Source organism: Streptomyces sp. NBC_00258 (assembly GCF_036182465.1).
Lineage (GTDB): Bacteria > Actinomycetota > Actinomycetes > Streptomycetales > Streptomycetaceae > Streptomyces.
Genome location: NZ_CP108081.1, coordinates 2,866,939 through 3,328,311, shown reverse-complemented (window position 1 = coordinate 3,328,311; position 461,373 = coordinate 2,866,939). Strand labels below are relative to the sequence as shown.

The following is a 461,373-nucleotide window of genomic DNA, read 5'->3' as shown; positions in this document are numbered from 1 at the left end:
GCGGGGTTGCCGGTGTTCAGGCGCAGCACGCTGTGGCCTGCCTTCTCCAGCGCGTCGGCGTGCTCGATCACCGGGCCCCGGATCTCGTAGCAGACCTCGCTGAGCTTGTTCGACTGCCGGAACTCCATGCGCGCTCGCCCCTCCGGTTTCGTGTGTTGCTTGGTTTTACCAAGTTCGAGCTTGGAAAGTCCAACAAGTTGTCTAGACTGCGTCGCATGTCACCTCGCCGAAGCTACGACCAGTACTGTTCCGCTGCCCGGGCCCTCGATGCCCTCGGTGACCGCTGGACGCTCCTGATCGTCCGCGAGCTGCTGGCCGGTCCGCGCCGCTACACCGACCTGCACGCGGATCTGCCCGGCGTGAGCACGGACGTCCTCGCCTCCCGGCTCAAGGACATGGAGCGGGACGGCCTGGCGACCCGGCGACGGCTGCCCCCGCCGGGAGCGGCGAACGTGTACGAACTCACCGGCCGTGGGCGCGAGTTGCTGCCCCTCCTCCAGGCGCTCGGCGAGTGGGGCGCACCCCTGCTGGCGGAACGGCGCCCCACCGACGCGGTACGCGCCCACTGGTTCGCGCTGCCACTGCTGCGCTCCCTGGAGGGACTCGGCGACGGCGTCGTCCAAGTCCGGCTGGACGAAGGGGAGTTCTACGTACGACTCGGCGCACAGGACGGCCCGGTCTACGGGGAGGGCCCGGCCCCCGAGGAACCCGACGCCGGCCTCTCCCTCGACGCCGAGGCATGCACGGCACTCGCGAGAGGCGACCTGGTCCTCCTCGACGCGGTACGGGACGGCCGCATCACGGTGACGGGCGAAAGTCCTCTGGCCAAGGCGCTCCGGGAGGCCTGACCTCGTACCAGGAACACCAAAGGGCCCGCCGTGCCATGGAGTTGGCACGACGGGCCTGTCTTGCGAAGCGCTCACGCGGGATCGGTCAGAGCCCGCTGAACTCCAGCGCCCCATAAGGGGCGCGGGGAACTGCGCGACCGGCCGCAGCCGACCCGCAGACACAGAACGGCCACCCGGCGCAGCGGTCAGGCACTCGGCGGAACCCGTGAAGGCCGGCCCACTCCCCGGGTCAGCGAATACCCACCAACCCCCGCGAGCGCGGCCAGCACGCCCCCCACCGCGGTCCACACCCAACGGTCGGACCACCAGCCGGAGGCCCAGCCGTCATCGGGCTCGATGCTGGACAGCACGGCGACCGAGGTCCCGGAGTCCTCGTCGCTGTCGCTGCCCGCCGCCACGGCGACCCCGGGTACGAGCGGCTCGGCCAGCGAGCCGTCCACCGCGGCGGCCCCGCCGACGTCCTTCGAGTCGACCTGGACCTCGGCGCTCACCGGCAGCCCGAGGTCGGCCGTCTTGAGGCCGACGGTGGTCAGCCGGACGTAGTACGTGCCCGGCAGCGGATCGTCGGCCCACGGCTCGGACCAGGCACGCACCGTACGCAGGGTGCAGGACAGCTCCACTGAGGCCGCGTCCTGGGCGGCCGTCCGCGTCTGCGCCCCGTACTGGCACGCCTGGCGGCGCCGCAGACCGTCGTACACGTCGACCTGCCAGGTCGCTGAGGCGTGCGCGTCGGGCAGTTTCACCGTCGCCTTCACGGTGGGCCGCTGCCCGGCATCGGCGGGGAACGACCAGTACAGGTAGTCGCCCATGGACGCGCTCGCCGTGGCCCGCTGCCCCTGGTCGACCTCGGTCGCCGTACGGAACGACGTACCGGCCGACGTGGGCGCGGCGTCGTCGTCCGACGGGCCGACGGAGGGCGAGGAGTCGGCGGCCGCGGGGGACGCGACGGCCCCCAGCACCAGCAGACCCGCCCCCACCGCACGGACGGCACGGCCTGCCCGACCGGCACTCGACACACGAGCGCTCGGCACGCGGGGGTTCAACACACGAGAAGTACGCATCAGTTGGTCCTCCAGACCGCGACCCGCCAACGCGAAACCCAGCCCCACAGCACACCCGCGAGGAAGCCGGTGAGCACCAGGGCGCCGAGCAGCCACCAGCCGCGACCGAGGCCGAAGGAGGCCACGTCGCTCGACGTGTCGGGACCGTCGACGACGTCGACGGTCAGTTCGAGCGGCAGTCCGGGCGTGGTCTTGACGCCGGAAGCCGCCGAGAAGGAGTTGGCGACCTCCAGACACACGGCCTCGGCCGCGGGCTTGTCGTCGGAATCGTCGTCCTCGCTCTCCGCCTTGGGATAGCGCAGACCGGCGGACATGACGTCGGTCCGGCCGGAGCCGGTCGACTCGCCGCGCACGATCTCGCGGCCGCTCACGGTCACCGCCCGCAGCGACACCCCGTAGTCCGGGTCGACCTGACGGTCGGCCGCCACGCTCACCGACGCGCGCAGTTCGAAGCCCGCAGGGACGTCCACGCGGTACCAGCGGTGCTGCCCGAACTCCTCGCGGTCGGTGTAGAGCCCGGACTCGAGCGTGCGCGCCTGTGCACATGCGTCGGCGCCGTTCACGGCGACCGGCGTGACCACCGGGTCGGCGGCCCGGTCCACCAACTGGTTGACCTTGTCGGTGAGTTCGTCGGTGTGCTCGATCGAGGTGTACGTTCCGCCGGTCGCCTCCGCGATACAGCTCAGCTGCTGCCGCAGTTTGGTGTTCGGCACCAGGCCGAGCGTGTCGATGGTGAGCCCGATCCCCTTGGCGGCGATCTCCCGGGCCACCTCGCACGGGTCCAGCGGGGCGCAGGTGTCCTCGCCGTCGCTGATGAGGACGATACGGCGGGATCCCTCGCCGCCCTCCAGGTCGTCGGCCGCCTTGAGCAGCGCCGGGCCGATCGGGGTCCAGCCGGTGGGCGCGAGGGTCGCGACGGCGGTCTTCGCCTCCGTGCGGTCCAAGGGCCCGACGGGGTAGAGCTGTTCGGTGTCCTTGCAGCCCGTCTTGCGGTCGTCGCCCGGGTAGTTGGCGCCGAGTGTCCGTATACCGAGCTGGACCTCCTCGGGGGTCGCGTCGAGGACCTCGTTGAAGGCCTGCTTCGCCGCGGCCATCCGCGTCTGTCCGTCGATGTCCCGCGCGCGCATGGAACCGCTGACGTCGAGGACGAGGTCGACCTTGGGCGCTGCGTCACCCGTGGGTTCGCCGGCGACGGCTCCGGCCGGGAGGGCGATCCCGGCCGTCAGGGCGGCGAGCAGGGCGCAGGCGCCCGCCGCCAGCCGTTGTCTTGTGATCATCGCCGGATCCTATTGATCAATGGCGTCACGCTTCAAAACGAGGGGGTGGCCGACGGTCGAACGAAGTGGCCTTCGGACGTTCGGACTTCAGGACGAGCCGGTGTCCCGCGGGCCCGTGCCCGACTCGGCGAGCGGATTCGGCAGCCGCGCCCAGATGTCCCCCGGCCGCTCGGGCGACAGCCGCATCGTCGTCAACGCCTTGGCCGGCAGCGGCTCTTCGAGCAGAGCCGCGAGATCCGGGGTGCGCGGCAGATCCCGTACGGCTGTGGACAGCGCCCCTCCCAGCGCGGTCGCCGAACCCGCCGTCGCCGCCAGCGCGCCCGCGACGAGCGAGCCGAAGAGCTTGCTGCGCAGGACGGACTCGTCGTCCGTGACGATACGGCCCGTCAGGTCCGGGGCCGGAATCCCGTGGCGGGCCAGCCGTGCCGGGCTGATCCGGATGTCGGCCAGATCGCGGTAGACGAGCCGCAGCGGGGCGCCCGCGGGCGAGAGCACCACCAGCAGGTTCTGGCCGTGCGCCTCCAGGGCCACGCCCAGGTCGAGCAGGCGCAGCCCGACGGTGAGCGCGAGCCGGCTGAACTCGGCCAGCCAGGCCGGGGACTGCGGCAGCACGGTCGAGGCGAGAGCGGCGACCGGGACGACCCGCTCGCCCGCCCCCGCGTACACGTCCGGCGACTCGCGCAACACCGCTGCCAGATCAGGGGTGTTGGCCGTGACCGCGCCGAGGGTCCGGGTGATGTGCAGCATCCCGTCCAGGCGCCCGGCCATCGCCTCCATGAACGCCGAGACGGCCGCGGCCGACTCGATCGAGTACACCGAGATGTCCCGCACCGACGAGGTCAGCCGGGCACTGAGCGCGGTCTTGACGTGCGGTCCGTCCGGAAGGGCCAGCGTCCGCAGGGACATCAGGGGATGCGCGGTCACGCTCTCCCCGGCGACACCTTCCCCGACCGCCCTCTCGTCCTTCAGCACATGCCGCGCCTGCCACGGGTGTACGGGGATCAGCACGCGCCCCGCCTCCCGGAACGGCCACTCGCCGCCCATCAGGCACGCGTCCTGCGGCACGGCCACCAGCCCCAGCTCGACGTCCGCCCGGTGCTCCGGCGCGTACGCCAGCTGCTCGGCCACCGAGAAGCCCGGCCGCGAACGGCAGTTGGGATGGAACGGATGCCCGTCCACGACCCGCTGCTCCCACCCCCAGGACGTGAAAGGGGAGCTCATCGCGGGCTGGTTGGCGCGGGAGAGCGCCAACGAGGCGACACTGTGGCCGAGTTCGACGGCGAAGGCGTGACCGTGCGGCAGCCCGAGTGCCGTCATGAGTCCGGCCGGGTGGCTGTACGCCGTCCCGTCCAGCTCGACCTCCCTGACGGTGGCGGCCGTCGCGTACGCGTCCGGGGCCGGGCCGTACAGACGACGCCCGTCGGCCAGCCGGAGCACCAGCCCGTCGCGCCCCGCCGCCTCCCGGCGCACGACCCAGGGCAGTGGTTCATGGACGAGCCCGCGCCACAGCCGGGTCAGGACGGCCGCGCGGGCACCGGGGAGTTCGACCGTGTACGGGGACAGCAGGGCGGGGCGTACGGTGCGCAGCTCGGCGGCGAGAACGGCCTCGGTCTCGGCCGGGGTGCGGGGAGGGTGCACAGAGGGCTCCTAGGGTGTGGGGACGGCGTCGCGGCCGGGTACAACGCCGGACATACTGAGCGCCAGGGCACCGTACGCAACGAACGGATCGCGTGGACCTCATGCACCCCATGCCACCCATGCACCCCGGGGACGGCATCGGCGAAGCAGCCGATGCGTACGCGGCGGCACCGCTGCTCAATTGTCTGCTGCGGGAGCTCGGCGACCCCGCACCGGGATCCGGGGAGCCCGGCGACCGGCGCGTGTACCGGCTGCCGGCCGGGGGACGGCTCCTGCGGGTGCGCGACGGACGCCGCCCCGCCGAGCCGGAGGTGTACGCCGCCGGTGCCTGGCAGCGCCTCAGCCACGCGGAACTGGTCAAACTCACCGCCGAGGTCCTCCGCGGCCACACCGGCCTGTCCAACCCCGAACTGCCCATCGAGATGATCGACAGCCGGGACGCGGTGGCGGCGATCCTGACCGCCAGGGAGGGGATGCCCCCGCCCGGCGGCCTGTACCGGCGTTCCGAACAGTCCCTGATCACCGGACATCCCTACCATCCCGCCCCCAAGGCCCGCGGCGGCGGCCCGGTCACCGGCTGGATTCCGTACGCTCCCGAGGCGTACACCAGCTTCCCGCTGGTGCTCCTGGGGCTGAGGGAGGACGTGTGCGTGGAGGACGGCGACACGGGCGTGCTCGACGGGCTGGGCGAGGCGCCGCCCGGCTATCGCCTGCTGCCCGCCCACCCCTGGCAGCTCGACCTCGTCGGCGCCCGCCCGGAGATCCGCGAGGCATTCGCGGACGGCCGCCTCGTACGGCTGGGGACATCCTCGTGGACGGTCTGGCCCACCGCGGCCATCCGCACGCTGTACGTCCCCGGCACCGACCTCTTCCTGAAGTTCAGCCTCGACGTCCGCATCACCAACGACATCCGCCGCCTCTGGCGTCACGACCTCCTCCGGCTGCGCCGCACGGACGCGGCGGTGACCTCGGCCTTCGCGGCCGTGGGCACCCCCGCGGCCTGGCTGAGCGACCGCGGCTACCGCACCGCGGACTTCGCCTTCGAGGAGCTCGCCGTCCTCGTACGCGACGGGCTGCGCACGCATGTGACCCCGGGCGCGACCCCGGTCCTGGCCGCCGCGCTGACGGAGGCCTTCGAGGGCAACCCCCTCGAAGGCCTCGCCGCCCCGGTCGCCTGGTGGACGGCGTATCTGCGCCAAGTCGTCCCGCCCGCCCTGGAGTTGTTCGCCCGGCACGGGGTCGTACTCGAAGCGCATCTGCAGAACACGGTGGTCGCCGTGGACGCCGACGGGACGCCGGTGCAGGCCCTGTTCCGTGACGCGGAAGGCGTGAAACTGCTGCCCGAGGTGACGCGCGCGGCCGGGTGGGAGCGGCTGGTGTACTGCCTCGTCGTCAACAACCTGCTGGAGATCGCGGAGGCGCTGGGGGAGCGGTACCCGGGCATGGAGCTCTGGGGCGCCGTGCGACGAGAGCTGACGCGGTACGGCGATGAGCTGCCCGAAGCGGCCGAACTGCTCCGGGCCCCGACCCTCCCCGGCAAGACCAATCTGCTGCTGCGCTGGACCGGCGCGGACGGCGCCGACGCACGCTATCTGCCCGTCCCGAACCCCTTGCGCACGCCGGACGCGGCGGGCAGCGGGCAATAGACACCGGTCGGCCGTCCTGTCGACCGGATCACAGTGGCCGGTGCTGTGCGGCGCGTCCGCCACAACCGAGTCAGTCCTTGCGGCCTTCCGCCTTGAGGTGCGTGGCGAAGAAGCCGTCGATGCGCCGCCAGGCGTCGACCGCGGACTCCGGGTGCGGTCTGATTCCGACGACACGCATCAGCGGACGCAGTGCGCGTGGCCCCACCTCGGCGTCGTTGAGGAACGAATGCCCGGCCTCCGGGTAATCCTTGACGTCGTGGACGACGCCGAGCCGGTCGAGGGACGCCTCCAGCCTGCGGGCCGCGCCCGGCAGCGTACGGTCGCGGGCCCCGTAACTCGCGACGACGGGGCAGGAACCGCCGAGGGCCCCGTCGAGCTCCTTCGGCAGGCGGCCGTAGTTGACGGAGGCGGCGTCGAACTCGCCGTCGTGCACGGCGAGGAGGGCGAAGGAACCGCCCATGCAGAAGCCGATGATGCCGATCCGCCCGGTGCAGTCGGGATCCTGGGCGAGGCGGGCGCGGGCCGCCGCGATGTCGCGGAAGGCACGGCCGTGTCCGGACAGGGCCGCCCGGAAGGTCGGCACCAGGCAGCGGACGGCCCCTCCGTCGCTGAACAGGTCCGGCATGACGACGAGGTACCCGGCTCTCGCGAGGCGTTCCGCCTGACGGTGCATCACATCATTGACGCCCAGCGCCTCATGGACCACGACGACACCGGGCCAGGGGCCCGCCCCCACGGGCCGGGTGAGATGGCCGGTGAGCCGACGGGAGCCACCGCGGGCGACGCCGAGCTCGGTGAGGTCGACGGCGGTGGTGGTCGTGTCGGGCATGCTGTCCTCCGGGGGAGAGGCGAGGGCGGGACGGCCGAGGTGAAGGCTAGGGCGCGATGAAGGGCTGCACGCGCTTGCGGTAGTCCTTCGGCCGCACTTCGTTGTAGTGCTTGTCCTTGTCCTCGCCCTCAGAGGTGAACATGTACATCGGGCACTCGTCGGACTTGGCCTCACCCGTGTGCTTGAACAACTCCTCGCCCGTGCGCGCCTCGACGACCTTCAGACGGTACGAGGTGTTGTACGTACTGACGGTGAACGGTTTGCCGTCGTCGCTCTCCATGTCGCACTTCTTGCCGGTCGGGCTCGCCTTGGTGCGCTGGACGCAGACGACCAGCTCGGCGTCGGCCGGCTTGTCCGAGTAGCCGAGGATCCAGCCCTTGGGGAAGTCGCCGGCGGGCGGCTCGAACTGCGACCAGGTGTCACCGGGGTTGTTCATGAGCATCGCCGGGTGCACGGTCTTCTTCGTACGGTCGTAGGCGGGCATCCCCGAGTAGCCGAGCCCGTCCGTGCACACCCGCTCCAGGTCCAGCGAGGTCGCCGGTACCTCCGGGGCGTCCGCCGCCGAACTCGTCGACGACGAACCGCCGTTGTCGCCTCCCGTGCTTCCGCCCGTGCCTCCGGTGAGCGACGAGCACCCGCACAGGGCCAGGCTCAGAAGCCCGGCGGTGATCCATGCGCGGGCACGCGGCATTGACGGCATTGACGGTGTTGAAGACATGTGGCGACCCCCATCGATGAAAGAACAGCAGGCAGGGCATGTCCCCCGGGCCATGCCCTGTCCCCCCTGCCCTGCTGGAAGAGAGCCTGCCGCCCGCCGGCAGCCGCGGACATCGGGGAAGTGCCCCCATGTAGTTGTGCGGTTCCTGTGACTCGTGGGTACTACGCTGTGCGGATTCGAAGGAGCTTTCGACGGGTGCCGGGGGGCATCCCGGAAGAGGGCGCAGGGGGGCCTGAGTGTCGTCGTTGTCGTCATCGGTACTGGTCGGCAGAGAACCGGAGCGGGATCTTCTGACCGAGGCCGTCCGATCGGCGGGCGAGGGGCGGGGCTCCTCGGTGTTCGTGCTCGGCGAGCCGGGCATCGGCAAGTCACGCCTCGTCGAGGAGGCCGCGGAGGCCGCCGTACGCACCGGTTTTCGGGTGCTGCGAGGGCGGGCCGCGTCCGCCGGGCGCGCGGTGCCGCTGCGCCCGCTGGCGGAAGCCGTGTTCTCCGGACTGCGCGGCGAAGGGGCGCCCGCCGACGGGGACCTGGGCCCGTACGAGCCGCTGCTGTCGCGACTGTGCGGGCTGGCGCCGCAGGACGGTGCGCCCCTGGTGGGCTACGCCGAGGCGGTGCTGCGGCTCCTGGGGACCCTCGGACACACCGGTGGCTGTCTCCTGGTGCTGGAGGACCTGCACGACGCGGACGCCGACACGCTCACGATCGTCGACTACCTCACGGACAACCTTCCCGGCCGGCGGGCCGTCCTGCTGGCCACCCTGCGCGGTGGGCCCGGACCGGCCCTCGACCTCGCCGAGGCCGCCGCGTCCCGCCGTACGGCCCGCACCCTGCGCCTCGCCCGCCTCGGCCCCGCCCACACCGCGGAGCTGGCCGCCCGCTGTCTGGGTCACGACGACGCGGGCAACGTACCGGCAGCGGTACTGGACCGTCTGCACGCCGTCTCCGAAGGTGTCCCCTTCGTCGTGGAGGAACTGCTGTCCGCCATGGTCGCCGGCGGCAACCTCGTTCAGCGGCAGGGCGACGGCTGGACGGTGACCGGCTCGCTGAACGCCGACGTGCCCGCGTCGGTCGCCGCCGCCGTCCTCCAGCGCGTGGACCATCTGGAACCGCCCGGTGTCGCGCTCCTGGAAGCGGCGGCCGTCCTGGGCAGGCGCTTCCCGGTGGACATCGCCGCCGGTGTCGCCGGGCTCGACAGGCCGACGGCACTCCGTCAGCTGCGGCATGCGGCTCGCGCCCATCTGGTCACCGACGGTGCCACGGCGGAGGAGCCCGGCTGGCACACGTTCCGCCACGCCCTGACCGCCGACGCCATCACCCACCGGCTGCTGCCCGTGGAGCGGGCGGCGCTCTGTCTCGCCGCGGCCGACGCGATCGAGTCCGCCGACGCCACAGGGCCGGATCCGTGGGACGCGGGCCGCCCCGCCCGGCGGGCCGGGGAGCCGCACGACCTGATCGGCAGTGACTCGGGTGACGACCTGTACCGCCTGGCCGCGGAACTGTGCGTCGCCGGCGGGCAGCGGGCGCGGGCGGCCGTGCTGCTCACCCGGGCCGGCCGGCAGGCGGTCCTGCGGGGCGCTCTGCTGACCGCGGTGGAACTCCTCGACCGGGGCCTGGAGTTGACCTCCGGCGCCGCGGACGCCCCGCCCGAGGCGGTGGCCGGGCTGCTGGAGGAGTTACTGGGGACACTCGTCCTCACGGGCGACGTCCGGCGCGTGCCTGAACTCGGCGACAGGTTGGACGGTGTCCTGACCGCGTGGGGCGCGCCGCCCGCCCGCCGCGCCGCGGGTTTCCTGGCCCGGGCCAGAGCCGCCGCCACCGCGCAGCAGTGGGAGGAGGGCCTGACCGCCGTGCGGCGGGCACGGGAGCTGCTCGGAGCCGAGCCCGACCCCGCGTCCCGCGCCGCCCTGGACGCGGTCGCCGCGCACCTGGTGCTCAACTCGCAGCGCCCGGACCGGCTGGAGAGCGCCAGGGCCCTGGCCGAAGGGGCCGTGGCGACCGCCGAGGCGGTCGGACTGCCGGAGGTGAGCTGCAAGGCGCTGAACATGCTCGGATACTGCCTGCGGCCTCACGATCTGGCCGAGGCGGAGAAGGTGTTCGAACGCCTGGTGGCCACGGCCGAGACCCGTGCGCTGCCGGTCTGGCGGATACGCGGCCTGCTGGAACTCGGCGTGCTGGACCGGATCCGGACCACCGGAACCGATCGGCTGCTGGCCGCACGGAAGGCGGCCGAGGAGACCGGTGCGGTGCTCATGACGGCCTGGGCCGACATGCACCTGACGCAGGCCCATGTGCTGCGCGACGAGCACGACAGCGCCCTGGAGTCCGCCCGGCGGCTCCGGACGACGGCCGACAGGCTGCGGTTGCGCGAGGTGCAGCTGATCGGTGTCGGAATGGACGCCATCATCGCCGCCTCACGTGGGGACCGGCAGAAACTCCAGGCCGCGCTGCACGTCATGGAGAGCGCACTGGCCGGGCGGAGCGCCGGAGCGCTCTGGGGCTACGCCGACACCTCCGTGTGGGGCTGGGCCCAGGGCATCTGCTCCCTGCTGCGGGAGGAACCCGACCGCGCGATGGCCGAGTTCACCGAGGCGGACCGGGTCATGCGGGCACTGCCCAGCACTCGCGGGGTCGCCGGTTTCCTGGGCCCCTACCTGCTCCTGCGGACCGTACGGGGCGCGGCCGGCTGGGCGGAGCTGGACGGGGCCGTCGCGGACCGGCTCACCCAGGTCCACTGGGACCGGCCCTTCGCGGGGTGGTCCCGGGCCGTGCTGCTGGGCCGCGAGGGCCGGGCCGCCGAGGCCGCCAAGGCGGCCGAGGAAGCACTGGCCGGGACCGACACCATCCCCCTGGCCCGCCACCTTTGTCTGCGCCTGGGGGCTTCCGCGGCGCTCGCCGACGGCTGGGGACGCCCTGTCGAGTGGCTGCGCGCCGCCGAGCAGTTCTTCCACGACCGGGGCACGACACGGGTGTCGGCCGCCTGCCGCGCCATGCTGCGGGAAGCGGGCTCTCCCGTGGCCCGCCGCCGTGAGGGCCACGACACGATTCCACAGGAGCTGCGGCGGGCGGGGGTGACCGCGCGGGAGTACGAGGTGCTGCGCCTGCTCGGCCGGGGGCTCGGCAACCAGGAGATCGCCGAGCAGCTCTTCCTCTCGCCGCGCACCGTCGAGAAGCACCTCGCGAGTCTCCGGAACCGTACCGATCAGAACGGCCGGGCCGCCCTGATCACCCTGGCACGCCGGTACGCGGACGGGCAGTGACTCCGACCGTTTCGGCCGGCGGTCGGCACCGCGGCCGCGGAGCGGCTCCGGAGCACCTGGCGCGAGTGGTGGAACCGGTGCTCGCGGCAGGCGCTCCGGAGTTACGAGGCGGCAGCGACTACGGATTCGGCGACCGTGGAATCAGCACTGCGGAATCAGCGGTGCGGGTGGTCAGGCCTCGCAGGCGCTCTTCGTGTCGCTCGTGTCCGCGGTGCAGGTGTCGGTGTTGGCGCCCCCGTTGAGGGAGTCGTTGCCGAACACGCCGTCGACACCGTCGAGGGTATCGTTGCCGGCTCCGCCGCTGTGGGTGTCGTTGCCGGCGCCGCCGACCAGGGTGTCGTTGCCCGTGCCGCCCACCAGGAGGTCGTTGCCCCCGAAGCCGGACAGGATGTCGCCCGCCGTGCCCCCGGTGAGCGTGTCGCCGAACTGGCTGCCGTAGACGATCTCGACGTCGGTGAGAACGTTGTCACCCTCCCCGCCGATGCCGTCGTCGGCGGCGTTGTCGATGTCCACGACCACGCCCGAGCCGCTCTCCAGGTAGCTGACGACGTCGTTGGTGCCGCCCCCGCCGCTGATCCGGTCGGCACCGGTGCCGCCGATGAGGAGGTCGAAGGTGGCGCTGCCGTTCAGGGTGTCGTTGCCCGTGCCGCCATTGAGGCTGTTGCTGCCGGGGCTGGGGCCGCCGTTGATGACATCGTTGCCCGACTCGCCCTTCAGCTCACTGCGGACGTTGGCGGTCTTGGTGATGGTGTCGTTGCCGTCCCCGGCGTTGACCACGACCGTGTCGGAGCTGACGGTCACCGGGCAGGCCACCGTGCCGTTGGTCAGGAGGGTGCAGTTGAGACCGGCGGTCAGGGTGTCGGAGGTGTCCCGGATGATGATGAAGTTCCCGGACAGACTGACCGTGATGTTGTTCGCGCGGCCCTGCGCCGCGTTCACGACGATGTTGGTCCCGCTCTTGAACACACCGGTGGCCGCGCTCGCGGGCCCGCCGGTCAAGGTCACCGCGGAACCGGCCATCGCCGCGACCACCAAGACCCGGAGTAACGCTTTTCTCCCCATGGAATCCCTCTCGGTTGTGTGAATCGACCTGCTCACAGTGCCCGCGGGACCCGGGAGGCACATGGGGGAACGCCCCCCACTTACTGGCCCTCGATTAATATGCTCACTTCATGACGGGCGGTTTCCGCTGTTTGACACCTCCAAGGTCGTCCATGGATTGCAAGGTCAATGAAGCAGGTGGCCCGAGAAAATGCTGAGGAAAGTTAGCGCGACCCGCTACGTCGAACCCCTCCGGGCGGGCGGTTCCGTGCCCGGAGTCGTCGAGGCCGACGACCTGGGGACGTACGTCGTGAAGTTCACGGGCTCGGCGCAGGGGCGCAAGGCGCTGGTCGCCGAGGTGATCGTCGGGGAACTGGCGCGCGCCCTCGGGCTGCGGTTCCCCGAGCTGGTGCTGGTGCACTTCGACCCCGCGGTCGGCGCGCACGAGCCCCACCAGGAGGTCCAGGACCTGCTCCGGGCCAGCGCGGGCCTGAATCTCGGCATGGACTACCTGTCCGGCGCCAAGGACTTCACTCCGGAGGTCGCGAAGACGTTCCCCGTCGACCCGCTGGAGGCGGGCAGGATCATCTGGCTGGACGCCCTCACGGTCAACGTGGACCGTACGACGCACAGTTCGAACCTGATGATCTGGCCCACGCTCGGTGTCGCGCCCCCGCGGCTGTGGCTGATCGACCACGGCGCTGCCCTGGTCTTCCACCACCGCTGGGACGCCTCCGAGCCGGACAAGGCGTACGACTTCCGGCGCCACGCGCTCGGCGGCCACACCCCCGACACACGCGCGGCGGACGCCGAGCTCGCGCCCAAGGTGACGGAGGAACTGCTGCGCGCGATCACGGCGGAGGTGCCCGACGCCTGGCTCGCTGACGAGCCCGGTTTCGCGACGCCGGACGAGGCCCGTGAGGCGTACGTCGGGTACCTGCTCGCCCGTGCCAGGGCCTCCGCGTCCTGGCTCCCCACGGACTTCCCCACCCGGGAACAGCTCGCCGCCGAGGACGCGGACCGCGCGGCGAAGACCCGGCGGGGCCGGCCGAACTGGCTCAAGCAGGTCCCCGACCTGCACGGCAAGCCGCCGGCGGAACAGGATTGGTCGGTGCACCTCGGATGACGGCCGAGAATGCTCGGGTGACCACTGAGAACACGCATGAGACCACGCACCGCGTTCAGATCGAGTACTGCACCCAGTGCCGCTGGCTGCCCCGCGCCGCCTGGCTCGCCCAGGAACTCCTCACCACCTTCGAGCAGGAGCTGACGGAGCTCGCGCTCAAGCCGGGCACCGGCGGCGTCTTCGTCGTACGGGTCGACGACGAGGTGATCTGGGACCGCCGCGAGCAGGGCTTCCCCGAGCCGACGGCCGTCAAGCGCCTCGTACGCGACCGAGTGGCCCCGGAAAAATCCCTGGGCCACTCGGAGAAGTGAGGCGTCTGCCGCCGGGTTTGCTCAGCCGGCCAGCTGCTCGTAGGCCGGCAGGGTCAGGAAGTCCGCGTAGTCCTCGTCGAGGGCGACCGTGAGCAGCAGGTCGTGGGCCTGCTGCCAGCGGCCGGCCGCGAAGGCCTCCTCGCCGATCTCGGCGCGGATGTCGGCCAGTTCCCGGTCCGCGATCTCGCGGGCCAGCTCGGGCGTGGCCTTCACGGTGTTCCCGTCGTGCTCGAACTCGACGCCCGCGTTGATCCACTGCCAGATCTGCGAACGGGAGATCTCGGCCGTGGCCGCGTCCTCCATCAGGTTGAAGATCGCGACCGCGCCGAGACCACGCAGCCAGGCCTCGATGTAACGGATGCCGACCTGGACGGCGTTGACGAGTCCGTCGTAGGTGGGCCTGGCGTCGAGGGAGTCGACGGCGATGAGGTCGGCCGCCTTCACATCGACGTCCTCGCGCAGCCGGTCCTTCTGGTTCGGCCTGTCGCCGAGCACGGCGTCGAAGGACGCCATCGCGATCGGCACGAGGTCCGGGTGGGCCACCCACGATCCGTCGAAGCCGTCGCCCGCCTCACGGTCCTTGTCGGCCTTGACCTTCTCGAAGGCGACCTTGTTGACCTCTTCGTCGCGCCGCGAGGGGATGAACGCCGCCATGCCGCCGATCGCGTGCGCGCCGCGCTTGTGGCAGGTGCGGACGAGGAGTTCGGTGTACGCGCGCATGAACGGGGCCGTCATCGTCACCGCGTTGCGGTCAGGCAGGACGAACCTCTGCCCGCCGTCACGGAAGTTCTTGACGATGGAGAAGAGGTAGTCCCAGCGGCCCGCGTTCAACCCCGAAGCGTGGTCGCGGAGTTCGTAGAGGATCTCCTCCATCTCGTACGCGGCCGTGATCGTCTCGATCAGGACGGTCGCGCGGACGGTGCCCTGCGGGATACCGACGTAGTCCTGCGCGAAGACGAACACCTCGTTCCAGAGGCGGGCCTCCAGGTGCGACTCCGTCTTCGGGAGGTAGAAGTACGGGCCCTTGCCGAGGTCGAGGAGGCGCTGGGCGTTGTGGAAGAAGTACAGGCCGAAGTCGACGAGCGCGCCCGGGACCGGGGTGCCCTCGGCGTCGACGAGGTGACGCTCGTTCAGATGCCAGCCGCGTGGGCGCATGACGACGGTCGCCAGCTCCGCGGGGGCCTTCAGGGCGTACGACTTGCCGGTGCGCTCGTCGGTGAAGTCGATGCTGCGGGTGTACGCGGCGGCCATGTTCACCTGGCCGGTGACCACGTTCTCCCAGGTGGGCGCGGAGGCGTCCTCGAAGTCCGCGAGCCACACCTTCGCACCCGAGTTGAGGGCGTTGATGGTCATCTTGCGGTCGGTGGGGCCGGTGATCTCGACGCGGCGGTCGTTCAGGGCCTCCGGCGACGGGGCCACCTTCCAGGAGTCGTCCGCGCGGATCGCGGCGGTCTCCGGGAGGAAGTCGAGGGTGGAGGTGCGGGCGATCTCGGCGCGGCGCTCGGCGCGGCGGGCGAGGAGCTCGTCACGCCGGGGCGTGAACCGCCGGTGCAGCTCGGCCACGAAGGCGAGGGCCGCGTCGGTGAGGACCTCTTCCTGCCGGGGCAGGGGCTCGGCGTCGACGATGGCCAGCGGGGACGGCGCTGGTGCGGACATGAACTGTCACTTCCTTCAGCGAGCTGACGTGAGTACGCCGCGGCACCGGGTGCCAGCGGAACCTGAAGCGACCGACGGGACCGGGAGGACAGTCGGACGCTTCTGAACAGTGGATAGTAGTTTCCTCATGGTGGAAGTTCAATGATTTGTTGACGTCGAGATTCTCCGCTTCGAGGGAATGTGGCGCTCGGTGCCACCCCGTTCACTCAAGGTGGACCAGGTCGCTCTCCGTGTCGATGTCGTAGGGCCGGGCCACGTCCCCGCATTCGACGAGCACGATCTCGTCCTCGTGTGCCTTGAGATAGGCGCGCGCCCCGCGGTCCCCGGTCGCGGTCACGGCGATCCCCGCCCAGTGACGGGCGCCGAACAGCACCGGATGCCCTCTCTCCCCGTCGTACGAGGCCGCCGCGAGCGTTTCGTCCGACGTGTACGCGGCGTGTACGCGGGCCACGGCTTCCGGTCCGATCCCCGGCTGGTCCACCAGTGACACCAGGACGGCCCGGACGTCCGTACCGGCCAGCGAGTCCAGGCCGGCCCGCAGTGAGGAGCCCATGCCCTGCGCCCATTCGGGGTTGTCCACGAGCACGCAGCCGGGCAGCACGGCCCGCTCGCGCACGGCATCCGCACCGGCGCCGAGCACCACATGGATCCGGGTGCAGCCGCCCGCCCGCAGTGTTCCGACCGCGTGTTCGACGAGAGGGTGTCCCCGGTGGGTCAGCAGCGCCTTGGGGCGTCCGCCGAGGCGGCGCCCCCCGCCGGCGGCCAGCAGCAGCCCGGCGACCTGCTCGTTGTTCTCCGTCATCCCCCCTGCATACCCGACCGGGGGCGGACGTGCCCCGGAACCCCTGCGGGCCTCGCGGTGTCCGGGGACTGAATTTCGGTCCTCGTGGTGGCGCCCACCGCATCGGGTGGCGTTTACTGTCCCGCGTCCCTGGGCGCCCGACCAGCGCCACGGGACGGATTTGGGCGGCGGCGCGGAGCAGGCACCACGTATCGCGCACTAAGACGTGCGAGGGGGAGAGCTGTGTTGCGGAGCTTGGGACAGAGGCCAGTGACCGGCAGCGACGAGGATCCGAGAGTGGCGGAGTTGCGGACCGCGGTGTCCAGGCTGCGCCGCGAACTCGCCGCGCATCCGGCCGAGTTCCCGGACCGGGGCATAGCGGAGGACGAGCTCGCGGCCCTTGCCGCGATGGCCGTCACCGGGATGCCGGAAGTGCCGCGCCTGCGCCGCTCACTGCTCCTGATCGCCGGTTCCATCGGCTCGGTCAGCGCACTGTCCGCCGGGCTCGCGGGCGTACGCAGCGCGGTGGAACTCTTCGGAGAGCCGCCCCGGCGCTGACTTCGTTCAGGTGGTCGATCCCGAACTGGCCAGGGCCTCCGACAGCTCCACCGCCACCTGCTGGAGCACGGGCACGATCCGGTCCGTCGCCGTCTCCGTGACACGGCCGGCCGGACCGGAGATCGAAATCGCCGCTGCGGTGGGGGAGTTGGGCACGGAGACGGCGAGGCAGCGGACCCCGATCTCCTGCTCGTTGTCGTCCACCGCGTACCCGGCGCTCCGTACCTCTTCGAGCGCGCTGAGGAACTCGTCCGGGGTCGTGATCGTCTTCTCCGTCGCCGCGGGCATGCCCGTACGGGACAGGAGGGCGCGCACCTCGTCGGCCGGGACGTGTGCGAGCAGGGCCTTGCCGACGCCCGTGGAGTGCGGCAGTACCCGGCGGCCCACCTCGGTGAACATCCGCATCGAGTGCTTGGACGGCACCTGCGCCACGTACACGATCTCGTCGCCGTCGAGCAGTGCCATGTTCGCCGTCTCGCCGGTCTCCTCGACCAGGCGCGCCAGGTAGGGGCGGGCCCAGGTGCCGAGCAGCCGGGACGCGGACTCGCCGAGCCGGATCAGACGCGGGCCGAGCGCATAGCGCCGGTTGGCCTGCTGGCGTACATATCCGCAGGCCACGAGCGTGCGCATGAGACGGTGGATGGTGGGCAGCGGCAGCCCGCTGCTCGCGGACAACTCGCTCAGCCCGACCTCACCGCCCGCGTCCGCCATCCTCTCCAGCAGATCGAAGGCGCGCTCAAGAGACTGGACGCCACCGGAGGCGGCGGCTGGCTTGGCGTCGGTGGTGCTGGCGCTGGACGTCGGCACGGGCGCGGTCCTTTCAGGCGGGCAGGGAGGCAGCCTACCCGGCAGTTGGTTGACTGCACGGCTCGGTGTGGTTACGTTCTGCGTGGTGGAAGTGTAATTCCGCTTTGTGGAAACGTCCAGGGAATTCACCTGAGGCGGTCAGGGGAGAAGTCGACTCTTGACGGCATGAAGCGGGGAGTGAAGACTCCTTCAACAGAACGTTGAATTCCGTTACGTGGAAGTAAACGGCGGAAGGCAGCGGGCGGCACAGAGACATGTGCCGCGTGGAGAGACGTGCGGCATGGAGAGGGGTCCGGGTGTCCGACGACGGATGGGGCGAATTGGTCCTGCGCTCGACGCGCGTGATCACCCCCGAAGGGACGCGCGCCGCCTCGGTCGCCGTCTCCGGGGGGAAGATCACGGCCGTGCTCGCGCACGACGCCGAGGTGCCGGCCGGGGCACGGCTGGAGGACTTCGGCGACGACGTCCTGCTGCCCGGCCTCGTCGACACCCACGTGCACGTCAACGACCCGGGCCGCACGGAGTGGGAGGGCTTCTGGACCGCCACACGCGCCGCGGCGGCCGGCGGCATCACGACCCTGGTCGACATGCCCCTCAACTCCCTGCCGCCGACCACGACGGTCGACCACCTTCGCATCAAGAAGGACGTCGCCCGTTCCAAGGCGCACATCGACGTCGGTTTCTGGGGCGGCGCCCTGCCCGGCAACGTCAAGGACCTGCGGCCGCTGCACGACACGGGCGTCTTCGGCTTCAAGGCGTTCCTGTCGCCCTCCGGGGTCGACGAGTTCCCCGAGCTGGACCAGGAGCAACTCGCCCTGTCCCTCGCGGAGATCGCCGGATTCGACGGTCTGCTGATCGTGCACGCCGAGGACCCGCACCACCTCGCGGCGGCCCCGCAGAAGAGCGGCCAGAGGTACGCCGACTTCCTTGCCTCGCGACCGCGCGACGCCGAGGACACCGCCATCGCGAACCTCATCGGCCAGGCCAAGCGCCTCAACGCGCGCGTCCACGTGCTGCACCTGTCGTCCAGCGACGCGCTGCCGCTGATCGCCGCCGCCAAGGCCGAGGGCGTACGCGTCACGGTCGAGACCTGCCCCCACTATCTGACCCTGACGGCCGAGGAAGTCCCGGACGGAGCAAGCGAGTTCAAGTGCTGCCCGCCGATCCGTGAGGCCGCCAACCAGGACCTGCTGTGGCAGGCGCTGGCCGACGGCACGATCGACTGCGTGGTCACCGACCACTCCCCGTCGACGGCCGACCTGAAGACCGACGACTTCGCGACCGCGTGGGGCGGCATCTCCGGCCTCCAGCTCAGCCTGTCCGCCGTCTGGACCGCGGCCCGGGCGCGCGGGTACGGCCTGGAGGACGTGGTCCGCTGGATGTCCTCGCGCACGGCCGGGCTGGTCGGCCTCGACGACCGCAAGGGCGCCATCGCGGTCGGCCTCGACGCCGACTTCGCGGTCCTCGCACCCGACGAGACCTTCACCGTCGACCCCGCCGCGCTCCAGCACCGCAACCGGGTCACCGCGTACGCGGGCCGAACTCTGCACGGCGTCGTCAGGTCCACGTGGCTGCGCGGCGAACGCATCGTGACGGACGGGCAGTTCGCTGATCCGAGGGGGCAACTCCTGTCCAGGCGCCCGTAGTTGGCCCCGCAAGAGACAGAGCCCGCAAAAGTACAGAGACCACAAAAGACAGAGCACGCTGAAAACAGAGCCCACTGAAAGAGGAAGAAGAGCCGGTACCCGTACCAGCGATTCGCGCACGACCCCGCACCCGCAGCGGCCGACTCCCGAAAGGCAGACCTGATCACTGTGACGGCGCAGCACCAATCCCCCCTGGCCCGTTTCACCGGCGACGCGAACCCCTACGGAGGCGGCGACCCGTACGCGGACCACCGCAGCGCCGACTTCCCCTTCACCCAGTACGCCAACCTCGCCGACCGGCAGCTCGGCGCCGGGGTCATCGCCGCCAACGACGAGTTCTTCGCCCAGCGCGAGAACCTGCTCCTGCCCGAGCGGGCCGAGTTCGACCCCGAGCACTTCGGGCACAAGGGCAAGATCATGGACGGCTGGGAGACCCGGCGCCGGCGTGGTGCCTCCGCCGAGCACCCGTGGCCCACGGCAGACGACCACGACTGGGCGCTCGTACGCCTCGGCGCGCCCGGTGTCGTACGGGGCATCGTCATCGACACCGCCCACTTCCGCGGCAACTACCCGCAGGCGGTGTCCGTCGAGGGTGCCTCGGTCCCCGGTTCCCCGTCCCCCGAGGAACTCCTCGCGGACGACGTGAAGTGGACGACGCTCGTCCCGCGCACGGCGGTCGGCGGTCACGCGGCCAACGGCTTCGCCGTCGACGTGGAGCAGCGCATCACCCACCTCCGCGTCAACCAGCACCCGGACGGTGGCATCGCGCGCCTTCGGGTGTACGGCGAGGTCGTCCCCGACCCGCGGTGGCTCTCGGTCCTCGGCACCTTCGACGTCGTCGCCCTGGAGAACGGCGGGCAGGTCGAGGACGCGTCCAACCTCTTCTACTCACCCGCCACCAACACCATCCAGCCGGGGCGTTCCCGCAAGATGGACGACGGCTGGGAGACGCGGCGGCGGCGGGATCAGGGGCACGACTGGATTCGCTACCAGCTCGTCGCGCGGTCCGAGATCCGTGCGGTCGAGATCGACACGGCGTATCTGAAGGGCAACTCGGCCGGGTGGGCGTCGGTTTCGGTGCGGGACGGTGTGGACGGGGAGTGGGCCGAGGTTCTGCCCCGCACCCGCCTGCAGCCCGACACGAACCACCGGTTCGTCCTCGCCGGCCCGGCCGTCGGCACGCATGCGCGCGTCGACATCTTCCCTGACGGGGGCATCTCGCGGCTGCGGCTGTTCGGTTCCCTGACGGAGGACGGCGCGACGCGGTTGGCTGCGCGGCATCAGGAACTCGGGGGCTGAGGCGGGGAGTTCCTCGTCCTCAAACGCCGGACGGGCTACTGGCTAGCCTCTCCGGCGTTTGAGGAGCGGGGGTTCGGGGGCCGGCCCCCGAGTAGTGACGGGAATGGGTAGGGGCGGCGGGGGCGAAAAACTCGGCCCCGCCGGAGTCAGGCGGCGTGACCTCCGTCGACAGAGAACTCCGCCCCGGTGACGTACCCCGCCTCCACCCCCGCCAGATACGCCACCGCGGAGGCAACTTCCTCGACCGTCCCGAACCGCCCCACCGCGGTCATCGCGGCCTGCCCACCCGCATACGGCCCATCAGCCGGATTCATATCCGTATCGATCGGCCCGGGATGAACGATGTTCGCCGTGATCCCCCGCTCACCCAACTCCCTGGCCAACGCCTTGGTCAGCCCGACGAGGGCGGACTTCCCGGTCGCGTACAACGTGCCGCCGGGCCCAGGCACACGCTGAGTCATACACGTACCGATGGTGATGATCCGCCCGCCACGCTCCATGCGCGCGGCCGCCGCCTGGGACGCGAGGAAGACACCGCGCACGTTCACGGCGAGGACCCGGTCGACGTCCGCGAGGGAGAAGCTGTCCAGGGGGCCGAGAAGCCCGACGGCCGCGTTGTTCACGAGGACGTCGAGACGCCCGAGCCCTTCCGCCGCGCGCTCCACGGCCCCGCCGGCCTCCTCCGCGTCGGCGGAGTCCGCGCGGAGAGCGAGCGCCCGCCGCCCCAGCGCCCGGATCCGGTCCACGACGTCGCACGCGGCCTCCTTGTCGCGTACGTAGGTCAGGGCGACATCCGCGCCCTCCCGAGCGAGCCGCACGGCGGTCGCGGCACCGATACCGCGACTGCCGCCGGTCACGAGGGCCACTGTTCCGTTCATGGTTGCTTGTGAGGTCATGGGTCCATCCCAGCGGCCGGGCAGGCGGAGTGCTGGCGGCGAACGGACACCGAGGTCACCCGAGCCGGGACAGGACGTACGAGGGGCGGATCCGGACGTACGCGAGACGGACCGGGACGTACTAGGGGCGGATCCAGAGGCGCGCGGGACGGACCGAGAGGCGCGCGGCGCGGATCCGTCGGCGGGCGGCCGATGAGTTGCGGGTGCTCAGAGGGTCTGAGCTGATGACAGGACACCCGCTTCGGAAGAAGGCACGTCATGGGCAAGCTCACTCTCACCTCTTTCGTCACCCTCGACGGCGTCCATCAGGCTCCGGGCGGCCGTGACGAGGACCGCCGCGACGGCTTCGAGCACGGCGGCTGGAGTTTCCCGTACGACGACGAGGACTTCGGGCAGTTCATCACCGAGGTGTTCGGCCGCGCGGGCGCCTTCCTGCTCGGCCGCCACACGTACGAGATCTTCGCCGGGTTCTGGCCGAAGGTGACCGACCCGGCCGACCCGGTCGCGGGGAAGCTCAACTCCCTGCCGAAGTACGTCGCCTCGTCGAGCATCACGCAGCCCGAATGGGCCGGCACGACGGTGATCAGCGGCGATCTCGCCGAGGAGGTCACCGCGGTCAAGGAGAGGACCGACGGGGAACTCCAGGTTCACGGCAGCGCCGCCCTCGCCCAGTCCCTCCTCGCGCTCGACCTCGTCGACACGATGCACCTGCTGTCCTTCCCGGTCGTACTCGGCACGGGCCGCCGTCTCTTCGCCGAGGGCGCCGTGCCGACCGCGTTCCGGCACAGGGGCGCGCGGCTCACGAGCAAGGGCGTCGCCATCCACACGTACGACCTGGCAGGACGCCCGGAGTACGGCACGTACGAACTGCCGGAGGGGGCCGCGTAGAGGCCGGGGCGCTCCCGTGCGGGGGTCTCGTGGCGCACGTTAACTCCCGGAAAACTCATCCGACTTGCGGGACGAAATCACTGTCCTTGACATTGACATGCCATGGTCTACGCGCGTCATGCTAGAGGGCATGAGATTCCCCCCACGAATCACTCGCATCGGCGCTCTGGTCGCCCTCACGTCCGCCCTGCTCATCGGCGGCGCCGCCACGGTTCCCGCGAACGCGGCGGTGACCGCCGTCGGCAGCATCTGCTACGGCTCACTGCCGTCGCAGGCGCACGACACGCTCGACCTCATCGAGCAGGGCGGTCCCTACCCCTACTCCCAGGACGGCAGCGTCTTCCAGAACAGGGAAGGCATCCTGCCCTCGCAGAGCACCGGCTACTACCACGAGTACACGGTGATCACGCCCGGTTCGTCCACGCGCGGTGCGCGTCGCATCGTCACCGGCGAGGAGAACCAGGAGGACTACTACACCTCCGACCACTACGCCTCGTTCAAGCTGGTCAACTACAGCTGCTGACCGGCACGGGCCGTTCGCCGGAAGCCCGGTCCCTGCTCGTCAGGGCTTCCGGCTCTCCGCGGCCGCGAACAGCGCGAACGCCAGCACGAGCAGGGCGACGCTCCCGTAGATCTCGCGGCCGTCGAGGAAGTCGAGCCGTTGTACGAGGCCCCAGCCGCGCAGCCGGCCGGTGAACTCGTAGACCAGGCCCGCCACGCCCTGAACGAGGGCGATCACACCGAGAAACTCCAGCACCTGCTTCATACAAGGATCCTCGCCCCGCGGACCCCCCACTCTCATCGGCCGCGGGGCGAGGTATGCCCGACGGAAGTCCCGGACCGGTCCGGTGAGGCCGCGCCCAAAGTCTGACGTGCCGCGACTTTGGTCGTTGATCAGGCGCCGGGGGCGGTGCGAGCGGACGGAGGTGCGTAGTTTTGTCGATTGTGAGTGACACCGGGCATCTGCCGAAACCGCCGCCTCTCCCCGGACGCCGGTGGTTTCTGCCGTCGGCCATCACCGCGGAGCTCGACCCGGACAGCGTCGGCCGGACGGGACGCCCTAAGCGCACCGCGCGTGACTGGATCGTCGACTTCACCTGCTTCCTGGTGGCCGTCGCCGTCGGCCTTCTCGGAGCGGACGCGCTGCCCAAGGAGCCGAACACGCCGTACCCGCTCGAGGTCGTCGACCAGTGGCTCGGGGCTCTCGCCTGCGCGGCCGTCTGGCTCCGGCGACGCTGGCCGCTCGGCCTCGCCGTGGCGATGGTCCCGGTCTCCTTCCTCTCGAACACCGCGGGCGGCGCGGGCGTGGTGGCCCTGTTCACGCTCGCGGTGCACCGGCCCTTCAAGTACGTCGCCTGGACGAGCGGCGTCTCCCTGGCCGCGACGCCTCTCTTCTACTGGCTGCGGCCCGATTCAGACCTGCCCTATGTCTTGTCCCTCGCCTTCGCCGGGCTCCTGACCGGCGCCCTGGTCGGCTGGGGGATGTTCGTACGGTCCAAGCGTCAGCTCATGCTGAGTCTGCGGGACCGGGCGCGCCGGGCCGAGACCGAGTCGGCGCTGCGGGCCGAGCAGGCCCAGCGGCTGGCCCGGGAGGCGATCGCGCGCGAGATGCACGACGTCCTGGCCCATCGGCTGACCCTGCTCAGCGTGCACGCCGGGGCGCTGGAGTTCCGCCCGGACGCGCCCCAGGCCGAGGTGGCGCGAGCCGCCGGGGTCATCCGGGAGAGCGCGCACGAGGCCCTGCAGGATCTGCGGGAGATCATCGGTGTACTGCGGGCCTCCGGCGACGGCCCGGAGGAGTCCGGGAGGCCGCAGCCGACGCTCGGGGCACTGGAAGGGCTCGTCTCCGAGAGCCGTGAGGCCGGGATGAAGGTCACGCTGGACAACCGCGTCACGGACGCCGGCACGGTCCCCGCGTCCGTCGGCCGCACCGCCTACCGCATCGCGCAGGAGGGCCTGACCAACGCCCGTAAGCATGCCCCGGGCTCGGAGGTCACGGTCACGGTGGCCGGAGTGCCGGGCGACGGGCTCACCATCTCCGTGCGCAACCCGCCGCCGCCCGGCGACGTGCCCCATGTCCCCGGTTCCGGGCAGGGGCTCATCGGCCTCACCGAACGGACCACGCTCGCGGGCGGGCACTTCGAGCACGGGCCCGGGGAGGACGGCGGCTTCCAGGTGAGCGCGTGGCTGCCCTGGGGCTGAGCACACCCTCGGTCCGCGCCGGAGCGTGAGCCGGGCGCGCTGCTATGACGACCGAGTGAGGGGGCACTTCCGCGAATGAGCTGGGGAAAAGCAGAAGGTTGGACGGAGAAGGGTCATTACGGTGAGCCCATGACTCCGATCCGTCTGCTCCTCGTCGACGACGACCCACTGGTCAGGGCCGGCCTCTCCTTCATGATGGGCGGCGCCGACGACCTCGAGATCGTGGGGGAGGCCGCCGACGGCAGCGAGGTCGAGGCGCTGGTCGACCGCACGCGCCCGGACGTCGTCCTCATGGACATCCGTATGCCCACGGTGGACGGACTGGCGGCCACCGAACGGCTCAGGAGTCGCAAGGACGCCCCGCAGGTCATCGTCCTGACCACCTTTCACGCCGACGACCAGGTGCTGCGGGCGCTGCGCGCGGGCGCGGGCGGCTTCGTCCTCAAGGACACCCCGCCCGCGGAGATCCTCGACGCGGTACGCCGGGTCGCGGCCGGCGATCCCGTGCTCTCGCCCACCGTGACGCGGCAGTTGATGGCCCACGCCGCGGGCACCTCGGCCGACACCCGGCGCACGAGCGCCCGTACGCGCGTCGCCACGCTCAACGACCGTGAGCGTGAGGTGGCCGTCGCCGTGGGCCAGGGCCGTTCGAACGCCGAGATCGCGACCGGACTGTTCATGAGCGTCGCCACCGTCAAGACGCACGTCTCCCGCATCCTCGCCAAGCTCGACCTCAACAACCGTGTGCAGATCGCCCTGTTGACGTACGACGCCGGACTCCTGGAGGAGGACGGGCACTAGCCGCCGGCCGTGGGCGTTGGAGTGAACGGAGGGGGAAGCGCATGGTGGACGTGATCGATCTGGGGAAGTACGGGCCGTCTTTCACCGAGGACCCGCATCCGGTGTACGCGGAACTGCGCGCGCTCGGCCCGGTCCACCGGGTGCGGCTGCCGGCACCCGACGCGCACCACGAGACCTGGCTGATCGTCGGGTACGAGGAGGCGCGGGCCGCGCTCGCCGACCCCCGCCTCGCCAAGGACGGCCAGAAGATCGGCGTGACGTTCCTCGACGAGCAGCTGATCGGAAAGTACCTGCTGGTCGCCGACCCGCCGCAGCACACACGGCTGCGGTCCCTCATCGCCCGTGAGTTCACCGGGCGCCGGGTGGAGAAGCTCAGGCCGCGCGTCCAGGAGATCACGGACACCCTGCTCGACGAGATGCTGCCGCGTGGCCGCGCCGACTTCGTGGAGTCCTTCGCCTACCCGCTGCCCCTCACCGTCATCTGCGAACTGCTCGGGGTGCCGGAGATCGACCGGGCGGCGTTCCGCGCGCTCTCGACGGAGGCCGTCGCGCCGACCAGCGGGGAGAGCGAGTACGAGGCGTTCGTCCAGCTCGCCGCGTATCTCAACGACCTGATCGAGTACAAGCAGAGATCCGGGCCCGCCGACGACCTGCTCAGCAGCCTCATCCGGACGACCGCCGAGGACGGCGACCGGCTCTCGCCGCAGGAACTGCGCGGCATGGCGTTCGTACTGCTCATCGCCGGTCACGAGACGACGGTCAACCTCCTCGCCGGGGGCGTCCACGCGCTGCTCACCCATCCCGGCCAACTCGCAGCGCTGCGGGCCGACATGACGTTGCTCGACGGTGCCGTGGAGGAGATGCTGCGCTACGAGGGGCCGGTGGAGAACGCGACGTTCCGGTACGCGGCGGAGCCTCTGGAGATCGCCGGTACGGCCGTCGGGGCGGGGGAGGCGGTGATGGTCGGCCTCACCGCGGCCGATCGCGACGGGGTCCGTTATCCGGCCCCCGACCGCTTCGACATCCGGCGCGACGCCCGTGGGCATGTCGCCTTCGGCCACGGCATCCACTACTGCCTGGGCGCCCCACTGGCCCGCCTGGAAGCCCGGGTGGCGCTCCGCACCCTCCTCGACCGCTGCCCCGACCTGGCCCTCGACGGGCCGGCCGGCGGCTGGCTGCCGGGGATGCTGATGCGGGGGGTACGAAGCCTGCCGCTCCGCTGGGGATGATTCTCGCCCCCGCCGCCCCTACCCATTCCCGTCACTTCCTCAGGGGCTCCGCCCCCGAACCCCCGGTGCGCAGTTCCCCGCGCCCCTGGGTATCTCAGCCTCTCCGGCGTTTGAGGAGCGGGGGTTCGGGGGCCGGCCCCCGAGTAGTGACGGGAATGGGTAGGGGCGGCGGGGGCGAGAACCCCTCAGTCCCGCGCCCCCGCGATCTCCCCAAGGCGTACCGTCCGGCGCTCGCGCCGAGACAACTCGCACGCCTCGGCGATCCGCAGCGCCTGCAACGCCTCACGCCCGTCACACGGATTGGCCCGCTCCCCGCGCACGACCTCGACGAACGCATGCAGCTCCGCCTCGTACGCGGGCCCGAACCGCTCAAGGAACCCGGTCCACGGCTTCGTCGCGGCAGGCGGCCCGGCCGGTTCCGTGGAGGCGATCGGCGTACGGTCGTCGAGCCCGACCCCGATCTGGTCCAGCTCACCGGCCAGCTCCATGCGGACGTCGTATCCGGCGCCGTTCAGCCGGGTCGCCGTCGCCGAGGCGAGCGTGCCGTCGTCCAGCGTGAGGACGGCCGCGGCCGTGTCGATGTCGCCCGCGTCGCGGAACATCGAGGGCCCGGCGTCCGAGCCCATCGCACACACCTCGGTGACCTCGCGGCCCGTCACCCACCGCAGCATGTCGAAGTCGTGCACCAGCGTGTCCCGGTACAGCCCGCCGGACAGCGGCAGGTAGGCGACCGGCGGCGGCGACTGGTCGGACGTCATGGCACGCACGGTGTGCAGCCGCCCGAGCGAGCCGGAGCGCACCGCCTCCCGCGCGGCCGTGTACCCGGAGTCGAAACGCCGCTGGAACCCCATCTGCAGGATCGTTCCGGCAGTCTCGACCTCCGTGATGGCCGTTAACGTGTCCCGCAGGTCGAGGGCGATGGGCTTCTCGCAGAACACCGGAAGCCCGGCCCGTGCTGCCCGACCGATCAGTTCGCCGTGGGCCGAGGTCGCGGCCGTGATGACCACGGCGTCCACGCCCCAGGTGAAGATCTCGTCCACGCCGGGCGCCGCCGTGGCGCCCAAGCGGTCCGCGAGCCGACGGGCGCGTGCGGTGTCCGCGTCCGTGACGATGAGAGAGCCGCCGACCTCGCGGTGCCGGCTGAGGGCGGTCGCGTGGAATGTACCAATTCGACCCGTCCCGATGAGTCCGATGCGCATGGGACCAAACTGAGGGCGGACCCTACACCCTGTCAACGCTTTGTCCGGACAATCGAACCTCACAACTTCCCGTCATCATCCCCCGGAGCTACGCTCGGCCCCGTGCCCAAACCAGACGTGGACCCGACCGTGCCGCTCCAGCTCAGCGTCGACCGGAACAGCCCGGTGCCGCTGTACTTCCAGCTCGCCCAGCAGCTCGAAGCCGCGATCGAGCACGGCGCCCTGACCCCGGGCAGCCTGCTGGGCAACGAGATCGAGCTCGCCGGACGCCTCGGCCTGTCCCGGCCCACGGTCCGCCAGGCCATCCAGTCACTGGTGGACAAGGGCCTCCTCGTACGCCGTCGAGGCGTCGGCACCCAGGTCGTACACAGCCAGGTCAAGCGACCGCTGGAACTGAGCAGCCTCTACGACGACCTGGAGGCGGCCGGTCAGCGCCCGGCCACCCGTGTCCTCGTCAACACCGTCGTCCCGGCTTCGGCCGAGGTCGCCGCCGCCCTCTCGGTTGCCGAGGACAGCGACGTGCACAGGGTGGAGCGGCTGCGCCTGGCCCACGGCGAGCCGATGGCGTACCTCTGCAACTTCATGCCGCCCGGTCTCCTCGACCTGGACAGCTCGCAGCTGGAGGCCACCGGTCTGTACCGGCTGATGCGCGCCGCGGGCATCACTTTGCACAGCGCCCGTCAGTCCGTCGGCGCCCGCGCCGCCACGGCTGTGGAGGCCGAGCGTCTCGGCGAGCCCGAGGGGGCCCCGCTGCTCACGATGCAGCGCACCACCTTCGACGACACGGGCCGAGCCGTCGAGTTCGGCACCCACACGTACCGCGCCTCGCGCTACTCCTTCGAGTTCCAGCTGCTCGTACGCCCCTGACCTCGTACGACTCGGCGGGCGCCGCGGCCTCGCCCGGGTCGCAGGGATGTGCTCGCGCGGTACCCGCCGTCCGAATGGGTGATCGCCGTGTCCGATACTTGGTACCTCCATGTATCGGCAGCAAGAAGGGCACGGCCTCGTGGCACGGTTTCGGACCTGGGTGAGCATCGCGGTGGCAGGGGCGCTCGGCGCGTCCCTGGCCGGGTGCAGCAGTACCGGCGGCAAACGCGCCGAGGACGCCCGCAAGGCGGCGTCCGCCCAGGGCAGGGCCGCGGTGGACACGCCTCGCTGGACTTTCGCGATGATCACCCACTCGGGTGACGGCGACACGTTCTGGGACATCGTCCAGAACGGTGCCGAGCAGGCAGCGGTCAAGGACAACATCAAGTTCCTGTACTCGCACGACGACGAGGCCCAGCAGCAGGCGCAGCTCGTGGACGCAGCCGTGGACAAGGGCGTCGACGGCGTCATCGTCACGCTCGCCAAGCCCGACGCCATGAAGGGCGCCCTCGCGCGCGCCGCGAAGGCCGGCATACCCGTGATCACCGTGAACTCCGGCTCCGCGGCGTCCAAGGCGTTTGGCGCGCTCACCCACATCGGTCAGGACGAGACGATCGCCGGCGAGGCCGTCGGTGAGGAGCTGAACCGCCGTGGCCGGAAGAAGACCCTCTGCGTACTCCACGAACAGGGCAACGTCGGCCACGAGCAGCGCTGCGCGGGTGTCGGGAAGACCTTCGACGGCACCGTGCGCAACCTGTACGTCGAGGGCACCGACATGTCCGCCGTACAGGCCTCCATAGGCGCCAAGCTCCAGGCCGACCGGTCCGTGGACGCGGTCGTCACCCTCGGCGCCCCCTATGCCGACACCGCCGTGAAGGCCCGGCAGGACGCGGGCAGCGAGGCCGAGATCGACACCTTCGACCTCAACGCCAAGGTGGCGGCCTCGCTCAAGGACAACACCCTCGGCTTCGCCGTCGATCAGCAGCCGTACCTCCAGGGCTACGAGGCCGTGGACCTGCTCTGGCTGCACAAGTACAACGCCGACACCCTCGGCGGCGGCAGGCCGGTCCTCACCGGACCGCAGATCATCACCAGAGACCAGGCCGGCGCACTTGAGCAGTACGCGGAGCGGGGGACCCGATGACGGCGACGGCCCTCACGGTGGACGAACGGCTTCTGCGGACCTCGCCGCTGCGCAGGCTGCTCGGCCGCCCCGAACTCGGCTCGGTGGTCGGTGCGCTCGCCGTCTTCCTGTTCTTCGCGCTGGTCGCCGACAGCTTCGTAGGGGCGGCCGGGCTGAGCACCGTCCTGTACGCGGCCTCCACGATCGGCATCATGGCGGTGCCCGTGGCGCTGCTGATGATCGGCGGCGAGTTCGACCTGTCCGCGGGCGTGATGGTGACGTCGTCCGCGCTGATCTCCTCGATGTTCAGCTACCGGATGACCGCGAACGTCTGGGTCGGCGTCGGCGTCTCGCTCCTGGTCACCCTCGCGGTCGGCTTCTTCAACGGCTTCATGCTGACCCGCACCGGGCTGCCCAGTTTCATCATCACGCTCGGCACCTTCCTGATGCTGACCGGGATGAACCTCGGCTTCACCAAGCTCATCAGCGGCACGGTCTCCACGAAGACGATCGCCGACATGGAGGGCTTCGCGTCCGCCAGGGCCGTCTTCGCCTCGGTCCTCACGGTCGGCGGCGTCGACTTCAAGATCACCATCCTGTGGTGGCTCGCCCTGGTGGCCCTCGCCTCCTGGATCCTGCTGCGCACCCGCGTCGGCAACTGGATCTTCGCCGTCGGTGGCGGAAAAGACGCGGCCCGCGCGGTCGGCGTCCCGGTCGACAGGACCAGAATCGGCCTCTACACGGGGGTCTCCCTCGCCGCCTGGATCGCCGGACAGCACCTGCTCTTCTCCTTCGACGTCGTCCAGTCCGGAGAGGGCGTCGGCAAGGAGCTGACGTACATCATCGCGGCCGTCATCGGCGGCTGTCTGATCACCGGCGGCCACGGCTCCGCCATCGGCTCGGCGGTCGGCGCGCTGATCTTCGGCATGACCGACAAGGGCATCGTGTTCGCGGAGTGGAACCCCGACTGGTTCAAGTTCTTCCTCGGAGCGATGCTGCTCCTCGCGACCCTGCTGAACGCCTGGGTCCGCAAGCGTGCGGAGGCCACCAAATGACGCGGACGACCGGGACGACGGCGGCCGGCGGGACGACGACGGCCACCGGGGCGACCCGGGCCGCCGGGGCGACGCGCACCATCGCGCGTACGGCCCTCGTCGAGCTCGACGACGTCAGTAAGTACTACGGCAACGTCCGCGCACTGGAGGGTGTCTCACTGGAGGTCCACGCGGGGGAGATCACCTGTGTCCTCGGTGACAACGGCGCCGGCAAGTCGACCCTGATCAAGATCATCGCGGGGCTGCACCAGCACGACGCCGGCACCTTCCGCATCGAGGGCGAGGACGCCCGCCCGGCGTCCCCGCGCGAGGCCCTCGACCGCGGGATCGCCACGGTCTACCAGGACCTCGCCGTGGTGCCCCTGATGCCGGTCTGGCGCAACTTCTTCCTCGGCTCCGAGCCGCGGAAGGGCAGGGGCCCCTTCAAGCGTCTGGACGTCGACCTCATGCGCAGGACGACCCACGCGGAACTCCTGCGCATGGGCATCGACCTGCGCGACGTCGACCAGCCCATCGGCACCCTCTCGGGCGGCGAGCGCCAGTGCGTGGCCATCGCCCGCGCCGTCCACTTCGGCGCCAAGGTCCTCGTCCTCGACGAGCCCACCGCCGCCCTCGGTGTGAAGCAGTCCGGCATGGTCCTCAAATATGTGGCCGCCGCACGCGACGCGGGCCTGGGCGTTGTCCTGATCACCCACAACCCCCATCACGCCTACCTGGTGGGCAACCGTTTCGTCCTCCTCAAGCGCGGCACGATGACCGGCAGCCACACACGCGACGAGATCACCCTGGACGAACTGACCCGCCAGATGGCGGGCGGCAGCGAGCTGGACGACCTGCGCCACGAGCTGGAGAACCCCGCACACTAGGGCTCCCCCTTCAGGGGCGCGGGGAACTGCGCGACCAGCCACGACGAACGCGCGGCTCACGGACGACCGTGGCTTCCCGGGGGCGGCCCCAGGCGCCGCGAGGGACGCCGCCGTGCGGCCAAACCCCCACGTGCGGCAGAATCGGCGCGATGAGCACCTACCGCGACCTCGCACTCCCCAGGGCGCTCGGCTCCGCCAGAGCCGCGGGCGCCCCCATCGGCTCGCGCCGGGCCACCGTCCTGCGCACCGTGGGAACACGCGAGCGCCGTTCACACCTGACGGCGCCGCGCGTCCCCACCGTCGGCATCGACATCGGCGGTACGAAGGTGATGGCGGGAGTCGTCGACGCGGACGGCAACATCCTGGAGAAGGTCCGCACCGAGACCCCCGACAAGTCCAAGAGCCCCAGGGTCGTCGAGGACACCATCGTCGAGCTGGTCCTGGACCTCTCCGACCGGCACGACGTGCACGCGGTCGGCATCGGCGCGGCCGGCTGGGTCGACGCGGACCGCAACCGGGTCCTGTTCGCGCCCCACCTGTCGTGGCGCAACGAGCCCCTGCGGGACCGCATCTCGGGCCGTCTCGCCGTGCCCGTCCTGGTGGACAACGACGCCAACACCGCCGCCTGGGCCGAGTGGCGCTTCGGCGCCGGCCGCGGCGAGGACCACCTCGTCATGATCACGCTGGGCACCGGAATCGGCGGCGCGATCCTGGAGGACGGCCAGGTCAAGCGCGGCAAGTTCGGCGTCGCCGGCGAGTTCGGCCATATGCAGGTCGTGCCCGGCGGCCACCGCTGCCCCTGCGGCAACCGCGGCTGCTGGGAGCAGTACAGCTCCGGCAACGCGCTGGTCCGCGAGGCCCGCGAACTCGCCGCCGCCGACTCCCCGGTGGCGTACGGGATCATCGAGCACGTCAAGGGCGACATCTCCGAGATCACCGGCCCGATGATCACCGAGCTGGCCCGCGAGGGCGACGCCATGTGCATCGAGCTCCTCCAGGACATCGGCCAGTGGCTCGGCGTCGGCATCGCGAACCTCGCGGCCGCCCTCGACCCCTCGTGCTTCGTCATCGGCGGCGGCGTCAGCGCGGCCGACGACCTGCTGATCGGCCCGGCCCGCGACGCCTTCCGCAGGCACCTGACCGGCCGCGGCTACCGCCCCGAGGCCCGGATCGCACGCGCCCAGCTCGGCCCCGAGGCCGGCATGGTCGGCGCCGCGGACCTCGCCCGGCTCGTCGCGCGCCGCTTCCGGCGCGCCAACCGGCGCCGCGTGGAGCGCTACGAGCGGTACGAGCGCTACGCCGAGTCGCGCCGCTCCGCACAGGACTCACTGTGACGGCCTCGCTGCCGCGCCAGGCCTCGCCCCCGGACGAGCCACCGCGGCCGGCCGAGGACCGCGGCCACATGATCCGCCGCCGCGCCCTGACACTGCTGATCATCGTGCTGCTCATCGGTGTCCCGGCCGGCTACCTGGTGATCTCCGCCAACCAGAGCCGCGACAGCGGCAAGGACAAGGAGGAGAAGTACTCGGCGACCGGCCTCACCCCGGGCTGGCCCTCACGCGTCCAGCGCCGCCTCTACCGGATCCCCATCCCGGGGGCCTCGGCCGAGGTCGCGTACTACGAGACGAACAACTGGAAGACCAGCCGTCTCTACGTCCAGTTCCTCACCAGCGACGAGGGCCTGGACAAGTTCCTCAAGACGATCGGCACCAGCCGTGCCGCCCTGAAGAAGCACGACATCGCCATCGGCGCCCGCGACCGGCGGGTCGTCGGCTGGGAGTTCACCGGCCCCGGCCCCTGGTCGGGTCTCACCCACGCGCACAAGAACCCGACGCCCACCCAGGACATCGTCGTGGACTGGGCGAAGCCCGGCCACCCCATGGTCTACGTGGTCTCCAGAACGACACCCTGACCCTCCCCGTTCCGCCGCCGAGCCGCACTGTCAGACCCGGCCCGTAGAGTCGAAGACGAGTGATCCGACCAGGGCGGGCCGGACCGGGGCGAGGGAGGTGGCCGGGAGCATGAGCGTGGCGGAGACGCGTGCCGCTGTCGGCACCGAGCCCGGGGTGTCCGTGCGGCTGGCCGCCGTCTTCCTGCCCGCCGCCCTGCCACGCGACGGCCGGATCGCCTTCTGGGACCCGGAGGGGGACGCACCGCTCCCGGGCCCCGATACGGAACTCACGGTCGTACGGAGGCACGGCTCGGGCGTACGACGGGCATCGGTGCCCGCGCTGACGTTGCCGGTCGTCGAAGCGCTGCCGTTGCTCGTACGGGCTCGGCGGGACCCCGCAGCGCATCCTGCCACGGCCTGCTGGGGCGCCGCCGCGCTGCACGCCCTGCGCCTCGTCGCGCGCGGCCGACTGCTGCCCGGCCTCACGCCCGACGGATTCGACGCTTGGCGGGCCGGCCCTCTTGACCCGGACGACATCGCCCACCTGAGGGCGGTGGCAGCGTCCCTTCCGTACGAGGGACACGCCGTACCCCTGCCGGGCCGGGGCCCGCTCCAGCTGCCCGACCGGGAAGCGCTGATGCGCGCCTTCGTGGACGCGGTCGCCGACGCACTGCCCCGCACCGCGGCCGCACCGTACGCCACCGGGAAACCCTTCGCGGCCGCCGGGCCCCAGCGGCTGCGGGGCGCCCAGGACTGGGCGGCGGAGGTCGCCGCGGGCATGGACGCGGGGGTGCGGATCTCGCTGCGCCTGGACCTGTCCGCGTACGAGCTCTTCGACGACAGCGAGGGCGCGCGGCGCGCGGGCGCGGCCGTCGTCCAGGTGCACAGCCTCGCCGACCCCACCCTCGTGGTCGACGCCGCGGCCCTGTGGGCGGGCGCCGCCGACACGGCGTTCGGACCGCGTGCCCGTGTCGACGCCGCTCTGGCCGTGCGCCGCGCGGCCCGCGTCTGGCCGCCTCTCGACCGGCTGTCCGCACGGGACGTGCCGGACGTGCTCGCGCTGTCCGAGGACGAGTTGTCCGACCTGCTCGGCGTCGCCGCGACCCGCCTCGGCGCGGCCGGGGTCGCCGTGCACTGGCCCCGCGACCTCGCCCAGGACCTGAGCGCGGCGGCGGTCGTCCGTTCCGCGCCAGGCTCGGCCACGGACGGCACGGGCTTCTTCGAGAGCGAGGAACTGCTCCAGTTCCGCTGGCAGTTGGCGCTCGGCGGCGACCCCCTTTCCGAGGCCGAGATGGACGCGCTCGCCGAGGCACACCGTCCTGTCGTGCGGCTGCGGGACCAGTGGGTACTCGTCGACCCGGCCCTCGTCCGCAAGGCGCGCAAGCGCGAACTGGGTCTGCTCGACCCGGTCGACGCCCTCTCCGTGGCCCTCACCGGCAGCGCGGAGGTCGACGGCGAGACGGTCGAGGCGGTGCCGGTCGGCGCGCTGGCCGCACTGCGCGACCGGCTGACGGCCGGACTGCGGCCCGCCGAACCGCCGCCCGCCCTGAAGGCCACCCTCCGGGACTACCAACTCCGCGGACTGGCCTGGCTCGACCTCATGACCTCGCTCGGCCTCGGCGGCTGCCTCGCCGACGACATGGGGCTCGGCAAGACCGTCACCCTCATCGCGCTGCACCTGAAGCGGGCGCGCACCGAGCCGACCCTCGTGATCTGCCCCGCCTCGCTGCTCGGCAACTGGCAGCGGGAGATCGAGCGGTTCGCCCCGGGCGTGCCCGTGCGCCGTTACCACGGACCGGGCCGCTCCCTGGAGGACATGGACAGCGGATTCGTCCTCACCACCTACGGGACGATGCGGTCGACGGCACCGCAGCTCTCCCGCCAGAAGTGGGGCATGGTCGTCGCGGACGAGGCCCAGCACGTCAAGAACCCGTACTCGGCGACGGCCAAGGCCCTGCGGACGATCGGCGCACCGGCCAGGGTCGCCCTGAGCGGCACCCCCGTGGAGAACAACCTCTCCGAACTGTGGGCACTGCTCGACTGGACGACTCCGGGACTGCTCGGTCCGCTGAAGTCCTTCCGCGCCCGGCACGCGCGCGCGGTGGAGAACGGCGAGGACGAGGAAGCCGTGACCCGCCTAGCACGGCTGATCAGGCCCTTCCTCCTCCGCCGCAAGAAGTCCGACCCCGGCATCGTCCCCGAGCTCCCTCCCAAGACGGAGACGGACCACCCCGTCCCCCTCACCCGCGAACAGGCCTCCTTGTACGAGGCCGTGGTCCGCGAGTCGATGCTGGCGATCGAGACCACCGACGGCATCGCCCGGCGCGGTCTGGTCCTCAAGCTCCTCACCGCGCTCAAGCAGATCTGCGACCACCCCGGGCTGTACCTGAAGGAGGACACCGGCGGGCACCCCGGCGGCGGAGGAGGGGCCGCCCGTCAGGCCGCCCGATCCGGCAAACTCGCCCTCCTGGACGAGCTGTTGGACACGCTGCTCGCCGAGGACGGCTCGGCGCTCGTCTTCACGCAGTACGTGGGGATGGCCAAGCTGATCACCCACCATCTCGCGGCGCGCGCGGTCCCCGTCGAACTCCTTCACGGTGGTACGCCGGTGGCGGAGCGCGAGCACATGGTCGACCGTTTCCAGAGCGGGGCGACGCCGGTCCTCGTCCTCTCCCTCAGGGCGGCCGGCACGGGCCTCAACCTCACGCGCGCGGGCCATGTCGTCCACTTCGACCGCTGGTGGAACCCGGCCGTGGAGGAGCAGGCCACCGACCGCGCCTACCGCATCGGCCAGACCCAGCCCGTCCAGGTCCACAGGCTCATCACCGAGGGCACCGTCGAGGACCGTATCGCCGAGATGCTCGCCTCCAAGCGAGCACTGGCCGACGCGATCCTCGGCTCCGGCGAGGCATCCCTGACGGAACTGACCGACCGTGAGCTGTCCGACCTGGTCTCGCTGAGGAGGTCGACGTGATGTCTTCGACGGATCAGCCGGACCAGTGGGGTCAGCCGGATCAGTGGGAACAGCAGGATCAGGCGGAACAGGGGGACTCGCCGGGCACCGAGGCGTCTTCGGCCGGTGAGGCGCCCTCGGCCGGTGAGGCGCTCCCGGTCGGGGAGTCCCGGCCCGCCGACGCCGCTCGGCAGGCGCTGCGGGCGGCGCGGCGGGGGGAGCTCGGCGGGCCGGCCGTCGGAGTGGGGGAGGGGCACCCCACCAAGGCGGACGTGCGCCCGGCGGAGCCCAGAAGGGCAGGGGAAGCCGCCGAGAGGACCGCGCCGGCAGGGCCCCGGCCCGGTGACAAGGCACGCGAGGCACTGCGGCGTGCGGCCGGTCGCACGGGTGGCGGTACTGCCCCGCGTGCGGAGGAGGCGCCGGGGGCGCAGGGCAGGCAGGATGCGCCAGGCGTGCGGGGGGAGCCAGGTGTGCAGGGGACGCCAGGCGCGCAGATGACGCCAGGTGTGCGGGGGGAGCCGGACACTCGGTGGCCCTCGAATGTGCAAGGGGTGCCTGACGCGCAAGGGACGACTGACGTGCATGGGGTACCGGACGCCGGTGGCGGCGAGGTGTCCGAGCCGGACGTCGAGTCGTCGTCGCCCGAGCGATCCGACGCAGCTTCCGGAACCCCACGCCCCGGTGACGTGGCCCGCGAGGCGTTGCGTGCCGCGCGGATCCGGGCGGAGCAGGAGCGAACTGCCGCCCGGGACAAGGGAGTCGAGGGCCGGAGGCGGCGGGGCGGTGCCGAGTCCAGTACCTCCACGCCCCGCCCGACCGCGGCGAACCGACGCGCGGCGGCCCAGGTCCGGGAGCTGGCCGACCGGTTGGGCGACGCCTTCGACCTGACGGCCCGGCTGGAAAGGGAGTCCGAAGACGGACCGGCGCGACCCGACAGCGCGCCGGGCACCACACCTCCGGCGGCGGTTCGCGCCCCCGGAGACTGGCCCGAAGGCTGGCCCGCCGGTCGGCCGACCCCAGCCGCCACAGGGCCCACGGACACGGACACCGCCGTGGCGCCCGACAGCGCCCAGGCCTCCGTCGACGACCAGCCGCCGTCCACCGAGCCGGAGTCGGAGCCGGGGCATGGGCTTGGGCGTGGGCCCAAGCGTGAGCCCGCCTCCACGCCAATGCCCACGCCCGCGCCTTCCTCCGACGCCGCCGCAGCGCCCCGCGATGGTTCGATCGCCGACACCGTGCGGACCGCCATGGCCAGGGCAGCCCGTGGCTCTCACGCCGATCCCGACTCCAGCACCACCCCCGAACGCCACCCAGGCGCCGCCCCCACCTCTGCCCCCGACTCCGATGCGACCCCCGCCGGCCCCGCCGCCCTCCACTCCACTCCCGCCACTCTCGAACAGCCCCGTCTCGCGGTGCCCGCGCGCTCCATGGCCGCCCCGGGTCGTGACGGCGAACTGCGGCGGACCTTCCCCGCGCTGCCCGCACGGCCGCAGGGTGCGGACGGATTCGCCGAGACGTGGTGGGGCAACGCGTGGGTGGCCGCGTTGGAGGAGGTGGCGTTGGACGCGGCACGGCTCGGGAGGGGGAAGGCGTACGCGCGGGCGGGGCACGTGGATGCCATCACCGTCACGCCCGGGCTCGTACTCGCCTACGTGCACGGCAGCCGACCGCGGCCGTACCGCGTGCAGATCCGGATGCGTACGCTCTCGGACGAAGACTGGGAGCGGTTCCTCGACGCCGCGGCCGAACGGCCCGGGCACATCGCGGCGTTGCTCGACAAGGACCTGCCCCAGTCACTCGCCGACAGCGGAGTGGGCCTGCTCCCCGGCCCCGGCGACCTCGTACCGCAGTGCAGTTGCCCCGACTCCGGCCACCCCTGCAAACACGCGGCCGCGCTCTGCTACCAGACGGCACGGCTGCTGGACGAGGACCCCTTCGTCCTCCTCCTGTCGCGCGGCCGGGGCGAACGCGAGCTGCTGGACGCGCTGTCCCGCCGCAGCGCCACCCTGGCTGCACGCTCGGCCCGCGCCGAGCGGGAACCGGCACTTCCCGGCGTACGAGCCACTGACGCCCTCGCGGCCCGCACACTGCCGCCGCTCCCGGCCCCGCTGCCGCCGCCCGCGCACCCCGAGCAGCCCCCGGTCTACCCGGCGTCGCCGGGCGGGCCGGACCCGTTCGCACTGGACCAGCTGGCCACCGACGCGGCGGCCCGCGCGCACGCGTTGCTCACGACGGGCCGTGACCCCGTGGCGGAGCTGACCCTCTGGCAGGACGCCGTCCGCCTCGCGGCCACCCGCCCCGGCTCCGGCCTCACCGCCACGACCCGCGCCCTGTACGCGTCCCTGGCCACCGCCGCCGGCCGCACCCCGGCGGAGCTGGCACGGGCGGTCGCCGCCTGGCGGCAGGGCGGACTGGAAGGGCTCGCCGTCCTCGAAGAACCCTGGGACCCGCCGGCGGGCCGCTTCGACCGGGCCCGCCCGCTCCTCCTGGCCGCCGACTTCCCGGCCTTCCGCCCCTGGCACAACCACCTCACCCACCCCCGCGGCCACATACAGCTCCGGCTGGGCCACGACGGCCTCTGGTACGCCTACGAGTCGGAGCCGGGCCACGACGACTGGTGGCCCAGGGGCACCCCCGACCTGGACCCGGTCGGTGCCCTCACGGGCCTGGGCTCCCCGACCGATCTGTGAGCGCGCCCCGTTCGTCAGCCGCCAACTTTTTTTCCGAGGCACCGGAGGGCGGTAACGCTCCGCTGACCTGCCCTCCGGCCCGCCGTGCGACATGTGGCGGCAAGGTGCAGGCCGCGTGGACAAATCGGGCTCGTTTCCGTGACCACAGGTGCGGAAGTTAGCGTGGAGCGGTGAGTGAGATGAAGTCCCCAGCCCTCCAGTACCGCTTCGACGGCCCGGAAGACGCCCCCGTGCTCATCCTCGGTCCCTCGCTCGGTACGACCTGGCACATGTGGGACCGGCAGGTCCCGGAGCTGGCCAAGCAATGGCGGGTCTTCCGCTTCGACCTGCCGGGCCACGGCGGCGCGCCCGCCTACCCGGCCGGTTCCGTCACCGAGCTCGCCGAGCGGCTGCTCGCCACGCTCGACGGGCTCGGCGTCCAGCGGTTCGGGTACGCGGGCTGCGCGCTCGGCGGTGCCGTCGGAGCCGAGCTCGCGCTGCGCCACCCGGAGCGCCTCGCCTCGCTCACGCTGATCGCGGCCTCGCCACGCTTCGGCACGGCCGACGAATTCCGGCAGCGCGGCGTGATCGTACGGACGAACGGCCTGGACCCGATCGCGCGGACGTCCCCGGAGCGCTGGTTCACCCAGGGCTTCGCCGCTGCGCAGCCCGCGATCACCGAGTGGGCCGTGCAGATGGTGCGCACCACGGACCCGGGCTGCTACATCGCCGCGTGCGAGGCGCTCGCCTCGTTCGACATCCATGCCGAGCTGGGCCGTATCGGGGTGCCGACGCTCGTCCTGGTCGGCTCCGACGACCAGGTCACCGGCCCCGCCGAGGCTCGCACCCTGGTCGCCGGCATACCGGACGCCCGCCTCGCCGTCGTACCCGGCGCCTCGCACCTGGTCCCCGTGGAACAGCCCGCCGCGGTCACGGACCTTCTCGTACGGCACTTCTCCACGGCCTGGCAGCAGCCCGCCTACGACTCGTCCACCGGGCAGATGGCGGTCGTGGTGCCGCAGGCGAGCCCGGTCGTGGCCGCGCCGCAGCAGATGTCGCCCGTCGCCGAGATCGCCCCCGCCGCGCAGCCCGAGGCGGTCCTGGGCAGACCCGACCCGTACGACGCGGGCATCAAGGTCCGCCGGGAGGTCCTCGGGGACGCGCACGTGGACCGCGCGATGGCCCAGGCGGACGAGTTCTCCGGGGACTTCCAGGAGTTCATCACCCGCTACGCCTGGGGCGAGATCTGGGACCGGCCCGGCCTCGACCGGCGCTCGCGCAGCTGCGTCACGCTCACCGCCCTGGTAGCGGGCGGCCACCTCGACGAACTCGCCTTCCACACCCGGGCCGCCCTCCGCAACGGCCTCACCCCGGTCGAGATCAAGGAGGTGCTCCTCCAGGCGGCCGTCTACTGCGGCGTACCGGCCGCCAACAGCGCCTTCAAGGTGGCCCAGCAGGTCATCCGCGAGGAGACCACTCCGCAGGAGTGAGTACGAGGCGCGAGCCCCGGAAAAGCCGGCGCCAGGAGCGGAGCGCCGGGATGAGAAGCAGGTGTGAGAATCCGGGAGCACGCCCCCTGAAGTGAGTCCGCGCCCCCGCCCGGAGGCAGGATGGGAACCATGAAGCTCACCAAGAAGTCGCACGCCTGCGTCCGCCTGGAGAAGGACGGCCGCACGCTCGTCATCGATCCCGGCGTCTTCAGCGAGGAGGACGCCGCGGTCGGCGTGGACGCGATCCTCGTCACGCACGAGCACCCCGACCACTTCAGCGAGGGGCACCTGCGCGCCGGTCTGGAGGCCAACCCGGGCGCGGAGATCTGGACCCTGAAGTCCGTCGCCGACCAGCTCTCGGCCGCGTTCCCGGGCCGGGTGCACACCGTCGGCCACGGCGACACGTTCACCGCCGCGGGCTTCGACGTGCGGGTGCACGGCGAACTGCACGCCGTGATCCACCCGGACATCCCGCGCATCACGAACGTCGGCTACCTCGTCGACGGCGGCCGCGTCTTCCACCCAGGCGACGCCCTCACCGTCCCCGACCACCCGGTCGAGACGCTGATGCTCCCGGTCATGGCCCCCTGGAACAAGATCTCCGAGGTCATCGACTACGTTCGCGAGGTCAAGCCGCAGCGCGCGTACGACATCCACGACGCCCTGCTCACCGACCTCGCGCTGCCCATCTACGGCCGCCAGATCGGCGCCCTGGGCGGCTCCGAGCACCTGCGGCTGGCCCCGGGGGAGACCGCCGAACTCTGAGTGTCAGAGGCGCCCGGTAGGTTGTGTGGCATGCGTATCGCCACCTGGAACGTGAACTCGATCACCGCCCGTCTCCCGAGGCTCCTGGCCTGGCTGGAGAGCAGCGGCACGGACGTGCTGTGCCTCCAGGAGGCCAAGGTCGCCGCCGAGAAGTTCCCGGTCACCGAGCTGCGCGAGCTGGGCTACGAGGCGGCGGTCCACGCGACCGGCCGGTGGAACGGCGTGGCGGTGATCTCCCGCGTAGGCCTCGAAGACGTCGTCAAGGGCCTGCCCGGCGACCCCGGATACGACGGCGCCGAGGAGCCCCGAGCGGTCTCCGCGACCTGCGGCCCGGTCCGTGTCTGGTCGGTCTACGTGCCGAACGGCCGCGAGGTGGACCACGCGCACTACGCGTACAAGCTCCAGTGGTTCGAGGCCCTGAAGGCCGCGGTCGCGGGCGACGCGGCCGGCAGCCGCCCGTTCGCGGTGCTGGGCGACTACAACGTGGCACCGACGGACGACGACGTCTACGACGTGGCCGCCTTCGAGGGCCTCACCCACGTCACCCCGGCCGAGCGCGCCGCCCTCGCCTCCCTGCGCGAGGCCGGCCTCGCGGACGTGGTCCCGCGCCCCCTCAAGTACGACCACCCGTACACGTACTGGGACTACCGCCAGCTCGCCTTCCCCAAGAACCGCGGCATGCGCATCGACCTCGTCTACGGCAACGAGCCGTTCGCCAAGGCCGTGACCGACTCCTACGTGGACCGAGAGGAACGCAAGGGCAAGGGCGCCTCGGACCACGCCCCGGTGGTCGTCGACCTGGACGTGTAGCCCCTTCAGGGGCGCGGGGAACGGCGCGATCAGCCACAGCAGGCCCGCACCCGAGGTACGCCTCATCAGGAGGAGCCCGCGCCTACAACAACCTGAGGTCCACCGACTCGGCCAGCGCAGCGAGCCCCGCTTCCCCCGGATGCAGGTGATCCCCGCTGTCATAGGCGGGGAGCAGCCGCGCCGGACGCTCCGGGTCCCGCAACACCACATCGAAGTCGAGCACCCCGTCGAAACCGGACCCGGACCCGGCCCTGTCCCGGATCCACTGGTTCACGGCTACGCGCTCGGCGTCCACTACGGCCGTACACCGAGCCTCCCCCTCGCACGGCGCGATCGTCGCCACGAGCACCCTCAGCCCCCGCGCACGGGCCCGTTCGGCGATCTCCACCAGCCCGGCCACGACCTGCTCCGCACTCGCTCCCCAGCGGACGTCGTTGACCCCCTGGAAGACGACGACGGTACGCGCCGACGTCTGGGCGAGGACGTCCCGGTCCAGGCGGTGCAGCGCGCTCACACCACCCGTGTCCGTGGAGACACCGTCGCCGGTGTAGCGGTCGCTCACCACACGGTTCGCCGAGATCCCATGGTTGAGGACCCCATAGCGCGGGACCACACTCTGCTTCAGCAGGCGCCCGGCGAGCACATCGGGCCAGCGCCGGTTCGCGTCCCGCGTGGACTTCTCGCCGTCCGTGATCGAGTCGCCGAGCAGCACGACGGAACCGGGCCCGCCGCCCACGTCGACACCGGTCAGCAGCGGCCAGGTGGTGATCGTCGAGGTGTACGCGTCCGGGCCCCCGTCCCCGGCATGGTCACCCGGTGTGCTGACGTACGACGTCTGGACGGCCAGGCTGTGCACGGGTGCCGCCGTCACCGTCCCGGGCAGATGGAAGCTCACGAGCAGATTGGCGTCCGCGGGCACGTCGAAGGCCAGCGGATCGCTGAACGCCTGTGCTCCCGCCGGGATCTCGGTGCCCGACGCACCCCGGAACGACAGCGGCACGGGCGCGCTCCGCGGACTCGCGCCGGACGCCTGCACCGCCACCGTCGCGCTGCCGATCCGTACGGGCGCGTCCGCGAAGGTGTTGTCGAGCCGGATCCGTACCCGCGGCCCGCCCGCCGAGGTGTGCACCACGAGCCGCAGAGTCCGGTCCGTCCACGGCCCGACCGCCGTGTAGCCGGAGGCAGACGCGCCCCAACTCCCGGTCCAGCCACGGGAGTCGGCGCGCACCGAGAGTGCGAACACATGGAGGTCGGTGTTGCGCGGCAGTTCCACCGAGGCCACCTCGCGCCCTCGGACGAGCGGCACGGTCACGACGTACAGCCGTGCCTTCTCGGCGAGTTGGCCGCCGGGCGTGTTGATGTGCGGCAGCGCCACGGCCTTGGTGGCGAGCGGGCCGCCGCGCCAGTCGGACGCGGTCAGCCGGTACGAGGAGCGCGAGCCGTTCGTGTACCGCACGACCCCAGTGCCGCTCTCCTCGCCGACACCCGTGCCCGCCACCAGGAAGGCGAGCGCGTCACCGCGGCCGCCGACCCGTACGGACTGGCCGTCGGCGCGTACGTTGTCGGGCTCGCCCGCGGCCCCGCGGGGCCAGGCCAGCCGGGCGCCCTGGACCGTCAGCGAGCGCCCGGGCGTCCAGCCCGCGGCGGTCAGGTCCTGCGCCGAAAGAGAGCCGCCCGAGCCGTCGAAGTCCGCCTCCCCGGGCCGCGCGTCGTCGCTGACGGCGGTGTTGTCGAAGAGCCGCTCCAGCGGCAACGGCCGCTCCTTGGCGGGCGCCGAGGGCAATGAGCGCTCCTCCGACACCGCGGGCGACTCGGCCGTGGCGGTCGTCGCGGGAACCGTCACCACCGCCGAGACCAGAGCGAGAACGACGGCCGTACCCCAGACACGTCGGCGCACACCGACTCCTCCCACTGACGACTCACGGACCAACGGCTGACGAACCGCTCGGGCACGGTTCACGGACGAGGTGACAGGTGCACCGTGAAGTTAAGGAGGCGGCAGGGACTCGTCAATGATCCGGGCGCGAACTCGGCGCGAACTCCCTGGGAACAGGTGTTCCGCGTGCCCTGTGGTGCGCCGGGCGACAGAGATGACAGGCTGGGTGTATGAACATCCCTTTCCTGGGCAACTGGCGCAAGAAGCGGGGCCCTGCCGGAGGAGTCGCGGTCTTCTCCGACAGTGAGAGCGACCGCGAGGGGGTGGCCGAACTGCTCTCCGAGTGCGAACTGCTGCGCTCGCAGGCACATCAGGCTGGGGTCGAACTCGACGACTCCGCGGCCTCGTTGGAGGCGCTGGACCAGTTGGTGCCGCGCTGGCGCGACGACGAGGAGAGCCTGCCCTGGCTGGGCAACGACGCCGGCCTCTATCTCGGCACGGTCATCGTGCGCACGGTCCCCGGCGCCGTCTGGGAGATCTGGCCGGGCGGCCAGCCGGTCGTACGACTGGCCTCCGGCCGTGAGTTCGACGTGGTCGCCGTCGGCCACGAGTGGGCGGCCAGCGGCGCCCCCGAACTCTCGCAGCTGTACGCCGAGGTCGCGGAAGCGTAGGGTTCAGGCCCGAGCTGCCGCCTTAAATACGGCTAATGCCCGAAAAGTGCGTGTCGGGTATTAACTCCACTCTTGTGTGGATAGCTTGCGGGAATCGCGACACAGCTGAGAGTGGGTAGGGCTGAGGATGGCCGTCGATCCGTTGATCGAGCTGCGTGACGTCAACAAGTACTTCGGGGAGCTGCATGTCCTCCAGGACATCAACCTCACCGTCGGCAAGGGGGAGGTGGTCGTGGTCATCGGCCCTTCGGGGTCGGGGAAGTCGACTCTGTGCAGGGCCATCAACAGGCTGGAGACGATCCGTTCCGGGGAGATCAAGCTCGACGGGAAGCTGCTGCCCGAAGAGGGCAAGGACCTGGCCATGCTCCGCGCCGAGGTCGGGATGGTCTTCCAGGCGTTCAACCTCTTCGCGCACAAGACGGTCCTGCAGAACGTCTCGCTCGGTCAGATCAAGGTACGTGGCCGCAAGAAGGCCGAGGCCGACAAGCGCTCGCTCGAACTCCTCGACCGCGTGGGCCTCGTCTCGCAGGCTCCGAAGTACCCGGCCCAGCTCTCCGGCGGCCAGCAGCAGCGCGTGGCCATCGCCCGCGCACTCGCCATGGATCCCAAGGCGCTCCTCTTCGACGAGCCGACCTCGGCACTCGACCCGGAGATGATCAACGAGGTCCTGGAGGTCATGCAGCAGCTCGCGAGCGAGGGCATGACCATGGTGGTCGTCACCCACGAGATGGGCTTCGCCCGCTCGGCCGCGAACCGCGTCGTCTTCATGTCCGACGGCCGCATCGTCGAGGACCGCACCCCCGAGGAGTTCTTCACCAACCCGCGCAGCGACCGCGCCAAGGACTTCCTCTCAAAGATCCTCAAGCACTGAGCGCGGGAGCGAGATCATGATCACACTCCCGCAGTCACTCTCGTTCACGTCCCAACTCCACGCCCACGGAACGGAGTTGACTCCGGTGACCGGATCCGATGCGGAGTCGCTCCGGGCCGACGGGCCGACCGCGCCGAACCTCGACTACGATATGCCGTTCACTGCCGTGGTGATGGGGACAGAGGCCGTGGACACCACCCCGGCCGAACCAGGGACGCTGCTGCCGGGCACGCGGTAGCGAGGGGCAATGGCCCGCCCGGCAGCAGCCGGAGATCACTGCTCGCGCAGCGGTACCGACACGTACGACTGGTCGGCCGCGGGCGAGGAGAAGGTCAGCTGCGCGCCGGTCGGGTTGTGCTCGATGTAGAGCGGGTCGACCGTGTCGACCACCAGGGCGAGCCGATGCCCTGCCGGAACGTCGTAGGCCGTGGAGAACAACTCCAGGTCGACGCCGAACGGCTTGCCGGGCGTCTGCCCGTGGAAGGTGTACGGCGCGTTGCTGACCAGCTTGCCGAGGCCGAGCGGGCCCACGTCGTAGAGGTACGCGACGAGGGTGCCGCTCTCCTTGGTACTCGTGAGGGTTGTGTGCAATTTCGTTGTCCCGCGCACCCGTTGGGCGCTCGCGTACTTCTCCGACTGCCAGACCGCGGCGTACCGGCGCGGCAGCAGCGGCATCGACGCCACCGGCGGCAGCTGGGCGAGCTGGTCCAGGATGCTGGAGAGGAAGATGATCCCGCCGTCCGCACCCGAGTTGACGTTCGCGCGGATCGTGGTGGAGCCCGCGAGGGCGATCTTCTTGCGCGTCGCACCGACCGACTTCCAGTCCGGGTAGCCCTCGTAGCCGCCCGTGGAACGGGACTTGAGCTGAACCGGCTGCTCACGGTCGATGCCGTTGTCGACGCCCTTGAGGTAGTGGTCGAACCAGCGGCTCGTGTCCGTCCACACGTCGTTCGGGAGCCCGAACAGGCCGGTCGCCTCGGCGGTGGCGTGGTCCCCGGGCCGGTACTCCAGCCTCTTCGGGCCGGTCAACTGCTCGTAGAAGTCGGCGTATTGGTTGGGCGGGAAGATCGTGTCGCCCCAGCCGTTGGCGAGCAGGATCGCCGCGCCGTTCTTGTTGAGCTGGTCGACGTAGGTCGAGGGGGAACGTTTCTTCCCCCAGGCGACGAGCTCCGGCTCCTTGTCGAGGTTGGAGGCGAAGAAGTCCTTGAAGATCTGCTGGAGTTCGGCGCTGGGGCGGCCGGTGATCTGTCCCGCCCCGTTGAGCAGGGCGGCGGCCTGGGAGTGCTGGGTGCGGCCCGAGTAGATCGAGTCGATGAGGTCGGCCCAGCCGCTGAGTGACGCGACGGCTTTGACGCGCTTGTCGTGCGCGGCGGCGAGCAGGCTGATGCCTGCCCCGTACGAGACTCCCGCCATGCCGATGTGCCGTGCGTCGGACGGGGTGTTCGCGAGGGCCCAGTCGATGACCTTGGAGGCGTCGGCTATGTCGGGTGGACCTGCTACTTCTATCTCTCCGCCCGACTGCCAGAAGCCGCGGACGTTGTAACTGACCACGACATAGCCGGAGTCGGCGAGTTTCTGGGCCTGGGCGAGATACTCGACCTGGGGCAGGCCCCAGCTCGTGGGCAGCACGATGAGCGGGTAGGCGCGGGCGGCGTCGGCGTTCGCGGGCATGACGACGTTGGCCTTGAGGACGGTGCCGCCGTCCCCGGTGATGTCGACGAACCGGACGGGGGCGGGCGCCGCCTGGGCGGCGGGGGCGAGCCCGAGGGCCGTGCCGGCGATCAGGGTCGCCGAGACGGCACCTACGGCGGTGGTACGCAGGGCCTTGCGCGGGTGCCCACCCGTCACCCGCCGCCGCCCTATTCGAAGGTGCTCCGCGCCCCTTGGATTCATAGGTCACTCCTCACACGTGTAAGTGCCAAAGTGACCCGACGGTAACCTCGCCGCCTTACCGTAGGTAACCCGTCGGTAAGTTACGCACGAGTAACGATTGTTGAAATGTGTTGGAACCTAGGAGGCGCGGTGGCTGCTCCGTGCTGGAACCGCAGGCAGTGGAGTCTGTGAGGCGCGAGTGACGTCCGCGACGAGCTCGACGACATCCGGCCCGTACGCCTGGGAGTTGACGACCTTCAGGAGGATCACGAAGGAGTTGTTCCCGTGCTTGCGGGCCAGCCGTTCGTGGTTGCGGGCGACATAACGGGTGGCGGCCTGGTTGGTGATCGCGCGCTGGCCGCAGAAGAGGAACACGGGCCGTGCCGTGTTGCCCGCCGTGAGCCGGGCGAGGATCACGTACTCGCCCTTGCCGGGCTCCAGCCGGTAGCGCTCGCTGCCGATCTGGAACGCGCCGCGGTCCGGGCCCGGTTCGGGGTCGACGTTGACGCGGATGCCCGGCAGCAGCGAGTGCAGATGCGCGGCCATGCGGCGGTTCGACGACGGCCCTCCCACGCAGAACTCCGTGCGCTCCCCGAAGCCCTGCTGCGCCGCGTCGTGCGCGATGACCTGGGCGTGGGCGCCGCAGTCCTTGATCAGGGCGGAGAGTTCGAGCAGCGCGAAGACGTCATGGCGCATCACCGAGAGTTCCGCGCCGCCGGCCTCGCGGTTGACCACCAGGAGCGACTCGGAGTTGTCGGGCAGGCCGAAGAAGGCCTGCTTGCGGCGCAGCTTGCGCTTCCACAGATACGTACGGGCGAGCCAGCCGAGCGCGGCGCTGAGGCCGGCCGCGACCACGCCGAGGACGATGTTGCGCACGTCGTCATTCATGGGCGCGCATGCTAGCGGGCACCTGCACCGGTGTTCGAGAGGGACCTGACGCGGCCATGCCGGGGCGGTTACGCTGCGCAGACGGTCGTTGACTGGAGGTACGGATGGGGCGCTCGGTCGCGCGGGGTCTGGCTGTGGTGGCGGTTTCGGCCGCGGTGATGTCGGTGGGGGCGGCACCGCCCTCTTCAGGGTCCTCCGGGGGCGGCCCGGGCCCGGCGGAGAAGGTGCCGGTCGCCGTCGGGTACGGCGGGGCCGTCGCGAGCGTGGACGCGGACGCCTCGGCCGCCGGGATCGAGATCCTCCGCAAGGGCGGCAACGCAGTGGACGCGGCCGTCGCCACGGCTGCCGCGCTCGGCGTCACCGAGCCGTACTCGTCGGGCATCGGCGGGGGTGGCTATTTCGTCTACTACGACGCCAAGTCCCGTACGGTGCGGACGATCGACGGCCGTGAGACGGCGCCCCTGACGGCCGACTCGGGGCTCTTCCTGGAGAACGGCCAGCCGATCCCGTTCGCCGACGCCGTGACCAGCGGTCTGGGCGTGGGCACGCCCGGGACTCCCGCCACCTGGCAGAAGGCGCTGGACAGCTGGGGCAGCAAGGGGCTCGGATCGCTGCTGAAGCCCGCGGAGCGGCTCGCGCGCGACGGGTTCACCGTCGACACCACGTTCCGCTCGCAGACCGAGTCCAACGAGGCGCGGTTCAGGAACTTCCCCGACACGGCCGAGCTGTTCCTGCCGGGCGGTTCGCTGCCGGTGGTCGGCTCGACGTTCAAGAACCCCGATCTGGCCCGTACGTACGAGGAGTTGGGCCGCAAGGGCGTGGGCGCGCTCTATCGCGGCACACTGGCCAAGGACATCGTCGACACGGTGAACAAGCCGCCGGTGGACCCTGGTTCGGGATACAACGCGCGGCCCGGTGACCTGTCCCTGAAGGACCTGGCGAAGTACGAGGCGAAGCGGCAGGCGCCAACGAAGACCTCGTACCGCGGACTGAACGTCTACTCGATCGCGCCCTCGTCCTCCGGCGGCACCACAGTCGGTGAAGCCCTCAACATCCTTGAGAAAACCGACCTTTCGAAGGCCGCGGACGTCCAGTACCTGCACCGCTTCATCGAGGCGAGCCGGATCGCCTTCGCGGACCGGGGACGCTGGGTGGGCGACCCCGCCTTCGAGGACGTACCGACGAAGGAACTCCTCTCGCAGAAGTACGCCGACTCGCGCGAGTGCCTCATCAAGGACGACGCGGTGCTGACGAGCCCGCTGGCGCCCGGCGATCCGCGCGACCCCGCCGCGTGCTCGGCCGGCGGCACGGCCGCGCCGACGACGTACGAGGGTGAGAACACGACCCATCTGACGGCGGCCGACAAGTGGGGCAACGTCGTCGCGTACACCCTCACCATCGAGCAGACCGGCGGCAGCGGGATCACCGTCCCCGACCGCGGCTTCATCCTCAACAACGAGCTGACGGACTTCTCCTTCGCGCCGGCGAGCCCGGCCGTGCACGACCCGAACCTGCCGGGTCCCGGCAAGCGCCCGCGCTCGTCGATCTCGCCGACGATCGTCCTCGACGCTCACTCCAAGCCGGTGGTGGCGCTGGGCTCGCCGGGCGGCGCGACCATCGTCACGACGGTCCTGCAGACCCTGACCGGGTTCGTCGACCGGGGCCTCCCGCTCGTCGACGCGATCGCCGCCCCGCGCGCCAGCCAGCGCAACCAGACGACCACCGAACTCGAACCGGGCCTGTGGAACAGCCCGTTGAGGGCCCAGCTGGAGTCCCTGGGCCACGGCTTCCGCCAGAATCCGGAGATCGGCGCGGCGACGGGAGTCCAACGCCTTCCGAACGGCAAGTGGCTGGCGGCGGCCGAGACCGTACGCCGGGGCGGCGGCTCGGCGATGGTGGTGCGGCCGGCGTCGTAGGCCGCGGGCCGTCGGATAGAGGGGGCGGCGCGAGGCCGGCGGGCGGTCAGCGGGCCGTCAGGATGCGCGGTCCCGCGTCCGTGATGGCCACGGTGTGCTCCGCGTGGGCCGCTCGGGTGCCGTCGTTCGTGCGGAGGGTCCAGCCGTCGGCGGCGGCGTGGTACCCGTCGGTGCCGCCGGCGATGAGCATCGGCTCGATCGCGAGGGCCATGCCGTGCCGGAGGGGCAGGCCGCGGCCGGGCCGCCCCTCGTTCGGGACGGGTGGGTCCTCGTGCATGCGGCGGCCGATTCCGTGGCCGCCGAAGCCGTCCGGAATGCCGTACCCCGCCGATCGGCACACCGTGCCGATCGCGTGCGCGATGTCGCCGATGCGGTTGCCGACGACGGCCGCCTCGATGCCCGCCGCGAGGGCCCGCTCGGCGGTCTCGACGAGGCGCAGGTCGGCGGGGCGCGGAGTGCCGACCACGAAGCTGATCGCCGAGTCGCCCACCCAGCCGCCGAGTTCGGCGCCGAAGTCGATCGAGACGAGGTCGCCGTCGCGCAGCCGGTAGCCGGTCGGGATGCCGTGCACGATCGCGTCGTTCACGGAGGCGCAGATCACGGCCGGGAAGGGCACGGGGGCGAAGGAGGGCCGGTAGCCGAGGAAGGGGGAGCCCGCGCCCGCGTCCCGCAGGACCTGGTGCGCGACCTCGTCCAGCTCCAGGAGCGAGACGCCCACGCCGGCGGCCTCCCGCACCGCCGTGAGGGCCCGGGCCACGACCTGGCCCGCTTCGTACATCGCGTCGACAGACGTGTCCGTCTTCAGTTCCACCATGCCAATTACTATACCGGTCGAGGCCTGTGCGGTGACCTCCGCCCGCCTATTCAAATAACGGTCGCCGGTACTAGGGTGGGCCTATGGTGCGAACCCCGCTGACCCCCGAAGAGCACGAACGCGGCGAGCGGCTCGGCAAGCTGCTGCGTGAGGCCCGCGGCGGCCGCAGCATGGTGGAGATCGCCGCGAGCGCGGGCATCTCCGCCGAGACCCTCCGCAAGATCGAGACCGGCCGTGCGCCGACCCCTGCCTTCTTCACGGTGGCGGCGCTGGCGCGGGTGCTGGGCCTCTCGATGGACGAGATCGCGGGCAGTTGTGCGCTCGCCCCGGCCTGACACTCAGGTGACACCCCGTCATGTCCGGGGCTCCCTCACGTCACGTTCCGGGTCGGTAACCGCACTCTGCGTCCGGGTCGAAAACTCGTTGTAGCCATTCCGTAACACGAGCGGTGTTTTCTATCGAACCGGAGTACTCCAGTCTGGCATGGGGTGAAGGTAATGGCGGTGGAACAACTCCCGGGCCAGGTGCGGGAGTTCGCGCAATATCTCAATGGCCTGCTGTCCCGGCTCGACCAGGGCGGCGGCTGGTGCGGCGTGTTCTGGCAGCGTGACCCCGAGGGGATGCGGGCCTGTCTGGACGGCACGGAGGTGCCGCCCTGGGACGTCGTGCAGGCGCTCCTCCAGGACGTCGCCGCGGAGTACGGCGACCGGGCCGCCGCCCAGGAGTCCGACCGGGCGCGGGCACTGCACGGCGCCTCGCTCGCCGCGTACGACGCACGGCCGGGCGGCCGCGACGCCCTCGGTGACCGCCTGGACGTCATGCTCCGCGAACAGCGCTACGCCGCCGAACGGCTCTCGGAACTGGGCCGCTCGCTCCGTACGGCCACCGGCGGGGAAGAGGCCGAGTCCTACCGCATCGACCTGGCCTGGGCCCGCGACGACCACGACCGCGCGACGGCCCGCTGCGCCGAACTCCGCTCCCGTATGGACGAGTTGGACCGACGTGCGGTGGGCGGCCGGGCCCAGGGAGCACTGACCATCCCGCCCGGCGAAGTCGGCACCGATGTCTTCTGGGACGAGGAGCCCCGGGCCGGCCGGAGCGGCGCCGAGACCGGCGGGCCGTCCACGGGACGCGGGGGCCCGCAGCGCCCCGCGCCGGACGAGGACGACTGGCCGGACCTCTGGCGCGACGCGTCCGCGGACCGGGCCGCAGGACAGGCAGCCAGGCAGGCGGCCGAACAGAGCGCCTGGCAGGCCGCGGCACCCGCTCCCGAGGCCGCCCCGCGTCCCACGGCCGCCCAGGAGGACGAGACTGCGGCCCCCGAGCCTCCCGAACCTTCCAAGGCCCGTGCCCCCAAACAGCGCTCGAAGCGCCGTGCGCGCGGCAGCGCCAGGTTCGCCGGGATGATGGAGGAGGACGCCGCCGCGGCCGCCGTACCGGCCATGCCCGTGCCGCCCACCGCGGAGCGCACACTGCGCGGGGCCCGCTTCGCCGGAGCCGCCGAGGAGCCCGCCCGGCCGAAGCAGCGGCGTGAGCCCCTGGACGACGAGGCGCGCCGGACCACCGTCCAGACCGTCGAGCGGCTCGTCCGGCTGCGGCGCGAGGGCCACAGCGGCGAGGCGCACGCCCTGCTCGTCGAGGCCGCGTACTGGCCCGCCGCCCGTTTCCCGCTCCTCGCCGCCGAACTCCACCGCGCGGGCCTGGACGCCGACTGGGCGACCCTCCTCTGGGAGGCCGCCTCCCTGCCCGCCGACCGCCTGGTCGCCGCCGCCGACGCCCTCGTGGTGGCGGGACGCACTGCGGACGGCGACCAGATGCTCCGCCAGGGCGTCGTACGCCCCGCCCCGGAAATAGGCGAGGCCGTACTGGCCCTAGTCGGGGAGGACCGCCACCGCGAGGTCCGGTCCCTCCTCGACGCGTACGTCCGCATCCGCACCCCCGAAGAGGCCGCCCGCAGCGTCGAGACCGACCCGCCCCGCCTCATGCCCCTCCTCCTCGAAGCGGCCCGCCACGTCTCACAACAACGCCACTGGGACCTGATCCACGCCCTGAGGGTGGCGGGCTACACGGCGTGAGCCGACCTGGACCGGGGAAGGTTTCACGTCGCGAGGCTCCGGCCCACCTAGTCAGGGGCGCGGGGAACTGCGCGACCAGCCCACGACGACCCGCACCCGCCGACACACCGGATCCCACCACCTCGCGTAGGCGCCCCGCCAAACCGCCGGAGGCCAACCGCTAACCCACAGGGGTAGGAAACAAGATCGACTCAGCCGGTTAACGACGATGGTCTTGCCCAGCGCAGCGCCTCCGCTTACTTTCGGGGCTCTACGCCCATCATCTACGGGCGTAGAAGCTCTCTGACGTCCCGTCGAAGGAGCAGCTCATGGCCAACGTCGTACGCGCCGCTCTGGTCCAGGCCACCTGGACCGGCGACACCGCATCCATGGTCGCCAAGCACGAGGAGCACGCCCGCGAGGCGGCCCGTCAGGGTGCGAAGATCATCGGATTCCAGGAAGTCTTCAACGCCCCCTACTTCTGCCAGGTCCAGGAGCCGGAGCACTACCGCTGGGCGGAACCGGTACCGGACGGCCCCACCGTCACCCGTATGCGGGAACTCGCCCGCGAGACCGGCATGGTCATTGTGGTCCCGGTCTTCGAGGTCGAACAGTCCGGCTTCTACTACAACACCGCGGCGGTGATCGACGCCGACGGCACGTACCTCGGGAAGTACCGCAAGCACCACATCCCCCAGGTCAAGGGCTTCTGGGAGAAGTACTACTTCAAACCGGGCAACCTCGGCTGGCCGGTCTTCGACACCGCGGTCGGCAAGGTCGGCGTCTACATCTGCTACGACCGGCACTTCCCGGAGGGCTGGCGTCAGCTCGGCCTGCACGGCGCGCAGCTCGTCTACAACCCGTCGGCGACCTCCCGCGGTCTCTCCTCCCACCTCTGGCAGCTGGAGCAGCCCGCCGCGGCCGTCGCGAACGAGTACTACATCGCCGCGATCAACCGTGTCGGCGAGGAGGAGTACGGGGACAACGACTTCTACGGGACGTCGTACTTCGTCGACCCGCGCGGCCAGTTCGTCGGCGAGACCGCGAGCGACAAGAACGAGGAACTCGTCGTCCGGGACCTCGACTTCGACCTGATCGAGGAGGTCCGCCAGCAGTGGGCCTTCTACCGGGACCGCCGCCCCGACGCGTACGAAGGGCTGGTGCAGCCGTGACGACAGACGACTCCGTGGGCTCGGCCAAGCACCTGTACCAGCGCCACCAGGCCGTCCTCCCCGACTGGCTCGCCGTCTACTACGCCGACCCGATCGAGCTCACCCACGGCGAGGGCCGTCACGTCTGGGACGCCGAGGGCAACAAGTACCTCGACTTCTTCGGCGGCATCCTCACCACGATGACCGCGCACGCCCTGCCCGAGGTGACGAAGGCCGTCAGCGAGCAGGCCGGCCGGATCATCCACTCCTCCACGCTGTACCTCAACCGGCCGATGGTCGACCTGGCCGAGCGCATCGCCAAGCTGTCCGGCATCCCGGACGCGCGCGTGTTCTTCACGACCTCGGGCACGGAGGCCAACGACACCGCCCTGCTGCTGGCCACCGCGTACCGCCGCAGCAACCAGATCCTGGCGATGCGCAACAGCTACCACGGCCGCTCGTTCACCTCGGTCGGCATCACCGGCAACAAGGGCTGGTCGCCGACCAGCCTCTCGCCCCTCCAGACGCTGTACGTGCACGGAGGCGTCCGCACCCGCGGCCCGTACGCCGATCTCGACGACGCCGGCTTCATCGCGGCCTGCGTCGCCGACCTGGAGGACCTGCTCGGCCACGTCCGCCCGCCCGCGGCCCTGATCGCCGAGCCCATCCAGGGAGTCGGCGGCTTCACCGCACCGCCGGACGGCCTGTACGCGGCGTTCCGCGAGGTCCTCCAGGAGCGTGGCGTCCTCTGGATCGCCGACGAGGTGCAGAACGGCTGGGGCAGGACCGGCGACAACTTCTGGGGCTGGCAGGCGCACGGCCAGAACGGTCCGCCCGACATGCTGACCTTCGCCAAGGGCATCGGCAACGGCATGTCGATCGGCGGTGTCGTCGCCCGCGCCGAGGTCATGAACTGCCTGGACTCCAACTCCATCTCGACGTTCGGCGGCACCCAGATCACCATGGCCGCGGGCCTCGCCAACCTCACGTACCTCCTGGAGCACGATCTCCAGGGCAACGCCCGCCGCGTCGGCGGCCTGCTCATCGAGCGGCTGCGGGCCATCGCGGCGCAACTGCCGGGCGTACGCGAGGTCCGGGGCCGGGGTCTCATGATCGGCGTCGAGCTGGTGAAGCCCGGCACCGACCAGGCCGACCCGGACGCGGCCGCCGCCGTGCTCGAAGCGGCCCGCGAGGGCGGCCTGCTGATCGGCAAGGGCGGTGGCCACAACACCAGCGTCCTGCGCATCGCCCCACCGCTGTCGCTCACCGTCGCGGAGGCCGAGGAGGGTGCCGCGATCCTGGAACGCGCTCTGCGGAGCACTCAGTTCTGAGGGGCGCTCGGTTCCCAGGAGCAGCCGGTTCTGCAGAGGCGTCGGCTCCGAAGAGCGTTCAGCAACGCAAGATTGAAGGTTGGCCGCATGACCACCGCCTTGGAACCCGCCCTGTCGGTCCGGCAGGTCCTCGCCCTGGAGCGGGTGCTCGCCGGGGAACCCGAGGTGGTGGCCGGCGCGAGCCAGCTCGACCGGCCCGTGCGCTGGGTGCACGTCGCCGAGGCCGCCGACGTCGGCGTGATGCTCAGCGGCGGCGAGATGGTCCTCACCACCGGGGTGCTGCTCGCGGGCGACCCGGAGGCCCAGGCCGAGTACATCCGCTCACTGCACCGCGCGGAGGCCTCGGCCGTCGTCCTCGGACTCGGCCGGGCCTTCCCGACCCCGCCAGAGGTGATGCGCCGGGCGGCCGAGCGGTGCGGGCTGCCCATGGTGGTCCTGCACCGCCCGTTCCCCTTCGCGGAGTTGACCGAAGAGGTCCAGTCCCGGCTCGTACGGCGGAAGTTCGCGGCCGTCAGCCTGTCGGAGTCCGTCCGGACGGCGCTGACCGGGCTCATCACGGCGGGCGCCCCGCTGCAGCGGATGCTCGACGAGATCGCCTCGCACAGCGCGTGCCCCGTCGTCGTCACCAACCTCGCCCACCGCGTCCTCGCCACGGCGGGGGAGCGGTCCGCGGTCGACGACGTGCTGCGCGACTGGGAGCGCATCGCGCGGCAGGCCGGCGGGAGCGAGGGCGACGGCTGGGTCCGTGCCGAGCTGGGCGGACGCGGTGAGCGCTGGGGCCGCATCGTGCTGTGCGGCTACCGCGGCGATGCCGCAACCGGACGGCTGCTCGCCGACCGCGGGGCCGAGGCACTGGTCCTGCACCGCATGCTCGGCGGCACCGTGCACTCCTGGGAGGAGCAGTCCGCCGAGAGCCTGCTCACCGACCTCGTCTCCGGAGTCGTACCGGCCCGCCAACTGCTGCCCCGGGCCCGGGCGGCCGGACTGCCGGTCAACCGCCGGACGTTCGTGCCCCTGGTCGTACGGGACACGGAGGCGGCCCAACTCGACCGCGTACTGCGTCTGTTGGGGCTCCCCGGACTCGTCGCCGAACTGGCCGACGGGGTCGTCGCCGTACTGCTGAGCCTGGCCAGGGACCAGGACGCCGAAGCCCTCGCCGCCCACTTCGCCACCCGGCTGCGTACGGAATCCGGTGGCGGCTCGGCGGACGGCGGCAAGGCGGTCGTCGTCGCGGCGGCGGACGCGCGGACCGGGTGGGACGACGTGCCCGCCGGACTGCGCGAGGCCCGGCACGTGGCCGACGCCGTCGCCGAGAGCCCAGCCGGACTCGACCTGCCGGTCGTGGTGCGGCTGCGGGACGTACATCTGCGCGGGCTGGTCCGGCTGCTGCGGGACGACCCGCACGTCCAGTCGTTCGCCGAGCGGGAGCTGGACGGGCTGCTGTGCGGGGCGGACGCGGAGTCGGAGCTGCTTCCGGTGCTGCGGACGTATCTCGCCACCGGCCGCAACAAGTCGCGTACCGCGCAGCTCCACCACGTCTCGCGGCCCGCGCTGTACCGGCGGCTGGAGGCGATAGAGGCGCGGCTGCGGGTCGATCTCGACGACTTCGAGCAGGCGGCCTCCGTGCACATCGCCCTCCTCGCGCACGACGCGCAACAAGGCTGAGACCCCCGACGCGCAACAGCTCCGAAACACAGAAAGACCTGGGAAAACGGTGGTGAAACATGGGCCTTCGCAAGGGTGACACCGTGGAACGCCACACGCCCTCAGACGTGACACGCTGCAACTCAAACGCGCCCGCAGGTCTTCCTAAGCTCGCCGCACACCGAGCGACCGGAGGTCCCGATGAGCAGAGTGATCCGCGCCGCCGTCTTCCAGACCGCATGGACGGGCGACAAGGAATCGATGATCCAGGTCCACGAGCAGGCGGCCCGCGACGCGGCCGCACAGGGTGCTCAGGTCCTGTGCTTCCAGGAGCTGTTCTACGGGCCCTATTTCTGCCAGGTCCAGGACAAGGCGTTCTACGAGTACGCCGAACAGATCCCCGAGGGCCCGATCGTCCAGCGCTTCCAGGCACTCGCCAGGGAACTGGGCATCGTCCTCGTGCTGCCGATGTACGAGGAGGAGCAGCCCGGCGTCCTCTACAACACCGCGGCGGTGATCGACGCCGACGGCTCGTACCTCGGCAAGTACCGCAAGCACCACATCCCGCAGGTCGAGGGCTTCTGGGAGAAGTTCTACTTCCGTCCCGGCAACGCGGGTTGGCCGATCTTCGACACGGCGGTCGGCAAGATCGGCGTCTACATCTGCTACGACCGGCACTTCCCGGAGGGCTGGCGTGCGCTGGGTCTCGCCGGGGCCGAGATCGTCTTCAACCCGTCCGCCACCTCGCGCGGACTGTCCGCCTACCTCTGGCAGTTGGAGCAGCCGGCCGCGGCCGTCGCCAACGAGTACTTCGTGGGCGCCATCAACCGCGTGGGCGTGGAGGAGCTGGGCTCCAACGACTTCTACGGCACCTCGTACTTCGTGGACCCGGAGGCCCAGTTCGTCGGGGAGGTGGCGAGCGACAAGGAGACCGAACTCGTCGTCCGCGACCTGGACATGGCCAAGCTCCGCGAGGTACGCGACCGCTGGCAGTTCTACCGCGACCGCCGCCCGGAGGCGTACGAGCCCCTGACGTCTCCCTGACCGGCTCCCCGGCGGGGGTTCTGACCGGGGCCTTGGCCGAGGCTCCGTCGGGGACATCGGCGGCCCGCGCCTCGCGCCCCGGTCTTTCAGGGGCGCGGGGAACAGCGCGACCAGCCACGACGCACCCACACGTACCCAACGACCGCATTCCACCGGGGTGCCCACGACAGGAGAGGAAAACATGAGCAGCCGTACAGTCATCCGCGGTGGCCTAGTGATCACCGCGTCGGACGAACTCCACGCGGACGTCCTCGTAGAGGACGGCCGCATCGCCGCCCTCGCCGCGAGCGGCACCCCCGCCGCCGAGGCCTGGACCGCCGAGCGGACCATCGACGCCACCGGGAAGTACGTGATCCCGGGCGGCGTCGACGCCCACACCCACATGGAGCTGCCGTTCGGCGGCACCTTCGCCTCCGACTCCTTCGAGACCGGCACCAGGGCCGCCGCCTGGGGCGGCACGACCACGATCGTCGACTTCGCGGTGCAGAGCGTCGGACACTCGCTGCGCGAGGGCCTCGACGCGTGGAACGCCAAGGCCGACGGCAAGTGCGCCATCGACTACGCCTTCCACATGATCGTCTCCGACGTGAACCAGGACACGCTCAAGGAGATGGACCTGCTGGTCGAGGAGGGTGTCACCTCCTTCAAGCAGTTCATGGCCTACCCCGGCGTCTTCTACAGCGACGACGGCCAGATCCTGCGCGCCATGCAGCGCTCCGCCGAGAACGGCGGCCTGATCATGATGCACGCCGAGAACGGCATCGCGATCGACGTGCTGGTGGAGCAGGCGCTGGCCAGGGGCGAGACCGACCCGCGCTACCACGGCGAGGTCCGCAAGGCCCTCCTCGAAGCCGAGGCCACCCACCGCGCCATCAAGCTCGCCCAGGTGGCCGGGGCCCCGCTGTACGTCGTGCACGTCTCGGCGCAGCAGGCGGTCGCCGAGCTGGCACAGGCGCGCGACGAGGGGCTGAACGTCTTCGGCGAGACCTGCCCGCAGTACCTGTTCCTGTCGACCGACAACCTCGCGGAGCCCGACTTCGAGGGCGCCAAGTACGTGTGCTCGACGCCGCTGCGGCCCAAGGAGCACCAGGCCGCCCTGTGGCGGGGCCTGCGGACCAACGACCTCCAGGTCGTCTCCACCGACCACTGCCCCTTCTGCTTCGTCGGCCAGAAGGAACTGGGACGCGGCGACTTCTCGAAGATCCCCAACGGTCTGCCGGGTGTCGAGAACCGCATGGACCTGCTCCACCAGGCCGTCGTCGACGGACACATCACGCGCCGCCGCTGGATCGAGATCGCGTGCGCCACCCCGGCCCGGATGTTCGGCCTGTACCCGAAGAAGGGCACGATCGCGCCGGGCGCCGACGCGGACGTCGTCATCTACGACCCGCACGCCGAGCAGGTGATGTCCGCCGAGACGCACCACATGAACGTCGACTACTCGGCGTACGAGGGCAGGCGCACCACCGGCCGCGTCGAGACGGTCCTCTCGCGGGGCGAACTCGTCATCAACGAGCGGGAGTTCACCGGGCGCGCCGGGCACGGCGTCTACACCCCCCGCTCCACCTGTCAGTACCTGAACTAGGAGTGGCGCACATGGACTTCGGACTCGTCCTGCAGACCGACCCACCTGCCTCCCGCGTCATCAGCCTGATGAAGAGGGCCGAGCGCAACGGCTTCACGTACGGCTGGACCTTCGACTCCGCCGTGCTCTGGCAGGAGCCGTTCGTGATCTACAGCCAGATCCTCTCCAACACCACGAAGCTGAAGGTCGGCCCGATGGTGACGAACCCGGGCACCCGCACCTGGGAGGTCACCGCCTCGACCTTCGCCACGCTCAACGACATGTTCGGCAACCGCACGGTCTGCGGTATCGGGCGCGGCGACTCGGCGATGCGCGTGGCCGGCCGCAAGCCCAACACGCTCGCCCGGATCAGTGAGGCCATGAAGGTCATCCGGGCGCTGGGACGCGGCGACGAGGCGGACCTCGGCGGCACGGTGATCAAGTTCCCGTGGATCAAGCCCGGCGCCGAACTCCCGGTCTGGATGGCCGCGTACGGGCCCAAGGCGCTGAAGATGACCGGTGAGGAGGCCGACGGCTTCATCCTCCAGCTCGCCGACCTCTACCTGACCGAGTACATGGTCAAGGCCGTGAAGACCGCGGCCGCCGAAGCCGGGCGCGACCCCGACGACGTCAAGATCTGTGTGGCCGCGCCCGCTTATGTCACCGAGGACGACTCGCCCGAGGCACTCGCCCACGCGCGTGAGCAGTGCCGCTGGTTCGGCGGGATGGTCGGCAACCACGTCGCCGACCTCGTCTCCAAGTACGGAGAGCACTCCGCCGCCGTACCCGACGAACTCACCGACTACATCAAGTCCCGTGAGGGCTACGACTACTCGCACCACGGACGCAGCGGCAACCCCGACACCCAGTTCGTGCCCGACGAGATCGTCGACCGGTTCTGTCTGATCGGCCCGGCCGAGAAGCACATCGAGAAGCTGAACGCGCTGCGCGAGGTGGGCGTCGACCAGTTCGCCCTGTACGACATGCATGACGCTCAAGAGGCGGTCATCGAGGCGTATGGATCAACGGTCATTCCCGCCGTCAACGGTTGAGGGCCGGCCGCGGTCGTTGACGACCCGTCCCAGTGGTTGATGGTCGACCCATCCATCAACCATTGACGGCCTCCGCTCCACCCTGCTCCATCCACTCAAGTCGTCCCCTTCCCACCTCCCCGGGAAGGGGACCGCACCACCGCACACCGCACCACCACCCCCACGACGCCACCCGCACGGCCTTTCCCGTCCCGCCTCATTGATTGGCCTGCCCATGACCGAAACCGTCCCCACGGGGCCGCCGATATCCCAGTCCGCCGACGCCGACGGCCGGATCGAACTCAGCCCCGGGGCCTTCCCCGACGACAGTCCCTTCGCCAACGAGGACCTGCGTCCCGTCCCGGTCTCCGAGCGCAAGTGGACGACGTACAACTTCGCGGCGCTGTGGATATCCATGGCCCACTGCATCCCCAGCTGGACCCTGGCCTCAGGCCTGGTCGCCCTCGGCATGGACTGGAAGCAGGCCGTCTTCACCATCGCCCTGGCCAACATCATCGTGCTGCTGCCGATGCTGGCCACCGGTCACGCGGGACCGAAGTACGGCATCCCGTTCCCCGTGCTCGCCCGCGCCTCGTTCGGGCTTCGCGGTGCCAACATCCCGGCGCTGATCCGGGCCGCCGTGGCCTGCGGCTGGTTCGGCATCCAGACCTGGATCGGCGGCAGCGGCATCTTCGCCCTGGGTTCCAAGCTCACCGGCGGTGAGTGGGAGAACGCGGGGAAGATCGCGGGCAACCCATGGCCGCTGTGGCTCTGCTTCATCCTGTTCTGGGCCCTGCAGATCGCGATCATCTACCGTGGCATGGACTTCCTGCGGCACTTCGAGAACTGGGCCGCGCCCGTCGTGATCGTCGGCGCGTTCGCGCTGCTCATCTGGATCGCGGTCAAGGCCGACGGCTTCGGCGCACTGCTCGACCAGCCCTCGAAGCTCGGCTGGGGCCCGGACTTCTGGCCGGTCTTCTTCCCGTCCCTGATGGGCATGATCGGCTTCTGGGCGACCCTGTCCCTCAACATCCCCGACTTCACGCGCTTCGGCGCCAGCCAGAAGGCGCAGACCTGGGGGCAGTCCCTCGGTCTGCCCACGACGATGACGCTCTTCGCGATCCTCGCCGTGCTGGTCACCTCCGGCTCCGAGGCCGTCTACGGCGAGGCGATCTGGGACCCGGTGGCCCTCGCGGCCAAGACCGACAACGCCTTCGGTCTGCTCTTCGCGCTCTTCATCGTGCTGATCGCCACGATCTCCGTGAACATCGCGGCGAACGTGGTCTCCCCGGCCTACGACCTGTCCAACCTGGCCCCGAAGTTCATCAACTTCCGTACGGGCGCACTGATCACGGGTGTCATCGGCATCCTGATCTTCCCGTGGAAGCTGATCTCCACGCCCGAGTTCTACATCTTCACCTGGCTCGGTGTGGTCGGCGGTCTGCTCGGTACGGTCGCGGGCATCCTGATCGCCGACTACTGGATCATCCGCCGTACGGTCCTGCATCTCGCCGACCTCTACACGCCCGGCGGGCGCTACTGGTACACGAACGGCTGGAACTGGCGGGCGGTGCTGGCCTTCGTGGTCGGCGGTGTCCTGGCGGTCGGCGGCTCGTACTCGAACCTCGACGCCAAGGGCGAGAAGCTCGGCCCGTTCCCGACGGACGGACTCATCCCGTTCCTCAAGCCGCTCGCGGACTACGGATGGGCGATCGGCCTCGCCTCGTCGCTCGTCCTGTACGTCGCGCTGATGGCGCCGTTCGCACGGGCGGAGCGGGCAGAGCGAGAGGGGCGCGCGGCGAAGGCCGACCAGGTCGTCTGACGACGGCGGGCCGCGTTGGGAGCCTCTCTTACTGAGCGGCCTCCAGCGCGGCCATCGCCTCCTTGGCGGCCTTGATGGCGCCCTTGTTGATCTCGTCCGTACTCGGAGCCTTCTTCGACTCGAAGTCACTGCCGTTGTACGTGATGACCAGCAGGGCGTTGGACGCCTGGACGAACACCTGGCCCTCGCGCGTCTGCTGCTTGTCCTCGGTGGTGAGGTTCACCACCGAGTAGGCCGCGTCCCCGAGACCGGGAACGACCCCTCCGCCGCTCTTCTCCGTCGTGCGCTGCTTGTAGGCGGCCTGAGCGGTCTGGTCCGATTTCTTGATTTCGTACGAAATGTCGAGCCAGCGGTAGTCGAAGCCCTTGAGCGCGTTCCACGAACAGGTGCGGCGCAGCGACTCGTCGGTCGAGGGGATCTCCTTGCCGGCCGTCTTGGCGTCCGGCACCAGCGAGGTCACCGTCTTCTTCGACACGCCCGTACAGGGCGCGGGCGAGGTTCGGTACGTGCGGGTCGCCGCCGAGGTCGACGGCGCTGACGGCGACGCGCCGCCGTCGGGGGCCGCCTTCTTCTCCGCGGCCGGGGTCGCGGCGAACGGCCCGGACGACAACGACCAGCCCGCCAGGGCGAGCACGACAACCGGCAGCAGACGCGCGGTCAGAGCGAGAGGAAGAGAACGCACGGCGCACATTTCGTGGGGGACGGTGCGGAGAGTCCGCACAGCGGACGGGACGCCAGTGTCACATGCCTGCCTGTGGTGCGGTAGTACAAACTCGCTCCGTGCCCGTGTGGTGACAGGGGCTCACCCTTGACGGTCCATGACCTCGTGCGAAATCGGGGCACCGAGGGGCATTGCCCGCTCGATGCGGTCCACGGCGGCGAACGCGCCGTACGCGACGAGCCGGACCAGACAGCGGTCCGTGTACGGCGGCTGCTTCCACGCCGCCACATCCTCGTCGGTGATCCGGTACGGAGCCAGCGCGGCCAGTATCGCCAGCCGTGCCCCGGGCCTGTTCCTCCGGTCCGGCAGGGCGTCCCACACCAACGGCTGATGCGTGCCGTCCCACGCCGCGACGACGCTTCGTACGAGGTCCCGGTCGGCCTCGGTCAGCAGGCCGCCACCCTCCGTGGCGGCCGTCCGCAGTGCCGCGTAGGCCGGGGCGACCGTCGTGCCGGCCGCCCAGGAGGGGCCGGGGCCCGGGTCGCCGTCGAGGAGGGCGAGGCTCGTGCCCGGGGTGAGACGCCGGCGCAGGGTCTTCGCCAGGGAACGGCCGGCGAGGCTGCGGACCGGCCTGAACCGCTGGGTGTTGCCCGGCAGCAGGTTCTCCGTCAGCAGGGCAGAGACGATCCGGTTGATGAAGTGGAAGGACAGTGCGGTCCCCACGTACGCGGCGGTGTGCCGGGCGAAGAAGGGCAGCGGGGTGAGATCCGGGTGGCCCGGGACACGGGTCGCCTCGCCCCAGGCGACCATGCGCGCCTGCACCTCCTTGTCCGGGGTCCCGCCGCGGGCCAGCCGCTCCGCGAGGGCGTGGTTGCCGGTGGCGTGCAGCAGGACGGTGTGCGCGTCCACGCAGAACGGACACCTGTTGGCGCGGGACACCCCGAGCGCGGCCAGCTCCTTGCCGGTGCGGCTGCCGTCGCCCGCGAGCAGTGACTCACGCATCAGGGCCCAGGTGGCGGCGAGGAGTTCGGGCGCGGAGGACAGGACGACGAACGTGACGGCACCGTCGATGCCGAAGTCCTCGGAGAGCTGCCGGTAGACCTCTGCGGTCCGGCCGGTGGCGGACCTGGGCGGCGGAGGCTGGGTGTAGCGAAAAGGCGTGGTCACGAAGGGGTAGCTGAAGGGTGTGGTCATGCCGAGAACCCTCGCTCCCGAGGGGGCCTTCGGGCGTCGTACGGCCGAAGGCAGTTGGCGGTGCTCCGACGCGACCGCGCCGCGCACCGGACTACTGCACCGGGAGTAGTCGCGGGGCCGTCCACAGGGCTGACGCCCCTGTCGGTACGGCGGTCTACGGTACGGACATGGACGCGGACCAGGTCACCCTCAAGTGGCTCGCCGACGTGGCGCTCGCCCTCGTGATCGGCGCGATCGTCGTGTCCGTGGCGGCCTTCGACAAGGACACCGCGCCGGTCGACTACGCGCTGATCGTGACCGGTTCGCTCGCGCTGGCCGCATACCGCAGGGCGCCTCGTGCGGTGCTCGCCGTCACCACGGTCGCGCTGGCCGGCTATGTGCTGCACACAGAGCCCGGGCTGGTGGCCGCCCTCCCGGTGATGGCCGCGGTCCACACGGCGGCACAGGCGGGGCACCGGGGCGCGGCCGCGGCCGCGGGCGGGGTGTTCCTCGGGGCGTGGCTCGCGACGGGAGTCACCTCCCAGGACACCGTCGAGCAGACCGCGCTGCTCGCGGGCTGGTTCCTGTGCGCCGTCGTGACCGGTCTCGCGGGCCGCAACTGGCAGGCGTATCTGCGCCAGACCGAACAGCGCGCCCTGGAGGCCGAGCGCACCCGCGAGGAGGCGGCTCTGCGCCGCGCGGGCGAGGAACGCCTGCGCATAGCCCGCGAGTTGCACGACTCCCTCACGCACAGCATCTCGATCGTCAAGCTTCAGGCGGGAGTCGCCGTCCACCTCGCGCGCAAGCGCGGGGAGGAGATACCCCCAGCGCTGCTCGCCATCCAGGAGGCGAGCGGTGAGGCCATGCGCGAACTGCGCGCCACCCTTGAGGTGCTGCGTACCGACGAGCCGACCGGCACCCCGGCCCTCCTTGTGGAGCGCGCCCGGGCCGCGGGCCTCGCCGTCGACCTGACCGTGACCGGAAACGAGCGCCCGCTGACGGCGACCGTGGACCGCGCCGCGTACCGCATCGTCCAGGAGGCCCTGACGAACGCCGCCCGGCACGCCGGGCCCGCCAAGGTGGCCGTCCAACTGGAGTACGAAGAGCGCGAGTTGACGATACGCGTCGAGGACGACGGCACTGCCGAACCGTCCCGGCCGTGCGCCGAGGGCATCGGGCTCACCGGTATGCGTGAACGCGTCACGGCCCTCGGCGGCACCCTGCACGCCGCCCCGCGCGCGGAGGGCGGCTTCTCGGTACGGGCCAAAGTGCCGCTGGACCTGCCGTGAGCGGCCTGATCAGGGTCGCGCTGGTCGACGACCAGGCCCTGATGCGCGCCGGGTTCCGGGCCCTCCTGGACGCCGAGGAGGGAATCGAGGTGGTCGGCGAGGCCGCCGACGGGGAACAGGGCCTGGCGCTGGTGCGCGAGCATGTCCCGGACATCGCTCTCGTCGACGTCCAGATGCCGGTGATGACGGGCATCGAGGCGACCCGCCGCATCGCCGCCGACCCGGATCTGTCCGGCGTACGCGTGGTGATGCTGACCAACTACGGCCTGGACGAGTACGTCTTCGAGGCGCTGCGGGCCGGTGCCAGCGGGTTCCTGCTCAAGGACACCGAGCCCGCCGACCTGCTCCAGGCCATCGAGGTCGTCGCGCGTGGCGAGGCCCTGCTGTCGCCGTCCGTCACCCGCACGCTGATCGGCGAGTTCGTGGCCCGGCCCCCGGACCGGGCCAGCGCCCCCGGACTGGAGTGCCTCACCCGCCGCGAACGCGAGGTCACCGCGCTCGCCGCCCGCGGCCTCACCAACGAGGAGATCGCCGCCCACATGGTCATCAGCCCCTTCACGGTCAAGACCCATGTCAGCCGCGCGATGACCAAGCTCGCCGCGCGGGACCGTGCCCAACTGGTCGTGTTCGCCTACGAGTCGGGGCTGGTCGCGGCGCGCGGGACGGTGGAGTGACGGGCACGGGGAGCGTCACGGGGAGCGTAATGGGGCACCGGGGAGCGGAGTGACGGCTTCCGTCGGAGTTCGTGTGATGATCGGCGCGTGATCGCGATACGCCCGAGATCGGTCCACAGCGCTGCCCTCGCCTGTCTGCTGGTGCTGGGGGTGAGCGGCTGCGGTCTCTCCGCCGAACTGGACCGTGAGAGCAACCCCGCACGCAAGCCCACCCCGACGCCGACACTGACCGTGGAGGTGCCGACCCGGGCGGCGAATCCCTCCCCGTCCGGGATCCCCACGCACTCCCCGTCCGTACCCGTCCAGCAGGGGCAGGGCTGTCCGCCGTCCGGCCTGCGCTTCCAGGCCGACGAGGGTGACGCGGCCATGGGGCTGCGCGCCATGGGCCTCGACGTCATCAACTGCGGTGACCGCCCGTACGAGTTGAACGGCTACCCGGCCGTCACCGTCCTCGACGCCTCGGGCGACCCGTTCCCGGGGGTACGGACCGTCGAGGGCACGGACAAGGTGTCCATGGCACCGGAGGACCCCGGACCCCGAGCGCTGACCCTCGCCCCCGGTGAGAGCGCACACGCGGCCCTGTACTGGCGGATGCACAACCAGGACGGCGTGTACCTCCGCGTGGCCCCGGCGAAGGGCGACGACACCGTGACCGTACGTCCTCCGTATCCGCTCGACATCGGCCCCGAGAACATCCTGGGGACGACGGCCTGGCAGCCCTCCGAGTAGCCCTCTGAGCAGCCCTCGGAGTTGAGGGGCGCGGAGGGCTGCGTACGATCGCCGGACGCCTGCCGGACGCCCGTCCACAGTCCGGATGCCCGCGCCGCAGTGAGGAGTTCTCCCGTGTTCACGACCCGACCCACCCTCCAGGGCACCTTCGGGATGGTGTCCTCCACGCACTGGCTCGCCTCGCAGTCGGCGATGGCCGTGCTGGAGGACGGCGGCAACGCGTACGACGCTGCCGTCGCCGCCGGATTCGTGCTGCACGTCGTCGAGCCGCACCTCAACGGACCCGCCGGCGAGGTGCCGATCATCCTCGCCCCGGCGGGCGGGGAGGTACGGGTGTTGTGCGGGCAGGGCGTCGCACCGGCCGGGGCCACGATCGCCCACTACAGGGGACTGGGTTTGGATCTCGTACCCGGTACCGGCCCCCTCGCGGCCGCGGTTCCCGGGGCCTTCGACGCGTGGATGCTGCTGCTGCGCGACCACGGCACGAAGTCCCTGGCGGACGTCCTGAAGTACGCCATCGGGTACGCGGAGGACGGGCACGCGCCCGTGGAGCGCGTCGGCGAGACCGTCGAGACGGTACGGGAGCTCTTCGAGACGGAGTGGACGTCGTCGGCCGACGTGTACCTCCCGGACGGGCGGCCCCCGCGGCCGGGCGAGCTGTTCCACAACCCCGCGCTGGCCGCGACCTGGAAGCGGCTGGTCGCTGAGGCCGCGGAGGAGGCGGGCGCCCGCAGAGAGGTCGAGGCCGGTCGGGAGCCCGGAGCTCGTCAGGCGCCCGGGGCGCGGGACGGCGGCGACCGGATCGCCGAGATCGAGGCGGCGCGGCGGATCTGGCGCGAGGGCTTCATCGCCGAGGCACTGGTACGGCAGGCGGCCCGGCCCACGATGGACACCAGCGGTGAACGGCACTCCGGCACGCTGACGGCGGCCGACCTGGCCGGCTGGTCCGCGTCGTACGAGGCTCCGGCCACGTACGACTGGCGGGGCTGGACCCTGTGCAAGGCCGGTCCCTGGAGCCAGGGCCCGGTGCTCCTCCAGCAGCTGGCCCTGCTGCCGCCGGAGCTGCCGCGGTACGGCTCCGCCGAGTACGTGCACCTGCTGATCGAGGGCTGCAAGCTCGCGATGGCGGACCGGGAGGCGTGGTACGGGGACGCGGGCGAGGTTCCGCTGGAGGAACTGCTGTCGGAGGAGTACAACGCCGGACGGCGGACGCTGGTCGGGAAGCAGGCCTCCTACGAGCTGCGACCGGGCAGCCCCGGCGGACGGACCCCACGGCTCAGCGGGCACGCGCGCGTGGTGGCCGCGGGGGAGGACGGGTTCGACGCGCTCGGGGTGCCGGGGGCGGGGGAGCCGACGGTGGCGAGGGCTGGGGATGCGGCGGGCGTGGCCACAGGTGCGGGCCGGGCGGGTGCGGGCCTGGGAGAGCCGACCGTTGCCAAGCGGCCGACCTCGCCCGTGCCCGGGGAGCCCGACGTCTCCGCGGACGGGGCGACCCGGGGCGACACCTGCCACCTCGACATCGTCGACCGCTGGGGCAACCTGGTCGCGGCCACGCCCAGCGGCGGCTGGCTTCAGTCCAACCCGGTCGTGCCCGAGCTGGGCTTCCCGCTCGGCACCCGGCTCCAGATGGCGTGGCTGGACGAAGGGCTGCCCAACTCCCTCACGCCGGGCCGCCGTCCCCGTACGACGCTCACGCCCTCGCTCGCGCTGCGGGACGGGGTGCCGGTCATGGCCTTCGGCACGCCGGGCGGCGACCAGCAGGACCAGTGGCAGCTGCACTTCTTCCTGGCCGTCGCCCTGCGCGCGGAGGTACGCGGCGGCCTGGACCTCCAGGGCGCCATCGACGCCCCGAACTGGCACAACGACAGCTTCCCCGGTTCCTTCTACCCGCGCGGTATGCGCCCCGGCAGTGTCACCGTCGAGTCCCGCACCGACCCGGAGGTGGTGGAGGAGCTGCGCCGCCGCGGCCACGACGTCCAGGTCGGCGACGCCTGGTCCGAGGGCCGGCTGTGCGCGGTGGCGCGGGACCCGCGGACCGGAGTGCTGTCGGCGGCGGCGAACCCGCGGGGGATGCAGGGGTACGCGGTCGGACGCTGACGCGATGGCGATGGCGATGGCGATGGCGGGTGCGGGTGCGGGTGCGGGCGGGCTCGGAGCGGCTGCGTGGCCCGTCCGGACCGGCTGCCGGGGTGGTCCGGACCGGCCATGCGGCCCGTCCGGCGCGACTCATGTGGCGCTGATCTCGTAACACCCGTTATTCATGGTGATTCCACCCGGGATACACCGGGCGGGTGGGGATTGTCAGTGGCGCGTGCTCTCATGGAGGCATGATCCAGGACATCGAAACCATCGACGAGTTTCTCGCGCACCGCACCGCCGACGTAGAAGAGGCCGTCCGCACGGCGGCCGCCATGGAGATCATGCCGCGCTTCCGGCAGCTCGCCGCGCACGAGATAGACGAGAAGACCGGCCCCCACGACCTGGTCACGGACGCCGACCGCAAGGCCGAGGAATATCTCACCGAGGCGCTGGTCAAGCTGCTGCCCGGCTCGGTCGTCGTGGGCGAGGAGGCGGTCCACGCCAACCCCGCGACGTACGAGGCGATCAAGGGCGAGGCGCCGGTCTGGATCGTCGACCCGGTGGACGGCACCCGGCAGTTCGTCCACGGCGACCCGGGCTTCTGCACCCTGGTCGCGCTCGCCCACCGCGGAGTCCTGCTGGCGTCCTGGACGTACGCACCGGCCCGCGACCAACTCGCCGTCGCCGTCCGGGGCAAGGGCGCCCTCCTCGACGGCGAGCCCCTCCGCGCCGGCTCGCCCGCCCCCGGCCGTGACCTCGAAGTGGCCACGTCCCACCCGGACTACACGACGGACGACCAGAAGCGCGCGCTCCTCGGCCTCTGGACGGAAGGCGTCGGCCCGCGCGCGTGCGGCTCGGCCGGGCTTGAGTACCTCGCCGTCGCCCGGGGCGAGTTGGACGCCACGGCGTTCTCCTGGGAGGCCGCGTGGGATCACGCGGCGGGCATCCTGCTCGTCGAGGAGGCGGGCGGCGCGCACCTGACACTCTCGGGGGAGCCCTTCCGCACAACCGGCGGCAACACGCTCCCGTTCACCGCGGCACGGGACGCGGACACGGCCCGCCGGGTCCTCGGACTGCTGTCGGGCGGGGCCTGACCCGTGACGGGCCGGGACTGAGGTGGGGCTCAGGCGGGCCAGGACTGGGGCGGGGCGGGGCTGAGGCGGGGCTGTCTGAGGTCCGGCATATCCTGATCCCCAGTGGCCGTCGGCTGACAAAGGAGTCCGAGGTGCCGTCGATGCTCGATGCCGTCGTGGTGGGTGCGGGGCCGAACGGACTGACGGCTGCCGTGGAGCTGGCCCGGCGCGGCTATTCCGTGGCCGTCTTCGAAGCGCGCGACACGGTCGGGGGAGGCGCCCGCACCGAGGAGCTGACGCTGCCCGGCTTCCGGCACGACCCGTGCTCCGCCGCGCATCCCCTGGGCATCAACTCGCCCGCGTTCCGCGCGATGCCGCTGGCGAGGTACGGCCTGGAGTGGCTGCAGCCCGAACTGCCCATGGCGCACCCCTTCCCGGACGGCACGGCGGCCGTGCTGTCGCGTTCCGTGGCGGAGACGGCCGCCTCGTTCGGACCGCGTGACGCGGGCACGTACCGCAGACTCGTCGAGCCGTTCACCCACACCTGGGACACCCTGGCGCGGGACTTCATGTCCCTGCCGCTCACCGCGCTGCCGCGCGACCCGGTCACCCTCGCCCGGTTCGGCCTGGCCGGACTGCCGCCCTCGACATGGCTGACGCGACGATTCCGCGACGACCGGGCCAAGGCCCTGTTCGCCGGACTGGTCGCGCACGTCATGGCCCCGCTGGGCGGAATCGCCACCGGCGCCGTCGGCCTCGTCTTCGCGCTGGCCGCCCACGCCCGGGGCTGGCCCGTCGCCCGCGGCGGCTCCCAGTCGATCTCCGACGCGCTGACCGCGTACCTCAAGGACCTCGGCGGCGCCGTCCACACCGACTACGAGGTCAAGCGTCTCGACGACCTGCCGCCCGCGCGCGCGTACGTCTTCGACACCTCGCCCACCGCGCTGGCCCGCATCGCGGGCTTCGGGCGGTACTACGAGCGGTTCCGGTACGGGGCGGGCGTCTTCAAGGTCGACTACGCCCTCGACGGACCGGTGCCGTGGACCGCGAAGGAAGCCCGCGCCGCCGGCACGGTGCAGGTCGGCGCGAGCAGCAAGGAGATCGGCACCGCCCTGCGCGCCGCCTCCCGGGAGGGCCGTGCCCCGGACGCGCCGTTCCTGATCACCGTGCAGCCGAGCGTCGTCGACCCGTCCAGGGCGCCGGGCGGAAAGCATGTGTTCTGGGCGTACGGGCATGTGCCGAACGGCTGGACCGGGGACCTCACGGACGCGATCGAGCGCCAGCTGGAGCGGTTCGCGCCCGGTTTCCGGGACCGCGTCCTCGCCCGCGCCACGGCGGGCCCGCCCGAACTCGCCGCGCGCAACGCCAACTACGTGGGTGGCGACATCGCCTGCGGCGCGGCCTCCGGCCTCCAGCTGATGCTGCGCCCCAAGCTGTCCCTGTTCCCGTACAGCACCCCGCACCCGGCGGTGTTCATCTGCTCCTCGGCCACCCCGCCGGGCGCGGGCGTGCACGGTATGTCGGGGCACAACGCGGCCAAGGCCGTGTGGAGGAGACTGCGCCAGTCATGACCGCCATCGAGTTCGTCCAGGGCGACATCACCCGACAGAGCGTGGACGCGATCGTCAACGCGGCGAACTCCTCCCTGCTGGGCGGCGGAGGCGTGGATGGCGCCATCCACCGGCGCGGCGGCCCCGAGATCCTGGCCGAGTGCCGCAAGCTCCGCGCCGGCCACTACGGCAAGGGCCTGCGGACGGGGCAGGCCGTCGCCACCCCGGCGGGCAAGCTGGACGCGCGCTGGGTGATCCACACGGTCGGTCCCGTCTTCAGCCGGAGCGAGGACCGCTCGGAGCTGCTGGCCTCCTGCTACCGGGAGTCGCTGCGGGTCGCCGACGAACTGGGCGCGCGGACCGTCGCGTTCCCGGCCGTCTCCGCCGGTATCTACGGATGGCCGATGGACGATGCCGCCCGCATCGCGGTCGGGACGGTGCGGGACACCGGGACGGCGGTCACCGAGGTCAGGTTCGTCCTCTTCGACGAGCGGGCGTACGAGGCGTTCGCCGCGCAGGCCCTCTGAGACCCGGCCCGACCGGACCGTCCGAGGGCCACCCGAGGACCGGACCGTCCGAGGGCCGTCGTCGGGAGCCTCGCCCGTCGGCCCGCGGGGAAAACATGCCCCGTCAGCCCTCAGGATCACACAAAGTCCGACAGGATCATTGCTCCGATTGTGTTCGGGTCCTAGGGTTTTCTGTGGCTCAGTAGGTGTCTTTGTCCTCAGCGGTCGCATTCTGTCCTGACATCAACTTCCGTCTGTCAGCCGCTTCGACCAGCTCGACAGAGCTGACGCTCCCTCAGTTCGCGCACCCCACTGTCGCACCGAGGAAGGCCACAGTCATGCCGCACCCGCACCCGCACCCGCACGCGCAGATGCCTCCCGTCAGCCGCCGTCGACTTCTTGAGGGAGGGGCCGCCGTCCTCGGTGTGCTCGCCCTGCCCGCGTCGGCCGCCCCGACGCACGCGGCCGAAAGGCCCGGGGCCGCGAACGGCACACCGGAGTGGAACGGCGCCATCGACGTCTTCCGGGTGGGGACCGAGCCGCCCCACACCACGCTCACCCCGTACGCGGACGTCGGACAGGCGCTGGCCGGCGACCGCACGCGCTCGCCGTACCGGATGAGTCTCGACGGGAAGTGGAAGTTCGCCTACGCCGACCGCCCCGACGACCGGGACACCGACTTCCACCGCACGGACGTCGACGACAGCTCCTGGGACACCATCCCGGTCCCCTCCGCCTGGCAGGTGCACGGCTACGACTTCCCGATCTACATCAACATCACGTATCCCTACTGGGGTCCGAACGGCCTGGGCGAGGAGCCGCAGCCGCCGGCCGCGCCGACCCGGTACAACCCCGTGGGCCAGTACCGGCGCACCTTCACCGTCCCCGAGGACTGGGCGGGGCGGCGGACGTTCCTGCACTTCGAGGGTGTGAAATCCGCCCACTACGTGTGGATCAACGGCGAGTTGGTGGGCTACAGCGAGGACTCCTACGTCCCCGCCGAGTACGACATCACCCCGCACCTCAAGCCCGGCACCAACCAGATCGCGGTGGAGGTGTACCGCTACTCCGACGGCGACTGGCTGGAGGACCAGGACATGATCCGGCTGAGCGGTATCTTCCGCTCGGTCCACCTGTACTCCACCCCGGCCGTGCACCTGCGCGACTTCAAGCTGGACACCCCGCTGAGCGACGACTACAAGGCCGCCGAACTGTCCGTCACCGCGAGCGTGCGCGCCTACGGAGACGGCAAGAACAAGAGCGCGGACAAGAGCACGGACAAGGGCAAGGACGAGGGCAACGGCAAGGGCAACGGCAAGGGCAACGGCAGCGGGCGGTACTCCGTCGAGACGCAGCTCTACGACGCGCGCGGGCACGCCGTCTGGCCGCGCCCGCTGCAGCAGGCCGTGGACCTCGGCTCCGCCCCGGCCGGTGAGGACGTGACCGTACAGGCCGCCAGAGCCGTGCCCGCGCCGAAGCTTTGGTCGGCCGAGGACCCGTACCTCTACACGGCCGTACTGCGGCTGCGCGACCCGGCGGGCAAGGTCGTCGAGACGCTCTCGCACCGGGTCGGCCTGCGCGAGTTCGCGCTCAAGGGCGGGCTGATGCGCATCAACGGCAGACCCGTCTCCTTCCGGGGCACCAACCGGCACGAGATGCACCCCGACCGCGGCACCGCGCTCACCAGGGCGGACCTGGTCAAGGACATGGAGATCGTCAAGCGGCTGAACATCAACACGGTCCGCACCTCGCACTACCCCAACAACACGCTCTGGTACGAACTCGCCGACGAGTACGGCCTGTACCTCGTGGACGAGACCAACCTCGAGACCCACGGCATCCGCGACGAGTACCCGGGCAACCACGCCGACTGGAGCAGGGCCTGCGTGGCCCGCGCCCAGAACATGGTCCACCGCGACAAGAACCACGCCTCCGTCGTCATCTGGTCGCTCGGCAACGAGGCCGGTGGCGGCAGCACGTTCGTCGCCATGCACGACTGGATCCGCTCCTACGATCCCACCCGTGTCATCCAGTACGAGGGCGACGACCGCCCGGGGATCAGCGACATCCGCTCGGAGATGTACGACAGCCCCGCGCGCGTCGAGCAGCGGGCGAAGGACACCGCCGACACCCGCCCGTACGTCATGATCGAGTACTCCCACTCGATGGGGAACTCGACCGGAAACTTCCAGAAGTACTGGGACCTCATCCGCCGCCACGAAGTCCTCCAGGGCGGCTGGATCTGGGACTTCGTCGACCAGTCACTGACCTGGCCGACCCCGAGGCGCGTGCTGTTCACCGAGACCGGGCCCGGCAGGGTGCGCGGCGAGATCCAGGCGGGCAGCGCGACCTTCGACCGCGGGAAGGGCCTGTCCGGCAGTACGGTCTTCGCCCGTGACACCGGCCTCGACATCACCGGCTCGCTGACGCTGGAGGCCTGGGTCACGCCGTCCGTGACCGGCTACCACCAGCCGCTCATCGCCAAGGGCGACACCCAGTACGCCCTCAAGCAGTCGGACAGGACCCTGGAGTTCTTCATCCACGGCGGCGGCCAGTGGATCACCGCGAGCTGGGCGCTGCCGGACGACTGGACCGGAAAGGAGCACCACGTCGCGGGCGTCTTCGACGCGGAGGCGGGCACCCTGACCCTCTACGTCGACGGCGCGGCGAAGGCCACCAGGACCACCACCCGGCGGCCCGCCAACAACACCGCGCCGCTGTCGCTCGCCACCGATGTCGACAACCCGACCCGGGAGTTCAGCGGCACGATCCGGCGGGCACGCGTGTACGCCCGTGCCCTCTCCGCGGCCGAACTCGCGTCGGACGGACGCGGACCCGGCGACGACGGGGTGCGGTTCTGGTTCGACGCGGCCACCGTCAGGGTCACCGAGAAGCGCCCGAAGGAGCGCACGTTCTTCGCCTACGGCGGCGACTGGGGGGATCACCCCAACGACGGGGCCTTCGTCGCGGACGGCATCGTCACCGCCGACCGCGGACACACGGGGAAGGCCGCGGAGGTCAAGCAGGTCTACCAGGCGATCAACGCCGCACCGGCGTCCGGCAAATCCCTCGCCGCCGGAACCGCCGGAGCCGCGGTCACCCTCACCAACGAGTACCTGTTCACCAACCTCCGTGAGTTCGACGGGAGTTGGACCCTCGTCGCCGACGGCGAGGTCGTACGGCGCGGGAAACTGAGCCGCGCCCAGCTGGACGTTCCGCCGCTCAGCAGCAAGGACGTCACCGTGCACTTCAGGCTTCCGGCAGACCCGGCGCCCGGCGCGGAGTACTTCCTGCACCTGTCCTTCACCACCAAGGAACGCACGAAGTGGGCGAAGGCCGGCTTCGAGGTGGCCAAGAAGCAACTCCCGGTCGACGCCGACAGCCCGGAGGTGCGGCCGGTTCCACTGGAGCGCGTGCCCGCCCTGCGCCACCAGGACGGCGAACGGTCCATCACGGTGAAGGGCAAGGCCTTCTCCGTCACCGTCGACAAGCGCACGGGCGTCATCACGTCGTACGAGGCCCGGGGCACCCGGCTGATCACCTCCGGGCCCGTGCCGAACTTCTGGCGGGCACCGATCGACAACGACAGGGGCAACGGCCAGCACGTACGCAACCAGACCTGGCGCGACGCGGGGACCCTGCGCAAGGTGACGGACGTCAGCGTGCGCGCCCTGCGCGACCGGGCCGTCGAGATCAAGGTCGCGGGGACTCTGCCCACGACCACCGAATCGACGTACACCACCACGTACACGGTCTTCGGCAACGGCGAGATCAAGGTCGACAACACCCTGCACCCGGGTGCGGCGAACCTGCCCTACATCCCGGAGGTCGGCACCCTGCTGTTCCTGCCGGGGCGGCTGGAGCGCCTGCACTACTACGGCCGCGGCCCCGAGGAGAACCACTGGGACCGCAACACCGGCACCGACGTGGGCCTGTACTCCGGGACGGTGTCCGGGCAGTGGACGCCCTACATCCGCCCGCAGGAGAACGGCAACAAGACCGACGTCCGCTGGGCCGCCCTGACCGACCGCGGCGGCGCCGGGCTGCTCGTCTCCGGTGAACCGCTCCTTGAGGTCAACGCCTCGCACTTCACCCCGGAGGACCTGTCGGTCGGGACGCGCCACGACTACCAGCTGACCCCGCGGGACGAGGTCGTACTCCGCCTGAACCACCGGCAGATGGGAGTGGGCGGCGACAACAGCTGGGGCGCGCACACGCACGACGAGTACAAGCTCTTCGCCGACCGGGACTACTCCTACACCTACCGGCTGCGTCCGCTGACCGACGTAGACGCGGCGATGGCGGCGTCACGACGGCCCACGGCGGGGGAGTTCTCCGGGTAGCGCGCCGCCAAGTCCTCCGGGTGGTACGGCAGGGAGTTCTCCGGGGACGGCGACACGCCCACCGTCCGGTCTCCGATTCTTTCGATCTTGTGTTCGGCGGGACGTAGGCTCGCCTCAGCAGGGAGAGAACGGCTCGGGGACCGTACGGGGTGGGGCATGGTGCACGACGACGAACTGATCCGGCCGCTGCCGGAGTTGCTGAAGCGGCATGCCGGGAGGGCGGGCGACCAGGTCGCCTTCTCGGACTCCGCGCGTGGCGTGACGTACGGGGAACTGGAGCGACGCACAGGGAAGTTGGCCGGTCACCTGGCGGGGGCGGGGCTCCGTCGGGGCGACCGGGTCGCGGTCCTGCTGGGCAACTGCGTGGAGCTGGTGGAGAGTTGCCTCGCCGTCACACGGGCGAGCGGGGTCGGTGTCCTGCTGAACCCCCGCTCTTCCGACGCGGAACTCGCGCACCTGCTGGGGGACAGCGGCGCCTCGGCGATCGTCACGGACCGGGCGCACCTCGACCAGTTGGCTCGGCTGGGCGACGAGTTGAGCGGTCTGCGCGTGCTGATCACCGGGCCGGGGCCGGTCCCCGCGGACGCCCCCGGCGGGACCGTGCTCTTCGATACGGCGATTACGGACGAGGGCGCCGGACCGGCACGCGACGATCTCGGACTCGACGAGCCGGCGTGGCTGCTCTACACCTCCGGAACCACCCACCGGCCCAAGGGAGTTGTGTCCACGCAGCGCACCGCGCTCTGGTCGGCGCACGCCTGCTACGCGCCGATCTTCGGGCTCTCGTCCGGGGACCGGCTGCTGTGGCCGCTCCCGCTGTTCCACAGCTTCGGCCACTCGCTCGCCGTGCTGGGCGTCGTGGCCACCGGTGCGAGCGCGCACATGACCGGGGAACTCCTGCCGCCCGGTGGGCTGTTGCGCGTACTCGACGAGGCGCGTGAGCAGCCGCAGGGACCGTTCACGCTGATGGCCGGTGTCCCCGCGACCTACCACCGGCTGGTGTCGGCGGCCGGGGCGACCGCCATGCCCTCGCGCACGGGGCTGCGGCACTGCGTCGTCGCGGGCGCGCCGAGTCCGCCGTCACTCGCCAGAGCCGTCGAGGAGGTGCTCGGAGCACGCCTGCTGGACGCGTACGGCAGCACCGAGACCTGCGGGATGATCGCCCTGAACCGGCCGGACGGGCCCAGGGTCGACGGCTCGTGCGGGCCTCCGGCGCCCGGAATGGACGTACGGCTCGTCGACCCCCGCTCCGGGCACGACGTCGCGGACGGCGACGAGGGCGAGGTGTGGGTGCGCGGACCCGGGCTCATGACCGGCTACCACAACCAGCCCGAGGCGACAGCGGCCGCGCTCAAGGACGGCTGGTACCGCACAGGGGACCTGGCCCGCCGGGTCGAGCACGGCCATCTCGCCCTCACCGGCCGGGTCAGCGAACTGATCATCACCGGCGGCGAGAACATCCACCCCACCGAGATCGAACAGGCCCTGCTCAGCTGTCCCGGAGTGGCCGACGCCGTCGTCGTGGGAGCCCCGCACGACGTCCTCGGCGAGGTGCCTGTGGCCTTCGTCGTGCCCGGTCCCGGGGGGCTCGACCCGCAGCGCGTGCTGAGGACGTGCCGCACCCTGCTGTCCGACCACAAGGTGCCCGTGGAGATCCACGAGATCGCCGCCGTGCCGCGTACGGCGTCCGGCAAGATCGCCCGCCGCGCGGTTGTACCGGGCCTGGCGCGGCCCGTGCTCGACCTCCGTTTCCAGCCCGAAACGCCCGGAGCACCCGCGGCACCCACAGCCGAAGTTCCTGAAAAGTCCGGCATGTTGAGCGCCTCGGCGCTGCGTGAGCGGCTGGCACCCCTCGCCCCGGAGGAACGTGAGCGCGTGCTGCGCGAGACCGTGCTCTCCGTGACGGCGGAGGTCCGCGGCGAGCAGCCGTACGAACGGCGGGACGCGGAGCGCCCCTTCATCGAACTCGGGCTCACCTCCCTGGGCGCGGTCACGTTGATCGAGCGGCTGGGCGCGGCGACCGGGCTGCGGCTGCCGGCCACGCTCGTCTACGACCACCCGACACCCGCCGACGTGGCGCGCCATCTGCGGACAGCCCTCTTCACCCCGGGGACAGCCGGTTCCGAAAGCGCCGCGGCCGACCCGGGTGAGGACGACGACCCGGTCGTCATCGTCGCCATGGGCTGCCGCTACCCCGGTGACGTCCAGTCGCCGGAGGACCTGTGGCGACTGGTCTCCGAAGGCAGGGACGCCGTCTCGGACTTCCCGTCCGACCGCGGTTGGGACCTGGCCGCCCTGTACGACCCCGATCCGGACCGCCTCGGGACGTCGTACGCGCGCAGCGGCGGATTCCTGCACCGGGCAGCCGAGTTCGACGCGGGCCTGTTCGGGATCTCGCCGCGCGAGGCGCTGGCCATGGACCCGCAGCAGCGGCTGCTCCTCGAGACCTCGTGGGAGGTGTGGGAGCGCGCCGGGATCGACCCGGCGTCCCTGCGCGACAGCGACACGGGCGTGTTCGTCGGCGTGATGTACGCCGACTACGCCGACCGTTTCGGCACCGAGCCGCACGAGTTGGAGGCGCACCTGGGCCTGGGCTCGGCCGGCAGCGTCGCCTCGGGGCGGATCGCCTACACGTACGGGCTGCGCGGCCCGGCGATCACCCTCGACACCGCGTGTTCGGCCTCCTTGGTGTCCCTGCACTGGGCGGCGCGTGCGCTGCGCTCCGGCGAGTGCTCGATGGCCCTGGCGGGCGGTGTCACGGTGATGGCGACACCGAGGTCGTTCACCATGTTCAGCAGGCAGCGCGGACTGTCGCCCGACGGCCGCTGCAAGTCTTTCTCCTCGTCGGCGGACGGCACCGGCTGGGGCGAGGGCGTCGGACTCGTCCTGCTTGAGCGGCTCTCCGACGCGCGGCGCAACGGACATCCGGTGCTGGCCGTGCTGCGAGGTTCCGCCGTCAACTCCGACGGGGCCTCCAACGGGCTCACCGCACCGAACGGCCAGGCTCAGCGGCAGCTCATCGCCCGCGCACTCGCCGACGCCGGGCTCCGCGGGGGCGACGTCGACGTGGTGGAGGGGCACGGCACCGGCACGAAGCTCGGTGATCCGATCGAGGCGGGCGCGCTGCTGGCCACGTACGGACAGGAACGCGCCCCGGAGCAGCCGCCGCTCTGGCTGGGCTCGGTCAAGTCCAACCTCGGGCACACCCAGGCCGCCGCCGGGGTCGCCGGAGTCATCAAGATGGTGCAGGCCATGCGGCACGCGGAGCTGCCCGCGACGCTGCACGCCGAGTCGCCGTCCCCGCACGTCGACTGGTCGTCGGGCCGGGTGGAACTGCTGACCGCGGCCCGGCCCTGGCCGTCGTCGTCCGACCGGCCGCGCCGGGCGGGTGTGTCGGCGTTCGGAATCGGCGGGACCAACGCGCACGTGATCCTGGAAGAGGCACCGGTGAGCCGGGAAGGGTCGCTCGCACCGGTCACGGGCCGACGGCAGCCCGCACGAACGGCCGAGCATGCTGAAACGGCCGACATGGCGGACACGGCTGACGCGACTCCACCGCCCCGGCCGTCCCGGCTGCCCTGGCTGCTCTCCGGGGCCGACGAACCCGCACTGCGCGGCCAAGCGCGGCGGCTGGCCGCCGAGTTGGCCGCCAGGCCCGCCGCGCTCACACCCGCCGACTCGGCCGACATCGCTCTCTCGCTCGCGGTGTCGAGGTCGGCGCTGACGCATCGCGCCGCCATCGCCCCGGGAGAGGGGGAGTTGGCGGGGCTCCGCGCCCTCGCGGAGGGCGAGCGCACCCCCGGAACCGTTCAGGGCGTCGCCGACCCCGGCATCCGCACGGCGTTCCTGTTCACCGGGCAGGGTGCCCAACGCGTCGGCATGGGACGGGAGTTGACCGAGTCCCTCCCCGCGTTCGCGACCGCCTTCGACGAGGTGTGCAAGGCACTCGACGAACGGCTCGAACGCCCGCTGCGCACGGTGGTGTTCGCGGAGGACGGTTCACCGGACGCCTCGCTGCTCGACCGTACGGACTTCACTCAGGCCGCTCTGTTCGCCTTCGAGGTGGCGCTGTTCCGGCTGCTCGAATCCTGGGGCGTACGGCCCGACTTCCTTGTCGGACACTCGGTCGGGGAACTGGCCGCGGCGCATGTCGCCGGGGTGCTGGACCTGCCCGACGCCGCCGCTCTCGTCGCGGCCCGCGGCCGCCTGATGCAGGCGCTGCCGGAGGGCGGGGCGATGGTCGCGCTGTACGCGGCCGAGGACGAGGTCGTCCCCGTACTGACCGACCTCGGTCTCACGGACCGGGTCGCGATCGCCTCCGTGAACGGGCCGCGCTCCGTGGTGATCTCCGGAGCGCGCGACGCCGTGCTGGCCGTCGCGGACACGTTCGCGGAACGTGGGCAAAGGACCGTACGGCTGCGGGTGAGCCACGCCTTCCACTCGCCGCTGGTCGAGCCGATGCTCGACGAATTCCGGCGCGTGGCCGAGGAGTTGACGTACCGGCAGCCGCGGATCCCGGTGGTGTCCACGGTGTCGGGGCGCCCGGCCGACGCCGGGGCCGGAGAGCTCTGCTCGGCGGAGTACTGGGTACGTCATGCCCGTCTGCCGGTGCGGTTCGCGGACGCCGTGCGGTGGCTCGGCGAGAACGAGGACGTCGGGGCCTTCCTGGAGGTCGGTCCCGGCCCCGTGCTCACCGCGGCGGCCGAGGAGGTGTTGTCCCGTCCGGGTGTCGGCGGCGGCCGTGCTGAATTCGCCGCCGGTGTCGGGCAGTTGTCGGGTGAGTCCGGCTTGCGGGAACCCGAGTCGCTGTTGTCGGCCGTGGCCCGGCTGCATGTGCGGGGTGCGGGGGTCGACTGGGCCGCGGTGTTCGCCGGTTCGGGGGCGCGGCGCGTCGAGCTGCCTACGTACGACTTCCAGCGCCAGCGGTACTGGCTGGACGCTCCCCGTGCGGGTGCGGGCGTTGGGGCCCGGGCCGACACGTACGGGCATCCGCTGCTCGGCCCGGCGTTCACGGTGCCGGACACGGACCGGACGGTGCTGTCCGGGCGGCTCTCGACGGCCGCGCAGCCCTGGCTCGGTGACCACGTGGTCGCGGGGAGGGTGCTCGTCCCTGCCACGGCCTTCGTGGAGATGGCCGTCCGCGCCGGTGACGAGGTCGGCTGCGCCCGCCTGGACGAGCTCGTGGTCGTGGCGCCGCTGGTGCTGTCCGGCGGTGCGGGGGTGCAGGTCCAGGTGGTGGTCGGGCCGGGGGACGACTCCGGGCGGCGTTCCGTCGACGTCTACTCGCGGCCCGACGAACCGGATGAGCTGGGTGGGCCGGACGGGGCGGGTGAGCCGGCGGAGAGCTGGACCCGGCATGTCACCGGAGCTCTGAGCGGGGTGCCTTCGGCGGCGACGGACCCGTCCGAGAGCGACTTGAAGGTGTGGCCTCCTGAAGGCGCCGTAGAGGTACAACTCGCCGACGCGTACGAGACGTTGGCGGACGGAGATCTCGGCTACGGGCCCGCGTTCCAGGGCGTCCGTGCGGTGTGGCGGCGGGGAGCGGAGCTCTTCGCGGAGGTCAGGCTCCCCGAGGAACAGGCCCCGGACGCCGCGCGCTTCGGCATGCATCCGGCTCTGCTTGACGCGGCGGTGCACAGCATGCTGCTCGCCGGGCCCGGCTCGGAGGCTGAGTTCGGCTCCCTCCCCGAACCCGGTTCCGGGTCCGTGCGGCTGCCGTTCGCGTGGAGCGGTGTGCAGTTGTACGCCGATGGGGCGTCCGAGGTGCGGGTGCGGCTGACACCGACGGGGCCGGGGGCGGTCACGGTGACGCTCGCCGACACGGCGGGGCGGCCGGTGGCCGGGATCGAGTCACTGGTCACGCGCGAACTGCCCGGCGGCCAACTGGACACCGCCGACGAGGTGGTGCGGCGGGCGTTGCTGCGCCCCGACTGGACGCCGGTCACCCCGGAGGTCGCCCCACCCGCCGACTCGGGCGGCGGGGCCTGGACGCTGCTGGGCCCGGACGAGCTGGACCTCGGGGCGTACCTTCCGGCGGTGGGGAATGCGTACCTTCCGTCGGCAGGGAGCGCGCATCTTCCGCCGGTGGGAAATCACTCCGTGCCCGATGTCGTGGTTCTCACGGCCGTCACCCCCGCCGCGACCCCCGATCCCGTCTCCGCGACGCACCAACTGACCGGCAGGGTCCTGGAAGCGCTGCGGACCTGGCAGGCCAATCCGCGGGCAGCGGGTTCACGGCTGCTCGTCGTGACCCGGGACGCCACCGCACCGGTCCCGGACCTGGCCGGAGCCGCCGTATGGGGCCTCGTGCGCACAGCCCAGTCGGAGATGCCGGGCCGTGTCGTGCTGGTCGACGTGGACGGACGGCCGGAGTCCTTGCGGATGCTGTCCGCGGCAGTGGTCACGGGTGAACCCCAACTGTCCATCCGATCAGGGCGGTTGACGGCGCCGCGGCTTGTCGCGGCCTCTGCCTCCGGTCCGCCCGGGACCGGAGGCCTCGGTCCGGACGGAACCGTGCTGATCACCGGCGGCACGGGAGCGCTGGGCGCGGAACTGGCCCGGCATCTGGTCACCGCGCACGGTGTACGGCATCTGCTGCTCACCGGGCGACGCGGTCCGCAGGCACCGGGCGCGGCCGAACTGCGTACGGAATTGGAGGAGTTGGGCGCCGAGGTGCGCGTGGTCGCGTGCGACGCGGCCGACCGTTCCGCCCTGGCCGAGGTGATCGGGCTCTGCGAGCCTCCGTTGAGTGCCGTGGTCCACGCGGCGGGGGTGCTCGACGACGGCGTACTGGACTCGCTCACGCCGGAGCGGATGGCGGCGGTGCTACGGCCCAAGGTGGACGCGGCCTGGCACCTTCATGAGCTGACCCGTGAGCTGGACCTGTCGGCGTTCGTGCTGTTCTCCTCGGTGTCGGGGCTGCTGGGCCGGCCCGGCCAGGGCAACTACGCGGCGGCGAACTCCTTCCTGGACGCCCTCGCCCACCACCGCGTCTCGCTGGGGCTGCCCGCCGTCTCCCTCGCGTGGGGGCTGTGGGGGCACGACGGCGGCATGGCGGCCGGACTTCGCGAGGCGACGGCCCGTGAACTGGTCCGGGCGCTCTCTCCGGAGCAGGGCATGGCGCTGTTCGACGCGGCGCTTCGCACCGACGAGCCCGTGCTGGCGCCCGTCCTGCTCGACCGGGCCGCTCTCCGGTCCGCGGACGGGCTCGTACCACCGCTGTTGCGGGGGCTGGTACGCACGGGACGACCGGCGGCCACCCCGGCCCCCGGCGCCGGGGCGCAGGTCGCGGCGGAGCAGGGAGCGTGGCGCGAGCGGTTGGCGGGCTTGCCCGACGGAGAGCGGGAGGGCGCGCTCGCGGAGCAGGTGCGCGATGCGGTCGCCGTGGTTCTCGGATACCCCGACGGCGACGCGCTGCCGGCCGGCAAGCCCCTCGCCGACCTCGGCTTCGACTCCCTGATGGCGGTTCAGCTCCGCAACGCGCTGAGCACAGCCACGGGCCTCTGGCTGCCCGCCACGGTGGTGTTCGACCACCCCACGGCGGACGCGCTCGCCCGGCATATGCTCGGCTTGATCAGCGGCGAAATGCCCGAAGCGCAGGCGCAGGTGCAGGCGCAGGCACAAACGCCGACGCCGACGCAGATGCAGGGACAGGAGTCGTATCCGGAGCTCGGGCAGAGGCCGTGGCCGGATCAGAGCCCGGATCACGGGGTGGATCGCGGGCCGGATCCGAAGATCCAGCCCGTCCCCGTCCCCGCGCCCGCGTCCGCCCCCGCCCGCACCGAACCCGTGACCCGGCCGTCCCAGACCCTCGCCGCCCTCTACCGCACGCTCTGCGCGAAGGGCGAGGTGACCGCGGGCATGCACATGCTGGTCACGGCGTCCCGCGCACTGCCGACGTTCGGCGCGGACGAGAGCCGGGCGCACGCCCTGACACCCCTCCTCCGGGCCGAGGGTCCCGCCCGTCCCGTGCTCGTCTTCCTCGCCGGGCACCATCCGCCCTTCGCCGTACCGGGAGGGGAGTTCGCCGGCTTCCACCGCTGCTTCGACGGCGAACGGGACGTACTGGAACTCCCGCACCCGGGACTCGGCGCGGGCGCCGCCGTGCCCGCCGACCGGGAGGCGCTGGCGCGGACCCACGCCGAGACGGTGCTGCGGCACGTCGGCGACCGGCCCTTCGTGCTCGTCGGCGCTTCCACGGGCGGTGCCGGCGCCCACGCCGTGACCCGGCAGCTCGAAGGGCTCGGAACGCCTCCGGCGGGCCAGATCCTGCTCGACACGTACCTGATCGACGAAGACAACAGCCGCAAGGACTGGCTGCTCGCCCTGCCCGCCGCCGTCGCCCCCCGCCTGTACGAGGACACCGGCGTCGCCGCCATGGGGGCGTACACGCGGATCTTCATGGACTGGGACCCGGAACCGGTCGCGACGCCGACCCTGCTGGTACGGGCCACGCGTCCCACGCCGGAGATGGCGGCGGGACCGGACGCGGACCGCTGGCGGACCTCGTGGCCGCTGCCGCACGAGCACGTGGACGTCCCGGGCGACCATCTGACGCTCCTCCGGGAAGACGCCCGTACGACGGCGTCCGCGGTCCGCACCTGGATCGGCACCCTCGACGGAGCGGAGGGAGGCATCCTCGGGTAGCGGGGGAGGCGTCCTCGGCCGGCGGAGGCAGGCGCCTCAGGTAGATGTCGGATTCTCGCCAGCCAGTGCCGTGACCATGGCCGATGCTGGGAGGTATGCAGAACGGGATGCACACCGACACGGAGCGCTGCGTACGCGCCGTCCAGTCGAAGGACGCTCGCTTCGACGGGTGGTTCTTCACCGCGGTGCTGACCACGCGGATCTACTGCCGACCGAGTTGCCCCGTCGTGCCGCCGAAGCCGGAGAACATGACGTTCTACCCGAGCGCCGCCGCCTGCCAGCAGGCCGGGTTCCGGGCCTGCAAGCGGTGCCGCCCCGACACCAGCCCCGGCTCGCCCGAATGGAACCAGCGCGCCGACCTCGTGGCCCGTGCGATGCGGCTGATCGGCGACGGGATCGTGGACCGCGAGGGCGTGCCGGGCCTGGCGACCAGGCTCGGCTACAGCACCCGGCAGATCGAACGGCAGCTCCTCGCCGAACTGGGCGCCGGACCGCTCGCCCTCGCCCGCGCCCAGCGCGCCCAGACGGCGCGGCTGCTCATCGAGACGACCCCGCTCCCGATGGCCGACATCGCCTTCGCGGCGGGCTTCTCCTCCATCCGCACCTTCAACGACACGGTCCGCGAGGTATTCGCCCTCTCACCGAGCGAACTGCGCACCAGGGTCCCGAAGAACCGGGCGAGCCACGCCAACTCGTCCGGCACGCCAGGGGTGTTGAGCCTCCGCCTGCCCTTCCGGTCCCCGCTCAAGCCCGACAACCTCTTCGGCCACCTCGCCGCCACCGCCGTACCCGGCGTGGAGGAGTGGCGCGACGGCGCGTACCGGCGCACCCTGCGCCTGCCCTACGGCCACGGCGTCGTCGCGCTCACCCCGACGGCCGACCACATCGGCTGCCGGCTCACCCTCAGCGACATGCGCGACCTGACCGTCGCCATCAGCCGCTGCCGCCGCATGCTCGACCTGGACGCCGATCCGGTCGCGGTCGACGACCAACTGCGTACGGACCCGCTGCTGGCCCCGCTCGTCGACAAGGCGCCGGGCCGCCGGGTGCCGCGTACGGTCGACGAGGCCGAGTTCGCCGTACGCGCGGTGCTGGGCCAGCAGGTCTCCACGGCCGCGGCCCGTACGCACGCGGCCCGCCTGGTCGCGGCGCACGGCGACGCGGTCGACGACCCCGAAGGCGGGCTCACGCACCTCTTCCCGTCCGCCGAGTCACTGGCCGCACTCGACCCCGAAGCCCTCGCCATGCCGGCCACCCGCCGGGCCACCCTCACCACGCTCGTCCACCAACTGGCCGCCGGAACCCTCCACTTGGGCGTGGAGAGCGACTGGGCCGAGAGCAGGGCCCGGCTGCTCGCGCTGCCCGGTTTCGGGCCGTGGACCGTCGAGGTCATCGCCATGCGTGCCCTCGGCGACCCCGACGCCTTCCTGCCCACGGACCTCGGAGTCCGGCGCGCCGCCCAGGAGCTGGGCCTGCCGTCCACCCCCGCCGCGCTCACGGCACGCGCCGCGGACTGGCGGCCCTGGCGCGCGTACGCCGTCCAGTACCTGTGGGCGACCGACAGCCACCCGATCAACTTCCTTCCCGCATGATTCCGGCCCGAGGACCTTCAGTGAAACAGCACACCGTGATCGACAGCCCCTACGGCCCGCTCACCCTCGTCGCCACCGACGGCGTCCTGTCCGGCCTCTACATGACCGACCAGCGCCACCGCCCGCCCGAGGAGACCTTCGGCGACCCGGACGACACACCCTTCACCGAGGTGGTCGACGAACTACGGGCCTATTTCGCGGGCGAGTTGAAGGAGTTCACCGTCGAACTCCACCTGGACGGCACCCCGTTCCAGCGCTCCGTCTGGGAACAGCTCCAGAAGATCCCGTACGGCGAGACCCGTTCGTACGGCGAACTCGCCGATGCCCTCGGCAACCCGAACGCATCCCGCGCGGTCGGCCTCGCCAACGGCAAGAACCCCCTGGGGATCATCGTGCCCTGCCACCGGGTCGTCGGCGCCAACGGCAGCCTGACCGGCTACGGCGGCGGTCTGGAACGCAAGCGGCAACTGCTGGACTTCGAACGGGGAGAGGCAGACACCGCACTGTTCTGAATCGGGCGCCCGGCTGCCGCCCTGCGGCCGGGGTCGCCTACCCTGGTCCACTGTCTCGAAGAACCGGCACACCTTCGAGGTGTCTCGCCGAGCGCAAATTTGACCATAAGGGTGATATGGCGGCAAGTGACCTGCAGGTCTGGACCGGAATCGTTGGAACGTTCGCCACCGTCGGCGTGAGTGTTCTCGGAGTGCTGAACTTCCAACGGAAACAGGACAGGTCCGCAGCGGTCGGGTCGGCGTTCAGGGAAATCGTGGAGTCACTGGCGTCGGACAACAAAACGCAGCAGATGGCCGCGGCGATTCTGATGCGCCGGTTTTTCGACGGCAACTCGGAGCAGGGCGCCGGTCGTACGCCCTACGCCAGTGAGGCGGTGGCCGTAATTGCCGGGCTTCTCCGGGAAGCCGAAACAGATCAGATCCAGAAGGTCCTCGCCGATGGACTGAGATTCGCGCCGTCACTCTCCCGGGCCGACCTGCAGGGGTGCAACCTGGCGCGCGCCTTCCTCGGATACAGGGAGGGCGACAAGAAGGTTGTCGATCTCACGCACGCCGATCTCTTCGAAGCCGACCTCACCGGTGCCTCTTTGAGGGGAGTCAACGCGTCCGGGGCGGTCTTCTACCGCGCGACTCTCGTGAACGCCGTCCTGGCGAACGGCGTCCTGACCGGCGCCGATTTTCGAGAGGCCCAGCTGGCGGGTGCCACCTTCGACGGCGCGCGTCTCGCCGGCGCGCAGTTCCTGGGTGCTTCGGACGTTCCGGCCAATGTGTCGTGCTTATTGGACTCGAACGGAAAAGTAGTCAGCGAAGAGCCCGTATGAAGACGAGTGAAACCAGCGTGGCCCGCATCTTTCTCGGGGCGCCATCCATCCTCACCCCGGATCAGGAAACGAAGCTGGAAGAATGGGTGGCCTGGCTCGAGTGTCAGTCGTTCCAGGTCATCCGATTGGGGCGGGACAGCCATGGTGAAAATCCCTGGCACACGCTGACACAGTTGCTTTCACGTGTGGACGGCGTTGTCCTGCTCGGCTTCAGACAACTCGACGCACGAAACTCCGTCTGGAGGCCGGATACCAAGGAGGAGGCGCTCTCGTCCAGTTGGTGGACTTCTCCGTGGTTGCAGTTGGAAGCCGGAATGTCGGTGGCTCTCGCACTGCCGGTCATCGTCGCGGCGGAGGCCGATGTCAACGAGGGTGCTTTCAATCCGGAAGTCTGGAACGGCCAGGTCAAGGGAGTGGAACTGAGCACGCCCGGAACGGCGACCGACGAGTGGCTGGACGCCGTCCGGGAGCGTCACGATCGCCGGGCGGGAGTTTCCGGATGACTGCGCACGAGGTCGTCAGTCGCTGTCCGTTCCGAGTGCGCGCAACAGTGCGGGCAGCGCCGTGCCGATAGGTTCCCGGATCACCTCGTCGGCGCGATCGTCGTACGGGGTCGGCTCGGCGTTGACGATGACGAGCCGGGCGTCGTGGTCGGCGGCGATTCCGGCGAGGCCGGCTGCGGGCTGGACCTGGAGGCTGGTGCCGACGGCGATGAAGATCTGGCATGCCTTGGTGATGGCGACGGCCTCACCGAGGACGACGGGGTCGAGCCGCTCACCGAAGAACACCGTCGCCGACTTCAGGATCCCGCCGCACTCCAGACACGGCGGATCCTCCTCCCCGGCCTCGACCCGGGCGAGGGCGTCCTCCATCGGCCCGCGCGCATGACACTTCGTACACACGAAACTCCTTGCGCTGCCGTGCAGTTCGAGCACCTTGCGCGCGGGCATTCCGGCCAGCTGGTGCAGCCCGTCCACGTTCTGCGTGATCACCCTGACCGGCACCCCGGCCCGCTCCAGTTCGGCCACGGCCAGGTGCGCGGCGTTCGGCTCCGCCTGCAGTGTGCGGTTCTTCCGCCGCATCTGCCAGGACCGGCGCCGGATCTCCGGATCACCCATGTAGTACTCGTACGTCACGAGCTTCTGCGCCTCGGGATCCCGCTGCCACAGCCCGTTGGGACCGCGATAGTCAGGGATTCCGGAATCGGTGGAGACACCTGCGCCACTGAGCAGGGCGACGAGCGGCTTGTTCATGGGCCGAGGGTAGGTCGCGTGTGCATGCGGGGCGAGCGGATATCGGGCGCCTGCCCAGCACGCGTCGCGTCGGTCGATGGGTCACGCAGGCGGGGGAGGTGAGTATCCAATGACTCAGGCCACGGGACGCCCGTTCTCCAGTTCCACCGTCCCCGCGCCCGTCGCGAGCGCGTCCAGCGCGGCGAGCACCCGGCCGCCCAGGGAACCCGAGATGTACTCGGAGAGCTCCTCGCGGGCCACGAGGCGCCAGGACAGCAGCTCCTCCTCCTGGAGCCGGATCGCCTTGAACTGGTCCTCCGAGAGGACCCCTCCGTCGTACAGGTACGCCACGATCGGCGGCCGCGTGGTGGCGGGCACCCAGTCCACGGCGAGCAGCCGGCCCACCTCCAGGTCCAGGCCGATCTCCTCCAGCGTCTCCCGGCGGGCACCCTGCCGCGGGGTCTCGCCGTCGTCGGACTCGACGGTTCCGCCGGGCAGCGCCCAGCCCTCGCGGTAGTTGGGCTCGACGAGCAGCACACGGCCCTCGGCGTCACGGAAGAGCGCGGCCGCACCGACGAGGACCCGGGGGAGTCCCGCGATGTACGTGGCGTAGTCAGGAGTCGTCATTGGGGAAGCGTAACGAGACAGGACCGGCGCCCGGGCAAGATCACCCGGGAGTAATCCTTACGAGGTCACCGCCCCGGCGGGCAGTTCGGCGCTCACCGCCAACCGCACTGTCCGCTCCGCCAGTTCACTGATCCGTACCCCGTCGAAGCCGAAGACCGCGCTGTGCACGGTGTCCTCCAGGGGGACCGTCCACTGCGGGGGAATCGCGGCGGCTCCGCCCAGCACACCCGCGACGGAACCCGCGGTCGCGCCGTTCGAGTCGGTGTCCAGGCCACCGCGGACCGTGAGGGCGATGGAGCGGGTGAAGTCGCCCTCGCCGTACAGGAGTCCGGCCGTCAGGACGGCGGCGTTCGGGATCGTGTGGATCCACCCGAGGCCCGCCGTCTCCTCCGCAACCGTGTCGAGCGTGTCCTCCCAGCTCAGCCGGGTCTCGTGGAGCGTCATCACCCGGCGCACGGTACGCGCAAGGCGGCTGCTCGCCGGGATCACCGTGAGCGCGGTGTCCAGGGCGTCCCGTACGTCCGGCGCGGTGAACGCGGCGGCCACCAGCGCGGCCGCCCACATCGCCCCGTACACACCGTTCCCGGTATGGGACAGGACCGCGTCCCGGCGGGCCAGCGAGGCCGCGCGCCGGGGCAGGCCCGGACTGGTCCAGCCATGGACGTCGGCGCGGATGAGGGCACCGATCCACTCCTGGTACGGGTTGTCGTAGGTCGCCGTCAGCGGCGGCTTCAGCCCGTTCGCGAGATTCCGGTACGCCGCGCGCTCCGCCGTGAACGTCTGCAGATACGGCAGCCGCAGCAGCCACAGGTCACCCACCTGCTCCGTGCTGAAGCCGAAACCGTGCGTCTCCAGGAGGTGCAGACCGAGGATCGCGTAGTCCACGTCGTCGTCCCGGCAGCTGCCGTGGATCCGGCCGCGTACGCACCTGCGCCACTCCGGGCGCAGCACGAACTCGTCGCTCGGACCGGCCGGCTCCGGCAGGTAGTCCGTGAGCGGCAGGGCGTCGGCCTGCCGCAGATAGCGGTCGATGCGGTCCCGCGTCCAGTAGTCACCCCGCTCCACCGGCTTGCCGAGCATGTTGCCCGCGATCCGGCCGAGCCAGCCGCCGAGGACGCGGTCCGCGAGATCGTCAACGCCCACAGGGGTCATACACCCGGTGTACCGAATTCCCGCCGGTCCTGCCCGCTGTACGTAAATCAGGCACCGCACCACATGAGAGGCTCGTCGGGTTTTAGTCGTATTGCGGTCGGGGGCCCGGAATCGGGGCCCCGAGAACTGGGAGACCCATGAAGTCGATGAGCCGTACGACCGTCCTGGCGGCCGGTGCCGCCGCCGCGGTCGTCGCCGTCCTGTCCGTCACCGGCGCGGCGCCCGCGCAGGCGGCCCCCGCCGAGCCTCTGGTGAACACCGGGGACGTCGGTGTGCGGACCGGGGACGTCGATGCCCTGGAGGACGTGCTGGAGCACATCAGCGTGCCGTTCGGGGGCAGTGGGACGCTGACGCATCAGCTGTACGACTCCCGCGGCACCGACGCCGGCTGACCCGCGGCCGCTGTCCGGGACGTGAGAACCGCCCTGGGCAGCGGCCCCCTCCTCCGGTTAGGGTCGCAGCGGCGCGACTGCCTTGACGTGTGCAAGGCCCGAAGAGCAAGGGGAATGCAAGGTGGCGGACGCTGCAGTGAATCGGGGCCGGGGCCGGAACCAGCGGGTGCTCATCGCCGCGGACAAGTTCAAGGGCTCGCTCACGGCCGTGCAGGTGGCCGAGCGGGTGACGGCCGGACTGCGCAGGGTCGCGCCGCGGGTCGAGGTCGAGGCGCTGCCGGTCGCCGACGGCGGTGACGGCACGGTCGACGCGGCGGTCGCAGCCGGGTTCGAGCGGCGTGAGGTACGGGTCGCCGGGCCGCTCGGCGACGAGATCACCGCCGCGTTCGCGCTGCGCGACGACACCGCCGTCGTGGAGATGGCCGAGGCCAGTGGCCTCCAGCGGCTGCCCGCCGGGTCCTTCGCGCCGCTCACGTCGTCCACGTACGGGTCCGGGGAACTGCTCCGGGCCGCGCTGGACGCCGGGGCGCGGACGATCGTGTTCGGCGTCGGCGGCAGCGCCACCACGGACGGCGGGGCCGGGATGCTGGCCGCGCTCGGGGCGCGCTTCCTCGACGAGGACGGCGAGCCGGTGGCGCCCGGGGGCGGCTCCCTGGGACAGCTGGCCACAGCGGACCTGTCCGGTCTGGACCCCCGCCTCTCCTCCGTCGACGTCGTCCTCGCCAGTGACGTGGACAATCCGCTGACCGGGCCCAAGGGGGCGCCGGCGGTGTACGGGCCCCAGAAGGGGGCCTCGCCCGACGACGTGGCGGTGCTGGACGCGGGGCTCACGCACTTCGCCGCGGTGCTGGAGAAGACGATCGGGTCGAAGGCGGCGGAGTACGCCGTCGCGCCCGGGGCCGGGGCGGCGGGGGGTATCGGATACGGGGCTCTGGTGGGCCTCGGCGCGAGCTTCCGCCCGGGCATCGAGGTCATGCTCGACGTCCTCGGCTTCGCCCCCGCGCTCGAGCGGGCCACGCTGGTGATCACCGGTGAGGGTTCCCTCGACGAGCAGACCCTGCACGGCAAGGCTCCCGCCGGGGTCGCGGCCGCCGCCCGGGCCGCCGACAAGGAGGTCATCGCGGTCTGTGGCCGTCTCGCCCTCCCACCGGAGGCGCTCGGCCGGGCCGGCATCCGGCGTGCCTACCCCCTCACGGACATCGAGCCCGACGTCTCCCGCTGCATCGCCGAAGCGGGCCCGATCCTGGAAGACGTGGGCGAACGAATCGCCCAGGACTTCCTGATCTGAGGGTCCGACGGTGGCCGAGGCATTTTCTTCGCCCCCGCCGCCCCTTCCCGTCCCGTCCCTGGGGGCTGCCGCCCCCAGACCCCCGCTCATCGGCCTGAACGGCCTCGTCCTCAAACGCCGGACGGGCTGAAGATCAGCCCCTCCGGCGTTTGAGGAGCGGGGGTTCGGGGGCGGAGCCCCCGAGTAGTGACGGGAATGGGTAGGGGCGGCGGGGGCGAAAAACCCCTAGCTCAACCGATACGCATCCAACGCCAACGTCATCTCGATCAGATCCCGAGGCCGCGCCAACGACCGGGACGTGAGCTGTTCCAACCGTCGCAGGCGGTTGAAGACCGTGTTCCGGTGGCAGTACAGACGCCCGGCCGCCCGCCCCGCGGACCCCTCACACGTGAGCCACATATCCAGCGTCTCCAGCAACACCGCCCGATCCGCCGGTTCGAGTTCGAGCAGTGACCCGAACACGTCGGACACAAGCCGCCCCGCCAACTCGGGCTGGCTCACGACGAGCGCGGTGGGCATCCGCTGATCGAGCCGCACGACAGCCGTCGCATCGGGCGGGCACGTACGAAGGGCCAGCTCGGCCAGCCGCCGAGCCCGCCCCAGCTCGGCAAGCCCGGCGACGACGGGACTGATCCCGCCGGGACCGGAACAACGCCCGTCGAGCGCCCGCGCGACCCCGTCGAGCCCCTGCCCGTCCGCAAGAGCCACCACCCCCACCTCGCAGTCGGCCCGCATCCGCCAGATGAACCGGAACCCGTCCCCCTCCACGGGCCGCCGATACGACTCCCGCCGCTCGGACCGCAGCACGACCACGGCATACGGCCCCCGCTCGGGAAGATCGAGCCCGGCGGCGGCCCGAGCCGCGAGCCCGGGCGCCTCCTGCCCTTCGAGGAGCGCGTCGAGCAACGCCTGCAGCCGCTCGTCGGTACGCCGCCGAAGCTCCATCTCGGTCGCCCGGTACGCCTCGGTGGCCACGGCGGCCTGCGCGTCCACGGCGGACCACACCATGGTCGCCGAACGCATCAGCACCACGAGCCGCTCCGGCTCCTGCCCGACCGCCGCCCCCTCCATCAACGCGTCCCACACCAGATACCCCGCGGCGCGATACGCGTGCACGAGAAGTTCGAGCGGCAGCCCCTGCTGGGCCCGCCGCCGCCCCGCCTCCTCCGCGTACGCCAGGTCGCGGCGGGGCGAGTCCCGGGGCGCGGAGATCGTCTGGATCCCGATCCGCATCGCCTCCTCGGCCTCCCGCCACTGCTGGTCGTACGGCAGGAACTCCCCGTAGACGGAGGAGTGTTCGGCAAGCTGCCGCATGTGCTCGTCGACGAGCTCCGGCAGCCGTTCCAGCAGCGCTGAACAGGACTCGGTGAGCAGCTTCCAGTCATGACCGGTACGCCTTCTGCGGGCTCCCATGGCCGGAGGATGCCACTGGTGAGCCGCCCCGCACAGGCCCCTGACACGCGGTGTTGTGCTCGCGCACAACGCACGGCCGCGCCCGCTGGTCACCCGCAGCGATTCGCCCGTACCCCGTGGACGGACGCCCCCGCCGGTGCTGTGGTGAGCGCCACACGGGACGAGAGCAGGGGGGTTCGATGGGTGGTTCGGGTGGTCCGGGCGGTTCCGGTCTGGTCGTTCATGAGCTGTCGGTCGGATACGGGCCCGTACGCGCACTGCGCCAGGTGTCCCTGGAGGTGCCCGAGGGAGCCGTGGTGACCGTCCTCGGCGGCAACGGCGCGGGCAAGTCGACCCTGCTCCGGGCGGTCTGCCGGACGCTGTCCTTCCACGGCGGCGCGGTCACCGGCGGCACGGTGACTCTGAACGGCCGCCGTCTCGACGGGCTGCCGCCTGACCGCGTCGTCGCCGCCGGAGTGTCCCAAATACCGGAAGGGCGAAGGGTGTTCGCCCGGATGACCGTCGCCGACAACCTGCGGGCCGGGGCACTGGGCGCCACCGGCGGCCGGGCCGGCCGGGCCGCCGCCCTGCGCCGTGTCCACGAACTGTTCCCCGTCCTCGCCGACCGCGCCCAGCAGCGCGCCGGCCTGCTGTCGGGCGGAGAACAGCAGATGCTCGCCGTCGGCCGCGGCCTGATGGCCACCCCGCGCATCCTGCTCCTCGACGAGCCGTCCCTCGGACTCGCCCCGCTGATGGCCGAACGGATCGCCGACACCGTGCGGGAGATCAACGCCCAGGGCACCTCGATCCTGCTCGTCGAACAGAACGCCGCCCTCGCCCTGCGGCTCGCCTCCCGCGCGTACGTCCTCGAAGTCGGCGAAGTCACCCTGTCGGGGCCGGCGGACGAACTGGCCGCCTCCGACGAGGTGCGCCGCCGCTATCTGGGCGTCGTCGACGAGGACGCGGCTGCCGACGCGGAGCGGGCCCGCACCACGCACCCGGCACTGACCCGCTGGAAGGGGTGAACACCGACATGCCGAGCGACGTCATGCCCAGCGACGGCACACCGAGCGACGACGAGCCGGATCCCGCCCGGCCGGACAGCCGACAGGACCTGACAACCGGGTCGGACACCAACAGGTCGGGCCCGACCCGGTCGGGCCACACCCGACCGGACTCCCCACCGCCGGAGTCCACTTCGCCGTCCCCCGACGTCCCGCCGCTCCACGTAAGGGAGTTGACCGTCCGGTTCGCGGGCCTCACCGCCCTGGACGCCGTCGACTTCACCGTGCGCCCCGGCACCGTCCACGCCCTCATCGGCCCCAACGGCGCCGGAAAGTCCACCTGTTTCAACGTCCTGTCCGGGGTCTACCGCGCGACCGCGGGCAGCGTCCTCTTCGGCGAGCACGAACTGACCGGGATGCCTCCGCACCGCATCGCCGATCTGGGCGTCGCCCGCATCTTCCAGAACCTCGCGCTGCCCCCGCTCGCCACGGTCGAGGACAGCCTGCTCCTCGGACGGCACCGGCTCACCCGAACGGGCTTCCTGTCAGCGGGACTTCGCCTCCCCGCGGCGGCCCGCGAGGAGCGCCGGCACCGTGAACGCGTACGCGAGATCGCCGAGTTCGTCGGCATCTCGCCCTACCTCGGCCGCCCGGCGGGCTCCCTCCCGTACGGGCAGCAGAAGCTCGCCGAACTCGCCCGCGCCCTCTGCATGGAGCCGCGCCTGCTGCTCCTGGACGAGCCGGTCGCGGGCATGACCGCCGACGAACGCCGCCGAACCTCCGCCGTGATCGCGGGAGTTCGCGACAGCCTCGGCATCTCGATCGTCCTGGTGGAACACGACATGGGGGTGGTGATGCGGCTCGCGGACGCGGTGACCGTACTCGACTTCGGGCGCCTGATCGCGGACGGCGCCCCCGCCGACGTACAGAACGACCCGGCGGTCGTACGCGCCTACCTGGGGGAGCGCCGCTCCGACGAACCCGGCGGTGCGGACGGGCCCGAGAGGCCCGCGAAGCTCCGGGGAGAGGGGAGCGCCTCATGAGCACCTTCGCCGAACTCCTCCTCAACGGCGTGTCGATGGGATCGGTCTACGCCCTCATCGCCCTCGGCTTCGTGGTCATCTTCCGGGCCACCGAGGTCGTCAACTTCGCCCATGCGTCACTGCTGTTGGCGGGCGGGTACGTCACCGCGACCCTCCACGACGACATCGGCTTCTGGCCCGCGCTGCTGGTCGGGATCGCGGGGGCCGCGGTGGTCGGCGCGGCCGTGGAGTTCCTGGTGATGCGCCGCTACCGGGGGTCCGACCACAGCGTCCTCGCCATCGTCACGATCGGCGTGGACATCCTGCTCACCACCGAACTGACCCGCCGCATCGGCACGGACGTCCTGCCCCTCGGTGACCCCTGGGGCGACGCCGTGCTCACCCTCGGCCCCATCTCCCTGGCCCACACGCGCATCGCCGCCTTCGTGGCCGCGGCCCTGCTCATCACCGTGTTCCTGCTCGCGTTCCGCTACACCTCATGGGGCGTCGCGATGCGGGCCGCCGCCGAGAGCCCGGAGACGGCCGCGCTGATGGGCGTACGGCTCGGCAGGGTGTCGCTCGGGGCCTGGGCCGTGGCCGGCGGACTCGCGGCCGTGGCGGCACTGTTCCTGACCGTCTTCCCGACACCCGGCCTGGAGAGAGCCACCTCGCTCGCCGCCCTCAAGGCGTTCCCCGCCGCGATCCTCGGCGGCCTCGACTCCACGACGGGCGCCCTCGTCGGTGGTCTGCTCGTGGGCGTCACAGAGTCCCTGGCCACCGGCTACCAGAGCGAACTGACCTTCCTGGGCCGGGGGTTGGGCGACCTCGCCCCCTACCTCGTGATGACCGTGATCCTGCTCATCCGGCCCGCCGGACTGTTCGGCACGAAGGAGCTGGCCCGTGTCTGAGGTCCTCACGCGTGACGCGGCGGCCGACAAGCCACGGCCCGCCCGCCGCAGGCCTGCCCTCCCCACCCACGCGCGTCCGTACGTCTGGGCCGCCGGAGCCCTCCTCCTGCTCGCCCTGCCCTTCTACCTGGACCGGTTCTGGCTCCAGGCCGGGCTGTTCGCGATGGCCGCCGCGATCGGGGCGATCGGCATCAACCTCCTCACCGGCTCCACGGGCCAGCTCTCCATGGGGCACGCCTTCTTCCTCGCGGTCGGCGCGTACGGCTACTGCGTGTTCGCCGCCGACGGCGGCGACGGGCTGACCGGCCTCGGCCTGCCGACCTGGCTCGCCGCCGTCCTCGCCGTCCTCGTCGCGGGCCTGGCCGGCGGCCTCTTCAGCCCCATCGCGGGCCGGCTGCGCGGCGCCTACCTGGGCATCGCGACACTCGCGCTGATCTTCATCGGCCAGCACGTGCTGTTCAACGCCCGCGACCTCACCGGCGGCTTCAACGGCCGGGACGTACCGCCCCTCAGCCTCTTCGGACTCACCTTCGACGACCGTGAACTGGTCGTCGCCGCCGTGCCGTTCGGATCGGCGGAGAAGCTCTGGTACGCGGGACTCGTGCTTCTCCTCGGTTGCGCGCTCTTCGCCCGCGGGGTGCTGCGCGGCCGCCCCGGACGCGCCATGAACGCGATCCGCGACCATCGCATCGCGGCCGGCGTCATCGGCGTCCCGGTCGCCCGCTACCGGGCCGCCGTCTTCGTCCTGTCCTCGATGTACGCGGGCCTCGCGGGCGTCCTGCTCGCCCTGGTCTTCCAGCGGACGGTGCCGGACTACTTCGGCATCACGCTGTCGCTCGAATACCTCGCCATGATCGTCATCGGCGGGCTCGGTTCGGTCTCGGGGGCGGTGGTCGGGGCCGCGTTCGTGTCTCTGCTGCCGCAGCTGCTGACCCGCTACAGCGATGCGCTGCCCCTGGTCTCCGCCCCCGGTACGGGCGGGATCGCACCGGGCGAGGCATCCCGGTACCTCTACGGCGCCGCCGTCGTCGCGGTGGTGCTCTTCCTGCCCGGCGGCCTGGTCAGGGTGGCCGCCGGGCGTCGCGTCAGGACCGGTCCACGGTCCAATCCAGGGGAGGAACGATGAGGACGACATACGCGGCCCAGGTGACCGCAGGCGCGCTCGCCGCGCTGCTCGTGCTGGCCGGGTGCAGCTCCAAGGCCAAGGACACCGACAACAACGACAAGGGGACGGCCGCGGGCGAGGTGAAGACCGGCGACGGCATCTCCGGCAAGACCATCACGCTCGGCGTCCTCACCGACATGACCGGCGTGTACGCGACCCTCGGCAAGAGCGTCACCCAGGCCCAGCAGCTCTATGTGAAACAGCTCAACGCCGACGGCGGCGTCTGCGGCTACAAGGTCGCGCTCACCGTCCGCGACCACGGCTACGACCCGCAGAAGGCCGTCGCCGGGTACACCGAGCTGGAGCCGAAGGTGCTCGGCTTCACGCAGTTCATCGGTTCCCCGTTCGTCGCCGCGGTCAAGCAGCGCATCGACGGCCAGGACAAGGGGCTGGTCCTGCCGCAGGCCTGGTCGGCGACGCTGCTCGGGAGCCCGTACATCCGGGTCATCGGATCCACGTACGACATCGAGACGATCAACGCCGTCGACTTCCTGATGAAGGAGAAGGGCATCAAGAAGGGCGACAAGGTCGGGCACGTCTACTTCGAGGGCGACTACGGCGAGAGCGCGCTGGTCGGCTCGAAGCACATCGCGAAGGAGGCCGGCCTGACCGTCGTCGAGCAGAAGATCAAGCCGACCGACAACGACATGACCGCACAGGTCGCCGCCCTGAAGAAGGCCGGCGTCAAGGCGGTCGTGATCAGTGCGGGCCCGCGTCAGGCGGCCTCGCTGGTCGGTGTCGCCGCGGCCGGTGGCTTCGACGTCCCGATCATCGGCAACAACTCGGCCTTCGCCCCGCAGCTCCTGGCGACCCAGGCGGGCCCGGCCCTGATGAAGAACTACTACGTGGCCTCGCCCTCGCTCCCCATCGGCGCGGACACCCCGGAGGCCCAGAAGCTGGTGGCCGACTACAAGAAGGCGTACCCGAAGGACTCCCTCGACAACGGAGTCGTCGCCGGCTGGACCGCGGTCTACGCCTTCGGCGAGGCCCTCAAGAAGGCCTGCACATCCAAGGACCTGACCCGCGAGGGCGTCGACAAGGCCCTCCTCACGATCAACTCCCTCGACACCGGCTTCGGCATCCCCCAGGACTTCACCGACCCGAACGCCCCATCCTCCAGGCAGAGCGTCATCCTCCAGCCCGACAAGAGCGTCACGGGCGGCATGAAGGTGGTCAGGGACCCCGAGGCCTCGGACACAGCGACGGCATACACACCGGCCACCTGAGGCCCGGCTGTTTGGGGGCGCGGGGAACAGCGCAATCTCTTGTTTTTAGGGGCGCGGGGAACTGCGCGACAAGCCCCCACGCACCCGCACCCTAAACGCACCCGAAGTCACCCCACACGAAGGGCCCCGAACCAACAGGTTCGGGGCCCTTCGACGTCGTACAGAAACGACAACCGCTACGGCAGCTGCGCAGCCCGCGCCTCACGCCGGTTGTCCCTGAAGTTGTTCACCCTCCGAGCCGTGGCGAAGAGGGGCATCACCGCCCCGGTCACCAACTGCAACGCACACCCGGTCTGGAGCAGCAGCTGACCACCAGGCGCGTCGAACGCCCAGGCCGCCAGCAGTGCCATGCTCGTGACGATCCAGGCGAGCATTGCCACGGCCAGCCGCCCCCGCGGCTTCGGGTACTCGACCCGGCTCACCATCAGCCACGCGGTGCCGATGATCGCCATGAGCGTGGCGACGAACGGCAGCTCGAGCAGCACGATGGAGACGACGGTCAGCGCGCCGAACGGCGAGGGCATGCCCTGGAAGGTGCCGTCCTTGACCGTGACGCAGGAGAATCTGGCGAGCCGGAGCACGACCGCCAGCAGGACCACGATGGCCCCCACCGCCGCCACCCGCTGGTGCGCGTCGTCGGCGACCATGCCGTAGACCAGCACGAAGTACGCCGGCGCCAGACCGAAGCTGATCAGGTCGGAGAGGTTGTCCAGCTCCGCGCCCATGGGGGAGGAGCGCAGCTTGCGGGCGACCAGTCCGTCGAACAGGTCGAAGACCGCGGCGCACAGCATCAGGATCACGGCGGTCGCGGCACTGTGCCGCGCCATGCCCGTCTCCTGGCTGCCCGTGAGGTGTGGGATCAGGATGCCGGTGGTGGTGAAGTACACCGCCATGAAGCCGCACGTGGCGTTACCGAGGGTGAGCGTGTCCGCTATTGAGAGGCGGAGAGAGAGGGGCATCTCCTCCTCGTCGTCCAGCTCGTCGGCCTCCGGCACCCAGCCAGCCTGTGTCTCGGGATCAATCACGGTCAATGCGAGTCACCCCCGCCACGGTCTTCTGACCGACCTCCACGTCGACCTCCACGCCCTCGGGGAGGTAGATGTCGACGCGCGACCCGAAGCGGATCAGCCCGATCCGCTCGCCCTGCTCGACCTTCGTGCCCTGAGGGATGTACGGCACGATACGCCGCGCGACCGCACCGGCGATCTGGATCATCTCGATGTCACCGAGCTCGGTGTCGAAGTGCCAGACAACGCGCTCGTTGTTCTCGCTCTCCTTGTTGAACGCCGGAACGAAACCGCCGGGGATGTGCTCGACCGACGTCACCGTGCCGGAGAGAGGCGCGCGGTTGACGTGGACGTTCAGCGGGCTCATGAAGATCGCGACGCGAGTGCGACCGTCCTTCCACGGCATGATGCTCTGCACCACACCGTCGGCCGGGGAGATGACCCGGCCCGGGGCGATCTCGCGCTCGGGGTCGCGGAAGAACCACAGCATGCCCGCCGCCAGCGCGGTGACGGGTACTGCGACGGCCTTGGCGGCGCCGGACTTGCGCGCGCGTACCAGGCTGAGGGCTGCGGTGGCGACGGTCGGGAGGAGCCACGGCGATGCTCCGCGCGCAATACGTACGCCTGCCAGGCTGTCGCGTGGTGCAGAGGTTTGGCTGTGGGGCATGGATGACCTTCGTAGCGGATGATGCCGCGCTGTAACGGGGGACGGCGGCTTTCCCGGGATCGTACCGGTCGCGGGCCACAACTGGGCAAGCCAGGAAGCCGAGTCGGCGTCCGAAGAGTGCTGACGGGGTGTGATCTTGTTCTCGATGAAAACACCCCGAATCGGTATTTCTAGCCCTGGAACCGATACTCTTCGAGCAGCCTGCGTCCGATGATCATTTTCTGGATCTCGGCGGTACCTTCACCGATGAGCAGCATCGGGGCCTCACGGTAGAGGCGCTCGATCTCGTACTCCTTGGAGAAGCCGTAGCCGCCGTGGATCCGGAAGGCGTCTTCGACGACCTCTTTGCAGTACTCGGAGGCGAGGTACTTCGCCATCCCTGCTTCGAGGTCGTTTCGCTCCCCGGAGTCCTTTTTGCGTGCCGCATTCACCATCATCGCATGGGCGGCCTCGACCTTGGTAGCCATCTCGGCCAGCTTGAACTGGATCGCCTGGTGCTGGGCGATCGGTTTGCCGAAAGTGTGACGCTGCTGGGCATAGGAGACGCCCAGTTCGAACGCACGCTGAGCTACACCGCAACCACGCGCCGCCACGTTGACGCGGCCGACCTCGACGCCGTCCATCATTTGGTAAAACCCACGACCGGTGACCCCGCCGAGCACGCGATTGGCCGGAATGCGCAGGCCATCCATGATCAGCTCGGTGGTGTCGACACCCTTGTAGCCCATCTTGTCGATCTTCCCGGGGATGGTCAGGCCGGGGCGGACCTCACCGAAGCCGGGCTCCTTCTCCACCAGGAAGGTCGTCATCGACTTGTGGGCCGCGGTGCCCTCGGGGTGTCCTTCGTCACTCTTCACCAGAACGGCCACGAGCGTCGACGTTCCGCCGTTCGTCAGCCACATCTTCTGACCGTTGAGGACGTATTCGTCGCCGTCCTTGACCGCCTTCGACGTGATCGCCGAAACGTCCGAGCCAAGTGCCGGTTCCGACATGGAGAACGCGCCGCGCACCTCGCCCGCCGCCATCCGCGGAAGGAAGTACTCCCTCTGCTCCTGCGTGCCGTGCTGCTTGAGCATGTACGCCACGATGAAGTGGGTGTTGATGATGCCGGACACCGACATCCAGCCGCGCGCGATCTCCTCCACGCACAGCGCGTAGGTGAGGAGCGACTCGCCCAGACCCCCGTACTCCTCGGGGATCATGAGGCCGAAGAGGCCCAACTCCTTGAGCCCGTCGACGATCTGCTGCGGGTACTCGTCGCGGTGCTCCAGCTCGGTCGCGACCGGGATGATCTCCTTGTCCACGAAGTCCCGGACGGTGGACAGGATCTCCTGCTGGATATCGGTCAGACCGGCGGTCTGGGCGAGTCGCGCCATGGCTACTTCTCCTGCTCCTTGAGCTGGGGCCGGCCGGGCTGTTCGCCGCCGCGCTCCTTGATGTACGTCTCGGTGGGGACCATCACCTTGCGGCGGAACACACAGACCAGCGTGCCGTCCTGCTTGTAGCCCTTGGTCTCGACGTGGACGATCCCGCGGTCGTTCTTCGACCGGGAGGGCGTCTTGTCGAGAACCGTCGTCTCGCCGTAGATCGTGTCGCCGTGGAAGGTCGGCGCCACGTGCTTCAGCGACTCGACCTCCAGGTTCGCGATCGCCTTGCCCGACACGTCCGGCACGGACATGCCGAGCAGCAGCGAGTAGATGTAGTTCCCCACGACGACGTTCTTCCCGAAGTCCGTCGTGTTCTCCGCATAGTTGGCGTCCATGTGGAGGGGGTGGTGGTTCATCGTCAGGAGACAGAAGAGGTGGTCGTCGTACTCGGTGACCGTTTTTCCGGGCCAGTGCTTGTAGACCGCGCCGACCTCGAACTCCTCGTAGGTGCGTCCGAACTGCATGGTGCTCAGGCCTCCGGGGCTTCGAACTTGGACGTGCGCTGCATGCCGGCGGCCCGGCCCTTGCCGGAGATGACGAGGGCCATCTTGCGGCTGGCCTCGTCGATCATCTCGTCGCCGATCATCGCGGAGCCCTTCTTGCCGCCCGCCTCGGACGTGTAGTACTCGTACGCGTCCAGGATCAGCTCGGCGTGGTCGAAGTCCTCCTGCGAGGGCGAGAAGATCTCGTTGGACGCCTCGACCTGGCCCGGGTGCAGCACCCACTTGCCGTCGAAACCGAGGGCCGCGGCGCGCCGGGCGACCTCGCGGTAGCCGTCGACGTTGCGGATCTGCAGGTAGGGGCCGTCGATCGCCTGGAGGTTGTTGGCGCGGGCGGCCATCAGGATCTTCATCAGGATGTAGTGGTAGGCGTCCGCCGGGTAGCCGGGCGGCTGCTCGCCCACGACCAGCGACTTCATGTTGATCGACGCCATGAAGTCGGCCGGGCCGAAGATGATCGTCTCGACGCGCTGGGAGGCCGTCGCGATCTCGTTGACGTTGTTCAGGCCCTTGGCGTTCTCGATCTGCGCCTCGATGCCGATCTTGCCGACCTCGAAGCCCATCGTCTTCTCGATCTGCGTCAGGAGCAGGTCGAGCGCGACCACCTGCTGGGCGTCCTGGACCTTCGGGAGCATGATGCAGTCGAGGTTGGGGCCCGCGCCCTCGACGACCGTCACGACATCGCGGTACGTCCACTCGGTCGTCCAGTCGTTGACGCGCACGACCCGCGTCTTGCCCGTCCAGTCACCCTCGTTGAGGAACTTGACGATGGTGTGCCGCGCCTCGGGCTTGGCCAGCGGCGCGCACGCGTCCTCCAGGTCCAGGAAGACCTGGTCGGCCGGGAGGCCCTGCGCCTTCTCCAGGAAGCGGGGGTTGCTCCCGGGCACCGCGAGGCAGGAGCGACGCGGACGCAGACGGTTGACGGGGCTGGTCATGCGGGGACCTCCAGTGGGTCGAGCTTGTTCGCTTTCCGGATCTCGTCGACGATCCGGCCGATGATTCCGGTGATGTCGAAATCCTTCGGAGTGAAGACCGCGGCCACTCCCGCGGCCCGCAGGTCTTCGGCGTCGCCATTCGGGATGATGCCACCGGCGATCACCGGGATGTCTGTGGCACCGGCCACACGCAGCCGTTCCAGCACGTCAGGGACCAGTTGGGCGTGCGAGCCGGAGAGGATCGACAGGCCCACGGCGTGCACGTCCTCGGCGACGGCCGCGGTCACGATCTCCTCGGGCGTGAGCCGGATGCCCTGGTAGACCACCTCGAAGCCGGCGTCACGGGCCCGTACGGCGATCTGCTCGGCGCCGTTGGAGTGCCCGTCAAGGCCCGGCTTGCCCACCAGGAAGCGGAGCTTGCCGACGCCCATGTCCTTCGCGGTCTGCTCCACCTTGCGGCGGACCTCCGACATGGCCGAGCCCTCCTCGGCGGTCACCGCGACGGGCGCGGAGGAGACACCGGTGGGGGCGCGGAACTCGCCGAACACCTCGCGCAGGGCACCGGCCCACTCGCCGGTCGTGACTCCGGCACGGGCGCACTCCAGGGTGGCCTCCATGAGGTTGCCGGTGCCCTTCGCGGCCTCCTTCAGCCGTTCCAGCGCCTTGCAGGGGCGCGGGTGGTTGAAGGGGGGCTGGTAGCGGGTGTCGCGCCAGTCCTTGAGGGCGGCGGTCACGCCGGCCTCGACCGCCGGGTCGACCGTCATGATCGCGGCGTCCAGGTCGGCCGTGAGCGGGTTCGGCTCGGTCGACTCGAAGATGTTGACGCCGACGATCTTCTCGTCACCGGACTCGATACGGGCCCGGCGCTCGGCGTGCGAGGAGACGAGCTGCGACTTCAGATAGCCCGACTCGACGGCCGCCATCGCGCCGCCCATCTCCTGGATCCGGTCGATCTCGGCGAACGAGTCCTCGACCAGCTGGGCGACCTTGGCCTCGATGACGTGGGAGCCCTCGAAGATGTCCGCGTACTCCAGCAGGTCGCTCTCGTACGCGAGCACCTGCTGCATGCGCAGGGACCACTGCTGGTCCCAGGGCCTGGGCAGGCCCAACGCCTCGTTCCAGGCGGGGAGTTGGACGGCTCGCGCGCGTGCGTCCTTCGAGAGGGTCACCGCCAGCATCTCCAGCACGATCCGCTGGATGTTGTTCTCCGGCTGGGCCTCGGTCAGACCGAGCGAGTTGACCTGGACCCCGTACCGGAAGCGGCGGTGCTTGGGGTTCTCGATCCCGTACCGCTCGCGCGTGATCCTGTCCCAGATGCGGCCGAACGCCCGCATCTTGCACATCTCCTCGACGAAGCGGACGCCCGCGTTCACGAAGAAGGAGATGCGCGCGACCACGTCCCCCTTCTGCTCCTCCGCGATCTGCCCGGACGCGAACACCGCGTCCAGGACGGCGATCGCGGTGGACATCGCGTACGCGATCTCCTGGACCGGGGTGGCTCCCGCCTCCTGCAGGTGGTAGCTGCAGATGTTGATCGGGTTCCACTTGGGGATGTTGTTGACCGTGTAGCAGATCATGTCCGTCGTCAGACGGAGCGAGGGCACCGGCGGGAAGACGTGCGTCCCCCGCGACAGGTACTCCTTCACGATGTCGTTCTGGGTCGTCCCCTGGAGCTTGGTGATGTCGACGCCCTGCTCCTCGGCGACGACCTGGTAGAGCGCCAGCAGCCACATGGCGGTGGCGTTGATGGTCATCGAGGTGTTCATCTGGTCCAGGGGGATGTCCTGGAACAGCCGGCGCATGTCACCGAGGTGCGAGACGGGGACACCGACCCGGCCGACCTCGCCGCGGGCGAGGATGTGGTCGGGGTCGTACCCGGTCTGGGTCGGCAGGTCGAACGCGACCGACAGACCCGTCTGGCCCTTGGCGAGGTTGCGCCGGTACAGCTCGTTGGACGCCTCGGCCGTGGAGTGACCGGCGTAGGTGCGCATGAGCCACGGCCGGTCCCTCTCGTGCTTCGCCTGCGGCGTCTGGCGCTCAGTCATGGGTGGCCCTCAGATGTTCCGGAAGCGGTTGATGGCGTCGACGTGCTGGGCGCGCTTCTCCTCGTCGCGCACGCCGAGGCCCTCGGTGGGCGCCAGCGCCAGGACTCCGACCTTGCCCTGATGGAGGTTGCGGTGCACGTCGTACGCGGCCTGCCCGGTCTCCTCCAGCGAGTACACCCGGGAGAGCGTCGGGTGGATCTTGCCCTTCGCGATGAGCCGGTTGGCCTCCCAGGCCTCGCGGTAGTTGGCGAAGTGTGAGCCGATGATCCGCTTCAGGGACATCCACAGGTAGCGGTTGTCGTACTCGTGGTTGTAGCCCGAGGTCGAGGCGCAGGTGACGATCGTGCCGCCCTTGCGGGTGACGTAGACGGAGGCGCCGAAGGTCTCGCGGCCCGGGTGCTCGAAGACGATGTCGACGTCCTCGCCGCCGGTGAGCTCGCGGATGCGCTTGCCGAAGCGCTTCCACTCCTTCGGGTCCTGGTTGTGCTCGTCCTTCCAGAACCTGTAGTCCTCGGCGTTGCGGTCGATGATCGCCTCGGCGCCCATCGCGCGGCAGATGTCCGCCTTCTGCGGGCTGCTCACCACGCAGATGGGGTTGGCGCCGCCGGCGAGCGCGAACTGGGTGGCGTACGAGCCGAGTCCGCCGCTGGCGCCCCAGATGAGGACGTTGTCGCCCTGCTTCATGCCGGCGCCGTTGCGGGAGACCAGCTGCCGGTAGGCGGTGGAGTTCACAAGACCGGGGGCGGCGGCCTCCTCCCACGACAGGTGGTCGGGCTTGGGCATCAGCTGGTTGGACTTCACGAGTGCGATCTCTGCCAGGCCGCCGAAGTTCGTCTCGAAGCCCCAGATGCGCTGCTCGGGGTCGAGCATCGTGTCGTTGTGCCCGTCGCTGGACTCCAGCTCGACGGACAGGCAGTGCGCGACGACCTCGTCACCGGGCCGCCAGGCGTTCACGCCCGGCCCGGTGCGCAGCACGACGCCCGCCAGGTCCGAACCGATGATGTGGTACGGCAGGTCGTGGCGCTTGGTGAGGTCGCTGAGCTTGCCGTAGCGCTCCAGGAACCCGAAGGTCGCCATGGGCTCGAAGATCGAGGTCCACACGGAGTTGTAGTTGACCGAGGAGGCCATCACGGCCACCAGAGCCTCGCCGGGACCGAGTTCCGGCACCGGCACGTCGTCCAGGTGGATCGACTTGCGGGGGTCCTTGTCACGGGTGGCGAGACCGGTGAACATCTCCGTCTCGTCCTTGTGCACGGTGATCGCGCGGTACGACTCGGGGAGCGGCAGTGCGGCGAAGTCGGCGGACGTGGCCGTCCGCGACTGAATCGCGTCCAGGATTTCCTTCACGATGGTGCCTCCGGCGATGAGCGTCTGAGGGGAACGCTGAGGGTTACGTCGGGGTGGTTGCTGCTGGTGTGGGGCAGTGCCGTCGGTTCGGCGAGGGTGGTGCTCGGCAGCGCGTTGTGGCGCGGAAGGTTGCCTGTGACGCAGGCGTCCGGGCGCGCAGACCAATCGGTTTGCGGGGACAGCCGGCGTACGAAGGATCTCTGCACGCCGGCCGCCCGGACAACTTCAACGTATGGCACGCCGTGTCACGCCGCAAGGCACGGAGTGCCAGAAGTTGCGCTCAGGTGAAATCTTTACGTAACACTTGAGCGATGATCGATCAGGTTGGGCCTGGAAACGCCCGAATGTGGGCAAAAAGCTGCCGGACGCGCTCACATCGAGCTCGTCCGGCGATTGGCGAGGGCAGCGGCCGAGCCGCGGTTCCGCGGAGTGCTTCTACGAACGTTCCTTGAGCGCCTGCTCGATGGTCCGCATGACCTGGTCCAGCGGAGCGTCCACGCGGGCCACGGTCACCAGCACCTCGCCCTCCACGGACGCGCTGGAGGCGGGCGTCGAGAGCGGCGCGGTCTCCCGCCCCGCCCCGATCCCCGTACCGAAGGTCTTCCGGACGATCGCGAAGGCGTGGTCCAGCTGGCTCTCGACGTCTCCCTGGCCGCCCGCCCGCAGCCACCGCCGCAGGACGTGGTTGTGGGCCGTGACCACGGCGGACGCGGCGACCTCCGCGAGCAACGGGTCGTCGTTGGCGTCGTCGTCGTGGGCGTGCTCGTCGAAGTGGCCCAGCAGATAGCGGGTGAACAGCCGCTCGTACCGCGCCACGGACGCGATCTCCGCCTCCCGCAGGGTCGGTACCTCGCGGGTGAGCTTGTAGCGCGACACCGAGATCTCCGGCCTCGCCGCGTACATCTTCATGACTTCCTTGATGCCGCGGCACACCGTGTCGAGCGGATGCTCGTGCGCCGGCGCCGCGTTGAGCACCGCCTCGGCCCGGATCAACGTGTCATCGTGGTCCGGGAAGATCGCCTCTTCCTTGGAGCGGAAGTGCCGGAAGAAGGTGCGCCGGGCGACCCCGGCCGCGGCCGCGATCTCGTCGACGGTCGTCGCCTCGTACCCCTTCGTCGCGAACAGCTCCATCGCGGCGGCCGCCAGCTCTCGGCGCATCTTGAGCCGCTGCGCGGCCGCACGACTGCCCGCGGCACTCTCCGGAGCGTCGGACGTGGCTGGGGTACGGGAGGACTTGGCGGGCTGGGACATGCCCCGAACGTACTGCATGTACGCGGCGGAGCGCTCATGACCGGGTCTTTCCCCGACCGGGGCCGGGACGGTGACCGGGGCGGGGGCGGCTGCCGGATCGAGCAGCCCGCCCCAGTCCCGGTCCCGGTCCGCGGGACCGTCTCCGGGCCGGAGGCCGGCCCGGAGTTCGGGTGTCTCAGCGCCGTGCATATTCGCGGAAGCCGCGGCCCGTCTTGCGGCCCAGGCAGCCCGCGGCCACCAGGTGCTCCAGGAGGGGCGCGGGGGCGAGGCCCGGGTCACGGAACTCGCGGTGCAGGACCTTCTCGATGGCCAGCGAGACGTCCAGGCCGACCACGTCGAGGAGCTCGAAGGGGCCCATCGGGTAGCCGCCGCCGAGCTTCATCGCGGCGTCGATGTCGTCGAGCGTCGCGTAGTGCTCCTCGACCATCTTGATCGCGTTGTTCAGGTACGGGAACAGCAGCGCGTTCACGATGAAACCGGCCCGGTCGCCGCAGTCCACGGGGTGCTTGCGGACCTTCGCGCAGACCTCCCGGACCGTTGCGTGCACGTCGTCGGCCGTCAGGACCGTGCGCACGACCTCGACCAGCTTCATCGCCGGGGCCGGGTTGAAGAAGTGCATGCCGATCACGTCCTGCGGCCGCGAGGTGGCGCGGGCACAGGCCACGACGGGCAGCGACGAGGTCGTGGTGGCCAGGATCGCTCCCGGCTTGCAGACCTTGTCGAACACCGCGAACAGCTGCTGCTTGATCTCCAGGTCCTCGGCGACCGCCTCCAGCGCCAGATCGACGTCCGCGAAGGCGTCGTACGAGCCCGCCGGAGTGATCCGCCCCAGCGTCTCGGCGGCGGCCTCGGCCGTCATCCGGCCCTTGTCGACGGAGCGCGAGAGCGACTTGCCGATACGGGCCTTGGCGGCCTGCGCCTTCTCCTCGCTGCGCGCGGCCAGCACGACCTCGTACCCGGCCTTCGCGAAGACCTCCGCGATACCGGACGCCATGGTGCCGGAGCCCGCGACGCCGACCGAGCGCACGGTACGGCCGGGCACGAGCGAGTCGCCCTCCAGGGGAGTCAGCGCGTCCCGCACGACACTCGCGCTGCCCGGGGCGTCGTACGTGTAGAAGCCGCGCCCCGACTTGCGGCCGGTCAGGCCCGCCTCGCTGAGCTGCTTGAGGATGGGGGAGGGCGCGTGCAGCCGGTCGTGCGACTCGGCGTACATGGCCTCCAGGACCGTACGCGCGGTGTCGACGCCGATCAGGTCCAGCAGGGCGAGCGGGCCCATGGGCAGGCCGCAGCCCAGCTTCATCGCGGCGTCGATGTCCTCGCGGCTCGCGTACTTCGCCTCGTACATCGCGGCGGCCTGGTTGAGGTAGCCGAACAGCAGTCCGTCGGCCACGAAGCCGGGGCGGTCGCCGACCGCGACGGGCTCCTTGCCGAGTTCCAGGGCGAGGTCCGTGACGGCGGCGACGGCGGCCGGCGCGGTCAGCACGGACGAGACGACCTCGACCAGCTTCATCGCCGGAGCCGGGTTGAAGAAGTGCAGGCCCAGCACCCGCTCGGGGCGGGCCGAGTCGGCGGCCAGCCGTGTGACGGACAGGGCGTTGGTGCCGGTCGCCAGGATCGTCTCCGGGCGGACGATGCCGTCCAGCTCCCGGAAGATCTGGTGCTTGATGTCGTACGACTCCGGAGCCACCTCGATCACCAGGTCGGCGTCGGCCGCGGCCCGCAGGTCCGTGGACGTGACGAAGCGGGCGAGGGAGTCGTCGCGCTCCTGCTCGGTGAGGCGCCCGCGCTGCACGGCGTGGGCGGTCGAGGACTCCAGGGTGGCGGTGGCCTGAGCGGCGGCGGCCTCGCTGATGTCGATGCCCACGACCTCGCGGCCGGCCTTGGCCAGGATCTCGGCGATGCCGGTCCCCATCGTGCCGAGGCCGACGACGGCGACGGTCTTGAGCGGGGACGCGGAGAGCGACAGGGAAGGGTCGGACAGGGGAGTGGCCATCGCGGGACTCCAGGATGAGTGACGACTGAGGGACGCACCCGGATACGCCGACGGGCGCATACGGTGCGGAGGTTGCGGGTGATGCCGGGCTACTGATGCGCACATGCCCGGCGCCGTGAGTGGGTGCGAACGCAAGCCCACGAAAACGGTGAGGAAGACCCGACCGGCCCTGTCCCGGAGCCGTGTCGTACTGAGGTACATGAAGTACCGAACCGACCAGCACCCGCGGCGGCTGCGTCACCAGGCCACCACGAGCAAGTCAGCGAGTGGGTAACTCGCTCGATTGAGCTTAACTCGTGGGTAACGAGCGCGCCAGTCCCCGGTGAATGTGACGTATGTCGCCGATAGGCTTCGGCGATATGGACGAAGAGTTGCGATCGCTCACCCAGCGCTTACGGCACGAGGCGGGCGCGGCTGCGTCGTACTCGTACGAACGGCTGGCCTCGACCGACGACCTCGACGAACTGGCCGACGTGCTCATCGCGCCCGAACAGCGGCTCTGGGCGCGGGAGTTGGCCGCTTTCCGGCTCGGTCTCGCCGGGGACCGGCGAGCCTTCGAGGCACTCGTCCTGCTGCTCAACCACCGTGACCCGCAGCGCTGCGCGTCCGCCGCGCACGCCCTGGCCCGGCTCGGCGACCCGCGCACGGCCCGCGCGGCGGCCGCCCTGGCCACCAACGAACTGCGCGTCGCCTACGCGCTCCATCCCGTACGGCTCCTGGTCGAGTTGCGCGCCCCCGAGTCCGTACCCGCGTTGATCACGACCCTGGCCCGCAGGTTCCGCCCGCACGACCCGTACCGCCGTGTCGCCATCGCATGCGTGGACGGCCTCGGCGCCCTGGGCGACGAACGGGCCCGCCCCGTCCTGAACGAGGCCCTCGCCCATCCGCCGCTGGCCCAGGCGGCGGCCGGTGCGCTGAAGAGACTGCCGGCGCAGCGAGCGCCACGCGGATAGGCGCGGACCGGGCGGGATGGGCACGGGGAGCGCAAGGTCAGCAGCGTGCCGAGTCTGCTCGGTGAAGGCGGGGTCGCCGGGGGTTCGCCCGGCGGGAGACGGGCGACCGGCAGGCGGACGAACGTCGCGGGATCCGACCTGCCGTCATCTCCGCGCATCTGGCCCGGGTCCTGCTCCCCGACGGCCCCGGTCCGCGGGGCCGCACTTTTCGCACGATAGGCAGTGGGCAGGGGACCGGGCATCCCCCAGGCGGGGCGAACGGCCCCCTCAGATGGGCTGATTCACCGTTCTACCTCCGTGCTGCGGCGTCATGCGGTCGGGCGCGGCAGGATGCCCAGTCGTGTCGCCGTGACCACGGCCTCCAGCTGGCTGTGGGCGCCCAGCTTCACCAGGACGCTCTTCACATGCCCGCGCACCGTGTGCCGGCTGAGCACGAGCCGGTCCGCGATCACCTTGAGACCGTGCCCCTGGGCGAGCAGGGCCAGCACCTCGTGCTCCCGGCGGGTCAGCCCGCTCCGCTCCCACCGCTGCTCGGACAGCCGCGCCGCCAGTGTGGACTCCTCCACCAGGAGCTTGCCGTCGGCCGTGGTCCGGATCGCGGTGAGGATGTCCCCGAAGGCGCTGTGCTTGGCGAGGAAGGCCGAGGCGCCCGCCGTCACCGCCCGTGCCAGCTGGTCGGGGGTGGCGTCCGCGGTGAGGACGACCACCCGGGTCGAGGGATGAGCGGCCTTCAGCAGCCGGGTGCCCTCGATGCCGTCCCTGCCCGGCAGATGGATGTCCATGAGCACCACGGAGGGCGGCCGACGGGCCGCCTCCCGCAACGCCTCGTCGACCGTGCCCACCGCGTCACCGCAGTCCAGGTCGGGCTGCGCCGCGATGGCGATGGCCAGGGCGTCGGCCAGCGCGCGCTGGTCTTCGACCACGAGCACGCGGATCATCCCGGATCCTCCCCCTCCGGATGGCCGGCTCTCCCTGGCCGGTTGTGGCGATGCGCTTTCGAGCGTAGTGCCGTACGGCGTCGGCAGTACCCGGCCGTACTCGGAAATGTGTTCCCCGCGTCTGGCCCAACGGCGTTGTGGCAGTCCAGAGTTGAGGCGGAAGCGTGGTTCTCCGCCCCCGCCGCCCCTACCCGTTCCCGTCACTAATCGGGGGCCAGCCCCCGAACCCCCGCTCCTCAAACGCCGGAGAGGCTGGCCAGTAGCCCCTCCGGCGTTTGAGGACGAGGCCGTTCAGGCCGACAGGGGGTCTGGGGGCGGAGCCCCCGGGGACGGGACGGGTAGGGGCGGCGGGGGCGAAATCGATGACTGACGACGGGCCGCGGGATCTGTACGAGGCCATGATGCTGGCCGCGCCGGACGGCATCGTCGCGGTGGACGCCGACGGATGCGTACGGGCCTGCAACCCGGCCGCGGCCGCGCTGCTGGAGCGCCCCGCGGACGAACTGATCGGCTCCGTGTTCGGCTTCCCGCTGGTCCACGGGGAGGCCACCGAGGTCACGCTGGTCCTGCCGAACGGCCGCAGCAAGGTCGTCGAGATGAGGGTCACCCTCGCCCGCCTCGACGGTCGTCACCTGTACGTGGCCGCGCTGCGCGACGGAACCCGCCGACGGCAGGCGGACCATGTCTCCAGTCCGCCCTCGAACACCAGAGCGTGGTCGTCGCGGTGGCCGCGCACCAACTGCACAACCCGCTCGCCGCCCTGGGCGCCCTGGTGCACGTACTGAAGGAGCCGCCGCCCGGTCTGACGGACGAGGGACGGGCGGAACTGGTCGGGCGGATCGCCGAGCGCACGGCCCGTCTGCAGTCGCTCGTCCGCAAACTGCTCACCGCCGCCCGCATCGACGGGGCGTGGCAGCAGGGGGTGCCGGAAGCGGTGGCGGTGCTGGGTTTCCTCCTGGAACGGATCGCCGAGTCCGCGGCCCGCGGCCGGGACCTGCGACTGGCGGTCCCGGCACATCTGGTGGCCCGTGTCGACCGGGTCGGCTTCGCCGAGATCTTCACCAACTACCTGGAGAACGCCCTCGCCTACGGCCGGGAGCCCGTGGAGATCACGGCGCGCGCCACCGGCGGACGCATCGAACTGTCCGTCGTGGACCACGGTCCCGGTGTGCCCGAGTCCTTCGTCCCGCACCTCTTCGAGCGCTACCGCCGGGACCCTGCCACGGCGGCGGCCACCGAGGGCACCGGCCTGGGTCTGTGGATCGCCCGCAGCCTGGCCCGCGCGAACGGCGGCGACGCCTGGTACGAGCCCGGCCGGCCGAGTGGCGCCGTGTTCTGCGTGAGCCTCCCTCAGGAGCCGCCCAGCACACGGGCGTAGCGCAGCTCCGGCACCTCGACACCGTCCACCTCGAAGGGCTCCTCCACGCCGTCCGGTGCGAAGCCGGCCTTCTCGTAGAAGCGGCGCGCGCTCGCGTTCTCCTGGAGCACCCACAGCAGCATCCGGCCGTGCCCCGCTGCCGTGCAGCGGGCGGTGGACTCCCGCAGCAGGGCGCGGCCCACACCGCGCGCGAGCCGGTCGGGGTCCACGTAGATCGCGTACAACTCGGCGTCCGTGGTGCGGACTTCGCCTTCCCGGTACGGTCCGTGGCACGCCCAGCCGACGATGTCGCCGTCCCACTCCGCGACCAGGTTCACCACGCCCTCACGGGCCTGCTCGAAGCGGGCCCGCAGACGCCCGAGATCCTGCGCCGGGTCGAGCCCGTCGAGGTACGCCTGCGGCATCATCCCCTTGTACGCCGTCTGCCAGCCGCGCACGCGGATCTCGGCCACGCGGGGACAGTCGGCCAGAACCATCTCCCGGACGCGAAGGGTGGGCGAGGGGGAGCGGAGGCGTTCGTCCATGGCGGCACCCTAGGCGGCCGTGGCAGAGGGGTCCCGTGAATTACGGCGGGTCTGTGGATCGCCCGGGCGACACCCGCGGCTCACTCGGGCAGCAGCGCGAACGCCTCGATCTCCATCAGGAACTCCGGGCTCACCAGGGCGGCGACCTGCACGGCCGAGGCGGCGGGGAGGCGGTCGGGGGACATGTGCTCGTCCCGGGCCGCGCGGACGGCCGGCATGTACGCCATGTCCGTGACGAAGAAGGTCAGTTTGACCACCTCGTCGAAGGTGGCCCCGGCCGAGGCCAGACAGCGCCGCAGGTTCTCGAAGACCTGACGGGCCTGCGCCGCCGGGTCGCCCTCCCCGACGAGCTTGCCGTCCTCGTCGAGAGCGAGCTGGCCCGAGACCGCCACGAAGCGGCCCGTGCCCATGACGACGTGGGTGTACGCGGCGGCGGGGGCGACCCCGTCGGGGGCGGAGATGCGTGTCAGTTCGGCCATGGATCCATCGTGCACCACGGCACCGACAACGCCCCCGACGGGAAGCCGCCGCTCACCTGCCGGGGCTCAGCCCCGGAATCCGAGCAGCCCGTGCAGCGTCGCGCCGCGCGAGCCCGAGGCCTTCTTGCTCAGCGGTGACGGGTCGGGCAGCGGCTTGCACACCGCGTCGACCTCACCGCCACTGCGCGGCACCCTGCCGTCGGCCAGATACGTGGCCAGATGCTTGTCCAGGCAGGCGTTGCCGCTCAGCGTGATGCCGTGGTTGCCGCCGCCCTGCTCGACCACCAGGCTGGAGTCGCCCAGCAGACGATGGACCATGACACCGCCCTCGTACGGGGTGGCCGCGTCGTCCGTCGCCTGGAACAGCAGCACCGGCGGCACCGAGTCGTTGGAGACATCCACGGGCTCCAGGGAGTCCGTCGGCCAGAACGCGCACGGCGCGTTGTACCAGGCGTTGCTCCAGGTCATGAAGGGCGCCTTCTCGTACACCTCCCAGTTGTCCTCGCGCCACTGCTCCCAGTCGCGCGGCCAGGACGCGTCACGGCACTGCACCGAGGTGTAGATGCTGTAGCTGTTGTCGCCCGCGGCGTCGACGGCACCGAAGTTCTCGTACGCCTCGACCAGCGGGTCGTCGTTCTTGTCGTTCACGAAGGCCGCGAACGCCTCGGCGAGATACGGCCAGTAGCCGTTGTAGTAGCCGCCGGGGACGAACGTGTCCTCCAGTTCGGAGGCGCCCACCGTCTTGTCCGCGGGCTTCTTCGCCAGGGCCGCCCTCATCGCGTACCACTTGGTCTCGATCTTCTCCGGATCGGTGCCGAGTTTGTATTTCGCGTTGTTCTTGGCGACCCAGGCCATGAAGGCCCGGTGACGGTCGTTGAAGGCGTGGTCCTGCGCGAGGTTGTCCTCGTACCAGACACCGGTGGGGTCGACGATGGAGTCGAGCACCATGCGCCGTACGCGGCCCGGGTGGAGCTTCGCGTAGACGGCGCCCAGGTAGGTGCCGTACGAGTACCCGAAGTAGTTGATCTTCTTGGCGCCGAGGGCGTGCCGGATCGCGTCCATGTCCTGGACCGCGCTCACGGTGTCGAGGTACGGCAGCAGTTTGCCGTACTTCGCGCCGCACGCCTTCGCGAAGGCCTTGACCCGGTCGAGGTTGGCCTTCTCCAGGGCGGGGGTGCTCGGCAGCGAGTCGGGGCGTACGGGAGTGAAGTGCCCCGGCTTGCAGTTCGGGGCGGGCTTGCTGGCGCCGACGCCGCGCGGGTCGAAGCCGATGACGTCGTACTGCGAGGCCACCGCCTTCGGCAGCGTGGCCGCGACGAACCCGGCGAGCGTGAGACCGCTGCCGCCGGGGCCGCCCGGGTTCACCAGGAGCGGTCCCTGGGACTTCTTCGCGGTGTGCGGGACCCGTGACAGCGCGAGCGTGATGCGCTCGCCGTGCGGGTCCGTGTGGTCGAGCGGCACCTTCAGGGACGCGCACTGGAGCGTCGGATAGGAGGTGGTGCCGCACTTCTTCCAGGTGAGCTTCGCCGGGTCGGCGGAGAGCGTGGTGCGCGGTGCGGTCGCGGAGTCCGCGCTCGCGCCGGCCGGGATCGCGGTGATCATTCCGGCCACCACGGCAGCGGCACCGCACAGAGCAACTGCGCGTCGGTTCACGATGAATCGCCTCGCATGGATGTTCCGGGCAGGGATTCCGGCCTGATCCTCGGGCCGGGGGTCCGGGGGTTGACCCCCGGGCAGATGCAGCATCGGACCTCCCAGGAACGGAGGGTGTGGGCCGTGCACACCACGGCCTTCGCCGTATCGTCCCGGAGCGGGCGCCCGGAAGAACCGGTTCTGACCGGAGTTTGACCCGATCGGGCCGCGCGATGCGCCCGGATGCAGCTGAGAAGCGCTGGTCGGAGCGGGTGGCGGTGCCGGTCGGAAAAGGTGGTGCCGGTCAGAGAAGGGTGAGTTGGGTCGGCTCCGGGACGGCCGGTTCGGCGGGTGCCGGGATCCTGCGCGGCATCCCCGCGCGCGTGGGACCTATCCCGTACTCCTCGGCCAGTTCGTGGACCTGACGGGTGATCCGGCGCTGGTACCACTTCGGGGCGTAGGCGCCCTCCGCGTACAGCCGCTCGTAGCGGCGCACCAGATACGGGTGGTGGTGTGCCAGCCAGCTCATGAACCACTCGCGTGCCCCCGGCCGCAGATGCAGCACGAGCGGCGTGACCGAGGTGGCGCCGGATGCCGCGATCGCCCGTACCGTCGCGCGCAGCTGGGACGGATCGTCGCCCAGGAAGGGGATCACCGGGGCCATCAGAACGCCGCAGTCGATGCCGTGCTCGCTCAGCGTGCGGACGGCGTCGAGGCGGCGCTCGGGGGCGGGCGTACCCGGCTCGACCGTCCGCCACAGCTCGTGGTCGGTGAAGCCCACGGAGACGGAGATCCCGACCTCGGTCACCGCGGCCGCCTGCTTCAGGAGGTCGAGGTCACGCAGGATCAGCGTGCCCTTGGTGAGGATCGAGAAGGGGTTCGCGTGGTCGCGCAGGGCCGCGATGATGCCGGGCATCAGCTGGTAGCGGCCCTCGGCGCGCTGGTAGCAGTCCACGTTCGTGCCCATCGCTATGTGATCGCCGAGCCAGCGCCGCGAGCCGAGATGCCGCCGCAGCAGCTCGGGGGCGTTCACCTTCACCACGATCTGGCTGTCGAAGCCGAGGCCCGTGTCGAGGTCCAGATAGCTGTGGGTCTTGCGGGCGAAACAGTAGACACACGCGTGCGTGCACCCCCGATAGGGGTTGACCGTCCACTCGAAGGGCATGCGCGAGGCGCCCGGCACCCGGTTCACGATCGACTTGGCCCGGATCTCGTGGAACGTGATTCCACGGAACTCCGGGGTGTCGAACGTACGTGTGGTCACCGCGTCCGCGCCGAACAGCGCGGCGTCCTTCGGCAGGTTGCCGCCGGACTCCACTGTGAGGTTCTCCCAGCGCATGACGCCTCCTCGGTAGCACTGGACACAGAATAGAACACATGTTCCCTTGATCGTGCGAACTCACTTTCGACGGGCGTGGCGTCCGAGGCTCCGGGGCCTTGAGGGGACCCCGATTTGGGCGGCTCGACCGCCTGATGGTTGGCTGAGCGCTGACCCCCGAGATCCCGAGTGCTGGAGGAACGCAATGGCGCAGGTCGAGGCCACCACAGAGCGAGTCGTAGCGGCTCAGCCCGACGACGTGTTCGACGCGCTGGCCGACTACACCGGCACGCGTCCGAAGGTTCTGAGCGAGCACTTCAGCGAATACGAGGTGCGCGAGGGCGGAGACGGTGAGGGCAGCCTCGTCCACTGGAAGCTCCAGGCCACGAGCAAGCGCGTCCGCGACTGCCTGGTCGAGGTGAGCGAGCCCACCGACGGCGAGCTCGTCGAGAAGGACCGCAACTCCTCGATGGTGACCACCTGGAGGGTCACTCCGGCCGGCGAGGGCAAGTCCCGGGTCGTCGTGACCTCGGTGTGGAACGGCGCCGGCGGTATCGGCGGCTTCTTCGAGAAGACCTTCGCGCCCAAGGGTCTCGGGCGGATCTACGACGAGGTGCTGGCGAAGCTCGCCACCGAGGTGGAGAAGTAGCCCTCCTGGTTCGTCACGGTGGGCGCGTGGACGCGCTCGGCCGGGCGATTCTCACGCTCACCGTTTCGAGTGGTTTTCGGTATGGCTCCGTCGTACGCCGTAGGGCTCCCACCGGCGGTTACGCCCGCTGAGCTCCACTGACGGGCGACTCGTCGCGCTTGCTCCCAGTTGTCGCGTAATGCGAGAAATGGGCCGCGCAGGCGCGACGAGGGGAGCAGCACGTGGGCGGGACGACTCTGGCGACGAGCGAACGCGGCGTTTCGGCCACGGCCCCTGACACACCCCAAGGGCCGCCGGAACCACCGCAGTTCGAGGAGCTCAGCCCGGCCCGCGTGCGGATGGTGTTCTTCGCCCTGATGCTTGCGCTGCTGCTCGCCGCGCTGGAGCAGATGATCGTCGCCACCGCCCTCCCGAAGATCGTCGGGGAGCTGCACGGCCTGGACAAGATGTCCTGGGCCATCACCGCGTACCTGCTCACAGCCACCGTCGGGCTTCCCGTCTACGGCAAGTTCGGCGACCTCTACGGCCGCAAGGGCGTCTTCCAGTTCGCGATCGTCGTCTTCGTGATCGGCTCCGCGCTGGCCGGATGGTCGCGCACCATGGACCAGTTGATCGCCTTCCGCGCACTCCAGGGCGTCGGCGCCGGCGGACTCATGATCGGCGTGCAGGCGATCATCGCGGACATCGTGCCGCCCCGCGAACGCGGCCGCTTCATGGGCCTGATCGGCGCCGCCTTCGGCCTTGCGTCGGTCGCGGGACCGCTGCTCGGCGGCTACTTCACCGACCACCTCTCCTGGCGCTGGTGCTTCTACGTCAACGTGCCCTTCGGCCTGGTCACGCTCGCCGTCGTCGCCGTCGTGCTCAAACTGCCGAAGCCGACCGCACGGCCCCGCCTCGACGTGCTCGGCGCCCTGCTGCTGGCCGCCGCCTCCACCTGCCTGGTCCTGCTGACCAGTTGGGGCGGAACGGAGTACGCCTGGGACTCGCGCGTCATCCTCGGGCTCGGCGTCGGAGCCGTCGCCGCCACGGCCCTGTTCCTCGTCGCCGAGCACTTCGCGGCCGAACCCCTCATCCCCCTGCGGCTGTTCCGCGACGGCGTCTTCAACGTCACCGGCCTGGTGGGCGTGATCGTCGGGGTCGCCCTCTTCGGAGCGGCCAGCTATCTGCCCACGTACCTGCAGATGGTCGACGGCGCCACCGCCACCGAGTCCGGCCTGCTCATGCTCCCGATGATGGCCGGCATCGTCGGCGCCTCGGTCGTCTCGGGCCAACTCATCAGCCGCAGCGGCCACTACAAGATCTACCCGATCCTCGGCGGCGTCCTCTCCGTCCTCGGCATGTGGCTCCTGTCGCGGCTCGAAGTCGACACGCCCCGGCTGCACTACAGCATCTGGATGGCCGTACTCGGCGCTGGGATCGGGCTCGTCATGCCCGTACTGATCCTCGCCGTGCAGAACTCCGTGGACCCCCGCGACCTCGGCACCGCGACCAGCGCCAACAACTACTTCCGGCAGATCGGCGGCAGCGTCGGCGCCGCGATCTTCGGCACGCTCTTCGCCGACCGGCTCGCCGACTCCCTCGCCGAACGGCTGCCCGCCGGGGCCGGCCTGCCCGACCCCGAGTCCATCACCCCGCAGCTCGTCCACGCACTGCCCGCCGAGCTGCGCGACGGCTACATCGCGGCCTACGCCGACGCCATGCCGCGGATCTTCCTCTACCTCGTGCCGGTGCTCGTCCTGGGCCTGCTCGTCGCCTTCTTCCTCAAGGAGAAACCGCTGGTGTCCCACCACACCTCAGCCGCCCCCGAGACCACCGCGTCCTACAACTCCTCGGTCCCGCAGGCCCGTTCGCCGTACGCCGCCGGGGTGCCCGTCTGCGGCACCGTCCAGCATCCCGACGGCACCGTCGTGCCCCGCGCCGCGCTCACCCTCATCGACGTCGCGGGACAGCAGATCGGCCGGGGCGCGAGCGGGGACGACGGGCGGTACGCGCTGTCGACTCCCGGGGCGGGGTCGTACGTCCTCATCGCCGCGGCCGGCGGGCATCAGCCGCAGGCCGTCAGCGTCACCGTCGGGGAGCGGCCGGTCGAGCTGGACGTCGTCCTCGGCGGCGCCGGACGGCTGGCCGGGAGCGTGGTGACGGCGGACGGGACTCCCGTACGGGATGCGACCGTCACGCTCACCAACGTGCACGGTGAGGTGGTCGCCACGACTCGCAGTGGGCGCGAAGGGAGTTACGTCATCTCGGAGTTGGTGGCGGGGGAGTACACGTTGGCCGCGAGTGCGCCGGCCTTTCGGCCCGCTGCCCTGCCGGTGAGCGTGCAGGCCGCCCGGGAGACCCGACAGGATGTCGAGCTCGCGGGTGGGGCGGTGCTCCGGGGAACCGTGCGGGCCAGTGGAGGGCGGGCTGTCGAGGATGCGCGGGTGACGCTGCTCGACGCCGCGGGGAATGTGGTGGACACGTTGACCACCGGGGGTGACGGAACGTTCCGGTTCGTTGATCTTTCTTCGGGGGAGTACACGGTGATCGCCGCGGGGTACCCGCCGGTGGCTACTGTCTTGCAGGTGGCCGGGGGTGGGCGGACCGAGAGGGATCTGCAGTTGGGGCACGAGGATTGAGGGTTGTGCGTCGGCCGCGGGCCGGTGGGGGCTGGGCGCGCAGTTCCCCGCGCCCCTAAAAGAGCCCCTGACGGGGCTCGGTGTGCGCCGGAGTCAATTCGCTCAATGCCACACATGGCAACCGGGCGCGGACGTACCGTGGTTGTGCTGGTACAGATCTTGCGGACCGTGGGGAGAGAGGGCCTGGGCCATGGACCGTGGCACCGAGATGGGCACAGCTCACGGCCGTGCGGGCGGCAACGGGGTTGCGGCGGGCCGGATTCCGTTGGCCGTGGTGGTCGTCGACCGCGAAGGTCTGGTCTCGCACTGGAGCCGGGGCGCCCGGCGGCTGTTCGGCGCCGCCAAGGACGAGGCGGTCGGAAGGCCCGCCGTCGATCTGCTGCCCGTGTCCGGCGCCCTGCCCTATGACGACGAGGCCGCGCCCTACGGGGCGTACTCGGTGCACGACGGCCTCGGGCCCGACCTGGAGTCGTCCCTCGACGGACGGCTGTCCTATCCGGCGGCGGGGCGCGCGCGGTTGTCGTCGCCCGACAACGACCGGATCGACGTGCTGTGGTGGGCGTATCCGCTGGTGGGGCCGGGGCCCGAGCGGCTGCTGGTGCTCGCCGCCGACGCGGACGGGCTGCGCCACGAGGACACCGGCGCGGGCCTGGCCATGGAGCGCATCGCACCCGGGTTCGCGCTGCACACCGACTTCCCCGGCGCCGAGGAACTGGCCCGCAGGCTGCCCGAGATCCTCCCCAGCATGAGCGTAGGCGAGAGTGCCCGCATCGTCGCCCAGGTCCTCGAACTGGGTTATCCCGTCCTGGAGTTCAGCCAGAACGACCGGGTGCCCGTCACTCCCGACTGGGGCGTGCCCCGGCGTGCCGAGCGCAAGGCCCGCCAGGAGCGGGTGGCCGCTGCCGTCGCCGCCGGCGCACCCCTGCCGCAGGACGAACCCGACGAGGGCGAGGACCTCGAATACGCGGCCGTCCGCGAGCGCCTGGAATTCCTGAACGAGGTCAGCGGGCGGATCGGCACCTCGCTCGACCTGTCCCGCACCATCGTCGAGGTCAGCCGGGCCGTGGTCCCGCGCTTCACCGACGTGGCCGGCACCTATCTCCGCGAACAGGTCGTCGCAGGTGAGGGCTTCCCCGAGGGCGTGCCCGACACCACCACCATGTGGCACCGGGTCGCCCTGGAGCACACGGACGAGCCGGGCCGCTGGGACGACGTCGTGCCGGTCGGCGAGGCCATGCCGTTCCCGGCACACACCCCGTTCTTCCAGTGCATGACCACCGGCGACCCCGTTCTCGTGCCCCGCATCAGCGAGCAGATGGGGCACATGATCGCCGCGCAGTTCGAGAAGCGGGACATCAGGCCCCTCATCACGGGCCGCTCCATGCTGGTCGTGCCCCTCAAGGCCCGCAACGTCGTCCTCGGCTTCATGATCCTGCTGCGGCACCCCGAGCGCGTCGAGTTCAACGACATGGACCGCGTCACCGGCGCCGAACTCGCCGCCCGCGCCGGGCTCGTACTCGACAACGCCCGGATGTACACGTACCAGGAGAGCGTCGCCGAGACCCTCCAGGACAGCATGCTGCCGCACATCGCGCCGCGCATGGCGGGCTGCGACATCGCGACCCGCTATCTGCCGGGTACGTTGCTGGGGCGGGTCGGCGGCGACTGGTTCGACTCGGTCAAACTGCCCGGGTCGCGGACCGCACTCGTCGTCGGTGACGTCATGGGGCACGGTCTCAACTCGGCCGCGATGATGGGCCAGTTGCGCACCGCCGTACAGACCATGGCGGCCCTCGACCTGCCGCCCGTCCAACTCCTGCGCAACCTCGACGACTTGGCGCAGCGCCTCGGCGAGCACTACCTCGCGACCTGCCTGTACGCGGTGTACGACCCCATCAAGAGCGAGTTGCAGATAGCCAACGCGGGTCATATCCCACCGGTGCTGGTCCGCGCCGAGGACGGCCGCAGCGATCTGCTCGACCTGCCCACGGGTGCGCCCATCGGCGTCGGCGGGGTGCCCTTCGAGTCCGTACGGGTCCGGGTGGCGCCCGGCGACCGGCTCGTGATGTGCACCGACGGCCTGGTCGAGGTCCGCGGCGAGGACATCGGTGTCGGACTCGCCACGCTCTGCGAGTCCGCCGCGCATCCGGCCGCTTCCATGGACGACGCCTGCGACACCATCATCCGAGCCCTCAACACCCGCGGCGGCCGCAAGGACGACGTGGCGCTCCTGATGGCCCGGCTCAACGGCATCGAGCCCGAGGACGTCGCCCAGTGGCGGATCGGCCACGACCCGATGGAGGTCGGCAGGGCACGCGCCGTGGTCCGCGAACAGCTCCACGTGTGGGGGCTCAACTCCCTTGTCGATCCGACCGAGTTGATGGTCAGCGAGCTCGTCACCAACGCCGTACGGAACTCCCACAGCCGGCCCATCGAGCTGCGGCTCGTCCGGGGCGAGACGCTGCTGTGCGAGGTGGACGACGACGACCACACCCTGCCGACGCTCCTCAGCGCGCGCCCGCTCGACGAGTTCGGGCGCGGGATGCGTGTGGTCAGCACGCTGGCGCGGGAGTGGGGGACCAGCCGGACGAGTTCCGGCAAGACCGTGTGGTTCGAGTTGACCCTTCCCCGCCGCTAGCCCTGTCGGCGCCGCCTCTCGCCGTCGGTGCTTGGGGAGTGAGGGGCACGAGGGGCGCACATCGGCGTGCGGCTGTCGAATGAGCGGTGAAGGTGTGCGCCGCGTGCTTGTCGCTTCACTCCGGGCGCGATAAACCGGACTGCCCGTCACTTTTCGGCGGTCCACCGTTGCGTCCTGGGGAGCTGGCATGAGTGTGACGACTCGGTACAGAGAAGCCTGGGAGGGCTTCTGGCGTGAGGCTCCAGGTGAGCAAGGGGCCGTCTTCTGGGACGCCGAGCCCGCGGTCACCGTCGGAGTCCACCTGGGGCTGTTAGAACCGCACCTGGCGGCTCCCGGTCTGCCTCTCGTGGACCTCGGGTGCGGCAACGGGACCCAGACCCGGTTCCTCGCCGACCGCTACCCACGGGTCATCGGTGCCGACCTCTCGGCCGCCGCCCTCGATCACGCCCGGCTCGCGGACCCGGCGGGGCAGGCCTCCTACCGGCTGTTCGACGCGGCCGAGAAGGTCGAGGCGGAGACGCTGCACGCGGAGCTCGGCGACGCGAACGTGTACATGCGGGGTGTTCTGCATCAGTGCGAGCGGGACGATCGGCAGCCGCTGGTGGACGGGCTTGCCACGCTCGTGGGTGACCGGGGGCGTGCCTTTGTCGTCGAGCTTGCGGAGGCGGCGGGGGTGATCCTGCGAGGGCTTGCGCAGGGGGCCGACGGGCCGCCGGCCAAGCTGGCACCCGTCTTTCGGCATGGGATCGCGCCGGGGGAGGTGGCTGATGCCGCCGTGCCCGAGTATCTGCGGGCGGCTGGGCTTGCCGTTCTGGCGAGTGGGGAGTTGCCGCTTGTGACGACCGAGTTTCTGGCGGACGGTACGCGGATCGAGTTGCCGTCGAAGTGGGTTGTGGTGGGGCGCGGCTGACCGTCGGGGGTTGTGGGTCGGGTGCGGGTGCGTGGGGGCTGGTCGCGCAGTTCCCCGCGCCCCTGAAGGGGCGCTGGTGACCGGGTCGGATTGTCGCGACGCGCGCTGAACGCAAGCCCATGCACCCTTGGCCCGTCCAGAGGTATGTGACATAGTACTGGCGTGACCAAGTCGCTGACCTGCGATGTTGTGGTCGTCGGGGCCGGGATGGTCGGGGCGGCCAGTGCTTTGTACGCGGTTCGGGCGGGGCTGAGTGTCGTTCTGGTGGACCGGGGGCCGGTGGCCGGCGGTACGACCGGCGCGGGGGAGGGGAATCTGCTCGTCTCGGACAAGGAACCGGGGCCGGAGCTCGAACTCGCCCTGCTCTCCGGTCGGTTGTGGGCCGATCTTGCCGCCGAGACCGGAGTGGCCGGGGCCGTCGAGTACGAGGCCAAGGGCGGGGTCGTTGTGGCGTCCGCACCTGAGGGACTCGCGGCGCTTGAGCGGTTTGCCGTCGGGCAGCGCTCTGCCGGTGTCGAGGCCGTGTCCGTCGCCGCCGGTGAACTCCACGATCTGGAGCCCTGCTTGGCGAAGGGGCTCGCGGGCGGGGTCCTCTATCCGCAGGACGCCCAGGTGATGCCGACACTGGCCGCCGCCCATCTCGTACGGCTCGCCCGCGCGGCCGGCGCCTCGCTGCGGACCGGCTGGACGGTCACGGAGGTGCTGCGCACGGCGGCGGGGGCGGTGCGCGGAGTCCGTACCTCGCATGGTGACGTCCACGCGCCCGCTGTTGTCAACGCCGCCGGGACCTGGGGCGGGGAGCTGGCCGCGCTGGCCGGGGTGTCCCTGCCCGTGCTGCCCCGGCGCGGATTCGTCCTGGTCACCGAGCCGCTGCCCCGCCGGGTGCGGCACAAGGTGTACGCCGCCGACTACGTGGCCGACGTTGCCAGTGACTCGGCCGCACTGCAGACCTCCCCGGTGGTCGAGGGCACGGCTGCGGGACCGGTACTGATCGGGGCGAGCCGGGAACGGGTCGGCTTCGACCGCTCCTTCTCCCTGCCCGTCGCCCGGGCGCTCGCGGCGGGGGCGACCCGGCTGTTCCCCTTCCTGGCGGAGGTCAGGGCCATGCGCGCCTACCTCGGCTTCCGTCCGTACATGCCCGACCATCTGCCCGCGATCGGGCCGGACGCGCGCGTGCCCGGGCTCTTCCACGCCTGCGGGCACGAGGGCGCGGGCATCGGACTCGCCACCGGGACGGGCCACTTGATCGCGCAGGTGCTGGCGGAGAAGGCCCCCGATCTGGACCTCGCGTCGTTCCGCCCCGACCGCTTTCCGGATCCGGTGACCGAGGAGGCCCCATGACGCCCCGCACTCCGCTCGACCTGGTCGACGCCCGGCCCGGGCCCGCCTTCACCGTCACCTTCGACGGCCGGGAGATCGCCGTTCTACCCGGTCAGACGATCGCCGCCGCGCTCTGGTCGGCGGGCATCACGTCCTGGCGTACGACACGGGGGAGCGGCGAGCCGCGCGGTGTCTTCTGTGGCATCGGGGTGTGCTTCGACTGTCTGGTCAGCGTCAACGGCCGGGTGAACCAACGGGCCTGTCTGGTCCCGGCCGAGGCCGGGGACGTGATCCGCACACAGGAAGGGACCGGTCACCATGACTGAACGACGCCGCCTTGCGGTGATCGGCGCCGGCCCCGCCGGGCTCACGGCCGCCCTCGCCGCCGCCACGCGCGGTGTGCGGGTGACCCTGGTCGACTCCGCCCCGCAGGCAGGCGGGCAGTTCTACCGCCAGACCGCCCCGGGACTCGGGGCCCGCCGTCCGCAGGCCCTGCACCACCAGTGGCGTACTTGGGAACGGCTGCGTGACGGACTCGCGGCTCATGTCGCCGCAGGCCGTGTCACCCACTTGACGGATCATCATGTGTGGTTCGTGGAGCGGCAGTCCGGCACCGCCGGCGCCACCGCCACCGCCCATGACACCGTCCAAGGCTCCGGCTCCTTCGCCGTCCACGCTCTGCTCGGGCCCGGGCAGGAGGAGCCCGTCACCGTTCACGCGGACGCCGTGCTGATCGCCACCGGTGGGTACGAGAAGGTGCTCCCCTTTCCCGGCTGGACCCTCCCCGGAGTGGTCACCGCGGGTGGGGCGCAGGCCATGCTCAAGGGCGGGCTCGTGCTGCCGGGGCGTACCGCCGTGGTGGCCGGGACCGGACCGTTGCTGCTGCCCGTGGCCGTCGGGCTCGCCTCGGCCGGGGCGAGGGTCGCGGCCCTCGTCGAGTCCGCCGATCCCCGGAACTTCGCCCGGCAGGCCCGCGTGCTCGCAGCCCATCCCGCGAAACTCGCCGAAGGCGCCCGGTACGCGGCCGAGTTGGCACGTCACCGCGTCAGGACCCAGGTCCGCGGCACGGTCGTTGCCGCACACGGCACAGGCCGACTCGAAGCCATCACCGTCGCCGCCCTGGACGGTGACGGACGGGTCCGGCCGGGAACCGAGCGGCGCATCCCCTGCGACACCCTCGCCGTCGGCCACGGCATGCTCCCGCACACCGACCTCGCCGAAGCACTCGGCTGCCGTCTCGACGGGGTCGGCGTCGCCGTGGACGACGAACAGCGCACCGACGTGCCCGGCGTCTGGGCCGCCGGCGAGACCACGGGGATCGGCGGCGCGGTGCTCGCGTCGGCCGAGGGCAGGATCGCCGGACTGTCCATCGCGGCGCGACTCGACTCCCGTACAGCCGAGAGGAGTTCGTACGCATCCGCCGCCAAGGTGCGTGCCGGACTGCGGGAGTTCTTCGCCGCTGTCGACAAGGTCTGTGCCCCGCCTGCCCATTGGGCCGAGCAGGTCACCGACGAGACCGTCGTGTGCCGGTGCGAGGAGGTGCCCGCCTCCGCCGTCCGGGAGGCCGTCGACGAGCTCGGCGCCGGGGACGTACGCACCGTGAAACTGCTGACCCGGGCCGGGATGGGCTGGTGCCAGGGACGGATGTGCGGCCCTGCCGTCGCGGGGCTCGCGCGCTGCCCGGAGACACCCTCCCGACGGCCGTTCGCCCGGCCGGTGCCCCTCGGAGTGCTCGCGCGCGAGCCGGGCGAAGCCTCATGACCCGTCACCCTCTACCGAAACCGGATGGGACCCCTCATGACTGACAACGACCTCACCGGCGACCGCCCCTGGCGCGGCGTCCTCGTCGCCACCGCCCTCCCGCTGAACGACGACCTCTCCGTCAACCTCGACAAGTACGCGGAGCACTGCACGTGGCTCGTCGAGAACGGCTGCGACGGGGTCGTGCCGAACGGCTCGCTCGGCGAGTACCAGGTGCTCACCCCGGAGGAGCGGGCCAAGGTCGTCGAGACCGCGGTTGCCGCGATCGGCGGGCGGCGCGTGATGCCGGGCGTGGCCGCGTACGGGTCCGCCGAGTCCCGCCGCTGGGCCGAGCAGGCACGCGACGCGGGCTGCGCCTCCGTGATGCTGCTGCCCCCGAACGCCTACCGTGCCGACGAGCGCTCGGTCCTCGCCCACTACGCGGAGGTGGCCAAGGCGGGCGTGCCGATCGTCGCGTACAACAACCCCATCGACACCAAGGTCGACCTCGTGCCCGAGCTGCTCGCGAAGCTGCACGGCGAGGGGTACATCCACGGGGTCAAGGAGTTCTCCGGCGATGTTCGCCGTGCCTACAGCATCGCCGAACTCGCCCCGGAACTGGACCTGTTGATCGGCGCCGACGACGTGCTGCTGGAACTGGCGGTCGCGGGGGCCAAGGGCTGGGTGGCCGGCTACCCGAACGCGCTGCCCTCCGCCTCCGTCGCGCTGTACCGCGCCGCCGTCGCGGGAGACCTGGAGACCGCGGGCAAGCTCTACCGTCAGCTGCACCCCTTGCTGCGCTGGGACTCGAAGACCGAGTTCGTGCAGGCCATCAAGTTGTCGATGGACATCGTGGGGCGGCACGGCGGTCCGGTACGGGCGCCGCGTGTGCCGCTCCTTCCCGAGCAGGAGCGGGCTGTGCGCGAGGCCACCGAACGGGCCGTCGCCGCCGGGCTCGCCTGAGCCCGTCCCACCACACCGGCGATCGCGAACTCGCAGGAGACCTCACCTCAGGGAGCCCCATGCGCAGCAAACTCGTCCTGCACGCCGTCGACTCGCACACCGAGGGCATGCCGACCCGTGTGATCACCGGAGGCATCGGCACGGTCCCGGGCGCGACCATGAACGAGCGGCGGCTGTACTTCCGTGAAAACCGCGACGACGTCAAGCAGTTGCTGATGAACGAGCCGCGCGGTCACTCGGCGATGAGCGGTGCGATCCTGCAACCGCCGACCCGTCCCGACTGCGACTACGGCGTCATCTATATCGAGGTGTCGGGCTATCTCCCGATGTGCGGGCACGGGACCATCGGGGTGGCGACCGTCCTCGTGGAGACCGGCATGGTCGAGGTCGTCGAGCCGGTGACCACCATCCGCCTCGACACCCCGGCCGGGCTCGTCGTCGCCGAGGTGGCGGTGGAGGACGGCGCAGCCAAGGCGGTCACGCTCAACAACGTGCCGTCCTTCTCCGTCGCCCTGGACCGCAAGATCCGGCTTGCCGACGGGCGGACGGTGACCTACGACCTGGCGTACGGCGGCAACTTCTACGCGATCCTGCCGCTGGACCAGTTCGGGCTGCCCTTCGACCGGGCCCGCAAGGACGACATTCTCGCGGCCGGGCTCTCGCTGATGGACGCCATCGACGCCGAGGGCGAGCCGGTCCACCCAGAGGATCCGTCCATCCGAGGCTGTCACCATGTGCAGCTCACCGCCCCGGGCTCGACGGCCCGGCACTCGCGGCACGCGATGGCCATCCACCCCGGCTGGTTCGACCGCTCGCCCTGCGGTACGGGCACCTCCGCGCGCATGGCGCAGTTGCACGCGCGGGGCGAACTCCCCCTGAACACCGAGTTCGTGAACGAGTCCTTCATCGGCACCCACTTCACCGGCCGGCTCCTCGACACCACCGAGGTCGCCGGGATCCCGGCGGTCCTGCCAAGCTTCACCGGGCGTGCCTGGGTGACCGGCACCGCCCAGTATCTGCTCGACCCCAGCGACCCGTTCCCGGCGGGCTTCGTCCTCTGAAGGCCTCGGAACCGCACACAACCCCCGCCCGACCACACGTACCGCCCGCTTCACCTCACGCACCGCCCGCTCCAAGGAGACCCCCGGATGCCCGCCCAGCGCGCCAGCGCCCCCGCCCTGCCCTCGCTGGGCGGCAAGAAGCCCAGCTACCGCGAGCGTGTCGCGGACGCGCTGCGGGCCGCGCTCATCGCCGGGGAACTGCGTCCGGGCGAGGTCTACTCCGCACCGGCCCTCGCCGCCCGCTTCGGTGTCTCGGCCACACCTGTCCGCGAGGCCATGCTCGACCTCGCCAAGGAGGGCCTGGTCGACACCGTGCCGAACAAGGGGTTCCGCGTCACCGCAGTCTCCGAGAAGCAGCTCGACGAGTACACGCACATCCGCTCGCTCATCGAGATCCCCACGACCGTGTCGCTCGCAGCCACCGCCGATCCCGCCGCCCTGGAGGCACTGCGCCCGGCCGCCCAGGAGAGCGTCACCGCGGCCGCGACCGGTGACCTCATCGCACACGTCGAGGCGGACATGCGCTTCCACCTCGGCCTCCTCGCCCTCGCGGGCAACGAACACCTGGTCGAGGTGGTCCGCGGCCTCCGCAAGCGCTCACGCCTCTACGGCCTGCACGCGCTGGTGAAGGCGGGCCGCCTGGAGGCCTCCGCCGCGGAGCACCTGGACATCCTCGACGCGCTCATCGCCCGCGACGAGGAGGCGGTACGGGCCGTCATGACCCGTCACCTCGGACACGTACGGGGGTTGTGGGCGGCCGAGTGACCTCGGCGGCGACACGCTGCCGGGCAACCCGCCTCATCCGCACCTCCGTGCTCTCCTGAGTGCGCCCCGGCAGCCGCGAGAAGGACGCACGTTGAGCAAGCGCATCCGCAGGTCTCCGCTCCTCCGCCGATCCCTGGTCGCCGCCATCGCTGCCGCCGCCGTCGCCGCGCCGGCCGTCCACGCCCAGGGTGCCTCCGCCGCGGTCACCTCCGCCGAGACCGGGGCCGCCGCCGAGGCCCCCGGCCACGACCTGCTGAGCGAGAGGGGTGAACGGACCCAGCGTGCCCGGGCCCTGGCCGTCGCCAAGGTCGCCGCCGGACAGGCGACGCCCGAGACGCGCGGCTCCTCGCAGCGCATCGAGTACCGACAGGGCTCGTACGCGGAGACGGCCCGCACCACGGACCGGATCTTCGTGCTCCCGGTGGAGTTCAGCGACTACACGCACAACCGGATCCCCGAGCCCGACCGCGCCACCGACAACGCCACGGTGTGGACCCGGGACTACAGCCGGGCCTACTACCAGCGGCAGATCTTCGGCACGGCGGACGAGACCGCGGGCGACACCCTCAGGTCGTACTTCCGACGCCAGTCGAGCGGCGTCTACTCGATCACCGGCACCGTCCACGACTGGACCCGCGTCGACCGCCCCCTCGCGCACTACGGCACCGACGCCTGCCGGAAGAACGGCGTCGCCATCTCGACGTACTACTGCAACGAGCAGCTCGTCACCGACGGCCTCGACAAGTGGTACGAGGACCAGCGCGCGACGGGCCGGACCGCCGCCTCGTTGGCCAAATACCTTGCCACGTACGACACATGGGACCGCAACGACCACGACCGGGACGGGATCTTCAACGAACCCGACGGCTATCTCGACCGCGTGATGGTCACGTTCGCGGGGGAGTCGCAGGCCAACGGTGGCGGTGTCAACGGCACCGATGCCATCGGCTCCCACCGCGGCTCCGTCAGCTATCTCCAGGCGGGCGCGGGCAAGTTGGGCCCCGCCAACGGGAACCGGGACGGCGGCAGCCAGGTCGGCGACTCCGGAATCTGGGTCAACGACTACACGATGACCAACGAGAACAGGGGACTTGGCACGCTGGCCCACGAGTACGGCCACGACCTGGGTCTGCCCGATCTGTACGACACCTCCGGCGGTGAGAACTCGACCGGCTTCTGGTCGGTCATGTCACACGGCTCACTGCTCTCGGACGAGGCCGAACTGTCCGCCCATCCCGCCGACCTGGGCGCCTGGGCCAAGATGCGGCTCGGCTGGCTCGACCACGCGACGGCGAAGGCCGGCACCCCCTCGACCGTCGTCCTGAACCCGCTGTCGGTCGACTCCGCGACACAGGGCAAGGAAGCCCTCCTGGTGAAGCTCCCCGCCGACGCGGACGGCAACGCGCGCTACTACGTCGTCGAGAACCGGCAGTACGTCGGCGAGGACAGCTACCTCAAGTCCGGCCCGTTCCAGCTGGGTTGGCGCTCCACACTGCCCAAGCTCAAGGAACGGCTGCACTACGAGAGCGGCACGCTGATCTGGTTCTGGAACACCAAGTACCGGGACAACAGGACCAAGGCCAACGGCGGCCACGGCCAGATCCTGCCCGTCGACGCACACGCCCAGCCCGCCCTGGACACCACCGGGGCCGTCGTCCGGAGCCGCCTCCAGACGTACGACGCTCCCTTCGGCCGCCGGCCCACGGCCGCGCTCACCTTCCACCAGAACGGCGTGGAGACGACGATCCGGTCCCGGCCGGGCGTCCCGGTCCTCGCGGGACCCGACGGCACCACGATCACCGTGGACGAGGAGTACCCCGACGGCCGAGTGAAGGTTTCGGTCGGTTCGTCCGGCTGACCGCCCTCCCCTGTGGGGCTCCTCCCGACTGCGATACAACTGGAACATGGCAAAGATCCTCATCAGCGCCGACATGGAGGGCGCCACCGGGGTGACCTGGCCGGCCGACGTGCTGCCGGGCACACCGCAGTGGGAGCGGTGCCGGTCGATGTTCACCTCGGACGTGAACGCGGCCGTCCTCGGCTTCCTCGACGGCGGCGCCGACGAGGTCCTCATCAACGAGGCCCACTGGACCATGCGCAACCTGCTCCTGGAGCAGCTGGACGAACGGGCTCAGATGCTCACCGGGCGGCACAAGTCGCTGTCCATGGTGGAGGGCGTGCAGCACGGCGACGTCGACGGCATCGCGTTCGTCGGTTACCACGCCGGCGCGGGCATGGAGGGCGTCCTCGCCCACACCTACCTCGCCAACTCGATCACCGGCGTCTGGATCAACGACGTACGGGCCAGCGAGGGCCTGCTCAACGCGCATGTCGTCGCCGAGTACGGCGTCCCCGTCGTTCTCGTCACCGGCGACGACGTGGCCTGCGAGGACGCGCTCGGTTACGCCCCCGAGGCGCTGAAGGTCGCCGTCAAGGACCATGTCTCGCGCTACGCGGCCGTGTGCCGCACACCGGTGCGTACGGCGTCGGACATCCGCGCCGCCGCCAAGGAGGCCACGCGGCTCGCGGTGCGGCACGAGCCCGTGGACGGCGGCCCGTTCACCGTGGCCCTGGAGTTCGACGCCGAACACCTCGCGATGGCGGCCACCGTCGTCCCGGGCGTCGAGCGCACCGGGGAGCGGAAGGTCGCGTACACCAGCCCGACCATGTACGAGGGGATTCGTACCTTCAAGGCGGTCACCACGATCGTCTCGGCCGCCGTGGAGGAGACCTATGGCTGACAACAAGAGCGCGACCGACGAGCACACGGCCAGGGAGGGCTCGGTCGACGGGCAGGCCCTGGACGAGGTCGTCCGGTTCACCTCCGACCTCATCCGGATCGACACCACGAACCGCGGCGGCGGTGACTGCCAGGAGCGGCCGGCAGCCGAGTACGCGGCCGCGCTGCTCGCCGAGGCGGGTCTGGAGCCGACGCTCCTGGAGCGCACGAAGGGGCGTGCGAACGTCGTCGCGCGCCTGGAAGGCACCGACCCCTCCGCCGACGCGCTGCTCGTCCACGGTCACCTGGACGTCGTACCGGCGCAGGCGGAGGACTGGAGCGTGGATCCGTTCTCCGGGGAGATCCGCGACGGGGTCGTCTGGGGCCGGGGCGCGGTCGACATGAAGAACATGGACGCGATGATCCTCGCGGTCGTACGGCAGTGGGCCCGCGCGGGCGTGCGCCCCCGGCGTGACATCGTGATCGCCTTCACCGCGGACGAGGAGGCGAGCGCCGAGGACGGCTCGGGCTTCCTCGCCGACGAGCATCCGGGGCTCTTCGAGGGGTGCACCGAGGGCATCAGCGAGTCCGGTGCCTTCACCTTCCACGACGGCTCCGGCCGCGAGCTGTACCCCGTCGCGGCGGGCGAGCGCGGCACCGGCTGGCTGAAGCTCACCGCACGCGGCCGGGCCGGCCACGGCTCCAAGGTGAACCGGGAGAACTCGGTGACCCGGCTCGCCGCGGCGATCGCGCGGATCGGCGCCCACGAGTGGCCCGTACGGCTCACCCCGACGGTCCGCGCCGCGCTCACCGAGATGGCCGCGCTGTACGGCATCGAGCCCGACTTCAACGACGTCGACGCCCTGCTGCACAAGCTCGGTCCCGCGGCCTCGCTCGTCGAGTCCACCGTGCGCAACAGCGCCAACCCCACCATGCTGAACGCCGGTTACAAGGTCAACGTGATTCCCGGGGAGGCCGTCGCCCACGTGGACGGACGCTATCTGCCCGGCACCGAGGACGAGTTCCGCGCGACCCTTGACCGGCTCACCGGTCCGGACGTGGAGTGGGAGTTCCACCACCGCGAGGTGGCCCTGCAGGCGCCGGTGGACTCGACGACGTACGCCAACATGCGTGCCGCCGTCGAGGAGTTCGCGCCCGAGGGGCATGTCGTGCCGTACTGCATGTCGGGCGGTACGGACGCCAAGCAGTTCTCGCGCCTCGGCATCACCGGATACGGATTCGCGCCGCTGAAGCTCCCGCCGGGCTTCGACTACCAGGCCCTCTTCCACGGGGTCGACGAACGTGTGCCCGTCGAGGCGCTGCACTTCGGCGTCCGGGTACTCGACCGCTTTCTGCGCACGGCCTAGGGAAGAATGGGGGACATCGTGCAGACCCTGGCCTACGGTTCCTGGCCCTCGCCCATCGACGCGTCGCTCGCCGCCGCGCGCGACGGACACCCCGACTTCGTCGGCTTCGTCGGCGACGAGGTCTGGTGGACCGAGCCCCGGCCCACCGAGGGCGGCCGCCGTGCCCTGGTGCGCCGCCTCGCCGACGGCACCGAGGAGACCGTGCTGCCCGCTCCGTGGAACGTGCGCAGCCGCGTCATGGAGTACGGCGGACACCCCTGGGCCGGGGCGGTCGGCGAGGACGGCGCGCTGGTGGTCTTCGTCAACTTCGCCGACCAGCGGCTGTACGCGTACGAGCCCGCCCGCCCCGACAAGGAGCCACGCCCCCTGACACCCGTGTCGCCGGTGGGCGGCGGACTGCGGTGGGTGGACCCGCAGATGCATCTCGAACTCGGCGAGGTCTGGTGCGTGCTGGAGGAGTTCACCGGCGACGGGCCGACCGACGTGCGGCGGGTCGTCGCCGCGGTCCCGCTGGACGGTTCTGCCGCGCGGGACCAGGACGCGGTACGTGAACTCACCGACGGACAGCACCGGTTCGTCACCGGCCCGCGCATCTCGCCCGACGGGCTGCGCGCGGTCTGGCTGGGCTGGGACCACCCGCGGATGCCGTGGGACGGGACCGAACTGATGGTGGCCGACGTCGGCCCCGACGGCACGCTGCGGGCCCCTCGGAGGGCGGCCGGCGGCCCGGACGAGGCGATCGCCCAGGCCGACTGGTCCGCCGACGGCACCCTGCTGTACGCGAGCGACCGATCCGGCTGGTGGAACCTCTACCGCGACGGCGAGGCCGTCTGCACCCGCGAGGAGGAGTTCGCCGGGCCGCTGTGGACGGTCGGGCGGCGCTGGTTCGCGCCACTGGAGAGCGGACTCATCGCCGTCGTCCACGGCCGGGGCGCCACCGCGCTCGGCATCCTCGACCCGGAGACCGGCGAGGTCGTCGACGCGGCCGGACCCTGGACCGAGTACGCGGCCACACTCGCCGCCGACGGCAGCCGGGTCGCCGCCGTCGCGGCCAGCCCGCGCAGCGCCTACGAGGTCGTCGAACTGGACGCCCGCACCGGCCGGGCACGGGTCGTCGGTGCCCCGCACGACGACCCGGTGGACCCCGCCTACTACCCGGAACCGCAGATCCGTACGTTCAGCGGGCCCGCCGGGCGAGAGATCCACGCGCACATCTACCCGCCGCACCACCCCGGCCATGTCGCCCCCGGCGACGAACTCCCGCCGTACGTCGTCTGGGCGCACGGCGGCCCCACCGGTCGCGCCCCGCTCGTCCTCGACCTGCAGATCGCGTACTTCACCTCGCGCGGCATCGGGGTCGCCGAGGTCAACTACGGCGGATCCACCGGGTACGGCCGTGAGTACCGCAACCGGCTGCGCGAGCAGTGGGGTGTCGTGGACGTCGAGGACTGCGCGGCCGTCGCGCTCGCCCTCGCCGAGGAGGGCACCGCCGACCGCGACCGGCTCGCCGTCCGCGGTGGCAGCGCGGGCGGCTGGACCACGGCCGCGTCCCTGGTGAGCACTGATGTGTACGCCTGCGGGACCATCCTCTACCCCATCCTCGACCTGGCGGGCTGGGGCACGGGCGAGACCCACGACTTCGAGTCCCAGTACTTGGAGACCCTGGTCGGACCGCTCGCCGAGGTCCCCGGACGGTACGCCGAGCGCTCGCCCACCGAGCACGCCGACCGCGTCACCGTGCCCTTCCTGCTCCTCCAGGGTCTCGACGACGTCATCTGCCCGCCCGCGCAGTGCGAGCGTTTCCTGGCCAGGATGGAGGAGCGGGCCCGGCCGCTGCCGCACGCTTACATCGCCTTCGAGGGCGAGGGCCACGGCTTCCGGCGGGCCGACACGATGGTGCGGGCCCTTGAGTCCGAACTCTCTCTGTACGCCCAGGTGTTCGGCCTGAACCCGCCAGGCGTCCCCACGCTGGAGCTCGCCAAGTGATCGGACTCGTGCGACCCCGGCGGCTGGCTCCCGGAGCCCGTGTCGCCGTCGTCGCGCCGAGCGGTCCCGTGCCCGAGGAGCGGCTGCAGGCGGGCCTCGACATCCTGCGCGGCTGGGACCTGGACCCGGTCGTGGCGCCCCATGTCCTCGACCGGCACGGCACGTTCGACTATCTGGCGGGCACCGACGCCGACCGGGCCGCCGACCTCCAGTCCGCCTGGTGCGACCCGGCCGTGGACGCCGTGCTGTGCGCCCGCGGCGGCTACGGCGTGCAGCGCATGGCCGAACTGCTCGACTGGGACGCGCTGCGGGCCGCCGGCCCCAAGGTGTTCCTCGGCTTCAGCGACATCACGGCCCTGCACGAGGCCTTCGCGACGCGGCTGGGGCTCGTGACACTGCACGGGCCGATGGCCGCGGGCATCGACTTCGTCAAGAACGCCCGCGCCCAGGAGCATCTGCGGGCGACTCTCTTCGAACCGGAGTCAGTGCGGACTCTCATCTCGTCCGGACGGGCGCTGGTGCCGGGGCGGGCCAGGGGCGTCCTCCTCGGCGGCTGCCTCAGCCTGCTCGCCGCCGACCTCGGCACACCCCACGCCCGGCCCTCGGCACGCGGCGGCCTCCTCTGCCTGGAGGACGTGCACGAGGAGACCTACCGCCTGGACCGCTACCTCACCCAACTCCTGCGCGCCGGCTGGCTCGACGGCATCACCGGGGTCCTGCTCGGCTCCTGGGAGCGGTGCGACCCGTACGACCGGATCAGGGCCCTCGCCCTCGACCGGCTCGGCGGGCTCGGGGTGCCGATCGCCGAGGAGTTCGGCTTCGGGCACTGCGAGGGGGCGCTGACGGTCCCCTTCGGGGTGCCGGCGGAGCTGGACGCCGATGCGGGGACGCTGACACTGGACGTGCCCGCGCTGGCCTGACGCCGGTGACGGCCGCGAGGACCATGACGGCCGAGTCACCCCTGTGGCCCCGCGCCTCACCCGGAGGAACCTCTCACCGCGCGTGACCCCCGCCCCCGAGCCCATCCTGGTCGCATGAGCCCGAAGACCTCGGAGAGCAGCGGTGGCGGCAAGGCAGGCGGCGGGAATCTGATGACGCCCGGGCGGGTGTCCGTCATCGCGCTCGCCGTGCTCGCGCTGATCTTCATCTTCGAGAACACCCGCGCCACCAAGATCCGCCTGCTGATCCCCGAGGTCACCATGCCCCTGTGGATGGCACTCCTCGGCACGACGGTGATCGGCGCGCTGTGCGGGGCGTACTTCATGAAGCGCCGAAGCTGACCGGCCGCGTACCGTAACGGGATGCATGGCGTTACCGAATACCTCGCCGAAGGTTCCCGCGTGGGGATACGCCACTACACCCACGAGGACAGTGCCGAGTTCATCGCCCGGGCGCGCGAGAGCAAGGCGCTGCACCAGCCCTGGCTGTTCCCGCCGGCCAATGCCGCCGCCTACACCTCGTACGCGGGACGGCTGATCGAGGATCCGACCAAGGCCGGGTTCCTCGTCTGTGAGCGGGACGGCGGAGGGATCGCCGGGTTCATCAACATCAACAACATCGTGGAGGGCGCCTTCCAGTGCGGGGCGCTCGGCTACGGGGCCTTCGCGCACGCGGCCGGGCGCGGACTGATGGGGGAGGGACTCGACCTGGTGGTGCGGTACGCGTTCGGCGGGCTCGGACTGCACCGGCTGGAGATCAACGTCCAGCCGGACAACGCCGCGTCGATCGCCCTGGCCCGCCGCTGCGGCTTCCGTCTTGAGGGCTTCTCGCCGGATTTCCTCTTCATCGACGGGGCCTGGCGGGACCATGAACGCTGGGCCATCACCGCCGATATGATTCGAACATGAGTCCCATCCGGAACCTTGTCGTCCTGGACGCCCCGTCGAACCTGGGCCTTCGCCCACCGGCTCCGGGTACGGTCCCCGGCTGCTACAAGCTCGCCGGGGCCCTGCGCGAGCAGCGGATCGTGCAGCGGCTGCACGCCCTGGAGGGCGGTGTGGTCGTACCGCCGCGCTACGACCGGGGCGACTGGCAGGAGGGCGACGGTGTCTTCAACGCCGCCGCGATCGCCACCTACACGCGCACGCTCGCCGACCGCATCGAAGGGCACGTACGGGCCGGGGAACTGCCCGTCGTGCTCGGCGGCGACTGTTCCATCCAGCTCGGCGCCTCGCTCGCGCTGCGGCGGATCGGCCGGTACGGGCTCGTGGCGGTGGACGCCTCCCACGACTTCCGGCACCCGGGCAACTCCGAGAGGGTCGGCGCGGCGGGCGGCGAGGAGGTGGCCCTGGCGACCGGGCGAGGGCAGGACGACCTCACGGACCTGGAGGGGCTGAAGCCCTATCTGCGGGACGAGGACGTGCGGTTCTTCGGGATCCGGGACGAGTTCGAGGAGGACCGGGCCGAACTCGCCGCACTGAAGATCCCCACGGTGACCGTCGGCGACGTGCGCGAGTGGGGCGCCGACGCCCTGGCCCGGGCCACCGCCCAGGCCTTCGACGTGCCGGAGCTGGACGGCTTCTGGGTGCACCTCGACGCCGATGTGCTCGATCCGTCCGTGATGCCCGCCGTCGACAGCCCCGACCCCGGCGGACTCCTGCCCGACGAACTGACCGCGCTGCTGCGGCCGTTGGTGAACTCGCCGCACTGCGCCGGCTTCAACGTCACCATCTACGACCCCGACCTGGACCCGGACGGGACCGCCGGCGCCCTGCTCGCCGACATCGTCGTCGCGGCCTTTGCGCAATCCTGACCGGGAGTGCCCCTGGTCGGCTCGCCGTCCACGCTGTTCCATGGTCGACGTGACGACCATCCGACGTGACGTACTGACGCTGCCGGCCGCGGAGTTGGGCCCCAGCAACCCACTTCCTCCGTTGCGTCCGCTCGACGAGACGCACCACGTGGACGAGCGGGAACGCGAGGGCCTGCCACGCGACATGGCCCGCCAGATCGGCTACGAGCCGCTGCGCAGCCTCCTGCCCGAACGCGTCCGCGACGGGTACGGGAGAACGCGGGAACTCCGCGAGGTCGAGGCGCTCGTCATCGAGAACGACCGGCTGCGCGCGACCGTGCTGCCCGGCTACGGCGGCCGTGTCGTGTCCCTCTTCCACAAGCCGTCCGACCGTGAACTCCTCTACCGCAACCCGGTGTTGCAGCCCGCCGACTTCGCCCTCAACGGCGCCTGGTTCTCCGGCGGCATCGAATGGAACATCGGCGCCACCGGCCACTCGGCCCTCGCCTGCGCGCCCCTGCACGCGGCCCGCGTCACCGCGCCCGACGGCGGCGAGATGCTGCGCCTGTGGGAGTGGGAACGGCTGCGCGACCTGCCGTTCCAGGTCGACCTGTGGCTGCCGGAGGGCTCCGACTTCCTGTACGTCGGCGTACGCGTCCGCAATCCGCACGAGAAGGCCGCGCCGCTGTACTGGTGGTCCAACACCGCCGTCCCCGAGGAGCGCAGGGTGCTCGCGCCCGCCGAGGAGGCCTGGCACTTCGGGTACGAGCGCCGACTGCGCCGGGTGCCGGTTCCGGTGTGCGAGGGCGCCGACCGGACCTACCCGCTGCGAGGCGAGTACCCGGCCGACTACTTCTACGAGGTGCCCGACGGGCAGCGGCGCTGGATCGCCGCCCTGGACGAGACGGGACAGGGGCTCGTGCAGACGTCCACCGACGTGCTGCGCGGGCGCAAGCTCTTCGTGTGGGGATCCGGCACCGGAGGGAGGCGCTGGCAGGAGTGGCTCACCGAGCCCGGCACCGGCGGCTACTGCGAGATCCAGGCCGGGCTCGCCCGCACCCAGCTGGAACACCTCCGCCTCGACGCGGAGAGCGAGGTGGCATGGCTGGAGGCGTACGGACCGCTGACGGCCGACGCGGAGACCGTGCACGGCACCGACTGGGCCGCGGCACGCTCCGGAGTCGAGGAACGGCTCCAACAGGTCCTGCCACGTGGGGAGTTCGAGACGGCGTACGAGGACTGGCGGGCGTCGGCCGACACCGAACCCGGTGAGGTGCTGGCCGTCGGATCCGGCTGGGGCGCGCTCGAAGTCCTGCGCGGCGACCTCAAGTTGCCCGGCACGCCCTTCGAGGAGGACACGCTCGGGGACGCGCAGACGCCCTGGGCGGAGCTGCTCCGGTCCGGGGCCTTCCCGGAGCCGCGCCGGGTGGGACCGCCCGGGGAGACGCTCGTCGCCCGGCACTGGCGGGACATGCTGGAGACGGCACCCGCGAAGCCGCTCACCGAGTACCACCTGGGCGTGGCCCAGTGGCACGGGGGCGACCGGGCACAAGCCGTGCGCAGCTGGGAGCGGGCCCTGGAACTCGCCCCGTCCCTCTGGCCGTTGCTGCGCTGCCTCGCCGTCGCCGACCAGGACGCGGGCAACCGGGAACGGGCCGCCGACCGGTACGCGGAAGCCTTCGACGACCTGTGCCGGGAGCGGCGCGACGACGGGGAGGCCTGGACGGCCGCCACTGCCGCGCTCGGGCGGGAGGCGATCGCCGCGCTCCTCGCGGTGCGGCGGACGGCGGACGCGCGCTCCGTGTGGGAGCGGCTGCGCCCGGCGACCCGCGCACGCGGCCGGTTCCGGCTGATCGAGGCGGAGTTGCTGCTCGCCGAGGGCGACAAGCACGCGGCACGCGCCGTCTTCGACGCGGGCTTCGAGGTGGCCGACCTGCGTGAGGGCGCCGAGGCGATCGGCGTGGCGTGGTCGCGTCTCACCGACGAACCCCTGCCGGAGCGCTACGACTTCCGGATGCGGCCGCCCGGCACCGACGGCGCCGGGTGACCTACTCGGCCGCGCGACGGTCCGCGTACTCGTAGATGTAACCGTCCGGGTGCATCGCGATCAGGTTGCGGCCGCCCGGTGTCGCCACCGGGCCCGCCACGACATGGGCGCCCGAGTCGGTGAGCACCCGGTGGGCTTCGTCGACGTCCGTCACCGCGATGGTCGCAGAGACCTTGCGGAGCACCTCCAGCTCCGACTCCGGTCCGCTCATCAACAGGAAGCAGCCGACGGCGGCGACGGAGACCCCGCCGCGCTCGAAGCGGAGCGCCGGAGCGCCCGCCAGCTTCTCGTAGAAGGGGACCGAGGTCTCCAGGTCGTCGACGCAGATGCGCAGCGTGGCTCCCAGAATGTCCATGCGGACGAGCCTAGTTGGGGCCGGCCGGGAACGAGATCGTTTCGTACGGATCCCGGGACGCGGTCCGGGGCCCTGCCGGGCCGACGGAGCCGGAGGCGCCCGGCGTTACGGGCGAAGGGGCGCGGGTACCCGGCCGCCATGGACCGCATCGAACACATGGAACATCTGGACAAACACCTGGTCGACGAACTGGCGCAGGTGGCCCGCGACGCCATACGCGAGGAACTGCGGGAGCAGACCCGCAGGCAGCGCCGCACGGCCTCGCTGTACGCCGCGTCCGGCGCCGTCGCCCTGTACGCGGGCGCGGCCCTCGCGCTGACCGTCGGCCTCGTCCTCGCGCTCGGGCTGCCCGACTGGGTGGCCGCGCTGATCACCGCCGTCCTGCTCGGAGCCGCGGCCTACGCCCTGCGCAACGCGGCGAGGCCGACGAGCCCCCGGCCCGCGCCGACGCAGGCCGCCGAGGGACGGACCGCCGCGGAACAGACCGCCGAGGAGCAGAGTGCGAGGGCCGCAGGCAGCACGGCTCCCGGAACGCCGCCCGGCGGGCTCGCCGGGCCCTCCGCCCCGGCCGCCCCGCCTGCCCCGTCCGTTCCGCCCGCCGCTCCCGGCGGCGTGAGCGCGGCGCCCGGACCCTCCGGTGCGGGCACGCCCCCGATGCCGGGCGCGACGGATCCCGAGGAGCCGCGTCACCCGGCCCGGTGAAACCCGCGGAGGCGTACCGAACCGGTGCTCCTCCGTCGCGTGGGATGCGGTGACGGGCCGCGCCCCGGACAATCGGGGAGGAGACACCGTCCGCGGACCCGCACGGCCGGAACCGGGCCCGAACGGGTCCGGCCGGCTTTCCGGTGTGCCCGGCCCCCGGTGCGAACCGCGGCCGGGCGGGGACCTCGACGTTTGGGCGTCCCGGCCGGGGGGACGCGGAAGGCCCCGAAGGATGACTCCGCCGGAGGCGCCCCATGAGCCGACCTCGTGTCGTGATCGTCGGAGCAGGATTCGCCGGGTACCAGACGGCGCGCACCCTGGCCCGGCTGACCCGGAACAAGGCCGACATCGTCCTGCTGAACCCCACGGACTACTTTCTCTACCTTCCCCTGCTGCCCCAGGTCGCCGCCGGTGTCCTGGAGCCGCGCCGCGTCACCGTCTCGCTGACGGGCACCCTGCCGGGCGTACGCCTGGTGCTGGGCGAGGCCGACGACATCGACCTCGAAGCACGGACCGTGCACTACACCGACCCCGAGGGCGACGGCGGCACCCTGTCGTACGACCGGCTCGTACTGGCCGTCGGCAGTGTCAACAAACTGCTGCCCGTGCCCGGTGTCGCCGAGCACGCGCACGGCTTCCGGGGACTGCCCGAGGCGCTGTACCTGCGTGACCACGTGACCCGGCAGATCGAACTCGCGGCCGCGGCCGACGACTACAAGAACCGCTCGTCGCGCTGCACCTTCGTGGTCGTCGGCGCGGGATACACCGGCACCGAAGTCGCCGCGCAGGGGCAGCTGTTCACCGACCAGCTGGTGCGCAGGCAGCCGCTCAGGGAGGGGATGCGGCCGCGGTGGCTGCTGCTCGACGTCGCCCCGCGCGTGCTGCCCGAACTCGACGAACGGCTGTCGAGCACCGCCGACCGGGTGCTGCGCGAGCGCGGTGTCGACGTGCGCACCGGCACGTCCGTCGAGGAGGCCACGTCGACCGGAGTGCGGCTGAGCGACGGGGAGTTCGTCGACACCCGGACCCTTGTCTGGTGCGTGGGCGTGCGCCCCGATCCACTGGTGGCGGGCGTCGGGCGGCCGATGGAGCGCGGCCGGCTGCTCGTCGACCCGTACCTCCAAGTGCCGGGCCACCCCGAGGTGTTCGCCTGCGGCGACGCGGCCGCCGTGCCCGATCTGGAGAAGCCCGGGGAGTACACGGCGATGACCGCACAGCACGCCTGGCGGCACGGCAAGGTCGCGGGCCACAACGTCGCCGCCTCGCTCGGCGTCGGCACCCGGCGTGTCTACCGGCACCGCGACCTGGGCTTCGTCGTCGACCTCGGCGGGGTGAAGGCCGCCGCCAACCCGCTCGGCATCCCGCTGTCCGGGCCGCTCGCCGGAGTCGTCACCCGCGGCTACCACCTCGCCGCGATGCCCGGCAACCGCGTCCGGGTCGCCGCAGACTGGATCCTGGACGCCGTACTCCCGCGCCAGGGCGTCCAGTTGGGCCTGGTGCGTTCCTGGTCGGTGCCGCTGGAGTCCGCTTCACCGGAGCTGGCGCGGGTGGCGGGCGGCCCGGAGAAGCGGGCCGGTGCCACGGGCGGGGACGGGAGCCCCGTGGACACCGGGACTGCCGGCCCCGGTGGGTCCGGGCCGGCCCGGATGTCCAAGGCGGAGGCGTCCGCGGTGCGTGACCCGGGCAACCGCCCGGCTCCGGAACCCGACGCCCTCGCGGCCCGGGATCCCGACGCCCCCAGGGCTCCGGATCCCGGCCGTCCCGCGGGCCCGGACGGGATCCGCCCGGGCAGTGATTCCGTCCGCCCGGCAGGCGCGGCCCCCGACAGCCCGGCCTTTCGCGGCCCCGCCGAGCAGGCGGGCCCTCATCCCGACAAGCCCACCGCTCCCGGCCCCGTACGCCCTGTGGAAGGAGAGTCATGAACACCCGTCAACTCACCGAACTGGGGCAGCAGTTGCGCGTGGACAGTGTCCGCGCCGCCGCCGCGGCGGGATCCGGGCATCCCACCTCGTCGATGTCCGCCGCCGACCTGCTGGCGGTCCTGTTCGCCAACCATCTGCGGTACGACTTCGACCGCCCCGCCCACCCCGGCAACGACCGCTTCATCCTGTCCAAGGGACACGCCTCGCCACTGCTGTACGCCGCGTACAAGGCGGCCGGGGCGATCAACGACACCGAGCTGATGACGTTCCGCAAGCTCGGCAGCCGCCTCGAAGGGCATCCGACACCGCGCCGGCTGCCGTGGGTCGAGACGGCCACCGGATCGCTCGGGCAGGGCCTGCCCGTCGGTGTGGGCCTCGCGCTGTCCGGCAAGCGGCTCGACAGGGTCGGCTACCGGGTGTGGGTGCTGTGCGGCGACAGCGAGATGGCCGAGGGCTCCGTCTGGGAGGCGGCCGAGCACGCCGGACACGAGCACCTCGACAACCTCACCGCGATCGTGGACGTCAACCGGCTCGGCCAGCGCGGCCCCACCCGGCACGGCCACGACCTCGACGCGTACGCCCGCCGCTTCCGGGCCTTCGGCTGGCACACCGTCGAGGTCGACGGCCACGACGTGGACGCGATCGACCGCGCGTACGGCGAGGCGGTCTCCACCGTCGGACAGCCGACCGCGATCATCGCCCGCACCCTCAAGGGCAAGGGCGTCGCATCCGTCCAGGACCGCGAGGGCCTGCACGGCAAGCCGCTGCCCGACGCCGACGAGGCGATCGAGGAACTCGGCGGGGTGCGCGACCTCCGCGTCGAGGTCCGTCAGCCGCCCGCCGCCCGGATGCTCCACGCCGTCCGCGCCGGGCACCTGGAACTGCCGCGCTACGAGATGGGTGACGAGGTCGCCACCCGCAACGCCTACGGGCAGGCGCTCGCCGCGCTCGGCACCGCGCGCGGAGACGTCGTCGCCCTCGACGGCGAGGTGAGCGACTCGACACGCGCCGAGTTCTTCGCGAAGGAGCATCCCGACCGGTTCTTCGAGTGCTACATCGCCGAACAGCAGCTGGTCGCGGCCGCCGTGGGGCTCGCCGCGCGCGGCTGGGTGCCCTACGTGTCGACCTTCGCCGCCTTCCTCACGCGCGCCCACGACTTCGTCCGGATGGCGTCCGTCAGCGGGGCGGGCATCAACCTCGTCGGCTCCCACGCGGGTGTCGCCATCGGGCAGGACGGGCCCTCGCAGATGGGTCTTGAGGACCTGGCGATGTTCCGGGCGGTGCACGGCTCGACCGTGCTCTACCCGTGCGACGCCAACCAGACCGCCAAGCTCGTCGCCGAGATGGCGGGCTGCGAGGGCGTCCGCTATCTGCGGACCTCGCGCGGCGAGATGCCGGTCCTGTACGGCCCGAACGAGGAGTTCCCGGTCGGCGGCAGCAAGGTGCTGCGGGTCTCCCCGGAGGACAGGCTCACCGTCGTCGCCGCGGGAGCGACCGTGCACGAGGCACTGAAGGCCGCGGACGCGCTTGCCGCCGACGGCATCTCCGTGCAGGTCATCGACCTGTACTCGGTCAAGCCCGTCGACCGCCGAACCCTGCGCGAGGCCGCCGAGCACACCGGCTGCCTGCTGACCGTGGAGGACCACCACGAGGAGGGCGGCCTCGGCGACGCGGTCCTCGACGCCTTCCTCGACGGACGCCCCACGCCCCGGCTGGTCCGGCTCGCCGTGCGCACCATGCCCGGCTCGGCCACGCCCGAGGAACAACTGCACGCCGCCGGTATCGACGCCGAGTCGATCGCGGCCTCGGCGAAGCTGCTGGTGGAGAACGCGATCGTGCGATGACCCGTGCCGCCCGGTACGTACGGGACACGGACGTCGACGCCGACTTCCGGGAGGAGTGACCATGGCCGGCACACAGTCCGTACGGGCCGGCCGGCGGACCGTCGAGGTGCACCGGCCCGACAAGGTGCTGTTCCCCGGCGACGGCCCGGCGAAGGAGTACACGAAGGCCGACCTGGTCGCGTACTACCGGGAGGTCGCCCCGTACATGCTGCCGCACCTGCGGGGACGGCCACTGATGCTGGAGCGGTACCCGGACGGGCTCGGCGGCCCCCGGTTCATGCAGAAGAACGTCCAGGACCACGACCCGGACTGGATCAGGCGGGTCGAGGTGTCCAAGGAGGGCGGCACCGTCGTCCACCCCGTGTGCGACGACACCGCGACCCTCGTGTACCTCGCCGACCAGGCCTGTCTGACCCTGCACCGGTGGCTGTCGCGGGTCTCGCAGGACGGCCGGGTCGACCGTCCCGACCGGCTGGTCTTCGACCTCGACCCCTCCGGCGACGACTTCGAGCCGGTGCGCGAAGCCGCCCGGCTGGTCGGCGAGCTGCTCGACGAACTCCGGCTGCCGTCCGCCCTGATGACCACCGGCTCCCGGGGGCTGCACGTCGTCGTACCGCTCGACGGGCGGCACGACTTCGACGAAGTACGGGAGTTCGCCAAGGCAGTCGCCGACACCCTCACCGAGGCGCACCCCGAGCAGCTCACCACGGCCGCCCGCAAGAAGGACCGCGGCGACCGCCTCTACCTGGACATCCAGCGCAACGCCTACGCCCAGACCTCGGTCGCCCCCTTCACCGTCCGCGCCAAGCCCGGCGCCCCGGTCGCCACACCCCTCACCTGGGAGCAGCTCGACGACCCGGGACTCGGTCCCCGACGGTGGACCATCGCGGACGCCGTCGACCAGGCCCGCACCAATCCCTGGGCCGGGCTGCTCCGCAGAGGGCGCGCGCTCGGTCCCGCCCGGCGCCGGCTGAACGCGCTGCGCGGCTGAGGCACGTACCGGCCGGGGACGAACAACCGGCCGAGGAACGCACCGTTGGAGGTTTGGCCAACGTCCGCCGGGCCACTCGGAGTCCGAGGTGGCCATGTCGAACACATCCAACACATCAGGTTCACAGAGTTCATCGAACTCATCCAGAAGCAACTCATCCAAGAGCAAGCAGCAGGACGCGGCGGACGAGGACGTGCCGAGCCCCATGGAGGTGCTGCGCAACGCGCGCACCCAACTCGCGGAGCTGACCGGCATGGTGGCCGAGTCCGTGTCGTCCTTCGAACGCACAGAGGACGGCTGGACGTTGCAGATCGAGGTCCTGGAACTGGTCAGGGTCCCCGACACGATGAGCCTGCTCGCGAGCTACGAGGCGACCTGCGACCTCCAGGGCGAGCTCACCGGCTATCGGCGTGTCCGCCGTTACGAACGCGGGAGGGCCGACTCCAACAGGCCCGGCGGCCGGTAGGCCACGGCCCCTTCCCCGGCCCTTCGGGCGGGAGGGCCCGTGTCCGTTCCTTCGGGCCGGGAACCCGTCCCGCTTCGTTCACACACCCACAACAGACAAGGAGGCAAGGTCGGCATGACCGTTGTCCCGGCACAACAGAGTGGCGGCGGAGGCGGCACCAGCGGCCTCTACGACGTCCTGGAACTCGTCCTGGACCGAGGGATCGTCATCGACGCATTCATCCGGGTCTCCCTCGTCGGAATCGAGATCCTGAAGATCGACGTGCGCGTCGTCATCGCCAGCGTCGACACCTATCTGCGCTTCGCGGAGGCGTGCAACCGGCTCGACCTGGAGGCCGGCCCCAAGCGCAGCCCCGGACTCCCCGACCTGGTCGGCGAGATCACCGAGTCCGGCGCGCGAGGCAAGTCGAAGGGGGCGCTGTCCGGCGCCGCCGAGACCATCTCCGACGCGTTCAAGCAGTCCCGTGAGGAGAGCCAGGCCGAGTCCAGGCCGCGCGCCCGCAAGTCCACCGCGGCACGCCGGAAGGAGGAGCAGGAGTGAGTACGTACGTCTACGGAATCACGTCCGGCTCGCATCCCTCGCTCCCCGACGGCATGGAAGGCGTCGGCGAGCCGGCCCGGCAGGTGCGCATCATCAAGGAGGGCGACCTCGCCGCGGTCGTCAGCGACGCGCCCGAAGGGCTGCGGCCCAAGCGCAGGGACCTGCTCGCCCACCAGAACGTGCTGGCCGAGACCGGCGCGGCCGCCGCTGTGCTGCCCATGCGGTTCGGCAGCGTCTCACCGGACGACGCGGCCGTGGCCGGGGTGCTCGCCGAGCGCGCCGACCACTTCAAGGAGCGCCTGGAGGCGCTGGCGGGCAAGGTCGAGTACAACGTCAAGGCCACGCACGACGAAGAGGCCGTACTGCACCGGGTGATGTCCGAGAACCCGGAGGTCCGGTCGCTCACCGAGGCCAACCGTCAGGCGGGCGGCGGCAGTTACGACGACAAGCTGCGGCTCGGCGAGGTGGTGGTCGCCGCTGTGCAGCGCCGCGAGGTGGAGGACGCCGCCGAGCTTCAGCGCACCCTGGAACCGGTCGCCGCCGCAGTGAGCGTGGGACCGGAGTCCACCGGGTGGCTGGCCAACGTGTCGTTCCTCGTGGAGCGCGCGTCGGCCGAGGACTTCATCGCCGCGGTCGAAGAGGTCCGCAAGGGGCAACCGCATCTCGAAGTGCGGCTCCACGGGCCGCTGCCGCCCTACAGCTTCGTGGAACCCGGGCCGTCCGAGCCCGCCGAGACACACCACTGAGAGCCGAGACGGACGAGACGGACGAGACGGACGAGACGGACGAGACAGAGGAGTCGAGGACATGGGGCTGATCGGAGAGGTCCTGATGCTGCCGTTCGCCCCCGTGCGCGGCAGCCTCTGGGCCATGCAGCAGGTAGTGGCGGAGGCAGAGCGCCAGTACTACGACCCGGCGGCGGTCCGCGCCGAACTGGCTCGCCTCGAGCAGCGGCTCGAGGCGGGCGAGATCGACGACGCGGAGTTCGACCGCCTGGAGGACGAGCTTCTGGACAGGCTGGAGATCGCCATGACCAGGGGCACCGGAGCAGGCAACAACGGGACGACACCATGAATCGACTGGGACTGGGCCTCGCGGTAGGGGCCGGATACGTCCTCGGGCGTACCAAGAAGATGAAACTGGCGTTCGCCGTCGGCACGATGGTGGCCGGCAAACGGATGCACCTGAGCCCGCGGGCGCTCGCGGACCTGGTGTCCGGGCAGCTGCAGAACAACCCGCAGTTCAAGGAGATCGGGGACCAGCTGCGCGAGGACCTGCGAGGCGTGGGCAAGGCCGCCTCCGGAGCCCTCGTCGAGCGGCAGATCGAGGGCATCGCCGACCGGCTGCACGGACGGACCGCGCAGGTACGGGACCAGCTCTCGGGCGTGGTTCCGGATGTGCCCGGCGTCGGCGGCAAGTCCGGCGGCAAGTCCCGCGGCGACCGGGAGGACGAGCCCGAGGACGAGTACGAGGACTACGACGAGTACGACGACCGCGACCCGGACGCCTCGGACGACGACGTCGCGGAGCGGGAGTCCGCCGAGGACGCCGAGGACGAGGAACGGCCACGGCCACGGCCGCGCAAGCGGGCCCCGGCCAAGAAGGCCGCGAAGAAGGCCCCGGCGAAGAAGGCCGCCGAGAAGCGGAGCCCCCGCAAGGAGGCCCCGGCCAAGAAGACGGCGGCCAGGGCCGCGAAGAAGGCTCCCGCGAAGAAGACGGCCGCGGCGAAGACCGCCGGGCGCCGCGCCTCGCAGGGCCGGCTGTCGAGGGGAGGCGGCGACGATGACTGACACTCTCGGATCCGCGACCAAGCATGCGAAGGACAACCCGATCACCTCGGCCGCCCAGAGCGCGGCGGCCGACCGGCTCAAGGAAGAGGTCCAGGCGTATCTGGGCGCCCAGGCCCAGCGGCTGCTGGTCGGGGTCGGGCACAAGCTCGGCGAGACGACGGGCAAGCTCAACGACATCGCCGAGGGCAACAGCCCGGGCTTCGCCAAGCTGGCCCTCGACGGCGGCCGCAAGCTGGCCGACGGCAAGGGGCCGCTGAGGTCCGCCCTGGAACTCGGCGCGGGCCGGGCCAAGGACAGCGTCGTCGGCGCGTTCAAGAACATGACCGGCGGCAAGGGCAAGCGCAAGGGCGGCGCGGGCAAGAAGCCCACGGTCATCCTCGAGTACGTCGACGTCGGCGTGCCGCTGCGTACGGCCTACGACCAGTGGACCCAGTTCCAGGACTTCAGCACCTTCGCGAAGGGCGTCAAGAGCGCGAACCGCGGTGACGACACCACCTCGGACTGGCAGATGAAGATCTTCTGGTCCAACCGGAGCTGGAAGGCGAAGACCACCGACCAGGTGCCCGACGACCGCATCTCGTGGACGTCCGAGGGCGCCAAGGGCACCACGAAGGGTGTCGTCTCCTTCCACTCCCTCGCCGAGAACCTCACCCGGGTCCTGCTGATCGTCGAGTACTACCCCAAGGGCCTGTTCGAGAAGACCGGCAACATCTGGCGCGCCCAGGGCCGCAGGGTCCGTCTCGACCTCAAGAACTTCGCCCGCTTCATCACGCTCAAGGGCGAGGCGAGCGACAGCTGGCGCGGCGAGATCCGCGACGGCGAAGTGGTCGTCACCCACGAGGACGCGCTCGCGGAGGAAGAGGCCGAGGACACCGAGGCGTCCGAGGAACTCGACGACGGCGAGGAGACCGAAGCCGCCGACGATACCGAGGCGGCCGACGAAGTCCCCGAGGACGAGGAGATTCCCGAGGACGAGGAGGCCCCGGAGGGCGAGTACGAGGAGGAGGACGAGGAGGCGTACGACGACGAGAACGACGCGTACGCCGAGGACGAGGAAGTGCCCGAGGACGAGGCGGACGAAGAGGAAGCCGAGGCAGCCGAGCCCCGGAGCCGCCGATGACCACGGCCCAGCGGTTCCCCGACCCCTACGGCCAGCAGGGCAACAGCGCCAACCTCGCCGACATCCTCGAACGGGTACTCGACAAGGGCATCGTGATCGCGGGCGACATCCGCATCAACCTGCTCGACATCGAGCTGGTCACCATCAAACTGAGGCTCATCGTCGCGTCCGTCGACAAGGCGAAGGAGATGGGCATCGACTGGTGGGAGTCCGACCCGGAGCTGTCCTCGAACGCGCGCCGCAACGAACTCTCCCGGGAGAACGCCGAGCTGCGCGCGCACGTCGCCGAACTGGAACGCGGTCGTGAGGTCGCACCCGCGCGCGAGCGCGCACCCACTGAGGAGGAAGCCCAGGGATGAGTGGTCTGCGCTACGTATACGCCGTCTGCCGGCCCTTCGGCACACCGCTGTCGGCCCAGCTGACGGGCGTGGCGGGTGTTCCGCCCAAGCAGCTGACCCACCACGGCCTCGTCGCCGTGGTGGGTCATGTGCCGGAGGAGGACTTCGCCGAGGGGCCGTTGCGGGCCCATCTGGAGGACCTGGACTGGCTCGGCGCGACCGCGCGGGCCCACCAGAACGTGATCGACGCGCTCACCGTCGTCACCTCGCCGCTGCCGCTCCGGCTCGCCACCGTGTTCCGGGACGACAGCGGCGTCCGCACGATGATGGAACAGCGTGAGGAGATCTTCCTGCGGACCCTCGACCGGCTCGACGGGCGGGTCGAATGGGGAGTGAAGGTCTACGTGGAATCCCCGGAATCCTCCGAGAACACGGATTCCGCCGCGGGCATGCAATCCTCCGGAAATCCGGATGCCCGGCCGGCGCCTGCTCCCGCCAAACCCGTTTCGGGGCGCGACTATCTGCGGCAGCGGCGCGGCCAGCGCAGAGCGCACGAGGAGAAATGGGAACAGGCCGAGGAATTCTCGCGCCGACTGCACGAAACCCTTTCCGGGTACGCGGAGGACACCCGGATCCACGCGCCGCAGAACGCGGCGCTCTCCCGCGCGTCCGGCCGGAACGTGCTGAACGCCGCCTATCTGGTGCCGCGTTCGGAATCCGAGGCGTTCGTGGAACTGGTGGACCGTACGAAGGACGACTCTCCCGGCCTGAGGGTCGAACTCACCGGGCCCTGGGCGGCCTACTCGTTCAGCGGGGAGGACTCGTGACCGTCGTGGAACGCCGGGAGATCGCTCTCGTCGACCTGCTCGACCGGCTGCTGGCGGGCGGGGTCGTCATCACCGGCGACCTCACGCTGCGGATCGCGGACGTCGATCTCGTACGCATCGACCTGAACGCGCTCATCAGCTCGGTCAACGAACAGGTCCCCTCGCCCTGGAGGGAATTGGAGTGAGCGATATGCGTGACATCAGTGACGTGAGCGACATCAGTGACGTGGGTGACATGAGGGGCGACGGCGAAACGGCCGGGAAGGCCCGGCGGAACCGGCTGGATCTCGAACCGGACACCGTGGAGCAGGACCTGGTCAAACTGGTGCTGACCGTGGTCGAACTGCTGCGGCAGTTGATGGAGCGGCAGGCACTGCGCCGGTTCGACACAGGGGATCTCACGGAGGACCAGGAGGAGCGGATCGGTCTCACACTGATGCTCCTGGACGACCGCATGGCGGAACTGCGCGACCGCTACGGGCTGCGGCCCGAGGACCTGAATCTGGACCTCGGGCCGCTCGGACCGCTACTTCCCAGGGAGTAGAACCACCGGTGGATACGAAAATCCCGGTAGAACTACCAGCGATACCAGCGGCCCCTGGAACCGCTCGCGCTCGTGCCGCGCACCAGGAATCCCAGTAGCCACACCACGATAACTATCAGTGCGATCCACCAGAGGATTTTCACCGCGAAGCCGGCGCCGAAAAGGATGAGCGCCAGAAGCAGTACCAGCAGGATGGGAACCATAGTTTATTACCTCCTGCTGTCCGGGTTTCCCGGATCAAGGAAATCAGACCGGTTTCCGGCAGAGAATTTCCCCGTGCAGGACGGAGAACCAGGCGTCGTCCTGCCGGCCCCATTCCCGCCACGCCTCCGAGACCGCGTTCAGCTGCTCCGCCGTCGCGTGGCCGCCCTCCCTGGCGCGGTCCGCGTACGCGGAGGCGACCGTACGGTCCGCCCACAGGCCGCTCCACCAGGCGCGCTCCTCGGCGGTGGCGTAGCACCAGGTGCTCGACGAGCTGGTGACGTCGGTGAAGCCGGCCGTCAGTGCCCAGGACCTCAGGCGCCGCCCGGCGTCCGGCTCGCCGCCGTTCGCGCGGGCCACACGCCGGTAGAGGTCCAGCCAGTCGTCCATGCCCCGCGACAGGGGATACCAGGTCATCGCCGCGTAGTCCGAGTCCCGCACGGCCACGAAGCCGCCCGGTTTAGTGACCCGGTACATCTCGCGCAGCGCCTGCACCGGGTCGCCCACGTGCTGCAGCACCTGGTGTGCGTGGACGACGCAGAAGGTGTCGTCCGGATACTCCAGCGCATGGACGTCCGCGACCGCGAACTCCACGTTCCCCAGGCCGCGTTCGGCAGCCGTGGCCCGGGCCCGGTCCAGGATGCCCGGCGCGTGGTCGACGGCGGTGACGTGCCCGTCCGGGACCAGTTCGGCCAGGTCGGCGGTGATGGTCCCGGGCCCGCAGCCGATGTCCAGGATCCTCATGTGCGGCTTCAGCGAGGGGAGGAGGTAGGCCGCCGAGTTCACGGCCGTGCGCCAGGTGTGCGAGCGCAGCACGGACTCGTGGTGGCCGTGCGTGTAGACGGCGGTCTCCTTCGACATGGCGTCCCCATTCCCTCGTAACCCTCGTACCGGGCCTGCGGAGCTGCTCCGCGAGCGATGGGTGTCACCGTACGCCGCCATGTCGAATAATGAGACCCGCGTCTTGCGATGCGGACTTTCGGGTGGTCAGCGTCGCTGCTGGAGCGGCCGGTACACCGTCAGTGCCTCGGGCAGCTTCCGCAGCGTCACCTCGCCCTCCACGGTGGTGACTTCACCGTCGTAGGCCAGCAGGGTGCCGGGCTCGACGCCCTCCACGTGGAGCGCGCCGACACGGACCGCCGCGTGCGCGGGGGAGCGGGTGAGCGGCCCGGCGACGGCCGCGGCGAGGAGGCGTACGGCAGGGAAGCGGCCCCCGTGCACGACCCGGACGTCCAGGCGGCCGTCCGCGAGGTCGTAGCGACGGGCGGGCACCGGACCCATCCGGTGGTACGTGCCGTTCCCGGCGAACAGGAGCCACAACGGGTGCTCCTTGCCGCCGAGTTCGGCCTTGAGGGGGTGCCGGTCGGCGCGCAGTACGCGCAGGGTCGCGACCACTCCGGCCGGCCAGCCGCCGATCCGCTTCGACCAGCGGTCCCGCTCGCGCACCAGTTCCGGATAGACGCCGAGACTGCACGTGTTGAGGAAGTAGCCCTCCGTGCCGTCGGCGGAGAAGAGGCCCACGTCGACCCGTACGGCATCGCCTTCCTGCAGCGCCTGGCTCAGGTCGCGTACGTCCTCCACGCCCAGGTCCTGCGCGAAGTGGTTGAGCGTGCCGCCGGGCAGCACGGCGAGCGGGAGGCGGTGGCGCAGGGCCACCGTGGCGGCCGCGTTCACCGTGCCGTCGCCGCCGCAGACGCCGAGCACCTCGGCCCGGGCCGCGGCCTTCTCCAGCTCGGCCTGCAGATCGGCCGGTTCGCACTCCACGAGCTCGGCGCGCGGCAGGGCGTCGCCGAGGGCGCGGACGCGGTCCGAACTGCCCGCCGCCTTGTTGACCACCATGACGAGGCCCTCCCCGTCCGGCAGCGCCGGCGCGTCCGCGCGCGGACGGCCGGGAGGCGGCAGCTGGTCACGGGTCGGCACCAGACCGCGTACGGCGAAGGCGGCGCCCGCGCCGAACGCCGCCCCGACGAGCACATCGCTCGGGAAGTGCGCGCCCGTGTAGATACGGGAGAGGGCCACGGCGGCGGCCACCGGAGCCACCACCGCGCCCAGGGGACGGGACTCGAGCGCGACACCCGTCGCGAAGGCGGCAGCCGACGCCGAGTGCCCCGACGGGAACGAGGTGGTGATCGGCTGGCGCTTCAGCTGCCGGACCCTCGGTACCGCGTCCAGCAGGGGACGCGGGCGGCGCACCGAGCGCTTGCCGAGGGTGTTGATGGTGGCCGAGGCCAGGGCCAGCGAGGCGACACCGCGGACGGCCGCGCGGCGGGCCCGCGGCGAACGAGTCGCCGCGAGCGCCGCCGCCGTGCCGAACCACAGCAGGCCGTGGTTCGCACTGCGGCTCAGCTTCGGCAGCAGCGGGTCGGCGCCCGGCCAGTGCCGGGCCGCCACGGCCTCGAAGATACGGAAGTCGAGGGCCAGGAGCCGGTCGCGGAGGGCGTGGCCGGGGCCGGTGACGGTGAGGTCCAGGTCTGCGGTCATGCACCATCGTGTACCCCGACACGGCTCTGCCGCGCACGTCGGTTCGACGAGAACCGGTCATGCGACCTGTCTGTCCTGCGTCCACGGCTCAGGTCCGCCGGTCGGGTAACCCGTTTGCCGCGCGCCCCGCCCACCCCGGACAATGCCCAACCATGGGACATCTGGAAGCCGCGCACCTGGAGTACTACCTCCCCGACGGGAGGGCGCTGCTCGGCGATGTGTCCTTCCGGGTGGGCGAAGGGGCCGCGGTCGCGCTGGTCGGGCCCAACGGAGCCGGGAAGACGACACTGCTGCGGCTGATCTCCGGCGAGCTGAAGCCGCACGCCGGCACCGTCACCGTGAGCGGCGGACTCGGCGTGATGCGCCAGTTCGTGGGATCCGTACGGGACGAGTCGACCGTACGGGACCTGCTCGTGTCGGTCTCCCAGCCGCGGATCCGGGAGGCCGCCCAGGCCGTCGACCGCGCCGAGCACCTCATCATGACCGTCGACGACGAGGCCGCCCAGATGAGTTACGCGCAGGCGCTCTCCGACTGGGCGGAGGTCCAGGGGTACGAGGCCGAGACCCTCTGGGACATGTGCACCACCGCCGCGCTCGGCATTCCGTACGACAAGGCGCAGTTCCGCGAGGTGCGCACGCTCTCCGGCGGTGAGCAGAAGCGGCTCGTCCTGGAGGCCCTGCTGCGCGGCACCGACGAGGTTCTGCTGCTCGACGAGCCGGACAACTACCTCGACGTCCCCGGCAAGCGCTGGCTGGAGGAGCGGCTGAGGGAGACCCGCAAGACGGTCCTGTTCGTCTCCCACGACCGGGAGCTGCTCGCCCGCTCCGCCGAGAAGATCGTGAGCGTCGAGCCCGGGCCGGCCGGAGCCGACGCCTGGGTGCACGGCGGCGGCTTCGCCACCTACCACGAGGCACGCCGGGAGCGCTTCGCGCGCTTCGAGGAGCTGCGGCGGCGCTGGGACGAGAAGCACGCCCAGCTGAAGAAACTGGTGCTCAACCTGCGGCAGGCTGCCTCCATCAGCCATGAGCTGGCCTCCCGCTACCAGGCCGCGCAGACCAGGCTCCGCAAGTTCGAGGAGGCCGGGCCGCCGCCGGAGCCGCCGCGCGAGCAGGACATCACGATGCGCCTGCACGGCGGCCGCACCGGCATCCGGGCCGTGACCTGCAAGGAGCTCGAACTCACCGGGCTGATGAAACCCTTCGACCTGGAGGTCTTCTACGGCGAGCGGGTCGCCGTGCTCGGCTCGAACGGCTCCGGCAAGTCGCACTTCCTGCGGCTCCTCGCGGGCGGCGACGTCACGCACTCGGGGGAGTGGAAGCTCGGCGCGCGCGTCGTGCCCGGCCACTTCGCGCAGACCCACGCCCACCCCGAGCTGGAGGGGCGCACACTGCTCGACATCCTGTGGTCCGAGCACTCCCAGGACCGCGGTGCCGCCGCGTCCCGGCTGCGGCGCTACGAGCTGACCGCCCAGGCCGAGCAGCGGTTCGACCGGCTCTCCGGCGGGCAGCAGGCCCGCTTCCAGATCCTCCTCCTGGAGCTGGAGGGCTGCACGGCGCTGCTTCTGGACGAGCCCACGGACAACCTCGACCTGGAGTCGGCCGAGGCGCTTCAGGAGGGGCTGGAGGCGTTCCAGGGCACGGTTCTCGCGGTCACGCACGACCGCTGGTTCGCCCGTTCGTTCGATCGATATCTGGTGTTCGGCAGCGACGGCCGTGTGCGGGAGTCGACGGAGCCGGTGTGGGACGAGCGGCGGGTGGAGCGGGTTCGGTAGCTCTCCGCCGGGCTGGGCAGGTTGCGGTCGTTCTCGGGTGCGGGTCCGTCAGGGCTGAGCGCGCAGTTCCCCGCGCCCCCAAGGGGCGCGAGTGTGCCTCGGTGTTCGTAAGGTGGAGGGAGACACGACGATCGGGGTAGCGCCATGACCGGAGTCGACCCGGGCCTCCTGGACGATCAGCAGCTGATGAAGGAGCTGGAGACGATCCACCGGACCCGCCATGACACGTTGCTGCACGGCTCGAACGACGCGCTGCGCACGCACAACGTCCGGATGGCGGAACTGGAGGGCGAGTATCTGCGCAGGAACCCGCGCCGCCCGGTCGCCCTGGGCCGGACGCGGGCGGGGGCGCGGGAGAGGCATCCGGACACGAGCCTGTGAGCCCGCCCATGCCCTGCCGGGCGGGCGGTCGGCCCCGCTGTACGGGCCGCGGTCAGCGGCGCTTCAGGAACTCCGGCAGGAACGCCTCGGAGAAGGCCTTGAGGTCGTCCGGTTTGCGGCTGGTGACGAGCGTCGCGGGGCCGGCCTCGCAGACCACCACCTGTTCGTCGACCCAGGTGCCGCCCGCGTTGCGGATGTCCGTACGCAGGCTCGGCCACGAGGTGAGGGTGCGGCCGCGGACCACGTCGGCCTCGACGAGTGTCCACGGGGCATGACAGATCGCGGCCACCGGCCGGCCCTGCTCGAAGAAGTCCCGGACGAACGACACGGCCTGTTCGTCCATGCGCAGCGCGTCCGGACTGGCCACTCCGCCGGGTAGCACCAGACCGGCGAAGGAGTCCGCCGAGGCGTCGCCCACGACCTGCTGCACCGGGAACACGTCCGCCTTGTCGAGGTGGTTGAACGCCTGGATCCGCCCCGGCTCCGTCGACAGCAGCACAGGTTCGCCGCCAGCGTCGTGGACGGCGTGCCAGGGGTCGGTGAGTTCGATCTGCTCGACGCCCTCCGGCGCCATCAGAAACGCGATGCGCATGGGTCTTCCACGTCCTTTCCGGCCGCGCGGTCCGTCACGCGGTCCGAGCTCTCGTTCCGGGCCGCGCGGTCTGTTCGCGTCACGCCCGGGCCCCGCCCCCACGGCCGTCCGGGGCGGCGCGGCTGATCTCCGCGAGGGCCGACTCCGGGTTCTCCGACATCGCGAGGTCACCCAGGCTGACCATGCCGACCGCCCGGCCGTCCTCGACGACCGGGAGCCGGCGCACGGCGTGGTCGCGCATCAGCGCGACCGCCGCCGCCACCGCGTCGTCGGGGCCCACCACGACCGGATCGGGAGTGCACACCGACCGGGCGCTCACCGTCAGCGGGTCGGCACCGTTCGCGACCGCGCGCAGCGCGATGTCGCGGTCGGTCAGGACGCCGATGAGAGCGTGGTCGCCCGCCACCAGGACATCGCCGATGTCCTGGGCCCGCATCAGCTGAGCGGCTTCGACGAGCGAGGCGTCCGGGCGGACCGAGACGACGCCTGGCGTCATGACTTCCCTTACGAAAACAGCCATGGCTGTGGGCCTTTCCTGCGTTCCCCGACGAAGGGGTACGGCTACGTCGGCCTGATGTCGCCCGCAGTACCCCTGAGACGGCCGGTCATGCGTCCGGCGCGCGCTCTTCGGGAGCCTCGGCCCCGCTCTCCGCGGAGCGCACCACGGCCTCGGCCAGTTCCTGCGCGTTCGCATAGCGCGCGCCGCCCGGCAGCCGCTCCAGCGCTTCGACGAGCGCGTCCGGCGCGTACTGGGCCCGCAGGACGCCGCTCAGCTCACGGGGGCCCGCTGGGAACGACGTACGTCCCAGGTGGCGCGCCAGATCCAGGCGGACGGCGGCCACGGAGCCCTGGTCCGAGCCCGGCGTCACCGGGCCGCCGGCAATCGGCGGATCGTCGTCGGCGATCGGCTCCGGATCGTGCCACTCCTCCACGCGGGTCGGACGGCCGGACCTCAGCAGGCCCTGCAGTTCGTGCTTCATCTCCTCGTCCCGGTGGACGCTGAGGCGGTTGCTGCCTCGCTCCATGTGTCCCTCCAGATGTTCGGGGGTGGACCCTCGCGTACCCGTCCCCCGGACATCGACACGGAGGGTTTGCACCGGCGGTTTGCAGTGGCACGGGCAGCGGGACGCGCACCGGCGTGTGCGCAGGATGTTTGTCCGCCCGCGACCAGGAGACTCGGTCTCCATCCTCCAGTGTGATCCCTTTGGGGAAGGACAGGACCATGGCGGTACTCGCTGTGATCATTCCGGTCCTGATGCTCGGCGTCGTCCTGGCACTCGGCCGCTACGAGGAATGGCTGCTCCCGAACGAGGACTGGCTGCTCCCGGCGCAGCCCGCCCGACAGCCCGGCACGACCGACGGCGCCACGCTGAGCCACTGAGCCACTGAGCCGCGCAAGCCGTGTTTGCCCGGGAAGTCGAGGGGCAGGCGAAGACACAGTGCTTCGGACAGGAGGCACGTCCGTGGGAGCGGTGTATCCCTCACCACGGGTGTGCCCGTCCGGCTCGGGGTGCGCTCCCACGGTGACCGTCCACCCAAGGCACCCCCTCAAGGGAGTTGCACGCACCATGCGAACTCACGCGAGCGCCAAGCACCCCCACGACGACGCCCCGGACACCGCGGAGGACTTCCGCAGGCTCGCTTCGTTGCCCCCGGGACAGCTGCGCGACACTCTCCGAGAGCAGATCATCGAGGCCTGGCTGCCCATGGCGAACCGCCTGGCAGGCCGTTTCCGCAACCGCGGCGAGAACTACGACGACCTGCGGCAGGTCGCGGCCATGGGCCTCGTCAAGGCCGTCGACCGCTACGACCCCGAACTCGGCAACGCCTTCGAGAGCTATGCCGTACCGACCATCACGGGTGAGATCAAGCGTCACTTCCGTGACCACATGTGGACCCTGCACGTGCCTCGCCGGGTCCAGGACCTGCGCAACCGGGTCCGCTTCGCCCGCCAGGACCTCTCCCAGACGGTCCCGGGCCGACAGCCCACCGTCGCCGAGATCGCCGAGCACGCGCAGATGAGCGAAGAGGACGTACGCACGGGTCTGGAGGCCCTGGAGAGTTTCACGGCGCTCTCGCTCGACGCCGAACTCCCGGGTGGCGAGGACGGATACTCCCTGAGCGACGCGCTCGGCTCGGCCGATCCCGCGCTGGACGTCGTCATCGACCGTGAGGCGGTCAAGCCGCGGTTGGAGGCGTTGCCCGAGCGTGAACGGGCCATCCTGTACATGCGGTTCTTCGGGGACATGACGCAGAGCCGGATCGCCGAGCAGCTCGGGATCTCGCAGATGCACGTCTCCCGGCTGATCAGCCGGTGTTGCAGCAGGCTGCGGGAACAGGTTCTGCAAGACGTCGTGTGAGCCTCCGGCGGTCCGGCGGAGTACCGCGGGCTGTGGATGGCTGCGGGCCCGTTGTGGCTGCTCGCGCAGTTCCCCGTGCCCCTTCCAGGGGCGCCCAGGCGGGACCGGTCACCTTCGGTCCAAGTCGGCCATGGCCAGGGCTATGTGACGGGACATCATGTCCATTGCCTGGGCCTCTGCCATGGAGAAGGCGAGGCGGGGGCCGGTGCGGAAGAGGGTGAGGACGCCCTGGACCGCGCCGTCGAGGGTGAGGGGGACGCAGAGGAGGGACGTGACGTTCGCGCGGACCAGGACGGGGGCGTCGGAGGCGTCGCGGCCGAAGGCGTCCGGGTCCTCCGGGCGTACCTGGAGGGCCGTGGAACCACCGCGTGCCGCCTCCACGACGAGCGGGCAGGCGGCAGGGTCCTGCGCCTCCAGGTCCTCGGCTCCTACGTCCCGCTGGTCCGCCGGTCCGAGGACGGTCGTACGGCACAGCCGTGCGGCCCCCTCGTCGGCCACCACCCAGTCCGCGAACCGCCCGTGCAGCACCCGGGCCGCCCGCTCCAGCACGGCGGCCCGGGTTTTGGCGGGATCGCTCAGCAGTGCCGTGGTCATCGCGTCCAGCAGGTCCATCAGCGCGGCGTGCCTTGTCGTCTCGCCCAGGTCCGGGACGGGGCCCGACTCGCCCTCGGCCGACGGCGCCCGCGCCCCGGCGGACTGGAGCACCACGAGTACGGCGGCACGCGGCTCGCCACTCGGCCGCAGCGCGGTGAGCGTCGCGTGCACGGGAACGGCGGGGCGCTGCTGGAGATGGACCGTGAGACTGCGGTCGCCGTCACCGCGTGCCACCGCCGCGGTCTGCGAGCGGAACGCTGCCCGGTCCGCGTGCGCGAGGAAGCCGGAGAGCGGGCGGCCCGTCGCGTAACCCGCCCTGACACCGGTGAAGTTGGTGCCCGCGAAGTTCAGCCTGCGGACCACCGTCTCACGGTCGATCAGCGCGACGGGCAGCGGCAGCCGTTGGAAGATCCCTTTCAGGAGCTGCTGTTCCTGACGGTCGGCGGAGGGCGTGCTCGCCGTGCCGGTGGCCGTCAGCCGCTCGTACCACGGCCACAACTGGTCGGCCACGTGGTCGAGTTCGAAGATCGCCGTGTCCAGCACGGTGGGCAGGTCGTCATGGGGCACGGACCGTGCCGCCTTCAACTCCGCGACACGGCGCACGAAATCCGCAAGTTCCTCACCGAATTCCTCCGTCTGCGCCATGCCATGAACGTAACCCGTCACGAGCCCGCCCGGGGACGCCGGGGCGGAACGCCCCGATCTCGTTTTCTCCGCAGGTGAGCGGGAAGGCGGAGGGAACAGGAGGTGCGAAACATGCCGGATACGGAACATCTGGGTCCCCGCGGGACGGCATCCCCGGAATCTGCACTTCCGGGCCGTCGGCTGTCGGAACTCGCCGAACAGGCCGTCCGCTGCACCACCGACTGCTGCGGCGCGGGCACCACGGTCTCCGACGGTGGCACGGAGCGGCCGGCCGCGGTCACGCACCCGGACCTCGCCGCGCTCGTCGCGATGCAGCTCCGTACCGGGGAGGGGCCGATCCCCGCCGCACTGGAGCGCGGTGAGCCCGTCGAGTCGGGCGACCTGCTGCGCGAGGAGCGCTGGCCGCAGTACCGGGCCATGGCGCTCGACTCGGGTGTGCGCTCCAGCGTCACCATTCCCTTCCGCCGGGCGGGGCTGACGGTCACCCTCAGCCTCTACAGCTTCCGCGCCGGAGGCCTGGAGGACGCCCCGCACGGACCCGCCCGGGCCCTCGGCGACCTTGCCGCGACCAGTCTTGTCCGTGACCGCTCCTACCGCGCCGCGCTCACCGAACTCGACCAGCTCGGCACCGCGCTGCGCACCCGCCCCGTCGTCGACCAGGCATGCGGCATCGTCATGCATGTGCTGGCCTGCGACGCGGACGCGGCCTTCAAGGTCCTGCGCCGCATCTCGCAGGGGACCAACCGCAAACTGTCGGACGTCGCCGCGGCCCTCGTGGAGTCACGGGGCCGCGGCCTGGAACAGGAGCTGGTCTCCCTGTCGAACTGAATCGGTACGGAGTCCGTGCGGTGTCACCCGCTCGGGCGTCCGCGTGGCACGAATGGTGTCCGGCCGCGCGCGCCCCGGCGGCGGCCGGGCTCTGATGGGCTGCGGGGCATGTCGGTCGTGCCCCGCCTCCGCCGCCGTCCACGGGCGTGGGGGTCCCCAGCCACCGGCCGAAGGAGCCCGAGCCCATGCCCGTCCGCCGTACCGTCCGCGCCCTGTCCGCCACAGCCCTCACCGCCGTCGCCCTGGGCACCACCGTGGCGGCTGCCGCGAACCCGGGGGCGGAGGTCAGCCCTCGCACCGTGGTCCCGGGCGGCACGGTCACCGTCTCCGTGTCCTGCGAACCGACGGGCGGTCCCGCACCCGAGACCATCGACGCCACCTCGCAGGCCTTCGAGCACGGGACCGTCCAGCTGACCAGGACCGGAGGCGAGGAGGATGCCGCGGGCGGTCCTGCCTACAGCGGCACCGCCCGTATCGCGCCCGCCGCGAACTTCGAGGAGGGCGGGTCCGACGCGGTCGGCAAGGACGGTGCGGCCGGCAGTGACGACGCGGCCGGCAAGGACTCCGACTGGAGCGTCGACGGCACCTGCCCGGCGGCGCCCGGTGGCCAGGGAAAGCAGTGGAGCGCGTCCTTCACGGCGTCCCGCGACGGCTCCCGCGAGGGCTCGCACGACGACGGCACCCACGACGGCTCGCGCGACGACGGCACCCACGACGGCTCGCGCGACGACGGCACCCACGACGGCTCGCGCGACGACGGCACCCACGACGGCTCGCGCGACGACGGCTCCCACGACAGCTCCCGTGACGAAGGTTCCCGTGACGAAGGTTCCCGTGACGACGGAGCCGCGGTCCAGCGCGGGGTGCACGCGGGCGAGGGCGGCACCTTCACCGACTCCACCATCGCCCTGGTCACGGGCGGTGTCCTCATCGCGGGCGCGGCCGGGGCCGCCGTCCACAGACTGCGCCGCCGGGAGCCCTCCTCGAAAGGCTGAGTTGGCGACGCGATCCATGGGGTACGCAGAGCCTTGGGTACTCGAAGCACAGGGGCACGACAGGCACCGTGGGAACCACGACGGACCACGGACCGGCGTCCACGGATCCGCGATCCAAGGAGGTGCGGTCCACGGAACGACGGCCGGTCCACGGATCACTGCGCGGAGGCACGTATGCGGCGGACCGATCCGGAAGGCCACGGACCTGTCCGTTACGGCCCACCGCTCCCCGGCCAGGACCTGCCGGTGCCGCCCGGACTCGCCGCCGCCGCGACGGGCGCGCACACCGAACCGACCGGCGGGGGACCCGCGCTCCTGGACGCCGCCCTCGCCCACTGGGCCCGGCGCGGGCTGTCCGCCGACCGCGAGCGGACGGCCGCGGCGCCCGGCGCCCCCACACTGCTCCTCGCGCTGACCGCCGCGCTCGGCGGCGACGTTCTCGTGCCGCGCCCCTGCGCCGCCTGGTGGGCGCCGCAGGCACGCCTGTTGGGCAGATCCGTCTTCCACGTGGGGACACCCGCCGAGTGCGGCGGCGTCCCGGACCCGTACGCCCTCCTGGAGACCGTGCGCCGCGTGCGCGCCGAGGGCGGCGACCCGCGGCTGCTCGTCCTGTCCGTCGCCGACGACCCCACCGCCACCGTCGCACCGCCCGAAGTGGTCCACGAGGCCATCGAGGCGGCCGTGGGCGAGGGGTTGCACGTGGTCAGCGACGAGACCTGGCGCGACACCCTGCACGAACCCCACGACACGGTGTTCCTGAGCCCCGCCGAAATGCTGCCGGAGCACGTCACGGTCCTGACCGACCTCGCCGGCCCCTTCCTGCCGCCCGGCTGGCCGGCCGCGATCGCCCGCTTCCCCGCCAACGACACCGGCATCCGGCTGCGCGAACGCGTCCTCGACGTGCTGACCGCGCTCGACGCCCGGATCGCGTCCCCGGTCGCCTCGGCCGCCGCGTACGCGCTCGGCGAGCCCGACGACATCACGCACCGCCTCGCCGCGTCGGTACGCCTGCACGCGCGCGTGGCCACCGCCGCGCACCACACCCTCGTGGCCGCGGGCGCCCTCGCCCGGCCCCCGCGCGCGGGCCGCCACGTGTACGCGGACCTCGGCCCGCTGCGCTCCGCGCTCACCGCGCGCGGTGTCGGCGACGCCCAGGAACTGGAGGACTTCCTGACCGACCGCCTCGGCATGTCCGTGCCCGGAGGCCACCGCTTCGGCGACGACCTCGGCGCGCTGCGCGTACGCCTGGCCACCGGCCCGTTCCTCGGCACAACCCACGAGGAGCGAATGGCGTCTCTCACGTCACCGGAACCTCTGGAATTGCCGCATGTGGAACGCGCGTTGAGTCTGCTGGGCTCGGTACTCGCCGATCTCCGCGATGACGATGACGCTCGGCGACGGGAGTCCTCTCGATGACGCAGCAGTCCGAGTCGACCACGACCACCACGACCACGGACGCCGAAGATCCGGCGTCGGCCTCACCTCCGTCCTCATCCACGTTCGCATCCGCCGCCGGAACCCCGCTTGCCGGACCCCGGCCTCTCGCCGAACCCCGTCCGCTCGGCGAACGCCGCGTCTGGCCCCGCTCGTTCGCGGACCGGCTGACCGCCCCGCTGCCGGGCCTGAGCGGCTTCGCCAGGTTCGCCCGCGAGGGCGCGCTGCGGCCCGGTCCCGAGGGGCTCGCCGACATTCCCCGACTTCCGTACGAGCCGGGCCCGTTGCCCCGGGTGGACGCGCGCACCATCGCCGTCTCCTGGGCGGGGCACGCCAGTTGGGTGGTCCGGATCGGTGGGCTCACCGTGCTCACCGACCCGGTGTGGTCCCGCAAGATCCTCGGAACTCCCGCTCGGATCACGCCCGTCGGCGTGGCCTGGAGCGCACTGCCCCGCATCGACGCGGTCGTCATCAGCCACAACCACTACGACCACCTGGACGCGCCGACGCTGCGCCGACTCCCGCGCGACACACCGGTGTTCGTCCCGGCCGGGCTCGGCCGCTGGTTCCGGCGCCGCCGCTTCTCGCACGTCACCGAACTGGACTGGTGGGAGGCGGCCGAACTGCATCCGAGGGACGGCGCCGCAGGCGCCCCGGTCGAGGGTGGTGGCGGGCGACGGGCGGGAGTCCGGTTCGACTTCGTACCGGCCCACCACTGGTCCAAGCGCAGCCTCCACGACACCTGCCGCACCCTGTGGGGCGGCTGGGTCCTGACCGCGTCCGACGGCCGACGCGTGTACTTCGCGGGCGACACGGGATACGGCCACTGGTTCTCCCACATCGGCGCCCGCTACCCCGGTATCGACCTGGCGCTCCTCCCCATCGGCGCGTACGACCCCCGCTGGTGGCTCAGCGACGTCCACTGCGACCCCGAGGACGCGGTCCGCGCCACCCAGGACCTCGGCGCCCACCGCATGGCCCCCATGCACTGGGCCACCTTCGTCCTCTCGGCAGAACCGGTCCTGGAACCCCTGACCAGGGTGCGTACGGCATGGGAGAAGGCAGGCTTGGCAAGAGAAGACCTGTGGGATCTGCCGGTGGGCGCTTCAAGGGTGCTCGGCTGAAGCGCCTTCTGCGAGGGGTACGGGTTCTTCCAAGGGCGCGGGCAACTGCCCCTTCTAGGGGCGCGGGGAACTGCGCGACCAGCCACAGACGGCCCGCAGACATCAGACGGCAGAAGATCCCCGCACCGACCTACCCGCACCCACCTACCGCGGAGCGCTCCGCATACGTCGCCAAAGACCGGGCGCCACGCTGATCACCACGGTCAGGACAACCGCCGCCACCACACCCTCCCAGGGTTCCTTGAACAAGGAACCCCCGGCCACCCCGATGAGCTGATACGTCGCTGCCCAGGCCAGGCACGCCGGCACATCCCCCCGGGCGAACCGCCGCAACGGCCACTTGGCCATCAAGCACGCCAGCATCACCGGAATACGCCCCGCCGGCACCAGCCGCGACAACACCAGCACGGCCACGCCATGCTCCGCGAGCTTCTCCTGCGCCTGCGCCAGCCGGTCCTCCGGCGCACGGTCCCGGATCGCGGCCAGCCAACGCGACCCGTTCTTCGACTTCATGCCACGGCGCCCGAGCCAGTACAGCGCGACATCCCCGAGGAACGCCGCGAACGCCGCCACCACGAAGACCAGCACCATCGAGAACGGCGCGGTCTGGTGAAACGCCACCACCGCCGCCGAACTCACCAGAGCACCGGTCGGCACGACGGGCACCAGCGCCCCGATCAGCACCAGCAGGAACAGCGACGGATAACCGAGCGCCTGCTGGGTGGACTCGGTCGGCACGGTCGTGACCGCGGCGGCGAGCACATCCCTCACCGGGCTTCGCCCTCCCGCTCGTCGTCGCCCCGGCCGGCCGGCGCGTCCCTCGGGGATGACCGGTACCCCGCGACCCGGGGCCGCACACGCTGTCCGTGTTCCAGAAGGTGCACCGCCACCTCGGGCGCACGCTCGGCGGCCAGGCGCACGAACTCCTCGCCGGGCGCGTGGAATTCATGGGGGCGCACGGCATCCATCCCGATCGGCCAGTACGTGCCGTAGTGCACCGGCACCGCGCTCCCCGGCTGCAGACGCGCCAGTGCCTCGGCCGCCCGCCCGGCGTCGAGGTGTCCCTCGCCCAGATACGGCCCCCATCCGCCGACCGGCAGCAGCGCCACGTCGACCGGTCCGACCTCCTTGGCCATCGACTCGAAGAGGCCCGTGTCCCCGGCGAAGTACGTCCGTGCCTCGCCCTCGATCACATAGCCGAGGGCGGGCGCGCGGTGCGGCCCGACCGGCAGCCGCCGCCCGTCGTGCCGCGCGGGAACGGCCTGTACCACCAGGTCACCGACCCTCGTCCGGTCACCGCTCGCCATCTCGGTGACCTGCAGATGACCGAGCCTGCGCAGCCCGGGGACGGCACGTGGGGTGCCCTTCGGCACCAGCAGCCGGGTGCCCGGGGCGAGCCGCGCCAGCGACGGGACGTGCAGATGATCGGCGTGCAGATGGGACACCAGGGCCACGTCCGCAACCGCTGCCTCGGGCGGGGGCGGCGCGCCCCGGCGCCTGCGCAGATGCGCGAGCCGGCGCGCGAAGAGCGGGTCCGTGAGCACGCGCGCGCCCGAGTCCTCGACGGTGCAGGTGGCGTGACCCCACCAAGTGATCTCCACCGGCACTCCTTTGCCTCCTTCGCGCGACTCCCCCCGAGCGTACGGGCAGGAGTAGGGTCGGCGACGAAACCCGGAGGTGAGGGGGACGCCATGGGAGACACACGCCGTGCCTCCGGCATGCTTCGCGTGACGACGATCGCGAGTCTGACGCCGTTGGAGGAGCTGGAGGCGGACCCCTTCCTGGTGGACTCGCGCAGCCAGCACGCCATGTGCGCCCGCTGGGCCGCCGAGCGCGGCTATGTCGTCACCCGCGAACTGCTCGTACGAGGGCTGCGGCCCGACCACTGCGCGCTCTGGGAGGACGTCGAGGCGGGCCTCGTCGACCTGTTCGTGGCGCCCAGCCGCCGGGTCCTGGAGCGGGCGCTCGCCTCCGTCGACGAGTTCACCGCCGAGTGTGCCCGGCGCGGAGTACGGGTCGAGATGGTCGGCCACGCGGAACCCGCGTACGACGCCCAGATGAAGGCCCATGTCCACCGCCGGCTGTCGATGCCGACGGCGGGCTACGACGGCCGCTGACACCTCCTGCGGAGTCACACCCACTGTCACCGTGCGGTGGCCCGCGGTCACCCCGTGCGCGGATGGCGAGCAACCGCCGTGCCCTTGTGCGCCGCCGAAACGGCTTGCGTGCTTGTGACAGGGTTGGGGCAGGGCTGAGAGCGGGGTGGAGGTGGGCGTGGCGTGATCGGCGCGAGATGGCGGCGGCTGGTGAGCGCGCTCTGGCGGAGCGTTGCCGTGTGGGCCGTGTCCACGGTCACCATGCTGGCGCTGGCCGGGATTCTGCCGGACTTCAGAATCCAGTCCGCCGACGGGGACAGCGCGACGCAGATCGCCGTCACGGCCGCACTCGGCGCCGGGGCGTTCGGCGTGCTCTCCTCCGTCGTGTGGCCGCTCCTCGTCAGGGCCCTGCTCCTCGTCCCCGCCCTCGTCCTCGGCCTGCTCGTCTTCTTCCTCAACGGCTCGCTCCTGTGGCTGGCCCTGCGCATCATCCCGTCGGGAGAGAGCGAGGCCGCCCCGGAGACCGCCGTGGTGGTCGCCGCGGTGATGTCGGCCGTCGCCTCCGCCACCGGCGGTGCCCTCGCCGTCCGGGACGACGACGCGTACAGGCGCAGGCTCTACCGGCTCTCCGACCGACGACGGGCCGAGCTGGAGCCGGGCTCGGGCCCGTCCACCCCCGGCGTGGTCTTCCTCCAGCTCGACGGCGTCGGTCACGACGTACTCCTGGAGGCGGTCGGGCGCGGTCTGATGCCGACCGTCGCCGCCTTGCTCGGTGACGGCGAGGGGGCCCGCACCACCCACCGGCTCATCCCGTGGCGCACCGACTGGTCCAGCCAGACCGGCGCCAGCCAGCTGGGCATCCTGCACGGCTCCAACCACGACATCCCCGCCTTCCGCTGGTACGAGAAGGACACCGGGGAGGTCATGGTCTGCAACCGCCCCACCAGCGCCGCCGAACTCCAGCGCCGTGCCGTCGCACGGACCGGTGACGGCGGCCTGCTCACCATGGACGGCGCCAGCCGGGGCAACCTCTTCAGCGGCGGCGCCGACCAGCTCGCCCTGGTTCTCTCCGTGGCTGCCAGGCGGGGCCGGGAGAACCGCTCGCGGGCCGGCTACTTCGCGTACTTCTCCGACCCCGCCAACGCCGTCCGTACCGCGATGTCCTTCGTCGCCGAGGTCGGCCGTGAGATCGGCGAGTCCACCTGGGCCCGCCTCAAGAAGCGGCGCCCTCGGGTCGGCCGCGGCGGCCTCTATCCGTTCATCCGGGCCTTCGCGACCGTCATCGAGCGGGACGTGGTCGTCGCCGCGGTGATCGGGGACATGCTCGCCGGACGCTCCTCGGTCTACGCGGACCTGGTGGCGTACGACGAGGTGGCGCACCACTCGGGCCCGCGCAGCCGCGACACGGAGAAGGTCCTGGGCCGTCTGGACCGCTCACTGGCCCTGATCGCGCAGGTCGCCGAGCACGCCCCGCGCGCGTACCGCGTCGTCCTGCTCTCCGACCACGGCCAGAGCCCCGGCGAGACCTTCCGTACCCGCTACGGACTCGGCCTCGGCGAGCTGGTCCGGGCCGGCTGCGGGCTGCCCGTGCCCCGCAAGGCGCGCCGCACCCACAGCGGCGCCGAGGCCAGGGCCGCCGTTCGGGCCGCGCTGCGCAGGCCCGTCGAGAAGGGCCACGAGGAGTACCGCGCGTCCAGCCGCCACTCGGAGCCGCTCGTGCTGGCCTCCGGCAACCTCGGCCTCGTGTCCTTCCCGGACGTACCGCACCGGATGAGCCGTGAGGAGATCGACGCCCGCCACCCGGCCCTGCTGACCACGCTCGCCAACCACCCCGGCGTCGGCTTCGTCCTCGTGCGCAGCGAGAAGCACGGCGGCCTGGTGCTCGGCGCGAACGGCGCCGAGGTCCCCCTGGACGAACTGGACGAGAACCCGGGCCCGCTCGCCGACTTCGGTCCGGGCGCCGCCGACGCCGTACGCCGCACGCACGCGTTCCCGCACACCGCGGACATCATGGTCAACTCCTGGTACGACCCCCAGGAGGGCGAAGTCCTCGCGTTCGAGGAGCAGATCGGCTCGCACGGCGGCCTCGGCGGAGCACAGGGGCGGCCCTTCCTGATGTCGCCGCTCACGTTCTCCGCGCCCGTCGAGGACGGGGAGGAACTGGTCGGCGCCGAGCACGTGCACCAGGTGCTGCGGCGCTGGCTGCGCGAGTGCGACGGCCCGCAGGTGCCCGTCGAGACCGGCCCCGAGCGGCGGGTCGCGTAGGTCCTCGCGCCTCTCAAGGGCCCCAAAAATGGGCTGCGGCCCCGGGGAGGAGCCGCGCACACTGTTCGCATCGGACATCGCGCACCGGCGTGTCCCGCTCGAACACCCTCCAGGAGCCACTGCGTGCAGGCAGCCGTCACCGTCACTCCCGCCCGAATACCGGAACTGCTGCTCGGCCTCGCGACCGTGCGGCCGGTCTTCATCTGGGGCGCTCCCGGCATCGGAAAGTCCTCCCTGGTGAGGGAGTTCGCCGAATCACTGGGACTGGAGTGCGTGAGCCTGCTGGGTACGCAGCTGGCGCCGGAGGACCTGATCGGCGTACCGCAGATCCGCGACGGCCGCTCGGTCTTCTGCCCGCCCGAGGCGATCGCCCGGGACGAGCCGTACTGCCTGTTCCTCGACGAGCTCAACGCGGCGACGCCGGACGTGCAGAAGGCGTTCTACTCGCTGATCCTGGAGCGGCGCATCGGCAACTACGAGCTGCCGGCGGGCTCGATCGTGATCGGCGCGGGCAACCGCGCGACGGACAACGCGCTCGCGCGTCCGATCGCGTCCGCGCTGGTCAACCGGCTCGCGCATGTGCATCTTGAGGCGTCCCCGAAGGACTGGCTGGTGTGGGCAGGGGCGAACGGCATCCACCCGTGGGTGCTCGACCACCTCATCGACCGCCCCGACCACCTGTGGTCCAAGCCGCCGAAGACCGAGGAGCCCTTCTCGACGCCCCGCTCCTGGCACATGCTCTCCGACGCGCTGCACTCCTTCGGCCCGACGCTCGACGAGCCCACACTGAAGGTGATCGCGCACGGCACGCTGACGCCCGCGCACGCGGTCGCCTTCTGCGGCTACGTGAAGATCGTGCGCAGCCGGTTCGGCATCGAGGCCATCATGAAGGGCGAGGCCCGCTGGCCGAACCGCCTCGAGGACCGCGACCTGCTGTACTACCTCGCGGAGTCCTTCCGGGGCCGCCTCGTCAAGGAACTCCCCGCCAGCAAGGAGCACGCCTCGGCGAGCGGCCGTCAGACCGCCTACCGCGCGAAGTCCCTGCTCGTGCAGCTCGCCGAGATCTCCGTCGAGGTCGCCCAGAGCGTCATCGCCGCGGACGAGGACGGCAACCCCGTACTGCCCGCCTGGTTCCTGGTGGAGGCGGCCCGCGACATGCCCCGGCTGGTGGAGGCGCGACGGTGAGCGGGTCGCGCCTGACGGTGGGTGCTCCACGCGAGACGGGGCGCACGCCGCGCGAGACCGGGAGCGTCCCGCGCGAGAAGGCGGCCACCGGGCCCGGTGCGGCGACGGCAGCGCATCCGTCCGGCCCGGCGCGGCCCACGCCGCCCGACCGCATGCCGGGGTCCGGCCAGGGCGCCGGCCGAAAGGGGGCCGCGCGATGAGCCGTACGCGTAATCAGGAGCAGCCCCGGAAGAAGGATCTGGCCGCGGAGGCGTTCGCCGAGGGGATGCGGCTGGTGCGGGCCAACCGCGCGCTGGCCGCCATCGGGTTCAGCACCTGCCGCCAGGAGGACTGCGAGGAGGCGCCGGACGACGGACTCGTGCGCGTCGACTCCGACGGTGTGCTGCACGTCCACCCCAAGCGCCGGGCCGATCCCGTCGAGTGGGCCTGGGCGGTCGCGCACGGCGCCCTGCATCTCGGCTTCGGGCATGTCACGGCGGCGACCGGCATGCGTGCCCAGCCAGACCGGTTCGACGTCGCCGCCCGCTGTGTCGTCGTCAACCGCTTCCTGCTCGGCTTCCCGATCGGCCGGACCCCCGCGGACCTGCCGATGGCGTACCCCGACGGCGACGAGGAGCAGCTCGCCGCGCGCTGGCGCCGCGACGGCATTCCGCCCATGTACGAGCGCTGCGGCACGGCGGGCGCCGAGCCGGACCAGCTCCTGGTGCCTTGGGACAGCTGGCTCGGCGGCCGGCCGCCGGACTGGCAGCTCGCCTTCGCCCACGCGCTGACCCGCACGGTGGCCACCGCGATGGACATGGCGGGCGGCCGCCGCGACTCGATGCGCGGCGGTGTCACCCCGCTGCAGCCGTGGGAGCGGGCGCTGAGCTGGTTCGTCTCCTCCTATCCCCTCCTCGGCGGCATCGCGGCGGGCATCACGATCGTCGCGGACGCCGAACTCGCCCGCGCGCACGGCATCTCCGTGGCCGCGGTCGACGCGGGAGCGGCCGAGATCTACATCAACCCGCTGCTCCAACTCGACGACGAGGAATGGCGGTTCGTACTCGCCCACGAGATGCTGCACGCCGCGCTGCGCCACGGAGACCGCTGCGGCGGCCGCGACCCGTACCTCTTCAACGTCGCCTGCGACTACGTCATCAACGCCTGGCTGGTCGAGATGCAGGTCGGCACGATGCCCGAAGGGCTGCTGTACGACCAGGAGTTGAAGGACCTCTCCGCAGAGGAGGTCTACGACCGGCTCGCCACCGACCTGCGCCGCATGCGACGGCTCGCCACCCTGCGCGGCAAGGGCGTCGGTGACATCCTCGGCGGCCCGCTCGGCTCGCCGCGCGACTACGTGGACCTCGACGAGTTCTACCGCCGCGGTCTCGCAGGCGGCCTCGACCTGCACGAGCAGCAGAGCCGCGGGTTCCTGCCCGGCGGACTGGTGGAGGACATCCGCGCGCTCAGCCATCCGCCGCTGCCCTGGGATGCTCAACTCGCCCGCTGGTTCGACGAGTTCGTGCCCCGCCCCGAGCCGGTACGGACCTACGCGCGCCCAGCCCGCCGCCAGGCGGCCACCCCCGACATCCCACGCGCCGGGCGCTACTTCCCGCCCGAGGAGATCGCCCGCTGCACCTTCGGCGTCGTCCTGGACACCTCCGGCTCCATGGACCGCACCCTCCTCGGCAAGGCACTGGGCGCCATCGCCTCGTACGCCGAGGCCCGTGACGTACCGGCCGCCCGGGTCGTCTTCTGCGACGCGGCCCCGCACGACGCGGGCTTCCTCCCCGTCACGGAGATCGCGGGCCGGGTACGCGTCCACGGTCGCGGCGGCACCATCCTCCAGCCCGGCATCGACCTGCTGCACCGCGCCGAGGACTTCCCGCCGGGCGCCCCGATCCTGGTCATCACGGACGGCTGGTGCGACGTCCTGCGCGTCCGGCGCGAGCACGCCTATCTGATCCCGCAGGGTTCTTCCCTGCCGTTCACCGCACGTGGGCCCGTCTTTCGCGTGCGCTGAGCCCGAGTGTGATCGGATAGTGCTACGGACCCCAAAACCGGGACCTGATCGAAAGGGATTCATCGTGGCAACCACGCGCTCCGCACACACCGTCTGGGAAGGCAACCTGCTCGAGGGCAACGGAGTCGTCAGCTTCGACTCCTCCGGCGCCATCGCACAGCAGCCCGTGACTTGGGCGTCGCGCTCCCAGGACGCGAACGGCAAGACCAGCCCGGAAGAGCTGATCGCCGCCGCGCACTCCAGCTGCTTCTCCATGGCGTTCTCGCACGCCCTGGCCGGGGCCGGCACGCCGGCCACCAAGCTCACCACCTCCGCCGACGTCACCTTCCAGCCGGGCGAGGGCATCACGGGCATCCACCTCACGGTGGAGGGCACGGTGCCGGGCATCGAGGAGGACGCGTTCGTCGCGGCCGCCGAGGACGCCAAGAAGAACTGCCCGGTCAGCCAGGCACTGACCGGCACGACGATCACGCTCTCGGCGAAGCTCGCCTGACCGCTCGTACGTACGACGATGCCGCGCCCGCCACACGGGGCGCGGCATCGTCGTGTCCGGGCCGGCCGGTCCGGACGGAGTCGTCCGGGGCCGACTTGGGTACCCGCCCCATTGACAGGGAGGCACTCAAGTTTTGTGATGGTAGGCGTTAGGGCCCGGGCGGAAGGGGACGGACATGGCACGTGCGGTCGGGATCGATCTCGGTACCACCAACTCGGTGGTGGCCGTTCTGGAAGGGGGTGAGCCCACGGTCGTCGCCAACGCCGAGGGCGCGCGCACCACCCCCTCGGTGGTGGCCTTCGCCAAGAACAACGAGGTCCTGGTGGGTGAGGTCGCCAAACGGCAGGCCGTGACGAACGTCGAGCGCACCGCGCGCTCAGTCAAACGCCATATGGGCAACCCGAGTTGGCGGTTCCCCGACAGCGGCACGGTCGACGGCACCCGCTACCGCGCGCAGGAACTGTCCGCGCGCGTGCTCCAGAAGCTGAAGCGGGACGCCGAGGCGTATCTCGGCGAGGACGTCACCGACGCGGTGATCACCGTGCCCGCCTACTTCGACGACACCCAGCGCCAGGCCACCAAGGAGGCCGGTGAGATCGCGGGCCTCAAGGTCCTGCGGATCATCAACGAACCGACGGCCGCGGCCCTCGCGTACGGACTCGACCGCGGCGAGGAGCAGACCGTCCTCGTCTTCGACCTGGGCGGCGGCACCTTCGACGTCTCGCTCCTGGAGATCGGCGACGGCGTCATCGAGGTCAAGGCCACCAACGGCGACACCCAGCTGGGCGGCGACGACTGGGACCACCGGATCGTCGAGCACCTCGTCAAACGCTTCAAGGGTTCGTACGGCATCGACCTCGGCCAGGACAAGATGGCGCTCCAGCGGCTGCGCGAGGGTGCGGAGAAGGCCAAGATCGAGCTGTCCTCGTCCACCGAGACGACCATCAACCTGCCCTACATCACGGCCTCCGCCGAGGGCCCGCTGCACCTAGACGAGAAACTGACGCGCGCTCAGTTCCAGGAGCTCACCGCCGACTTGCTCGACCGCTGCAAGAACCCCTTCCACCAGGCGGTCAAGGACGCGGGCGTGAAACTCTCGGTGGTCGACCACGTCATCCTCGTCGGCGGCTCCACCCGGATGCCCGCGGTGACCGAGCTGGTGAAGGAACTCACCGGCAAGGACCCGCACAAGGGCGTCAACCCGGACGAGGTCGTTGCCCTCGGCGCGGCCCTCCAGGCGGGCGTCATCCGCGGCGACGTGAAGGACGTCCTGCTCCTCGACGTCACCCCGCTGTCCCTGGGCATCGAGACCAAGGGCGGCATCATGACGAAGCTCATCGAGCGCAACACGACCATTCCCACGAGGCGTTCGGAGATCTTCACCACCGCCACGGACAACCAGCCGTCCGTCGGCATCCAGGTCTTCCAGGGCGAGCGCGAAATCGCCGCCTACAACAAGAAGCTGGGGGTCTTCGACCTCACCGGCCTGCCGCCCTCGCCCCGCGGGGTCCCGCAGATCGAGGTCGCCTTCGACATCGACGCCAACGGCATCATGCACGTCTCCGCGAAGGACCTGGCCACCGGCCGCGAACAGAAGATGACCGTCACGGGCGGCTCGGCGCTCCCCAAGGACGACATCGACCGCATGATGCGCGAGGCCGAGCAGTACGCCGACGAGGACCGGGGGCGCCGCGAGGCCGCCGAGGCCCGCAACCAGGCCGAGCAACTCGTGTACCAGACCGAGAAGTTCATCCGCGAGAACGAAGAACGCGTCCCGGCCGACACGAAGACCGAGGTCGAGTCCGCGATCACCGAACTGAAGGACCTCCTGGAGCAACGGGACGCCACGGACACCAACACCCTGCGCACCGGCGTCGAGAAACTGGCCACCGTCAGCCAGAAGATGGGCCAGGCGATGTACGCCCAGGCCCAGCAGCCACCCCCACAGGACCAGCCGACCACCGAGCAGCCCCCACCGGGCGACGACGAGGGCGTGGTCGACGCGGAAATCGTCGACGACGAGAAGGACCCCACGGAGGGCAAGCCCGGCAACACCACAAAGGACAACCCGAGCTGATGGCGCCGCGCTCCTGAGGGCTGCCCTTCAGGGGCGCGGGGAACTGCGCAACCAGCCCACGACGGCCGTCACCCGACGAACAACAACGAGCCCCGCACCCTAGAAGTCGGCCCGCCGCGCCCGGATCAACTCCTCGGTCCGCCGCGCGGTGGCCGCCCCGGTCGTCATGTGGTCCAGCACCTCCAGATGCGCGGCCACCTCGTTGCGGGAGTCGAGGTACAGCGCCCCGGTCAGATACTCGGTGTAGACCATGTCAGGAAGCTCCGGCTCCGCGAAGCGGAACAGCACGAACGGCGCGTACGTCCCCGGATGCGGCCCGGACGCGAACTCGGCGATCTGCAGCGTGATGTGGTCGTTCTCGACGGCCTCCAGCAGACGGTCGAGCTGCTCGGCCATCACCTCGGAGCGGATACTGACCGGCCGCTGCAGGACCGTTTCCTCCATGATCACCCAGAGATGCGGCGGCCGCTCCCCGGTCAGCAGCTTCTGCCGGGCCATCCGCAGGGACACATGGCGCTCGATCTCCTCGGGCCCGGTCTGCCCGACGGTGCCCGCCTCCAGGACCGCACGCGCGTAGTCCTCGGTCTGCAGCAGCCCGGGCACGAAGTGCGGCTCGTACGACCGGATGATCGAGGCCGCGCCCTCCAGGCTCACATGCATGCTGAACCAGTCGGGCAGGACGTCGTGGAAGCGCTGCCACCAGCCTGGCTGGTTCGCCTCCTCGGTCAGCCGGACGAACGCCGCGATCTCGTCGTCGGGCACACCGTACGTCGACAGGAGCACCTGGACGTACGGAATCTTCAGCGCGACCTCGGCCATTTCCATCCGGCGGATGGTCGCGCCCGTGACCCGCAGGATCCGCGCGGCCTCGTCCCGTCTCAGACCGGACGCCTCGCGCAACTCCTGCAGCCGTCTACCCAGCACCACCTGCCCCACGGTCGGCGCAGGACGCCTTTCACTCACGCCACGCCTCCCCAAGCGCCGAGCATGGCGAGAAGTGTGCCATGTTCCGGCTCAACCATCACCTGATCCGGGGCGTTGTCATTACCTCAGCGGTAATCGACCGTCACCAGAGGCGCGCGCCATGGTGGGTGTACCGGTTTCCGGGCCGGCGCACTCCGGTCCGGAAACCGGGTCCCGCTGTTCCGCCACGACCTCGACGGAGGGTGATCCGCCATGTCCGCAACCCAGTTCGCCGCCCTGGCCCGCACCACCGAGCCACAGAGCATGCTGCGCCGCTTCCTGGCGCTCGACGCGGTGGTGACCGGCGTGAACGGCGTCGCCTACCTCGTCGCGTCCGGCCCGCTGGGGCGACTGCTCGACGTCGGCTCGGGGCTGTTGCTCGCACTCGGCGTGGTTCTCACGGTGTACGGGGCGGGTGTCGCGTGGCTGGCCTCGCGCCGGCCGTCGCCTGTCCTCCCGGTAAGGGCCGTGATCGAGATCAACCTCGCCTGGGCGGCGCTGAGTTTCGTCGCGCTCGCCGTGTGGCTGTCGCCGAGCACCGCGGGAGCGGTGTGGATTCCCCTGCAGGCACTGACCGTTGCGGGGTTCGCGCTGGCGCAGCACGTGGCGCTGCGGGCCGTGCAGGGGGTACGGGCGGAGGCCGCGAGCGTCTCTGAAGCTGACCGGTCCTCCTGACTGATCCTCAGGACATCAGCGACTGAAGGTACTTGACCGTCGCCGGGTCGGCCGGGAGCAGTGTCTCGATGGCCAGCTCGGCGACGGTCACGTCCATGGGTGTGTTGAACGTCGAGATGGACGAGATGAAGGACAGCACCCGCCCGTCGTGCTCGATCTGCATCGGCAGGGCGAAGTAGGGCACCGTCTCCCCGGCCCCCTCGCCACTCTCGGGAGAACCCTCCTCGGGAGAGCCCTCCGAGGCATACGGATACGCCGCCACCTCCTCGTACAGCGCGCGCAGCGGCTCGGAACGGCGCAGGGCGATGTCCCGCTCCATCTGGGCCAGCAGATGGCCGCGCCACTCCCGCAGATTTCGGATCCTCGGTGCCAGACCCTCCGGGTGCAGCGTCAGCCGCATCGCGTTCAGCGGAGGGGCGAGCAGGTGCTCGGGGACGGTGTCGAGCAGCATCGCGATGCCCCGGTTGGCGGCGACCACGTTGTACGTCGCGTCCACCACGAACGCCGGATAGGGCTCGTAGCCCTGGATCAGCCGCTCCACGCCCTCGCGCAGCGCGTCCAGCGCCGGATCGTCGAGCGGGGTCTCGGGGTAGCGGGGCGCGTAACCGGCCGCCAGCAGAAGGGCGTTGCGGTCCCGCACGGGTACGTCCAGGTGCTCGGCGAGCCGCAGCACCATCTCCTCGCTCGGCCGGGACCGGCCCGTCTCGACGAAGCTGATGTGCCGCGCCGACGACCCGGCCCGCAGGGCCAGCTCCAGCTGGCTGACCCGGCGCTGCTCCCGCCAGCCGCGCAGCAGCGGACCGACACCTTTGTCGCCGGCAGAAGCGGCAGAGGCGGTGGAGGACGCGCCGGAGGATGTGACAGCGGGGCCGGTGGTGGACGTGGCAGCGGACGGGGAGGCGGACGCGGCGGCGGTCATGCACCGACCGTAGTCGATCCGCGGACCGGGAGTCGATGAGCGGCCAAGCGGCCGAATGCCTACCCCGCCGATTGCCCCGGACCCGCCTGACCAGGGACGGGACGGCCGGACTGTGGCACGCTGAAGAGATCCGGACGTCACGGAAGGAGCGCGATCATGCCCCTTGAACCGCTGTCGCAGAAGGAGATCGAGGACCGCCTCGCGGAGCTGCCCGGCTGGTCCCTGGACGGAGACAGGATCGCCCGCTCCTATCAGCTCGGCTCGCACTTCGCGGCGGCCGCGCTGGTGGTGCACATCGCCCAGGTGCAGGACGAGCTGGACCACCACTCCGACCTCACGCTCGGTTACCACACGGTCTCCCTCACCGTGAACACGCACAGCGTGGGCGGAGCCGTCACCGAGCTGGACTTCGACCTGGCACGCAGGGTCGAGGAGCTCTCCGCCGGGCACGGCGCACATTGAGCCCACTGGTGTTCGACTACGACAAGGAAGCCGAGCGGTACGACGTGTCCCGCGGCGGCGAACCCCGTGCCGCCGCGGCCGCGAGCGCCGTACTCGGACTGATCCCCGAGGGCACGGGCAACCTCCTCGACATCGCCTGCGGCACCGGCATCGTGACGCGCAGACTCGCGGCGACCGGTCTCGACGTGGCGGGTGCCGACGCGGCGTACGGCATGCTGCGGCGGGCCGCCGAGCGCGTACCCGGCCGTGTGGTCCTCGCGGACACCCGTCAACTGCCCTTTCCCGACGCCTCGTTCGGTGCCGTCACGGCCGTCTGGCTGCTGCACCTGCTGGACGACGCGGAGCGTGTCGTCGCCGAGGCGGCCCGGGTGCTGCGGCCCGGCGGAGTCTTCGTCACGACCGTCGACAAGGCCGCCTCGCACGACGTCCGGAGCGACATCGACGCCGTGATGGCCCCGCGCCCGCGCCGTGCGGCCCGCGACCGCGACGACCTCGTGGCCTCCTTCGCCGACCGGCAGGCCCTGATCCCGGCGGGACGGGCGTGCTTCCGCGGCTACGGCCAGGGACGGGCGCCGGCACGGGCCGCCGCCGACGTACGGCGCGGCTGGTACACGCTGCTGCCCCCGGGCGCGCCCCTCACCGAGAAACTCGCGCTACGCCTGGAGCAGCTCCCTGACCAGCATGTCCCGCGCCCCGACCCGAAGTTCAAGCTGCGGTCGTTCCGGAAACCGGGGCCGGCCCCGAGCCCGCCCGGCCCCGGCGCGTGAACTCCATGACCCAGTTGGTGACCCACGATTTCTCGCCGTCGACGGAGAACGCCTGCTCCCAGCGGGCCGTGGTCGCCGAGATCCCCGACCACACGAACCGCACACGCACGTCCTTGCGGTCGTGCGTGTCGTCCCCGTAGAACTCGCCCCGCCCGTCCGTGAACTGGCCGATGACGGGCGGGAACAGCCGGTCGCTGCGACTGCTCGACCAGTTCAGCGACCACCGCCCGGTCTCCCGGTCGAGCAGCCGCAGGGTCAGCCCCTTCCACCCCTGGCCGGGTACGTCCATCTCGTCGATGTTGCCGGCCCCGTCGAACAGGCTCCAGCAACGGTTCGTGGCGGGGAACTCCTCCCAGTCGCTCCCGGCGTCCAGGAAGTCGGTGCGGCGGCGGTGGGCCACATCCCACTCGCCGACGAAGAAGTCGAAGTCGTGCGGCGTGCTCATGAACGGTCTCCAGTCGTGCCCTCGGGCAGGCGGTCGGCCATGTAGGCGTCGAGGTCGGGAACATCGGGCGCGAGCATGTGCCGCACCCAGGCGTCGCGTTCGTGCAGGATCGGCGGCAGCTCCCAGACGCAGCCGATCCACGGCAGGTCGGGGGCGATGAAGTGCGTCGGGTCGCGGTCCGGACAGCCGAGCACCGGCTGGCCCGCCGAGGCACCCTTGAAGTGCAGGACGTTGTCCCACACCCAGCTGTACGCGTTCAGGTAGGCGCCGTCGTCGGCGCCCCGGTGCAGCACGACGAACGTGGCCGGCGGTGTGCCGTCCGCTTCCGGCAGCAGCTTCGGCAGCATCGCGTACGCCGCCTCCTGGACGTCGGCCGCGATCCCCGCCGGGTCGGCGGTCACGTGGTAGCGCTTGATCCGCCGCCCCGCCACCTCGATGGGCGGCGGCACGGTCAGCAGTTTCTCCGCGAAGTTCTTGGAGGACTCGGAGGTCTTGGAGGTCATGGCAGGACGCTAAAGCCGCTTCACTGACACCTTCTGTCAGTGGAGCCTGACATTCTGGGAACGTGAAATCAGCCCGACTCGTCTCGATCCTCCTGCTCCTCCAGACCCGGGGCCGGATGACCGCCGCCGACCTCGCCGAGGAGCTGGAGGTCTCGGTGCGCACGGTCTACCGGGACGTCGAGGCACTGAGCGCCGCCGGCATCCCGCTGTACGGCGACGCCGGGCACGCGGGCGGCTACCGGCTCCTCGACGGCTATCGCACCCGCCTCACCGGCCTCACCGCGGGCGAGGCCGAAGCCCTGTTCCTCGCGGGCGCGCCCGGACCCGCCGCCGAACTCGGACTGGGCCCCGTCCTCGCCGCCGCCCAGCTCAAGGTGCGCGCCGCTCTCCCGCACGAGCTGCGCGAGCACGCGGACCGCATCAGCGGCCGCTTCCACCTCGACGCGCCCGGCTGGTACGCCGCCGCCGACAGCGGGGGAGCGCCGTACCTCCCCGCCGTCGCCGACGCGGTCTGGAACAGCCGCGTCCTGAACGTCCTGTACCGCCGCTGGCGCGAGCCCACCGACGTGGAGCGCCGCCTCGAACCGTACGGCCTCGTCCTCAAGGCAGGCCGCTGGTACGTCGTCGCGGGCCCCGGACCGCGGACGTTCCGCGTCGACCAGATCCTCGAACTGGCCGCGTCCGGCGAGGAGTTCACCCGCCCCGACGACTTCGACCTCGCCGCGTACTGGACGGCGTACCAGCGGGACTTCCACGACCGGCTCCACCGGGGCGAGGCGGTGGTCCGGCTCGCCCCGGGCGTCCGTCTCACCGGCCCGGCGGGCGACGCCGTCCGGGCCAACGGCCGTACGGAGGCGGACGGTTGGACTCTGGCCACCGTCCCCATCGAGTCGGTCGACCACGCACACGGAGAGTTCCTTCGTCTCGGCACGGACGTCGAGGTGCTGGAACCGGCCGAGTTGCGCGACCGCATCGCCGGCACGGTCGCCGCGCTGTCCCGCACCTACGACGTATCCCGCACGTGCGACACATAGAGAGCGCTTGCTGAATCGCGGCAACTCCCGTGCCTCCAGCGGCAACTGAGGTAGCAGAACCCGTCTGCCCCTCCCAGGGAGGTACGTCACCGTGCAGCACCCGCAACGCAGACGCAGCAGCAGGACCAGGCTCCTCCTCACCACCGTCGTCGCCGGCGCCCTCGCCGCCGCAGGTCTCACCTCGCTCACCGCGAGTCCGGCGCATGCCGCGACCGCGCGCCAGGTCGAGAAGCTGGACCGGGGTGTGGTCAGCGTCCACACCGACGCCGGCAACCTCGTCACCTGGCGCTGGCTCGGCACCGACCCGAACGACGTCGCGTTCAACGTCTACCGGGCGGGTACGAAGGTCAACCCGACCCCGGTCACCGGCTCGACGAACTACTTCCACGCGGGCGCGCCCTCCCAGGCCGACTACACGGTGCGCGCGGTCGTGGGCGGCGTGGAACAGGGCGACTCGGTGCACGCGATCCAGTTCCGTACCGGATACAAGGACGTGCCCATCACCCCGCCCGCCGGCGGCACCACCCCGGACGGCGTCGCGTACACCTACGAGGCCAACGACGCCTCGGTCGGCGATCTCGACGGCGACGGCGCGCTCGACTTCGTCCTGAAGTGGCAGCCGACGAACGCCAAGGACAACTCCCAGTCCGGCTACACCGGGAACACGGTCATCGACGGCGTCAAGCTCGACGGCACCCGGCTGTGGCGCATCGACCTGGGGCGCAACATCCGCTCGGGCGCGCATTACACACAGTTCCAGGTGTACGACTACGACGGCGACGGCAAGGCCGAGGTGGCCGCGAAGACCGCCGATGCCACGGTCGACGGAACGGGCGCGGTCATCGGCAGCTCCTCCGCCGACCACCGCAACTCCAGTGGGTACGTCCTCGCCGGTCCCGAGTACCTGACCATGTTCAACGGCCAGACGGGCAAGGCGATGCAGAGCGTCGACTACGTCCCGGCGCGGGGCACGGTCTCGTCGTGGGGCGACTCGTACGGCAACCGCGTGGACCGGTTCCTCGCCGGGACCGCGTACCTGGACGGCGCCCGGCCCTCGCTCATCATGGCCCGCGGCTACTACACGCGTTCGGTGATCGCGGCCTGGGACTGGCGCAACGGGGCGTTCACGCGGCGCTGGACCTTCGACACCAACTCCTCGACCAACACCGGCAAGGGCTTCGACGGCCAGGGCTCGCACAGTCTGTCCGTCGGGGACGTCGACAACGACGGCAAGGACGAGATCGTCTATGGGGCGATGGCTGTCGACGACAACGGCAACGGCCTGTGGACCACGAGGACCGGCCACGGCGACGCCCAGCACCTGGGCGACCTCGACCCGGGGACGTCAGGACTGGAGTACTTCAAGGTCTCCGAATCCACCTCCCAGCCCGCCGAGTTGTACATCAACCCCGCGAGCGGCGCGATCCGCTGGCAGCTCGCCGCCTGCTGCGACAACGGCCGGGGAGTGGCCGGCGACATCTACGCCGGCAACGACGGCGCCGAGATGTGGTCCGCCTCCGACACGAACATCCGTGACGAGTCCGGCGCCACCAAGGGCCGCGAACCGTCCTCCGTCAACTTCCTGTCCTGGTGGGACGGGGACACCACACGCGAACTCCTCGACGGCACCCGCGTCGACAAGTACGGCACATCAGGCGAGACCCGCCTGCTGACCGGCGCCTCGGTGCACTCCAACAACGGCACGAAGGCGACCCCGGCGCTGTCGGGCGACCTCTTCGGCGACTGGCGCGAGGAGGTCGTCTGGGCGACCGGCGACAACAGGGCCCTGCGTGTCTACTCCACCCCGAACGAGACGAACACCAGGATCACGACCCTCCTCCACGACACGATGTACCGCACTGGCATCGCCTGGCAGAACACCGCCTACAACCAGCCACCACACCCGAGCTTCTTCATCGGCAACGGCATGCCCACGGCCCCCAGGCCGACGGTCTACACGCCGTGACCTGCTGAAACGCGTTCCAGGATGAGATGAAGGGCGGCCGTCCGAGCTCGTGGGACGGCCGTCGAACTCGCGTACGGCCCGTCAGCCGACCTTCTTCCACGTCCTGCATCCCGTGGACTGGAATGCCCCGTCGCTGCTGGAGATGGTGATCGTGGTGGGGCCCTCGACGTTGCCGTTGGTGATGATGTCCTCGAAGTCGCCCGACGTGCCCTTCAGCCGCGCCCAGTAGCAGTTCGGGATCACCGAATCCTCGGCGCCCGCTGTCTTGTAGGTGCCTGCCTTGATGTCGTCTCCGACGACGAAGGTTCCGTCGCCGGGGATGGTGGCGACCTTCGGCTCGGGCTTCCTCGACGGTTTCGCCGTGACGGTCTCCGTTTCGGTGACCGTGACCTCCGGTGCCGGTTCGGCGTCGGCCTTCAGCTCGGCGGGGCCGGCGGTCACGGTGACGGTCGGCCGCGCGGCCGCCTCCTTGCCGGAGTCCTCCCCACCGGACGCTCCGATGCCGGCGCCGACGAGCAACAGGACGACTGCGGCGGGGATCGCGACGCGCTTGCGCGCCCAGCTCGGCCGGGGAGGCACGGGCGGCTGCTGGGGCGGGCCCCACTGCGGCTGCGGAGGCGTGGACGGCGGCGGTCCGAAAGACATGGGTCCCCCCGGGGTTGTGGAGGAATGACCGTAACGGGATAGGTGAAGAAAGTGTGAGAGATGTGCGTGAATGGTGACTTGGTTGTGATGTGAACAATCGACTCCGCAGTCGTCGAGCACACAAGGAGGGCGCGGGCCTTGTCGGGCCCGCGCCCTCCCGTTCGTCCGGCCCGGTTGTCAGGTCACCGTGCAGGACTGGTCGCCGAGCTTGAACGCCGTCGGTTTTCCGTTCGACCCCGACCAGCTCCCCGTGAATCCGAAGCCCACCGAGGAACCGGCTGCCACGTTCGCGTTCCAGCCCAGGTTCTTCATCGTGACCGCTGCTCCGGAGTGGGAGGGCTCGGTGTTCCAGGCCTGGGTGACGCTCTGGCCGTTGGGGAAGGACCAGCCGAGTGCCCAGCCGTTCCAGGAGCTTGAGCCGGTGTTGTCGAGTTGTACGTCTGCCTGGAAGCCGCCCGACCACTGATTCGTGATCTTGTAGGTCACCGCGCAGGCGCCGGTCGGTGTCGGGTCCGTGCCGCCGCCCCCGCCCCCGCCGTCCGAGTCCGACGAGTCGCCATAGACGACACCCCGGCCGTTCGTCGACACGTATACACGCCCGTAGACACGCGGATCACCGGTGATGGCCGCGCCGGTCCAACCCCACTGGTGTGCGTCGTCGTTGATGCGGGTCCAGGTCGTGCCCTTGTCCGTGGAGCGGAAGATGCCGCGTACGCCGCCGATCTTCGCGCTCGTGTAGAGCGTCTGGTAGGAGGCACCGGCCGCCGCCTTGCCGAAGCCGATCGTGTCGGCCTGCTCGACGCCCGACAGTTTGGTGAAGGTCGCGCCGCCGTCCGTGGAGTGCCACAGTCCGTACGCGCCGTCGCTCGCGCCGCCCGCCAGCCAGACGTCACCCTTCGTGCCGGGCAGCGCCTTGAACCGCACGCTGTCGCCGCTGGGCAGCCCGGTCGCGGACGAGGCCGTGAAGGACGCGCCGCCGTCCGAACTGACGTAGAACTTGCCGGACTTGAAGCCGTAGAAGGTCTTCGGGTCGACCCGGTCCGACTCGACGATCGCACCGGCCGGGATGCCGCTCGACGCCGACCACGAGGTGCCGAAGCCCGTCGCGTGGTGGACACCCGCGCCCTCCGGACTCCACAGGAAACGGCTGCCGTCGGACGCCGCCGCGACCGTGCCGCCGCCGCTCACACCCGAAGGGTCGGTACCCGCGAACCAGTTGGCGCCGTTGTCCGTGGAGAACGCCACGTGCGGACCCGAGTCGAGATTGCCGGCCCGCACCACCGTTCCCGGATTGGACTCCGCGAAGTCGAGGCTCGTCGTCGTGGTGAAGTTCGGCGAAGTGAACATCATCGAGGGGACCTTGGTCAGGTCCGTGTGCCGGAAGCCGCCGATGTCGCCCAGCGCGCTGAGCAGTTGGGCCCCGCCGGACGGGGGTGCGGCCAGGTCGTTCACGGCCGTCTCCTCCAGGCCCTGGACCATCGGCTTGATGGTGAACTGGCCGCCGCTGTCCCACTGACCCAGGTTCTCGGTCCCGTAGACCGTCGCGCCCGTCCCGTACATCATCCGGGCCGAGTTGAACGGGTCGATCTCCAACGCCTCGGTCATCCAGCCGAGTTTGGGAGCCTGCTCGGGCGGCGACGGATTGGCGCCCCAGCTCAGCCACGGCGAGGACGAGACGTCCATCGTGTAGCGGTTCGAGCGGTTGGGGTACGAGGTGTAGTCCCAGGCCTTCGTCCAGGTGCCGCCGCTGTCCGTGGAGCGGAAGATCTGTGTGTCGGGCCACCAGGAGCTGTACGCGGTCGCCATGACCGTGCCCGGTTTCTGCCGGTCGACGGTCAGCCCGCTGAAGCCGTAGTAGGTGTCGGCCTCCGCGACCGGGCTTATGTCCGTCCAGGTGCCGGTGGCCGTCGCGTACCGCCACAGCCGGCCCTTTCCGCCGTCGTACGGGCCGCCCTTGTCGCTGTAGGCCAGGTAGAGGTAGCCGTTCGCAGCGTCCAGCACCCCCTTGTGGGCCAGGTATCCCGTGGGCTGCCCGGCGAGACGAGACCAGGTCGCGCCCGCGTCGGTGGAGCGGTAGACGGCGTTGTCCTTGTCGGCGACACCGACGTAGATGGTCTGCGTGGCATTGGTGCCCGTGCCGGTCGACTCGTCGAAGGTCACCCAGGCGATGCCCTGGTTGTCGGAGGCGTACCCGCTCGTGTCGGTCGGATCCTGCACGTAGTTGCCGACGTTCGGGAAGTTCGTCACCTGCGACCAGGAGGCACCCGAGTCCGTGGACCGCCACAGCCCCTTGCCGCTCGGGGCGCCCAGATACAGCACGCTGTTCCTGTGGGGGTCGACAGCGAGCCGTTCGCCCATGCCGCGCCCGGGCATGTTGCCGCCCAGCTTGAACGGCAGATCGGCCTTCTGCCAGGTCGCGCCCCGGTCGGAGGACCTGAGCACGGCGCCGTTTCCGGGGTCCCAGCTGTTCGTGTACGTCCCGACGGCCGCGTACACCTTGCTCGGTGCCACCGAGTCGGAAGCCAGGCTCACGACGCCGGTGTGGCCCCAGCGGTCCCAGCCCACCGAGTCCAGCAGCGGGGTCCAGCTCTTCGACGACTCCTGCCAGCGGTAGGCGCCGCCGATGTCGGTCCGGGCGTACGCGAGGTTCTTCTCGGACCGGTTGAAGACGATGCCGGGGACGAACCCGCCGCCGTCGATGCGCGCGTTCTTCCACGTGTACGTGTCCGCGGCGATGGACGCCGAGGGCGCCTTCTCGACGGGCTGCGCGGCCAGCGCGGGCGGCGTACCCGCGAGCAGCCCGGCCGCCAGCCCGAGCACGGCGGTGAGGACGGGGGTTCTTCGCACGGTGACTCCTTGTGTGGGGGGACGAAGACGCGACAGGCGCGTGTGGACCGGACGGCCCCCCGTGGGGTGGGGGACCGTCCGGCCCGGCGCACGCGAAGCTCTGGGCGCCCCGCGCCCCTGAGGGGCGCGGGGAACTGCGCGACCAGCCACATCAGGCCCGCAGCCTTCGTACCGCCCAACCCGCGGAGCGCCACGCGGAGATCAACGGGGCTATTCGAGGAGCTCCGCGTACGAGCCCATGGCAAGGGCGATATCCGCCTGGGCCCAGAACCGGTGATACGTGAACGAGGGCGCGGCCCCGCCCGCCAGATACGCCTCGATCTTCGACCAGGCCGGATCGTCCTCGTAGAACGAGCGGATCGAGTCGAAGGTCGACGACGAGTTGATCGTGTCGCCGTTCGGCATCTTGCCGCTCCAGCCGCTCGGGACGTACACGCCGTCGTCGAAGCGGTTGTAGTCGGCGCGGGTCTCCGGGACAGCGATGCCCAGCGCGTCCTGGTTGTTCTCCCACATGCCGTCGAGCAGCGCCTTGGCCGTGGTTCCGGCCTGCGTGTCACCGGAGCGGTCGGCGTAGTACGTCAGGGTCTTGGCGTACGCGGCCGCCACGCCGACGTCGTCCGTGTAGTCGGCGACGGTGACGTGAAGTCCCGTATTGGCGCCGGGACTTGACGCGTTCCAGGTGTCGGGCTTGCCTGACCACCGGAGCGTGTTCGGGATGCGGAAGGATCCGTCCGGGTTGACCGTGGTGTTGGCCAGTGCCCAGTCGACCCACTTGTCGAGGACGACCTTGGCATCGGCGTCACCCGTCTGCTGGTAGTACTCGGCGACCCGCTCCATCGACCACGCCTGGAAGCCGAACCACTGGTTGGACGGCGGGTCGTGGTAGACGGGCTTCTCGTCGTAGAACATGCCGTAGAAGGTCGGCGTCCCGGAAGGCGGCGTCGCGTAACGCCCCTGCCAGCTGTTGGTCGCGCCGCCCGCGATGGCCCCCTCACTGGACTGCAGCCAGCGGTAGAACTCCAGCTGCCGGTCGAGGGACTTCGCCCAGTCCGCCTGCCCTGTCGCCGACTTGGGCTTCAGGTCGGGGTACGAGCTGAGCGCGTACGCGGCGAGCGGGTTCTGGTAGCCGCCGTGGGTGTGGCTGGAGCCGATGCGCCAGGCCCAGCCCGCCGCGGTGTCGGTGGCGCCGCCCCACGCGTAGTACCAGTTCAGCAGGTAGTGCGAGGCGTCCTTGCCGGTGCCGGCCGGGCAGGTCGACGGCCCCACGCAGTTGCCGATCTTCTTGAAGTACTTGTCGTACATGGAGTAGCGGAGATAGTCGCCCATCTTCGCGGCCTTGCCGACGGTCGCCGTGACGGCGGAGCCGTTGCCCTGCTGCTTGGCCCAGATGTCGGCCCAGTACGCGGCCTGCACGGCCCGTGCGTCGGCGTCGGGGGCGTTGGTGAACTTCCACTGCTTGGCGTACGAGGCGTCCTTGGTGAACAGGTCCAAGTACCCGTTCGTGCCGCCGTACTTGAAGGCGTCGCACGTCGGCTGCGGCACTGTCTCCCACACCGACTCCTGCGATCCGCGCTGGAAGGTGTTGATGTACGAGGGACCGGTGTCCGTCGGACCCGCCTCGCACTTGCCGGGCGAATTGCCGTACCCGTAGACGTTGTCGACGTCCTGCAGCCAGTGCATGCCGTAGATGTCGTCCGTGCCGTACGCGCTCTTCAGCTCGGCGGCGATCGGATCGGAGCCGACCGACACACCGCTGTCGAGCTGCGCCGGATACTCGTTCGGGGTGTCGTGCTCGGGCGCGTACGTCGCCGGCTTCGAGGCGTTGTAGAAGGAGTTCGTCGGCTGGTCGGCCTTCGTGGGGATCATGAACTTCTCCATGATCTCCCAGGCGCCGTTGAACCTGGACCAGTCGCCCGTCACCTTGCCGTACATGGCCTGGAGCCACAGCAGATAGCTGTACGCCTCCGACGTCGTCTCATGGCCGTGGTCGGGCGCCTCGACGATCAGCGTCTCCACCGAGTGGTACGGGATGCCCTCGGGGGAGAAGTAGCCGTTCGCCGGGTTGGTGATCTTCCCGTAGAGCTCCAGGAAGCGGGCGTCGTACTCCTTCGACGCGGCGAGCTGCGTGACGGTGACCGCGGCCTTCGCGTGCCCGGTGGCCGTCGACTCGAAGGTCGCCGAACCGGTGCCCGAGGCAGCGGCGGTGACCGTCACCTTCTGGGCGGTGTTCCAGTTCGACGGCGTGAAGGTGAGCGACGCCCCGCCGGTGACGGACAGGCCCGTGTTGCCACTCGCCCGAGCGGTCGCCACGGTCACGTTCGCCGACGGCTGGGTCGAGAGCTTCACGTCGTACGTGCCCGACTTGCCCTGCTGGACGCCGAGTTGGGTCGGCGAGACCACCACGGCGGGACCCGAGGCGACCGTGATGCCGACCGGTGTGGACTCCGCCGACGCGCCCAGGCTGTCGTACGCCTTCGCGAGCAGCGAATGACTGCCCACGGTCAAGCCAGAAGCCGAGAGCGTGTACGGCGAGCTGGTGTCGGTGCCCAGCAGCGTCGTGTCGTCGTAGAACTCGACCTTGCTGATCGTGGCGTTGTCCGCGGCCGCGGCGGTCGCGGCGAGCGGTACGGCATCGCCCTGGGAGTAGACGGCGCCCGCGGCGGGGCTGGTCAGCACGGTGATCGGCGGCTGGTGGGCGCCGGTGCAGGCCGTGCCGTTGATCGCGAAGGAGGTGGGCGCGGCGTTGGTGCCGCTGTACGTGAACTGGGCGCCGGTCGTCACCGCGGCACCCACCGCGATCGTCCCGTTCCAGGACGCGTTCCTCGCGGTGACCGTCTTACCGGCCTGCGACCACGTACCGTTCCAGCCGCTGCTGAGCTGCTGGTTGCCGGCGTAGTCGTACGTCAGGGCCCAGCCGCTGATCGCCTCCGTGCCGCGGTTGGTGAGGGTGAGCTCGGCGGTGAAGCCGGAGCCCCAGTCGTTCGTCTTGTAGTCGACGCTGCACTGGACGGCCGCCGCCTGAGCGGGGGTCACGCCGGTCGCCAGTGTGGTCAACGGAAGGGCGAGGGCCGCCACCACGGCGGTCCACATTCGCCGCGCGAGGCGGCGTCCGGGTCTGGGTGCCATGTTCTGGTTCCTCTCCATGCGGCTCGGAGATGGGGGGAGGGGCAACAAGCCTTGAACCAGTGGGAGCGCTCCCATAGTGGGGATGAGGGGCGAAGGGGTCAAGGTGCTTGAAGAGTCGAAATGATTCGATAGATCAAGAGTGCAACTCCTCTGTCCTTTGCCAACACTTGGCGCTACCTTCTTCGGCACCAGTGGGAGCGGTTCCATCAGTCGACACGTCCGTCACGACGCGTCAGAACTGCAAGGAGTCGCTCATGCGACACCCCCCGCGTTTACCTCTTTTATGCGCCGGCGCCGCGGATCTTTGTCATGAACACCGCGAGCGTGTCGGTCGCGTCACGGGTTCGGGAGTCGCGCCCGCCTGCCCGGTGGAGTGCTCCGAGCTCACCCTCATCCCCCATGGCGACGGCACTCCCATGCCGTCGTACGGCATCGGGCTGCGCGATCGTCCGCGCTCCCTCGACGGATAGGACACCCCGCACATGAGCCGTACCAGAACAGCAATCCTCGCGGCGTTGGCGCTGGTCGCCGGCACCGCGGGCGCCGCCGTCGCGGCGATACCCCCGGACGCCGGCGTGGCCGCCGTCCCCTGCACCGTCGACTACAAGGTGCAGAACCAGTGGGACTCCGGCTTCACCGCCGCGGTCACCGTCACCAACAACAGCGCGGCCAAGTCGAGTTGGGCCGTGAAGTGGTCGTACGCCGGCAACCAGAAGATCACCAGCGGCTGGAACGCGAAGCTCAGCCAGAGCGGCACCGCTGCCACCGCGGCCAACGAGAGCTACAACGGCACGCTGGGGACCGGGAGTTCGGTCAGCTTCGGCTTCAACGGCACCTACAGCGGCACCAACGCGCTGCCCACCACCTTCACCCTCGACGGCGTGACCTGCAACGTCGACGACGGTGGCAGCGGCCCCGGACCCACGGACCCGCCGCTCCCGGGCGCCAAGGTCGACAACCCGTACGCGGGCGCCAAGGTGTACGTGAACCCGGAGTGGAAGTCGAAGGCCACCGCGGAAACCGGGGGCAGCCGGATCGCCAACCAGCCGACGGGCGTGTGGCTCGACCGGACCGCCGCCATCAACGGCGTGAACGGCGGCATGGGCCTGCGCGCCCACCTGGACGCGGCGCTGGCGCAGAAGGGCTCCGACGAACTGGTCGTCCAGCTCGTCATCTACAACCTGCCCGGCCGTGACTGCGCGGCCCTCGCCTCCAACGGCGAGCTCGGTGCGACGGAGATCGACAAGTACAAGACCCAGTACATCGACCCGATCGCCGCGATCCTCGCCGACAGCAAGTACGCGGGGCTGCGGATCGTCACGACCGTCGAGATCGACTCGCTGCCGAACCTCGTCACGAACGTCTCACCCCGTGCCACCGCCACCGCGAACTGCGACACGATGAAGGCGAACGGCAACTACATCAAGGGCGTCGGCTACGCGCTGAACAAGCTCGGCGACGCGCCCAACGTCTACAACTACGTGGATGCCGGACACCACGGCTGGCTCGGCTGGGACGACAACTTCGCGCCCTCCGCCGCCCTGTTCAAGGAGGCCGCCACCGCCGAGGGCGCGACCATCGCCGATGTGCACGGTTTCATCGTCAACACCGCCAACTACAGCGCCCTCAAGGAGAACCACTTCACGGTCAACGACTCCGTGGGCGGTACCTCGGTCCGTACGTCGAAGTGGATCGACTGGAACCGGTACGTCGACGAGCAGTCCTACGCGCAGGCCATGCGCAACCAGCTGGTCTCGATCGGCTTCCCCTCCGGGCTCGGCATGCTGATCGACACCTCCCGCAACGGATGGGGCGGCACGGCCCGGCCCACCGGTCCCGGGGCGACGACCAACGTGGACACCTACATCGACGGAGGCCGCTTCGACCGGCGCCTCAACACCGGCAACTGGTGCAACCAGTCGGGCGCCGGCCTCGGCGAACGGCCGCAGGCGTCGCCGGCCGCCGGCATCGACGCGTACGTGTGGATGAAGCCGCCGGGTGAGTCGGACGGGTCGAGCACCGCCATCCCGAACGACGAGGGCAAGGGCTTCGACCGAATGTGCGACCCGACGTACACCGGCAACCCGCGGAACAACAACAACATGTCGGGCGCGCTGCCGAACGCGCCGCTGTCCGGGCACTGGTTCTCTGCGCAGTTCCAGGAGCTCATGAAGAACGCGTACCCGGCGTTGTGACCTTCCGCCGGCGCGGGGTCACCTGAGCTGATTGTTCGTCTGCGGGCCGAGTTCGGCTGGTCGCGCAGTTCCCCGCGCCCCTAAAAGATGCGCAGTTCCTCGCGCCCCTGGAGGATGCGCCGTTCCCCGCGCCCCTTTTGGGGCGTGGGGAACTCTTTGCTGTTTCGGCAATGCCAGTAGCTGTTTTGGGGAGGTGGTAGCACGCTGGCCGTATCCCGGACGAGAGGCTTGGAGCCATGGCACACGACCACGGACAGCACGACGAACACGGTCACACCCACACCCACATCGACTTCGCCGACATGCTTCCGATGCTGGAGCAGGAGGCCGAGCTGTTCACGCCGCTCTACGCGGAGGTGGCGGGCTGGCTGCGGGAGCGGCAGCCGGAGCCCGAGATGATCGTGGACGCGGGCAGCGGTCCGGGTGTCATCTCCTGTCTGCTCGCCGACACGTTTCCCAAGGCGCGGGTCGTCGCCGTGGACGGTGCCGGGCCCCTGCTGGAGGCGGCCCTCGCTCGTGCGGCCCGCCTCGGGATCGCCGACCGCTTCAGCACGCTGGAAGCCGAACTCGGCGACGGGCTGGGCGACTTGGAGTACCCGGCCGATCTTCTCTGGGCCAGCCGGTCCCTGCACCACGTCGGCGACCAGCGGGCCGCCCTCGCCGGATTCGCCGAGCGGCTCGCGCCCGGCGGGACCCTCGCCCTGCTGGAGGGCGGCCTGCCCTCGCGCTACCTTCCGCGCGACATCGGCATCGGCCGGCCCGGTCTGCAGCCCCGGATGGACGCGGTCGAGCAGGAGTGGTTCACGCGGATGCGGCGCGAGTTGCCGGACGCGGTCGAGGAGACCGAGGACTGGGCCGGTCTGCTGACGGCCGTCGGCCTGCGGCATACGGCGACCCGCACGTTCCTGCTCGATCTGCCCGCGCCTCTGTCGGAGGAGGGCCGCGCCTTCGTCGCCACCAGCCTCGTCCATCGCAGGACCGGGCTTGCGGAGGGCCTTGAGGCCGATGATCTCGCTGTGCTCGACCGGCTTCTGGACGCGGACGACAAGGAGAGCGTGTTCCAGCGGCCGGATGTGTTCGTGCTTGCCGCGATGACCGTGTATGTCGGGGTGAAGGCCTAGCACTTCGCGCGCACCTGCCTGGGTGTGTTGACATCGAGTGCTCTCCAAGTGATGGACTCCGGGCACTTCGTGACGGACACGACTTGGGGGAACGTATGACTGACTCACCAGTGGCGCTGATCACCGGCGGCGGCAGCGGCATCGGCGCGGCGGTGGCGCGGCAACTGCTCGACGCCGGGCACCGGGTGACGGTGACGGGGCGCGGGGAGGAACGGCTGCGCGGGTTCGCCGAACAACTCGGCAAGCCCGAGGGGCTGTTGACGATCAGGGGCGACGCGGCCGACTACGACCACGTCCGGGCGGCCGTCGAGGCGACGGTGAAGGAGTTCGGACGGCTCGACACCGTCGTCGCCAACGCCGGGTACGCCACGCACGACACCGTCGCCGAGGGCGATCCGGCCGGGTGGCGGGACATGGTGCTGACCAATGTGCTCGGCCCCGCGCTGCTCGTCCGGGCGTCGATCGAGCAGCTGAAGGAGACGCGGGGGCGGATCGTGCTCGTCGGCAGCGTCGCGGGCCACATCCACGGGCCCGGCAACATCTACGGGGCGACGAAGTGGGCCGTGACCGGGCTCGCCGAGAACACCCGGCGGCAGGTCACCGAGTACGGCGTGGGCGTGACCCTGATCTCGCCCGGCCGCGTGGAGACACCGTTCTGGGACAACTACGGCAGCCTGCCGCCCGGGCATCTGCTCACCTCGGACCAGCTCGCGGAGTCGGTCGTCTGGGCGATCCGGCAGCCGAGCGGGGTGGACGTGAACACCGTCGTCGTGCGGCCGATCGGCCAGCCGGTCTGAGCAGCCGCTCCGAGCCGGTCCCATCCGGTCCGAGGCGGGGGAGTTGAGAGGCCGGTCCGGCCGCGGCAGGATCCGCGGCCGGACCGGCCTCCGTCAGCTCACCGGTTCATCAGCTCACCGGTACGACGGTTCGTCGCTTCTCGGTTGTGCTCGTCTCAGTTGTCCTCGAGGAACTGCTCCGCCAGTGCCTCGCCGAGGGACGACGCCGCTTCCTGGTCCTCGATGGGGGAGACCCGGGAGTCGGTGAAGACGATGTACGTCACTCCCGAGGCCGCGCCGCCGGTCGCCGGGTCGGGATTGATGCCGAGAGCCCGCGCGGTGGCGTACGAGGCCTCGCCGATGATCTTCGTGGGGCCGGTGTCGCCGACGACCGCGTACTGGATCTCGTCGCCGTGGATCACCGCCGCCACGCTGCCGCCCCTGATGCCGGAGCTCGCGTAGTTCCAGATGCCGCTGGGGCCGGGCACCACGATGTACGGGAGGTCCTCGGAGTTCAGCGGTCTGCCGTCGGACTGGTGGAAGGCCGTCTGGTCCTGGAACCACGGATCGGTGCGCTTGTTGCACTCGGCGGTGACCTGGCCGTCGCAGTCGATGTCCATGTCGGCCTTCCAGAAGACCGCGCCGTTCATGCCGCAGACGGGGACGGTGGCGGGCGCCCCCACGTCGAGGCTGTACCTGCCGTTCGAGATCTGCGAGCAGGACGTCATCTCGGCGAGCAGGTCGGCGGCGGTGACCGTGCCCTCCCGAGCCTGTACGGGGGCGGCGCCTGCCGGGAGGGCCGCGGCGGCGAGCAGTGCGGTGCCTACGGCTGCGGCGGCGAGGGTCAGTGTTCGAGTGCGCACTGTGGGAGGACCCTTCTGGGCCTTGGGGACGTCACGCGGCGGGGCGACGTGCGTCCGACGTGTAGGGGGACATCGACGGGGACATATGTGTGTTCGCTGAACGGGTACTCGGGCGAGCCTGACCGATCCCCCTCCCATCGGCGAGGATGCCGCGCCTTGTCTCACCCGCCCGCCGCATCCACGACACCGTGTCGGCAGAGCCCCGCCCGCCCGCGGCCCGATGGCCGGGAGGCCGGGCTGCCAGGAGGCCCCGAACACATGACGAAGCCGCCGCCCGAGCTTGTCGGGCGACGGCGTCCGGTGCCGCGGGTCCTGCGACCGTACGGTCAGTCGTTGACGTTCGCCGGGTCCGAGCCGACGCGGCGGTCCTCGTTGAGCGCGCTGATCGCGGCGATGTCCTCGGTGTCGAGGGAGAAGTCGAAGACGTCGATGTTCTCCTTGATCCGGGACGGGGTCACGGACTTGGGGATCACCACGTTCCCGAGCTGGAGGTGCCAGCGCAGGACGATCTGGGCCGGCGTGCGGTTGTGCTTCTGGGCGATGGCCACGATCGCCGGGACCTCCAGCAGGCCCTTGCCCGAACCGAGCGGGGACCAGGCCTCCGTGGCGATGCCCTGCTCCGCGTGGTACTCGCGGGACGCGTGCTGCTGGAGGTGCGGGTGCAGCTCGATCTGGTTGACGGCCGGAATGACGGACGTCGCCTCGATCAGCTTCTCCAGGTGCTCCGGAAGGAAGTTGGAGACACCGATCGACTTGGCGCGGCCGTCCGCGTAGAGCTTCTCGAAGGCCTTGAACGTGTCGATGTACTTCCCCTTGGCCGGCATCGGCCAGTGGATGAGGTACAGGTCGACGTGGTCGAGGCCGAGCTTCTCCAGGGAGGCGTCGAAGGCGCGCAGCGTCGAGTCGTAACCCTGCTCGGCGTTCCAGAGCTTGGTGGTGACGAAGAGATCCTTGCGGGCGACGCCGGAGGCGGCGATGCCCCTGCCGGTGCCCTTTTCGTTGCCGTAGATCGCCGCGGTGTCGATGCTGCGGTACCCGGCCTCCAGCGCGGTGGCGACCGCCCGCTCCGCCTCGTCGTCCGGCACCTGCCAGACCCCGAAGCCCAGCTGGGGCATCTCGACGCCGTTGTTCAGGATGATCGGGGGGACCTTGCTCACGAGCTCTCGATCCTTCAGTCGTCGGGTGGTACTCCCATCGTCAACGATCACGGGCCGTCGTGCATTCCTGTCCCGTTTTTCGGTCCCGTGCCTGCGCCGAGCGAATCGGAGATTGGCCGGAAACCTACCCGGGTCCACAGGTCCGAACCATTGACCGCGTCCTGTCATTACGGGGACTCTTCTGCATGTTGGTGAACGGGGTGCACGTATGTGAACTCAGATACTCGACGACGAGAATGAGAGACCCATGACCCCCACACGAAGGAACCTGCTCGGCGCGGCACTGGGCGGCGTGGCCGCCGCGGCCGTCGGTCCACCCGCCCTCGCGGCCCCCGCCGCGTCCTGGCAGCTGAAGTGGTCCCCGTCGGCGCGCACCAACGGGCTCGGCGCCTTCGAGACCCTGGAGGACGACCGCGCGGACTCGCACCCCGCGGCCTCCCCGCACATCTACGCCACGGGCGACAACTGGCGGTTCAACATGCACACCGTCGACCGCGACACGTCGACGGACCGTCAGCGACACGAGGTCACCGGCCTGCGCAACGGCTCCGGCAGCAACTACCTCAAGTGGACCGAGGGCCAGACCTGGCGGGTGACGTACTCGATGTACATCCCCAGCTCCCTGAAGGCGACCACCACCTTCACCCACATCATGCAGATGAAGCAGCCCGGCACCGGCAGCTCGCCGATCGTCGTGCAGTCGCTCCGGCGGGTGGACGGGGTGCAGACCATCGAGCTGAAGCTGTTCGAGGAGGACATCCTCGTCGGCCGCACGAACCTCGAACCCCTGCACAACAAGTGGATCGACGTCGACTTCCAGATCAAGGTCGGCAACGGCTCGGCCGGTTCGGTCCGCTGGATCCTGAAGAACGGCTCGACGACGGTCGTCGACGCGTCGCGCACGGGCGTGGACACGTTTCTGGCCGACCGCGTACGCCCCAAGTGGGGCATCTACCGCTCCCTCGGCGACACCTCCGGCTCCCTCCAGGACTGCTATCTGCTGCTCTCGAACATGCGGGGTTACCAGCTGGTGTGAGCCGTTCCCGCGGGCCGCCGGCGTGATCTGCCGTCGGTGGCCCGCGTGGCCGTCAGCCCGCGGTCGTGCCCAGGTACGCGTCCCTCACCCGCCGGTCGGCGTGGACCTCGGCGGGGGTGCCCTCGGCGAGGACGCGGCCCAGGTCGAGTACGACGATCCGGGCGGACAGTTCCATGACGAAGGCGACGTTGTGCTCGACGAGGAGGACGGCGCAGCCCTCCTCCTCGGAGAGCCGTCGGATGACGGACGACAGGTGACGGCGTTCGTCGGCCGTCATCCCGGACGCGGGTTCGTCCAGCAGCAGCACCCTGGGCGGGTCCGCGACCGCTCGCGCCAGCTCGACCATGCGGGCCCGGCCGACCGGCAGGGCTCCGGCGTAGGTCTCACCGAGGTCGTCGAGTCCGCAGGTGCGCAGGACGGTGGCCGCCCGGGCGCGGCGGTCCCGCTCGTACGTACGCCGTGTCGGGGACGCCAGCAGATCGGCCGCGAGTCCGCCTCCGCCGCCGCGCCACTCCTGGGCCACCACCAGGTTGTCGGCCACGGTGAGCTGGCCGAACAGCTGCTGCCGCTGGAAGGTGCGGCGCATTCCGCGGCGGGCGCGCCATACGGGGGAGCGGCGGGTGATGTCCGTTCCGTCGAGGTGGACACGGCCCTCGTCGGGGCGCCGGATGCCGGAGAGCACGTCGAAGAGGGTCGTCTTTCCGGCACCGTTGGGGCCGATGAGGCCGCAGATCTCCCCGGGCCGGAGAGTGAGGCTCACGTCGTCGAGTGCCCGGATCCCGCCGAAGCGGACGCCGATGCGGGTGGCCCGGAGGGCGGGGGGTGCGGGGGACACGGGGGGTACGGAGAGCGCGGGGGTGCTGCTCATGGCCGGACGCCTCCCCGGGTCTGGGACGGGATGGTCGGATTAGTGGGGGACGTGGGGGCCGACCCGGGGCCGGGCTCGGCCTCGGGGGCGGGACTGGGTCCGGGGTCGCGACCGGTTTCGGCCTCGTCCTCGGTCTCGGAACCCGCGTCGGGGCCGGTTCCGGGACCCGTGTCCGCTTCGGGGGTGGCCGCCAGGCCCAGATACGCCTCCGTCAGACGGGCCGTCTCCACGGACGCCCGGGGACCGCACCACGTCACCCGCCCCTGCGCGAGGTACGCGACCGTGTCCGCGACACCCAGCGCCTCGGTCGCCTTCTCCTCGACCAGGAGCAACGCCGTTCCGGTGTCGCGGAGTTCGGTGAGGAGGCGGAACACCTCCTCGACGACGCGCGGGGCGAGGCCGAGTGACGGTTCGTCCGCGATCAGGACCTTCGGGGGGCGTTGGAGGAGCGGCGCGAGGGCGAGCATCTGCTGTTCGCCGCCGGAGAGGGAACCGGCGGGCACGCCACGTCGTCCGGCGAGGCCGGGGAACCGTTCGTACACGGCCTCGCGCTGGTCCTTCTCGCGCAGATACAGGGCGAGGTTCTCCTCGATGGTGAGCGCCGGGAAGATGCCCCGCCCCTCCGGTGCCAGGACCACCCCGGCGCGCGACCGGCGTACGGCTCCCTCACGGGTGGCGTCGCGACCGGCCACGTACACCTGGCCGCCGAGCGGACCGACCAGGCCCGCCGCGACACGGCACGTCGTCGATTTCCCGGCCCCGTTCGGGCCGAGGAGCGCGACGATCTCGCCCGGGCGTACGGCCAGGTCCACTCCGTGCAGGACGGGCGCGCCGTCGTATCCGGCACGGACGGCGCGGAGTTCGAGGGCGGGCGGTTCGGCGGGGGAGGAGGATGCCGTCGCCGGGGCACCGGTTTGGGCGACACCGACCGGACGCCCACTCGGCGCACCCGGCGTGTCGGCCGGACCGCCGCTCGCAGCCCGAGAGGCGCCGGACGTGTCGGCCGAACCCCGGCCCGGCGCCCGGGACGCGTCGGCAGGGCTCCCGCCCGGCGCCCCGGACACCTCGGCCCGGTTGCCGCTCCCCGTCTCGACCGGGCCGCCCGTCACGCCGGTCCCCACTTCGGGCTCGGCGCCCGTCACGCCACTCGTCGGCCGGGACTTCGCCCCGGCCACGGCCATCGCGCCCGCCTCTGACCCTGCCCCGGCCCCAGCCGGGCCCCCACGCGCCAACCGCCTCCGATGCACCCGCACCGACACCGCCGCGCAGTACCCGTCCGGGTCGTTCGCCAGCGCCAGCCCCGCCAGGCCGAAGAGGATCACGGGGAGGTGGACGGACTCGGTGACGTAGTCGGAGACGAGGTGCGGTACGAGGGCGTAGACGAGCCCGGCCACGACAGCGAACTGCGGGCGGCGCAGGCCCGCCGCGACCACCACCGCGAGCCAGATCAGTCCCGTCATGGCGGTGAAGTCGGTAGCGGTGACACGGGTGTTGTAGGACGCGTACATCACGCCGCCGAAGCCCGCGAGCCCGGCCGACAGGGTGAACAGCACCAGCTTGGTGCGGACGACCGACACCCCGGAAGCCATCGCCGCCGCCGGCGCCGAGCGCACCGCGAGCATGGCCCGCCCGGACGGCGAGCCGCGCAGTGCGCTGAGCGCGGCAACGGAGGCGGTGACCAGTACGAGCAGTGCGACACCGAACGCCCGGTCGTCGTTCAGATCCACCGGCCCGAACACCGGCCGAGGAATCGACCAACCCGTGTCACCGTTCCTCAACCAGCCGATCTGGAAAAGGACCTGGTCCGCCAGGAAGGCGAGCGCGAGGGTCGCGAGGGCGAGCGAACGGCCGCCGAGCCGCAGCGCCGGAAGCGCCACCAGGGCACCGAGTACGGCCGCCGCACACGTACCCACGGCGGCCGCGGCCACGAAAGGCCAGCCATGACTCATCAGCAGCCCCGCCACCAGCGCCGCCCCGGTCACGAAGGTCGCCTGAGCCAGCGACACCATCGCGCCGAGCCCCGTCACCACCGTGAAGGAGACGAACACCAGGGACAGGGCGAGCCCTTGGGCGAGGATGCCGCTCCAGAACGGGGTCGTCACCGTGTAGAAGGCCACGGCGAGCAGCACGGCGGCCGCCGCCCACGGTCCCCACCGCCGAAGCCGGGACCGGCCCGCCAGATAGTCGACCGGTGGCGCGTCCACGGCCGCCGTCCCCGCCGTACGGCTGCGCCTGGTCAGCAGGAGCAGGCCGGCGAAGAGGATCAGGAACGGTACGGCGGTGCGGAATCCGGTGATCCGCTCGGCGAAACCCGCGTACCCGGCGACCAGGTTCTGCAGCACGCCGAGCCCGAGCCCGCCCGCGAACGCCAACGGGATGGAGACGAAGCGGCCGAGTACCGCCGCGGTCGCCGAGACGAAGAGGAAGAGCGTGAAGTCGTGGGCCGACAGGCCGAGCAGAGGGGTGGCCAGGACGCCCGCCAGGCCCGCGAGTCCCGACGACAGCATCCATGCGATCGACGACAGCCGGTCCGCGCTCAGCCCGCGCAGCTCGACCAGCGAACGGTCGTCGACGGCCGCCCGGAGCTTCAGCCCCAGCGGGGTGTGCCGCATCAGGACCCAGAGTCCGACGGCCACCAGCGCCGTCGCCACCCAGGTGATCAACTGGTCCGAGTCGATCCCCACGCCGTCCGTCAGCTGCCAGGACTTGGCCGGACTCGGCCCGACACCGGGCAGCCCGAACTGGTTCTCGGCCGGTTTCACCGACGCGCCCGCGTCCTCCAGGAGCTCGACGATCCACAGCCCGAGCGCGGGCAGCGCCACCAACAGCCCGATGGTGGCGACGATCTGGGCCGTCTCACCGACCCGTGCCAGCTTGCGGAACATCAGCCGGTCGAGACCCCAGCCCAGCGCGGGCGCCGCCACACATACCAGGAGCACGGCCGTCGGCACGGCGGGCCAGCCGAAGCCCGAGTGCAGCTCGTAGAAGGCGAGCGCACACAGGTAGGCGGTCGCGCCGTGCGCGAAGTTGAAGAGGCCCGAGGCCGAGTAGGAGAGCACGAGACCGGTGGCGAGCAGCGCGTACAGCGCACCCGACACCAGTCCGCTCAGTACGAATCCGAGAAGGTCCGCCATGCCGAGTCCCCAAATCCCCAAATCCCCGAGTCGTCAAGTCACCTTCGGCCGCGCCTACTTGAAGGGGATCGGCGGATAGCACTCGAAGGGCGACGAGACGACGTACTTCCCGTCCTTGAGCTGGACGAGCGCCCCGCAGCCGAACGACTCCTTCTGCCCCTTGGGCTCCGCCCGGTCGCCGACCATCGTGCCGGTGTCCGCGAACCCGTCCGCCGCCTTCTGGAAGGACGCCACCGTCAGGTCCTTGCCGGCCTTCTCGGCGATGGCGAGGAAGAGATCGGCCGACATATAGCCGGTCATCATGTGCATGTTCAGGGGCACGGCCTTGCCGGCCGCCTTCGTGATGTCCTTCTTGAATTGCGTCATCGCCGCGCTGTCCTGCTCGAACGGCTGGAACGACAGCAGGACATGGACCCCGTCGAGCGCCTTCCTCGTCGCGCTCTTCGCGAGCAGCCCTGGGTCGTAGTCGGTCGGATCGGTGAGCACACCGGTGTACCCCGCGCGCTTGATCGCCGTGAACAGGCCGATGTTGTAGGGGGTCTGCATCACGGAGACGACCGCGTCCGGTGCCTTGCCGCCGTTGCTCCGGAGGATCTCCTTCGTGTACGCCGACCAGTCGTTCGGCACGGAGGTCGCGGGCACGGACGGCTTCGCGAAGGTCACCTTGAACCCGGCCGACGCGAAGCTCTGCTTGTACGTGCGGATGGCGAACGTCCCGGCGTCACTGTCGTTGGCGAGGATCGCCACGCTCTTGCCCGCCGAGCCGCCCAGCACCTTCTTGAGCCCCTCGGGCCAGGTCTGCGAGATGGTGCCGCCGGGCATCGGCACCATGCAGCCGCCGAAGCCGTAGATGTACGTCGGCCCGCAGAAGGACGGCAGTGTGCCCCAGCCGAAGGTGGGGACCTTCTGCTTCTGCAGGAAGTCCGCGCCGGAGAACGTCGTCGAACTCATCGGCGCGATCGCGAACACCTTGTCCTGCTGGACGAGTTTGCGTGCCGCCGTGAGGTTCTTGGCCGGATCCTGGCCGTCGTCCTCGGCGCCCAGGTAGTCGATCTTCCGCCCGTTCACACCGCCTTCGGCGTTGGCGCGGTCGAAGCGGGCCCTGGCCCCGAGGTCGGTGTCCTTCTTCGAGTACCCGCTGGCGGTGGTCATCGAGACGATGCCGCCCACCTTGACGGAGGTGTCGGAGACTCCGCGTACGGAGTTCTCGGCCTCCGAACTTCCTGTCGTGGACGCCGAGTTGCAGGCGCTCGCCAGCAGAAGAGCGGTTACGGCCGCAGTGGCGGCGATGGTTCGGATCGGTCGCGACACGGTCGGTCCCCCTCCGTCGGGTGACCGAAATGATCCGTGCGATCTGACGATGCGTCAATATCTGACGCATCGATATGTGATGAACCGTCAGGTCGGTTGGGTGTCGGCTACGGGTTCGTTGTGGCTGGTCGCGCAGTTCCCCGCACCCCTGACGGGGCGCCTACGCCCGATAGAGCGCCTCGACCTCCGCCCCGTACGCGTTCTCGATCGCCTTGCGCTTCAGCTTCAGGGAGGGTGTCAGCAACCCGTGTTCCTCGGTGAACTGGTGGGCCAGTATCCGGAACGTGCGGATCGACTCGGCCTGGGAGACGAGGGTGTTCGCGGCGACCACGGCGCGCCGCACCTCGGTCTCCAGATCGGGGTCCCGGACCAGCTCGGACGCAGTCAGCTGGGGCTTGTCCCGCATCTGCAGCCAGTGTTCGACGGCCTCCCCGTCGAGGGTGACGAGCGCAGCGATGTACGGCCGGTCGTTGCCGACGACGATGCACTGCGCGACCAGCGGATGGTCGCGCACCCGCTCCTCCAGGATCCCCGGCGAGACGCTCTTGCCGCCGGAGGTCACCAGGATCTCCTTCTTGCGCCCGGTGATGGTGAGGTAGCCGTCCTCGTCGAGCGCGCCCAGGTCACCGGTGGCGAGCCAGCCGTCGTGCAGGGTCGCGTCGGTGGCCTTCGGGTCGTTGAGATAGCTCTGGAAGACGTTGGAGCCGCTCAGCCAGATCTCGCCGTCGTCCGCGATGTGCACGGTCGTGCCCGGGATGGGCTGCCCCACGGTGCCGTACCGGGTGCGCTCGGGCGGGTTGGCGGTCGCGGCCGCCGTGGACTCGGTGAGCCCGTACCCCTCGTAGATCTGCACGCCGGCGCCCGCGAAGAACAGGCCGAGCCGCCGGTCCATCGCCGAGCCGCCGGACATCGCGTGCTTCACACGACCGCCCATCGCGGCACGGATCTTGGAGTAGACGAGCTTGTCGAACAGCTGGTGCTGCACCCGGAGTGCCGCCGAGGGCCCGGGGCCGATGCCCCACGCCTTCGCCTCCGCCGCGTCCGCGTAGCGCACGGCCACCTCGACGGCCTTCTCGAACGGGCCCGCCCTGCCCTCCCGCTCCGCCTTCCTGCGTGCCGCGTTGAAGACCTTCTCGAAGATGTACGGCACCGCGAGGAAGAACGTCGGCTGGAACGCGGCCAGATCGGGCAGTAGGGCCGCCGCGTTGAGCTGCGGCTGATGGCCGAACTTGACCCGTCCGCGGATCGCCGCGACCTGCACCATCCGCCCGAAGACGTGCGCGAGCGGCAGGAACAGCAGGGTGGCCGCCTGGTCGCCGCGCTTGGAGTGGAAGAGCGGCTCCCAGCGCTCGGTGACCGTGTCCGACTCGAACATGAAGTTCGCGTGGGAGAGGACGCAGCCCTTGGGGCGGCCGGTCGTTCCGGACGTGTAGATGATCGTCGCCGTCGACTCGGGCGTGACCGCCCGCCGATGCCGGTGCACCACCTCGTCGTCGATGTGGCCACCGGCCTCGTACAGCTCCTGCACCGCGCCCGCGTCCAGCTGCCACAGCTTGTGCAGCGTCGGGAGCCGGTCGATGACCGTGGCGATGGTCATCGCGTGGTCCTCGTGCTCCACCATCGCGGCCGACACCTGCGCGTCGTGCAGCATCCAGAAGACCTGCTCCGCCGACGAGGTGGGGTAGATGGGCACGACCTGCGCGCCGATCGACCACAGCGCGAAGTCGAAGAGGGTCCACTCGTAGCGGGTACGGGACATGATCGCGACCCGGTCGCCGAACCGGATGCCGTGCGCCAGCAAACCCTTGGCCAGCGCCAGGACCTCGTCCCGGAACTCGGCGGACGTCACGTCGCGCCACTGGCCCTCGTCGTCCTTGCGGCCGAGTGCGATGTAGAGCGGATCCTCCTGGGCATGTTCGAACACGGCATCGGCCAGGCCGCCCACCGGCGGTGCCGACGCCAGGGGAGGGTTGGTGAACTCGCGCAATCCCCGCTCCTTGTGGTGCTCCGCAGCGCCGTGAAAGCTACCCCACCATGCTCCTCGGCGGGAGGGGCGCCGAATCGGTGTGAGGGCGGGGGTGCGCACTGGTCAACCGTTGAAATACGGCCACAATGGTTCTGGCCGGGACAGAATCCTTACTCTTCCGTAAGTTTCGGACCCGTAATCTCCACGGAATCTGTACGACCCACTTACGCTGCGGCGCTCCCCTTCAGGGGTGCGGGGCCTGAACCCTCTCCTCCTGGATCGGGCTGTCGAGCGGCGAGGCCCGGTGCGGGCGAGGGGCGCGCACCAGTGCCAGGACCAGGGCACCCGCGAGCGTTCCCGTCACACCCGCCACCACAGCTGCCGTGTTGAGGCCCGAGGCGAAGGCCGCGTGGAGGGTGTGCGAGGAGAAAGTGCCTCGCAGGGCTTCCGCTCCGCCTCCCGCGAGGGTGTGTGCGGCCTCGTGCGGGAGGGTGTCCCGCATCCGGGACGTGACGACCGTGCCGAAGACGGCGACTCCGAGCGCGTACCCGAGCTGCCGGGAGGTGTTGACCGCGCCGCCCGCCATGCCCGCGCGTTCGGGCCGTACGGTGGCCAGCGCGGCGCCCGCGAGCGTCGGCGCCACCAGACCCGTACCGAGGCCCACCAGGACCAGACCCGGCACGAGGACCGTCCAGGTCGTGGCCGCGTCGAGCACGGCCTGGCAGAACATGCCGGCCCCGATGAGCAGCAGCCCGCCGCCGACGGTGATCCGCGCCGGGACGCCGTGCAGCAGCCGCCCGACGAGCACCGACGCCACGACCGAGGCCCCGGTCAGCGGCAGCAGCACGAGCCCGCCCCGCACCGGGCTCATCCCCTGCAGGGTCTGCAGCCAGATCGAGAGATACGGGATCACGCCGAACGCCGCCGCGTTGAAGGCCAGCGCCCCCAGCATCACGCCCACGAACGCAGGCCGGCGCAGCAGCGCGAGATCGAGCAGGGGATGGGCCGCCCGCCGCTCGACGAGGACGAAGCAGAGCAGCGAGAGCGCCGCGAGCCCGTACGACACGACGGTGGGCGTCGACGTCCAGCCGTCCGACCCGGCCCGCACCGTCGCGTACGTCGTCGCCCCCGCGAAGCACGCGAACGTCGCCGTACCCGCCCAGTCGACCCGCATCTCGTGCGGGCCGCGCGACTCGGGCACCACTCGCAGGGTCAGCCACACCGAGGCCACGCTCACCGGCAGGTTGACGAAGAAGATCCACCGCCAGCCGGGCCCCTCGGCGAGCAGCCCGCCGACCAGCGGCCCGACCGCGGCCGCGGAACCGCTCACCGCGCCCCACACACCGAGCGCGGCCGACCGCTGCCGTGCCTGGTACACCGAGCCCAGCAGCGGCAGCGTCGTCGCGAACATCGCGGCCGCGCCCACCCCCTGCACCCCGCGCGCCGCCACCAGCATCCCCGGCCCGGACGCGAGCCCGCACCACAGCGAGGCCGCCGCGAACAGCGCGACACCCACCACATGCACCCGGCGCCGGCCCAGCACGTCGGCCGCCGCACCCGCCGCGAGCAACAGTGCGGCGAGCGCGAGCGCGTACCCGTCGACGACCCACTGCAGATCGCTCAGCGAGGCGTCCAGTGCCCGCGCGATGTCGGGCAGCGCCACGATCACGATCGTCACGTCCAGCAGCAGCATGAACGTGCCCAGACAGACCGCCGTGAGCGGTCCCCATGTACGCATCCTCAACAACTCCTCGTCCCACGGCACGCCTCGTGCGTGCCTCTCCGTGCGTCCCTCGTACGATGAGATGCCGCCGGACGATCCAGGTGATCGGCGACGAAATGACGCCAGATACCGACATGGAAATGCGGTCAACCGATGGAATCCCCCACCTTCGACGCGCTCGACGTGGAGCTCCTCCACGCGCTTGAGATCGACGGACGAGCCCCCTTCAGCCGCATCGCCGCCGTCCTCGGCGTCTCGGACCAGACCGTGGCCCGCCGCTACCGCAGGCTGCTCTCCGAGGGCGGCCTGCGGGTCGTCGCCGTACGCAACAACAGGAAGCTCGGCAGGGAGGACTGGATTCTCCGGCTGCGCTGCGCGCCCGACGGTGCGGAGACCATCGCGAACGCCCTGGCGCGTCGGCCCGACACGGCCTGGATCGGCCTCACCTCGGGCGGTACGGAGGTCGTCTGCATGACCCGGCCCCGTACCGCGGGCGACCAGGACGACCTGCTGCTCGGCAAGCTTCCGCGGACACCGCACATCGTGGAGATCCGGGCCTTCCAGCTGCTGCACACGTTCTTCGGCGGCCCGGTGGGCTGGCTGGTCAAGCACGGGCCGCTCACCGGTGAGCAGGTCGCCGCGTTGCGCCCGGCGCCGGTTCCCGATGCCGGCCCCGCACGGATCACCGCCGAGGACGAGCCGCTGGTCGGCGCCCTCGAACGGGACGGCCGTGCCACCTACCCGGAGCTGCAGCGGGCCACCGGCCGGTCGGAGTCCGCCGTCAAGCGGCGACTCGGTCAACTGCTCGGCTCCGGTGCGCTGTTCGTCGACATCGAGTACGACACCGCCCTTGTCGGGTTCTCCGTCGGGGCCATCCTGTGGATCACGGCGGCGCCGGGGGCGATGGACACGGTGGGCAGTGCGTTGGCCGAGCACGAGGAGATCGCGCACGCGGCGGCGACTGCGGGGCCGTCCAATCTGGTCGCCACGGTTGTCGCGCGGGATACCGCCGCGCTCTATGCGTATGTGAGTGGGAAGCTCGGGCGGCTCGAAGGGGTGCAGCATGTGGAGACCTCGCCGTTTCTTCGGCGGGTCAAGCAGCTGACCTATCAGCAGAGGACGCGGTAGCGCTCCGCGGGGTGCGTTGTGATCTGCGGGTTCGTTGTGGCTTGTCGCGCAGTTCCCCGCGCCCCTGAGGGGGCGCTCCCCTCGGGCTCAGCGGGTTCGGTGAAGTCTGACTCCGCCTGCCAGGATCGACGACGCCAACGCGTCCGCCGCGCTCTTCGCAGCCGTGTGGCGTTTGGCGTGTACGAGGACGAAGTCGACCTCGCCCAGTTCGGGGAGGCCGGCGCGGTCGGGGACGCGGACGAGGCCCGGTGGGACGAGGCCCCGGGAGTGGGCCATGACGCCGAGGCCCGCTCGGGCGGCAGCGATGAGGCCGTTGAGGCTGCCGCTGGTGCAGGCGATGCGCCAGGCCCGGCCCTGCCGTTCCAGGGCCTCCAGGGCGAGGGCGCGGGTGATGCCCGGCGGCGGGTAGACGATCAGCGGGACCGGACGCTCGGGGTCCAGGCGGAGCCGCTCCGAGCCGATCCAGACCAGGCGGTCGTGCCAGACCAGTTCACCGCGCGGGTCCTCGGGGCGGCGCTTGGCCAGCACCAGGTCGAGCTTTCCGTCGGCCAGTTGCTCGTGCAGGGTGCCCGAGAGCTCGACCGTCAGCTCCAGGTCGACCTCCGGATGGTCGTGCCGGAAGCCCTCCAGGATCTCGGTGAGACGGGTGAGGACGAAGTCCTCCGAAGCGCCGAAACGCAGGCGGCCGCGCAGCCGCGTCCCCGTGAAGAACGCCGCCGCCTGCTCGTGCGCCTCCAGGATGCGGCGCGCGAAGCCGAGCATGGCCTCGCCGTCCTCCGTCAGTTCCACGGAGTGGGTGTCCCGCGAGAACAGCTGCCGTCCGGCCGTGTCCTCCAGGCGCCGCACATGCTGGCTGACGGTGGACTGGCGCAGCCCGAGCCGCCGGGCCGCCTGCGTGAAGCTCAGCGTCTGGGCCACCGCCAGGAACGTGCGCAGCTGTGAAGGGTCGTACACACCTCCAGGCTATCGCGATTCGTGATGACAGTCAGAGTGGTATGACGGATTCCCGATCAAGGGTCCGAGGAGGACGATGGAGAGGGGACGCCCCAGCACTGAACCGCCGTACTGCACCACCGCACTGAACCGACTGAGCAACGGAGCACCGTGAAACGCCTGAAGTGGCCGTCCTGGCTGCCGATCGACCCGTACATCCTGCTGCTGCTCGGGACGGTGGGGCTCGCCGCCCTTCTGCCCGCCCGGGGAACCGGAGCCGATGTCGCGTCCGGCGCCTCCACCGCGGCGATCGCCTTCCTCTTCTTCCTCTACGGGGCCCGCCTGTCCACCCGTGAGGCGATGGACGGAGTACGGCACTGGCGGCTCCACATCACGGTCCTGGCCTGCACGTTCGTACTGTTCCCGTTGCTCGGCCTGGCGGCCCGCGGTCTCGAACCGGTGCTCCTGAACCACTCGCTCTACACCGGTCTGCTCTTCCTCACCCTGGTCCCGTCCACGGTCCAGTCCTCGATCGCCTTCACCTCGATGGCGCGCGGAAACGTTCCGGCGGCGATCTGCGCGGGCTCCTTCTCCTCCCTCGTGGGCATCGTGCTCACCCCGCTGCTCGCGGCGGCCCTCCTCGGCGGCACCGGGGGCGGCTTCTCCGCCGACTCGCTGCTCAAGATCGTGCTCCAGCTGCTGGTGCCGTTCCTGGCCGGGCAGTTGCTGCGCCGCTGGATCGGCGGCTTCGTCGCGCGCCACAAGAAGGTCCTCGGATACGTCGACCGCGGCTCGATCCTGCTCGTCGTCTACACCGCGTTCAGCGAGGGCATGGTGCAGGGCATCTGGCACCAGGTCAGCCCGCTGCGCCTGGGCGGTCTGCTCGCGGTCGAGGCCGTGCTGCTCGCCGTGATGCTGGCGCTCACCTGGTACGGCTCGAAGGCGCTGGGCTTCAACCGCGAGGACCGCATCGCCATCCAGTTCGCCGGGTCGAAGAAGTCCCTCGCCTCCGGACTGCCCATGGCGAGCGTGCTGTTCGGCGCCCACGCCTCGCTGGCCGTCCTGCCGTTGATGCTCTTCCACCAGATGCAGCTCATGGTCTGCGCGGTCATCGCCAAACGCCGCTCCCGCGACCCCGAGGCGGAACGGCCCGTCACCCCGGCCCCAGCCGCAGAGTCACGAATCGCGGTCGGTACAGGGACACGTTCCGGCTGAGGTTCGCCTGCGCCGTGACACCGCCGTTCGCGTCCAGCCAGTTGACGTCGTAGCTGAGCACGAGCCTGCCCCGGCTCACCGTCGGATGGAGCTGCGGGTTGTACGCGGCCACGCCCGCCCCCTGCTCCGGCAGCGGCGGGCTGAAGCCCTTGCCGGGCCCGTGCCAGGGCCCGGTGGGGGAGCACGCCCAGTACGAGGTGATGGTCGTCAGTCCCTCGGCGCCCGCCGCCATCGTGAACAGCACATACGTGCCCCCCTCACGGGCGACCGTGAAGGCGCTGCCCACCCCCTTGCGCCCGCCGTCGCCCAGCACGGGCTTCATGAGCGAGGGGATGGTCCACCGCTCGCCGTCCCAGTACCGCCACGCGCCGGGATCCGCCAGCCGGCCCCGGGGCACACGCGCGACGTACGCCTTCGACGCCGGCTGGGCGGCCGCTCGCGCGTCGTCGCCGCCGAAGACGTACGTCCAGTCCCCGTCGTCGGTCAGCGCGGTCGTGCCGAACAGCACCCGCTTCGCCGGGTCCTCGACCCGCTGCTGGTCGAGAACGCGCACGATGCCTTCGAGCCGCAGATCCGGCAGCGAGAGCGTGGCCACCTCGGTGGCCGTCGGCACCCCGTAGATCCAGGGGTACGTGCCGGTCGTACGCGTCCACAGCACGACCCGTACGACCTGCTCGGACGAGCCGGGGGAGCGGGGCTCGACGCGGGCGGCCACCGGCCAGCGCCACTGGCCCGGGGCCGGGTCCGCGAACAGCGGCGCGGGCAGGGTCCGTTGGAGACGGCCGTCGTCCATGACCACGGCCGAGTTGCGCACCAGGGGCGCGGTCGTGTCCCGCCACGCGTAGGACTCGCCCGCCGGGTTCGGCGGGCGGTACACCTGGCCGAGATACGTGTCCGAGAACAGCCACAGCACCCGGCCGTCCGGCAGCCGCACGGAGTGCGTTCCGTCGCCGCCGGTCCAGTCGTCGGCCCGCGAGGCGTCGTCCCCGTACCGCGCGAACTCGCCCGTGAGGTCCCGGTCGGCGGCCCAGGACTCGACCGTACGGGCCCGGCAGGAGCCCTCCCGGCCGTCGTCCTCCGGGAGGGCGGTGAGCAGCACGGCGCCGAGGACCAGGGCCAGGAGCAGGCCGAGCCCGGTCCCCGTGCGCTGTCGTGCTCGTGAGTCGTCGGGCACGCCCGGGACGTTAGTGGCTGCCGCTCACCCGGTCCATGGGCAGCCACAGCACGGTGTCCCGGGTCACAGGCGCGCCGGTCGTGCGGACACCGGTCAACTCGGCGTCGCTCAGCGCCCGGTCGTAGACCCGGACGTCGTCGATCGCGCCCGTGAAGTGCGCCCGGCTGTCCAGTTTCTGCCCGATGTGCACACCGAACGGCGCGTTGCGGCTCACGGAACCCGGCACATCGGCCGTGCCGGCCGAGGTCCCGTCGACGAACAGCGTCAGCTGTCCTCCGCCGCGGCGCAGCGCCAGATGGTGCCACTCGCCGTCGTTGTACGCGCCGGTCGTGCGCACGGACGCGGACCGCGGGGCGTTCGCGCCGTCCCGTACGGTGATCAGCCCCTGGATACGGTCGCTCGCGGGTTCGCCGCGCAGCCACACCTGCGGCTGGGCACCGCCGACCCCGCCCATCCACAGCAGGGGCTGCTCACCGGTGGTGGCGCTGTAGCGGAACCAGAGCGACGCGGTGAAGTCCTTCGTCCCGAGCGGCAGTTCGTCGCGGAAGGGCAGGCGTACGGCGTCGTCGGTGCCGTCGAACTCGAGGGCGCCGCCGAACACGCCGTCCGTCTCCCCGGCCCCGCCGAGGACCGCCGCGCGGGGTGCGCGCGGGGCACGGTCGACGGTGGTCGGGTCCGGGCCGCGGCGGGGCTGCAGCCAGTCCTCGGTGAACCGCGCGAACCGGATCTCGTCGCGCGCGTCCACGGCGCCGCCCTCGTACAGCAGGCCCACCGCGCTGCCGCCGATGCCCGCCATGTCCGAGTAGCCAGACCAGTCCGTCGTGACCACCGTGCCGCGGTCCACGCTGTCCCAGGTGCGCCCGCCGTCGTAGGAGGAGCGGATCATCATCGTGCGGCGGCGGTCCGGGTCGCCGGGGCAGGCGAGCAGGATCCGGTTGCCCAACCGCAGCGTGGAGCCCTGCACCTGGGGCGTGTAGAGGTCGGGGAGCGCACGGAACGGCGAGGTGAAGCTGTTGCCGCCGTCGCGGCTGAACGCCTGGGTGCGGTGCCCGAGATCGGTGCCGTCCTGCTCGCGGCCGCTGACGAGGATCGTCCCGTCGGCGCCCTCGGTCATCGTCATCTCGGACGCCTTCTGCCGGAACGTGCCGTCCTCCGCGATCGGCCACGAGTCCGTCGCCCCGATCCTCCAGTGGTCGCCGCCGTCGTCGCTGACGATGAGCGCGGCGTGGTTCGCGGAGACTCGACTGCCGTTCCACGTCTCGGTGTTGACCCCGAAGACCAGCCGGCCCGCGTGCCTGCCCCGGGTCAGCTGGATGCCGTGGACGGGACCGGTCGCGTACCAGGAGTTCCAGTGGGCGGGCAGGATCTCGTCGCTGAGGTCGCGCGGCTCGGACCAGGTGAGGCCGTCGTCGTCGCTGTGCTGCATGTGCGGGGTGCGGTCGCACGGGACATCGCAGTTGCCGCCGCCCGGACGGCCCGTGTTGTACGTCTCGGCCAGCACCACGCGGCCGGTCTCGCGGTCCACGATCGGGGCGGGGTTGCCGTGCGTGTCGCCCGCGCCCTCGTTGACGACCTGGAGCGGGCCCCAGGTGCGGCCGCCGTCGGTGGAGCGCTTGACCACGATGTCTATGTCACCGGCGTCGCTGCAGTCGTTCACCCGGCCCTCGGCGAACGCGAGCAGTGTGCCCTTCGTGGTCTTCACGACTGCCGGGATGCGGTAGCAGGCGTAACCGGGATCCTGGGAGGCCTTGAAGAGCACCTGCTGCTCGAATCCGGTTGGCGCGGTGGCCGCGGCAGGCGCCGAGGACATGGAAGACGCGGTGGATCTGGCGGATTCGGCGGGCCCGTCGGCGGGTTGGGCGTGCGTGGTGCTCGGCAGCCCGAGCAGCGCGGACGCGGTGAGGACCGCTGTCAGGGTGGAGCCGAGGCGTGCGCGAGCAGTGGATCTGAGATGTGCGCGAAGACTTGACGGCATGGTGCGACCTGCCCTTCGTGCGTCTGGACATCTGGATACATCTGGACATCGAGATAGGTCTGGACATCTGGACATCCCACGTCCAACGTGCGCGCCACAGACGCTACTTGGGCTCTCAGGCACCCCACAAGAAGCGTGCACGGGTCGTGCCGGGGGAAGTTGGCGCACGGCGGACGAGGACTCGGTGCCGCTTGGCGGTGTGCGCCTCCCCTCGGCGGTCGGGCGGTTCGCGTTTCGGCGGTCGGGCGGGTTCCGCTCAGTGAACCTGGGAGCCCGCCCGGCGACTGTGGAACACCCGGTGCCGTGGGCGGGCGACGACGCGTGCCGGGCTAGGCGAGTTCCCTCCGTCGGAGCAGCGGCGGCGGCACCGGGAGGAGCCCCGCGGGTTCGGGGACGGGGGCGGCCCCGCCGCTTCTGCGGCAGACCAGCGCGTCCGGGTCGCCGGCGGGCGCCTGGAGGCTGTAGCCGTCCGGGCACGAGGGTCCGGGGTCGCCCTTCTCGCCCTTGGGACCGGGATCCCCCTTCGGTCCCTGATAGCCCGGCGAGCCGTCGGAACCGGGCGGCCCCGCAGCACCCCCCGCTCCGTCCGTGCCGTTCGCCCCGTTCAGGCCGTCGGCGCCAGGGGGACCCGGCTCACCGGGCTCTCCGGAGGGACCGGACGGGCCGGGGGAGCCCGGTGAGCCGGGCGGCCCGCTCTCGCCGCGCGCTCCGCGCTGACCGCCGGGACCGGGTGCCCCGCCCGCTCCGGTCGCGCCCCGGTCGCCCTTGGCGCCGGGCTCGCCGGGTGCGGCGGCCGGCACGCGCACCCGGTCGAGCAGGTCGTCGACGGCGTCGGACGGATCGGGTGCCGCCGGGGTGCCGCCGCCGGCCTCGACCTGGGCGCGCAGATCGCGTACGTCCTGCGCCAGCGTCGACACGGCCTCGCCGCGCCGGTCGGCCTCGGCGCGCAGCCCGTCGGCCCTGCGGTCACCGGAGTCGATCCGCGCCCACAGGATGACCGCGACACCGCAGAGCGCGATCAGCACGCAGACGAGGAAGATGCTGCGCCAGCGCAGGGCAAGCAGCCGCTGGAACCGGGTCACGGCGCTCCTCCCAGTCGGTGGATGTCGAGTCGCAGACGGGCGATCTCCGACTGGTCGGCGGTGTGCATCGTCGACAACTCGTCGATGCGCGTGTCGCGTTCGGCGATCTGGCGCTCAAGGCGGTCGCGCTCGGACTGGAGCTTCTCGGTCAGGCTGGAGTAGCCGTTCAGGGCGTTCTCGCCCCGCTTCCCCAAGTACGCCACGACGGCCGCGCCCAGCACGCCCGCGCAGGCAAGTAACGAGCCGAGCAGGGTGGTGCCGGCATCCAAGTAACTGCCTCCTACCTGGACGACGGGCCGTGCGTACGGGGCCCGTTCGAGGTCGTCCGGAGCAACGAGTCAAATGCCTCCGGGGTACGCGCCCGCTCCGCCGGTACCTCCGGACGGGTGCTGACGGAGCGTCATATCCGGCTGTACCACCGGTTCGCGATGAAGGGGTCCAACCCGAGCAGTTCACGGGCCTGTTGATCCGGATTTCCAGTACGGACGGCTGATGCGGGCTAACGTTCCGTCATGAACGCACCGGACATGGAACCCCGCCTGGCCCTCGACCCCGCACGAACCGCCCTCGTGCTCGTCGATCTGATGGACCGCATCGTCGGACTGCCCCTTGAGCCCCGCAAGGGGACCGAGGTCCTCACCGTCGCCGAGGAGTTGGCGGCCGTCTTCCGGCAGGTGGGCGCGCTCGTCGTACTCGTGCGCGTGGAGCGGCCCGGTGTCCACGAGCAGCCGCCCGGCAGCGGTCTGGTCGCGGGGCTCGCGGCGGACGGTGACATCGAGATCGTGAAGCGGACCATCGGCGGCTTCCAGGGCACGGGGCTGCACGAGCGGCTCCGTGAACACGGTGTCTCCACGCTGGTGTTCGGCGGAATCGCCACCAACCTCGGCGTCGAGTCCACCGCCCGCGCCGCCGGCGACCTCGGCTACGACCTCGTCTTCGTCGAGAACGCCATGGCCGCCCTCACCGGCCCCGAGCACGAGGCCTCGGTGAAGCTGGACTTCCCACGCCTGGGCACGGTCGTCACGGCCGAGGATGTGCGCTTCGCAAGGGGCTGACCGGCGAGCAGGCCAACTGAAGCAGGACAACCACAGGCTTCTGCGCCCCGGAGGCGAGCCGAGCGCCAAAAGAGGCGAGGCCCCTCCGGCGCAGGGGGCGCTCCCCGCCGGGTGGGGGCCCCGCCGCCGTGCAGCGGGGAGACCGGTCAGCCCTGGGAGGCCGCGGCCCGTAGGGCGATGCGGTGCTCGCCCGCGTACACGTTCATGGAGGTGCCCCGCAGGAAGCCGACCAGTGTCAGGTTCGACTCGGCGGCCAGGTCCACCGCGAGGGAGGACGGCGCCGAGACCGCCGCGAGGACCGGGATGCCCGCCATCACGGCCTTCTGGGCCAGCTCGAAGGACGCCCGGCCCGACACCAGCAGGACCGTGCGGGAGAGCGGCAGCGAGCCGTTCTGGAGGGCGCGGCCGACCAGCTTGTCGACCGCGTTGTGCCGGCCCACGTCCTCCCGGATGTCGACGAGTTCGCCGCCCTCCGTGAACAGCGCCGCCGCGTGCAGACCCCCGGTCCGGTCGAACACGCGCTGCGCCGCGCGCAGCCGGTCGGGGAGGCTCGCGAGCAGTTCGGGTTCGAGCCGCACCGGGGGAGCCGTGTCGCCCGCCGTGTCGTCGATCGACCAGCGGGCGGTCGTACGGACCGCGTCCAGGCTCGCCTTGCCGCACAGGCCGCAGGACGAGGTCGTGTACACGTTGCGTTCGAGGGTGATGTCGGGGATGACGACGCCGGGCGCGGTCCGCACGTCGACGATGTTGTACGTGTTCGAGCCGTCCACCGTCGCGCCCGCGCAGTAGACGATGTTCTGCAGTTCGTCGGCCCTGCCGAGGACCCCCTCGCTGACCAGGAAGCCCGCCGCGAGCGCGAAGTCGTCGCCCGGGGTGCGCATCGTGATCGCGAGGGGTTTGCCGTTGAGGCGGATCTCCAGTGGCTCCTCGGCGACGAGCGTGTCCGGGCGGGTGGAGACCGCCCCGTCCCGGATGCGGATCACCTTGCGTCGTTCCGTGACTCGTCCCATGTCCTGATCAGTCCCGGTTCTGTACGTGCTGGTAGCCGAAGCGGCCCTTGATGCAGAGGTTGCCGTGGGTCACCGGGTTGTCGTGCGGCGAGGTGACCTTCACGATCTCATTGTCCTGCACGTGCAGGGTGAGATTGCAGCCCACTCCGCAGTAGGCGCACACCGTGGTCGTCTCGGTCTGCGCCGGCTCGTCCCACGTACCCGCCGCCCGCATGTCGAACTCCGACTTGAACGACAGGGCGCCCGTCGGGCACACCTCGATGCAGTTGCCGCAGTACACGCACGCCGAGTCCGTGAGCGGAGCGTCGTGCTCGACGGCGATCCGGGCGTCGAAACCGCGCCCGACGACCGAGATCGCGAACGTGTTCTGCCACTGGTCGCCGCAGGCGTCCACGCACTTGTAGCAGAGGATGCACTTGTCGTAGTCGCGCACGTACAGGTCGTTGTCGACCTTGGGTTCCTCGTTGAGACGGGCCGCGTCCGGGCCGAACCGGTCGGGTTTCGCCTCGTACTCCTTGAGCCACCCGGCGACCTCCGGTGTGGTCGACAGGTCGACCGAGGACGCGAGGAGTTCGAGGACGATCTTGCGGCTGTGCCGGGCGCGTTCGCTGTCCGTCAGCACCTGCATGTCCGCCTCGGCCTTGCGGGAGCAGGCCGGGACGAGGGTGCGTGAGCCCTCGACCTCGACGACGCACACACGGCACGCGTTCTTGGGGGCCAGGGTGTCGCCCTGGCAGAGCGTCGGGACGTCCTTGCCCACCGACCGGCAGGCGTCGAGGATCGTCGACCCCTCCGGGGCGCGCACGGGCTCGCCGTCGATCGTGAACTCCAGCAGACGGCGGGGGATCCCCAGCGGTATCAAGGTCATTCGTACGCCCCCAGGCGGTCGATGGCGGATTCCACGGCGTTCCACGCGGTCTGCCCGAGACCGCAGATCGAGGCGTCCTTCATGGCACGGCCCACCTCGCGGAGCAGGGCGATGTCGGACGCCGCGTCCGCGCCCGTCCGGTCGACGATGCGGTGCAGCGCCTCCTCCTGTCGCACTGTCCCGACCCGGCACGGCACGCACTGCCCGCAGGACTCGTCGCGGAAGAACTCGGCGATCCGCAGCAGCAGACGCGGCAGCGGCACGGTGTCGTCGAAGGCCAGCACGACCCCGGAACCGAGCGTCGTGCCCGCCTCCCGTGTGCCCTCGAAGGTGAGCGGGATGTCCAGTTCGTCGGGCCGTACGAAACCGCCGGCCGCACCGCCGAGCAGCACCGCGCGCAAACGTTTACGTACGCCCGCGAGGTCCAGCAGCTCGCCGAGCGTCGCACCGAACGGCAGCTCGTAGATGCCCGGCCGGTCCACGCTGCCCGACACACAGAACAGCTTCGGTCCCGTGGACCTGCCGGTGCCGATCGCCGCGTAGGCCTGAGCCCCCATCGTGAGGATGGGCAGCACGTTGACCAGCGTCTCGACGTTGTTCTCGGCGGTGGGTTTGCCGAACAAACCCTTCTCCACGGGGAAGGGCGGTTTCGACCGCGGCTCCCCTCTGTACCCCTCTATGGAGTTGAAGAGGGCGGTCTCCTCGCCGCAGATGTAGGCGCCCGCGCCGCGCCGGATCTCGATGTCGAAGGCGTACCCCTGGCCGAGGACGTCGTCGCCGAGCAGTCCACGCGCGCGTGCCTGTCCGATGGCGTGCTCCATGCGTTCCAGGGCCCGCGGGTACTCGCCGCGCAGATACAGGTAGCCCTTGTGCGCGCCGACCGCGTAGCCCGCGATCGTCATCGACTCCACGAGGGAGTACGGGTCGCCCTCCATGACCACGCGGTCCTTGAAGGTGCCCGGCTCGGACTCGTCGGCGTTGCAGACGAGGTAGTGCGGACGGTCGGGCTGCGACGCCGTGGCCTGCCATTTGCGGCCGGTGGGGAAGGCGGCGCCGCCGCGCCCGACCAGGCCCGCGTCCGTGACCTCGCGGATGACCCCGGCGGGGCCGATCGCGAAGGCCTGCCGCAGGGCCGTGTAGCCGCCCTGTGCCCGGTAGTCGTCCAGTGAGGCCGGATCGACCACGCCGACACGGCTCAGCAGCATCAGGGACGGGTCGCCGGCCTGCGGGACCGCCAGGGCCGCCGGCGGCTCCTCGGGCGCCGAGTCGGGCGAGCTCGCCGCGAGCACGGCCCGCTCGACGGTCGCGGGCGCCGACACGGCCGTACGCACCGGATCCCCGGCCTTGATCGCCAGCGCGGCCGGAGCCCGCTCGCACAGGCCCAGGCAGGGGCTGCGCTCGACGCTCACACCGCTGCCGAGGCCGAGCCCGGCCTCGACACCCGCGCACAGCTCCGATGCCCCGGCCGCCGCGCACGCGAGGTCCGTGCACACGTGCAGGACCGTCGCGGGCCGCGGCTTCACCGAGAACATCGCGTAGAAGGTGGCGACCCCGTACGCCTCCGCAGGCGGCACGGTCAGCCGTCGGCAGAGGTAGTCGAGGGCGCCCTCGCTGATCCAGCCGATCCGGTCGTTGACGGCGTGCAGCCCCGGCAACAGCAGGTCACGGCGTTCCCGGGCCTCACGCCCGCCGCGTGCCCACCTCAGGTCGGCGTCGGAACGGTCGGCGCCCTCCCACGAGGACTCCGGAGGACCGAGCAGTGTGTCGATGGCCGCCCGTTCCTCGTCAGTCGGCTTGCTGTCACCGAAGCGCAGGTCCACTTACGTCACCTCACTTGAATCGCAACCGGCAGCTTTTCGATCCGGATCGCCGACGCCTTGAACTCCGCCGTCCCCGCGATCGGGCAGTTGGCCTCGATCGTCAGCTGGTTGGTGTCCACCTCGTCGGGAAAGTGCATGGTCATGAACGCGAGCCCGGGCCGCAGCGCGGTGTCGATCCACACCGGCGCGACCACCGCCCCGCGCCGCGAGGAGATCCGGACCTCCTCGCCGACCACCACGCCGTAGCGCTCCGCGTCCTCCGGGCACAGCTCGACGTACTCCCCGCGCCGCAGCGGCGAGGCGAAACCGCCGCTCTGCACCCCGGTGTTGTACGAGTCGAGCCGCCGCCCGGTGGTCAGACGGATCGGGTACTCCTCGTCCGTCAGGTCGACCGGCGGGTCGTGCTGGACCAGTCCGAAGGGCGCGAGCCGGCCGCGCTCACCCGGGTCGGACGCCCACAACCTGCCGTGCAGATAGGTCGGTTCGATCCGGTCCGTCTCCGGGCACGGCCACTGGATGCCCTGGTGCTCCTCCAGCCGCTCGTACGTCATCCCGAAGTGGTCGGGGGACACCGACCGCAGCTCGTTCCAGACGGCCTCGGAGTCCGTGTACTTCCACTCGTGGCCCATTCGGGAAGCGAGGTCGCAGAGGATGTCGATGTCCTCGCGGGCCTCACCGGGCGGGACCACCGCCCGGCGCACCCGCTGAACCCGCCGCTCGCTGTTGGTGGTCGTGCCCTCGGTCTCGGCCCAGCCGGCCGTCGCGGGCAGGACGACGTCCGCCAGCTCGGCCGTCTTCGTCAGGAAGATGTCCTGGACGACGAGGAAGTCGAGGGCACGCATACGCCGTACCGCCTGCTCGCTGTCGGCCTCCGACTGCGCCGGGTTCTCCCCGATGCAGTAGACGGCCTTGAGCGTGCCCTCCTCCATGGCCTCGAACATCTCCGTCAGGTTCATCCCGTAGTGGGGCTGGATGACGGTGTCCCAGGCGGACTCGAACTTGAGCCGGGTGTCCGGGTCGAGGATGTCCTGGAAGCCGGGCAGCCGGTTCGGGATGGCGCCCATGTCGCCGCCGCCCTGCACGTTGTTCTGACCGCGCAGGGGCTGCAGCCCCGAGCCGAACCGCCCCACGTGGCCCGTCAGGAGCGACAGGTTGATGAGCGCGCGGACGTTGTCCGTGCCGTTGTGGTGCTCCGTGATGCCGAGTGTCCAGCACAGCTGGGCGCGCTCGGCGCGGGCGTAGGCGTGCGCCAACTCCCTTATCGCGGCGGCCGGTACGCCCGTCACCTTCTCGGCGAGCGAGAGGGTCCAGGGCTCGACGAGCTGCCTGTACTCCTCGAAGCCGGTGGTCGCCCGCTCGATGAACGCGTCGTTGGCCAGCCCCGAGTGGATGATCTCGCGGCCGATCGCGTGAGCCATCGGGATGTCGGTTCCGACGTTCAGCCCGAGCCAGCCCTCCGCCCACTCGGCCGTGGAAGTGCGGCGCGGGTCGACCGCGTACATCCGGGCGCCGTTCCTGATCCCCTTCAGCACGTGATGGAAGAAGATCGGGTGCGCGAAACGGGCGTTGGAACCCCACATCACGATGAGGTCCGAGTGCTCGACCTCGGCGTACGAGGAGGTGCCGCCGCCCGAGCCGAAGGCGGCCGACAGGCCCGCCACGCTGGGCGCGTGGCAGGTCCGGTTGCAGGAGTCGACGTTGTTGGTGCCCATGACCACGCGGGCGAACTTCTGCGCCACGTAGTTCATCTCGTTGGTCGCGCGGGCACAGGAGAACATGCCGAACGCGTCACGTGCCGCGCCGAGGCCCCGGGCGGCGCGGTCCAGGGCCTCGTCCCAACTCGCCCTGCGGAAGGGCTCGTCACGGGAGTCACGGACCAGCGGGTACTCAAGTCGGGTGTATGTCTTGGGAGTTCGGTCGCGCTTCCTCATACGGCGTTCCTCAAAGTCCTCGTGAGAGTCCTCGTGAAGGTCCTCATGCGGCGGTCCTCAGTGCGAGGAGGTCCGAGATGGCGTGGACGGTGCGGAGCGTGGGCACCGGGACGTCGGTGATCTCCGCGAGTTCGACGACGGCGGCCAGCAGCACGTCGAGTTCGAGCGGTTTGCCGCGCTCCAGGTCCTGGAGCGTCGAGGTGCGGTGGTCGCCGACGCGCTCCGCGCCGGCCAGCCGCCGTTCGATGGAGACGCCCACCTCACAGCCCAGCGCCTCGGCGACCGCGAGCGTCTCGGTCATCATGATCTCGATGACCCGGCGCGTACCGCCGTGCAGGCACATCTGCCGCATGGTCGCGCGGGCCAGGGCGCTGATGGGGTTGAAGGAGATGTTGCCGAGCAGCTTGAGCCAGATGTCGTTGCGCAGATCAGGCTCGACGGGGCACTTGAGTCCGCCCGCGACCATGGCCTCGCTGAACGCCGCACAGCGCACCGAGACCGAGCGGTCGGGCTCCCCGATGGAGAACCGGGTGCCTTCCAGATGGCGGACGACTCCCGGTCCTTCCAGCTCGGTCGCCGCGTAGACGACGCAGCCGATGGCCCGTTCTGGCGCGATCACCGCACTGACCGCGCCGCCCGGGTCCACGCTCTCGACACGGTGGCCGTCGTGCGGGCCGCCGTGCCGGTGGAAGTACCACCAGGGGATGCCGTTCTGAGCGGCGATCACCGCTGTCGTGTCACTCAGGAGAGGCTCGATGAGCGGCCCGCACGCCGCGTACGAGTTGGCCTTCAGGCCCAGGAGGACGAAGTCGACCGGGCCGACCTCGGCCGGGTCGTCGGTGGCGTGCGTCCGAGCGGTGAAGTCGCCGCGCGGGCTGAGCACTCGCACTCCGTGCTGCCTCATGGCCGCAAGATGCGGTCCACGGGCGATGAGGTGCACATCGGCACCCGCGCGATGCAGCGCGGCACCGACGTAGGCGCCGATCGCACCGGCGCCGAGAACTGCCACTTTCACTTGGGGGCTCCGTTCGGTCGAGGGTACCGAGGAGACGCTGAACAGCGTTGAACCATGTCGACTGAATATTGTCTACAGTATGGGAGTTGGAGCAGCAAGGGTTCGCGCAGCACCTGCAACACGCTCGGGGACTCCGCCGGGTATCACCGAACACGGCTCCCGGGTTCGCTGAGCGTCGCGCCCCGAACACCCTTGGTGGAGCAGTCGAGTTCGGCCGGGTCCCGCTCCCGAATGCCGTTCGTCGGACCGAACCGACCGTTCGTCGCGTCCGGGATACCGTTCACCGCATATGGCATACGCGTTCGTGTGGCCGTCTTCCCAACCGGCCGACCGGTTCCTATCGTCCGGGATCATGAGTCCCCCTGTAGCCCCACCGGGCTGGAGCCGCTGGCTGGTCCCGCCCGCGGCCCTGTCGGTCCACCTCTCCATCGGACAGGCCTACGCCTGGTCCGTGTTCAAGCCGTCCCTGGAGTCCGCGCTCGACCTCAGCGGCACCCAGAGCGCCCTGCCCTTCCAGCTCGGCATCGTGATGCTCGGTCTGTCCGCCGCGTTCGGCGGCACGCTCGTCGAACGCAACGGGCCGCGCTGGGCGATGACGGTCGCCCTGATCTGCTTCTCGTCGGGCTTCCTGCTCTCCGCGCTCGGCGCCGCCACCGAGCAGTACTGGCTGATCGTCTTCGGCTACGGCTTCGTCGGCGGCATAGGCCTGGGCATCGGCTACATATCGCCCGTCTCCACGCTCATCAAGTGGTTCCCGGACCGGCCCGGCATGGCCACCGGCATCGCCATCATGGGCTTCGGCGGCGGCGCGCTCATCGCCTCGCCGTGGTCCGCGCAGATGCTGGAGTCCTTCGGCTCCGACAGCACCGGCATCGCACAGGCCTTCCTCGTGCACGGACTGACGTACGCCGCGTTCATGTCCCTCGGCGTGTTCCTGGTCCGCGTACCGCGCCCCACGAAGACCGCGGCCGACGGCGGTCCGGCGCCACTCGAAGGCGTACAGGTCTCCGCGAACAGCGCCATACGCACGCCGCAGTTCTGGTGCCTGTGGGTGGTGCTCTGTATGAACGTGACCGCGGGCATCGGCATCCTGGAGAAGGCCGCCCCGATGATCACGGACTTCTTCTCGGACACCTCCACACCCGTCTCGGTGTCGGCGGCGGCCGGATTCGTCGCGCTCCTGTCCGCGGCCAACATGGCGGGCCGCATCGGCTGGTCGTCGACGTCCGACCTGATCGGGCGCAAGAACATCTACCGCGTCTACCTGGGCGTGGGCGCGCTGATGTACGCCCTCATCGCCTGGGCCGGGGACTCCTCGAAGCCGCTGTTCATCTGCTGCGCCCTGGTGATCCTCTCCTTCTACGGAGGCGGCTTCGCGACCATCCCCGCCTACCTGAAGGATCTCTTCGGTACCTACCAGGTCGGCGCGATCCACGGACGGCTGCTCACCGCCTGGTCGACCGCCGGAGTCCTCGGACCGCTGATCGTCAACTGGATCGCGGACCGGCAGGAGGAGGCCGGCAAATCCGGAGCGTCCCTCTACGGAACGTCACTGATCATCATGATCGGGCTGCTGGTGGTCGGCTTCGTCGCCAACGAACTCGTCCGCCCGGTCAACGTCCGCCATCACATCCCCGCCCAGAGGGAGGCCTCCGATGTCACCGAGCGACAGCAGTCCGCCTGAGGGCGTCACGCCCGACCGCCGCCCGCTGATCGCCTTCGCCTGGCTCTGGGTGGGGGCGCCGTTGGCCTATGGTCTGTACGAGCTGGTGCAGAAGGCCACCCAATTGTTCACAGGGTAGGTGTTCGGGTGTCCGAGGGCCTGACAGAAGCCGACAAGGGTGGCACACCAATCCTGTGGCATTACGTGCCCTCGTACCCGTGAGTACCTGATCAGACTGGTGAGTCCCGTTACCCAGGCAACAAAGGGGACCGCCCATGAACGGCTCACGCATCGCCGCTGTCGGCCACTACCAGCCCGCCAGGATCCTCACCAACGAGGACCTGGCGGACCTGGTCGACACCAGCGACGAGTGGATCACGAGCCGGGTGGGCATCCGTACGCGGCACATCGCGGGACCCGACGAACCGGTCGACGAGCTGGCCGCGCACGCGGCGGCCAAGGCCCTGGCCGCCGCCGGCCTCGCCCCCGACGACATCGACTTCGTCCTGGTGGCCACCTCCACCGCCGTCGACAAGTCGCCGAACATGGCCGCCCGGGTCGCCGCCCGCCTCGGCGTCCCGTCGCCCGCCGCCATGGACGTCAACGTCGTCTGCGCGGGCTTCACGCACGCCCTGGCCACCGCCGACCACGCCGTACGCGCGGGTGCCGCGACCCGCGTGCTGGTCATCGGCGCCGACAAGATGTCCGACGTGGCCGACTGGACGGACCGTACGACCTGTGTGCTCGTCGGGGACGGGGCGGGGGCCGCGGTCGTCGAGGCCGCCGGGGCCGCCGAGGAGCCCGGCATCGGGCCCGTGCTGTGGGGCTCGGTGCCCGAGATGGGACACGCGGTACGCATCGAGGGCACCCCCTCGCGGTTCGCGCAGGAGGGCCAGAGCGTCTACCGCTGGGCGACCACCAAGCTCCCGTCCCTCGCGCGCGCGGCCTGCGAGCGCGCCGGCCTGACCCCCGAGGACCTCGCCGCGGTCGTGCTGCACCAGGCCAACCTGCGCATCATCGAGCCCCTCGCCGCGAAGATCGGCGCCGTGAACGCGGTCGTCGCGCGCGATGTCACCGAGTCGGGCAACACCTCCGCCGCCAGCATCCCGATCGCCCTGTCGAAGCTCGTCGAACGCGGCGAGATCTCCACCGGCGACCCGGTCCTGCTCTTCGGCTTCGGCGGCAACCTCTCCTACGCGGGACAGGTCATCCGCTGCCCGTGACGTGCACGTATTCCGGCGAGCGAGCCCCTCGAAAGGGGCGTGTGACGAGGCCAACTCCCCTCCGGCCTGGCCATTGTGCGCCGTAGACTGTAGACGAAAGACAATTGATACTGGCTTTGAGGCTGCCGTGCTGCCGGCGCGCACGCCGCCGCTGCCCAGGAGGGGGACCGCGATGTTGTCGACCGGACTGCCGCAGGGGTCGGTGCCCAAGCTCGAACGGCCGGGACCGCTCCGGGACCGTGTCTACGAAGCGCTGCTCGAACTGATCACGACGCGCGCCCTGCAGCCCGGCCAGCATCTCGTCGAGAGCGAGTTGGCGGGGCATCTCGGGGTCTCCCGGCAGCCCGTGCGCGAGGCGCTGCAGCGGCTGAACACCGAAGGATGGGTCGATCTGCGACCCGCCCAGGGCGCCTTCGTGCATGAGCCGACGGAAGCCGAGGCGGACCAACTCCTCACGGTCCGCACGCTGTTGGAGGCCGAGGCCGCCCGGCTCGCGGCGGCCAACACGGGCACGGCGGGCATCGCCGCACTTGAGGAGCTGTGCGCCCAGGGCGAGGAGGCGGTCGGCGCCGACGACGTGGACGGGGCGGTCGCGATGAACGCACGCTTCCACGCGAAGGTCATGGAGCTCGCGGGCAACACGGTCCTCGCCGAGCTGGCCGCCCAGGTCGACCGGCGGGTCCGCTGGTACTACACACCGGTCGCCAGGCAGCGCGGCCACCAGTCCTGGATCGAGCACCGCGACCTGATCGCCGCGATCGCGGCCCGCGACGAACAGCGCGCGACCGAGGTCATGCGCACCCACACGGAGCACACCCGCCGGACTTACCACGCCCGTCCTCGCGACTGAGTGCTTGCGCTCCGCCGGGTGCCGGGGGCGTCCGGGAGGTTCGGTGTCGTCCGAGGGTGTGTTGTGGCTGGGCGCGCAGTTCCCCGCGCCCCTTGCGGGGGCGCCGTCAGAACGCGTCCGTGTGTTCCGTCGCCCACTCCCTGAACGTGCGCGGCGGTCGCCCCGTGACCTCCTCGACCGTGGGCAGGACCTGGGACTCGTCCAGGATCCCGTCGGCGAAGAAGCGGAGGAACGCCTCGGCGTACGGAGCAGGGAAGGCGGCACCCAGTGCCTCGCGGGTCTCCTCGTCCGTGAGGCCGACGGTACGCAGCTCGCGGCCCAGCACCTCGCCGAGTACGGCGATCCGGTCGGCGGGCAGCAGTGACTGAGGGCCCGTCAGGGTGTAGACGTGGCCCGCGTGTTCGGGCGAGAGGAGAGCCCGAGCGGCGACCTGCGCTATGTCGTACGGATCGATGTCCGCCGTACGGACACCGGGGAACGGCACACGCACCTCGTCGCCCTTGCGTATCTGGTCCGCGAGCGACACCGCGTTCGACATGAAGCTCACGGGCCGCAGGAAGGTCCAGGCGAGCCCGGACTCGCGTACCCCGTTCTCCGCCGCCCGCAGATAGCGGGTGACCGCGTTGCCGTCGTCGACCGCCGCCGACTTGCCGGAGAGCATCACGACCCGCTCGACACCCGCCGCCCGCGCGTCGGCGAGGACGGCCCGCTGCCCCTCGTACCCGGGCATCAGGAACAGGGCCCGCACCCCGTCGAGCGCCTCCCGTACGGTCTCCGGGCGGTTCAGATCGCCGGCCACCCCCTCGGCGCCCCGGGGCAGTCCGGCCCCCTTGCCCGAACGGGTCATCGCACGCACCGGCTCACCCGCGGCGGCCACCGCGCGCACCACACCGGCGCCGACGTTCCCCGTGGCACCCGTCACCAGGATCATGAGTTCCCCCTGTCCCGCCCCGGGCCACGGCAGCCCGGAGCACAGGGTGCCCATCCTGCTGTGTTGTCCCGCGCGGGGCCACCGCTCCAACTCGCTTTGTCCTCTGAGTGGAAGAAGTCGTCGGTAAATCGTGCGCAACTTCTTCCCAGGTTCGGCAGCCACTGCTACGTTCCCCTCGAAAGCCAACGACGGCGGTGCCGATTAGGCGGGGAGGGGCTCGTGAGACGGATGACGGCGCGACCCGGAAACGCCCACCAGGCGCGGCTGCTCAGGCTGCTGCGTGACGAGGGCCCCAACTCACGGGCCCAGCTGGGCGATCAGGTGGACCTCTCACGGTCCAAACTGGCCGTCGAGGTCGAACGGCTGCTGGAAACGGGCCTCGTGGTGGCCGACGGACTCGCCGCCTCGCGCGGCGGCCGCCGCTCCCACAACATCCGGCTCGCTCCCGCACTGCGCTTCCTCGGCGTCGACATCGGCGCCACCTCGGTCGATGTGGCCGTCACCAACGCGGAGTTGGAGGTGCTGGGGCACATCAACCAGCCCATGGACGTGCGCGAGGGCCCGGTCGCGGTCTTCGAGCAAGTGCTCGCCATGGCTGCGAAGTTGAAGGCTTCGGGGCTCGCGGAGGGGTTCGACGGCGCCGGCATCGGCGTACCCGGCCCGGTCCGTTTCCCCGAGGGCGTCCCGGTCGCCCCGCCGATCATGCCGGGCTGGGACGGGTTCCCGGTCCGGGAGGCACTGAGTCAGGACCTCGGCTGCCCCGTCATGGTCGACAACGACGTGAACCTGATGGCGATGGGGGAGCAGCACGCGGGCGTGGCCCGTTCCGTGGGCGACTTCCTCTGCGTCAAGATCGGTACCGGTATCGGCTGCGGGATCGTCGTCGGCGGTGAGGTCTACCGCGGTACGACGGGCAGCGCGGGCGACATCGGCCATATCCAGGCCGTGCCGGACGGCCGCCCGTGCGCGTGTGGCAACCGGGGCTGCCTGGAGGCCCACTTCAGCGGCGCCGCGCTCGCCCGCGACGCCACGGAGGCCGCCCAGCAGGGGCTTTCCCAGGAACTGGCGGCACGACTGGAGGCGGCGGGCGCCCTGAGCGCCGTCGACGTCGCCGCCGCGGCCGCCGCGGGTGATGCCACCGCGCTCGATCTGATCCGCGAGGGCGGCAACCGCACCGGCCAGGTCATCGCCGGACTCGTCAGCTTCTTCAATCCGGGCCTGGTGGTGATCGGCGGCGGTGTGACCGGACTCGGCCACACCCTGCTCGCCGCGATCCGCACCCAGGTCTACCGTCAGTCGCTGCCCCTGGCGACCGGCAACCTCCCGATCGTACTGGGGGAGTTGGGCCCCACCGCCGGAGTCATCGGCGCGGCCCGGCTCATCAGCGATCACCTCTTCTCACCCGCGTAACGCCTGCTTCCAGAGCCGCAAGAGCGCAACCACGTCTTCACGAGCCGCAAGAGCGTCATCTCTCCACGAGCCGCAAGAGCAGCGCCTCTTCCCGAGGCGCTCCCGCACCACACCTCACGACACACGCTGCTTCGCCCTGCCTCATTCCGCCCTGCCCTGAGACCGGCCCGCACGCCGAGGGGAACCGTCATGGCTCCAGAACCACCCCTGCTCACCATGTCCGGCATCACCAAGTCGTTCCCCGGTGTCCGGGCCCTCGACGGCGTCGACCTCGACGTCCAGACCGGCGAAGTGCACTGCCTGCTCGGCCAGAACGGCGCGGGGAAGTCCACGCTCATCAAGGTCCTGGCAGGCGCCCACCAGCCGGACGACGGCGCGATCACCTGGCGCGGCGAAAAGGTCACCCTGCGCTCACCCATAGCCGCCATGCGCCTCGGCATCGCCACCATCTACCAGGAACTCGACCTGGTGGAACACCTGTCGGTGGCCGAGAACGTCTACCTCGGGCATGAACCGACGACAGCCGGCTTCGTCGTGCGCGGCAAGGACGCCAAGACATCAACTGGCGCTCTCCTCAAGCGACTTGGGCACTCGGAGATCGATCCCGCGCGGCTCGTCGGCGACTTGTCGGCCGCCCAGCAGCAGATCGTCTCCATGGCACGGGCGCTCTCCCACGACGTACGCCTCATCGTCATGGACGAACCGTCCGCGGCCCTGGACCCCGACGAGGTCGACAACCTCTTCCGCATCGTCGGCGACCTGACGGCCGAGGGCGTCGCAGTCGTCTACATCTCGCACCGGCTGGAGGAGATCCGCCGCATCGGCGACCGGGTCACGGTCCTCAAGGACGGCCGGGCGGTGGCGGGCGGACTCCCGGCGAAGTCGACGCCCACCCGCGAGGTCGTCGCGCTGATGACCGGGCGGAACGTCGAGTACGTCTTCCCGGAGCGGCCCACGCACCAGGCGCTGCCCGATCCGGTGCTGGAGGTCCAAGGCCTCGCACGGGACGGTGAGTTCGCCTCGCTCGACCTCACCCTGCGCCCCGGCGAGATCGTCGGCCTCGCGGGACTTGTCGGCTCCGGCCGCTCCGAGATCCTGGAGACCATCTACGGCGCCAGGAAGCCGAGCAGCGGTCAAGTCCTCGTGGACGGCAAGCGGTTGAAGCCCGGCAGTGTCCGCGCGGCCGTCCGCGCCGGACTCGGCCTCGCCCCCGAGGAGCGCAAGGCGCAGGCCCTGCTGATGCTGGAGTCCGTCACCCGGAACGTGTCGGTGTCCTCCATGTCCCGCTTCTCGTACGGGGGCTGGCTCGACCGGAGCGCCGAGCGGAACGCTGCGCAGAAGGCGACCCGCGAGCTGTCACTGCGCCCCGACAACCCGTCCGCACCCGTGCGCACCCTCTCCGGCGGCAACCAGCAGAAGGCGGTCCTGGCCCGCTGGCTGCTGCGCGGCTGCCGGGTGCTGCTGCTCGACGAACCGACCCGGGGCGTCGACGTCGGCGCCCGCGCCGAGCTGTACGCCGTCATCCGCCGCCTCGCCGACGAAGGCCTGGCCGTGCTCATGGTCTCCAGTGAAGTACCCGAGGTCCTCGGCCTCGCCGACCGCGTCCTGGTGCTCCGAGAAGGCCGGGTCGTGCACACGGCGCCGGCCCAGGAGCTCGACGAACACCGCGTACTCGACCTCGTCATGGAAGGAAGCCCGGCGTCATGACGCAGCCCGTGTCCCCGCCCCGGGACGAAATCCCGAAGCTGTCACCACAGGTGGAACCCAGTCCGTGGCGGGCGGTCGTGGCCCGTGCCGACGTCCGTACCCTCTCGTTGCTGGGTGTGCTCGCCGCCCTGATCCTCATCGGAGGCATCACCAAGCCCGACGAGTTCCTCGACACCCGCAACCTCCAACTCGTCCTCACCCAGGCCTCGGTGATCGGTGTCGTCACGGTCGGCATGACCTTCGTCATCATCTCCGGCGGCATCGACCTGTCCGTCGGCGCGATCGTCGCACTCGCCTCGGTGTGGGCGACGACCGTCGCCACCCAGGACTTCGGCTTCGTCGGCATCTTCTTCACGGCGGTGATCGTCGGCGTCGGCTGTGGCCTCGTCAACGGGGTGCTGATCGCGTACGGCACCATGGTGCCGTTCATCGCGACACTGGCCATGCTGGCCTCGGCCCGCGGTCTCGCCCTCCAGATAACCGACGGCAACACCCAGGTCGTCACCGTCGACGGCATCCTCGACCTCGGCGAGCGCGACTCCTACATCCTCGGCGTCCCGCCGCTCGTCATGGTGTTCGCGGTCGTGACGATCATCGGCTGGCTCGTACTCAACCGCACCACCTTCGGCCGGCGCACGGTCGCCGTCGGCGGCAACGCGGAGGCGGCCCGGCTCGCCGGCATCGACGTACGCCGCCAGCGCCTCTACCTCTACCTGCTGTCCGGACTGTGCTGCGGCATCGCGGCCTTCCTGCTGATCATCCTGTCCGGCTCGGGCCAGAACACCAACGGCAACCTCTACGAACTCGACGCCATCGCCGCCGCGATCATCGGCGGCACCCTGCTCACCGGGGGGCGCGGCACCATCGTCGGCTCGGTGCTCGGAGTCCTGATCTTCACCACGATCACCAACATTTTCGCCCTGAACAACCTGCAGAGCGACGTCCAGCAGATCGCCAAGGGCGCGATCATCGTCGCCGCCGTGCTCGTCCAGCGCCGTACCGCCAGCACGACCTGAGGAAAGGGTTCACCATGCCAGAGATCACGAGCCGCAGAGGACTGCTCTTCGGCACCGCCGCCGTCTCGGCCGGTGTCCTCCTCACCGGTTGCACCAGCAACGATTCCAAGGACGAGCCGGCCTCCAACGACCAGCCCGCCGCCGACGACAAGCCCGGCAAGCAGGTCACCATCGGCTTCGCCGGACCGCAGGCCGACCACGGCTGGCTCAACGCGATCAACGACAACGCCAAGAGCCGCGCCAAGAAGTACAAGGACGTGACGCTGGAGATCACGGAGGGCTCCAACGACACCGCCCAGCAGATCGGCCAGATCGAAACGCTGATCAACAAGAAGGTCGACGTCCTGGTGGTGCTGCCCGCCGACGGCAAGGCGCTCACCCAGGTCGGCCTGCAGGCGATGCGCGCGGGCATCCCCGTCGTCAACCTCGACCGGATCTTCAACTCCCCGCAGGCGTACCGCTGCTGGATAGGCGGCGACAACTACGGCATGGGCCTCAACGCCGGCCACTACATCGGCGAGCAGCTCAAGGACAAGAAGGGCGCCCGGGTCATCGAGCTCGCGGGCCTCGACAACCTGGAGCTGACGAAGCAGCGCACGCAGGGCTTCGACGCGGCCCTCAAGAACTACCCGAACATCAAGAAGGTCGCCCGCCAGGCCGCCGAGTTCACCGTCGAGTCGGGACAGGCCAAGATGTCCCAGCTGCTGCAGGCCCAGTCGAACTTCGACGCCCTGTGGAACCACGACGACGACCAGGGAGTCGGCGCCCTGCGCGCCATCGAGCAGGCCGGACGCGACGACTTCCTGATGGTCGGCGGGGCGGGCGCCCTGTCCGCCATGCAGGCCATCGAGTCGGACAACAGCGTCCTCAAGGCCACCGTCCTCTACCCGCCCACCATGGCCGCGTCCGCGATCGACCTCGCCCGAGCCCTCGGCCAGAGCAAGGGCATCGGCGGCCTCGCGGAGTTCGAGATCCCCTCGTCCCTGACGCTCTACTCGGCAGTCGTCGACAAGGAGAACGTCAAGACGTACCTGCCCACCGGCTTCAAGTAGGCCGTGCCCCCTTTGGGGCGCCCGTCAGGGGCGCGGGGAACTGCGCGACCAGCCAAAACGGACCCGCAGTCTCCAACCGTGCAGCAAGCGGAGCGCCCCCGCACGACAACCCCCCACCGCGCCACGACGAAGAGGAGGACCTCCGCATGGGAGAGCCGCAGCAGCCCGACGAGGCACAGGCCGGGGCAGCGGCCGGAAGGCCGCCCCTGGGCGTGGGCATGGTCGGATACGCGTTCATGGGCGCCGCCCACTCACAGGGCTGGCGCACCGTGGGCCGTGTCTTCGACCTGCCACGCCGACCGGTCCTCGCCGCCGTCTGCGGCCGTGACGCGGGAGCCGTACGAGCGGCGGCCGACCGGCTCGGCTGGGCGGCCGCCGAGACCGACTGGCGGGCGCTGATCTCCCGCGAGGACGTCGACGTGGTCGACATCTGCACCCCCGGCGACAGCCACGCCGAGATCGCCGTCGCCGCGCTCGCCGCCGGCAAGCACGTGCTGTGCGAGAAGCCCCTCGCCAATACGGTCGAGGAGGCCGAGGCGATGGCCGAGGCCGCCCAGGCCGCCGCCGAGCGCGGCCAGGTGGCGATGGTCGGCTTCAACTACCGCCGGGTGCCCGCCACTTCACTCGCCCGGCAGATGGTCGCCGAGGGGCGCCTCGGCACCCTGCGGCACGTCCGGGTGACATACCTTCAGGACTGGCTGGTGGACCGGGAGTTCCCGCTCACCTGGCGGCTGCGCAAGGAGACGGCGGGGTCCGGCGCGCTCGGCGACCTCGGCGCCCACATCGTCGACCTCGCCCAGTACCTGGCGGGCGAGCCGGTCGTGGGGGTGTCCGCGCTCACCGAGACCTTCGTACGGGAGCGGCCGCTGTTGTCCGGAGCCTCCAGCGGCCTCTCGGCGGCCGGGGGGAGCGAAGTCGGGGCCGTCACGGTCGACGACGCCGCCCTGTTCACCGGACGGTTCGCCTCGGGTGCCCTCGCGTCCTTCGAGGCCACCCGGTTCGCCACCGGCCGCAAGAACTCCCTGCGCATCGAACTCAACGGCGAGAAGGGATCGTTGGCCTTCGACCTGGAGCGCCTCAACGAACTCTCGTACCACGACGGCACGGAGCCCGGCACCCACGCCGGCTTCCGCCGCATCCTCGTCACCGAACCCGACCACCCCTATCTGGAGGCCTGGTGGCCGCCGGGCCACGGCCTCGGCTACGAGCACACCTTCGTCCACCAGGCCCGCGACCTGGTGCACGCGATCGCGGACGGCGCACAGCCGCTGCCCTCCTTCGCCGACGGACTGCAGGTGCAGCGCGTGCTGGCGGCGGTCGAGGAGAGCGCCGAGAAGAACTCCGTCTACACCCCCATCGCGAGCTGAGGAAGGCCAGTCCATGCCGCGCAACTTCACGCTGTTCACCGGCCAGTGGGCCGACCTGCCGCTCGAAGAGGTCTGCCGGCTCGCCCGCGACTTCGGCTACGAAGGACTCGAACTCGCCTGTTGGGGCGACCACTTCGAGGTCGACAAGGCCCTCGCGGACTCCACCTACCTCGACTCGCGCAGGGAACTGCTCGACAAGTACGGCCTCAAGTGCTGGGCCATCTCCAACCACCTGGTCGGCCAGGCCGTCTGCGACGCCATCATCGACGAACGCCACCAGGCGATCCTGCCGTCCCGTATCTGGGGCGACGGCGAGGCGGAGGGCGTACGGCAGCGGGCGGCGGCCGAGATCGCCGACACCGCACGGGCCGCGGCCGCATTCGGCGTCGACACCGTCATCGGCTTCACCGGCTCCGCGATCTGGCACCTGGTCGCGATGTTCCCGCCCGCCCCCGAGTCGATGATCGAGCGCGGCTACGAGGACTTCGCCATGCGCTGGAACCCCATCCTCGACGTCTTCGACACCGAGGGCGTGCGATTCGCGCACGAGGTCCACCCGAGCGAGATCGCGTACGACTACTGGACAACCCAGCGCGCACTGGAGGCCGTTGACCACCGGCCGGCCTTCGGGCTGAACTTCGACCCCTCGCACTTCGTCTGGCAGGACCTCGACCCGGTCGGTTTCCTGTGGGACTTCCGCGACCGGATCTACCACGTGGACTGCAAGGAGGCCCGCAAGCGCCTCGACGGCCGCAACGGACGGCTCGGCTCCCACCTGCCGTGGGGCGACCCGCGTCGCGGCTGGGACTTCGTCTCCGCGGGCCACGGCGACGTCCCCTGGGAGGACGTGTTCCGGATGCTGCGCTCCATCGACTACAAGGGCCCCATCTCGGTCGAGTGGGAGGACGCGGGCATGGACCGCCTCCAGGGCGCACCCGAGGCACTCACCCGGCTGAAGGCCTACGACTTCGAACCTCCGACGGCGTCCTTCGACGCGGCGTTCGGCGGCAACGACTAGCCACCCCCCTCACAGAGTTCGTTCCGGGGTGACGGCGCACCCCGGCGCATCGCACCCGCATGTACAACCAGCCCCACTCTGGAGGCACTCCGTGCACGGGAACGACCACATAAGCACCACCAGAACCGAGAGCCACAGACGACGCCCGAGACTGCGACTGCGCAAGGCGCTCGCCCTCTTCACCGGAGCGCTCCTCGCGGGTGCCTCGCTCACCCTGGCCACGCCTCCGGCGGGCGCCGCCGTCGCCGACCCGGCCGCCGCGCCGGCCGCGCCCGCGGCCGCCGAGGACTTCCAGCAGGTCACCCTCGCCAAGGGGGAGCCCGAGGTCGGCGAGCCCATGTCGCTGGCCGTCCTCCCGGACCGCTCGGTCCTGCACACCTCGCGCGACGGCGAACTGCGGATCACCGACAGCGCCGGAAACACCAAGCTGGCGGGCAAGCTCACCGTCTACTCGCACGACGAGGAAGGCCTGCAGGGCGTCGGCGTCGACCCCGGCTTTGCCGACAACCGCTTCATCTACCTCTACTACGCCCCGCCGCTCGACACCCCGGCGGGCGACGCCCCCGAGACGGGCACCGCGGCCGACTTCGCGCCCTTCGACGGCGTCAACCGGCTCTCCCGCTTCGTCCTGAACGCGGACGGCACCCTCGACAACGCCAGCGAGAAGAAGATCCTCGACGTCCCGGCGACCCGCGGCATCTGCTGCCACGTGGGCGGGGACATCGACTTCGACGCTGCCGGGAACCTCTACCTGTCGACCGGTGACGACTCCAACCCGTTCCAGTCGGACGGCTATTCGCCCATCGACGAGCGCGCCAACCGCAACCCCGTCTTCGACGCGCAGCGCACCTCCGGCAACACCAACGACCTGCGCGGCAAGATCCTGCGCATCAAGGTGAACGCCGACGGCTCGTACGCGGTCCCCGACGGCAACCTCTTCGCGCCCGGCACGGACAAGACGAAGCCCGAGATCTACGCGATGGGCTTCCGCAACCCGTTCCGCTTCAGCGTCGACAAGAAGACCGGCATCCTCTACGTCGGCGACTACGGCCCGGACGCCGGTGCCGCCGATCCCGCGCGCGGCCCGGCCGGCCAGGTCGAGTTCGCCCGCGTCACCGAGCCCGGCAACTTCGGCTGGCCCTACTGCACGGGCAACAACGACGCCTACGTGGACTACGACTTCGGCACGGGCGCGTCGGGGGCCTCCTTCGACTGCTCCGCACCCAAGAACACCTCGCCCAACAACACCGGTCTGACGGACCTGCCCCCGGCCCAGACCGCGTGGATCCCCTATGACGGCGGATCCGTACCCGAGTTCGGTACCGGCTCCGAGTCCCCGATGGGCGGCCCGGTCTACGACTACGACGCCTCACTCGACTCGCCCGTCAAGTTCCCCGAGGCGTACGACGGGGACTTCTTCGCCGGGGAGTTCGGCCGCCGCTGGATCAAGCGGATCGCGTCCGACGACAGCGGCACCGTGCAGTCCATCAACGACGTGCCGTGGACCGGCACCCAGGTGATGGACATGGCCTTCGGCCCGGACGGCGCGCTGTACGTCCTCGACTACGGCCTCGCGTGGTTCGGCGGTGACGAGAACTCGGCCCTGTACCGGATCGAGAACGCGACCGACGGCCACTCGCCCGTGGCACAGGCCGCGGCCGACCGCACCTCGGGACAGGCGAAGCTGAAGGTCAAGTTCTCCTCCGCCGGCACCACGGACGCCGACGGTGACGCCCTCACGTACAGCTGGGACTTCGGCGACGGCGGCAAGTCGACCTCGGCGAACCCGACGTACACGTACAAGAGGAACGGCACCTACACGGCGACGCTGACCGCGAAGGACGCCACGGGGCGGACCGGCAGCGCGAGCGTACGGATCGTCGTCGGCAACACCGCGCCGAAGGTGACCCTCCAACTCCCCGAGGACGGACAGCTGTTCAGCTTCGGTGACGCCGTGCCCTTCAAGGTCAAGGTGACCGACCCGGAGGACGGCAGGTCGATCGACTGCGCCAAGGTCAAGGTCAGCTTCGTCCTCGGTCACGACAGCCACGGCCACCCGCTGACCACCGCGAACGGCTGCTCCGGCACCATCCAGACCAGCGCCGACGGCGGCCACGACGAGGACGCGAACATCTTCGGTGTCTTCGACGCGGAGTACACCGACAACGGAGGCGGCGGCCAGGAGGCGCTCACCACGCACGACCAGAACGTCGTCCAGCCCAGGCACCGGCAGGCCGAGCACTACGGCAAGTCGGAGGGCGTCACGATCCAGACGAAGACCACCGCACACGGCGGACGGACCGTCGGTGACATCAACAACCGCGACTGGATCTCCTTCGAGCCGTACGTCCTGAGCAACGCCACGAAGATCACGGCGCGCATCGCCTCCGCCGGTACGGGCGGAAAGCTGGAGGTCCGCGCGGGTTCGCCCACCGGCCGCCTGCTCGGCACCGCGACCGTCCCGGTGACCGGCGGCTGGGAGAACTTCCAGGACGTCACCGCCAATCTGACGAAGGCACCGCGCGGCACCACCACGCTCTACCTCGTCTTCAAGGGGAGCGGTACCGGATCCCTGTACGACGTGGACGACTTCACCTTCACAACCCGCTGAGGGAGGTGCGCCATGCGAGCAACTGGCCGAACAGCGACCGCGGTTGTCGGCGCCGCCCTGCTCATCGGGTGTGTTTCGGGGCCGGCCGCCTCGAAGGGACCCTCCGACTCGTCGGGTCCGTCCGGGGCCGCCGCGTCGAAGAAGCCCTCGAAGGGTGAGCGTGTCCTGGTGTTCTCCAAGACCGCCGGGTTCCGGCACGACTCCATCCCCGAAGGCGTCGCCGCGGTGAAGAGCCTCGGCGCCGAGAACGGGTTCAGGGTGGACGCCACCGAGGATGCGGGAGCCTTCTCCTCGCGCAACCTCGCCCGGTACGACGCCGTGGTGTTCCTCTCCACGACAGGGGACGTCCTCAACGAGGCCCAACAGCGGGCCTTCGAGGGCTACATCAAGCGCGGCGGCGGTTACGTGGGCATCCACGCGGCCGCCGACACCGAGTACGACTGGGAGTTCTACGGCGGCCTCGCCGGCGCCTACTTCCAGTCGCACCCGGCGATCCAGCCCGCGCGGATCGAGGTCGAGGACCGGGGACACCCGGCCACCTCGCACCTCGGGGAGTCCTGGAACCGTACGGACGAGTGGTACAACTACCGCTCCAATCCCCGGGACCGGGCCCACATCCTGGCCTCGCTCGACGAGTCGTCGTACAGCGGCGGCACGATGAGCGGCGACCATCCGATCGCCTGGTGCCAGGAGTACCGGGGCGGCCGCGCCTTCTACACCGGCAGCGGTCACACCAAGGAGTCGTACGCCGATCCCGCCTTCCAGCAGCACCTGCTGGGCGGCATCCGGTGGGCCGTCGGCGCCGCGAAGTCCGACTGCCGCCCGGAGAAGGGGTATTCACCTCTCTTCGACGGGACCGCCGAGTCGCTGGCGGACTGGAAGCAGGCGGGGCCGGGCTCGTTCTCGCTCTCGGACGACGGCACACTCACGTCGTCCGGCGGCCTGGGCATGCTCTGGTACGCGGACCGCGGCCTCGGCTCGTACTCGCTGAAGCTCGACTGGAAGATGGCGAGTGCCTCCGGGGACGACAACTCCGGTGTGTTCGTGGGCTTCCCGGCCTCCGACGACCCCTGGTCGGCCGTCAACAACGGCTACGAGATCCAGATCGACGCGTCCGACGCCCCCGACCGCACCACCGGGGCCGTGTACAGCTTCCAGTCCGCCGACATCGGGAAGCGCGACCGTGCGCTGAACCCGCCGGGGGAGTGGAACACGTACGAGATCCGCGTGGAGGGCGAACGACTCCGCGTCTATCTCAACGGCGTGAAGATCAACGATTTCACCAACACCGATCCGGCGCGCAGCCTGCGTGACGGTCATGTCGGCATCCAGAACCACGGAGCCGAGGACCAGGTGTCCTTCCGGGACATCCGGATCAAGGAACTGCCGGCGCGAACCGGCGCGCAGGGCGATTGAGCGGCGGCGGGCGGGGGACGCCGGACCTCCGCCCGCCGTCTTGTCCCCTCTCCGGCAGCCGATCTTCCCGGCTGCCCGGTCCGGCTCGCGTTGCCGTCTTGCGAATGACCTCACGTACGACAAGGAGGCTGCCCATGTCCGCCGAATCCTCCGTCTCCCCGTCCCGGGTGGGAGTGTGGCTGATCGGAGCACGTGGCTCTGTCGCCACCACGGCCGTCACGGGCTGCGCCGCGGTGACCGCGGGGCTGCACCCACCGACAGGCATGGTCACCGAGACCCTCGCGTTCGCCGACTGCGGACTGCCACCGCTGTCGTCTCTCGTCTTCGGCGGTCACGACACAGTGGACTGCCCGCTGCCGAAGCGGGCGGAGGCGCTCGCCGCCGGGGGTGTGCTGCCGCCCGGTCTTCCGGCGGCCGTCACCGCCGAACTCACCGCCGCCGACCGGGAGATCAGGCTCGGCGGCCCGCTGTCCGGTGAGACGCGCGACGAGGACGAACTGGTCGAGGCCCTGGCCTCCGACATACGAGACTTCATGAGCCGATGCGGTCTGGACCGCACGGTCGTGGTCAACGTGGCGTCCACGGAACCCGTGCCCACCGGAACGGAACTCCCGGCCAGCTCCCTGTACGCCGCGGCCGCGCTGCGGGCGGGCTGCCCGTACGTCAACTTCACCCCGTCCATGGGCCTGCACCACCCCGCACTGGCGTCCGCGGCCGCGGCGTCCGGGCTGCCGTACGCGGGCCGTGACGGCAAGACCGGCCAGACCCTGCTGCGGTCGGTCCTCGGCCCGATGTTCGCGCAGCGCGCGCTGGCGGTCCGCGCCTGGTCCGGTACGAACCTGCTGGGCGGCGGTGACGGCGCGGCCCTCGCCGACCCGGGGGCCGCCGCCGCGAAGAACGCGGGCAAGGAACGCGTCCTGGCCGACACCCTCGGCGGGGTTCCCGAGGGCGAGACCCACATCGACGACGTACCGTCCCTCGGCGACTGGAAGACCGCCTGGGACCACATCGCCTTCGACGGCTTCCTCGGCACCCGGATGGTCCTCCAGACGACCTGGCAGGGCTGCGACTCCTCCCTCGCGGCCCCGCTGATCCTCGACCTGGCACGCCTGGTCGCCCGCGCCCACGAGGCAGGCCTGTCCGGCCCCCTCTCCGAACTCGGCTTCTACTTCAAGGACCCGGTGGGGGAGGGCCCCGCGGCCCTGGGCGAGCAGTACGCGGAACTGGTGGGGTTCGCGGAGCGGTTGCGGGGGGTTCGATGAGCGGGGGGCCGGCGTCGAAGAACGCGAACCCGGTGCCCCGGGACGCGGACCCGGCGGAACAACAGGCAAGCCCTGAGGCGCGAGGCGCGAGCCCGGTGCCGCAGGACGCCGCGAGGACGACATCACCACGGTCCGCGAGGCAGGGAGTGGACGTGCACGCCTGGGTGGAACTCCTGCGTCTCCCCGCCCTCTTCACGGTTCCCGGCGACGCGCTCGCCGGCGCCGCCGCGGCCGGGGCGCGCCCGAACCCCCGAACCCTGGCGGCCATCGCCTCCTCCCTCTGCCTGTACGAGGCCGGCATGGCCCTCAACGACTGGGCCGACCGCGCGGAGGACGCCGTGGACCGCCCGCACCGCCCCCTGCCCTCGGGCCGCATCAGGCCGGCCGCGGCCCTTGCGGCGGCCGGCGGCCTGACCGCGGCGGGCCTGGCCCTGGCCTCAACGGCGGGCCGCAGGCCCCTCGCGGTCGCGGGCGCGCTGGCGGCCACGGTCTGGTCGTACGACCTGGTCCTCAAGCGCACGCCCGCGGGCCCCGTGGCGATGGCCGCGGCCCGCGCCCTGGACCTCCTGCTCGGCGGGGTGGCCGCCAACGGCGACATGCGCAGGGCACTGCCCTCGGCGCTGGCACTGGGCACCCACACCCTGGCCGTCACCACGGTCTCCCGCCACGAGACCCAGGGCGGTTCACCGTGGGCCCCCTTGAGCGGACTGGTCACGACGACGGCACTGGCCTGGTCCGTCACCCGCGACGGCGCGGAACGGGGTCGGCAGCCCGGACAGGACAGGCACGCGGGAGGGGACCGGCAGCCAGGAGGGGACAGGAAGCCTGGACGGGACCGGCAACCGGGAGGGAACCGGCAGTCGGGACGCGCGGCGGCAGCCGCCACCAACCTCGTGTCCCTGCGCGGAGCACTCGCCGCCGTCTACGCGGCGACCGCCGCCCGGCCCCTCTTCCACGCCGCCCTGAACCCGTCCCCCCAGCTCACCCAGCGAGCCGTCGGCGGCGGCATCCGAGCCATGATCCCTCTGCAGGCCGCCCTCGCGGCCCGCTCCGGCGCTCCGGTCACCGCCCTGCTGACGGCGGCGCTCGCCCCAGCGGCCCGCCGGTTCGGCCGGAAGGTGAGCATGACATGAGCCTTCGGCCGAGCCCCCGCCCCACCGCGCACCCCCTCCGCTACTCCTACGGCACCAACGGCCTGACCGACCTCCGCCTGGACGACGCACTCTCCCTTCTCGCCGACCTCGGCTACGACGGCGTCGGCTTGACGCTCGACCACATGCACCTGGACCCGCTGGCCCCCGACCTCGCGGCCCGCACACACAAACTCGCCCGCAGACTGGACGAGCTCGGCCTGGGCGTCACCATCGAGACCGGCGCCCGCTACGTGCTCGACCCGAGGCGCAAGCACGGCCCGTCCCTCCTCGACCCGGACCCGGACCAACGCGCCCGCCGCGCCGACCTGCTCGTCAGAGCCGTCCAGATCGCCACCGACCTCGGCGCCCACGCGGTCCACTGCTTCAGCGGCATCCTCCCGAAGGACACGGCCACAGCCACGGTCGGAGAAGCGGACGCCGAAGCGGCTGCCGGCGAAGCGGCCGAGGACGCCGCCTGGAAGCGTCTCGCCGAAACCCTCGCCCCCGTCCTCGACGCCGCCACCGCCGCCGGAATCCCCCTCGCCGTCGAACCCGAACCGGGTCACCTCCTCGCCACCCTCGACGACTTCCACCGCCTGCGCACCGCTCTCGGCAGCCCCGACGCCCTCGGCCTCACCCTCGACATCGGCCACTGCCAGTGCCTCGAACCCCTCTCACCAGCCGACTGCGTACGCGCCGCCGCCCCCTGGCTGCGCCACGTCCAGATCGAGGACATGCGGCGCGGCGTCCACGAACACCTCCCCTTCGGCGACGGAGAGATCGACTTCCCTCCCGTACTCGACGCCCTCGCCGCCGTCGGCTACCAGGGCCTGGTCTCCGTCGAACTGCCCCGCCACTCCCACGCGGGCCCTCAACTCGCCCAGCAGTCCCTCCCGTTCCTCCACCACGCGGCCGCCGTCTCCACACCCCCGGACGCCGACCGGCCGCCGATCCCCGGCGAGGGCTCCACCGACTCCGACGGGAGAACCCCGTGAACCACCTCCACGACGCCCTCGGTACCCCGACGGACGTCGCCCCGCCGGCCCTCGCCGCCCTGCACACCCGCCTGAACGGCCGGCTCGACGGCGCCGCCCGCGCCTGGCTGGACCAGGCACTCGACGAGGCGGCCGCACACCCGGGCACCCACGGGCCCATCTCCGTCTGGGAGTTGCGGATCGCCGAGGCCGGCCGCCGCTGCGGCCCCGACCTGGCGGAGGCGGCCCGCGTCCTCCTCCTGCACGCGGCCCGGGCCGACGCCACCACCCTCGCCCGCGTCTACCGCCAGGGCACCGCCGACGAACGCCGCGCCGTCCTCCAGGCACTGCCCCACCTCGTGCCGGGCCCCGACGCCCTGCCGATCGTCGAGGACGCCCTGCGCACCAACGACACCCGGCTCGTGGCCGCCGCCGTCGGCCCGTACGCCGCCCTGCACCTGGACGCCCACAACTGGCGGCACGCCGTGCTCAAGTGCCTGTTCACCGGTGTCCCCGTCGAGGCGGTGGCCGACCTGCCCCGCCGCGCCCGCGCCGACGCGGAACTCGCCCGCATGCTCGCCGACTACGCCGACGAACGCACCGCCGCGGGCCGTCCCGTACCCCAGGACCTGCACCACGTCCTGGACCTGACCGAGCACCCGGCCACCCCGCCCGGCACCGACGCCCCCCACGGCAGCGACGGCAAGGAGTCCTGATGCGTATCTTCGACCCCCACATCCACATGACGTCACGCACCACCGACGACTACGAAGCCATGCACGCAGCCGGTGTCAGAGCCGTCGTCGAACCCGCCTTCTGGCTCGGCCAGCCCCGCACCTCGGCGGCCTCCTTCCTCGACTACTTCGACTCCCTCCTCGGCTGGGAACCCTTTCGCGCCGCGCAGTACGGCATCGCCCACCACTGCACCCTCGCCCTCAACCCCAAGGAGGCCAACGACCCCCGCTGCGTGCCCGTCCTCGACGAACTGCCCCGGTATCTCGTGAAGGACCACGTCGTGGCCGTCGGCGAGATCGGCTACGACTCGATGACCCCCGCCGAGGACACCGCCCTGGCCGCCCAGCTCCAGCTCGCCGCCACCTATGAGCTGCCCGCGCTCGTCCATACCCCGCACCGCGACAAGCTGGCCGGTCTGCGCCGCACCCTCGACGTGGTCCGGGAGTCCGCACTGCCCCCGGACCACGTCCTGATCGACCACCTCAACGAGACCACGGTCAAGGAGGCCAAGGACGGCGGCTGCTGGCTCGGCTTCTCCGTCTATCCGGACACCAAGATGGACGAGGAACGGATGGTCGCGGTCCTGCAGGAGTACGGACCGGAGAAGGTACTGGTCAACTCCGCCGCAGACTGGGGCAAGAGCGATCCGCTCAAGACCCGCAAGGTCGCGGACGCCCTGCTGAAGGCCGGCTTCACCGAGGACGACGTCGACCAGGTGCTGTGGCGCAACCCCGTCGCCTTCTACGGACTCAGCGGCCGCCTCGACCTGGACGTCGCCGGCACGGACGCCACCCACGAGGGCAACTCCATCCTCCGCGGCGTCCCGAAGACCCTCCCGGACACCGACCCGACGATGACGGAGGCGTGACCCATGCGCTTCCGTCACCCCGACGGCTCCACCGTCCACCTCGCCTACTGCACCAACGTCCACCCCGCCGAGACCCTCGACGGCGTCCTCGCCCAGCTCCGCGACCACTGCGAACCCGTACGCAAACGCCTCGGCCGCGACCGTCTCGGCATCGGCCTGTGGCTCGCCAAGGACGCCGCGCACGCCCTGGTCACCGACCCGTCCGCCCTGCGCGGGCTGCGCACCGAACTCGACCTCCGCGGTCTCGAAGTCGTCACCCTCAACGGCTTCCCGTACGAGGGGTTCGGCGCCGAGGAGGTCAAGTACCGCGTCTACAAGCCGGACTGGGCCGACCCCGAGCGGCTGGAACACACGACGGCTCTCGCTCGCGTCCTCGCCGGACTCCTCCCCGACGACGTCACCGAAGGCACCATCTCCACCCTGCCGCTCGCCTGGCGCACGGTGTACGACGACGGCCGCGCCGACCGGGCCCACGCCGCCCTTACCACCCTCGCCGAACGCCTCGACGCGCTGGAGGAGCTGACCGGTCGCTCCATCCGCATCGGCCTGGAGCCGGAGCCGGGCTGCACCGTCGAGACCACGGCCGACGCCATCGCCCCGCTCACCGCGATCGGCCACCCCCGCATCGGCGTCTGTGTCGACACCTGCCACCTCGCCACCTCCTTCGAAGATCCGCGCACCGCACTGGACGCCCTGGCCGCCGCCGGCGTCCCCGTCGTCAAGTCCCAGCTCTCAGCCGCCCTGCACGCCGAACACCCTCACCTCCCCGAAGTCCGCGAGGCCCTCGCCGCCTTCGACGAACCCCGCTTCCTGCACCAGACCCGCACCCTCACCGCCGCCGGACTCCGCGGAACCGACGACCTCGGCGAGGCCGTCAAGGAGGACGCCCTGCCCGACGCCTCCCCGTGGCGCGCCCACTTCCACGTCCCGCTGCACGCGGCCCCCGACGCGCCCCTCACCTCCACGCTGCCCGTACTCAAGGACACGCTGACCCGACTGGTCGGCGGCCCGCACCCGCTGACCAGCCACCTCGAGGTCGAGACCTACACCTGGCAGGCCCTTCCGCCCGAGCTGCGCCCACGTGCCCGCGCCCAGCTCGCCGACGGCATCGCCGCGGAACTCACCCTCGCCCGAGACCTGTTGACGGACCTCGGCCTGAAGGAACTCCCATGAGCACCCAAGAGACCCCGGCAGCGCCGGCCGGTACCGACGGCTCCACGAACCCCACCCCGCTCCTCGTCCTCGACGTCGTCGGCCTCACCCCCCGTCTCCTCGACCACATGCCCCACCTCAAGACCCTCGCCCAGGCCGGCTCGCAGGCCACCCTCGGCACGGTCCTGCCCGCCGTCACCTGCGCCGCCCAGTCGACGTTCCTCACCGGCACCCACCCGTCCGAGCACGGCATCGTCGGCAACGGCTGGTACTTCCGCGACCTGGGCGACGTACTGCTGTGGCGCCAGCACAACGGCCTGGTGTCCGGGGACAAACTGTGGGACGCCGCCCGGCGCGCGCACCCCGGCTACACGGTCGCCAACATCTGCTGGTGGTACGCCATGGGCGCCGACACCGACATCACCATCACCCCTCGTCCGATCTACTACGCCGACGGCCGCAAGGAACCCGACTGCTACACCCGGCCCCCGGCCCTGCACGACGAACTCACCGAGAAACTCGGCACGTTCCCGCTCTTCCACTTCTGGGGTCCCGGCGCCGACCTCGTATCCAGCCAGTGGATCATCGACGCCACCCGGCACATCATCCGCACCCGCCACCCGGACCTGACCCTCTGCTACCTCCCTCATCTCGACTACGACCTGCAGCGCTTCGGCCCCGACGACCCGCGCTCCCTGAAGGCGGCCGCCGACCTGGACGCGGCCATGGCCCCCCTCCTCGACGACGCCCGGGCGGAGGGCCGCACCGTCGTCGCCCTGTCCGAGTACGGCATCACCCGCGCGGACCGCCCCGTCGACATCAACCGCGCACTGCGCCGCGCCGGACTCCTCGAAGTGCACACGCAGGACGGCATGGAGTACCTCGACCCGATGGCCTCACGTGCCTTCGCCGTCGCCGACCACCAGATCGCCCATGTCTACGTACGCCGCCCCGAGGACATGGAGGCCACGAAAGCCGCGCTCGCCGATCTTCCCGGCATCGAGCAACTCCTCGACGACGAGGGAAAGAAGACCCACCACCTCGACCATCCGCGCTCCGGCGAACTCGTCGCCGTCGCGGAGCCGGACGCCTGGTTCACGTACTACTACTGGCTCGACGACGCCCGCGCGCCCGACTTCGCGCAGCTCGTCGAGATCCACCGCAAACCCGGCTACGACCCGGTCGAGCTCTTCATGGATCCGCTCGACCCGTACGTCAAGGTCAAGGCCGCGGGCGCGCTGGCCCGCAAGAAGCTCGGCATGCGCTACCGCATGGCGGTCGTGCCCCTCGATCCCTCACCTATTCGAGGCAGCCACGGCCGCCTCCCCCTGAGCGACGACGAAGGTCCGCTCATCATCTGCTCCACCCCCCGCGCTGTCGGCGACCGCGTCGCGGCCACCGATGTGAAATCCCTGTTGCTCGACCTGGCCGGCCTCGGGTGACAGCACCCGGGAGCGACCGGACGGGCGATCACGAAAAGTGAAACACACGGCACAGACAGTGTGTTCGGCCTGTGGACAACCGGCATACCGCACGGCACCCGTCACAGCCGGACACCTGACGAACATGGCTGGGCCCCTGCCGAACACGGTGGGCCCCTACCCGAAAGAGAGACACCGTGACCGCGTTCAACGACGAATCCGGATCCGGCGACGCCCTGCGTCGCGCGCTCGGCGTCAACCGCCGCCGCTTCCTCAGCACGTGCACCGCCGTCGGAGCCGGGGCGATAGCCGCCCCGGTGCTGGGCGCCTCACCAGCCCTGGCCCAGGACCGGGGCAGAGGCCATGACCACGACCACGGCCGAGGTCACGTCCTCGTTCCGCCGGGCAAGCGCGGCATCATCCTCTACACCGTCCGCGACGCCACGGCCCGCGACCCGCTCGCCTCGGACCTGCCCTCCGGCTTCCGCGAGGTGTTCAAGCAACTGGCCCGCCACGGATACCGCCAGGTGGAGTTCGCCGGCTACGGCCAGCACGCCAACGCGCCGGGCGGTGCCAACCTCGGTTCCGTGGCGGGCGCCAAGCTGCTGCGCTCCTGGCTCGACGACTACGGCCTGCGCGCCCAGGGCAACCACGGCTTCATACCGTCCTCCTGGCCGCTGACCAGCGCCGACGTGGACACCTTCAAGCTGAACCTGGAGATCGCCAACATCCTTGGCATGGACCACATGGGCACCGGCGGCGACCCCACCGGCAGCTCCTACCCGGCCGACTGGGACGTGGCGGCCGACAAGTGGAACGCGCTGGGCAGGATCGCCCGCCGCGAGGGCATCAAGCTGTACACGCACAACCACGACTCCGCCTACGGCTTCCTGCTCGACGGAGGCCCGCTGGACGCCCAGGGCCGCCCCACCCGCAGCTCCGGCATCCGCAAGCTGGAGTACTTCCTCAAGGCCACCGACCCGAAGCTGGTCTGGCTGGAGATGGACATCTTCTGGGCACACGTGGCCCAGTACAAGTTCCACACCTACACCGCCCACGACGGCTCCACCCGCAGGAAGGTCTTCGACCCGGCGGGGCTCGTCGCCCGCCACAACAAGCGCTACCCGCTGTTCCACGCCAAGGACGGTGTCGTGAGCACCACCAACGGCATGGGCTATGACATGGTCCCGTTCGGAACGGGCGTCATCGACTACACCACGTTCTTCTCGCGGGTCGGGGAGCGGAACTACCACAACCCGATGGTCGAGGACGACAACTCGCCCAGCGCCACCGACCCCGCACAGTCGCTGCGCGAGGCCAAGATCAGTTACGACAACCTCGCGGCCCTCCGGGCAAGGCGTCACTGACCACGGACCACGGCAGGCGGTCCTCCCCACGTGGTGCGGTGGGGAGGACCGCCTGCGTTTCCAAGCCTGGGAGCGGTTGTGGGGGTTCTAGTACGTCGGGGACGTGTGCGGCGGACACGACGCGGGACGGTTCCTCCGCGCCGCAGGGTTCATGAGGGGGCATCCCCTCACCGGCTCGACGCGTGTGCGTACCGGTTTCAGGCCGTCTCCTCACCGAGCGGTTGCGGATTCGGTTCGATGCGCTTGCCCTTGGGCCGCCCGGGCGGGTGCAGGAACAGAGCCATGCAGCCGGCGAACAGGGAGATCGAACCGGCCAGGATGAACGCGCCGGCGTAGTCCCAGTTCGCCACGACCACGGCGCCCATGCCGGAGCCGAGCAGGCCGGACACCAGCTTGGAGCTGTAGACGAGCCCGTAGTTCGACGCGTTGTTGTTCTCACCGAAGTAGTCGGCGGTCATGGCCGCGAACATCGGGAAGATCGCGCCGCCGCCGAATCCCGAGATGGACGAGAAGAGCAGGAACAGCGGCAGGTTTCCGATGTTGCCCGACCACAGGATTCCGTACTGGGAAAGACCGAGCACGATGCAGACGAAGATCAGACATTCCTTGCGGCCGTACCGGTCGGACAGCCAGCCGATGACGCCACGTCCGGTGCCGTTGACGATTGCCTTCATGGACATCGCGGTCGCCACGATCCCGCCCGCGAAGCCGACCTCCTTGCCGAACGGCACCTGGAAGGCGATACCGAAGATGTTCACGCCCGAGGTGCAGAGCAGACAGAACCACATGAGCCCGACCCGGCCCGTCTTCCAGGCCTCCATGGGGGTGTACTGCTTCACGGCGGGCGGGTTCTTCTCCATGGCGCGCCGTGCCCGAGGGTCGTCGGGCTTCTTGAGCGGGTCCACCTCCGCGGGCCACCAGTTCTTCGGCGGGTCCTGGAAGAAGTAGCCGGCCACGGCCACCACCGCGGCAAGGAAGACACCGACGGACACCAGGACCCACCTGAAGTTACTGGTGTCCATGAAGCCGGTGAAGATGAACACGAAGGGCACCGAGCCGTAGGCGAAACCGCCGTTGACGAAGCCGGTCTTGCCGCCCTTGCGCTCCGGATACCACTTGCCGACCATGTTCACGCAGGTCGCGTAGACCATGCCGGCGCCCATACCGCTGAACATGCCGAACCCGATGTACGCGACGATCACATGCGGTGCGAAGGCGAGTGAGACGTAGCCCAGCAGGGTGCCGACCGCGCCCAGCATCATCGCCCAGCGTGCGGGCAGTTTGCCGGACTCACGGAGCTTGCCCGCGGGGAAGGCCACCGCGGCCTGGAAGAACACCCACACGCCGAGCATCCAGAAGATGTGCCCGTCGGTCCAGTGGTGCGCGCTGTGCAGCGTGTCCTCGGCGGACGCGAAGGCGTACTCGGCCGAGCTGATTCCCATCATGCCGACCCACGGCAGGATGACCATCCACTTGCGTTTGCGGCCCATGATGTCGAGGTCGGACTCACCGACGCGGTAGACGCGTCCGTTCGCGTCGGCCACCTCTCGGTATGTCGCCGTCGTGGGCAGATCGGTGGTTGTCATTTTGCGAATGCACCCCTTGCGTCGAAAGATCTGGCCAGCGCCCCCTGTCCAATTCCTTTCGTGTGCGCACGGGTCCCGGGGCGGGCCGACGCGCACCGTCGGCCCGCCCCTTCACCGGGTCAAGTCATGAACTGCCCCCCAACAGCGCCCGCCGCGCACCGCGGCGTCACAGGAGCCCCGCCGCCCGCGCCCAGCGGTACTTCGCGCCGAGCACCGCCACCGGCTTCTCGGTCGTGTACGGGTATGCCACGACCCCGCGCTCGTAGAGGTACTGGCAGGCCTCCTCGACCTCGACGTCGCCCGCGAGCGACGCCACGACGGGCTTCTCGATCCCGCGCTCCTTGAACTCGGCCACCACGCGCGCGGTGAGCTCGGCGAAGACCATGGGAGGGGTCACGATGGTGTGCCAGTAGCCGAGGACGAGCGAGTGGATCCGCGGGTCCTCAAGACCCAGCCGGATCGTCGCCTCGTACGTCGACGGTGGCTCGCCGCCCGTGATGTCCACCGGGTTGCCGGCTGCGCCGAAGGGCGGGATGAACTCCCGGAAGGACGCGTCCAGGTCCGGCGGGATCTCCATCAGGGAGAGGCCGTTGTCGGTCACCGCGTCGGACAGCAGTACGCCACTGCCGCCGGCGCCGGTGATGATCACGATGTTGTCGCCCTGCGGAGTCGGCAGCACCGGCAACCCGCGCGCGTACTCCAGCATTTCGTTCAGACCGGGCGCCCTGATGACACCGGCCTGCTTCAGGATGTCCTCGTACACGGCGTCGTCGCCCGCGAGGGCGCCCGTGTGCGAGCCCGCGGCCTTGGCGCCTGCCGCCGTACGGCCCGCCTTCAGGACGACCACCGGCTTCCTGGGGACGGTCGCCCGCGCGGCCTCGACGAAGGCGCGTCCGTCCTTGAGGTCCTCCAAATGCATGGCGATGCACTTGGTGTTGGGGTCCTCGCCGAACCAGGTCAGCAGGTCGTCCTCGTCCAGGTCCGACTTGTTGCCGAGCCCCACGATCGCGGAAACACCCGTCTTCGTAGTGCGCGCGAAGCCCAGAATGGCCATCCCTATGCCACCGGACTGCGAGGTGAGCGCGACACCGCCCTTGACGTCGTACGGCGTGCAGAACGTGGCGCACAGGTCCTGCCACGTCGAGTAGTAGCCGTAGATGTTCGGCCCGAGCAGCCGGACGCCGTACCGCTCGCCGATCGCCACGATCTCGTCCTGCAGCTCGTGCTCACCGGTCTCCGCGAACCCGGAGGGGATCAGGACAGCGTTGGGGATCCCCTTGCGTCCCACCTCCTCCAGGGCCGAGGCCACGAACTTGGCGGGAATAGCGAAGACCGCCACATCCACCTCACCGGGAACGTCCGTGACACTCTTGTACGCCTTGCGGCCCAGAATGTCATCGGCCTTGGGGTTCACCGGGTGGATCTCCCCGGAGAAGCCGCCGTCGATGAGATTGCGCATGACCGAATTGCCGATCTTGCCCTGCTCGTTGGAGGCCCCGATGACGGCCACGGACGACGGCTGCATCAGCCGGCGCATCGAGATGAGGATCTCGTCGCGCGTGTACTTGCGGCGGGGCTTGGCCACTTCCTCGGCGAGGATGATCCGGATGTCCGCGGCCACCGCGCCCTCCGGGGTGGCGATCACCGGGTTCAGGTCCACCTCGGCGATCTCCGGGAAGTCCGCCACCAGTTCGGAGACCCGGCGGATCTGCTCGGCGATCGCCCACCGGTCCACCGCAGGAGCGCCCCGCACGCCACGCAGGATCTCCGCTGCCCGGATCGAGTCCAGCATCGACAACGCCTCGTCCGCGTCCACGGGCGCCAGCCGGAACGTGACGTCCTTGAGGACCTCGACGAGCACTCCGCCGAGCCCGAAGGCCACGACCTTCCCGAACGTCGGATCGGTCACCGCGCCGACGATGACCTCCTGCCCCTTGGGGAGCAGCTCCTGGACCTGTACGCCCTCGATACGGGCCTCGGCGTCGTACGCCCGGGCGTTCTCGATGATCTTGTGGAAGGCGGCGCGTACGTCCGCCGCCCCCTCCACCCCGACGATCACGCCGCCGGCGTCGGTCTTGTGGAGGATGTCCGGGGAGACGATCTTCATCACGACGGGTCCGCCGAAGCGCGCCGCATAGGACACCGCCTCGTCGACGTCGGTCGCCAGCTCCTCACCGGGGACGGCGATCGCGTACGCGTCGGCGATCACCTTGCCCTCGGGCGCGGTCAGCGCCGTCCGCCCCTCGGCCCGCACGGCTTCGAGGAGCGTACGCACCCTCAGCACCCGGTCTTCGGCCATCAATCAGATCACTCCGTTCGACTTGAGCAGGCGCAGCTCCTCGTCGCCGAGACCGAGCTCGCCGACGTACACCTCTTCGTTGTGCTCGCCGAGCAGCGGCGAACTGACCACGTCCACGGGGGAGTCGGAGAGCTTCAGCGGGCTGCCCACGGTCACGAAGTCGCCCCGCTCGGGGTGCGGCACCGTCACGACCATCTCGTTGGCGACCAGCGACTCGTCCTCGATGATCTCCTTGGTGGAGAGGATCGGTCCGCACGGGATGTTGTGGGCGTTGAGCTGCTCAAGGACCTGCCACTTGGGGAGCGTGGACGACCACTCCTCGATGAGCTGGAACATCTTGGTGAGCTGGGGGAGGCGCGCCTCCGGGGTCGCCCACTCGGGGGCGTCCGCGAGTTCGGGGCGCCCGATGAGCTCGGTGATGGGCTTCCAGCCGACGGGCTGCACGATGACGTACACGTAGTCGTTCGGGCCGCCCGGCGCGCACTTGACCGCCCAGCCGGGCTGGCCGCCGCCGGACGCGTTGCCGGACCTGGGAACCTCGTCGCCGAAGTCGTCGTTGGGATATTCAGCCAGCGGCCCGTGCCCGAGGCGCTGCTGGTCCCGCAGTTTCACCCGGCACAGATTCAGCACGGCGTGCTGCATCGCCACGTTCACGCGCTGCCCGCGCCCCGTGTTCTCCCGCTGGAACAGGGCGGCGAGGATCGCCGCCACGGCGTGGATGCCCGTGCCCGAGTCACCGATCTGGGCTCCCGTCGCCAGCGGCGGCCCGTCCTCGAAGCCGGTGGTCGACATCGACCCGCCCATGGCCTGAGCGACGACCTCGTACGCCTTGAAGTTGGTGTACGGGCCGTCCCCGAACCCCTTGATGGAGGCATAGACGATCCGCGGATTGATCTCCTGGATGCGGTCCCAGGTGAAGCCCATGCGGTCGACCGCGCCCGGTCCGAAGTTCTCGACCATGACGTCGGAGCGCCGGATCAGCTCGGTGAGGATCTCCTTGCCGCGCTCGGTCTTGGTGTTGAGGGTGATGCTCCGCTTGTTGCAGTTGAGCATCGTGAAGTAGAGGGAGTCGACGTCCGGGAGATCGCGCAGCTGCTTGCGCGTGATGTCACCGGTCGGCGCCTCCAGCTTGACCACGTCCGCGCCGAGCCAGGCGAGCAGCTGGGTGGCGGAAGGACCGGACTGGACGTGCGTCATGTCGAGGACGCGGATGCCTTCGAGGGCCTTGGCCGAGGTCGCCGGCGTCGCTGCCGTTGCTGACGCCGCAGTCGTTGCTGTCATCGGAGCCACCTCACTTGTACATCGTCTGGTTCATGGTTCCGGGGGCGTACGCGTCCGGGTCGACCCAGACGTTGATCAGTGACGGCTTGCCCGACTCGCGGGCGCGCTGGAGGGCCGGGGCGATGTCGGCGGGGTCGCGGACCTCTTCGCCGTAACCGCCCAGCATCTGGGCGAACTTGTCGTAGTGGACGTCGCCGAGGGTGTTGCCGACCCGCTCGCGCTCCAGGCCGTACTTGGCGGCCTGGCCGTAGCGGATCTGGTTCATGGAGGAGTTGTTGCCGACGATGCCGACGAACGGGAGGTTGTAGCGGACGAGGGTCTCGAAGTCCCAGCCGGTGAGGGAGAAGGCGCCGTCTCCGAAGAGGGCGACGACCTCCTTGTCGGGCCGTGCCTTCTTGGCGGCGAGCACGAAGGGGACGCCGACGCCGAGCGTGCCGAGCGGACCCGGGTCCATCCAGTGCCCGGGTGACTTGGGCTGCACGACCTGGCCGGAGAAGGTGACGATGTCGCCGCCGTCGCCGATGTAGATGGAGTCCTCGGTGAGGAAGTCGTTGATCTCGCTGACCAGCCGGTACGGGTGGATCGGCGAGGCGTCCGACTTCAGGTTCGGCAGCCGCTTCTCGATGGCGGTCTGCTCGGCGGCGCGCAGCTCGTCGAGCCACTCCTTGCGCTTCGACGCGCCCCCGTTGATGCGCCCGGAGGCCGCCTCGGTGACCGACTTCAGGACAAGACCCGCGTCACCGACGATCCCGAGGTCGATGTCCCGGTTCTTGCCGACGGTCCGGTAGTCGAGGTCGATCTGCACGACGGTCGCGTCCTGCGACAGCCGCTTCCCGTAGCCCATGCGGAAGTCGAAGGGTGTACCGACGATGACGATGACGTCGGCGTTGGAGAAGGCGTACCGGCGAGACAGCTGGAAGTGGTGCGGGTCCCCGGGCGGCAGCGTGCCGCGCCCGGCGCCGTTCATGTACGCGGGGATGTTGAGAGCGCGTACGAGCTCGATGGCGGACTCGGTGCCACGGGTCGTCCACACCTGGCTGCCCAGCAGGATCGCGGGCTTCTCGGCGTGCACGAGGAGGTCGGCGAGCTTCTCGATGGCCTCGGGGTCACCGGCCGAGCGGGTCGAGGCCCGGTAGTGGCCGGCGGCGGGGACCCGGGCCTTCTCGACCGGCACCTTGGCGTCGAGGACATCGCGCGGGATCTCCAGGAACGACGGGCCGGGCGCCCCGTGATAGCACTCGCGGAACGCCATCGACACCATGTCGGCGGCCCGCGCGGTGTCCGGCACGGTCGCCGCGAACTTGGTGATCGGCGTCATCATGTCGACGTGCGGCAGGTCCTGCAGGGACCCCATCTTGTGCTGGGTGTGGGCCCCCTGGCCGCCGATCAGCAGCATCGGGGACTCCGCGCGGAAGGCGTTGGCGACCCCCGTCACTGCGTCGGTCGTGCCGGGACCGGCGGTGACGACGGCGCAGCCGGGCTTGCCGGTGATGCGTGCGTAACCGTCGGCGGCGTGGGCGGCGACCTGTTCGTGGCGTACGTCGACGACCTCGATGCCTTCGTCGACGCAGCCGTCGTAGATGTCGATGATGTGGCCGCCGCAGAGCGTGTAGATGACCTCCACACCCTCCGCTTTGAGTGCCTTGGCGACCAGGTGCCCACCGGAGATGAGGTTCTGGCTGTTGTCGTCGGGCATGGCGAAGTCCTGTCCCTTCGTAGGGGATTGGGCGCGCGGAAGTGCAGCTCAGACGTGGTGCGCGCACTGCTCGTTGATGCCGTCGCGGTACATTGCATACAGTCGACGAATACTGTATGAAGCTTGTTATCCCGCATCCAGTGGGTGGTGTCCAGGGGGCGTGCGGCACTTTTAAGAGGGAGCCGAGATGGACCTGTTCGAGCACCAGGCAAGGGAACTCTTCGAGGAACACGGCATCTTGGTGCCGAGGGCGGAGGTCACGGACTCGCCCAAGGAGGCACGCGAGATCGCCCGCAGGCTCGGCGGCCGCGTCGTCGTCAAGGCACAGGTGAAGACCGGCGGACGCGGCAAGGCGGGTGGCGTGAAACTCGCCGCGGACCCCGCCGCCACCGAACTGACGGCACGCCAGATCCTCGGTATGGACATCAAGGGCCACACCGTAGGCAAGGTGATGCTGGCCCAACCGGTCGACATCGAGAACGAGTTCTACGTCAGCTACGTACTCGACCGAGCCGCCGGCCGATTCCTCGCCATCGCCTCGGCCGAGGGCGGCATGGACATCGAGGAGGTCGCAGCCACCCGGCCGGACGCCGTGGCGCGCGTCCACATCGACCCCGCGGAAGGCGTCACCTCGGCGAAGGCGGCCGAGATCGCGGATGCCGCCGGCCTGCCCCCGCAGACCGTCGACGTCCTGGTCAGGCTCTGGGACGTACTGATCCGCGAGGACGCCGTACTCGTCGAGGTGAACCCCCTCGTCCGTACCGCCCAGGGGCAGATCCTCGCCCTCGACGGCAAGGTCACCCTCGACGACAACGCCCGCTTCCGGCAGGCACGTTGGGGCGGCGGCCTGGAGTCCGCGCACGACGACCCGCTGGAGGCGGCGGCCGCCGCCAAGAACCTCAACTACGTGAAGCTGGACGGCGAGGTCGGCATCATCGGCAACGGCGCGGGCCTCGTCATGTCGACCCTCGACGTGGTCGCCGGCTGCGGCGCGCGTCCCGCCAACTTCCTCGACATCGGCGGCGGAGCCTCCGCCCAGATCATGGCCGACGGCCTCTCCGTCATCCTCTCCGACCCGGCGGTGAAGTCCGTCTTCGTCAACGTCTTCGGCGGCATCACCGCCTGCGACGCGGTCGCCGACGGCATCGTGCAGGCCCTGGAATCCGTCCACCTGACCAAGCCGCTGGTCGTCCGCCTCGACGGCAACAACGCCGTACGCGGCCGCGCGATCCTCGACGACCGCGCGCACCCCCTGGTCCAGCAGGCCACCACCATGGACGGCGCCGCGCGCCGCGCCGCCCAACTCGCCAACGCCAGCTGAAGGAGCGGGACATGGCCATCTATCTCACCAAGGAGAGCAAGGTCCTCGTCCAGGGCATGACCGGCGGCGAGGGCATGAAGCACACCCGGCGCATGCTCGCGGCCGGCACCGACGTCGTCGGCGGCGTCAACCCCCGCAAGGCCGGGCAGAGCGTCGACTTCGACGACCGCGCCGTGCCCGTCTTCGGCTCCGTGCGCGAAGGCATCGAAGCCACCGGAGCCGACGTCAGCGTCGTCTTCGTCCCGCCCGCCTTCTCCAAGGCGGCAGTTGTCGAGGCCGCAGACGCCGGCATCGAACTCGCCGTCGTCATCACCGAGGGCATCCCGGTCCACGACTCGGTCGCATTCACCGCGTACGCGAGGTCGAAGGGCACACGGATCATCGGCCCCAACTGCCCCGGGCTGATCACCCCCGGCCAGTCCAACGCGGGCATCATCCCGGCGGACATCACCAAGTCTGGCCGCATCGGCCTCGTCTCCAAGTCGGGCACGCTCACCTACCAACTCATGTACGAACTCCGCGACATCGGCTTCTCGACCTGTGTCGGCATCGGCGGCGACCCCGTCGTCGGCACCACCCACATCGACTGCCTGGCCGCCTTCCAGGAGGACCCCGACACCGAACTGATCGTCCTCATCGGGGAGATCGGCGGCGACGCCGAGGAACGCGCGGCCGCGTACGTCCGCGACCACGTCACCAAACCGGTCATCGGCTACATCGCCGGATTCACCGCACCCGAGGGCAAGACGATGGGCCACGCGGGCGCGATCGTCTCCGGCTCGTCCGGCACGGCCCAGGCGAAGAAGGAGGCCCTGGAAGCGGCCGGCGTACGGGTGGGCGACACCCCGACCGAGACGGCCCGGCTGGTCCTCGCCGCACTGGACGAGTCCGGATGAAGGAGCGTGGTGTCACTCATAGTTGACATAACGTTACTTTCCGAGGTCGCCATGCCTCGCCGGCGTCCCTCGTACGACGTCCCCGTACGCGAGTGCGCCAAGCACTCCAAGTGCGCCCAGTACTCCCGTACGGGAGACGAGCCATGCACTACCGAGCCATGAACTACCGCCCCCGATCGTGCACCGAGAGCGGAGCAACCGAATGGCACCCACCCTCACCCTCAAGTCCCACACCTCCTGGACCGACGCCTGGCAACGCTGCCTCGCCGTGGCGCCGGAAGCCTTCAGGGACGACCGTGTCCTGAACCTCTGGGGCGCCGCCTGGCAGGCGGACGGCAGGGCACTGCCCGCCACCAGCCCCGTGGACGGCAGTCCCATCGCAGGGCCGCCGCGCCTGGACGGCCCGACGGCCCACCAGGCCGTACGCGCCTCGCTCGACCACCACCGCGCCTGGCGGCACGTGCCCCTGGACGAACGCCGGGCCCGCGTCGCGGCCACGCTCGACGCGCTCACCGAACACCGCGAGCTGCTCGCCCTCCTCCTCGTCTGGGAGATCGGCAAGCCCTGGCGGCTCGCGCAGGCCGACGTCGACCGGGCCATCGACGGCGTGCGCTGGTACGTCGACGGAATCGAGCCCATGGTCGAGGGCCGGACCCCGCTCGACGGGCCCGTGTCCAACATCGCGAGCTGGAACTACCCGATGAGCGTGCTCGTTCACGCAATGCTGATACAGGCATTGGCAGGGAACGCGGTCATCGCCAAGACCCCGACCGACGGCGGCGTCGCGTGTCTCACCCTGGCCTGCGCTCTCGCCGCACGCGAGGGGATTCCCGTCACCCTCGTCAGCGGCAGCGGGGGCGAGCTGTCGGAGGCGCTCGTGCGCGCGCCCGAGATCGGCTGCGTCTCCTTCGTCGGCGGCCGCGACACGGGCGCCGCGGTGGCCACGGCCGTCGCCGACCTCGGCAAACGACACGTACTGGAACAGGAGGGTCTGAACACCTGGGGCATCTGGAACCACACGGACTGGGACACGCTGACGGCGGTCATCCCCAAGCTCTTCGACTACGGCAAGCAGCGCTGCACCGCCTACCCGCGCTTCGTCGTCCAGCGTGAGCTGTTCGACGACTTCCTGGCGGCGTACCTGCCGGCGGTCCGTACGCTGCGAGTCGGCCACCCGCTGGCGGTCGAGCACCCGGACGACCCCTACCCCCGGCTGGACTTCGGCCCTGTGATCAACGCGGCCAAGGCGAAGGACCTCCACGACCAGGTCGCCGAGGCGGTCGACCGGGGCGCGGTCCCGCTGCACCGCGGCCGGCTCGCCGACGCGCGCTTCCTGCCCGGCCAGGACACGGCGGCGTACGTCCAGCCGGTCACGCTCCTCAACCCGCCCCCGTCCTCGCCCCTCCACCACGCGGAACCCTTCGGCCCGGTCGACACCATCGTCCTGGTCGACACCGAGGCGGAGCTGCTCGCCGCGATGAACGCGTCGAACGGAGCGCTCGTCGCGACCCTGTCGACGGACGACGAGGCCACCTACGACCGGCTGGCCCCGCAGATCCGCGCCTTCAAGGTCGGCCACGGCAAGCCCCGTTCGCGCGGCGACCGCGACGAGCTCTTCGGCGGCTTCGGCGCGTCCTGGCGGGGCGCGTTCGTGGGCGGCGAACTGCTGATACGCGCGGTGACGCGAGGGCCGGCGGGGGAGCGGTTGCCGGGCAACTTCCCGGAGTACCACCTCATGCCGTGACAGCCAGTGGGCGGCGCCGTGCGGGGTGCCGCCCACTGGCCCCGGGGATCGTCGGTGGTCGTGTCCTGGTGCTGCGTGACCGGCGGCCGCCCGACCGGCGGGACGCCGGGGACGGTGGCATCGCGCGCCTACCCGATGCCCTGCCGGTCCGGGTGGAGGGCGAAGGCACGGTCCGCGGCCTCCGGGACGGTCCGTTCCACGGCCTGGGTCAGCAGGGTGCGATGCCGTACCAACGGCGCCCGACGGTCCTCGGAAACGGCACCGAGGAGATCTTCGAGCCCGGCCAGCAGGCGCCGGGTGACCTGAGGGCTGGACACCGCGCACCCCCGGATCTCGGTGAAGGCGAGGTCGACCAAATCGGTCCAGCCCGGCACGGGTTGCACCAGCCGTACGATGCCTCGCCGGTCCCGGTGCAACAGGGCCCCGAGCGGGTGCTGAGCCACCGAGGACAGGAACTGCACGATCCGGTCCACGGCCTGAACCGCCGTGGTGGGGTCGTTCACGGCCGGAGACAGGGCGCGCAGAGCGATGTCCGACAACTGCCGCAGCCCGAACCCCAGATCCTGATGGAACGTCCGCTCGGCACCCACGGACACCTGAAAACTCAGCGCCCGCAACCCCTTCGTGGCGGGACCCCCATGCACGGCGAACACCGGGTTGCCCGGCACGACGAAGTCCCCGATCCGAGGGACCAGCCGCAGAACGACACCGTTCTGCCGCGCCATCCGGACGAGCCGTGCGATGTCGACGTCCCGCAGCACGCCCGCGCGGCCGTGATGGGCGAAGCGGGCGGTCTCGGAACCGAGGTCGGGGCCGGGGCCGGTGCTGGTGCCGAGGGCCTCCTCCCCGGAGCTGTCGCGAGGCATGCCCGCGACGACCCGCAACGCCTCCCTGGTGATCAGGTCGACGACGTGCGCGACCCGCATCAGCCGCAGTGTCGAGTTCACGTACATCACGAACAGGACGACGCTCAGCCCCACCAGGATCAGCGTGAGGACGGACTGGACGAGCGGGATCGAGGCCACCAGTGCGGGATCACGCTGACTGTCGTACGAGGTGAGGACGAGCAGGGACTGGACGAAGGTGGCCAGGAACACCGCGAAGGTGGCCTTGGTGATCCGGCTCCGGACGAAGATCCGTACGACGCGGGGGCTGAACTGCCCGGCGGCCATCTGTACGGCGACCAGCGAGATGCTGAAGACGACGCCGATGAAGGTCATCATGGCCGCGCTGATCGTGGTGACCACGGTCTTCGCGTCCTCGGCGATCCCCAGCAGATCACTGACGGCGTCCTCGTCGCCCGCGTCGCGCAGCGCGGTCAGGATCGCGTCGTCCGCCGCCGTCGCCGCCGCCCACACCACGAACACCAGGACCAGAGCGGCGGTCGGAGCGAACCAGAACGTGTCCCGCAGATGCTCCCGCAGCGGCGACAGAGCCCGGTGCCGCCGTCTCCGTGGCAGCCCGTCCGTAGTCTTCCAGTCACCCATGGTGAGACTGTAGGCGCACCCTCCGCACCTGTCGGGAACCCCCGCCGGGACGAGGAAACGCAGGTGAAAGCCACTCCGAAAGCTTGGTATTGTTGTCCATGTCGCCACGGGGAACACCCCCGTCCAGGCGGCAGACACCTAGTCCGGGTGGCGGAATGGCAGACGCGCTAGCTTGAGGTGCTAGTGCCCTTTATCGGGCGTGGGGGTTCAAGTCCCCCCTCGGACACAATCTTTACGCACACAAATGGTGCCGGCCGGTTTTCGGTCGGCACCATTCGTGTTTCGTGGTCGGCGCCGGCGTCCAGGGTTGCCCGGCGGGCCTACGGTCGCATTCCTTGTCCTGTCATCGGCTGCTCCGTGTGCTGGAGGGCTGGAGGGCTGGAGGAGCTGGTCGACGGGTGCGTAGTCGTCGGTGAGCACCTGGGCGTCGCCGATCCAGGAGGTGAGGTCGTCGCCGGTGGCGATCTTCCAGCCGGTCTGCCGGGCGGCCAGTGCGTCCTGGGTCGCGCGCAGGTCGACCGGTCGGTCGGAGGCGAGCACCACCAGATTGCCGCCCTCGGGGGTGGCGGCCGGGTCGAGGCCGATGTCGGCGGGTTCGCCGACGAGGGCCACGTGCTCGAAGGTCTCGCGGAGGGTGGCTGCTTCGGCGCGTGCGAAGTCCAGCCCGCCGTGATCGATGAGGTTGGCGACGTACAGGCCGTCCTCGTCGAGCACCCGCCGTACGTCCGTCATCGCCTCCACCGTAGTGAGGTGCCATGGCACGCTGACGCCCCCGAAGGCGTCGCCGACGACGAGGTCACGACTGCCCGTGTCCAGTCGCCGCAGGCCGAGCCTGCCGTCCTCGGCGCGTACGTCGATACCGGCCTCCGACCCCAGACCGAGTCGGTCGCGGTTGATGCGCACGACCCCGCTGTCGATCTCGGACACAAGGCTGCGCGTCCCGGGCCGCGTGGCCCCGAGGTAACGGGGAAGGGTGAGCCCGCCGCCGCCCAGGTGGTGGGCGACCAGTGGCTCGCCTTTGGGGAAGGCGGAATCGACCACCGAGGCGATGGCACGCACGTATCCGAACTCCAGGAAGGTCGGATCGTCGACGTCGATGTAGGAGTGCCGCAAGCCGTCCAGAACGAGTGTCCGTCCGCTGTCCCGGTCGGGGTCCGCGACGACCCGTGCGCAGTGGTACTTGGTCTCCGTGTCGCAGGCACCGGGCGCGACCGTGGTGGCGAGGCCGCCGGCCACGACCACGAGTGTGAGGGCAGGGGCGCCGCTCCACCCGCGCGTTCGCCACTCGACCAGTGCCGCGCCGGCAACCAGCAGTGTTCCGAGGCCGATCAGGATGCCGCTGACCGACAACCGCGACACGAGGACGAAGCCGGTGAGGACGGTGCCGAAGATGGCGCCGACGGTCCCGACGCCGGACAGTCGGCCGACAACCGTCCCGGTCTCGGAAAGGCTGGTGAGACGCAACTTGGTCACGATGGGCGTCACCGCGGAGAGCAGCGCGCCCGGCACGAGGATGGTCAGCGACGCGATCAGCAGGAGCAGCGCCGGTGCCCACTCCGCGGCGGTGCGCAGCACGGCGGGGGTGAGCGCCACGACCGCTCCGGACACCCCGAGCGAGGGGCCTATGAGCCGGCGTGGATTGACCTGGTCGGCGATGCGCCCACCCAGCCAGGAGCCGAGGGCGATCGCGGTGAGGGCGATGCCGATCACCATGGTGCTGGTCTCGAGGGTGAGGCCGAGGTAGGGAGCCAGCAGCCGCAGAGCGACGATCTCGACCACCAGGACCGCGGCGGAGGACCCGAACACGAGCGCGGCAGCGGCACGGGAACCCAGGCCGTGGTCGCGGGGCGTGCCCTCGGCAACAGGTGAGGAGGACGATCCGGTCACGGGCGCCATCCTCGCACGCGGCTCATCGACCGGACAGCATGGTGAAATCCTCATGCCTCCAGCTACCTGGTGATGTGACCGGGGAAGGCCAACCGGGTTGCCGGTTCGTGCAGTTGAGGTCGTGGGGAAGGCGATGTCGGACCGTTGGTACCTCGGTTCCACGGCCTCGTTCGTGGTGCCCTTCGTGGAACGCGGCAACTGCCATGGCGAAGCCACGCAGTTGCTCATGACACCGGGGCGGCGGCCGGGTCGCTGGTCAGACCCCTGACCAGCGACCCGTGGTGGCCGGCGTCGCAGGGCCGGCCGGCTCCACGCCGGGTGCCGTGTCCGCGGTGCTGTCACTCCCTCGCTGTCCGGGGGAGCCAGCCATTGACCCGGCGGTCGGCCCATTGGACGAGCCCGACGGCGCCGAGGGCCACCAGGACGACGGCGAGCAGTACGGCCAGGACGCTCTCGCTGTCGAAGCGGCCGCCGGCCTGGGTGAGGACCCGACCGAGGCCGACGACGGCGATGAACATCTCGCCGTTGATCATTCCGGTGACCGCGCGGCCGATGCCGAGCCGGATGCCGGCCATGGCCAGCGGCAGGGCGGCCGGGACGACGACCTTCACCAGGAGCTGCCGCTCGCTCGCCCCGTACAGGCGGCTCATCTCGGTCAGGCGCTCGGGGACGGCCCGTACGGCGGAGGCGGTGCTGATCACGATGATGAACAGCGAGTACATGACCACGACGGCCACGATCGAGGCCCTGCCCGGGCCGAACAGCGAGAAGAAGACCGGGGCGAACACCAGGGAGGGTGCCGTCAGCAGGGCGTACATGTAGACGCCCAGCGCGGCGTCCCAGGTGCGGTAACGGCCCATCAGCACACCGAGCGTCAGCCCCAGGACCAGGGAGATCGCGAACCCGAGGACGAGGTTGGTGAGGCTGGAGGCCAGACTGCCGAGGATCAGGCCGTCCACGGTCATCTCCCACAGCCGGGCGACGACGGCACTCGCCGGCGGGAGAAAGGCCGCGTCGGCGGAGCGCGCGACCACCTCCCACAGGACCGCTCCGACCAGCAGCCCGACCAGCGGGGGAGGCACCGCGGCGCGCGGAAGCCGTCGTACGGCGGTGCGGGCCGCGGGGGCCGTGGCGGTCATCCGGCGACCTCCTGGGCGGCCGCGGCGCGGGCGGACGTGCGGTGGTCGGGGTGCATGGTGCGCAGGCTCTTCCACAGCCGTGAGGTGATCGCGGTGAACTCGGGCGACTGTTCGAGGCCACCGACGTCGGCCGAGCGGGGCCGGGGGATGTCGATGGGGACGATCTCGGCGATCCGGCCGGGCCGCGGGCTCATGAGGACGACCCGGTCCCCGAGCAGTACGGCCTCTTCCATGCTGTGGGTGATGAAGACGACCGTCAGCCGACGGCGCTCCCAGATGGACAGCAACTCCTCCTGGAGGATGCGCCGGGTCTGCTCGTCGAGCGCGCCGAACGGCTCGTCCATCAGCAGCACGTTCGGCTCGACGGCCAGCGCCCTGGCCAGTCCGACGCGCTGCTGCATGCCGCCGGACAGTTCGCCGGGCAGCCGCGACTCGAAGCCGCCGAGACCGACCAGATCGATCAGTTCCCGGGCCTTCTCATGCCTGATCGCGCGGCTCTCGCCCCGGAGTTCGAGACCGAAGGCGACGTTGTCCAGCACCGTGGCCCAGGGCAGCAGTGCGAAGTTCTGGAAGACCATGGCCCGGTCGGGACCCGGCCGTCGTACGGGCTCGCCGTCGACGGCGATGTCGCCCGCGTCGAAGTCGATGAGTCCGGCGATCGCGCGCAGCAGGGTGGTCTTGCCGCATCCGCTCGGGCCCAGGACGGTGAGGAACTCGTTGTCCCCGACCGTGAGGTTGACGTCCTCGAGGGCGTGGACCTCGCTGCCCTCCCGTCCGGTGAACTTCTTGGTGACGCTTCGGATCTCAATCACGTGTGCTCCTTGCGGAAGTCCTGAGGGCCGCCCATGGCGTGGCTTTGCGCTCGACCCAGCGGGCGGCGGCGATCAGCGCGAGGGCCTCGGCGAGAATGATGACGATGGTCGCGTACAACTTGGGCGCCTCGAAGAGGCCGCGGTACTCGAGGATGAGACCGCCGAACCCGACCGACACCATGAGCAGTTCCACGATGACCATGCCGGTGACGGCACGGCCGAGCGCGAGGCGGACGCCGGTCATGATGGCGGGCAGGGCACCGGGAATGAGGATACGCCGCCAGATCTGCGCCTCCGACGCCCCGTAGGTACGGCTCATCTCGATGAGCGAGGCGTCGATCTGCCGTATTCCGGCACGGGCGTTGACGATCACCATGACGACCGAGAAGAGGGTCACCAGGATCACCCGGGACAGCAGGCCGAATCCCACCGACATCACCAGCAGCGGAATGACGGCGGCCATCGGTGTCACCAGCAGAATGCTGAGATAGATGTCGGTGTAACGCTCGACCGTACGGAAGCGTCCGAGGAGCAGCCCGGCCGGCACGCCGAGGACGACGGACGCGACGAAGCCGAGCACCAGCGCCTGGTTGCTCAGCCAGAGCGCCTTCCACAGTTCGGCCTCGCCGAGCAGTTGGACGGTCGCCACCGCCGTGTCGGAGAAGGGCGGCAGCAGGATGCCGCCCCAGTACCGGCCGTAGACCTCCCAGGCTGTCGCGAACACGGCGAAGGTGAGCAGTTGGTAGAGGAGGGTGCCGTGAACTGCCTTCTGCAACAGGCGGCTTCTGGGACTGCGGGTCGGGGAACGGCGTGCCGTGACGGAGGCACCGGAAGCGGTCATGAGCCTTCTCCCCGTTCTTGCGCGGGCGGTTCCTGGGCGGCGGCCGGTTCCTGCTCGGCCGCCGCCCGGTCGACGAAGCTGAGGTCCGCCACGTCCTCGACGGGCATGCGCTTGACGATTCCCGCGTCGGCGAAGAAGTCGACCGTCCGCTGGAGACTCCGCGGAGTCAGCCCCGCGGCATCGAACAACCCGGCCTCCACGTACCGCCGGCTGGCGGCCTTGGCCGTCTCGTCGTCGTAGGCGTCCGGCAGGTACTTCTTCAGCAGGGACACGAGATAGCCGGGGTCCGCGTTGATCTTCCGGTGCTCCGCGACGATCGCGTCGATGAACGCCTGGCTGGGCTTCCGGTGTTCGCCGAGATAGTCCTCGTTCGCGTACACGGTCTGCGGGTGCAGTCCGGGAAAGACCTCCTTGAAGTCCGCCAGCCGGTGCAGTCCCTTGCCTCCGCCGGCCCGTTCCAGGGTGATGGCGTCGGTCACTTCGAGGGCGGTCGCGTCGATCTGGCCGGACAGCAGGGCCTGCGCGCGGGCATCGGAGCCGCCGATGGTCAGATACTCCGGTTCGGAGCCGTCACGGCAGTCCCTGCTGACCCACTGCCGGACCATCGCCGTCGCGACCGAGCCCTCGCTGAAGATCCCGAAGGGACGGCCGTCCAACTGGTCACAGCTGTCGCGGTTCTGGGCGCCGTAGACAGCCCATTGGTTGCCGATGGCATCGGCGACGATCCGGATCGGCGCACCTTTGGACATCGCGATCAGCGCCGGGCTCGTCGCCTCCGCCGAGAACTGGTAGTCGCCGCGGACGAGGCCCTCGATGGCGAGTTCGGGCTCGGCGGCCTCCTGCACCTTGACGTCGAATCCCTGCGCACGGACCGCGTCGACGGCCGCCAGCAGCGGAACAGCGGCGATATCGGGCTCGATCAGTGCCACGGTGAAGGAGTTGTCGCTGCCGCCGCCGGAACAACCGGCCAGCAGCAGGGTGGCGGAAACGATGGCGCCCAACGCCCTCCGGCGTTTCGGGCGGGACCGGGAAGCAGGCGTTCTCACCGAGCGACTCGACAAGAGGTCGCTCCTCTCTGCGAAAAGCCGCCGAGGCCTTGTGCCTTCGCCGGGACGGCGTGCGATACTGGCTATGCAATCGATTGCGCTTACGTATGCACAATCATGTGCGGACCAGAACGAACCCGTCAACCCGGCTGCGACAGGAAAGTTCGCCCACCACCGACGAGAGAGGCAGAACCGGTGACCGCATCAGAGGGCAGGGCATCCGGCCGCGCGGGAGGCGCCAAACGCCGCCCGACCATGGCCGACGTGGCCCGTGAGGCGGGGGTGAACGCCTCGACGGTGTCCCGCGCCATGGACGAGCGGCACTCCTTCTCGCGAAGCGACACGGCCGCGCGGATCAAGGAGGTCGCGCAGCGGATCGGGTACTCACCCAATCCCGCGGCGGCCAGCCTGCGCCGGCAGAGCACGCGCACGATCGGCGTGGTCGTCTCGCGGCTCTCGGACACGGTGATGGCGATCCTGTACGAGGAGATCGCCGAGGCCTGCCGGGACCACGGGCTGCACGCCCTCGTCGCGATCACCCATGACGAACCGGCCGCCGAAGCCGTCCAGGGCAGACTGCTGCTGGACCGGATGGTGGACGGGCTGGTGCTCGCCACGGCCCGGCTGGACTCGGAGAGCGATCTCGTACGCGAACTGGCCGCGCGGGACATCCCGTACGCCCTCGCGCTGCGGACCGACGGCCGCGGCCCGGCCTCCGTCGGCGACGACAAGCTGGGCGGATATCTGGCCGCTCGTCACCTGATCGACCTGGGACACCGACGGATCGCCTTGATCGCCGGCCCGTCCTACGCCTCCAACCCCGTCGGCAGGATGGAGGGTTACCGCACTGCCCTGCGGGAGGCCGGGATCGCGGTGGACGAACGCCTGGTCCGGCCTTCGGAGTTCTCCATGGAGAGCGGTGAACGGGTCGCGACCGAGCTGCTGTCCGGCCTGTCCGCCGGTGAGCGCCCGACGGCCGTCATGACCGTCAACGACAACACCGCGGTCGGTGTGCTGGCGGCCGCCAGACGGCTCGGGATCAGCATTCCCGGCGAGCTCTCGCTCGTCGGGTACAACGACACCCCGCTCGCCGCGCGCCTGCCGATTCCCCTGACCAGCGTCCGCGTGCCGCTGCGCGAGATCGGACGCGGCGCGGTCGACATCCTGCTGCGCTCCATCGAGGGCAGGCCCACGACCTCCTCCGTCTACGCCCCCACCCTCATCCCACGCGAGTCGTCGACGCCCGCCCCGTGAACGCCCGTCCGCCATCCACCACTTGGAGAGGAACAAGCGTGATCGAGTCGCCCGAAACACCTGAGACGCCCGAGGCTCTCGAAAAGATCGAAACGATCGAGACTCTTGAGAAGATCGACGCCTTCTGCCATGTGCTGCCCCGTGACTACGCCGACCGCCTGTTCGCACTCGAAGGCGTCCCCGCCGTCGCCAACCTGCGCAAGCGGATCATGAACATCCCGGCGCTCGTCGACCTCGACGTGCGCTTCCGGCAGATGGACGAGTTCGCCGACTACCGCCAGATCATCAACCTGGCCGCACCGCCCGTCGAGGACTTCGGCAGCCCGGCCCTGTCCACCGAGTACGCCCGCATCGGCAACGACGGCCTGGCCACCCTGGTCGCCGAGCACCCCGATCGCTTCGTGGGTTTCTGCGCGGCGGTCGCGCTCAACGACGTCGACGCCGCGGTCGCGGAACTCGACCGTGCGGTCGGCGAGTTGGGAGCGATCGGCGTCCAGATATACACCCACGTCAACGGCCACCCCCTGGACGAGCGGCGCTTCGAACCGTTCTGGCAGCGCGCCGCCGAACTCGACCTCCTCGTCCAGGTCCACCCCTGCCGCAACTCCTCATGGACGGACTACCCCACCGAGGAACGCTCCCGGTACGAGATCTGGTGGACCTTCGGCTGGGAGTACGACCTCTCGGCCTTCATGGCCCGCATGGTCTTCGGCGGCGTACTCGAACGCCACCCCACCCTCAAGCTCCTCATCCACCACGGCGGGAGCATGATCCCCCACTTCTCCGGCCGCGTCGGCCCTGGCTGGGACCAACTCGGCTCCCGCACCCCGGACCACCAGCGCGAGGACGTCACCGGCTACCCGCTCACCAAGCGCCCGCTGGACTACTTCAAGATGTTCTACGCCGACACCGCGCTCTTCGGCGCCCCCCACGCCCTGCGCTGCGCCCTGGAGTTCTTCGGTCCCGACCACGTCCTGTTCGGCTCCGACTCCCCGTACGACCCCGAAAAGGGCCCCGGCTACATCCGTTCCGGGATCGCCGACATCACCGCCATGGACCTCACACCCGAGGAACGCGCCGCCGTCTTCTCGGGCAACGTCCGCCGCCTGACTGGTTCCCGGCCGCCCGCACGGACCGCCGCGCGGTGAGCCGCACGGATCGGGTGACGTACCTCGCGTGCGGCCGTCCGTCCGTCACCCCGTCGGCGAACTCGGCTGCGTGCTCTCCCGCACCACCAGTGAATACCCCGCGGTGAGTCTCGTGTGAGGGGCCTCCGCGTCGGTCGTGATTCTCTGCAGCACCGCGTCCACCGCCAGTTCGGCGATCTCCCGTTTGTTGGGCGACACGGTGGTCAGTGACGGCACGCTGTAGCCGGTCTCCTGGATGTCGTCGAAGCCCACGACCGCCAGGTCACGCGGCACCCGAAGGCCGTGTTCGTGTGCCGCGCGCACCGCGCCGGAGGCGAGCAGGTCGCTGAAGCAGAAGACCGCGTCCGGTGGTTCGTCCAGGCCGAGCAGGACCCGCATCGCGGAGGCGCCGTCGGCGCGGGTGAACGCCACGGTGTCCGGGGCCAGTCGGGGGTCGTGCGGCACACCCGCGGCATGCAGCGCGGTCAGAAAGCCGTGCATGCGCTGCACCGTCGTCGCATGCGCCCGGTCCGACGGCTGGCCGATGACTCCGATGCGCCGGCGGCCGAGCCCGAGCAGGTGCTCGGTCGCCTCTCGCGCCGCCGCGGAGTTGTCGATCAGCACGTGGTCCGCCGGGATCCGGTACGACTGCTCTCCCAGGAGTACGAGGGGCACGCGGCGCTCGCGGGTGGCGAGCATCGCCTCGTCGAGGCTGAGCGGGCTGAGCAGCACACCGTCGATGAGCGGGTCGCTCAGGCCGCAGGCGATACGGAGTTCCTCCGCGGGGTCTCCGCCGGTGTCCTCGATCAGCACGGTGCAGCCCCGCTTCTTGGCGGCCGCGATGACCTCCGCGGCCAGCTCCGCGAAGTACGGTGCGACCAGCTCGGGGACGGCCAGCGCGATGATGCCGCTGCGGCCGGTGCGCAAGTGGCGTGCGGAGGCGTTGGGCTGGTAGTCGAGCTCGGCGATCGCGCGCAGCACCCGCTGCCGGGTCTGCTCCGCGACACGGATCTCGCCCCGTACGACGTTCGACACCGTCTTGATCGAAACGCCCGCGCGTTCCGCGACGTCCTTGAGGCGTGCACCTGCCATGACGCGCGCCCTCCCTCCCCGGCACTCTTCCGGCGGCCCTCGTCGTCGACGCACCACGCGAGCCGATACCGGTGTGCCGACCAGCGTAAGCCATGTTGCAACGTTGTAAGAGGATCGCGTCCGCCGTGAGTGATTCACGTCCTGCCTGGGTGATATGTCCCGATAGGGCGCCCACTCCCTGACGAACAACCAGTTCCGGCACAGGTGTTGACGCCGAATTTCCGCAGGGATACAACGTTGGAACCGCCTCCGTGCATCGACCGAGCCGTTCGAAACTGTCACCCATTCCAACGTTGTACATGTTGGGTTTCCCTGCCGTGGAAGGACGCCTGCCCATGCGGGACCGCACACCGCACGCCTCCCCGCCTCCGACCCCGCCGTCCCGGCGCGGACTGCTGCGCGGCACCCTGTCGCTCGGCGCCGTGGCGGCCTCGTCCGTCGCCCTCGGCGGCTGTGGCAGCACGCTCGCGCAGGGGTTCACCGGAGGGTCGCCCACACCGTCACGGCTGAACTTCTGGAATCCCTTCACCGGCGGTGACGGCGAGCGGCTGCTGGCCATGGAGGACGTCTACCGGGCCCGCCATCGGGCGACGGACCTGAAGTCGGCGACCTTCGTCTGGGGCAGCCCGTACTACACGAAGCTCACCCTGGCGACGCTCGGCGAGCGGCCCCCGCAGGTCGCCGTCACCCATCTGTCGAAGGTGCCCACGCTCGCCGAGGCGGGACTGCTCACCGAACTGCGGACGTCCGATCTGGCCCGGCACGGACTGGCCGAGGACAAGTTCGACCCGCGGCCCTGGAAGAAGTCCCAGGTGGACGGGAAGCTGTACGCCGTACCGCTCGACACCCACCCCTTCGTGCTCTACTTCCGGACCGACATCGCCGAGAAGGCCGGACTCCTCGACGGACAGGGCCGGCTGACGGACGTGGACGGGCCCGACGCGTTCATCGACGCCCTGCGCGCCGCGAAGGAAGTGACCGGGGCCTGGGGTGGCTCCGTCGCCTCGGTGAAGGACGCCTCGACGCAGTTCCGGCTCTTCTGGTCGTTCTACCGGCAGATAGGCGGCGGCGATCTCGTCGCCGACCAGGGCAAGAAGGTCGTCATCGACACGGCGGCCGCGGCCGAGGCCCTCGCGTACATCCGCCGCCTCACCCAGGAGAAGGTCGTCCCCACGAGCACCGACAGCCCGGGCGCCATCACGATGCTCACCACCGGCAAGGCCGGATTCCTGATGGACGGCGTCTGGCAGGTACTCACGGTCGAGGGCGCCAAGGTGAAGTTCGACGTACGGCCGCTGCCGAGGGTCTTCCATGACGCGCCCTACGCCTGCGCCGCGGACTCGCACTCCCTGGTCCTGCCCAAGGCGCCCTCCGCCGCGGCACAACGTCTCGACCTCTCCCTGGGGTTCGTCGCCGCCCTGCTCAACTCCAGCAAGATGTGGGCGGAGGGCGGACACATACCCGCGTGGCTGCCCACCCAGCAGTCGCCCGGCTACCAGGACCTCGCACCACAGTCCCACTACGCCGCTGCCGCCGACGGCGCGGCCTACGACCCGGCCGCCTGGTACAGCGGCGCGGGCAGCACACTGCAGGTCGTCGTCGGCAACGCCGTGACGTCCGTTTTCACCGGCGCCACCAGCCCCACGGCCGGAGCCGCACGCATGCGCCGCGAACTGCGCGAACTCGCGAGCCGGCCCGCACCCCTGTGAGCCGCCCCCGCCCGGCCGCCAACTGCCGCGATCACGGCCCGCATCGGGCCCCGCACGTCTGAGATTCCGCATGTCCTGACTGAAAGGGCCGCCCCATGGCCACGACAACCGCACCGACCAAGGCCCCCGGCAGAGGTGACCGCTGGGCCGGTCCGGGGATGCTGTTGCCCTTCGCCCTGTTCTACCTGGTCTTTCTGGTGGGACCGCTGATCTATACGGTCATCGCCGGCTTCTTCGACGCCAGCCTGCTCAAGAAGGGCCTCGGCGACTTCGCCGGGCTGTCCAACTACACGGCCGTGCTGGGCGACGACGAGTTCTGGCGCACGCTCAAGAACACACTGTGGTTCACCGTTCTGACCACTGTTCCGCTCGTGCTGCTCAGCCTGGTGCTGGCGATTCTCGCCGACCGCTTCGTACGCGGACGCTGGTTCTTCCGCTTCGCCTTCTTCGCGCCGTTCGTGCTGCCCTCGGCGGTCATCTCGCTGATCTTCACGTTCATCTACGCCGATCAGGTGGGCCTCGCCCAGCAGGCCGCGAAGTGGGTGGGCGTCGACACCCCGCCGTCCTGGCTGGGCGATCCGGACTGGGCGATGATCTCCATCGCCGCCGCCACCGTGTGGTGGACGATCGGCTTCAACTTCGTCCTCTATCTGGCCGGCCTGCAGGACATCCCGCGTTCCGTGCACGAGGCCGCGGCCATCGACGGGGCCGGGCCCTGGCAGCGCATCCGCCACGTCATCGTGCCGATGCTCGGCCGCACCACGACCCTTGTGACGGTCCTTCAGGTGGTCGCCTCCCTGAAGGTCTTCGACCAGATCTACATGCTGACCATGGGCGGTCCCGACGGGAGCACCCGTCCCTCCCTCCAACTCATCTACGACACGGGCTTCGTGGAGGGCCGCGTCGGCTACGCGTCCACCGTCTCGCTGCTGCTCTTCGTGGTGATCCTGCTGGTCTCGCTCGTCTGGTTCGCACTCGTTCGCCGCGCCGAGAAGGAGCGCTGATCATGACCGCCATCGCCACACCGCCCGTGACCGAGCAGGAGACGACCGCAGCCGGGGCACCTCGGAGGTATGACGCCGAGCGACTGTTCAACCGGGTGGCCCTCGGTACCCTCATCGCCTTCGCACTGCTGTGGCTGGTGCCGCTGGCCTGGGCACTCGCCACCTCCATACGGCCCGCGCAGGAAGTCGTCACCGACCCCACCAACTGGTTCACGGCCCACCCCACCCTCGCGGCGTACGGGGACATCTTCGACGCGGAGAAGCTGCCCTACTGGTACGCGAACAGCTTCATCACGTCGATCCTCACCACCGCGCTCACGGTGGTGGCCGCGTCACTTGCTGCCTTCGCGCTCTCACAGACGCGCTTCCGGACGCGCCGCGCCGCGTTCGTGGTGCTCCTCGCCGGGATCATGATTCCGGGGCAGGTCCTCATGATCCCGCAGTTCCTGGCGCTCCAGTCGGTGGGCCTGCTCAACACCTACTGGGGAGTCGTACTGCCCCAAGTCCCCAACGTCGTCGCCGTGTTCGTCTTCAAGCAGTTCTTCGACGGCATCCCCAGGGAGCTGATCGACGCGGCGCGCGCGGACGGCGCGGGCTGGCTGCGTACGTACCGGCAGATCGTCATGCCCATCTCGCGGCCGGTGATCTCCGCGGTCACGATCTTCGTGTTCGTCGGGGTCTGGAACAACTTCCTGTGGCCCCTCCTGGTCGTCACCGACCCGGAAATGATGACCCTCCCGGTCGGACTGACCTCCGTCCAGGACGTCTTCGGTGTGCCCTACGCCCAGTTGATGGCCTCCGCCGTACTCGGTGCCATCCCGCTCCTCGCCGTGTTCCTGCTGTTCCAGCGCCGCATCGTCGAGGGCATCGCCGGAACCGGCCTCAAGTAGCCCCGCCCGCACTGCAGTTCACGCTGCCTGGTAGGTCACACCCTTCCCCATCCCAAGAAAGGCTCCAGCATGCCGCACACCGCACGGTTCACCGTCGACCCCGAGTTCACCATCGGGGAGGTGGACCCGCGCCTGTACGGAACGTTCGTCGAGCACATGGGGCGCTGCGTCTACACCGGCATCCACGAGCCGGAGCATCCCTCGGCGGACGCCGCCGGATTCCGGACCGACGTCGCGGACCTGGTACGGGAACTCGGCACCGGACTGGTCCGCTACCCCGGGGGCAACTTCGTCTCCGGCTACCACTGGGAGGACGGGGTCGGCCCGGCCTCCGAGCGGCCGCGCCGGCTCGACCTGGCCTGGCGCTCCATCGAGACCAACCAGGTGGGCACCAACGAGTTCCTCACCTGGGCCAAGCAGCTCGGTCTCGACCCGATGATGGCGGTCAACCTCGGCACCCGCGGCATCGACGCCGCCCGCGCCCTGGTGGAGTACTGCAACCAGCCCGGCGGCACCGCCTGGTCCGATCTGCGGATCAAGCACGGCGTCCCCGAACCGCACGACGTCAAACTGTGGTGCCTGGGCAACGAGATGGACGGCCCCTGGCAGACCGGCCACAAGACGGCCACCGAGTACGGACGGCTCGCGGCCGAGACCGGCAAGGCGATGCGCCAGGTGGACCCGTCCATCGAACTGGTCGCCTGCGGCAGCTCCAACGCGGGCATGCCGACCTTCGGCACCTGGGAGCGCGAGGTCCTGGAGCAGACGTACGACGAGGTCGACTACCTCTCCCTGCACGCCTATTACGAGGAGTTCGACGGCGACCGCGCCAGCTTCCTGGCGTCCGGGGCGCACATGGACCAGTACATCCGCGATGTGGTCGCCACCGCCGACCATGTGCGGGCCGCGCGCCGCGCCAAGAAGCACATCAGGCTCTCGTTCGACGAGTGGAACGTCTGGTACGCCGCCCGATTCGTCGGCGAGCGCAACCTGGAGACCGCCGAGATACCCCGCCTGATCGAGGACACCTACAGCGTGACCGACGCCGTCGTCGTCGGTTCGCTGCTCATCACCCTCCTCCGCAACGCCGACCGGGTGGCCATCGCGTGTCTCGCCCAACTGGTCAACGTCATCGCCCCGATACGCAGCGAACCGGGAGGCGCGAGCTGGCGGCAGACCACCTTCCACCCGTTCGCACAGGCGGCCAGGTTCGCCACCGGGAAGGTACTGCGCACCGACATCACCGGGTCCCGCATCGACACACAGCGGCACGGCGACGTATCGGCGCTCGACACGGTGGTGACGTACGAGGAGGAGAGCGGCGCGCTCACGGTCCTCGCCGTCAACCGCGGCCAGGACCAACCTCTGAGCCTGCGGGCCGAGTTGCGCGGCGCGTTGACCGGCTACCGGGTGCTGGAGCACCTCGTACTCGCCGATCAGGACCCGGACGCCGTCAACACCGAGGCCGAGCCTGAGCGCGTGACGCCGCGCACCGGAGGCGGAGCCCAGGTCACCGCCGACGGGGCGCTTGAGGCGGAACTGGCCCCGGTGTCCTGGAACGTCATCCGCCTGGCCCCCGCCCGGTGACGTCCCGCCCGACGTCACCGCCCGAACAGATCCAGCCCGCACCCCGATGGGAGAATCTGATGTCGGCAAGACCCCGTACGCGGCTTCATCCGCTCCAACTGGCTGCCCTTGTCATCGGGTTGATCGCCCTCCTGGCGGCCCTGCTCACCGCGCAGTCCGGAACGGCGGACGCCGCGACCGGCACCGCACTGCGCAACGACACCGGCCTGTACCCCCGGGCCGTCCGCCTCGCGCACAACGCGGGCGCCAACGGCCGCGTTCTGTCGTCGGTGGTCACGTTCTCCGGCAACAACGGACTCGGGGCCGTCTACGAGAGCACCGACTCCGGCGCGTCCTTCCGGCAGGTCGGCACGGTCAGTGACCCGGAAGCGGCGGGCGGGCAGGGTCTGTGCTGCTCGACTCTCTTCGAACTCCCGCAACGGGTCGGCAATCTGCCCGCCGGCACGCTGCTCTGGTCGGCCTCGGTCGGCCAGGACGAGACGAACCGGCGCATGGCCCTGCGTGTCTTCAAGAGCAACGATGTGGGGCGCACCTGGAGTCATCTGTCCACCATCGCGACCGCGGGCAGCACCGGGGGCCTGTGGGAGCCCGAGTTCTCCGTCGACGCCTCGGGCCAACTGGTCGCCCACTACTCGGACGAGACCGACCCCGCACACAGCCAGAAGCTGATGGCCGCCCGCACCTCGAACGGCCTGACCTGGACCGGACACCGGGCCACCGTCATCAGCCCGCTCGCCACCGACCGCCCGGGCATGGCGGTCGTCCGCAAGCTCGGCAACGGCACCTACTTCATGTCGTACGAGATCTGCGCCGCCCCCGGGCAGTACCAGTGCGTCGTGCACCACCGGACCTCGGCCGACGGCTGGGACTGGACGAGCGGGCCGTTCCTCGGCCACCGGCCCGAGACGGCCGACGGCAAGTACTTCAAGCACGCCCCGACCGTGGCCTGGGCACCCGAGGCCGGCAATCCGCTGGGCCGGCTCTTCCTGATCGGCCAGGTCCTCTACAACAAGGACGGCACCCGGGCCGCCGGCAGCGGAAAGACCGTCTGGGTCAACAGCGCGGGTGGCACCGGCACATGGCGGGGGATCCCGGCGCCCGTCACCGTCGAGTCGACGGTCGTCGACTACTGCCCCAACTACAGCTCGGCCCTGCTGCCGTCGGCGGACGGCAGCAGCCTGCTGGAGATCGCCACCGACTGGGTCGGCGGAGTCTGCAAGCCGTACTTCGCCACGAAGTCCGTGCCGTCGTCCTGAGTCTGAGCCAGAGCCACTCGGGTCGGGCGTGACGTTGTGGGCACCACCACAGGGCCGGGTGGTGCCCACAGCCCACAGCCCGTCGACCTCCGCACGGCCCCTCTGGCTCGCGGCGGCTTCATGTCCCTCACGTCATCCTGACGACGACCTTGCCTGCCTTCGCGCGCCCTGCTTCGACGTACTCCAGTGCTTCTCGGGTCGAATCGAACGGGAACACGGTGTCGACGACAGGGCGGATCCTGCCGGTCTCGATGAGAGGGGTGAGTTCGCGCAGCTGGTCGCCGCTGGCCTTCATGAACAGGAACGAGTACGTCACGTTGCGGCGCCGGGCGGCTCGGCGGGTCCGGAAACTCAGCGCGGACATCACCAGCCGGACTACCGGATTCGCTCCCAGCTCCCTGCCGAAAGCGGCGTCGGGCGGTCCCGCGACGCTGATGACCTTTCCGCCGGGCCTGAGCACGTCCAGGGACTTCTTGAGCGTCTCGCCGCCGAGCGAGTCCAGGACGACGTCGTAGTCGTGCAGGACCGTCTCGAACGCCTGCTTCTTGTAGTCGACGACGACGTCCGCGCCGAGACGCTTCACCAGGTCGACGTTGGCCGTGCTCGTGGTGGTGGCCACGTACGCGCCCAGCTGCTTGGCCAGCTGGACGGCGATGGTGCCCAGGCCGCCGGAGCCCGCGTGGACGAGGACCTTCTGGCCCGGCTGGACGTGTGCCCGCTCGACCAGTGCCTGCCACGAGGTCAGGGCGACCAGGGGAAGGGACGCCGCCTCCTCCATGGTCAGAGTGGCCGGCTTGATCGCCACGTCGTCCTGGTGCACCGCGATGCGTTCTGCGAACGTGCCGATCCGGTTCTTGTCGGGCCGGGCGAAGACCTCGTCGCCCACCGCGAACCGCGTGACGGCCGCACCCACTTCGACCACCACCCCGGCCAGGTCGTTGCCCAGGACGAACGGGACCTTGTACGGCAGGACCGTCTTCATCTCGCCGTCCCGGATCATGCGGTCGAGCGGGTTGATGCTCGCGGCCCGGATCTGGACCAGCACGTCGTCCGCGCCCACGTCCGGCTCCGGCACGTCACCGGCACGTACGGCGTCCTTGTCGCCGTAGCGCCCCACTGTGAAGGCCTTCATCGTCGTCTCCGTTCGTAGCGCTATGCGCGTTTTGTCCACTGGTCCCATGAGGGACGTGCTTCTATGCCGACTCATTGAATTATGCCCGTAATTCTATGCGGCTGTCTACTTGCGGCCTCATAGAATTACGGTCATACTGTAATGGTCGACGTGATGCTGAGGGGCTTGACCGCTCAGGGTTCCGACTTCCACGGCCTGGGACGTCGACCCCGCTGACTGCAGCCGCAGCCGGGAGACGCAGGTGACTGCTCAGCGCCCTCCCTCCACGAAGGAGGGCCGGCGCGCTGGCAGGCCCGCCATGCCGAAGGGCACGACCGTGAACGACTCACAAGAAGTACGGGACGACGTGGTGACGTCGTACAAGAACGCACCGACCCGCACCGTCACCGCCGGGGGAGTGACCTTCGCCTATCGCGAGCTCGGTCCGCGGTCCGGTGTCCCGGTGGTCTTTCTCACCCACCTGGCCGCGGTTCTCGACAACTGGGACCCGCGGGTCGTCGACGGCATCGCCGCCAAGCGGCGGGTCGTCACGTTCGACAACAGAGGAGTCGGCGCTTCCACCGGTTCGACGCCGCGCACCATCGAGGCGATGGCGAAGGATGCCGTCACCTTCATCCGGGCGCTCGGGTTCGACCACGTCGATCTGCACGGCTTTTCGATGGGCGGCATGATCGCCCAGGTGATCGCGCGGACCGATCCGGACCTCGTCCGCAGGCTGATCCTCACGGGTACCGGTCCCGCCGGCGGCGAGGGCATCAAGAACGTGACCCGGCTGTCCCATCTCGACACGGTCCGGGGGCTGTTCACCCTTCAGGATCCGAAGCAGTTCCTCTTCTTCACACGCACCGCGGGCGGGCGCCGGGCCGGGAAGGAGTTCCTGGCCCGCCTGAAGGAGCGCACGCACGACCGGGACAAGGCGATCTCCCCGATTTCGTACAGCAACCAACTCAAGGCCATTCACCGCTGGGGGCTGGAGCGGCCCCACGATCTCTCCGTCATCCACCAGCCCGTGCTCGTCGCGAACGGCGACAACGACAGGATGGTTCCGTCGCAGAACTCGTCCGACCTGGCGCGGCGGGTGCCGAACGGCGAGTTGGTGTTCTATCCCGACGCCGGCCACGGCGGCATCTTCCAGTTCCACCGGGAGTTCGTGGAGACGGCTGTCGAGTTCCTCGAACGGTAGTGGTCAGTGATTCCCGGGGGGCGGCGCCCGGTTCGTCGTCGAGTTCGACGGCCGTCCAGGCGAAGCGCCCGGCTGGACACCTCAGCTCAGCCGAGCGCATGCGTGGAGTCCTCGCCGCCTGATCGAACCGGCCGCAGGTGGCGATGATCATCGCCACCTGGCTGTCAGGCTCAGGCTCTCCGGGTCGGTCGTCAGCTGTCCAAGGGGCGTTCGAGCGCCACCCTGGGCAGTCGCCGGGCGAGGGGGGCGGGCAGCCACCAGGCCCACCTGCCGAGCAGCTGCATGACGGCAGGGACGATCAGACAGCGGATGACCAGCGCGTCCACCAGGATCGCCACGGCGAGGCCGAGCCCGAACTGCTGGAGCATCCGGTCGGGGCTCAGCATGAAGGCGCCGAACACCACGATCATGATGGCCCCGGCCGCCGTGATCACCTTGCCGGTGGTGGCCAGCCCCTCCCGCACGGCCAGCGAGTGGTCCTTCGAACGCTCCCACTCCTCATGGATCCGTGAGACCAGGAACACCTCGTAGTCCATGGACAGTCCGAACACGATGGCGAAGATCAGCACGGGGAGGAAGGCCTCGATCGGCCCCTGCTGCGCCCCGAACCAGCCGTACTGGAACACCAGGGTCATGACGCCGAGCGCGGCGGAGATCGACAGAAGGTTCAGCAGGGCCGCCTTGACGGGGATCCACACCGACCGGAAGACCAGCATCAGCAGCAGCGACGACATCCCGACGACGACGGCGACGAACAGCGGGAGCCGCTGCGAGACCGTGTCCGCGAAGTCCTGGGAGGCGGCGACGGAACCGCCGACCAGGATCTCGGCACCGGCGTCGCGCTCCAGGCCCGGGGCCACGTCATCGCGCAGATGGTGCACGAGATCGGTGGTTCCCTCGTCCTGCGGCGCCGTACTCGGGTAGACGATCACGGTGGACAGGGCGCCGTCCTCGGAGGGCATCGCGGGGCCGGCCGTGGCCACGCCCTCGGCCTTGGCCAGCTCGGACCGGACGCCCTGGCCGGCGGCCTCGTCTCCCTGCACCAGGACGATCAGCGGACCGTTGAAGCCCGGGCCGAAGCCCTCGGCGAGCAGGTCGTACGCCTGCCTGGAGGTCGTGGTCCTCGGATCGTTGCCCGCGTCGGCGAAGCCGAGGCGCATGCCCAACGCCGGTGCGGACAGGGCCAGCAGGGCGAGGACGGCGACCAGCAGCGCAGGGAGCGGACGGCGCTGCACGGCTGCGGCCAGGGCCCGCCAGCGGCGGCCTTCGACGTTGCCCTTGGCCGTGGCCCTGGCCGCGTGCTTCAACACGTGGCGCTGGATGCGCTTGCCGAAGATCGCCAGCAGCGCGGGCAGCAGGACCAGCGAGGCGGCCATGGTGGTGAGCACGGTCAGTGCCAGGGCGAGGGCCACGCCCTGCAGCGATCCGAGGCCGAGCGCGACCAGGCCCAGCAGGGCGATGATCACGGTGCAGCCGGCGAAGAAGACCGTACGACCGGCGGCGTCCAGGGCCCTACGGCCGGCTTCGGCCGGGTCGGCGCCGTCGGTGAGTTCGTGCCGGTAGCGGTAGAAGATCAGCAGGGCGTAGTCGACGCCGACGCCGAGTCCGACGAGCATCGTGATGGGCGGCGTGAAGTCGGCGATGGTGAAGACGTGCGAGGCGAGAACGATCAGCCCGATGGCGGCGCCGACCGCGAAGAGGGCGGTGATCAGCGGCACGGCGGCCGCCACCACGGAGCCGAAGAGCAGCCCGAGGATGATCACGGCGGCCAGGATGCCGGCGAGTTCCGCGGTCGGGCTTCCCTTGTCCTCCGCGCCTCGCACCGCATCGCCGCCGAGCTCGATCCGGAGCCCGTCCGCCTCGGCGCTCTTGGCGGCGTCGATGATCGCGGTGACGTCGTCCTTGGGCACGGCCTCGGCCTTGCCGTCGAGAGTGACGGTGGCGTAGCCGATCGTGCCGTCCTCGGACACGGCGGAGGCATCGGTGTACGGGCTGCGTACATCGGCGACGCCCGGCAGTGCCTTCACCTCGGCCAGCATCTTCTCGACGCTCGCCTCGCGGCCGTCGATGCCCTGGCTGTCCTTGAACACGATGTCGACGCTGTCGCCGGCCTGGGCGGAGCCGTGCTTCGTGAACAGGTCGGTGGCGGACTGGGAGTCGGTGCCCGGCAGGGCGAAGTCGTTCTTGTACGCCGAGCCTACGGCCCCGGAACCCAGCGTGACGGCGGCCAGGACGGCGACCCAGATCAGCAGGGCGGTCCAGCGGTGACGCTGCGCCCAGCCGGCCAGGGATCCGAATCGGCCGCCGCGCGGCCTGTCCGGCCGGCCCGGTGGGGGCGGGGCAATGGACGCGGCTGTGCCGCGGGTTGGAGACATGGGTGACTACCTCGGATTCGAGCGTGAGTGGCCTGGCCTGAGAAGCGCGCCCACCACGGCGCCGCACAACGTGGGCACGCCGATCCCCAGGGCGATCAGCAAGCCGCCGATCTCCAGGGCCAGGGCCCCGGCGGCCGTGACCAGCAGCATTCCGGCGGCGGCCCCGACGAGCGCGCCGGCGAATACGGCCGCGGCCCGTCCGGGGAAGGGGGGTGCGTTCATGCCTTTGATCGTGCATGCGCGAGGGGTGCCGAATCGTCGGCCTGCGGCTGACACCGGGCGTACCCCAGCGGATGCAGGCTGCCGCCGCGTCGTACCCCAGGGGTACCGCGGGACCCTGCGGCCGACGGTCCGCCGTCCGCCCGCCGGCCTATTGCGCCATCCAGCCGGGACTGACCATTCCGGACTCGTACGCCAGCACCACGACCTGAGATCTGTCCCGCGCCCCCAGCTTCGACATGATCCGGCTGACATGCGTCTTGGCCGTGGACGGTGACAGCACCAGCCGCGCAGCGATCTCGTCGTTCGTGAGCCCTGCGGCCACCAGCCGCATGACCTCGCGTTCCCGCTCGGTGAGAGCGTCGAGCCGGGGATCCGGCCGAGGGCCCTTCACCCGGCCCGCGAACTCGGCGATGAGCCGCCGCGTGACCGAGGGGCTGATCAGGGCATCACCCCGGGCGGCGACCCGTACCGCCTGCAGCAGTTCCTCCGGCTCCGTGTCCTTCACCAGAAAGCCCGTCGTGCCGGCGCGCAGCGCCCCGTACACGTAGTCGTCCAGATCGAAGGTCGTCAGGATGACCACCTTGACCGACGCCAACTGCTCGTCCCCGGCGATCTCCCGGGCGGCTTCCAGACCGTCCGTCCCCGGCATTCTGATGTCCATCAGGACCACGTCAGGCCGGAGCTCGCGGCAGGCGGCGACCGCGGCCTCGCCGTCCGCTGCCTCGCCCACCACCTCGATGTCGTCGTGGTCCTCCAGGATCGACCGGAAACCGGCCCGGACGAGCCGCTGGTCGTCCGCCAGCAGGACCCTGATCATCGGTCACTCCGCTCCATCGGCTTTCCTGTGGTCCCGTACGGTAGCCGGGCCCGCACCGCGAATCCGCCCTCCGGCCGCGGGCCCGCCGTCAGTTCGCCGCCCAGGGCCCGCGCCCGCTCCGTCATGCCGGTGATCCCGCTGCCGCCACCGGACCCCGCCGGGCGGGCCGCCGAGCCCCGGCCGTCGTCCTCGATGTCCAGGGTCAACTCCCTTTCCCCGTAAGCGAGTCGGATCGTGACCTGTCCGGCGCCACTGTGCCTGGCGGCGTTGGTCAGCGACTCCTGCACGATCCGGTACGCGGCCAGGTCGACCGGGGCGGGCAGTGCGCGTTCGGCCCCGGTCTGCTCGATCCGCACCGGGAGCCCCGCCAGCTTCGCGGAGGCCACCAGCTCATCTGCCCGGGCCAGCCCCGGCGCGGGTGCCGTGGGCGCCTGCTCGTCGACGCGGCGGAGCACGCCGAGGGTGGCCCGGAGCTCCCGCAGGGTCTCCCGGCTGCTCGCCTTGATCGCGCCGAGCGCCTCCTCGGCCTGGGCAGGATCCTTCTTCAGCCTGTACAGCGCCGCACCCGCCTGCACGTTGATCATCGAAATGTTGTGTCCGATCACATCGTGCAGCTCGCGGGCGATGCGCAGCCGCTCCTCGGTGGCCCGCAGCCGTGCCTCCTCCTCGGCGTAGGCCAGCCTGCCGTGCCGCACGCTGCCGAGGGCCACTACGGCGACCAGCCAACCGGTGAGCATGAACACCGCTGTGCCGGTGACGTCGTTGCCGACCGCGAGAGTGCCCGCGGCCAAACCGATCACGATGGTCGCGGCCATGCCGACGGCCGCGCGCATGCGGCCCTGGGCCGCGAGGGCGTACAACGCCACGATCGGAACGATGATCAGCGGGCCGTCGACGTCGCTCAGCAGGTAGTAGGCGCCGGTGCCCAGCACCGTGAACCAGCCCGCCGCCACCGGATACCGGCGCCGGAACAGCAGTGCCCCGCACACCGCCGCAATCAACAGCCAGGACGTGATCAGCGAGGGTACCGAGTCCCCGCCACGGCTCAGCTGCTGCCCCTCGGCACCGAGCGCCACCACCACGAACACCCCGCCGGCCAGCACGGCGTCGGCGCGGGCACCGCGGGGCAGCCGGAAACGGATCCGGTCGAATGGGGGCACGCGTCCATTCTGCCCGCGACTTCACTGCCGCCACCCGGCTGAAGTCGTGGCGGACCCTGAGCGGCAACATGGAAGGCGTTGAGCAGGCGCCAAGTGCGGCTGTGTGCCTTCCACTCAGCGCATGAGCGCGAGAGCGTTCTCGATTCCCTGCTCCAGTACCTCGTCGGAGAACTTCCGGTCGGACAGGGCGCGGGACAGCTGCAACGTCCCCACCACCATGGTGAAGAGCCCGATGGCCTTGCCGCGAGACGACCGTGGATCCTCGGGTGTCAGGCGGGCGGCGATCTCTTCCACGATGTCCTGCGCGCCGTCGGTGTAGGCCTGCTTGGTCTCGTCCCCGCAGCGGCCGATCTCGTCGAGCAGGGCGGCGGAGGGGCATCCGAGGCCGGGATGGTCCCGGTGCTCGGGCGACAGGTATTCGCGAACGAAGTCCTCAAGTCCCGGGCGTCCGGGCCGCAGAGTGCCGTACCTCGCGACCTGTGCGCGCAGTTCCTCGGTCACGACATGGGCGACGAGGTCGTCCTTGGACGCGAAGTGGGCGTAGAAGGCTCCGTTGGTGAGCCCGGCGTCCGACATCAGGGTGGAGATGCCCGAACCGTCGATGCCGTCCTCCTTGAAGCGATGGCCGGCCTTCTCGATGATGCGTTGCCGTGTCACCTGCTTGTGCTCCTTGGCGTAGCGCACCACGAGCTTCCTCCGTTCGTCCCGCAAGCCGTTGTCCCGCATCCAAGCCTAAGCCATGGACTGACGTACGTAATATTACGGTCGGCAGGCAATTCGGCTGTTGAGGTGCGCTCGGACATGCGCGGGCCCGGCCCGGATCGGATGATCCTGGACCGGGCCGGAGTCGTCCGCCGATCAGTCGAACGCGGCGGCGAACATGCCGGGCTCGTAGGAGCCTCCCCGCTGGTGCACGATCACGGCGAGCCGGTTGGCCGCGTTGATCAGGGCGACCAGGCAGACCAGCGCGGCGATCTGGTCGTCGTCGTAGTGCTTGCGTGCCTGGGCCCAGGTCTCGTCGGACACGCCTTCGTGGGCGTCGGCGAGCCGGGTGCCCTCTTCGGTGAGCGCCAGCGCGGCCCGTTCGGCCTCGGTGAACACGGTGGACTCGCGCCAGGCGGCCACCAGACTGAGCCGCACCGCGGTTTCACCGGCGGCCGCGGCCTCCTTGGTGTGCATGTCGATGCACCAGCCGCAGCCGTTGATCTGGCTGGCGCGCAGCGACACCAGCTCCTGCGTGGACTTCGGCAGCGGCGACTGCTGGATCACCAGGCCGGCACCTGCGAACCGCTTGGCGAACCTGCCGGCGATCTCGTTGTCGAACAGGTTGAATCGGGCGTCCATGGCTTTGTCCTCACTCGTGGTGTTGCACTGGCCGAACACGAGATGCCGACGCCCAGCTCCTTGTGACGGGACGGTCGTGTGACGTGGGCCACCGCTCACGGATGTCACACAGCGGCGGCGGCCGGCGTCTTGTGCGCGTGACACCGTCGACAGCGAACAGGCAGGAGCATCCGGTGATGAGCGAGCACAGCGAGCGCACGGAGGACACGGCGGGGCAGCTCGCCGACGGCGGACGCATGGACCCCGCCACCGAGGCGTTCGTCGCCCATCGCAACCTGCTGTTCACCGTCGCCTACGAAATGCTCGGATCGGCCGCCGACGCCGAGGACGTCCTGCAGGAGACCTGGCTGCGGTGGGCGGGCGTCGACCTCGGCACCGTTCGGGAGCAGCGCGCGTACCTGGTCCGGATCACCACGCGCCAGGCGCTGAGCCGACTGCGCACGCTCGGCCGCCGCAAGGAGTCCTACGTCGGCTCCTGGCTGCCCGAGCCGCTGCTCACCGCGCCCGACGTGGCCGAGGACGTCGAGCTGGCCGACAGCGTCTCGATGGCGATGCTGCTCGTGCTGGAGACACTGCAGCCGACCGAGCGGGCGGTGTTCGTGCTGCGCGAGGTGTTCGACCTCGGGTACGACGAGATCGCCGAGGCCGTCGACAAGAACCCGGCCGCGGTCCGTCAGATCGCGCACCGGGCACGGGCGCACGTCGCGGCGCGCCGGCCGCGCGGGGTCGTTTCCCCGACCGAGACCAGAGACGTGCTCGACGCGTTCCGGCGGGCGGTCGACACGGGCGATCTGCAGAGCCTGCTCGACATCCTCGCGCCGGACGTCGTCCTCCTGGGCGACGGTGGCGGAGTCAAGCAGGCCGTACCGCGTCCCATCCTGGGGGCCGACAAGGTGGCCCGCCTGCTGATCGCGGGACTCGGCAGGATCGCCGACGCGGTGTCGCTGCGGCCTGTGCAGGTCAACGGCCACCCGGCGCTGATCGTGCGGCTCCACGGCGAGCTCGACACCGTCGTGGCGGTGCGCATCGACGACGGCCTCATCACCGGCCTCTACGCCGTGCGCAATCCCGAGAAGCTGTCCCACATGGAGCGGGAGACCGCCCTGCGTCGCTGAGTACGGAGCCCGTCGGAAACCGCGCAATCCCGAGGGGCCCCGCCCTGCGCCGCCGCGCCCGGGGCCCCTCGGGAGCGAACGCCGTCCTGGGCGGGTCCGCGAGCCCCGGGCCGGAGGTTCACGTTCGAGGGCGGGCGCCAGGTCCCAGTCGGGCGGTGACTTCCCTGGGGGTGAGCGTGGCGTGTTCCGCGGAGCACTCGACGACGACGCGGACCGGGGCGTCGCAGTCGGTGTGGCGGACGTCCAGTACGGGGCCCTCGGGGCCGAGGGCGTGGGTCTCGCCCCACTGGCCCAGCGCCATCAGGACGGGCCACAGGTCCCAGCCCTTGCGGGTCAGGCGGTACTCGTTGCGGGAGCGGCTGCCCGCCTCCCGGTAGGGGACGGTCCTCAGGATGCCGGCCGAGATCAGTTTCCGGAGGCGGTCGCTGAGGACGGCCTCCGACAGGCCGATATGGCGGTGGAAGTCGTCGAAGCGGCGGACTCCGTTGACGGCGTCACGCAGGATCAGCAGCGTCCATTTCTCCCCGACCACGTCGAGCGTCCGCTGGACGGGGCAGTTCTCCGTGCTCGCCTCAAGCCACTCCATCCCGCCATCGTAAGGGGCTGGCTTCGTTATTGACAGTCAGGTGAGCCGGCAGCTAGCTTCACTTGTAAAAGTCAGACGGGGAGGGGCTCGGCCGTGGGACGAACACGTACGTATGAATGGGAAGATCCCGCGATCCTGGCGGAAGCTGCCGGACGCATGGCCGGCATGGACTTCCTGCGCGAGCTGCAGGCGGGGCGGCTGCCGGGGCCGCCCGTCAGTTACACCCTGGACTTCACCCTGGACGAGGTGGAGCCCGGCAGAGCGGTCTTCTCCCTGACGCCGGGCGAGGAGCACTACAACCCGATCGGCAGTGTGCACGGCGGAATCTTCGCCACCCTGCTCGACTCGGCGGCGGGTTGCGCCGTCCAGTCCACCCTCCCGGAGGGCATGGCGTACACCTCGCTCGACCTGACGGTGAAGTTCCTGCGGCGGATCACCGTCGACACGGGCCGGGTCCGAGCCATCGGCACGGTCGTCAACAGGACCCGTCAAACCGCCCTGGCCCAGGCGCAGTTGGTCGACGCGACGGACCGTCTGCTCGCCCACGCCACCAGTAGCTGCCTGCTCTTTCCGGTGCCGCCCACTCAAGGGTGAGACTCCGCCTCCGCGAATGCGCGTCCATTTGGCCGGCCGGTCAGCGGTCGTCGTCGGGCAGCTGCTTGTGCAGGACCGTGCTCAGGGTGATGGGTTCGCGGCCGAGCAGGGTGGCCAGTGCCGGGTCGACGGCGGCGAACTCGCCGGCGCGGCTCGCTGCGAACATGCCGAGCAGCTGGGCCGCCGCCTCGGCGGGGACGCCGCGGCCCACCAGCTGCTGCCGGAACTGGTCGTCGGGTGCGGTGCTCCTGGTGATGGTGCGGCCCGTGACGTCGCTGGCGATGCGTGCGATGTCGTCGAAGGCCGACGCCTGTGCCGCGGTGAGCGGGGGCGTGGGGCCGTCGAAGCGGCCTTCGTCGGCCAGGATGACGGCAGCCGCGTCGGCGAGGTCTGCGTGGGCTGTCCAGCTGACGGGTCCGTCCGCGGGGAGCGCGATCTGGCCGGACCGCATGGCGTGACCGAGGAACTGCACCACGGTGGCGGCGTAGAAGCCGTTGCGCAGTGAGGTGAACGGCACACCGGAGGCGCGCAGCGCGTCCTCGGTGGCGGCATGGTCGCGGCAGGGCTGGAAATGCGACGAGGCGCTGGCGCCCATGTGGCTGGTGTAGAGGATGCGGCGGGCGCCGGCCGCGACGGCACCGTCGATCGCGGCGCGGTGCTGCCGCACGGCCTCTTCGCCCATCTTGTCGACGGAAACGATGAGCACCTGGGAGGCGCCCTCGAAGGCGTGGGCGAGGCTCGCGACGTCGGTGAAGCTGCCCTGTCGCACCCGTATCCCCTGGTCGGCGAACGCCTGTGCCTTCTGTGGGTCGCGGACGCTGACGCCAATCCGGTCGGCCGGCACGCGGGTCAGCAGCCGTTCGACGATCTGGCGTCCGAGCTGTCCGGTGGCTCCGGTCACGATGATCATGTTGCACTCCAGCGGTCTGGTTCCAGTGGAAACGTATTGAGCGTATCACTGATATTAACGATGGAATCGAGTGTGCGGTATCGTTGATATATGCCACCACGTTCACGCGTCAGGGACGGTGCTGCCGCCGTCGGTCCCGATTCCGACTCCGCGGCCGTCGGCCGTGAGCAGACCCGGCAGCGCATCATCGAGGCCGCCGCCGACCTGCTGGCGCGCGAGGGCCGAGACGCCGTCACCACCCGCGCGGTCGCGGTCGCGGCAGGGCTGCAACCACCTGCCATCTACCGGCTGTTCGGTGACAAGGACGGGCTGCTCGAAGCGGTGGCCGAGCATGGCTTCGCCACGTTCCTCGCGGCCAAGCACATCGACCCGGACCCTCAGGACCTCATCGACGACCTGAGGGCCGGCTGGGACCTGGCGGTCGAGTTCGGTCTGGCCAATCCCGCGCTGTACACGCTGATGTACAGCGAGCCCACAAGGGCCACATCGCCCGCCTTCAAGGCCGGCATGGAGATCCTGATGGGTCGTATCCGCCGCCTGGCCGCCGGCGGCCGGCTCCGCGTCGACGAGGAACTCGCGGCCACGCTCATCCACGCCACGGCACGCGGGGCTGTGCTCACCTGGCTGTCCCTGCCCGAAGACCGGCGCAATCCGGCCCTGTTGACCATTCTTCGGGAGTCCATGGTCGCCGCCGTGACCAACCAGGAGCCGGCCGTGCAGGACGCGGGCCCGGCCGGCGCCGCCCGCGCCCTGCGCGCCACGCTGCCCGAACAGACGACACTCAGCGGCGCGGAGCGGCACTTGCTGAGGGAGTGGCTGGACCGCCTCGCCTCCGAAGGCTGAGGGGTCGGTCGTGGCGCGTGCGTCCTCGGGGCATGCCCAGGGCGCCATGGCGCGTGCGTTCGGGTGCCGTGGCGCGTGCGTTCTTGGGGGTGTGCCGAGGGTGCCGTGGTGTGTGCGTCGGGCGCCGAGGGCGGTGCGACCGGCGTAGCCCTGCGCTGAGGACCGTGCTCCCGTTCCGGCCCGCCGGTCGATCGCCACACTTCTCGGCGGCGGAGCCCTTTCGCCGCGGGCTGTCCTGGGTGCGTCGCACCTAGGGAGGCCACTCGGCCCGGACTCGGCGCCTCCCGCGGCGCCTTCGAGGAGCCACCCCGTCGGCACACCGGTGTCGGGCTCCGACGCCCGCCCGCAGCATCACCGCCGGTACGACGCCTCCGGCAGCCGTCGCCTCCCCGTGTGGTGCGGGGCTGCCGGATCAGTCGGTATGGGCGACTGCCTCCTTCTGCAGCTGCACCGCCGCCAACAGGCTCAGCATCGGTTCCGCCTGGCGCAGTGCCTTCACCGCCGAGACCGAGGCGATGTCCCCGGTGAAGCCGACGGCGGCCAGCCGGGCGCGGACCCAGCGGGCGCGCAGCTGGGTTTCGGTGGTGGCGGCGGTGGACTCGACGAGTGCGGCAGCGCGTTCCAGGCCCGGGCGCTCCTCCGGCGAGGCCTCGGCCAGTGCCTCACGCAGGGCCGCGGCGACCACGTCCGTGTCCCGGATGGCCAGCACGAAGTTGTTCTTCTTGCTCAGTCCCATGATTCCTGTCATGGGGATCAGCCTGGCCCTCATGTTCCGTGCGTGCCAAGCGACTTGAGGAGGCTCAGAGGCTGGGCCACCGGCGGTCGGCCCGTGTGGTCGGGGAGAAGGCCGGCAGCGATCGCGTCACCGCCCGGACCGTCTCCGTACGTCAGGGGGACGGCCGCCCTGATTTCCTTGCTTTCGGCCGTGCGCGTACGCCACATTCGTGCCGCCGCTGCGGCTCCACCGGCGCGGGCTCGTTGCCGCTCGGGGCCCCGTACGAATCGGTCCGGTACGGCTCGGTCCGGTAAGGCTCAAGTTCTTTGAGCTGTGCGTTGGTGCGCCGGTTTCGCCGGAGGCGTTCCGGAAGCGGTGTGCGGAAGTCGGGCAGCAGGCGCTGGGCGCGGAACGCGGACTTCAGGAAGACGCGGACGAGACGCTCGCGGCGGGGGCCGATCCAGCCGATGCGATGGAGTCGGCAGACCCGCTCGCCCGCGAGATAGCGGGTCAGGTCGGCGCCGAACGACCGTAAGGGGGCGGGAAACCAGCGCTCGGCGAAGAAGTCCATCATCGCGGTCGCCACGCGATGGCCGGACTCCGTCGGCTCGTACGGCCTGGACTCGAACTCGACGGCGAACGCGGTCATCGCGTCCCAGTCCTCGGGGAACGCCTCGTCGGACAGCGGGCCGGACTCGCGTTCCAGGAGGCGGAAGAGCGTCCGCGCCCATCGGTGCCAGGCGGTCTTCATGGGTTCGCTCGTGCCGGGCAGGCCCAGCGAGGTCTGGAGGCGGTCGCCGAACGTGGCCAGCAGAACCAGTGGATAGACGAAGTCGTCGGTGTCGTCGAAGTTGCCGGGTAAGTGCGGGGTTCTTCGGGCGATCGCAAGGTGGATGCGGTTCAGCCGTGCGGCGGCCCCGCGGCCCGCCGCACTGGACAGGCCGTCCACCATCCAGGCCATCAGGAAGTCGTTGCCGTCCTGGAAACGCCGGTGGGGCCTCGTCTCCAGCTTCGAGGTGTGGGCCAGCGTGGCGGACCCGAAACCCGGCTGCATCATGCGCATGGTGCCCGGATAGACCATCATCGCCAGGGCGAACTCCGGGACGCGATGGCCGACATAGAGCGAGACCATCCGCTCCCAGTCGGTCTCCGGGTCCATCAGGGACAGTTCGCGGTCCACCCACTTGTATCCGCGGCGCAACGTCGGTTCCCCCTGTCTCCGACCATGCGCTGTGGCGTACGTACCGGCCGCACGTCCGTCGGCTTCGTCCGCAGGACGGCGCATGATCCCGTGGGGGAGAGGACGCTCCGTTCCCGCTCCCGGTGCCACGGCTCGTTGTGACTTGCGCCATACCGATGGTGTCCTGCGTGGGAGTGGACCACCGTCCTTGGGCGGGCCCGTGAGAAGCAACCCTTCCAGGGGTGCGGCCGTCTCACCCGGCGTCGCACGGCAGCCGACCGAAAGGCGCAGTCCATGGGGCTCGACCCCAACCTCTGCATGGACGTTCCGGAGGGTTTTGACGACACCCCGCTCGGCCGCGAGGGACCCCAACTCGTCCTGCCCCAGGACCGCTGCGGCGCCCGGCACACCAGCGGCATCGAGACGTTCCGCGTGGACGGCGGCTACACCCCGTGGGCGTGACAGCGGCCAGCACGTGACACCGGCCGGCACGTGACAGCGAGCGGCACGTGACAGCGGCCGACGCGGTCGGCCTCCCCGGACGGGGGCGGCCCGGCCCATGCTGTACCTCCGCACCCCGGCACCCGGGCACGCAGCCCCCTCCCGCGGAGGTCACGTATGCAACTGCGCCAGCTGGAATACCTGGTCGCCCTCGCCCGCGAGCGCCACTTCGCCCGCGCGGCGGCCGCCTGCTTTGTCTCCCAGCCGTCGCTGTCCGCCGCGATCCGCCGCCTCGAACACGAACTGCACGTCCCGATCGTGCGGCGGGGGAGACGGTACGAGGGCCTCACTCCGGAGGGCGAGGTGGTCCTCGCCTGGGCGCACCGCATGCTCGCCGAACGCGAGGCCCTCCGCCAGGAGTTGTCCGCCCTGGGCGACGGCCTCACGGGCACGCTCCGTCTCGGGGTGGTCCCCACGGCGCTGCCCGCCGCCTCCCTGCTGACGACCCCGTTCTGCGACCGCCACCCACGCGCCCGCGTCAGCATCGAGTCCCTGTCCTCGGTCGACATCACCCACGGACTCGCCGAGTTCGAGCTGGACGCGGCGATGACGTACCTCGACGACGACTCACTGCGCCGGCTGCCGCTGTACGAGGAGCGGTACGTCCTGCTCACCCCCACCGACGGCCCGCTCGCCGCCGCCTCCACGGCCCGCTGGGCCCAGGCCGCCGCCCTCCCGCTGTGCCTGCTCGGCCGGCGGATGCGCAACCGCCGCATCATCGACGAGTGCTTCGCGGCCGACGGTGCCACGGCCGCCCCCGCGATCGAGTCGGACAGCGTGGCAGGGCTGTACGCGCACCTCCCCGGCGGCCGCTGGTCGAGCGTGATCTCGCACGCGTGGCTGCACATGTTCGGCGTACCGGAGGGGATGCGGGTGGTACCGCTGGAGGGGCCCGCCCATGGACCGAGGGTGGGACTGGTGACCGGCCCGGACGACCCTCCCTCCGTAGTCGCCGCGGCGCTGGTGACGGTGGCACGGGAGGCGGGCGTACGCGAGGCGTTGGACGAACGGCTGCGGAGCTATCTCGACTCCGCCGCCGACTCCGCCTGACGCCTTTCCTGTTGACGGCCGTCCTCTTGAATGGCCGCTCAGCGCTGCCCTGTTGGTGGCCGTCTTGATAGCCGTCGGCTATACGGACATAGCGAAGTTCGCTTTGACCAGCGCGTTCGACCCGGAGGATCGTGAATTCCACCTTCCCGCACGGGAGTTGAGCCGAACTCCCGGACCCCGGAGTCGAGGAGCTGCGACATGGCCAAGGTGCTCTGCGTCCTGTACGACGACCCCACCGACGGATACCCGACCTCGTACGCCCGTGACGACCTCCCCGCGATCGACCACTACCCCGGCGGCCAGACCGCCCCGACCCCGTCCGAGGTCGACTTCACGCCGGGCCACCTCCTCGGCAGCGTCTCCGGTGAACTCGGTCTGCGCCGCTTCCTGGAGGCCGCCGGGCACACCCTGGTCGTCACCTCCGACAAGGACGGCGTCGGCTCGGTCTTCGACCGCGAGCTGCTCGACGCGGAGGTGGTGATCTCCCAGCCGTTCTGGCCGGCGTATCTGACCCCGGAACGCGTCGTCGCCGCGAAGAACCTCAAGCTGGCGATCACCGCCGGCATCGGCTCCGACCACGTCGACCTCGACGCGGCCATCGCCCAGGGAGTGACGGTCGCGGAGGTGACGTACTGCAACAGCATCAGCGTCGCCGAACACGTGGTGATGATGACCCTGTCCCTCGTCCGCAACTACCTGCCCTCCCACCAGGTGGTGCTCGACGGCGGCTGGAACATCGCCGACTGCGTGGCCCGTTCGTACGACCTGGAGGGCATGCATGTCGGCACGGTGGCCGCCGGGCGCATCGGCCTCGCGGTGCTGCGCCGCCTCGCGCCCTTCGACGTGCAGCTCCACTACACCGACCGCCACCGCCTGCCCGAGGACATCGAGCGGGAACTGGGCCTGACCTTCCACGAGACGGCCGCCGACATGGTGCCGCACTGCGACGTCGTCACCATCAACGCGCCGCTGCACCCCGAGACGGAAGGGCTGTTCGGCGACGAACTGCTGGGCCGGATGAAGCGCGGCGCGTACCTCATCAACACCGCGCGGGCGAAGATCGCGGACCGGGACGCCGTCGACCGGGCCCTGCGCAGCGGCCAGTTGGCGGGCTACGCGGGCGACGTCTGGTACCCGCAGCCCGCCCCGCCCGACCACCCCTGGCGGACCATGCCGCACCACGGCATGACCCCGCACATCTCCGGCTCCTCCCTCTCCGCCCAGGCCCGCTACGCGGCGGGCACCCGGGAGATCCTGGAGGCCTTCTTCGCCGGGCGCCCGATCCGCGACGAGTACCTGATCGTGGACGGCGGCGCACTGGCGGGAACGGGCGCGCACTCGTACTCGGTCACCAAGTGACCGCACACTCGTACCCGGTCAGCCAGTGATCGCGTACCAGTGCTTGGTGACCAGGTGACCAGGTGACCGGCCTCCCGGCCGAGTTGAGACCGGCGGGAGCCCCCCCGTTCCCCTCAGGCGCGGTCGATGTGCACGTTCGTCGACTTCACCCGGGCGGTGGCCTCCACCCCGACCTCAAGACCCAGCTCCTCCACGGCCTCCCGGGTCAGCAACGACACCAGCCGGTGCGGCCCGGCCTGGATCTCCACCTGGGCCGCGACATCGCCGAGCTTCACGGCGGTGACGATGCCGGGAAAGGCGTTGCGCACGGAGGTGTACGAGACGTCCTCCTCGCTGCCGCCCTTGGCCAGCTCGACGGAGAAGGCGGCCAGGTCCCGCCCGTCGACGAGGCGCCGCCCGCCCTCGTCCCGGTGCGTGGCAACCCGGCCGGCGTCCGCCCACCGCCGAGCGGTGTCCGGACTCACTCCGAGCAGCCGCGCTGCCTGGCCGATCGTGTAGGACTGCATACGCGTCAAGATAGGCGATCAGGCGCCCACGTACGCCGCCAGGTGCTCGCCGGTGAGGGTGGAGCGGTCGCCGACGAGGTCGGCGGGAGTGCCCTCGAAGACGATCTTCCCGCCGTCGTGGCCGGCGCCGGGACCGAGGTCGATGATCCAGTCCGCGTGTGCCATGACCGCCTGGTGGTGCTCGATGACGATGACCGACTTGCCGGAGTCGACGAGCCGGTCGAGCAGGCCGAGCAGCTGCTCGACGTCGGCGAGGTGGAGGCCGGTGGTCGGCTCGTCCAGTACGTAGACACCGCCCTTGTCTCCCATGTGCGTGGCCAGCTTGAGCCGCTGCCGCTCGCCGCCGGACAGGGTGGTGAGCGGCTGGCCGATGGTGAGATAGCCGAGCCCGACGTCGGCGAGCCGCTGGAGGATCCTGTGCGCGGCCGGCGTGGCCGCCTCGCCGGTCCCGAAGAACTCCTCGGCCTCCGTCACCGGCATCGCGAGCACCTCACTGATGTCCCGCCCGCCGAGGCGGTACTCCAATACAGACGCGTCGAACCGCTTGCCGCCGCAGTCCTCACAGGTGGTGGCGGTGCCGGCCATGATCCCGAGGTCGCTGTAGATGACGCCGGCGCCGTTGCAGGTGGGACAGGCGCCCTCGGAGTTGGCACTGAACAGCGCGGGCTTCACGTCGTTGGCCTTGGCGAACGCCTTGCGGATCGGGTCGAGCAGTCCGGTGTACGTCGCCGGGTTGCTGCGCCGCGAGCCGCGGATCGGACTCTGGTCGATCGACACCACACCCTCGTCGGTGGGGATCGACCCGTGCACGAGCGAGCTCTTGCCGGAGCCCGCGACGCCGGTGATGACACTGAGCACCCCGAGCGGGATGTCGACGTCGACGCCCTGCAGGTTGTTCGCCGTCGCGCCGCGGATCTCCAGCGCACGGGTGGACTTGCGCACCTCCTCCTTGAGGGAGGCCCGGTCGTCGAGATGGCGGCCGGTGATGGTGTCGCCGGCCTGCAGCCCTTCGACGGTGCCCTCGAAGCAGACGGTGCCGCCCGCCGTGCCTGCGCCGGGGCCGAGGTCGACGACATGGTCGGCGATCGCGATCACTTCCGGCTTGTGCTCGACGACGAGCACGGTGTTGCCCTTGTCCCGCAGCTGCAGCAGCAGGTTGTTCATCCGCTGGATGTCGTGCGGGTGCAGGCCCGCGGTGGGCTCGTCGAAGACGTACGTGACATCGGTGAGCGAGGAGCCGAGGTGGCGGATCATCTTGACGCGCTGCGCCTCACCGCCGGACAGCGTGCCCGACGCCCGGTCGAGCGAGAGATAGCCGAGACCGATCTGCACGAAGGAGTCGAGGGTCTGCTGCAGCGCGGTGAGCAGCGGCGCGACCGAAGGCTCCTTGACACCGCGGACCCACTCGGCCAGGTCCCTGATCTCCATGGAGCAGGCGTCGGCGATGCTCTTCCGGTTGATCTTCGACGACCTGGCCCCCTCGGTCAGCCGGGTGCCGTCGCACTCGGGGCAGGTGGCGAAGGTGACCGCCCGCTCCACGAACGCCCGGATGTGCGGCTGCATCGCTTCCTTGTCCTTGGACAGGAACGACTTCTGGATCTTGGGGATCAGCCCCTCGTAGGTGAGGTTGACGCCGTTGACCTTCACCTTGGTCGGCTCGCCGTAGAGGAAGGCCTGCATCTCCTTCTTGGTGAAACTGCGGATCGGCTTGTTCGGGTCGAGGAAGCCCGACTGGGCGTAGAGCCCCACGGTCCACTGACTGTCCGACTTCCAGCCGGGGATGGTGAACGCGCCCTCGGCGAGCGACTTGGAGTCGTCGTAGAGCTGGGTGAGGTCGATGTCGGAGACCTTGCCCCGGCCCTCGCAGCGCGTGCACATGCCGCCGGTGCGGTTGAAGGTCGCCTTCACGGTCTTGGTCTTGTCGGCACCGCGTTCGACGGTGATCCCACCGCTCGCCCGGACCGAGGCGGTGTTGAAGGAGTACGCGCTGGGCGGGCCGATGTGGGGCTTGCCGAGGCGGCTGAAGAGGATGCGCAGCATCGCGTTGGCGTCGGTGGCGGTACCGACCGTGGAGCGGGGGTCGCCGCCCATCCGCTGCTGGTCGACGGTGATCGCGGTCGTCAGGCCGTCGAGTACGTCCACCTCCGGCCGCGCCATCGTCGGCATGAAGCCCTGCAAAAAGGCGCTGTACGTCTCGTTGATCAGCCGTTTGGACTCCGCGGCGATCGTGTCGAACACCAGGGAGCTCTTGCCCGAGCCGGAGACGCCGGTGAACACCGTCAGCCGCCGTTTCGGGATCTCGATGCTGACGTCCTTGAGGTTGTTCTCGCGCGCGCCGTGCACGCGGATCATGTCGTGGCTGTCGGCGTCGTGCGTCGCAGGCGACTGCGCGTCCGTCCTCGTGGTCCTGCTCATCGTGTCTCCCTCCGTGGGACGGGACCGCTCTGGCGGTTCTCCGTCGGCGTCGCCTGGCTCGATCGATCCGACCGGCTTCGAGCAGCGTGTCTGGTTCTACTTCGTCGGTGCCGGTCGCGGCAACGGGACGCCGTCATTCCTGATCGGCGGTGTCGGCCGGGGTGACCCGACGCCGCCCGGCCGAGGTGTCAGACCGTCCAGCGGCCGTCGCGCATCAGCTCGCGCTCGTCCAGTTCGTTCACTTCGCGCCAGGCCTGGATTCGGCGCGGGGAGATAAGGAACCAGCGGTACGGCGTGGCCGGCGTCCGCGGGTCGAAGTCGGTGCGCGCGGCGAACCGGTCACCCCTCTCCTTCGGCAGCGCGTCGATCTCCAGGACCTCGACCTCGCCATCGATCATGACCACGTCACGGGTCGGGCCGAGGCCCAGCCGAACGGTCCGGGTGGCGGCCATGTTCCTGCCGGTGGGGCTGTTCGTCGGCGTGGCCACCAGCAGCGCCTCGCCGTCCCAGTCGAAGGACAGCGGTACGAGGTAGGGCGTACCGTCCGCCGAGGCGCTGGCCACCCAGAGGTCGACGTCGTGTGCGAGCCGGTGCTCGGTGTCGCGGCGACGCCGGTCGCGGGAGCGGGGGGCGGCGGTCGCCTCGGCCGGCTTCGCCTCGGTGTCCGGCACGATCGTGACTTCCTGTGCGGCAGAGCCGGTCATGGTCACTCCTGAATCGATCGTGGCGTCAGGGGAGGACGGGGACGCGCTCGGGGACGCGTTCGTGTCGTCGCGCGGAGGGAATCCTGGCTGACTTGTGAAGCACATGCCCGCAACGCTAGCCGCGGCCCGGAGGCAGCGCTTCTCGATTCCTGACCGATGCGTTCAGGCACTTCACCAGGTACGACAGGCTCGGTTGCTCCACCAGGTACGACCGACGCGGTCTCTCAGCCACGTACGACCGGCTGGACGCCGTCCGGTGGTGCCGCCGTGGTTCCGCGTGTCACGAGATACGGGGCGATGACGGTCTCCGTGCCGGACGGCTCCTGGCCCTCCAGCCGTGCGACGGCCCGGCCGACGGCGAGTTCGGCGAGGCGGGAGACGTCCTGGCCGACGGTGGTGAGGTCGATGTGGGCGAGGCGGGCGAGGTGGCTGTTGTCGAAGCCGACCACGGAGATCTCGTCGGGAACGGGCACCCGGGCGCGGAGGAACGCGTCGAGTACGCCCGTGGCGCAGCGGTCGTTGAAGGCGAGGACGGCGGTGGGCCGCGGCCGGGCGGCGAGGAGCACGCGGGCGGCCGTGGCACCGTCCTCCTCGGTCAGGCCACCGGGCAGAACGCGCGCACGGTCGGCGAGACCGTGGCGGTTCATGGCGGTGCGGTAGCCACGGCGCCGGTCGGCGGCGCCGGGTGCCGTTCCGCCGTCGATGTGGGCGATGTCGCGATGACCGAGTGCCACCAGATGGTCGACGGCCTGGCGCGCACCCTCGTCGTCCGCGGTGCGCACGACGTCCACACCGGCGGCGGGCGGCCGCAGCCGCCGCACCACGGAGACCACCGGCAGGTGCGCCGACAGCTCGGCCAGCCGTGCGGCAGGGGCCTGTGGACCGAGCAGGATCAGGGCCTCGCAGCGGTCGCCGAGCAGTGTCTCCACCGCCTGCCGCTCACTGCGGCTGGGGGCGACGGCACTGAGGGCGACCTGGTAACCGGCGGACTCGGCCGCGGTGTAGATGCCCTCCACGAGGTCGGTGTGGAAGGGATGCTGGAGACCGAACTGCACCCCGAGCAGACGCGAGCGGTTGCTGCGCAGCAACCGGGCCCGGGAGTCCGGCCGGTAGCCGATCTCCCGCGCAGCCTCGAGCACCCGCTCGCGGGTGGCCGCGCTGGCGCCCTTGGCCTCGCGCATCACGATGGAGACCAGCGCCGTGGACACACCGGCCCGGGCCGCCACGTCGGCGAGGGTCGGCCGCTTTCCGTCCGGGACCACGGGGGTCGCTGGCACCGCCGGCCTCCCTGGTCGAGGTGTGTGACTCGGTCGGGGCGTGTGTACCCGCCGAGGTGTCTGCTTCCGCCGACGATCGTAGACCAAGGGTGAACGCACTGGTCGGAGAGTACTGCAACGTTCTAGGTCCGAGCCGTCCCGGGGCTTGACACGGCGCCCCGGCGGCTGGCGTACTGCTGCTCCCGGCTGATTCTAGAACGTTCTAGTCGGGTGGATCCCGTGGCGAACCGAGAGAGGGCGAGCAGCAATGTTCACGTTGGCGGTCTGTGCCGAGATGGTCTTCCGGGACCTGCCGATACCCGAGCGGGCACGGCGCGTTCACGACGCCGGATTCCAGGTCGAGATCTGGGACTGGACGCGGCACGATCTCGACGCCCTGGCCCGGACCCCGGCCGAGTTCTCCTCGATGACCGGTTACATCCGCGGCAGCCTCACCGACGAGGACGGGGCCGCCGAACTCCTGCGTACCGCCGAGGAGTCGGTGCGGGCGGCCGAGCGGCTGGTCTGCCCCCGGCTGAACCTCCACGGCACCGGCCTGGACGGCGAAGGTCTGCCCGTGGTGCCGGTGACCGGCGAGCCCACCGGGGAGATGTGGATCGCCGCCCACCGCACGCTCACCCGCCTCGCCGAGCTGGGCGAGAGTGCGGGGATCACCTTCACCCTGGAGAACCTCAACACCGCCGTGGACCACCCCGGGGTGCCGTTCGCCAAGGCCGCCGACACTATGGCCCTGGTCGGCGCCGTGGACCGTCCCGGGCTGCGGATGAACCTCGACCTCTACCACGCGCAGATCGGCGAGGGGAACCTCGTCGAACTGGTCCGCCGGGCCCACGGCCTCGGCCTGATCGGCGAGATCCAGGTCGCCGACGTACCCGGCCGCTGCGAGCCCGGGACGGGGGAGATCAACTACCCGGCCGTCGCGAGTGCCCTCGTGGACCTCGGCTACGAGGGCACGGTCGCCATGGAGGCATGGGCTTCCACCGACAGCGACCTCGCTCTGGAGCGGTTCCGCTCGGCCTTCACGCCCTGACGGTGCCGCAATTGCACACGGCGCGGCAATTCCGCACGACGCCGCATTCCACATGGCACCGCATTCCACACGGCCCCTTCCCGCCAACGCCCGCCCGCAGACGTACGGAGAACCCGGATGACCACACACCAGCCTCTCGCCGTCGGCCTCATCGGTGCCGGACGGATGGGCTCCTTCCACGCCGAGACGCTCGCCCGCCGCCTCCCCGGTGTCCGCCTCGCCGCGGTCGCCGACCCGGCGCCGGGCGCCGCGAACCAGCTGGCGGACCGGCTCGCGGACCACCTCGGCTCTCCAACGGCGTACACCGAGATCGGCGAACTCCTCGCCGACCCGCGGATCGAGGCGGTGGTGATCTCCACCCCGGCCCGCACCCACGCCGACCTGGTCGTAGCCGCGGCCCGGGCGGGCAAGGCGGTCTACTGTGAGAAGCCCATGGCCGTCACCCTCGCGGAGGCCGACGGGGCCATCGCCGCGGCCCGTGACGCGGGCGTGCTGCTCCAGGTCGGCTTCAACCGCCGCCACGATCCCGGATTCCGCGCCGCCCACGACAAGATTGCCGCCGGTGGCATCGGCACGCCCCAACTGCTGCGCTCCCTCACCCGGGACCCCAAGCTGAACGACCCGGCCCGCATCCCGCCGTGGACGATCTTCCTGGAGACCCTCATCCACGACTTCGACACCCTGCGGTTCCTCAACCCGGGTGCCGAACCGGTCGAGGTCTTCGCCTGGGCCGACGCCCTGGTCCGCCCCGACTTCAAGGACCGCGGCCTGCTCGACACCGCTGTGGTCACGATCCGGTTCGACAACGGCGCCCTCGCCACCGCCGAGGCCAACTTCCAGGCCGTGTACGGCTATGACGTGCGCGGAGAGGTCTTCGGCTCCGCCGGAATGCTCACCATGGGCGACATCCGCCGCACCCATCTCACCTCGTACGGCCCGGACGGCGCCGCCGCCGACTGCGTCACCTACGACCAGGACCTGTTCCACGACGCGTACGTCGCCGAACTCGCCGACTTCGCCGACAGCGTCCGTGCCGGGCGCACTCCCTCGGCCACTGGTGAGGACGCCCGGGCCGCACTGTCCATCGCGCTCGCGGCCGTCCGGTCGGTCACCACCGGCGTGCCCGTCGGTATCGCGGAACTCAAGGGTGAGTAAGGCCCCGCCAGTTCACGTCCATCAGTTCAGGTCCTTCAGACCTGTCGCCCGGCCTTCCTCGTCCCACCGGATCTCCAGGACGCGCTCGACGGCGTCGCGGTTGAGGGGGCCGAACACGTGGGGGAACAGCACACCTTCGTCGACCCCCGGCGGCGGGGTGGGATCCGCCGCCTCCCATTCGCACCTCGCGGCGAGCCGGTCCTCGTCGAGGAGCAGCGCCAGCAAAGGCCTCGGCGCGTCCCGGTAGAAGGCGTTGACGACGGCCAGCGTGGTCGTCTCGTCGGGGGAGCAGTGGACGAAACCGTCCTCCGCGAGGGAGGCGGGGGCGTACGGCTGGTCGGGACGGGCGGTCCAGTCACCGAGCGTCACAGCGTGGTAGATCATGGGCCGGTTATACAACGGCGGACGGGCGTATGGGCGTATGGGCATTTCCGAGGCCCCCGAGCCGGTTCCGCCACGTGGGTCCGGGAGGCGTCGCGGGTTCGGCTCCGGGATGTGGCAGCGTGGGGGGAGTGCCCCGTGGATCGACCGACATGCTTCAGGGCCCGGACGCCAGTGGCCGATGGCTGGAGGCGCGGTGCCCGGGGTACGGGGCCGTGCAGACCGTGAAGCCATGACGCAAGGGAGAGTTCGTGTCGAAGCCGCCGCTTCCCGAGGCCGTGGTCGCCATGCTGAGGAAGCCCAACCCCGCCGTCATCGCCACCCTCCGGTCCGACGGACAGCCGGTGTCCGCGGCCACCTGGTACCTCTGGGACGACGGGCGCGTGCTGGTCAACATGGACGAGGGCCGCAAGCGCCTCGACCACATCCGCAACGACCCGCGGGTCACCCTGACGGTGCTCGACGAGTCCGGCTGGTACACCCATGTGACCATCATCGGCCGTGTCGTCGAGATCCGTGACGACGAGGGCCTGGCCGACATCGACCGGCTGGCCACGCACTACCTGGGCCACGAGTACTCGGGCCGGAAGCGCGGCAGGGTCAGCGCGTGGATCGAGATCGACCGCTGGCACGGCTGGGGCAGCCACCGGGACAGCAACCAGCCGATGGGCTAGCCAGGGGCCGCCCTGCGCGACGGAGTCCGTTTCTGGTACCACCGACGCATGGGGATGGAGCGGTTCATCGGCATCGACCTCGCCTGGGCACACGGCGGAGCGCGTGCCAAGCCCAACGAGACCGGCGTGGCCGCCATCGACGGTCGCGGCGTGGTGATCGACTGCGGCTGGACGCGTGGGGTCGAGGAGACGACGGAGTGGCTTGCCAGGACAGCCGTCGAAGGATCGACGCTGCTCTTCGTCGACGCGCCGCTGGTCGTCGACAATCCGGCCGGCCAGCGGCCGTGCGAGCGTGACGTCGGCCGACGGTACGGGCGTTGGAAGGTGAGCGCGAACAGCACCAACCAGGCCTCTCCCCGCCAGGCCGGCGTCCTCCTGCGGACAGCCCTGCAGGAGGACGGCTGGGTCTACGACGACGGCAGGGGCGGGCCCCCGACCGACGGGCTGGTCATGTCCGAGTGCTATCCGTACACGACCCTGATCGGCGCCCCGGAGCTGGGCTACGACCAGGAACGCCCCAGGTACAAGAGGCAGGGACGGAGGCCGCCGCAGGGGTGGCGGGTGACGCGGGCGGACACGTGCGACGAACTGATCGTGCGTCTCGCGGGCCTCGCCGAGACCGATCCGCCGTTGCTCCTCGATTCCCACCCGGTCTCCCGGCAACTCATGACCGAGCCCTCACCGGAGCGGGACGCCCCCTACAAACACCGCGAAGACCTCATCGACGCACTGCTCTGCGCGTGGACGGCCGCACTGTGGTCCCGGCACGGCCTGGCACGCTGCCAGGTACTCGGAACGGACAGCCTCGCACCGCCCGGCCACGCCCCCACGATCATCGCCCCGGCCCGCCCGGAACAGCGGAGGGGCGACGGGCCGAACTGACCCGCGAGAAGAGTGGGTTGCCTGCTCGCGCGGGGCGACGACGAGGTTCGCGAACGGTCACCGGCCGACGGGCTGGAAGTAGCGCACCACCGACCAACGGGTCACCGCGCGGCCCAGTTGGCTGCCGTCGGTCATCGCCTTGCGGAAGTGGAAGCCCAGCCAGATCCTGGCGTTCATCGTCTCCTGGGTCAGCGCGTTCGCGGTGGTGTAGTGCCGGGTCGTGCCGGTGACGGCCGAGTCCACCGTCAGGTCGATGTGACGCGCCCCGAACAGGTGGCTGAGGCCGGCCGTGATGGGGCCGGTGAGACAGGCATGTCCGCTCGGGTACTCCGGATAGGGCGGCGTCGCGACCAGCGGGCTCCACGCCGGGTCGGGCGTGGTGGCCGGGTTGCCGTCGGTGTCGGCGAGCCGGATCGCCGTGACCGGCCGCCAGTAGGCATCGTCGTACTTGCCGCGCCAGCAGGCGATGGCCGAGTCCGCGGCGGTCGCGTTGAGGAGGGCGAACATCCGCGCGCTGTCGTCCATGCCGAGATGGCGACGGGCGGCCAGGTCCCGGAGCGCGGTCTGGTACTGGCGGGGCACGTTGTCGTTCCAGAACATGGCGGTCTCGGTCTGCGCGGGTGTCCGCGTACTGCCGGAAGCCGCGCCCGTCGCCTCGACCTCGGCGACGTCCCGTGCGTACGCCTTGCTGTTCAGGGCGTCGGGGCCGGGGAGCCGGATCTGGGTCGGCGACTTGAGCAGCAGCGGCCGTACGAATCCGAGCCAGGGCACGGCCATCGGCGCGAACGCGGGCGGCGTCGGACGCCACACGCCGGGCGCGGGAGTCACGTTCAGCGTCACGTCGGCGTTGCGGCCGTCGCCCGTACGCAGCCGTACGAGGGTGGCGGCGGCCGCCTTCCCCGCCCGGATGCCGTGTGTCTTGCCGACGCCTTCGGGGATCTTCGCGAGCGACGCGGCGTAGTCGGAGCCGAGCGCCTGCTCGGACGCCGGGAAGTAGTGGCTGAGGACCTGGTGGGCGGCCGTCGCCGCGGCGGCCTGCGGAGACGCGTGCCGGTGGGCGCGCGGCTGCTTCGCGTACGGTGCGTACCTGCCGTCGACGGCCGCCACCGCGTCGTGCACGGCGATCGAGACGAAGCCCAGGTACAACTGCCCCACCGGCGGCGCCTGCTGAGCCTCCGTGAAGATCGTCCGCACCGCGACGGCGTTCCACTCCGTGATCACCGCCGGATCCGCGGCGGCCGGGCGCGGATCCGCATGCGCGGTGCCCACCAGCGCGGTCGACGTCGTGACCGCCATCGACGTGGCGAATCCGACGGCCAGTCGGAAGAGCGTTCCGGCAGCCATGATGCCCCCAACCGGAGCCGGTCGGCGGGGCCTTGAGGTGGATCTGCCGCTACGCCATCGGCTCGGTCACGCCAATCTCCTCGCGTCGCCGACCCGCGTCAAGGTTCCTTACGGACCGGCGACGGACAGGCCCCCGACGGTCGAAGAGACCGTCGGGGACCGGTTCGGTGCGGACGGGCGGTACCTACTGGTCCAGCGCGTCCGGCACCTCCAAGCCCGGCCCCGACACCGGATCGGGGTCGAAGGATCGGTGGTAGCTCTCCGGTGGTGCGAGGTAGCTTGCGGGCAGTCCGCCGGTGTCGATGACGAGTTGGTCCACGGCGATCGCGGGGTCGACCATGAAGAGCCTCAGGACGTGCTCGCCGGGTTCGGTGACGGTCACGGTGGTGGTCAGTTTCTCGATGCCGTCCTCGACGTTGCGGGCCCAGGCGTCGCCGCGGTTGCCGGTGGCGACCGCCTGTCCCGACAGGACGGTGACCGGCTGGTCGTCGAGGGCGACGGCAACACGGCGATGGCCGCGTTCGTCGAGGGAGGGGAGACGGAAGACGGTGACCCGGAAGTCCCCGGTGGAGGTGAAGCGCACTCGGTAGCGCAACTCCGGCGAACGGGTGGGGAGTTGATCCGTGATCGGGGCCGCCGTCGACGGCACCGCCTCCAGGGCGGCCTTGCGGCGACCGAGTCCGCGTACCGTCCGCCAACGGGCTCCGCCGCGCGCCACCCGGCGCTCGAAGTGCGCGGCGTCGATCGAGACGTACCCATGGGCCTCGACGAAGCCACGGGCCCGACCGCGAGCCCGTTCCCCGTCGTTGAGCACCCGCAGGGGTACGTCGAAGCTCTTCCCGGCGCCGGTGAAGGTCACCCTCGCGTCGTGTGCGCCCTCGGGCACCCGCTCCCAGTCGATCTCCACCCACACCCGCGTCTGCTCGGTCATGGCGCCGCCGGAGGCGCTCAGCCGGATCCAGGGGTGGCTCGCCTCGGCGGTCCAGTCCAGTGCGAGGAAGCCGGTGTTGAACACGTCGACGAAGCGCCGGTCCCGGGTGTACGAGGAGAAGGACAGGGGCCGCCCGGTCCCCGTCTCGTTGCCCTCGGCCGCCACCCCCAGCCCCGATGTCTCCTGCCGGGCGATCCGGGTGACACTCGGGCGGCCCGGCGCCTGGGGAATCTGCGAGGGGTACGGGTTGACGATCCCGTTCCATTTTCCGCCGGCCACCTCGGTGTTGTAGCGCCTGGTGATCGCCTGCTCCGCGGCGTGGGTGGCGTCGGACAGGTCCGCGAAGCGGTTCACCCCGGCCCCGCGCCCCTGGCGGATCGCGAGCGCGTTGCGTTCCGCCCAGTAGAACTTCAGGTTCATCAAGTACGCGCCGTGCACCGGGTATTCGACCAGCTCGTAGAAGGCGTCGCGGTAGGCGTCGGGCAGTTTGGCCCCGAGCGCGCGGGTCCGCTCCAGGAGTCGGTCGTACGCGGCCATCCGGCGGCCGGCCTCGTCACCGTGGTGGATCAGGGAGAACAGGCCGCGGGCGATGAACTCCGGACGCAGCTCCGCCACGAGCCGGTAGTACTCGGTGCGGATCGCGGCGATCTCCCGGCCGTGGCGCTGCCCGAACTGCCGCCCGGCCCACTCGACGAGGAAGTCCTCCACGTCGTCGGCGCCCAGGCGGTCCACGTCCCAGGCCATGTCCATGGAGAAGGACAGCCCGGTCTCGATCGACTTGATGTCTCCCACGTTGAAGATCCACATACGGTAGGCGCCGTGCTCGTACACCCGTCTCAACTCCTGCCAGACCTTGGCGAGTTGGGAGGTGTCCAGCCACAGATAGCTCTTGGGGCGTCCCCAGTAGGAGAGGTGGTAGTAGATGCCGTTGCCGCCCGGGCGCCGCCGCTCCGCCTCGTCGGGCAGCTGGCGCATGTTGCCGTGGTTGTCGTCCGGCCAGATCAGCGTGACGTCGTCGGGCACCTGGACACCCGCGTTGTAGAGCTCCAGGACCTCCTTGTACGGGATGAAGATCTGCGGTTCGGCGGCGGCGCCCACCTCCTCGGCCAGGAGGCGGCGCTGGTCCGCGATGATGCCGTTCATCACCACGACCTTCTCCGGAACGGTGGTGGCGTACCGCGTCTCCAGCGGGGTGTCGTGCAGGCCGCGCATCCCCAGCGTCCAGCTGCTCTCGTAACCGGCGTTCTGCCGCGCCCGCGCTCGCCAGTAGTCGGAGATGACGGTGGGGTTCACCGTGTAGTCGTACACCGGAAGGCTGCCGTCCGCGGCCGGATGCTCCTTGGCCCAGGGATCCCACTCGTGAACCCCGTTGCGCAGCATGGCCTCGGGATGGCTGGAGCCGACAACGATGCCGTAGTGGTCGGCCAGTTCGGGGTTCTCCCGGTGCTTGTTGAAGAAGTCGGAGTACGGATGCATGGCCGGCCAGAGGTAGTTGGCCTTCAGGCGGAGCAGCAGCTCGAAGACGTGCCGGTAGGTCCCGGGGCCGATGTTCTTGTCCGGTTCCTGGGTCCGGCGGGACCAAGTGGTGAGGTTCTGCTCGTCGTTGACGAAGATGCCCCGGTAGCGGACGGACGGCTCGTACCGCTTCAGGGGACCCGCCGGGACCGTCACGGTGTCGCGGTGTTCGACCGGGACGTCGGCCCACCAGTGCCATGGCGAGACCCCGATGCGCTCGGAGGTGTCGTAGATCCCGTAGACGGTTCCGCGCCGGTCGCTCCCGGCGATCACCAGGGCGCGTTCCACCCCGGGCAGAGGGCGGTCGACGACCTGGGTCACCGACGCCTCCCAGCGGCCCTTCACCCGGGAGACGTCCAGCCGCCGGTCCGCGACGAGCCGGTCGATGACCGGGCTCGCACCGATCGTGCCCACCAGGACCAGCAGCGAGGCCTTCTCCGGCAGAGTGCGCAGCAGTTGCGGCCGCACTCCGCCTACCCGCTGCACGTCCGCCTGCAGGTCGCCGGTCGCACGGACCACGGCGGGGTCGTCCGCCGGGTCCACGAACAGGTCGACGGCAGCGCCGCTCCGCACCAGCGCGAAGCCGGAGCGGTCCGGTGAACCGGAGGCGGCCCGGGCGGGCGAGGGCAGCAATCCGGGGAGCAGAGGGGCCACCCCGACGGCCGCCATGCCGCGCAGGAACGACTTGCGGGTCCACGCGGGCGACCGGCTCCGCGATTCGTCGTACGGCGATTCGTTGTGCGGCAGTTCATGGTGTGGCAGTTCATGGTGCGGCGGTTCGTTGCGCACCGGTTCGTTGTGCGGCACGAGGGCGCTACCTTTCCGCTTAGGCATGACCATGTCAGAAAGCGCTTACTGCCGTGCACCCTAGGTCAGGCCTGGTGGAGGCGTCCAGATCCTGGACCGCAGGGCGGAGAATGAACGAGGCAGAAGGAAGGCGGTCGAAAAAACCCGGTGCCCCGCCCCCGCCCCGTTCCCTAAACTCGCCCCACAACGCGCGCCGCACACCACCGCGGTGCGCCCCGTGACCAAAGGGGAGCCCAGCCATGCGTTACCGCACCGCTGTTGTTGTTCCCCCGTCGCGGTACGAGGTGATCCTCGTGTCTTCGGGCGTCCGGTGCCGGCTGCGCGGCCGGCCCCGGATGGCCCTGACGAACTCCTGATCTCCGCACGCCCCTTACCCCGCCCCGCATGCGTATCCGTCTGCGGCCGCGTGGGTTCGGGCGTGCCCGTAGGCAGGCATGGGCCGCAGGTCATGGCCCGTTCGTCCGGGAATTGCGCCGACCCCTTCTGGAACATCCTGAAAGGCCACGGGCCGTGCGTACCGAACCTCACCGAAATCCCGTCAACCCGCTGACCGCCGTCCGTAATCTGGGCATCCTCGCCCACGTCGACGCCGGGAAGACCACGGTCACCGAGCGGATCCTGTATGTCACCGGGACCACGCACAAGCGGGGCGAGGTCCATGACGGCACGACCGTCACGGACTTCGATTCCCAGGAGCGCGACCGTGGGATCACCATCTTCGCCGCGGCCGTGAGTTGTGGCTGGGACGGGCATCGGATCAACCTCATCGACACTCCGGGACACGTCGACTTCTCCGACGAGGTCGCGCGTTCGCTGCGGGTGCTCGACGGGGCGATCGCGGTGTTCGACGCCGTCGCGGGGGTCGAGCCGCAGAGCGAGTCCGTATGGCGGCAGGCCGACCGGTACGGGGTTCCGCGCATCGCCTTCGTCAACAAGCTGGACCGGGCCGGTGCCGACCTCGACGCGGCGGTCGAGTCGATCCGCCAGCGGCTGCACCCGGCCCCGCTGGTCGTGCAGCTGCCGATCGGCGCCGAGGACGGATTCGGCGGGGTCGTCGACCTGCTGCGTATGCGGGCGCTGGTCTGGGCCGACGGCCGTGACTCGGTCGAGGAGAGGCCCGTACCCGACGCTCTGGCGGACGAGGCCCGGCGGCGGCGCCGGGTGCTGGAAGAAGCGGTTGCCGAACTCCATCCCGGCGCGCTGGAGGAGTTCTGCGCGGAGTCCGCCGTCTCCGCGCGGACCCTCGAAGGCGCGCTGCGCGACCTGACCCGTACCGGTGACGGCGTGGTCGTGCTGTGCGGCTCTGCCTACCGCAACCGGGGGATCGAGCCGCTGCTGGACGCCGTGGTGGCCTATCTGCCCTCACCGTTGGACGTACCAGCCGTGCGCGGTGTCCATGGCCGGGACGGCGGGGAGGAGGAGCGGACCGCCGACCCCGCGGCGCCGTTCGCGGCACTGGCGTTCAAGGTGAACGCCACCCCCACCGGGCGGCTGACCTGTCTGCGTGTGTACTCGGGAACGATCCGGAAGGGAGAGACCGTGACCGTGTGGGACGCCGGCGCGCCGCGCACCGAGCGGATCGGGCGGATCCTGCGCGTCCAGGCCGACCGGCACGCCCAGTTGGACCGGGCGGTGGCCGGGGACATCGTCGCGGTGGTCGGGCTGAAGACCGCCCGCGCCGGTGCGACCCTGTGCGCGCCCGGGGCTCCGCTGGTCCTCGAACCGCCGACCACGGCCGAACCGGTCGTCTCCGTGGCGGTCGAGGCCCGTGCCCGCACGGACACGGACCGCCTGGTGTCGGCGTTGACACGACTGGTCGAGGAGGACCCCTCGCTGGTCGTCCGGACCGACCCCGAAACCGGACAGACACTGCTGTCCGGCATGGGCGAACTGCATCTGGAGGTGGCGGTGGAGAAGATCCGGCGCGCCCACGGGCTGGACGTCCGGGTCGGCCGGCCGAAGGTGGCGTACCGCGAGACGGTCGTACGCGGGGTCACCGGACACGTCCACCGGCACGTCAAACAGGACGGTGGCGCGGGGCAGTTCGCGCATGTCGTCCTCGACGTGGAACCGCTGCCGGGCTCCTCGGACGCGGCCGGTGACAGTGCGACGGGCTTCGGGTTCCGGTCGGTCGTCGTCGGCGGACGGGTACCGCAGGAGTACGTGCGGGCGGTGGAGGCCGGTTGCCGGGACGCGCTGGGTGAAGGGCCGCTCGGCGGTCATCCGGTGACCGGGCTGCGTGTGGTCCTGACCGACGGCGCGACCCATTCGAAGGACTCTTCGGAGATGGCGTTCCGGACGGCCGGACGGCAGGCGCTCCGGGAGGCACTGCGCGCCTGCGCGATGGTCCTCCTGGAACCGGTGGTCGAGGTCACCGTCACCGTGCCCGAGGACTTCGTGGGCGGGGTGCTCGGCGATCTGGCTGCGCGGCGCGGACGGGTCACCGACTCGACCACGCGCGGGGGAGCGGGCACGGGAGCGGGCACGGCGGTGATCACCGCCACCGTGCCGCTGGCCGAGCTGTTCGGCTACGCGACCCGGCTGCGCAGCCGGACGCAGGGCCGGGGAGTCTTCACCACCCGGCCGACCGGTTACGCCCCGGCTCCGGCATCGGTGTCGGCGGCGGCTTCGGCTTCGGCTTCGGCTTCGGCACCGAGCTCGGCGTCCGACGGGACACCTGGCCGGTAGCCGGAGCTGAGGTCCCGTCCCGCGCGCGGTGACGGGCCCGCCCGCAATGACGGTCCTGCCCATACGCGGGCGGGACCGTCGCTCCGGCGGCTCCGGCGGCTCCGGCGGCTCCGGCGGCTCCAGCGGATCAGCCGGACCCGGCGGGCGTATCGGCGTCTCCGTCGGCGCGACGCGTCATCAGCGCAACGCGTCGCGCAGCAACCTGGCGTTCTTCACCGCCTGGCTCGATCCCTTGCGGTCGGCCAGCGCCGTGACCTCGGCGATCTCTCCCTTGGCCCCGCACCGCGAAGCGCACTCGACGGCGAGGGCGAGCACGACCGCCGCGCCCCGGACCGGGGCGTCGCCCAGCAGACCGGGCAGGGCGGCTTCGAGTACGGACCACACGGTGGCGTACGCACCTGTCTCGGCGACGGCCCGCAGCGAGCCGCCGGCCTTGTCCGCGAAGGCCCACCCGTGGTTCAGCAGCGCCTCCAACTGCCGCCCGAGCAGGTCTGTGTCCAGCTGCTTCCGTGCGGCGAGTACCAGCACGGCGTCCACCACCGCGTCGCCGTCCATCTGCCAGATCAGTCCGAACGCGAGCGCGAGGTGCACCGAGTAACCCGCCGGACCACCGGACTCCACGACGAACGGCAGGTTGCGGGGCCACCCCTGCTGGGACATGCGCGGCTCGAAGTAGTCGCGTGCCATCAACTCCTCGCGGTGATGCGGCAGTTGGGCCACCCAGAAGGGTGCCATCGGGTCGGCCAGGCCCGAGTTCCCGACATACGGCCCGATCAGGGACGCGGCGACCTGCGGGAGCGGGGGATCCATGACGACTCCGGGGCGTGCGGGTGTCCACCACCCCTGCGACGCGGGCTTCGGCGGCTTGCAGTGGGGCCACCCCTTCGGCTCCGAGTCCTGGTGTGCCGGGCCGCCCTCGCGCAGCCAGCGCGCCAGCCGCTGTCCGGCGTCGGAACCGAGCTTCTCCGCCGCGCGCAGCACCTGTTGGTCCGATGTCGGGGTCACCCGCAGCAGAGCCTGTGCCAGGTCGACGGGCGCGGGGGTGACGCCGAGTTCGTCGAGCGCCGAGACCCGCTCCACCAGTACGGCGGCGTCCAGCGCGCCGGTGGCCAGGGTCGGCACGGCCAGCAGGAACGGCTGGGTGCCGGACCCGATGACGTCCATCGCCTCGGCCAGACGTGCCGCGAGCATCGAGCCGGCCAGCGAGTAACTGCGGCTCGGGGTGGTCCGGCTGATGTGGACAGCCCGGTGCATCATGACGGCCCGACGCCTCGGCTCGTCGCCCCGCACCGCCCCCGCCACGTCGTAGAGGTCGGACTGCACCCAGTCGACCTTGCTCTTCGGTTCCCTGCGCATGACCGGCTTCAGCGCCTCGGCCAGTGCGGTCCGGTCGAGGTGGGCGTGCCGGACCAGTCCGTCCAGGGCGCGCTCGAACGCCACCACGTCCTGGTCGTTCGCGACGACAGCCGCGACCTCCTGCGCCACCTCGACGGCCGTCGCGATGGGGCCCGGCACCGGGCGGGGCTCGGGCACGGCGGGCAGTACGTCGGCGTACGGCTGTTCGGCGACGGCGTCCTGCGGTGTGCCGGGCAGCCGGGCCGTGCCGAGCAGTTCGGCGGCTCGCGCGGACAGCCCAGGGCTGAGCTGTTCGGCGGCCGTCCGCAGCTCCTGCAGCACCGAGTCGTCGGCGGCCTTGAGATGTTTCACGACCAGCTTGAGCGCCTGCTCCTGGAGTGTCATCTCCCGGTGGCCGAACGTCATAGCCGCGTCTACCAGGGCGCGGCCCGCCCGTGCCGGATCCCGTCGCGCCACCCGGCCGAGCCAACCGAGTTGGGCGCGCACCAGTTTCTTCTCCGGGCGCAGCAGGACCCGTTCGCACGCCTCGGTGAGCAACTCGGGCTCCAGCAACCCCGCCTCGTCCAGCTCGGTCAGGACCTCCTGCGCGTAGGTGGCCACCGGCAACGACCGGTCGAGCAGCGCCAGGTATCCCCTCACCGCGAGCGCCTTCTCGGCCGGTGTGGAGGCCAGGGCCCCCAGGAATATCATGAAGGGCGCGATCTCCATGCGCGTACCGTCTTCGAGGAGACGCCCGAGAAGATGGTCGACCATCGCGGCGCGTTCGCGGGCCACCCCGGCGTGTTCCGCAGGGGTGAGCGCGAGTGCTTCCAGCGCGACCACCGCCTGCTTCCCGTGCGGCGGATCGCCGACCATGTCCGCGAAGACGTTGTGGATCAGCTCGCCACGGTCCACGACGCCTTCGGCAGCGAGGCCGATGAGCGCTTCCAGCGGCCGTTCCGACGTGTGCCAGGCGAAGACGAGGCGCCCCGGTCGGGCCACGGCAAGCGGGAGGAGCTTCGGAGTGAAGTCGTCCGCGCGCAGCCGCTCCAGGAAGTCGGCACCCGGTGCTCCGCCCAGCACCCGCGGGCGCCGCTCCCAGCCGTCGGCGCGGTCGTACAGCCACGCCAGGACGAACTCGTGCGAGGCCGGCAGCGGACAGCCGGTGTCGCGGACGAGGTGCTCGGTGACCGCGAACACCGCGCCGGCGTTCGTCGCCCGTTCGCCGAGGTGCGCGGCCAACTCGGCCCGCCATGCGACGGGGTACAGGTTCAGGAGGTCCACCGTCCAGGCGTCCATCGTGAAGTACGCGTGCGACCGGATCCAGACCGCCATGGCCTCGGGGGTGACCTGACACCCCAGTCGGGCGGCGCACAGGGCGATCCTCTCCTCCTCCGTGTTCTCACGCCGGGCGACGACCTCGAAGAAGGCTGTCAACTCGGCGGCGCACGCCGCCCGCTGATCAGGCGTCAGCGCGCCCAGTTCCCGTACCACTCCGGCGACGTCGCCGGCTTCCACAAGCTCGACCAGCTTCATCGTGCCGCCTTCGTCGTCGTGTCCCTGACCATGCTCACCGCGAGCGCGTGCCTGCACGGGCCGCGTCCTCCCCGGTACTTCGCCCACCACAGGCAGGTGCAGCTCAGCCGTCCCGCGTCATCGGCGCGGACCACATGGACGTGATCGCCCTTCCCGACCCGTGCCAAGTCACCGTCGAGGCGGACCGCTCCCTCCGCGACCAGCGCCCGCGCACCGCGCAGCCGGGGATTGCGTGCCTCCGCACCGCCCGCAGAGAACGGCAGGTGCCGGTGGAAGTGAGCCTCCTCCGCGAGGTCGTAGCCGATCTGTCCGGAGGTCCCCAGCACCGTCAGTGCGGCGCGCACCCGCTCGGCGGGCAGGCCGGCCCGCCGGGACAGTTCGGCCACGTCGATCCTCGGCTCCCAGGCCAGCAGCGCCGAGACCAGGTCCGCGTCGTCCGCCGCCGTTCCCGTCGCGAGATCGTGCAGTACGCCGCCCTCGCCGGAGAACCCCCGCGAGGCGTTCTGGGAGAGCATCAACGTCAGCCGCATGCCGGGCAGTTGGACCTCCCAGACCACGGCCGCCGCATCGGACCCCGCGTCGACCGGGGCGTACACCCGCACGGCCGTCGCGTGTCGCAGTACCTGCTGGAGCGCCAGGAGCCGTTCGGGGCCCGGCAGGCAAATGGCATCGGGCGACGGCCTGCTCGCGGGGCGCAGGGTGCGGCCGCCCACGGGTACCACCCAGCGCGTCGTACGGGCACTGGACCGGAGCGTGGGCCGCGACAGTGTCCGCAGGAAGGCGGACGCCTCCGTCGCCGGGATCTCCGCACGCGGGGTGAAGCCCGCCGCGAGCACCTGGGCCTCGGCGAAGCCTCGCAACCAGCGTTCGGGCAGCGGAACCTGCTTCTCCACGAACCGTCCGTCGAGGGTCGTGACCTCCAACTCATCCGGCCCGACCGTCAGTCGGAGGGGGGCGAGCCCGCCGATCCGGGCGAGGGCCGTGCGGAGCGGGGAGTTGATGTCGACGTTGGTGGTGCCGTGGCCGACGTCGTCACCGTCGAGGCCGGGCGCCAGCACGTCGAGGCGCGCGTACACACCGCAGCAGCCGGAGAAGGACTCCATCCGCAGACGGTCTCCGTCGGCCGTCACGACCGGGTCCAGCGAGGCGGCCGCCGCCGGCTGGTAGTAGCGGGTCGCGGCCACGTCGGCGACCGTCAGCAACGCCGCCGCCGCGGCGGCCGGCGCGGTCAGGAACCCGTGGAAGAACCGCGGGTTGGCCACCTCGCCGGCCGGGGTCGCGCCACCCGAGGTCGCCAGCGCGAGGGTGCGTCCGGCCGTGGACTCGCCCACGGCCGAGGGCTGTAAGTAGGTGTACGCGTGTATGAGTGATGTCACGCGGCCACGTTAGAGCCGGGCACCGACAAGCGCGGTCGCGCCACCGACGAGCACCCGCCCGTCACCTCAGTCATGGGCCGGGAACGCCTTCCCCGCTGGTCCCTTGACGAGGACCGGGTGCCGCGCACTCACGACGGTGACAGGATTCGCCGCTTTTCTGTGAGGCTCGCTGTTGCGGCCGTGCAGTCGCAAAGCTGTGACTAGACTCGCGCCCCATGCGTAGCGCCAGCCCCATCCGGCAGTGGAAGACGACATCCCCTCGCGCATCGCGCGCCGACGTTCACGGCTGGAGAAGAACGACCCGGCACACGGACCCCCGAGGCGGCCGGACACGCCTCCACCTGTCCGGGGAGCACGCCGAACACGCCACGCACGAGCCGTACCGCATAGCCGCCGAGAGGGGGGACGACGGCCCGTGAAGGCTCGGCACAAGCAGTCCCGCGACCCCCGCGCACACTGGCTGTTACTGATCCTCGTCCTGCCCGCGATGTTCGCGGCCCTGCTCTTCGAGGGCTGGACCAACCACGAGGTGGACGCCGCGACGACGCGGTCCGCCTGCACCTCACCCGCACCCGACGCCGTGGCCGGCGGCGGACCCGTGGTGGGGATCAACGGCAACGGGATACAGACCGGTTCGATGCCCGCCCGCACCGTCGCGCTCACCTTCGACGGCGGCCCCGACCCCGTGTGGACCCCGCGCCTGCTCGACCTGCTGAAACAGTACCGGGCACGCGCCACCTTCTTCCTCTTCGGCTCCCAGGCGGCCCGCCATCCGGACCTGGTGCGGCGGATCCGCGCCGAGGGGCACGAGATCGGCTCGAACACCTACACCGGGGGAGCCCTCGGCGAGGCGTCGTCCGTCCGCTTCTCCGCCGAACTCGACCTGACCCAGGCCGCGTTGGCGGGCACCACCGGCATCCGCACCAATCTGCTGCGGATGCCGCGGACCACCTCGCCCGACACCCTCTGCGGCCGCGAGTGGACCGCCGCGCGGCGCGCCGCCGCCCAGGGGTACGTCCTCGTCGCCGCCGACAAGGGATCCCGGAAACCGGCTCAGGGCCTGGTCCGGCAGCTCAGCCAGACGGCGACCGCGTACCGGGAGACGGCGAAGCTGCTCAAGAACCCCGGCGTCGACCGCTTCACCACCGTCTCGGCAGGCCTCCGGCTGGCCCCGTACGAGCCGGTCTCGGCCGTCGAGCGATGGCGCGGCACCGCCCTCGTCTGGGCCACCACCCTCGGACGCGCGTTCTCGAACGCGATGACCTGGACGCTCGGCATCGCGGGGGCTCTCGGGGTGCTGCGACTGGTGCTGCTCGTCGTCTTCGCCCGGGCGCATGTCCGCAGGCTCGAACGCTCCCGGCCCGGTGCGCCCTGGCTGCGGGAGGTCACGGAACCGGTGACGGTGCTCGTGCCCGCCTACAACGAAGAGGCCGGCATCGAGTCCACCGTCCGTTCCCTGCTGGCCTCCGACTACCCCCAGTTGGAGATCGTCGTCATCGACGACGGCTCGACGGACCGTACGGCCGAACTCGCCGAAGGCATCGGGGATCCGCGCGTGCTGGTGGTCCGCAAGCCCAACGGCGGCAAGGCCGCGGCGCTCAACACCGGTCTGGGACACGCGAGTCACGACATCCTGATCATGGTCGACGCCGACACCGTCTTCGAACCGGACGCCATTCACCACCTGGTCCAGCCGCTCGCGCACCCCGCCGTGGGCGCGGTCAGCGGCAACACCAAGGTCGGCAACCGGCGGGGCCTGCTCGCCAAGTGGCAGCACCTGGAGTACTGCTTCGGCTTCAACCTCGACCGCCGGATGTTCGAGGTGCTGGAGTGCATGACCACCGTCCCCGGCGCCATCGGGGCGTTCCGCCGGGACGCGCTCATCGGTGTCGGCGGCGTCAGCGACGACACCCTCGCCGAGGACACCGACCTCACGATGGCCCTGTGGCGGTCGGGCTGGCGGGTGCTCTACGAGGAGTCCGCCGTCGCCTGGACCGAAGTACCCACCTCGCTGCGGCAGTTGTGGCGTCAGCGCTACCGCTGGTGCTTCGGCACGATCCAGTCGATGTGGAAACACCGCGGTGCCGTCCTGGAGATGGGCGTCGCGGGACGCTTCGGCCGGCGCGGACTCACCTACCTCGCGCTCTTCCAGGTCGCCCTGCCGCTGCTCGCGCCCGTCATCGACGTGTTCGCCCTGTACGGCGTGCTGTTCCTCGATCCGCTCACGTCGGCCGGGGTGTGGTTCGGCTTCATGGGCGTTCAACTGGTCTGCGCCGGTTACGCGTTGAAGCTCGACGGGGAGCGCGTGCGGACCCTGTGGTGGATGCCGTTCCAACTCGTCGTCTACCGGCAGCTGATGTACCTGGTCGTCATCCAGTCCGTGGTCGCCGTGCTCCTCGGCAGCCGGCTGAAGTGGCAGCGCATGAAGCGTTCCGGCACCGCCGCTGAACAGATCGAGGGTCCCACGCCGTATAAGAGCGTGCCGACGAGATGACCCCATGTGGTGAGGGACTGGACAGGCCGATGAGCGAAGGGACCGACCTGCCGGTGGGCTACGACCGGAGCGGTGGTGCGACTCGGCCGCCGAGTGGCGTCACGGGCCGGGTGGCACGCGGCAACGCGTCCCCGCCCTCGACGCGTACGGCACCACTGCCGGGCATGCCCTCACCCGCCACGCCGGGCCGCACCGGGCACGGACGCCGGCCGCCGGGGGGCGAGGGAGGCGGCAGGTCGCCCAAGCCGCCCCCCACCCGGCGCCGCAAGGTCACACGGCTCGCGATCCTCCTGGTCGTCGCACTGGTCGCGTCCGCCGCCGGGACGTACGTGTGGGCCGACACCAAGCTCGACCAGGAGGTCGACCTCGGTGCGCTGCCGGACCGCCCGCAGGAGGGAAAGGGCACCAACTACCTGATCGTGGGCTCCGACAGCCGCGCCGGTCTGTCCGAACAGGCCAGGAAGAGTCTGCGTACCGGCTCGGCGGAGGGCCGCCGCACCGACTCGATGATCCTGCTGCACACCGGCGCGAACGGCACCACGATGATGAGTCTGCCGCGCGACTCGTGGGTGACGCTTCCGCCGTACATACGCCCCGACACGGGCAAGAACTTCTCCGCCGAGCCGAACAAGCTGAACGCCGCGTTCTCGCTGGGCGGCCCCGACCTGCTCGTGCGGGCCGTGGAACGCAACACCGGGCTGCACATCGACCACTACGCGGAGATCGGCTTCGCGGGCTTCGTCGGGGTGGTGGACGCGGTCGGCGGTGTGGACATGTGCCTGGAGCGCGCCGTCAAGGACGAGAAGTCCGGCGCGGACCTGCGCCAGGGCTGCCAGACCCTCGACGGCTCCGAGGCCCTGGCGTTCGTCCGGCAGCGGAAGCAGGAGGCCGAGGGCGACCTGGGCCGCACCCGCAACCAGCAGAAGTTCCTGACCGCGCTCGCCAAGAAGGCGGTCACCCCGGGCACGCTCCTCAACCCGACCAGGTCCTTCCCGACACTCGGCGCGGGCCTCGACACGCTCGTGGTCGACAAGGACACGGGCCTACGGGACCTCATGTCGCTGTTCCAGGCGATGCAGAGCGTCTCGGCGGGCAACGGCAGGCAGATCAACGTGCCCGTCTCCGACCCGGGCTTCGCCACCTCCAAGGGCAGCGCCGTGAAATGGGACGACCGCCGGGCACGGCAGCTCTTCGCGGAACTGCGGGACGACCGGCCGGTGACGCTCCCGCCCGGGAAGTGACCCTGCCCGGCCGGGGCGCGTCGGACCGCCTGACCTCAGATGCGTCAGACCGGCTGTGCGGAGGGGTGCAGCGCCGGGGTGAGGACCGGGTCCGGCATCTCGCGGGTGTGGGGGAAGTCGGCCGACCGGTGCTGGAACGAGAGGATCTTCGGGTTCATGACGACGCCGTCGCGGATCTCGATGGCGTTGCTGATCGTGGCGTCGGCGTCCCATGCCGCGGGGCCGCTCATGACCTTGCGCAGATAGGGCAGGAGCGCCTCACTGATCTCCCACGTGGCCGAGTTCCACAGATGGGACGGGCTGTGGTCCACCCCGTAGTAGTGGCAGCCGGGACCGACCGTGGGCATCGGATCGCCGAAGGTGGTCGGGCGGGCCCAGGTGAAGCCCATGCCCTCGTCGCAGGAGACGTCGACGAAGAAGGTGCCCGGCTTGAACACGGCGAGCTCCTCGTCGGTGACGAACGTCAGCGGTGCGTCGGTGTCCTGCCGGATGCAGTTGACGATGATGTCGAAGCCGGCCAGGTACTCCGCGAGCGGCACGGGGCCGAGCCCGGTGAGTGCCTGCAGACGCGAGGGATCGTCCGGCGTCTCCTCGAAGTGGCCCATCACGACGGACGGCATCGGCGAGGCCACCGCTGCCGCGGCGCGCTGGGTGAGCACCGTGACATCGGAGACCCCCATGGCGCCAAGACCCGTGACCGCTCCGCGCGCCGTGGCGCCGAAGCTGATGACCACCGCGCGCATACGACGTCCGTAGCTGCCGGTCAGTCCGCCGAGCTGCAGGGCGTGCAGCACCGAGCAATAGCCCGCGAGCTCGTTGTTCTTGTGGAACACATGGACACTGAAGGCGCCCGTGGACGTCCAGTGGTTCATGGCCTCCCAGGCGATGAGGGTCAGCTGGCGGTCGATGCCGAGCTGGGTCATGGTCTCGTCCTGTACGCAGTGCGGCCATCCCCACAGCACCTGTCCCTGGCGCAGCGCGGCGACGTCCTTGTGCATGGGCTTGGGCAGCAGCAGCACATCGCACTCGTCGAGGAGCTGCTCGCGGGAGAGCAGGCCCGCCACCTGGGGCCGCAGCGCATCGTCCGCGACGCCGAACCGCTCGCCGTAGCCCTGTTCGAGGAAGATCTTCTCGCGTACGTCGGGTGCGATCCGGCCGAGGTGCGCCGGGTGCAAGGGGAGGCGGAACTCGTTTTCCTTGTGGGAGGAGGCGAGTACTCCGAGACTCAGCAGGCTCATGCGCTTCCTCATCATCATTTCGTTCGTGTCATGGCGTTCGCGCCAGGTAGTTCTCGTCGTGCTGCGTGCTGCGTGCTGCGTGCTGCGTGCTGCGTGTGGCTGTCCGGTCTCCGGTCTCCGGTCAGGAGCCGCCGGGCCGGTGCCCGCGGACGCGCTCGGTCAGCGGGAGCGGCGTCTCGTCCAGACCGTTCACCGACCCGCACGCCATGCGTGCGCACGTCCCGTGACAGGCGAGCAGCTGCTTGTCGTCGCGGTGGGAGACCACCACCGCCTCCGGGTCCGGCGCGTTGCGGTAGTCGGTGCCGCAGATGAGACAGGCCAGTCCGGCGAGCATCTCGGCGGTCGGTTCGGGACGGCCGCGGCGGTGTCCGGAGATGGAGTCCTGTGAATACATGTGTCCGCATCCTCTTGATCGGTTCAGAGCCGTGCGCGGGACGCCGGGATGCGTCGGAGGCATCCCGGTGGGCAGGAAATTCGCTAGCGCGCTGCGCGTGAACGGATACGGAAGGTGGCGAGACGGTACGAGCCAGATGGCATGGTGCGGCCCATTTCCGGCCGGATCCGAGGTGCGCCGGCCTGTGCCGTTCCCCGAGGGCGACGCCGAAACGGATGACGGCATACGAGGTGCGCTCGGTGCTCCAACCGTACTCCCCTCCGGAGCAGCCACGTGCCGCATCCCACACCCGGAGCCGGCCCGCGGGGCGTCACCGGGCCGTTCGGGGTTCGACGGGGTTCGACAGGGGCGTCACCGGGCCCCTCCCGGCCCGACCGGGAACGCTGCCGACATCCCGGACGTTGTAGGGGGTGGTTGTAGTTGAAGTTTGCGAACGTGGAAGCGCCCGCGGAGTTCCGACAGCGGGCGTTTCGTCGTTTCGGGGGTTTTCTTCGACGGCTGGCGACCAACAGCCCGGGATCGCGCGAGCGCGCGACTTCCCGACCGGCTCGTCATCTCGAAGGAGACATCACATGGCTCAAGGCACCGTGAAGTGGTTCAACGCGGAGAAGGGTTTCGGCTTCATCACCTCGGACGAGGGCGGCGCCGACATCTTCGTGCACCACTCGGCGATCGACACCGAGGGTTTCCGCTCGCTGGCGGAGAACCAGCGGGTGGAGTTCACCGCAAGCCAGGGCCCCAAGGGCATGCAGGCCGACCAGGTCCGCGCCCTCTGAGGACATCTCGTGAGACAGGCCCGCACCGCGGGCCTGTCTCGTGCTGCATCCGTCTGCGTTTTCTGCATCCCTCTGCTTCCGTACGGGCTTTCCACGTTCGGCGCCTTGCCCCCGCGCCGGTGATATCGGCCCGCGCATCCCGAAAGGAAAGCCGTGAGCACTGACTTCATCAACCGGGGCACCGATCCGACGGCCCAGCACGCCGCGACGACGAAGCCCCCGCCCGGCGCCCGGGGCAGCGACTACGCCGCGCTGTCCCGTGAGGTGAAGCAGCGCGGGCTGCTGACACGACGCCGGGGCTACTACAGCGTCAAGGTCGGCGCGAACCTCCTTCTGCTGGCCGCCGGCTGGACCGCGTTCGCCCTGATCGGACCGTCGTGGTGGCAGCTGCTGACCGCCGCCTTCCTCGCGGTGATGTTCACCCAGACCGGGTTCATCGGACACGACGCGGGGCACCACCAGATCGCCTCCTCCAAGCGCGTCAACACCCTGCTCGGCCGCGTGCACGCCGACCTGCTGATCGGCCTCAGCTACGGTTGGTGGATCGCCAAGCACAACCGCCACCACTCCCACCCCAACCACGTCGACCGTGACCCCGACATCGAAGACGGTGCGATCGCCTTCACCGAGGACCACGCCCGCGTCCGCAGCGGAGCGTACGCGTGGCTGGCCCGGCACCAGGCCTGGCTGTTCTTCCCGATGCTGCTGCTGGAAGGACTCGCCCTGCACGTCGCCGGTGTGAAGGCGCTGATCGACCGCACCGGCGCCGCGACCTCGCGGGCCACGAAGCTGGCCGAGGCGGGCCTGCTGACGGCACATCTCGGCGGCTATCTCGCCGCCCTGTTCCTGGTCCTCACCCCGCTCCAGGCCGTGGTCTTCCTCCTTGTGCACCAGGGGCTGTTCGGGCTCTACATGGGATGCTCGTTCGCCCCGAACCACAAGGGCATGCCCATCTTCGCCAAGGACGACAAGATCGATTTCCTGCGCCGGCAGGTGCTGACCGCACGGAACATCCGTGGCAACCGGTTCACCGACTTCGCGCTCGGCGGGCTCAACTACCAGATCGAGCACCACCTGTTCCCCTCCATGCCGCGGCCCAGCCTGCGCCATGCCCAGGAACTCGTACGCACGTACTGCGCCCGGCACGGCATCGCGTACCACGAGACCGGGCTCCTCGACTCCTATGCCCAGGTGCTGCGCCACCTCCACGACGTCGCCGGGCCGCTGCGGCTGCGGCCCGAGCTGGAGTACTGACCCCGGTCAGCGGGATGCGCGCACCCCATCCAGCGCGACGGACAGGACCCGGTCGCGCTGGGCGTCGTCGTCGAAGGCCGTCGCGGTGATGCCCGAGACCATGCGCAGCAGGTCGAAGAAGGTCATGTCCGTGCGCGCCGCGCCGGTCCGCTGGGCCCGCTCGAAGAGGGGGCCGCCTGCCGCGTACAACGACTCGCGGCAGGCGGTGAAGATCTCCGACTCGTCGTTGAGCGCCTCCCGGACGGCCCGCTTGGTCACCATGTAGTCGGCGAACCGGTCGAGCCATGTCGTCAGCGCCTCCCACGGCTCCAGGTCGGCGACCTCCTCCGCGACCCGGCACAGGGCGTTGACCTCGTCCGCGTAGACGCTCTCGAAGAGGTGCCTGCGGGTGGGGAAGTTCCGGTACAGCGTGCCGATGCCGACGCCCGCGCGTCGGGCGACGTCCTCCAGGGAGGCCTCCGCGCCGTGCTCCGCGAAGGCCTCGCGGGCTGCCGTGATCAGGGCGTCGTAGTTGCGCGCCGCGTCCTTCCGGTGCGGCCGCCGGGACGCGACGATCTCGCTGACGGGGAACGACTGGGCGGTCACTGCTGCCTCCCGGGGCGGGACGAGGTTGAAGCGGAGGTGCGCCTCCGCTACAGTGGAGGAGTACCTCCACTTTACCAGTGCGGGGTGCGTACGCCGTGGACGCGTGCGGCCGCACGCATCGACGACGCGACGCCACCCGCATTCGGGCGGGCCCCCGGGCCACCCCGCATACGGACGGGCCCCGGGCCCGTACCCGTGCGGGTCCCGCGCCGGAGCGCATCGCCCGTCCCCTGACACTTCTCGCGACCTCCTCCCGTGCTCTCGGCCGAGCCCGACAGCCGGGGGAACCGCCACCCCGCGATCGTCGCCGGGCCCTGTGCTGCCCCCGGGCAGGCACCCGGCCCGCACGGTCGCGGTCCGAGGCTCTCGGCCGCAACCAGTTCGGAGAGGCTCTTCATGCCCCGCAAGTCCACCCGCCTCACCTTCGCGGTCCTCGCGACCGGTGCGGGCGTGTTCTCCATGCTCCAGTCGCTGATCGCGCCGGCCCTGCCGACCGTCCAGCACGCGCTGAACACCTCCCAGTCCACCGCGACCTGGGTGATGACGGCGTACCTCCTGTCCGCCTCGGTCTTCACGCCGATCCTCGGCCGGGTCGGCGACCTGATCGGCAAGAAACGCACCCTCGTCGCCGTCCTGGTGGCCGTGCTGCTCGGGTGTCTGCTCGCCGCGCTCGCCCCGACCATCGGCGTACTGATCGTCGCCCGGGTCGTTCAGGGCATCGGCGGCGCGCTGTTCCCGCTGTCCTTCGGCATCATCCGGGACGAGTTCGCCGCGGCCCGGGTGAGCCCCAGCATCAGCAACCTGTCCGCCGTGATCGCCGCCGGCGGCGGTGTCGGCATGGTCGCGGCCGGTCCCGTCGTGTCCGCACTCGGTTACCGCTGGCTGTTCTGGCTTCCCGTCGGCATCGTCGCGGTGACCACGCTCATCGCCCTCCGGTACGTCCCGGAGTCGCCCAGCCGGGCCGAGGGCCGCGTCAACTGGCTCGGCGCGGTCCTGCTGTCGGCATGGCTGGTGGCGCTGCTGCTGCCGCTCAGCCAGGCGGGCCAGTGGGGCTGGGGCTCCGCCCGGGTGATCGGACTGTTCGCCGCCGCCGTGGTGCTCTTCGCGCTGTGGCTGCTGTCCGAGTCGCGGTCCCGCTCCCCGCTGATCGACCTGCGTGTCATGCGGCTGCCCGCCGTGTGGACCACCAACACCGCCGCGCTGCTGTTCGGCGCCGGCATGTACTCGATCTGGTCCTTCCTTCCCGGCTTCGTCCAGACGCCCAGCTCCGCCGGGTACGGGTTCGGCGCGAGCGTCACCGCGTCCGGACTGCTCATGCTGCCGATGCTGATCGCGATGTTCGTCTCGGGCATCCTGAGCGGCCGACTGGAGCCGGTACTTGGAGCGAAGAAGCTGCTCACCACCGGTGCCGCACTCGGCGCGGTCGCCTGCGGCTTCCTCGCACTCTGGCACGACGAGCAGTGGCAGATCGCCTTCGTGTCGGGCGTCTTCGGCCTCGGCATCGGTCTCGCCTTCGCCTCCATGGCCAACCTGATCGTGGGCAGCGTCCCGGCCGGGCAGACCGGCGCCGCGACCGGCATGAACGCCAACATCCGCACCATCGGCGGGTCCATCGGCGCCGCCGTGACCAGCGTCCTGGTGACCGGACACCTGCAGCCCTCGGGCCTGCCGTACGCCTCCGGCTACACCCACGGCTTCACGCTGCTCGCCCTGCTCTGCCTCGCCGCGGCCCTGGCCGCGCTCCTCGTTCCGGGCCGGCGGACGAACCGTATGCCCCGCGTGCCCCGGGCCTCCGCCGCCGACGACCACGAGGTGTCGCGAACGGACCAGGAGACCGTCACACCCGGCGTGCGCGGCTGACGCGATCGCGGACCGACGCACCGGCCGTCGCCGAGACCCTCGCCAGGGGTCCGGGCGGCGGCCGTCACTGCTCGTCGACGGCCTGGTGCTCGTCGGAGCCGGTCAGGTCCCGGCTCTCGCCGGTCGCCGTCAAGCTCCCGAGTATGGCGAGCAGTTCGGCGTCGCGGCTGCCCGGTTCGGCGTGGAAGACCTTGAGGATCAGTCCGTCGGTGCCGTTGATGGCCAGCTTGTTGGACTGCAGTTCGAGGTCGCCGACCTTCGGATGGCGCAGCCGCATGACGCGAGCCTGCTTGGGCCGCACGTCGTGACGGCCCCACAGACGACGGAAACGCTCACTGCGCACGGACAGTTCGCCCACGAGCTCCACCAGGCGGGGATCGTCGACATCTGGTCCGACGTTGGCCCGCAGGGCGGCGATCCCCGCCTCGGTCAGGTCCTCCCAGTCCCGGCGCAGTTCCCTTTCGGACTCGTCGAGAAGGATGGCCCTGATGAGATTGACGCCGGGGGAGTGGTTCGAGGACAGGGCCGTGGCCAGTGGGTTGGCCGCGAGCACATCGGTGAACCTGTTCTCGACGTAGGCGGGATTGCTCGGCCATCCGTCGATGAGCTGGAGGATGCCGGGCGGCACGGGCTCGGGCTTCCGCGAGGCCCGTCCACTGGCGTCGGCGCGGCCCGAACGACGACCCTGGGACGGGCGCGCCTGAGTCAGGCCGATCAGATGCGCGGTGGCGGGGGCGTCGAGGTCCAGGACGTCGGCCAGGGCTTCCAGGACCTGGAGCGACGGATTGCGGTCGCGGCCCTGCTCCAGACGCAGGTAGTAGTCGGCGCTGATCCCGGCCAGCATCGCGACCTCCTCGCGACGCAGTCCCGGCACGCGCCGCAGGCCGCCGCCGCGGCGGATCCCGGCCTCCTCGGGCCGTATCAGCGCGCGGCGGGCCCGCAGGAACTCTCCGAGGGCGTTCGTGGCGTCCATGAATCAACCGTAGTTCCGTCTCGCCGCCGGTGACTGTCCCTGTCACTCCCAGGAACAGCGGGGTACTGCCGACCGCGGCCGATCAGTCGCAGAGTCGGCATCGGCGGAGGACGAACCGGTCCACGTGCGTACAGACACAGAACAGCCATGCATACGCAGCGAGAGGCACACCATGACGGACGCAACCGGCACGGCTTCCGGCGGATCCCTCACCCTGGCGGACGATCTGACCATCACCCGCATGGGATACGGAGCCATGCAGCTGGCGGGTCCCAACGTCTTCGGGCCGCCCAAGGACCGGGACGAGGCCGTCGCGGTACTGCGGGAGGCCGTCGAGCGGGGCATCACCCACATCGACACCAGTGACTTCTACGGGCCCGTCGTCGTCAACGAGATCATCAAGGAGGCCCTGTATCCCTACCCCGCCGACCTGCGCATCGTCACCAAGGTCGGCGCCCGCCGCGGCGACGACGGCAGCTGGATCCTGTCGCGGGACCCCGAGGACCTCAAGGCCCAGGTCCGTGAGAACCTCCAGCACCTCGGCGTGGACGCACTCGACGTGGTGAACCTGCGCGTCGGCTCGAACGACGGGGGAACGGACGAGGAGCCGCTGAGCGAGCAGTTCGGCGCACTGGCGGAGCTGCGGAAGGAGGGCCTGATCCGCCATCTCGGAGTCAGTGCCGTCTCCGACACCCAGCTGACCGAGGCACAGGCCATCGCACCGGTCGTCACCGTGCAGAACCTCTACAACCTGGCCAACCGCCAGGACGACGCCCTCGTCGAGCGGTGCGCGGCGGAGAACATCGCGTTCGCCGCGTTCTTCCCGCTCGGCGGCTTCAGTCCGCTGCAGTCGCAGACGCTGACCGACGTGGCCGCCCGCCTGGACGCCTCGCCCCAGCAGGTGGCCCTTGCCTGGCTGCTCCAGCGCTCCGCGACCACGGTCCTGATCCCCGGCACCTCGTCGCGGGCCCACCTGCGCGAGAACATCGCGGCGGCGGAACTGGCCCTGCCGGCCGCGGAGATCGAGGAGCTCGACCGGATCGGCCGCTGATCGAGGCACGGGGTAAGCCCCGTCGCTTTTAGGAGCGCGGGGCTGTATCGATATGCGGCTCCGCCGCGTGGGCGCGACCAGCCACACACAACCCGCAGTCGAGGTAGTACGTCGGCTGCGGGTTGTGTGTGGCTGAGCGCGCAGTTCCCCGCGCCCCTGAAAGCCTGAGAGCAACCCCTTACTGGGCGCCCGCACCGGCCGGCTCCCGGTGGAGGAGCTCCACCTCCGCCGCCGCCACCTCCCGCTCGGCAGAGCCCCGCGTCCGCCACAGCCACGCGATGTCACGGCCGAACGACCACGTCAGCAGGCCGAGGGCGAGGGCGACGACGCCGAACATCACGGCGTACGGGAGTATCCCCGAGCCCGCGATCAGCAGCAGGACGCCCTGGAGGGCGGCCACCGTCTTGCGTCCCGTGCTGGGCGGCAGCGTGCCGTTCAGCCACGGCTGGAACTTCGCGGCGGCCACGAAGGCGTAGCGCATGCCGCCGATCAGGAGTGCCCAGGGGCCGACGGCCGTGGAGACGTACACACTGAGCACCAGGATCAGGAACGCGTCGACCTCCATGTCGAAGCGTGCGCCCAGCGCGGTGGAGCACCCCGTCCGGCGGGCGACCTTGCCGTCGACCGCGTCGAGGATCAGGGCGACCGCGGTGAGCGCGACCAGGACCGTCACCGGCGGCGGACTCTGGAACGAATCCGCGACCAGCGCGGTCACTCCGCCGACAAGGGTGGCCCGGCCCAGGGTCACGCGGTTCGCGGGTCCGAAGGAACGTGGCCGCGTGCGATGCAGGGCGCGTGAGAGCACCGCCCACGTCGCGAGCGCGAACACCAGTCCCGTCAGCCAGCCCACGGGCCCCATGCCGAGCGCCGTGCCGAGCACGGTGAGCAACAGAAGCTGCACACCCGCTCCCACGGCCGTCTCCTGCTGCAAGAGCCTCGCGTCGTACGTGTTGTTCAGGGCCACCGCACATCCTCCGGCCAGGTGACAGAGTCGATCATTGCCGCGTACCTTGTGCGCGGCTTCGCAAAGGTCGGTACGTGGCTCGCCGCCCGATCGTTCAGCTGATTTGCTCAGCCCATTCACATGGACCACCCAGGAGGATGCCGAATGGACCGCTCCGCCCGCGCCTTCTGGCTCCGCTCTCCCGGTCTCGGTGAGATCCGGGACGCCGAACTGCCCGACCCCGCCGAGGGCGAGGTCGTGGTGCGAACACTTTTCTCAGGGGTGAGCCGCGGAACCGAGACGCTCGTCTTCCGCGGAGGCGTGCCGGAGAGCCAGCACGCCGCCATGCGGGCGCCCTTCCAGGAAGGCGACTTCCCAGGGCCCCTCAAGTACGGGTACCTGAACGTAGGAGTGGTGGAGGCGGGGCCGACCGACCTCCTCGGGCGGACCGTCTTCTCCCTCTATCCGCACCAGACCCGGTTCGTCGTCCCGGCGAGCGCCGTCACTCCCGTGCCCGAGACCGTGCCCGCCTCGCGGGCCGTCCTCGCCGGAACAGTGGAGACCGCCGTCAACGCCCTGTGGGACGCGGCACCCCTGATCGGAGACCGGATCACCGTGGTCGGCGCCGGCATGGTCGGCGCGAGCGTCGCCGCGCTCCTCGCCCGATATCCCGCGGCCCGGGTCCAACTCGTCGACGCCAACCCGGCGCGCGCCGACATCGCACAGGCCCTGGGCGTCGACTTCGCGCTCCCGGCGGACGCCGACGGCGACCGCGACCTGGTCGTCCACGCCAGCGCCACCGAGGCCGGGCTCGCCCGTTCCCTCGAACTCCTCGCCCCGGAGGGCACCGTCCTCGAACTGAGCTGGTACGGCGACCGGAAGGTCAGCCTGCCGCTCGGCGAGGCGTTCCACTCCCGCCGCCTGGTCATACGCAGCAGCCAGGTCGGAACCGTCTCCCCGGCCAGGAGCGCCCGCCGCACCTACGCCGACCGCCTCGCCATCGCCCTCGACCTGCTCGCCGACCCCGCCCTCGACGCCCTGATCACGGGCGAATGCGCCTTCGAGGACCTGCCGGAGACGATGGCGGAACTCGCCGAGGGACACACGACGGCGCTGTGTCACCTCGTGCGGTACGACACCACTCCCGCCCCGGACCGGGACACGCGACCCGGCGGGCCCAACGGCCACTCCGAAGACACCCCGTAGTCACCTGGTGTCCATCGGGTGACCAAGTCCTCACACCGGTAACCAAGTTCGCACTACACGTCTCTCTGGCCGCCCTGTCCTGGGCACCATTGTCCGAAACTCCGAGCCGAACCCCCTGAACACGGAGAACGGACCGGCCGTACTACACGGCACGCCCCGGCAGAGGGGTCAGACGCGCCGCACCTGGAGGGTCGTCCGTTGTTCAGCATCACCGTCCGCGATCACCTGATGATCGCCCACAGCTTCCGCGGAGAGGTCTTCGGACCCGCGCAGCGCCTTCACGGAGCGACGTTCCTCGTGGACGCCACGTTCCGCCGCGCCGAGCTGGACGACGACAACATCGTCGTCGACATCGGACTGGCCACCAGGGAACTCGGAGAGGTGGTGGCCGAGATGAACTACCGGAACCTCGACAACGAGCCGGTGTTCGCCGACACCAACACCTCGACGGAGTTCCTGGCCAAGGTCGTCGCCGACCGTCTCGCCGAGCGCGTGGAAAAGGGCGCGCTGGGCGAGGGCGCCCGCGGCCTGGCCGGCATCACCGTCACCCTGCACGAGTCGCACATCGCCTGGGCGAGTTACGAGCGTGCCCTGTGAGCCACAACGCCGACATCATCCCCATGTCCCTGCGCGCCATGCACTTCGTGATGCCCGGCGCGGTGAACGACCCGACCATGCCGAGCGGCGGCAACATCTACGACGCCCGGGTCAGCTTCGACCTCCCCGGCTTCGGCTGGCAGGTCCACAAGCACGCCATCGACGGCAGCTGGCCCCAGCCCGAGGCCCCGGCCCGCGCCGAACTGGCCCGCATCCTCGCGGACCTGGCCGACGACACGGTCGTACTCCTCGACGGCATCGTCGCCTGCGCGGTCCCCGAGATCGTCATCCCGGAGGCCGAACGGCTGCGGCTGGTCGTCCTCGTGCACCTGCCGCTCGGCGACGAGACGGGACTCACGCCCGCGCTCGCCGCGGACCTGGACGCCCGGGAGCGCCGCACGCTGCGATCCGTGCCCGCCGTCGTCGCCACCAGCGAGTGGGCGGCCCGCAGGCTCGTCGCCCACCACGGCCTCGCGCCCGACCGGGTCCATGTCGCCGCGCCCGGCGCCGACATCGCACCCCTGGCCTCCGGTACCGACGGCGTCTCGCACCTGCTGTGCGTCGCCTCGGTCACCCCGCGCAAGGGACAGCACCGTCTGGTCGAGGCCCTCGCCACCGTCACCGACCTGCCCTGGAGCTGCGTCCTCGTCGGCGGCCTCAACCAGGACCCCGAGTACGTGGCCCGACTGCGGGCACTGATCGACCAGCACGGCCTCGGCGACCGGCTTCACCTGGCCGGCCCCCGGTCCGGCGCCGCGCTCGACGCGAGCTACGCCGCCGCCGACCTCATGGTCCTCACCTCGTACGCCGAGACGTACGGCATGGCCGTCACCGAGGCGCTCGCCCGCGGTATCCCCGTGCTGGCCACGGACGTCGGCGGGCTCCCCGAGGCGGTCGGGCGCGCACCCGACGGCGGGGTGCCCGGGCTCCTCGTGCCGCCGGAGAACCCCGCGGCCCTCGCGGCCGAGCTGCGCGGCTGGTTCGGCGAGGCCGACGTACGCCGTCGTCTGAAGGCCGCCGCGCGCGCCCGCCGGGCCTCCCTCGGAGGCTGGGCCGCCACGGCCCGGAGTCTGTCGGGTGTCCTGGGGCGGCTGAAGAGCGAGGCAAGGAGGGGGGCGGCATGAGCAGTACGAGCACGACACCGGCCGGGATTCCGGGGCACGGCACGACGACGGCCGAGCCCGGCCTCGACGAGGAGACGACGACCGCCTCGCTGGGACGTGGTGAGGGGACCGACACGGCAGGGCGGGGACGCGACGAGATGACGACGACCGAGACCGAGGCCGTGGTGCCGGGCCAGACACAAATCGGCCAGGCCCAAGACGGCCAGGCCCGAGACAAAGGAACGATTCGGCTGGGCGACCGGACGCGCGGCGAGGCCACCGACGACACGCCCCGTTATGCCCCGGAATGGCTGGAGTTGCGCGAGCCCGCCGACGCCGGTGCCCGGGCGGCCGAGCTCCTCGACCCGCTGCGGATCCGGCTCGCGAACCTGCCGGGGCGCGGTGGGCTCGTCATCCACGACCTCGGCTGCGGCACCGGCTCCATGGGCCGCTGGCTCGCGCCCAGGCTCGACGGGCCCCAGCACTGGGTGCTGCACGACCGCGACCCGTATCTGCTGCACTTCGCCGCCGTCGGGTCGCCCCGGTCGGCCGCCGACGGCAGCCGCGTCACGGTGGAGACACAGCGCGGCGACGTCGCCAGGCTGACCGCGGACGCCCTGGCAGGCGCCTCGCTGGTGACGGCCTCCGCACTGCTGGACGTCCTCACCCCGGACGAGATCGAGGCACTGGCCGCCGCCTGCGCCGGAGCCGGCTGCCCCGCGCTCCTGACGCTCTCCGTGGTCGGGCGCGTCGAACTCACCCCGGCCCACCCGCTGGACGACGAGATCGTCAACGCGTTCAACGACCACCAGCGGCGCGGCGATCTGCTCGGCCCGGAATCGATCAACGCGGCCTGCGACGCCTTCGCCCGGCACGGCGCGACGGTTCGGGTGCACCCGAGCGCGTGGCACCTCGGCCCGGACGAGTCCGCGCTGACCGCGGAGTGGCTGCGCGGCTGGGTCGGCGCGGCCGTCGAGCAGCGCCCGGAACTGGCCGCGCGCGCCGACGCCTACCTCAAGGAGCGCCTCGCGGCCTGCGAGGCGGGCGAGTTGAACGTGGTGGTGCACCACAGCGACCTGCTCGCACTGGCCCGCCCGACAGGGGGAGCCTGATGAGCACGCCGGCGGTGGCGGACGAGGCACAGTCACTGGCCGTCCTGGACGACGAACTGTCGTCGGCGGTCCGTGACGGCGGTGCGCAGGAGGAGACCGGACGAGTACGCCTCGACGGTGGAGACGGCGAGCCGGGGCCGGCCCGCGCGGACGCGGCGGCGGACACGCCCACCGCGAGTACGCGCAAGGTCCTGGCCCGCGTCGCGGGTCCCGTCCGGGCCCGCCTCAACTCCCGCGTCCTGCGCACCCACTTCGGCACCATCGCCGGCGTCGTCATCCTCACCGTGCTCACCTGGCGGCTAGGCACCGGCGTCTTCCTGGACGGACTGCGCCGGATCGACGGCCCGACGCTCCTCGCGGCGCTCGGCATCGGCCTGCTCACCACCGTGTTCAGCGCCTGGCGCTGGTGCGTGGTGGCCCGCGGGATGAAGCTCAGGCTGCCGCTGGGCCCGGCCGTCGCGGACTACTACCGTGCGCTGTTCCTCAACGCGGCCCTGCCGGGCGGCGTACTGGGCGACGTGCACCGCGCGGTCCGGCACGGACAGAGCGCCGGTGACGTCGGCCGCGGAGTACGCGCGGTCGTCCTCGAACGGGTCGCGGGACAGGCGGTCCTGGCCGTCGTCGGCGTGACCGTGCTGCTCACCCAGCCCTCGCCGGTGCTGACCGAGACCCGGCACCTCGCCGTGCTGCTGGTCGCAGTCTCGCTGTGCGGGGTCGTCACCGTGGGCGCGGTCCGCAGCAGGGGCCGGGCGCCGCGAGCGACCCGCCGCTACCGGGCCGTGCGCGCCGCGCTCACCGAGGCGCGCGGGGCACTGCTGGCCCGCGGGAGCTGGCCGGGCGTGGTGATCTCGTCCGTCGTGGTGCTCGCGGGACACGTCCTGATGTTCCTGCTCGCGGCCCGGGCGGCAGGCTCGACCGCGTCCGCCGCCGAGCTGGTGCCCCTGGCGCTGCTCGCCCTGATCGCCATGGGGCTGCCGCTGAACGTCGGCGGCTGGGGACCCAGGGAGGGCGTCACCGCCTGGGCGTTCGGCGCGGCCGGCCTGGGCGCGACCCAGGGCCTGACCGTGGCCGTGGTCTACGGCGTGCTCAGCTTCGCCGCGAGCCTGCCCGGTGTCGCCGTACTGGTGGCGCGTTGGTACGCGGGGCTGCGGCGCCCGCAGGAGAGCGCGGCCGCCGAGCCGGGCCCGGACTCGCACCTGGAGTCACCGGCGCCCCGGATCTCGGCCCGCGCGGAAGGAAACGGGGACACTCAGTGCCGATCGACGACCGCAGGAAGCCCGGTCTCCGATGTCAGCAGGGAGAAGTACGCTCCGAAGGAGCCGGCCAGCGAGGCGAGGAGTTCCTTCCCCTTCTCGGCGGACGCCCTCGAAGGGCGGCCGATGACACCGGACTTGGTGTAGGCGGACATGCCCAGCGTGAGCAGCTGCCGGCGGTCGTCGGCCTCGAAGTCGGAGGTCTCGTAACCCGGCCTGACCAATTCGGGGTGCCTGTGCAGCAGAATGGAGGTCTCAATTTCCCCCGCGTGCATATCAGTGAGCAGCGAGGTCTGTATCCCGGCCTGCTCCCGCGCCGCCTCCCAGTCCTCCGCGGCAGGGAAAAGAGCCATCCGGGCACCGGCGGCCGTGGATTCCTGCACGACATTGCCCAATACGTAATTGCCGCCATGCCCATTGACCACGACGAGGGTGTCCACACCCGACCGACGCAGCGAGTCGGCAATGTCCCGCACCACCGCATGGAGCGTCACGGAGGAAATGCTCACCGTTCCCGGCCAGGCCGCGTGTTCGTGCGAGCAGGAGATCGTCACCGGAGGAAGGAGGTGAACGGGGAATGCGGCAGCGACCTCTTGGGCTATCGCGCACGCGACGAGCGTGTCCGTCGACAGCGGAAGATACGCACCGTGCTGCTCGAAGCTGCCCACGGGAAGCACGGCGACCTGCCGGGCGGCACCGGCACCTCGTGCGCGTACGTCTTCCGTGGTGTCTGTCGGCAGCTGCCCTGACACCGTGAGTCGTATTTCCGAACCGCCCGAATTGCCCATGTTCTCGCGACCTTTCGTCTCTGCTTAGGAACCAGAATCATGACAGAAATAGATGGCGTACTCGCCGGGAAAGCCCACTCCGCAGGTGTCGAGCGGGTCGTGAATGCCCCGCTGCCCACGGTGTACGGCGATTTCCAGGCCGTCGGCTACCTGGACCGTACCCGCGGAGACGAACAAGTGGCTCTGGTCTACGGTGACATCCAGAAAGACGGAATGCTCACCCGGCTGCACTCCGAGTGCCTCACCGGTGACGCGTTCGGATCCCGGCACTGCGAGTGCGGTCCCCAACTCTCCACCGCCCTGCGGGAGATCGTGGCCGAGGGCCGCGGCATCCTCATCTATCTCCGGGGCCACGAGGGCCGCGGGATCGGGCTGCTCGCCAAGCTCCAGGCGATGAAGCTCCAGGCGGAGGGCCTCGACACCGTCGAGGCGAACCTCGCGCTCGGGCTGCCCGTGGACGCCCGCGACTACGGCGTGGCCGCGGAGATCCTGCACGACCTCGACGTCCGTTCCGTGAGACTGCTGTCCAACAACCCGCGCAAGCGCGAGGCATTGCTCCGCAACGGCATCAAGGTCGACGCGCAGGTCCCGCTGCTGATCCCGCCCTGCGAGGACAACATCACCTATCTGCGTACCAAGCGGGAGCGTCTGGACCACGACCTGCCGCACCTGGACGCCGTGGTGGGCCACCGCGTCTGACCCGCCCTACAGGCCCCGGCCGTCCGCGCGCCGCGCGTCCCCAGTGGCGCGCGGCGGCCGGCGGCCGGGCAGCGGTGTGATCAGGAGGAGTGTCACCCGGACGCCCCGACCGCGGTGACATCGGCGCGGACAGGGGAAGGGAAGAGGGATGACCGACGACGTCCTCCACCTCTCCCGCGACCAGGTGGCCGCCCTGCTCGACACGGACACCGCGATCCGGTCCCAGCGAGCCGCCTTCACCGCACTCGGTGACGGCACCGCCGAGCTGCCCGGCAAGATCATGCATCCGAGCGGGTTCGACGACAGTGTCGTGTTCGCTTACCTCGCACGGCTGTCCGCGGACACCGGGGCCGTCGCCAAGATCGGCAGTGTCAACCCGGGCAACGCGGCCGCCGGGCTGCCGACGATCCATGCCGTGATCAACGCGCTCGACCCGGTCACCGGGCAACTCGTCGCCGTCATGGACGGCACGGCGGTGACGACCCTGCGCACCGCCGCGGCCAGTGCCGTGGCCCTCGACGCACTCGCCACCCCCGACAGCGCCGAGCTGGGCCTGATCGGCTCCGGCACCCAGGCCCTCGCGCACGCGCGCTCCGTCGCCCGGGTGAGGGACCTGAGAGCCGTACGGATCTGGAGCCCGTCCCCGGAGCGCAGAGCACGGGCGGCGCGGCTCCTCGCGGCCGAACTCGGAATCCCGGTCAAGGCCGTCGACTCGGCGGAGGAAGCCGTGGCCGGACTGCCCATGGTCGCCGCCTGCACGCTCAGCAGCACGCCCGTCGTCCGGGGCGAGTGGCTCGCGCCTGGCTGCACCGTCGTCAGCGTCGGATCCTTCGAGCCCGGCCGCAGCGAGGTCGACACCGAGGTCGTACGGCGGGCCGCGGCCGTCGTCGTCGACGACCCCGAAACCGCGGCGGACCACGCGGGGCCGATCGTGGACGCGCTCAGCTCCGGGACGGTCACCCACGCGGACCTGATCCCGCTCGGCGAGGTGCTCACCGGCCGCCGCGAGGGACGTACGGCCGAGCGGGACATCGTCTACTACAACAGTGTCGGCATCGGCATCCAGGACGCCGCCGCGGCCTGGGCGGTCATCGACGCGGCTCGCGCCCAGGGGGTGTGCTCATGACCGGTGTTCCCGGACGCGCGGGGGTCGTCGTCATCGGCGGCGGGGTGATGGGCACGAGCATCGCGTACCACCTGGCGCGGGCCGGAGTGCCGGACGTGGTGCTCGTCGAGCGGGACGAACTCGCGTCCGGGTCCACCTCGCGGGCCGCCGGCGGAGTGCGCGCGCAGTTCTCCGACGAGCTCAACATCCAGCTGGGCGCGCGCAGCCTGGAGGCGTTCGCCCGCTTCGGCGAGGAGACGGGCCACGACATCGGGCTGCACCGCGTCGGCTACCTCTTCCTGCTGTCGACACCGGAGGAGGTCGAGGCGTTCGAGGCCGGGGTGCGGCTGCAGAACGGACTCGGCGTGCCGAGCCGCATGCTGGACCCGGCCGAGGCACACCGGCTCTCGCCGCTGATCAGCACCGACGGACTGCTGGCCGCCGCCTTCTCCCCGGACGACGGCCACTGCACGCCCGAGGCCGTGGTGCAGGGATACGCGGCCGCCGCCCGCCGCCACGGCGTCAAGGTCGTACGCCACTGCGAGGTCACCGGCATCGAGACGCGCGGCGACGACATCACGGCCGTCGTCACCGGTCCGGGCCGGATCGAAACGTCGGCCGTCGTCTGTGCGGCGGGCGCCTGGTCGCGGGCCGTCGGCGCGATGGCCGGCGTGGACCTCCCGGTGGAGCCGCTGCGCCGCCAGATCGCGGTCACCGAGCCGGTCCCGGACCTCCCGCCCGACCTGCCCATGACCATCGACTTCAACAGCAGCCTGTACTTCCACACCGAGGGCCCGGGCCTCCTCGTCGGCATGTCCGACCCGGACGAGACCACCGGCTTCGCCACCGAGACCCACGACCGCTGGATCCCCCGCCTCTGCGAGGCCATGGAGCACCGCGCACCCGCCCTGCTCGACCTGCGCAGGACGGGCGGCTGGGCGGGCCTGTACGAGATCACCCCCGACCACAACGCGCTGATCGGCGAGGCGAGTTCGGTCTCCCGCTTCCTGTACGCGACCGGGTTCTCCGGGCACGGCTTCCTTCAGGGCCCCGCCGTGGGCGAGGTCGTCCGCGATCTCTTCCTGGGGCATGATCCCTTCGTCGACGTCACCCCGCTGCGGGCCGAACGGTTCGCCGCCGATGCCCTGAGACCGGAGGTCAACTGCGTATGACCGAGCTCCACTTGTGGCTGCGCCACGAGACCCGCACGACCGAGCGACGCACCCCGCTCGTGCCGTCAGACGCCCGGCGGCTCGTCGGGAACGGCGTGACGCTCACCGTCGAGGACTCCCCGCAGCGGATCTTCCCGACCGGGGCGTACGAGGAGGCGGGCTGTCGTGTCGTCGAGGCGGGCTCCTGGGTCGACGCCCCGGCGGACGCGGTGATCGTCGGCCTCAAGGAACTCCCGGACGGACCCGGCGAGTTGAGGCACCGGCACATCTTCTTCGGGCACGCGTACAAGGCACAGCCCGGGGCGGAGGCGCTGCTGCGCCGGTTCGTCGCCGGGGGAGGGGCGCTGTTCGACCTGGAGTACCTGGTGGACGACAACGGCCGCAGGCTCGCCGCCTTCGGCTACTGGGCGGGCTATGTGGGCGCGGCCCTCGCGGTACTGCACCACCGGGGCAGGCTGAGCGCTCCACTGCGCCCGACGTCCAAGGAGGAACTGGACGCCCTGCTCCAACCTGCCCCCGGCGACGAAGAGTTCGCCTCGCTGGTGATCGGCGCGCTCGGCCGCTCCGGACGCGGTGCGCGGGTGGCGCTCGCCGAGGCGGGGCTCGACGCCACCTGCTGGGACCTCGCCGAGACCCGCGACCTGGACCGACAGGCCCTGCTGGACCATGAGTTGATGGTGAACACCGTGCTCACCACCGGGCCGAGCACCCCCTTCCTCACGGCCAAGGACCTGGACGAGCCGGGCCGCCGGCTGCGCACGGTGTGCGACGTGACCTGCGACGTCGGCTCCCCCTACAACGTCCTGCCGGTCTACGACACGGTCACGGACTGGACCGACCCCGTGCGGCGCCTGCACGAGGAGCCCGCGCTGGACCTGATCGCCATCGACAACCTGCCGTCCCTGCTGCCCAAGGAGGCGAGCACGGACTTCTCGGCGGCGCTCACGCCACAGCTGCTGGAGTTCGGGGTGGCCGGGGCGTGGGGACGCGACCTGGACCGGTTCCACGAGACCTGCCGTGAACTCGGCCTGACACAAGGGGAGTTCCGCGATGTCTGACACCACCGCCCAGCCTGCCGGCGTCCCCGCCTCCGGCACCGTTCACTGGATCGGCGCGGGCTTGTCCACCGGCAGCGGACTCGCCGCGCTGTGCGACGCGGCCGACCGCGTGCGCCTGTGGCACCGCACCGAGGAGCGGGCCGCCCAGAGCCTGGAGACCCTCGGCCTCACCGGCCGCGCCGAGCCCCGCGCGTACACGCTCCCGGCCCTCACCGCCGAACTGGCGCCCGGTGACGTGGTGGTCTCCATGCTCCCGGCCCCCGAACACGCGGGCCTGCTCGCCGCCTGTGTGAGCCGCGGGGCCCACTTCGCCTGCTCCAGCTATGTCTCGGAGGCGGTCCTCGACCAGGTCCCCGCCGCCACGGCCGCCGGGGTCGTCGTCCTCACCGAGTCCGGCCTCGACCCGGGCATCGACCACCTCTTCGCGCACAGCCTCATCGCCAGGGCCCGCGAGGAGATCGGCGCCGACACGGCCGCGGAGGTGAGCCTCACTTCCTACTGCGGAGGCATCCCGGCCGTCCCGAACGACTTCAAGTACCGGTTCAGCTGGGCCCCGGCGGGCGTCCTCAACGCCCTGCGCTCGCCCGCCCGTTACATCGAGGCCGGCGCCGAGACCACGGCCCCACGCCCCTGGGAGGCAACACGCCCCCACGTGGTGGACGGCGAACCGTTCGAGGTCTACCCCAACCGTGACAGCCTTCCCTTCGTCGACCAGTACGGACTGCCCCCGGCCTGGAAGCCGCAGACCTTCATCCGCGGCACCCTCCGCCTCGACGGCTGGCTCGACGCCTGGCAGCCGGTCTTCGAGGAGCTCCGTCAGGGCGACGACCAGCGGATCACCGCTCTCGCCCAGGAGTTGGCCGCCCGCTACCCGACCACGGACGCCGACCGCGACCGTGTGGTCCTCGCCGTGTCCCTGGACGTACGCGACGGCTCGGACCGCACCTGGTCGGGCCGCTACCTGCTGGACCTGGAGGGCGACGCGGAGGAGAGCGCGATGGCGCGATGCGTGTCGCGGACGCTGGCGCTGGGGGTGCGGCGGATCCTTGGCAACGGTCTGCCACCCGGTCTCAACCGGGCGGCGGAGACGGCCGAGCGGTCCGAGGACTGGCTCGCCGAACTCGCCCGCGACGGCGTCGACTTCACATTGCGGACGGGCAAGCCCTCCTGACGTCCGGGCGAGCCCTTCCAACTCGACCTGCCGCTACGGTTGATCCCTTCAGGGCGCCAGATGGACGCGGGGCGGGACGACGCGGCCCGCGTCGTCCGGCGAGCCGCGTCGTCCCCGGCCGACACACGTATCCGGCCGTCCCGCCCCGCGTCCATCCCGCGCCCTCCCGAAGTCACCGGCTCCTGGGCCGTGTGGCCGGGCAGCGAAGGTCAACGACCCGCCGAGCCCTCCTCAGCCGCCGAGCGCCTCGCTCACGAACCCCTTCAGCTCATGGAAGGACAGCATGCCCGCAGGCCGCAGCTGCGCCATGAACTGCACGGTCAGATCGTTGCGCGGGTCTACCCAGAAGGTCGTACCGCCCGCCCCGCTCCAGCCGTAGGACCCCTCGCTCTCCGGGGACTCCGTGCGGTCCGCGTCCACCACGACCGAGACACCGAGGCCGAAGCCGAGGCCCGCGTTGCCCGGCTGTCCGTGGATGGGCCTGCTGCCGAAGGCGTGGAGGTCGGTGGGGAGATGGTTGGCGGTCATGGTGTCCACGGTCTCGGGGGACAGCAGCCGTACGCCGTCGAGTTCGCCGCGCCGGCGGAGGAACTCCATGAAGCGGTGGTAGTCGCGGGCCGTCCCCACCAGCCCGCCGGTGCAGGAGAGCAGGCGCGGGCGCTCGTGGACCGTCGGGCCCGGGATCGGCGTGAACCCGCCGTTCTGGTCCTCCTGATAGAGGACGGCCAGCCGTTCCGCCCGCTCGCCGGAGACCCAGAAGCCGGTGTCCGTCATCCCGAGCGGTGTGAAGACCCGCTCGGCGAGGAACGCGTCGAGCGGCCGCCCCGTCACCACCTCGATGAGCCGCCCGACCACATTCGTCGCGACCGAGTAGTTCCACTCGGTCCCCGGCTCGAACTGGAGCGGCAGACCCGCGTACACCGCGCAGGCCTCGGCGAGGTCCGCGTCCTTCGGTGCCTGGATCTCGACTCCGGCCGCCAGGTAGAGGGAGTCCACGGGGTGGGTGCGGTACGCGCCGATGGTCAGGCCCGCGGTATGGGTCAGGAGGTGCCGGACCCGGACGGGGCCCTCGGCCGGGCGGGTCCTGATGTCGTCGCCCGTGCCGCTCTCGTAGACCTGGAGACCGGCGAAGGCCGGCAGGTGGCGGGAGACGGGATCGTCGAGGTCCAGCAGGCCCTCCTCGTGGAGCATCAGCGCGGCGACGGACGCCACCGGCTTGGTCATCGAGTAGAGCCGCCACACCGTGTCCGCGGTGACCGGAATGCCGGCCTCCCGGTCGCGCAGACCGTACGACGTGAGATGTGCGACACGTCCGTGACGAGCCACGGAAATGAGGTACCCGGGGAGCAGGCCGTCGTCCACGCGACGGGCGAAGAACCGGTCGAGACGGTCCAGCGCCACCGGATCGAGACCGACCTCGACCGGATCCACTTCTTGCCGCAACTGATCCATGGTCTGCCTCCGGTTGACGCTCGGAAAGGGCGGAAACGGGTTGGAAAGGGACTGCGGCGAGAGGTCGGCAATGGGGCGGGGAGATCGGAAAGCGCTACGAGAGTAGCCGTGAGGGGGGTGTCCTCCGAATGAAATTCGCGGCCACGGCCGGACATGTTCGACGACCCGTGGTCCGGCGCGCCCAGGCGCCGCCGACCCCCGGGCACCTGGCGGGCGTGCGAGGCGTTCGAAGGGTGAAGGTGTGCGCCAGTGCGCTGAACTGCGGCTCGACCCCGGATCCGTAACGCCGGGGCGTGCGTCATAAGAGGCGAATGGCTGCCCCATGCACGCAGGATCGGCCCGTTCGGATCACGTCACGGACCGTACTGGTCCGATGACTACGCTGCGTGAGGCAACCATTCGCCTGTTCGATTCGTATATCTCCGTGGAAGCCCTGCAAACCTGTCAGGCGACGTGACGCCGGAGCGTCACGATCCGCTTCACCGGGTTCGCACCGAGCAAGGAGAACCGATGCGACCGTTCGCGCTCAACTACGCCCGTCCGGCCCAGCAGTTGGAGGTCAGCGTTCCGTATGCTTATGACTCCAGACTGCAGTTGAACGTGCTCCCGGACGGGCGGCTCGCCGCTCATGACTACGCCGTGTTGCGGGAGTTGGGGGCCACCACCTCCACCGCAGGCTCGAAGACCCACTTCGACGACTGAAGCCGGACCCGTAACGATGACGGTTCTGATCCTGACGTGCGAACAGGATGTGACCGCGGACATGGTGGTGGCCGAACTCGACGGGACCGGGGTGCCGGTCGTCCGCCTCGACCCCGCGGACCTGCCGGGCCCCGTGGCCCTGTCGGGGGAGTACGTGCACGGCGCCTTCCGCGGACATCTGTCCGTCGGCGGCCGACTGGTGAGCATGAACGGGTTGCGGTCCGTCTGGGTCCGCAGGCCCGGCGTGCCCGCGAGCCGGGTCGCCGAGCCCTCCGACTGGCTGACCGAGGAGTCCGCCCAGGCGCTCTACGGCATGCTGCGCTCCACCGACGCGCGCTGGATGAACCACCCCGACGCGGCCCGGCGGGCCCGGCACAAGCCCTGGCAGCTCCATCTCGCCCAGCTCAGCCGCCTGCCCGTGCCCGCCACACTGATCACCACGTTCCCGCAGGCGGCCCGTGACTTCGCGGACCGCTTCCCGGATCTGGTGGTCAAGCCCGTCTCGGGCGCGCACCCGCAGGAGCCGCCCCGGGCGGTCCCGACCAGCAGGGTCGCGCCCGACACGGACTTCGCGGCCGTCGCCTACGGCCCGACCCTGCTCCAACGGCGGGTGGCCAAGCGGGCCGACATCAGGCTGACCTGTGTCGGCGACCGGATCCACGCCGCCCGCAAGGCGGTCGACCCGGACGCCGACCCCGACGAGGTGGACGTGCGGTTCGCCACCTCCGACGCGCCCTGGCGCCCCGCCGACGTGCCCTCGTGCATCGCCGCCGGCGTGGTCACCTATCTCCGTGAGGCCCAACTGGCCTACGGCGCCTTCGACTTCGCCGAGGACGCCGAAGGCATGTGGTGGTTCCTGGAGTGCAACCAGTCCGGCCAGTTCGGATTCGTACAGATCGAATCGGGCCAGCCCATCGCACGCACCGTCGCCGACTGGCTGTCGGCCCCCGCCCCGACCGCCACCCAGACCAACGGCGGCAGAGCCCGGCTCCTGGAGGGCCACTGACACACCGGCGCCGTCGCGCCCCTCCAGGGGTGCGGGGAACTGCGAGACCAGCCCTCACCGGGCCGCAGATTCATCACCGTCCTTCCGGCGGAGCACTCTCGTGGAGTGCTCCGCCGGAAGCGACTACGTGAGCCGCACGGACAACCCACGCCCCGTGAACACCTGCTCGGCATGGAACCCGTCCACCGTCACGCTCTTGAACCGCCCCTGCAGCACCCGGCTCTCGATCACGGGAAGAACCGCACCCCGCCGCGGCCGGTAGGAGCCGTCCAGCCGAATGACAAGCCGGCTGCCCCGGTCGAGCACCGCACGCCGACTCACCTTCAGAGCCGCCGCGCGATCCCCGTCGAGCGTCACGTCGAGAACCGAGCCGGACGCCTGGGCGTACACCCCCCGCACACGAAGCGCCGAAGTCGCCCGCAGCGTCCCGCCCTTCACCCGCACGTCACCACAGCCGAGCGCGTCCGCCGAACCGGTCGTGAGGACACCCTCCTCCACCGTGCTGCCGCCGGAGTACTCGTTGTCGCCGGTGAGCGTCAGCGTGCCGCTGCCGCGCTTGACGAGCGCGCCCCGGCCGCCGATGTCGTTGCGCCAGGTGTCGGCGGCAGCGAAACCACCGGCCGCGGCGTCCAGCGTGACGCGGACATCCGTGTCGAAGGCCCCGTACCCGTCGGCGGCTGCGAAGAGGTTGAGGCGCCCCCACTGCTCGAAGCCGTCCAGCAGGACGTAACCGGCGGGCAGCGCGGTCGTCCGCAGCACCTCGCGCCGCTGGGCCGCCGTGAGGTACGGCAGACGCGTCTCCAGCAGGACCTCCGCGCCCTTCGGCACGGTCATGCGGTCGTGCGAGTGCCGCTTGGGCAGGACGTACGTCAACCGGGGCTTGACCGCTGCCCGGTTGACGGACCGGTCCGCGTACGGATCGGTGTCCGGGCCCGCCGAGTGCGCGTACGCGTACAGGGTGTCCGCGGTCGTGCCCGTCTTCTCCTGGAAGTACGCGGAGGCCTGGGCGCGGGCCGCGGCCTTGAGGCCGGCGTTCTTCGGGTCGGCGAGCGCGGCCGCCGCGAGGGCCGTGGCGAGGACCCGGCCGCCGACCACGTCCACGGTGTTGTGCATGCCCGCCACGATGCGGGTGTGGGCGAGCTCGGAGGCGCGGGCCACCAGCTCCTGGAACCGTTCGGGGACCGCGTACCCCATCGCCAGCGCCGCCAGGTAGAAGGCGTTCGTGTGGCCGCTGGAGAAGCCCCCGTCGTCGGCCGGGTCGGTGCCGCGCTGCCTCAGCAGCTGCGGGACGACCACGACGTCGGACTCGTAGACGGGGTAGCCCAGTTCGTCGGTCCTCCCCGTGTCGACGACCTCGCTGTCCTCGTTCATGCGCCATGGACGCGGGTACTGGTAGGCGAGCTTGGAGGGGTTGCTCGACGCGAACGGGCCGCGCACCGTGTCGACCAGCTCGGCGACCTTGCCCAGGTCCGAGGTGTGGGAACCGGCGCCCAGCGCGGAGCCCGCGGGGGCGTCGGCCGGGAGCGTGTCGTTGATCTTGCCCGCCGGGATGCCGTCCGGCGCCGAGGTGATCCCGGTGACGGCCTTCGCCCCGCTCCGGTAGAGGTCGGCGAGCGGACCGAGGCCCGCGATGACCGCGTAACTCTGGTGCTGGCGGTCCTGGATGAACGCCGTCCGGGCCTCGGCGTCCGTACGCTGCCGGGTGACGCGCACGCTGTACCGCACGTTGGCGCGCAGGACCTCGGGCATGAGCGGGGTGCCGGTGTTCCAGGCCGCGCCCGTCTTCCAGATGCGCGCGAAGCCGTCGAGGATGTGCACGGCCGCGTTGGTCTCGGACGTGAGGTTGCCGATGACGTTCGTGGTGTACGAGTCCACGAAGGCGGCGGACGCGTTCGTGGCGGCCGAGGCCGTGGCGGCAGGCCAGGCCACCACCGCTGGGCCCGCGACCAGTCCGGCCGAGACGCCCACGGAGGTCCGCAGGAACACACGCCGGTCGATACCGGAGCTGCCACGAGGGGGACGGGGGTGCGCACCGGGCATGGAGGTGCCTCTCCTTCTGGAGTCATGACGGGAGGAACGAACTCGACCGTCACGGAAGCGAAAGCGGCAGACGCGACGGCGAAAGACGCGAGAGTGACGGCCTCAGAGCGATGAACCGGAAAGCGTTGAACTCGACAGCGATGAACTCGAACTGATCACGTGAGCTGAACCCGGGCTTCTGAACGAGAGTTGAACGCGTGGATGCACTCCGGAGCGGTCGACTCAACGGTCTGGGAAACAGACCGGCCCGGACCGCCTCACTGAAGCGACCTGGCCAGTGCCACGGCGCCCTCCACCGGCGGTACACGCAACGGCCGGGGCCGCGCCGACGGCAGGGCTTCGGCGAGTGCCTCGGTGAACGCCTCGTACAGCGCGGGCTGGACGAGCACCGTGCTGCCCGCCACCACCACGTCGTCCACGGGAACCCCGCGCCCGGCGAGCCGTACGACGAGCGACGCCAGCGCGTGGCCGCCCTCGGAGATCACCCGGCGGGCGAGCGGCGAACCGTCCTCGGCCGCCGCGAACACACTGGGCGCGTGCCGCCCCCACTCGGCGGACGGACGGGTCGCGCTCTCCAGCGCGGCGCCCAGGGCGGGGACTTCGGGAACGTCGAAGGCGGCGGTCAGCCGGTCCGCGAGGGCGTCCGGCGGATCGCCGCGGTCGTGCGCCGCCCAGAGCGCCCGCGCGGCCTCGCGTACGAGACCGGCCGAGCCGCCCTCGTCGCCGAGCACCGCGCCCCAGCCGCCGACCTGGACGGTGTCGCCGCCGGGCAGTCGTCCCACCGCGACCGAACCGGTGCCGGCGACGAGGCCGACCCCCTTGTCCAGACCGGCGGCGGGTACGAGGAGTTCGGCGTCTCCCACGACGAGGCAGGGGACACCGAGAAGAGTGTGGAGTGCGGAGCGGATCTCCTCGCACTGGCGAGGCGTTTCGCAGGCGTGCCCGCCGACGGCCACCGCGGCCGGGCGTGCGCCCTGGGGCAGCGCCTCGTCGATCAGTGCGGCCAGCCACGCGGCGGCGGACACGGGATCGTGGGGCCGCCACCCCCTGCTCATACGCACGTGATCGGCGACCGCACCCTGCCCGGGGCCGGGGTTTCCCCCGGCCTCCGCACGGAGATGCGTCTTCGTGCCGCCCACGTCGATGCCGACGGCGATGGGCGTGGAGTCCTGCACGGAGCCTCTTTCGTCGTTGCGCGGTGCCGCGCATGCGGAGCGAACGGCGGGCGAACCGTGTCTTGGCACGAGCGGTCGTGTCTTCTGACGAGTTCTCGGGAAGCCCCGGGACGGGCTTCTGATGAGCGCGGCAGGCGTGTACCGCTTGAGTTCGTTAGGAAGTTAACTAACGAAGTAGGGTGCGTCAAGGGGTACGGAATCCCGGTGCCGTACAACCATTGCGACCGGATCGCCGCGGCATGACCTGAGGGAGCCCATGAACCTGAGTGAGAGTGCCCGCGCGGTGTTCGCCGTGCTGGCCGAGGCGGGCACCGCGACCCGCCCCCAGCTGGCGGCCGGCGCGCGCCTGTCCAAGCCGACCGTCTCCTCGGCCGTGGCCGAACTGGAGACCGCCGAACTCGCCACCCACTCCGGCACCGTCTCCGGCGGCACCGGCCGTTCCGCCGCCGTCTACGGGCTCGGACCGGCCGCCGGCACCGTGCTGGCCGTCGACCTCGGCCCCGCCCAGACCCGGGTGCGGGGCTGTGCCCTGGACGGCACGCTGCTGGCCGAGGGCACCGGCACCCGGCCGGAGGCCGCCGACACCGTACGCAAGGTCCTCGACACGCTGCCGGTCGGAGTCCCGCTGCGCGCCATCGTCGTCGCCGTCGGCGACGTCACCGCACAGGACCGGGAGGGCGCCGGTATGCGCCCCGCGACCGAGAAGGCGGGCCCGGTCTTCGACGCCGTGGCCGTCGCGCTGCCGCGGGGTGTTCCCGTGCACCTGGAGAACAACGTCAACTGCGCCGCGCTCGCCGAACTGCACGAGGGCGCCGCCCGGGGCCGCGACACCTTCGGCTATCTGCGGATCGGCGTGGGTATCGGCCTCGGTGTCGTCATCGGGGGCCAGGTGCTGCGCGGGGCGAACGGCGCCGCCGGTGAGGTGGCCCGGCTGCCGTACCCCTGGGACGACGGCCGTGAACCGCGCCACGAGGCCCTGGAGGAGCGCATAGGCTCGCCGTCCCTCCTGCGCCGGGCCGCGGAGACCTGGCAGGGCGCCGACGGCCCGTGTCCCCGTACCGCCGAACGGCTCTTCGCGCTCGCCGACGAGGGCCATGCGACGGCCCGCACCGTGGTCGCTCTGCACGCGGCCGAGGTGGGCCGGCTCGCCGCAGCCGTGGCCGCTGTGCTGGACCCGGGACTGATCGTGCTGGGCGGCGGCACCGGCGCGTTTCCGCAGCTCCTGCCCGGTGTGAGGGCCGAACTGGGCCGGCTGAGCTGGCCCACGGAAGTGGTCAGCAGCACGGTCGGCGACAGCGGCACGGTGGTGGGCGCCAGCCGTCTCGCCGTGGCCCGTGGACGTCAAACCGTGACCGGTGGTACGGGGGCGAAGCATTGACGGCCTACGTGTAGGTCTGCCAATGTCCGGACAAGCGCTTTCCATAGCCGGTGGGACCCGGCTCTGGATGAGGCGTCCCGCCGTACGTGACGTACGGCAGCCGTGCGAGGGCGCGCTCGTACGACTGCGGACCTCAGTGGCCGGGGACCCCCATCCGTCAGTGCGCAGCGGCCGGGCGAGGCCGAGCGCAGGAACGCGTACTCCAGGGAAAAGACCCGAGCCGCTCGTTCGGCCAGGGGATCCGTAACGCACATCCAGGAGGACCCGGTGGGTCACCAGATCTCGCGCAGAACTCTGCTCCGGACCACAAGTGGTATCGCCGTCGCCGGTGCGCTCGGCAGCGCACTGAGCGCCTGCAGCGGAGGAACCGGAGCCGGCAGCACCAGCAGCGACCTGACCATGATTTGGTGGGGCAGCGACGACCGGCACGCGGCCTACAAGAAGGCACTGGCCGCCTTCCAGAAGAAGAACTCGAAGATCAAGATCCGGGAGACCTACTCCGGCTACGACGGGTACTTCGACAAGTTCAACACCAACATCGCCGGCGGCAGCGCCCCGGACCTGTTGCAGATGGACACCGCCCTGGTCGCGCAGTACGCCCGCAAGGGAGTGCTCGCTCCGATCGACTCCTACGTCGGCAAGTCCCTGGACCTCACCGGCTTCTCCAAGACGCTCCTCGCCGCGGGCACCGTCGACGGCAAGCTGTACGGCGTCCCGTCCGGCATCGGCGTCAACCAGCTCACGGTCAACCGCACCGGCCTGGAGAAGCTCGGCCTGAAGCTGCCGGACCGCGAGTGGACCTGGGCCGATCTGAAGAAGATCTCCCAGGACGTCTACAAGAAGAGCGGCGGCAAGATCTACGGCGTCGACGACGGCGGCGGCTCCACCCTCCAGTGCTTCGAGGTCTTCGCCCGGGAGAAGGGCGAGACGTTCTTCTCCGACGACGGCAAGAAGCTCGGCTTCACCCCGGCCACGCTCCAGGAGTGGTGGGAGTTCTGGGCCGACATGCGCAAGGTCAACGCCTCCCCGCCGCCGGCCATCACCTCGGCCGCGCACAACGACCTCACCAAGAACGCGGTCGTCATCGGCAAGGCCCTGTTCAGCTTCGACTCCGGCATCTACGGCGCGGGCGGCTCCATCACCGACGCGCAGCTGGACTTCCTGCCCACCCCGCAGGGCGACTTCTCCGGCGCCCGCGAAGGCAACTTCGTCAACGGCGGTGTCCTGCTGAGCGCCACCAAGGCCAGCAAGAAGGTCGCCGACTCCGTCAAGATCATGTCGTTCTTCGCGCAGGACGAGACGGCGATCAAGGACATGCAGCTGCTGCGCGGCATCCCGCCGACGGAGAAGGCCCGCAACCTGATCGCCTCGGGCCTGACCCCGACGGACAAGCTGAACATGGAGAACGCCGACTACATCTCCCAGCGCGTCGGGAAGGCGACCAACGCCCTGCCCGCGCCGGTGCCGCCGCCGCAGGGCGCCGACCAGATCTGGGACCTGCTGTTCCAGTCGAACCTCGCCGTGGCCTTCGGCAAGAAGTCGATCAAGGGCCAGCTCGGCGAGTTCTTCGACCAGGCGTCGGGGATTCTGGGCGGGTGACGCTCCGCCGGGGCGCGATATTTCGGCTGCGGGCCGTATGCGGCTGGTCGCGCCCGCGCGGCGGAGCCGCATATGTCACAGCCCCGCGCCCCTGACGGGGCGCCGCACCACTGCAAGACCGTGAGAGGGCCAGGGAGATGAGTATGACCACCGCGAAGACAGACGAGGTCGTGAAGGAGCAGCCTGCTCCCTCGACCCCGTCCGACCAGCGGGAGCGCGACCGTATGCGCCGCCGCCTCGCCAGACGGCGGGGCGGGGGCTGGTGGCCGTACGCCTTCCTGGCCCCCTGGTTCATCGGCCTGTTCGGCCTGACGATCTACCCGATGCTGGACTCGCTGTATCTGTCCTTCACCAACTTCGACCTGCTGACTCCGGCGCAGTGGGTCGGGATGGACAACTACAACAAGATGTTCACCGACGACCCGGTCTTCTGGGACTCGGTGCACGCCACGCTGCTGTACGTCGTCGTGTCGGTGCCGCTGAAGCTGGCGCTCGCGCTCGGTGTGGCGATGCTGCTCAACCGCGACCTGAAGGGCATCGGCCTGTACCGGGCCGCCTTCTATCTGCCGTCGCTGCTCGGCGGGGCGGTCGCGATCGCCATCGTGTGGCGGCAGGTCTTCGGCGGCGACGGTCTGTTCAACGACTTCCTCGCCTGGTTCGGCATCAAGGGCCAGGACTGGATCTCCAGCCCGGACACCGCGCTCTACACGCTGATCCTGCTGGCCGTCTGGCAGTTCGGCACCCCGATGGTCATCTTCCTCGCCGGTCTGAAGCAGCTGCCGAAGGACGTGTACGAGGCGGCCGCGATCGACGGCGCCTCGCCCGTCACCCGGTTCTTCAAGATCACCCTGCCGCTGCTGACGCCGATCGTCTTCTTCAACGTGGTCCTGCAGATCATCGACGCGTTCAAGACGTTCACCCCCGCCTTCGTCATCAGCAACGGCTCCGGCGGACCGCTCAACTCGACCATGCTGTACTCCCTCTACCTGTACAAGAAGGGCTTCACCGACCTCCAGATGGGATACGCCTCGGCACTCGCCTGGGTGTTGTTCCTGGTCATCGCAGGCTTCACGGCGGTCAACTTCATCGCCAGCCGCTACTGGGTCCATTACGACGACTGACGCTGCCTGACGTCTGAGCGAGGAGTCCTTCAGCCATGTCCGCCATCACCTCGGCCCACAGCCCGAAGTCGCCGTTGCAGAAACTGCGTTCGGCCACCGGATCGCGCCGCATCTTCATCCACACCGTGCTCATCGGCGTGGCGATCGTCATGCTCTATCCGCTGCTGTGGATGCTGAGCAGCTCGTTCAAGCCCGACACCGCGATCTTCACCCAGCCCGGGCTCATCCCGACCAAGCTGCGCCCGGAGAACTACTCGGAGGGCTGGAGCGGCTCCGGCAACTCCTTCTCCCTCTACATCACCAACTCGCTGATCGTCACGATCGGCGCGGTGATCGGCAACGTGATCTCCTGCTCGCTGGCGGCCTACGCCTTCGCGCGCTTCGAGTTCCGCGGCAAGAAGATCTGGTTCGGTCTGATGCTCGGCACCCTGATGCTGCCCACGCAGGCCGTCCTGATCCCGCAGTACACGATCTTCTACAACCTGACCTGGATCAACACGTACCTGCCGCTGATCGTGCCGAAGTTCCTCGCGGTGGACGCCTTCTTCATCTTCCTGATGGTCCAGTTCATCCGCTCCATCCCGCGCGAGCTGGACCACGCGGCCATGATGGACGGCGCGAACCCCTTCCAGATCTACTGGAAGATCATCCTGCCGCTGATGAAGCCGGCCCTGATCACCACCACGATCTTCACGTTCATCTGGACGTACGACGACTTCCTCCACCAACTCGTCTACCTCCAGCAGAACGACAAGTTCACCGTCCCCCTCGGTCTGACCCTGTTCATGGACCAGACGAGCGGCTCCTCCTACGGTGCGATGTTCGCGATGTCGACGCTTGCCCTCCTGCCCACGCTGATCTGCTTCCTCATCTTCCAGAAGAGGCTGGTAGAAGGCCTGGCGACCTCGGGCATGAAGGGCTGATCCCGTGCATCTTCCCCACCAGCGCGGCCAGTTGCACCACCTCCCCGACGACCCGGCCGCCTACGACGCCGTGCTGGCCGCCGTCACCGAGGCGGCCCTGGCCCGTCTCACCCCCGAGGGCAACCTCGAGAACCCGGCCGCCGTCGACGACATCGGCGACACCTCGCTCGGCATCACGTCCCTGCTCGCGCTCGCCTGGCACCGCACCAAGGATCCGCGGCTGCCCGAGGCGGTCCGCCGCAGCCTCGCCTTCCATCTGGGCTCGCGTGTCTACACCGAGGACAACCCTGGCTACCCGAACCTGACAGCACGCAACTCCGGTCTGCCGTACGCCCGTTACACACTGGAGGCGGGCGCGCACCCCATCGGCGACTGGCCGAGCACGGTGTGGGCGCTGCTCCAGGCCGTCAACGTCCTCGACGCGGCGGACGGGCTCGTCGAGGAGGAGCAGTACCGCGAACTCCTGGGCGTCGCGGGCGGTTACTGGCGCTGGCTCACCGAGGCCACCGTCTTCAACCCGCAGGACGCGGCGAATCAGGCCATCGGCTGCGTGGTCGGCGGACTGATGCTCGCCCGCCATCTCCCGCCCGGGGAGGGCGAGCCGGTCCGGCAGCGGGCCCTGCGGCTGTACGCCGACGAGATCCGCGCCCGGCGTGTACGGGACCGGGGCGCGCCCCTGCCTCCGGAGCACGGCGGCGCCTACGACAACAACTACGGGCCGATCTCCCTGTCGTTCCTCGCCCAGGCCCACCGGGTCAGCGGCGAGGAGGTCTTCGCGGAGGACGGCGACACCCTCGCCCGGTACATCGACGCGCGGGTCTGCGCCAGCGGCTTCGACATCGGCGGGCCGCGCTACAGCGAGCAGCACTCCGCCTTCGAATCCGTCCTCGGGCTGCGGTACTTCGGCCGTCGCATCGGCGCCGACATCGGCCGCTACGCCGGTGACACGCGCTGGGCCCGGCACGCGGTCGGGGCCGACGGAGGGGTGGACGGGCACTTCGCGTACATGCTCGTCTGGCAGATCCAGGACACCCCGAGCTGGCACCGCACCCCGAGCACGGCACCCGCACGCCACCAACTGCGGTCCGGCACGGTCACGGTGTCGTTCGACGACCGGATGACGCCCTCCGTGATCGAGGCGGGCGGCACGGCTCTCGTGGCCGCCGCCGTCGACCGGCAGCACGGATTCGGGCCCGTGACGGACGGTTTCCTGCTGTGCCGGCCGATGGGGGCGGTGCGGGTGGCGGACGTGCGCGCCGGCGGGCTCGCGGCCAAGCTCGTGAGCAAGCCCGTCGTCGGCCGCGACCATGTTCTGCGTCATCTCCAGTCGCTGTACGTCACGGACGGCACGCGGCTGTGGACGACCGTGGTCGTCGAACGGCTGGACGGGGAGCGGTACTTGCTCGCCGGGATGCCGTATGTCGCCGCGGACGGCGACCGGTTCCGCCGGGTGGGGGACTTCCCGCTCGTCGCGGCCGCCGGTGAGCTGCGCCTGACGCACCCTCAGGAGGGCGGCCCGGACTCCTTCGACGCCCGTGCCGAACTCACCCAGCAGCAGGCCGCGTTCGCGTTGGCCGCCGACCCGCGCGGGTACGGCGACCCCGACGCCGGGTGGCGGCACGTACGGACGACGACCGCCTTGGAAGTCGGGCCCGCACCGGACGCGCCGGAGGGGCTCGATGTCTTCGCCGTACGTTACGGGTCGGCGGCCGGCGAGCCGCTGAGCGTGGTCTGCGAGCGGACTGAGAAGGGGCTGGTCCTGCGCACGGACTCCTTCACCGCGGTGCTCGGCGAAGCCGACGAGCATGGCGAACCTCAGCTCACCTTGACTCCCGCGGGGACCTGACCTCCTCGGCGGATGTGCCAGAGCCCCCGGACAGCTTTCGCTGCCGGGGGCTCAGGCATTCCGGAGGGATTTCGCCCCCGCCGCCCCTACCCTCCCCCACTCTCGGCTTCGCTCGAGCGGGGGGACCCCCATCGTCACTTACTCGGGGGCTCCGCCCCCGAACCCCCGCTGCGCAGTTCCCCGCGCCCCTTTTAGGGGCGCGGGGAACTGCGCGACAAGCCACAGCCGAGCCCGCCACCCGAAATCGCACCCCACGGGGTCCGGGGCGGAGCCCCAGGGGACGGGAACGGGTAGGGGCGGCGGGGGCGAGGTGGGTGGGGTCAGGCCGACACCGTCTCCCGGCCCGGTGACTCCTGGGGGACCCGCTCGCCGAGCAGTTCGGTCGGCACCTTGTGCGTTTCGCGGGCCGTGAGCGCCGCGATCACCGGCGGGACGCACAGCGCGGCGGTGAACAGGGCCACGGATGCCCAGTCGTCGCCGTCCGGGCCCGCGATCTGGGCGGCGAAGGTCACCGCGAAGCCGGCGATCGCGAAGCCGATCTGGGTGCCGATGGCCATGCCGGACAGCCGGACCCGGGTGGAGAACATCTCGCCGTAGAAGGACGGCCAGACGCCGTTCGCGGCGCTGTAGACGACACCGAAGGTGACGATGCCGAGGACCATGACCAGCGGGTACGAGCCCGTGGAGATCGCCCACAGATAGGCGACCATCAGCACACCACTGCCCGCGGCGCCGATCAGGAAGACGGGGCGGCGGCCGATGCGGTCGGACAGGGTGGCCCACAGCGGGATGGCCCCGAGGGCGACGAGGTTGGCGAGCGCGCCCACCCACAGCATCGACGTACGGTCCATGCCGACCGAGTCGCTGGTCGCGTACGACAGCGCCCACACCGTGAAGATCGTGCTGACCGAGGCGACGAGCGCGGCCGCGACCACCCTGAGGACGTCCGCCCAGTGGTCCCGCAGCAGCACGGCGAGCGGCATCTTCGCGACGCCCTCGGTGGCGGCCTGCTGGGTGAAGGTCGGGGTCTCCTCCAGAGTGCGGCGGATGACGTAGCCGACGACGGCTACCGCGATGCTCATCCAGAACGGCACACGCCAGCCCCAGGAGAGCAGCTGGTCCTCGGGGAGCGCGGCGACCGGGATGAACACCAGCGTGGCGAGGAGCTGGCCGCCCTGGGTGCCGCTGAGCGTGAAGCTGGTGAAGAAGCCGCGTTTGTTCGCCGGCGCGTGTTCCAGTGACATGGAGTTCGCGCTGGCCTGCTCGCCGGCGGCCGAGATGCCCTGCAGGACACGGCAGATCACCAGGAGCACCGGGGCCAGCGTGCCGACCTGGTCGCGCGTCGGCAGACAGCCGATGAGGAATGTCGAAAGCCCCATCAGGATCAGCGTGAAGACCATGATCTTCTTGCGGCCGACCTTGTCGCCGAAGTGCCCGAGGAACAGCGCACCGACGGGCCTGGCCGCGTACGCGACACCGAACGTGGCCAGCGACAGCAGGGTCGCGGTGGCCGGGTCCGACTCGTCGAAGAAGACCTCGGGGAAGATCAGCGCCGCCGCGCTGCCGTAGATGAAGAAGTCGTAGTACTCCAGCGCGCTGCCGATCCAGGCGGCCGTCGCAGCCTTCTTTGGCTGGCCGGGTGGCGCGTCGAGGGGCGCTGCGGGGACGGACACGGCTTGCTCCTTCGGGGGAACTCCAACGTAAGCGGAGTGAGCGGAGGGGGAGAAGTGCCGGATCCCTGGGGTGATGGGACGGCTGCGCCGGGGGCTGCCCGGCTAATTAACCCACTGGGTAGTTAGTAGCGGTTGGCTACGGATGTTGCGCTCACGTTTCCCGGGTGTCAAGAGGTCATACCGAAGGATCTTGCGGTGCGGTACCCGCGTCCCGCCTGCGCCCCTCCTGTGCCGCGCCGCGTTCTCAGTCCGCCGAGCGGTCCGCCGTCAGATAGGCGATGACCATGTCGCCCAGCATGTTGCGGTAGTGCTCGCGCTGGGCGGGATCGACCAGGTCGCGGCCGAACAGGGCGCCGAACGTGTGCCGGTTGGCGACCCGGAAGAAGCAGAACGAACTGATCATCGCGTGCAGGTCGACGGCGTCCACGTCGGCCGTGAAGAGGCCCGATTCCTGCCCCGACTCCAGGATGCGGCGGATCACGTCCAGGGCGGGCGAGCCGATCTTGCCGAGCTTCTCGGAGGCGGCGACGTGCTCGGCCCCGTGGATGTTCTCGATGCTGACCAGGCGGATGAAGTCGGGGTGCGCCTCGTGGTGGTCGAAGGTCAGCTCGGCCAGCCGCCGGATCGCCGCGACCGGGTCCAGGTGCTCCACGTCGAGTCCCTGCTCGGCCTCACGGATGACGCTGTACGCGCGCTCCAGTACGGCGGTGAAGAGCTGGTCCTTGCCGCCGAAGTAGTAGTAGATCATCCGCTTCGTGGTCCGGGTGCGGGCGGCGATCTCGTCGACCCGGGCCCCGTCGTAGCCGGCCCTGGCGAACTCGTGCGTGGCGACGTCGAGGATCTCGGCCTGGGTGCGGGCGGCGTCACGGATGCGCCCGTTCGGTCGTGCCGGTTCTTCGACGCTGGTCATCGGGCTTCCTTCGGGCGAGGGGCGTGTGCCCGAGATTCTAGAAGCAGGCCCCCGTACGAGGTTCCGGGTTGTCGGCCGGGCCTTCCCGTGGCCCCTCGATGCTGGTATAGCTAACGTACTAGTTCGTACATTAGTGAGCCGCTCTGGAGGTCCGTCGTGGTCGCCGTGGTCAAGGACTCGTATCTCGTCGGACTGATCGGCGCCGGGATCGGCCCGTCGCTCAGCCCGGCCCTGCACGAGCGGGAGGCCGACCGGCAGGGCCTGCGCTATCTGTACCGGCTGATCGACATCGACTCGCTCGGCGTCGGGCCGGAGGCGGTGGGGGATCTGGTGCGCGCCGCCCGCGACCTGGGCTTCGACGGGTTGAACATCACGCATCCCTGCAAGCAGCTCGTCATCGGGCATCTCGACGCGCTCGCCCCGCAGGCCGAGGCGCTCGGCGCGGTGAACACCGTCGTCTTCGACGGTGGGCGCGCGGTCGGGCACAACACGGATGTCACCGGGTTCGCCGCCTCGTTCGCCCGCGGGCTGCCCGATGCCCCGCTGGAGCGGGTCGTGCAGTTGGGCGCGGGCGGGGCCGGGGCGGCCGTCGCGCACGCCATGCTCACGCTCGGGGCCGGGCACGTCACCGTCGTGGACGCCCTGCCGGACCGGTCGGCCGACCTCGCGGCCTCGCTGAACCGGCACTTCGGTGCGGGGCGGGCCGCTGCCGCGGGCCCGGATCGCTTGGCGGCGCTGCTCGACGGTGCGGACGGCATCGTGCATGCCACGCCGACGGGGATGGCCGCCCATCCCGGGCTGCCGCTCCCGGGTGAGTTGTTGCATCCCGGGTTGTGGGTGGCCGAGGTCGTGTACCGGCCGTTGGAGACCGAGTTGTTGCGTGCCGCTCGGGGGGTGGGGTGTGCGGTGCTCGATGGTGGGGGCATGGCTGTTTTCCAGGCCGCGGATGCGTTTCGGCTGTTCACGGGGCGGGAGCCGGACGCATCGCGGATGCTGGCGGACATCGCTGAGCTGGCCGGGGCTGCCGGGGCTGCCGGGGCTGCCGGGGCACGGAGTTGAGGGCGCCCTGGGGATGGGGCGGTCCGGCTTGTGGGGCGGGTGCGGCTCGTCGTGGGTTGATCGCGCAGTTCCCCGCGCCCCTTGAGGGGCGCCTGTCCTCGACTCGTTCATAGAGGTTCGGCACCGAAGGAGCCCGTCATGCGTACGTCCATTGCCACCGTCTCTCTCAGCGGGGCCCTTACCGAGAAGCTCACGGCCGCGGCGCGGGCGGGCTTCGACGGTGTCGAGATCTTCGAGAACGACCTGCTCGCCAGCCCTCTCACGCCCGAGGAAGTGCGGGCCCGCTGTGCCGATCTCGGGCTGAGCATCGATCTCTACCAGCCGATGCGTGACATCGAGGGGGTGCCGTCGGAGGAGTTCGCGCGGAATCTGCGGCGGGCAGAGCACAAGTTCCGGCTGATGGAGCGGCTCGGGGCCGACACCGTGCTCGTGTGCTCCAGTGTGTCGCCGCTCGCCGAGGACGACGACGCGCTGGCCGCGTTCCAGCTGCGGCGGCTCGCCGAACTGGCCGAGGGGTTCGGCATCCGCGTCGCGTACGAGGCGCTGGCGTGGGGCCGCCATGTCAGTACGTACGACCATGCCTGGCGCATCGTCGAGGCCGCCGACCATCCCGCGCTCGGGACGTGCCTGGACAGCTTTCACATCCTGGCCCGCGGGTCCGACCCCAAGGGCATCGAGGACATCCCCGGGGAGAAGATCTTCTTCCTGCAGCTGGCCGACGCGCCGCTGATGGCGATGGACGTGCTGCAGTGGAGCCGGCACTACCGCTGTTTCCCCGGGCAGGGAGGCTTCGACGTCGCCGGGCTCGTCGGGCATGTGATCCGTACCGGATACGAAGGGCCGCTCTCGCTGGAGGTGTTCAACGACGTGTTCCGGCAGGCGGAGGCAGGGCCGACCGCCGTCGACGCGTTGCGCTCGCTGCTCGTGCTCCAGGAGAGCGTCGGCCTCAGCGAGCCGCCCGCACCCGTCGTACCGACCGGAATCGCCTTCGCGGAACTGGTCACCCCCGACGTCGAACCGCTGTCGGAGATCCTCGAAGCGCTCGGCTTCGCCCGCACGGCCCGGCACCGCAGCAAGCCGGTCGACCTGTGGCAGCAGGGCGAGGCCCGGCTGCTGCTCAACACGGGGCCGGCCGCACGACGGGACGGTACCCAGCTGGCCGCCGTCGGTCTGGAGTCTCCGGATCCGGCGGGCGCGGCCCGGCGGGCCGAGGCCCTGCTCGCTCCTGTGCTGCCACGCCGGCGCGCCCCCGAGGACGCCCCGCTGGACGCGGTCGCCGCACCCGACGGCACGGAACTCTTCTTCTGCTCCACGGACCGCCCCGACCTGCCCAGCTGGACCGGTGACTTCGAGCCCGTCGCGCACAAGCCGCCCGTCGCCGGGAGCGTTCACCGCATCGACCATCTGGCCCTCACCCAGCCCTGGCACCAGTTCGACGAGGCGGCCCTCTTCCACCGCAGCGTCCTCGGGCTCGGTGCGCAGGAGAGCGTGGACGTCGCCGACCCGTACGGACTGCTGCGCAGCCGTGCCGTCACCAACGCCGACGGCAGTGTGCGGATCGCCCTCGGTGTCGGCCCCGCCCCGAGCGCCGACGAGGGCGGCCGCGCCCAGCACATCGCCCTCGCGACCGGCGACATCGTCACCGCGGCCCGCCGGTTCCGGGACGCGGGCGGCCGCCTGCTGCCGATTCCCGCGAACTACTACGACGACCTCGCGGCCAAGTACGAGCTGGCCGACGGCGAACTGGAGGCGTACCGCGAACTCGGCATCCTCTACGACCGGGACGCGGACGGAGCCTTCCGCCACTGCTACACGGAGACGATCGGCCGTCTCTTCTTCGAACTGGTCCAGCGCGACGCCGGCCACCGCGGCTACGGCGCGCAGAACGCCCCGGTACGGCTGGCCGCCCAGCACATTCGGCGGCCGGTGCGCTGACTCCACACCGGGGAACCCTCTCTCACCGGATTCTCAACCTCCGCCAGGCCGGGCCCGATTGCACGGGCCCGGCCTGCCGCGTCCCCTAACACCGAGGATCGGCGGTGTGCAAGCAGGCGGACATTACCCACGAGTTGACATTGAAACGTCAAGATCCGCCGCTATCATCACTCCACTACGGAGCGACCGTCCGCCGACCACCACCCACGGCTGCACGGAATCGGCCACATCTCCCACTTACACCTGGCGCGGTCGGGCATGCCCGCACGCCCTCGTGCAGGACGGAAAGCAGCGCATCCATGGGCAACAACAGGGGCAGAGGGCTCCAGGCCAACGTCCTCGGCACGTTCGACACGGTTGTGATGGCGATCGCCGGCAGCGCCCCGGCGTACTCGCTCGCCGCGACCACCGCGGTCCTCGTCGGCGCGGTGGGCCTGGCCAGCCCCGCCGCGCTGCTGTACTGCGCGATACCCATGCTGGGCATAGCCCTGGCCTTCAGCTACCTCAGCCGGATCGACACCAACGCGGGCGCCAGCTACTCCTGGGTCGGCCGCACGCTCCATCCCTTCCTCGGCTTCATCAGCGGCTGGGCGCTGGTCGTCTCGGCCACCATCTTCATGGTCGCCGGTTCGCTGCCCGCCGGTTCGATGACGCTGTCCCTCTTCGACGAGGGGCTCGCGGACAACACGGCCCTGTCCACCCTGGTCGGCGCGGCCTGGTTCATCGCCATGCTGCTCGTCGTGCTGGGCGGCGCCCGGCTCACCGTCCGCGCCCAGCTGATCATGTCCGGTGTCGAGCTCGCCATCCTGGCCCTCTTCGCCGTCGGCGCCGTGCTCCACACCGACAACGCCCGGCCCTTCGACTGGTCCTGGCTCGGCTTCAGCCACTTCGACGGGGTGAGCGGCTTCGCGTCCGGCGCCCTCATCGCCGCCTTCTACTACTGGGGCTGGGACGTCACCTCCAACCTCAGCGAGGAGACCAAGGACAGCCGCCGCACCACGGGCCTCGCGGGCCTGATCGGCGTGGGCATCGTCTTCCTCCTCTTCGAGGCCTTCACCATCGCGGTCAACGTCATCCTCTCCTCGCAGCAGATACAGGAGAACGACGCCAACGTCCTCGCGGTGCTCGGCGAGGAGATCTGGCCGGGCTGGGGCGGCAAGCTGCTGATCGTCTCCGTGATGCTCTCCACCATCGCCACCCTGGAGACCACGCTCATCCAGGTCACGCGCTCGCTGTTCGCGATGGGCCGCGACCACACGATGCCCAGCGCCCTGGGCAAGGTGCACCGCACCTGGAACACCCCGTACGTCGCCATCAGCGTGGTCGGCACGGTGGCACTGCTGATGCTCGTGGCGTCCAACGCCCTGGGCAGCGTCGGCGACATCCTGGAGAACGCCATCGCCGCGATCGGCCTCCAGATCGCCGTCTACTACGGGCTCGCGGGTCTCGCGGTCGTCGTCGCCTACCGCAAGATGCTGCTGAAGTCGCCGTCCAACTTCCTCTTCGGCGGGCTGTGGCCGTTCCTCGGCGCCCTGTTCATGTTCTGGATCTTCATCGAGTCACTGAGCGACCTCAGCAACGCCTCGATCGCGATCGGCATCGGCGGCCTGGCCGTCGGACTCGTCCCCATGCTCTGGTACTGGCGCCAGGGCAGCGACTACTACCGGCCGGCGCATCTGGACGCCAGCGACGTCGTGGAGACCGAGTACATACCCGACGGCTACACCGCCGCGGAGGCGGAACGTTCCCGCGTCCACGAGGGTCTCCCCACCGACTTCTGAGAGGGGCCCCGATGGCGCGAGACCGCTTCAAGCCCGAATTCGACCCCGACTGCGGGGACGCGCCCCTCACCTCCGCCAAACAGGACATCGTCATCGGCCGCTGGCAGGGGCTTCGGCAGCTGCTGGGGGCCACCGGTCCCGCGTGGCTGTCGCGGGGCCACCGGATGCGGCTGCTCGCGCAGGCCTGCGCGAGCACCTCGACGGCCGAGTCCTGGCTGGCCGCCGAGCCCCACAGCGGCGACGCGCTGGTGCTGCGGGCCGCGACCGAGACGGCGCGGGCCTTCAACCTCGCCATCGCCGCGGGCCGGGGTGTGCCCATCGACCAGAACCGCGTCGACGCCGCGGTCATGGCCTGCCTCCAGGCCGCCGAGGCGTACGTCGACGACCCCACTCCGTGGATCTCGCTCATCGCCGTCGCGCGGCTCTACCCCACCGGGGTGCGCCGTCAGGAACTGGGGCGCTGGTGGGACGAGTTGCACTCGCGCGACCCGTACAGCGTGGAGGGCCATCTCCAGGTGCTGCACTACTACTCGGCGCGCTGGCACGGTACGCACGGGCTGATGTACGACTTCGCCCGGGACGCGGCCGGGGTGGCTCCGCCGGGGTGTGCGCTGCCGGTTCTCGTGCAGTTCGCCCGGGTGGAGGAGTACCGGTACATCCTGGAGGGGGTGAAGGGGCAGCACGGTTCCCTGACCGGGGTCAGCCAGCACTGGAACCACGACGGTGCCGTCAGTGACGTGCGGCGTACCTGGCAGCGGTGGATCACGGCTCGCTCCGACGCTCCCGTCGAGCCGGGGGAAGTGCACCAGCTCAACCACCTCACGCATGCGGCGTGTCATGCCGGGGTGCCGGACATCACCGCCTCGCTGTTCCGGATCCTCGGGCGGCGCGCCACGCGGACGCCCTGGTCCTACACGGGCGACCCGGAGAAACAGATCACGAAGTGGCACAACAACCCGAAGCACCGTGCGTGAGGCTCGGTAGGGCTTTTTTCGCCCCCGCCGCCCCTTCCCGTCCCGTCCCTGGGGGCTGCGCCCCCAGACCCCCGCTGTCGGCCTGAACGGCCTCGTCCTCAAACGCCGGACGGGCTGGTAGTCAGCCTCTCCGGCGTTTGAGGAGCGGGGGTTCGGGGGCTGGCCCCCGAAAGGGACGGGAATGGGTAGGGGCGGCGGGGGCGAGGAAACTACCCCGGCGGAAGGGCGTTCCACTCGCTGATGACCGGACGGTCGTGCTCCGTCGAGAGCCGACTCACCGTGCCGGTTCCGAGCTGGAACAGACGGCCGTCCGCGGCGGGCAGCCCGAGGCGCCGCGCGGTCAGGACCCGCAGGAAGTGGGCGTGCGCGACAAGGACCACGTCACCGTCGCCGAGCGATTTCTCCGCCCGGGCCAGGACATGATCCGCCCGAGCTCCCACCTCGGCCGGGGACTCGCCCGGATGCCCGTCCGGCCCCGCCGGCACCCCGTCGTTCCACAAGTACCAGTCGGGACGAGTGCGGTGGATGTCGACGGTGGCGATACCTTCGTACGCCCCGTAGTCCCACTCGTGCATGTCCGGATCGGACACCGCCCCGGTCAGCCCCGCCAGCTCCGCGGTCCGTATCGCCCGCCCGAGCGGACTGGTGAGCACGAGCGCGAAGTGCCGCCCGGCGAACAGCGGGACGAGGGACTTGGCCTGTTCCTCACCACGCGGGGTGAGGGGCAGATCGGTCCAGCTGGTGTGCCGGCCCGACCTGCTCCACTCGGTCTCGCCGTGACGGACGAGAAGAAGGTCGCCCATGACTACTGCTTCGCGGACTCGACGGCGTGGCCGCCGAACTGGTTGCGCAGCGCCGCGACCATCTTCATCTGCGGCGAGTCGTCCTGCCGGGACGCGAACCGTGCGAAGAGGGAGGCCGTGATGGCGGGCAGGGGCACGGCGTTGTCGATGGCCGCCTCGACGGTCCAGCGGCCCTCGCCGGAGTCCTCCGCGTATCCGCGCAACTGCCCCAGGTGCTCGTCCTCGTCCAGCGCGTTGACCGCAAGGTCGAGCAGCCAGGAACGGATGACCGTGCCCTCCTGCCAGGAGCGGAACACCTCGCGCACATCCGTGACGGAGTGCACCGCTTCGAGGAGCTCCCAGCCCTCGGCGTAGGCCTGCATCATGGCGTACTCGATGCCGTTGTGGACCATCTTCGAGAAGTGGCCGGCGCCCACCTTGCCCGCGTGGACGAACCCGGCGTCGCCCTCCGGCTTGAGCGCGTCGAAGATCGGCTGGACCTTGGCGATGTGCTCGGCGTCGCCGCCGACCATCAGGGCGTAGCCGTTCTGCAGGCCCCACACACCGCCCGAGACACCGGCGTCCACGAAGCCGATGCCCTTGGCCGCCAGCTCCTCGGCGTGCTTCTCGTCGTCCGTCCAGCGGGAGTTGCCGCCGTCGACGACGGTGTCCCCCGGCTCCAGCAGGTCACCGAGCTCGTCGATGACGCCCTGGGTGGCCGCGCCGGCCGGGACCATCACCCACACCACACGCGGGCCTTCGAGCTTCCCCACCAGTTCGGTCAGGCTGTTGACGTCGGCGAGGTCCGGGTTGCGGTCGTAGCCGATCACGGTGTGGCCCGCGCGGCGGATCCGCTCGCGCATGTTGCCGCCCATCTTGCCGAGGCCGATGAGCCCGAGCTGCATCGCAGTCATGTCAGTTCACTTCTTTCGGAGAGTGCGGTACGTGGCCACGAGGGCGGCGGTGGAGGGATCGAGACCGGGGACGTCGGCGCCCTCGGTGAGGGCGGGTTCGACGCGCCTGGCGAGGACCTTGCCGAGCTCGACGCCCCACTGGTCGAAGGAGTCGATGTTCCAGACCGCGCCCTGCACGAACACCTTGTGCTCGTAGAGGGCGATCAGCTGACCGAGCACGGACGGGGTCAGCTCGGCGGCCAGGATCGTGGTCGTGGGGTGGTTGCCGCGGAACGTACGGTGCGGGACCTGCTCCTTGGGCACCCCCTCGGCGCGTACCTCGTCGGCGGTCCTGCCGAACGCGAGGGCCTGGCCCTGGGCGAAGAGGTTCGCCATCAACAGGTCGTGCTGGGCGGCGAGTTCGGCACCCAGGTCGTCCACCGGGTTGACGAAGCCGATCAGGTCGGCCGGGATCGTCTTCGTGCCCTGGTGGAGCAACTGGTAGTACGCGTGCTGGCCGTTGGTGCCCGGCGTGCCCCACACGACGGGCCCGGTCTGCCACTCGACGGGGTTTCCCTCGCGGTCCACGGACTTGCCGTTGGACTCCATGTCCAGCTGCTGCAGGTACGCGGTGAACTTGGACAGGTAGTGCGAGTAAGGCAGTACCGCGTGCGACTGGGCACCGAAGAAGTCGCCGTACCAGACACCCAACAGCCCGAGCAGCAAAGGCGCGTTGGCCTCGGCAGGAGCCGTACGGAAGTGTTCGTCGACGATCCTGAAACCGTCGAGCATCTCCCGGAAGCGGTCCGGGCCGATCGCGATCATCAGCGACAGACCGATCGCCGAGTCGTACGAGTAGCGGCCGCCGACCCAGTCCCAGAACTCGAACATGTTGGCCGTGTCGATACCGAAGTCGGAGACCTTCTCGACGTTCGTGGACAGCGCCACGAAGTGCCGGGCCACAGCCTCCGATTCACCGCCGAGACCGGCGAGCAGCCAGGACCGTGCCGAGGTCGCGTTGGTGATCGTCTCGATGGTGGTGAAGGTCTTCGAGGCGACGACGAACAGCGTCTCCGCCGGTTCCAGGTCCCTCACCGCCTCGTGCAGGTCGGCACCGTCCACGTTCGACACGAAACGGACCGTCAGCTCGCGGTCGGTGAAGGCGCGCAGGGCCTCGTACGCCATCGCCGGACCCAGGTCCGAGCCGCCGATTCCGATGTTGACGACGTTGCGGATGCGCCTGCCCGTGTGGCCGGTCCACTTGCCGGAGCGGACCTGCTCGGCGAAGTCGGCCATCTTGTCGAGCACGGCGTGCACCTTCGGCACGACGTTCTCGCCGTCGACCTCGATCACCGCGTCGCGCGGGGCGCGCAGCGCGGTGTGCAGCACGGCCCGCCCCTCGGTGACGTTGATCCTCTCGCCGCGGAACATCGCGTCCCGCAGTCCGAACACGTCGGTGGCGGTGGCGAGTTCCTGGAGCAGCGCGAGCGTCTCGTCGGTGATCAGGTGCTTGGAGTAGTCGATGCGCAGGTCGCCGGCCCGTACGGTGTAGCGCTCGGCGCGCTCCGGGTCCGTGGCGAACAGTTCGCGCAGCTGCGGATGGAGGAGGGGTCCTGCGCGGTGGTCCTCAAGAGCCGTCCACTCGGGGCGGCGGGTGAGCCTGGGCGTCCGGGGCTCCGAGGAAGGCGTGTCAGGCACGGCTCTCCTCCCTTCCGGAGTCGTCACCGCGCAGGGCGACGGCGTACATCTCGTCCGCGTCCAGGCGCCGCAGCTCCTCGGCGATCAGCTCGGAGGTGCTGCGGACCTTCAGCGCGAGGGTGCGCGAGGGCTGGCCCGGCAGCGACAGCGTCGCGAGGGGACCCTCGGGGCGGTCGATGACGATCTCGCCGTTCTTGGTGCCGAGCCGGACGGCGGTGACGACCGGCCCCGCGGTCACGACACGCTCGACCGCGACCTGGAGGCGGGCCTCCAGCCAGCGGGCCAGCAACTCGGCGCTCGGGTTCTCGGCCTCGCTCTCCACGGCGGCCGAGGTGACCTTCGTACGGGCCTGGTCCAGGGCGGCCGCGAGCATGGAACGCCACGGAGTCAGCCGGGTCCAGGCCAGGTCGGTGTCGCCCGGCGCGTACGAGGCGGCACGGGCCTCCAGGGCTGCGAGCGGTGCCTCGACCGCGTACATGTCGGTGATCCGGCGCTGCGCGAGGGCGCCCAGCGGGTCCTTGGCCGGGACCTCGGGTGCGTCCACCGGCCACCAGACGACGACCGGCGCGTCCGGCAGCAGCAGCGGCAGGACCACCGAGTCGGCGTGCTCGGACACCTCGCCGTACAGCCGCAGCACGACCGTCTCGCCGGTGCCGGCGTCGGCGCCCACCCGGACGTCGGCGTCGAGGTGCGAGTTCGTGCGGTCGCGCGGGGTGCGGACGTGCCGCTTGATGACGACCAGGGTGCGCGAGGGGTGCTCGTGCGAGGCCTCCTCGGCCGCCTTGATCGAGTCGTAGGCGTTCTCCTCGTCCGTGACGATGACCATCGTCAGGACCATGCCCACGGCAGGTGTGCCGATGGCGCGGCGGCCCTCCACTAGGGCCTTGTTGATCTTGCTTGCCGTGGTGTCGGTCAGGTCGATCTTCATGGCCTGCGCCAGCTCCGTCCGTCTCGTGCGAGCATCTCGTCGGCTTCCCCGGGACCCCAGCTGCCCGAGGCGTACTGCGCGGGCCTGCCGTGCTTGTCCCAGTACTCCTCGATCGGATCGAGGATCTTCCAGGACTCTTCCACCTCCTGGTGCCGGGGGAAGAGATTGGCGTCGCCGAGCAGGACATCCAGGATCAGCCGTTCGTACGCCTCCGGGCTGGACTCCGTGAACGACTCGCCGTAGGCGAAGTCCATGGACACGTCCCGGATCTCCATCGACGTACCCGGCACCTTGGATCCGAAGCGCACCGTCATGCCCTCGTCGGGCTGGACGCGGAAGACGATGGCGTTGGCGCCGAGTTCCTCCGTGGCGGTCGAGTCGAACGGGGAGTGCGGGGCGCGCTGGAAGACGACCGCGATCTCCGTGACCCGCCGGCCGAGCCGCTTGCCGGTCCGCAGGTAGAAGGGGACGCCCGCCCAGCGGCGGTTGTCGACCTCCAGCTTGACGGCCGCGTAGGTGTCGGTCTTCGACGTGGGGTCGATGCCGTCCTCTTCGAGGTAGCCGGGCACCTTCGCGCCGCCCTGCCAGCCCTCCGCGTACTGCCCGCGCACGGTGTGCTCGCCCAGTTCCTCCGGCAGCCTCACCGACTTGAGGACCTTGAGCTTCTCGGTGAGCAGCGAGTCGGCGTCGAAGGCGATGGGCTCCTCCATCGCGGTCAGCGCCATGAGCTGGAGCAGGTGGTTCTGGATGACGTCACGGGCCGAGCCGATGCCGTCGTAGTAGCCCGCACGGCCGCCGATGCCGATGTCCTCGGCCATCGTGATCTGTACGTGGTCCACGTACGACCGGTTCCAGATCGGCTCGTACATCTGGTTGGCGAAGCGGAGCGCCAGGATGTTCTGGACGGTCTCCTTGCCGAGGTAGTGGTCGATCCGGAAGACCTGCTCCGGGTCGAACACGTCGTGCAGGACCTTGTTCAGCTCACGGGCGCTCTTGAGGTTGTGGCCGAACGGCTTCTCGATCACCGCGCGCCGCCAGGAACCCGCCGGGGCGTCGGCCAGCCCGTGCTTCTTGAGCTGCTTGACGACCTTCGGGAAGAACTTCGGCGGTACGGAGAGATAGAAGGCGTAGTTGCCGCTGGTGCCCCGGGACGCGTCCAACTCCTCGACGGCTGCTCGCAGTTGCTTGAAGGCCTGGTCGTCACCGAAGTCGCCGGGGATGAACCGCATGCCTTCGGCGAGCTGCTGCCAGACCTCCTCGCGGAACTCCGTCCGGGCGTGTTCGCGCACCGAGTCGTGGACGATCTGGGCGAAGTCCTCGTCCTCCCAGTCGCGCCGGGCGAAGCCGACGAGGGAGAAGCCCGGCGGGAGCAGTCCGCGGTTGGCCAGGTCGTAGACGGCCGGCATCAGCTTCTTGCGGGCCAGGTCGCCGGTGACACCGAAGATGACCAGACCGGAGGGGCCGGCGATCTTCGGCAGACGGCGGTCGCCTGGGTGGCGCAGGGGGTTGTCCCAGTCGGACGCGAGGTCCAGCGCCTGGGCGAGGGAATCGGGCCCGAGGCCGGCGGCGGTGGCGTCCGGCGCCTCCGGACTTGCGGTGGCGGTCGCGGCCGGTTTCTTTCCGGAAGCCTTCGCCGGGGCACCCTCGGGAAGCTTGTCGCTCATTCCCCTTCAACTCCCTTGCGGCTCAGTGAGACGGCGACCGCGTCGAGCAGTTCGCCCCAGGCGGCCTCGAACTTGGCGACGCCCTCGTCCTCCAGCTGCCGTACGACCTCGTCGTACGAGATGCCCTGCTTCTCGACGGCCTCCAGGTCGGCGCGGGCCTGGGCGTAGCCGCCGGTCACCGTGTCGCCGCGGATCTCGCCGTGGTCGGCGGTGGCGTTGAGCGTGGCCTCCGGCATGGTGTTGACCGTGCCGGGCGCGACCAGCTCGTCGACGTACAGCGTGTCCTTGTAGGCCGGGTCCTTGACGCCGGTCGAGGCCCACAGCGGACGCTGCTTGTTGGCGCTCCCTCCGAGGGCGGTCCAGCGGTCACCGTCGAAGACATCCTCGTACGCCTCGTAGGCGAGCCGCGCGTTGGCGAGCGCCGCCCTGCCCTTGAGCGCGAGGGCCTCGTCCGTGCCGGTCTTCGCCAGCCGCTTGTCGATCTCGCTGTCGACGCGGGAGACGAAGAAGGACGCCACGGAGTGGATGGCGGAGAGGTCGACGCCCGCGGCCCGCGCCTTCTCCAGACCGGCCAGGTAGGCGTCCATCACCTCGCGGTAGCGCTCCAGGGAGAAGATCAGCGTGACGTTGACGCTGATCCCGCGGCCGATGACCTCGGTGATCGCGGGGAGACCGGCCTTCGTCGCCGGGATCTTGATCATCACGTTCGGGCGGTCGACCAGCCAGGCGAGCTGCTTGGCCTCGGCGACCGTGGCCGTCGTGTCGTGGGCGAGGCGCGGGTCGACCTCGATGGAGACCCGGCCGTCCCGGCCGCCGGTCGCGTCGTACACCGGACGCAGGATGTCGGCGGCGGCGCGGACGTCGGCGGTGGTCATCATCCGTACGGCCTCGTCGACCGTCACGCCGCGCGTGGCGAGGTCGGCCAGCTGCTCCTCGTAACCCTCGCCCGAGCCGATCGCGGCCTGGAAGATGGAGGGGTTGGTGGTGACGCCCACCACGTGCCTGGTCTCGATGAGCTCGGCGAGGTTGCCGGACGTGATCCGCTTGCGCGAGAGGTCGTCCAGCCAGATGGAGACGCCTTCGTCGGAGAGGTTCTTGAGGGTTTCCGCGGTTGCGGTTGCTTGGGTCACAGTGATCATCTTCCTTCGGGCGATCGGATCAACCGCGGACTGCGGCAAGAGATTCCCGGGCGGCGGAGGCCACGTTCTCGGGGGTGAAGCCGAACTCGTCGAACAGGGTCTTTGCGTCGGCGGAGGCGCCGAAGTGTTCGAGGGAGACGATGCGTCCGTGGTCACCGACGTACCGGTACCAGGTCAGGCCGATGCCCGCCTCGACCGCCACTCGGGCCTTCACGGACGGCGGAAGCACGCTCGCGCGGTACTCCGGTGACTGCTCCTCGAACCACTCGACGGACGGCATCGACACCACGCGCGTTCCGACGCCCTCGGCCTCCAGCTGCTCGCGCGCGGCGACGGCGAGCTGCACCTCGGATCCGGTGGCGACGAGGATCACGTCCGGGGTCCCGGTGGAGGAGTCGCGCAGTACGTAACCCCCCTTCGCCGCCTCGGGGTTGGCCTCGTACGTCGGCACGCCCTGACGGGTGAGGGCGAGGCCGTGCGGGGCCGGGTCGGTGGCGTGCCGCTTGAGGATCTCGGCCCAGGCGATCGACGTCTCGTTGGCGTCGGCCGGGCGCACGATGTTCAGGCCCGGGATGGCGCGGAGCGAGGCGAGGTGCTCGACCGGCTGGTGGGTCGGGCCGTCCTCGCCGAGGCCGATGGAGTCGTGCGTCCAGACGTACGTCACCGGCAGCTGCATCAGGGCCGAAAGACGGACCGCGTTGCGCATGTAGTCGGAGAAGACGAGGAACGTGCCGCCGTAGATCCGGGTGTTGCCGTGCAGCGCGATGCCGTTCATCTCCGCGGCCATCGAGTGCTCACGGATTCCGAAGTGGACGGTTCGGCCGTACGGGTCTGCCTCCGGCAGCGGGTTGCCCTTCGGGAGGAAGGACGACGTCTTGTCGATGGTCGTGTTGTTCGAGCCGGCCAGGTCGGCGGAGCCGCCCCACAGCTCGGGGAGCACATCGCCGAGCGCCTGGAGGACCTTGCCGGACGCGGCACGGGTCGCGACGGACGTGCCCGCCTCGAACGCCGGGAGCGCGGACTCCCAGCCCTCGGGGAGCTGACCGGCCACGATCCGGTCGAAGAGCTTGGCGCGCGCGGGCTGCGCGGTGCGCCACGCGGCCAGCTGCTTGTTCCAGGCGGCGTGCGCCTCGGCGCCCCGGTCCAGGGCCTTCCGGGCGTGGTCCAGGACCTCGTCGGCGACCTCGAAGGTCCGCTCCGGGTCGAAGCCCAGCAGGCGCTTGGTGGCCGCGATCTCCTCGGCGCCGAGCGCCGAGCCGTGCGAGGCCTCGGTGTTCTGGGCGGTGGGCGCGGGCCAGGCGATGATCGTGCGCATCGCGATGATCGAGGGGCGGCCGGTCTCGGCCTTCGCCGCGGTGAGGGCCTCGTGGAGCGCGTGCGGGTCGATGTCGCCGCCGAGCGCGGGCTCGATCCGCTGCACGTGCCAGCCGTACGCCTCGTACCGCTTCAGGACGTCCTCGGAGAAGGCGGTGGCGGTGTCGCCCTCGATGGAGATGTGGTTGTCGTCGTAGACGAAGACGAGGTTGCCGAGCTTCTGGTGGCCGGCGAGCGAGGACGCCTCGGCGGAGATGCCCTCCTCCAGGTCGCCGTCGGAGACGATCGCCCAGACGGTGTGGTCGAAGGGGGACTCGCCCTCGGGGGCCTCGGGGTCGAACAGGCCGCGCTCGAAGCGGGCGGCCATCGCCATGCCCACCGCGTTGGCGACGCCCTGGCCGAGGGGGCCCGTGGTCGTCTCGACCCCGGCCGTGTGCCCGTACTCCGGGTGGCCGGGCGTCTTCGAGCCGTGCGTGCGGAACGCCTTGAGGTCGTCCAGCTCCAACTCGTACCCGGAGAGGAAGAGCTGGGTGTAGAGGGTCAGCGAGGTGTGGCCGGGGGAGAGGACGAAGCGGTCGCGGCCGGTCCACTCGGGGTCCGCGGGATCGTGTCGCATCACCTTCTGAAAGAGGGTGTACGCCGCTGGGGCGAGGCTCATCGCGGTGCCGGGGTGGCCGTTGCCGACCTTCTGCACGGCGTCCGCCGCAAGCAGACGGGCCGTGTCGACGGCTCGCCGGTCCAGATCGGTCCACTCAAAGCTGTCAGGTGTCTGCGTGCTCATCTTCAAGAAGTCCTCGGTAGAAGCCCAGTAACTGCTCGGTTGCGTTCAAACTTAAAAGTCAGACTTTTGCCGGGGAAGGTGGCCCTGTGTCAGCCTTTGGTGAAAGTGGGACAACGACCGCGGGGACCGAGCCGACGCGAGAGGGACATGGCGGACAGAAAAGCCCAAGACGGCGACACCGGCGACGGGATCAGAACCTTTCCCTTTCCCGTCGACCTGAGCGTCTGCGGAGTCGGCATGCAGGTCGGCCCGATGGAGCCCGGCCGGACCTGGCACGCGAACGAGGCGATCGAGCGCGTCCACCGCATCGACTTCCATGTGGTCATGCTCTTCGGGGACGGCCCGGTCCGGCACATGGTCGACTTCACGGAGTACGAGGTCACCGCCGGTGAACTCCTGTGGATACGCCCCGGCCAGGTCCACCGCTTCTCCAGCACGGAGGCCTACCGAGGAACGGTCCTGATCATGCAGCCGGGCTTCCTGCCCCGCGCCACGGTCGAGGCGACCGGCCTCTACCGCTACGACCTGCCGCCCCTGCTGAGGCCCGACCCGGCCCAGCTCGCCGGACTGAAGGCAGGCCTCACCCAACTGGAACGCGAGTACGTCGACACGACCACGCTGCCGCTCACCCTGCACACCTCCGTGCTGCGGCACTCCCTGACCGCGTTCCTGCTCCGCCTGGCGCACCTCGCCGCCAGCTCCGCCGACGCGGCACGCGACCAGGCGGACACCACCTTCACCCGCTTCCGCGAGGCGGTCGAGAAGGGCTTCGCCACCAACCACAGCGTCAGCGCCTACGCCGACGCCCTCGGCTACTCCCGCCGCACCCTCGTCCGGGCGGTCCGCGCCGCGACGGGCGAGACCCCGAAGGGCTTCATCGACAAGCGGGTCGTCCTGGAGGCCAAGCGGCTCCTCGCCCACACGGACATGCCGATCGGCCGCATCGGGGTCTCGGTGGGATTCCCCGACGCGGCCAACTTCACCAAGTTCTTCCACCAGCACACCGGGGTGGCGCCGGTGGCGTTCCGGGCGGAGCTGCACTGAGGGATCAGAGGAGCCGCACCGAGGAATTGGCGGAGCCGCACTGAGGAATCAAAGGAGGGGGCGGGCCTGTGCGGCCCGCCCCCTCCTCACCGACTCGGCTCTCAGCGGCCGAAGTTGAACCAGTTCACGTTCACGAAGTCCGCCGGTTGTCCGCTCGTGAAGGTCAGATACACGTCGTGCGTACCGGTGACGTTGCTGATGTTCGTCGGGACGGTCCGCCAGCTCTGCCACCCGCCGGTGTTGGCGAGCGCGAAGGTGCCGATCGGGGCGCTCGTACGGCTGTCGAGGCGGACTTCGACCAGGCCACTGGCGCCGCCCGCTATACCGCTCGCGACCCGGGCGCTGAACTGCCTGGCCGCCGTGGAACCGAAGTTGACACCTCGGAAGAGGGCCCAGTCGCCGTTGGCGAGGGCGCCGATGTTCTGGCCGCCGCCCGAGTCGGTCGTGGTCTCGGTGATCGTGCCGCTCTGACCGTCGAACGACTCGGCCTGGATCGCGCTGTACGCGTCACGGTTGCCGGTCGGCGGAGGCGTGGTGCCGCCCGCGGACTGCAACACCTGGACGTAGTCGACGACGAGGGGATTGCCGGGCACGGTTGCGCCGTCCGGACCGCCGCCGAAGGCGTCCACGAAACCGCCGCCCATCGCCACGTTCAGGATGATGAAGAAGCCGTGGTTCGTGGCGTTCGCCCAGGTCGTCGCGTCGACCTGATTCGCCCGTACGGTGTGGTAGTTGATGCCGTCGACGTAGAAGCGGATCTCCTCCGGACTCGTCGAACGGTCCCACTCCATGCCGTACGTGTGGAAGCCGGCCTGGCAGGTCGCGCCCGGGCAGGCGGTGGAGCCGCCGAGGCCGGTCGTCTCGTTGCAGGGGCCGCCCGGGTTGGTGCCGCAGTGCAGCGTGGCCCACACGGTGTTGAGACCCTGGACGTTCTCCAGGATGTCTATCTCACCGACGCTCGGCCAGTTCTGGTAGTTGCCGCGGTAGGGCGCGCCCAGCATCCAGAACGCCGGCCAGTAGCCGCGGGCGGCGGCGCCCGTCACGTTAGGCATCTGGATCCGGGACTGGACACGCAGCTTGCCGCCGGCTGGCGGCTGGAAGTCGGTGCGGTTGGTCTCGATGCGGCCCGAGGTCCAGTTGCCCGCGGCGTCGCGGCGCGGGGTGATCCGGAGGTTCCCTGTGCCGTCCAGGGCCACGTTGTTGGTGCTGGACGTCATGTTCTCGATCTCGCCCGTGCCCCAGTTGGCGGGCCCGCCCGGGTAGCCGTGGCCGGTCGCGTACTGCCAGTTCGAGGTGTTGACGCCGGTGCCCGCCGTGCCGTTGAAGTCGTCGACGAAGACCTGGGTCCAGCCGCTGGGCGGCGCGGGCGCGTCCGCCTCTGCTGCCGATGCCCCGGCCGCCGCCAGGCTCAGCACGCTGACCAGCGCGATGAGCGTGCGCCGGAGTGGACCGCGTCTGACGGGTGTGCCTGAAGTTTCCCTCATGGGTGCCTCTTCGGGTACGGAGTGGGGGTGCGCGGGTGTGCGGGGGTGCGCGGGAGCTGTTGAGAGCGCTCTCAAAGCAGCTGCGCGGCCAATGTGCTCTTCGGCACTCCGGTCGTCAAGAGGTAAAGCAGAGAAAGCCCCCAGGGGGCAGGGGAGTTCACACGGTGAAGGAGGGGACGGATCGGACGCGGCGTCAGAAAGCGCTTCCGGCCCGCCGGACCCACAAACGCCGAAAGCCCCCGGTACCGCGGCTCAGGCCGAGGTACCGGGGGACGTCGAATGGTGTTCCACGGGGATGGTCGAGGGGGCCGCGACGAGGGCCTGCCGGGCGTACAGATCAGGCAGCACCAGGACGTCGCGCTCAGCGTGAGCCGACGACGGTCCAGGTGTCGCCGCCGGTGAGGAGTGCGGAGAGGTCGCCTTTGCCGTTCTGTTCGATGGCGGTGTCGAGTTGGTCGGCCATTTGTGTGTCGTAGACGGGGCGGTCGACGGCCCTCAGGACTCCGATGGGGGTGTGGTGGAGGGTGTCGGGGTCGGCGAGCCGGGACAGTGCGAATGCTGTGGTGGGGGAGGTGGTGTGTGCGTCGTGGACCAGGATGTGTGGTTCGTTTTCGGGGGTGACGGTGATGGCTTTGAGGTCGCCGGTCTGTGTGTCGCGTACGACGCCTTTGGAGCCGAGGCCGTTGTCGAGGGGGGCGCCGAAGCGGATGGGCCGGCCGTGTTCGAGGCGGATGACGGCTTCTTCGGCTTGTTGCCTGTCCTTGAGGACTTCGAAGGCGCCGTCGTTGAAGATGTTGCAGTTCTGGTAGATCTCGACGAGGGCGGTGCCGGGGTGGGCGGCCGCCTGGCGCAGCACCTCGGTGAGGTGTTTGCGGTCGGAGTCCACGGTCCGCGCCACGAAGGAGGCTTCGGCGCCGATGGCGAGGGAGACCGGGTTGAAGGGTGCGTCCAGGGAGCCCATGGGCGTGGACTTGGTGATCTTCCCGACCTCTGAAGTGGGGGAGTACTGGCCTTTGGTGAGTCCGTAGATCCGGTTGTTGAAGAGGAGGATCTTCAGGTTGACGTTGCGGCGGAGGGCGTGGATGAGGTGGTTGCCGCCGATGGACAGGGCGTCGCCGTCGCCGGTGACGACCCACACGGACAGGTCGCGGCGGGAGGAGGCGAGGCCGGTGGCGATGGCGGGGGCGCGGCCGTGGATGGAGTGCATGCCGTAGGTGTTCATGTAGTACGGGAAACGGGAGGAGCAGCCGATGCCCGAGACGAAGACGATGTTTTCTTTGGCGAGGCCCAGTTCGGGCATGAAGCCCTGGACGGCGGCGAGGACGGCGTAGTCGCCGCAGCCGGGGCACCAGCGCACTTCCTGGTCGGACTTGAAGTCCTTCATGGACTGCCTGGCCTCGGCCTTGGGCACCAGGGTGAGTGCCTCGATCGTGCCCGGGCCTTCCGTGGTCGTCTCAGCCATCGATGGCCTCCTTGAGAGCCGTGGCGAGCTGTTCGGCCTTGAACGGCATTCCGTTGACCTGGTTGTAGGAGTGGGCGTCCACCAGGTATTTCGCCCGGACCAGGGTGGCGAGCTGCCCGAGGTTCATCTCGGGGATCACCACCGTCTCGTAACCCTTGAGCACCGCGCCGAGATTGCGGGGGAAGGGGTTGAGGTGGCGCAGGTGGGCCTGCGCGATCGCTTCCCCGGCCCCGCGCAGCCGCCGCACGGCTGCGGTGATCGGCCCGTAGGTCGAACCCCAGCCCAGCACCAGCGTGGTGGCCGCGCCGGAGGGGTCGTCGACCTCGACGTCCGGGACGTCGATGCCGTCGATTTTCGCTTGGCGGGTGCGGACCATGAAGTCGTGGTTGGCGGGGTCGTAGGAGATGTTGCCGGTGCCGTCCTGCTTTTCGATGCCGCCGATGCGGTGTTCCAGACCCGGCGTACCCGGAATCGCCCAGGGGCGGGCGAGGGTGTGGGGGTCGCGTTTGTAGGGCCAGAAGACGTCGGTGCCGTCGTCCAGGGTGTGGTTGGGGCCCTGGGCGAACTGCACTTGCAGGTCGGGCAGTTCGTCGGTGTCGGGGATGCGCCAGGGCTCGGACCCGTTGGCGAGGTAGCCGTCGGACAGCAGCAGGACCGGGGTGCGGTAGGTGAGCGCGATGCGCGCCGCCTCGATGGCGGCGTCGAAGCAGTCGGCGGGCGTCTGGGGGGCCACGATGGGCACCGGTGCCTCGCCGTTGCGGCCGAACATGGCCTGCAGCAGGTCGGCCTGCTCGGTCTTGGTGGGCAGGCCGGTGGAGGGGCCGCCGCGCTGGATGTCGATGACCAGCAGCGGCAGCTCGAGGGAGACGGCGAGCCCGATCGTCTCCGACTTGAGGGCGACACCCGGTCCGGAGGTGGTGGTGACGGCCAGCGAGCCGCCGAAGGCGGCGCCCAGGGCGGCGCCGATGCCGGCGATCTCGTCCTCGGCCTGGAAGGTCCGCACGCCGAAGTTCTTGTGCCGGCTCAGCTCGTGCAGGATGTCCGAGGCCGGGGTGATGGGGTAGGAGCCCAGGTAGAGCGGCAGGTCGGCCTGGCGGCCGGCGGCGATCAGGCCGTAGGACAGGGCCAGGTTCCCGGAGATGTTGCGGTAGGTGCCGGCCGGGAACGCGGCGGTGGCCGGGGCGATCTCGTAGGAGACCGCGAAGTCCTCGGTGGTCTCGCCGAAGTTCCAGCCCGCCCGGAACGCGGCGATGTTGGCCGCCGCGATATCGGGCTTCTTGGCGAACTTGGCCGTCAGGAACTTCTCGGTGCCCTCCGTGGGCCGGTGGTACATCCACGACAGCAGACCGAGCGCGAACATGTTCTTGCTGCGCTCGGCCTCCTTGCGGGTGAGGTCGAAGTCCTTGAGGGCCTCGACGGTCAGCGTGGTCAGGGGCACGGGGTGGACGCTGAAGCCGTCCAGCGAACCGTCCTCCAGAGGGCTGGTGGGGTAGCCGACCTTGTGCATCGCCCGTTTGGTGAACTCGTCGGTGTTGACGATGATCTCCGCGCCGCGCGGCACGTCGGCGATGTTCGCCTTCAGCGCGGCGGGGTTCATCGCGACCAGGACGTTGGGGGCGTCGCCGGGGGTGAGGATGTCGTGGTCGGCGAAGTGCAGCTGGAAAGACGAAACGCCCGGCAGGGTGCCTGCGGGCGCGCGGATCTCGGCGGGGAAGTTCGGCAGTGTCGAAAGGTCGTTTCCAAAGGATGCCGTTTCGGAGGTGAAACGGTCCCCGGTGAGTTGCATACCGTCACCCGAGTCCCCCGCGAACCGGATGATCACCCGATCCAACCGGCGAACATCCTTCGACAGCAGGGAGGCGGATTCATCAAGGACGCCGGAATCACTAGGGAGGTCGGATTCATCGGGGAGGTCGGACCTGGTGAACACGGGGTCTCCCTAGGAAATGATTTCGCAGATGGGGGCGCCGGAGGTGATGGAGGCGCCGACTTCGGCGGCCAGGGCTTTGACGGTGCCGGAGCGGTGGGCGTTGAGGGGTTGTTCCATCTTCATGGCTTCCAGGACGACGACGAGGTCGCCTTCCTTGACTTCCTGGCCTTCCTCGACGGCGACCTTGACGATGGTGCCCTGCATGGGGGAGGCGAGGGTGTCGCCGGAGGCGGCGGGGCCGGACTTCTTGGCGGCGCGGCGTTTGGGTTTGGCGCCGGCGGCGAGGCCGGTGCGGGCCAGGGACATGCCCAGGGAGACGGGCAGGGAGACTTCCAGGCGTTTGCCGCCGACCTCGACGACGACGGTCTCGCGGCCGGGCTCGTCCTCCACCTCGGTGTCGGTGGGGGCGGCGAAGGGCTTGATGTCGTTGACGAACTCGGTTTCGATCCAGCGGGTGTGGACGGTGAAGGGGTCGGTGGAGCCGGTCAGTTCGGGGGCGAACGCCGGGTCCTGCACGACCGCGCGGTGGAAGGGGATGGCGGTGGCCATGCCCTCGACCTGGAATTCGGCCAGTGCGCGGGCGGCGCGTTGCAGGGCCTGTTCGCGGGTGGCGCCGGTGACGATCAGTTTGGCGAGCAGGGAGTCCCAGGCGGGGCCGATCACGCTGCCGCTCTCCACGCCGGCGTCCAGCCGCACTCCCGGGCCCGAGGGCGGGGCGAAGGTGGTCACCGTGCCGGGGGCGGGCAGAAAGCCCCGGCCGGGGTCCTCGCCGTTGATGCGGAACTCCAGGGAGTGGCCGCGCAGTTCCGGGTCGTCGTAGCCGAGTGCTTCGCCGTCGGCGATGCGGAACATTTCGCGGACCAGGTCGATGCCGGCGACTTCCTCGGTCACCGGGTGCTCGACCTGCAGGCGGGTGTTGACCTCCAGGAAGGAGATCGTGCCGTCGGTGCCGACGAGGAACTCCACGGTGCCGGCGCCGATGTAGCCGGCCTCCTTGAGGATGGCCTTGGAGGACGAGTACAGCTCGGCGACCTGCGCCTGGGACAGGAACGGGGCGGGGGCTTCCTCGACCAGCTTCTGGTGCCGTCGCTGCAGCGAGCAGTCACGCGTCGATACGACGACCACGTTGCCGTGGGAGTCGGCCAGGCACTGGGTCTCCACGTGCCGCGGCTTGTCGAGGTAGCGCTCCACGAAGCACTCGCCGCGGCCGAACGCGGCGATCGCCTCGCGGACCGCCGAGTCGTAGAGTTCGGGGACCTCTTGCAGGGTGCGGGCGACTTTGAGGCCGCGGCCGCCGCCGCCGAAGGCGGCCTTGATGGCGATGGGCAGGCCGTGCTGTTCGGCGAAGGCCACGACCTCCTCCGCGCCGGAGACCGGGTCGGGGGTGCCGGCCACCAGGGGGGCGCCGGCGCGCTGGGCGATGTGGCGGGCGGCGACCTTGTCGCCCAGGTCGCGAATGGCCTGCGGGGGCGGGCCGATCCAGATCAGCTGGGCGTCCAGGACGGCCTGGGCGAAGTCGGCGTTCTCGGAAAGGAAGCCGTAGCCGGGGTGGATGGCGTCCGCGCCGGAGTCCTTGGCCGCCTGCAGCACCTTGGTGATGTCGAGGTAACTGGTCGCGGGGGTGTCACCGCCCAGCGCGAACGCCTCGTCCGCGGCCCGCACATGCAGCGCGTCCCGGTCCGGCTCGGCGTACACCGCCACGCTCGCGATACCGGCGTCTCGGCACGCCCGGGCGACACGAACAGCGATTTCGCCACGGTTGGCGATCAACACCTTGCGGATACGGGCCTGACGCAGGCGTGGGCGGGCGGCGCTCATGTACGCCAACTCTGTGGCGCGCCGTACCCGGAGGTATGGCCCGTACGCTGCCATCCGGCCCGCCGCGATGCCGCACGGGCGCTTTCGCCGTCCGGGACGGAACGCCGCGCACTGCCGGCGAGGAGGACGGCTGTGAGGGCGGCGAGCTCCTCCGCGCCGGCCTCTCCCTTCAACACCTGGATGGACGGAACGCTGGTGGTCACGAACTCTCCTGTCACTGTGGGGGGTTGCCGTGTTTGCGGGAGGGCAGCTCCGCGTGCTTGGTGCGCAGCATCGCCAGGGAGCGGATGAGTACCGAACGCGTGTCGGCGGGGTCGATGACGTCGTCGACCAGGCCGCGCTCGGCCGCGTAGTACGGATGCATGAGCTCGGCCTTGTACTCCTTGACCAGCCTGGCGCGCATCGCCTCGGGGTCGTCGGCAGCGGCGATCTGCCTGCGGAAGACAACGTTGGCGGCGCCTTCCGCGCCCATCACCGCGATCTCGTTCGACGGCCAGGCGTAGGTCAGGTCGGCGCCGATGGACTGCGAGTCCATGACGATGTACGCACCGCCGTACGCCTTGCGCAGGATCAGGGAGATGCGTGGCACGGTCGCGTTGCAGTAGGCGTAGAGGAGCTTCGCGCCGTGCCGGATGATGCCGCCGTGCTCCTGGTCCACGCCCGGCAGGAAGCCCGGCACATCGAGCAGCGTCACCAGCGGGATGCTGAACGCGTCGCACAGCTGCACGAAGCGTGCCGCCTTCTCGCTGGCCGCGATGTCGAGGACGCCGGCCATGGACTGCGGCTGGTTGGCGACGATGCCCACCACCTGGCCGTCGAGCCGGGCCAGCGCACAGATGATGTTGCGGGCCCAGCGCTCGTGGACCTCCAGGTAGTCCCCGTCGTCGACGAGTTCCCCGATCACCTTCGTCATGTCGTACGGCCGGTTGCCGTCCACGGGGACCAGGTCCAGCAGGGCGTCGGTGCGCCGGTCCGCCCGGTCGTCGGGGTCCACCCGGGGCGGGACGTCGCGGTTGTTCTGGGGCAGCATCGAGAGCAGATACCGCACCTCGGCGATGCAGGTCTCCTCGTCGTCGTACGCGAAGTGCGCGACGCCGCTCGTCTCGGCGTGCACGTCGGCGCCGCCCAGGCCGTTCTGGGTGATCTCCTCGCCGGTGACCGCCTTGACGACATCCGGGCCCGTGATGAACATCTGCGAGGTCTCGCGGACCATGAACACGAAGTCCGTGAGCGCCGGGGAGTACGCGGCGCCGCCGGCGCACGGGCCCAGCATCACGCTGATCTGCGGGATGACGCCCGAGGCGCGGGTGTTGCGCTGGAAGATGCCGCCGTAGCCGGCGAGCGCGGACACGCCCTCCTGGATGCGGGCGCCCGCCCCGTCGTTCAGTGAGACCAGGGGTGCACCGGCCGCGATGGCCATGTCCATGATCTTGTGGATCTTGGTGGCGTGGGCCTCGCCCAGCGAGCCGCCGAAAATGCGGAAGTCATGGGCGTACACGAAGACCGTGCGCCCGTGCACGGTGCCCCAGCCGGTGATCACGCCGTCCGTGTACGGGCGGTTCGACTCCAGACCGAAGCCGGTCGCCCGGTGCCGGCGCAGTGGCTCGACCTCGTTGAACGTGCCTTCGTCCATGAGGAGTTGGATGCGTTCGCGGGCCGTCAGCTTGCCGCGGGCGTGCTGGGCCGAGGTCGCGCGTTCGCCGGGGCCCTCGTGCACCTGCCTCTTGAGCCTGGCCAGCTCCTCGACGTGCGTGGCCGTCGGCCGCCGCTCCTCCATGATGGTCATACGTGTGCCCTCCCGATCAGTGACTGGTCAGGGACCGGAGATCCCCGGGCAGTTCACGCACGACGGTGTGCGTGGGCGGTGTGCCGTGGAGCGCGACGGCCGCCGCGTGGCCCGCCGGGCACGGCACGTCCCGTACGGTCCAGCCGTCCGGCCCTTGCGGCGCTCCCGGGCCGCCGTCGCCGACGTACACCTCGGACATCCAGCGGCCGATTCCGGCGCCCGTGCCTTTGAGGTATGCCTCCTTGCGCGCCCAGATGCGGGCGAAGGCGGCCCGCCGGTCCTCTCCCTCCAGGCGTCGCAGTTCCGCCTGTTCGTGCGGATGCAGGGAGGGCAGGCACACCTCCACCCGCTCGGATGCCGGCAGCCGCTCCACATCGGCGCCGACCGGGCGGGCGGCCACGGCGATGAGGGCCGTGCCGTGGCTGTGCGAGAGCGAGAAGTGCGGGACGGGGCCCGGCTCGGCGAGTACGGGCCTGCCGTGCGGGCCGCCGCACCTGGGGCAGTCCGCACGGGCGAAGGTGAGCTTCCGTGCGGGGATTCCGACGTACGTGGCGAGCACCCGCCTCAGCGCGATGTGCGCCGCCACGTACAGATCCCGGTCGGCCGGGCGCCGGAAGGCGGCTGCCCGCTGCCGCTCGGCGTCGTCGAGTTCGTCGAGCGCGCCGGGGCCGTACGAGGGGATCGTGACACCGTCCTCCTCAGGGCGACGGTTCGGAGACAGCAGAAAGACTTCCAACGTGCTTGTCCACACTGGGTGTTGACGCTCCATCATCCGATGCTCCCGCTCGTCGCACGTCGCTCAGCAGCACCGCCTGCCGTAGCGTGTCCGCGCTCGGCGAGGTGCCCGCACGCACCGCCGACATGAAGGCCCTGACGGTGGCCGCGACCTGGTCGGCGGGCCGGAGCCGGATCTCCTCGATGTCCGCGCCACGCTGCACGGTGATCACGGGGATGTGGTCGGCGGGCGGGGTGAAGGCGCGGTCGACGGTGATCCGGCCCTCGCTGCCCCACAGTTCATAACCGGAGCGGTACGCGTGCTCCATGCCGAAGGTGACCTGTGCCATGACTCCGCCCGGCGTGCGCAGCAGCGCGGCGCCGGACGTCTCGACCAGACGCCCCGTGTCGCTCGCGAGATGGGCACCGACGACCTCGACGTCCGGCCCGAGGAAGTGCAGGGCCGCCCGCAGCGGATAGAGCCCCACGTCCGCCAGCGCGCCGCCGCCGAGCTCGGGGACGTACCGGATGTCGTCGTCGGGGAGCCGGGGAATGGTGAACGCCGCCTGGAAGGTGCGCAGTTCACCGATCCGGCCGTCCGCGACGAGGCGCCGCACCGCCTCGTGCAGGGGATGGTGGACGAACATCACGTTCTCCATCAGCGCGAGTCCCCGGGCGGCGGCGAGGCACAGCAGCCGTTCGGTGGTAGCGGAGTCGGTGCTGAGGGGCTTCTCGGCGAGGACGTGCAGGCCCGCGTCGAGCGCCGCCTCCACCCACCTGGCGTGCAGCGCCGCGGGCAGCGGCACGTACACGGCCTGGATGTCGTCGCGTCGCAGGAGTTCGGCGTATCCCTGGACGGGTTGGCAGCCGAAGCGTTCGGCGACCCGTTCTGCCTTGGCGAGGTCACGGCTGGCGACCGCCGCGATCTCCAGACCGGGGGAGGCGGCGAACGCGGGCATCATTCGGCGCACCGCGATGTCCGCGCAGCCCAGCACCCCGATCCGCACCGGGGCCCCGGCCGCCGCACCCGCGCTCAACGTGCCCTCACCGGGAGTGCGTTGAGGCAGGCCAGCAGCGTGCGTGCCTGCACGTTGAGATAGTGGCCGTGGCGGACGAGCCAGGTGAGCTGGCCGGGGGTGACCCAGGCGTAGCCGGGCGGTGGGTCGAGCGGCGTGTCGTGCTCGGCGGCGTCGACGATCAGATAGCGGCTCTCGGCGTTGCGGAACCGGCCGCCCTCCTCCGAGTGCACGGCACCGTAGCGGACACGGTCGGGCGACGCGTCGAGGACCGAGTCGAGGAAGAGCGGGCGCTCCTTCTCCGCGAGGTGGGCGTAGTTGCCCGGCGTGTACTGGACGGTGGGGCCCAGCTCCACGGTGTCCAGGAAGCCGCCCTCGACCCGGGCGTGCACCAGTACGTGCGGCACGCCGTCGAACTCCCGGGTGAGGAAGGCGGTGACGCCGGTGCCGACCGGCTCGAACAGGGGCTGTGTCCAGCTGGTGACCTCGCGGTTGCCGGCCTGCACGGCCACCGCGACGACGTTGAAGTAGCGGCCCTCCTCGTGCTCGACGGTCATCTCGTCCTGCCGCCAGCCGGGCAGCCCGGCCAGCGGGACGCGTTCGGCGTGCACGTCGTGCCGGGCGCGCTCCCCGGTGATCCAGGACAGCAGCTGGATGTCGGTGCGCAGCGCCCCGGCCGCCGTCGCCGGCAGGGGCAGACATGACAGGACGGTCCGCGAGTCCATGTTGACGACATTGTCCTGGTGCAGCAGTTCGCCGATCTGGCCGAGGGTGAGCCAGCAGAAGTCGTCGAGGAGGGGGACCTCGCCGACCGCCTCCACGATCATGTTGCGGTTGGACTTCCGGAAGAACCAGGAGCCGTGCTCGGACTGCAGGGCGTCCGCGACGACCCGGCCGCGGCCGGGGCCGACGAAGTGCTCGATGTACTTCACGTCCGCGCCCTGGTGGGCCTTGGTGTAGTTGCTGCGGGTCGCCTGGACCGTGGGGGAGAGCTGGAGCAGATTCGGGTTTCCGGGCTCCATCTTGGCCTGCATCAGGAAGTGCGGTACCCCGTCGAACTCCTTGACGAGGATGCCCAGGATGCCGACCTCGGGCTGCTTGATGATGGGCTGGTACCAGTCGGCGTACGGGCCGTCGCCGTAGGGGCCGTCCCGCTCGGTGACGTGCAGGCCCTCGACGGTGAAGAACCGGCCGCTGCGGTGCACCAGGTTTCCGGTGGACTCCTCGAACGACCAGCCCTGCAACTCGGCGAACGGGATGCGGTCCACGCGGAACGCGTTGGCCCGCCCGCGCTCGGCGAGCCAGCCGTGGAAGTCGGCGGTCGCCAGGTGGGAACCCTCGGTGGTGGCGGCCGACAGCGCGAGCCGGTCGGCCAGGGCGGCCTCGCCGCGCGATTGAAGGGTGTGGGACAGCATGGGAGAACTCCCTCAGTCGACGTCGACGATCGTGAACAGGCCCTTCTTGACGAGCTTGATGCCGTCGGTGGCGTCCTTGTTCCAGGTGATGAGCGCGTGGGGGCCGGTCCCGGTCGGGACCCGCGCCACCGTCGACCGGCCGGTGGACAGCGGGAGGCTGCCCAGGCTGACCGAGGTGAAGGGCGAGCCCGGCGGGAAGCTGCCGTCGTCCGGCATCGAGTCGAAGTACGCCTTCAGGTCGGCCTCGGTCGTCCCCTCCGCGATCCGTACGAAGAGGAACTCGTTGACCTGGCCCGGGATCCGGTTCACGAACCGCACCGGCTGGCCGGCCCGTACCCTGCCCTGGACCTCGAAGCGGGGACCGGTGCCCGGCACGTTCTTCGACACGACCGTCGCGGTCGGCGTCAGACCCTGGTCCACGGAGCTGCCGGACACCGTCAGCCAGCGGTAGCGGGGCTGGGCGTCGGCCACCGCGAGGTAGTCGAACAGCAGGTAGGTGCCCGGAGACAGGTGCTGGGTGAAGGAGCCGGGCTGCCCGTCGTGGATGACCAGCCCGCCGAGCAGGGTGGCGTCCCGGTTCAGGTCCTTGGCGCCCTGGGGCACCTCGGCCGGTGTGTTGCCCAGCGCGCGGAACAGGTCGTACGTGAAGTCGTCCCAGCCGACGCCGTCCTTCAGCCGGACGAGGCCGATCCAGCCCTTGCCCTCCTGCGTGGTGGAGGCGTTGAAGGTGGTGAGCCCGGGCCGGGTGGTCGCCGGCGCCGTGAACCCCTCGGCTGTGGAGCGCAGTTCGACGGTGTGGGAGCCCTCGGCGGCCGAGGCGGAGGCCGGGGTGCTCCCGACGGGCGGGGCCGCGACCGCGGGCCCCTGCACACCGGCCAGGAGCAGCACAACGGCACCACCGAGCCCGAGCGCCACACGGCCACCGAGCCCGAGCGCGGTGCGCGCACGGAGTCCGCGGGCCGTGCGGCCACGGAGTCCGCGTGTCAGCCTGCCGCCGAGTTCCGGTCCCGGTCCCGGTCCCGTCCGGTCCGCCGTCCTGCCGTTCGCTGTCTTCTCGTTCATCGCGGGTACGTCAACGCCTTTCACATGCGTGTCGGGTGCGGGTCGGAGCCGAAGCCGTACTCAGCCGCGCGCGGCCACGAACTCCTTGATCGAGGCGGTCACGTAGTCGAGCATCTCGTCGGTGAGCGCCGGGTAGACCCCGATCCAGAACGTGTGTTCGGTGATGATGTCGCTGTTGGTCAGGTCGCCGACCACGCGGTGGGGCTGGTCGATGTAGGCGGGGTGCCGGGTGAGATTGCCGGCGAACAGCCGCCGGGTGCCGATCTTGCGGTCCTCCAGATGGGACACCAACTCCGCGCGGCCGAAGGGGGCTTCGGGGTCCACGGTGATCACGAATCCGAACCAGCTCGGGTCGGAGCGGGGTGTGGCCTCGGGCAGGAGCAGCCCGGGTACGCCGTCCAGGCCCTCGCGCAGCCGCCGCCAGTTGCGCTTGCGGGCGTCGATGAAGTCGTCGAGCTTGGCGAGCTGGGTCAGACCGAGGGCGGCCTGGATGTCGGTGGCCTTCAGGTTGTAACCGACGTGCGAGAAGATGTACTTGTGGTCGTAGCCGGCCGGCAGGGTGCCCATCTGGTACTTGAACCGCTTGAGGCACTTGTCGTTCTCGCCCGGCTCGCACCAGCAGTCCCGCCCCCAGTCCCGCAGCGATTCCACGATCCGGGCGAGCGCCAGGTTCGAGGTCAGCACACAGCCGCCCTCGCCCATCGTGAGGTGGTGCGCCGGATAGAAGCTGACCGTGGTCATGTCGCCGAACGTGCCGGTGAGCTGCCCGTCGTACAGCGAGCCGACCGCGTCACAGTTGTCCTCGATGAGGAACAGGTCGTGTTCCTCGGCGAGTTGGGCGATCGCGGTGACCTCGAAGGGGTTGCCGAGCGCGTGCGCGATGATGATCGCCCGGGTCTTGGGCCCGATGGCGGCGGCGACCTTGTCCGCGGTCGCGTTGTACGTCGTCAGGTCCACGTCGACGAAGACCGGTACGAGCCCGTTCTGCAGGATCGGGTTGACCGTGGTGGGGAAGCCCGCCGCGACGGTGATGATCTCGTCGCCCGGCTTCAGCCGCCGGTCCTCCAGATGGGGCGAGGTGAGCGCCGAGACGGCGAGGAGGTTCGCCGAGGAGCCGGAGTTGGTGAGATGGGCCTTGCGCCGTTTCAGCCGCCTGGCGAACGCCGACTCGAACTTGCGCTGGCTGCGCCCGGCGGCGATCCGCATGTCGAGGGCGGCTTCCACCAGCGCCACCCGGTCCTCCACCTCCAGGACCGCTCCCGAGGGCCAGATCTCCGTCGTGCCGGGCACGAACTCCCGTGCCGGTGCGCTGACTTCGTGGTACGCGCGGACCGCGTCGAGCACCGTTTCCTTGGGGTCGCTCATCATCCTGTCCTCTCGTTGACGGGCGGCATCACGGCCGCGAGCAGTTCGCGCAGTGAGGTGTCCAGCGGGCGGCGCGGTGTCCAGCCGAGCAGTTCGCGCGCCAGGGAGATGTCCAGGGACTGCCACTCGACGTCGTTGCGGTTCGGCGGCGCGCCGCCCTCCTCGCTCACCGGAACCTCCAGGCCGCTGAGCGCGACCATCCGGTCGATCAGGTCACGGACCGGCACGGCCTCGCCGCGGCCCACGTTGATCACGCGCCCGCTGACCCGCGCACTGGGCGCGACGGCCGCGGCCACCACGGCGTCGGCGACGTCCCGGACGTCCACCAGGTCGCGGGCGGCCCGCAGCGGCGGCAGCCGCAGCTCGTCCGGCTTCTCGCCGAGGGCGTCGGCGCGGGCGGCCCCGGCGAGATGCCGGGCGACCTGGCCGAAGAGACTGGCCACGGAGATTCCGGGGCCGATCACATTGGCGAGCCGGAGCACCACCGCGTCCGCGTCCTGATCCCGTACGGCCCGCGACACGGCCTGGGTGCCGAGGAGTTTCGTACGCCCGTAGGGGGTGACGGGCGCGGGCGGCCAGTCCTCCGGGATGGCTCCTCCCGGGGTGCCCGCCCCGTACTCGTGGACACTGCCGAGCTGGATCAGCCGGGGTCTGCGCGGCTGCCGCGGAAGTGCGGCGAGCGCCTCGGCGACCTTGGTGACCAGTTCGGCGTTGCTGGCGGCCATCTGAGGCTCGTCGGCCTGCCAGACCCGCCCGGCCGAGTTGACGACGGTGTCGGCGCCGACCGTGGCGAGCAGGCCCGCGATCTCCCGGGGTGAGGAGGCGAGCACGTCGAGGCGGACGGTGGCCGTGGAGCCCGAGCCGGGCTCGGCGCTGGGGGAGACCAGGTGCACCCGGGCCCCGAGCGCGGTGAAGGCCTCGCCGATGTGGCGGCCGATGAACCCGGTGCCGCCGAGCACGACGACCGTGCGGCCGGCGGCCCTGTCGAGGTCAGGCAACGGCCCGGTCCGTTCCGTGCTTGGCGGCCTTCCACCAGTCCGGGTTGTCCCGGTACCAGGCGACCGTGTCGGCGAGACCCTGCTCGAAGCCGATCCGCGGGGCGTAGCCCAGCTCGTCCCGGATCTTGGTCTCCTCGATGGAGTAGCGCAGGTCGTGCGCCTTGCGGTCGGGGACGCGCTGGATCGCCTCGGCGCCCGCGCCGGTCAGTTCGAGGAGCTGCTCGGTGATGGCGAGGTTGGTGCGCTCGTTGCCGCCGCCGATGTTGTAGACCTCGCCCGCCCGGCCCTGGTTCAGGACCAGATGGATGCCCCGGCAGTGGTCGTCCACGTGCAGCCACTCACGGACGTTGGCGCCCTCGCCGTACAGCGGGACCCGGCGGCCTTCGAGCAGGTTCGTGACGAACAGCGGGATGAGCTTCTCCGGGTGCTGGTACGGCCCGTAGTTGTTGGAGCAGCGCGTGATGGACAGGTCGACGCCGTGGCTCCGCCAGTAGGCGCGGGCCACCAGGTCGGAGCCCGCCTTCGACGCCGCGTAGGGCGAGTTGGGCGCGAGCGGCCACTCCTCGGTCCAGGAGCCCTCGTCGATGGAGCCGTACACCTCGTCCGTGGACACGTGCACGACCCGCTCCACCCCGCTGTCGAGCACGGCGTCGAGCAGTGTCTGGGTGCCCAGGACGTTCGTACGGAAGAAGTCGCCCGCGCCTTCCAGGGAACGGTCGACGTGCGTCTCGGCGGCGAAGTGCACCACGGCGTCGTGGCCGGGCACCAGCTCGCGCAGCAGTTCGCGGTCGCAGACGTCGCCGCGTACGAACAGCAGGCGCTCGTGCGAGCCCGGCAGGTTGTCGCGGTTGCCGGCGTACGTCAGCTTGTCCAGGGCGGTGACCTGCGCGTCCTCCCACCCGCTGTACGAGCCCTCCAGCACGTTGCGCACGAAGTGGGAGCCGATGAAGCCGGCCGCTCCGGTGACGAGGATCCTCATGCCGTGACCTCCACTCGGGTGTGGTCTCCGACGACCAGCCGGTACCGGTCGACGCCCTGCTCACTGGTGCCGACCGAGGCGGAGCGCCCGATCAGCGAACTGCGCAGGCCCTTGACACCGCTGACCGACGCCTCGTCGAGGGCGATGGAGTTCTCCAGGGCGCTGTCGCTGACCAGGCAGCCGCGCCCGATGGACGTGTGCGGGCCGATGTGGCTGTCCTCCACCACCGCGCCGGCTCCGATGATCACCGGCCCCTCGATGCGGGACCGCGTCACGCGCGCCCCCGCCTCGACGACGACCGCGCCCAGCAGTTCGCTGAGGTCGTCGACGTCACCCTCGACGGACCGCGCCAGCCGGTCCAGGAGGTAGCGGTTGCAGTCCAGGACGTCCTCGACGTTCCCGGCGTCCTTCCAGTAGCCGCCGTACTGGGTGGCGCGGACCTCGGCGCCGGAGTCCAGCAGCCACTGGATGGCGTCCGTGATCTCCAGCTCGCCCCGGGCGCTGGGCTCGATCGAGTCCACCGCCCGGTGGACGGCCGAGGTGAAGAAGTACACGCCGACCATCGCCATGTCGCTGCGCGGTTCGCTCGGCTTCTCCACCAGGCGCAGCACCTCGCCGTCCGGACCGAGTTCGGCGACACCGAACTGGCGAGGGTCGGTCACCTTGTGCACCACGATCTGCGCGGCCGGACGCCGGGCCGTGAACTCCTCGGCGGTGGCGGCGACACCCTCGGGCAGCACGTTGTCGCCGAGGTACATCACGAAGTCGTCGTCTCCGAGGAAGTCCCGGGCGACGGCCACCGTGTGGGCGAGGCCGCGCGGGGCGTCCTGGGATATGTAGGTGAGTTTCACACCGAACCGGGAGCCGTCACCGAGGGCGGAGTCGATCTCCGGACCCCGATGGCCGACGATGACGCCGATGTCGGTGACGCCCAGGTCCCGGATGTTCTCCAGGACATGGACCAGGACGGGGGTGTTGGCGATCGGGATGAGCTGTTTCGGCATCGAATAACTGAAGGGTCGCAAGCGGGTACCGGAACCGCCTGCCAGCACAAGCGCCTTCATGAGGAGTCCTCTCGATTCACGTGTGCATGCCTTTTCTCGTCGTGCTTCGGGCGTTCGTGCCTCGGGCGTCGGGGCCTCGGCGGTTCAGCGGAGCTGTTCCAGTACCGCCACCACGTCGGAGGGCAGCGGCATCGTGGCGATCTCCGCGGAGAGTTCGCCCGCCCGCTCCCGGAATCCGGGGTGTGCGAGCAGTTCCTCGCAGGAGTCGGCGATGCGCTCGGCGGTGTCCTCGCCGGGCAGCAGGGTGATCGCCGCTCCCCGCTCGGCGATGCGTAGGGCCGGCAGTTCCATGACGGCCCCCTTGGGGATGAGCAGTTGGGGGATGCCGGCGTTGAGCGCGGTCAGGGTGCTGACACCGCCCGCGTGGTGGACGAGCAGGTCGCAGGTGGGCGCGATGACGTCGAGCGGGACCCAGCCCGCGCGCAGGCCCGGCAGTTCGGCGGTGAGGGCATCGGCCACCTCCTGGGGGGCGGCGACGATGAGTTCGACGTCCCACGCGGTGACGTCCTTGGCCATGCCGCGCAGGAACTCGAAGTTCCGGTCGTAGCTGTCCTTGGCGACCCGGCTGCCCGAGGTCACACAGATCCGGCGCCGCTCACCGCGCGAGTACATCCACGGTTCGAGCCTGCGCTGTCCGTTGGCCGGGATGTAGCGCATCATCTGCGCGGGACCGGCGCTCGCCGGGCGCAGGCTCGGCGGGCAGATGTCGACGAACAGCTCGGGTCCGGGCAGCCGGTCGAGCCCCAACTCGGCCAGTTCCGGCGCCAGTTCGGTGTCGGCACCCGGATGGATGCCGTCGGCCTCGATGGCGTCCCAGGCCTGGCGCACATGCGGGATGCCCAGATGCGCGGCGAGCAGCGGGGCGACGTAGCACATCGTGCCGCCGACGACGAGGTCCGGCCGCCAGGACCGCGCGAACTCCAGCATGCGCGGGAGGCTCTCCGCGCCCATGCGGGCGAACCAGCGGCCGGTGAACAGCGCCTGCTCGACGGGGTCGGAGGGGATCGACTCGGGGTTGCCCTCCCGGTCCTGGGTGATGAACTCCCGGATCGGCCGGTGGGTGGTCGGGATGCCGGGCAGTCCCGAGCCCGTGATGTGCGGCATCATGTCCGCGTTCGCGGCCATCACGACCTGGTGCCCGGCGTTGCGGGCGGCGGTGGCCAGCGGGGCGAGCGCGAAGACGGTCGCGGGGCTGCCCGCGGTGACGAAGAGGATCCTCACAATGTCCCTGCCTTGGTGAATCGGGGCGTCGCTGTGCTGCCGAACCGGGGAAGGACGCCGGCCGCCCTGGCCTCGGCCACGGTCGGTGCCTTGGCGTCCTTGTCGGAGATGAGGGGGACTTCGGGGCAGTCCCACGGCAGATCGAGCTCGGGATCGAGCGGGTTGATGTCGATCTGGGTTCCGGGCACATAGGTGCTGGAGACGACGTAACAGATGCAGGCGTCGTCGGTGAGCGCGAGAAAGCCGTGGCCGACGCCCTCGGGCACATAGACGGACCGGCCCGAATCCGCGTCGAGTTCGTTGACCTGGTGCTTCATGAACGCGGGGGAACCGATCCGCAGATCGACCACGATGTCGCGCAGCACTCCGCGCACACAGGTGACGTACTTCGCCTGACCCGGCGGAATGCTCACGCTGTGGATGCCGCGGAGCGTATGGCGTCTCGACACCGAGTAGTTGATCTGGCGGGGCTGGAAGGCGACACCGGTCGCCTTCTCCAGCGTGTCGTCCCGCATCGCCTCGTAGAAGTTCCCCCGCTCGTCGAGTATCTGACGGGGCGTCACCAGATAGGTACCGGGAATGACCATTTCCTCGATCAGCACCGCGCGTTCGCCTCTCTCGGCTCAGTGGCCTCGGGGTGGTGGCCTTTCATGCCTGACGGGCCAGCTGTTCCAGGTCGGCCGCGACATCGGCGGGCGACGGCATCGCGGCCATCTCCGCGGCGAGCCGCCGGGCCGCCGCGCCGTACGCGGGATCCGACAGCAGGGTGTCCAGGGCGCCGGCGATCAGCTGCGGGTCGTCCTGCTCGGCTGCCTTGTCGAAGGTGAGGCCCGCGCCGGTCGCGGCGAGCCGGTCGCCCAGCGGGAAGTGGTCCGCCAGCTGCGGCAGGGTGAGCTGAGGCAGCCCGAAGGCGGTCGCGGTCATCGCGGTGCCCGCCCCGCCGTGGTGGACCATCGCGTCGCAGCTGTCCAGGAACAGGTGCAGGGGCAGCGGATCGACCAGCCGTACGTGTTCCGGCACCGCGCCGATACCGGCCCGGTGCCGCTCGGGCACCGTCGCGAGGACCTCGGTGCCGGGCCGGCCCGCGAGGGCGTGCAGCAGATCCCGGGTGAACGGTTCGCCGTGCAGGGCGAGGGTGTTGCCCAGTGAGACGGCGACCCGCTGCCGTCCGGCACCGGGACCCCGGTCCGCGCGCAGCCAGTCGGGCACCTCACCGCCGCCGCTGTAGGGCACGTAGCGGATGGACGTGCCCGGCTCGGAGTCCGGCAGCCGCAGGGACGGCGGGCACGGATCGAGCAGCACCGCCGGATCCGGCAGGCCCGGCAGGCCCAGCTCCTCGCACAGCTCCCGGAAGTCGGGGCGCACCATGCGCCGGGCAGGCCCGGAGATGGCGTCCACCGTCCATCGGTGGTGCACCACCGGCACGCCCAGCCGCGCGCCGAGGGTCAGCGAGCAGTACTCCAGCGGGTCCGAGAGGATCAACTCCGGCCCGAACTCCCTGACCAGCTCGCTGTAGTGGCCGAGCACGGACTTGGCGTGCCCCATCCAGAGCTTGCCGTAGCCGCCGAGCACCTCGGGCGCGGGCCGGGGCCGCGCCTGCAACGGCCGCTGCTCCTCGGCCAGCCCCCGCAGCAGCATCCCGTCCACGTCGAACGACTCGCCCACGACCGCGCCGGTCAGGCCGGCGGCCCGCACGGCGCCGAGCACATCGGGCTGCCCGGTCACCATGACCTCGTGCCCCGCCGAGCGCAGCGCCCAGACGAGTGGCACGAGCGGCAGGAAGTGGGTGGGAACAGGGGTGCAGATCACGAGTACGCGCATCTGACGGGGTCCTCTCGGTGGCTGGTCGTTGGGTCGCCGTCAGCGGCGCTCGGCGGTCAGACGTTCCAGCAGCGGTACGACGTCCGTGGGGGCCGGCGCGGCGAGCATCTCCTGGTGCAGGGCGCGCGCACCGAGCTGGAACGAGGGGTCCTCCAGGAGCCGTACGAGCTGCTTGTGCAGGCCGTCGACGTCCAGCGCGGTGGGGTCGGCGACCAGGCCCGCGCCCATGTCGGCGACATAGCGGGCCGTGACCATCTCGTCCCACATGACCAGCGGCACCACGAGCTGCGGCACCCGGTGGGCCACGGCCGCGGCGAAGGTGCCGCCGCCCCCGTGGTGGATGATCGCCGAACTGGTCGGCAGCACCTGGTTGAGCGGCACGTACTCGACGGTGCGCACGTTGTCGGGCACCTTGCCGACCGCCGCGAGCTGCTCGTTGTTGAGGGTGGCGACGACCTCGACGTCCAGGGCGGACACGGATTCGAAGAACTCGCGCATCGGGAAGCCGCTGTACCTGCCGAAGATCTTGCGCCGGCTCACCCCCAGGGTGAGCACCGCGCGGGGTCGCTCGGGCCGCGCGTGCAGCCACTCGGGCAGCGCGGCCGCCCCGGTGTAGGGGACCCGGCGGACCGGGATGTGTGTCAGGTCCAGGGGATGCCGCATCCGGGACTGGGTCAGGTCGAGGGTCCACTGGCCGAGGAGCATCTCGTCGTCGAGCTCGAACCCGTACCGCTCCAGCATCGGGCCGAACCAGCTCAGCCACGGGTGCTCGGTCAACTCCGACTGCGGGTCCGCCAGTTCGCGCTTCGTGCGGTCGTGGATCACGGCGACGTTGTCCATGCCCCACACCAGCCGGGCGTGCGCGGCGCCGCTGACCCGGGCGGCGATCGGCGCCGCGAGCATCAGGGGGTCCCACAGGACCAGATCGGGACGCCAGGAACGGGCGAAGTCGACCAGGTTGTCCAGGACCGGGCGGCGTCCGCCCTCCCGCTCGGGCGCCGGGTAGTACAGGGAGAACATGCCGGCGAGGATGGAGCGCGCCGTGCGCCAGCCGCTGCCCTCCTCCGGTTCGGCGGGGTCGAAGCCCAGCGACGGCCGGTCCGGCTTGGCGTCCCCGGTGTGCGCGCCGAGCGCCGGGGACAGCTCGTCCGGGGTGCCCAGCGACACCGCGGTGAGCCCGGCCGCGCCGATGTTCCCGATCACCCCCGGGTCCACCACGCCCGAGTGGCTCGCCACGACGACCTCGTGCCCGGCGCTCTGCAGCGCCCAGGCCAGCGGCACGACCGAGTACAGGTGTGACGTCGCGGGAAAGATGGTGAGCAGGACACGCATCGTTGATCTCCGTTCGCGTTCGGGAGCGGTCGTCAAGTCGCCTTGTGCGGCGGGGGAGTCCGGGTCCACACCGCGGTGAGCGCGCCGGCCGCCGACAGGGCGGTGAGGAAGAGCAGCGCCCGTCGGTACCCACCACCGGCCAGTACGGCCACGGTGGGCAGGGCGAGGACGGCGCCGAGTTGCACGGCGGTCTGGTAGACCGGCACCGCCTGGCCCTTCCGGTCGGCCGGAATCCCGGACATGGCCTGCATGTTGAGCGCGGCGAACGACAGCACGAACGCCGCGCCGACCAGCAGCAGCGCCGGGAGCACCCCGGTGACGTACGAGTCCGGCTCCCCGCCCGCCAGCGCGGTCACGCAGCCGAGGGTCGCCGCGCAGCCCCCCGCGACGATCAGCCGCTCGCTCCCGAAACGCCCCACCAGTCGCCCGGCGAAGGGCAGCGACAGCGCAAGCGGCACACAGGCCGGCAGGAACGCGAGCGCCAACCGCCAGGCGTCCCAGCCCCATTGGGCGTGCAACTGGTGGGTGAGCAGCAGGAGCAGACCGAGATACGTGCCGTTCAGCGTCGCCGCGCAGACCGCGGAGCGCACGAAAGGACCGTTGCGCCACAGACGTACGAGCGTCTCCCGAAGCGGCGGCGGGCCGGCCGTCGAGGTCACGTCCGCCGGAATCAGCCGGAAGCCGAACACCAGCAGGAGCAGGGCGATCGGCGCCGGGAAGACGAGATCCCACCGCCAGCTCAGCGCGGTGAGCGCCCCCGAGGACAGCAGTCCGACCGTGAACCCGGCGGCACCGAACAGCGAGTACACCGAGACGGCCCGGCGCTGCTCCGCACCCGCGGGGAAGGTCGTACCGATGATCGCGAGCCCCGTCGGCGCGGTGAGCGCGGCACACATGCCCTTGACGACCCGCGTCAGGATCAGCAGCGCGCCCTGATCGGCCAGGCCACCGGCCACCGACGCGGCCACGAAGACCAGGAGCGCCGCCAGATACACGCGTCGTCTGCCCCAGCGGGCGGTCACACGCGGACCGAGCAGCAGCAGCGCCGCGAAACCCGCCGCGAAGCCGCTCATCACCCACTGGGTGCCCCACATCGAGAGCCCCAGATCGGCCCCGAGGGCCGGCAGCGCGACCAGCACCACGGACACTTCGAGCGCGTCGATGAGCATGTTCCCGGCGAGCACGAACAGGAGGGCCCGGTGGGCGCGGCTCCCCTTCACCGAAGGGGCACCTGGACGTGGAGAGACTGCCGTCATGACGTGCTGACCACCTTCGGGGCGACAGGAAACCGTGCACGGGCCGGCCGTGGCTCATCGGGGCATCGACCGAGCCACGGCCGGCCGTGGGCGGGCCGAGGGGGACGGCCCGCCCGGTCAGCGCAGCAGCGTGCCGCCGCTGGCGTCGAGGTAGGAGCCGGTGATCCAGCGGGCGTCGTCGCTCGCCAGGAACGCCACGACATCGGCGATGTCCTTGGTCTCGCCGACCCGCTCGAAGACCGAGTAGCGCGCCATCTCGGCGACGGCCTCCGGGTTGTCGAAGATCGGGGTGCCGTTGTCGGTGATGCCGGGCCCCACGCTGTTGACGGTGATGTTCCGCGGGCCCAGGTGCTTGGCGTAGTGCAGGGTCAGCTGGTCGATCGCGCCCTTGGTCATCGCGTACGCCACCTCCTGCGGGTTGGCGAACCGGGTCAGCCCCGAGGAGATGTTGATGATGCGTCCGCCGTCGGGAAGCAGCCGCAGGGCGCGCTGCACGATGAAGAACGGCGCCTTGGCGTTGACGGCGAACAGCCGGTCGAACTGCTCGGGCGTGACGTCCTCGGGTGCCACCCCGCCCATCACGCCCGCGTTGTTCACGACGATGTCGAGAGTGGTCTCGCCGGTGCGCTCCTTCAGCCCGTGCTCCAACTCCAGGAAGAGCGCGTGCACATCGCCGGACACGCCGAGTTCGGCCGCCACGGCGAACGCCCGGCCGCCCTCCTTCTCGACGGCGGCCACGGTGTCGTCGGCCCCTTCGGTGTCGCGGGAGCAGTGCACCGCGACCAGCGCGCCCTCGCGGGCCAGACGGATCGCCGTCGCCCGTCCGATGCCGCGGCTGGACCCGGTGACGAGCGCGGTCTTTCCGGTGAGCTTGCCCATGGTGGTCCTCCTGTGCGTGCGGGTGAACGGGCCTGTGGCCGTGGAGTGTTCTGCCGTGCCGGTGTCCGGGACGGCGGGGCGCGGGCCGTCGACCCCGCTGATCATCGAGGCGAGGTGACGGCGGGCGGGTTCGAGGGCGAGCAGTTCCCCGAACACCGCGCGCAGGGCGTCCACTTCGGGTCCGCCGAAGAGCAGCTGTGCCTGCGCCTCGATGTTGCCGAGCACCCGCGCGCCCACCGGGTGCCGCTCGGCGTGGTACTTGTCGAGCGTCCGGTCGTCCCCGCGGCCGGTGATCCGCGCGGCGAGTCTCCCGCCGAGCGCGGCCGCGTCCTGGAGACCGAGGTTGAGGGCCTGGCCGCCGACCGGGAGCTGGACGTGCGCGGCGTCCCCGGCGAGGAAGACCCGGCCGAGCCGGTAACTCGCCGCCTGTCCGCGGGCGTTGTGGAAGGCGTTGACCCAGACGGGCCGGGCGCCGGCGATGTCCTCACCGGTCACCCGCGCCCAGACCCGGCAGACCTCGGCGAAGTCCGGGGCCCGGCCGTCCGGGCCGGGTGTCCGGCCGTACTGGTGAACCATGAGGCGGGTGACACCGTCCGGCCCGCGCCGGGAGTTGGCCACTCCGTTCGGATGCCGCTGGAAGCGCCGGTCCGGGATCTCGATTCCGCTGATGTCCGCCCGCAGCAGCTCCTTGACCGGGCCGCTGCCGGGGAACTCGAAACCGCCGAGACGCCGTACGGTGCTCCGCTCGCCGTCACAGCCCGCGAGGTAACCCGCTGCGAACCGAAGCCGCTCGCCGGCGGGACCGGTGACCTCGGCGTGGACCCGGTCCTCCGTAACCGTCAGCCTGGTCACCGTGTGCCCGCGCCGCACCTCGGCGCCGAGCCCGGCGGCCCACTCGTACAGCACCTTCTCGACCAGTGTCTGCGGTGCCTTCCACTGGCCGGGAAACCGGCTCGGGAGCGCCGCGGTCAGGTCGAGCGGGATGCCGCCGAAGTGGCCGGGGCCCGCACTCGGCGGCGGCCCGAGCCGCTCCAGCAGGCCCAGACCGTCGAGGATCTCCATCGTCCTGGCGTGCAGGACCGAAGCCCGTGACTCGTCGGTGGGCTCGGCCAGTTGCTCCAGTACGGTCACCCGGGCACCGCCGAGGCGCAGGATCCCGGCGAGCAGGAGACCCACGGGCCCCGCGCCCACGACGACCACGTCGGTGTCCGGTGCTCCGGCAACCTGTACGGCCACCGCTCAGCGCCGCGCTTCGGCGTACGCCTTGGCGTGGCCGAGCGTCGCCCGGCTGTTGTTGCCCAGCGCGTTGCGGATGAACTCGCGGGCCTCGGGAATCCCGGCCTCCTCGCCCAGGATTCCGGTGATGTTCTCCGTGTTGAGGATCACCGTGTGCTGTGAGGTGGCGGTGGTGACGCCGTCGGCCGACTCGTCGAGCTGCCAGTAGCCGGTGTGCAGGTTCATCAGCGCCGGCAGCGTCGTCTGCTTGTAGACGATCCGGGAGTGCGGGAAGCAGACCCGGATCGACTCGGTGGTGTGGACCGAGCCGTCCTTGGTCAGCGTGTCCATCCGCAGGACCTGCAGGCCGGGCGAGTCCTCGGTCAGCGAGACCTGCTCGACGTGCGGGAGCCGCTCGCTCCACAGCTGCGCCTCGTTGATGAAGTCGTAGACGTCCTTGGCGGCGCCCTTGATCTCCAGGCTGTCGGTGAACGACAGGGTCAGCTCGGCGGACCCGGTGACGCGTTCGACGTTGCCCTTCAGCGCGGCCAGCTCGGACCGGCTGTTGCGGTCGACGGCCTGGTCGATCCACTCCAGGCCCTGAGGGTCGTCGTCGACCGCCCGGTAGTCGTGCAGCAGACGCACCCGGGACGCGCCCTCGCCGGCCGGCTCGATGATCCACGTACCGCCCATCGACGCCACCGGCGGGGCGGACACCTCCTGGCGGAACGTGATGCGCCGGGCCTCGGGGTCCAGCGTGCGGCGCGAAGTCCAGCCCTTGGCCGCGCCGTTGGCGGTGGCCCAGATGCGGATGCGTTCCTCGCGCGCGCCGCGTTCGAGGTGGTCGACGTGGACGGTCGGCGGGAAGATCAGCGGCCAGTTCCCGACCTCCGCGATCAGCCGGTACACCTCGGCGGCCGGGGCTTCCACAGTGATCTCGTGCTCGACCTCACGGACGGTCATGGTGAACTCTCCTCACGGATAAGGGATCAGAAGTTGCCGAGGCCGCCGCAGACGTTCAGGGCCTGCGAGGTGATGGAGGCGGCGGTGTCGGAGGCGAGGTAGCCGACCAGGCCGGCCACCTCGTCGGGCGTGGAGTAGCGGCCGAGCGGGATCTTCGCCTGGAACTTCTGCAGGATCGCGTCCTCGGAGGTGTCGTACGCGGCCGCGTAGCCCTGCCGTACGCGCTGGGCCATCGGCGTCTCGACGTAGCCGGGGCACACGGCGTTGACGGTGATGCCGGTCGGGGCCAGTTCGTTGCCGAGGGCCTTGGTGAAGCCGACGACGCCGTGCTTGGAGGCCGAGTAGGGGGCGCCGAGCACGACACCCTGCTTTCCGGCGGTGGAGGCGATGTTGATGATCCGGCCGCGCTCCTTGGCCGCCATGCCGCCCGAGTTGAGCACCTCGCGGCTCATCAGGAACACGCTGTGCAGGTTCGTGGCGATGACGTCGTACCAGAGTTCGTCGGCGATGCCGGCGGTGGGGCCGCCGCCGCTGCGGCCCGCGTTGTTGACCAGGACGTCGATGGGGCCGAAGCGCTCGACGGCCTGCCGCACGAAGCGCTTCACGTCCTCGCCCTCGCGTACGTCGCAGACGGCGCCGTCGACGTCGAGGCCCTCGTCGAGGAGTTCCTTGACCGTGCGGGTCACACCGTCCTCGGTGCGGGCGCACAGGAACACCCGGTGACCCTGCTCGGCGAGGAGCCGGGTCACCGCGAGACCGATACCGCTGGTCGCGCCGGTGACGACGGCGACCTTCTTCGCTGTGCTGTCGGGCGTGGCAGTCGTCATGTCTGTTGCCTCCTCTGTCTCCTGACGGGACGTCAGCTGGACCGGGCGGGGACCAGGAAGGAGTTGACGGCGCCGAGCAGCGCGCGCGGTGTCTTCGCCTCCGTCACCGTGTCGTCGTCGAGCGTGATCCCGAACTCGCGCTCGATCCGGCCGCTGGTCTCCAGCAGGGCCAGGGACTCGTATCCGAGCGACTCGAAGTCCGTGTCGAGAATGTCGCCGTCCAGGTCGACGGCCTCATCGGCGCCGGCCCCGTCGCGCAGAATGCGCCGAAGGTCTTCGATGGTGAACTCGTGAGCGGGCATGACGGTCCTTTCGTCGGGGCTTTCGAGGGGAAGTGCGGAGTACGGGTGCCGAGCGGTCACTCGTCGACGGCCCGTACCACCACGGCCGAGTTGAAGCCGCCCTGTCCGCGGGCGAGGATCAGGGCCGAGCGGACCGCGGCGTCGCGCGGGCGGTCGGTGACCAGGTCGAGCGCGTAGGCGTCGCTGAGACGGGTGCCGACCGAGGCCGGGATCACGCTGTCCCGGATGGCGAGGCACGCGGCGGCCAGATCCAGCGGGGCCGCGCCGGAGTAGAGCCGTCCGGTCATCGTCTTGGGCACGCTGACCGGGACCCCGCGGGCCCCGAAGACACCGGTGATCGCGTCGGCCTCGATACGGTCGAGCTCGGGCAGGGCGGCGCCGTCGGCGAACACTACGTCGATGTCACGAGCGTTCGACTCGGCGTCGGCCAGGGCGAGTTCGATCGCCTTGCACAGGCCGGGCGGCCGTCCGCTGCCGGGCCGGGGGTCGAAGGTGGAGCCGTACCCCGCGACCTCCCCGTAGATCTGCCGGGCGCCGCGCTCGCGGGCCCGCTCCAGGTCCTCCAGGACGAGCAACGCCCCGCCCTCGCCCGGCACATGGCCGCGCGCCGCCGCGTCGAAGGGCACGTACGCCCGCGCCGGGTCGTCACTGGTGCTCAGCCGGTCCCCGGCCATCTGGGCGACCCAGCCCCAGGGGCAGATGGAGGCGTCGATCCCGCCGGACACCACCAGGGGCGTGCCCTTGCGGATCTGCCGCCGGGCCTGTGCGACCGCGTCGAGGCCGCCCGCCTGGTCGCCGACGACCACGCCGCTGGGGCCACGCATCCCGTTGCGGATGGAGATCTGGCCGCTGTTGACGGCGTAGAACCAGGCGAACGACTGGTAGGCGCTGACGTACCGACTGCCCTGGCTCCAGAGCGCCTTGAGCTCCTTCTGGCCGAACTCGAAGCCGCCCGAGGAACTCGCCGTGATGACGCCCATGTCGTACTCGGGCAGCTCGGCGGGATCGACACCCGCGTCGGCGAACGCCCAGTCCGTGCCGGCCAGGGCGACCTGCGTCATCCGGTCGGTCTGCGGCAGCAGCCTTGCCGGGAGATGCTCAAGGCCGCTGAACTCCTTGATCTCGCCCGCCAGTCGGGCCGGATACTGCGCGGGGTCGAAGCGGGTGACCCGGCCGATGCCGCTTGCGCCGGCCCGGGTCGCCGACCAGTACGCCTCCACGCCGAGGCCGTTGGGCGCGGCGACGCCGAGCCCGGTGACGGCCACGCGTACGGCGGCGCTCATGCGGCGCTCCTCTCGGCCCGGTCCGGGCGGGCCAGCACGATGGCGCTCTGGAAGCCGCCGAAGCCACTGCCCACGGAGAGCACCGCGTCGGTCCGCCAGTCGCGCGCCGTGAGCGGCACATAGTCGAGATCGCACTCGGGGTCGGGGGTGTGCAGATTGGCGGTGGGCGGCACGGCACCGTGCTCCATGGCCATCGCGGACGCGGCGATCTCGATCGAGCCGATCGCGCCGAGCGAGTGCCCGACCATCGACTTGATGGAGCTGACCGGTACGTCGTAGGCGCGGCTGCCCAGGCTGTGCTTGAACGCGGCGGTCTCGTGCCGGTCGTTCTGCTTGGTGCCGGATCCGTGCGCGTTGATGTAGTCGATGTCCTCGGGGTTCAGCCGGGCCTCGTCCATCGCCACCCGGATGGCCTCCGCCATCTCCCGCCCGTCGGGCCGGAGTCCGGTCATGTGGAAGGCGTTGCTGCGTGTCGCGTACCCGGCGATCTCCGCGTAGATGTGGGCGCCGCGGGCCCGGGCGGCGCCCAGCTCCTCCAGGACGAACACGGCGGCACCCTCGCCCAGGACGAACCCGTTGCGGGTGCCGTCGAAGGGCCGTGAGGCGTGCTCCGGGTCGTCGTTGCGCGGGGTGGTCGCCTTGATGGCGTCGAAACAGGCCACCGTGATCGGCGAGATCGGGGCGTCCGCGGCACCGGCCACCATGACGTCGGCGGCGCCCTCCCGGATCAGCTCGGCGGCGTATCCCACCGAGTCGAGGCCCGAGGTGCAGCCCGTGGAGACCACCGTGCTGGGGCCCTCGGCGCCGACCGCCCAGGCCACCTCGGCGGCGAACGAGCTGGGCACCAGGTAGTTGTAGAGGTGCGGCACGGCGTAGGTGTGGTCGACCAGGTCGAGCCGCCCGTTGTCGCTGACGGTCCGGTACTCCTCGTCGAGCCCCATCGTCGCGCCGACCGCGCTGCCGATGGTCACCCCGGTGCGGTGCGGGTCGAGGCCCTCGAACTCCAGCCCGCTGTCGGCGACCGCCTCGCGCGCCGTGACGACCGCGAACTGGGCGGCCCGGTCCATGCGCCGGATCTCCTGTGGGCCGAGCCCCAGCAGCGCCGCGTCGAAGTCGGCCTCGGCGGCCACCTGCGAGCGGAACGGCGACGGATCGAAGAAGCTGATGCGGCGGGTGGCGGTGCGCCCGTCGGTCAGCAGACTCCAGAAGTTCTTGGCGCCCACGCCGCCCGGCGCGGTCACCCCGATACCGGTGATCACGACCCGCCGGCCGCCGGCCGCGGTCACAGTGCGGTCCAGTGGTAGAAGCGCTGGGCCATCGCGTCGGCGGGGGAGCGCCAGGTCGCCGGGTCGTACGCCTCGATGAACGGCTTGAGGTCGTCGCTGATCCCGACGAACCGGGGGTCCGTCTTGGCCTGCTCGATCCGCTCGCCGCCGTCCTCGTTGTCGAAGTCCTGCAGATGGAAGTAGAGGCCCCGGTACGAGAAGAGCTGGCGGCGCCGGGTCCCCATCAGGTGCGGCATCTCGGTGTCGTCGAACCTGTTGAACAGACGCGCGACGTCGTCGGCGGATCCGGGCTCCATTCGGGCCACGATCAGCGTGCTGTGCATCTCTCTCTCCTTGTCAGGACGGTCGGCGCCAGGACGGCCTTGTGAGCACGGCCCGGCGTCAGGACTTCGGGCCCCTCGACGGGCCGAACCAGCGCTCCAGCACCATCGGCAGGTCGTGATGGCTGCCGGGCGCGGCCCACGCCACATGTCCGTCGGGGCGCACCAGCACGGCCGAGGTGCCGGCCAGCGGGCTGTCGTCGGACAGGCCGTGCGGTGCGGCCGTGACGATGTCCACGCGGTCCGACCAGCCGGCCGCCCGGTCGCGCAGGACGGCGTTGTCCTCCAGGTCCAGGAGCACGCCCCGGGCCGAGCGAAGCAGTTCGGTGCTGCTGGTCTTGCGCCGGTCGCCGACCAGTTCCAGGTGCGGCATGCGCAGGCCGAGCAGGGGATGGCGGCCGGGCCCGACGTCGTACCGGATCTCCAGGCCGCTCACCATGCCGGCGAGATGGCGGCTGACCTCCTCGTACTGGATCAGCTCGCGGAGCACGTCCCGCAGCGGCTGCACCTCGTCGCCGCTCAGGAAGAGGAGCCCCTGTGCCTTGGTGTTCATCATCAGCCGCTGTCCGACGGGGTACCGCTCGCCGTGGTAGGTGTCGAGCAGTTCCTCGGGCGCGGTGCCCCGGACGACGGCGGCCAGCTTCCAGCCGAGGTTGGCGGCGTCCTGGATGCCGGTGTTCATGCCCTGTCCGCCGGCCGGGAGATGGATGTGCGCGGCGTCGCCCGCCAGCAGGATCCGGCCGCGCCGGTACTCGGTGACCAGACGGGTCGCGTCTCCGAAGGCGCTGACCCACACCGGCTCGGCGTGCGAGATGTCGATACCGGTGAGCCGCTGCCAGGCCGCCGCGACCTCCTCGTACGAGGGGGGCTCGGTGCGCCGCCTGGGCGGGGTGCCCCGCTCGCAGACGATGATGCGGGTGATCCCGCCGTCGCCGAGCGGCCCGACCATGACCATGCCGCCGTCCACGGTCTCCCCGATGAGCCGGGGTTCGAGCTCGACGCCCTTGATGTCCGCGAGGTACATCTCCAGCGTCGCCGCCGTGCCGGGGAAGTCGAAGCCGATGGCCTTGCGCACCGTGCTGCGCCCGCCGTCGCACCCCACGAGATAGTGAGCGGTCAGCCGCTGTTCGCCGTCCGGCCCGCGTACGTCGACCTCCACGCCGTCGGTGGTGTCGCGCACGGCGAGCAGTTCGTGGCCGCGGCGGATGTCCACGCCCAGTTCACCGGCCCAGCCCTCGAGCATGGTCTCGGTGGTCGACTGCGGCACCGTCTTGGCCGCCTGGTGCACGCTGTCCAGTACGGCGAAGTCGACCGGCAGTCCTCCGAAGTGTCCGGCGTTGCTGGTCCCCATGTCGCCGAAGCGGGGCAGCAGCCCGCGTTGGTCGAAGACCTCCATCGTGCGTGTGGTGAAACCGAGGCCACGCGACTCGCCCGTCCGCTCGGCGAGCCGGTCGACGACGATGACGTCGACCCCCGCCAGACGCAGCTCTGCGGCGAGCGTGAGGCCGGTGGGCCCCGCGCCGGCGACTATGACCGAAGCATCCATGTACTTGCCCTCCGGGCATTTCAGAGAGAGAAATTGCAGGAGAGGGTTCGGAATATAACGAGGATGTTAATTCAGAACCGAAATAACTGAACCGGCATTAATTGACCGGGAAACGCTCGGCACCGGTTGGTCGACACAGTGCTGCGGAAACTAGTGATTAGCTTCTTCGGAAATCCTCGGAAAGTCAAGAGCGGTTTTGCAGACGGGCCACAATCTTCCGTCAAGCAATTGTTAAGTCGCACTTGAGGAAGGTGAGACATCGCTTTTGGAATGCGCACTTCCGGAACGCGCGCCGAGTGTCCGCTGAACGTCCTCGCAGTGGTAGTAGGTGCGCCCGCCCTCCGCGCGCCGCCGCCACCCCTGCTCACTGGCGTGCCGGTACACACTGCCGGGCGGGATGTCCCACAGCCGGGCGATGTCGGCGGCACCGACCCAGTGCACACGGGTCCCGCGTGTCAGCAGCCGGCTCAGGCTCAGCCACTCGTCGGCGGACCAGCGGTGGGCGGGCGAGGCATCGCAGCGGATCTCGACCGGGGTGTCGCCCCGGTGCGGCCGTACGAGGGCCACCAGGCCGCCCCGGCAGTCGGCCTCGACGCAGGCCCCGATGGGCACCCGGCGCAGTGGGCTCGGATCGATCACGCGACGCGCGTCACGCACCAACAGGGCTGTTTCCTGGGACAGTTCAGGAGCGGCCTGATGTGCGGTGAGCCAGTCGCAGTGCCGGGCGAGGAACGCCGCGAGGCTCTCCACGTTCGTCGGCGGCGCGCTGGTCCGGCGCTCCTCGACGACCACGGACGACCAGGACCGCAGTACCCCGGCGATGGCCGACCGCGCGTCCGCCGCGGCGGTGTTGAAGGGCAGGCCCGGCAGGGGCCCGCCCGAGGTGCGCTCGCGCGGCCCGTCGGAGCCGCCGAGGAGGCGGCCGCACTCCTCGTGGAGCCGGGGCAGCTGCCGCAGTTCCGCGACCAGGCGGTCCCGGCAGTCCGGGCAGAGCCGGTGCCCCCGTACGGCGAGCCGGCGGGGCCGGCCCTCGGCCGCCCGCCGCCCGCACCGTGCACCCCGGCACACGGTTGTTTCCTGGGTCCTACCTGCGAGTACTCGAGTCATTTCCCCCACCACTTCTCGGTGTGGCGAGGTTATTTCCGGCCCTCCGGAACGGCCGTGAGTGAACTCACCTTCTGTGGGGTGCGTGCCGGAGATCTCTTACTTCTCTGATGAATTTGTCGTGGATTTGAACGTGACGGAAATTCAGATGCCCAGGCGTGCGGAGATCCCGTCGAGGACCGACTCCAGGCCCGTCTCGAACTGCCACTCCAGGTCGTCCTTGCGGCTCGCCTCGCGGAGGTAACGCTCGTACGTCGGGTAACGGCCGGTGCCCATCAGCCACGTCATGCGTGGGGCCAGACCGGTGCGCGCCTCGTTCGCGCTGGACCAGCCCTGCTCCCGCATCAGCTCGTTGAGGCCGATCTCGAAGCCCACTGCGCCCTGCACATAGGAGTCGACGGTGCGGAAGACCGCCATCATCGTGTCGGCGTCCAGGTCGAGCCCGTCGAGCGCGGCCAGGGCCCGCTCGGGGACGGCCAGCTGGTTGGGGGTCAGCGTGAACACCGCCGTGCGGGCCACCCAGGGGTGCCCGAGGAGCACGGTCCTGGTGCGCAGGGCGAGGGCCCGCATGGCGTCCCGCCAGTCCTTGGCGTCTCCGGGCAGCGACAGCTCGCCGTACACGTGGTCGACCATCAGCTCCAGCAGCTCGTCCTTGCCGGAGACATAGCGGTACGCCGCCATCGGCGCGGCCCCCAGGTCGGCCGCGAGGCGCCGCATGGTGACGGCGTCGAGGCCTTCCGTGTCGGCGATCGCCACGGCGGCCGCGGCGATGCGCTGCGGGGTGAGAGTGGAGCGCGGGGCGGGCGCGGGGCGGTTGAGGCGTTCCCAGAGGGAGACGGTCTCCCTGGGCTCGGACGGCTCCGGCGTCACCTGCTTCTCCTCTTTCCTGCGAGTGGCCATGGGCGAGGTTCCTTCCGGTGCCGGGGGTTGTGTACAACGTAACAGCAGTGGACAACGTACACTCCGCTGTGTACGTTGTATCTGTAGCGATACGCCGTACACTTCCAGGAGTTCCGCATGAGTGACCTGAACGACAGCCCTCTGCAGGTGGCGGCCCTCGTCGGCAGCACGAGGGGCGGACGCTTCGGTCCGGTCGTGGCCGACTGGCTGCTGAGCCAGATCGCCCAGCGCAAGGACATGGAGGTCGACCTCGTCGACCTGGTGGAGACACCCCTGCCGACCGTCATGCCGGCCTTCGGAGAACAACTCCCGGACAAGGACCTGGCCCTGCTCGGCGCGGTCGCCCCGCGCATGGAGTCGGCCGACGCCTTCATCATCATCACGCCGGAGTACAACCACAGTTATCCGGCGGCCCTGAAGAACGCGATCGACTGGCACAACCCGCAGTGGCACGCCAAGCCCGTCGCCTTCGTCTCCTACGGCGGCATCTCCGGCGGCCTGCGTGCCGTCGAGCACCTGCGGCTCGTCCTCGCCGAGCTGAACGCCATGACGATCCGCAACACCGTCAGCTTCCACAACTACGGCGACAAGTTCGACTCGGACGGCAAGCCCCTCGACCCGGACTGCGACGTCGCGGCCAAGGCCCTGCTCGACCAACTGGCCTGGTGGGGAGAGGCACTTCGGGACGCCCGCACCGCTCGCCCGTACACCGGCTGAGACGAAAGACGGCCATGACCACCGACACGACGGAGACCGGCGGCACCGCGGACACGCCTCCGCAGGCCGCCGGGAAGCTGCCCTACCTCGGCATCTTCGGGCTCATGCTCGGCATCTTCCTGGCCACCCTCGACGGACAGATCGTCAGCATCGCCTTGCCGACCATCGTCGGCGACCTCGGCGGCCTCGACCACTTCTCCTGGTCCGTCACGGCCTACCTGCTCACCATGGCCGCCGCCACCCCGATCTGGGGCAAGCTCGGGGACCTCAAGGGCCGCAAGGGCGCCTACATGTGGTCCGTGCTGCTCTTCCTGGTCGGCACCGTCCTGTGCGGACTGGCCCAGGACATGCCACAGCTCATCGCCTTCCGCGCCATCCAGGGCCTCGGTGCCGGCGGACTCATGGTCGGCGCGCTGTCGGTCATCGGCGTACTGGTTCCCGCGCACGAACGAGGCCGCGTCCAGTCGATGGTCGGCGTGATGCTGCCGGTCGCCTTCGTCGGCGGACCGCTGCTCGGCGGCTTCATCACCGACGCCCTCGACTGGCGCTGGGTGTTCTACGTCAACGTGCCCTTCGGCGTCCTCGCGCTGTTCGCGGTCGCCAAAGGCGTACGGCTGCCGAAGGAGCGCTCCGGCGGACGGATCGACTACCCCGGTACGGCTCTGCTGACCACCGCCATCCTCTCGCTCACCCTGCTGGCCACCTGGGCCGGCACCCGCTACGACTGGGGATCGGCGCAGATCGTGCTGCTCGCCGTCGTCGCGGCCGTGGCCGTCGCCGGATTCGTCCGGGTGGAACAGCGGGTGGCGGAACCCGTCATCCCGCCGCGGCTGTTCCGCAGCCGTGACTTCGCCCTCGCCCAGACGCTCAGCTTCCTGGTCGGCGCCGTGCTGGTCTCGGTGATCAACTACCTGCCCCAGTACATGCAGTTCGTGCAGGGCTCCACCTCCACCGTCAGCGGTATGCAGATCCTGCCGCTGATGATGGGCATGCTGGCCGCGCAGCTGACCACCGGGCGGCTGATGGACCGCGGCGGCCTGGAGCGGGTGGTACCGATCACCGGCGGTGCCGTCACGGTCGTCGGCGCACTGCTGCTGCTCCTGCTGGACACGGACACCCCGGTGTTCGTCGCCTCGGCCCTCACCCTGGTGCTCGGCATCGGCGTCGGCATCCTGATGCAGAGCACGCTGCTCACCACGATGAACACGGCACCGCCGCGCGACATGGGAGCCGCCACCGGAACGGTCACGCTGCTGCGCACGATCGGCGGTTCACTCGGCGTCGCCGCGCTCGGTGCCGTGCACCTGGGCCGTATGACGGACGAGCTCGCCGCCCGACTGGGCGAGCGCGGCGCCGAACAGCTCACCTCCGGCGGCGAGTTGACCCCGTCGTCGGTCGACGGGATGTCCGGCCGGGTGCGCGGCGTCGTCCAGGAGGCCTTCACCAGCGGCCTGCACGGCGTCCTCGTCGGCACCGCCCTGCTCTCGGCCGTCGCCTTCGCCCTCGCCTGGTTCGTCCGTGGGACCCCGGCCCCCAAGACCCCCGAATCGGCCGGGGATTCACGGCCCGCCCAGGTCCCCGCGACGACCACGGACTGACACCCGACGTACGTATTCCCCGTCCTCCTTTTTCCCCACCGATCCCGTCAGGCGCCCCCGCGCCCCGACCGAAAGCAGACCCTTCTTATGTCGACCACCTCCGCCGAGCGCGCCAAGGAACTCCTGCTGCGCCCCTTCACCCTGGGCAGCCTCACCCTTGCGAACCGGATCGTCATGGCGCCGATGACCCGAGAGTTCTCGCCCGGCGGCGTACCGGGCGACGACGTGGCGGCGTACTACGCGCGGCGCGCGGCGGGCGGTGCCGGACTCGTCATCACCGAGGGGACGTACATCGGCCACGACTCGGCCGGCACGAGCGACCGCGTCCCCCACATCCACGGCGAGCAGGCCCTGGCCGGCTGGGCCAAGGTCACGGAGGCGGTGCACAGCGCGGGCGGCAAGATCCTGTCGCAGCTGTGGCACGTGGGCCTGGACCGGAAGGCCGGTTCCCCGCCCGTACCCGAGGCCCCGAGCATCGGCCCCTCCGGCGTCGCTGTCGACGGCACGCCGGTCGGCCGCGCCATGACACAGACCGACATCGACGATGTGATCGCCGCCTACGCCGCGGCAGCCGCTGCCGCCGAGCGCACCGGCTTCGACGGCATCGAGGTGCACGCGGCCCACGGCTATCTGATCGACCAGTTCCTCTGGGAGCAGACCAACCGCCGTACCGACGCGTACGGCGGTGACCTCGGCGCCCGTACCCGGTTCGCCACCGAGATCGTGGCCGCCTGCCGTGGGGCGGTCGCCCCGGACTTCCCGATCACCTTCCGGTTCTCGCAGTGGAAGATGGGTGCTTATCAGGCCAGGCTCGCGCAGTCGCCGCAGGAGCTCGAAGCCCTGCTCGCTCCCCTGTCGGACGCCGGCGTGGACGCCTTCCACTGCTCCACACGCCGGTTCCACCTGCCCGAGTTCGAAGGATCCGAGCTCAACCTCGCCGGCTGGGCGAAGAAGGTCTCGGGCAAGCCCACGATCAGCGTCGGCTCGGTCGGCCTCGACAACGAGTTCATCGAGGTGTTCCAGGGGAAGCCGGGCTCGGTCGCCGGGATCGACGCGCTGCTCGACCGGGTGGAGCGTGACGAGTTCGACCTGGTGGCCGTCGGCCGCGCGCTGCTCGGCGACCCCGAGTGGATCACGAAGATTCTCGGCGGCCGGACCGAGGAACTCCAGCCCTTCCACATGGGCCTACTGGGTACCCTCCACTGAGCCCGTTCACACATCAGGAATTCCGGGCGACGACATGCGGCACGGCTTACGTGAGTAATCCCGAAATCAACAATCGATCACGGCCACTCTGGCCGAATTTGAACTTCTGATATTGCCCCATGTTTCACGGATGCTTCGGCTCCCCCATTCTCGCTGGCCTGTCAATAGCTATTATTTGACTTTTCATCGAGCGGTTTGTAGCCTTCTGGGAGCGCGACTCGATGCCCGCTTATCTGGCATAACATGGGGGAGTATCGGATGAGCAATCAGTCCACGAAATTTCTCGAGCCCGCCATTCCGCAACAGTTGGCCAATCGCCGCGCGCCGACGCCGTCGCGCCCAGTCGGCCAACACGCCCAGCAGCATCCGCCCATACCGGCCCAGCAACTGCCGCCCATCCAGGCCCAACCCCAGCTCCGCAAGGCGCGCGGGGTGCTGCGCGTCCTCGTCGTCGAGAGCGGGGCGCCCGCTGCCCAGTCCCTGGTTCTGAGCCTGGCCAGGCACGGATACCAGGCCGTCAGCGTGGACACCGGCACCAAGGCGCTCCAGAGGTACCGCGAAGCGGATGTCCTGCTCATAGACCTGGACCTGCCCGACCTGGACGGCATTGAGATCTGCCGTTTCGTCCGGGCCGCGTCCGGGGTCGGAGTCATCGTCGTCACGGCTCGCGACACGGAACTCGACCGCGTGCTCAGCCTCAAGGCGGGTGCGGACGACTATGTGGTGAAGCCCTACAGTCTGCCCGAGCTGATGGCCCGTATCGAAGCGGTCATGCGACGGGTGCGCCCGCTGCCGCTGACCACCGAGGTGATCGTCAGTGGTTCGTTGCGCATCGACTCGCGCACCCGTGAGATCCGGCTCGGCGACGATCCCGTCGAGGTGACGCGCAAGGAGTTCGACCTGCTTTATCTGCTGGCTTCCCGGCCGGGCAGTGTCGTTTCCCGAAAGCAAATAATGACCCTGGTCTGGGGTGATTCCCGATCCCAGCCGGGGCGCACGATCGATACACACGTAAGCAGTCTCCGCAGTAAACTCGGATCCAGCAGCTGGATCATCACGGCCCGCGGTGTCGGTTTCCGATTCGGTCATGCGTAAATTGGTTCCGTGTATTTCAGTGAATTCGAAAACAGTCGCTGGAGCAGAAAGCGTTTCCTTTCGGTAGACGCATGGCGTGAACTCGCCGGAGAAATTCCCGCCGACTCGGACCAGCGCGCACGACGAGCCCGCGGCCCTTGGGGGACGCGGGCTCGTCGTATGGGGCGGGCGCGAGTCGGCCTCGCCGGGCTGGTCCAGTGCGCTGATCCGGTGGACCGTGTGGAGAGACGTCGTTCGAGGGGGCTTCGGGCGGCCTCGGCGGGTGTCCCCGCATCGCGACCGCGGACGGTGGTACCGGCATTCGGCTCCGCCCGGCCTCCAGCCTCCACAGCCGGGATCCGCCCGGCCGGCACCGCGTCCGGCCGGCGCCCTTCGGCTCGACGCCGATGCGGCCGTGCCGCCCCCACGCCGCATCCGGTTTCCACGCGTACGCCGGCTCCCGACACCCGTGGCAGCCGCGCCGCTTCTGGTGGCCGGATCCCGTCCTCGAACAACACGGCGGCCGCGAAACGCACACGCTCACGCCTCACCCGTGCTCCGGTGACCGTCAGGCCACCATCCGAAGACCGCGTGCCGCCGGTGCGGACCGGGGGCCTCGACCGTCACTCCAGCCCGCAGGGGGCCATGCTCCGGGCCGCCCGCGCGGAGGAGTGAGCTCGCGGAGGAGTGAGCTCGCGGAGGAGCGATCCCGCTCGGCTCGCCCCTTGGCCGGGGATCACCTCGTCTGTTCGCCCCGACTCGCGCAGGAGGCCCGCTCATGCCGTCCCCGAGGCCGGGGAAAGCCATGGCCCTTGCCGGCTGCCTCGGCCACCGAGGCGGCCCCCATACGCGCAGCCGCGAGCGCCGGACCCCGCTCACCCGTGTGCAACCGGGTGCCGTTGTCCGGCGCCGCCGCCGTGGGCGTTATGCGTTGCGCCCGCGCCGTACCGCCTCGAGCCCCAGCACTCCGGCCGCGCCCACGATCACGTGCATCACGGCGAGCGAGGCCGCCGTACCGCCGTCGGTGTCGCTGGTGAGGGGGCCGAGGGCGGTGAGGACGCCGAGGGCGCCGGACACGATCTGGCCGACCCGCAGGAGCACCGGCTTCCAGCGGGCCGCGAACGCGGCGACCGTGACGCCGAGCGCCGCCGGGACGAACGAGGCGAAGATGACGCCGCTCGCGACGATGTCGTCCGCCTTGCCGTTGAGCTCCAGGGTCAGGGAGGCCCCCGCCGCGTCGGCGATGAACAGGACGATCAGGTTGACGGCCGTCGCGACGAGGGCGCTGCCCACCGCGGCCTGCCACAGGGGCAGTCCGCGCCCCGCGCGAGTCGTGGGGGAAGTGCTGATCTCGGCGGGGTTGCTGCTGGTCATGGAAGGGTCCTCCGGTTGCTGAATGAGGGCGTGGGGGTCAGGACGGGTTCAACGAGAGGCCGTGCCGGAATACGTTGCGCGGGTCGTACGTGTTCTTGACCCGCTGCAGCCGGGGGTGGTTGTCCTTGTAGAGGATCGTGTACCAGGGCACGCCCGAGGGGTTCTGGTACGGGTCCCTGATGTCCACGTCGGGGTAGTTGACGTAGCCGCCGTCCTGCTGGTCGTTCGGGACCGGGAAGCCGCCCGTGGTGGCGTGGACGCCCTTGCGCAGCGTTCGGATCCACTCGACCTCGGCCGCGTCGGCCGACGGCTCGGACCAGTTGGTCGAGTACCAGACCTTGAAGATGGAGTCCCGCTGGGCCACGGCGGTCGCCGACGACGACACGGTGTTGATCTTGCAGCCGTATGCCGCGAGGTACACGAGACCGGCGCCGGTGGAGTGCTCGGGATCCGTCAACGACCGGTACACGACACCGACCTGGTCCGCCGTCAGCGGCTTGCGCAGATGCCCGCCGATGGACTTGTGCCTGGAGTACGTGCCGAACGGGGGCGTCGGCTCGGTGGCCGCCTCCACCCACGGCATCTCCCGCGTGTCGACCGTCGGCGTGACACCGACACCGGCCGACACCGCGGCCAGGTAGTCGTCGAACAGCTTCGGTGTGGCGGCGAGCGTCGCGTCCATCCGGATTTCCAGTACGAACGACCCGACCAGCGACGAACGCAGCTGGAAGGAGCTGTGCATGGTGGCGTACGGCGAGTCGGGCCCGCTGTTGGCCGCGTGCCAGGCACCGTGGTTGAGCAGCAGCCGGGTGAAGGCGGCCTCGGTGATCTCCGACCACTGCCAGGTCACAAGGGACTTGCGCATCCGGGCGGGCGGCTTGGGCAGCAGCGCGGTGGGGGCTCCCGACGCGCCCGGCGTACGGAACCAGAACCTGGTCACGATGCCGAACTGGCCGCCGCCACCGCCGGTGTGCGCCCACCACAGGTCGCGGTTCGGGTCACCGCGACGGCTGGTCGCGACGATCGTGCGGGCCTTGCCGTCGCTTCCCGCGACCACCACCTCGACCGCGTACAGATGGTCGACCGACAGTCCGTAGCGCCGGGACAGAGGCCCGTAGCCGCCGCCGGACACGTGCCCGCCGACACCGACCTCGGGGCAGACACCGCCGGGCAGGGTCACGCCCCAGCCCTCGTACAGCGCCTTGTAGACCTCGCCGAGCCGGGCACCGGACTCGACGGCGAACGCGTTCATGGAACCGTCGAAGTAGACCCGCTTCATCTCCGAGGTGTCGACCAGGAGACGGAACTGGGGGTCGTCGACCAGACCGTCGAAGCAGTGGCCGCCGCTGCGTACGGTGATCCGCTGGTCCTTGCGGATCGCCTGGTTGACCGCCTTCTCCACCTGGGAGGCGTTGTGCACCAGCCAGATCTCGTCCGGGGCGGCCCTGAAGCGGGTGTTGTACCCGCGCCCCGCCAACTCGGCGTAGCGCGTGTCGCCGGGTCTGACGATCACCTCGGGCGCGGCGGCCGAGGCGGCGGTCGTGCCGGCGTGGGCGGCCGGTACCACGGCGGACAGGCCCGTCGTGGTACCGGCCACAACTATCGAGGAGCCAAGGAACGTGCGGCGCGAAACCATGTCGAGCACTCACCCTTTTCTCACGTACGTGGAGCGGCTGAAACCTGCCGCCAGCCAAGCAGTGGCTCCCCGTGGTCCGGGCACAGTTGACACGGATCTGTCATGGCTCCGTACGAAACCTGATCCTCAGACGCAAACCCACCAAGTCCGCCTCGCGCAGAGTCACTTGGCGGCAGGGTCAGGTCCGCTGCCTCGGATCCAGGACCGGACGAGGGCTCAGGACGGCTCCGGCTGCCACCCCAGCGCCCGGGAGATGCCGCGTGCCGCGAGCCGTACCGCCGGTATCAACGCCGGTGTCTGCGCGTCGCGTTCGGGCACCACGACCGAGACGGCCGCGGCCACCGAGCCGTCCGCTCCACGGACCGGCGCGGCCACCGACAGCGCGTCGTCGGTGATCTGACGGCTGCTCACCGCCACGCCCGCGCGCCGGACTTCGGCGAGTACGCGGCGCAGGGTGGCCGCGTCCGTGATGGTGTGCGGGGTGAATCCGGCGAGCGGGCCGCCGCAGTACGTCTCCTGGAAGGCGGCCTCGCAGTGCGCGAGCAGCGCGAGCCCCACCCCGGTCGCGTGCAGCGGCCAGCGGGCGCCCACCTGGATCTTCACGCCCACGGCCGAACGGCCGGAGATCCACTCGATGTAGACGACCTCGGAGCCGTCCCGGACCGCCAACTGCACGTTCTCGTGGGTGGCTTCGTACAGGTCCTCCAGATACGGCAGCGCGATCTGGCGCAGTGCGAGACCGCGTGGGGAGAGCGCCGCGATCTCCCACAGGCGCAGGCCCACGTGGTAGATCCCGGACGCGTCGCGCTCCAGGGCTCCCCAGTCGCTGAGCGCACCCACCAGCCGGTGGGCGGTGGTGAGGGAGAGCCCGGCCCGGCGGCTGATGTCCGTGAGGGAGAGCGCCGGGTGGTCGTGGTCGAAGGCGGCGAGCACGGCCAGGAGACGGCCGGGGGCGGACGCCGCGGTCATGGGCCGAGTCCGGTCATGAGTCGAGTTCGGCTTCGGCGATCCGCTGCAGAAGCGTGTGCAGGGTGTCCCGCTCGGCCGGGTCGAGGGGCTGGAGCAGGTCGTTCGTCACCCGCAGACCCGCCTCGTCGGTGTCGCGCAGGAAGACGCGGCCGTCCTCGGTGAGCACCACGATGCGGCTGCGGCGGTCGTCGGGGGAGGGGCGGCGCTCGGCGAAGCCGAGCTTCTCCAGGTCGTCGACCAGACCGACGATCGCGCTGGGGTCGTAGCCGAGCCGCGAGCTCAGCTCCCGCTGGAGCGCCCCCTCGGAGGTGGCCAGGAACCGCAGCAGCGCGTAGTGGCGCAGCCGAAGCCCCGACTCCTGGAGGAACGTGTTGAACAGCTGCCCCGACCGCAGTCCCAGCCGGTACAGGAGATAGCCGGTGTCCGAGTGCAGCCCGCGCATCCACGGCTCCTGCGAGTCGATGGAGTCGGGGGGCGTGGCGTGCTGCTGGCCGGCGATGGCGGGCTCCCTGGGCCGGGCCCCTGCGGGGCGGTGCGTACGTGTTTCCCACAGCATGCCGCACAGACGAGTCGGCAACAACTATTGACGACAACAATGATTGTCTTTAGCTTCGATCTCGTAATGCTCCGATCTCGTAGCCGTCCTGCCTTCCGCAGGTGATCCGCTTCTCGAAGGGACCCGTCGTGCCCAGCATCGATCTCACCGGCAAGGTCGCCGTCGTCACCGGCTCCGGCCGAGGCCTCGGCCTGGCCTATGCGCACGCCCTCGCCGCCGCCGGCGCCTCCGTGGTCGTCAACGACGTGGACGAGGCCGTCGCCGAGCAGGCCGTCAAGGCGATCACCGCGGCGGGCGGTTCCGCCGTGGCCGAAGTGGTCCCGGTCGGCACCACGGAGGCTGCGGACCGGCTGGTGGGCCGCGCGGTGGAGGAGTTCGGCCGCCTCGACATCCTTGTCACGAACGCGGGCATCCTCCGGGACAAGGTCCTGTGGAAGATGACCGACGAGGACTTCGACGCGGTGATCACCACCCACCTCAAGGGCACCTTCACCTGTGCCCGCGCCGCCGCCGTGCGCATGCGCGAGCAGGGCGAGGGCGGCACGCTGATCCTGGTCGGCTCCCCGGCCGGACAGCGCGGCAACTTCGGCCAGACGAACTACGCCGCCGCCAAGGCCGGCATCGCCGCCATGGCCCGTACGTGGTCGATGGAGCTGGGCCGCGCGGGCATCACCGTCAACGCGATCGTGCCGGTGGCCGCGACCGCCATGACCGAGACCATCCCGGCCTTCGCGCCCTACATCGAGGCCATGCGCGGCGGCGAGCCGCTGCCGGAGTTCCTCCGCAAGGGCGAGGGCTTCGGCACTCCCGAGGACTGCGCCGTCCTCGTCCCGTTCCTGGCCTCCGAGGCCGCCCGCGGTGTGACCGGCCAGGCCATCGGCATCGGCGGCGACAAGGTGGCCCTGTGGTCCCACCCCCAGGAGATCAAGGCGGCGTACGCTGACGGTGGCTGGACCCCCGACTCCCTCGCCGACGTCTGGCCGGCCTCACTGGGCGCCGAGCCGCAGTCGGTCGGCATCCCCGCCCCGAAGTTCCCGGAGGCGTGAACGATGACGAACCTCAATGTCGAGGAACTCGTCGCGATCGACGTCCACACCCATGCCGAGGTCTCCTCCAAGGGCACCTCTTCCCTGGACGACGACCTGCACGAGGCCTCCAGCGCCTACTTCAAGGTCGAGGGCAAGCGGAAGCCGACCCTGGAGGAGACGGCCGCCTACTACCGTGAGCGGAAGATGGCCGCCGTGATCTTCACGGTCGACGCCGAGTCCGCCACCGGCACCGAGCCCGTCCCGAACGAGGAGGTCGCCGAGGCGGCCGCCGCCAACGCGGACGTGCTGATCCCCTTCGCCTCCATCGACCCCTTCCGCGGCAAGGCGGGCGTCAAGCAGGCCCGCCGCCTGGTCGAGGAGTACGGGGTGAAGGGCTTCAAGTTCCACCCCAGCATCCAGGGCTTCTTCCCCAACGACAGGTCGGTCGCGTACGACCTGTACGAGGTGATCGAGGAGACCGGCACGATAGCCCTCTTCCACACCGGACAGACGGGCATCGGCGCGGGTGTCCCGGGCGGCGGCGGGATCAGGCTCAAGTACTCGAACCCGCTCCACGTGGACGACGTCGCCGCGGACTTCCCGCACCTCAAGATCATCCTGGCGCATCCGTCCTTCCCCTGGCAGGACGAGGCCCTCGCGGTCGCCACCCACAAGCCGGGCGTCCACATCGACCTGTCCGGCTGGTCGCCGAAGTACTTCCCGCCGCAGCTCGTGCAGTACGCGAACACCCTGCTCAAGGACAAGGTCCTGTTCGGCTCGGACTACCCGGTCCTCACCCCGGACCGGTGGATGGCCGACTTCGCGAAGCTCTCCATCAAGGACGAGGTCCGGCCGAAGATCCTCAAGGAGAACGCGGCCCGGCTGCTCGGGCTGACGAAGCCATAAGGGGCACCCCATGTGCAACGAAGGACAGGGGCACGGACATGCGCAATGAGGGACTGGGGTCCTGGCCCGCACGCCGGGCCCGCAAGACCCCGCACCGCACCGCCCTGATCCACGGCGACACGACGGTCACGTACGCCGGGCTGTACGAGCGCACCACCCGCCTCGCGCACGCCCTGCGCGCCTGCGGAGTGCGCCGCGGCGACCGGATCGCCTACCTCGGCCCGAACCACCCCTCCTACCTGGAGACACTGTTCGCCGCGGGCACCCTCGGGGCGGTCTTCGTACCGCTCAACACCCGCCTCGCCGGGCCCGAGATCGCCTACCAGCTCACGGACTCCGGCGCGAAGGCCCTCGTGTACGGGCCTTCGTTCGCCGGCCTGGTCGCGGGACTCCCGGGCAACAGCGACGTGCGTACGTACGTCGAAGTGGGCGCCGAATACGACCAGTTGCTCGGCGCTGCCTCCGACGAGGCGATCGACGAACCCGTCACCGCCGACGACACCTGCATCATCATGTACACCTCGGGCACGACCGGCCGGCCCAAGGGCGCGATGCTCACCCACGGCAACCTGACGTGGAACGCGGTCAACGTCCTGGTCGACCAGGACGTGATCGCCGACGAACGTGCCCTGGTCTCCGCCCCGTTGTTCCACACGGCCGGGCTGAACATGCTGACCCTGCCGGTCCTCCTCAAGGGCGGTACCTGCGTCCTGGTCGAGGCCTTCGACCCCGAGGCCACCTTCGACCTGATCGAACGGCACCGGATCACCTTCATGTTCGGCGTGCCCACCATGTTCGAGCACGTGGCCCGCCATCCGCGCTGGGCCGACGCCGACCTGTCCTCCCTGCGGATGCTCAGCTGCGGAGGCTCACCCGTGCCGACCCCGCTCATCGCCGCCTACCAGGAGCGGGGCCTCACCTTCCTCCAGGGCTACGGCATGACCGAGGCCTCGCCCGGCGTGCTCTTCCTGGACGCCGAGCACGCGGTCACCAAGGCGGGTTCGGCGGGCGTGCCGCACTTCTTCAGCGACGTCCGCGTCGTACGGCCCGACCTCACCCCCGCCGAGACCGGCGAGACCGGGGAAGTGGTCGTACGCGGGCCGCACGTCATGCCCGGCTACTGGGGGCTGCCCGACGAGACCGCGGCCGTGTTCCACGACGGCTGGTTCCGCAGCGGGGACGCCGCCCGGATCGACGAGGACGGCTACGTCACCATCGTCGACCGCATCAAGGACATGATCATCTCCGGCGGCGAGAACATCTACCCCGCCGAGATCGAGGATCAGCTCCTCGCCCACCCCGACATCGTCGAGTGCGCGGTCATCGGCGTGCCCGACGAGAAGTGGGGCGAGGTGCCGCGCGCGGTCGTCGTGCCCCGCGAGGACGTCGCGCTCGACCCCGACGAGGTCCTCGCGTCCCTCGCCGGACGCCTCGCCAAGTACAAGATCCCGAAGTCGGTGGTGCTCGCGGACGAACTGCCGCGGACGGCCTCCGGCAAGCTCCTCAAGTCCCGTGTCCGCAAGCGGTACGGCACCAACTCCCAGTCGAAGGAAGACACATGAGCATCACCGCGCACGGCATCGACGAGCTGAAGAAGCTCGCCGGCAGCGACCTCGGCACCAGCGAGTGGATCGAGGTCACCCAGGAGCGCATCAACACGTTCGCCGACGCCACGGGCGACCACCAGTGGATCCACGTCGACGAGGAGAAGGCCAAGGAGGGGCCGTTCGGCGCGCCCATCGCGCACGGCTATCTCACCCTCTCCCTCTTCATCCCGCTCTTCACCGAGCTGCTGGACGTCCAGGGCGTCACCACGAAGGTCAACTACGGCCTCAACAAGGTGCGTTTCCCCTCGCCGGTGAAGGTCGGCTCGCGTATCCGGCTCGTCGGAAGGCTGGCGGACGTCGAGGACGTACCGGGGGGTGTGCAGATCACGGTCGACGGCACGATCGAGATCGAGGGTGCGCCCAAGCCTGCGGCGGTGCTGCAGAGCTTGTCCCGTTTTTATGTGTGAGCCCCTGCTGGGTGCCGGGTAACGACGGGTCGTGTGTCGGCTGCGGGCCGGTGGGGGCTTGTCGCGCAGTTCCCCGCGCCCCTGAGGGCGCTCAGACGCCCGGCCGCACCGGCACCAGGTCGAGAAGCCGTTCCGCCGACTCCCTCGCCAGCGGGGTCAGTCGGGCGTACACCGTGCGGAACGTCTTCTCGGCCTGTTCGGCGGGCCAGTCGTCCGGGAGGTGTTTGACCGGCAGGCGCGGGTCCCGGCGGACGACCTGCAGCCACTCCGTCGACAGGCGCAGCCGCAGTGCGAGCGCCTCGTCGGCGGCGGGCTCCGTCGTCTCCCAGCGCTGCCAGCGACGTACGAACGCCTCGTAGCGCATGGCCAGTTCGCCCAGCGCCCAGGTCTCCTCGATCATGGCGCCGATGTCCATGCCCGCGTCCGCGTGGGCACGGAAGATCTTCACATGGGCGGACAGACCGAGTTCGGTGACGAGCGCGGAGACGTCGGCCTCGCCGGGTGCGATCCACAGCCCGCCGAACAGCGGGCCGAAGCCGCTCCAGGTCAACTGCGCGCGCAGATCGTGGCGTTGACGCTGCCAGGACTCCGGCAGGGAGAAGCCGAGCAGCGTCCAGGAGCCGTCCCACTGCCGGTTGACGGCCCCCTCCTCCCAGATCCGCTGCTCGCCGTCCCGCAGCACGGACTCAGAGCGCTCGGTCAGCCCGAAGTACATACGGCGCCCCTCGCGCTGCCGCCTGAGCAGATCGCGGCCCACCATGCGCGTCAGTGTCGAGCGGGTCGCGTGCTCGCCGACGCCCGCGCGCCCGAAGACGTCGATGACGCTCCCCGAGTACACGCAGACGTCACGGCCGAGCACCTGGTCACCCAGGAACGACAGCATGAGGGACTGGGGCCGCAGCGCCTCGTCAGTGGTCACCGGCCCACGGTACGCCCGTCGATCAGCTTGTGACCAGGTAGTACGGGCGCACCGGCCACCCCAGGACCGGCAGCCCCCGGCCCGGCCTCACCGGTGGCCGGCGACCTCCACGAACACGGGGTTGGAGTAGAACCACGTGTCGAGCCACGGATCACCGTCGCCCGGCTCGTGCGGAATGGGCCCGTGCGGGTCGACCGACGCGCCCAGGTACCCGGCGCCGTGCCGGTTGCCGTCGCTGCCGCGCAGCCGCACGTAGAAGGACTCGTCCCCGGCCGTCAGCGGGATGCGCAGGGTGTACGTGCCCTTGCGGCCGGACACGTCCGACGTGTGCACGACCCTGGTGGCCGGCGCCCGCCAGTTGTCCCGGTCGGCCGCCGGGCCGCGCACCGCGCCGCGGATGACGTCCACGTGGGCCGGCTCGGGCAGGATGTCGTGCGGGTTGGGTCGCGAGGCCGTCGTCACCGTCACGTTCAGGGTGAGCTTCTCGCCCTTGCGGACGCGCAGACGCCCGCCCAGTGTGACGCCCCGGCCGTGGTCGCAGTCCCGCTTCAGCCGTACGTCGAGACCGTCGAGCAGATGGCCGTGGTCGAGCCAGACCCGGCCCGCGCGCAGGCCCGCCATCACCGAGCGGTAGCCGTAGCGGGTCACGCCGACGTGCGTGCGGCTGAACTGGCCGGGCCAGAAGTCGCCGCCCGGCTGCGGCTCGGTGGTGTTGACCGGGTCGGGCAGGCGGCCCGTGTTGTCGAAGTTCTGCCCAGACGGCCAGTCGCCGTTCTTCCAGGTGTCGAACACCACCCGGTGCACATCGGAGTTGGTGGTGATCGTGAACAGCCTGCCCTCGGAGAGCATGGCGTCCCACATGCCGCCGACGGTCGCCGTCATCCAGTCGAAGCCGCCGTACGTGAGGTACGAGTCCGTCGGATAGCCGGGCCAGGAGTCCGCCGAGGGCTTGTTCTCGTACTCGCCGCGTATCGACGTCGGACCGCGCCAGCCGGGGATGGCACCGCCCTGCGCACCGGGGGCGCCCTCCATGCCGATCATGATCTCGGGGGCCGCGTCCCGCCAGCCCCGCATCTCGTGCGGGGAGTCGATGCCCAGGCGCATCGGGTGGTTGGCGAAGACCAGCACGTCGTCCACGTAGCCCGAACGGCGCTGTGCGGCGAGCCACTTGATGGCCTTGACGGCGTGCGCCTCGTTGCGCGGGGTGTCGGGGTGGGTGGGACCGCCTGCCGTGTAGCCGAGCAGCTTGCCGTCGTAGGCCAGCTCGAACTTCGTGAGCAGGTCCACCTCGTGGCGGCCGGGAGCCGCGAAGACCGTGCAGTGCTCGGCGCCCGGGATGTACCACTCCAGGCCCTGGAAGATCAGCTGACGCGGGTTCGCCGCACGGGCCTTGAGGATCTCCTCGTGCTCCAGCTTCGCCCCGTACTGGGCGTGCCCGAAGTTGGAGTGCTCGTTGAACACCATCCAGTCGAGGCCGTACTCGGCGCTCGCCTGGGCGAGTTGGGAGAACGTGTACTTCGCGTCGTGGCTGTAGACGGAGTGCACGTGGTGGTCGCCGACGAGGTAGGCGAGGCGCGGGTCGTTGCCGCCGAAACCCTTCGCGCTCGCCACGGCGGGCGTCGCCAGCGACCCGGCGGCGAAGGCGGCACCGAACAGGCCCGCACGGCGCATGAGCTGGCGCCGGGACACGCCCTGCGCGTCGAGGGCGGCGGGGGAGACGGACGGATCTGCCCAGGCGGGCAGCTGCTGCTCGGTCATGGTCTGGTGAGTCCCTCGGAGTTCGATGGATCAGTGGTTCATGAACGACGTGACGGGCAGGGCGCGTTCGACGATCCGTACGTCACCGAGCCGTCCGTGCAGGATCTGGTCGATCTTCCCGGCGTACTCGTAGCCGCCGAGGATCCAGGGCAGGCCGACCGAGGTGATGCCGACGGACGACGCCTTCGGGTTGCGCACCACCGGGCAGCCCTGGACGTACAGGGTGGTGTGCCGTCCGTCGTTGACGACGGCGACGTGCCACCACGTCTCCAGCGGTGTCTCCTGGCCCCAGTTGGTCGCGATTCCCTGCTGGTTGAGAGGGCGCATGGCCCACTGGGGCTCGCGGTCGTTCGACAGCGACAGCGTGGCGATGGGCTCGTCCGGGTCGTCGGCGGTCTTCCCCGCGGCGCCGCCCGTACCGGTGCGGCCGAGCAGCCCGGCCCACGCGTCACGCGAGGGATCCCAGTCGGCGGGCAGCCGGTAGAAGGCCTCGATGGTGTAACCCGCCTTGAAGGTGGCCGAGTTGAGCGGCGCGCCGTCGACCGTCCGCAGATAGGCACCCTTGAGTGGAGGCTTGCCGCCGTGGAAGTCCAGGCTGCCGTGGCCCGGCTGGTCCGGGTGGTGGTCCGACGACCAGGTGAGCGAGCCGCCCGCCACCGTGACCACGGACAGGTCGTTGCCGCGCCCGGACACATCGCGGACCGTGCCGGTCACGGCGGCCCCGTCGTCCTTGCCGTCGAAGCGCCAGTACGCGACCGTGCCCGGTATCAGCATCTTCGACGCGGGACGTGCCGGGCGGGCGGGCACCGGCGCGAACCCGGAGAAGCGCTCCTCGAAGTCGATCCCGACGGTGAACCGGTCGGTGTCACCGCTGAGTTCGCTCTCCTGGCGCTCCAGCTCGTTGAGCCCCTTCGCGGCCCGGCCGAGGATCCACGGGGAGACCGTTTCCACGTCCACGGTGTTCCGGTCGAGGTCGAAGCGGTAGAGGCGGATCATCGCCGCGCCGCCGAAGTAGCGGTTCTGATAGTTCGTCAGGTGCAGATGGACGTCATGTCCCGCCGCGTTCTTGCGCGTCGCCCTGGCCGCCGGCCAGTAGTGGCCGTTGAGGGTCAGGAAGATCTGGTCGTGGTCCTCGATGAGCTGGTCCCACAGCTGCTGTCCGTACGAGGAGAGCGAGTCGTCCTCGTCGACCAGCTCGTGCGTCGTCAGGATCACCGGCGTCTTCGGGTGCCGGGCGATGACGTCCCTGGCCCACGTGAAGCCCTTCGCCGACAGCCGCCAGTCCAGCGCGAGCACCATCCACTCCCGCCCGGCGGCCCGGAACAGGTGGAAGGTGTTGTAGCCGTCCGGCGAGGCGCCCCCGTAGGTGGACCTGCCCTTGAAGCGGTCCGGGCCGAAGACGTCCAGATACGGGGTCGGGCCGCGCTGGTCGTCCGTCGACGACTTCACGTCGTGGTTGCCCGCCAGGACGCTGTAGCCGACGCCCTGCCGGTCGAGCAGCCGGAAGGCGTCGCCGATCGCCGCGCACTCCGCCTTCGCGCCGTTCTGCGTGAGGTCTCCGAGGTGGGACAGGAACACGATGTTCTCGTCGCGCCCGTGCTCCAGCAGATAGCGCAGGGACGCCTCGACGGGCGCCTTGTCGATGCTGGGCCCGTCGAAGAGGTACTGCGTGTCGGGCATGACGGCGAGGGTGAAGCGGCGGCTGTCGGGGTCGGGTCTCCAGCGGGCCTTCGAGCCCGGCACCGCCTGCGTGGTGGCTGCAGGCAGCGCGACCGCCGCCGTGGCCGCGCCGATCAGCGCGGTCGCCCGCAGGAAGTTCCGTCTGCCGGCGCCTGCCTGCTCGGTCTCGCAGAGGGTCTGGTCGTGCTCATGCGAAGTACACACGTCTGCTCCGTGAAAGGGGGGAATGCGTGGCTTGCGGAACGGGGTTCAGAGCACGCGCAGCGCCCAGGCCCACCGATGGGTGCCAGGAGCGACGAGGTACTCGGCCGAGGTGTCGGGCCCGCACGACGCCGTGCCGAGCCCCCGGTGCGCGGCGTCGAGGTGCACGACACAGCCGGGCCGCGGCACCAGCTCGTCGTGGTGCGCGGCGGTCGCCAGGTCCCCGGCCCGGTACCGGTTGACGGAGACCTGCCCCGGCGCCCCGAGCTCCACGGTCAGTCCCGTGGCGTCCGGCGCCGACAGCGTGAACCGGCGCACACCGTGCCGGCCGCCGCTCTCCTGCGGCCGCAGATAGGGGGTGAACAACTCGTCCACCGGGAGCGAGTGGTGCCCCACGGGCGCACCCGTGCTCCGGTCCGGGTAGGACTCCCAGGGGCCCTGCCCGTACCAGTCCAGGACATCGAGCCCGGCGACCGTCTCGAAGACCGTGCCGACGCGGGCCACGTCGTCGAGGCCCTCCGGCAGTTCGGCCGACTCCTCGACCCGGAGACCGCCGGCGACCGGGGTGAACACCTGCTCGTGGCGGACGGGCCCGGCCCCGGTCGCGTACTCGGCGACCACGACGACCCGGGAGCCCTCCTCACGCACGTCCACGACCTTGCGTACGAGCTCGTCGAGCCCCCAGTCGTGCCAGCGGGCCGCCATGCCGCCCAGCTCGTCGTTGTCGGTGGGCGCCCGCCACAGCGAGAGCACGGGCGAGGCGGTCAGCAGCGGATGGACCAGCAGAGCGTCCGTGTCCAGCGTGACGGCCGGGCCGGCCGCGGGCTCCGGCGTCGCGTCGGCGACGGCCTCGCCCAGCCGGACCTGCGGCAGACACACCTCGGTGCCGAGCGGCGCCCAGGCCTCGTCGTCCGCGGTGACGACCCGCAGCGTCAGCCAGGACTCGCCCTCCGGCACGGGGAACGGCAGCGACACCGCCGCGGACTCGCCCGGCAGTACGTCGGGCAGCTCGGCCGGTGCTGTCACCGTGGTGCCGTCCGCGAGGACCAGGCACCACTCGGCCGCCAGCCATTCCAGGCCCCGGAAGTGCTGCCGGTTGTGGACCAGGAGCACCCCCTGGTCGTAGGTGAGGCGGACCGGTGCCGCGATCTCCCGGTGCTCGTACATCACCGGCTTGGGCGTGCGGTCCGGGAACACCACGCCGTCGGCGATGAACGCCCCGTCGTGGATGGTCTCGCCGAAGTCGCCGCCGTAGGCCCAGCGATGGCCGGGCGCGGCGACTCCGTGCTCGTACAGCCCGGCGCCCCCACGCCCGGCAGGTCTTCCGTCGTTCACACGCTGGAGAATGCCGTGGTCCCAGAACTCCCAGATGAAGCCGCCCTGAAGACCCGGGGTGGACTCGATGGCGGCCCAGGTGTCGGCGAGCGTGCCGTTGCTGTTGCCCATGGCGTGCGAGTACTCGCACTGGATGAGCGGCATGGTCTGCTTCCCCGACAGGGCGTGCGCGACGCAGTCCTCGATCGGCGCGTACATGGGGCAGACGATGTCGGACGCGGCCGTCGGATCCGCCCAGTCGATCTTGGCGGCTCCCTCGTACTGGATCGGCCGGGTCGGATCGTGGCGCCGGACCCAGCCCGCCGCCGCGTCGTGGTTGGCGCCGTAGTCGGACTCGTTGCCGAGCGACCAGACGATGACCGACGGATGGTTCTTGTCGCGCAGCACCATGCGCGAGACCCGGTCCACGAAGGCGGGCAGATAGCGGGGGTCGTCGGCGATCTCGTGGGCGTGGTCGTGCGACTCGATGTTCGCCTCGTCCACGACGTAGAAGCCCAGCTCGTCGGCGAGGTCGTACAGCGTCGGGTCGTTCGGGTAGTGGGCGGTGCGGATCGCGTTGAAGCCGAAGCGCTTCATGACGACCAGATCCGCGCGCATGTCCTCCGTGGTGACCGTGCGCCCGGTCAGCGGGTGGAAGTCGTGCCGGTTCACGCCCCGGATGTAGACGCGCTCGCCGTTGACCAGCAGGTCCCGGCCGCGGATCTCGACGTCCCGGAACCCGACCCGGTGGTGCGAGGTGTCGGCGACCGAGCCGTCGGCGCGGTGCAGTCGCACGGCCAGGTCGTACAGCTCGGGTGTCTCGGCGGTCCACGGCCACACGTTCTCGACGGTGACCCGCAGCCGGGCCTCGCCGAGGAAGTCGGACACCCGCATGTCCTCGGCGTTGAAACGGTCGAACTCGGTGTCCTGGGCGAGGAGTTGGTCCTCCAGTGCCCCGGTGACGTACCACCCCCGCGGCAGCGGTCCCGAAGCGTCGCGTACCTGGCAGTCGACCCGGAGCCGTCCGTCCCGCCGGGCCCGCACGGTCACGTCCGCGAGATGCAGCGGATCGGTCGCGTACAGCAGCACCGAGCGGGTGATCCCGGCGTGCCACCACTGGTCCTGGTCCTCGATGTGCGAGGCGTCGGACCACTTGACGACGGTGAACCGCACGGTGGCCGGGTCCCCGGGGCGTACGACGTCGGAGAGGTCGAACTCGGCGGCGAGGTGGGAGTCCTTGGAGATGCCGACCGGACGGCCGTTCACATGGACCAGGAGCACGCTCTCGGCCGCGCCGACCTGGAGGACGATCCGGCGTCCGGCCCACTCGGCGGGGATGTCGACGGAACGCTCGTATATGCCCGTCGGGTTGGCGGCGGGCGAGGCGGGCGGGATCTCGGCCCACGGCATCTGCGCGTTGGTGTACTGGGGCAGGTCGTCGCCGCTCTGCGTGGTCCAGGTGCCAGGCACCTCGGTCCGGGTCCACTCGCCCGAGCAGCCCATGGGCGAGGGCAGCAGCTGGAAGTGCCAGGAGCCGTCCAGGGACAGCGCACCGGAGCGCCGGTCCACCGCGTTCATGGCCAGCCGCCCCCAGGAGGTCACCTCCGGTGCCTCCCAGGGGCGCAGGGCGATCAGGTGATCGCGTCGCATCAGCGAATGGCTCCCTTGCCGAGATCCGCGATGATCTGCTTGGCGCCGATCGCGAAGACGATCAGCAGTGGGATGAGGGCCAGTACGGCACCCGTCATGACCATCCCGTAGTCCGTGGTGCCGTGGACACCGTTGAGCTGGGACAGCGCGACCTGGAGGGTCACGTTGTCCGGGTTGGTGAGGGCGATCAACGGCCAGGCGTAGTCGTTCCACTGGCCCATGAAGGTGAAGATGCCGAGGAAGGCGAGACCGGGCCGGACGACCGGCAGGGCCACGTGCCAGTACTGGCGCATGAAGCTGGCCCCGTCGAGCTTGGAGGCGTCGAGCAGCTCGTCGTGGATCGCGCTCTTCATGTACTGCCGCATCCAGAAGATGCCGAACGCGTTCGCGGCCGCCGGCACGACCAGCGAGGTCATCGAGCCGATCCAGCCGAGCTTCGCCATGATCACGAACTGCGGGATGGCCTGGAGCTGCGCCGGCACCATGAAGATCATCATCATCATGGCGAACAGCACCCCCCGGCCCGGGAAGCTGAACTTCGCGAAGACGAACGCGGCCAGCGAGTCGAAGAAGAGCACGAGGACCGTCACCGTGGTGGCGACGAGCAGCGAGTTGAACATCGACCCGAAGAAGTCGATGCTGTCGAAGAGCTTGCTGAGGTTGTCGCCGAGGTGCGATCCGGGCAGCAGCTTCGGCGGGTAGGAGAAGATCTCGGTCGACGAGTGCGTCGACATGATCACGGCCCAGTAGAACGGGAACGCGGAGAGCAGCACGCCGAGGATCAGCGAGGCGTGGAGGGCGATGCCCCTGCGCCGGGTGCCGTCGATGCGCTTGTTCTTGCCGTGCCTGGCCTTGCCGGGCTCGGACTCGGTGGGCTTGACATCGGTGATTGTCATGGTGACGTGCCTCCCTAGTCTTCGCCCCGGCGCTGCACCAAGCGCCAGTTGATGATCGAGAAGATGACGACGACGAGGAAGATGCCCCAGGCCACGGCGGCGCCGTAACCGAAGTCGTTGTTGTCGAAGGTCTGCTGGAAGAAGTAGAGGACCATCGTCCGGCCGGCGTGGTCGGGACCGCCGGAGAACGTCGACTCGTTGGCCGTGGTCTGCAGCAGCACCTGGGGTTCGGAGAAGCTCTGCAGTCCGGTGACCGTCGAGATGACGAGGACGAAGAGCAGCACGGGCCGCATCATCGGCAGCGTGATCCGGAAGAAGGTCTGGATGGGCCCGGCGCCGTCGACGCGCGCGGCCTCGTACAGCTCACCGGGGATCGTCTGGAGTCCGGCGAGGAAGATGATCGCGTTGTATCCGGTCCACTGCCAGGTCATCAGGGTGGCGATGGCGACCTTGATGCCCCACGGGGTGTTCAGCCAGGCCACCTGGTCGAGACCGACCGCCTGCAGAAGCGCGTTCACCAGGCCGAAGTTGGTGGAGAAGACCGAGCCGAAGATGATCGCGACGGCCACCACCGAGGTGACGTTGGGCAGGAAGAACGCGAAGCGGTAGATCTTCTTGAAGCGCACCGCCGAGTTGAGCATCACGGCCGTCACCATCGCCAGGAAGATCATGGGGAAGGTGGCCAGCGCCCAGATGATGATCGTGTTGCCGATCGAACTCCAGAAGTCGGTGTCCGACAGCAGGTACTTGTACTGCGACAGCCCGGCGTACTGCATCGATCCCAGACCGTCCCAGCGGTGGAACGACAGATACAGCGAGAAGCCGACCGGGATCAGACCGAAGGCGAGGAACAGCAGATAGAAGGGCGAGATCGCGGCGTACAGCCGCCAGTAACTCCGGATGCTCTTCCTGGGGTTGGGGGTGGGTGGCTCCACGGCGGGCGCCGGGGGCTTCTCGACCAGGGGCACGGTAGCCATCAGTGACTCACCCCCAGGTGGTCCGCGATGCGCCGGCACTTGCTCATGGCGTCCCTCCAGGCCTTCTTGGGGTCCTTGCCGAGGACGCCGACGTTCTTGATCTCGTCCTTGATCGGCTGCCCGAGAGCCACGTCGAACGGGCTGTTGAAGGCGACCGGGATCTTCTCCGCGGCCGGCCCGTAGACGTCCATCGTGATCTGGTCGCCGAAGAACGGGTCGGGCTCGCGCAGCTTCTTCATGTCGTACGAGGCGGGGGTCGACGGGAAGAGTCCGGCGTCGACGAAGCCCTGGGCCTGGTTGTCCGCGTTGAGCAGCCAGGTGATGATCTCGAAGGCCTTCTCGGGTTCGCGGCACGCCTTGGTGATCGCCAGGAACGAGCCGCCGACGTTCGACGGGCCGCCCGGGCAGTTCGCCACTCGCCACCTGCCCTTGGTCTTCGGGTACTGGAGCTTGAGGTCACCGGCCGCCCAGGAGGCGTTGAGCTGGCTCGGCAGCCGGCCCTTCTCGGTGGCCGAGATGGAGTCGGGGGTGCCCGTCACGAGGTCGGAGACGATCCCGCGCCGCTTGGCCTCCACCGCACGGTCCCAGCAGACGCGTACGTGCTCGCCGTCGCCGATGAAGTGCTTGTCCCGGTTCACATACCGGGTGGTCCCCTGGCCGATCGACATCTCGAAGACGCTGCCGACGTCGGTCAGGATGTACGTGCCCGGGATGCGCTTCTTGAGCTGCTCACCGGCCGCGAAGAACTTGTCCCAGGTGTTCATCTCCGAGGAGACGTCGTCCGGTTCGTGCGCCAGCCCGGCCTTCTCGTAGACCGCCGGCTGGTAGTACTGCACCACCGGGCCCACGTCGATGGGGAAGCCGATGAGGCTGCCGTCCGGTGCGACCGCCTGCTGCCACTTCCAGTCCAGGTACTGGCTCTTGAGCTTCTCGGCGCCGAGGGTCCGCAGATCGATGAACTGGTCCGCGTTCGGCAGGTAGGACGCCATGTCCTCGCCCTTGAGCCCCGCGATGTCGGGGATGTGGGCCTGGCCGGTCATCGTGGTGATCAGCTTGGAGCGGTAGTAGCCGCCGATCTGGATCGCGTCCAGGTCGACCGACGAGTCGTAGCGCGCCTTGGCCTTCTTGACGACGGTGTCGCTCAGTCCGCCGCTCCAGTACCACAGGACCATGTTCCGGCCGGTCGAGCCGGTCGGGACGGCGCAGCCGGTTGCCAGGCCGCCGAGCGCCGTGGCGGCCGTACCGGCCAGACCCGCGCGGAGCAGGCCCCTTCGTGAGAGCCGCACAGCTCCCACCGCCTTTCGGATGTGTTCGGTCTTCGCATCAGGGGAGATCGGGAATGCCGTGGGGGGCGGGTGGGGTCACCGGGGCGTGGGGGACCGGCGGTCCGGGGTCGGTGGGCAGGCGGTCGGCCAGGAAGCCGTACGCCCGCCGCAGTTCGGTGTTTTCGGGGTTCTCGGTGTTCCGGACCGACTGCCACCACCGGTGGACGCCGTACCAGCCGGGCGCGGCGAGAGCCCCGCCGTGCCGCTGTACGGACAGTCCGGCGGCCAGCACCGCGAAGCGCAGCCGCTCTTCGAGGGGCCAGCCTTCGAGGGAGGCCGCGACGAAACTCGCGCCGAAGACGTCTCCGGCACCCGTCGCGTCCAGCACCTCGGTGGCGAGGGCGGGTACGTCCGCGTACTCGCCCGTCGTCTGGTCGACGGCGAGCGCGCCGTCGCCGCCGCGGGTGACCACGGCCACCGGCACCAGCTCGGAGAGCTTGCCGAGTGCGTCGGCCGCGGTGTCGGTGCGGGTGTACGCCATCGCCTCGGTGTCGTTCGGGACGAAGGCGTGGCACAGGGCGAGCTGGTCGAGGAGGGCCGAGGACCACTGCTGGGTGGGATCCCAGCCGACGTCCGCGTAGATCTTCGTACCGTTCGCCGCCGCCTTGGCGAGCCACTCGCGGGGTTCGGCCTCGATGTGCACGAGGGCCGTGCGCGCGGCGGGCGGGTCACCCATGAGCGCGTCCTGCGAGTACGGGGGTTCCTGGCCGTGGGTGACCAGGGCGCGGTCGTGGCCGTACGCGATCGAGACGGTGACGGGGGTGTGCCAGCCGTCCGCGGTACGGGAGAGCGAGAGGTCGATGTGCTCCTGCTCCGCGAGGACCTCACGGCAGTGGGCGCCGTAGTAGTCGTCGCCGAACACCGTGGCCAGAGACGTGTTCAGGCCGTAGCGGGCCGCGGCCACGGCCAGGTTCGCGATCCCGCCCGGGCTCGTGCCCATCCCGTCGGTCCAGATCTCCTCGCCGGGGGTCGGCGGCTTGCCCAGACCGGTCAGGACGAGGTCGTAGAAGAGCAGCCCGGTCAGCAGCACATCGGGCCGCGCGTCGGGCCGTTCGTCACCCACGAGCGCATCCTCTCGTCAAAACTCTTCACTTTCGATGCACGGGATCGTGTTTCGGTGGACAGGATCGTGCGCGCCTCTGGCTGATTTGGCAAGAGTCGAGCAGAACTGAGCATGGAAATGATTGCGAATGACGAGTACTGTTCAGCGCGTGCTGGCAGAGCGACGACATCAACTCATCCTGCGGGCCCTGCGAAACGGGGGCCCCGCAGCCGTGACCGACCTCTCGGAGCAGCTGGGTGTGAGCCCCGCCACAGTCAGGCGTGACCTGCTCAAACTGGAGGAGGAGGGACTGCTCACCCGCGTGCACGGCGGGGCGGTCGCCGAGGAGGGCGACCAGCCCTTCGCCGAGGTCGCCGAGGTGCGCGTGGCCGAGAAGGACGCCATAGCCGAACGTGCCGCCGCGATGGTCGAGGACGGCCAGTCGGTCCTGCTCGACATCGGCACCACCGCGTACCGGCTGGCCCGGCAGCTGCACGGCCGCCGGATCACCGTGATCACCAGCAACCTCGTGGTCTACGAGGAGCTCGTGGACGACGAGGGCATCGAACTGGTGCTGCTCGGCGGCATGGTCCGCCGCGAGTACCGCTCGCTGGTCGGCTTCCTCACCGAGGACAACCTGCGTCAGCTGCACGCGGACTGGCTGTTCCTCGGCACCAGTGGAGTGCGGCCCGGCGGGCAGGTGATGGACACGACGGTCGTCGAGGTGCCGGTCAAGCGGGCCATGATCAAGGCGGCCGAGCGGGTCGTGCTGCTCGCCGACCGCGCCAAGTTCCCGGGTACGGGCATGGCCAAGGTCTGCGGGCCCGAGGAACTGGACGTGGTGGTGACCAACGGGCCGGCGGACGCCGGAACGCGGTCCGCCCTGGAGGAGGCGGGTGTGCGCGTGGTGCTGACGTGAACGGCGTGCGCGCCGGTTCGCGGACATCGAGGAACTCAAGGTCCTCGACGAACATCGAAAGGGCAGTTGCGTGAAGCTGACGATTCTGGGCGGCGGCGGATTCCGCGTGCCGCTCGTGTACGGGGCGCTCCTCGGGGACCGCGGCGAGGGCCGCGTCACCGACGTCGTGCTGCACGACCTGGACGCGGGACGGCTCTCCGCCGTCGCCCGCGTCCTCGCCGAGCAGGCGGCGGACGTCGCCGACGCACCGACCGTGACCGCCACCACCGACCTCGACGAAGCACTGCGCGGCGCCGACTTCATCTTCTCCGCGATCCGCGTCGGCGGCCTCGAAGGCCGCGCGGCCGACGAGCGCGTCGCCCTCGACCAGGGCGTCCTCGGACAGGAGACGGTCGGCGCCGGCGGCATCGCGTACGGGCTGCGCACGGTGCCCGTCGCCGTGGACATCGCCCGGCGCGTGGCCCGGCTCGCGCCCGACGCCTGGCTCATCAACTTCACCAACCCGGCAGGGCTCGTCACCGAGGCCATGTCCCGCCACCTCGGCGACCGCGTCATCGGCATCTGCGACTCGCCGGTCGGCCTCGGCCGCCGTATCGCCCGTGTGCTCGGCGCCAACCCGCGCGAGGCCTGGATCGACTACGTCGGCCTCAACCACCTCGGCTGGGTCCGCGGCCTGCACGTCGCCGGACGCGACGAACTCCCGCGGCTGCTCGCCGACCCGGACCTCCTCGGGTCCTTCGAGGAGGGCAAGCTCTTCGGTACCGAGTGGCTCCAGTCGCTCGGCGCCATCCCGAACGAGTACCTGCACTACTACTACTTCAACCGGGAAGCGGTCCGCGCCTACAGCGAGGCCGAGAAGACCCGCGGCGCGTTCCTCCGCGACCAGCAGGAGCACTTCTACGAGGAGATGAAGCGGCCCGACGCTTCCGCCCTCACCGCCTGGGACCGTACGCGCGCCGAGCGCGAGGCCACGTACATGTCGGAGAACCGGGAGACGGCCGGCGCGGGCGAGCGTGACGCCGACGACCTGTCCGGCGGCTACGAGAAGGTGGCGCTCGCCCTGATGCGGGCCATCGCCCGCGACGAGCGCACCACGCTGATCCTCAACGTCCGCAACCAGGGCACCCTCTCGGTGCTCGACGCGGACGCCGTCATCGAGGTGCCCTGCCTCGTCGACGCCAACGGCGCCCACCCCGTCGCCGTCGCCCCGCTTCCGGACCACGCGACTGGCCTCGTCTGCGCGGTCAAGGCCGTGGAGCGCGAGGTGCTCGCCGCCGCCGAGTCGAGTTCCCGCGCGACGGCCGTGAAGGCCTTCGCCCTGCACCCGCTCGTCGATTCCGTGAACGTCGCCCGCAGGCTGGTCGACGGCTACACCGGGGCCCATCCCGGCTTGGCGTACCTTGAGTAAGCGCTTTCCCCGCTACCTGGAGACTTGAGATGCACGACGAACGCCGCCGGATCGAAGAGCGCGTCCAGCGCGTCCACGACCAGCGCATCAAGACCGCGATCTACGCCGCCTCCGTACCCTTCGAGGTCGAGGCCTGGCAGGCACCGGGCGAGCCCGTCCCCTTCGAGGAGGCCGCGTCCGCCTCGTACGAGCCCTTCGCGATGGACACCCCCTGGGGCCCGCCCTGGGGCACCACCTGGTTCCGGATGCGCGGCCAGGTGCCCGCCGAGTGGGCCGGCAAGCGCGTCGAGGCCGTCATCGACCTCGGCTTCATCGGCGACTGGCCGGGCAACCAGGCCGAGGCGCTCGTCCACCTCACGGACGGCACTCCGCTGAAGGCGGTCAACCCGCTCAACCAGTACGTGGCGATCGCCAACCCCGCCGTCGGCGGCGAGCGGATCGACTACCTGGTCGAGGCGGCCTCCAACCCGGACATCCTCGCCGACAACTTCTCCAAGATCACGCCCATGGGCGACAAGCTCACCGCGGGCGACAAGCCGATCTACACCTTCCAGCGCGCCGACATCGCCGTCCTCGACGAGGAGGTCTGGCACCTCGACCTCGACGTCCAGGTGCTGCGCGAACTGATGCTGGAGCTGGGCGAGCACGACCCGCGCCGGCACGAGATCATGCACACCCTGGACCGGGCCCTGGACCTGCTGGACCTCGACGACGTCTCCGGCACGGCGGCGGACGTACGGGCCGCGCTGAAGCCCGCGCTGTCCAAGCCCGCCAACGCCAGCGCCCACATCGTCTCCGGCGTCGGCCACGCGCACATCGACTCCGCCTGGCTCTGGCCCATCCGCGAGACCAAGCGCAAGACGTCCCGCACCTTCTCGAACGTCACCTCGCTCGCCGACGAGTACGACGACTTCATCTTCGCCTGCTCGCAGGCCCAGCAGTACGAGTGGGTGCGCGACAACTACCCGAAGGTCTGGGCCCGCATCCAGGAGTCCGTCAAGAAGGGCCAGTGGGCGCCGGTCGGCGGCATGTGGGTCGAGGCCGACGGCAACCTGCCCGGCGGCGAGGCCGTCGCCCGCCAGCTCATCCACGGCAAGCGCTTCTTCATCGAGCACTTCGGCGTCGAGACCAAGGGCGTCTGGCTGCCGGACTCCTTCGGCTACACCGCGGCCTACCCGCAGCTCGCCAAGCTGGCGGGCAACGAGTGGTTCCTGACCCAGAAGATCTCCTGGAACCAGACCAACAAGTTCCCCCACCACACCTTCTGGTGGGAGGGCATCGACGGCACGCGGATCTTCACCCACTTCCCGCCCGTCGACACCTACAACGCCCGCTTCAGCGGCGAGGAGATGGCCCGCGCGACGCGCAACTACCAGGAGAAGGGTGCCGCGACGCGTTCGCTGGCTCCCTTCGGCTGGGGCGACGGCGGCGGTGGCCCCACACGCGAGATCATGGAACGGGCGCGCAGGCTCGCCGACCTGGAAGGCTCCCCGAAGGTCGTCGTCGAGCACCCGGACGACTTCTTCGCCAAGGCCCGCGAGGAGTACCCGGACGCCCCGGTCTGGGTCGGCGAGCTCTACCTGGAGCTGCACCGCGCCACCTACACCTCGCAGGCCCGCACCAAGCAGGGCAACCGCCGCAGCGAACACAAGCTCCGCGAGGCCGAGCTGTGGGCCACGACCGCCGCGCTCCACGCGCCCGGCTACGCCTACCCGCACGAGAAGCTCGACCGGCTCTGGAAGACGGTCCTGCTCCACCAGTTCCACGACATCCTGCCCGGATCGTCGATCGCCTGGGTGCACCGCGAGGCGGAGGCCGAGTACGCGCGCGTCGCCAAGGAGGTCGAGGAGCTCACGGCCGAGGCGGTCACCGCCCTCGGCACGGGCGGCACCCGCGTCTTCAACACGAGCCCGGTCGAGCGCCGGGAGGTCGTACGGACCGCCGACGGCACCCTGGCCCACACCGTCGTCCCGGCGAACGGCAGCGCACCCCTCGGTGCCGGTGAGGGGCCCGCGCCGGTGACGGTCGCCGGACGCGTCCTCGACAACGGCATCGTCCGCGTCGAGGTGGCCGAGGACGGCACCCTGGCCTCCGTACGCGACCTGCGCGCCGGCGGCCGTGAGGTCCTCGCCGACACGGGCAACCTGCTCCGGCTGCACACGGACCTCCCCAACTACTGGGACGCGTGGGACGTCGACAAGCACTACAAGAACCGCTACACGGACCTGCTGGACGCGGAGTCGGTGACCGTGGTCGAGGAGGACCCGCTGCTGGGCGCGATCCGCGTGGAGCGCGCCTTCGGCAAGGGCTCGCGCATCACCCAGACGATCAGCCTCCGGGCCGGCAGCCCGCGTATCGACTTCGAGACGGACATCGACTGGCACGAGGCCGAGAAGTTCCTCAAGGCAGGCTTCCCGGTGGACGTCCGGGCGGCCCACTCGTCCGCCGAGATCGCGTTCGGCCACATCCAGCGGCCCACGCACACCAACACCAGCTGGGAGTCGGCCCGCTTCGAGGTCTCCGGCCACCGCTGGGTCCACATCGGCGAACCCGGCTACGGCGTCGCGGTCATCAACGACTCCACCTACGGCCACGACGTCACCCGCACGGTCCGCGAGGACGGCGGCACGACCACCACGGTCCACCTCAGCCTGGTCCGCGCCCCGCGCATCCCGGACCCGGAGGCCGACCAGGGCAAGCACCGCTTCACGTACGCGCTGCTGCCCGGCGCGACCATCGAGGACGCGGTCGCCGAGGGCTACTCGCTCAACCTGCCGCTGCGGGTGGCGGACTCGGCGGGCACCCCCCAGCCGGTGGTGTCCGTGGAGGGCGGGGGCGGCGTGACCATCGAGTCGGTCAAGCTCGCCGACGACGCCTCCGGCGATGTCGTCGTACGCGTCTACGAGTCCCTCGGCGGCCGTGCACAGGGCACCCTGCGCACGGGCTTCCCGCTTGCGGGCGCCCAGCTCACGGACCTCCTGGAACGCCCGCTGACCACGGCGGACACGGACGGCGACAGTGTGTCCGTCACCCTGCGGCCCTTCGAGATCCAGACGCTGCGACTGGCTGTGGGGAACAAGTGACCACGCTTCCCATGAAGAATTAAGGAAGCGGTAAGACGCCTGGTCACGGCGGGTCCATCGCCCGCCGTGACCAGTGCCTGTTCCCTGCACGACACCTGGAGTTCGCCCGTCGCCCCTGTGATGTGGGGCAGTGCGAGAGAAAGGTGTCACCGTGCGAGACCCGCGAATGTCCGCGATCGGCAAAGGGCTGAGGCGCAGGGGAAGGCTGATGGCACAGGCGGTGAGCCCGCCGCGCCGGAACCTCGACGCCATGCCCACGCCCAGGACCGACGGGGACTCGTACACCGCGCCGCCCGCCCCGCGGCTGGTGGACTCGCCGGTCTTCGTCCTCTCCTCCGTGCGCTCGGGCTCGACACTCCTGAGGGTTCTGCTGAACAGCCACAGCAGGATCCGCGCGCCGCACGAGATGCATCTGCGCACCCTGCACATCAGCCTGTCGCGCGACTTCACCGCCGACGCCATGCGGGCACTCGAACTCGACAAGGACGAGCTGGAGCATGTGCTGTGGGACCGGGTGCTGCACCTGGAACTCGCCCGCAGTGGCAAGCAGATCATCGTCGACAAGACCCCGCCGAACACCCTCATGTGGCCACGCCTGCACCGATGTTGGCCGAACGCCCGCTACATCGTGCTGCTCCGCCACCCAGGCGCTGTCGTCGCCTCGCTCACCGACCGCCGCACCGACCCGGACCACGAACAGATCCGCGCCGAGGTCCTCGACTACAGCGAGAAGCTGGACGAGGCCCGCCGCACCCTCGACGCCCACGTGATGACGTACGAGGAACTCACCGCCCACCCGGAGCGGACCACCCGCGGCCTGTGCGAGTACCTCGGCGTTCCCTGGGAGAGCACGATGCTCGACTACGGCGAGAAGGACCACGGCGACTTCCGCCCGCAGCTCGGCGACTGGAGCCCCACGATCAGGTCGGGCCGTATCCAGCAGGCCCGCCCGGCCGACCCGACGGCCCAACTACCGCCGCGACTGGCCGAGTTGGCAAAAGCGTGGGGGTACCCGGTCGACTGACCGGGCACCCCTCTTGAGAGCCGTTCTCGGAACCTTGGCGAGTGTCCTCAGGGACAACCGCTCAGTGTTCGGGAACGGTACCGGGAGTCGGCACTCCGCCAAGGCGGTACGGGCCGGTCAGACGGTCAGGGGACTGTCCGAGGTCTGGGCGGCCTGGGTCGTCTGAGCCGACTGGGGCGCCGGAGCCACCTGCGCGGTCTGCGCTGTCTGGGCGCTCACGACGGACTCGGGCGCAGACGCGGCGACGTCCAGGTCCGTGCGCTGCTGGTGCGGCAGCGACACGGGCCGTACCGCACGCGGTCCCGCGACCACCGTGTAGTCCTGCCCGAGGAACGGCGGGACGATGTCGCCGGGCTCCTCGCCGAGCGCCAACCGCACAGCGGCCCAAGGGGCGTTGATGCTGCACTGCGAGAGCTGGTGCAGGCCGCCGGCCGGGCGCGTGTTCACGTCCATGAGGACCGGTTCGTCGCCGAGCATCCGGAACTGAATGTTCGTCAGATAGTGCAGCCCGAACGACTCCGCGAGCAGCCGGGACGGCTCGATCCACCTGGGGTCGAGCGTGAAGCCGCGCCGCCGGCCGTTCTTGGTCCGGCCCACGGCCATCCGTACCCGTCCGTCCGGACCGGTCAGGCAGTCCACGGACACCTCCGGCTGCTCCAGACGCGGCATGACCAGCCAGTCCACCGGCTCGTCGGCCTGCTCCAGCGCCTCGACGACCATGTCCAGCGGCACGTACGGGCTGGGGAAGCCGTTGAGGTGCATCAGGGAGAAGGGGGTCCGCGTGATGATGCGGAAACCGACGCCGCCCGCCCCGGAGGCCGGCTTGAAGCAGGCCTTGTAACCGTCGGCCTCCAGCGCGTCGACCGCCGTGACCAGTTCCTCCGCGGTCCGCACCCGCCACCACGGCGGTGCCGGGATGCCGAGCTTTTCGACCGCCTCGTACGCGATCACCTTGTCCTGGAAGGTGTGCACGGCCTCCGCGGGCGGCGCGAGCAGCGCCGTACCGACCGCGGCGAACTCCTCGCGGTGCTCGACGAGGGTCGCCTGGTGCAGGACCGGCACGAACACGTCGATGGAGTGCCGGGCGCACTGGTCGAGCGCGTACTCGACGTATGCCGCCGGGGACAGCCCCTCCGGCTCCAGCGCGGCGACGTCGGCCGCGGCGAGGATGGGGGAGTCGGGGTCGCCGTGGGTCGCGTGGATCTCGACGGCCCGGCCGCACGGATTTCGCCGTAGCTGATCCATGAAGAACACGTTCTCCGCGTACGTGCGGTTGAGCCAGACGCGTACGCGAGAGACCATGCAGGCCGCCTTTCAGGGTTCGCGGGCACGGCAAAGCAAGCCGTGCCCGGCCAAGGAGTAAATGGGTACACAAAACCGCCGTTCGAAAACGGGAGTCCGTGGCGGTTGTGTAGGGCCGATCATAGGGCTTCCGCAGCGTGCTCGCTGCTACGTGCGTGTTACAGAATGCCCGGACGGGCCCGCCGGTGCTCCTGAGGCACGTCAGGCCCCCGGGACCCCGCTTTCCTTGAAGGACTCCAGGCCCTCCTTGATCTCCGCGAGCACGTCCGCCGCCTCGGCCCCGCCGATCACACGGTGGCCGAACGTGGGGCCCGGCGGCAGCACCGGAGCGACGACGACCCTCCCGTCACGGCACGGTGGGCGAGGGTGACCAGCGGCCCGGGCAGCCGCTGGAGAGCCCGGACACCGGCGAACTCCGGCATCGTCGCGCGGGCACCGGCCGTGCTCGTACGTCATGGTCGTGCCGTCGCTCCGGCAGGTGGCTGTCGTGTCGTCGTCGGCGACCCGGACGAAGCCGTTCCTCGGGTAGAAGTCCTTGACCTCGGTGTTCTTCGGTGTGGTCCGGCAACTCGCGCGCACCGCCCGGGCGCCGTGTGCGCGGGCGTGTCGCAGCACGGCACAGAGCGCGGTCTGCTCGATGCCTCGGGAGAACACCCGGCAACCGAGCAGGAAGTATCCAGGTCGAGGCCGACAACCCGCTCGTGCTCCTCGGCCGGTCGCAACAGCAGCCCGTGGCGGGCCGGTTCGACGGTCAGGGACGGCAGCAGCGGTGCCGGCGTGCCGTGTCCGGTGACGGCGACCCTCACGGCCGGCACGGCCCGGATGCTCCGCCACCACCTCGCCCGGATCGAGCCGCGCCAACAGCTGCCCGGCCCGGGCGAGTTCGGCGTCCGAGGCTCCGCCGAGCAGCCGCCGAACGCCGGGACACTCACGAACCAGCCGCCCCTCGCGATGCAGCTCGACGAGCGTGGAAGGCCCGCTCTCCACCAGACGCCCGGAGCCGGATGCGCCTCATGGCTCTCCTCGAGCCCGGCGCCCCGAAGCCGCTCTTGTACCGTGGAGGCGGCATGTGTTCTTGTGTTCCCATCCGGGCACGCCGAGGGGCGTCTCCGGTCCACGGAGGGGGCGAGGGTGACGACGGCTGACCGTCCGGGCCGGCTGCTGGCCATCAGCGACCTGCACATCGGATACGCCGAGAACCGCGCCCTCGTCGAGCAGATGCGCCCCGAGACCGACGACGACTGGCTCCTGGTGGCCGGCGACGTCGCGGAGACGGTGGCCGACATCCGCTGGGCCCTCGAAACGCTCGCCGGCCGCTTCCGCAAGGTCATCTGGGCACCCGGCAACCACGAGCTGTGGACCCACCCCAAGGACACCGTCACCCTGCGAGGCGTGGCCCGCTACGAGCACCTCGTGGAGGTCTGCCGCGAGCTGGGAGTGACGACCCCGGAAGACCCGTACCCCGTGTGGGAGGGCCCAGGCGGACCGGTCGCCGTCGCGCCGCTCTTCCTCCTCTACGACTACTCGTTCCTGCCCGCGGGCAGCGCGACCAAGGAAGAGGGGCTCACGTACGCGCACGGGACCGGCGTCGTCTGCACGGACGAGCACTTCCTGCACCCCGACCCGTACCCGAGCCGTGAGGCCTGGTGCCGGGCCCGGGTGGAGGAGACCGAGCGCAGGCTCGCGGAGATCCCCGTCGGCCTGCCGACGGTCCTGGTCAACCACTACCCGCTCGACCGCCACCCGACAGAGGTCCTCTGGTACCCGGAGTTCGCCATGTGGTGCGGCACCCGGCTCACCGCGGACTGGCACCGCACGTACCGCGTCGCGGCCATGGTCTACGGGCACCTGCACATTCCCCGCACCACCTGGCTCGACGGCGTCCGCTTCGAAGAGGTGTCGGTGGGTTACCCCCGCGAGTGGCGCAAGCGCTCGGAACCGCCGGGCAAGCTGCGCCGCATTCTGCCGATGGAGGTCGGACCCGGTGATCGAGGAGCTGCTCCCGGAGTCGGTCGTGGCCGTGGAGGCGCACGGTGACGAGCGGCCCGGCGGCACGACGCCGTACCCCGAGCTCTATCCCGAGGAACAGGCGCTGATCGCACGCGCCGTCGAGAAGCGGCGCCGCGAGTTCACCGTCGTACGCGGCTGTGCCCGGCACGCCATGGAGAAGCTCGGTGTGCCCCCGCAGGCCGTGCTGCCCGGTGAGCGGGGAGCCCCGCAGTGGCCCGCCGGGCTGATCGGCAGCATGACGCACTGCGAGGGCTATGCCGCCGCGGCGCTGGCCCGCGCCACCGACCTGGCCTCGCTCGGCATCGACGCGGAGCCCCATCTGCCGCTCCCGGACAACGTGCTTGCGTCCGTGGCGCTGCCCGACGAGGACCGGCGGCTGCGCGGCCTCGCCGGGCAGCACCCCGGCGTCCACTGGGACCGGCTCCTGTTCAGCGCCAAGGAGTCGGTCTACAAGGCGTGGTTCCCCCTCACCGGGAAGTGGCTCGACTTCACCGAGGCGGACATCGACGTCCTCATGGATCCCGGACACACCACGTCAGGTGGCTTCCGTGCCCGGCTCCTCGTGCCCGGGCCGGTGGTCGACGGCCGTCGCATCGGACACTTCGACGGGCGCTGGACCGTACGCCGGGGACTCGTGGCGACCTCGGTGACCGTGCCGCACGCGCAGGACTGAGCGCGCACTCGGACGGCGGCCGGCAGCGGGCCGGGCCCGCCGCGACGGCCGCGGACCGCGGACTCGTCCCGCTTGTCGCGCCTCCGTCGAAGGGCTGACGGTGGCTCATCACACCTCCGGGCACCAGGTGTGCAGCAGGCGGAAGAAGGCCTCCTCGTTGCCCGTGAGCCCCGCCGCGGCCAGTGCGCGCTCCGCCTCCGCGAGGGCGGAGGGCGGCACGACGGGTGGTCGGCCCGTGCCGGGAGGGCCGTCCATGGCGGCCCGTACCGTCTGCAACAGGCGCAGATAGGCCTGCACGGCGGTGCGTTCGTGATCGGTCAGTACGGCGGTCGGCATCGGACGGCTCTCCCCGGTTCGGCTCGGCTGCAGCGCTTCTGGCGGTTCACGCACCGCCGCACAGCGGTGGCGCTGGGTCCAGCTTGCCGTCCGCCACTGACAATGCCCTTTCGGTACGCGTCGGTTCGCCCGGTTAGCGGAGGGGAAACATCACGGAAATCCCTTGTCGGACAAGGGCCCTACGCTGGAAGACAGGGCCTGGAGCCGTACTCCCGGCGGCCCGGTGAGGGGAGGCGAGCCCGTGGTCGACGTCCCGCGACAGCACCCGAGGACCACCGCGCGGCTGCGCCCGGTGGGCGACGGAGAGCTGCGGTTGCACCACCGCGTGGTGCATGGCTACCGCCGCGCCTACCGCATGGCCGGCGAGGGCCCGGCACTCGTCCTGATCCACGGCATCGGCGACTCCTCGGCGACCTGGGCCGAGGTCATCCCCGACCTCGCCCGCACCCACACGGTGATCGCCCCCGACCTGCTCGGCCACGGCGCCTCGGACAAGCCCCGGGCCGACTACTCGGTGGCCGCGTACGCCAACGGGCTGCGCGATCTGCTCTCCACCCTCGGCATCGAGCAGGCCACGCTGATCGGGCACTCGCTCGGCGGCGGCGTCGCGATGCAGTTCGCATACCAGTTCCCCGAGCGCACCGAGCGGCTGATCCTGGTCAGCGCCGGCGGCGTGGGCCGCGAGGTGAACCCGGTCCTGCGGGCGGTCTCGCTGCCCGGCGCCGACCTGGCCCTGGCGGCACTGAGGCTGCCGGGGATGCGTATCCAAGTGGGGCTGGTCACCCATCTGATGAGGCTCCTGGACACCGACCTGGGCCAGGACGCGCCGGAGTTGCTGACCCTCGTGGACGCCCTGCCCGACGCGACCTCGCGCAGCGCGTTCATCCGTACGCTGCGGGCGGTGGTCGACTGGCGCGGCCAGGTCGTCACGATGCTCGACCGCTGCTACCTCACCCAGGGCATGCCGACGATGCTGATGTGGGGCGACCGCGACAGCGTGGTCCCGGTGCGGCACGCGTACGGGGCGCACGAGGCGATGCCCGGCAGCCGCCTGGAGATCTTCGAGGGCGCCGGGCACTTCCCCTTCCACACCGACCCGGCCCGCTTCCTCTCCCTCGTGGAGGAGTTCACCGGCACGACCAGCCCCGCCGACTGGAGCCGTGAACGCTGGAGCGACCTCCTGCGCGCCGGCAGCCCGGGAACCGCCGCGGGCCGGCCGGACACCGCCCGCAGCCTCGCGGTCGAGCGGGACTTGAGGGAGGCGAGCGAACGCAGCGCGACGTGACCGCCGCGCGGGCCGCGCCTCGGGGTGGCGCCGTCAGCCCTCCCGTGCCCCCGACGGCTCGGGTGCGCCGAGGACCGCGTCCCGTTCCTCGTTCGTCAGCGGTGGCTCGGTCAGCGGGGACCGGCGCGGCCCGCGCAGCACCGCGAGAACGATCTCGGGCTTGAACAGGGCGGTGATGGGCGCGGACAGTGTCACCACGCCGAGGAACTCCTTCGCTACCAGCGGACGTCCGGACGCTGTCAGCATCAGGCGGTTCACGTAGCGCCCGAGCAGTTTCTGCGTCCCTCCGGGCTCCTTGCCGATCGCACCGGGGTACCGGATGTCCGTGCTCGTGGCCAGCTCCCAGGCCGTCGCCACCGGACGCGCCACGGCGCGCTGCACCCGTCTCGCGAGCCTCGGCGCCGCGAACCCGTACTCGGCAACATGCTCACGCAGCGCCACCGCGCCCTGCGCGGCCACCGACATGCCGTGCCCGTAGATCGGGTTGTACGTGGCGACCGCGTCCCCGAGCACGACGAATCCCTCGGGCCAGTCCTTCACCTTCTCGAAGAAGCGCCGCCTGTTGACCGTGCTGCGGGTGACCACGACGTCCGTCAACGGCTCGGCGCGGGCGATCAGCTCGCCCACGAGGGGATGCCTGACGTCGTCGCGCGCGAACGTCTCGAACTCCTCGGCGGATCCCGTCGGCTGACCGCCGCGCGTGCCCGACAGCGTCACCAGCCAGCGCCCGCCCTCGATGGGCACGATGGTCGCGCTCCGCCCGGGCACCGGCTGAGCCGCGTCCGGCTGCACATTGACCACGGGGTACTCCTCCGTGCCCTCCGGCGCGCGGAAGATCCGGCTGGCGTACGCGAGTCCGGAGTCGACCTCCTCCATCGGAGCCTCCGGCACGCCCAGCGAGTCCAGCCAGGAGGTGGCCCGCGATCCACGCCCCGAGGCATCCACCACGAGATCGGCTTCGAGCACGCGCTCCTCGCCCCCGCTGGTGCGGACGCGCACGCCCGTCACCCCGGAGGCGTCACCTTGCAGTCCCAGCAGCTCGGTGCGTTCCATGACGGTGATCCGCGGGCTCTCGGAGATCCGGGCCCGGAGGACCGAGTCGAGAAGATCACGGCTGCAGGCGATCATGAACTGCATCTCGGGCCAGCGCCGGAGCCAGCCGTGCGGCTGCAGGGACACCAGACCGGTCGGGAGCGGGATCCGCCGGGCGCCGGCTGCGAGCCAGGCGTCGGTCACCCCTGGCAGCAGCTCCTCCATCGCACGGACGCCGCCGGACCACAGGAGATGGGCGTGGCGGGCCTGCGGAAGCCCCTTGCGCGGCTCGGGCCCGTCGGGCAGGGCGTCACGCTCGACGAGGGTGACGTCGGCGTGCGCGCGCAGCGCGGCGGCGGCAAGCATTCCGGCCATGCCTCCGCCGATGACGACAGCACGTCTTTGCGCTCCACCCGGACGGGTGCTAGCGGGTTCGTTCATGGGAGTCGCTCTCCGACCTGGTCGTGGCCTGCTCTCGGGCGGCCGTGACGACGGCCGACCGACGCAGGGCCATGGAAATCCGTACGAGATCGCGGGGGGCCTCGGTGGCCGCGTAGGGCGCGGCGGTCGTCGCCGAGCTGATGACCCTGCCCTCCGGGTCGGCGGCCCTGGCCCGCACCGCCGCGGTCACCATCGCCGCGTCGGCCTCCGCCTGGGCCCCGACGGGGTCGGAGCCCGCCGCAACGGCCGCGTCGTAGGCATGCGAACGCACCTCGGAGTCGAAGTAGGGGTGCAGACCGAGGATGCCGTCGTGGATGTCGGACTCCCGCTGGGTGACCTGGAGTTCGGCGGGGGACCACCAGGCGATGCGCACGGCACGCTCCTCGTATCCCGAGGCCGACTTCAACTCCCGCCAGAGCGGCCCGAGTCGACGGTACGTGGACCAGGTGCTCCAGGTGTCCCCGATGCGCTGGCAGGCCAGCGGGACGCAGAAACCGACCGCGCTGATCTGCGCGCCCGCGGAGGCCAGCACGGGGGCCACGTAGGTGCTCAGGTCGTCCAGGTTCCCGCCGTTCCAGCGGGCGACCACCGCGGTGAACTTGGTGGCCGCGTAGGGGATGTTGAGCAGAAAGCCGAGCGCGATGATCAGCAGCCCGACCCGCAGCCAGCCGTGCACCTGAAGTGCCCAGCGCCAGCACATGACGTTCATCGCGACACCCGCGACCGTGAGCGACGCGAGATAGAGCACGATCATCTCGCGGATGAAAGGTGTTGTCGCGTAGTACGTGTCGAGGTCCCGCAGCCGCTCGACCGGCGCGTCCCCGAGCACGAACAGTGTGATCAGGGCGACGGCCACCAGGCCGTACCCGGCGATCCAGCGGCGGGACGCCCGCCGTGTCACCTCGGGCGGACCGCCGCGCCAGTTGATGATCAGTACGAGGCAGGCGGCGCTGAACGCGCTCAGCAGCGCGTAGACGAGCGGGGCCGAGATGTTCGGGATCCCGGTGATGCGGTTGACCTCGGCGATCGTCGGCGGGGCGGCGAAGAAGAACACCAGGCCCGCGAGGGCGAGCAGAGCGCACACGGCGCGCAGCAGCGGATCGCGCCAGGAGCGCAGCAGTGCGGGAGCCTTGACGGCGAACGCGACCGCCATGGCGGCGGCGGGTATGTAGTAGCTGGAGTCGTCCATGGCGTCGGCGGCTTCAGCCCCGTGGCCCGCGGTAACCCAACGACGCCTCGATGCGGCCGGCGAGACCGTCGCGGCGCACCGGGCCGCGTATCGCCGAACCGGCCAGCCAGCCGCGGCACTTGCTCGCCAGCAACAGCCCGAAACTCTCGGCGTCCTTCTCGTCGGCCAGGTCGGACCGGGTGCGGGCCGCCACCCTCAGGACGGTCGCCTGCAGGTCGGCGTCGTCCGACAGCATGCGGGCGGCGACGGCCGCCCCCTCCACGTGGTGGCTGCAGTGCCCGGCGTTCATGTGCCACAGCTCATGACCGAGGATCACCAACTGGTGGTCGGGCGCGGTGCGTTCCTCGACGACCACGAGGTCCTGGTCCGCCATGTCGAGCCAGAGCCCGCTGGCGGTGCACGGCGGGAACGCGGCCGTACGGAACTGCACCGGGCGGCCGCGCCGTCTGCTCATGGCGTCGCACAGCGCGGCATACAGATCGGCGGGCTCCGCCGGTGCCGGCAGTGAGAGCTCGTCGACCAACTCGCCGCACAGGCGGCGCATGTCCTTTCCTATGCCCACAGAATCCCCCGGATCACGACTCGGGCCGCTTGACGCTCTCCAAGAGCATGTCCAGCCACTCGGCGACCTTGTCCCGGTGCTGGTCGGTGGGCAGCTGTGCGGCCCGCCAGGCGATGCCGCGGACCCCGTGGTCCTGCAGCAGCCGCTCCAGCGGATCGTCGGCGGCCGCCAGGGCCGCCTCGCGCTGCCGGTCCGCGAGCCGCTGGAGCAGCTCCTGCTCGGTGTGCTGGAGGGCGCCCGCGAGCGCCTCGGGGTCCTCCGCGGTGAGGAATCCGGCGTGCACCCGGAAGAATCGCTGGATGGCGTCGCAGTGCTCCATCGTGGGACGCCGGTCGCCGTTGATGAGGGCGCCCGCCTGCTGGCGCGACATACCGGCGCCGTCGGCGATCTCCTGCTGGGTGTAGCGGCGGCCGCCCGGCTTCAGCCGGGTGCGGCGCAGCAGGTCGAGGCGCTGCAGGAAGCGGGCCTGGAGATCGGGTTCGCCCGCGGGCCGCCCGTTGAGCAGGGATCTGACCACGACCTCGGGGACTCCGGAGGCCGCGGACAGCCGCCGGACGTCGAACACCTCGTCGTGCGGCGCGCCGAGCCGGTCGGCCAGCCCGGTGACTCGGGCCACGACGGCCGGCAGCAGACCCGTCGCCGTGGCGCCCGGAACCTCGAAGCCATCCGTCACCGACACTTCTCTCCTACGTCTCAGTCGACCGCTCTGGTGGAACCGGATCCCTCGGACGTGAAGCCCCTGTGGGAATTCCGGAAGTGCGGCGTGAACCGCCCGAAGACCGGAGAGTAGCCCTTTGGTCGAACTCACATCCAGGTCTCGCCACAACTGTGGCGGGATTCGGCCGTCAACGGGCGTCAAATGCCACGATAGTTGACACCGCTCGGCCAGGGGTAGCAGGATCACGACGCCGCGTCAGGGCCGCATAGGCAAGAGGGGTGGACCTCCCGATGGCATACCAGGCAGGAGGGTCCCGGCCGCAGCCGCGACCAGCCCCCGAGAGTCGTGAGGCCCAGGCGTATCTCCAGGACTATGCCGCGCTTCTGGAGGCCGTCACCTTTCCCTCCGTCGTCGTCGACCACCGCTGGGACGTCGTCCTGGCGAACGGTGCGTTCGAGACACTTTTCCGCGGTGTGGGCCCGCATCCCACCGCCATGCCGGGGGACAACTTCCTCCGGTTCGTCCTGTTCCATCCTGATGCGGGCACGGTCCTCGGTGAACACGAGTCGAGGTGGTGCCTGCCGATGCTGGCGCACTTCGCCGCCGCCGTCGAGCGGCACGGCCACGACCACGGACTCCAGTCGATCCTCCGGGACATCGCCCAGGACCCGATCATGGACGCCGCCTACCGGCACGGCCTGCCGCACTGGATCCGCTCGGTCGGCCCGGACGCCGTGGAGCACGACGGGGCGGTGCGGCCACTGGTACATCCCGACCCGCGCTGGGGCCGTACGGACTGCCGCATCGTCGGGGAGACCACCAAGACCCTTCAGGGCATGGGCTATACGCGACTGACGCTGGTCATGCGCGAGGCCCGCCGCTCGCCTGTCGCGCGGCGGACGCGACGCGCGTCGAGTCATCTGAGCGTGGTGCCCACCGCGGAGGCGTAGTCCTCCCTTGCGCAAGCCGTTTGCATTTCTTGCGCTATTCTTGCGCGCATGACGCGACGACTTGCTCAGGTGGCGAAGAAGGTCGGGGTCAGCGAGGCCACGGTCAGCCGGGTGCTCAACGGCAAGCCCGGAGTCTCCGACACCACCCGGCAGGCGGTGCTCTCCGCACTCGACGTCCTCGGCTACGAGCGGCCCACGCAACTGCGCGGCGAACGCGCCCGGTTGGTGGGTCTCGTCCTGCCCGAGCTGCAGAACCCGATCTTCCCGGCGTTCGCCGAGGTGATCGGCGGCGCGCTCGCCCAGTCCGGTCTCACGCCCGTGCTGTGCACCCAGACCAAGGGCGGCGTCTCCGAGGCGGACTACGTGGACCTGCTGCTCCAACAGCAGGTCTCCGGTGTGGTGTTCGCGGGCGGTCTCTACGCGCAGGCCGACGCGCCGCATGAGCACTACCGGCGGCTCGCGGACCGCAACATCCCGGTGGTCCTGGTGAACGCGGCCATCGACCACCTGGGCTTCCCGGGCGTCTCCTGCGACGACGGAGTGGCGGTGGAGCAGGCCTGGCGGCATCTGACCTCGCTCGGGCACGAGCGCATCGGGCTCGTGCTCGGCCCCGGCGACCACGTCCCTTCGAGCCGCAAGCTCGCCGCGGCGCGCGCCCTGGGTGACCTCCCGGACGAGCACGTCGCCCGGGCGATCTTCTCCCTCGAAGGCGGCCAGGCAGCCGCCACCCGGCTTCTCGACCGGGGCGTCACCGGCTTCATCTGCGCCAGCGACCCGCTCGCCCTCGGCGCCGTGAGGGCCGCGCGCCGCAAGGGACTTGCCGTGCCGTCGCAGGTCTCCGTCGTGGGCTACGACGACTCGGCGTTCATGAACTGCACCGAGCCCCCGCTGACCACGGTCCGCCAGCCCATCGAGGCCATGGGGAGGGCGGCGGTGGAGCTGCTGAACGCGCAGATCGGGGGCAGCAGCGTGCCGACCGAGGAGCTGCTGTTCGAGCCCGAGCTGGTGGTCCGGGGATCTACCGCGCAGGCCCCCCGCCCCTGAAGTCTCCGCAGTTGCCGCCGAGATCCATTTGACTGTCAAATAATTACAGACTCTGCGAGACATCTTGCGATCAGATGTCGCCGGTGCTTGAGTGTGCGACGCCAGACACGGCGGCGCGCGCTCCCGACGGGCTGCCGTGGGCCTTCCACGCTCCTGCCCAGAGGGGTCCACCGATGAGAAGCACCGGGTTCCGTCGTACCTGCATCACCCTCATCAGCTGCTCGCTGGCGCTCAGCGCCTGCGGCGGATCCGATGACGACGACACCGCCGGCGGCAAGACCCGCATCACCGTCAACTGCATGCCGCCGAAGAGCGCCAAGGTCGACCGGTCGTTCTTCGAGGCCGACATCAAGGCGTTCGAGAAGCAGAACCCGGACATCGACGTCGTCCCGCACGACGCGTTCCCCTGCCAGGACCCGAAGACCTTCGACGCCAAGCTCGCCGGCGGCCAGATGGAGGACGTCTTCTACACGTACTTCACCGACGCCAAGCACGTCGTCGACGTCAACCAGGCGGCCGACATCACGAGTTACGTCAAGGACCTCAAGAGCTACGACACCATCCAGCAGCAACTGCGCGACATCTACACCGTCGACGGCAAGATCTACGGCATCCCGCGCACCGGCTACTCCATGGGCCTGATCTACAACAAGAAGCTCTTCGAGGAGGCGGGTCTCGACCCCGACCAACCCCCGGCCACCTGGGCGGAGTTGCGCGCCGCAGCCAAGAAGATAGCCGCGCTCGGCAAGGGCACCGTCGGATACGCCGACTACAGCGCGCAGAACCAGGGCGGCTGGCACTTCACCGCCGAGCTCTACTCGCAGGGCGGCGACGTCGTCAGCGAGGACGGCAAGAAGGCCGGCATCGACACCCCCGAGGGCAGGGCCGTCCTGCAGAACCTCAAGGACATGCGCTGGGCCGACAACTCCATGGGCAGCAAGCAGCTGCTCGTCATCAACGACGTCCAGCAGATGATGGGTTCCGGGAAGCTCGGCATGTACCTCTCGGCGCCGGACAACATCCCGATCCTGGTGAAGGAGAAGGGCGGCAACTACAAGGACCTCGCCCTCGCTCCCATGCCGGGCGGCAAGGGCACGCTCATCGGCGGCGACGGCTACATGTTCAACAAGAAGGCCACGCCCGAGCAGATCAAGGCCGGCCTCAAGTGGCTCGACCACATGTTCCTCACGCCCGGTGACGGCTTCCTCGGCGACTACGCCCGCGCCAAGAAGAACGACGCCCCGGTGGGCCTGCCCGAACCCCGGCTGTTCAGCGGCGCCGCCGACGCCAAGGACCAGCAGGTCAAGAAGGCCAACGCCAACGTCCCGGTGGAGAACTACCAGTCCTTCCTCGACGGCAACCAGAGCCTGGAGATGAAGATCGAGCCGCCCCAGGCCCAGCAGATCTACTCCGTCCTCGACAGCGCCGTCTCCGCGGTCCTCACCAAGAAGGACGCCGACGTCGACAAACTGCTGAGCGACGCCTCCGGAAAGATCGACGCCATCCTCGCGCGAGGCTGACACCCGCCATGAAGACAGCGTCCAAGCCCGCGGCGCCCCCACCGACGGCTGTACGGCCGGTGGAGGCGCCGCAACCCGGCCCCGGCGGGCGTCCGTTGCGCCGCCGCCTCGCCGACCAGTCCAGTGCGTACGCGTTCCTCCTCGGCGGACTGCTCTGCTTCGCCCTCTTCTCCTGGTACCCGGCGATCCGCGCGGTCGTGATCGCCTTCCAGAAGTACACCCCGGGCGCGGAACCGGAGTGGGTCGGCACCTCCAACTTCACCCGCGTCCTCCAGGACCCGGAGTTCGCCGCGGCCTGGCGCAACACCCTGACCTTCACCCTGCTCGCCCTGCTCATCGGCTTCGCCGTGCCCTTCGCGCTCGCCCTCGTGCTCAACGAACTCCGGCACGCGAAAGCCTTCTTCAGAGTCGTCGTGTACCTCCCGGTGATGATCCCGCCGGTGGTCAGCGCCCTGCTCTGGAAGTGGTTCTACGATCCCGGCGCCGGCCTCGCCAACGAGGCGCTGCGCTTTCTGAACCTGCCCACCTCGAACTGGTCCAACGGCGCCGACACCGCCCTCGTCTCCCTTGTGCTCGTGGCCACTTGGGCGAATCTCGGCGGCACGGTCCTCATCTACCTGGCCGCGCTCCAGAGCATCCCCGGCGAGCTGTACGAGGCGGCCGAACTGGACGGCGCGACCATCTGGCAGCGCATCCGCCATGTGACGATCCCTCAGACCCGGTTCGTCATCCTCATGCTGATGCTCCTTCAGATCATCGCCACCATGCAGGTGTTCACCGAGCCGTTCGTGATCACGGGCGGCGGCCCGGAGAACGCCACGGTGACCGTCCTCTACCTCATCTACAAGTACGCGTTCCTCTACAACGACTTCGGCGGAGCCTGCGCCCTCAGCGTCATGCTCCTCCTCCTGCTCAGCGCCTTCTCGGCGGTGTACCTGCGGCTCACCCGCTCCGGAGAGGAGGCCTGATGAGCACCACCCGCACCCTGGTCTCGCCACTCACACTCGCCCGGCCTCGCGGCAGGGCCGTCTACTGGACCGTCTTCACCGGAGTGGTCCTCCTCTTCACGCTCGCCTTCCTCTTCCCGGTCTACTGGATGACCACCGGCGCCATGAAGTCGCCGGACGAGGTGACCCGCACCCCGCCGACCCTCGTCCCGGACCAGTGGCACGTCAGCGGCTACACCGACGCCTGGGACCTGATGGACCTGCCGACGCACCTGTGGAACACGGTGGTTCAGGCCACGGGAGCCTGGATCCTGCAACTCGTGTTCTGCACGGCCGCCGCGTACGCCCTGTCCAGGCTGAGGCCGGCCTTCGGCAAGGTGATCCTCGGCGGCATCCTCGCCACCCTGATGGTCCCGGCGCAGGCCCTGGTCGTACCGAAGTACCTGACCGTCGCCGACCTGCCGCTGATCCACACCAGCCTGCTCAACGACCCGCTCGGCATCTGGCTGCCCGCCGTGGCCAACGCCTTCAACCTCTATCTCCTCAAACGGTTCTTCGACCAGCTTCCGCGCGACGTGCTGGAGGCCGCCGAGATCGACGGCGCGGGACGGCTGCGTACGCTCTGGTCGATCGTGCTCCCGATGTCCCGGCCGGTCCTGGGAGTCGTCTCGATCTTCGCGCTCGTCGCCGTCTGGCAGGACTTCCTCTGGCCGTTGATGGTCTTCTCCGACACCGACAAACAGCCCATCAGCGTGGCGCTCGTCCAGCTGTCCCAGAACATCCCGCTGACCGTGCTCATCGCGGCGATGGTGATCGCCAGCCTCCCGATGGTCGCGATGTTCCTGGTGTTCCAGCGGCACATCATCGCCGGGATCAGCGCGGGCAGCACCAAGGGCTGACGCCCCCCTCCGCAGAAGACTCCGCAGACTCCACGCCGAACAGACGAAAGGCAGGCACCGTGGGACAGCCTTCCCCTGCCCGCACCGACGACCAGTGGTGGCGCAGCGCCGTCATCTACCAGGTGTACGTACGCAGCTTCGCGGACGGCGACGGCGACGGAACCGGAGATCTCGCCGGCGTCCGTGCCAAGCTGCCCCACCTCGCCGAACTCGGTGTGGACGCCCTGTGGTTCAACCCCTGGTACCCGTCCCCGATGGCCGACGGAGGCTACGACGTCGCCGACTACCGGGCCGTCGACCCTGCCTTCGGCACCCTCGCGGAGGCGGAGAAACTCATCGCCGAGGCACGGGAGTCGGGCATCCGCACCCTCGTCGACATCGTCCCCAACCACGTCTCCGACCGGCACCCGTGGTTCCGGGCGGCGCTCGCGGCAGGCCCCGGCAGCCCCGAGCGCGAGCTCTTCCACTTCCGCCCGGGGCGCGGCGAGCACGGTGAACTCCCGCCCAACGACTGGCCGTCCCAGTTCGCGGGCTCCGCCGAACCGGTCTGGACCCGGTTGCCCGACGGCGACTGGTACCTCCACCTGTTCACCCCCGAGCAGCCCGACCTCAACTGGGCGCACCCGGCGGTCCGCCAGGAGCACGAGGACGTCCTGCGCTTCTGGTTCGAGCGGGGCGTCGCCGGCGTACGCATCGACTCGGCGGCCCTGCTCGCCAAGGACCCGGACCTGCCGGACTTCGTCGAGGGCCGCGATCCGCACCCCTTCGTCGACCGCGACGAACTCCACGACATCTACCGCTCCTGGCGCGCGGTGGCCGACGAGTACGGCGGCATCTTCGTCGGCGAGGTCTGGCTCCCCGACTCCGAACGCTTCGCCCGCTACCTCCGCCCCGACGAACTGCACACCGCCTTCAACTTCGCGTTCCTGTCCTGCCCTTGGGAGGCCGAACGGCTGCGCACGTCGATCGACGAGACCCTCGCCGAGCACGCACCGGTGGGCGCGCCCGCGACCTGGGTGCTGTGCAACCACGACGTGACGCGCACAGTCACCCGATACGGCCGCACGGACACCGCCTTCGCCTTCGCCACCAAGGCCTTCGGCACACCGACCGACCTGGTGCTCGGAACGCGACGGGCCCGGGCCGCCGCGCTCCTGTCCCTCGCCCTGCCGGGTGCCGTCTACCTCTACCAGGGCGAGGAACTCGGCCTGCCCGAGGCGGAGATACCGCGCGAGCGCATCCAGGACCCGATGCACTCCAGGTCGGGCGGCGTCGACCCGGGGCGCGACGGGTGCAGGGTGCCGCTGCCCTGGGTGGCGGGGGCACCGTACGCGGGATTCGGGTCGCGGGAGGAGCCGTGGCTGCCGCAGCCGGCGGGCTGGCGTGCGTACGCCGCCGACCTCCAGGCCGCCGACCCGGGCTCCATGCTCGCGCTCTACCGGACGGCGCTGACGATCAGGCCGGAGTTCGGTGACGGCCCCCTCACCTGGCTGCCCGCACCCGACGGCGTCCTCGCCTTCGCCCGGGCGGACGGACCGGTGTGCGTCGTGAACCTCGCCGACACCCCGGCCGAGCTGCCCGCGCACTCCCGGCTGCTGCTCAGCAGCGGCCCCTTGACCGCGGAGGGACGCCTCCCGCAGGACACGGCGGTGTGGCTGCGCACCGGCTCCTGAGACCGCATCCCGCTATCCCCGTACCCCCACCACGAAGGGATCAGCACATGCACAGCTCTCGTTCCAGGCATGTCAGGCTCATGTCATCCACTCCGGCGGCGGCAGCCGTGGCGGTCGCCCTCGCGGCGGGCATGCTGACCGCCACCGCCCCCACCACCCACGCCGCTGCCGCGGCCGCCGGCGCGGACCTCCCCTTCACCTCGGTCGAGGCCGAGTCCGCGACCACCACCGGCACGAAGATCGGCCCCGATCACACCCAGGGCACCCACGCCTCGGAGGCCTCCGGCCGCCAGGCCGTGCGGCTCGCCGCGGGGCAGCGCGTCGAGTTCACCGCGCCCCGGACCCTGAACGCGGTGAACGTCGCCTACAGCGTCCCGGACGGCCAGTCCGGCACTCTCGCCGTGTACGTCAACGGCCAGAAGCTGGCCAAGTCGCTCGCCGTCACCTCCAAGTACTCCTACGTGGACACGCCCTGGATCCAGGGCTCCAAGACGCACCACCTCTTCGACAACACGCGCCTGCTGCTCGGGCAGACCGTGCAGCCGGGGGACAAGGTCGCCTTCGAGGCCGTGTCCACCCAAGTGACCGTCGACGTCGCCGACTTCGAGCAGGTGGCAGGCGCGGCGACCAAGCCCGCAGGCGCGGTCTCCGTCACCGACAAGGGCGCCGACCCCACCGGCCAGGGCGACTCCACGCAGGCCTTCCGGGACGCGATCGCCGCCGCGCAGGGCGGAGTGGTGTGGATCCCACCGGGCGACTTCCGGATCACGTCCTCGCTCAACGGGGTCTCGAACGTCACCGTCCAGGGTGCCGGCAGCTGGCACTCCGTCGTGCGCACCTCCCGCTTCATCGACCAGACCAGTTCCTCGGGCGGAGTGCACCTGAAGGACTTCGCCGTCGTCGGAGAGGTCACCGAGCGCGTCGACTCCAACCCGGACAACTTCGTCAACGGCACTCTGGGTCCCGGCAGTTCGGTGTCCGGCATGTGGCTCCAGCACCTCAAGGTCGGCCTCTGGCTGACCGGCAACAACGACAACCTCGTCGTCGAGAACAGCCGCTTCCTCGACATGACCGCCGACGGCCTCAACCTCAACGGCAACGCCCGCGGGGTCCGCGTCCGGAACAACTTCCTGCGCAACACCGGCGACGACGCGCTCGCCATGTGGTCGCTCTACTCGCCCGACACCAACAGCAGCTTCGAGAACAACACCATCTCCCAGCCGAACCTCGCCAACGGCATCGCGATCTACGGCGGCACCGACATCACCGTCAAGAACAACCTGGTCGCCGACACCAACGCCCTCGGCAGCGGGATCGCCATCTCCAACCAGAAGTTCCTCGACCCCTTCCACCCGCTCGCCGGAACCATCACCGTCTCCGGCAACACCCTCGTCCGTACGGGCGCGATGAACCCCAACTGGCAGCACCCGATGGGCGCGTTGCGTGTCGACTCGTACGACAGCGCCATCGAGGCGACGGTGAACATCACCGGGACGACGATCACCGACAGCCCGTACAGCGCCTTCGAGTTCGTGTCGGGCAGCGGGCGCGGGTACGCGGCCAAGAACGTCACCGTGGACGGGGCGACGGTGAACAAGGCGGGCACGGTCGTCGTCCAGGCAGAGACACAGGGCGCGGCGAAGTTCAGCAACGTACAGGCCACCGGGGTCGGCGCCGCCGGCGTCTACAACTGTCCCTACCCGACGGGGTCCGGCACCTTCACGCTCACCAACGGCGGCGGCAACTCCGGCTGGGACAGCACCTGGTCGGACTGCTCGACCTGGCCGCAGCCGGGCTCGGGCAACCCGGACCCCGACCCGACCCGCAACCTCGTCAAGGGCCGGCCCGCCACCGCGACGGGCTCGACCGACGTCTACACGCCCGGCAAGGCGGCAGACGGCGACGCCCAGACGTACTGGGAGTCCACCAACAACGCCTTCCCGCAGGCCTGGACGGTGGACCTCGGCTCGGCGGAGTCCGTCCGCAGGCTCGTCCTGAAGCTGCCGCCGCTCGCGGCCTGGCAGACGCGGACACAGACGCTGTCCGTGCAGGGCAGCACAGACGGGTCCACGTACTCGACGCTGGTCGCCTCGAAGGGGTACCGGTTCGACCCGGCCACCGGGAACACGGTGACCGTCACGCTGCCGGACGGTGCCAGGCCGCGCTACCTGCGGCTCAACGTCACCGCCAACACCGGCTGGCCCGCAGGGCAGTTCAGTGAAGTGGAGGCGTATCTGAACTGACGTCCTTCACCACACGGTCGACCGGTGCACCGCGCTTCGCCGCCTGGATCTGCTCGTACACATGGGTCCGCAGTTCGGCGAAGCGCGGTGCCACCCGGGTGTGCAACTGGTCGCGCTCGACCGGGAGATCGATCTTCAGCTGCTCCTGGACGACGGTCGGGGAGGAGGACAGGATCAGCACCCGCTCGCCGAGGTACACCGCCTCGTCGATGTCGTGCGTCACGAAGAGGATCGTGATGCCCCGCTGCCGCCACAACCCACGGACCAGGTCCTCCAGTTCGGCACGGGTCTGCGCGTCCACCGCCGCGAACGGCTCGTCCATGAGCAGCACATCCGGCTCGTACGCGAGCGCGCGGGCGATCGCCACCCGCTGCTGCATGCCGCCCGACAGCTGCCACGGGTACGCTCCCGCCGCGTCGGTGAGACCGACCGACTCCAGCGCGTCGGCGACCAGTTCGCGGCGCCTCGTGCTCGACAACTTCTTCTGCTTGAGGGGGAGTTCGACGTTCTCCCGGACCCGCATCCAGGGGAAGAGACTGCGCCCGTACTCCTGGAAGACGACGGCCATTCCGGGCGGCGGCCCGGTCACCCGCTCACCTCCGAGGAGCACGTCACCGGCTGTGGGCGTCAGCAGTCCGCCCACGCACTTCAGCAGTGTCGTCTTGCCGCAGCCCGACGGGCCGACGAGACACACCAGTTCGCCGGCCTCGACCGTGAAGGTGAGGTCGCGTACCGCCTCCACGCGGCGGCCCGATCCCTCGTAGACCTTCTGGAGGCCGCGTACGTCGAGCATGGAGCGCCCTTTCGAGAGGTTCACGACGACCGCCGGGAGACATCGCGCAGACCGTGGTACCAGCCGAGCACCCGCCGCTCGACCAGCCGGAAGAGAACCGACAGCACAAAACCGAGCAGCCCGAGCAGCAGGATCCCGGTCCACATGTCGGGGATGGCGAAGCCGCGCTGGAACTGGACGATGGTGAAGCCGAGCCCGTTGCTCGCGGCGAACATCTCGCTGATGACCATCAGGATGATGCCGATGGACAGGGCCTGCCGCAGCCCCGCGAAGATCTGCGGGCTCGCCGAGCGCAGCACCACGTGCCGCAGCCGCGCGACGCCCGTGATGCCGTACGAGCGGGCCGTCTCCGACATCACGGAGTCGACCGCACGGACGCCCTCCACGGTGTTGAGCAGGATCGGCCAGACACAGCCGCTCGCGATGACGGCGATCTTCATCGTGTCGCCGATGCCCGCGAACAGCATGATGACCGGCACGAGCACCGGTGGCGGCACCGCGCGCAGGAACTCCAGGACCGGCTCGCACACGGCCCGCACCCGGCGGTACGAGCCGATGACCGTGCCCAGCGCCACGCCCGCGACGGCCGCGCACGCGTAGCCGGCGCTCAGCCGCAGCACGCTGGGCAGCACGTCCCCGCGCCACCGCTCGCCCGTCCACACGTCCGGGAACGTGCTGAGGATCGTGCGCAGAGACGGCCAGTAGATGTCGGTGTTGTCGTCCGAGGCGACCCACCAGACCGCGACCAGCAGAGTGGGCAGCGCGACGACGAAGAACACCCGAAGCAGGACGCCCCTCACACCGCCACCTCCCCGCGCACCGACTGGTGCCAGGCCAGCGCCCGCCGCTCGACCGTCCGCGCGCCCACGTTGATCAGCAGCCCGAGCAGCCCGGTGACCACCACCAGCGCGTACATCTCCGGCACCGCCTGCGAGGTCTGGGCGACGGCGATGCGCGCGCCCAACCCCGGTGCCCCGATGACGAGTTCAGCGGTAACGGCGAGGATCAACGCCACCGTGGCAGCCAGCCGCACGCCCGTCATGACGTACGGGAGGGCCGAGGGCCAGAGCACGTGCCGGATCCGCGCCCAGGTGCCGAGGCCGTAGGAGCGGGCCGTCTCCTCGGCGACCGGGTCGACGTCCCGGACGCCGTACATGACCTGGATCAGGACCTGCCAGAAGGACGCGTAGACGACGAGGAGCAGGACCGAGCGCAGATCGGTGCCGAACAGCAGCACCGCGAGCGGGATCAGGGCGACGGAGGGGATCGGGCGCAGGAACTCGATCGTCGAGGCCGTCGCCTCGCGAAGGTAGGGCGTGACCGAGATCAGAACTCCCGCCAGGATTCCGGCGGTCACCGCGATCGTGAGCCCGAGCGCCCAGCCGGTGAGCGTGTCCCCGAGCGCGGTCCAGAACGCCTCGTCGGCAAGCTCCGTCGCGAGCGCGTCGGCGATGCGGCTGGTCGGCGGGAAGTACTCGTCCTTGACGAGGCCGAGCCGCGGCGCCGCCTCGCCCAGTGCGAGGAAGGCCGCGAGCCCGGCCGTGCCCAGGACGGCGTTGGTGCCCCTCACGGCAGCAGCTTGTCCAGGTCCGGGGCCTTGGCGAACAGACCGTCCTGCACGCCCAGTTCGGACAGCCGCTCGATGGAGGCGCGGTTCGGCTCGGCCGGCCACCGGGGCAGGGTCAGCGTCTCCAGCAGGTTCTTCGGGATCTTCGTGTACGTGGCGATGATCTCGCGGGCCTCGTCCGGGTGGCTGTCGGCGTACGCGAGGGACTCGGCGGTCGCCTCCTGGAACTTCTTCACCATCTCCGGGTTCTTCTGGGCGTACTGCTGGGAGGTGAAGTACATGGCCACGGTGAGGTCGGGCGACACGTCGACGAAGAGCGACGCGATGCTGGTGCCGCCCTGGGACTTGATGGTGGCGAGCGCGGGTTCCACGACACAGGCCGCGTCCACCTGGCCGTTCGCGAGCGCGGCCGGCATCTGGTCGAAGGGCATCTCCACGAACTCGACCTTGGACGGATCGCCGCCGTCCTTGCGGACCGACTCCTTGACCGAGGTGTCACAGATGTTGTTGAGCGTGTTGGCGGCGACCTTCTTGCCCTCCACGTCCTTGGCGGACTTGAGGGGGCTGCCCTTCTTCACGGCGAGCTCCGCGAAGTCGGCCCCCTGCTTGCCGGTGGACGCGACACCGTTCGCCACGGCCTTGACCGGCACGTTCTTGGACTGGGCGACCAGCAGGGACGTCATGTTGCTGAAGCCGAAGTCGAACTGGCCGGAGACGACACCGGGCACGATCGCCGCGCCGCCCTGCGCGCTCGTCAGCGACAGCTTGATGCCGCGTTTGCTATAGAAGCCCTTCGACTGGCCCAGGTACAGGGGGGCGACGTCGATGATGGGGATGACGCCGGCCTTGATCGTGGTGGTACCACCGCCGGACGCCTTGTCGTCGTCCGACCCGGAGGAGTCGGACGAACCGCAGGCTGTCGCGGCGACGAACACGGCGCCGGCCGCGAGGCCGATGAGCAGACGACGCATGACTCCCCCTACTGGGACAGTTCCTCGACAGGCTGTGCGCAGACCGCACAGAAGTGCTCAGCGGGAACGTAGAACGTCGCCGGGAGTGGGTCAATGCTCTTGACACGCAAGGTCGTTGACAGTTGCCGAAGCGTGCTCCTAGCGTGCGCAGTGCGCACCCCCGTGCGTCCCGTGGAGGCGATGATGCCTGCTGGAGCCCGCGAACCGCACTTCGTCCGTTCCTTCGAGCGCGGCCTCGCGGTCATCCGCGCCTTCGACGCCGAGCATCCGGAACTGACGCTCAGCGAGGTGGCGCGGCTCACCGACCTCACCCGAGCGGCGGCCCGCCGCTTCCTGCTGACGCTCTTCGACCTGGGATACGTGGCGACGGACGGGCGGATGTTCCGGCTCACCCCGCGCGTCCTGGAACTCGGCTACTCGTACCTGTCCAGTTTCACCCTGCCGGAGATCGCCGAGCCGCATTTGGAGCAACTCGTCGCGCAGATAAGGGAGTCGTCGTCCCTGTGCGTCCTCGACGGCGACGACGTCGTGTACGTGGCACGGGTGCCCACGCACCGCATCATGACCGCGACGATCACGGTCGGCACCCGCTTCCCGGCCCATGTGACGTCCGTGGGCCGGGTGTTGCTCGCCCAGCTGCCCGACGAGGACATCGACGCCCGGCTCGTCCGCGCGGACCTGCGCGCTCTGACGGGCCGCACGATCGTCTCGGCCGGCCTGCTGCGCACCGAACTGCGCCGGGTCCGCCGTCAGGGGTACGCGATCGTCGACCAGGAGCTGGAGGAGGGGCTGCGCTCGGTCGCCGTCCCGGTGCGGGACCGGGACGGCGAGGTGGTGGCGGCGGTCAACATCCCCGTGCACGCCAGCCGCAACTCCGTCGACTCCGTACGCCGTGACCTGCTGCCGCATCTGCTGGCCACGGTCGCCCGGATCGAGGCGGACCTAGGGTCTGTCCGGCGGATCAGGCCGGAGGAAAATCACGGCTCCCGGTAGCCGCGGGTGTGCGTGCCACCAGACCCCGCGTCTCCGGCCTGATCCGCCGGACAGACCCTCAAGTGTCACAGGTCGAGCACGAGGCGCTTCCCGCGGCACCGGGACACACAGATGAGCATGGTCTCGCCGGCCTCCCGTTCCTCGTCGGTGAGCACCGAGTCCCGGTGGTCCGGGGTGCCTTCGAGGACGTCCGTCTCGCAGGTCCCGCAGGTGCCCTCGGTGCAGGAGAAGAGCACCTCGACCCCGGCGGACCGCACGGTGTCGAGCACGGAGACGTCCGCGGGGACGGTGAGCGTGTGGCCCGAACGCTCCAGGACCACCTCGAACTCCGTGTCCGCGCCCGTCTCCTGGACCTTGGGCTGGAAGCGCTCGACGTGCAGTGAGCCCTTCGGCCACTGCGCGCACCGCTCCTCCACGGCGTCAAGGAGCGGCCCGGGACCGCAGCAGTAGACGAGCGTGTCGGGCTGCGGAGTGCCGAGTTCGGCGGCGAGGTCGAGCAGCCCGGTCTCGTCCTGCGGGGCGATGCGCACCTTGTCCCCGTACCGGCCCAACTCCTCGATGAATGCTATGGAGTTGCGCGTACGCCCGCCGTACAGCAGCGTCCACTCCGCGCCCGCCGCCTCGGCCTCGGCCAGCATCGGCAGGATCGGGGTGATCCCGATGCCGCCCGCGACGAAGCGGTAGCGCGGCGAGGGCTGGAGGGCGAAGTGGTTGCGCGGGCCGCGCACTCGGACCTTGTCGCCCTCCTCCAACTTCCCGTGCACATGGGCGGATCCGCCGCGTCCATCGGGTTCCCGCAGCACCGCGACGCGCCAGGAGTGCCGGTCGGCCGGATCGCCGCACAGCGAGTACTGCCGCTCCAGGTCCGGGCCCAGGACCACATCGATGTGGGCGCCCGGCTCCCAGGCCGGCAGCTCCTCGCCCAGCGGATGTCGCAGCGTGAGGGTGAGCACGCCTTCGGCGGCCAAGTCCCGTCGCTCGACGACGAGTTCGGCTTCGTACGAGGTCATGAGCCGTTTCCTTGAGTGACGTGCGGGGCGTGCGGGTCGAGCGGGACCCTCGGGGAGTGTCCTTCGGGGTGGCCGAGCATCCACTCCCACATCTCGATCGGGTCCTCGGCGCTGTGCTCGGCCCCGCAGTGACAGGTGCCGTGCAGCACATCGGTGCCCGGCAGCCAGTCGATGCGGTAGATCTCGCCGGTCGGGCTGGTCACTGGACCTTCTCCATGGGCTTCTCGCCCTCCTCGACCAGCCGGGCGAGGATACGGCGGGCGGCCAGGCCACCGGTGTCGATGTTGATGCTCAGCTCCTGGTAGCCGTTCCGCTCCGTGCCGAGCGTCTTCTGCAGCAGGTTGAGCGCGTCGACGTCCTGCATCACGACGGTGTGGTTGTTGCCCCGCAGGAACTCGGTGACCTCGTCGTCGTCGGTCGCCCAGTCGCGCGAGACCATCCAGAAGTCGTACACCTTGCCGTCGGCGGACGGTGTGATGGCGTACGTGATCTCCGTGTGGAAGCCGTTCGGGTCGCTGCCGTCCGCCTCGGGCACGACGCCGACCGGGGCGATCCGGCTGTGCAGCAGATACAGACACGGCGCGTGGTACTCGATGTCCTGCCAGCGGGTGATCCGCCCCTTGATTCCGGTCGACTTGGCGTAGAACGGCGGGCACTCGGCGTCGTCCATGTGCCGGCTGACCCGCACGATGCCGGCGCCCTCGTCGACCTCGGTGGTGATCGGCGTCTCGGCGACCTCGGGGGTGCCGATGTAACCGCCGTGCAGATACGTCTCGTGGGACAGGTCGAGGAGGTTGTCGACGAGGAGGCCGTAGTCGGCGTCGATCGGCTCCATCCCGCTGACGGTGACCCAGCCGGGGGAGTCCAGGTGCCTGGCCCGCGGAATGGTCTCCGGGTCGGCGAGGGCCGGGTCGCCTATCCACACCCAGATCAGGGCGTCCTGCTCGACCACGGGGTAGGAGGCGACGCGGGCGGTGCGGGGGACGCGCTTCTGACCGGGCACGTACACGCACGCACCCGTCGTGTCGTAGGTGAAGCCGTGGTAACCGCAGACGATCCGGTCGCCGTCGAGCCCGCTCTCGGAGAGCGGGTAGCGGCGGTGCACACAGCGGTCGTGCAGGGCGACGGGCCGTCCGTCGTCCTCTGTGCGGTAGAAGACGAGCGGCTCCCCGAGAATCGTCCGGCCGAGCAACTCCCGCCCCACCTCATGGGCGTAGGCGGCGACGTACCACTGGTTCCTGGCGAATGCGGTCATGTGAGGCATGGGCGGTCCCGTCCCGTGAAGCGGGGCGCCGTCGCCCCGCGTGCCGTGGTTGGACTCAGCGTCGTGACCCTTGCGGTGGCTCCGCAAGGCGGCTTCCGTGAGGCGGAAGATGCCCAGCCCGTCGGTACTGACACCCATGCCGTCCAGGAGGGGTCATGGCACATGGATTGCGTCTGGGTAACTTATAAAGTCAGATGCTTGCACTTGATGTTAAGTGGTGGGTTCCCTAGCGTTCTCGGTATGAACCTCACTGTCCTCGCGGCCTCCGGCCGGACCGGAATGGCCCTCACCCGGCAGGCGTTGTGGCGTGGTCACACCGTGACCGCGATCGCGCGTGATCCCGAGCGGATCGCTCTGCCCGACTCGCCGAATCTGCGCAAGGTGGCGGGTGATGTGAATGACGCGGCCAGCATCGTCGCCGCCGTGGACGGGGATGGTGTGGTCCTGTCCGCGCTCGGCACCGACCGGGCGGGGACGTTGCTGGCCGGGGCCCGGGCTGTGGTCGCGGCCGGTCCGCGGCGGGTGATCTGGCTTGGCGCGTATGGCACGGGCAGGTCGGCCGGCGTGGCGGGGGAGGGGGCGGGCATGCTCGCCGCGGTGCTGGGTGAGCGGCTGGCGGACAAGGTCGAGGCCGACGACACGGTGCTCGCGGCCGGGGGCACGGTCTTCCATGCCGGGATGCTCGCCGACGGGCCGGTAAGCCCTGGCCGGCGCACGGTCGGCCTGGCGGCCGCGCCCGTCTTCGACCTGGGTGCGCAGGTCAGCCGGGAGACCGTCGCCGCGGCGATGCTCGACGAGGCCGAGACGCCTGCTTTTCCCGGGGCTGTGGCCCTGCCGCTGCCGGAGTAGGCGGGGCAGTGGGCAGGCCCAGTGGTCAGCGGGCGGTGATTTCCTCGATCGACTCGCGGACCTGTTTGCGGAGCCAGGCGTGGGCGGGGTCGGAGTCGTAGCGCTGGTGCCAGTTGCAGTTGATCGTCGCCGCCGGGGACTGGACCGGCAGCGGCCGGGTGGCGAGGGCGAACACCTCGATGAGCGGGCGGCCCAGGACGGCCGTGCAGGTGACCAGCGCGTCGCTGCGGGCGGCGATCTGCAGGGCGGTGGACACCGTGGCGACCGCCGCGACCACCCGGCGCTCAAGGCCCTCGGCGGCCAGCACCTCGTCGATCGACGCGGTCAGGCGGCCGCGCCGGGAGATCACCACATGCGGCTGCGCGGCGTAGGAGGCCAGGTCGAGTCTGGCGGCGCAGGGGTGGTCCGCGCGCATCGCCACCACGAGCCGGTCCTCGCCCAGCGGCTCGGAGCGGAACTCGGGCAGAGCGGGCCTGGCGCCGCCGAGTTCGAGATCGACACGGCCGTGGCGCAGGTCGTCGGTGTCGACGGAGTTCTCCGCCAGCACCCGCAACTGCACCCCCCGGGCCCGCTGCTGGATCCTGTCGACCAGGACCGGCACCAGCGACGCGGCCACCGCGTCGTGACACTGGATCGTGAAGGTGCGCTCCAACCGCGCCAGATCCAGCTCGCGGACCGGCGAGAGCACCTCGTGCGCCTGCCGCACCAGCCGGTGCACCTCCTCCCGCACCGACAGCGCGTACGGAGTGGGAGCCATCGAATGGCCGGTACGCACCAGGATGTCGTCCCCGGTGACAGTACGAAGCCGGCCCAGCGTGCGGCTCACCGCGGGCGAGGACAGATGCAGCCGCTGGGCCGCGCCCATCACGCTGCCCTCCTCGAGCAGGGCGTCCAGCACGGTCAGCAGATTCAAGTCCAGTTGCATGACAGTAAATCCTAACCAGCCACAGATCCACTCCGATCAACTCCAGGAGCATCACATGAACCAGGAACTGCTTGCCGCCACCGTCGCCGCCGTCCGCCACGCCGGCGCCCGGATGATGACGCGCTATTCCACCGAGTCCCGTCAGCCCGGGCTCCCCGAACTGCTCGCGGACCTCCGGGCCAATGACGCGGCCGTCGTCGACACGTTGCGACCGGCGTTGACCGAGGCCCTGCCGAGCGCGGGCTGGCTCAACGACGAACACGGATCGGGACCACTGGCCTCGGGCGAGTGGTGGCTCATCGACCCGGTCGGCGGCAACGTCAACGCGGTGCACGGCATGCCCGACTGGAACATCGGCGTGAGCCTCGTCCGCGACGGCCGCCCGGTGCTGGCGGTGGTCTTCTTCCCGGCCCTCGACGAGATGTTCACCGCGACCGAGGGCGGCGGGGCGTTCCTCGACGGTGTACGGCTGCGGGTCTCGGCCAAGACGTCGTTGGACGGCGCACTGGCCGGGACCGGCCAGGCCAAGCCGGGTCACGACCCCGAGCTCGCGAAGCGGATGGGC

The 461,373-nt window shown here is 70.7% G+C and carries 389 protein-coding genes, 1 tRNA gene and 2 pseudogenes (2 of these 392 cut by a window edge); 215 read left to right on the top strand and 177 right to left on the bottom strand.

Features of this window, described 5'->3' with window-relative positions; translation table 11 throughout:
- Window positions 1–128, bottom strand: partial view of a pyridoxal phosphate-dependent aminotransferase gene (locus OG718_RS14925; protein WP_328844350.1) — the beginning only. 1,081 nt of this gene lie to the left of the window's left edge; only the first 128 of its 1,209 coding nucleotides appear in the window; it begins with the start codon at window positions 126–128; its stop codon lies beyond the left edge, outside the window.
- 87 nt (window positions 129–215) lie between these two features.
- Between OG718_RS14925 and OG718_RS14920 the strand changes: the two genes are divergently transcribed.
- A complete protein-coding gene (locus tag OG718_RS14920; protein WP_328844349.1) occupies window positions 216–848 on the top strand; it encodes a helix-turn-helix domain-containing protein in 633 nt (210 codons plus the stop codon).
- 185 nt (window positions 849–1,033) lie between these two features.
- On the opposite strand, the gene OG718_RS14915 is transcribed toward OG718_RS14920, so the two are convergent.
- From OG718_RS14915 to OG718_RS14905, 3 genes are all read right to left on the bottom strand, one after another.
- Window positions 1,034–1,909 (bottom strand): hypothetical protein, encoded by an 876-nt coding sequence (locus OG718_RS14915; RefSeq protein ID WP_328844348.1) that lies wholly within the window; start codon window positions 1,907–1,909, stop codon window positions 1,034–1,036.
- Window positions 1,909–3,186: a VWA domain-containing protein gene (locus OG718_RS14910; RefSeq protein ID WP_328844347.1), complete on the bottom strand. Its 1,278-nt coding sequence runs from the start codon at window positions 3,184–3,186 to the stop codon at window positions 1,909–1,911. Before OG718_RS14910 ends, OG718_RS14915 begins: the two co-directional genes overlap by 1 nt.
- A gap of 87 nt (window positions 3,187–3,273) precedes the next feature.
- Window positions 3,274–4,824, bottom strand: coding sequence for an IucA/IucC family protein (locus OG718_RS14905; protein ID WP_143641993.1), 1,551 nt, complete (start codon window positions 4,822–4,824; stop codon window positions 3,274–3,276).
- 110 nt (window positions 4,825–4,934) lie between these two features.
- Here OG718_RS14905 and OG718_RS14900 point away from each other — a divergent pair, with 110 nt between their 5' ends.
- Complete coding sequence (locus OG718_RS14900) at window positions 4,935–6,470, top strand: IucA/IucC family protein (protein ID WP_443055047.1); 1,536 nt, start codon at window positions 4,935–4,937, stop codon at window positions 6,468–6,470.
- 70 nt (window positions 6,471–6,540) lie between these two features.
- On the opposite strand, the gene OG718_RS14895 is transcribed toward OG718_RS14900, so the two are convergent.
- Both OG718_RS14895 and OG718_RS14890 read right to left on the bottom strand, forming a co-directional pair.
- On the bottom strand, window positions 6,541–7,299 hold the full coding sequence (locus OG718_RS14895; protein ID WP_328844345.1) for a dienelactone hydrolase family protein: 759 nt from the start codon (window positions 7,297–7,299) through the stop codon (window positions 6,541–6,543).
- Between the two features lie 46 nt (window positions 7,300–7,345).
- Window positions 7,346–7,990, bottom strand: a complete 645-nt coding sequence (locus OG718_RS14890) for a hypothetical protein (protein ID WP_328844344.1) — start codon at window positions 7,988–7,990, stop codon at window positions 7,346–7,348.
- Between the two features lie 272 nt (window positions 7,991–8,262).
- Between OG718_RS14890 and OG718_RS14885 the strand changes: the two genes are divergently transcribed.
- Entirely contained in the window at window positions 8,263–11,274 is a 3,012-nt protein-coding gene (locus tag OG718_RS14885) for a helix-turn-helix transcriptional regulator (protein WP_328844343.1), read from the top strand.
- Window positions 11,275–11,445: 171 nt separating this feature from the next.
- Here OG718_RS14885 and OG718_RS14880 read toward each other — a convergent pair whose 3' ends face one another.
- Window positions 11,446–12,294, bottom strand: coding sequence for a calcium-binding protein (locus tag OG718_RS14880; RefSeq protein ID WP_260695615.1), 849 nt, complete (start codon window positions 12,292–12,294; stop codon window positions 11,446–11,448).
- A gap of 232 nt (window positions 12,295–12,526) precedes the next feature.
- Here OG718_RS14880 and OG718_RS14875 point away from each other — a divergent pair, with 232 nt between their 5' ends.
- Window positions 12,527–13,441 (top strand): HipA family kinase, encoded by a 915-nt coding sequence (locus tag OG718_RS14875; RefSeq protein WP_143642003.1) that lies wholly within the window; start codon window positions 12,527–12,529, stop codon window positions 13,439–13,441.
- A gap of 17 nt (window positions 13,442–13,458) precedes the next feature.
- Window positions 13,459–13,752 (top strand): SelT/SelW/SelH family protein, encoded by a 294-nt coding sequence (locus OG718_RS14870; RefSeq protein ID WP_306936800.1) that lies wholly within the window; start codon window positions 13,459–13,461, stop codon window positions 13,750–13,752.
- A 21-nt stretch (window positions 13,753–13,773) separates the two neighbouring features.
- Here OG718_RS14870 and aceB read toward each other — a convergent pair whose 3' ends face one another.
- Together aceB and OG718_RS14860 are read right to left on the bottom strand one after the other, a co-directional pair.
- A complete protein-coding gene (gene aceB / locus OG718_RS14865) occupies window positions 13,774–15,408 on the bottom strand; it encodes a malate synthase A (RefSeq protein WP_328844342.1) in 1,635 nt (544 codons plus the stop codon).
- Window positions 15,409–15,610: 202 nt separating this feature from the next.
- Complete coding sequence (locus OG718_RS14860; RefSeq protein WP_328844341.1) at window positions 15,611–16,210, bottom strand: nucleotidyltransferase family protein; 600 nt, start codon at window positions 16,208–16,210, stop codon at window positions 15,611–15,613.
- Between the two features lie 222 nt (window positions 16,211–16,432).
- On the opposite strand from OG718_RS14860, the gene OG718_RS14855 reads away from it, so the two are divergent.
- Entirely contained in the window at window positions 16,433–16,747 is a 315-nt protein-coding gene (locus tag OG718_RS14855; protein WP_143642011.1) for a DUF5955 family protein, read from the top strand.
- A 6-nt stretch (window positions 16,748–16,753) separates the two neighbouring features.
- Here the strand turns inward: OG718_RS14855 and OG718_RS14850 are convergent, their stop codons facing one another.
- Window positions 16,754–17,554: an IclR family transcriptional regulator gene (locus OG718_RS14850; protein WP_306936797.1), complete on the bottom strand. Its 801-nt coding sequence runs from the start codon at window positions 17,552–17,554 to the stop codon at window positions 16,754–16,756.
- A gap of 296 nt (window positions 17,555–17,850) precedes the next feature.
- Here OG718_RS14850 and allB point away from each other — a divergent pair, with 296 nt between their 5' ends.
- Window positions 17,851–19,200 carry an allantoinase AllB gene (gene allB, locus OG718_RS14845; protein WP_260695620.1) on the top strand — a complete coding sequence of 450 codons (1,350 nt, stop codon included), beginning with the start codon at window positions 17,851–17,853 and terminating at the stop codon, window positions 19,198–19,200.
- 168 nt (window positions 19,201–19,368) lie between these two features.
- Window positions 19,369–20,499 (top strand): allantoicase, encoded by a 1,131-nt coding sequence (gene alc / locus OG718_RS14840; RefSeq protein WP_143642017.1) that lies wholly within the window; start codon window positions 19,369–19,371, stop codon window positions 20,497–20,499.
- Between the two features lie 146 nt (window positions 20,500–20,645).
- Here alc and OG718_RS14835 read toward each other — a convergent pair whose 3' ends face one another.
- Window positions 20,646–21,395, bottom strand: coding sequence for a 3-oxoacyl-ACP reductase family protein (locus OG718_RS14835; protein WP_328844340.1), 750 nt, complete (start codon window positions 21,393–21,395; stop codon window positions 20,646–20,648).
- Window positions 21,396–21,653: 258 nt separating this feature from the next.
- Here OG718_RS14835 and OG718_RS14830 point away from each other — a divergent pair, with 258 nt between their 5' ends.
- Both OG718_RS14830 and OG718_RS14825 read left to right on the top strand, forming a co-directional pair.
- Window positions 21,654–22,283, top strand: a complete 630-nt coding sequence (locus tag OG718_RS14830) for a dihydrofolate reductase family protein (protein ID WP_328844339.1) — start codon at window positions 21,654–21,656, stop codon at window positions 22,281–22,283.
- 130 nt (window positions 22,284–22,413) lie between these two features.
- The gene (locus OG718_RS14825) at window positions 22,414–22,806 is read left to right on the top strand and encodes a ribonuclease (protein ID WP_328844338.1); all 393 of its coding nucleotides are present in this window, start codon (window positions 22,414–22,416) and stop codon (window positions 22,804–22,806) included.
- A 39-nt stretch (window positions 22,807–22,845) separates the two neighbouring features.
- Here the strand turns inward: OG718_RS14825 and OG718_RS14820 are convergent, their stop codons facing one another.
- On the bottom strand, window positions 22,846–23,049 hold the full coding sequence (locus OG718_RS14820) for a hypothetical protein (protein WP_306936695.1): 204 nt from the start codon (window positions 23,047–23,049) through the stop codon (window positions 22,846–22,848).
- Window positions 23,050–23,219: 170 nt separating this feature from the next.
- On the opposite strand from OG718_RS14820, the gene OG718_RS14815 reads away from it, so the two are divergent.
- The 3 genes from OG718_RS14815 (at window position 23,220) to OG718_RS14805 (ending at window position 26,515) form a co-directional block, all read left to right on the top strand.
- Window positions 23,220–24,485: a sensor histidine kinase gene (locus OG718_RS14815; RefSeq protein WP_306936694.1), complete on the top strand. Its 1,266-nt coding sequence runs from the start codon at window positions 23,220–23,222 to the stop codon at window positions 24,483–24,485.
- Between the two features lie 129 nt (window positions 24,486–24,614).
- The gene (locus OG718_RS14810; protein WP_143641033.1) at window positions 24,615–25,286 is read left to right on the top strand and encodes a response regulator; all 672 of its coding nucleotides are present in this window, start codon (window positions 24,615–24,617) and stop codon (window positions 25,284–25,286) included.
- Window positions 25,287–25,327: 41 nt separating this feature from the next.
- Window positions 25,328–26,515 (top strand): cytochrome P450 family protein, encoded by a 1,188-nt coding sequence (locus OG718_RS14805; protein WP_328844336.1) that lies wholly within the window; start codon window positions 25,328–25,330, stop codon window positions 26,513–26,515.
- Between the two features lie 185 nt (window positions 26,516–26,700).
- Here OG718_RS14805 and OG718_RS14800 read toward each other — a convergent pair whose 3' ends face one another.
- Window positions 26,701–27,714, bottom strand: a complete 1,014-nt coding sequence (locus tag OG718_RS14800) for a Gfo/Idh/MocA family protein (protein ID WP_143641031.1) — start codon at window positions 27,712–27,714, stop codon at window positions 26,701–26,703.
- A 129-nt stretch (window positions 27,715–27,843) separates the two neighbouring features.
- Between OG718_RS14800 and OG718_RS14795 the strand changes: the two genes are divergently transcribed.
- The 11 genes from OG718_RS14795 to OG718_RS14745 all read left to right on the top strand — a co-directional run bounded on the left by OG718_RS14795 (window position 27,844) and on the right by OG718_RS14745 (window position 42,203).
- Window positions 27,844–28,581, top strand: a complete 738-nt coding sequence (locus tag OG718_RS14795; RefSeq protein WP_143641065.1) for a GntR family transcriptional regulator — start codon at window positions 27,844–27,846, stop codon at window positions 28,579–28,581.
- A 139-nt stretch (window positions 28,582–28,720) separates the two neighbouring features.
- Window positions 28,721–29,725, top strand: a complete 1,005-nt coding sequence (locus tag OG718_RS14790) for a sugar ABC transporter substrate-binding protein (protein WP_328844335.1) — start codon at window positions 28,721–28,723, stop codon at window positions 29,723–29,725.
- On the top strand, window positions 29,722–30,759 hold the full coding sequence (locus OG718_RS14785) for an ABC transporter permease (protein WP_328844334.1): 1,038 nt from the start codon (window positions 29,722–29,724) through the stop codon (window positions 30,757–30,759). Before OG718_RS14790 ends, OG718_RS14785 begins: the two co-directional genes overlap by 4 nt.
- Window positions 30,756–31,625 carry an ATP-binding cassette domain-containing protein gene (locus OG718_RS14780; protein ID WP_260695490.1) on the top strand — a complete coding sequence of 290 codons (870 nt, stop codon included), beginning with the start codon at window positions 30,756–30,758 and terminating at the stop codon, window positions 31,623–31,625. Before OG718_RS14785 ends, OG718_RS14780 begins: the two co-directional genes overlap by 4 nt.
- A gap of 149 nt (window positions 31,626–31,774) precedes the next feature.
- Window positions 31,775–32,959, top strand: coding sequence for an ROK family glucokinase (locus OG718_RS14775; RefSeq protein ID WP_143641028.1), 1,185 nt, complete (start codon window positions 31,775–31,777; stop codon window positions 32,957–32,959).
- Window positions 32,956–33,537 (top strand): sugar kinase, encoded by a 582-nt coding sequence (locus tag OG718_RS14770; protein ID WP_143641027.1) that lies wholly within the window; start codon window positions 32,956–32,958, stop codon window positions 33,535–33,537. Before OG718_RS14775 ends, OG718_RS14770 begins: the two co-directional genes overlap by 4 nt.
- Before the next feature lie 109 nt (window positions 33,538–33,646).
- Window positions 33,647–36,490, top strand: coding sequence for a DEAD/DEAH box helicase (locus tag OG718_RS14765; protein WP_143641026.1), 2,844 nt, complete (start codon window positions 33,647–33,649; stop codon window positions 36,488–36,490).
- A gap of 557 nt (window positions 36,491–37,047) precedes the next feature.
- A complete protein-coding gene (locus tag OG718_RS14760; RefSeq protein ID WP_328844333.1) occupies window positions 37,048–39,159 on the top strand; it encodes an SWIM zinc finger family protein in 2,112 nt (703 codons plus the stop codon).
- Between the two features lie 179 nt (window positions 39,160–39,338).
- Window positions 39,339–40,628, top strand: a complete 1,290-nt coding sequence (gene pcaDC / locus OG718_RS14755; RefSeq protein WP_186001330.1) for a bifunctional 3-oxoadipate enol-lactonase/4-carboxymuconolactone decarboxylase PcaDC — start codon at window positions 39,339–39,341, stop codon at window positions 40,626–40,628.
- 129 nt (window positions 40,629–40,757) lie between these two features.
- On the top strand, window positions 40,758–41,393 hold the full coding sequence (locus OG718_RS14750) for an MBL fold metallo-hydrolase (protein WP_143641024.1): 636 nt from the start codon (window positions 40,758–40,760) through the stop codon (window positions 41,391–41,393).
- Window positions 41,394–41,423: 30 nt separating this feature from the next.
- A complete protein-coding gene (locus OG718_RS14745) occupies window positions 41,424–42,203 on the top strand; it encodes an exodeoxyribonuclease III (RefSeq protein ID WP_328844332.1) in 780 nt (259 codons plus the stop codon).
- A gap of 82 nt (window positions 42,204–42,285) precedes the next feature.
- Here the strand turns inward: OG718_RS14745 and OG718_RS14740 are convergent, their stop codons facing one another.
- On the bottom strand, window positions 42,286–44,100 hold the full coding sequence (locus OG718_RS14740; RefSeq protein ID WP_328844331.1) for an SGNH/GDSL hydrolase family protein: 1,815 nt from the start codon (window positions 44,098–44,100) through the stop codon (window positions 42,286–42,288).
- 209 nt (window positions 44,101–44,309) lie between these two features.
- Here OG718_RS14740 and OG718_RS14735 point away from each other — a divergent pair, with 209 nt between their 5' ends.
- From OG718_RS14735 to OG718_RS14725, 3 genes are all read left to right on the top strand, one after another.
- A complete protein-coding gene (locus OG718_RS14735; RefSeq protein ID WP_143641021.1) occupies window positions 44,310–44,750 on the top strand; it encodes a DUF6278 family protein in 441 nt (146 codons plus the stop codon).
- Between the two features lie 127 nt (window positions 44,751–44,877).
- Window positions 44,878–45,621 carry an amino acid ABC transporter ATP-binding protein gene (locus tag OG718_RS14730; RefSeq protein ID WP_055614855.1) on the top strand — a complete coding sequence of 248 codons (744 nt, stop codon included), beginning with the start codon at window positions 44,878–44,880 and terminating at the stop codon, window positions 45,619–45,621.
- Between the two features lie 16 nt (window positions 45,622–45,637).
- On the top strand, window positions 45,638–45,859 hold the full coding sequence (locus OG718_RS14725; protein ID WP_143641020.1) for a hypothetical protein: 222 nt from the start codon (window positions 45,638–45,640) through the stop codon (window positions 45,857–45,859).
- Between the two features lie 35 nt (window positions 45,860–45,894).
- Here OG718_RS14725 and OG718_RS14720 read toward each other — a convergent pair whose 3' ends face one another.
- Window positions 45,895–47,514 (bottom strand): CocE/NonD family hydrolase, encoded by a 1,620-nt coding sequence (locus OG718_RS14720; RefSeq protein ID WP_143641019.1) that lies wholly within the window; start codon window positions 47,512–47,514, stop codon window positions 45,895–45,897.
- A gap of 117 nt (window positions 47,515–47,631) precedes the next feature.
- Window positions 47,632–48,381: a hypothetical protein gene (locus tag OG718_RS14715; RefSeq protein WP_186001326.1), complete on the bottom strand. Its 750-nt coding sequence runs from the start codon at window positions 48,379–48,381 to the stop codon at window positions 47,632–47,634.
- 104 nt (window positions 48,382–48,485) lie between these two features.
- Here OG718_RS14715 and ggt point away from each other — a divergent pair, with 104 nt between their 5' ends.
- Window positions 48,486–50,297, top strand: a complete 1,812-nt coding sequence (gene ggt / locus OG718_RS14710; RefSeq protein WP_328844330.1) for a gamma-glutamyltransferase — start codon at window positions 48,486–48,488, stop codon at window positions 50,295–50,297.
- 46 nt (window positions 50,298–50,343) lie between these two features.
- Here the strand turns inward: ggt and map are convergent, their stop codons facing one another.
- The gene (gene map, locus OG718_RS14705) at window positions 50,344–51,111 is read right to left on the bottom strand and encodes a type I methionyl aminopeptidase (protein WP_306936683.1); all 768 of its coding nucleotides are present in this window, start codon (window positions 51,109–51,111) and stop codon (window positions 50,344–50,346) included.
- Between the two features lie 83 nt (window positions 51,112–51,194).
- Between map and OG718_RS14700 the strand changes: the two genes are divergently transcribed.
- From OG718_RS14700 to OG718_RS14660, 9 genes are all read left to right on the top strand, one after another.
- Entirely contained in the window at window positions 51,195–51,446 is a 252-nt protein-coding gene (locus OG718_RS14700) for a helix-turn-helix domain-containing protein (RefSeq protein ID WP_143641016.1), read from the top strand.
- A gap of 162 nt (window positions 51,447–51,608) precedes the next feature.
- Window positions 51,609–53,186, top strand: a complete 1,578-nt coding sequence (locus OG718_RS14695) for a hypothetical protein (protein WP_143641015.1) — start codon at window positions 51,609–51,611, stop codon at window positions 53,184–53,186.
- Window positions 53,187–53,494: 308 nt separating this feature from the next.
- The gene (locus OG718_RS14690) at window positions 53,495–54,337 is read left to right on the top strand and encodes a nitrilase-related carbon-nitrogen hydrolase (RefSeq protein WP_143641014.1); all 843 of its coding nucleotides are present in this window, start codon (window positions 53,495–53,497) and stop codon (window positions 54,335–54,337) included.
- On the top strand, window positions 54,334–55,647 hold the full coding sequence (locus OG718_RS14685; RefSeq protein ID WP_328844329.1) for an aspartate aminotransferase family protein: 1,314 nt from the start codon (window positions 54,334–54,336) through the stop codon (window positions 55,645–55,647). Before OG718_RS14690 ends, OG718_RS14685 begins: the two co-directional genes overlap by 4 nt.
- 87 nt (window positions 55,648–55,734) lie before the next feature.
- Entirely contained in the window at window positions 55,735–57,312 is a 1,578-nt protein-coding gene (locus OG718_RS14680) for a PucR family transcriptional regulator (RefSeq protein ID WP_143641013.1), read from the top strand.
- Between the two features lie 180 nt (window positions 57,313–57,492).
- A complete protein-coding gene (locus tag OG718_RS14675; protein WP_143641012.1) occupies window positions 57,493–58,335 on the top strand; it encodes a nitrilase-related carbon-nitrogen hydrolase in 843 nt (280 codons plus the stop codon).
- A 181-nt stretch (window positions 58,336–58,516) separates the two neighbouring features.
- The gene (gene hydA, locus OG718_RS14670; protein ID WP_143641011.1) at window positions 58,517–59,920 is read left to right on the top strand and encodes a dihydropyrimidinase; all 1,404 of its coding nucleotides are present in this window, start codon (window positions 58,517–58,519) and stop codon (window positions 59,918–59,920) included.
- 11 nt (window positions 59,921–59,931) lie between these two features.
- The gene (locus tag OG718_RS14665; RefSeq protein ID WP_328844328.1) at window positions 59,932–60,951 is read left to right on the top strand and encodes a TIGR03842 family LLM class F420-dependent oxidoreductase; all 1,020 of its coding nucleotides are present in this window, start codon (window positions 59,932–59,934) and stop codon (window positions 60,949–60,951) included.
- A 214-nt stretch (window positions 60,952–61,165) separates the two neighbouring features.
- Complete coding sequence (locus OG718_RS14660; protein WP_143641009.1) at window positions 61,166–62,752, top strand: NCS1 family nucleobase:cation symporter-1; 1,587 nt, start codon at window positions 61,166–61,168, stop codon at window positions 62,750–62,752.
- 28 nt (window positions 62,753–62,780) lie between these two features.
- Here the strand turns inward: OG718_RS14660 and OG718_RS14655 are convergent, their stop codons facing one another.
- Complete coding sequence (locus OG718_RS14655) at window positions 62,781–63,443, bottom strand: hypothetical protein (protein WP_143641008.1); 663 nt, start codon at window positions 63,441–63,443, stop codon at window positions 62,781–62,783.
- A gap of 111 nt (window positions 63,444–63,554) precedes the next feature.
- Complete coding sequence (locus OG718_RS14650) at window positions 63,555–64,580, bottom strand: carboxymuconolactone decarboxylase family protein (RefSeq protein ID WP_328847759.1); 1,026 nt, start codon at window positions 64,578–64,580, stop codon at window positions 63,555–63,557.
- 194 nt (window positions 64,581–64,774) lie between these two features.
- Here OG718_RS14650 and OG718_RS14645 point away from each other — a divergent pair, with 194 nt between their 5' ends.
- The 13 genes from OG718_RS14645 (at window position 64,775) to OG718_RS14585 (ending at window position 88,903) form a co-directional block, all read left to right on the top strand.
- Window positions 64,775–65,875 carry a sensor histidine kinase gene (locus OG718_RS14645; RefSeq protein WP_328844327.1) on the top strand — a complete coding sequence of 367 codons (1,101 nt, stop codon included), beginning with the start codon at window positions 64,775–64,777 and terminating at the stop codon, window positions 65,873–65,875.
- A gap of 5 nt (window positions 65,876–65,880) precedes the next feature.
- Window positions 65,881–66,549 (top strand): response regulator transcription factor, encoded by a 669-nt coding sequence (locus OG718_RS14640; protein WP_328847758.1) that lies wholly within the window; start codon window positions 65,881–65,883, stop codon window positions 66,547–66,549.
- A gap of 87 nt (window positions 66,550–66,636) precedes the next feature.
- Window positions 66,637–67,278, top strand: a complete 642-nt coding sequence (locus tag OG718_RS14635; RefSeq protein WP_328844326.1) for a DUF4232 domain-containing protein — start codon at window positions 66,637–66,639, stop codon at window positions 67,276–67,278.
- A 114-nt stretch (window positions 67,279–67,392) separates the two neighbouring features.
- Window positions 67,393–69,375, top strand: a complete 1,983-nt coding sequence (locus OG718_RS14630) for a gamma-glutamyltransferase family protein (protein ID WP_328844325.1) — start codon at window positions 67,393–67,395, stop codon at window positions 69,373–69,375.
- Between the two features lie 230 nt (window positions 69,376–69,605).
- Window positions 69,606–70,451 carry an inositol monophosphatase family protein gene (locus OG718_RS14625; protein WP_328844324.1) on the top strand — a complete coding sequence of 282 codons (846 nt, stop codon included), beginning with the start codon at window positions 69,606–69,608 and terminating at the stop codon, window positions 70,449–70,451.
- Between the two features lie 140 nt (window positions 70,452–70,591).
- On the top strand, window positions 70,592–72,001 hold the full coding sequence (locus OG718_RS14620; protein ID WP_306943214.1) for a phytoene desaturase family protein: 1,410 nt from the start codon (window positions 70,592–70,594) through the stop codon (window positions 71,999–72,001).
- Window positions 71,998–72,507 (top strand): O-acetyl-ADP-ribose deacetylase, encoded by a 510-nt coding sequence (locus OG718_RS14615; protein ID WP_143641003.1) that lies wholly within the window; start codon window positions 71,998–72,000, stop codon window positions 72,505–72,507. The genes OG718_RS14620 and OG718_RS14615 overlap by 4 nt, the downstream gene beginning before the upstream one ends.
- Window positions 72,508–72,824: 317 nt before the next feature.
- Entirely contained in the window at window positions 72,825–76,829 is a 4,005-nt protein-coding gene (locus tag OG718_RS14610) for a glycoside hydrolase family 2 TIM barrel-domain containing protein (protein ID WP_328844323.1), read from the top strand.
- 156 nt (window positions 76,830–76,985) lie between these two features.
- Window positions 76,986–85,475, top strand: coding sequence for a type I polyketide synthase (locus OG718_RS14605; RefSeq protein ID WP_328844322.1), 8,490 nt, complete (start codon window positions 76,986–76,988; stop codon window positions 85,473–85,475).
- Window positions 85,476–85,582: 107 nt separating this feature from the next.
- Window positions 85,583–87,067, top strand: coding sequence for an AlkA N-terminal domain-containing protein (locus OG718_RS14600; protein ID WP_328844321.1), 1,485 nt, complete (start codon window positions 85,583–85,585; stop codon window positions 87,065–87,067).
- A 20-nt stretch (window positions 87,068–87,087) separates the two neighbouring features.
- Window positions 87,088–87,579: a methylated-DNA--[protein]-cysteine S-methyltransferase gene (locus OG718_RS14595; RefSeq protein ID WP_143641001.1), complete on the top strand. Its 492-nt coding sequence runs from the start codon at window positions 87,088–87,090 to the stop codon at window positions 87,577–87,579.
- A 116-nt stretch (window positions 87,580–87,695) separates the two neighbouring features.
- Window positions 87,696–88,400, top strand: coding sequence for a pentapeptide repeat-containing protein (locus OG718_RS14590; RefSeq protein ID WP_143641000.1), 705 nt, complete (start codon window positions 87,696–87,698; stop codon window positions 88,398–88,400).
- A complete protein-coding gene (locus OG718_RS14585) occupies window positions 88,397–88,903 on the top strand; it encodes a hypothetical protein (RefSeq protein WP_143640999.1) in 507 nt (168 codons plus the stop codon). Before OG718_RS14590 ends, OG718_RS14585 begins: the two co-directional genes overlap by 4 nt.
- A gap of 15 nt (window positions 88,904–88,918) precedes the next feature.
- Here OG718_RS14585 and OG718_RS14580 read toward each other — a convergent pair whose 3' ends face one another.
- From OG718_RS14580 to OG718_RS14570, 3 genes are all read right to left on the bottom strand, one after another.
- Window positions 88,919–89,653, bottom strand: a complete 735-nt coding sequence (locus OG718_RS14580; RefSeq protein WP_306936668.1) for an SIR2 family NAD-dependent protein deacylase — start codon at window positions 89,651–89,653, stop codon at window positions 88,919–88,921.
- Between the two features lie 114 nt (window positions 89,654–89,767).
- A complete protein-coding gene (locus OG718_RS14575; RefSeq protein ID WP_328844320.1) occupies window positions 89,768–90,259 on the bottom strand; it encodes an NUDIX hydrolase in 492 nt (163 codons plus the stop codon).
- Window positions 90,260–90,316: 57 nt separating this feature from the next.
- Window positions 90,317–91,411 (bottom strand): ADP-ribosylglycohydrolase family protein, encoded by a 1,095-nt coding sequence (locus OG718_RS14570; protein ID WP_328844319.1) that lies wholly within the window; start codon window positions 91,409–91,411, stop codon window positions 90,317–90,319.
- 137 nt (window positions 91,412–91,548) lie between these two features.
- Between OG718_RS14570 and OG718_RS14565 the strand changes: the two genes are divergently transcribed.
- Together OG718_RS14565 and OG718_RS14560 are read left to right on the top strand one after the other, a co-directional pair.
- The gene (locus OG718_RS14565; RefSeq protein WP_055618550.1) at window positions 91,549–91,803 is read left to right on the top strand and encodes a hypothetical protein; all 255 of its coding nucleotides are present in this window, start codon (window positions 91,549–91,551) and stop codon (window positions 91,801–91,803) included.
- A gap of 166 nt (window positions 91,804–91,969) precedes the next feature.
- Window positions 91,970–93,091, top strand: coding sequence for a glycerate kinase (locus OG718_RS14560; protein WP_328847757.1), 1,122 nt, complete (start codon window positions 91,970–91,972; stop codon window positions 93,089–93,091).
- Between the two features lie 225 nt (window positions 93,092–93,316).
- Here OG718_RS14560 and OG718_RS14555 read toward each other — a convergent pair whose 3' ends face one another.
- Entirely contained in the window at window positions 93,317–94,504 is a 1,188-nt protein-coding gene (locus OG718_RS14555) for a PucR family transcriptional regulator (protein WP_143640995.1), read from the bottom strand.
- 179 nt (window positions 94,505–94,683) lie between these two features.
- Here OG718_RS14555 and OG718_RS14550 point away from each other — a divergent pair, with 179 nt between their 5' ends.
- From OG718_RS14550 to OG718_RS14530, 5 genes are read left to right on the top strand one after another with little or no spacing between them, the layout of a single operon-like run.
- A complete protein-coding gene (locus OG718_RS14550; protein WP_328844318.1) occupies window positions 94,684–95,508 on the top strand; it encodes an ABC transporter ATP-binding protein in 825 nt (274 codons plus the stop codon).
- A gap of 23 nt (window positions 95,509–95,531) precedes the next feature.
- The gene (locus OG718_RS14545; protein WP_443055336.1) at window positions 95,532–96,530 is read left to right on the top strand and encodes an ABC transporter ATP-binding protein; all 999 of its coding nucleotides are present in this window, start codon (window positions 95,532–95,534) and stop codon (window positions 96,528–96,530) included.
- Window positions 96,527–97,417 carry a branched-chain amino acid ABC transporter permease gene (locus OG718_RS14540; RefSeq protein ID WP_307520277.1) on the top strand — a complete coding sequence of 297 codons (891 nt, stop codon included), beginning with the start codon at window positions 96,527–96,529 and terminating at the stop codon, window positions 97,415–97,417. Before OG718_RS14545 ends, OG718_RS14540 begins: the two co-directional genes overlap by 4 nt.
- Window positions 97,410–98,543: a branched-chain amino acid ABC transporter permease gene (locus OG718_RS14535; RefSeq protein WP_143640992.1), complete on the top strand. Its 1,134-nt coding sequence runs from the start codon at window positions 97,410–97,412 to the stop codon at window positions 98,541–98,543. Before OG718_RS14540 ends, OG718_RS14535 begins: the two co-directional genes overlap by 8 nt.
- The gene (locus OG718_RS14530; protein ID WP_143640991.1) at window positions 98,540–99,808 is read left to right on the top strand and encodes an ABC transporter substrate-binding protein; all 1,269 of its coding nucleotides are present in this window, start codon (window positions 98,540–98,542) and stop codon (window positions 99,806–99,808) included. Before OG718_RS14535 ends, OG718_RS14530 begins: the two co-directional genes overlap by 4 nt.
- A gap of 176 nt (window positions 99,809–99,984) precedes the next feature.
- Here the strand turns inward: OG718_RS14530 and pssA are convergent, their stop codons facing one another.
- The 9 genes from pssA to OG718_RS14485 form a co-directional block, all read right to left on the bottom strand.
- Window positions 99,985–100,803: a CDP-diacylglycerol--serine O-phosphatidyltransferase gene (gene pssA / locus OG718_RS14525; protein WP_143641053.1), complete on the bottom strand. Its 819-nt coding sequence runs from the start codon at window positions 100,801–100,803 to the stop codon at window positions 99,985–99,987.
- A gap of 22 nt (window positions 100,804–100,825) precedes the next feature.
- A complete protein-coding gene (locus OG718_RS14520) occupies window positions 100,826–101,482 on the bottom strand; it encodes a phosphatidylserine decarboxylase (protein ID WP_143640990.1) in 657 nt (218 codons plus the stop codon).
- Window positions 101,483–101,652: 170 nt separating this feature from the next.
- Entirely contained in the window at window positions 101,653–102,858 is a 1,206-nt protein-coding gene (locus tag OG718_RS14515) for an acyl-CoA dehydrogenase family protein (RefSeq protein ID WP_143640989.1), read from the bottom strand.
- Window positions 102,859–102,860: 2 nt separating this feature from the next.
- Window positions 102,861–103,373, bottom strand: coding sequence for a MaoC family dehydratase (locus tag OG718_RS14510; protein WP_143640988.1), 513 nt, complete (start codon window positions 103,371–103,373; stop codon window positions 102,861–102,863).
- Window positions 103,374–103,378: 5 nt separating this feature from the next.
- On the bottom strand, window positions 103,379–104,344 hold the full coding sequence (locus OG718_RS14505; protein WP_143640987.1) for an HpcH/HpaI aldolase/citrate lyase family protein: 966 nt from the start codon (window positions 104,342–104,344) through the stop codon (window positions 103,379–103,381).
- Complete coding sequence (locus OG718_RS14500) at window positions 104,341–106,389, bottom strand: protein meaA (protein WP_328844315.1); 2,049 nt, start codon at window positions 106,387–106,389, stop codon at window positions 104,341–104,343. The genes OG718_RS14505 and OG718_RS14500 overlap by 4 nt, the downstream gene beginning before the upstream one ends.
- A 9-nt stretch (window positions 106,390–106,398) precedes the next feature.
- A complete protein-coding gene (ccrA, locus tag OG718_RS14495; RefSeq protein ID WP_143640985.1) occupies window positions 106,399–107,736 on the bottom strand; it encodes a crotonyl-CoA carboxylase/reductase in 1,338 nt (445 codons plus the stop codon).
- A gap of 435 nt (window positions 107,737–108,171) precedes the next feature.
- Window positions 108,172–108,987, bottom strand: a complete 816-nt coding sequence (locus tag OG718_RS14490; RefSeq protein WP_328844314.1) for a TetR family transcriptional regulator — start codon at window positions 108,985–108,987, stop codon at window positions 108,172–108,174.
- Between the two features lie 175 nt (window positions 108,988–109,162).
- Complete coding sequence (locus OG718_RS14485) at window positions 109,163–110,980, bottom strand: 3-hydroxyacyl-CoA dehydrogenase family protein (protein WP_143640983.1); 1,818 nt, start codon at window positions 110,978–110,980, stop codon at window positions 109,163–109,165.
- Between the two features lie 359 nt (window positions 110,981–111,339).
- On the opposite strand from OG718_RS14485, the gene OG718_RS14480 reads away from it, so the two are divergent.
- A complete protein-coding gene (locus tag OG718_RS14480) occupies window positions 111,340–111,933 on the top strand; it encodes an adenylosuccinate lyase (RefSeq protein WP_143640982.1) in 594 nt (197 codons plus the stop codon).
- A 308-nt stretch (window positions 111,934–112,241) separates the two neighbouring features.
- Here the strand turns inward: OG718_RS14480 and OG718_RS14475 are convergent, their stop codons facing one another.
- Window positions 112,242–112,871, bottom strand: coding sequence for a response regulator (locus OG718_RS14475; RefSeq protein WP_186001320.1), 630 nt, complete (start codon window positions 112,869–112,871; stop codon window positions 112,242–112,244).
- A 362-nt stretch (window positions 112,872–113,233) separates the two neighbouring features.
- On the opposite strand from OG718_RS14475, the gene OG718_RS14470 reads away from it, so the two are divergent.
- Both OG718_RS14470 and OG718_RS14465 read left to right on the top strand, forming a co-directional pair.
- Window positions 113,234–113,656 (top strand): PAS domain-containing protein, encoded by a 423-nt coding sequence (locus tag OG718_RS14470; RefSeq protein WP_328844313.1) that lies wholly within the window; start codon window positions 113,234–113,236, stop codon window positions 113,654–113,656.
- Window positions 113,584–114,249, top strand: coding sequence for a sensor histidine kinase (locus tag OG718_RS14465; RefSeq protein ID WP_328844312.1), 666 nt, complete (start codon window positions 113,584–113,586; stop codon window positions 114,247–114,249). The genes OG718_RS14470 and OG718_RS14465 overlap by 73 nt, the downstream gene beginning before the upstream one ends.
- On the opposite strand, the gene OG718_RS14460 is transcribed toward OG718_RS14465, so the two are convergent.
- From OG718_RS14460 to OG718_RS14445, 4 genes are all read right to left on the bottom strand, one after another.
- Entirely contained in the window at window positions 114,222–114,773 is a 552-nt protein-coding gene (locus tag OG718_RS14460; protein ID WP_328844311.1) for a GNAT family N-acetyltransferase, read from the bottom strand. The two genes, OG718_RS14465 and OG718_RS14460, sit on opposite strands and share 28 nt — an antisense overlap.
- A gap of 80 nt (window positions 114,774–114,853) precedes the next feature.
- Window positions 114,854–115,252, bottom strand: a complete 399-nt coding sequence (locus OG718_RS14455; protein ID WP_143640979.1) for a RidA family protein — start codon at window positions 115,250–115,252, stop codon at window positions 114,854–114,856.
- A gap of 66 nt (window positions 115,253–115,318) precedes the next feature.
- A complete protein-coding gene (locus tag OG718_RS14450) occupies window positions 115,319–116,854 on the bottom strand; it encodes an alpha/beta hydrolase (protein ID WP_443055335.1) in 1,536 nt (511 codons plus the stop codon).
- A gap of 334 nt (window positions 116,855–117,188) precedes the next feature.
- Entirely contained in the window at window positions 117,189–118,223 is a 1,035-nt protein-coding gene (locus OG718_RS14445; protein ID WP_328844309.1) for an Rv2578c family radical SAM protein, read from the bottom strand.
- A gap of 184 nt (window positions 118,224–118,407) precedes the next feature.
- Between OG718_RS14445 and OG718_RS14440 the strand changes: the two genes are divergently transcribed.
- The 19 genes from OG718_RS14440 (at window position 118,408) to OG718_RS14350 (ending at window position 141,716) form a co-directional block, all read left to right on the top strand.
- A complete protein-coding gene (locus tag OG718_RS14440; protein ID WP_055613469.1) occupies window positions 118,408–118,851 on the top strand; it encodes an SRPBCC family protein in 444 nt (147 codons plus the stop codon).
- A gap of 221 nt (window positions 118,852–119,072) precedes the next feature.
- The gene (locus OG718_RS14435; protein ID WP_328844308.1) at window positions 119,073–121,469 is read left to right on the top strand and encodes an MFS transporter; all 2,397 of its coding nucleotides are present in this window, start codon (window positions 119,073–119,075) and stop codon (window positions 121,467–121,469) included.
- 190 nt (window positions 121,470–121,659) lie between these two features.
- Entirely contained in the window at window positions 121,660–124,107 is a 2,448-nt protein-coding gene (locus OG718_RS14430; RefSeq protein ID WP_143640976.1) for a SpoIIE family protein phosphatase, read from the top strand.
- Window positions 124,108–124,294: 187 nt separating this feature from the next.
- Entirely contained in the window at window positions 124,295–125,017 is a 723-nt protein-coding gene (locus OG718_RS14425; RefSeq protein ID WP_306936655.1) for a class I SAM-dependent methyltransferase, read from the top strand.
- Between the two features lie 162 nt (window positions 125,018–125,179).
- Window positions 125,180–126,358, top strand: coding sequence for an NAD(P)/FAD-dependent oxidoreductase (locus tag OG718_RS14420; protein WP_143640974.1), 1,179 nt, complete (start codon window positions 125,180–125,182; stop codon window positions 126,356–126,358).
- Window positions 126,355–126,663 carry a (2Fe-2S)-binding protein gene (locus OG718_RS14415; RefSeq protein WP_055618792.1) on the top strand — a complete coding sequence of 103 codons (309 nt, stop codon included), beginning with the start codon at window positions 126,355–126,357 and terminating at the stop codon, window positions 126,661–126,663. Before OG718_RS14420 ends, OG718_RS14415 begins: the two co-directional genes overlap by 4 nt.
- On the top strand, window positions 126,656–128,098 hold the full coding sequence (locus OG718_RS14410; RefSeq protein WP_143640973.1) for an NAD(P)/FAD-dependent oxidoreductase: 1,443 nt from the start codon (window positions 126,656–126,658) through the stop codon (window positions 128,096–128,098). Before OG718_RS14415 ends, OG718_RS14410 begins: the two co-directional genes overlap by 8 nt.
- A 36-nt stretch (window positions 128,099–128,134) precedes the next feature.
- Window positions 128,135–129,040, top strand: a complete 906-nt coding sequence (locus OG718_RS14405; protein WP_143640972.1) for a dihydrodipicolinate synthase family protein — start codon at window positions 128,135–128,137, stop codon at window positions 129,038–129,040.
- A gap of 59 nt (window positions 129,041–129,099) precedes the next feature.
- Entirely contained in the window at window positions 129,100–130,101 is a 1,002-nt protein-coding gene (locus tag OG718_RS14400; protein WP_143640971.1) for a proline racemase family protein, read from the top strand.
- A gap of 87 nt (window positions 130,102–130,188) precedes the next feature.
- The gene (locus OG718_RS14395; RefSeq protein ID WP_143640970.1) at window positions 130,189–130,866 is read left to right on the top strand and encodes a GntR family transcriptional regulator; all 678 of its coding nucleotides are present in this window, start codon (window positions 130,189–130,191) and stop codon (window positions 130,864–130,866) included.
- Window positions 130,867–130,957: 91 nt separating this feature from the next.
- Complete coding sequence (locus OG718_RS14390) at window positions 130,958–132,724, top strand: immune inhibitor A domain-containing protein (protein WP_143640969.1); 1,767 nt, start codon at window positions 130,958–130,960, stop codon at window positions 132,722–132,724.
- Window positions 132,725–132,770: 46 nt separating this feature from the next.
- Window positions 132,771–133,607 carry a M55 family metallopeptidase gene (locus OG718_RS14385; RefSeq protein ID WP_143640968.1) on the top strand — a complete coding sequence of 279 codons (837 nt, stop codon included), beginning with the start codon at window positions 132,771–132,773 and terminating at the stop codon, window positions 133,605–133,607.
- Window positions 133,600–134,952, top strand: a complete 1,353-nt coding sequence (locus OG718_RS14380) for a M20/M25/M40 family metallo-hydrolase (RefSeq protein ID WP_143640967.1) — start codon at window positions 133,600–133,602, stop codon at window positions 134,950–134,952. The genes OG718_RS14385 and OG718_RS14380 overlap by 8 nt, the downstream gene beginning before the upstream one ends.
- Window positions 134,953–134,958: 6 nt before the next feature.
- Window positions 134,959–136,938, top strand: a complete 1,980-nt coding sequence (locus OG718_RS14375; protein WP_143640966.1) for a prolyl oligopeptidase family serine peptidase — start codon at window positions 134,959–134,961, stop codon at window positions 136,936–136,938.
- The gene (locus OG718_RS14370) at window positions 136,935–137,858 is read left to right on the top strand and encodes a S66 peptidase family protein (RefSeq protein WP_143640965.1); all 924 of its coding nucleotides are present in this window, start codon (window positions 136,935–136,937) and stop codon (window positions 137,856–137,858) included. The genes OG718_RS14375 and OG718_RS14370 overlap by 4 nt, the downstream gene beginning before the upstream one ends.
- A 114-nt stretch (window positions 137,859–137,972) precedes the next feature.
- Complete coding sequence (locus OG718_RS14365) at window positions 137,973–138,218, top strand: DUF1049 domain-containing protein (RefSeq protein ID WP_143640964.1); 246 nt, start codon at window positions 137,973–137,975, stop codon at window positions 138,216–138,218.
- Window positions 138,219–138,239: 21 nt separating this feature from the next.
- Window positions 138,240–138,785: a GNAT family N-acetyltransferase gene (locus OG718_RS14360; protein WP_328844307.1), complete on the top strand. Its 546-nt coding sequence runs from the start codon at window positions 138,240–138,242 to the stop codon at window positions 138,783–138,785.
- Between the two features lie 5 nt (window positions 138,786–138,790).
- Complete coding sequence (locus OG718_RS14355; RefSeq protein ID WP_143641050.1) at window positions 138,791–139,690, top strand: arginase family protein; 900 nt, start codon at window positions 138,791–138,793, stop codon at window positions 139,688–139,690.
- 40 nt (window positions 139,691–139,730) lie between these two features.
- Window positions 139,731–141,716 carry a DUF5107 domain-containing protein gene (locus tag OG718_RS14350; protein WP_328844306.1) on the top strand — a complete coding sequence of 662 codons (1,986 nt, stop codon included), beginning with the start codon at window positions 139,731–139,733 and terminating at the stop codon, window positions 141,714–141,716.
- 1 nt (window position 141,717) lies between these two features.
- On the opposite strand, the gene OG718_RS14345 is transcribed toward OG718_RS14350, so the two are convergent.
- Window positions 141,718–142,071: a VOC family protein gene (locus OG718_RS14345; RefSeq protein ID WP_143640961.1), complete on the bottom strand. Its 354-nt coding sequence runs from the start codon at window positions 142,069–142,071 to the stop codon at window positions 141,718–141,720.
- Window positions 142,072–142,209: 138 nt separating this feature from the next.
- Here OG718_RS14345 and OG718_RS14340 point away from each other — a divergent pair, with 138 nt between their 5' ends.
- The 14 genes from OG718_RS14340 (at window position 142,210) to OG718_RS14275 (ending at window position 153,155) form a co-directional block, all read left to right on the top strand.
- The gene (locus OG718_RS14340) at window positions 142,210–142,773 is read left to right on the top strand and encodes a phage holin family protein (protein ID WP_143640960.1); all 564 of its coding nucleotides are present in this window, start codon (window positions 142,210–142,212) and stop codon (window positions 142,771–142,773) included.
- Window positions 142,774–143,027: 254 nt separating this feature from the next.
- Entirely contained in the window at window positions 143,028–144,695 is a 1,668-nt protein-coding gene (locus OG718_RS14335; RefSeq protein ID WP_328844305.1) for an NAD(P)/FAD-dependent oxidoreductase, read from the top strand.
- Window positions 144,692–146,539 (top strand): transketolase, encoded by a 1,848-nt coding sequence (locus OG718_RS14330; protein ID WP_143640958.1) that lies wholly within the window; start codon window positions 144,692–144,694, stop codon window positions 146,537–146,539. The genes OG718_RS14335 and OG718_RS14330 overlap by 4 nt, the downstream gene beginning before the upstream one ends.
- A 61-nt stretch (window positions 146,540–146,600) precedes the next feature.
- Window positions 146,601–147,530 carry a non-homologous end-joining DNA ligase gene (ligD, locus tag OG718_RS14325; protein WP_143640957.1) on the top strand — a complete coding sequence of 310 codons (930 nt, stop codon included), beginning with the start codon at window positions 146,601–146,603 and terminating at the stop codon, window positions 147,528–147,530.
- A 94-nt stretch (window positions 147,531–147,624) separates the two neighbouring features.
- Window positions 147,625–147,996 carry a gas vesicle protein GvpO gene (locus OG718_RS14320; protein ID WP_143640956.1) on the top strand — a complete coding sequence of 124 codons (372 nt, stop codon included), beginning with the start codon at window positions 147,625–147,627 and terminating at the stop codon, window positions 147,994–147,996.
- A gap of 114 nt (window positions 147,997–148,110) precedes the next feature.
- Entirely contained in the window at window positions 148,111–148,536 is a 426-nt protein-coding gene (locus tag OG718_RS14315; RefSeq protein WP_143640955.1) for a gas vesicle structural protein GvpA, read from the top strand.
- The gene (locus OG718_RS14310; protein ID WP_143640954.1) at window positions 148,533–149,282 is read left to right on the top strand and encodes a GvpL/GvpF family gas vesicle protein; all 750 of its coding nucleotides are present in this window, start codon (window positions 148,533–148,535) and stop codon (window positions 149,280–149,282) included. Before OG718_RS14315 ends, OG718_RS14310 begins: the two co-directional genes overlap by 4 nt.
- A 61-nt stretch (window positions 149,283–149,343) precedes the next feature.
- Window positions 149,344–149,610, top strand: a complete 267-nt coding sequence (locus tag OG718_RS14305; RefSeq protein WP_143640953.1) for a gas vesicle protein GvpG — start codon at window positions 149,344–149,346, stop codon at window positions 149,608–149,610.
- The gene (locus tag OG718_RS14300) at window positions 149,607–150,326 is read left to right on the top strand and encodes a DNA primase (protein WP_328844304.1); all 720 of its coding nucleotides are present in this window, start codon (window positions 149,607–149,609) and stop codon (window positions 150,324–150,326) included. Before OG718_RS14305 ends, OG718_RS14300 begins: the two co-directional genes overlap by 4 nt.
- Window positions 150,319–151,446, top strand: a complete 1,128-nt coding sequence (locus tag OG718_RS14295) for an SRPBCC family protein (protein ID WP_328844303.1) — start codon at window positions 150,319–150,321, stop codon at window positions 151,444–151,446. The genes OG718_RS14300 and OG718_RS14295 overlap by 8 nt, the downstream gene beginning before the upstream one ends.
- Entirely contained in the window at window positions 151,443–151,805 is a 363-nt protein-coding gene (locus tag OG718_RS14290; RefSeq protein WP_143640950.1) for a gas vesicle protein, read from the top strand. Before OG718_RS14295 ends, OG718_RS14290 begins: the two co-directional genes overlap by 4 nt.
- Window positions 151,802–152,611, top strand: coding sequence for a GvpL/GvpF family gas vesicle protein (locus OG718_RS14285; protein WP_328844302.1), 810 nt, complete (start codon window positions 151,802–151,804; stop codon window positions 152,609–152,611). The genes OG718_RS14290 and OG718_RS14285 overlap by 4 nt, the downstream gene beginning before the upstream one ends.
- A complete protein-coding gene (locus tag OG718_RS14280; protein ID WP_143640948.1) occupies window positions 152,608–152,796 on the top strand; it encodes a gas vesicle protein in 189 nt (62 codons plus the stop codon). Before OG718_RS14285 ends, OG718_RS14280 begins: the two co-directional genes overlap by 4 nt.
- A 50-nt stretch (window positions 152,797–152,846) precedes the next feature.
- A complete protein-coding gene (locus tag OG718_RS14275) occupies window positions 152,847–153,155 on the top strand; it encodes a gas vesicle protein K (RefSeq protein WP_143641049.1) in 309 nt (102 codons plus the stop codon).
- Window positions 153,156–153,187: 32 nt separating this feature from the next.
- Here the strand turns inward: OG718_RS14275 and OG718_RS14270 are convergent, their stop codons facing one another.
- The 3 genes from OG718_RS14270 to OG718_RS14260 all read right to left on the bottom strand — a co-directional run bounded on the left by OG718_RS14270 (window position 153,188) and on the right by OG718_RS14260 (window position 155,837).
- Window positions 153,188–153,358 (bottom strand): hydrophobic protein, encoded by a 171-nt coding sequence (locus OG718_RS14270; RefSeq protein ID WP_143640947.1) that lies wholly within the window; start codon window positions 153,356–153,358, stop codon window positions 153,188–153,190.
- Window positions 153,359–153,401: 43 nt separating this feature from the next.
- Complete coding sequence (locus tag OG718_RS14265; RefSeq protein WP_143640946.1) at window positions 153,402–154,217, bottom strand: class I SAM-dependent methyltransferase; 816 nt, start codon at window positions 154,215–154,217, stop codon at window positions 153,402–153,404.
- 126 nt (window positions 154,218–154,343) lie between these two features.
- Entirely contained in the window at window positions 154,344–155,837 is a 1,494-nt protein-coding gene (locus OG718_RS14260; protein WP_328844301.1) for a bifunctional phosphatase PAP2/diacylglycerol kinase family protein, read from the bottom strand.
- 152 nt (window positions 155,838–155,989) lie between these two features.
- Here OG718_RS14260 and OG718_RS14255 point away from each other — a divergent pair, with 152 nt between their 5' ends.
- Both OG718_RS14255 and OG718_RS14250 read left to right on the top strand, forming a co-directional pair.
- On the top strand, window positions 155,990–157,609 hold the full coding sequence (locus OG718_RS14255) for an ABC-F family ATP-binding cassette domain-containing protein (protein ID WP_143640944.1): 1,620 nt from the start codon (window positions 155,990–155,992) through the stop codon (window positions 157,607–157,609).
- Window positions 157,610–157,753: 144 nt separating this feature from the next.
- Complete coding sequence (locus OG718_RS14250) at window positions 157,754–157,990, top strand: DUF6158 family protein (RefSeq protein ID WP_143640943.1); 237 nt, start codon at window positions 157,754–157,756, stop codon at window positions 157,988–157,990.
- A gap of 52 nt (window positions 157,991–158,042) precedes the next feature.
- Here the strand turns inward: OG718_RS14250 and OG718_RS14245 are convergent, their stop codons facing one another.
- The 3 genes from OG718_RS14245 to OG718_RS14235 form a co-directional block, all read right to left on the bottom strand.
- A complete protein-coding gene (locus OG718_RS14245) occupies window positions 158,043–158,582 on the bottom strand; it encodes a type 1 glutamine amidotransferase domain-containing protein (protein WP_143640942.1) in 540 nt (179 codons plus the stop codon).
- Between the two features lie 79 nt (window positions 158,583–158,661).
- Entirely contained in the window at window positions 158,662–159,102 is a 441-nt protein-coding gene (locus OG718_RS14240; protein ID WP_143640941.1) for a CBS domain-containing protein, read from the bottom strand.
- Between the two features lie 85 nt (window positions 159,103–159,187).
- On the bottom strand, window positions 159,188–159,607 hold the full coding sequence (locus OG718_RS14235; protein ID WP_143640940.1) for a DUF2795 domain-containing protein: 420 nt from the start codon (window positions 159,605–159,607) through the stop codon (window positions 159,188–159,190).
- Between the two features lie 197 nt (window positions 159,608–159,804).
- Between OG718_RS14235 and OG718_RS14230 the strand changes: the two genes are divergently transcribed.
- Window positions 159,805–159,963, top strand: a complete 159-nt coding sequence (locus tag OG718_RS14230) for a hypothetical protein (protein WP_186001332.1) — start codon at window positions 159,805–159,807, stop codon at window positions 159,961–159,963.
- Window positions 159,964–160,150: 187 nt separating this feature from the next.
- The gene (locus OG718_RS14225) at window positions 160,151–160,942 is read left to right on the top strand and encodes an RNA polymerase sigma factor SigF (protein ID WP_143640939.1); all 792 of its coding nucleotides are present in this window, start codon (window positions 160,151–160,153) and stop codon (window positions 160,940–160,942) included.
- A 108-nt stretch (window positions 160,943–161,050) separates the two neighbouring features.
- Here the strand turns inward: OG718_RS14225 and OG718_RS14220 are convergent, their stop codons facing one another.
- On the bottom strand, window positions 161,051–162,181 hold the full coding sequence (locus OG718_RS14220) for a PAS domain-containing protein (protein WP_306936631.1): 1,131 nt from the start codon (window positions 162,179–162,181) through the stop codon (window positions 161,051–161,053).
- A 111-nt stretch (window positions 162,182–162,292) separates the two neighbouring features.
- Between OG718_RS14220 and OG718_RS14215 the strand changes: the two genes are divergently transcribed.
- The 4 genes from OG718_RS14215 to OG718_RS14200 all read left to right on the top strand — a co-directional run bounded on the left by OG718_RS14215 (window position 162,293) and on the right by OG718_RS14200 (window position 166,562).
- The gene (locus tag OG718_RS14215) at window positions 162,293–163,009 is read left to right on the top strand and encodes an ANTAR domain-containing response regulator (RefSeq protein WP_143640937.1); all 717 of its coding nucleotides are present in this window, start codon (window positions 162,293–162,295) and stop codon (window positions 163,007–163,009) included.
- Between the two features lie 185 nt (window positions 163,010–163,194).
- Window positions 163,195–164,004 carry a hypothetical protein gene (locus tag OG718_RS14210; protein ID WP_328844300.1) on the top strand — a complete coding sequence of 270 codons (810 nt, stop codon included), beginning with the start codon at window positions 163,195–163,197 and terminating at the stop codon, window positions 164,002–164,004.
- Window positions 164,005–164,178: 174 nt separating this feature from the next.
- Window positions 164,179–165,420, top strand: coding sequence for an aminotransferase class I/II-fold pyridoxal phosphate-dependent enzyme (locus OG718_RS14205; protein ID WP_328844299.1), 1,242 nt, complete (start codon window positions 164,179–164,181; stop codon window positions 165,418–165,420).
- Window positions 165,417–166,562, top strand: coding sequence for an MBL fold metallo-hydrolase (locus tag OG718_RS14200; protein ID WP_328844298.1), 1,146 nt, complete (start codon window positions 165,417–165,419; stop codon window positions 166,560–166,562). The genes OG718_RS14205 and OG718_RS14200 overlap by 4 nt, the downstream gene beginning before the upstream one ends.
- A 144-nt stretch (window positions 166,563–166,706) precedes the next feature.
- Here OG718_RS14200 and OG718_RS14195 read toward each other — a convergent pair whose 3' ends face one another.
- Both OG718_RS14195 and OG718_RS14190 read right to left on the bottom strand, forming a co-directional pair.
- Window positions 166,707–167,333 carry a DedA family protein gene (locus OG718_RS14195; RefSeq protein WP_143640933.1) on the bottom strand — a complete coding sequence of 209 codons (627 nt, stop codon included), beginning with the start codon at window positions 167,331–167,333 and terminating at the stop codon, window positions 166,707–166,709.
- A 68-nt stretch (window positions 167,334–167,401) separates the two neighbouring features.
- Window positions 167,402–168,169, bottom strand: a pseudogene (locus OG718_RS14190) (MBL fold metallo-hydrolase); the annotation flags it as partial.
- A gap of 84 nt (window positions 168,170–168,253) precedes the next feature.
- Here OG718_RS14190 and OG718_RS14185 point away from each other — a divergent pair.
- The 6 genes from OG718_RS14185 to dnaK all read left to right on the top strand — a co-directional run bounded on the left by OG718_RS14185 (window position 168,254) and on the right by dnaK (window position 176,680).
- Window positions 168,254–168,679 (top strand): hypothetical protein, encoded by a 426-nt coding sequence (locus OG718_RS14185; RefSeq protein ID WP_328844296.1) that lies wholly within the window; start codon window positions 168,254–168,256, stop codon window positions 168,677–168,679.
- A gap of 162 nt (window positions 168,680–168,841) precedes the next feature.
- Window positions 168,842–170,923, top strand: a complete 2,082-nt coding sequence (locus OG718_RS14180) for a phage holin family protein (protein WP_143640930.1) — start codon at window positions 168,842–168,844, stop codon at window positions 170,921–170,923.
- Window positions 170,924–171,046: 123 nt separating this feature from the next.
- Entirely contained in the window at window positions 171,047–172,108 is a 1,062-nt protein-coding gene (locus OG718_RS14175) for an ATP-binding protein (protein WP_143640929.1), read from the top strand.
- Window positions 172,109–172,304: 196 nt separating this feature from the next.
- Window positions 172,305–174,110, top strand: a complete 1,806-nt coding sequence (locus OG718_RS14170) for a vWA domain-containing protein (RefSeq protein ID WP_328844295.1) — start codon at window positions 172,305–172,307, stop codon at window positions 174,108–174,110.
- A 64-nt stretch (window positions 174,111–174,174) separates the two neighbouring features.
- Window positions 174,175–174,603 carry an OsmC family protein gene (locus tag OG718_RS14165; protein WP_143640927.1) on the top strand — a complete coding sequence of 143 codons (429 nt, stop codon included), beginning with the start codon at window positions 174,175–174,177 and terminating at the stop codon, window positions 174,601–174,603.
- Between the two features lie 175 nt (window positions 174,604–174,778).
- On the top strand, window positions 174,779–176,680 hold the full coding sequence (gene dnaK / locus OG718_RS14160; RefSeq protein WP_143640926.1) for a molecular chaperone DnaK: 1,902 nt from the start codon (window positions 174,779–174,781) through the stop codon (window positions 176,678–176,680).
- Between the two features lie 99 nt (window positions 176,681–176,779).
- On the opposite strand, the gene OG718_RS14155 is transcribed toward dnaK, so the two are convergent.
- Complete coding sequence (locus OG718_RS14155; protein ID WP_143640925.1) at window positions 176,780–177,643, bottom strand: helix-turn-helix domain-containing protein; 864 nt, start codon at window positions 177,641–177,643, stop codon at window positions 176,780–176,782.
- A gap of 213 nt (window positions 177,644–177,856) precedes the next feature.
- Here OG718_RS14155 and OG718_RS14150 point away from each other — a divergent pair, with 213 nt between their 5' ends.
- The gene (locus OG718_RS14150) at window positions 177,857–178,318 is read left to right on the top strand and encodes a hypothetical protein (protein ID WP_143640924.1); all 462 of its coding nucleotides are present in this window, start codon (window positions 177,857–177,859) and stop codon (window positions 178,316–178,318) included.
- Between the two features lie 7 nt (window positions 178,319–178,325).
- On the opposite strand, the gene OG718_RS14145 is transcribed toward OG718_RS14150, so the two are convergent.
- Window positions 178,326–179,237 carry a helix-turn-helix domain-containing protein gene (locus tag OG718_RS14145; RefSeq protein ID WP_328844294.1) on the bottom strand — a complete coding sequence of 304 codons (912 nt, stop codon included), beginning with the start codon at window positions 179,235–179,237 and terminating at the stop codon, window positions 178,326–178,328.
- Window positions 179,238–179,393: 156 nt separating this feature from the next.
- Between OG718_RS14145 and OG718_RS14140 the strand changes: the two genes are divergently transcribed.
- Window positions 179,394–179,699, top strand: coding sequence for a 4a-hydroxytetrahydrobiopterin dehydratase (locus OG718_RS14140; RefSeq protein ID WP_143640922.1), 306 nt, complete (start codon window positions 179,394–179,396; stop codon window positions 179,697–179,699).
- 8 nt (window positions 179,700–179,707) lie between these two features.
- Window positions 179,708–180,466 (top strand): class I SAM-dependent methyltransferase, encoded by a 759-nt coding sequence (locus OG718_RS14135; protein WP_143640921.1) that lies wholly within the window; start codon window positions 179,708–179,710, stop codon window positions 180,464–180,466.
- Here the strand turns inward: OG718_RS14135 and OG718_RS14130 are convergent.
- Together OG718_RS14130 and OG718_RS14125 are read right to left on the bottom strand one after the other, a co-directional pair.
- On the bottom strand, window positions 180,405–180,911 hold the full coding sequence (locus OG718_RS14130; RefSeq protein WP_328844293.1) for a hypothetical protein: 507 nt from the start codon (window positions 180,909–180,911) through the stop codon (window positions 180,405–180,407). The two genes, OG718_RS14135 and OG718_RS14130, sit on opposite strands and share 62 nt — an antisense overlap.
- On the bottom strand, window positions 180,908–181,414 hold the full coding sequence (locus OG718_RS14125; protein WP_306936618.1) for a hypothetical protein: 507 nt from the start codon (window positions 181,412–181,414) through the stop codon (window positions 180,908–180,910). The genes OG718_RS14130 and OG718_RS14125 overlap by 4 nt, the downstream gene beginning before the upstream one ends.
- A gap of 62 nt (window positions 181,415–181,476) precedes the next feature.
- On the opposite strand from OG718_RS14125, the gene OG718_RS14120 reads away from it, so the two are divergent.
- Window positions 181,477–182,448 (top strand): helix-turn-helix transcriptional regulator, encoded by a 972-nt coding sequence (locus OG718_RS14120; protein WP_143640918.1) that lies wholly within the window; start codon window positions 181,477–181,479, stop codon window positions 182,446–182,448.
- 91 nt (window positions 182,449–182,539) lie between these two features.
- Complete coding sequence (locus tag OG718_RS14115; protein ID WP_328844292.1) at window positions 182,540–184,414, top strand: rhamnogalacturonan lyase; 1,875 nt, start codon at window positions 182,540–182,542, stop codon at window positions 184,412–184,414.
- An 81-nt stretch (window positions 184,415–184,495) separates the two neighbouring features.
- On the opposite strand, the gene OG718_RS14110 is transcribed toward OG718_RS14115, so the two are convergent.
- From OG718_RS14110 to OG718_RS14100, 3 genes are all read right to left on the bottom strand, one after another.
- Window positions 184,496–185,059, bottom strand: coding sequence for a hypothetical protein (locus OG718_RS14110; protein WP_306936615.1), 564 nt, complete (start codon window positions 185,057–185,059; stop codon window positions 184,496–184,498).
- A gap of 177 nt (window positions 185,060–185,236) precedes the next feature.
- The gene (locus OG718_RS14105; RefSeq protein ID WP_328844291.1) at window positions 185,237–187,906 is read right to left on the bottom strand and encodes a cellulose binding domain-containing protein; all 2,670 of its coding nucleotides are present in this window, start codon (window positions 187,904–187,906) and stop codon (window positions 185,237–185,239) included.
- A 210-nt stretch (window positions 187,907–188,116) separates the two neighbouring features.
- Window positions 188,117–191,032 (bottom strand): glycoside hydrolase family 48 protein, encoded by a 2,916-nt coding sequence (locus OG718_RS14100; RefSeq protein ID WP_328844290.1) that lies wholly within the window; start codon window positions 191,030–191,032, stop codon window positions 188,117–188,119.
- Window positions 191,033–191,514: 482 nt separating this feature from the next.
- Here OG718_RS14100 and OG718_RS14095 point away from each other — a divergent pair, with 482 nt between their 5' ends.
- The 3 genes from OG718_RS14095 to OG718_RS14085 all read left to right on the top strand — a co-directional run bounded on the left by OG718_RS14095 (window position 191,515) and on the right by OG718_RS14085 (window position 195,145).
- On the top strand, window positions 191,515–193,227 hold the full coding sequence (locus OG718_RS14095) for a glycoside hydrolase family 6 protein (protein WP_328844289.1): 1,713 nt from the start codon (window positions 191,515–191,517) through the stop codon (window positions 193,225–193,227).
- 236 nt (window positions 193,228–193,463) lie between these two features.
- Complete coding sequence (locus tag OG718_RS14090) at window positions 193,464–194,348, top strand: class I SAM-dependent methyltransferase (protein WP_143640912.1); 885 nt, start codon at window positions 193,464–193,466, stop codon at window positions 194,346–194,348.
- A 95-nt stretch (window positions 194,349–194,443) separates the two neighbouring features.
- The gene (locus OG718_RS14085) at window positions 194,444–195,145 is read left to right on the top strand and encodes an SDR family oxidoreductase (RefSeq protein WP_143640911.1); all 702 of its coding nucleotides are present in this window, start codon (window positions 194,444–194,446) and stop codon (window positions 195,143–195,145) included.
- Between the two features lie 155 nt (window positions 195,146–195,300).
- Here OG718_RS14085 and OG718_RS14080 read toward each other — a convergent pair whose 3' ends face one another.
- Together OG718_RS14080 and OG718_RS14075 are read right to left on the bottom strand one after the other, a co-directional pair.
- A complete protein-coding gene (locus tag OG718_RS14080; protein ID WP_186001318.1) occupies window positions 195,301–195,987 on the bottom strand; it encodes a glycoside hydrolase family 75 protein in 687 nt (228 codons plus the stop codon).
- Between the two features lie 326 nt (window positions 195,988–196,313).
- Complete coding sequence (locus OG718_RS14075; protein ID WP_143641048.1) at window positions 196,314–197,102, bottom strand: aldo/keto reductase; 789 nt, start codon at window positions 197,100–197,102, stop codon at window positions 196,314–196,316.
- Window positions 197,103–197,391: 289 nt separating this feature from the next.
- Here OG718_RS14075 and OG718_RS14070 point away from each other — a divergent pair, with 289 nt between their 5' ends.
- Window positions 197,392–198,180: a heparin lyase I family protein gene (locus OG718_RS14070; RefSeq protein ID WP_143640909.1), complete on the top strand. Its 789-nt coding sequence runs from the start codon at window positions 197,392–197,394 to the stop codon at window positions 198,178–198,180.
- 52 nt (window positions 198,181–198,232) lie between these two features.
- Here OG718_RS14070 and OG718_RS14065 read toward each other — a convergent pair whose 3' ends face one another.
- The 5 genes from OG718_RS14065 to OG718_RS14045 form a co-directional block, all read right to left on the bottom strand.
- Window positions 198,233–199,048 carry an ABC transporter ATP-binding protein gene (locus OG718_RS14065; protein ID WP_328844288.1) on the bottom strand — a complete coding sequence of 272 codons (816 nt, stop codon included), beginning with the start codon at window positions 199,046–199,048 and terminating at the stop codon, window positions 198,233–198,235.
- Window positions 199,045–202,182, bottom strand: a complete 3,138-nt coding sequence (locus OG718_RS14060) for an ABC transporter permease subunit (RefSeq protein ID WP_328844287.1) — start codon at window positions 202,180–202,182, stop codon at window positions 199,045–199,047. Before OG718_RS14060 ends, OG718_RS14065 begins: the two co-directional genes overlap by 4 nt.
- 54 nt (window positions 202,183–202,236) lie before the next feature.
- Complete coding sequence (locus OG718_RS14055) at window positions 202,237–203,493, bottom strand: ABC transporter substrate-binding protein (RefSeq protein WP_328844286.1); 1,257 nt, start codon at window positions 203,491–203,493, stop codon at window positions 202,237–202,239.
- A gap of 160 nt (window positions 203,494–203,653) precedes the next feature.
- Complete coding sequence (locus OG718_RS14050; RefSeq protein WP_306936604.1) at window positions 203,654–205,480, bottom strand: AMP-dependent synthetase/ligase; 1,827 nt, start codon at window positions 205,478–205,480, stop codon at window positions 203,654–203,656.
- Window positions 205,481–205,703: 223 nt separating this feature from the next.
- Entirely contained in the window at window positions 205,704–207,197 is a 1,494-nt protein-coding gene (locus OG718_RS14045; RefSeq protein WP_328844285.1) for an MFS transporter, read from the bottom strand.
- 138 nt (window positions 207,198–207,335) lie between these two features.
- Between OG718_RS14045 and OG718_RS14040 the strand changes: the two genes are divergently transcribed.
- Window positions 207,336–208,310 carry an Lrp/AsnC family transcriptional regulator gene (locus OG718_RS14040; RefSeq protein ID WP_143640904.1) on the top strand — a complete coding sequence of 325 codons (975 nt, stop codon included), beginning with the start codon at window positions 207,336–207,338 and terminating at the stop codon, window positions 208,308–208,310.
- An 87-nt stretch (window positions 208,311–208,397) separates the two neighbouring features.
- On the opposite strand, the gene OG718_RS14035 is transcribed toward OG718_RS14040, so the two are convergent.
- On the bottom strand, window positions 208,398–209,264 hold the full coding sequence (locus tag OG718_RS14035) for a LysR substrate-binding domain-containing protein (RefSeq protein ID WP_328844284.1): 867 nt from the start codon (window positions 209,262–209,264) through the stop codon (window positions 208,398–208,400).
- Window positions 209,265–209,414: 150 nt separating this feature from the next.
- On the opposite strand from OG718_RS14035, the gene OG718_RS14030 reads away from it, so the two are divergent.
- The gene (locus OG718_RS14030) at window positions 209,415–210,458 is read left to right on the top strand and encodes a bile acid:sodium symporter family protein (protein ID WP_143640902.1); all 1,044 of its coding nucleotides are present in this window, start codon (window positions 209,415–209,417) and stop codon (window positions 210,456–210,458) included.
- Here the strand turns inward: OG718_RS14030 and OG718_RS14025 are convergent.
- The 4 genes from OG718_RS14025 to OG718_RS14010 all read right to left on the bottom strand — a co-directional run bounded on the left by OG718_RS14025 (window position 210,397) and on the right by OG718_RS14010 (window position 214,958).
- On the bottom strand, window positions 210,397–211,632 hold the full coding sequence (locus OG718_RS14025) for a DUF4185 domain-containing protein (protein WP_143640901.1): 1,236 nt from the start codon (window positions 211,630–211,632) through the stop codon (window positions 210,397–210,399). The two genes, OG718_RS14030 and OG718_RS14025, sit on opposite strands and share 62 nt — an antisense overlap.
- A gap of 10 nt (window positions 211,633–211,642) precedes the next feature.
- Window positions 211,643–213,607, bottom strand: coding sequence for a sialidase family protein (locus OG718_RS14020; protein ID WP_328844283.1), 1,965 nt, complete (start codon window positions 213,605–213,607; stop codon window positions 211,643–211,645).
- Between the two features lie 329 nt (window positions 213,608–213,936).
- Window positions 213,937–214,689: a collagen-like protein gene (locus OG718_RS14015; RefSeq protein ID WP_328844282.1), complete on the bottom strand. Its 753-nt coding sequence runs from the start codon at window positions 214,687–214,689 to the stop codon at window positions 213,937–213,939.
- The gene (locus tag OG718_RS14010) at window positions 214,686–214,958 is read right to left on the bottom strand and encodes a hypothetical protein (RefSeq protein WP_055616762.1); all 273 of its coding nucleotides are present in this window, start codon (window positions 214,956–214,958) and stop codon (window positions 214,686–214,688) included. The genes OG718_RS14015 and OG718_RS14010 overlap by 4 nt, the downstream gene beginning before the upstream one ends.
- 258 nt (window positions 214,959–215,216) lie before the next feature.
- Here OG718_RS14010 and OG718_RS14005 point away from each other — a divergent pair, with 258 nt between their 5' ends.
- Window positions 215,217–215,744: an isochorismatase family protein gene (locus OG718_RS14005; RefSeq protein WP_306943204.1), complete on the top strand. Its 528-nt coding sequence runs from the start codon at window positions 215,217–215,219 to the stop codon at window positions 215,742–215,744.
- 146 nt (window positions 215,745–215,890) lie between these two features.
- Here OG718_RS14005 and fdhD read toward each other — a convergent pair whose 3' ends face one another.
- From fdhD to OG718_RS13980, 5 genes are read right to left on the bottom strand one after another with little or no spacing between them, the layout of a single operon-like run.
- The gene (gene fdhD, locus OG718_RS14000) at window positions 215,891–216,754 is read right to left on the bottom strand and encodes a formate dehydrogenase accessory sulfurtransferase FdhD (protein WP_143640897.1); all 864 of its coding nucleotides are present in this window, start codon (window positions 216,752–216,754) and stop codon (window positions 215,891–215,893) included.
- 7 nt (window positions 216,755–216,761) lie between these two features.
- The gene (locus tag OG718_RS13995; RefSeq protein ID WP_143640896.1) at window positions 216,762–217,622 is read right to left on the bottom strand and encodes a 2Fe-2S iron-sulfur cluster-binding protein; all 861 of its coding nucleotides are present in this window, start codon (window positions 217,620–217,622) and stop codon (window positions 216,762–216,764) included.
- Window positions 217,619–219,442 (bottom strand): NAD(P)H-dependent oxidoreductase subunit E, encoded by a 1,824-nt coding sequence (locus tag OG718_RS13990; RefSeq protein WP_143640895.1) that lies wholly within the window; start codon window positions 219,440–219,442, stop codon window positions 217,619–217,621. The genes OG718_RS13995 and OG718_RS13990 overlap by 4 nt, the downstream gene beginning before the upstream one ends.
- Window positions 219,443–219,447: 5 nt before the next feature.
- Window positions 219,448–221,373 carry a molybdopterin oxidoreductase family protein gene (locus OG718_RS13985; protein WP_143640894.1) on the bottom strand — a complete coding sequence of 642 codons (1,926 nt, stop codon included), beginning with the start codon at window positions 221,371–221,373 and terminating at the stop codon, window positions 219,448–219,450.
- 43 nt (window positions 221,374–221,416) lie between these two features.
- Window positions 221,417–222,388 (bottom strand): 2-dehydropantoate 2-reductase, encoded by a 972-nt coding sequence (locus OG718_RS13980; RefSeq protein WP_143640893.1) that lies wholly within the window; start codon window positions 222,386–222,388, stop codon window positions 221,417–221,419.
- A 352-nt stretch (window positions 222,389–222,740) separates the two neighbouring features.
- On the opposite strand from OG718_RS13980, the gene OG718_RS13975 reads away from it, so the two are divergent.
- The 4 genes from OG718_RS13975 to OG718_RS13965 all read left to right on the top strand — a co-directional run bounded on the left by OG718_RS13975 (window position 222,741) and on the right by OG718_RS13965 (window position 226,124).
- The gene (locus tag OG718_RS13975; RefSeq protein ID WP_143640892.1) at window positions 222,741–224,072 is read left to right on the top strand and encodes an OFA family MFS transporter; all 1,332 of its coding nucleotides are present in this window, start codon (window positions 222,741–222,743) and stop codon (window positions 224,070–224,072) included.
- Window positions 224,044–224,190: an MFS transporter small subunit gene (locus tag OG718_RS54410; protein WP_435862588.1), complete on the top strand. Its 147-nt coding sequence runs from the start codon at window positions 224,044–224,046 to the stop codon at window positions 224,188–224,190. Before OG718_RS13975 ends, OG718_RS54410 begins: the two co-directional genes overlap by 29 nt.
- A gap of 136 nt (window positions 224,191–224,326) precedes the next feature.
- Window positions 224,327–225,274, top strand: a complete 948-nt coding sequence (locus OG718_RS13970) for a beta-ketoacyl-ACP synthase III (protein WP_143640891.1) — start codon at window positions 224,327–224,329, stop codon at window positions 225,272–225,274.
- Window positions 225,275–225,446: 172 nt separating this feature from the next.
- Entirely contained in the window at window positions 225,447–226,124 is a 678-nt protein-coding gene (locus OG718_RS13965; RefSeq protein ID WP_143640890.1) for a GntR family transcriptional regulator, read from the top strand.
- Between the two features lie 106 nt (window positions 226,125–226,230).
- On the opposite strand, the gene OG718_RS13960 is transcribed toward OG718_RS13965, so the two are convergent.
- A complete protein-coding gene (locus tag OG718_RS13960) occupies window positions 226,231–227,055 on the bottom strand; it encodes an NAD(P)H-binding protein (protein ID WP_143641045.1) in 825 nt (274 codons plus the stop codon).
- 228 nt (window positions 227,056–227,283) lie between these two features.
- On the opposite strand from OG718_RS13960, the gene OG718_RS13955 reads away from it, so the two are divergent.
- From OG718_RS13955 to OG718_RS13880, 16 genes are all read left to right on the top strand, one after another.
- On the top strand, window positions 227,284–228,465 hold the full coding sequence (locus tag OG718_RS13955) for an ROK family transcriptional regulator (protein ID WP_143641044.1): 1,182 nt from the start codon (window positions 227,284–227,286) through the stop codon (window positions 228,463–228,465).
- A 189-nt stretch (window positions 228,466–228,654) separates the two neighbouring features.
- Window positions 228,655–230,172: a sugar ABC transporter ATP-binding protein gene (locus OG718_RS13950; RefSeq protein ID WP_143640889.1), complete on the top strand. Its 1,518-nt coding sequence runs from the start codon at window positions 228,655–228,657 to the stop codon at window positions 230,170–230,172.
- Complete coding sequence (locus OG718_RS13945) at window positions 230,169–231,188, top strand: ABC transporter permease (RefSeq protein ID WP_328844281.1); 1,020 nt, start codon at window positions 230,169–230,171, stop codon at window positions 231,186–231,188. The genes OG718_RS13950 and OG718_RS13945 overlap by 4 nt, the downstream gene beginning before the upstream one ends.
- A gap of 14 nt (window positions 231,189–231,202) precedes the next feature.
- A complete protein-coding gene (locus OG718_RS13940; RefSeq protein ID WP_143640888.1) occupies window positions 231,203–232,240 on the top strand; it encodes a substrate-binding domain-containing protein in 1,038 nt (345 codons plus the stop codon).
- Window positions 232,241–232,386: 146 nt separating this feature from the next.
- Window positions 232,387–233,607 (top strand): Gfo/Idh/MocA family protein, encoded by a 1,221-nt coding sequence (locus OG718_RS13935; protein ID WP_143640887.1) that lies wholly within the window; start codon window positions 232,387–232,389, stop codon window positions 233,605–233,607.
- A 13-nt stretch (window positions 233,608–233,620) separates the two neighbouring features.
- On the top strand, window positions 233,621–234,625 hold the full coding sequence (locus OG718_RS13930; protein WP_055616778.1) for a sugar phosphate isomerase/epimerase family protein: 1,005 nt from the start codon (window positions 233,621–233,623) through the stop codon (window positions 234,623–234,625).
- A 91-nt stretch (window positions 234,626–234,716) separates the two neighbouring features.
- Entirely contained in the window at window positions 234,717–237,236 is a 2,520-nt protein-coding gene (locus tag OG718_RS13925) for a PQQ-dependent sugar dehydrogenase (RefSeq protein ID WP_328844280.1), read from the top strand.
- Window positions 237,237–237,248: 12 nt separating this feature from the next.
- Window positions 237,249–238,652: a ThuA domain-containing protein gene (locus tag OG718_RS13920; RefSeq protein WP_143640885.1), complete on the top strand. Its 1,404-nt coding sequence runs from the start codon at window positions 237,249–237,251 to the stop codon at window positions 238,650–238,652.
- 134 nt (window positions 238,653–238,786) lie between these two features.
- A complete protein-coding gene (locus OG718_RS13915; protein WP_143640884.1) occupies window positions 238,787–239,914 on the top strand; it encodes an inositol-3-phosphate synthase in 1,128 nt (375 codons plus the stop codon).
- Between the two features lie 152 nt (window positions 239,915–240,066).
- Entirely contained in the window at window positions 240,067–241,047 is a 981-nt protein-coding gene (locus tag OG718_RS13910; RefSeq protein WP_328844279.1) for an SCO3242 family prenyltransferase, read from the top strand.
- Complete coding sequence (locus OG718_RS13905) at window positions 241,044–242,042, top strand: sugar phosphate isomerase/epimerase family protein (RefSeq protein WP_328844278.1); 999 nt, start codon at window positions 241,044–241,046, stop codon at window positions 242,040–242,042. Before OG718_RS13910 ends, OG718_RS13905 begins: the two co-directional genes overlap by 4 nt.
- Window positions 242,039–242,737, top strand: coding sequence for an EboA domain-containing protein (locus OG718_RS13900; protein WP_328844277.1), 699 nt, complete (start codon window positions 242,039–242,041; stop codon window positions 242,735–242,737). Before OG718_RS13905 ends, OG718_RS13900 begins: the two co-directional genes overlap by 4 nt.
- Window positions 242,737–243,624, top strand: coding sequence for a TatD family hydrolase (locus OG718_RS13895; protein ID WP_328844276.1), 888 nt, complete (start codon window positions 242,737–242,739; stop codon window positions 243,622–243,624). Before OG718_RS13900 ends, OG718_RS13895 begins: the two co-directional genes overlap by 1 nt.
- A 3-nt stretch (window positions 243,625–243,627) precedes the next feature.
- Window positions 243,628–244,797: a metabolite traffic protein EboE gene (gene eboE, locus OG718_RS13890; RefSeq protein ID WP_328844275.1), complete on the top strand. Its 1,170-nt coding sequence runs from the start codon at window positions 243,628–243,630 to the stop codon at window positions 244,795–244,797.
- Window positions 244,794–246,218, top strand: a complete 1,425-nt coding sequence (locus OG718_RS13885) for a nucleotide pyrophosphatase/phosphodiesterase family protein (protein ID WP_143640879.1) — start codon at window positions 244,794–244,796, stop codon at window positions 246,216–246,218. The genes eboE and OG718_RS13885 overlap by 4 nt, the downstream gene beginning before the upstream one ends.
- A gap of 176 nt (window positions 246,219–246,394) precedes the next feature.
- On the top strand, window positions 246,395–247,564 hold the full coding sequence (locus OG718_RS13880; protein WP_143640878.1) for a sugar phosphate isomerase/epimerase family protein: 1,170 nt from the start codon (window positions 246,395–246,397) through the stop codon (window positions 247,562–247,564).
- A 197-nt stretch (window positions 247,565–247,761) separates the two neighbouring features.
- On the opposite strand, the gene OG718_RS13875 is transcribed toward OG718_RS13880, so the two are convergent.
- From OG718_RS13875 to OG718_RS13860, 4 genes are all read right to left on the bottom strand, one after another.
- A complete protein-coding gene (locus OG718_RS13875) occupies window positions 247,762–249,150 on the bottom strand; it encodes an OFA family MFS transporter (RefSeq protein ID WP_143640877.1) in 1,389 nt (462 codons plus the stop codon).
- A 166-nt stretch (window positions 249,151–249,316) separates the two neighbouring features.
- Window positions 249,317–251,449, bottom strand: coding sequence for an acetate--CoA ligase family protein (locus OG718_RS13870; RefSeq protein WP_328844274.1), 2,133 nt, complete (start codon window positions 251,447–251,449; stop codon window positions 249,317–249,319).
- A gap of 3 nt (window positions 251,450–251,452) precedes the next feature.
- Window positions 251,453–252,730 carry a formyl-CoA transferase gene (gene frc, locus OG718_RS13865; RefSeq protein ID WP_306936583.1) on the bottom strand — a complete coding sequence of 426 codons (1,278 nt, stop codon included), beginning with the start codon at window positions 252,728–252,730 and terminating at the stop codon, window positions 251,453–251,455.
- Between the two features lie 10 nt (window positions 252,731–252,740).
- Window positions 252,741–254,426, bottom strand: coding sequence for a thiamine pyrophosphate-binding protein (locus tag OG718_RS13860; protein ID WP_143640874.1), 1,686 nt, complete (start codon window positions 254,424–254,426; stop codon window positions 252,741–252,743).
- Between the two features lie 187 nt (window positions 254,427–254,613).
- Between OG718_RS13860 and sucC the strand changes: the two genes are divergently transcribed.
- The 3 genes from sucC to OG718_RS13845 all read left to right on the top strand — a co-directional run bounded on the left by sucC (window position 254,614) and on the right by OG718_RS13845 (window position 258,387).
- The gene (gene sucC / locus OG718_RS13855) at window positions 254,614–255,747 is read left to right on the top strand and encodes an ADP-forming succinate--CoA ligase subunit beta (protein WP_328844273.1); all 1,134 of its coding nucleotides are present in this window, start codon (window positions 254,614–254,616) and stop codon (window positions 255,745–255,747) included.
- An 11-nt stretch (window positions 255,748–255,758) separates the two neighbouring features.
- Window positions 255,759–256,643 (top strand): succinate--CoA ligase subunit alpha, encoded by an 885-nt coding sequence (sucD, locus tag OG718_RS13850; protein ID WP_143640872.1) that lies wholly within the window; start codon window positions 255,759–255,761, stop codon window positions 256,641–256,643.
- A 202-nt stretch (window positions 256,644–256,845) separates the two neighbouring features.
- The gene (locus OG718_RS13845; RefSeq protein WP_328844272.1) at window positions 256,846–258,387 is read left to right on the top strand and encodes an aldehyde dehydrogenase family protein; all 1,542 of its coding nucleotides are present in this window, start codon (window positions 256,846–256,848) and stop codon (window positions 258,385–258,387) included.
- A gap of 128 nt (window positions 258,388–258,515) precedes the next feature.
- On the opposite strand, the gene OG718_RS13840 is transcribed toward OG718_RS13845, so the two are convergent.
- On the bottom strand, window positions 258,516–259,874 hold the full coding sequence (locus OG718_RS13840) for a DUF2254 domain-containing protein (RefSeq protein WP_328844271.1): 1,359 nt from the start codon (window positions 259,872–259,874) through the stop codon (window positions 258,516–258,518).
- Between the two features lie 141 nt (window positions 259,875–260,015).
- Here OG718_RS13840 and OG718_RS13835 point away from each other — a divergent pair.
- Window positions 260,016–260,100: transfer RNA gene (locus OG718_RS13835), tRNA-Leu, on the top strand.
- Here the strand turns inward: OG718_RS13835 and OG718_RS13830 are convergent.
- From OG718_RS13830 to OG718_RS13810, 5 genes are all read right to left on the bottom strand, one after another.
- A complete protein-coding gene (locus OG718_RS13830) occupies window positions 260,082–261,770 on the bottom strand; it encodes a fused MFS/spermidine synthase (RefSeq protein ID WP_443055033.1) in 1,689 nt (562 codons plus the stop codon). The two genes, OG718_RS13835 and OG718_RS13830, sit on opposite strands and share 19 nt — an antisense overlap.
- Before the next feature lie 329 nt (window positions 261,771–262,099).
- On the bottom strand, window positions 262,100–262,900 hold the full coding sequence (locus tag OG718_RS13825; RefSeq protein ID WP_143640869.1) for an ABC transporter permease: 801 nt from the start codon (window positions 262,898–262,900) through the stop codon (window positions 262,100–262,102).
- Window positions 262,897–263,712, bottom strand: a complete 816-nt coding sequence (locus OG718_RS13820; protein WP_328844269.1) for an ABC transporter ATP-binding protein — start codon at window positions 263,710–263,712, stop codon at window positions 262,897–262,899. The genes OG718_RS13825 and OG718_RS13820 overlap by 4 nt, the downstream gene beginning before the upstream one ends.
- On the bottom strand, window positions 263,705–264,553 hold the full coding sequence (locus OG718_RS13815; protein WP_143640867.1) for an ABC transporter permease: 849 nt from the start codon (window positions 264,551–264,553) through the stop codon (window positions 263,705–263,707). The genes OG718_RS13820 and OG718_RS13815 overlap by 8 nt, the downstream gene beginning before the upstream one ends.
- Complete coding sequence (locus OG718_RS13810) at window positions 264,550–265,554, bottom strand: ABC transporter substrate-binding protein (protein WP_328844268.1); 1,005 nt, start codon at window positions 265,552–265,554, stop codon at window positions 264,550–264,552. The genes OG718_RS13815 and OG718_RS13810 overlap by 4 nt, the downstream gene beginning before the upstream one ends.
- A 240-nt stretch (window positions 265,555–265,794) precedes the next feature.
- Here OG718_RS13810 and OG718_RS13805 point away from each other — a divergent pair, with 240 nt between their 5' ends.
- Both OG718_RS13805 and OG718_RS13800 read left to right on the top strand, forming a co-directional pair.
- Window positions 265,795–266,853, top strand: coding sequence for a LacI family DNA-binding transcriptional regulator (locus OG718_RS13805; protein ID WP_260695477.1), 1,059 nt, complete (start codon window positions 265,795–265,797; stop codon window positions 266,851–266,853).
- A 38-nt stretch (window positions 266,854–266,891) separates the two neighbouring features.
- Window positions 266,892–268,001: an amidohydrolase family protein gene (locus tag OG718_RS13800; RefSeq protein WP_328844267.1), complete on the top strand. Its 1,110-nt coding sequence runs from the start codon at window positions 266,892–266,894 to the stop codon at window positions 267,999–268,001.
- 45 nt (window positions 268,002–268,046) lie between these two features.
- On the opposite strand, the gene OG718_RS13795 is transcribed toward OG718_RS13800, so the two are convergent.
- A complete protein-coding gene (locus tag OG718_RS13795) occupies window positions 268,047–269,072 on the bottom strand; it encodes a LacI family DNA-binding transcriptional regulator (protein ID WP_328844266.1) in 1,026 nt (341 codons plus the stop codon).
- Window positions 269,073–269,407: 335 nt separating this feature from the next.
- Here OG718_RS13795 and OG718_RS13790 point away from each other — a divergent pair, with 335 nt between their 5' ends.
- From OG718_RS13790 to OG718_RS13770, 5 genes are all read left to right on the top strand, one after another.
- A complete protein-coding gene (locus tag OG718_RS13790) occupies window positions 269,408–270,781 on the top strand; it encodes an ABC transporter substrate-binding protein (RefSeq protein ID WP_328844265.1) in 1,374 nt (457 codons plus the stop codon).
- 95 nt (window positions 270,782–270,876) lie between these two features.
- A complete protein-coding gene (locus OG718_RS13785; protein ID WP_328844264.1) occupies window positions 270,877–271,785 on the top strand; it encodes a carbohydrate ABC transporter permease in 909 nt (302 codons plus the stop codon).
- Window positions 271,786–271,787: 2 nt separating this feature from the next.
- The gene (locus OG718_RS13780; protein WP_328844263.1) at window positions 271,788–272,675 is read left to right on the top strand and encodes a carbohydrate ABC transporter permease; all 888 of its coding nucleotides are present in this window, start codon (window positions 271,788–271,790) and stop codon (window positions 272,673–272,675) included.
- 69 nt (window positions 272,676–272,744) lie between these two features.
- Window positions 272,745–274,262 carry an arabinosylfuranosidase ArfA gene (gene arfA / locus OG718_RS13775; protein ID WP_328844262.1) on the top strand — a complete coding sequence of 506 codons (1,518 nt, stop codon included), beginning with the start codon at window positions 272,745–272,747 and terminating at the stop codon, window positions 274,260–274,262.
- 59 nt (window positions 274,263–274,321) lie between these two features.
- Window positions 274,322–275,518 carry a sialidase family protein gene (locus tag OG718_RS13770; protein WP_328844261.1) on the top strand — a complete coding sequence of 399 codons (1,197 nt, stop codon included), beginning with the start codon at window positions 274,322–274,324 and terminating at the stop codon, window positions 275,516–275,518.
- 127 nt (window positions 275,519–275,645) lie between these two features.
- Here the strand turns inward: OG718_RS13770 and OG718_RS13765 are convergent, their stop codons facing one another.
- Window positions 275,646–276,650, bottom strand: a complete 1,005-nt coding sequence (locus tag OG718_RS13765) for an NADP-dependent oxidoreductase (RefSeq protein ID WP_143640858.1) — start codon at window positions 276,648–276,650, stop codon at window positions 275,646–275,648.
- Between the two features lie 316 nt (window positions 276,651–276,966).
- Between OG718_RS13765 and OG718_RS13760 the strand changes: the two genes are divergently transcribed.
- A complete protein-coding gene (locus OG718_RS13760; protein WP_328844260.1) occupies window positions 276,967–277,833 on the top strand; it encodes an alpha/beta fold hydrolase in 867 nt (288 codons plus the stop codon).
- A gap of 191 nt (window positions 277,834–278,024) precedes the next feature.
- Here the strand turns inward: OG718_RS13760 and OG718_RS13755 are convergent, their stop codons facing one another.
- The 6 genes from OG718_RS13755 to OG718_RS13730 all read right to left on the bottom strand — a co-directional run bounded on the left by OG718_RS13755 (window position 278,025) and on the right by OG718_RS13730 (window position 283,751).
- Window positions 278,025–280,208 carry an MMPL family transporter gene (locus tag OG718_RS13755; protein ID WP_328844259.1) on the bottom strand — a complete coding sequence of 728 codons (2,184 nt, stop codon included), beginning with the start codon at window positions 280,206–280,208 and terminating at the stop codon, window positions 278,025–278,027.
- A 6-nt stretch (window positions 280,209–280,214) separates the two neighbouring features.
- Entirely contained in the window at window positions 280,215–280,430 is a 216-nt protein-coding gene (locus tag OG718_RS13750; RefSeq protein ID WP_143640856.1) for a hypothetical protein, read from the bottom strand.
- Between the two features lie 148 nt (window positions 280,431–280,578).
- The gene (locus OG718_RS13745; RefSeq protein WP_328844258.1) at window positions 280,579–281,247 is read right to left on the bottom strand and encodes a response regulator transcription factor; all 669 of its coding nucleotides are present in this window, start codon (window positions 281,245–281,247) and stop codon (window positions 280,579–280,581) included.
- Window positions 281,244–282,407, bottom strand: a complete 1,164-nt coding sequence (locus OG718_RS13740) for a sensor histidine kinase (protein ID WP_328844257.1) — start codon at window positions 282,405–282,407, stop codon at window positions 281,244–281,246. The genes OG718_RS13745 and OG718_RS13740 overlap by 4 nt, the downstream gene beginning before the upstream one ends.
- 114 nt (window positions 282,408–282,521) lie before the next feature.
- On the bottom strand, window positions 282,522–283,094 hold the full coding sequence (locus OG718_RS13735; protein WP_328847756.1) for a TetR/AcrR family transcriptional regulator: 573 nt from the start codon (window positions 283,092–283,094) through the stop codon (window positions 282,522–282,524).
- A gap of 171 nt (window positions 283,095–283,265) precedes the next feature.
- Window positions 283,266–283,751 (bottom strand): carboxymuconolactone decarboxylase family protein, encoded by a 486-nt coding sequence (locus tag OG718_RS13730; protein ID WP_143640853.1) that lies wholly within the window; start codon window positions 283,749–283,751, stop codon window positions 283,266–283,268.
- A 173-nt stretch (window positions 283,752–283,924) separates the two neighbouring features.
- On the opposite strand from OG718_RS13730, the gene OG718_RS13725 reads away from it, so the two are divergent.
- Window positions 283,925–284,866, top strand: a complete 942-nt coding sequence (locus OG718_RS13725) for an RNA polymerase sigma-70 factor (RefSeq protein WP_373466122.1) — start codon at window positions 283,925–283,927, stop codon at window positions 284,864–284,866.
- A gap of 118 nt (window positions 284,867–284,984) precedes the next feature.
- Here OG718_RS13725 and OG718_RS13720 read toward each other — a convergent pair whose 3' ends face one another.
- Window positions 284,985–285,452 (bottom strand): winged helix-turn-helix transcriptional regulator, encoded by a 468-nt coding sequence (locus OG718_RS13720; RefSeq protein ID WP_328844256.1) that lies wholly within the window; start codon window positions 285,450–285,452, stop codon window positions 284,985–284,987.
- Window positions 285,453–285,545: 93 nt separating this feature from the next.
- Here OG718_RS13720 and OG718_RS13715 point away from each other — a divergent pair, with 93 nt between their 5' ends.
- On the top strand, window positions 285,546–286,046 hold the full coding sequence (locus tag OG718_RS13715) for a PaaI family thioesterase (RefSeq protein ID WP_306936562.1): 501 nt from the start codon (window positions 285,546–285,548) through the stop codon (window positions 286,044–286,046).
- Between the two features lie 40 nt (window positions 286,047–286,086).
- Here OG718_RS13715 and OG718_RS13710 read toward each other — a convergent pair whose 3' ends face one another.
- Window positions 286,087–286,956, bottom strand: a complete 870-nt coding sequence (locus OG718_RS13710; RefSeq protein WP_328844255.1) for an SDR family oxidoreductase — start codon at window positions 286,954–286,956, stop codon at window positions 286,087–286,089.
- Between the two features lie 90 nt (window positions 286,957–287,046).
- Here OG718_RS13710 and OG718_RS13705 point away from each other — a divergent pair, with 90 nt between their 5' ends.
- Entirely contained in the window at window positions 287,047–287,799 is a 753-nt protein-coding gene (locus tag OG718_RS13705) for a TetR/AcrR family transcriptional regulator (RefSeq protein WP_328844254.1), read from the top strand.
- 412 nt (window positions 287,800–288,211) lie between these two features.
- On the opposite strand, the gene OG718_RS13700 is transcribed toward OG718_RS13705, so the two are convergent.
- A complete protein-coding gene (locus tag OG718_RS13700) occupies window positions 288,212–288,547 on the bottom strand; it encodes a hypothetical protein (RefSeq protein WP_143640847.1) in 336 nt (111 codons plus the stop codon).
- A 139-nt stretch (window positions 288,548–288,686) separates the two neighbouring features.
- The gene (locus tag OG718_RS13695; RefSeq protein ID WP_260695474.1) at window positions 288,687–289,715 is read right to left on the bottom strand and encodes a DUF2236 domain-containing protein; all 1,029 of its coding nucleotides are present in this window, start codon (window positions 289,713–289,715) and stop codon (window positions 288,687–288,689) included.
- A 273-nt stretch (window positions 289,716–289,988) separates the two neighbouring features.
- On the opposite strand from OG718_RS13695, the gene OG718_RS13690 reads away from it, so the two are divergent.
- The 3 genes from OG718_RS13690 to OG718_RS13680 all read left to right on the top strand — a co-directional run bounded on the left by OG718_RS13690 (window position 289,989) and on the right by OG718_RS13680 (window position 292,604).
- Window positions 289,989–290,156: a hypothetical protein gene (locus tag OG718_RS13690; RefSeq protein WP_328848010.1), complete on the top strand. Its 168-nt coding sequence runs from the start codon at window positions 289,989–289,991 to the stop codon at window positions 290,154–290,156.
- Between the two features lie 156 nt (window positions 290,157–290,312).
- Window positions 290,313–291,245 (top strand): LysR family transcriptional regulator, encoded by a 933-nt coding sequence (locus OG718_RS13685; protein ID WP_328844253.1) that lies wholly within the window; start codon window positions 290,313–290,315, stop codon window positions 291,243–291,245.
- A 198-nt stretch (window positions 291,246–291,443) separates the two neighbouring features.
- Window positions 291,444–292,604, top strand: a complete 1,161-nt coding sequence (locus OG718_RS13680) for an NAD-dependent formate dehydrogenase (protein ID WP_328844252.1) — start codon at window positions 291,444–291,446, stop codon at window positions 292,602–292,604.
- Window positions 292,605–292,717: 113 nt separating this feature from the next.
- On the opposite strand, the gene OG718_RS13675 is transcribed toward OG718_RS13680, so the two are convergent.
- From OG718_RS13675 to OG718_RS13660, 4 genes are all read right to left on the bottom strand, one after another.
- Entirely contained in the window at window positions 292,718–293,110 is a 393-nt protein-coding gene (locus tag OG718_RS13675; RefSeq protein ID WP_143640844.1) for a TOBE domain-containing protein, read from the bottom strand.
- An 18-nt stretch (window positions 293,111–293,128) separates the two neighbouring features.
- Window positions 293,129–295,525, bottom strand: a complete 2,397-nt coding sequence (locus OG718_RS13670) for an excinuclease ABC subunit UvrA (protein WP_328844251.1) — start codon at window positions 295,523–295,525, stop codon at window positions 293,129–293,131.
- A gap of 188 nt (window positions 295,526–295,713) precedes the next feature.
- Window positions 295,714–296,229: a pyridoxamine 5'-phosphate oxidase family protein gene (locus OG718_RS13665; RefSeq protein ID WP_328844250.1), complete on the bottom strand. Its 516-nt coding sequence runs from the start codon at window positions 296,227–296,229 to the stop codon at window positions 295,714–295,716.
- 224 nt (window positions 296,230–296,453) lie between these two features.
- The gene (locus OG718_RS13660) at window positions 296,454–297,506 is read right to left on the bottom strand and encodes a LacI family DNA-binding transcriptional regulator (RefSeq protein ID WP_143640841.1); all 1,053 of its coding nucleotides are present in this window, start codon (window positions 297,504–297,506) and stop codon (window positions 296,454–296,456) included.
- Window positions 297,507–297,753: 247 nt separating this feature from the next.
- Between OG718_RS13660 and OG718_RS13655 the strand changes: the two genes are divergently transcribed.
- Window positions 297,754–298,536 (top strand): TIM barrel protein, encoded by a 783-nt coding sequence (locus tag OG718_RS13655; RefSeq protein ID WP_143640840.1) that lies wholly within the window; start codon window positions 297,754–297,756, stop codon window positions 298,534–298,536.
- Window positions 298,537–298,653: 117 nt separating this feature from the next.
- Window positions 298,654–299,691, top strand: a complete 1,038-nt coding sequence (locus OG718_RS13650; RefSeq protein ID WP_143640839.1) for a Gfo/Idh/MocA family oxidoreductase — start codon at window positions 298,654–298,656, stop codon at window positions 299,689–299,691.
- Window positions 299,692–299,712: 21 nt separating this feature from the next.
- Here the strand turns inward: OG718_RS13650 and OG718_RS13645 are convergent, their stop codons facing one another.
- Complete coding sequence (locus OG718_RS13645; RefSeq protein WP_328844249.1) at window positions 299,713–300,075, bottom strand: DUF952 domain-containing protein; 363 nt, start codon at window positions 300,073–300,075, stop codon at window positions 299,713–299,715.
- 248 nt (window positions 300,076–300,323) lie between these two features.
- Here OG718_RS13645 and OG718_RS13640 point away from each other — a divergent pair, with 248 nt between their 5' ends.
- Together OG718_RS13640 and OG718_RS13635 are read left to right on the top strand one after the other, a co-directional pair.
- Window positions 300,324–300,746: a PPOX class F420-dependent oxidoreductase gene (locus OG718_RS13640; protein WP_328844248.1), complete on the top strand. Its 423-nt coding sequence runs from the start codon at window positions 300,324–300,326 to the stop codon at window positions 300,744–300,746.
- Between the two features lie 48 nt (window positions 300,747–300,794).
- Window positions 300,795–301,628 (top strand): DUF429 domain-containing protein, encoded by an 834-nt coding sequence (locus tag OG718_RS13635; RefSeq protein ID WP_143640836.1) that lies wholly within the window; start codon window positions 300,795–300,797, stop codon window positions 301,626–301,628.
- 57 nt (window positions 301,629–301,685) lie between these two features.
- On the opposite strand, the gene OG718_RS13630 is transcribed toward OG718_RS13635, so the two are convergent.
- Together OG718_RS13630 and OG718_RS13625 are read right to left on the bottom strand one after the other, a co-directional pair.
- Entirely contained in the window at window positions 301,686–302,972 is a 1,287-nt protein-coding gene (locus OG718_RS13630; protein WP_328844247.1) for a vanadium-dependent haloperoxidase, read from the bottom strand.
- 184 nt (window positions 302,973–303,156) lie between these two features.
- Window positions 303,157–306,087, bottom strand: coding sequence for a glycosyl hydrolase 115 family protein (locus tag OG718_RS13625; protein WP_328847755.1), 2,931 nt, complete (start codon window positions 306,085–306,087; stop codon window positions 303,157–303,159).
- A gap of 648 nt (window positions 306,088–306,735) precedes the next feature.
- Here OG718_RS13625 and fusA point away from each other — a divergent pair.
- Complete coding sequence (fusA, locus tag OG718_RS13620; protein WP_328844246.1) at window positions 306,736–308,913, top strand: elongation factor G; 2,178 nt, start codon at window positions 306,736–306,738, stop codon at window positions 308,911–308,913.
- A 177-nt stretch (window positions 308,914–309,090) separates the two neighbouring features.
- Here the strand turns inward: fusA and OG718_RS13615 are convergent, their stop codons facing one another.
- Both OG718_RS13615 and OG718_RS13610 read right to left on the bottom strand, forming a co-directional pair.
- Window positions 309,091–311,841, bottom strand: coding sequence for a DUF7824 domain-containing protein (locus OG718_RS13615; protein ID WP_328844245.1), 2,751 nt, complete (start codon window positions 311,839–311,841; stop codon window positions 309,091–309,093).
- On the bottom strand, window positions 311,781–313,160 hold the full coding sequence (locus OG718_RS13610) for an SWIM zinc finger family protein (protein WP_443055028.1): 1,380 nt from the start codon (window positions 313,158–313,160) through the stop codon (window positions 311,781–311,783). Before OG718_RS13610 ends, OG718_RS13615 begins: the two co-directional genes overlap by 61 nt.
- A 487-nt stretch (window positions 313,161–313,647) precedes the next feature.
- Between OG718_RS13610 and OG718_RS13605 the strand changes: the two genes are divergently transcribed.
- Together OG718_RS13605 and OG718_RS13600 are read left to right on the top strand one after the other, a co-directional pair.
- The gene (locus OG718_RS13605; protein WP_328847753.1) at window positions 313,648–315,654 is read left to right on the top strand and encodes a glycosyltransferase; all 2,007 of its coding nucleotides are present in this window, start codon (window positions 313,648–313,650) and stop codon (window positions 315,652–315,654) included.
- A 29-nt stretch (window positions 315,655–315,683) separates the two neighbouring features.
- Window positions 315,684–316,895: an LCP family protein gene (locus OG718_RS13600; protein ID WP_143640832.1), complete on the top strand. Its 1,212-nt coding sequence runs from the start codon at window positions 315,684–315,686 to the stop codon at window positions 316,893–316,895.
- A gap of 44 nt (window positions 316,896–316,939) precedes the next feature.
- Here OG718_RS13600 and OG718_RS13595 read toward each other — a convergent pair whose 3' ends face one another.
- Both OG718_RS13595 and OG718_RS13590 read right to left on the bottom strand, forming a co-directional pair.
- On the bottom strand, window positions 316,940–318,133 hold the full coding sequence (locus OG718_RS13595; protein ID WP_328844244.1) for a N(5)-(carboxyethyl)ornithine synthase: 1,194 nt from the start codon (window positions 318,131–318,133) through the stop codon (window positions 316,940–316,942).
- A gap of 121 nt (window positions 318,134–318,254) precedes the next feature.
- Window positions 318,255–318,527, bottom strand: a complete 273-nt coding sequence (locus OG718_RS13590; protein WP_143640830.1) for a hypothetical protein — start codon at window positions 318,525–318,527, stop codon at window positions 318,255–318,257.
- Window positions 318,528–319,099: 572 nt separating this feature from the next.
- Between OG718_RS13590 and OG718_RS13585 the strand changes: the two genes are divergently transcribed.
- Window positions 319,100–319,303 (top strand): cold-shock protein, encoded by a 204-nt coding sequence (locus OG718_RS13585; protein WP_143640829.1) that lies wholly within the window; start codon window positions 319,100–319,102, stop codon window positions 319,301–319,303.
- A gap of 153 nt (window positions 319,304–319,456) precedes the next feature.
- A complete protein-coding gene (locus OG718_RS13580; RefSeq protein ID WP_143640828.1) occupies window positions 319,457–320,557 on the top strand; it encodes a fatty acid desaturase family protein in 1,101 nt (366 codons plus the stop codon).
- A 6-nt stretch (window positions 320,558–320,563) separates the two neighbouring features.
- Here the strand turns inward: OG718_RS13580 and OG718_RS13575 are convergent, their stop codons facing one another.
- The gene (locus OG718_RS13575) at window positions 320,564–321,142 is read right to left on the bottom strand and encodes a TetR/AcrR family transcriptional regulator (protein ID WP_143640827.1); all 579 of its coding nucleotides are present in this window, start codon (window positions 321,140–321,142) and stop codon (window positions 320,564–320,566) included.
- Window positions 321,143–321,538: 396 nt separating this feature from the next.
- Here OG718_RS13575 and OG718_RS13570 point away from each other — a divergent pair, with 396 nt between their 5' ends.
- Window positions 321,539–323,002: an MFS transporter gene (locus OG718_RS13570; RefSeq protein WP_306936542.1), complete on the top strand. Its 1,464-nt coding sequence runs from the start codon at window positions 321,539–321,541 to the stop codon at window positions 323,000–323,002.
- Window positions 323,003–323,066: 64 nt separating this feature from the next.
- On the opposite strand, the gene OG718_RS13565 is transcribed toward OG718_RS13570, so the two are convergent.
- Window positions 323,067–323,975, bottom strand: a complete 909-nt coding sequence (locus OG718_RS13565; protein WP_143640825.1) for a helix-turn-helix transcriptional regulator — start codon at window positions 323,973–323,975, stop codon at window positions 323,067–323,069.
- 172 nt (window positions 323,976–324,147) lie between these two features.
- On the opposite strand from OG718_RS13565, the gene OG718_RS13560 reads away from it, so the two are divergent.
- On the top strand, window positions 324,148–325,026 hold the full coding sequence (locus tag OG718_RS13560; RefSeq protein ID WP_328844243.1) for an oxidoreductase: 879 nt from the start codon (window positions 324,148–324,150) through the stop codon (window positions 325,024–325,026).
- A 178-nt stretch (window positions 325,027–325,204) separates the two neighbouring features.
- On the opposite strand, the gene OG718_RS13555 is transcribed toward OG718_RS13560, so the two are convergent.
- Window positions 325,205–325,990: a CDP-alcohol phosphatidyltransferase family protein gene (locus OG718_RS13555; RefSeq protein ID WP_143640823.1), complete on the bottom strand. Its 786-nt coding sequence runs from the start codon at window positions 325,988–325,990 to the stop codon at window positions 325,205–325,207.
- 144 nt (window positions 325,991–326,134) lie between these two features.
- Between OG718_RS13555 and OG718_RS13550 the strand changes: the two genes are divergently transcribed.
- The 5 genes and pseudogenes from OG718_RS13550 to OG718_RS13530 all read left to right on the top strand — a co-directional run.
- Window positions 326,135–327,175, top strand: coding sequence for a zinc-dependent alcohol dehydrogenase (locus tag OG718_RS13550; RefSeq protein WP_328844242.1), 1,041 nt, complete (start codon window positions 326,135–326,137; stop codon window positions 327,173–327,175).
- Between the two features lie 198 nt (window positions 327,176–327,373).
- Window positions 327,374–327,772 (top strand): 6-pyruvoyl trahydropterin synthase family protein, encoded by a 399-nt coding sequence (locus tag OG718_RS13545; RefSeq protein WP_055513514.1) that lies wholly within the window; start codon window positions 327,374–327,376, stop codon window positions 327,770–327,772.
- Between the two features lie 23 nt (window positions 327,773–327,795).
- Entirely contained in the window at window positions 327,796–328,896 is a 1,101-nt protein-coding gene (locus tag OG718_RS13540; protein WP_306943194.1) for a glycosyltransferase family 4 protein, read from the top strand.
- Complete coding sequence (locus OG718_RS13535; RefSeq protein ID WP_328844241.1) at window positions 328,893–329,987, top strand: class I SAM-dependent methyltransferase; 1,095 nt, start codon at window positions 328,893–328,895, stop codon at window positions 329,985–329,987. Before OG718_RS13540 ends, OG718_RS13535 begins: the two co-directional genes overlap by 4 nt.
- Window positions 329,987–331,033 (top strand): annotated as a pseudogene (locus OG718_RS13530) (lysylphosphatidylglycerol synthase transmembrane domain-containing protein); the annotation flags it as partial. The gene OG718_RS13535 and the pseudogene OG718_RS13530, both read left to right, overlap by 1 nt.
- 203 nt (window positions 331,034–331,236) lie before the next feature.
- On the opposite strand, the gene OG718_RS13525 reads toward OG718_RS13530, so the two are convergent.
- Window positions 331,237–332,028 (bottom strand): creatininase family protein, encoded by a 792-nt coding sequence (locus tag OG718_RS13525; RefSeq protein ID WP_328844240.1) that lies wholly within the window; start codon window positions 332,026–332,028, stop codon window positions 331,237–331,239.
- A 39-nt stretch (window positions 332,029–332,067) separates the two neighbouring features.
- Here OG718_RS13525 and ribA point away from each other — a divergent pair, with 39 nt between their 5' ends.
- The 5 genes from ribA to OG718_RS13500 all read left to right on the top strand — a co-directional run bounded on the left by ribA (window position 332,068) and on the right by OG718_RS13500 (window position 337,233).
- Window positions 332,068–332,727, top strand: a complete 660-nt coding sequence (gene ribA / locus OG718_RS13520; protein WP_055613684.1) for a GTP cyclohydrolase II — start codon at window positions 332,068–332,070, stop codon at window positions 332,725–332,727.
- Between the two features lie 148 nt (window positions 332,728–332,875).
- Window positions 332,876–333,853 (top strand): ornithine cyclodeaminase family protein, encoded by a 978-nt coding sequence (locus OG718_RS13515; protein ID WP_328844239.1) that lies wholly within the window; start codon window positions 332,876–332,878, stop codon window positions 333,851–333,853.
- Entirely contained in the window at window positions 333,850–335,004 is a 1,155-nt protein-coding gene (locus OG718_RS13510; RefSeq protein WP_306936535.1) for an NAD(P)/FAD-dependent oxidoreductase, read from the top strand. Before OG718_RS13515 ends, OG718_RS13510 begins: the two co-directional genes overlap by 4 nt.
- Window positions 335,001–336,062: a saccharopine dehydrogenase gene (locus OG718_RS13505; protein WP_328844238.1), complete on the top strand. Its 1,062-nt coding sequence runs from the start codon at window positions 335,001–335,003 to the stop codon at window positions 336,060–336,062. Before OG718_RS13510 ends, OG718_RS13505 begins: the two co-directional genes overlap by 4 nt.
- The gene (locus tag OG718_RS13500) at window positions 336,055–337,233 is read left to right on the top strand and encodes a saccharopine dehydrogenase family protein (protein ID WP_328844237.1); all 1,179 of its coding nucleotides are present in this window, start codon (window positions 336,055–336,057) and stop codon (window positions 337,231–337,233) included. The genes OG718_RS13505 and OG718_RS13500 overlap by 8 nt, the downstream gene beginning before the upstream one ends.
- Window positions 337,234–337,464: 231 nt before the next feature.
- On the opposite strand, the gene OG718_RS13495 is transcribed toward OG718_RS13500, so the two are convergent.
- Window positions 337,465–338,685 carry a serine hydrolase domain-containing protein gene (locus OG718_RS13495; RefSeq protein ID WP_143640815.1) on the bottom strand — a complete coding sequence of 407 codons (1,221 nt, stop codon included), beginning with the start codon at window positions 338,683–338,685 and terminating at the stop codon, window positions 337,465–337,467.
- A gap of 510 nt (window positions 338,686–339,195) precedes the next feature.
- Here OG718_RS13495 and tgmA point away from each other — a divergent pair.
- Window positions 339,196–339,387, top strand: coding sequence for a putative ATP-grasp-modified RiPP (gene tgmA / locus OG718_RS13490; protein ID WP_033325990.1), 192 nt, complete (start codon window positions 339,196–339,198; stop codon window positions 339,385–339,387).
- A 16-nt stretch (window positions 339,388–339,403) separates the two neighbouring features.
- Window positions 339,404–340,393 carry an ATP-grasp ribosomal peptide maturase gene (gene tgmB / locus OG718_RS13485; protein ID WP_143640814.1) on the top strand — a complete coding sequence of 330 codons (990 nt, stop codon included), beginning with the start codon at window positions 339,404–339,406 and terminating at the stop codon, window positions 340,391–340,393.
- Window positions 340,394–340,516: 123 nt separating this feature from the next.
- On the opposite strand, the gene OG718_RS13480 is transcribed toward tgmB, so the two are convergent.
- Both OG718_RS13480 and OG718_RS13475 read right to left on the bottom strand, forming a co-directional pair.
- The gene (locus OG718_RS13480; RefSeq protein WP_328844236.1) at window positions 340,517–342,433 is read right to left on the bottom strand and encodes a phosphatase PAP2 family protein; all 1,917 of its coding nucleotides are present in this window, start codon (window positions 342,431–342,433) and stop codon (window positions 340,517–340,519) included.
- Between the two features lie 257 nt (window positions 342,434–342,690).
- Window positions 342,691–343,608 (bottom strand): N-acetylglucosamine kinase, encoded by a 918-nt coding sequence (locus OG718_RS13475; RefSeq protein WP_328844235.1) that lies wholly within the window; start codon window positions 343,606–343,608, stop codon window positions 342,691–342,693.
- A gap of 256 nt (window positions 343,609–343,864) precedes the next feature.
- Between OG718_RS13475 and OG718_RS13470 the strand changes: the two genes are divergently transcribed.
- The 5 genes from OG718_RS13470 (at window position 343,865) to OG718_RS13450 (ending at window position 350,475) form a co-directional block, all read left to right on the top strand.
- A complete protein-coding gene (locus OG718_RS13470; protein ID WP_143640811.1) occupies window positions 343,865–344,986 on the top strand; it encodes an ROK family protein in 1,122 nt (373 codons plus the stop codon).
- Between the two features lie 267 nt (window positions 344,987–345,253).
- The gene (locus tag OG718_RS13465; RefSeq protein WP_143640810.1) at window positions 345,254–346,585 is read left to right on the top strand and encodes an ABC transporter substrate-binding protein; all 1,332 of its coding nucleotides are present in this window, start codon (window positions 345,254–345,256) and stop codon (window positions 346,583–346,585) included.
- 143 nt (window positions 346,586–346,728) lie between these two features.
- Window positions 346,729–347,706, top strand: coding sequence for a carbohydrate ABC transporter permease (locus tag OG718_RS13460; RefSeq protein ID WP_143640809.1), 978 nt, complete (start codon window positions 346,729–346,731; stop codon window positions 347,704–347,706).
- A 35-nt stretch (window positions 347,707–347,741) separates the two neighbouring features.
- Entirely contained in the window at window positions 347,742–348,629 is an 888-nt protein-coding gene (locus tag OG718_RS13455) for a carbohydrate ABC transporter permease (protein ID WP_143640808.1), read from the top strand.
- A gap of 4 nt (window positions 348,630–348,633) precedes the next feature.
- Window positions 348,634–350,475, top strand: coding sequence for a hypothetical protein (locus tag OG718_RS13450; RefSeq protein ID WP_328844234.1), 1,842 nt, complete (start codon window positions 348,634–348,636; stop codon window positions 350,473–350,475).
- A 320-nt stretch (window positions 350,476–350,795) separates the two neighbouring features.
- On the opposite strand, the gene OG718_RS13445 is transcribed toward OG718_RS13450, so the two are convergent.
- Both OG718_RS13445 and OG718_RS13440 read right to left on the bottom strand, forming a co-directional pair.
- Complete coding sequence (locus tag OG718_RS13445; RefSeq protein ID WP_143640806.1) at window positions 350,796–352,148, bottom strand: MFS transporter; 1,353 nt, start codon at window positions 352,146–352,148, stop codon at window positions 350,796–350,798.
- Window positions 352,149–352,392: 244 nt separating this feature from the next.
- Window positions 352,393–353,058 (bottom strand): TetR/AcrR family transcriptional regulator, encoded by a 666-nt coding sequence (locus OG718_RS13440; protein ID WP_143640805.1) that lies wholly within the window; start codon window positions 353,056–353,058, stop codon window positions 352,393–352,395.
- A gap of 165 nt (window positions 353,059–353,223) precedes the next feature.
- Between OG718_RS13440 and OG718_RS13435 the strand changes: the two genes are divergently transcribed.
- The 4 genes from OG718_RS13435 to OG718_RS13420 all read left to right on the top strand — a co-directional run bounded on the left by OG718_RS13435 (window position 353,224) and on the right by OG718_RS13420 (window position 358,807).
- Window positions 353,224–354,117 carry a shikimate dehydrogenase gene (locus OG718_RS13435; protein WP_328847752.1) on the top strand — a complete coding sequence of 298 codons (894 nt, stop codon included), beginning with the start codon at window positions 353,224–353,226 and terminating at the stop codon, window positions 354,115–354,117.
- Between the two features lie 138 nt (window positions 354,118–354,255).
- Window positions 354,256–356,052 carry a bifunctional sugar phosphate isomerase/epimerase/4-hydroxyphenylpyruvate dioxygenase family protein gene (locus OG718_RS13430; protein ID WP_143640804.1) on the top strand — a complete coding sequence of 599 codons (1,797 nt, stop codon included), beginning with the start codon at window positions 354,256–354,258 and terminating at the stop codon, window positions 356,050–356,052.
- 299 nt (window positions 356,053–356,351) lie between these two features.
- Window positions 356,352–357,833, top strand: a complete 1,482-nt coding sequence (locus OG718_RS13425; protein WP_143640803.1) for an APC family permease — start codon at window positions 356,352–356,354, stop codon at window positions 357,831–357,833.
- An 11-nt stretch (window positions 357,834–357,844) separates the two neighbouring features.
- Window positions 357,845–358,807: a hypothetical protein gene (locus tag OG718_RS13420; protein ID WP_143640802.1), complete on the top strand. Its 963-nt coding sequence runs from the start codon at window positions 357,845–357,847 to the stop codon at window positions 358,805–358,807.
- Window positions 358,808–359,016: 209 nt separating this feature from the next.
- Here OG718_RS13420 and OG718_RS13415 read toward each other — a convergent pair whose 3' ends face one another.
- The 7 genes from OG718_RS13415 to tkt are packed head-to-tail and all read right to left on the bottom strand — an operon-like array spanning window position 359,017 to window position 368,006.
- Window positions 359,017–359,610, bottom strand: coding sequence for a histidine phosphatase family protein (locus tag OG718_RS13415; protein WP_143640801.1), 594 nt, complete (start codon window positions 359,608–359,610; stop codon window positions 359,017–359,019).
- A gap of 2 nt (window positions 359,611–359,612) precedes the next feature.
- A complete protein-coding gene (gene gnd, locus OG718_RS13410; RefSeq protein WP_143641035.1) occupies window positions 359,613–360,494 on the bottom strand; it encodes a phosphogluconate dehydrogenase (NAD(+)-dependent, decarboxylating) in 882 nt (293 codons plus the stop codon).
- Between the two features lie 15 nt (window positions 360,495–360,509).
- Window positions 360,510–362,180 (bottom strand): glucose-6-phosphate isomerase, encoded by a 1,671-nt coding sequence (pgi, locus tag OG718_RS13405; protein WP_328844233.1) that lies wholly within the window; start codon window positions 362,178–362,180, stop codon window positions 360,510–360,512.
- On the bottom strand, window positions 362,173–363,108 hold the full coding sequence (gene opcA / locus OG718_RS13400) for a glucose-6-phosphate dehydrogenase assembly protein OpcA (protein ID WP_143640799.1): 936 nt from the start codon (window positions 363,106–363,108) through the stop codon (window positions 362,173–362,175). Before opcA ends, pgi begins: the two co-directional genes overlap by 8 nt.
- Window positions 363,105–364,772, bottom strand: coding sequence for a glucose-6-phosphate dehydrogenase (zwf, locus tag OG718_RS13395; protein WP_328844232.1), 1,668 nt, complete (start codon window positions 364,770–364,772; stop codon window positions 363,105–363,107). Before zwf ends, opcA begins: the two co-directional genes overlap by 4 nt.
- Complete coding sequence (gene tal / locus OG718_RS13390; RefSeq protein ID WP_143640797.1) at window positions 364,769–365,911, bottom strand: transaldolase; 1,143 nt, start codon at window positions 365,909–365,911, stop codon at window positions 364,769–364,771. Before tal ends, zwf begins: the two co-directional genes overlap by 4 nt.
- A gap of 19 nt (window positions 365,912–365,930) precedes the next feature.
- Window positions 365,931–368,006: a transketolase gene (gene tkt / locus OG718_RS13385; protein ID WP_328844231.1), complete on the bottom strand. Its 2,076-nt coding sequence runs from the start codon at window positions 368,004–368,006 to the stop codon at window positions 365,931–365,933.
- A gap of 147 nt (window positions 368,007–368,153) precedes the next feature.
- Here tkt and OG718_RS13380 point away from each other — a divergent pair, with 147 nt between their 5' ends.
- A complete protein-coding gene (locus OG718_RS13380) occupies window positions 368,154–369,050 on the top strand; it encodes a helix-turn-helix domain-containing protein (protein WP_328844230.1) in 897 nt (298 codons plus the stop codon).
- A gap of 101 nt (window positions 369,051–369,151) precedes the next feature.
- Here the strand turns inward: OG718_RS13380 and OG718_RS13375 are convergent, their stop codons facing one another.
- From OG718_RS13375 to OG718_RS13235, 29 genes are all read right to left on the bottom strand, one after another.
- A complete protein-coding gene (locus OG718_RS13375) occupies window positions 369,152–370,534 on the bottom strand; it encodes a glycoside hydrolase family 16 protein (protein WP_143640794.1) in 1,383 nt (460 codons plus the stop codon).
- A 361-nt stretch (window positions 370,535–370,895) separates the two neighbouring features.
- Window positions 370,896–371,996, bottom strand: coding sequence for a 2-oxoacid:ferredoxin oxidoreductase subunit beta (locus OG718_RS13370; RefSeq protein WP_328844229.1), 1,101 nt, complete (start codon window positions 371,994–371,996; stop codon window positions 370,896–370,898).
- A complete protein-coding gene (locus OG718_RS13365; RefSeq protein WP_328847751.1) occupies window positions 371,989–373,851 on the bottom strand; it encodes a 2-oxoacid:acceptor oxidoreductase subunit alpha in 1,863 nt (620 codons plus the stop codon). The genes OG718_RS13370 and OG718_RS13365 overlap by 8 nt, the downstream gene beginning before the upstream one ends.
- An 84-nt stretch (window positions 373,852–373,935) precedes the next feature.
- Entirely contained in the window at window positions 373,936–375,708 is a 1,773-nt protein-coding gene (locus OG718_RS13360) for an acetyl/propionyl/methylcrotonyl-CoA carboxylase subunit alpha (RefSeq protein WP_328847750.1), read from the bottom strand.
- Window positions 375,709–375,740: 32 nt separating this feature from the next.
- Entirely contained in the window at window positions 375,741–375,947 is a 207-nt protein-coding gene (locus OG718_RS13355) for an acyl-CoA carboxylase epsilon subunit (protein WP_143644110.1), read from the bottom strand.
- An 11-nt stretch (window positions 375,948–375,958) separates the two neighbouring features.
- A complete protein-coding gene (locus OG718_RS13350; RefSeq protein ID WP_328844228.1) occupies window positions 375,959–377,530 on the bottom strand; it encodes an acyl-CoA carboxylase subunit beta in 1,572 nt (523 codons plus the stop codon).
- Window positions 377,531–377,546: 16 nt separating this feature from the next.
- Window positions 377,547–378,266, bottom strand: coding sequence for a 4'-phosphopantetheinyl transferase family protein (locus OG718_RS13345; protein WP_328844227.1), 720 nt, complete (start codon window positions 378,264–378,266; stop codon window positions 377,547–377,549).
- The gene (locus tag OG718_RS13340) at window positions 378,229–379,281 is read right to left on the bottom strand and encodes a Gfo/Idh/MocA family protein (protein ID WP_260695856.1); all 1,053 of its coding nucleotides are present in this window, start codon (window positions 379,279–379,281) and stop codon (window positions 378,229–378,231) included. The genes OG718_RS13345 and OG718_RS13340 overlap by 38 nt, the downstream gene beginning before the upstream one ends.
- The gene (locus tag OG718_RS13335; protein ID WP_143644107.1) at window positions 379,278–380,675 is read right to left on the bottom strand and encodes an NDP-hexose 2,3-dehydratase family protein; all 1,398 of its coding nucleotides are present in this window, start codon (window positions 380,673–380,675) and stop codon (window positions 379,278–379,280) included. The genes OG718_RS13340 and OG718_RS13335 overlap by 4 nt, the downstream gene beginning before the upstream one ends.
- A gap of 12 nt (window positions 380,676–380,687) precedes the next feature.
- Entirely contained in the window at window positions 380,688–381,737 is a 1,050-nt protein-coding gene (locus OG718_RS13330) for a hypothetical protein (RefSeq protein ID WP_328844226.1), read from the bottom strand.
- A 60-nt stretch (window positions 381,738–381,797) separates the two neighbouring features.
- Complete coding sequence (gene rfbH, locus OG718_RS13325; protein ID WP_328844225.1) at window positions 381,798–383,102, bottom strand: lipopolysaccharide biosynthesis protein RfbH; 1,305 nt, start codon at window positions 383,100–383,102, stop codon at window positions 381,798–381,800.
- On the bottom strand, window positions 383,102–384,100 hold the full coding sequence (locus OG718_RS13320; RefSeq protein ID WP_143644104.1) for an NAD-dependent epimerase/dehydratase family protein: 999 nt from the start codon (window positions 384,098–384,100) through the stop codon (window positions 383,102–383,104). Before OG718_RS13320 ends, rfbH begins: the two co-directional genes overlap by 1 nt.
- The gene (rfbB, locus tag OG718_RS13315) at window positions 384,093–385,079 is read right to left on the bottom strand and encodes a dTDP-glucose 4,6-dehydratase (RefSeq protein ID WP_143644103.1); all 987 of its coding nucleotides are present in this window, start codon (window positions 385,077–385,079) and stop codon (window positions 384,093–384,095) included. Before rfbB ends, OG718_RS13320 begins: the two co-directional genes overlap by 8 nt.
- Window positions 385,076–386,143, bottom strand: a complete 1,068-nt coding sequence (locus OG718_RS13310; RefSeq protein WP_143644102.1) for a glucose-1-phosphate thymidylyltransferase — start codon at window positions 386,141–386,143, stop codon at window positions 385,076–385,078. Before OG718_RS13310 ends, rfbB begins: the two co-directional genes overlap by 4 nt.
- Before the next feature lie 84 nt (window positions 386,144–386,227).
- Window positions 386,228–387,364, bottom strand: a complete 1,137-nt coding sequence (locus OG718_RS13305) for a nucleotide disphospho-sugar-binding domain-containing protein (RefSeq protein ID WP_306936509.1) — start codon at window positions 387,362–387,364, stop codon at window positions 386,228–386,230.
- Entirely contained in the window at window positions 387,361–387,966 is a 606-nt protein-coding gene (locus tag OG718_RS13300; RefSeq protein WP_186001538.1) for a dTDP-4-dehydrorhamnose 3,5-epimerase family protein, read from the bottom strand. The genes OG718_RS13305 and OG718_RS13300 overlap by 4 nt, the downstream gene beginning before the upstream one ends.
- A gap of 46 nt (window positions 387,967–388,012) precedes the next feature.
- A complete protein-coding gene (locus tag OG718_RS13295) occupies window positions 388,013–389,185 on the bottom strand; it encodes a nucleotide disphospho-sugar-binding domain-containing protein (RefSeq protein ID WP_328844224.1) in 1,173 nt (390 codons plus the stop codon).
- Window positions 389,186–389,224: 39 nt separating this feature from the next.
- On the bottom strand, window positions 389,225–390,517 hold the full coding sequence (locus OG718_RS13290; protein WP_143644100.1) for an activator-dependent family glycosyltransferase: 1,293 nt from the start codon (window positions 390,515–390,517) through the stop codon (window positions 389,225–389,227).
- Window positions 390,518–390,549: 32 nt separating this feature from the next.
- A complete protein-coding gene (locus OG718_RS13285) occupies window positions 390,550–391,737 on the bottom strand; it encodes an MFS transporter (RefSeq protein WP_328844223.1) in 1,188 nt (395 codons plus the stop codon).
- Between the two features lie 153 nt (window positions 391,738–391,890).
- Window positions 391,891–393,888 carry an SDR family oxidoreductase gene (locus OG718_RS13280; RefSeq protein ID WP_328844222.1) on the bottom strand — a complete coding sequence of 666 codons (1,998 nt, stop codon included), beginning with the start codon at window positions 393,886–393,888 and terminating at the stop codon, window positions 391,891–391,893.
- Between the two features lie 3 nt (window positions 393,889–393,891).
- Window positions 393,892–394,830, bottom strand: a complete 939-nt coding sequence (locus OG718_RS13275; RefSeq protein ID WP_143644097.1) for an aromatase/cyclase — start codon at window positions 394,828–394,830, stop codon at window positions 393,892–393,894.
- 26 nt (window positions 394,831–394,856) lie between these two features.
- Entirely contained in the window at window positions 394,857–395,657 is an 801-nt protein-coding gene (gene fabG, locus OG718_RS13270; RefSeq protein WP_143644096.1) for a 3-oxoacyl-ACP reductase FabG, read from the bottom strand.
- A 32-nt stretch (window positions 395,658–395,689) separates the two neighbouring features.
- The gene (locus OG718_RS13265; RefSeq protein WP_328844221.1) at window positions 395,690–395,959 is read right to left on the bottom strand and encodes an acyl carrier protein; all 270 of its coding nucleotides are present in this window, start codon (window positions 395,957–395,959) and stop codon (window positions 395,690–395,692) included.
- A gap of 56 nt (window positions 395,960–396,015) precedes the next feature.
- Window positions 396,016–397,242 (bottom strand): ketosynthase chain-length factor, encoded by a 1,227-nt coding sequence (locus OG718_RS13260; protein WP_328844220.1) that lies wholly within the window; start codon window positions 397,240–397,242, stop codon window positions 396,016–396,018.
- Entirely contained in the window at window positions 397,239–398,528 is a 1,290-nt protein-coding gene (locus OG718_RS13255) for a beta-ketoacyl-[acyl-carrier-protein] synthase family protein (RefSeq protein WP_328844219.1), read from the bottom strand. The genes OG718_RS13260 and OG718_RS13255 overlap by 4 nt, the downstream gene beginning before the upstream one ends.
- The gene (locus OG718_RS13250; protein ID WP_143644092.1) at window positions 398,525–398,851 is read right to left on the bottom strand and encodes a TcmI family type II polyketide cyclase; all 327 of its coding nucleotides are present in this window, start codon (window positions 398,849–398,851) and stop codon (window positions 398,525–398,527) included. The genes OG718_RS13255 and OG718_RS13250 overlap by 4 nt, the downstream gene beginning before the upstream one ends.
- 58 nt (window positions 398,852–398,909) lie before the next feature.
- Window positions 398,910–400,394, bottom strand: coding sequence for an FAD-dependent monooxygenase (locus OG718_RS13245; protein ID WP_143644091.1), 1,485 nt, complete (start codon window positions 400,392–400,394; stop codon window positions 398,910–398,912).
- Between the two features lie 231 nt (window positions 400,395–400,625).
- Window positions 400,626–401,462: a hypothetical protein gene (locus OG718_RS13240; protein WP_328844218.1), complete on the bottom strand. Its 837-nt coding sequence runs from the start codon at window positions 401,460–401,462 to the stop codon at window positions 400,626–400,628.
- 180 nt (window positions 401,463–401,642) lie between these two features.
- On the bottom strand, window positions 401,643–402,398 hold the full coding sequence (locus tag OG718_RS13235) for a TetR/AcrR family transcriptional regulator (protein ID WP_143644089.1): 756 nt from the start codon (window positions 402,396–402,398) through the stop codon (window positions 401,643–401,645).
- Between the two features lie 117 nt (window positions 402,399–402,515).
- Between OG718_RS13235 and OG718_RS13230 the strand changes: the two genes are divergently transcribed.
- The 4 genes from OG718_RS13230 to OG718_RS13215 all read left to right on the top strand — a co-directional run bounded on the left by OG718_RS13230 (window position 402,516) and on the right by OG718_RS13215 (window position 407,014).
- Entirely contained in the window at window positions 402,516–403,115 is a 600-nt protein-coding gene (locus OG718_RS13230; RefSeq protein WP_143644088.1) for an NADPH-dependent FMN reductase, read from the top strand.
- A 14-nt stretch (window positions 403,116–403,129) separates the two neighbouring features.
- On the top strand, window positions 403,130–404,713 hold the full coding sequence (locus OG718_RS13225) for an MDR family MFS transporter (RefSeq protein WP_328844217.1): 1,584 nt from the start codon (window positions 403,130–403,132) through the stop codon (window positions 404,711–404,713).
- 87 nt (window positions 404,714–404,800) lie between these two features.
- On the top strand, window positions 404,801–405,919 hold the full coding sequence (locus OG718_RS13220) for an NADH:flavin oxidoreductase (protein ID WP_143644087.1): 1,119 nt from the start codon (window positions 404,801–404,803) through the stop codon (window positions 405,917–405,919).
- A 258-nt stretch (window positions 405,920–406,177) separates the two neighbouring features.
- Window positions 406,178–407,014, top strand: coding sequence for a response regulator transcription factor (locus OG718_RS13215; protein ID WP_143644086.1), 837 nt, complete (start codon window positions 406,178–406,180; stop codon window positions 407,012–407,014).
- Between the two features lie 903 nt (window positions 407,015–407,917).
- On the opposite strand, the gene OG718_RS13210 is transcribed toward OG718_RS13215, so the two are convergent.
- The 4 genes from OG718_RS13210 to OG718_RS13195 form a co-directional block, all read right to left on the bottom strand.
- The gene (locus tag OG718_RS13210; protein ID WP_306936497.1) at window positions 407,918–408,367 is read right to left on the bottom strand and encodes a DUF6069 family protein; all 450 of its coding nucleotides are present in this window, start codon (window positions 408,365–408,367) and stop codon (window positions 407,918–407,920) included.
- 37 nt (window positions 408,368–408,404) lie between these two features.
- Window positions 408,405–410,003, bottom strand: coding sequence for an FAD-binding oxidoreductase (locus OG718_RS13205; RefSeq protein ID WP_328844216.1), 1,599 nt, complete (start codon window positions 410,001–410,003; stop codon window positions 408,405–408,407).
- Window positions 410,004–410,219: 216 nt separating this feature from the next.
- Entirely contained in the window at window positions 410,220–410,972 is a 753-nt protein-coding gene (locus tag OG718_RS13200) for an IclR family transcriptional regulator (protein WP_306936495.1), read from the bottom strand.
- A 13-nt stretch (window positions 410,973–410,985) separates the two neighbouring features.
- Window positions 410,986–411,414, bottom strand: a complete 429-nt coding sequence (locus OG718_RS13195) for a MarR family winged helix-turn-helix transcriptional regulator (RefSeq protein ID WP_143644115.1) — start codon at window positions 411,412–411,414, stop codon at window positions 410,986–410,988.
- Between the two features lie 242 nt (window positions 411,415–411,656).
- Between OG718_RS13195 and OG718_RS13190 the strand changes: the two genes are divergently transcribed.
- The 4 genes from OG718_RS13190 to OG718_RS13175 are packed head-to-tail and all read left to right on the top strand — an operon-like array spanning window position 411,657 to window position 415,476.
- Window positions 411,657–412,574 (top strand): SDR family NAD(P)-dependent oxidoreductase, encoded by a 918-nt coding sequence (locus OG718_RS13190; protein ID WP_143644082.1) that lies wholly within the window; start codon window positions 411,657–411,659, stop codon window positions 412,572–412,574.
- Window positions 412,575–412,577: 3 nt separating this feature from the next.
- Window positions 412,578–413,462: an amidohydrolase family protein gene (locus OG718_RS13185; RefSeq protein ID WP_306936494.1), complete on the top strand. Its 885-nt coding sequence runs from the start codon at window positions 412,578–412,580 to the stop codon at window positions 413,460–413,462.
- A 38-nt stretch (window positions 413,463–413,500) separates the two neighbouring features.
- Window positions 413,501–415,024, top strand: a complete 1,524-nt coding sequence (gene menE, locus OG718_RS13180) for an o-succinylbenzoate--CoA ligase (RefSeq protein ID WP_328844215.1) — start codon at window positions 413,501–413,503, stop codon at window positions 415,022–415,024.
- Entirely contained in the window at window positions 415,021–415,476 is a 456-nt protein-coding gene (locus OG718_RS13175; protein WP_328844214.1) for a MaoC family dehydratase, read from the top strand. The genes menE and OG718_RS13175 overlap by 4 nt, the downstream gene beginning before the upstream one ends.
- A 91-nt stretch (window positions 415,477–415,567) precedes the next feature.
- Here OG718_RS13175 and OG718_RS13170 read toward each other — a convergent pair whose 3' ends face one another.
- The 8 genes from OG718_RS13170 to OG718_RS13135 all read right to left on the bottom strand — a co-directional run bounded on the left by OG718_RS13170 (window position 415,568) and on the right by OG718_RS13135 (window position 427,259).
- Complete coding sequence (locus tag OG718_RS13170; RefSeq protein ID WP_328844213.1) at window positions 415,568–416,395, bottom strand: PaaX family transcriptional regulator; 828 nt, start codon at window positions 416,393–416,395, stop codon at window positions 415,568–415,570.
- 87 nt (window positions 416,396–416,482) lie between these two features.
- Complete coding sequence (locus OG718_RS13165; RefSeq protein WP_328844212.1) at window positions 416,483–418,153, bottom strand: PHP domain-containing protein; 1,671 nt, start codon at window positions 418,151–418,153, stop codon at window positions 416,483–416,485.
- Window positions 418,154–418,183: 30 nt separating this feature from the next.
- Window positions 418,184–420,037 (bottom strand): LamG-like jellyroll fold domain-containing protein, encoded by a 1,854-nt coding sequence (locus tag OG718_RS13160; protein WP_328844211.1) that lies wholly within the window; start codon window positions 420,035–420,037, stop codon window positions 418,184–418,186.
- A 45-nt stretch (window positions 420,038–420,082) separates the two neighbouring features.
- A complete protein-coding gene (locus OG718_RS13155; RefSeq protein ID WP_328844210.1) occupies window positions 420,083–422,998 on the bottom strand; it encodes a glycoside hydrolase family 2 TIM barrel-domain containing protein in 2,916 nt (971 codons plus the stop codon).
- Window positions 422,998–423,894, bottom strand: a complete 897-nt coding sequence (locus OG718_RS13150) for a carbohydrate ABC transporter permease (protein ID WP_079053580.1) — start codon at window positions 423,892–423,894, stop codon at window positions 422,998–423,000. The genes OG718_RS13155 and OG718_RS13150 overlap by 1 nt, the downstream gene beginning before the upstream one ends.
- Before the next feature lie 14 nt (window positions 423,895–423,908).
- Window positions 423,909–424,871, bottom strand: coding sequence for a carbohydrate ABC transporter permease (locus tag OG718_RS13145; RefSeq protein ID WP_306936487.1), 963 nt, complete (start codon window positions 424,869–424,871; stop codon window positions 423,909–423,911).
- Window positions 424,871–426,157 carry an extracellular solute-binding protein gene (locus OG718_RS13140; RefSeq protein WP_143644073.1) on the bottom strand — a complete coding sequence of 429 codons (1,287 nt, stop codon included), beginning with the start codon at window positions 426,155–426,157 and terminating at the stop codon, window positions 424,871–424,873. The genes OG718_RS13145 and OG718_RS13140 overlap by 1 nt, the downstream gene beginning before the upstream one ends.
- Window positions 426,158–426,194: 37 nt before the next feature.
- Window positions 426,195–427,259: a carbohydrate kinase family protein gene (locus OG718_RS13135; protein WP_328844209.1), complete on the bottom strand. Its 1,065-nt coding sequence runs from the start codon at window positions 427,257–427,259 to the stop codon at window positions 426,195–426,197.
- Between the two features lie 148 nt (window positions 427,260–427,407).
- Between OG718_RS13135 and OG718_RS13130 the strand changes: the two genes are divergently transcribed.
- The 4 genes from OG718_RS13130 to OG718_RS13115 all read left to right on the top strand — a co-directional run bounded on the left by OG718_RS13130 (window position 427,408) and on the right by OG718_RS13115 (window position 433,672).
- The gene (locus OG718_RS13130; protein ID WP_055614767.1) at window positions 427,408–428,157 is read left to right on the top strand and encodes a DeoR/GlpR family DNA-binding transcription regulator; all 750 of its coding nucleotides are present in this window, start codon (window positions 427,408–427,410) and stop codon (window positions 428,155–428,157) included.
- Window positions 428,158–428,227: 70 nt separating this feature from the next.
- A complete protein-coding gene (locus OG718_RS13125; RefSeq protein ID WP_143644071.1) occupies window positions 428,228–429,565 on the top strand; it encodes a 6-phospho-beta-glucosidase in 1,338 nt (445 codons plus the stop codon).
- 29 nt (window positions 429,566–429,594) lie between these two features.
- On the top strand, window positions 429,595–432,648 hold the full coding sequence (locus OG718_RS13120) for an alpha-mannosidase (protein ID WP_328844208.1): 3,054 nt from the start codon (window positions 429,595–429,597) through the stop codon (window positions 432,646–432,648).
- A gap of 151 nt (window positions 432,649–432,799) precedes the next feature.
- Window positions 432,800–433,672 carry a sulfotransferase family protein gene (locus tag OG718_RS13115; RefSeq protein WP_260695854.1) on the top strand — a complete coding sequence of 291 codons (873 nt, stop codon included), beginning with the start codon at window positions 432,800–432,802 and terminating at the stop codon, window positions 433,670–433,672.
- Between the two features lie 117 nt (window positions 433,673–433,789).
- Here the strand turns inward: OG718_RS13115 and OG718_RS13110 are convergent, their stop codons facing one another.
- Window positions 433,790–434,974, bottom strand: coding sequence for an ATP-grasp domain-containing protein (locus OG718_RS13110; RefSeq protein WP_143644069.1), 1,185 nt, complete (start codon window positions 434,972–434,974; stop codon window positions 433,790–433,792).
- Between the two features lie 201 nt (window positions 434,975–435,175).
- Window positions 435,176–435,628 (bottom strand): 2-oxo acid dehydrogenase subunit E2, encoded by a 453-nt coding sequence (locus OG718_RS13105; protein ID WP_223065012.1) that lies wholly within the window; start codon window positions 435,626–435,628, stop codon window positions 435,176–435,178.
- Window positions 435,629–436,105: 477 nt separating this feature from the next.
- Between OG718_RS13105 and OG718_RS13100 the strand changes: the two genes are divergently transcribed.
- Entirely contained in the window at window positions 436,106–437,011 is a 906-nt protein-coding gene (locus OG718_RS13100; protein ID WP_328844207.1) for a metallophosphoesterase family protein, read from the top strand.
- Entirely contained in the window at window positions 436,959–437,657 is a 699-nt protein-coding gene (locus OG718_RS13095; RefSeq protein WP_143644067.1) for a 4'-phosphopantetheinyl transferase family protein, read from the top strand. Before OG718_RS13100 ends, OG718_RS13095 begins: the two co-directional genes overlap by 53 nt.
- A 108-nt stretch (window positions 437,658–437,765) precedes the next feature.
- On the opposite strand, the gene OG718_RS13090 is transcribed toward OG718_RS13095, so the two are convergent.
- Complete coding sequence (locus OG718_RS13090) at window positions 437,766–437,993, bottom strand: hypothetical protein (protein ID WP_143644066.1); 228 nt, start codon at window positions 437,991–437,993, stop codon at window positions 437,766–437,768.
- A gap of 241 nt (window positions 437,994–438,234) precedes the next feature.
- Between OG718_RS13090 and OG718_RS13085 the strand changes: the two genes are divergently transcribed.
- Window positions 438,235–439,278: an alpha/beta fold hydrolase gene (locus tag OG718_RS13085; RefSeq protein ID WP_143644065.1), complete on the top strand. Its 1,044-nt coding sequence runs from the start codon at window positions 438,235–438,237 to the stop codon at window positions 439,276–439,278.
- Window positions 439,279–439,311: 33 nt separating this feature from the next.
- Here the strand turns inward: OG718_RS13085 and OG718_RS13080 are convergent, their stop codons facing one another.
- From OG718_RS13080 to OG718_RS13065, 4 genes are read right to left on the bottom strand one after another with little or no spacing between them, the layout of a single operon-like run.
- Window positions 439,312–440,751, bottom strand: a complete 1,440-nt coding sequence (locus tag OG718_RS13080) for an FAD-dependent oxidoreductase (protein WP_143644064.1) — start codon at window positions 440,749–440,751, stop codon at window positions 439,312–439,314.
- A complete protein-coding gene (locus OG718_RS13075; RefSeq protein ID WP_328844206.1) occupies window positions 440,735–441,940 on the bottom strand; it encodes an MAB_1171c family putative transporter in 1,206 nt (401 codons plus the stop codon). The genes OG718_RS13080 and OG718_RS13075 overlap by 17 nt, the downstream gene beginning before the upstream one ends.
- Window positions 441,941–441,953: 13 nt before the next feature.
- Complete coding sequence (locus OG718_RS13070) at window positions 441,954–442,484, bottom strand: toxin-antitoxin system, toxin component (RefSeq protein WP_328844205.1); 531 nt, start codon at window positions 442,482–442,484, stop codon at window positions 441,954–441,956.
- Window positions 442,485–442,515: 31 nt separating this feature from the next.
- The gene (locus OG718_RS13065; protein WP_143644061.1) at window positions 442,516–443,175 is read right to left on the bottom strand and encodes a helix-turn-helix domain-containing protein; all 660 of its coding nucleotides are present in this window, start codon (window positions 443,173–443,175) and stop codon (window positions 442,516–442,518) included.
- A gap of 275 nt (window positions 443,176–443,450) precedes the next feature.
- Between OG718_RS13065 and OG718_RS13060 the strand changes: the two genes are divergently transcribed.
- The 7 genes from OG718_RS13060 to OG718_RS13030 all read left to right on the top strand — a co-directional run bounded on the left by OG718_RS13060 (window position 443,451) and on the right by OG718_RS13030 (window position 452,436).
- Window positions 443,451–444,110: an MmyB family transcriptional regulator gene (locus OG718_RS13060; protein WP_328844204.1), complete on the top strand. Its 660-nt coding sequence runs from the start codon at window positions 443,451–443,453 to the stop codon at window positions 444,108–444,110.
- A 48-nt stretch (window positions 444,111–444,158) separates the two neighbouring features.
- Complete coding sequence (locus OG718_RS13055) at window positions 444,159–445,154, top strand: LacI family DNA-binding transcriptional regulator (RefSeq protein WP_186001537.1); 996 nt, start codon at window positions 444,159–444,161, stop codon at window positions 445,152–445,154.
- Window positions 445,155–445,327: 173 nt separating this feature from the next.
- Window positions 445,328–446,674, top strand: coding sequence for an ABC transporter substrate-binding protein (locus OG718_RS13050; protein ID WP_328844203.1), 1,347 nt, complete (start codon window positions 445,328–445,330; stop codon window positions 446,672–446,674).
- 8 nt (window positions 446,675–446,682) lie between these two features.
- Entirely contained in the window at window positions 446,683–447,642 is a 960-nt protein-coding gene (locus tag OG718_RS13045) for a carbohydrate ABC transporter permease (RefSeq protein ID WP_328844202.1), read from the top strand.
- A complete protein-coding gene (locus tag OG718_RS13040; RefSeq protein ID WP_143644057.1) occupies window positions 447,642–448,520 on the top strand; it encodes a carbohydrate ABC transporter permease in 879 nt (292 codons plus the stop codon). Before OG718_RS13045 ends, OG718_RS13040 begins: the two co-directional genes overlap by 1 nt.
- 59 nt (window positions 448,521–448,579) lie before the next feature.
- Window positions 448,580–450,193, top strand: coding sequence for a glycoside hydrolase family 13 protein (locus tag OG718_RS13035; protein WP_143644056.1), 1,614 nt, complete (start codon window positions 448,580–448,582; stop codon window positions 450,191–450,193).
- 47 nt (window positions 450,194–450,240) lie between these two features.
- Complete coding sequence (locus OG718_RS13030) at window positions 450,241–452,436, top strand: discoidin domain-containing protein (protein ID WP_328844201.1); 2,196 nt, start codon at window positions 450,241–450,243, stop codon at window positions 452,434–452,436.
- On the opposite strand, the gene OG718_RS13025 is transcribed toward OG718_RS13030, so the two are convergent.
- Genes OG718_RS13025 through OG718_RS13010 form a run of 4 tightly spaced genes read right to left on the bottom strand, consistent with a single transcriptional unit; the run spans window position 452,408 to window position 455,767 of the window.
- Complete coding sequence (locus OG718_RS13025) at window positions 452,408–453,229, bottom strand: ABC transporter ATP-binding protein (RefSeq protein ID WP_143644054.1); 822 nt, start codon at window positions 453,227–453,229, stop codon at window positions 452,408–452,410. The genes OG718_RS13030 and OG718_RS13025 overlap by 29 nt on opposite strands.
- A gap of 20 nt (window positions 453,230–453,249) precedes the next feature.
- A complete protein-coding gene (locus OG718_RS13020) occupies window positions 453,250–454,029 on the bottom strand; it encodes an ABC transporter permease (protein ID WP_328844200.1) in 780 nt (259 codons plus the stop codon).
- Window positions 454,026–454,799 (bottom strand): ABC transporter permease, encoded by a 774-nt coding sequence (locus OG718_RS13015; protein WP_143644052.1) that lies wholly within the window; start codon window positions 454,797–454,799, stop codon window positions 454,026–454,028. The genes OG718_RS13020 and OG718_RS13015 overlap by 4 nt, the downstream gene beginning before the upstream one ends.
- Window positions 454,796–455,767, bottom strand: a complete 972-nt coding sequence (locus OG718_RS13010; RefSeq protein ID WP_143644051.1) for an ABC transporter substrate-binding protein — start codon at window positions 455,765–455,767, stop codon at window positions 454,796–454,798. The genes OG718_RS13015 and OG718_RS13010 overlap by 4 nt, the downstream gene beginning before the upstream one ends.
- A 183-nt stretch (window positions 455,768–455,950) precedes the next feature.
- Here OG718_RS13010 and OG718_RS13005 point away from each other — a divergent pair, with 183 nt between their 5' ends.
- The gene (locus OG718_RS13005; RefSeq protein ID WP_328844199.1) at window positions 455,951–456,760 is read left to right on the top strand and encodes an IclR family transcriptional regulator domain-containing protein; all 810 of its coding nucleotides are present in this window, start codon (window positions 455,951–455,953) and stop codon (window positions 456,758–456,760) included.
- Window positions 456,761–456,825: 65 nt separating this feature from the next.
- On the opposite strand, the gene OG718_RS13000 is transcribed toward OG718_RS13005, so the two are convergent.
- The 3 genes from OG718_RS13000 to OG718_RS12990 are packed head-to-tail and all read right to left on the bottom strand — an operon-like array spanning window position 456,826 to window position 459,034.
- Window positions 456,826–457,770 carry a PDR/VanB family oxidoreductase gene (locus tag OG718_RS13000; protein ID WP_306936470.1) on the bottom strand — a complete coding sequence of 315 codons (945 nt, stop codon included), beginning with the start codon at window positions 457,768–457,770 and terminating at the stop codon, window positions 456,826–456,828.
- Entirely contained in the window at window positions 457,767–457,973 is a 207-nt protein-coding gene (locus tag OG718_RS12995; protein WP_143644049.1) for a hypothetical protein, read from the bottom strand. The genes OG718_RS13000 and OG718_RS12995 overlap by 4 nt, the downstream gene beginning before the upstream one ends.
- Complete coding sequence (locus tag OG718_RS12990) at window positions 457,970–459,034, bottom strand: aromatic ring-hydroxylating dioxygenase subunit alpha (RefSeq protein ID WP_306936469.1); 1,065 nt, start codon at window positions 459,032–459,034, stop codon at window positions 457,970–457,972. Before OG718_RS12990 ends, OG718_RS12995 begins: the two co-directional genes overlap by 4 nt.
- Window positions 459,035–459,274: 240 nt before the next feature.
- On the opposite strand from OG718_RS12990, the gene OG718_RS12985 reads away from it, so the two are divergent.
- Complete coding sequence (locus OG718_RS12985) at window positions 459,275–459,883, top strand: NAD(P)-dependent oxidoreductase (RefSeq protein ID WP_328844198.1); 609 nt, start codon at window positions 459,275–459,277, stop codon at window positions 459,881–459,883.
- Between the two features lie 25 nt (window positions 459,884–459,908).
- On the opposite strand, the gene OG718_RS12980 is transcribed toward OG718_RS12985, so the two are convergent.
- A complete protein-coding gene (locus tag OG718_RS12980) occupies window positions 459,909–460,808 on the bottom strand; it encodes a LysR family transcriptional regulator (protein WP_328844197.1) in 900 nt (299 codons plus the stop codon).
- 55 nt (window positions 460,809–460,863) lie between these two features.
- On the opposite strand from OG718_RS12980, the gene OG718_RS12975 reads away from it, so the two are divergent.
- Window positions 460,864–461,373, top strand: partial view of an inositol monophosphatase family protein gene (locus OG718_RS12975; RefSeq protein WP_328844196.1) — the 5' portion only. It continues 270 nt past the right edge of the window; the window shows 510 of its 780 coding nt (coding positions 1–510); it begins with the start codon at window positions 460,864–460,866; its stop codon lies off the right edge, out of view.

Excerpts from the sequence above, each read along its gene's own strand:
- OG718_RS14920 (WP_328844349.1), top strand. The coding sequence starts at position 216 with ATGTCACCTCGCCGAAGCTACGACCAGTACTGTTCCGCTGCCCGGGCC.
- OG718_RS14915 (WP_328844348.1), bottom strand. The coding sequence starts at position 1,909 with ATGCGTACTTCTCGTGTGTTGAACCCCCGCGTGCCGAGCGCTCGTGTG.
- OG718_RS14910 (WP_328844347.1), bottom strand. The coding sequence starts at position 3,186 with ATGATCACAAGACAACGGCTGGCGGCGGGCGCCTGCGCCCTGCTCGCC.
- OG718_RS14900 (WP_443055047.1), top strand. The coding sequence starts at position 4,935 with ATGCCACCCATGCACCCCGGGGACGGCATCGGCGAAGCAGCCGATGCG.
- OG718_RS14895 (WP_328844345.1), bottom strand. The coding sequence starts at position 7,299 with ATGCCCGACACGACCACCACCGCCGTCGACCTCACCGAGCTCGGCGTC.
- OG718_RS14890 (WP_328844344.1), bottom strand. The coding sequence starts at position 7,990 with ATGCCGCGTGCCCGCGCATGGATCACCGCCGGGCTTCTGAGCCTGGCC.
- OG718_RS14880 (WP_260695615.1), bottom strand. The coding sequence starts at position 12,294 with ATGGCCGGTTCCGCGGTGACCTTGACCGGCGGGCCCGCGAGCGCGGCC.
- OG718_RS14875 (WP_143642003.1), top strand. The coding sequence starts at position 12,527 with ATGCTGAGGAAAGTTAGCGCGACCCGCTACGTCGAACCCCTCCGGGCG.
- aceB (WP_328844342.1), bottom strand. The coding sequence starts at position 15,408 with ATGTCCGCACCAGCGCCGTCCCCGCTGGCCATCGTCGACGCCGAGCCC.
- OG718_RS14860 (WP_328844341.1), bottom strand. The coding sequence starts at position 16,210 with ATGACGGAGAACAACGAGCAGGTCGCCGGGCTGCTGCTGGCCGCCGGC.
- OG718_RS14835 (WP_328844340.1), bottom strand. The coding sequence starts at position 21,395 with ATGACCTCACAAGCAACCATGAACGGAACAGTGGCCCTCGTGACCGGC.
- OG718_RS14830 (WP_328844339.1), top strand. The coding sequence starts at position 21,654 with ATGGGCAAGCTCACTCTCACCTCTTTCGTCACCCTCGACGGCGTCCAT.
- OG718_RS14825 (WP_328844338.1), top strand. The coding sequence starts at position 22,414 with ATGAGATTCCCCCCACGAATCACTCGCATCGGCGCTCTGGTCGCCCTC.
- OG718_RS14820 (WP_306936695.1), bottom strand. The coding sequence starts at position 23,049 with ATGAAGCAGGTGCTGGAGTTTCTCGGTGTGATCGCCCTCGTTCAGGGC.
- OG718_RS14810 (WP_143641033.1), top strand. The coding sequence starts at position 24,615 with ATGACTCCGATCCGTCTGCTCCTCGTCGACGACGACCCACTGGTCAGG.
- OG718_RS14805 (WP_328844336.1), top strand. The coding sequence starts at position 25,328 with ATGGTGGACGTGATCGATCTGGGGAAGTACGGGCCGTCTTTCACCGAG.
- OG718_RS14800 (WP_143641031.1), bottom strand. The coding sequence starts at position 27,714 with ATGCGCATCGGACTCATCGGGACGGGTCGAATTGGTACATTCCACGCG.
- OG718_RS14785 (WP_328844334.1), top strand. The coding sequence starts at position 29,722 with ATGACGGCGACGGCCCTCACGGTGGACGAACGGCTTCTGCGGACCTCG.
- OG718_RS14780 (WP_260695490.1), top strand. The coding sequence starts at position 30,756 with ATGACGCGGACGACCGGGACGACGGCGGCCGGCGGGACGACGACGGCC.
- OG718_RS14775 (WP_143641028.1), top strand. The coding sequence starts at position 31,775 with ATGAGCACCTACCGCGACCTCGCACTCCCCAGGGCGCTCGGCTCCGCC.
- OG718_RS14765 (WP_143641026.1), top strand. The coding sequence starts at position 33,647 with ATGAGCGTGGCGGAGACGCGTGCCGCTGTCGGCACCGAGCCCGGGGTG.
- pcaDC (WP_186001330.1), top strand. The coding sequence starts at position 39,339 with ATGAAGTCCCCAGCCCTCCAGTACCGCTTCGACGGCCCGGAAGACGCC.
- OG718_RS14750 (WP_143641024.1), top strand. The coding sequence starts at position 40,758 with ATGAAGCTCACCAAGAAGTCGCACGCCTGCGTCCGCCTGGAGAAGGAC.
- OG718_RS14745 (WP_328844332.1), top strand. The coding sequence starts at position 41,424 with ATGCGTATCGCCACCTGGAACGTGAACTCGATCACCGCCCGTCTCCCG.
- OG718_RS14735 (WP_143641021.1), top strand. The coding sequence starts at position 44,310 with ATGAACATCCCTTTCCTGGGCAACTGGCGCAAGAAGCGGGGCCCTGCC.
- OG718_RS14730 (WP_055614855.1), top strand. The coding sequence starts at position 44,878 with ATGGCCGTCGATCCGTTGATCGAGCTGCGTGACGTCAACAAGTACTTC.
- OG718_RS14725 (WP_143641020.1), top strand. The coding sequence starts at position 45,638 with ATGATCACACTCCCGCAGTCACTCTCGTTCACGTCCCAACTCCACGCC.
- OG718_RS14720 (WP_143641019.1), bottom strand. The coding sequence starts at position 47,514 with ATGAATCCAAGGGGCGCGGAGCACCTTCGAATAGGGCGGCGGCGGGTG.
- OG718_RS14715 (WP_186001326.1), bottom strand. The coding sequence starts at position 48,381 with ATGAATGACGACGTGCGCAACATCGTCCTCGGCGTGGTCGCGGCCGGC.
- ggt (WP_328844330.1), top strand. The coding sequence starts at position 48,486 with ATGGGGCGCTCGGTCGCGCGGGGTCTGGCTGTGGTGGCGGTTTCGGCC.
- map (WP_306936683.1), bottom strand. The coding sequence starts at position 51,111 with ATGGTGGAACTGAAGACGGACACGTCTGTCGACGCGATGTACGAAGCG.
- OG718_RS14700 (WP_143641016.1), top strand. The coding sequence starts at position 51,195 with ATGGTGCGAACCCCGCTGACCCCCGAAGAGCACGAACGCGGCGAGCGG.
- OG718_RS14695 (WP_143641015.1), top strand. The coding sequence starts at position 51,609 with ATGGCGGTGGAACAACTCCCGGGCCAGGTGCGGGAGTTCGCGCAATAT.
- OG718_RS14690 (WP_143641014.1), top strand. The coding sequence starts at position 53,495 with ATGGCCAACGTCGTACGCGCCGCTCTGGTCCAGGCCACCTGGACCGGC.
- OG718_RS14680 (WP_143641013.1), top strand. The coding sequence starts at position 55,735 with ATGACCACCGCCTTGGAACCCGCCCTGTCGGTCCGGCAGGTCCTCGCC.
- OG718_RS14675 (WP_143641012.1), top strand. The coding sequence starts at position 57,493 with ATGAGCAGAGTGATCCGCGCCGCCGTCTTCCAGACCGCATGGACGGGC.
- hydA (WP_143641011.1), top strand. The coding sequence starts at position 58,517 with ATGAGCAGCCGTACAGTCATCCGCGGTGGCCTAGTGATCACCGCGTCG.
- OG718_RS14665 (WP_328844328.1), top strand. The coding sequence starts at position 59,932 with ATGGACTTCGGACTCGTCCTGCAGACCGACCCACCTGCCTCCCGCGTC.
- OG718_RS14660 (WP_143641009.1), top strand. The coding sequence starts at position 61,166 with ATGACCGAAACCGTCCCCACGGGGCCGCCGATATCCCAGTCCGCCGAC.
- OG718_RS14655 (WP_143641008.1), bottom strand. The coding sequence starts at position 63,443 with ATGTGCGCCGTGCGTTCTCTTCCTCTCGCTCTGACCGCGCGTCTGCTG.
- OG718_RS14645 (WP_328844327.1), top strand. The coding sequence starts at position 64,775 with ATGGACGCGGACCAGGTCACCCTCAAGTGGCTCGCCGACGTGGCGCTC.
- OG718_RS14625 (WP_328844324.1), top strand. The coding sequence starts at position 69,606 with ATGATCCAGGACATCGAAACCATCGACGAGTTTCTCGCGCACCGCACC.
- OG718_RS14620 (WP_306943214.1), top strand. The coding sequence starts at position 70,592 with ATGCTCGATGCCGTCGTGGTGGGTGCGGGGCCGAACGGACTGACGGCT.
- OG718_RS14615 (WP_143641003.1), top strand. The coding sequence starts at position 71,998 with ATGACCGCCATCGAGTTCGTCCAGGGCGACATCACCCGACAGAGCGTG.
- OG718_RS14610 (WP_328844323.1), top strand. The coding sequence starts at position 72,825 with ATGCCGCACCCGCACCCGCACCCGCACGCGCAGATGCCTCCCGTCAGC.
- OG718_RS14605 (WP_328844322.1), top strand. The coding sequence starts at position 76,986 with ATGGTGCACGACGACGAACTGATCCGGCCGCTGCCGGAGTTGCTGAAG.
- OG718_RS14600 (WP_328844321.1), top strand. The coding sequence starts at position 85,583 with ATGCACACCGACACGGAGCGCTGCGTACGCGCCGTCCAGTCGAAGGAC.
- OG718_RS14590 (WP_143641000.1), top strand. The coding sequence starts at position 87,696 with ATGGCGGCAAGTGACCTGCAGGTCTGGACCGGAATCGTTGGAACGTTC.
- OG718_RS14585 (WP_143640999.1), top strand. The coding sequence starts at position 88,397 with ATGAAGACGAGTGAAACCAGCGTGGCCCGCATCTTTCTCGGGGCGCCA.
- OG718_RS14580 (WP_306936668.1), bottom strand. The coding sequence starts at position 89,653 with ATGAACAAGCCGCTCGTCGCCCTGCTCAGTGGCGCAGGTGTCTCCACC.
- OG718_RS14575 (WP_328844320.1), bottom strand. The coding sequence starts at position 90,259 with ATGACGACTCCTGACTACGCCACGTACATCGCGGGACTCCCCCGGGTC.
- OG718_RS14570 (WP_328844319.1), bottom strand. The coding sequence starts at position 91,411 with ATGACCCCTGTGGGCGTTGACGATCTCGCGGACCGCGTCCTCGGCGGC.
- OG718_RS14565 (WP_055618550.1), top strand. The coding sequence starts at position 91,549 with ATGAAGTCGATGAGCCGTACGACCGTCCTGGCGGCCGGTGCCGCCGCC.
- OG718_RS14555 (WP_143640995.1), bottom strand. The coding sequence starts at position 94,504 with ATGGGAGCCCGCAGAAGGCGTACCGGTCATGACTGGAAGCTGCTCACC.
- OG718_RS14550 (WP_328844318.1), top strand. The coding sequence starts at position 94,684 with ATGGGTGGTTCGGGTGGTCCGGGCGGTTCCGGTCTGGTCGTTCATGAG.
- OG718_RS14545 (WP_443055336.1), top strand. The coding sequence starts at position 95,532 with ATGCCCAGCGACGGCACACCGAGCGACGACGAGCCGGATCCCGCCCGG.
- OG718_RS14540 (WP_307520277.1), top strand. The coding sequence starts at position 96,527 with ATGAGCACCTTCGCCGAACTCCTCCTCAACGGCGTGTCGATGGGATCG.
- OG718_RS14530 (WP_143640991.1), top strand. The coding sequence starts at position 98,540 with ATGAGGACGACATACGCGGCCCAGGTGACCGCAGGCGCGCTCGCCGCG.
- OG718_RS14520 (WP_143640990.1), bottom strand. The coding sequence starts at position 101,482 with ATGCCCCACAGCCAAACCTCTGCACCACGCGACAGCCTGGCAGGCGTA.
- OG718_RS14515 (WP_143640989.1), bottom strand. The coding sequence starts at position 102,858 with ATGGCGCGACTCGCCCAGACCGCCGGTCTGACCGATATCCAGCAGGAG.
- OG718_RS14510 (WP_143640988.1), bottom strand. The coding sequence starts at position 103,373 with ATGCAGTTCGGACGCACCTACGAGGAGTTCGAGGTCGGCGCGGTCTAC.
- OG718_RS14505 (WP_143640987.1), bottom strand. The coding sequence starts at position 104,344 with ATGACCAGCCCCGTCAACCGTCTGCGTCCGCGTCGCTCCTGCCTCGCG.
- OG718_RS14500 (WP_328844315.1), bottom strand. The coding sequence starts at position 106,389 with ATGACTGAGCGCCAGACGCCGCAGGCGAAGCACGAGAGGGACCGGCCG.
- OG718_RS14490 (WP_328844314.1), bottom strand. The coding sequence starts at position 108,987 with ATGTCCCAGCCCGCCAAGTCCTCCCGTACCCCAGCCACGTCCGACGCT.
- OG718_RS14485 (WP_143640983.1), bottom strand. The coding sequence starts at position 110,980 with ATGGCCACTCCCCTGTCCGACCCTTCCCTGTCGCTCTCCGCGTCCCCG.
- OG718_RS14480 (WP_143640982.1), top strand. The coding sequence starts at position 111,340 with ATGGACGAAGAGTTGCGATCGCTCACCCAGCGCTTACGGCACGAGGCG.
- OG718_RS14475 (WP_186001320.1), bottom strand. The coding sequence starts at position 112,871 with ATGATCCGCGTGCTCGTGGTCGAAGACCAGCGCGCGCTGGCCGACGCC.
- OG718_RS14470 (WP_328844313.1), top strand. The coding sequence starts at position 113,234 with ATGACTGACGACGGGCCGCGGGATCTGTACGAGGCCATGATGCTGGCC.
- OG718_RS14460 (WP_328844311.1), bottom strand. The coding sequence starts at position 114,773 with ATGGACGAACGCCTCCGCTCCCCCTCGCCCACCCTTCGCGTCCGGGAG.
- OG718_RS14455 (WP_143640979.1), bottom strand. The coding sequence starts at position 115,252 with ATGGCCGAACTGACACGCATCTCCGCCCCCGACGGGGTCGCCCCCGCC.
- OG718_RS14450 (WP_443055335.1), bottom strand. The coding sequence starts at position 116,854 with ATGATCACCGCGATCCCGGCCGGCGCGAGCGCGGACTCCGCGACCGCA.
- OG718_RS14445 (WP_328844309.1), bottom strand. The coding sequence starts at position 118,223 with ATGCGCTGGGAGAACCTCACAGTGGAGTCCGGCGGCAACCTGCCGAAG.
- OG718_RS14440 (WP_055613469.1), top strand. The coding sequence starts at position 118,408 with ATGGCGCAGGTCGAGGCCACCACAGAGCGAGTCGTAGCGGCTCAGCCC.
- OG718_RS14430 (WP_143640976.1), top strand. The coding sequence starts at position 121,660 with ATGGACCGTGGCACCGAGATGGGCACAGCTCACGGCCGTGCGGGCGGC.
- OG718_RS14425 (WP_306936655.1), top strand. The coding sequence starts at position 124,295 with ATGAGTGTGACGACTCGGTACAGAGAAGCCTGGGAGGGCTTCTGGCGT.
- OG718_RS14415 (WP_055618792.1), top strand. The coding sequence starts at position 126,355 with ATGACGCCCCGCACTCCGCTCGACCTGGTCGACGCCCGGCCCGGGCCC.
- OG718_RS14410 (WP_143640973.1), top strand. The coding sequence starts at position 126,656 with ATGACTGAACGACGCCGCCTTGCGGTGATCGGCGCCGGCCCCGCCGGG.
- OG718_RS14405 (WP_143640972.1), top strand. The coding sequence starts at position 128,135 with ATGACTGACAACGACCTCACCGGCGACCGCCCCTGGCGCGGCGTCCTC.
- OG718_RS14400 (WP_143640971.1), top strand. The coding sequence starts at position 129,100 with ATGCGCAGCAAACTCGTCCTGCACGCCGTCGACTCGCACACCGAGGGC.
- OG718_RS14395 (WP_143640970.1), top strand. The coding sequence starts at position 130,189 with ATGCCCGCCCAGCGCGCCAGCGCCCCCGCCCTGCCCTCGCTGGGCGGC.
- OG718_RS14385 (WP_143640968.1), top strand. The coding sequence starts at position 132,771 with ATGGCAAAGATCCTCATCAGCGCCGACATGGAGGGCGCCACCGGGGTG.
- OG718_RS14380 (WP_143640967.1), top strand. The coding sequence starts at position 133,600 with ATGGCTGACAACAAGAGCGCGACCGACGAGCACACGGCCAGGGAGGGC.
- OG718_RS14375 (WP_143640966.1), top strand. The coding sequence starts at position 134,959 with ATGGGGGACATCGTGCAGACCCTGGCCTACGGTTCCTGGCCCTCGCCC.
- OG718_RS14365 (WP_143640964.1), top strand. The coding sequence starts at position 137,973 with ATGAGCCCGAAGACCTCGGAGAGCAGCGGTGGCGGCAAGGCAGGCGGC.
- OG718_RS14360 (WP_328844307.1), top strand. The coding sequence starts at position 138,240 with ATGCATGGCGTTACCGAATACCTCGCCGAAGGTTCCCGCGTGGGGATA.
- OG718_RS14350 (WP_328844306.1), top strand. The coding sequence starts at position 139,731 with ATGGTCGACGTGACGACCATCCGACGTGACGTACTGACGCTGCCGGCC.
- OG718_RS14345 (WP_143640961.1), bottom strand. The coding sequence starts at position 142,071 with ATGGACATTCTGGGAGCCACGCTGCGCATCTGCGTCGACGACCTGGAG.
- OG718_RS14340 (WP_143640960.1), top strand. The coding sequence starts at position 142,210 with ATGGACCGCATCGAACACATGGAACATCTGGACAAACACCTGGTCGAC.
- OG718_RS14335 (WP_328844305.1), top strand. The coding sequence starts at position 143,028 with ATGAGCCGACCTCGTGTCGTGATCGTCGGAGCAGGATTCGCCGGGTAC.
- OG718_RS14330 (WP_143640958.1), top strand. The coding sequence starts at position 144,692 with ATGAACACCCGTCAACTCACCGAACTGGGGCAGCAGTTGCGCGTGGAC.
- ligD (WP_143640957.1), top strand. The coding sequence starts at position 146,601 with ATGGCCGGCACACAGTCCGTACGGGCCGGCCGGCGGACCGTCGAGGTG.
- OG718_RS14320 (WP_143640956.1), top strand. The coding sequence starts at position 147,625 with ATGTCGAACACATCCAACACATCAGGTTCACAGAGTTCATCGAACTCA.
- OG718_RS14315 (WP_143640955.1), top strand. The coding sequence starts at position 148,111 with ATGACCGTTGTCCCGGCACAACAGAGTGGCGGCGGAGGCGGCACCAGC.
- OG718_RS14305 (WP_143640953.1), top strand. The coding sequence starts at position 149,344 with ATGGGGCTGATCGGAGAGGTCCTGATGCTGCCGTTCGCCCCCGTGCGC.
- OG718_RS14300 (WP_328844304.1), top strand. The coding sequence starts at position 149,607 with ATGAATCGACTGGGACTGGGCCTCGCGGTAGGGGCCGGATACGTCCTC.
- OG718_RS14295 (WP_328844303.1), top strand. The coding sequence starts at position 150,319 with ATGACTGACACTCTCGGATCCGCGACCAAGCATGCGAAGGACAACCCG.
- OG718_RS14290 (WP_143640950.1), top strand. The coding sequence starts at position 151,443 with ATGACCACGGCCCAGCGGTTCCCCGACCCCTACGGCCAGCAGGGCAAC.
- OG718_RS14285 (WP_328844302.1), top strand. The coding sequence starts at position 151,802 with ATGAGTGGTCTGCGCTACGTATACGCCGTCTGCCGGCCCTTCGGCACA.
- OG718_RS14275 (WP_143641049.1), top strand. The coding sequence starts at position 152,847 with ATGAGGGGCGACGGCGAAACGGCCGGGAAGGCCCGGCGGAACCGGCTG.
- OG718_RS14270 (WP_143640947.1), bottom strand. The coding sequence starts at position 153,358 with ATGGTTCCCATCCTGCTGGTACTGCTTCTGGCGCTCATCCTTTTCGGC.
- OG718_RS14265 (WP_143640946.1), bottom strand. The coding sequence starts at position 154,217 with ATGTCGAAGGAGACCGCCGTCTACACGCACGGCCACCACGAGTCCGTG.
- OG718_RS14260 (WP_328844301.1), bottom strand. The coding sequence starts at position 155,837 with ATGACCGCAGACCTGGACCTCACCGTCACCGGCCCCGGCCACGCCCTC.
- OG718_RS14255 (WP_143640944.1), top strand. The coding sequence starts at position 155,990 with ATGGGACATCTGGAAGCCGCGCACCTGGAGTACTACCTCCCCGACGGG.
- OG718_RS14250 (WP_143640943.1), top strand. The coding sequence starts at position 157,754 with ATGACCGGAGTCGACCCGGGCCTCCTGGACGATCAGCAGCTGATGAAG.
- OG718_RS14245 (WP_143640942.1), bottom strand. The coding sequence starts at position 158,582 with ATGCGCATCGCGTTTCTGATGGCGCCGGAGGGCGTCGAGCAGATCGAA.
- OG718_RS14240 (WP_143640941.1), bottom strand. The coding sequence starts at position 159,102 with ATGGCTGTTTTCGTAAGGGAAGTCATGACGCCAGGCGTCGTCTCGGTC.
- OG718_RS14235 (WP_143640940.1), bottom strand. The coding sequence starts at position 159,607 with ATGGAGCGAGGCAGCAACCGCCTCAGCGTCCACCGGGACGAGGAGATG.
- OG718_RS14230 (WP_186001332.1), top strand. The coding sequence starts at position 159,805 with ATGGCGGTACTCGCTGTGATCATTCCGGTCCTGATGCTCGGCGTCGTC.
- OG718_RS14225 (WP_143640939.1), top strand. The coding sequence starts at position 160,151 with ATGCGAACTCACGCGAGCGCCAAGCACCCCCACGACGACGCCCCGGAC.
- OG718_RS14220 (WP_306936631.1), bottom strand. The coding sequence starts at position 162,181 with ATGGCGCAGACGGAGGAATTCGGTGAGGAACTTGCGGATTTCGTGCGC.
- OG718_RS14215 (WP_143640937.1), top strand. The coding sequence starts at position 162,293 with ATGCCGGATACGGAACATCTGGGTCCCCGCGGGACGGCATCCCCGGAA.
- OG718_RS14210 (WP_328844300.1), top strand. The coding sequence starts at position 163,195 with ATGCCCGTCCGCCGTACCGTCCGCGCCCTGTCCGCCACAGCCCTCACC.
- OG718_RS14205 (WP_328844299.1), top strand. The coding sequence starts at position 164,179 with ATGCGGCGGACCGATCCGGAAGGCCACGGACCTGTCCGTTACGGCCCA.
- OG718_RS14200 (WP_328844298.1), top strand. The coding sequence starts at position 165,417 with ATGACGCAGCAGTCCGAGTCGACCACGACCACCACGACCACGGACGCC.
- OG718_RS14185 (WP_328844296.1), top strand. The coding sequence starts at position 168,254 with ATGGGAGACACACGCCGTGCCTCCGGCATGCTTCGCGTGACGACGATC.
- OG718_RS14170 (WP_328844295.1), top strand. The coding sequence starts at position 172,305 with ATGAGCCGTACGCGTAATCAGGAGCAGCCCCGGAAGAAGGATCTGGCC.
- dnaK (WP_143640926.1), top strand. The coding sequence starts at position 174,779 with ATGGCACGTGCGGTCGGGATCGATCTCGGTACCACCAACTCGGTGGTG.
- OG718_RS14150 (WP_143640924.1), top strand. The coding sequence starts at position 177,857 with ATGTCCGCAACCCAGTTCGCCGCCCTGGCCCGCACCACCGAGCCACAG.
- OG718_RS14145 (WP_328844294.1), bottom strand. The coding sequence starts at position 179,237 with ATGACCGCCGCCGCGTCCGCCTCCCCGTCCGCTGCCACGTCCACCACC.
- OG718_RS14140 (WP_143640922.1), top strand. The coding sequence starts at position 179,394 with ATGCCCCTTGAACCGCTGTCGCAGAAGGAGATCGAGGACCGCCTCGCG.
- OG718_RS14130 (WP_328844293.1), bottom strand. The coding sequence starts at position 180,911 with ATGAGCACGCCGCACGACTTCGACTTCTTCGTCGGCGAGTGGGATGTG.
- OG718_RS14125 (WP_306936618.1), bottom strand. The coding sequence starts at position 181,414 with ATGACCTCCAAGACCTCCGAGTCCTCCAAGAACTTCGCGGAGAAACTG.
- OG718_RS14110 (WP_306936615.1), bottom strand. The coding sequence starts at position 185,059 with ATGTCTTTCGGACCGCCGCCGTCCACGCCTCCGCAGCCGCAGTGGGGC.
- OG718_RS14100 (WP_328844290.1), bottom strand. The coding sequence starts at position 191,032 with ATGGCACCCAGACCCGGACGCCGCCTCGCGCGGCGAATGTGGACCGCC.
- OG718_RS14095 (WP_328844289.1), top strand. The coding sequence starts at position 191,515 with ATGAGCCGTACCAGAACAGCAATCCTCGCGGCGTTGGCGCTGGTCGCC.
- OG718_RS14090 (WP_143640912.1), top strand. The coding sequence starts at position 193,464 with ATGGCACACGACCACGGACAGCACGACGAACACGGTCACACCCACACC.
- OG718_RS14085 (WP_143640911.1), top strand. The coding sequence starts at position 194,444 with ATGACTGACTCACCAGTGGCGCTGATCACCGGCGGCGGCAGCGGCATC.
- OG718_RS14075 (WP_143641048.1), bottom strand. The coding sequence starts at position 197,102 with ATGCCCCAGCTGGGCTTCGGGGTCTGGCAGGTGCCGGACGACGAGGCG.
- OG718_RS14070 (WP_143640909.1), top strand. The coding sequence starts at position 197,392 with ATGACCCCCACACGAAGGAACCTGCTCGGCGCGGCACTGGGCGGCGTG.
- OG718_RS14065 (WP_328844288.1), bottom strand. The coding sequence starts at position 199,048 with ATGAGCAGCACCCCCGCGCTCTCCGTACCCCCCGTGTCCCCCGCACCC.
- OG718_RS14060 (WP_328844287.1), bottom strand. The coding sequence starts at position 202,182 with ATGGCGGACCTTCTCGGATTCGTACTGAGCGGACTGGTGTCGGGTGCG.
- OG718_RS14045 (WP_328844285.1), bottom strand. The coding sequence starts at position 207,197 with ATGCGTACATGGGGACCGCTCACGGCGGTCTGTCTGGGCACGTTCATG.
- OG718_RS14040 (WP_143640904.1), top strand. The coding sequence starts at position 207,336 with ATGGAATCCCCCACCTTCGACGCGCTCGACGTGGAGCTCCTCCACGCG.
- OG718_RS14020 (WP_328844283.1), bottom strand. The coding sequence starts at position 213,607 with ATGCCGTCAAGTCTTCGCGCACATCTCAGATCCACTGCTCGCGCACGC.
- OG718_RS14005 (WP_306943204.1), top strand. The coding sequence starts at position 215,217 with ATGGAACCCCGCCTGGCCCTCGACCCCGCACGAACCGCCCTCGTGCTC.
- fdhD (WP_143640897.1), bottom strand. The coding sequence starts at position 216,754 with ATGGGACGAGTCACGGAACGACGCAAGGTGATCCGCATCCGGGACGGG.
- OG718_RS13995 (WP_143640896.1), bottom strand. The coding sequence starts at position 217,622 with ATGACCTTGATACCGCTGGGGATCCCCCGCCGTCTGCTGGAGTTCACG.
- OG718_RS13985 (WP_143640894.1), bottom strand. The coding sequence starts at position 221,373 with ATGAGGAAGCGCGACCGAACTCCCAAGACATACACCCGACTTGAGTAC.
- OG718_RS13975 (WP_143640892.1), top strand. The coding sequence starts at position 222,741 with ATGAGTCCCCCTGTAGCCCCACCGGGCTGGAGCCGCTGGCTGGTCCCG.
- OG718_RS54410 (WP_435862588.1), top strand. The coding sequence starts at position 224,044 with ATGTCACCGAGCGACAGCAGTCCGCCTGAGGGCGTCACGCCCGACCGC.
- OG718_RS13970 (WP_143640891.1), top strand. The coding sequence starts at position 224,327 with ATGAACGGCTCACGCATCGCCGCTGTCGGCCACTACCAGCCCGCCAGG.
- OG718_RS13965 (WP_143640890.1), top strand. The coding sequence starts at position 225,447 with ATGTTGTCGACCGGACTGCCGCAGGGGTCGGTGCCCAAGCTCGAACGG.
- OG718_RS13960 (WP_143641045.1), bottom strand. The coding sequence starts at position 227,055 with ATGATCCTGGTGACGGGTGCCACGGGGAACGTCGGCGCCGGTGTGGTG.
- OG718_RS13955 (WP_143641044.1), top strand. The coding sequence starts at position 227,284 with ATGACGGCGCGACCCGGAAACGCCCACCAGGCGCGGCTGCTCAGGCTG.
- OG718_RS13950 (WP_143640889.1), top strand. The coding sequence starts at position 228,655 with ATGGCTCCAGAACCACCCCTGCTCACCATGTCCGGCATCACCAAGTCG.
- OG718_RS13945 (WP_328844281.1), top strand. The coding sequence starts at position 230,169 with ATGACGCAGCCCGTGTCCCCGCCCCGGGACGAAATCCCGAAGCTGTCA.
- OG718_RS13940 (WP_143640888.1), top strand. The coding sequence starts at position 231,203 with ATGCCAGAGATCACGAGCCGCAGAGGACTGCTCTTCGGCACCGCCGCC.
- OG718_RS13935 (WP_143640887.1), top strand. The coding sequence starts at position 232,387 with ATGGGAGAGCCGCAGCAGCCCGACGAGGCACAGGCCGGGGCAGCGGCC.
- OG718_RS13930 (WP_055616778.1), top strand. The coding sequence starts at position 233,621 with ATGCCGCGCAACTTCACGCTGTTCACCGGCCAGTGGGCCGACCTGCCG.
- OG718_RS13920 (WP_143640885.1), top strand. The coding sequence starts at position 237,249 with ATGCGAGCAACTGGCCGAACAGCGACCGCGGTTGTCGGCGCCGCCCTG.
- OG718_RS13915 (WP_143640884.1), top strand. The coding sequence starts at position 238,787 with ATGTCCGCCGAATCCTCCGTCTCCCCGTCCCGGGTGGGAGTGTGGCTG.
- OG718_RS13905 (WP_328844278.1), top strand. The coding sequence starts at position 241,044 with ATGAGCCTTCGGCCGAGCCCCCGCCCCACCGCGCACCCCCTCCGCTAC.
- OG718_RS13895 (WP_328844276.1), top strand. The coding sequence starts at position 242,737 with ATGCGTATCTTCGACCCCCACATCCACATGACGTCACGCACCACCGAC.
- eboE (WP_328844275.1), top strand. The coding sequence starts at position 243,628 with ATGCGCTTCCGTCACCCCGACGGCTCCACCGTCCACCTCGCCTACTGC.
- OG718_RS13885 (WP_143640879.1), top strand. The coding sequence starts at position 244,794 with ATGAGCACCCAAGAGACCCCGGCAGCGCCGGCCGGTACCGACGGCTCC.
- OG718_RS13875 (WP_143640877.1), bottom strand. The coding sequence starts at position 249,150 with ATGACAACCACCGATCTGCCCACGACGGCGACATACCGAGAGGTGGCC.
- OG718_RS13870 (WP_328844274.1), bottom strand. The coding sequence starts at position 251,449 with ATGGCCGAAGACCGGGTGCTGAGGGTGCGTACGCTCCTCGAAGCCGTG.
- frc (WP_306936583.1), bottom strand. The coding sequence starts at position 252,730 with ATGACAGCAACGACTGCGGCGTCAGCAACGGCAGCGACGCCGGCGACC.
- OG718_RS13860 (WP_143640874.1), bottom strand. The coding sequence starts at position 254,426 with ATGCCCGACGACAACAGCCAGAACCTCATCTCCGGTGGGCACCTGGTC.
- sucC (WP_328844273.1), top strand. The coding sequence starts at position 254,614 with ATGGACCTGTTCGAGCACCAGGCAAGGGAACTCTTCGAGGAACACGGC.
- sucD (WP_143640872.1), top strand. The coding sequence starts at position 255,759 with ATGGCCATCTATCTCACCAAGGAGAGCAAGGTCCTCGTCCAGGGCATG.
- OG718_RS13845 (WP_328844272.1), top strand. The coding sequence starts at position 256,846 with ATGGCACCCACCCTCACCCTCAAGTCCCACACCTCCTGGACCGACGCC.
- OG718_RS13840 (WP_328844271.1), bottom strand. The coding sequence starts at position 259,874 with ATGGGTGACTGGAAGACTACGGACGGGCTGCCACGGAGACGGCGGCAC.
- OG718_RS13830 (WP_443055033.1), bottom strand. The coding sequence starts at position 261,770 with ATGGCGCCCGTGACCGGATCGTCCTCCTCACCTGTTGCCGAGGGCACG.
- OG718_RS13825 (WP_143640869.1), bottom strand. The coding sequence starts at position 262,900 with ATGACCGCCACGGCCCCCGCGGCCCGCACCGCCGTACGACGGCTTCCG.
- OG718_RS13815 (WP_143640867.1), bottom strand. The coding sequence starts at position 264,553 with ATGACCGCTTCCGGTGCCTCCGTCACGGCACGCCGTTCCCCGACCCGC.
- OG718_RS13795 (WP_328844266.1), bottom strand. The coding sequence starts at position 269,072 with ATGGCAGGTGCACGCCTCAAGGACGTCGCGGAACGCGCGGGCGTTTCG.
- OG718_RS13790 (WP_328844265.1), top strand. The coding sequence starts at position 269,408 with ATGCGGGACCGCACACCGCACGCCTCCCCGCCTCCGACCCCGCCGTCC.
- OG718_RS13785 (WP_328844264.1), top strand. The coding sequence starts at position 270,877 with ATGGCCACGACAACCGCACCGACCAAGGCCCCCGGCAGAGGTGACCGC.
- OG718_RS13780 (WP_328844263.1), top strand. The coding sequence starts at position 271,788 with ATGACCGCCATCGCCACACCGCCCGTGACCGAGCAGGAGACGACCGCA.
- arfA (WP_328844262.1), top strand. The coding sequence starts at position 272,745 with ATGCCGCACACCGCACGGTTCACCGTCGACCCCGAGTTCACCATCGGG.
- OG718_RS13770 (WP_328844261.1), top strand. The coding sequence starts at position 274,322 with ATGTCGGCAAGACCCCGTACGCGGCTTCATCCGCTCCAACTGGCTGCC.
- OG718_RS13765 (WP_143640858.1), bottom strand. The coding sequence starts at position 276,650 with ATGAAGGCCTTCACAGTGGGGCGCTACGGCGACAAGGACGCCGTACGT.
- OG718_RS13755 (WP_328844259.1), bottom strand. The coding sequence starts at position 280,208 with ATGTCTCCAACCCGCGGCACAGCCGCGTCCATTGCCCCGCCCCCACCG.
- OG718_RS13750 (WP_143640856.1), bottom strand. The coding sequence starts at position 280,430 with ATGAACGCACCCCCCTTCCCCGGACGGGCCGCGGCCGTATTCGCCGGC.
- OG718_RS13745 (WP_328844258.1), bottom strand. The coding sequence starts at position 281,247 with ATGATCAGGGTCCTGCTGGCGGACGACCAGCGGCTCGTCCGGGCCGGT.
- OG718_RS13730 (WP_143640853.1), bottom strand. The coding sequence starts at position 283,751 with ATGGACGCCCGATTCAACCTGTTCGACAACGAGATCGCCGGCAGGTTC.
- OG718_RS13720 (WP_328844256.1), bottom strand. The coding sequence starts at position 285,452 with ATGGAGTGGCTTGAGGCGAGCACGGAGAACTGCCCCGTCCAGCGGACG.
- OG718_RS13710 (WP_328844255.1), bottom strand. The coding sequence starts at position 286,956 with ATGATCATCGTGACCGGAGCCACCGGACAGCTCGGACGCCAGATCGTC.
- OG718_RS13705 (WP_328844254.1), top strand. The coding sequence starts at position 287,047 with ATGCCACCACGTTCACGCGTCAGGGACGGTGCTGCCGCCGTCGGTCCC.
- OG718_RS13700 (WP_143640847.1), bottom strand. The coding sequence starts at position 288,547 with ATGACAGGAATCATGGGACTGAGCAAGAAGAACAACTTCGTGCTGGCC.
- OG718_RS13690 (WP_328848010.1), top strand. The coding sequence starts at position 289,989 with ATGGGGCTCGACCCCAACCTCTGCATGGACGTTCCGGAGGGTTTTGAC.
- OG718_RS13685 (WP_328844253.1), top strand. The coding sequence starts at position 290,313 with ATGCAACTGCGCCAGCTGGAATACCTGGTCGCCCTCGCCCGCGAGCGC.
- OG718_RS13680 (WP_328844252.1), top strand. The coding sequence starts at position 291,444 with ATGGCCAAGGTGCTCTGCGTCCTGTACGACGACCCCACCGACGGATAC.
- OG718_RS13675 (WP_143640844.1), bottom strand. The coding sequence starts at position 293,110 with ATGCAGTCCTACACGATCGGCCAGGCAGCGCGGCTGCTCGGAGTGAGT.
- OG718_RS13670 (WP_328844251.1), bottom strand. The coding sequence starts at position 295,525 with ATGAGCAGGACCACGAGGACGGACGCGCAGTCGCCTGCGACGCACGAC.
- OG718_RS13665 (WP_328844250.1), bottom strand. The coding sequence starts at position 296,229 with ATGACCGGCTCTGCCGCACAGGAAGTCACGATCGTGCCGGACACCGAG.
- OG718_RS13655 (WP_143640840.1), top strand. The coding sequence starts at position 297,754 with ATGTTCACGTTGGCGGTCTGTGCCGAGATGGTCTTCCGGGACCTGCCG.
- OG718_RS13650 (WP_143640839.1), top strand. The coding sequence starts at position 298,654 with ATGACCACACACCAGCCTCTCGCCGTCGGCCTCATCGGTGCCGGACGG.
- OG718_RS13645 (WP_328844249.1), bottom strand. The coding sequence starts at position 300,075 with ATGATCTACCACGCTGTGACGCTCGGTGACTGGACCGCCCGTCCCGAC.
- OG718_RS13635 (WP_143640836.1), top strand. The coding sequence starts at position 300,795 with ATGGGGATGGAGCGGTTCATCGGCATCGACCTCGCCTGGGCACACGGC.
- OG718_RS13630 (WP_328844247.1), bottom strand. The coding sequence starts at position 302,972 with ATGGCTGCCGGAACGCTCTTCCGACTGGCCGTCGGATTCGCCACGTCG.
- OG718_RS13625 (WP_328847755.1), bottom strand. The coding sequence starts at position 306,087 with ATGGCGGCCGTCGGGGTGGCCCCTCTGCTCCCCGGATTGCTGCCCTCG.
- OG718_RS13605 (WP_328847753.1), top strand. The coding sequence starts at position 313,648 with ATGTTCGCGGCCCTGCTCTTCGAGGGCTGGACCAACCACGAGGTGGAC.
- OG718_RS13600 (WP_143640832.1), top strand. The coding sequence starts at position 315,684 with ATGAGCGAAGGGACCGACCTGCCGGTGGGCTACGACCGGAGCGGTGGT.
- OG718_RS13595 (WP_328844244.1), bottom strand. The coding sequence starts at position 318,133 with ATGAGCCTGCTGAGTCTCGGAGTACTCGCCTCCTCCCACAAGGAAAAC.
- OG718_RS13590 (WP_143640830.1), bottom strand. The coding sequence starts at position 318,527 with ATGTATTCACAGGACTCCATCTCCGGACACCGCCGCGGCCGTCCCGAA.
- OG718_RS13585 (WP_143640829.1), top strand. The coding sequence starts at position 319,100 with ATGGCTCAAGGCACCGTGAAGTGGTTCAACGCGGAGAAGGGTTTCGGC.
- OG718_RS13570 (WP_306936542.1), top strand. The coding sequence starts at position 321,539 with ATGCCCCGCAAGTCCACCCGCCTCACCTTCGCGGTCCTCGCGACCGGT.
- OG718_RS13565 (WP_143640825.1), bottom strand. The coding sequence starts at position 323,975 with ATGGACGCCACGAACGCCCTCGGAGAGTTCCTGCGGGCCCGCCGCGCG.
- OG718_RS13560 (WP_328844243.1), top strand. The coding sequence starts at position 324,148 with ATGACGGACGCAACCGGCACGGCTTCCGGCGGATCCCTCACCCTGGCG.
- OG718_RS13550 (WP_328844242.1), top strand. The coding sequence starts at position 326,135 with ATGGACCGCTCCGCCCGCGCCTTCTGGCTCCGCTCTCCCGGTCTCGGT.
- OG718_RS13540 (WP_306943194.1), top strand. The coding sequence starts at position 327,796 with ATGTCCCTGCGCGCCATGCACTTCGTGATGCCCGGCGCGGTGAACGAC.
- OG718_RS13535 (WP_328844241.1), top strand. The coding sequence starts at position 328,893 with ATGAGCAGTACGAGCACGACACCGGCCGGGATTCCGGGGCACGGCACG.
- OG718_RS13525 (WP_328844240.1), bottom strand. The coding sequence starts at position 332,028 with ATGGGCAATTCGGGCGGTTCGGAAATACGACTCACGGTGTCAGGGCAG.
- ribA (WP_055613684.1), top strand. The coding sequence starts at position 332,068 with ATGACAGAAATAGATGGCGTACTCGCCGGGAAAGCCCACTCCGCAGGT.
- OG718_RS13515 (WP_328844239.1), top strand. The coding sequence starts at position 332,876 with ATGACCGACGACGTCCTCCACCTCTCCCGCGACCAGGTGGCCGCCCTG.
- OG718_RS13510 (WP_306936535.1), top strand. The coding sequence starts at position 333,850 with ATGACCGGTGTTCCCGGACGCGCGGGGGTCGTCGTCATCGGCGGCGGG.
- OG718_RS13505 (WP_328844238.1), top strand. The coding sequence starts at position 335,001 with ATGACCGAGCTCCACTTGTGGCTGCGCCACGAGACCCGCACGACCGAG.
- OG718_RS13500 (WP_328844237.1), top strand. The coding sequence starts at position 336,055 with ATGTCTGACACCACCGCCCAGCCTGCCGGCGTCCCCGCCTCCGGCACC.
- OG718_RS13495 (WP_143640815.1), bottom strand. The coding sequence starts at position 338,685 with ATGGATCAGTTGCGGCAAGAAGTGGATCCGGTCGAGGTCGGTCTCGAT.
- tgmA (WP_033325990.1), top strand. The coding sequence starts at position 339,196 with ATGCGACCGTTCGCGCTCAACTACGCCCGTCCGGCCCAGCAGTTGGAG.
- tgmB (WP_143640814.1), top strand. The coding sequence starts at position 339,404 with ATGACGGTTCTGATCCTGACGTGCGAACAGGATGTGACCGCGGACATG.
- OG718_RS13480 (WP_328844236.1), bottom strand. The coding sequence starts at position 342,433 with ATGCCCGGTGCGCACCCCCGTCCCCCTCGTGGCAGCTCCGGTATCGAC.
- OG718_RS13470 (WP_143640811.1), top strand. The coding sequence starts at position 343,865 with ATGAACCTGAGTGAGAGTGCCCGCGCGGTGTTCGCCGTGCTGGCCGAG.
- OG718_RS13460 (WP_143640809.1), top strand. The coding sequence starts at position 346,729 with ATGACCACCGCGAAGACAGACGAGGTCGTGAAGGAGCAGCCTGCTCCC.
- OG718_RS13455 (WP_143640808.1), top strand. The coding sequence starts at position 347,742 with ATGTCCGCCATCACCTCGGCCCACAGCCCGAAGTCGCCGTTGCAGAAA.
- OG718_RS13440 (WP_143640805.1), bottom strand. The coding sequence starts at position 353,058 with ATGACCAGCGTCGAAGAACCGGCACGACCGAACGGGCGCATCCGTGAC.
- OG718_RS13430 (WP_143640804.1), top strand. The coding sequence starts at position 354,256 with ATGCGTACGTCCATTGCCACCGTCTCTCTCAGCGGGGCCCTTACCGAG.
- OG718_RS13425 (WP_143640803.1), top strand. The coding sequence starts at position 356,352 with ATGGGCAACAACAGGGGCAGAGGGCTCCAGGCCAACGTCCTCGGCACG.
- OG718_RS13420 (WP_143640802.1), top strand. The coding sequence starts at position 357,845 with ATGGCGCGAGACCGCTTCAAGCCCGAATTCGACCCCGACTGCGGGGAC.
- OG718_RS13415 (WP_143640801.1), bottom strand. The coding sequence starts at position 359,610 with ATGGGCGACCTTCTTCTCGTCCGTCACGGCGAGACCGAGTGGAGCAGG.
- gnd (WP_143641035.1), bottom strand. The coding sequence starts at position 360,494 with ATGCAGCTCGGGCTCATCGGCCTCGGCAAGATGGGCGGCAACATGCGC.
- opcA (WP_143640799.1), bottom strand. The coding sequence starts at position 363,108 with ATGAAGATCGACCTGACCGACACCACGGCAAGCAAGATCAACAAGGCC.
- zwf (WP_328844232.1), bottom strand. The coding sequence starts at position 364,772 with ATGAGCGACAAGCTTCCCGAGGGTGCCCCGGCGAAGGCTTCCGGAAAG.
- tal (WP_143640797.1), bottom strand. The coding sequence starts at position 365,911 with ATGATCACTGTGACCCAAGCAACCGCAACCGCGGAAACCCTCAAGAAC.
- tkt (WP_328844231.1), bottom strand. The coding sequence starts at position 368,006 with ATGAGCACGCAGACACCTGACAGCTTTGAGTGGACCGATCTGGACCGG.
- OG718_RS13380 (WP_328844230.1), top strand. The coding sequence starts at position 368,154 with ATGGCGGACAGAAAAGCCCAAGACGGCGACACCGGCGACGGGATCAGA.
- OG718_RS13375 (WP_143640794.1), bottom strand. The coding sequence starts at position 370,534 with ATGAGGGAAACTTCAGGCACACCCGTCAGACGCGGTCCACTCCGGCGC.
- OG718_RS13370 (WP_328844229.1), bottom strand. The coding sequence starts at position 371,996 with ATGGCTGAGACGACCACGGAAGGCCCGGGCACGATCGAGGCACTCACC.
- OG718_RS13350 (WP_328844228.1), bottom strand. The coding sequence starts at position 377,530 with ATGACCATCATGGAGGAGCGGCGGCCGACGGCCACGCACGTCGAGGAG.
- OG718_RS13335 (WP_143644107.1), bottom strand. The coding sequence starts at position 380,675 with ATGCTGTCCCACACCCTTCAATCGCGCGGCGAGGCCGCCCTGGCCGAC.
- OG718_RS13330 (WP_328844226.1), bottom strand. The coding sequence starts at position 381,737 with ATGAACGAGAAGACAGCGAACGGCAGGACGGCGGACCGGACGGGACCG.
- rfbH (WP_328844225.1), bottom strand. The coding sequence starts at position 383,102 with ATGAGCGACCCCAAGGAAACGGTGCTCGACGCGGTCCGCGCGTACCAC.
- rfbB (WP_143644103.1), bottom strand. The coding sequence starts at position 385,079 with ATGAGGATCCTCGTCACCGGAGCGGCCGGCTTCATCGGCTCCCACTTC.
- OG718_RS13310 (WP_143644102.1), bottom strand. The coding sequence starts at position 386,143 with ATGAAGGCGCTTGTGCTGGCAGGCGGTTCCGGTACCCGCTTGCGACCC.
- OG718_RS13295 (WP_328844224.1), bottom strand. The coding sequence starts at position 389,185 with ATGCGCGTACTCGTGATCTGCACCCCTGTTCCCACCCACTTCCTGCCG.
- OG718_RS13290 (WP_143644100.1), bottom strand. The coding sequence starts at position 390,517 with ATGCGTGTCCTGCTCACCATCTTTCCCGCGACGTCACACCTGTACTCG.
- OG718_RS13275 (WP_143644097.1), bottom strand. The coding sequence starts at position 394,830 with ATGACCGTCCGTGAGGTCGAGCACGAGATCACTGTGGAAGCCCCGGCC.
- fabG (WP_143644096.1), bottom strand. The coding sequence starts at position 395,657 with ATGACGACTGCCACGCCCGACAGCACAGCGAAGAAGGTCGCCGTCGTC.
- OG718_RS13265 (WP_328844221.1), bottom strand. The coding sequence starts at position 395,959 with ATGCCCGCTCACGAGTTCACCATCGAAGACCTTCGGCGCATTCTGCGC.
- OG718_RS13260 (WP_328844220.1), bottom strand. The coding sequence starts at position 397,242 with ATGAGCGCCGCCGTACGCGTGGCCGTCACCGGGCTCGGCGTCGCCGCG.
- OG718_RS13250 (WP_143644092.1), bottom strand. The coding sequence starts at position 398,851 with ATGCACAGCACGCTGATCGTGGCCCGAATGGAGCCCGGATCCGCCGAC.
- OG718_RS13245 (WP_143644091.1), bottom strand. The coding sequence starts at position 400,394 with ATGGATGCTTCGGTCATAGTCGCCGGCGCGGGGCCCACCGGCCTCACG.
- OG718_RS13235 (WP_143644089.1), bottom strand. The coding sequence starts at position 402,398 with ATGGCCACTCGCAGGAAAGAGGAGAAGCAGGTGACGCCGGAGCCGTCC.
- OG718_RS13230 (WP_143644088.1), top strand. The coding sequence starts at position 402,516 with ATGAGTGACCTGAACGACAGCCCTCTGCAGGTGGCGGCCCTCGTCGGC.
- OG718_RS13225 (WP_328844217.1), top strand. The coding sequence starts at position 403,130 with ATGACCACCGACACGACGGAGACCGGCGGCACCGCGGACACGCCTCCG.
- OG718_RS13220 (WP_143644087.1), top strand. The coding sequence starts at position 404,801 with ATGTCGACCACCTCCGCCGAGCGCGCCAAGGAACTCCTGCTGCGCCCC.
- OG718_RS13215 (WP_143644086.1), top strand. The coding sequence starts at position 406,178 with ATGAGCAATCAGTCCACGAAATTTCTCGAGCCCGCCATTCCGCAACAG.
- OG718_RS13210 (WP_306936497.1), bottom strand. The coding sequence starts at position 408,367 with ATGACCAGCAGCAACCCCGCCGAGATCAGCACTTCCCCCACGACTCGC.
- OG718_RS13205 (WP_328844216.1), bottom strand. The coding sequence starts at position 410,003 with ATGGTTTCGCGCCGCACGTTCCTTGGCTCCTCGATAGTTGTGGCCGGT.
- OG718_RS13200 (WP_306936495.1), bottom strand. The coding sequence starts at position 410,972 with ATGACCGCGGCGTCCGCCCCCGGCCGTCTCCTGGCCGTGCTCGCCGCC.
- OG718_RS13195 (WP_143644115.1), bottom strand. The coding sequence starts at position 411,414 with ATGCGCGGGCTGCACTCGGACACCGGCTATCTCCTGTACCGGCTGGGA.
- OG718_RS13185 (WP_306936494.1), top strand. The coding sequence starts at position 412,578 with ATGACGAACCTCAATGTCGAGGAACTCGTCGCGATCGACGTCCACACC.
- menE (WP_328844215.1), top strand. The coding sequence starts at position 413,501 with ATGCGCAATGAGGGACTGGGGTCCTGGCCCGCACGCCGGGCCCGCAAG.
- OG718_RS13175 (WP_328844214.1), top strand. The coding sequence starts at position 415,021 with ATGAGCATCACCGCGCACGGCATCGACGAGCTGAAGAAGCTCGCCGGC.
- OG718_RS13165 (WP_328844212.1), bottom strand. The coding sequence starts at position 418,153 with ATGACCGAGCAGCAGCTGCCCGCCTGGGCAGATCCGTCCGTCTCCCCC.
- OG718_RS13155 (WP_328844210.1), bottom strand. The coding sequence starts at position 422,998 with ATGCGACGCGATCACCTGATCGCCCTGCGCCCCTGGGAGGCACCGGAG.
- OG718_RS13150 (WP_079053580.1), bottom strand. The coding sequence starts at position 423,894 with ATGACAATCACCGATGTCAAGCCCACCGAGTCCGAGCCCGGCAAGGCC.
- OG718_RS13145 (WP_306936487.1), bottom strand. The coding sequence starts at position 424,871 with ATGGCTACCGTGCCCCTGGTCGAGAAGCCCCCGGCGCCCGCCGTGGAG.
- OG718_RS13120 (WP_328844208.1), top strand. The coding sequence starts at position 429,595 with ATGCACGACGAACGCCGCCGGATCGAAGAGCGCGTCCAGCGCGTCCAC.
- OG718_RS13110 (WP_143644069.1), bottom strand. The coding sequence starts at position 434,974 with ATGGTCTCTCGCGTACGCGTCTGGCTCAACCGCACGTACGCGGAGAAC.
- OG718_RS13090 (WP_143644066.1), bottom strand. The coding sequence starts at position 437,993 with ATGCCGACCGCCGTACTGACCGATCACGAACGCACCGCCGTGCAGGCC.
- OG718_RS13080 (WP_143644064.1), bottom strand. The coding sequence starts at position 440,751 with ATGAACGAACCCGCTAGCACCCGTCCGGGTGGAGCGCAAAGACGTGCT.
- OG718_RS13075 (WP_328844206.1), bottom strand. The coding sequence starts at position 441,940 with ATGGACGACTCCAGCTACTACATACCCGCCGCCGCCATGGCGGTCGCG.
- OG718_RS13070 (WP_328844205.1), bottom strand. The coding sequence starts at position 442,484 with ATGCGCCGCCTGTGCGGCGAGTTGGTCGACGAGCTCTCACTGCCGGCA.
- OG718_RS13060 (WP_328844204.1), top strand. The coding sequence starts at position 443,451 with ATGGCATACCAGGCAGGAGGGTCCCGGCCGCAGCCGCGACCAGCCCCC.
- OG718_RS13055 (WP_186001537.1), top strand. The coding sequence starts at position 444,159 with ATGACGCGACGACTTGCTCAGGTGGCGAAGAAGGTCGGGGTCAGCGAG.
- OG718_RS13050 (WP_328844203.1), top strand. The coding sequence starts at position 445,328 with ATGAGAAGCACCGGGTTCCGTCGTACCTGCATCACCCTCATCAGCTGC.
- OG718_RS13045 (WP_328844202.1), top strand. The coding sequence starts at position 446,683 with ATGAAGACAGCGTCCAAGCCCGCGGCGCCCCCACCGACGGCTGTACGG.
- OG718_RS13040 (WP_143644057.1), top strand. The coding sequence starts at position 447,642 with ATGAGCACCACCCGCACCCTGGTCTCGCCACTCACACTCGCCCGGCCT.
- OG718_RS13030 (WP_328844201.1), top strand. The coding sequence starts at position 450,241 with ATGCACAGCTCTCGTTCCAGGCATGTCAGGCTCATGTCATCCACTCCG.
- OG718_RS13025 (WP_143644054.1), bottom strand. The coding sequence starts at position 453,229 with ATGCTCGACGTACGCGGCCTCCAGAAGGTCTACGAGGGATCGGGCCGC.
- OG718_RS13010 (WP_143644051.1), bottom strand. The coding sequence starts at position 455,767 with ATGCGTCGTCTGCTCATCGGCCTCGCGGCCGGCGCCGTGTTCGTCGCC.
- OG718_RS13005 (WP_328844199.1), top strand. The coding sequence starts at position 455,951 with ATGCCTGCTGGAGCCCGCGAACCGCACTTCGTCCGTTCCTTCGAGCGC.
- OG718_RS13000 (WP_306936470.1), bottom strand. The coding sequence starts at position 457,770 with ATGACCTCGTACGAAGCCGAACTCGTCGTCGAGCGACGGGACTTGGCC.
- OG718_RS12990 (WP_306936469.1), bottom strand. The coding sequence starts at position 459,034 with ATGCCTCACATGACCGCATTCGCCAGGAACCAGTGGTACGTCGCCGCC.
- OG718_RS12985 (WP_328844198.1), top strand. The coding sequence starts at position 459,275 with ATGAACCTCACTGTCCTCGCGGCCTCCGGCCGGACCGGAATGGCCCTC.
- OG718_RS12980 (WP_328844197.1), bottom strand. The coding sequence starts at position 460,808 with ATGCAACTGGACTTGAATCTGCTGACCGTGCTGGACGCCCTGCTCGAG.